Consider the following 461,373-nt stretch of genomic DNA (forward strand, 5'->3'; position numbering starts at 1 on the left):
GCCTTCCGAATCCGCCAGCGCCGAGCCGGTTGACAACGCGTAGGGGCGAATAATCATTCGCCCAGCCCCGCCCCTCATCTCTGCAGCTGTTGAACGCCGACCACCGACGCGACACCGCCAAGACCGGGCGAATGATTATTCGCCCCTACAGTAAAGACGACGAATTTCCCCTCGCCCTCCGGGAGAGGGGCAGGGGTGAGGGCGTTGGCATCAAGACCTCCCTCACCCGCCCTGCGGCCGCCCTCTCCCGCAGGGCGAGGGCTACATGGACAGATCCCCCGGGGATCTTTTTTTATAGGAGGCTGCATGGAAGTACGGATCTACTACGAGGACACCGACGCGGGGGGGGTGGTGTACCACTCCAACTACATAAGCTACATGGAGAGGGCGAGGACGGAATTCCTCAGGGGGCACGGGCTGTCGGTGCGCGAGATGCACGACCTCGGCATCATCTTCCCGGTGGTCTCCATCGAGGCGAATTTCAGGGCGCCGGCCAGGTTGGACGACCTCCTGGTGGTGCGCACGCAGATTGTCACGCTGAAGAACAGCTCGTTCACCGTGGCGCAGCAGGTGGTCAGGAAGGAAGACGACAAGTTGCTGGTGGAGGCGAAGGTGACGCTGGCGTGCGTGAGCCCGGAGATGAAGGCGCGGCGCCTGCCCAACGAGATCAGGGAGCTGTTCACGCGGCTTTTGGAGGAGAAAGGGGAGGAAGGGTGAAGCATCACTCCCCTGGGAATGAAAATGCGTAGGGGCGAATAACCATTCGCCCCTGTTGGTGCGCCAGCGGGAGGCTTGCGCGCGGCGCAGGTGCCTCGGACCGGCTATGCCGGGCGAATATTTATTCGCCCCTACAGGCCGCCGAGGCCGCACCGATACGGTGGGCCCCTGCGCCCGAGGTGAAAGGAAATCCGGAAAGGACCGTCAGGATGCGTCCGAGGTGGGTGGCGTCTTCTTTTCCCTGCGCTCCTCGAGCAGCATCTCGACGGCCAGGATGAAGACTCCGACACAGATGGCGGAGTCGGCGATGTTGAAGGCGGGCCAGTGGTGCCCTTTCCATTGCACGTCCAGGAAGTCGATGACCTCGCCCAGGCGGACGCGGTCGATCATGTTGCCCAGGGCGCCGGAGAAGATCAGCGACAGGGAGGCGACGTTCCAGGTCTGGTCGTCCCGCACCTTGCTGACCGCCACCAGGATCACGATGATCGCGATGCTCGAAACCAGCAGGAAGAAGGGAAGCCGGTAGCTCGAAGAGGCCAATATCCCGAACGCGGCCCCCTTGTTGCGCAGATAGGTGATGTTGAAGAACCCCTCTATGACGGGATAGGAGCTGTGCAGGGTCATGCTCTTGTCGATGTAGAGCTTGCTCCACTGGTCGAGGACCAGCACCAGCGCCGAGACCGCCGCGAGGATGATGTATTTTGGTTTCATAGGATCCTTTAGAACGTGGTCCAAGGTTCCCTCTCCCTCCGGGAGAGGGCTAGGGTGAGGGTAACGCCACGGGCACACCCCTCACCCGCCCTACGGGCACCCTCTCCCGGCGGGAGAGGGCATGGACATTCCGGTTTGGTGACCGCCTCTTATTTCACCGCCGCAAGGCATTTCGGGCAGATGCCCGCGTGCTCGGCGTCCTTGCCGAGCTCCTCGCTGTAGCACCAGCAGCGCTCGCACTTCTCGCCGGGAGCCGCGCTCACGCCCACCTCCAGCCCTTCGATCCCTTCCGCGACGTAGACCTCGCCGGAGACTTCACCGGCAAGCCCAGCCTTGGAGACGATGAAGATCTCGGCAAGCTGGTCCGCGCATTCCTTCAGGAGCGCCTCGGTGTCGCCGGTAGCCTTGATGGCGACGGCGGCATCCAGGGAATGCCCGATCACCTTCTTGACGCGGGCCAGTTCGAGCGCCTTGGAAACCTCGGAGCGGATCTTGATGATCTTCTCCCAGCGGCCTGCCAGCGCCTCGTCCTTCACCTCGGGGGTGAGCGCCGGGAAGAGCGCCAGGTGCACGCTCGCTTCGCGGGTGCCCGGCATCTCCGCCCAGACTTCCTCCGCGGTGAAGGAGAGTACCGGCGCCACCATGCGCACCAGCGCGTCGAGCACCTTGTACATGACGGTCTGGCCGCTCCTCCTGGCCTGCGAATCCTTTTTCGAGGTATAGACGCGGTCCTTCAGGATGTCGAGGTAGAATGCGCTCATCTCGACGGTGCAGAAGCCGTTCACGGCGTGGTAGAGGATGTGGAACTCGCTGTCGGTGTAGGAGGCGAGCACCTTCTCCTTCAAAAGCTCCAGCTGGTGCATGGCCCAGCGGTCCAGCTCCGGCATCTCCGCGAAGGGGACGCAGTCGGTGTCGGGGTTAAAGTCGTGGATGTTGCCCAGGATGTAGCGGCAGGTGTTCCTGATGCGGCGGTAGCTCTCGGAGAGCCGGGTCAGGATCTCCTGGGAGATGCGCAGGTCGTCGCGGTAGTCCTGCGCCGCGACCCACAGGCGGAGCACGTCGGCGCCGAACTTCTTGATGACGTCCTCGGGTGCCACGACGTTGCCCACGGACTTGCTCATCTTCCTGCCGGCGCCGTCCATGACGAAGCCGTGGGTGAGCACGTTCTTGTAGGGGGCGCGGCCGCGGGTGCCGACGCTGGCCAGAAGCGACGAGTGGAACCAGCCGCGGTGCTGGTCGCTCCCTTCCAGGTACATGTCGGCCGGCGAGCCCAGGTTGTCGCGCAGCTCGAGCACGGCGGCATGCGAGGTGCCGGAGTCGAACCAGACGTCGAGGATGTCGCCTTCCTTCTCGAACTCGTTCTTGCCGCAGGAGGGGCAGGAGGTCCCTTCCGGCAGGAACTTCGCGGCATCCCAGTCGTACCAGATGTCGGAGGTGTGCTCGGCGAAGAGGTCGGCCACCTGGTGCATGATCTTGCCGTCGGCCATGACGTGGCCGCAGCTCTTGCAGTAGAAGGCGGCGATGGGGACGCCCCAGGAGCGCTGGCGGGAAACGCACCAGTCGGGACGGTTCTCGATCATGCCGTAGATGCGCTCGCGACCCCACTTCGGGATCCAGTTCACGTTGTTGATCTCGGAGAGGGCCTTGCCGCGCAGGTCGTTCTTCTCCATGGAGATGAACCATTGCTCGGTGGCGCGGAAGATGACCGGCTTCTTGCAGCGCCAGCAGTGCGGGTAGGAGTGCGAGATCTCCTTGGAACCCAACAGGGCGCCCACCTCGGTCAGCTTCTCGATCACGTTCTTGTTGGCGTCGAAGACGAACTGCCCGCCGAAGAACTCGATGTTCTCGTAGAAGCGGCCGCGGTTGTCGACCGGGTTGTAGATGTCGAGACCTTCCTGCAGCCCCAGCTCGTAGTCCTCCTGACCGTGGCCGGGTGCGGTGTGAACGCAGCCGGTGCCGGCTTCCAGGGTTACGTGCTCGCCCAGGAGGATGACGGAATCCTGGTCGTAGAACGGGTGACGGGCCAGCTTCTTCTCCAGCAGCTTGGAGGGGAACTTGGCCAGCACCTCCCCTTCCGCGCCGATCTCCTTGAGGAAGCTCTCCTTCAGGCCGTCGGCCACGATGACCACGTCGCCGCTGTTCAGCGCAAGCGCCACGTAGTCGAGCTCCGGGTGCAGCGCGATGGCGAGGTTGGCGGGAAGGGTCCACGGGGTGGTGGTCCAGATCACCATGGAGGGCTTCTTGCCGGCAAGCTCGGGCGCCACGCTCCCGGCGTCCTCTTTCAGAGCGAATTTAACGAAGACGGAGGGGGACTTGTGGTCGGCGTACTCGACCTCGGCCTCGGCCAGCGCCGTGCCGCAGGAGGAGCACCAGTGCACCGGCTTCTTCCCCTTGTAGAGGCCGCCGTTCTCGGCGAAGCGGGCCAGTTCGCGGGCGGTGGCCCCCTCGTAGCTCGCGTTCATGGTCAGGTACGGCTCGTCCCAGTCGCCGAAGATCCCGAGGCGCTCGAACTCGGCGCGCTGGATCCCCACGAACTTGGCGGCGTACTCGCGGCAGAGCTTGCGCATCTCCAGCTTGGAGATCTCGTGCTTCTTGGAGCCAAGGTTCTTCTCCACCTGCAGCTCGATGGGGAGACCGTGGCAGTCCCACCCCGGGACGTAGGGGGCGGCAAACCCCTCCATCCTCTTGCTCTTCAGCACGATGTCCTTGAGGATCTTGTTCAGTGCGTGGCCGATATGGATGTGCCCGTTGGCGTAGGGAGGGCCGTCGTGCAGCACGTAACGCGGCTTGCCTTTGCCGGCCTCCTCGATCTTGTTGTGTATGTCAACCTCGGCCCACTGCTTGAGCATCTCGGGCTCGCGCTGGGGAAGATTCCCCTTCATCGGGAATTTGGTGTCGGGGAGATTGAGAGTGTCCTTGTAATCCATGTAAACGGCCTCCGCGCTGTCAGTTCAAGCCTTGAGAGAAACGACTTAAGCTACAAGCAATAGGGGAGAATGTCAAGCGCAAACAGGGATTTCCGACGATCTCAGCGCGATCGGCGCCCGCTTGCCCGCCCCCCCTCCTGAAGCAGGAAGGAACATTCCCGAGGCCGATGGCGTATACGAAGCATAGCGGAGCCCCCTTCCCGCGCTCCCCGTCCGCGCCCGCCGCGCCCGTCCGGCACGAGACGGACGCCGGCGCCGGGCTCGGGTCCTTCCAGGAAACGGTTCGACCCGATCAAGACGCCCCCCCTGACTTCGTGCTGCCAAAAGGGCTACCCGCGGCCAGGCAGCACGTGGGCGACGCGGGGCGGGCCGTCGATATACCGGCTGTTTGCGCGGTTTTTCTTGTCACCGGCTGACAGCGGTGCTATATGTTGCGCGCTGATATCAACCGGAGGCTTGCTCCATGAAACACGAACAATCATACTGGGGCGGGGTTGTGAAATCGATGGGCCTGGTCTTCGGCGACATCGGCACCAGCCCCATCTATACCCTTTCCGTCATCTTCGCCCTCACCAAACCGACTCCCGACAACATCTTCGGCATCCTGTCGCTGATCGTGTGGACCCTGTTCATCCTGGTCACCGTCGAATACGCCTGGCTCGCCATGAGCCTCGGAAGAAAGGGGGAAGGGGGGACCATCGTCTTGAAGGAGATCCTGGTCCGCCTGCTCAAGGGGGGGCGCTCCATGGGATTCATCGGCCTCCTCTCCTTCATCGGGGTATCCCTGCTCTTGGGGGACGGCGTCATCACGCCGGCCATTTCCATACTCTCCGCCGTCGAAGGTCTCGAGCTGATACCGGCCACGGCCAACCTGTCGCAGGCAGGCGTGATCGCCATCGCCGCCACCATCGCCATCATCCTCTTCATCTTCCAATCCAAGGGAACCGACAAGGTGGCAGGCGCCTTCGGCCCCCTGATGGTGCTCTGGTTCTCGGCCCTTACCCTGTCCGGCCTGATCGCCATCTCGGGACACCCTGAAGTCCTCAAGTCGATTTCGCCCTGGTACGCAATCAAGTTCTTCCTCGACAACGGCATGTCCGCCTTCTTCGTCCTCTCCGAGGTCATCCTGTGCGCCACCGGGGGCGAGGCGCTCTACGCCGACATGGGGCACCTGGGGAGAAAGCCGATCGTGCGGGCATGGTACTTCGTCTTCGTCGCCTTGGTGATCAACTACCTGGGGCAGGGAGCCTTCCTGCTGGAGCACCAGCACGAGAAGAACACCCTGTTCGGCATGATCCACGGGCAGGCCCCATACCTGTACATCCCCTTCCTGCTGCTCACCATCCTGGCCACCGTGATCGCTTCGCAGGCCCTGATCAGCGGCGTCTTCTCCATCATCTACCAGGGAATCACCACCAGGATCATGCCGCTCATGAAGGTGGACTACACCTCGAGCCACCTGAAGTCGCAGATCTACATCGGCTCCGTGAACTGGACCCTGATGGTGCTGGTCATCTTCATCATGTTGCTCTTCGGCAAGTCGGAGAACCTGGCCGCCGCCTACGGCCTCGCCGTCACCGGCAGCATGACCATCACCGGCATCATGATGACCATGATCTTCGCCAACACCACCAAGAAGTGGAAGGTCCCCGTCGCCATCGCCGTGACCGTGGTCGACTTCGTGTTCCTGATCGCCAATCTGAACAAGCTGCCGCACGGCGGCTACTGGTCCCTCATCCTGGCCTCGATCCCCTTCCTGACCATCCTGCTCTGGACCAAGGGACAGCGCGCCCTGTACCGGGCCCTCAAGCCGCTGGACGTGGAGACCTTCCTCCTCTCCTACGAGCAGATCTTCGCCAAGCAGCGCACCATCCCCGGGACCGGTCTCTTCTTCACCCGCGAGTGGGCGGTGGTGCCCCCCTACGTGGTGCACTGCATCATCCGCAGCAACATCATCTACGAGCGCAACGTCTTCATCTCCATCATCAGGACCGACGAGCCGTTCGGGGTCTCCTACAAGCTGACCGAGAACCGGGGCAGCGGGCTGGACTCCTTCGAGATCTTCGCCGGGTACATGGAGGTGATCGACATCGAGACGCTCCTTAAGAAGAACGACATCCACGAGAAGGTCATCTTCTACGGCGTCGAGGACATCACCACCAACAACCCGATCTGGAAGGTGTTCAACGCGATCAAGAAGCTCAGCCCGAACTTCGTCCAGTTCAACCAGCTTCCCGCCAGCAAGCTGCAGGGAGTCCTGACCAGGGTCGAGATGTAGAGAGGGAACGAAAGACCATCGTTGGTGGAAAAGGAAAAGGGCCGCCCCCCGACGGGAGCGGCCCTTCTTCGTATCGATGTGGCGGGGAAGGAAGACGCGGTCAGACTGCGTCCAACAGGCTCCCCCAGTTGTCCTTCATCTGGATCCGGTGCAAGGCGTTCAGGCCATTCACCTCGTAGCAGATCTGGTCTGCCTCCTCCTGGGAGAGCCCCACCTTGGGGCGCACCCCCATCCAATGGCTGAACTGGCCGGAGGGGGCCTCCAGCGGGCGCGGCAGCGGCGGTCCCGGCTTGTACTTCTTCTCCACGAAGATCGCCGCCTCGTACTGGCGCCCGTGCTTCACCAGGCAGATTTCCAGCAAAGAGCCCGTGTTCTGCAGCACGCGCTCGATGATAACTTCCTGTACTTCCATATCGTCCGGCATCTCCGTGTATTCGCTCATAGCATCTCTCCGTTTCCCCGCTGCGGGGCATCTGTTTGATTCTCCCTTCTCTTCGGACGAGGTGGCCGCCGACTTTAGAATTTTTGGCGATTTCAGCTGCTACCTGACCAGCGCCGCCTGCGGCTCAACGCCTGCCAGACGCAGCTTTACGACGAGCGGCAAGTGGTCGGACGCAACGGCGGTCAGCCTGGTGCGCGGGATCAGTTCGCTCTCGACCGCGAGGTCGGGCGAGATGAAGATGTGGTCGAACCGGACTATGGGCATGCTGCTCGGGAAGGTGGACTGGTTGTGCCCGAACTTGAGCCGCTCCTGCTCGTCCTGGAGCGCATTTCTGAGGCGCTTGTGGATGCTCCAACTGGGGAGGGCGTTGAAGTCGCCGCACAACACCACCGGGGGGCGACAATCGGGGTGCGCGAGCCACTCGGCCCCGGTGAGCACCTTCGCCTGGTAGCTACGCTCCCGGGGGGTGAGCCCCAGGTGGGTGTTCACGAACTGCAGCTTCTGCCCGTAGAGGTCGATCTCCACCCACATCACGCCCCGCGGCACCATGGTACGGTAGCGGTTCTCCGGATGCAGCCCCCCTGCCCGGACCAGCCGCATCGGAAAGCGGCTGAAGACCACGTTGCCCCACCGTTCCCGTTCCAGATGGTAGTGAACGTCCCTTCTCACCACCAACGCCAATTCATGCGCCAGGTCCTGGCAGGCGCCCCCGATCTCGGGCCGAAAGCGCGCCCCGGGAAGTTCCTGGAGCGCCACGATGTCGGGCTGGCAGGTTTCGATCACCTCCGCGATGCGCGCGGCCGAGGTGTGCCGGTCGTTGCCGGTCAACCGGTGCACGTTGTAGGTCATGACGGTGAAGCTTAGGTCCTTTTCGGGCATGGTGCACCGGCCACCTTTCTCGGAGCGGAGTGGCTACGGGCCCCGCTCTGGGGATTGAGCAACGCCAGGAATTATACCCGGTTTTACCGGCGCTGTCGGGAAGTGGTGTGGCGGCGGAATGGAAAAAGGGGCGAATGATCATTCGCCCCTACAGTGGTAAACGGTCTTGCGATGGTCGGCAATCTACCCCTTGGACGAGACGTCGAAGCGGTCGATCTCGTTTTGCAGGACGGTGATCTGGCCGGCGAGCGCCGACATGCTTTCGCCGAGCACCTTGACCGCGCCGAGGTTGGTCTCCGTGGCGGCCTTGATGCTCTCGACCGCCGGAAGCACCTGGTCGGCCCCCTTGCTCTGCTCGTCGCAGGCCTTCTTGATGTGGCGGATCATCTCGGTGATGTTCTCGGTGGACTGGGCGATGAAGTTCCCGACGTTGCTCTGCTCGCGGGTGGAGTTCTTCACCTGGTCGGTGAGCACCTTCATCTTCTCCACCGCGTTCAGCACGAGGCTGCTCCCCTCCCCCTGCTCGCGGGTCGAGATGGCGATCTGGCGCACCATGGTGGTGACCTTTTCGGTTGTTTCCCTGATCATCAGGCTGCCGCGCGCCTGTTCGGCGGTGGCCCGGGCGATGCCGTTCACCTGCTCGGTCGCCTGCTGCACGCCGGCAACGATCTGCTCCAGGGCCTCGCCGGACCTGCGGGAGAGTTCCTCTCCCTGGGCGATGTTCTGCTCCGCCTGGCTGATGGCGACCACGGCGCGGTCGGTCTCCTCGAGGACGCCGTTGATCACGTCCGAGATCTTCCTGGTGGAAGCGCTGGTGCGCTCGGCAAGCTGCTTGATCTCGCCGGCCACGACCGCGAACCCCTTGCCGTGCTCGCCGGCCTGGGCCGCGATAATCGCGGCGTTGAGGGCCAGGAGGTTGGTCTGCTCCGCGACGTCGTCGATGACCGACAGTATGGCGCCGATGTCGCCGGCGCGCTGGGAAAGGGTGGCGATGACCTCCGAGGTGATGCGCGAGGAATCCTTGATGGCCCTGATCCCCAGGATGGTGGAGTCGACGGCGCTCTTACCCACCTCCGCGTCCTGCTTGACCGCTTCGGAGATCTTCACCGTGTTCAGCGCGTTCTTCTCCACCTCCTTGATGGAACTGTCCATTTCCACGATGGAGGAGGAGTTGATGCTGGCTTCTTCGAGGAGCAGGTCGGCGTTTCTCCCCACCTGCTTGATTGAAGCGGCCATCTCGATGATCGCCGAGCCGACCTCGTCCACCTGCTGGGCCAGCGCTTCGGCGTTGAGCGCCACTTCCTCGATGCTGGAAGCCATCTCCAAGACCGAGGAGGAGCTCTCCGAGGCCGACTGCGACAGCCCCTCCACAGCTCCCGCCACCCCTTTGATGGAGGCGGTGATCTGGGTCATGGCGCTGGAGGCCTCATTCACCGAGCTCGACTGCTGTTCGGCAGCCCCCATGACCGTGCCGGAGACCTGCACGAGGTTGCCGGAAACCGCGCCCAGCTCGTTGCTGGAGTGGCTCACCTGCCGCACCATCAGGGCGAGCTTCTCGGTCATGGCGTTGAAATCCGCGGCCATGGCGCCTATCTCGTCCTCGGTTTGCACCTCGAGGCGGCGGTTCAGGTCCCACGTGGTGGTAACGGAGACTATATGTTCCTTCAGCGTGGTGAAGAGGTCCAGGCTCGGCTTGAGCGACAGGTAGAGAATCGCGATGGAGGCAAGCAGGATGGCGATGAAGATCCCCAGCTGCGCCGCCACCCCCTTCCACATGGTAGCGAACAGGGGGCTGATCTCCTTGTGGGAGAAGAGGATGCCGACGGTCCCGCCGGAGGCGTCTTTCACCGGCCCGACGCCGACCAGGTACTTCCCCCCCTTCAGGGAGACTATGGCAAGCTGCGGCTCCTTGAGCGCTTCGTTCATCTCCGGCAGCACCTTGGCCGCCAGTCCGAGCGCCACTTCCTTCTGGGTCGGATACAGGATGCGGAAGGAGCCGACCTTCTCGCTCTTCACCTCCGTCGACTTGCCCTTCAGGAAGTCTTCGGTGAGAAAGAGGGTGACGTCGTTACCGGTGATCTGCTTCATCTGCTGGAAGACGTGGTCGATCTCCTCGGCCACCTCCATGTAGCCCAGCGCGCTGCCCCGGTAGCTGACGGGCTTCACGCAGCGCAGCGAGAAGAAGTTCTTCCCCATCTCCAGCCCCCAGGCCATCTGCTTGGTGGCCTGTGCCTTCAGGAACGTTTCCCGCTTCAGGATGTCCCCGTCCTGCTCCGGCTTGTGCGCCCGCAGCAGCACCTTGCCGTCAGGCTGGATGAAGTACATGTGGGTGATGTTGTTGTTCTGCTTGATCTCGCCGAATATCGGCTTGGCCGCGGCAAGGAGCGCGTCCTTGCTGCCTGCGGCAAAGGGAGCCAGCAGCACGTCGAGCTTGTCGAGGCCGGCGTGGGCGCGGGCCAACCCCTCTGCGTCCCCTTTCAGGATCGCCTCGAACAGACGACCGCTGTTGGCTGCTTCGTCCTTTAGTCCCTCCCGCATCTGGTGCATCTGGTACAGGTAGGCAAACAGCCCCAGCACGGTGATGCTGGCGACACACAAAGCGACAACGGAAACGACAACCCTCTTCTTGATCGACCACGTTGCAAACATCTTCTGACTCCCAATGGCATTGCATTACATTATAATGATGGAGGTTACGTTTATATCTCATTCCCCTTAAAGAGAAAAGAGGCAAAGCGTTGCCATGTTGTGATTCAAATCCCATTATCCGGATTTCCCCCATCAGGTTGCCGTTGGGGTAATCCTGTCGATGAACAAAGAAATGGCAACCCATTGACTTGCGACCGGCCGCAATTATCATTTTCCTGGCTGCGAGAAAGCAGGGTGCGCGACGGCCAGGACGGCCCCACCGAGGAGTTCGCCATGAACACGAAGAAGATCACCTTTCCCAACGGAAGCGGCTACCAGCTGGCGGCCCGGCTGGAACTCCCGGACGACGAGCGCCCGGTGGCCTACGCCATCTTCGCCCACTGTTTCACCTGCTCCAAGAACATCAAGGCGGCGGTCAACATCACGCGGGCCATGAGCAGCCGGCGCATCGCCGTGCTTCGTTTCGACTTCACGGGGCTGGGCGAGAGCGAGGGGGATTTCGCCGACACCGATTTCTCCTCGCAGGTATCCGACCTGGTGGCGGCGGCACGTTTTCTGGAGCGCGAGTACCAGGCTCCGCGCCTGCTGGTGGGTCATTCGCTGGGCGGATCGGCGGTGCTCGTTGCAGCCGCCGAAATCCCTTCGGCCACGGCGGTGGCCACCATCGCGGCTCCCTACAGCCCTTCCCATCTGCGCCGCCTGCTGGGAGAGTCGGCCGAAGAGGCCGAGCGGCAAGGAGAGGCGACGGTCAACCTGGGGGGCAGCGACTTCACCATCAGGAAAAGCCTGCTCGACGACCTGGAGGCGCAGCGTCCGGCCGAGACCCTGGCACATCTCGCGGGGGCTCTCCTCGTGCTGCATTCACCGGCAGACGGCATCGTGAAGATCGACAACGCGACCCAGATCTTCCAGGCGGCCCACCACCCGAAGAGTTTCATCTCTCTGGGAAGCGCCGACCACCTCCTCTCCGAGGGCGCCGACTCGCGCTATGCGGGGGAGGTCATCGCCTCCTGGGCCACGCGCTATCTCGGCACGGCCGAGGACGAGCCCGTGGCTCAGCCGGATTCCCAGGCCTCGGACAACAGGGTCACCGCCCGCACCGGTGCCGAAGGGTTCCGCACCGAAATCTTCGCCAACGGTTTCAGCCTGACCGCCGACGAACCGGTCAGTTACGGCGGCAGCAACGAGGGGCCCTCCCCCTACGAGTTCCTGATGGCCGCGCTCGCGGCCTGCACCACCATGACCGTCCAGATGTACGCCCGGCGCAAGGGGTGGCCGCTCGTCGAGGCGCTGGTGCGGCTTTCCCATCACAGGATCCACGCCGAGGACTGCCGCGACTGCGAGTCCGAGGACCGGCGCATCGACAAGTTCATACGGGAGCTGGAGCTGATCGGGGAGCTCGACCTGGAGCAGAGGGAGAAGCTCCTGGAAATCGCGGAGAAATGCCCGGTGCACCGCACCCTCACCGGCGAGATCCGGGTGGAGACCACACTGAAAGGAAGGACCCTGAACGTAGAGGTATAGCCGCCGGGCGCGGGAAAGGGGGGGGCGGAGCGATTTCCCCTCAAGGATCGCAGCCTCCCCGCCGATAAGAGCTGCAGCGCCCCGAGATAAGGGGCTGCAGGAGGACACGTTATGGATGTAACCACCATAGCAACCATGCAGGTAGCAGGCGCCGCTGCTCTCGCCCAGCAGTCGGCTTCCATGGAGTTGATGAAGAACGCGGCCAACGCCCAGATGCAGATGGCCAATATCCTGGCCCAGCAAGCGGCCGCGGTGAACCCGCCGGAGGGGTTCTCCGTCTACGCCTGAAAAAACCGACCACCAACCGCAAAGGGCCGGGGAACTTCCCCGGCCCTCGTCGTTTCAGCGCGCTACTTCTTGCAGCAGCTCCCCCCTTCGCAACCGCAGCACCCCTTCTTCTTCCAGAGCGTGGCGTACAGGATGTAGCAGGCTCCCCCTACGAGGAGGGCCGCAATGATTACGTCTGCGATTCCCATGTCAACCTCCCAGCCCCAGGAGTCTTCCCCCCTGGTAGACGATCAGCGCGGCGCACCAAGCCAGCGCGGTCTGATAACCAAGCCCCACCACGGCCCATTTCCAGGTGCCGAACTCCTGGCGCATGGCGGCGATCGCCACCACGCAGGGCATGTAGAGCAGCACGAACACCATGAAGGCGTAGGACGACAGCGGGGTGAATACCCCCAGCAGCGCCTGTTTCAGCGCGGAACGGTCCTTCTCCTTCTCCTCCGGTACCGGCAGATACAGGAGCGTCTTGACCGCCTTGCTGCAGGCCGCGCCGAAGGAAACCCCAATCTCCTTCAGATCCTCCTGCAGGGTCGGCACCTCCGCCTGCTCTTCCTTCTTGGGCGCGTAGATTTCGCCCATGGTGCCGACCACGATCTCCTTGGCGATGACGCCTGAGATCAGGGACGATGCCGCCTCCCAGGTGCCAAAACCCATGGGCTGGAACACCGGCGCCACCACAGCGCCCGCCTGCCCCAGGTAAGAATCGCGCTTGTGCTCGACCCCCCAGGGAAGGTTCAACAGAAACCAGACCAGGATCGAGACCGCGAAGATATAGGTACCGGCCTTGTACAGGAAGTGCTTCCCCTTCTCCCAGGTGTGCACGCAGAGGCTGTGCAGGGAAGGCATGCGGTAGGGGGGGAGCTCCATGATGAACATGGGGGCCTCGCCGCGGAACAGCGTCTTCTTGAAGATGAGCCCCATCAGCACCGCGAGCAGTATCCCCATCACGTACAACGACCAGATCACCGTGCTGGAGTTGTTGGGGAAGAAGGCGGAAACGAAGACCACGTACACCGGCAGGCGCGCGCCGCAGGACATAAGCGGCACCAAGAGCGCGGTCTGCACCTTGTCCTTGGGGTTCTCCAGGGTGCGCGTCGCGTAGATCCCCGGGACGTTGCAGCCGAAACCGAGCAGCATCGGTATGAATGATTTGCCGTGCAGGCCTATGGCGTGCATGGTGCGGTCCATCACGAAGGCGGCGCGCGCCATGTAGCCGCTCCCCTCCAGGAAGGTGATGAAGAACATCATGGCGAAGATGACCGGCACGAAGACGATGACCGAGCCCACCCCGGCGATCACCCCGTCGTTCACCAGCGACACGGTCCAGTCCGGCGCCCCCAGAGGGGTCAGCAGGGCGGAGGCCCAACGCTTGAATGGACCGTCGGTCATGGAGCCGAGCCAGGCCCCAAACGGGGCGGACAGGTCGAAGGTGAGCTTGAACAGCAGCCACATGGCGGCCATGAAGATCGGGATCCCCAGGAAACGGTTCAGCACGATCTTGTCGATCTTCTCGGTGATCTCGGTAGGGCGCAGCTCTGGCTTGTGCAGCACTTCGCGGGTCAGCCCGGAGGCGAGCGAGTAGCGGGCGTCGGCCATGATAGACTCGATGTCCTCGCCGTGGGCCTTCCTCAGGTGGTGCAGCGCCTGGTCCAGGAAGTCGAGGTTGTCCAGGTCCAGTTCCCTCATGACGTGGCTGTCCTGCTCCATGAGCTTCAAGAGCAGCCAGCGCTGCGGGTAGCTGTCGGTCAGCGCCGGATAACTGGTGCGGAAGGACTTGGCCAGGTAGTCGCAAGCGACCTCGATGTCCTCACCGTAGTTGAGCTTTTTCGGGACCCGCTGCTTCGGGGCGTCAGCCACCCGCAGCGCAGTGTCGAGCAACTGGTCGAGCCCGGTCTTCCTGGTGGCCGAAGTCGGAACCACCGCGATACCAAGCATCTCTTCCATCGCCTTGCCGTCGATCCGGTATCCCTTCTCCTGCGCCTCGTCGTAGATATTGAGCGCCATGACCACGGGGATGCCCAGTTCCATGATCTGCACGGTGAGGTAGAGGTTGCGCTCCAGGTTGGTGGCATCAACCACGTTGATGATGAGATCCGGGCGCTCGTGGACCAGGTAGTCCCGCGCCACGATCTCCTCCTGCGAGTAGGGGGAGAGCGAGTAGGTCCCGGGAAGGTCGACCAGGCGGATCTTCCTGCCGCCGAAGTCGAAGAGGGCCTCCTTCTTCTCCACGGTCACCCCGGCCCAGTTGCCGACGTGGAGCCTGGTGCCGGCGATGGCGTTGATCAGCGTGGACTTGCCGGAATTCGGGTTGCCCGCGACTGCCACGGTGATGACGCGCGCCTCGGCGCTGCGCCCGGAGATCTCGCCGTCTGACTCCTCGTCCCTGTACTTCAACTGCGTGCTCATCCCGCCACCTCCACCGCGATACCTTCCGCTTCCTTCTTCCTGAGGGACAGGTTGTAGCTCTTGATGCTCACCTCGATGGGGTCGCCCATGGGTGCCACCTTGAGCACCTTGATCTCTTCACCCACCAACACCCCCATATCCATGAGCCGCCTTTTCAAAGGTCCGATCGACCCGATCGAGGTGATGGTCCCCTTCTGCCCGGGCTTCAGCCTTGCCAGATTCATCTCGCTATCTCCTCACCATGATTTTCATCGCCATGCGGCGGGCCAGGGCGATCCGCGCCTCGTCCACCCTGAGCAGGATGGTGCTGCCGCCGTTGGTCAGCATTTCAACGTTCTTGCCGATCCGAAGCCCCATCTCCTCGACCCGGACCATGCTCTTATCCTGTTCGGCGCTCCCGGCGCGACCCGCCTCCCCCTTGCCGAACACGATCTCGACGATCTCGCCGTTTTCGCCTGCGCTTAAAAGTCCCAGAGGTATCATCCACGCTCCTTTACTGTTTGCCGTACAAGCGGCGTCGGGTGGCGCCGCCCCCCTTGTGTCCGCCTCTCTAGAAGCTGATCTTCGCGCGCAGCGCGAACGCCAGCACGCCGTCGTTACCGCTAAGGCCCGCCGGGTGCACCAGGTACTGTGCCACAGGCGAGATCTCGATCTGGTCGCTCGCCTTGTACCTGTAGTAGATCTCGGCAAGCTTCTCCTGGGCATCGGCCACGGTACGCGCCGCCTTCACCTGCCCGTAGGCGAAGCCCAGCACGTCGTCCTTGCGGCCGGCGACGAGCCCCTGGTACTGGCCGCCGGCACTCCAGGCGCGGGTTGCCGCGTAGACATCCTTGTCGCGCTGGCCATAACGGGCGAAGAGGGTGAGCTTGTCGGTGACCTGCTGGTCGAAGCTGACTCCCAGGCTGTAGGCGCTTTTGGCGACCAGCTTGCGGGTCCCGTCCGCCGGTGCGCTATCGAAGGCGCCGTAGATCCGGTAGTTCCCCTCGAGTTCGCCCGCCTTGTGCTTGTAGGCCAGTTCGGCGATGCCGAAGCCGTGATCGAAGATGTCGTTGCTGTCCGAGTCGTTCGCGCTGTCGGCGTCGCCGCTGCCGTAGCCGATACCGAAAGTAAGGGGCTCCGCCAGCTTGGCCTGGATCCGCGCACCCGGGCCGTTGGCCGGGAAGGGAAGCACGGCGGAATGAACGAAGGCGCCGGAGAGGAACTGGCTGTTTTCGTCGCCCGCTACGGCGTTGGTGTCGAAGTAGTTGGAGAGATCGACCTTGCCCGCGGTAAGCAGGAGGCGGTCGCTGAGAGCTGAGTGCTCGATCCATGCCTCGCGGAAGCGGACCCGGTCGCCGGTCGAACCGGCCACGCCGTTCATCCCGGAGAAGGAGGGCACCCTGGCGTCGACGCCGTCGCCGCCGGTCGCCTCGACGTCGATGACCGCGATGGTGTTCTCACCCACCTTGAAGTTGAAGACGAGATCAGCCCGCCCGACCACGTCCGTAGAGTCCTTGGGCTTGTTTCCGATCGACCCTTGCAGCACGCCCACCATCCCGCCCGACAGGGCGATGTTCTTGGTCAGGGCGGTGAACCTGGTTCCCAGGTCCTCATGGCGCGACTGGAAGGTCCTGGTGCCGACCAGGAGCATCTCAGCGCGCAGTTCCTCCTTGAGGTCGCTCAGGAGCACCAGGTCCTCCTTGTCCACCGCCTGGTTCCCCTCCTTCACCACCTTCTCCGCCATCTTCTCGGTGAGAAGGTGCACCGCCAGGGCCACGTCCATGCGGGAGCATTGCGCTTTCCCTTCCTGGAACTCCTTGGAAAAGAGCCCCTCCACCTGGTACTTGTTGCCCAGGCGCATGATTTCCTGGCACGCCTTCACTTTGCACTCCACCGTTTCCGGCACCACCAGCTCGGGATGCAGCGCGAAGGCCGCCCCCGATGTCATAAAAAGGCTCCCCAACAGGAGCATGCCGCTCACGGCGAGCTTCTTCACTTTGACCATAAACTCCTCCTCTTTTCATCGCTTCGACTCAGCCGGCTTTGACTGCAAAATCTGGAACAAGTTGCCGTATCCAGTAGATTGTTATTCACTACTTGTGGCCTATCGGCCCGCTCTTCCAAAACTGAAAACCAATTTCATTCATTGGAGAAAAAAAACAATACTCCCTTGAGTCACAGCATCGCTGTCGGTAACACAGTGACGCTGCGCCATCTGTCACTAATCGGAATCTCGTGCCCTGAGAACGTCATCAGTACAATGACATTCACTTTCAGAGCATCAACCCGGAAATACAGTGACAGATAAGAGCTGCGCCGCGAGAGTCACGACACTGCCACTTCCAGAGCTAAACCTTTGATTGACTGGGGGATGGAATTGCCAGATGGACCAATGTCACAGTTGGTTTTGAAAGTTGTTTTCGTTTATAGAGGAGGGGCTCGCGATTGTCAATATTTTTATTTTTAGAAATTTCAGAGCCAGCGGCGTTACAGCAGAACCACTTTGCCTCGGTGCTCCGAGCACAGCCGCTCCAGACTTCCGCCAGGAGACGCATGCGCTATGACAACGGTGTCGGCGAGGTCGATCATCATCTTGTTGCGTTGATAGCACTTCGACTCGCAGGGATGACTCACACTCTGGGCGTAGCGGGATATCACCAGGAGGCGCCCCGCGGCCAGGTGTCGCTCCCATTGCGAGTCCAGCCGGTTCAGCCCCTGAGCCAGGGCGATGATGATGGGCTGGTTTCCCTGCAGCAGCCTGCAGAGCACCTCCTTCTCGATCGGGGAATGGTATCCGGAGATGACGCAGTTGCCGGCCTCGCGTTGCGCCTCCGCCCAGCGACACGCCTTCTCCGCCGCCTCCTGGGGAAACTTGCGGGAACAAAGGAAAGCGACCTTGCGCAGGTCAAACAATGCCTCGTTGCCGATCAAATGCATGCGCCACCTCCCGGTCGGAATGGCTAGAGTATATCGCGCGCCCTCCCCTCCGAAAGCCCCCCTAAAGCACCGCACCAGGGGAGGGCCTCACACGACCACCCCCTTGACAGCGCACAAACAGTGATTATCTTACGCTCAGAAATTCGACTCACCGAAAGGAGGTAAATCACATGGCAAGCTGGGATGTTTTCAGAGAACTGGACAACCTGAGAAGAGAGATCGACGAAGCCTTCCGCGGCGTGGGAGTGAACCGTTCCTTTGGTCCGACGTTCCTCTCGCCGGTGACCACCCGTCGCTTCCCGATGGTCAACTTCAGCGAGGATGAGGGCAACGTCTACGTGGAAGCCCTGATCCCCGGGGTGGACCCCAAAGATGTGGACCTCTCGGTCCTCAGAAACACCCTGACCATCAGCGGCGAGCGCAAGCCTTTCGCCGAGGTGAAAGGGATCGTGCACCGCAGCGAGCTCGGCTCCGGCAAATTCAGCCGCACCCTCGAGCTCCCGGTCGACATCGACGCCAACAGGATTAGCGCCCGGTGCAAGGACGGCATCATGACCGTGACCCTGGCCAAGGCGGAGCACGCCAAGCCGAAACGGATCGAAATCAAGCTTTCCTAAAGCCGGAAATACTGTGAAGAGGAGGTCATCGATATGGCACCCAACAGCTTGACCGAAAGAAACGACGAAATGAACGTACAACCGCGTGAAGAAACGAGGTCGAACGAGAGATTCATACGCCCGGCAGTAAACATCATCGAAACCGACGAAGGTCTTTTCGTCACCGCCGATCTCCCGGGCGCAGCCAAAGAGAGCATCGACGTCAACGTGGAGAAGGGAGTACTCACCATCAGCGCACCCGCATCGCACACCATGGCGGGCACTCCGGTCTACCGCGAGTTCGAACTGGGCAGTTATTTCCGCCAGTTCACCATTCCGGAGAGCCTCGACCACGGCCAGGCCAAGGCCGATTTCGCCAACGGCATACTGACACTGCGCATACCCAAGGCCGAAATCGCCAAGCCGCGGCGCATCGAGGTGCAGGTGAGCTAAAGACGTTGCACAGGAGGTGAATGAGGGATGGCAAGCCTGGTACCTGAGAAGTGGCGTGACGCCCTTGAACATGTACAGGACAAGGTGGGCACCCTGCTGAACAACCTGGTGCCCGCGAAGAAAGAGGAACGAACGCTGGAGAACCTCACCGCCGACGTGATTCCCGCGTTCATGCAGCGCGGCGGCCCGCTGGTCGACATGCACGAAACCGCCGAGGAACTCGTGATCCGAGCCGAAGTGCCGGGGATGAAGAAGGAAGATTTCAGCGTCGAACTGGTGGACCGGCGCCTCACCATCAGGGGTGAAAAGAAGGTCGTACGCGAGGGGAAAGGGGCCGCGGGAGGCTTCCTCTCCGAGTGCCGCTACGGCAGCTTCTCCCGCAGCGTGGTGCTGCCGTATCCGGTGCAGGAAGAAAAGATCAGGGCGGACCTGAACAACGGGGTCCTCACCATCCGGCTACCAAAGCCGCAACAGCAACGCGGCACGGGGCACCGCATCCCGATTTCCTGAGCCCCTTCACAAGTAAAGGCCAGCCCGCACCCGGACTGGCCTTTATTTTTGCCCGCGGCAGCAGAGCTTACAGCTGCACCAGCACCCTCCCCCTGACGCCACCCCGGAGAATCCGACTGATCTCATCCTCCAGACCCTCCAGCGTCACCTCGGTCGCCATCTGGCCCAGGAGTGCGGGGCGCCACGGACCGGCGAGCCGTTGCCACACCTCGAGCCGCGTGGCGCTCGGGCAGCGCGAGGAGTCGATCCCGACCAGGGTGACTGCGCGCAGGATGAAGGGATGGACGTTGACCGGGAGTTCAGCGGAGCCGACCAGACCGCAGCAGGTGACCGTACCGCCGTAGCGCGTGGATTTCAGCACCGCGGCGAGCATCTCCCCCCCGACCACGTCGACGGCCCCCGCCCAACGTTCCTTCATCAGGGCTCGCTCCGCCCCCGCCATCACCTCGGCGCGGGAGATCACCTCCGCTGCGCCCAAGTCCCGCAGAAAACCCTCGTCGGCCGCCTTGCCCGTGGCGGCCACGACGCGGTACCCCGCCTTGGCCAGGATGCTCACCGCCATGCTCCCGACCCCGCCAGTCGCGCCGGTGACCAGGACGTCGCCGCTTTCCGGCCTCACCCCCGCCCGCTCCAGCTTCAATACCGACAGCCCTGCCGTGAACCCGGCGGTCCCGATAATCATGCTGTCGCGCAGGGAAAGCCCGGCCGGAAGCGGCACCCCCCATGACGAGGGGACGCGGATGTACTCGCCCCACCCTCCGTCGGTCTCCATGCCGAGGTCGTGCCCGGTGACCACCACCTGGGCGCCCGGCGCGAAGCTGCCGTCGCTGCAGGAAGCGACCTCGCCCGCGGCATCGATCCCCGGTGTGTGCGGGAACTGCCTGGTCACACCGGGATGCCCGGTAGCGGAGAGGGCGTCCTTGTAATTGAGCGAAGAATAGCGCACCCGCACCAAAAGCTCACCCGCACCCAGTTCGTTTATGTCACGCTGTTTAAGGCTCCTGGTGAAGGTCTGGTCCGCCCCTTTCTCCACTACCAGTGCTTTGAATCTCGTCATCGTTTCCATGCCGTTCTCCGTGTTGCTCTCTTAGTGATAAACCGACACAAGGATCATAACGGCAGGAAATGAGAGGTCAAGCAGGACGAATGACCTGATCCGGTTCTGGGAGCGGTCGGGCAGGATTTTTCCGAGTGAGGTGATGAACTCTGCGGCGGGCGACAGGGGTGGGCTTGAGAGCTGATTCAGTTGACGGCGTGCGGGTAAACCTGTCTCACTCTCTTTCCCGGCTCCTTCTTGGAGGAGACCACCCGGTTGCGCCCTTTCAGCTTGGCCCGGTACAGCGCCTTGTCCGCAGCTTCGACGAGCTGCGACCTGCTCGCGTCCCGGTCCGGACACATGGCGGCGACACCGGCGCTGACCGTGACCACCCGGGCAACCGGAGAATGACTGTGAGGGATCTGGAGGGCCTCCACGGCTTTACGGCAGGACTCCGCAATAGCCGCCGCATCGTCAAGGCCGACCCCGGAAAGCAGCAACACGAACTCCTCGCCGCCGTAGCGCGCCGCGGTGTCTCCGGGGCGCCTGGCAAACCCTCCGAGTTCCTGCGCCACGAGTTTGAGGCAATTGTCGCCGGCCTGGTGTCCGTAGTTGTCGTTGAAGAACTTGAAGAAGTCGATGTCGAAGAAGATGAGCGCTATGGGGGCCTCGGAGCGGACGGCGCGCAGCCATTCCTGGTCCAGCATCACCTCGAAATGGCGGCGGTTGCCCAGGCTGGTCAGCGGGTCCGAGATGGAAAGCCTGCGCAATTCCAGGGTCGCATTCTGGAGCTGCCGGTTTTCGTACTCGAGCAGGTTCGCGTTCAGGAAGTCGCGGCGCAGGTAATTTTCCATCAGCGAATTGGAGAAGGCCCCGATGATGATGGTGGCGACGATGCTGAAGGTGTTCTGAATGAGAATAGTGACGTCGGTGTGGTTGAAGAAGATGGCCACAGCCTCGTATGCCAGCGTGGTGGCCAAGGCCCAGCAGACCGCGTAACGGAGCCTGAGGCTTACGAAGGTGAAGGCACCCATGATGAGGAGCAAAATCCCGGAGTAGTAGTAATTCTTGGTGGGGGTCGGGTCGTAGTAGACCATGGAGACGATGCCGAGGCTCCCGACCAGCATCACCAGCGAGACGACCGGCTGCATGAAACACCGGAGATGGGGAAAGTAGGTGAATGCAAGTCCGGCCATGACCGTGGGGCAGACCACGGCGTAGCGGATGAACCACATGTGGGCCCGGTCCGCAGGCAGGAGCAGGCCGTCCACCAGCCCGAAGACCGCGTACAGAATGAACCCGGTCAGGAGTGCGACCCTGACGTGTTTCAGGGTTTTCTCGCGGTAGTACTCGTCGAAGGCGGATTCCAGCGGTTCCGGGAACCGGACGGACTTCAGTCCTCCTTCCCCCAAGGTTTCCCGGGCCTTTCGCACCATCTCCATCTCAGGCCCAGGCGTCATCACATTCACATTTATGTCGATGTTGTGCATATCTCACTCATAGGCGCCGTACGGCATGCTACCGGGAGTTATTCAAACTGACATAAAGCACGGTAGACATTATACCAGCATTCATGAATGCACAACTAAATACACGCTCTAACCTGGTGAGTTAAGTCACAAAAAATGCACAAAATCATATACTGCAGACAATTCGTGAGTTAGCGGACCGGTGCCAAAGGAACCGATGCTAGGTCTTGTACTGTTGGCCTAGCTGTCGTAAAAGTCATTTTGCAAGACCTGGCACCACTATCAGTGGATCGGCGTTTGACAAGAAATCTAGGGGAAAGGCTTTTGTCTTTTTGCGGGAGGGGACGTTGCCAAGCATCAGATCGTTAATCCTACCTACAGCAAAGGCGCCCCGACTTGTTAAGGTCGGCCTCCGGATTTTTAGATCGAGCCCGACCTTGTTAAGATCGGCCTCCGGATTTTTAGATCGAGGCCAAAGTTGTTAACTTCGACCTCAAGATTTTTAGATCGAGCCCAATCTTGTTAAGATCGGCCTCCATATTTTTAGATCGCGCCCAATCTTGTTAAGATCGACCTCCGGATTTTTAGATCGAGCCCGATCTTGTTAACTTCGGCCTCCAGATTTTTAGATCGAGCCCGATCTTTTTAACTTCGGCCTCCAGATTTTTAGATCGCGCCCAATCTTGTTAACTTCGGCCTCCAGATTTTTAGATCGAGCCCGATCTTGTTAACTTCGGCCTCCAGATTTTTAGATCGCGCCCGATCTTGTTAACTTCGGCCTCCAGATTTTTAGATCGAGCCCGATCTTGTTAACTTCGGCCTCCAGATTTTTAGATCGAGCCCGATCTTGTTAACTTCGGCCTCCGGATTTTTAGATCGAGCCCAATCTTGTTAACTTCGGCCTCCAGATTTTAGATCGAGCCCGATCTTGTTAACTTCGGCCTCCGGATTTTTAGATCAAGCCCGATCTTGTTAACTTCGGCTTCCGGATTTTAAGATCGGGGTAACAGCAAGGCAAGGGAGACAGGCACCCGGCGGAGCCAGTCCCCTTACGTCTTCCGGTCCAGGCTCCGGTACTGGATGGCCTCGGAGATGTGGTGTTCGCGGATGGTCTCGGCGCCCTCGAGGTCGGCGATGGTCCGGGCCACCTTCAAAATCCTGGTGTAACTTCTGGCACTGAGACCGAGGCGGTCGGTGACCACTTCGAGCATCCGGCTTCCCGCCTCGTCGGGCTCACAGAACTTGCGGATCATCCGGGCGGTCATCTGGGCGTTGCTCCTGACCCTGGTCCCCAGGAAGCGCTCCTTCTGCACCTCCCTCGAGCGCGACACCCTGGCCGCGATGGCCGCGGAGCTCTCGCTCTCGCCCCGGTCGGCGAGGTCGCGGTACTTCACCGCCGGCACTTCGATGTGGATGTCGATACGGTCCAGAAGCGGGCCGGAAACCCGGGAGCGGTAGCGGTGGATCATGAGCGGCGTGCACGAGCACTGGTGGATGGGGTCGGAGAGGTAGCCGCAGGGGCAGGGATTCATGGCGGCGACCAGCATGATGCGGGAGGGGTAGGTGACCGAGGAGAGCGCCCGGGAGATGGTGACCCGCCCGTCCTCCATGGGCTGTCGCAGCACCTCCAGAACGTGCTGCTTGAACTCGGGGAGCTCGTCCAGAAACAGGACGCCGTTGTGGGACAGGGAAACCTCGCCCGGCTTGGGCGTGTTGCTGCCGCCGATGAGCCCGACGTCGGAGATGGTGTGGTGCGGGGAACGGAAGGGGCGGGAGGAGATGAGCGCATGGTCCCGCTCCAAAAGCCCCATGACGCTGTAGACCTTGGTGGTTTCGATCGCCTCCTCGAAGAGCATCGGGGGGAGGATCGAAGGGATGCGCCGGGCCAGCATGGTCTTTCCCGACCCCGGCGGGCCGATCATCAGGAGGTTGTGCGAGCCGGCGGCGGCGACCTCCAGGGCGCGTTTCGCATGCTCCTGCCCCTTCACCTCGGAGAAGTCGTCGCCCGCCTCGCATCCCTGGCTGAAGAGCGCCTCGACGTCGGCACGGAACGGGGCGATCGCGAGGTTGCCGTTCAGGAAATCCACGACCTGGGAGAGCTCGGTCACGCCGATCACCTCGACCCCCTCGACGACACCCCCTTCGCAGACGTTCTCCGCCGGGATGATGATACCGGCCAGCCCCGCCTCGCGCGCGGCGACCGCCACCGAGAGGCAGCCGCGCACGGGCTTGACGCCACCGTCCAGCGACAGCTCCCCCAGGAGGATGTAGCGCCGGAGCTGATCTTCCTTGACGGCGCCGGTGGCGGCGAGGATGCCTATGGAGATGGGAAGGTCGAAGGAGGCCCCCTCCTTCTTGACGTCGGCGGGGGCTAGGTTGACGGTGATCTTGCGGTTGGGGAAATCGTAGCCGGAGTTCTTGAGCGCGGCCTTGACCCGGTCCTTGCTTTCCTTGACCGCCCCGTCGGGGAGGCCGACGGTGGCTAGCTGGGGGAGGCCCTGGGCGATGTCGACTTCCACGTCGACCAGGATGGCGTCTATACCTAAAAGCGCGCTGGCGAGAACCTTGGCAAGCATCCGAACCCCCAACTAACGGTGAAATTACTCGGGTAAGTTCCTGCGGGTAGTCTGCGCTGCCGTGCGTGTCGCGAGGTGCACCTTGCCCCCCCTCCCCCGCTGTGCGAGGGGGGGGGCGGAGGAGCAGGGTCAGGCTTTCAGCATTTCCAGGTAACGGTCGGCGTCGAGGGCGGCCATGCAGCCGGTGCCGGCGGAGGTGATCGCCTGTTTGTAGTTCCTGTCCTGCACGTCGCCCGCGGCGAAGACCCCGGGGGTGCTGGTTGCAGTCGAGTTCCCTTCGTAGCCGCAGTTGGTGCGGATGTATCCCTCGTCCATCTCGAGCTGCCCTTCGAAGATGTGGGTGTTGGGCTGGTGCCCAATGGCGATGAAGCAGCCGTGCACGTCGATCACCTTGTCGGAGCCGCTTTTGTGGCGCAGCCTGATGCCGGTTACGCCGGACTCGTCCCCGAGCACCTCCTCCAGCTGGTGGTTCCATTCAATGGTTACGTTGCCGTTCTTGGTCTTCTCGATCAGCCTGTCGGCAAGGATCTTCTCGGCGCGGAACTTGTCCCTTCTGTGCACGACGGTCACGTGGCTTGCGATGTTGGAGAGGTAGAGCGCCTCTTCCACCGCCGTGCTGCCGCCACCGACGACGGCAACCGGCTTGCCGCGGTAGAAGAATCCGTCACAGGTCGCGCAGGCCGAAACCCCCTTCCCCTTGAAGGCGTGCTCGGAGGGGAGCCCCAGGTACTTCGCCGAGGCGCCGGTGGCGATGATGAGCGCGTCGCAGCTGTAGCTGCCGCTGTCCCCTTCCAAAACGAACGGGGGCTTCATCACCTGGGCCTTGTTGATGTGGTCGAAAATGAACTGGGTGCCGAAGCGCTCGGCGTGCTGGCGCATCCGCTCCATCAGCTCCGGCCCCATCACCCCTTCCGGGTCGCCGGGCCAATTATCCACCTCGGTCGTCGTCATCAACTGCCCCCCCTGCTGCAGCCCGGTGATGAGGACAGGGTTCAGGTTCGCCCGCGCCGCGTAGATCGCGGCAGTGAAACCCGCAGGACCTGAGCCTAAGATGATGAGACGATGGTGAATCGGTTCCATTTGTACAGACCTCCGACAGAATTTTGCCGGAAAGATAACAGTATATAGTTCAAATTGCAAGGCGCCAGGCGGCTAAGCGATTGACCCCGGTAGGGAGCTCTGCTAAGATTCAAACCGTTGCTCACTATAATGAAAACGAGGGGAACATGAAAAAACTCGCCGTATTACTCGCCCTGTCGGTCACCCTTTTCGGCGCCGCACAGGCCATGGCCAGAGACATAAGCTTCAACTCTCCGCTGACCCAGAAGGAGTTCCGGGAGCTGACCAGGGAGGCGGGCGCCGCCATCTCTTACAAGAACGTGGCACCCGCTGAACCGCTCGGGATCACCGGGTTCGACATCGGCGTTGAGCTCTCGGCGATCGACATCAGCAACAGCAGCTACTGGAACGCCGCCTACCGAAACGACGCCCCTTCCTTCCTGGCGATCCCGAAGCTGCGCGCCCGTAAAGGTCTTCCCATGGGGATCGACGTCGGCGCCATGTACTCGTATGTTCCTGATTCCAACATCAAGCTCTGGGGCATCGAGGTGAGCAAGGCAATCCTCGAAGGGACCGCGGCGACGCCCGCTCTAGGCGTGCGCGCCACCTACAGCAGGCTTTCCGGCGTCAACGATCTCGACTTGCAGACCGCCGGCATCGATGCCTCCATCAGCAAAGGATTCCTGATCCTGACCCCCTACGCCGGGGCGGGCGGGGTCTGGGTCAACAGCGAGGCGAAAGGGCATCTGAAGGCACTGGCCCCGACCCTCAAGTCCGAGGACGTCTTCCAGCCGCGCGTCTTCGGCGGCGTGAAGTTCTCGCCGCTGCCCCTGGTCGGCATCACCGCCGAGGTTGAATACCAGCAGCGCCCGATCTATTCCCTCAAAGCCGGGTTGAGCTTCTAACCGGGAGGGGAGGGGCTTCGCCCCTCCCCTCCCCATCGAGATACGCTATGCACGCCCATGCCGAAACCCACCTGGACCAGAGCATAACCGGACGCTTCAAGTACGCCATCCTGCTCACCTCGCTGACCCTGGTGGCTGAACTGGCGGGGGGCATCTGGACCAACTCGCTGGCCCTTTTGTCCGACGCGGCGCACGTGTTCCTCGACCTCTTCGCCCTGCTCCTCTCCCTGGGTGCCATCAAGCTCGCCTCGTATCCTGTCAGCGACACCCGGACCTTCGGCTGGCACAGAACCGAGGTGTTCGCCTCGTTCATCAACGGCAGCACCGTCTTTCTCATCGCCGGTATCATCTGCTACGAGGCGGTGGAGCGCATGATGCAGCCGCAGGCCGTGAAGAGCCTCGAGATGCTGATCATCGCCGCCGTCGGCCTCGCCATGAACCTGCTCTCCGCCGGCGCGCTCCACTCGCACTCGCACGACGACCTCAACGTCCACAGCGCCTTTTTGCACGTCATCGGCGACGCTGCCGCCTCGGTCGGCGTCATCGTGGGCGGCATCATCATGTACTTCACCAACTGGTACCTTCTCGACGCCATCATATCGGTCGGCATCGGCTTCATCATCTTCTGGGGATCGTGGCGGGTGATACGCGAGTCGGTGCACATCCTTCTGGAAGGGGTACCGCGCGGCATCGACATAAAACAGGTCGCCTTCGCCATGCAGGAGGTGAAGGGGGTGGCAGAGGTGCACCACCTGAACGTCTGGACCATCTGCTCCCACATCATCGCCCTCTCCGCGCATGTCGTGGTGCCGGATTGCTCCAACTCGGAACAGGATGAGATCCTGCGCAAGATCGAGGAGAAGCTGTTCCAGCATTTCCACATCAGCCACACCACGCTGCAGGTCGAGAGCGCGCGCTGCACCGAGGCGCAGGGCGCCAAGCAATTCCGACATCGCCCCAGAGCCGCCTCGCTGGCGCATGCCCACGCGCACCCGCATCAACACCCGCACGGCACTTGCCAGGGACACCATCACGGCCACGACCACGATCACGCACACTAACTGAAACGGAAACGATAGATGCTCGATTACAACCTGATCCTCGACGCGGCCCAGCGGCTGAAAAAAAGGGTGCGTCGCACGGAACTGATCCAGGCCCACCACTTCAGCGAACGACTCGGCATTCCCCTTTACTTCAAGTGCGAGAACCTGCAGCGCACCGGCGCCTTCAAGATCCGCGGCGCGCTCAACTTCATGACGGCGCAGTCGCGTGACGCCCTCGCCGGCGGCGTGATCACCGCCTCGGCAGGCAACCATGCCCAAGGCGTCGCCTTCTCCGCGGACCTCCTCGGCGTGAAGGCGGTGGTCTACATGCCCGAAAGCACCCCGCCGCAGAAGGTCTTCGCCACCCGCGACTACGGCGCGGAGGTGGTCCTGGAAGGAAAGAATTTCGACGAAGCCTGCGCCGCCGCCCTGAGGCAGGCCGAGCAAACCGGCGCCCTCTTCGTGCACCCCTTCAACGATCCGCTGGTGATGGCAGGCCAGGGGACCATCGGCCTCGAGTTGTTGGAGGATATTCCCGACCTCGCCAACGTGCTGGTACCGATCGGAGGCGGGGGGCTGATCGCCGGGATCGCCCGGGCCATAAAAGAGACCCATCCGCACGTGCGTGTCATCGGCGTCGAGTCGGCGGCGGCCCCCTCCATGCGTCAGGCGGTGAAGGCGGGCGAGGTGATCACCGTCCCGATCCGGGCGAGCCTTGCCGACGGCATCGCGGTCAAGACTGCGGGGAGCAACACCTTCCCGATAGTCCGGGACTACGTCGACGAGATCGTGTTGGTGGACGAGGAAGAGATCGCGCTCGCCATCGTGTCGCTTATGGAGCGCAACAAGCTGATGGTTGAGGGTGCCGGCGCGGTCGGCCTTGCGGCGTTACTGAACGGGAAGGTGAAGAAGGTTACCGGCAAGACCGTCGCGCTTTTATCGGGCGGGAACATCGATGTGAAGACCATCGCGGTGGTCGTGGAGCGAGGCCTGCTGGCGGCGGGGCGCTACCTGAAGCTGAAGGTGGAGCTGGACGACGTGCCGGGAGCGCTGGCGAGGCTCGCCGCCGAAATCGCGGAGGCGCGCGCCAACATCTCCATCATCACCCATGACCGGCGTTCCGAGTCGCTCCCCATCGGGAAGACCGAGGTGCTGGTGGAGTTGGAGACCCGCGGCGCCGAGCACATCCACGAAGTGACCCGGCACCTCACCAAGTGCGGGTACCAGATCGAGGTGATCAAGTAGACTGGTGCCCCTTTATCACGCGCAGGAACGCATCGCCATAGCGCGCCATCTTGTGCTGCCCCACGCCGGTAATCTTTAGGAGCTCCCACTTGTCCTTGGGCATCTGCGCCGCCATCTCGGCCAGCGTCGCGTCGGGGAACACCACGTACGGCGGCACCTGCTGCTCGTCCGCGATCTGCTTGCGCAGCTCCCGCAGCTCCCCGAAGAGCTCGCCGTCGTAGGAGGGCTTCCTGGCCGCGCTCTTCTTCTCGACCACCCGGGTATCCCTCGGCTTCGCCAACTCCAGCTTCGTCTCCCCCCTCAACAGCGGGCGCGCCTTTTCCGTCAGCTTCAATACCGAAAAACCGGCCACATCCTGTTCCAGGTACCCAAGGTGTATCAACTGGCGCAAGAGGTTTCCCCAGACATCCTGTGAGTGGTGCTTCCCGATGCCGAAGGTGGAAAGCTGGTCGTGCTTCAACTCGTGGACTCGCTGGTTCTGCGATCCGCGCAGCACGTCGATGACGTGCCCCATGCCGAAACGCTGCCCGACCCGGTAGACGCAGGAGAGCGCCTTCCTGGCATCCTCGGTTGCGTCGAACCGCTCCGGCGGACTCTCGCAGATGTCGCAGTTGCCGCACCCCGCCGCCAGGCTGTCCCCGAAGTAACCCAAAAGCACCTGCCGGCGGCAGGTCTGCGCTTCGGCAAAGCCCACCATGCAGTTGAGCTTGTGCAGCTCGATCCGGTTCTGCTCCTCATTGCCGCCGTTGCCGATCAGCCCGCGGGCCACCGCTATGTCGCCGTAACCGAAGAGGAGCAGCGCATCGGCTGGGAGCCCGTCGCGGCCGGCGCGCCCGGTTTCCTGGTAGTAGCTCTCGATGCTCTTGGGCATGTCGTAGTGCACCACGAAGCGGACGTTGGACTTGTCGATCCCCATCCCGAAGGCGACCGTCGCAACGACGATCTTCACGTCGTCCCGCAGGAAGGCTTCCTGGGCCTCGTGGCGCTCCCGGTCGGGCAGCCCCGCGTGATAGGCGGCGGCCTTGATCCCGCTCTCGCAGAGCTTCCTGGCCACCTCCTCCACCCGCTTGCGCGACAGGGCGTAGACGATGCCAGCCTCGTCCTTCCTGGTGGACAGGAAGGCGGTCAGCTGGCTGAAGGGCTTGTTCTTCTCCATTACGCTGTAACGGATGTTGGGGCGGTCGAAACCGGTGCAGAAGCAGGTGGCATCCTGGAGCCCAAGCCGGGAGAGGATGTCTCCGCGCGTCTGGGCATCGGCGGTCGCGGTGAGGGCGATCATCGGGATCTGCGGGAATATCTCGCGCAGCATGCCGAGCTGCGCGTACTCGGGGCGGAAGTCGTGCCCCCACTGGGAGACGCAGTGGGCCTCGTCCACGGCAAAGAGGGAGATGGGGAGGGTCCTGATGCGGTCGATGAAGCCGTCGGAGAGCAGCCGCTCCGGCGCGACGTAGAGGAGTTTCAGCTCGCCCGCGTGCAGTTCCGCCAGCACCCGGCGCGCCTCGGCCTCGCCCAGGGCCGAGTTGTAGCAGGCAGCGGCGACCCCGTTCTCGCGCAGGGCGTCGACCTGGTCCTTCATCAACGAGATCAGCGGCGAAACGATGAGGGCGGTGCCCGGAAGGCAAAGGGCGGGGACCTGATAGCACAGGGATTTGCCGCCGCCCGTCGGCATCAGGACGAAAGCGTCCTTCCCGGAGAGCACCGTCTCCACGATCTCCTGCTGGCGCGGCCGAAAAGACTTGAAGCCGAACACCTCGTTCAGGATCTGGATATGGGAAAGCGGCATGTAAACCCCTCTAAAGCAGGTGCTGATGATAAACGAAAGGCGCGGTCTGCGCCACGCCATAGATCAAAGCAGGTATGGGAATCTTGTCAACCGTGTGCGGTCAGACCGCGTTCGCGGCAAGCGGGGCGGCAAGGCCCAGCTCCGCGATGAAGGCGCGGGTGCGTGGCGCGCCGCTGGACGCCTCCAGCAGGCTCGGGCGAAGGAGATCCTCATAACTGTCCACGTCGTGCCATGAGGGGAGCAGCGCTGCGGCGAGCCCCGAAGCCGCCGCCTGCCTGAGGCTCGCCTCCAGCACCTTCTCGCTGGACCAGGGGATGTCGCGAAAGAGGGTACCGTAGCCTCCGCTCACCCCGACCAGGTAGTAACCGCCATCCTCTGCCGGACCGAAAACCGCCTCGCTCCCCTGCTCGAGTCTCCGGAACCCCTCTTCGATGAAAGCCAGGGGCAGATCAGGGGAATCGGTCCCTATCACCACGCGCGGGCCATAGCCGCGCGAGGAGAGCTCCTGGAACGCGTGTTCCAGGCGCACTCCCAGCCCGCCCGTGCACTGGCGCACCAGCACCGCGCCCGGCGCAGCCTTCTCGAAGAACTCCGCGCTCCCCTCGTGGAAGATCACGATATCGGTTGGAAGTGCCGCCGCCCGCTCGACGGTGTCGAGAAGCATGCAGCGGTAGAGTTCGGCGGCCTGACGCGGCGACAGGGGGGGCGAAAGACGGGTCTTCACCCGTCCCGGCAGAGGCGTCTTGGCGAAGATGGCGAGCACACGCTTCATTAGAGAGGAGAACCTTAAGAGAGTTAAATGAAGAATTAAAAGCTAGAGTTGTCCACAATTTTGCCGCTTTTCAACAGAGTTATCCACATGCGGAGACAGTCAAGCCGTTGACTTCGCCGGCCCCATTACCTCTTTTTTCGCTCGATCGCCGCGTACGCGGAATGCTTGTGGATCGACTCGAAGTTTTCCGCCTCGACGGAAAACCACGTGACATTTTCCATAGATAGCAGCCGCACCGTAGCTTCGCGCACCATGTCCTCGACAAAGCGCGGGTTCTCGTAGGCACGCTCGGTGACGAACTTCTCGTCCTCGCGCTTCAGCAGTGAATAAACAGGCGAGGAACCGCACTCCTCGATGAGGTCGATGAGATCCTCGATCCAGATGAATTCGCTGTAGCGGACCTGTACGGTCATGATGGAGCGCTGGTTGTGGGCGCCGTAGCTGGAGAGTTCCTTGCTGCAGGGGCAAAGCGAGGTAACCGGCACCTTGATCCCCAGTACGAAGTCGAATTGGTCGGAAAGCGACGCGCTGAAGGTGCAGGTGTACTCCATGAGGCTCTTGGCCTTCGACACCGGCGCCTTCTTCTCCACGAAGTAGGGGAATTCCATCTCCAGGTGCGCGTTGGACGCGCCGAGCTTCTCCTTCATGGTGGCGAGGATCACCTCGAGCTTGTCGAGGGCGATGTCCTGCCGGTACTTGTTCAGGATCTCCACGAATCGGCTCATGTGGGTCCCCTTGAAGTGGTGCGGGAGGTCGACGTACATGTTGATGCGCGCGATGGTGTTCTGGAACTTCTTGTTCTTGTCCATCACCACGATGGGATACGACACGTCCTTCACCCCGACCTTCCCGATCGGGATGTTGCGCGTGTCGCGGGTAAGCTGCACGTCGGAAAGTGCCTTGCCTTCTTTCTTTTGCTCCATATCTTTGCTCATGCCTTTTCCTCAGCCGTTCTTCCCCCTCGCCCACGGGGAGAGGGGAAGGGGTGAGGGCGTTGCCACGAAGTGAGGGTATCGCCTATTCCGGCGCCCTCACCCCGGCCCTCTCCCGAAAGGAGAGGGAGGGACGGTGGAATGATGGTAGATCTGCCGGGACTACCGCTTGACGTACCGGACCGGGTCGGTGACGCCCAGTTCCGAGAACCCTTTCAGGCGCAGGCGGCAGGAGTCGCACAGGCCGCAGGCGGCGCCGTCCTTGGTCGGGTCATAGCAGGAATGGGTCTTGCCGTAGTCCACGCCCAGGGTGAGGCCGGTCTTGATGATCTCCGCCTTGCTGAGGCTGATGAGCGGCGTGTGGATGGTCATCTTCTTCCCTTCCACGCCCGCCTTGGTGGCGAGGTTCGCCATCACCTCGTAGGCCGCGATGTACTCGGGGCGGCAGTCGGGGTAGCCCGAGTAGTCGAGGGCGTTCACACCGATGAAGATGTCGAAGGCCCCAAGCGTTTCCGCCCAGCCCAGCGCGAAGGAGAGGAAGATGGTGTTCCTGGCCGGAACGTAGGTGACCGGGATCTCCTCACCCACCCCTTCCTTGGGGACCGCGATGTCGGAGGTGAGGGCGCTCCCCCCCATCTTGCGCAGGTCGAACTCGACCAGCATGTGGTCCACCGCTCCCATCGGGCGCGCGTTCTGCTTGGCGAGGGCCACTTCGTGCTGGTGGCGCTGGCCATAGCTGAAACTCATGGCGTAGGGCTCGAAGCCTTGGTGCTTGGCGATGGCCATGCAGGTGGTCGAATCGAGCCCGCCGCTGTACAGGATTACCGCTTTTTTCTTCATCGCTTACCTCTGTCTCACGCTCCTCCCCGGAGGGGGGAGGTCGTAAGGGGGGGTCCGTTTTTTGGTTCTTAAAAAGAAAAAGGCCGCGCCGGCGATTCCGGTGCGGCCTTGGTGACTACTCCACGAAGCTCTTCAGCTTCTTCGCCCGGCTCGGGTGCCGCAGCTTCCTGAGCGCCTTGGCCTCGATCTGCCGGATCCTCTCGCGGGTGACCTCGAAGTCCTGACCGACCTCTTCCAGGGTGTGGTCGCTCTTCTCGCCGATGCCGAAACGCATCCTGAGCACCTTCTCCTCACGCGGCGTCAGGGTGGAGAGCACGCGGGAAGTCTGCTCCGAGAGGTTCGCCTTGATGACCGCCTCGAGGGGGGATACCACGCCCTTGTCCTCGATGAAGTCGCCAAGATGGGAATCTTCCTCCTCGCCGATCGGTGTCTCCAGGGAGATCGGCTCCTTGGCGATCTTCAGGACCTTCCTTACCTTGTCCAGCGGCAGCGCCATGCGCTCGGCGATCTCCTCCGGGGAGGGCTCGCGGCCGATCTCCTGCACCAGCTGGCGGCTGGTACGGATCAGCTTGTTGATGGTCTCGATCATGTGCACCGGGATACGGATGGTGCGGGCCTGGTCCGCGATGGCGCGGGTGATGGCCTGACGGATCCACCAGGTGGCGTAGGTGGAGAACTTGTAGCCACGCTGGTACTCGAACTTGTCCACCGCCTTCATGAGGCCGATGTTCCCTTCCTGGATCAGGTCGAGGAACTGCAGGCCGCGGTTGGTGTACTTCTTGGCGATGGAGACCACCAGGCGGAGGTTCGCCTCTACCAGCTCGCTCTTGGCCAGCTTGGCCTTGTGCTCACCTTCCTCGATGGCGAGGAGTGCGTTGGCGAGCTCGCTCGCCTTGAAGCCGGACTCCTGCTCGATCTTCTTGAGCTTCGCCTCGCTGGAGCGGTAGCGCTTCTCGAGCTTTTGACCCTCTTCCAGGCTCATGTTCATCTTCTTCGAGAAATCGGCGTCGGAAGCGTTCTTGAGGCCTTCGAAGGCGGCCAGGAACACGTCCTTGACGGTGCTGGTTTCCTTCTCCAGTTCCGCGATCTCCTGCATGACGGTGTCGACCTTGCAGGAGAGCTCCTTCAGACGCTGGGCGATCTTCTCGATGTGGCGGTCTTTGAGGCGCAGCGACTTGAGGGTCTCGGCCATCTTGACCTTCAGCTCGCCGTGCTCGGTGTTGAGCGCCTCGCCTTCCTTGGCGGAGACCTTACCTTCCAGCGCGGTCTGGATCTGCTCCATACGCTGGGACATTTCGTGGATCTCGTCGATGATGCCGAGAACACGCAGCGCCTGCAGATCCTCTTCGCCCTCTTCCAGGACCTCTTCCTCCACGTCCTTGGAGATCTCGATGGCGCCGATCTGCTGCTTGCGCAGACGCTCGCCCAGGGTGATGACCTCGCGCACGGTGATCGGGGTGTTCAGGATGACGCTGGCCACGTCGCGCTCGCCCACTTCGATCCTCTTGGCGATCTCGACCTCGCCCTCGCGGGTCAACAGGGACACGGAGCCCATCTCGCGCAGGTACATGCGCACGGGGTCGCTGGTGCGGCCGAGGGTTCCGGGCTCGAACTCGACCTCTTCCTCGCCCCCCTCGTGCTCTTCCTCTTCCTCGAGGTCCATCTTGATCTTGGGGATCTTCACCTTTTGGGCGGAATCCACGATCTCGATGTCCATATCGCCAAACATGCTCATCACATCGTCAATCTGATCGGAGGAGACGATGTCAGGGGGGAGCAGGTCGTTCACCTCTTCGTAGGTGAGAAAACCCTTCTCCTTGCCCAGGTCGATGAGCTGCTTCACTTCGTCCATGCTTTTCTTGGCCATTTACCACGCTCCGCTACAGCTTGAATCCAGCACAGCTACCGCTTGAATCCTACTATAGTAATTTCGATTTTTTATTACGCAACCGCTCAAGTTCAGACAGTATCTCCAGGTACCTCGGAGAATCCGGGTCGACCGTGGCCAATTCCCTCGCCAGGGCCTTGCCGTCCCCCTTGAGCGCTCGCCGTTCCAGGGCTTGGCAGCACTGCTCGAAGGCCTTGACGGGGTCAAGATCCTCAAGGTGCGCGTCCTCCACGAACAGCGAATAGAGACGGCTTCTTTCCTCGTGCGACTCGACCTGTTCCAACACCAGGGGGAGGTCGAGATCCCCCGTTTCCGAATTGGCCACTATGGCTTGTGCCAGCTTCAGGTGGCTGGCGCTGAAAAGCTTATCGGCACCGTGGTCGCGAACCCTTAACACCACGTCCGGGTACTTCACCATCAGGGTCAGCAGCACCTCTTCCGTACCGGTCGGCTTCGGCGCGCCTTTCGGCTGCGGGCGCGGCGCCTGGGGGCGGACAGGGATACCGACCTTCTGCAGCAGCATGGCGCGGTCGATGCCGAGCGCCCGGCAGATCTCCTTCTCGTAAAGCCCGCGCTCCACCGGGTCGGCGATCTTCAATAGCCGCGGCGACACCTCGTTCACGAAGGCGACCTTCCCTTCCACGCCCCTCACGTCCATGCGTTTGAGCAGTCCCTTGTAGAACGACTCGAAGATCGGGAGCGCCTTGTCCAGAAGCGGCTGAAAGGCCGCGCCCCCTTCCCGGTTGATGAAGGTGTCGGGGTCGTCCTCCGCCGGGACTTCGACCACCCGCGCCGGGAACCCCTCTTCGAGGAACAGTTCCATGGAGCGGACCGTCGCCTTGCGGCCGGCCTCGTCGCCGTCAAAGAGCATGAAAGCCCGGTCGGCGTAGCGGCGCAGCAGCTTCACGTGCGGCTGGGTCAACGCCGTGCCGCAGGTCGCCACCACGTTGGTGAAACCGGCCCGGTACAGTGCCAGGTGATCGAAGTACCCCTCGACCACGATGGCGCTCCCCTTCTCCCGCATCCCCTTCTTGGCCAGGTCGATGCCGAACAGGACCTCGCTCTTGCGGTACACGATGGACTCCGGGGAGTTTATGTACTTGGGGAGCGAGTCGTCCATGACCCGCCCGCCGAAACCTATGGCGCGGCCGTGCAGGTCCGCGATGGTGAAGAGAAGACGGTTTCTGAAGGTGTCGTAGTAGCCGTCCTTCCCCTCGCGTTTTCTCAAAAGGCCAAGCTTCTCCGCCGCGTCGAGCGGGACGCCCTTGCGCCGCAGAAAGCCGGTCAGGTTGTCCCATCCCGCCGGCGCGAAGCCCATGCGGTAGGTGGCGGCGGTGTCGCGATCAACCCCGCGTTTCTCGAGGTAGGCCCTTCCGGCGGCACCCGCCTCGTCCGATTCCAGCACCCGGCGGTAAAACTCGCAGGCCAGCTCGTTGATCTGGTAGGCCTGCTCCTGCTCGTCCACCTTGCGCTTCTCTTCGCGGGTCAGTTCCCGCTCGGGGATTTCCACCCCCACCTTCTTGGCCAGGAACTTGACCGCCTGCGGGAAGGCAAGCCCTTCCATGCGCATGACGAAATCGATGGAGTTCCCTCCCACGCCGCAACCAAAGCAATGGAAGATGCCACGCGCCGGGTTCACGTTGAACGACGCCGTCTTCTCGCCGTGGAAGGGGCAGACCCCCTGGTAGTTGGCCCCGGACTTCTTGAGGCTCATGTAGTCGGAGACAACCTGGAGGATCGGGGCCCTCTCGCGTACTTCCCTGATCTTCTCGTCCGGTATCGTCGACACTGCGGTTGATCCTTATTTCTTATGCGCTCCGTGTGGAGTCGGCGCCTTTACTTCTTTTTTTTCCCCGGGTTCCGCGGCGTCACTGGTTTCCCTGTGCTGGGCTATGGCGCCTTCCCAGCCGGCCGCTATATCCCCTCCCGTCGAGGCGAACGCGGCCGCGGTCTTGGAGCCGTGGATCCAGACCTTCACCTTCTCCGGCATCGGCTTGGTGGTGGCCAGGTAGAGGAGCACGCAGAGGATGAAGCCCCCCTGGAGGAAACCGAAAACGATCCCGCCGGCCCGGTTGATCCCGCCCAGGAGCATGACTTTCAGGACGACGGTGAGCAGATGACCGAGGAGGTAGAACAGCATGCCGAGCAGCATGAAGATGAGGAGGAACGCCAGCGGCTGCGCCACCTGCGGGGGGAGGTTGATGAAGTGCCTGATCCCCAGACTTAGAGAGGAATAGTATCGGAAAGCGGCCCAGCCGCCCGTGACGAGGCCGAGCAGGGAGCAAGCCTCCCGCACCAACCCCTTCGAGAACCCCTTCGCCACAAAGAAGAGCAATACGACCCAGATAAGGATGTCGAGAAGGATCATGCAAACACCTGGTCATTAGCCACAAAGCAAAAGAAGGGGGAATCGTCCGATTCGCCCCTACTCATGACACCCAAAACCCGCAAGCACCCCCGGGACTGGTCCCGGGGGCTCTGATCATGCGAGTTTTTCCTTCACAACTTCGCTCACCAGTTTACCTTCTGCACGGCCGGCGACTTGGGGCTGGATGGCCTTCATGACCTTGCCCATATCCTTGCCTCCGGTAGCGCCGACTTCCGCGATGACTTTCGCCACCAGGTCGGCCAGCTCTTCCCGTGTCAGCTGCTGGGGGAGGTAGCCCATGAGGAGCGCGAGCTCCGCTTCCTCTTTATCCACCAACTCCTGCCTGCCTGCTTCCTTAAAGAGTCGGATGGATTCCCTGCGCTGCTTGCAGAGGGTAACGATGGTTTCGGTGATCTCGCTATCGTTCAGTTCACGCCTGAGCTCGATATCGCGGTTTTTCACCGAGGAGAGTACCATGCGGATGGTAGATAAACGCAAGGTATCACGACTTCTCATCGCCTCCTTCAGTTCCGCGTTAAGCCTCTCCCTCAGTTGCATGAAACCCTCTTTCTTAGTCGACCATCTTGCGCTGTTTTTTCAGAGCGCGCTTGCGAGCGGCAATGGCCTTCTTCTTCTTCTTGATGCTCGGCTTCTCGTAGTGCTCTCTTTTGCGGACCTCCGAAAGGATCCCCGCTTTTTCGCACTGCTTCTTGAACTTCTTGAGCGCAAGCTCAAACGGTTCAGTTTCTTTTACCTTTACTCCCGGCATTCATATTCCCCCCCCTTCTCTAGCTAGATTTACAAACTTGTGTGGGTACGGGCCGGCAGACATTATTCAAGGAACCAGCAATATATCATCGCGGTCTTATTTGTCAAGGCATTTGTGCCATTTCGTAACGGCTACCCGACGCGGGAATTCTTCTCCTCGATGCCGGACATCCCGAAGCGGCGCCTGAGCTCCGCGTAGACCTCCTCCGGGTCGATGTCGTAGTAGCCGAGCAGGACCAGGCTGTGGAAGAAGAGGTCGGCGGTTTCATAGACGATCTCGTCGCGCTTGCCCCCCTTGCCGGCGATGACCACCTCGGTCGCCTCCTCGCCCAGTTTCTTCAGGATCTTGTCGATCCCCTTGGCCATGAGGCTCGCGGTGTAGGAGTTCTCGCTCGGGTTGGCCTTGCGTTCCTGGATGACGCGGTAGACCGCGGCGATGATGTCGTCTTTGGTGTTTTCCATCGTGAGCTCCTCTGGAAGAATGATCCTCTCTCCTTGCGCGAGTGCGAGGGCGAATGGCTATTCGCACCGACAGATTCGTCGAGCGCAGGGGGGAGGAACGTTCGTGCATTCGTTGTAGGGGCAAATAATTATTTGCCCAGCCGCAGCGGCCCCGGCCACAGCCCCCGCCAACTGAAACGGTGAGGCGGCAAAGGGGGGGGCGAATGATTATTCGCCCCTACAGGTACGGCGACAGGGCGTGGCTACAGCCTGACCGGCACGCCACGCTCGCGGAGATAGGTCTTGGCTTCCTCGATGGTGTATTCGCGGTAGTGGAAGATGGAGGCGGCGAGGCAGGCGCTGGCGCCGGCCTGGGTGAAGCCGTCGTAGAGGTGCGAAAGCCCGCCGACGCCCCCCGAGGCGATGACCGGGATGCTGACCGCGTCGACCACCGCACGGGTCAGCGGCAGGTCGTAGCCGTCCTTGGTGCCGTCGCGGTCCATGCTGGTCAAAAGGATCTCCCCGGCGCCCAGTTCTTCCATGCGTTGTGCCCACTCCACCGCGTCGATCCCCGTCGGGTTGCGGCCGCCGTGGGTGTAGACTTCCCAGCCGCCGTTGGCGCGGGCACGGGCGTCGATGGCGACCACCGTGCACTGCGAGCCGAACCTCTCGGCTGCCTCGTTCACGAACTCGGGGCGGTGCACCGCCGCGGTGTTGATGGAGACCTTGTCGGCGCCGGCGTTCAGAAGCCGCCTGATGTCGTCGACCGTGCGGACCCCGCCGCCGACGGTGAGCGGCATGAAGACGCGCTCGGCGGTACGGCGCACCACGTCGATGATGATGTCGCGCTCATCGGAGGAGGCGGTGATATCGAGGAAAGTCAACTCGTCAGCGCCCTGCTGGTCGTACAGTTCGGCGATCTCGACCGGGTCGCCCGCGTCGCGCAACCCCAGGAACTGAACCCCTTTCACTACCCGCCCCCCCTTCACGTCCAGACAGGGGATGATTCTTTTAGTAAGCATCGGAACTCCAGATTAAGACGGAGATTAAGATTGAGATAAAGACTTTGGCTCACGAGGATTGGACTAGACACTGACCTCGCTCTTCTTAGTCTTAATCTTTGTCTTAATCTCGCTTTTTAGTCAGTGCGATGGCTTCGGCGAGGTTGAGGGCGCCGGAATAGATCGCCTTGCCGGTGATGACGCCGGTGACGCCGGAGGACTCGATCGCCATCAGGTTCTCGATGTCCTTCAAGGAGGAGAGGCCGCCGGAGGCGATCACCGGGATGTTGATGGCTTCGGCCAGCGCCTTGGTCGCCTCGATGTTCGGTCCCTGCATCATGCCGTCACGGCTGATGTCGGTGTAGATGATGGCGGATACGCCGTCACCCTCGAACTGCCTGGCGAGCTCGGTGGCTGTGATGCCGGTCACCTCGGCCCACCCCTGGACCGCGACCATGCCGTTCTTGGCATCGATGCCGACCACGATCTTGCCGGGGAACTTGGCGCAGGCTTCCTTGACGAAGGCGGGGTTTCTTTGCGCGGCGGTGCCGATGATGACGCGGCCGATGCCCAGGGACAGGTAGGCCTCGATGGTGGCGATGTCGCGGATGCCGCCCCCCAACTGGGTCGGGATGGTGACGGATTTGACGATGGACTCGATGGCCGAGCGGTTCTTAGGCTCGCCTGCGAAGGCGCCGTCCAGGTCGACGATATGCAGGATCTCGCCCCCCTGGCGCTGCCACTCGGCCGCCTGCGCACCCGGGTCGTCGTTGAAAACCGTGTCCTTCTCCATGAGCCCCTGCTCCAGCCTGACGCAGCAGCCGTTCTTCAGATCTATTGCCGGAATAATGATCATTTCAATCCCTCATTACAAATTAAAAGTTCGCCCCTTGTGCACCCCTCTCCCCCCGCGAGGGTGGATGAAGGCCGGGTGAGGGCGTTGCCACGGAGCGAAACTGTTGCAGCTTCCCGCGCCCTCACCCCCGCCCCTCTCCCGGAGGGCGAGGGGAGGCAAGCCCTTCGGCGGAACACGAAACTACTTCATCTGCGCGAAGTTCTTCAGCATGGCAAGCCCCTTGTCCTGGGACTTCTCCGGGTGGAACTGGGCCGCCACTACGTTGTCGCGCCAGATGGCGGCGCAGAAGTCGATGCCGTAGTTGGTGGTCGCCGCCACCACGCTCTCGTCATCAGGCTTCACGTAGTAGGAGTGCACGAAGTAGACGTTGGAGCCCTGCTCCACGCCCTGGAACAGCGGGGAGGGGCGCTTGATGTCTAGCTGGTTCCAGCCCATGTGCGGCACCTTCAGTTCCTCGCCCGCGTCCTGCATCCCTTCGGGGAAGCGGAGCACCTTGCCGGGGATGACGTCGAGTCCCTTGTGGAGACCGAACTCTTCACTCTCGGTGAAGAGGAGCTGCAGACCGAGGCAGATGCCGAGAAACGGCTTCCCTTCCTTGATCACCTTGAGGATCGGCTCGACGAAGCCCCCCTCCTCGAGGTTCCTGATGCAGTCGCGGAAGGCCCCGACGCCCGGGAGCACGACGCGCTCGGCGTCCAGCAGCACCTTGGGATCGCTCGTGACGACCGCCTCGCAGCCGACCTTCTCGAACCCTTTCTGCACGGAGCGGAGGTTCCCCATGCCGTAATCAATTATCGCGATCATCTCTTTATCCTTCCGGCACACTGTGCGGTGCCTGTGACTTCATTGCAATTCTTCCGGAAGTGGCAAGGTTCAGAGCGATGCCACCGCCCTCATCCGCCCCTTCGGGGCACCTTCCCCCGGCGGGGGAAGGGATGGAAGCGCCTCGCTCGTGGGTAAGGCCATAGGGTGGACCATTTACAAGGTAGTGGTCCGACTCCCCCTCGCCCTCCGGGAGAGGGCCGGGGTGAGGGCGGTACCTTGCCCCCTCGCCCTCCGGGAGAGGGTCGGGGTGAGGGCAGGCCTTACAACTTCCCCTTGGTGGACATGACCCCTTCGATGCGGGAGTCCATTTGGGTGGCCATATCCAGCGCGCGGGCAGCGGCCTTGAAGCAGGCTTCCACGATATGGTGCACGTTGTCGCCATACATCACGTTCAGGTGGAGGTTCGCGCCGCAGTGGTTGACGAAGCCCTGGAAGAACTCGCGCACCAGCTCGACGTCGAAGTCGCCGATCTTCACCTTGGGGAGTTGGACGTTGTAGACCAGGTAGGGACGACCGGAGAGGTCGGTGGCGACGCTGGCAAGAGTCTCGTCCATCGGCACGGTGGCCTGGCCGTAGCGGCGGATGCCGCACTTGTCGCCCAGCGCCTCTTTGAACGCGGTGCCCAGGACGATGCCGATGTCCTCGACGGTGTGGTGGAAGTCGATGTCGATGTCGCCGTGCGCCTCGACCTTGAGGTTGAAGAGGCCGTGCCTGGCGAAAAGGTCCAGCATGTGGTCCAGGAAAGGAACGGAGGTGCAGATCTGCGCCTCGCCTTTACCGTCGATTTCGAGGGAGAGCTTGATCTGCGTCTCCTTGGTAATGCGTTCGATGTTTGCCGACCGGGCCATGCCGCCTCCTTGAATTAGATGATCAAGCCGCAATGAATTCCAAACTAGCTGTCCAGCCTGAAGCTGACCGACTTGCCGTGCGCCTCCAGCCCTTCCAGCGTCGCGATCCGGACGATGTCCGCACCGACCCGCTGCAGGCCGCCCTTGGTGAAGTAGATGAGGGAGCTTTTCTTGACGAAGTCGTCCACCGACAGCGGCGAGAAAAAGCGCGCCGTGCCGCCGGTCGGGAGCGTGTGGTTGGGGCCGGCCAGGTAGTCGCCGGAGGCCTCCGGGGTGTAGTGCCCCATGAAGATCGCGCCGGCATTGGTGATGAGCGGCATGATCTCGAAGGGATTCTCCACGGCGAGCTCCAGGTGCTCCGGAGCGATGCGGTTGGAGAAGGCGATCGCCTCCTCCAGGTTGCCGGCAACGATGATTACGCCGAAGGACTCCCAGGACTTGCGGGCGATCGCCTCACGGGAGAGTTCCTTCAACTGGCGCTCAACCTCGGCTGCCACCTTTTCACCGAAGCTGCGATCGGTGGTGATCAGCACCGAGGAGGCGAGCTCGTCGTGCTCGGCCTGGGAGAGGAGATCGGCGGCGATGTGTTTGGGGTTGCCGCTGCCGTCGTTGATGACCAGGATCTCGCTGGGTCCCGCGATCATGTCGATGCCGACCTGCCCGAAGACGAGCTTCTTGGCGGTGGCGACGTAGATGTTGCCCGGACCGGTGATCTTGTCGACCTTGGGGACGGTGGCGGTGCCGTAGGCGAGTGCCGCGACGGCCTGCGCGCCGCCGATCCTGAAGACGCGGTCCACGCCGGAAAGCTTGGCGGCCACCAGCACGTGGGCGTTGGTCTCGCCGCCCGGGGTCGGGACCACCATGACGATCTCGCCGACGCCGGCAACCTTGGCCGGAACGGCGTTCATGATGACGCTGGAGGGATAGCAGGCCTTGCCGCCGGGAACGTAGATGCCGACCTTGGCGAGCGGGGTCACCTTCTGCCCCAGCATGATGTCGGCTTCCTCGGTGGAAAGCCAGGTCTGCTGCTTCTGCTTCTCGTGATAGCGGGCGACACGCTCGACGGCGAGCTTCAGTGCCGCGAGGTCCTTCTCGTCCACTTGCGCGAAGGCCTTGGCGAACTCAGCCTCCGTTATCTCCAGGCCGGCCGCGTCGCACTCCACCCTGTCGAAACGGCGGGTGTATTCCAAAAGCGCCTCGTCGCCGCGCCTGCGCACGTCGGAGATGATGCCGAGCACCACCTCTTCGACCTCGCGACCGGACTCCTCGCCGCGTTCAACGATGGCATCGAACTTCGCCTGAAAATCTGCTTCCCTGATGTCGAGGAACTGCATCTTTAAACCTCGCTATTCATAACATTGAAACGGAAGGTGACTGGTCGCGGGACCGGTTAGATATGCTGCTCCAGCCCTTCGATGATCTTGGAGATGCGCTCGTGCTTGGTCTTCAGGCTCGCCCGGTTGACGATCAGGCGGCAGGTGATCTCGGCGATCGTCTCGACCTCGACCAGGCCGTTTTGCTTCAGCGTCTCGCCGGTGGAAACCAGGTCGACGATGCGCTCGGAGAGGCCGACCAGCGGGGCGAGCTCGATGGAGCCGTAGAGCTTGATCAACTCAACCTGCACGCCCTTCGCCGCGAAATACTTCTCGGTGACGTTGGGGTACTTGGTGGCGATGCGGATGTTGTTCCAGGCGGCGGGGTCGTCCTTGCTGGAAAGCTCCACAGGTTCGGCGACCATCAGGCGGCAGTAGCCGAACTTCAGGTCGAGCGGCTCGTAGAGATCCTTCTCCGCCTCCATCAGGGTGTCCTTCCCGACGATGCCGAGGTCGGCGCAGCCGTACTCCACGTAGGTCGGGACGTCGGTGGCGCGCACGATCATGTAGCGCATCTTTTGCTCATGGTTCTCGAAGACCAGCTTGCGGGTGTCGGAGAGGAGCTCTTCACAGTCGATGCCGATCTTCTTGAACAGGGCAACGGAGTCCTGCAGGATGCGGCCTTTGGGGATGGCGATGGTGACGTAGTCGGTCATTTTAAAAACTCCGTGGGAGTATGGCGTTTCTTATTTGTAATCCCCTGGTCCCCTCTCCCCCGGGAGAGGGGACCCGAAGGGCGGGTGAGGGAGCTTACCCCGCCTCAGCGGGTGCCTTTCCAGGTTCGGTTGCCCCGATGAACCTACGGCGCATCAACGTCCGGGACGCGGACGATGTCGGCGCCGAGACCGGCGAGCTTCTTCTCGATGTTCTCGTAGCCGCGGTCGAGGTGGTAGATCCTGGAGATCTCGCTGGTGTTGTCGGCGGCGAGGGCGGCGAGGATCAGCGAGGCGGAGGCCCTGAGGTCGGTGGCCATGACCGGCGCGCCGGAGAGCTTCTTGACCCCTTTCACGGTGGCGCTGTTCCCTTCGCAGATGATGTCCGCGCCGAAACGCAGCAGCTCGGAGACGTGCATGAAGCGGTTCTCGAAGATGTTTTCGGAGATCACGCTGGCGCCTTCGGCGATGCACATGAGGGCCATGAACTGCGCCTGCATGTCGGTCGGGAAGCCCGGGTACGGACGGGTCTTGATGTTGACGTTGCGGATCTTCTTGGGGCCCTTGACGCGGACCACGTTGTCCTTGTTGATGATCTCCACGCCGGCGTCCTGCAGCTTGAAGGTCAGTGCGTCCAGGTGCTCCAGGCGCATGTTCTTGATCTTCACGTCGCCGCCGGTGATGGCCGAGGCGATCATGAAGGTGCCTGCCTCGATGCGGTCCGGCATGACGGCGTGCTCGGCGGCCGTCAACTGCTCGACGCCCTTGATCCTGATGGTGTCGGTACCGGCGCCCTCGATGTTGGCGCCCATCTTGGTCAGGATGTCGGCCAAGTCCACGATCTCCGGCTCGCGCGCGGCGTTCTCCAGGATGGTCTCACCCTGCGCGGTCGCCGCCGCCATGAGGAGCTGCTCGGTGCCGCCGACTGTGGAGATGTCAAAGTTGATGCGCGCGCCCTTGAGCTTCTTCGCCTTTGCCTCGACGTAGCCGTGCTCCAGGGTGATCTCGGCGCCCAGCGCGGCAAGCCCCTTCAGGTGCAGGTTGATGGGACGTGCGCCGATGGCGCAGCCGCCGGGGAGTGACACGCGGGCCTGGCCAAACCGGGCCAAAAGCGGGCCGAGCACCAGCACGGAGGCGCGCATGGTGCGCACCAGGTCGTAGGTGGCTTCCCAGCTGTTCAGGTCGGTGGTGTCGATCTTGACCACGTTGCCGCGGCCGTCGACCCTGGCGCCCAGTTTCTCGAGCACCTTGATGGTGGTGTTGATGTCCCTCAGGAAGGGGACGTTGCTGATGGTGTGGCACCCGGGTGCCAGGATGGTCGAGATGAATATGGGGAGGGCAGCGTTCTTCGACCCGCTAACGGTCACTTCTCCGGAGAGCTTGTTGCCACCTTTTATTACCAGTTTTTCCACTGTTACCTCTGTGTTCTTTTCTTTTGTTTTTCACCGCCTCGATGGCGGATGGAAATGGTTCAGGCTGCCAGCCTGCCGCCGACCACGCGCTCGATGCCTGCCGGATCGGTCTGGGTGAAGGTTTCCTCGACGAAACCGCCGCCCTTCAAAAGACGCAGCACCTGGGGCGCCTGTCCGGCGCCGACCTCGAAGATCAGCCAGCCGCCGGGGTTCAAATAGCCAGGCGCGTCGCCCACGATGCGCCGGTAGAAGTCGAGGCCGTCGGCCCCGCCATCGAGCGCGCCCATCGGTTCGAAACCGCGCACTTCGGCCTGCAATGTCGCCAGTTCGGAATTGGGGATGTAAGGCGGGTTGGATACTACCATGTCGAAGTGCCGTCCGGCAAACGGTTCGAACAGGGAGCCCTGGAAAAAATGCACGGTGGCCCCGTTGCGCTCGGCGTTGCCACGGGCCACCTCGAGCGCATCGCCGGAGATGTCCACGCTGCAGACCTCGGCCTGCGGCAGTTCCTTGGCAAGGGAGATGGCCACGCAGCCGCTGCCGGTGCCGATGTCGAGGATGCTCTTCGCGGCGGCTCCGCGCTTGGCCGCCTCGGTCACCAGCACCTCGGTATCGTGGCGCGGGATCAGGACCGCCGGGGTGACGTGAAACTCGAGCCCCATGAATTCCTGGGTCCCCAGGATGTACTGCAGCGGCTCGCGTTTGCCGCGCCGCGCCACCATGGTGCGGTAGGCGGCCAACTCGGCGTCGGAAAGGGGTTTGTCGAAGTTGAGGTAGAGGCCGACCCGGTCCAGGGAGAGCGCCTCGCACAGCATCCACTCCGCCTCCAGGCGCGGGTTTTCCACGCCTTTCTCGGCAAGGTAGCCTTTGGTCCAATTGAGGACCTTGAGGACGTCCCATTTTTCGGGGGTGGTGGTCATGTCAAAATACCTGGACGCTGTGGACCCGAGGGCCGTGGTCCCCACGGCGGACGGGCCGCGGGATTACATCCCTTCGCTTTGGGCCTGCAGGGCTTCCATCTGGTAGTGGGCACGCAGGGAATCCGCGATCTCGGTGATGTCGCCGGCCATGATGGAATCGAGACGGTACAGGGTGAGCCCGATCCGGTGATCGGTCATGCGCCCCTGCGGGAAGTTGTAGGTCCTGATGCGCTCGCTGCGATCGCCGCTCCCCACCTGGCTCTTCCTGTCGGCGGCCATCTTCGCGTTCTGCTCCATCACGATGTTGTCCAGGATCCTGGACTTCAGGACCTTCATGGCCTTCGCGCGGTTCTTGATCTGGCTGCGCTCTTCCTGGCAGGCGACCACGGTCCCCGTGGGGAGGTGGGTAATCCTGACCGCGGAGTCGGTGGTGTTGACGTGCTGCCCCCCCGCGCCGGAAGAGCGGTACACGTCGATCTTCAGGTCGGCCGGGTTGATGTCGATGTCGACGTCCTCCGCCTCGGGCATGACGGCCACGGTGCAGGCGGAGGTGTGGATGCGCCCCTGCGCCTCGGTCTCGGGGACGCGCTGCACCCGGTGGGTGCCGGACTCGTACTTCAATTTCGCGAAGACGCCGTCGCCCTCGACCAGCGCGATGACCTCCTTGAAGCCCCCGCGCTCGGATTCGGAGGCGGAGATCACCTCGACCTTCCAGCGGTTGGTTTCTGCGAAGCGGCTGTACATGCGGAACAGGTCGCCAGCGAAGAGGGCGGACTCGTCGCCGCCGGTACCGGCGCGGATCTCGAGGACGACGCTCTTGTCGTCGTTGGGGTCCTTGGGCAGCAGCAGCACCTTGATCTCGGCCTCCAACTGCTCGCGGCGCTCCTCAAGGGATTCGAGCTCGGCCTGGGCCATCTCGCGCATCTCCTGGTCCGGCTCCTTCAGAAGTTCCTGGTTCCCCTCGATGTCGGAGAGCACCTTCTTGTACTCGCGGTAGGCCGCGATCAGCTCGGACAGACCCGAGTGCTCCTTGGAGAGCTTCCTGAACTCGACCTGGTTGGCCAGCACCTCCGGATCGGAAAGGAGCGATTCCAGCTCCCCGAAACGTACTTCAAGATCAGCGATTTTATCGAACATGGACATGCAAAACACCTCAGAAGGCCCGAGGGCCTGATTCAATCGAAAAGATTTGGCTCCACCGCAAGGCGGGCGAATGATTATTCGCCCCTACAGGTGCGGGAACCGCGTGTGCCCCCTCTCCCTCTCCCTCCGGGAGAGGGCTGGGGTGAGGGCGTTCCTACCCTGCGTCCCGGCTAAACCACCAGCCGGTCATCCTTGAAGCCGTCGTTCAGTTCGAGGGCCACCTGCATGGACTTGATGGCCACCTCGATCTGGGAATCGTCCGGCTCGCGGGTGGTGAGCCGCTGCAGCGCGAGCCCCGGGGCGATCACCATTTTCACCAGCGCGTGGTTGTCGTGCTTCGCGGTCCACTTGAGGACCTCGTAGGAAAGCCCGGCGATCATCGGCAAGAGGATCACCCTGGAGCCCGCCTTGAAGTAGAAGGGCCACAGCTTCGGGATCAGCGAGAACACCACGATGCTCACCAGCATGACGATGAGCAGGAAGCTGGTGCCGCAGCGCGGATGCAGGCAGCTGTACTTCCTGACGTTGTCGACGGTGAGCTCCTCGCCCGCCTCGAAGGTGAAGATCGACTTGTGCTCGGCGCCGTGATACTGGAACACCCGCTGGATGTCCTTCATCCGCGAGATGCCGATGATGTAGATCAGGAACACCGCGACGCGGATCACGCCGTCAACCAGGTTGAAGACGATGTTGGAGTCGCCGATGATCGGGATCAGCAGCTTGGTCAGGTAGAGCGGCAGGATGAAGAAGAGCAGGATGCCAAAGCCAAAGGCCACGGCCATGGTCCCGGCGATGGCCCAGCTGTTGACCTCTTCCTTCTCCTCGTCCTCGGCGAGCGCCTCGTTGGCGGAGAAGTTGAGCGCCTTGATGCCGATGATGAGCGACGAGAAGAGCGCCACCGCCCCCCGGACGATCGGGAGCTTGGTGATGGGGAAACGCTCGGAAAGCGGGATCACCGTCTCGCTCTTGACCGAGATGTCGCCGTCGGGCCTTCTCACCGCGATGGCCATCGAGCGCGGGGCCCGCATCATGACGCCTTCCAGAACCGCCTGTCCGCCTATGTTTATCTTTGACACTTGTTACCTCGTGTGTTGAAGGCTGAAAGCTTTTCGTCCCCGCCCCCGCCTGCGGGCCGAGCCCCGGAGAGGGAGGGACAGGGAGGGGGATGGTTACATCTCCCGGAAATACTCGCGAACCTGCGCCATCTTGCCGCAGCACATGGCACCCTCGGGGCAGGGACCGGCAAGGCAGCCGGGGCCGGCCTTGTCGAAAACGGTCGGCGCCACCGGCTTCACCAGACGGAGCATCTCGATGGCCATGGCGCGGATCTCCCACTGGGCCCGCTCGCAGCAGCGGACGCCGAAAAAGTGCAGAAGCTCCCGCGCGTTCATGGTGATGATGATCTTGGTCTCGGTGGCGTTGGGGAGCAGGTAGCGCGCGTCCTCAGCCGGGACACCCGCCTCGACCAGGTCGGCGTAGGCCGCGTGCACGGCCGCCACCTGGGCCTCGAAAAGTGCCAGGTGCTCGGGGTTGTCCGCGATCGACTGCGGCGTCACGACCGCGAAGCGTTCCTTGTGGGAGACGTAGCGCTGGGACTGCTGGGAAAAGGAGGCGACCCGGTGCCGTACCAGCTGGTGGCTGGTGACGCGCGAGATCCCGTCCACGCCGAAGGTGAACGAAGCGTGCTCCAGCACCGACTGGTGCCCAAGCGACATGATCTTGTCCAGGAATTTTTTGACGTCAGCGCCGGAGAGCTTATCCTTGAGCGCCTCGATGTCGGCCGACGAATAGCAGAGCCGGGCGGCGAGGGCGATGGTCAACTCGGGCTCGGGGGTGTGCTGCAGAAGGGCAACCTTCATGAAGATCCTTCATATGCTGCGTTGTTTTGCAATCGGGCCATAGAAAACGAAACAAGGGGATTTCGCCATAGACAAAATCCCCTCCGAACGGATTCGCAAGCGCGAAAGCCTACTTCTCCAGGTTGTATCTCCTGCGGAAGCGCTCGACGCGGCCTGCGGTGTCGATCAGCTTCTGCTTGCCGGTGTAGAACGGGTGGCACTGCGAGCAGATCTCGGTGGAGATCTCCGCTTTGGTGGAACGGGTCTGGAACTGGTTACCGCACAGGCACTTTACGGTAATTTCTTCGTACTTGGGGTGGATCCCTTCTTTCATATCTTCCTCCTGGCGGGGCGCACCCCGTTATCTAACTTTGATGTTCTTGCCGGAAAGTAGTCATAAATAGCACCTTCACTGCAAGATTTCAACACTTTTTTACTTGCTCATGGAATCGAGGAAGGCCTGGTTGCACTTGGTCCCCTGCAGCTTGGAGATCAGGAACTCCATGGAATCCACCACGTTCATCGGGTGCAGCACCTTTCTGAGGATCCAGATGCGGTTCAAAGAGGCCTGCGGGATGAGGAGCTCTTCCTTCCTGGTGCCCGACTTGTTGATGTCGATGGCGGGGAAGGTCCTCTTCTCGACCAGCTTCCTGTCCAGGTGGAGCTCCATGTTGCCGGTGCCCTTGAACTCCTCGAAGATGACCTCGTCCATCTTGGAGCCGGTATCGACCAGGGCGGTGGCGATGATGGTGAGCGAGCCCCCTTCCTCGATGTTACGGGCGGCGCCGAAGAAGCGCTTGGGCTTGTGCAGGGCGTTGGAGTCGACACCACCGGAGAGGATCTTGCCGGAAGGCGGGATCACGGTGTTGTAGGCGCGGGCCAGGCGGGTGATGGAGTCGAGCAGGATGACGACGTCGCGCTTGTGCTCGACCAGGCGCTTGGCCTTCTCGATGACCATCTCGGCCACCTGGATGTGGCGCGAGGCCGGCTCGTCGAAGGTGGAGGAGATGACCTCGCCCTTCACCGAGCGCTGCATGTCGGTGACCTCTTCCGGGCGCTCGTCGATGAGAAGGACGATCAGGAACACCTCGGGGTGGTTCAGCGCGATGGAGTTCGCGATGTTCTGGATCAGCATGGTCTTGCCGGTACGCGGCGGCGCGACGATCAGGCCCCTCTGCCCCTTGCCGATCGGCGCAACAAGTTCCATGACGCGGCTCGACATGTTGTCCGGGGTGGTTTCGAGGATGAGCTTCTCTTCGGGGTAGAGCGGGGTCAGGTTGTCGAAGAGGATCTTGTCGCGGGCGACCTCGGGAGACTCGTGGTTGACGGTCTCGACCTTCAGGAGGGCGAAGTAGCGCTCGCCTTCCTTGGGCGGCCTGATCTGGCCGGCAACGGTGTCGCCGGTGTGCAGGTTGAAGCGGCGGATCTGGGAAGGCGACACGTAGATGTCGTCGGGACCCGGCAGGTAGTTGTAATCCGGTGCCCTCAGGAAGCCGAACCCGTCAGGCAGGGTCTCGAGAACCCCCTCGCCGAAGATCATGCCGTTCTTCTCGGTCTGGGCGTTGAGGATGGCGAAGATCAGGTCCTGCTTCCTGAGACTGGACGCCCCCTCGATGTTCAACGCCTTGGCAATGGCCGTGAGATCGTTGATTTTCTTTTCTTTAAGTTCCTGTAGGTTCATCTGTTCTCCTGATATGGCGCAAATATAGATCTAGCGGCAAATTGCCTGACTGGGAATGCGGGAATGTTTTCACCGAGGCGGCATGGGTAACATGCGAGGCGTGCCTGACGAGCGCTATCGTGTAAAGGATCTGTGAGTAAGTAACCTTGAGTTTATTCTTGAGGACCGGTTCGGTATGAGAAAAAATTCGGGGTATTTAAAGGTGTCTGCAAAAGGTCTTATTGAGGATAATGAGAATTTATACCCTTCCCCTCGTTACCTTGTCAACTTTATTTTTTCCACCCTTTATGGGGCGGACGGTGCCCGGGCTCAGGAGCCTCGGGGGGTTCCACAGCGGAGAACGGTCAAATTATTGGCTCTCATTCCGGACAGTTGACGCTTCAGACCCCGTTTCCGGTTCCTGCCCTGCATCCTTTGCAGCATCGGTGCCATATTTGGCCCCGCTGCGCCGTTTTCTGCGCGACTTCTGCCTTTTCAGCTTTTCCGCCGCCAATTCCTTCCTGGTCAGGCCTCCGCCGGCACCCTCGATCTTCTCCAGCAGCAGGCGGCGCGCCAGGAACCGGTTCAGCGACTGGCTGCGGGATTCCATGCATTTGACCTCGAGACCGCTTGGGAGGTGTTTCAGGTAGACGCAGGAGGAACTCTTGTTGACGTGCTGCCCGCCTCGCCCGGATGAATGCACGAAACGCTCCTCCAGGTCCTTCTCCGCGACCCCGAGCTGTTCCATCTTCGCCTTCAGCCAGCGGTTCTTCTCCTCGCTCACCGCGAAATCAGCCATCGCCCCCCCTTTCAGTGCAGAGCGACATGATAGCCTCGGGGAACGAGGAAGTCAAAGATGGCGGCCCGGCGGGAGCGACTGAACATGGCATTAATGTCACCGCACCTTTCCCTCTGGAGGCCGGGGGAGGGAGAGCCACAGGGCCGGACCCTCGATATTGCAGCGCCCTCACCCCACCCCTCTCCCAGCGGGAGAGGGAGATCGCAAGAGGGGGGGGGACACTGCAGGCCCTAGCGCCCCTGCGGCGGCATGACCACGTCCGCCATGATCTCCGCGATCCGCCCCGCCGAGAGGCGGGCGTTGTTGAAGACGAGGTGATACAAGGTCGGATCGGCGATTTCGCGCCCCAGGAAATCCTTCAGGAAGGCGTCACGCTGGTGCTGCTTCTGCATCACCATGTCCTGCGCCTGGTCGGCTGAGAGCCCGCAGCGGGCGGCGACCGACTTCACCTTGAAACTCATCGGCGCGATGATCCTGAAGTGGTAGCAGTTTCCGGTCTCCTGGGTCAGGATGGAAGCCCCCCTCCCCACCAGGATCACGTTCCCCTCGACTGCCAGCGCCACGATATGGCGACAGAGCAGCCGGTAGTAATCCTTGTCGCTTTTCCAGCGCGGCGAAAAGGTGGAGAGCATGTCGTCGAGGAAACGGTTCTTGGTGCCGAGGTTGTGCAGGATCCCTTCGGAGAGGTTGTTGTCCTTGGTGACCGCGTCGAGCAGGGCCCGGTCCATGACCACCCAGGGCTTGCCGCAGCGCTTCTCCAGAATACCCTGCAGCCTTTCGGCCACCGGGTATCCCTCGCAGCCGAACTCCCTGGTCAGGGTCACCGTCGGGTTGGCCCGCTCCACCTCGGAGAAGCCGTGTTCGTGCAGGTTTCTCCGGCTAACCTCAATCAACCCGCGCAATCTTTGTTCAATCGATGGGATCAAAACGTTCTTGGCCATGATGCCCTCCTGAACAAGTTAACTGCCGAAGTCAGTTCCTTTAATTAGGCCCCCGTTTCCCAGTCCAGTCAACAGCACCACGTATTTTTTAAATTAGTTCTGCAAAGCAGGCGACTGCGTACCGGCGGTTTTCGGTTATCATTAGCGCCATGATGCCACTATGGTTCCCGCTCACACTCCTTTCCGCCTTCTTCCTCGCCACCAGCGACGCCACCACCAAGCGCGCGCTCACCGGCAGGAACGAGTACCTGGTCACTTGGCTCCGCATCGTCCCGACCCTACCGCTTTTCCTGATCCCGCTCCCCTTCATCCCGGTCCCGAAACTTGGGGACGACTTCTACTTCTGCATTTTCACCGGGCTGCCGCTGGAGGCGGTCGCCATCATCCTCTACACCAAGGCCCTGAAGCTCTCGCCCCTGTCGCTCACCTTGCCGCTGCTCTCGCTCACCCCGCTGCTGCTCCTGGTAGTGCCGTACCTGCTTTTGGGAGAGAGGATCTCCGCCATGGGGGGCGCGGGGATCCTGCTCATCGCCCTGGGGGGGTACCTGCTCAATACCGGCCGCGGCGAAACGGGAATACTGGCTCCCCTCAGGGCGCTGGCCGGGGACAAGGGGGCCATGTGCATGCTCGGCGTCGCCGCCATCTACAGCGTCACCTCCACCCTGGGCAAGCGCGCCATCGCCTCCTCCTCCCCCCTCTTCTTCGCCGCGGTCTACCTGCCGCTGCTGGTGCTCGTCCTGACCCCGGTCGCCCTGTACAAGTCCCGCGGCGAGTTGGGGCCGGCGCTGCGTAACGGCACCGTTGAGGCCGCGTTACTCCCCGCCGTCTGCTACGCTCTCCAGGCTCTCACCCACGTCTACGCGGTGAACTTGACCAACGTCGCCTACATGATCGCGGTTAAAAGGCTGAGCCTCCTTTTCGGCGTGCTCTACGGCCACTACCTGTTCAAGGAGAAGGGCGGCATCGTCTCCACGCTGATCATGCTGGCGGGGGTCTTCCTGATCGTCGCCGGCGGGTGACGCCGCTGCCGTTGCGGGAACGGATCTTGCTCCGGCAAACGGTTCAGAAGACGCATCGGAGGCTTTCGGCATGTACCAGATCTACAACGGCTGCAATTTCCCCCAGGGGCCGCTGCTGTTCAAGGACGTGTTCCTGTTCGGGGAGGAAGGAATCCCGCTCCAGGGAAACCGGGTCATCAACAGGTTCCTGAACTTCCGCGACGATCAACTCCTCATATGGCTGCTGCATCACGAAAGCCGCCCGCTGGTGGCGCTCGACGGCGTGGTCCTTCCTCTGTTCGGCGACTGGAGCGACAACTTCTGGCATTGGTGCATGGAGATGCTCCCCATGGCGCTCAGCGCCCACGAGCAGGGCTTCAACGGCACCTACCTGGTCCCCCCTGTTCCCTTCGCCGCCGACTCCCTGCTGCTGCTGGGGATCAAGCCCGAGCAGATCAGGCGGGTGGAGGCGTGCGACTACCACCTGCAGTGCCTGTGTCTCTTCCCGCGGCAGACCGGCCACGACGAGGCCGGCACCCCGGCGAGGGGGCGCATCCGGGCCGCCTTCCGCTCCCTCTTCGCCACCGGGAAAAGCAGCGGCCGCCTCTACATCTCCCGCAACGGCGGATCACCGGAAAGCATGAGGAAGGTGGTGGACGAGGAGCGGCTGCTGGAGCTCTTGCAGCGCTTCGGCTTCACCATGCTGCGCCTGGAGGAGCTGTCCCTTTCCGAGCAGCTCTCCTGCACCTGCAACGCGGACGCCCTGCTCGGGCCGCACGGCGCCGGGATGATGCACTGCGCCTTCATGCCCGAGCGCTCCCTGGTGGTCGAGCTCTTCGCCCCCACCTACATAAACCCCTGCATCCTGCTCCCGTGCAGGCAGCTCCGTCACAGGTATTTCCCGCTCACCAGCGCCTGCCACTACAACGGCTACCCGTACGGCTACGACATTGACCCGCACCTGCCGACCCTCGAGATGACCCTGGAAAGGGAACTGTCGGATAATTGACCTTTACGCCCTCCGGCACCCTTTCAAAAACTTGACGGAATCGCACCGCCCATCCCGCCTCTCTCCCCTTCCCGGGCGCGGATCCCCGGCAAGAGGCGCGGCCGGCGCCTCCTCGGGGAGGCCGTGGCGCCGCTGCGACCGGATACAACTCCTCTGGCATGCCAGTTGCTTCTTCCAACCCGATCGGCCTCGGATCCCCCCTCGGACCGTCGCGGGAGCGACCGAAGCCGTCACACCACCCGCACAATGGAGAATTCAATGAGCCAGATAGTTACCCGCCCCAGCGCCGGCCCGATCGCCGTCGTGGACAATGGACCGCTCGTCTCAGCCATCGTCGTCACCCGGAACCGGGAATCCCACCTCAGGGAGTGCCTGACCGGGCTGATGGAGCAGACCATCGCCGACCGGATGGAAGTGATCCTGGTGGACCGCGGCTCGGATGAGTGCGAATGGGCAGTGGCGGCGGACCTGCAGAGGCGCTACGGCAACATCTCTTTGCTGCGCGTTCCCGCCGCGGCGGCGGGCAAGGCGGTCAACATGGCCCTCAGGATGGCCGGGGGCAAGTACCTCACCATCGTGGACGCCACCGACCGCATGCGGCGCGACGCCTACCAGCAGCTGGTGGCGACCCTGGAAGCGGCCCCGGCGGCGATGCTCGCTTACGGCGACACCTGTTTTACCGCGATCCCCCACGAAAGCTTCGCCAGCCACACCAGCTACGGCAAGGTGATCTGGCCGGACTATACGCCCCAGCAACTCGGCCAGCTCTCCGAGGTGGCCCCGCACCCGCTCTGGCGCAGGGAGCTGCACGACAGCATCGGCTTTCTCCCGGAAGGTTACCCGAACCACGGGATGCGCGAGTTCCTGCTCAGGGCGGCGGAGCGTTTCCGCCTCCTGCACCTCCAGGAATTCACCGGGCTGAAACTGATCGACTCCACCGCGCAGGCCGCCCAGGCCCAGCCGCAGCAGGCCGCGCCGGCGCAGGAGCCGGTCGCAGTAGAGGCGGTCCCGGTACGACAACCGGATCCGGTCGCCACCCCGGCCCCGCTCCCCACTCCCGAAGAGGCGTACGCGGCGCTTGCCCCCCTACTCTCCGGCGACGACGCGCAAGAAGCGGCGGCAGCCTTGCGGGAGCACCTGCTGCGCTACCCGCAGCACGCCGTGGCGCACAACGATCTCGCCGCCGTCAGCTACCGGCTGGGCGACTGCAGCCGCGCCCTCGAGGAATACCGCGAGGCGGTGCGCCTGGAGCCGGACGAGGAGGTCTACCGCAAGAACCTGGCCGACCTCCTCTACGTGGAATTCGGACAGGTGGACGAGGCCATCGGCATCTACCTGAAGCTCCTGGAAAAGAACCCGCGCGAGGTGGAGACCCTGCTGAACCTCGGCATCATCTGCAAGGGAGTGGGTCAGCCCGGCGAGGCCGAGACCTTCTTCCAGAGGGCCTTGGAGATCGAGCCCTGGAACCAGGCGGTGCGCGAGCAGCTCTCGCAACTGAGGCAGGACCAGGAACCCGCTGCCGCCGCGGTGACGCCCGCGGAGGCGGAAGAGGACGAGCAGACAGCCGAGGAGCGCTACCAAAGGTCGCAGGAGCTGGTGCAGCAGGGGGATCTGGCCGGGGCCGAAGCGGAGCTTTCCGCGATCCTCGCCCTCTACCCCGACTTCGCCCCGGCGCATAACGACCTGGCGGTACTCGCCTACGACAAGGGAGACAAGGATGCCGCCCGCACCCACTACGAGAAGGCGGCACAACTCGCCCCGGGCAACAGCACCTTCCAGAAGAACCTCGCCGACTTCTACTTCGTGGAAGGTTACGACGTGGACGGCGCCATCAACATCTACCTCGACCAACTGAGAAAAGAGCCCAAGAACATCGAGACGCTGATGAGCCTCGGCAAGATCTGCACCATCCTGGACCGCCCGCAGGAGGCCGAGACCTTCTACGGCAAGGTGATCCACCTGGAGCCCTGGAACCGCGACGCCCGCGAGTGCCTTGACACCCTGAAGCAGGCGGCGAACTCGTAACCTGCGGTCGCCAGCCCCGAACCGACGACGACGCCCGGGCGACCTGAAGGTGCAACCGGGCGTTCTTGTTGGCAATTTCGTTTTTCACTAAAGTTTCCGGCGCAGGATGCCGATACGACAGGCGGCTAATGAGCATCTAGCGCGGAGGATGTTATGGCAACCCAGAAGACGGCCTGGGACTACCTGGGCGACATGTTCGACACCCTGACCTCTCAGGACACCATGAAGGCGCAGGCGGCGACCAGCGCCATGGCCACCGGCGCGGGGTTCTTCCAGAAGAAGGACTACACCCGCGCGGCGAGCGAGTTCAAGCGCGCCATCTCGCTGGACCCGACCAACTCCCAGTCGTACAACTACCTGGCCAACGCCTACCTGGCCCAGAAGAAGTACGACGACGCCATCAAGACCTACAGGACCTCCCTCACCATCGACCCGACCCAGGATTCGGTGCACACCAACCTGGGAAACATCTACCTGCAGCAGAAGAAGTACAACCTCGCCGAGAAGGAGTTCAAGGACGCCGCCCGCCTCAACCCCTCGGACACCCTGGCGCCCTACACGCTGGGACAGCTCTACCTGCAGACCGGCCGGCTGCCCGAGGCGGAGGCCCAGTTCAAGAAGGTCTCCAAGATGGCTCCCACCGACCCCAACCCCTACTACAGCCTCGGGGCCACCTACAACAAGGAGGGGAACTACGCCGAGGCGGTGAAGCAGTTGACCAAGGCGGTCAAACTCCGCCCCAAGATGGAGGCGGCGCACTTCGAACTGGGGGTCGCCTACGCCGCGCTGGGCGACAGCACCAACGCGCAGAAGGAAGTGGACACCCTGACCAGGCTCAATTCCGCCCAGGGTGCGCTGCTGCAAGCGACCATCGCCCAGCCCAAGTTCGTGGCCGCCGGCGGCGGCGAAACCGACACCTTCACTCCGGCCTTACAGGCCGGCACGGACCTCGGCAGCCTTCTCGGCGTCGATCCCAACACCAAGCTCAACATCCAGGCCAAGGAGTTCAGCCTCACCTTCTACTTCGATTCCGCCATGGATGCCACCTCGGTACAGGACACCAGCAACTGGACCATCGCCAAGGCAACCGGCGGCGCGGCGGGATACTACAACAACCTCCTACCGGTGCTCCCCACCGAGGCGTACATACCGCAGAACCCCACCAGCGTGGTGTACGACCCGGAAAAGCAGGCCGCCACCGTCACCTTCACGCTGAGCCAGAACTCCACCAACAATGCCACCATCGACCCGGCCCACATGGTCTTCAAGTTCACCGGGACCGACGCCCGCGGCAAGATCATGGACCCGACGGCGGACGAGTATGCCGGCGCGTCGGACACCCCCTTCTAGTCCGACCCGGCCTCTACCAATTGAGGCAATAAACAAACCGCTGCAAAACGACGACTGCCGCCCCTCCTTTACCGGGAGAGGCGGCAGTTTTGTTTCAGGGGCGCCCCGCCGCTTGCGGGTCGCGGGGGCAGTTGCAGCTCAATCCGCCCCCTCCGCCTTCTTGAGCGACTGCGCCTCCCCCTGCTTCTGCTTGAGACGCTCCTTGAGCTTGAGCTGCAGCAGGCTCGGGCGTTGCCTCTCCTTGGCCGACGCGACGATGGCGCCGTAGCGGGCGAGGAAGGGGTGGCCGTGGCTCGGTGTTGCCGGGGCGGGCCGGGCCTCGCGCAGGTTATAGACCAGGTCGATGGCCGGTCGCACGGCGTCCAGGCCGAAACCCTCTCCGGCCAGGATGTTGCGGTAGACCTCGGTGTGCAGGTCGGTAAACCCTTCCGAGAACTCGAAAGCCTCCCCGTTCAGGGTCAGCGAACGGTAGGTCGTCTTCCCCGCCTGGAGCGCCTCCTCCGGCAGGTCCTCGCGCCCCACCGACAGGAACCAGCGCACCCGCGCGTTTTCCAGCTCCAGGAACCCCGCCATGCGGCGCGGGTCGGAGAGGTGCACCTCCTGCCGCTGCACCGGCCCGAAGATCCACATGAGCATGTCGAAGAAGTGCACCCCTATGTTGGTGGCGACCCCCCCGGACTTGCTGACGTCCCCCTTCCAGGAGGTGAAGTACCAGTTCCCCCTGGAGGTGATGTAGGTGAGTTCCAGGTCCAGCTTCGACCCCTTGGGGGCGCTCCTCACCTTCTCGCGCAGCGCGACGATGGCGGGGTGCACCCTGAGCTGCAGGATGTTGTGCACCCTCCGCCCGCTCTCCTGTTCGAATTCCTTGAGGGCGTCGACGTTCCAGGGGGTCAGCACCAGTGGTTTCTCGCAGATGGCATCGGCGCCGATGCGCAGGGCGAAGCGGATATGGGAGTCGTGCAGGTAGTTGGGGGAGCAGATGCTGACATAGTGGATGCGCTCCTCCTCGCCGAGGCGGCGCAGCTTCTCCGCGTGGCGGTCGAAGCGCTCGAATTCGGTGAAGAAGGCCACGTCGAAGGAGTAGCTGTCCAGGATCCCCACGGAATCTGACTTGTCCACCGCGGCCACCAGTCGGTTGTCCGTGTCGCGGATGGCTTTCATGTGGCGCGGCGCGATGTAGCCGCCGGCGCCGATCAGCGCGAAGTTTTTCATGCTCGTCCTTTCCTTTTCATGATGTCGGCCAGCCCGGACGACGCGTCGCCGCAACGCGTCTTTCCATCGCAGGGCTGCTCGGGCCGGAGGCTCCGCCCCCTCTGCCTACTTGCAACCTCCACGCCAGCGGCTCCCGCGCCCCCCCGAGGATCTCGCCCCCCGCCGGGGCGTCTTCGTTTTTCCATGGGATACCGGCCGCTTGCCGCATCCCCCGGGAAACCCGGAAGGAAAGGCTCAGGCCGGCTCACACGCCCCGCTCCCCCCTCCCCTTGCCGCCGTGGCGCCGCCGTTCAATTTTTTGACCCGCCCGGGTTCCCGCCGCGCGTCAAAGTTGCGGCTCCCCGTAACCAGGGGGGGCAAGGGGTGGCCGCACCCCCCGGAGCGCGCCCGGCGCGGCCTGCGGGAGGGGTAAATCCTCCCCGCACGGGGGCGGGAGCGGGGGAGGCGGGGTTGGCTCCATAATTGCAGCAAGAGGGAGCCGACGGCGCGGCATCAGGCGTCCGGACCGGCTCTACCGTAGCGGAAAGGGGTTCATCGATGAGGATAATGATTGGAGTCACCGAGATCGGCGGCAACATACCCGTGGTCGCCGGCGCCCTGCGCCAGTTGGGGCACCAGGTGACCACCGTGGTGAGGCAGAAGAACAGCTGGTGGCCCATCGAGTACGACGTCGACTTCAGCGGCCGGGACATGACCATCGAGGACGTACTCGACATCGGCTACCTGGTGGGGACCCACGACGTCTTCATCTTCCAGTGGGCCCGCACCAGCCTGCTCCCCAACCACGCCGACTACCCTTTCATAAAGAAGGCGGGCAAGAAGATCATCTCCTGCTTCGTGGGAAGCGACGTGAGGGATACCGGGGCCTACAAGCAGTGGTATGTCGACGGGCGCCGGTTCCTGGAAAAGCTCCCCTTCCCGGAGGATCCCGTGGTCAACCCGCTCTTCTCCATGAGGATGGCGGAACTGCACAGCGAGATCATCCTCTCCCAGCCCAACCAGTCGGTGCTCGGGGTGCGCCCCTACCACCACTTTTTCCTCCCCATGGAACTCTCCCTGTACCGCCAGCACATCCCGGCGCGGGAGGTGCCGGTGGTGGTGCACGCCCCTTCCAAGAGCTGGCTCAAGGGGACCGACGTCATCATGGCCGCCCTGGAAACCCTCAAACAGCAGGGGGTGCGCTACGAGCTCCGCTTCCTGGAGGGACTCCCCAACGACGTGGTGATCAAGGAGCTGATAAACGCCGACGTCCTGATCGACGAGCTGTACTTCCCGCTGCACGGCAAGCTGAGCCTGGAAGGGCTCGCCTGCGGCTGCGCGGTGGTGAACGGGGACCGGGAGGACTACGAGCCCTTCCCGGCGGAGCGCCCCTTCTGGTACGTGAATCCGGACAACATCGTGGAGCGGCTACGCCAGCTCCTGACCGACCGGGACCTGAGGATCAGGCTGGCCCTTGAGGGTGGGCCGTACATGAAGATGCACCACGACCACGTGCGGGTCATGCAGCGGGTCATGGACAAGCTGGAGCAGGGGGAAAACTGCCGCTGCGACCACTACCCGACCTTTTTCACCGGCGGGTACCGGCTCCCGGACGGGGAAGCGATCCCGGCCGAGCTGGTGGGGGCCACCACCCAGCTGGTGCGCAGATGGGGACTCCCCGAGGGGGTGAACCTTGCGGAGACGGTGGCGCGCGGGCTGCTCTCCCCGGACATCCTGAAAAATGAGCAGGCCGTACCCCGCTGGAGCCGCACCCAGAGCGGAGGTCATATTTTTGACAAGACATCCCCGGTCGAGCTTGATCTGCAGCCGGAGCACCTGAGGGAAGCGAGACAGATATGAAGTTTCTGCAAATCCTGACCTTCTACCCCGTCTACCTCAACCACTTCTACAACAGCCGGCCGGGGCTCGCCCAGCAGCCGTACGAAATCCAGCTCGAGGCCCTCTTCCAGGACGGCTTCGGCGCCTCTCACGTCTTCGCCCCCTACCTCAAGGGGGCCGGCTATGACAGCCGGATGCTGATCGTCAACTGCGAGCCGCTGCAAAGGCAGTGGCTGGCCGAGCAGGGCGAGCTTGCCATGGCGCAGCGCCCTGACCTCACCGTCCACGAGGTCGCGGCGAAGCAGGTTGAGGCCTTCCGCCCCGACATCTTCTACACGAGCGATCCCATCCTCTTCGACAGCGGCTTCGTGAGGGCCCTCTCCTACCGCCCCGCCATGGTGTTCGGCTGGCGCGCCTCCAGCGTGCCGGAGGAGACGGACTGGTCGGAGTTCGACCTCATCATCTCCAACTTCGAGTTTTCCCTGGAACTGGCAAAAAAACGAGGGGCGCGCGCTACCCGGTTCTTCATGCCCGGCTTCCCTCCCCACGTGGCGAAGGTGGTGGCGGCCGAGGAGAAGCGCTACGACGTGGTCTTCACCGGGCAGGTCTCCGAGGCCCATCACCGCCGCCGGGCGGTCCTGAACGAGCTCTGCGCCGCCGCCGGGCGGGGGAACTTCTCCCTGGACTGTTTCATCCCGGAGCCCCTCGAAGGGTTCGCGCCGGGGATCGTCCAGCACAACCATGGAGCCGTCTGGGGGATGGACATGTTCCGCACCCTGCGCCGGGGAAGGATCGCTCTCAACGTGCAGTGCGACATGGGGAGCGAGCAGGCCGGCAACATGCGGCTTTTCGAGGCGGCGGGGAGCGGATCCTTTCTCCTCACCGACTACCAGGCCAACATCAGCCGCTACTTCGAGCCGGGGCGGGAGCTGGAGACCTACGCGAGCCCGGGAGAGCTGGCGGAGAAGGTCCGGTACTACCTGGAACATCCCGAGGCACGCGAGGAGATCGCCCGGCGGGGTCAGCAGCGCTGCCTGGCCGAGTACGCCATGGACAAGCTGGCCTTCAAGATGGACGAGCTCATCAAGGAGACCCTGGCCGCCAAAGGGACCCCCGTTCCCTGCCCCCCATGCGGGAAAGCGCCTCCCGCCGCGCAAACCGGCGAGATCACGGGAAACGCGATTGCCGCAACAATCACTGAAAAAGGAAACGAAACCATGACACAGGGAACCGCACAGCAGTCGGTCGAGGAAAAAGTCAGCAGCTTCATCAAGGAATCCGTGGAGCACCTCCAGGCGGGACGGGCCATCAAGGCGATGCGGCTGGCCGAACAGGCCCTCGGCTTCGGGCTCTACGTGCCGGGGCTCCACTACCTGTACGCGGTATCCCTTGACCAGGTCGGCCGCCACGAGGAGGCCCTCGAGGAGCTCCAGAGCGAGCTGGCGAGAAATCCGGGGCACAAGGAAGCCGCCGCCATGGCCGCCCATCTCACCCCCCTGCTGGTCAAGCCGCCGCGCCCGGAGATCCCCACCGAGCAGCGCGGGTACCAGACCTCGCTCCCCCGTGAGACCCTGCTGGAGATCCAGAACACCAGCCACAACTACAGCTACCGCGGCATCCCGATGATCAAGAACCCGTTCGACTTCGCCATCTACCCGATCCTGATCTGGGACAAGAAGCCGCGGACCATCATCGAGATCGGCTCCAAGGACGGCGGAAGCGCTCTCTGGCTGGGAGACATGCTGGACAACTTCGGGATCGACGGCCACGTCTACTCCCTCGATATCGTGGGGGTCAAAAAGGTGAGCCATCCCCGGGTGACCTTCGTGGAGGGGGACGGACGCGACCTGGCGGAGAGCTTCTCCCCCGAATTCATACTGACCCTCCCGCGTCCGCTCCTCGTGATCGAGGACGCCGACCACTCCTACGAGACGAGCAGCCACGTCCTTTCCTTCTTCCACCGCTACCTGGCCGAGGGGGAGACCATCATCATCGAGGACGGCATCATCTCCGATCTCGGCATGGACCCCACCTACAGCTCCGGCCCCCACCGGGCGATCAAGGAGTTTTTGGGGCTTCACGGCGGGGACTACCAGATGGAGGGGCGCTACTGCGACTTCTTCGGCTACAACCTCACCTGGTGCACCAACGGGTTCCTGAAGAGGACCACCCCCAACCGGGAGGTGGCCGACGCACACCGCAGCGGGAGCCTGGTCTACCCCACCCCCCGCACCGTACCCTATCCGGAAAACCACCTGCTGGACAAGGGGCTCATCCGTGAGTTCATGGAAGACGACCCGGCGCCCAAGGGGATCCAGAGCCAGATGTCGGCCAACGAGCGTTTCCAGCTTTACTACGCGCTGAGAAAGGAGCTCGCCCCGCAGGGCCCGCTGCTCCGTTTCGTGGAGATCGGCTCCTACAGCGGTGCGTCGCTCGTGCTGATCCACCAGGCCCTCTCCCGGCTGGGGGTCCAGTTCCAGGGGATCTGCGTCGAGCCGGGGGGGACCGAGCAGTTCCACGAGGTGGTGAAGAAGCTAAACGGCAGCGTGATCCACTTTCCGCTCTTCTCCCACCAGGCCGCCGAACGGCTCTCGGTCATGCTGGAGCCCGGGCGGCTCCCGGAGTTCATGTTCATCGACGGCGACCACTCCTACCAGGGGGTGAAGCAGGACATCCTCGATTACTTCCCGCTCCTCGCCCCGGGGGGAATCATGCTGTTCCACGACTACCTCCCTGCCATGGACGACGCCAACCGCGCCGCCATCCTGAGCCACCACGGCAACAACGAGCCGGGGATCCGCCAGGCGGTGGAGGAGCTCATGGTGGAGACCTACCGCTGCCAGCCGATCGAGCTGCCGCTGCTCTACCCGACCGACCCGACCCAGACCCAGCCGCAGCTCCCTATCATACCGGGGGTGTTCTCCACGGTGCGCGCCTACCGCAAACCCCGGCAGTAGCCGCACCCGCCCCGGGGGGCGGCGCCGCCAGCCGCCCCAGCCGCCCCAGCCGCCACTTTCGCACGCCCCGGCCACGCGTCGGGGCAGGAGTACCCGTGAGCAACCAGTACCAGGACCCGACCGACAAAAAACTCAAAGTCGTCCACCTCTCCCACACCAACTACGGCGGCGCCGGCAAGGCCGCCTATCGGCTGCACCAGGGGCTCAGGAGGAGCGGGGTGGACTCCACCATGCTGGTCCTGAACCGCAAGGGGGACGACCCGAGCGTGCGGGCCATCCCGAGCGGGGAGGTAGGCGGGGTGATCGACTGCCCCCTGGAGTACCCGGCCAACGAGGCCTACTGGCAGAGGGTCTGGACCCGCTGGTGCCGCAAGATCTACGACTACCCCAACCGCCAGGAGTGCATCGAGATCTTCAGCGACGACTATTCGGAGCTGGAGCTCTCCTGCTCGCGCGAGATCCGCGAGGCGGACATCGTCAACCTGCACTGGGTGCCGGGCATGGTGAACTGGGAGCAGGCCGCGGCCGCGTTCCAGGGTAAGCAGGTGGTCTGGACCATGCACGACATGAACCCCTTCACCGGCGGCTGCCACTACGCGGGGAGCTGCCGCAACTACCTCAGCGGGTGCGGCAGCTGCCCGATGCTCGGGTCCAAGGACCCGCAGGACATGTCGCGAGCCGGCTTCCTCGCGAAGGAGGCCGCCTACCGCCGGCTCCAGCTGCACCCGGTGGCCCCGAGCCGGTGGCTCGCCGCGACCGCCTCCGAGAGCGCGCTCCTCTCCCCCTTCCCGGCCCGGGTCATCCCCAACGGCTTCCCCACCGAGGTGTTCCGCCCCTTCGCCAGGCGCGAGGAGGTGCGCCGGGGGTACGGCGTCCCCGAGGGGGCCAAGGTAGTGCTGTTCGGCGCGGAGAACCTCGCCAACGAGCGCAAGGGGTTCGTCTACCTGCTGCAGGCTCTGCGCGGGCTCTGCGACTACAACCTGGTGCTCGCCGTCTTCGGCACCCTGCAGGAGGAGCTGCGCAACACACTGAACCTCCCCATCATCAACCTGGGCTACGTCGAGGAGGAGGAGACGCTGGCCGCCCTCTACTCGATGGCGGATGTGTTCGCCATCCCCTCCATCGAGGACAACCTCCCCAACACGGTGGTGGAGGCGATGCTCTGCGGCGTGCCGGTGGTCGGCTTCGACGTGGGGGGGATCCCGGACATGGTGCTGCACCGCGAGACCGGCTTCGTGGCCCCCGCGCGCGACGTGAAGGCGCTGGCGGAGGGGATCTGGTGGACCCTGTTCCACCCCGAGGCGCAGGGCATGGGGGAAAAGGCCCGGCAGCGCGCCTTCGCCACCTACAGCCTGGAAGCCCAGGCGGCGAGCTACGGCGAACTCTACCGCGAGATCGTGTCCCGGGCGGAGACCCCTTCGGGGCGCGCCGCCGCGCTCCCCGTCACATCGCCCCCCTCCGGCAGGGACGGCTCCGAACCCGTTTCCGGCGCCTGCCCCAAGATCTCCATCGTGGTCCCCTCCTACAACCAGGGGGACTACCTGGGGGCCTGCCTGGAATCGATCGTGTCCCAGGGGTACCCAAACCTGGAGCTGATCGTTATGGACGGCGGGAGCAGCGACGGCTCCGTCGAGGTGATCAGGCAGTACGAAAAGCAGATCTCCTACTGGCAGAGCCAGCCCGACGGCGGCCAGTACCGGGCCATCGACGAGGGGTTCCGGCGCTCGACCGGCGACATCATGGGGTGGCTCAACTCGGACGACATGCTCCACCCCGGCGGCCTGAAGGTGCTGGCCGAGGTGTTCGGGGGGCGCCCCGAGGTGGAATTTCTGACCGGCAAAAGGATCGGCTTCGACGGCGACGGGAAGCTCAACTCCTACGGCTTCGAAACCAAGACCTGGAGCCGCGCCGAACTCCTGCGCAAGGACCTGATCCACGAGGTATCCCTGTTCGTGATGCAGGAGGCGACCTACTGGCGCAGGAGCCTGTGGGAGAAGGCGGGGGGAAGCCTCGACCTCTCCTTCAAGATCGCCGCCGACTTCGAGCTCTGGCTCCGCTTCAGCCGCTACGCGAAGCTGCACACGGTGGCCGCCCTGATTGGCGGTTTCCGGTACTACAGCGGCGGGCAGCGCTGCAACCAGTTCCGGGCAGAGTACCTTACCGAGTGCGACGCGGTGATCGACCGGGAGCGGGAGCTTCCCCCCACCCCGCTCAGCTTCGAGGCCGCTCCCCCCCCGATCCCGTATCCGCTTTGCGCGGAGCCCAAGCCCTCCATCGCCATCAGCGTGCCGGAGCTCCCCACGATCTCCATCGTCACCCCGAGCTTCAACCAGGCCGGCTTCCTCGAGGAGTGCCTGGACTCCGTGCTCTCCCAGAACTACGGCCGGCTCGAGTACATCGTCATGGACGGCGGGAGCACGGACGGCTCGGCGGAGATCATCAAGAAGTATGAAAGGCACCTCTCCTTCTGGCAGAGCCGCCCCGACGGCGGGCACTACCCGGCGGTGAACCAGGGCTTCGCCCGCTCCACCGGCCAGGTGATGGCCTGGCTCAACTCCGACGACAAGTACCACCCGGGCGCCCTGCGCCTGGTCGCCGACACCTTCCGCCACTTCCCGGAGAGCGCCTGGATCACCGGGAGCCCCACCGGCTGGGACGTCTCGGGCGCGGTGCAGTACATGGCCGCCGAGATCCCGCTCTGGTCCCGGGCCAAGTACCTGCGCGGCGAGATCGGCCCGCCGCACATCCAGCAGGAATCGACCTTCTGGCGCCGCGGACTCTGGGAGCAGGCGGGGGGGAGCCTCGACACCGACTTCGAGCTGGCGGCGGACCTGGAGCTGTGGGCGCGCTTCTTCCGCCACGCGGAGCTGAGGACCCTGCACGCGCCGCTGGGCGGTTTCCGCAGCCACCCCGACCAGAAGACGGCGAGCCTCTTGGAGCGCTACAACGCCGAGGCGGCCCGGGTCATCGAGCGGGAACGCCGCTTCTACCTGGCCTCGGGATCCCCCGGCCTCACCCCCGCCCCGCCGGCGTTGCAGGTGAGCGAGGTGGAGGGACGTGCCCGCACCTCGGTGATCCCGGAAAACTTCGGGGCCTTCACCTACTCCCGCGCCTATCATTTCGCCTACTTCGCCGGGATGGACCTCGAGCTGTACGGCGCCCCGGTCGATCCCGCCGACTGCGACCTCAAGGTGTACCAGGACCTCCTCGCCTACTCCTTCATCAGGAAGAACGTCCCCGAGGGGGCCAGGATCCTCGAGGTGGGAGGGGGCGCCTCGCGGGTACTGAGGGCGCTCAAGGATCACTACGAGTGCTGGAACCTGGACAAGCTGGAAGGGGTGGGCAACGGCCCGGTGGCCGTGGCCGCCGACGGCTACCGCCTGGTGCGCGACTGCCTGGGCTCCTTCTCCCCCGAGCTTCCCGCCGGCTACTTCGACGTAGTCTTCAGCATCTCGGTGCTGGAGCACGTGGAACAGGGCGAGGAGCAGTTCGAGAAGATCCGCGCCGACCTCGACCGGGTGCTCAGGCCCGGGGGGTGGTCCCTGCACTGCTTCGACGTGGTGGCCAGGGGGCCGGGCAAAGGGGTCTGGAGCAACCCCCTGCTCCCCTACCTGTTCGAGAAGGTCGCCACCGTGAACCGCTTCGTCCCCCCGGAGCAGGTCTACCAGGACCCCTTCGTCTACCACATGAGCGAGGCGGCCTACGACCGGCACTGGAGGCCGATGACCGGGGTCCCGATCCGCGAGCACGGTTTCCCGCTCTCCTACAACGTCCTGTGGCAGAAACCCGATACCGGGGCGGCGCCCCCCGCGTCATCCGCCCCCGCCCCCGCCGGCGACAAGCAGGGGTACCTGGTCTCCGCCATCGTATCCACCTACAACGCCGGGCGTTTCTTCCGCGGCTGCCTGGAAAACCTGCTGCGCCAGACCCTGTACCAGAGGGGCGAGCTGGAGATCGTCATCATCGACAGCGGCTCCCAGCAAAACGAGGGGGAGATCGCCCGCGAGTTCATGGCCCGCCACCCCCACATCGTGTACCGGCGCACCGAGCGCGAGACCCTCTACGCCGCCTGGAACCGGGGGATCGCCCTCGCCCACGGCCGTTTCCTCACCCACGCCAACACCGACGACCGGCACCGCGCCGACGCCTTCGAGCTGATGGCGCGCGAGCTGGAACGAAGCGGGGCGGGGCTCGCCTACATCGACGCCCTGATGACCTGCGGCGCCAACGAGACCTTCGAGGAGAACGGCGCCACCAAGAAATGGCTGTTACCCGACTTCGATCTGCGCCAGGCGCTCTTCGACTGCCCCTTCGGCTGCCAGGTGATGTGGCGCGCCGACGCGCACGCCGAGGTCGGCAGCTTCGACGGCAGCTTCAAGCGGGCCGGCGACTACGAGTTCTTCTTCCGGCTGGCCCTCAAGAAGGGGGCGCTGCACATCCCGGAGATCGCCGCGCTCTACCACGAGTCGATCGACAACCTCTCCTACCAGGCCCCGCAAGAGGTGATCCGCGAGGTGCACGGCTTCATCGACGCCCTGCGGACCACCTTCCCGCTGGAGCAGATCTACCCGTACCTGGAGCAGGACGGCTCCCCCGCCGCACGGGTGGCCGCCCTGGTCGATTTCGGGAACCTGCTCATGGGCGCCAGCGGCTCGCTCTTCACCGATCTCCCGCTGGCCGAGTCCTTTTACCGCAAGGCGCTGGAACTCCAGCCGGGACGCTCCGAGCTGGCCGACAACCTGGCGGTGGCAGCCATGGCGCAGGGGAAGCGGGAGGCCGCCCTCTCGGCCATCGCGCTCAGCGCATCGCAGACGCCCCGGCTGGCGAGGTACCGGCAGGAGCTGCTCCAGGGACGCATCCCCGCCCAGCTCGACCTGGTCCGCATCCCGCACCCCGGACTGGACGCCATGGCGCCGGTGAAGGTCCTGGAGCAGATCCGGGTGCCGCTCACCCCGCAGGAGCTGGCGGCGCGCAAGCCGGCCCGGACCGCGCCCACCACTCCCAGGGAGGGGAACCCCTCCTTTCCGACAGTGGTGGTGGACGGCGTCTTCTTCATGACCCCCAGGACCGGCATCACCCGGGTGTGGGAAGCGCTCCTCAACGAGTGGGCGGCAACCGAGTTCGGCAGATCCGTGCTGGTGCTGGACCGGATCGGCACCGCGCCCAAGATCCCGGGGCTGCGCTATCGGACCGTCCCCGGCTACGACGTCCGCCCCGAGGGGTGGGACCGTGCCATGCTGCAGCAGGTCTGCGACGAGGAGGGGGCCGACCTCTTCATATCCACCTATTACTCGAGCCCGCTCACCACGCCGTCGCTTTTTCTGAGCCACGACATGATCCCCGAGATGAGCGGGATGTACGACCTGCGCGACCCGCAGTGGCAGGAGAAGCGCCACGCCATGGCGCGCGCCCGGGCCTTCGTGGCCGTCTCGCGGAGTACCGCGCGGCACATGGAGCAGCTCTACCCCGAGCTTGCCGGCCGCATCGAGGTGGCCCATTGCGGCATCGACCGCGAGCTGTTCCGCCCCGCCTCCGAGGAGGAAAAGGCGGCCTTCCGGAAGGCTCGCGGCATCGCCAGGCCCTTCTTCCTGTTCGTGGGGAAGCGGACCGAGCACAAAAACGGGAGGCTGTTGTTCCGGGGCTTCTCCCGTCTCCCCGAGCGGGGCGAGCTCGCGCTCCTCTGCGTAGGGGGTGCACCGGAGCTCGAGCCGGAACTGGCCGCGCTGGCCGCGGGGAGCGAGGTGCACCTCGCGCAGTTCGGGGATGACGAGTTGCGCATCGCCTACTCCTGCGCCGAGGCGCTGGTCTACCCCTCCACCCACGAGGGATTCGGGTTGCCGCTTTTGGAGGCCATGGCCTGCGGCTGCCCGGTGATCACCTGCCGCAACAGCTCGATCCCCGAGGTGGCCGGCGAGGCCGCCCTGTATGTGGATCCCGAAGACGCCGGGGAGATGGCCGCGGCCCTTTTGAAAGTGCGGGTAGCGCAGGAGCGCGGTCGTCTGATCGAACTGGGCGCCCGGCAGGCCGAGCAGTTCTCCTGGGGTAAGATGGCCCGCGCCATCCAGGAGATCATCTGCCGCAGCTTCCCGGTCGACGCCCGCCCCGCAGCCGGAGCGGAGCCCGCTGCCGCCGTCGGTGTCCCGGCCGCCGTCGTCCCCCCCGCCAACGCTGCGCCACCCCTTTCCGCGCCGTGCGCCGGGTCCGCCGCGTCCGCAAAAGCGCCATCGTCCGCAAAAGCGCCATCGTCCGCAAAAGCGCCATCATCCACAGAAGCGCCGCCGTCCCTCCCGCGCCTCTCCGTCGTGGTCCCCAGCTACAACTACGCCCGCTACCTGGAGCCCTGCCTGGACTCCATCCTCTCCCAGGGCTACCCGAATCTGGAGCTGCTGGTCCTGGACGGGGGCTCCACCGACGGCACGGTGGAGATCCTCAAGCGCTACGACCGGCACATCGCCTTCTGGCGCAGCCACAAGGACGCCGGCCAGTACGCCGCCATCGAAGAAGGGCTCAACCGCTCGACCGGCGAGATCATGACCTGGCTCAACGCCGACGACAAGTTCCACCCCGGCGCCTTCGACGCGGTCTCCCGCATCTTCGCGCAGGCGCCCGAGGTGGAGTGGCTCATGGGGCGCCCGAACAGCTTCGACGAGAACGGGGTGCAAAAGCACGTGCTCACCTTCCTCCCCATGAACTCGCGCGCCAAGTACCTGGTCGACGAGGAGTTCATCCAGCAGGAGGGGGTGTTCTGGCGCCGTTCCCTGTGGCAGCGCAGCGGTGCCTACATCGACGGGACGCTGCCGCTTGCGGCCGACCTGGAGCTGTGGGCCCGTTTCTTCAGGAGCGCGCGGCTCTTCTCGGTCGACCTCCTGCTGGCGGGCTTCCGCGACCACCCGTTGCAGAAGTCCAAGGACAAGGCGGGGTACACCGCCGAGGCCAACCAGGTGCTTGCCCGCGAGCGGGAGCTCTTCGCCGCGGAACGGACACCTTTCAACCCGCCGGCGCCGCTCCCCATCCTGATCCAGGGCGACAGGGTGATCCTGTGACCGCGCGACCCGACACATACCTGGTCTCCGCCATCGTCTCCACCTACAACGCCGAGCGCTTCCTGCGCGGCAAGCTCGAGGACCTGGAGGCGCAGACCATCGCGGACCGGCTGGAGATCGTGGTCATCGACTCCGCCTCCCCGGGGAACGAGCGCGCCATCGTCGAGGAGTTCCAGGCGCGCTACGACAACATCCGTTACCTCCGGACCGACAAGCGGGAAACCGTGTACCAGGCCTGGAACCGCGGCATCCGCATGGCAAAGGGGGAGTTCGTCACCAACGCCAACACGGACGACCGCCTCCGCAACGACGCCTACGAGGTCCTGGTGCGGACGCTTAAGGAGCACCCGGAGTGCGTGCTCGCCTACCCGGACATGCGCATCACCCAGGAGGAAAACGCCACCTTCGAGCGGCACAAGCCTTTCGGCTTCCGCGACTGGCCCGAGTTCGACCGCCTGAACCTCATCGAACTCTGCTGCGTCGGCCCCTTCCCGCTCTGGAGAAGGTCGCTGCACGACGAAATCGGCTACTTCGACGAGCGCTTCCGGAGTGCGGCGGACTACGAGTTCTGGCTGCGCGCGGCGCTCAGGCACGACTTCGTCCACGTCCCGCAGTTCCTGGGGCTGTACTGGCTTTCCGAGGAGACCGTGTCGAGGAAGGGGGACCTCCCCACCCTGGAGTACCTCGAGGTGCAGAGGGAGTACCGCCCCCGTTTCGCCCCGCTCGCCCCCCCGCCGGTGGAACTGGAGCCCGGCGAATGGCAGGAGTTCGAGGCCCTGGCCGCGCGCCTGGACGCCGGGGACGCGGCGATACTCCCCGAACTGGAACGCTTCAGCGAGCGCCACCCGCGCGCGCCGCGCTTCCACCTGGAGCTGGCCCATATCTTCTACAAGAAGGGGGAGATCGGCTACGCCAAGAAGTACTTCGAGAAGGCCGCCATCATCGACCCCGGTTCCGACAGCTACCGCGACAGCCTGCTCTCGTTCATGAAGAGCGAGCTGTACCAGGCGCTGCAGCACCAGACCGCCTTCGCGGCCGCCAACCCCGACGACCTGGAGGCCCACCTCTGCGCCGGCATGATCCTCATCCTGCTGGAGCGCTACCATGCGGCCCTGCCCCACTACCGGCGCGCCCTGGAGATCAACCCGGACAGCGCGCTTGCCCGGGAGAACATCGCCTTCCTGGAGCGTGAGCTCCGCCCCAAGGTGCGCCCCCTCACCTCCATCGTGGTGGCGGCCGACGACCGGGTGGAGTGCACCCGGGAATGCCTGGAGAGCATCGAGCGGCACACCCCGGAACCACACGAAGTGATCCTGGTGGCCAGGGGAGCGGACCAGGCGACGCTGGCCAGGCTGCAGGATCTCTGCGCCGGGCGTGCCGACCACCTGCTCATCGACAGCGGCGACCGCGCCCGTGCCGCCGCCTTCAACACCGGGCTCCGCGAGGCCGCCGGTCGGGACCTCGTCCTCCTGCAGGGGGACACCGTGCTGACCCGCGGCTGGCTCTCCGGGATGCTGGACGCCCTGGCCCGCGAACCCAACGCCGCGCTCTGCGGCCCCATGGCCAACCGCGCCCAGGGGGCGCAGGGAACCGGCGAGAACCGGTACCGGGACCTGCGCGAGCTGGAGAGCCGCGCCGACTCCTTCAGAAGCGACCACTACGGCCGGCGCATCCCGGTGCCGCGGCTGGCGGGCTTCTGCCTCCTCTTCCCGCGGGAACTCTTCGACGAGGTCGGGGAGCTGGAGCGCCGTTTCGCCTCGGACGCCTGGGCCGACGATTTCTGCCTGCGCGCGGCGCTCAGGGGACACGGCTGCGTCATCGCGGGCGACATCCTGGTGCACCGCTACGGCAGCGACGCCGACTGCGTCCCGACGGAAGAGCGCCGTCTGCTGGCAGCGAAGTGGGAACCCGCAGCCCTCGATTCGGAGCAGGCCGCGCGTGTACTGGCGCACCGGGCCCGGGTAGAGGGGGTCAGGCTCGCACAGGCGGGAAAACTGCAGCAGGCGGTCGACCTCTTGCTGCAGCAGGGGGTGGCGCTCGCGCCGGGGGATCCCGCGCCCTACCTCGCCCTGTCCGGGGTGCTCGCCGAGGCGGGGCGCCACGGTGAGGCGCTGGAGGTGCTGGCGCAGGCCCCGGCCGGAGGGGCGCTGGCGACCCACCTGCTGCGGGCCCGCTGCCACCGCGACGCCGGGCATCCCGACCGGGCAGCGGCGGAGCTGCAGCAAGCCGCCCTCCTCGCCCCCGAAGCGCCGGAGGTGCTCCAATTGCGGGGGGTGCTGGCGCTGGACGCGAGGGAGCGGGATCAGGCCGAGGAGCTCTTGCGCCGGGCACTGGTGGCCGACCCCGGCTGCGGCCGGGCCTACAGCACCCTCTCCGCCATCCTCTGGGAGCGCGGCGAAAGGGAGCAGGCGCTGCACCTGGCCGAGCTCGGCTTCGTCCTCCACCCGCTGGAACTCGCCGCGCTGTCACGCTACCACGACTACGCCACCTTCCTCGACGCGCTGCCGCGGGAGGAGGAGCGCCTGCGAGAGGCCCTTTCCCTCTACCCCGAGCACAAGGGGCTTTGCTACGGGCTGATCGAGCTCCTGATCCGCGACGCCCGCTACGGCGAGGCCATCGGGGAGATCGGGCGCGCCGCGGCGCGCTTTGACCTCGACGACGCCGGGATCGACGCCGCCCTCCAGATCAGGGGACTGGCCGGCGACCCGGCGCCCGCCGCCATGGGCACCGGCAGCGTCTCGCTCTGCATGATCGTGAAGGACGAGGCGCGCAACCTGGCCGCCGCGCTCGAATCGGTGCGGGGGCTTGCCGACGAGCTGGTCGTGGTCGACACCGGTTCCGGCGACCGCACCCGCGACATCGCCCGCATCTTCGGGGCGCGCCTGTTCGACTTCCCCTGGACCGGGAGCTTCGCCGAGGCCAGGAACTTCTCGCTCACCCAGGCCCGCGGGGAGTGGATCCTGGTGCTGGACGCGGACGAGGTGCTGGCGCCGGCCGACCTCGCCCCGCTTGCCGACCTGGTCAGGCGGGGGGAAGGGGCGGCCTATTCCTTCACCACAAGGAACTACACCGACGAGATCACCCGGCGCGGCTGGGTCGCCAACGGAGGCGAGTACCCGGAACAGGAGCGGGGGCGGGGGTGGACCCCCAGCGAAAAGGTGCGCCTGTTCCCGAACCGGCCGGCGCTCCGCTTCGAGGGGGCGGTGCACGAGATGCTGGAGCCCTCCCTGCTCCGGGAGGAGGTCCCCATCCACGCCTGCGACGTCCCGGTGCACCACTACGGCAAGCTGGACGCCGCCGGCAGCCGCGTCAAGCAGGAGCTCTATTACCGGCTGGGGGTGAAAAAGCTCGAGGAGGTGGGCGCGACGCCCGAGGCGCTCGCGGAGCTTGCGCGCCAGGCGACCGAGCTGGGGATGGGGCGCGAGGCGGAGGAACTCTGGCACCGGCTGCTCCGGGCGAGGCCGGAAAACGCCGAGGCCTTCTTCAACCTCGGCTACCTGTACCTCTGCTCCGGCGACTACCGGCAGGCGCGGGACCACGCCGCGAGGGGGGCCGAACTCGCCCCGGAACTGAAGGAGGCGGCGTTCAACCTGGCCAAGTGCGAGCTTTACCTGGGGCAGCCTGAAAAGGCGCTCTCCCGCTGCCGCGACATGCTGCAGAGATGGCCCGGGTACCCGCCGGCACTGTCGCTGCTCGCGGTCTGCCTGCTCATCGGGGGGGACCGGAGCGGCGGCGAGGCCGAAGTGGCGCGCCTGGCGGCACTGAACTACGACTGCGGCGATTTCCTGGAGGAGTACGCAGCGGGGCTGAAACGGGGGGCGCTGGACCACCTGGCCGCGCCGCTCCTCGACCTGGCGGCGCGCCTGCACGGGGAGGTGCGGCCATGACCGAGGGACAGACCCTGAAGGAGCTCTTCGCGGCGGCAAACGCCCTTTTCGCCTCCGGCGACCTGGCCGGCGCCGCCGAGCGCTACCGGCGCGTGCTGCGGCTCGACCCCTACTTCGCCCAGGGCAGCTTCAACCTGGGGTGCACCCTGGACCGGCTCTCCGGCCCGGGGGAGGCGCTGCCGTACTTCGAACGGGCGGCGCAACTGGCACCCCAGTGGAGCGAGGCGCAGGGAAACCTCGGCTTTGCCCTGGCCCGGCTGGGACGCATGGAAGAGGCCGCTCAGGCGCTCGCGCAAGCCTGCCGTCTCGCCCCCGAGAACGCCGGCTTGCGCAACAACCTCGGGCTCGCCCTGACTGCCCTGGGGCGCGGCGAGGAGGCCCGGGACAGCTTCCAGGAGGCGATCCGCCTCGCCCCCCGCTACCCGGAGCCGCACAGCAACCTGGGCATCCTGCTCGAGCGCTTCGGCAACGGCGGCGCGGCCATCCGCTCCCTGCGCGAGGCGCTGAGGCTCCGGCCCGACTACGCCGAGGCGCACCACAACCTGGCCAACGCGCTCAAATCGCAGGGGAGGCACCGGGAGGCGCTGGAGCATTACCGGGCGGCGCTGCGCCTCGACCCGGGGAACGCGGAGGCGCACAGTTCGCTGCTGTTCGCCCTGCTCTACCAGGCCGGCAGCGCCGAAGAGACCCTGTTCGCCGAGCATGCCGCCTTCGGCGCCGCGCACCGCTTTCCCCCCCGGCGCCACGACAACGCGCCGCTCCCGGACCGGGTGCTGAACATCGGCTACGTCTCCGCCGACTTCCGCGAGCACGCCGTGGCGCGCTTCATCGAGCCGGTGCTCGCCCACCACGACCGGGACCGCTTCCGGGTCTTCTGCTACGCCAACGTCTCCGTCCCCGATGCAAAAAGCGCGAGCCTCGCCTCGCTCTGCGACCGCTTCGTCAGCATCGCAGGGCTTACCGACGACGCCGTGGACCGGCTCCTCACCGAGGACGGCATCGACATCCTGGTGGACCTTTCCGGCCACTCTGCCGGCAACCGCCTGCCGCTCTTCGCCCGAAAGCCTGCCCCGGTGCAGATCACCTGGATCGGCTACCCCTTCAGCACCGGGCTCACGAGCATGGACTACCGCATCAGCGACGCCGTCTGCGACCCCCCCGGCGCGACCGAGCGCTACCACAGCGAGGAGTTGATCAGGCTCCCCGGCACCTTCTCCTGCTTCGCCCCCCCCGAGGATGCCCCTGCCGTGACCGGTCTCCCCTGCCTCGCCTCGGGACAGGTCACCTTCGGCTCCTTCAACAACCCGGCCAAGATCACCCCGGAGACCGTGGCCCTCTGGGCAGACGTGCTGCGCGCGGTGCCCGGCTCTCGCATGCTGCTCAAGGGGTACTCCTTCGCCTGTCCCGAGGCGAGGCAGCACCTGCTGGACGCCTTTTCCGAGCGCGGCATCGAGCCGCAACGGCTGGAGCTGACCGGGAACACCCCCTCCTACCGCGACCACCTGGCGCTCTACGGCCGGGTCGACCTCGCCCTGGACACCTTCCCCTACAACGGCACCACCACGACCTGCGAGGCGCTTTGGATGGGGGTGCCGGTACTGACCCTCTCGGGGGCTACGCACCGCTCGCGGGTGGGGGCTTCGCTTCTGCACGCCCTGGGACTGGACGCCCTGGCGGCACAGGAAGGATCCGCTTTCGTGGAGCGGGCCGCGGCCCTCGCGCTGGACCCTCCCCGGCTGAAGGAGCTCAGGGAGACCCTGCGCGACCGGATGGCAGCCTCCCCCCTCACCGACGGCGCCGGGTTCACTCGGAACCTGGAAGCCGCGCTCACGGAGGTCTGGGGCAGGTGGTGCCGCACCCATCCGCACCTTGCGGCGGATCCCAAGCTGGAGGGGGGGGCGCTCCTGCGCCAGGGAAGGCTCGACCTCGCGCTGCGGCGCTTCCTGGAGCCGCTGCGCTCGGGGGACAAGTCGACCCTCTGCGGGATCCAGGAGACGCTCAACGCCCAGACCGCGGCGGACCAGGCGCGGGCCCTCGCGCGCGAAGAGGGGGTGGACGATCCCGCTGCCCCGGAGGAGATCGCCAGCGACACCCTCGCCGAATGCGCCGAGCTCCTCTGCAGCGCCGGTCTGGTGACGCCGGCGGACCTGATCTGCCGCTACCTGGGGGACCGGGGCTATCGCACCCCCCGGGTGAGCCGCACGCTGGGAGAGGTGGCCCTGGCCATCGGGCAGCCGGCCGCGGCGGTGCACGCGCTCTCCCGCGCCCTGGAGCAGGGGGACGCCTCGCGCGCCACGCGCATCCTGCTGGTTAAGGCGCAGCAGGGGGCGCAGCTCCCGCCGCCGGACACGAAGGGGGAGCGCCTGCTGCTGATCAAGGCGTGGGGCTACGGCTTCTGGAGCGACGTGAACCACGTGCTCGGGCAGTTCCTCCTGGCCGAGATAACCGGCCGCACCCCGGTGGTGCACTGGGGGGCCAATTCGCTCTTCAGCGACGATCCCCTGGAGAACGCCTTCACCTATTTCTTCGAGCCGGTCTCCGCGGTCACCATGCACGACGTCATCTCGCGCCGGCGCAGCTTCTACCCCCCCAAGTGGCAGCGCGACAACGTGCGCCACGAGAACCTGGCGAAGTTCGACGGCCCCTGGTCCCGCTGTTCCGCACTCTGGACCCTGGAGCGCCAGGAAGAGGTCGTGGTGAGCGACTTCCATTACGCGGTGAACGACCTCGCCCCCTGGATCCCCGCCGCGCACCCGCTGCACGGGCTCTCCACCGAGGAGCTCTACCTCTACCTGTACCGGCGCTACCTGAGGGTGCAGCCCCGGATCCTGGAGCGGGTGGAGGCCTTCCATCGCGAGCAGCTGGCCGGCGCCCCGGCCATCGCGCTGCACGTGAGAGGGGGCGACAAGGTGGGCGAGGACCCGGGGCTTGCCCGGCTGAACGCCCTGTACCTCCCCGAGCTGGAGCGGCTGCTTGGCGAGGAGCCGCAAGCCCGCATCTTCCTCAGCACCGACGACGACAGGATCCTGGCCGGCTACCGGGAGCGCTTCGGGAGCAGCAGGCTCATCTACACCGTCTCGACCCGTACCGCGAACCTGCAGGGGGTGCACTACCAGAAGCAGGCGAGCCGCCGGGCGCTTGGGGAAGAGGTGCTCATCGACACACTCCTCGCCGCCCGCTGCGACCGTTTCCTGGGGAACGGCCTCTCCAACGTGTCGCTCGCCGTCGCGCAGATGAAGCGCTGGGCGCCGGGGACCTGCCGGCTCTTCGGCACCCGGCTGGACTACCTGCGCCAGCTCACCCTGTACCGGAGCTGACCATGAACCCGGAGCAGGCGGCACAAAGCCAGGCGCAGCTCAAATACGTGGAGCTCCTCTTGCGCAAGGGGATGCAGGAGGAGGCGCGCGCCCGGCTCGAGGAGCTGGTGCGGCAGGAGCCCCCCTGCACCGGCGCCTTTTACCTGCTCGCGGTGCTGAAAGGGGAGGACGGTTTGCCGCAGGAGGCGGCCGAACTGCTGGCCCGAACGCTTGCGCTGGAGCCTGAGAACACCAGGGTCCTGAACGCCCTGGGGGGCGCGCTGCGGCAACAGGGGGAGCTCGAACAGGCGGCGGCGGCCTTCGCCGAGGCGCTGAGGATCGATCCCCGCTTCAGCGAGGCGCGCATCAACCTCGCCCTGCTCTTGAAGGAGGCGCTGCGCTTTGGCGAAGCCGAGCTGATCCTGCGCGCCGGGATCGACCTCGCCCCCGGCTCGGTGCGCCTCAACTACAACCTCGCCAACGTGCTGCACGCGCAGGGGAGGAGCCTGGAGGCGGTGGCCGCCTACCGGGAGACGCTGCGCCTCGACCCGGACCACCTGGACGCCCGGCAGAACCTCCTCTTCGCCCTGCACTACTCGCCGCAGTCGAGCCGGCGCGAGATCTACGCCGAGCACCTGAAGGCGGCACGCAGCCGCCCCTTCCGCCCCCCCCGGCAGGAGCCCCCAGCGCGCCCCACCCCCGGCGGCCGCATCAGGGTCGGCTACCTCTCCCCCGACTTCCGGGGACACGCCGTGGCGAGCTTCATCGAGCCGGTGCTGCGCGAGCACGACCGCGACCGCTTCGAGATCTTCTGCTACGCCAACGTTCCGACTCCCGACCCGACCACGCGGCGCCTGATGGGGCTCACCGAGCAGTGGCGCGACATCCACGGCATGGCCGACCACAACGCCGCGGCGCTCATCGCCCGCGACGGCATCGACATCCTGTTCGACCTGGCCGGGCACACCTCCGGCAGCCGGCTGCCCGTCTTCTGCCACCGTCCCGCGCCGATACAGGTCACCTGGATCGGCTACCCCGACACCACCGGTCTGCGGGCGCTGGACTACCGGATCACCGACGCGCTGGCCGACCCACCCGGAGCCGCGGACCGCTGGCACAGCGAGCGGCTGCTGCGGCTACCCCGCTCCTTCTGCTGCTACCTCCCCCCGGTCGAAGCCCCGGAACTGGTCCCGCCCCCGTGCGGCGCAAACGGCGGCATCACCTTCGGCTCGTTCAACAACCTCTCCAAGGTCACCCCTGAAATGATCGCGATCTGGAGCCGCCTGCTGCGTGAGGTCGACGGCTCGCGCCTGCTTTTGAAGGCGAAACCGCTGGCGGATGACGGGGTGCGTCGCCGCATCCTGGCCGGGTTCGCGGAGCATGGCGTGGCGGCGCGACAGCTGGAGCTCGATCCGGGCCAGCCCGGCACCCGGGAGCACCTGGAACAGTACCAGCGCGTCGACATAGCGCTGGACACCTTCCCCTACAACGGCACCACCACGACCTGCGAAGCGCTCTGGATGGGGGTCCCGGTGATCTCCCTCTCCGGCGAGCGCCACTGTTCGCGCACCGGCGCGAGCCTTTTGACCAACTGCGGGCTGGCCGACCTGGTGACCACCAGCGAGGCGGCATACCTCGACATGGCGCGCCAGGTGGCCGGGGACCGGGCCACGCTGCGGGAATTCCGGGGCGGTGCCCGGGAGAGGCTGCTGCGTTCGCCTCTTCTGGACGCGGTTGGGGTGACGCGGGAACTGGAAGCGGTGCTGGCGGAACTACGGGCCACCTCGCGCAGGCGTGGCTAGAAAAGAATTTTCGGGTTTCGGAGGGAGACGGCGCTGGTCAGGCGAGAGAAAGCGGCGCTCGGCGCGACGGTTCGGGCGCATCGGGCTCGGGCCGACATCGCTATTCATTCAGGTGAGGAGGCAGCCGGTCGGCTGCAATCGTGACGGGGGGGAAAGCGGCGCGTCATCGAGGGGGACCGCTGTGCGGCAATCCCCCTCGAAGAGCAGCTCCTGCCACTAACCTGCGGTCTCGGGGTTGGTCCTCAAACCCGCGGCGATGTTGAAGTTGATGTCGATGACGATGGAGAGTTTTTCCGGGGTGGGGAAAGCCATCACCTCGAAGAACCTCTTGTCCACGAACAGACTCAGGTTCAACAGGTCCTCCCTGAGCTTCTTGGGCATCGGGTGGTTCGGCTCGGTCAGCTCGGCCTGGAAGAAGCTCCAGACCTTCTGGTTGTACTTTATCGCATCCAGCATCTTGGCTTCGCGGTCCGGGGCATCCCAGTTCTCCTGGACGGCCTTCAGCATCAGCCCCGCCTTGGTCAGCACTGAGGCCTCCAGCTCGCGCCCGGACATGCTCTCCTTCTGGATACCGACGTACTCCTTGATCGCGTTGTTAGTTTGCATTTTTCAGTAGCTCCTCTTCGTACTCGATGAGATTCTTCGCAAGTTTGAGAGCCTGGTAGTAGTTCCCGGCCTCGATCCGTTCATTCAACTGCTCGATGTAGGTCCTGGTGCTGGGGGCAGCCTTCAGTATCTCGGCGGCCTGTTCCGAGTACGCCTTGACGTAGTTCGGGACGTTGGGCTCGTCGATGTACATGAGCTGGATGGTGAAATAGACCCGTTTGCAGGGCGTGTCGATGTCCTTCTCGCCCAGGATGTCCTTTTCGCGCAGTATGGGGACCGTATTCTCGATGAAAAGAACCGTCCCCTTGCCGCCGTTTTTGACCACGGCGCCGCCCACGATCAGCCGCTCGTTGCTCTTCAAGGTAATTTTCAGGGACATGTCGGTTAGCTCAACCCTTTCAGGAATTGAGGGTGCTGTAGCGTCACCCCCTGAGTAACCGATTCTGCAAATTGCTGGCCAATCTCGACACTTTTTTCAGCCGCGCGCGATTCGCTGGCGATGGGCTCGAAAGACCGTGTTTCCGCGCCCTTGGGGGCGGAGAACATGGCGGCGAAGCGCCCGTTGCCCAGAAAAGCAGCCGTATCGGCGGCTATGGCGGCACGCATCGTCTGCAGCGACTGCGCCGTCGCGTCAAGTTTGTCCACGTGGTCAGCAATTTGACTGTCGTCCGCGTTCATACCGAGCGGTGCGGGAAGCGCCACCGGCTTGCGGTCCTCGACAACGGATGGAGGAGGAGGGAAGGTGAGCTGGTCGATCTCCTTACGGAGCGCCGTGTAGGTCCGCAGCAGCTTCACCCTTTCCTTGTCTTGCGGTGCGAAGGGAGGGAAATTCTTCACTATCGTTTCCAGAGGCTCCTTCAGCTTGTCAATCTTTTGACCCAGATCCTGGGCCGCCTTGTCGCTCTCCCTGATAGCGGCGGCGGCGCTGTTTTGCCGCTCGTTTTGCAGACGAATGCCTGCCAGCCTGCCGTCCCCCTGCGCCGAGACGAGCACCTGGTCTACGATTTGCGGCTCTTCGGGCTTTTGTTTTTCGAACTGGGGAATTTGGACAGAGCTGGAGGGGGAGTTGGGTTGGGAGGCAGGCGGGAGGGGAACGCTCTCGGCTTGCAATCGATCGATCAACATACGCTACCCCCAGTGAAGAGGGATTGCGGAGCGGGTTACCCCGCTCCGCAAAGCTAGGGTTAGAACAGCCTGAGGACTGCCTGAGCTGCCTGAGACGACATGGAGAGCGAGGTGGTGCCCAAGCTCTGACGGGTCTGCAGCATCAGCATGTTGGCGCCTTCCTGGTTCATGTCGGCCAGGGTCAGGTTGTCAGCACCGGTCTGCAGCGTACTGATCATCGAGTCGGTGAAGTTCTGACGGGTGGTGATGATGTTCAGGTTCGCCGCCAGGGTCTGGGTGTTGGACCTCAGGGTCGAGATCGCGGTATCCATCTTCGCCGTGTCGGTGGTGATGTCGGAGTTCGCGGACCAGCTGTTGCTGGCGCCGCTGAGGCTCAGACCGCCTGCATTGGCCAGGAAGCCCACGACGTTGAGGCTGGAGCTTGCATCCTCGTTGAAGTTGACGGTCAGGGTGTTGGTGGAGCTCAGCAGGTTGAGGCCGCGGTAACCGGAGTCGGAGGAGATGTTGTTGACCTGGCTGCGGATGGTGTCGTACTGGGTCGCCAGCTTGGACCTGGTGGAGGTGTCGCTGGTGGAGAGAGCCGACTGTGCGATACCTTTGGCGGCGTTGATCAGGCCGGTGATCGCGGTGATACCTGCGTTGGCTGCCGAAACGGTCTGGACCGCCTCGGACATGCCGTCCTTGCGGTCGGCAAGGTCGCTGGCGCGCTGGTTGGCGTTCTGGGCTGCGAAGTAGTTGGTCGGGTTGTCGAGGGCGCTGTTGACCTGCTTGCCGGAAGAGAGCCTTTCCTGGGTCCTGTTCAGGAGCTTGCTGGTCGATTGGAGGTTGAGAAGGTTGGTCCTCATGCCTGCGGTGAGAGAGATGTCGCTAGTTGCCATGGTACTTCTCCTTTTCTGGGTGTTTGCCGGCATTCTTGCCGGGTTGAAAACCGTGTCGATCCGCTACGTTCTTTACTGTCTGGCATCCTGCCTCACGGCGAATAACTGATGAAGTTCACCCCCTCATCGCCGGCGCGTCCTGCGCTTTTGTAAAGAATATCGACACGGCGGGCCCAAAACTTTAAGGGAAAAGCACCACCTTACGATTATTTTTGTCAAATTATTGGCTATTCAAACGTTGCTCCACCTCCTCCCTGACCCGGGTCATCACCCCAGCCCAGTCCCCCGGGCGCTCCTGCCGGAAGATTCTCATGGTCGGGTACCAGGGCGAGTCCTCGCGGTCGGCGAACCAGCGCCAGTCGCAGGCGTACGGCAGGAGGAGCCAGACCGGCACCCCCATCCCCCCGGCCAGGTGGGCAGCCGCCGTGTCCACCGTCACCAGCAGGTCGAGTCCGGCGAGGATGGCGGCGGTGTCGCCGAAGTCCCCGATCTGCGGCGCGAGGTCGACGGCGGGGAGGACGCCGGGATCCGGGGTGTCGCCAAGTTGCAGGGAATAAAAGAGCACACCCGACATATCGGCGAGAGGGGCGAACTCCTTGAACGGGCAGGCGCGGTTCCTGGGAAGGGGGCCGCCGCGCCAGACCAGCCCGACCTTGAGCGTGTCCCCCTCCTCCAGCATGAGGCTCCAGAGCGAGGAGCGCCGTTCCTCGGCGTAGAGGTAGGGGCGCCAGGGGGGCATCCGCTCCAGGGTGGTCCCGAAGAGGTGCGGCAGGCTCAGGAGCTGCACCTGGCAGTCGCAGGGGGGAAGTTCCTCTCCCGGCGCGCAGACCGCGGCGACCCCGGGAACGCGGCAGAGAAGCGGCTTGAGCCCGGCCGCCTGGCAGCGCACCACCACCTTCCCCCCCCTCTGCGCCACCAGCGGCGCGTAGCGGATGAACTGCAGCGTGTCGCCAAGCCCCTGCTCGCACTGGAGCAGGATGGTCCGCCCGGCGAGCTCCTCGCCACGCCAGACCGGGAGGGGGAGCTCCGGCTCGCAGCCGGCCAGGCGCCACTCGTATTCGCGCCACCCCCGCTCGAACTCCCCCACCGAAAGGAGGCTCAGTGCCAGGTTCCAGTGCGCCTCGGGGTGCTCAGGCGCCAGGCGCAGCAGTTCCTCATAGGTGTCGATGGCCCGGAGCGGCTGCATCAGGTCCTGGTAGGCGGTCCCGAGGTTGATGCGCGCCTCGAAGTAGCCCGGGTCGAGGGCGATGGCGCGCCGGTACAGTTCCACCGCCTGCGCCGGCTGCTCCAGCACCTGCAGGCAGGAACCGAGGTTCACGTAGGCGGGAAGGTACCCGGGGTCGAGCTCGACGGCGCGCCGGAACAGCGGCTCGGCCTCGTCGTGCTCCGCGCGGCCGATCAGCAGCGTCCCCAGGTTGTTGTAGGCGTCTGCCAGGTGCGGCTTCAACTCCAGGGCGCGCCGGTAGCTCGCCTCCGCCTCCGCCGCCCCCCCCTGGTCCTGCAGGGCGAGCCCCAGGTTGTTGTAGATCTCGGCGCAGTCGGGGAGCCGGGCCAGCAGGGCGCGGTACATGTTTATGGCGCCACTTAGGTCCCCCTCGCCCCTGAGGCGGTTCGCCTCTTGGAACAACAGGTTCGGGTCCTGCCGGGACGCCTCGGGGAGCGGGGCGATCCGGCGAGCCACCGCCTCGACCACCGATTGCCACTGTCCGGGAACCTCCTGGCGGTGGAGGGTGACGCTCGGGTACCAGGGGGAGTCGGTGCGGCCGTGCAGCCAGCGCCAGTCGCAGGAGAAGGGGAGCATGAGGTGCACCGGCTTCCCCATCGCCGCAGCCAGGTGCGCCACGGCCGTGTCCACCGAGACCACCAGGTCGAGGTTGTCGATGAGGGCCGCGGTGTCGGCGAAGTCCCCGATCTCCCCGGTGAGGTCGACGAGCGCCCCCTCCCCGCGCAACGCGGCCAGGTCCTCGGCGCAGCCCCCCAGTTGCAGGTTGTAAAGGGTGATACCCGGCAGGGACGCGAGCGGGGCCAGGACGCCCGCCGGGAGCGAGCGGTAGCGGTCCCGCTTGTAGCCGGCGCTACCGGCCCAGACCACCCCGACCTTGAGGTCCCCCCCGGCCGGGACCAGGCCGCGCCACTTGGTGCTGAGGGCCGGGTCTGCCTTGAGCGGGGGGGCCTGTGGGGGGATGTTCTCCAGCGTGGTCCCGACGAGGTGCGGCAGGCTCATCAGGTAGGCGAAGGTGTCAAAGGGTGGAGGTTCGTCCCCTGCGGCGCAGAGTGCGATCTCCTCCCCCTGCGCTGCGAACAGCGGCAGCAGTTCGCGACGGCACTCGAGCACCACCCGCTCTCCCCGGCGCGCCAGGAGCCGGGCGTAGCGGAAGAACTGGATGGCGTCGCCGAACCCCTGCTCGGCGCGCACCAGGAGGGTCCGCCCGGAAAGGGGTGCGCCGTCCCACATGCGCCGCCCCAGGAACTCGTCGGAGAAGGCGCCCGCGGCATCCTTCAGGCGCCACTGGTACTCGCGCCACCCCTCCCGGTAATCCCCCACGGCAAGGAGGGTGAGGGCGAGGTTCCAGTGGGCGTCGACGCTCTCCGGATCGAGGGCGAGCGCTTCGCGCTGGGCGGAAAGCGCCTCGTCGAAACGGTTCAGGGCGAGCAGCGAGCCGCCGAGGTTCACCCACCCCTTCAGGTGGTCCGGCTGCAGCTCGACCACCTTCTGGTAGCAGCGCGCCGCCCCCTCCCACTCCCCCTGAGCGCGCAGGGCGTGCCCAAGGTGGTAATAGGCACCGGTGTAGCCGGGATCGAGGGCGATGGCGTCGCAGAAACGGGCCACGGCCTCGTCGTGGCGCTCCAGCTTGAGGAGCGCGTTCCCCAGGTTGCCCAGGGCCTCCGGGTAGTCGGCCTTCAGCTCCAGGGCCCGGCGGTAACATCCGGCCGCCTCCTGGTAGCGCCCGAGGTCCTCAAGGACCACCCCGAGGTTGTTGCTCAGCTCCGCCTGCGAGGGGTCGAGGAGGGCCGCCCGCGAGAAGCTCTCGAAGGCCTCGGCGACATCCCCGCAAAGGCGCGCCAGGGCGCCCGAGAGGGTGAGCAGGTCGACGTTGTCCGGCTCGTCCCGCAACAGCCCCCGGCAGAGTTCCCGGGCCTGTTCCACGCGGTTTTCCGCCAGCGCCCGGTTCAGTTCGTCAAAGCGATGCATCGGCTATCGTTCTCCTTTTCGTCCTGCGAGCAGGGCCAGCTGCCGCGCCACCCGCTCCAGCACCTCGCCCCAGTCGCCGCGGTACCGCTGGCGGAAGAGCCGGGCGCTCGGGTACCAGGGGGAATCCTCGCGCTGCATGAGCCAGCGCCAGTCGCACGCCATGGGGAGGAGCACCCAGACCGGCACGCCGAGCCCCCCGGCCAGGTGGGCCACGGCGGTGTCCGCCGAGATGACCAGGTCGAGCTGGGTGAGGATGGCGGCGGTGTCGGCGAAGCTCTTGATCCCGGAACCGAGGTCGGTAAGCTCCATCCCCGGCGGCGGGGTCGCGGCCTGTTCCGCCCCGTCCCCCACCTGCAGCGCGCAGAAACGGACTCCGGGGACCCGCGCCAGCGGAGCGAAGAGCGAGAGGGTGAGCGAGCGCTTCAGGTCGTCCTTGTAGCTCTTCCTCCCGGCCCACACCAGTCCGACCCGGAAACCCTCCCCCGGGAGCGCGGGGTGCCAGCGCTCCACCAGGGCCGGGTCCGCGGCGAGGTAGGGGATCTGCGCCGGGATGGTCTCCAAGAGCGTGCCGCACAGGTACGGCAGGCTCATGAGGGGCGCGTGGCAGTCGAACTCCGGGAGCCTCTCGCCGCGCACCAACACCCGGGAGACGCCGGGCACCGTGGCGAGCACCGCCGCTATCGGCTTGGCCTGGCACTGCAGCAGGACGGTCGCCCCCTGTGCCGCCAAAAGCGGCGCGTAGCGCACGAACTGGAAGGTGTCGCCGAAGCCCTGCTCGGCGTGGAGCAGGATGGTCTTCCCCTTCAGGGGGGAGCCGTCCCACAGCGGACGCGGGAGCTCCAGGCGCGGGATGGGGTCGACCTTGGCGAAGCGCCACTCGTACCCCTGCCACCCCTCGCGATATTGACCCAGTTGCAGCTGCACGAGGGCAAGGTTCCAGTGTGCATCCGCGTAACCGGGATCGAGCGCCAGGACCTTCCGGTAACACCGGACCGCCTCATCGACCTCGCCCAGGGCGCGGCTCACCGAGCCCAGGTTGTTGAGCGCGTGCAGGTAATCGGGGTTCAAAGCCAGCGCCCTGCGGTAACACTGCGCCGCCTCCTCCAGGCGCTCCTGCACCTGCAGGGCAATCCCGAGAGCGTTCCAGGAGGGGAGGTAGCCGGGGTCGGCGGCCAGGATGCCACGGAAGGTCGCCTGGGCCAGGTCGAGATCCCCCAGGGCGTGGTACAACTCGCCCAGGTTGTGCCGGGCCTCCAGGTAGTCCGGGGCGACCGAGACCGCGCGCTTCAGGGCGTGCAGCGCCGCCTCGAGCTCCCCTTGCTCCTTGAGCGCCAGTGCCAGGTTGTGCCACCCCTGCGCCAGGTTCGGGTCGACGGCCAGGGCGCGCCGGTAGCAGTCGACCGCCTCCGCGTGCCGCCCCAGGGTGTAGAGGCTGTTCCCCATGTTGTAGTGCGGTGCCACAAAGTCGGGATGCAGTGCGATCGCCTCGCGGTAGCGCTCGATCGCCTCCTCCTGCCTGCCGGCGCCGTCCAGGGTGCACCCCTCGTCGTTGTAGCGCTCGGCCTGCCGCACCGGGTCCTCCTGGGGCGCCGTCCGCCCGTTTTTTGACTGCGCCAGTTGGTCCAGCGCCTGCGCCACCCGCTGCAGCACGCCGTCCCAGTCGCCCCGCGAACGCTGCCGGAACAGGCGCATGGTGGGGTACCAGGGGGTGTCGTCGCGGTCCAGCAGCCAGCGCCAGTCGGGGACGAAGGGAACCAGGAGCCAGACCGGGAGCCCCAGCGCGCCGGCCAGGTGTGCCACCGAGGTGTCCACCGAGAGCACCAGGTCGAGACGGCTCGCCAGGGCCGCGGTGTCCGCGTAATCGCCGATGTTCGGTGCAAGATCGATCATGGGAAGGAGCGCGGCAAGGTCGCCCCGGGCGCCCAGCTGCAGCGAGTAGAAGCTCACCCCGGGGACCGCGGCCAGCCGCGCCAGCCGCTCCGGGGGGAGGGAGCGGTTCGGGTCGTTTGGGTGCGCGGGGTTCCCCTGCCAGGCAAGCCCCACCCGCAGGGTGCCGTCGGCGGGGAAGAGGGTGGCGCAGGCTTCCCGGCGCGCAGGATCCGTCTCCAGGTACGGCACCCGGGCCGGGATGCCGGCCAGGTCGGTGCCGAAGATGCCGGGCAGGTCCATGAGCGAGGCCTGCAGCTCGAAGGGGGGGATGCTGTCGCCGCAGGCGAAGACCTCGTCGACCCCGGCCACGCCGCGCACCAGTTCCACGAGCCCCGCAGACTGCACCTCGACCAGCACGCGTCCGCCGCGCCCGGCCACCAGCGGCGCGTAGCGCACGAACTGGAGCGTATCCCCCGCCCCCTGCTCCCCGTAGAGGAGGATGGTCCTGCCGGAGAGCGGCGCGCCGTCCCAGGCGGGGTGTTCCTGCCACCTGCGCAGCGGCGCCGAACTGCTCTTTTTAAAGCGCCAGGAAAATTCGCGCCACCCCTGCGGGAGCTCCCCGGTCATGAGCAGGAGCACCGCCAGGTTCCAATGGGCGTCGGCGTAGTCGGGGAAGCGGCGCACCACCTCCCGGAACTCGGAGAGCGCCTCCTGGAAGCGCCCCAGGTCCTTGCACGCGGTGGCCAGGTTGTAGCGCGCCTTCTGCAGGGAGGGGTCAAGCTCCAGTGCCCTGCGGTAGCATGGCAGCGCCCCTTCCAGGTCGCCGCGCACCTGTTTCACGATTCCCAGGGCCTCGTGCAGGTGGGGAAGCCCGTCCGCCAGGGCGAGGGCCGCCTCGATGCTCGCCTCCGCCTCGGGGAAGCGCCCCATCTGCTGCAGCGCCTGGGCCAGGGCGTACTGCGGCTCCCAACGGTCGGGGAGAAGCTGCGCCGCCTTGGTGAAGCGCGCCGTCGCCTCGCGCGGCCTCCCCGCGGCGGCCAGGAAGGCGCCGCACAGGTGATGGCTTCCCCCCTCGAAGGGACGCGAGGAGAGCCGCCGTTGCAGGTGGTCCCAGACAGCGTCGGACAGCAGCGCACGCAGCCGCTCCACCACCTCCCCCCACTCCCCCTGGCGCTGCTGCCTCAAAAGGCGCATGGTCGGGTACCAGGGAGAATCGTCGCGCCCGCAAAGCCAGCGGTAATCCCCCGCCATGGGGAGCAGCAGCCAGACCGGCTTCCCCAGGGCGCCGGCCAGGTGCGCCACCGAGGTGTCGATGGAGATGACCAGGTCGAGCTGGGCGACCAGGGCGGCGGTGTCGCCGAAATCGCGGATGGAATGGGTGAGGTCGATGAGGTTCGGACACTCTCCCGGCCGCGCCGCCCCCTCGCCGACCTGCAGCGAGTAGAGGCTCGCCCCCGGGATCCCGAAGAGCGGCGCCAGGGCCGCGAGGGAGCAGGAACGGAAGGGATCTGGGACGGCCTTGCCGGCCCAGACCAGCCCCACCTTGAAGCCGGCGTCCCTGGAGAGCTTGGCCTGCCAGAGCACGAGGCGCCCGGGCGGGGGTGCGAGGTAGGGAACCCGGTTGGGGACGGTGTCGATCGTGGTGTCGAACAGGTGCGGCAGGGAAAGGAGGGGAACCTCCAGGTCGAAGGGGGGGAGCGGCTCTCCCATGACGCATACCTCGGCCACCCCGGGCATGCCGCGCAGAAGCGGGACCAGCGCGGCAGACTGGCATTCGGCGATCACGACGCCCCCCTGCTGCGCCACCATGGGGAGGTAGCGGGCGAACTGGATGGTGTCCCCTAACCCCTGCTCGCCGTGCACCAGGATGCGCCTGCCGTCAAGCGGGGCGCCGTCCCAGGCGGGGGCATGGAAGCCGCGGAGCGGCGAGGTGAAGGCGTCCCGTTTCCAGCGCCACTGGTACTCGGCCCACCCCTCCCGGAACTCCCCGGACATGATCAGGGCCAGGGCGAGGTTCCAGTGCGCGTCGGCGCAGTCGGGGCGGCGCCGCACCAGGTCGCGGAAACAGGCGATGGCCCCCTGGACGTCGCCTGCCCGCTGCAGGGCCCCTCCCAGGGCGATAGCCGGTTCCGGGGCGTCCGGAGCCTTTTGCAACGCCAGGCGGAACAGGTCGGCGGCCTCGGCGAAGCGCCCCAGCTTGAACAGGGATGACCCCATGTTGTTCAGGGCCATGGGGTCCCCGTCCCTCAGGGAGAGCGCCCTGCGGTACTCCTCGAGCGCCTCCTCGTGGCGCCCGGTCTCGTCCAGGAGCGCGCCCAGGTTGATGAGCACGTCCGCGGCGAGCCCCCCCGCGGCGCGCCCCCCTCCGGCCTGGGCCAACCTGCGGTAGATCGGCTCCGCCTCCTGGAGGCGACCGGCGCGCTGCAACTCGAGGGCGCGGGCGAACTCCTGCGCCGTGCCGGGATCTGCCGCCATGGGACTAAGCACCCTGCATCCGGGCCAGCTCAGCCCGGTTGGCAAGTTTGGTGGCCAGGTAGTGGAACTGGCGCGCCGCGCCGTCCCAGGTGAGCCTGCGCATCTCCTCCGCGGCCAGCGCCCCTTTCCCCGGGAGCTCGTCCCGGTTACGGTAGACCCGTTCCAGCATCTCGATGACCTCTTCCAGGACCGGCTCCTCCCACACCCCGGTCTGCACGCCGCCGTTTGCCACCACCATGGGGCGGTAGCTGGTGAGCGGATAGGCGATGGCGGGGTTGATCACGTCCGCGTGGCCGCTGCTGTCCGAGGCGATCACGGTCCTGCCGCAGGCCATGTACTCGCACATCACCATGTTGTTCCCTCCCTCGCAGCGGTTCGGGAAGAGCCCGAGGTGCGTGCCGGCAAAGACCTCCCTGATGGCTTCGTTGTGCACCAGCGGATGCGCCATCGTGCGCGCCGGGTCGAGCCCGTTCTCCAGGGCGCACCGTCCCGGCAAGCTCAGGAAGTCCGTCTCGTCGTGCCGGTAGGTGATGAATGGGGAGTTCTCCATGGTGAGCAGGGAGAAGGGCCACTGGTTGGCCCAGCTGCAGGAGAGGTAGACGTCGCGGTGCCGCTGCATCATCACCTTCATGGCCGCGATGACGAGGTCCTGCCCTTTCCTGAGTTCGAATTTGCCCCCCGAGAAGACCACGAAACGGTCGTCCGGCGGGAGCGGAAGCGGGTAGAAGCGTTCCGGGTCGACCCCCTGGAGGATGGTGCAGCAGTTTTTCACCCCGCCGATCCGCAGCAGGTATTCGCACCACTTGGAGCCCGCCACGATGAAATCCCACCGCCGCGCTGCCGGGCGGGTGAAGTTGAGGATCTCGATGCTGTTTTCGAAGAAGCAGTAGCCGATATTGATGCTGTCCCAGGCCTCTGGGTTGAGCGGTGCGAGGTTCTGCGACATGCAGTGCAGCGTCACCCCCGGCACCGGGGGGAGCTTGGCGATCTCGCGCTCCAGGTAGGCGCCGGCGATGCCCCAGCCATGCATGGAGCCGCTAGGCATGGATACTCTCATGGGTAAAAACCTCTCAGTCGTGATGGGTCGACCATTACGCGTCAGCAACTACCGTACCAGAGGGAACAGTCCGCGGCTAAGCAGTTGTAAAGATGTGGGTTTGCCGGAGCGAGGCGGGGGTGGGTCATTTCTTTGACGGCAGCATGTCGGTTCGACGCAGTCTGACGAGTCTGACCAGTCTGGCCAGTCGGAGGGTAGGACGGGTCGGACGCAGGCGGCCGAGCCGGCTACGGCTCGTTGCGCTCGCTCTGCTCGGAGAGGAGGACGATGTCGACGCGGCGGTTCTTGGCGCGCCCGTCTTCGTCGCTGTTGTCGGCGACGGGACGGTACTCCCCGTAACCTGCCGCCGAGATCCGGGCGGGGTCGAAGTCTTCCTGCTTGGTGAGATACTGCAGCACGTTGGTGGCGCGCGCGGTGGAAAGTTCCCAGTTGGACGGGAAGGCGGCGGAGCTGATCGGGACGTTGTCGGTGTGCCCTTCAACCCGCACGGAGTTGGAATAGCTGGCCAGGGAGGCGACCACGTCCTTCAACAGGGTCAGGGAGCTCTGCTTCAGGGTGGCGCTCCCGCTGTCGAAGAACCCGGCTTCTTTCAGACTCACCACCAGGCCGCGCTGGGTCACCGATACGGAGACCTTGTTCTGCGCCCCCGCCTTCATGAGGTACGCCTCGATGGAGGCCTTGGTGGCCCTGAAGTCCTGCTCGCTGCCGCGGGTCCTGCTGGAGGTGGCCCGCTTCGGGGCCTGGGTCACCTTGTGGATGGAGGGGATCACGCTCATGGAACCGGCGTCGATCACGGTGGGCTTGGCGCCGGCGGAGGTGGTGCTGTAGCCGAAGGACTCGCGCATGGAGGCCAGCACCTCCTCGGCCTTCTTCTTGTCGGTCTGGCTCATGGCGTAGAGCGTCACGAACACGGCGAACAAGAGCGTGATGAAGTCGGCGTAGGATACCAGCCAGCGCTCGTGGTTGGGCTCTTTTTCGTGCTGGGCCTTTTTCTTAGCCATTTACTTCCCCTTCTTCTCTCCACCGTCATGCAGGTAGGCCCTGAGCTTCTGCTCGATGAAGTGGGGGTTCTCGCCGTTTTGGATGGCGATCAGCCCCTCGATCACCATCTCCTTCTGCAAGAGCTCCTCCTTCAGGCGGATCTTCAGCTTGGTGCCGAAGGGGATGCAGAAGATGTTGGCGGTCATCAGGCCGTAGATGGTTGCCACGAATGCGACGGCGATGCCTCCCCCCAGCTTTGAGGGGTCGGAAAGGTTGCTCATGACGTGGATCAGGCCGAGGACGGCGCCGATGATGCCGATGGTGGGGGCGAAACCGCCGGCGGACTCGAAGACCTCGGCGCTGTGCTTGCCGTGAGACTCGAAGGAGCCGAGCTCGATCTCCATGGTCTCACGCAGCTTCTGCGGGTCGATGCCGTCCACCACCAGGGAGATCCCCTTCTTGGTGAAAGAATCCTTGACCGTCTGCGCTTCCTGCTCCAGCGAAATGAGGCCGTTTCTGCGCGCCTTGGCCGCGTAGTTGATGATGTTCTTGATCACCGCCTCGGGGTCTTCCTTGGGGGGCATGAAGACCTTCTTCAGGTCCTTGACCGCGGCCATCAGGATCGGCAGCGGAAAACTGACGATGGTCGCCGCCGCGGTGCCGCCGAGCACGATAATGGCCGCCGTCGGCTGTATCAACGCCGACATGTGCAGCCCTTCCAGGGCCGCGCCGCCGAACACGGCGAAGAGCCCCAGGGTGATTCCGATTATGGTCGATAAATCCATAAATATTCCTGGATCCCGAAAACGCTCCCTTGCGGGCGGTTAGATTCTGCAGTTGGGGTAGTAGCCTTCCGCATCGCCTTTGCGCAGGTAACGCCGGGGCACGCTGAAGGAGGCCTGCCGGAACAGGTGCGCCTTGAAGTTGACGATCCGGCTGATCACCACCCGTGCCGGCTCCAGCACCAGGTAACGGTTACCGTTGGAAAGGGTGATGTGCGTGTCCGGGGTCTCCGTGATGATCTCTATCAGGTCCGGGTTCAGGTACATCTCGGTGCCGTCTCGTGTTGTCACCTTGATCATGTGGTTCCCCCTGCGGATTGCGGCAGATAGTTTGTTTTTCGGATGCTGCACCGAAAGCTTTAGCGCTATCACCGCCCTTCGTCAAAAAAGAAACTGAAAAGGCCGTGCGAGCCTGGCCAGCTCACACGGCCCTTGGTGACGCGGGGGTACGCGGCGGATGCTACTTCATGTAGTCCAAAAGCGAGAGCTGGCTCAGCTTGGAGGTGGCCGACAGCGCCGCGTTGAAGGCGGTGGTCTGCTGGGAAAGCACCACCCCGGCCTTGGCGTAGTCCACGTTCTGGATGTCTCCGAAGACCGTCTTCAGCGTGTTCTGGTTGTTGGCGATCATGCTCTTCATGTTGTCCAGGCGCACCAGGCGCCCGGCGACGTCGCTCTGCGCAACGGTGATCTGGTCCGCGCCGGCCTTCACGTTCTTGACCCCGTCCAGGATCCCCGCGCTGTCCTTGTTGTTGATGGCGAGGATCAGGGCATCGATGGAACCGAGGATGTTGACCGGCCCCTGCCCCGCGGTGGCCCCGCTCCCCACCGCAGCCTGCGGTTTGCCGCCAAGCAGGAGGTCGGCGCCCGATACCGTGGTCCCCACGGTGCTGTTCGGGGCGATCTCGACCTGCGGGATATCGGTGGTGCCGCTGAAGACGCCGAGGGAGCTGAAGGGCTGGCTGGTGGAGAAGCCGCCGAAGACGTACTGGTCGCCCAGCCGGGTGTTCCCCATGTCGACCAGCTGGCTTTTGAGCTGGGTCAGGTTGGTCACCGCACTCGCGGTGCCGGCGGCGTCCAGAGTTCCTGCCACCATGTCCCCGGCGATCTTCTTCACCTGCTGCATCAGGTCCGACATGCTGGAGAGCGAGGTGTTGGTAACGTTCAGGAGCGTCTCGGCCTTGGTGATGTTGGAGCTGTACTGGTCCCCCGAGGCGATCTGCTCCTGCAGGTCCAGGAGCTGCCTGGTGGAAAGGGGATCATCGCTCGGGCGGTTGATGTTGTAGCCCGAGGCGATCTGTTCCTGGAGCTGGTCGATCGCGGTGCGCCCCTGCTGCAGGTTGTAAATGGCGTTGTCGGCGCTCATGCCGGGGGTGATTCTCATAGCATCTCTCCTATCGGACCATGTTCAGGATGGTGTCCAGCATGTCGGTCCCCGCGTTGACCACCTTGGAGGCGCCCTGGAAGGCGCGCTGGTACTTGGTCAGGTTCAGGAGCTCCTCGTCCAGGGAGACCTCGGAGTTGGAGGACCTGAGCGAGTTCAGCTGCTTCAGGAAGGCCGCGTTCTGGGAGGTGACGTTCTGGGTCCCCTCGGTGTCGACGCCGACCTGGGAGACCACGGAGTTGTAGAAGTTGCCTAAAGTGGCGTTTCCCGTGCTGAACGCGAAGCTGGTGCTGCCGAGGTTGGCGAGCTTCACGGCGTTCACGTTGTTGCCGCTGCTGGTCGGCGCCAGGTCGGTCGCGGTCGGCAGGGCCGCCGCGATCTTCACCGCCGAGATCCCTGAGTCGAGCGCGATGCTCCCCGCAGTGACGCCGGCCGGGTCGAAGAAGTTGTTGTTGGTAGTGCCGTCGAGGGCGTACCCCGCCTTGTGCACCGTGTTCACCTGGGTGACCACCTGGTTGGCCATCTCGTCCAGGAGGGAGCGGTACTTCGGGACGATGCTGTCGCGCACCTCCATGGTGCCGCCGAGCTTGCCGCCGACGGTGGCGCCGTCCCCGACGGTCCCCACCAGGGTGTCGGTGCCGGGTGCGTTGGCCGGGGGCGGGTTGCCAAGCCCGGAGACCATGATGTCGTTGGTCGCCGGCGAGCCGGTCGCGTTGGTGTAGAGCGTCGCGTACCTGGTGCTGGAGACGAGCTGCGCCCCGCCGGCCAGGGTCACCGAGGCGGTGTTGTCGCTGGCGATGCTGTAGCTGATGCCGGTCTGCTCCGAGAGCTTTCTGAGCAGGAGATCCCGCTGGTCCAGCAGTTCATTGGGGTTCCCCCCGACCGCGCTGGTGGCCATGATCTGCTGGTTCACCAGCGCGAGGTTGCGTGCGTTGTCGGTCACCTCGGCGGTGATGCCGACCAGGTTGGCGTCCGCGGTCGAGGCCACCGAGGCGAGCGCGGAATCGGCCTGGTGGAAGCTGTCGACGGCGATCTGGGCCCGGGTCAACACGGCCTGGCGCTCGGCGGCGCCGGAGGGGTTGACCGAGAGGTCCTGGAAGGCGCCGAACAGATTGGCGACCGCGGTCCCGAGGCCGTCCGAGGTGAGCGAGTTGAAGCTCGGCTCGATCTGCTCCAGCGCCGACTGCTGCGCCAGCCCTTCCTGGTAGGTGCTGTTGGCGTTCACGAGCTGCAGCTGCAGCATGTTGTCGTAGCTGCGCTGCACCGCCGCGATCTCCACCCCCGTCCCCAGGGCGAAGCCGTTGGAGGTGCCGACCGGCTTGTTCTCCATGATCACCCGCTGGCGAGAATACCCCTCGGTGTTCACGTTGGAGATGTTCTCGCCGGTGACCTCCATGGCCAGGCGCTGCGCCGTGATGCCGGAAGAGGCTATGTCGAAGAGGGTGTTGATGCCCATGCTAGATCTCCTTGCTGACGAAGCCGCTGGTGCCGCGCCCGGCGTTCACGAAGGCCCCCGCCCCCCCGTAGGTCTGGCTGGGGTTGAAAAGACGGTTGAAGAAGTTCACCGAGCGTCCCACCACGTTCAGGGAGTCCTCGACCAGCCTCCTGTGCAGCGCGAGCGCACCCTGCAGGGCGCGGGCGTTGCCGGTGACCGACTCCTGCGCCTCCTTGAGCGCCTGCTTTTCCGGTGCGGAGAGCCGCTCGATGATGGGCGACAGCGTACTGTTGCCCGGCATGCCGAGGTCGGCGCCGAGGGCGGCGATCATCTGCTGGCACTGCCCGGAGAGCCTGGCCAGGCGCTCCATCCCCGCGGTGATCTCCTGCTGGTTCTCCTCCAGCTTCGCCATATCCAGGGATACCATGCACTCCTGCTCTTCCTGCAAAAGCGCCTGCATCTGGTCCAGGAGCACCCCCTTCTCGCACAGGGCAGCTATCAGTTCGACTACGTTACGATCCATCTATTCCCCCTTAACGCGACTTGTACGCGTCCATCATCTTTTGGGCCAGGGTCGACGCCTCCACACGGTAGGCGCCGTTTTGCAGGTTCTGCTTGGCCAGCGCCACCCGGTCCAGCCTCACGTCGGGCATGGCCGCCACCTCGGATTTGAGTTTCTGCAACTCCCTTGCCTGGGACGAGATCTCCACCCGGTCGAACGGGATCACCCGGCCGGCCGGCCGGCTCCCCTGGACGCCCTGCGTCTGCTGCGCCTCGTTACGGACCTGCTGCGATCGGTTCAGGTCGACGACGTAAGCCGAACCTTCAATCCGCATCCCGCACCCCCTTAGCCGGAACCGGCGTGCCGTAAGCGCGCGACAGCTCCCTCTCTATGGTCTGTGCCAGTCCTATGCCGCCCCCCTGCACCGCGGCATTGGCGTATTCCTGGTCCAGCAGGGAACGGAAGGTCTCTTCGCCTTTCCCCCCGCCGGTCAGGGTGTCCTTCCCCACCGTGTCCCGCATAGACTTCAGCATCATGCTGACGAACATCGTTTCGAACTCGCGCGCCACCTTCTTGATCTGCTCCGGGTTCTGCTCCTGGCGCCTCTTCTGCACCTTCAGGTCGGTGACCGGCAGCGCGTTGTCCGGTATCGGCTTCACGTCCATGGCCGCTCCTTGCCTACATCACGCTCAGCTCGGCGTTGAGCGCGCCGGCGGCCTTGATGGCCTGCATGATGCCGAGGAGGTCCCTGGGGGTGACCCCGAGGGTGTTGAGCCCCCGCACCACCTCGCCCAGGTTCGCCCCTTCCCGCACCAGCGAGAGGTTCACCTTCTCCTCGGAGACCTTCAAATCGGTCCTCGGGACCACGGTGGTGGTGCCGGTCTTGGCAAAGGGGGCGGGCTGGGAGACCTTCGGGGTCTCCTTGACCACCACGGTCAGGTTGCCATGGGATACGGCCACCGTCGAGATGCGCACGTTCTCGCCCATGACGATGGTGCCGGTGCGCTCGTTCATGACCACCTTGGCCATCACGTCCGGGTTAACCTCGAGCCGCTCCAGGTCGGCCACGAACTCCACCACCCGGTTCTGGTACTCGCCCGGGATGCTGATCTGCACGCTCCCCGGATCGGTCAGCGAAGCCGCCCCCTGGAAGCGGCCGTTGATGGCGGCGGCGACCCTGGCGGCGGTGGTAAAGTCGGACTGGTGCAGGTTCAGCTTCAGCACCGGGCGGTTGGCCAGCACGTTGGGGAGCTCCCGCTCCACCAGCGCCCCCTCGGGGACGGTGCCGGCGGTGGGATGGTTCTTCACCGCGGTGGTGGCCTGCCCGCCGTAGGAGAAGGAGTTGGTGAGGACCGCCCCCTGGGCCACCGCGTAGACCTGGCCGTCGGCCCCTTTCAGGGGCGCCATCATGAGCGTGCCGCCGGCGAGGCTCTTGGCGTCCCCCATCGAGGAGACCAGCACGTCGAGCTTGTTCCCCTGCTTGGCGAAGGGGGGAAGTTCGGCGGTCACCATGACGGCGGCCACGTTCTTCACCGTGATGTCGGCGCGGTTCACCGTGAGCCCCAGCCGCTCCAGGGCGCCCACCAGGGACTGCACCGGGAACTTGGTCTGGTCGGAGTCGCCGCTGCCGTTCAGACCGACCACGAGGCCGTAGCCGATCAACTGGTTCTCGCGCACGCCGTCGAACGCGGCGATGTCCTTGATGCGCGCCCCCAGCGCAAACTGGGGCAGCAGCAAAAGAATGAGCAGTGCCAGCGAGCTTTTTGAAATAACGTTAATTTTCAAGCGTTTCACCTAACCCTTTTCGGCCGCCGCGTCGGGATTTTGACGGCAAACCGTCAATTCCCGAACACGCCGTCCGCCTAGAACGGCCAGACCTTGTCCAGCACGTTCATCAGCCACCCCGGTTTCTGGCGGTCCGAGATGATCCCCTTGCCGGAATACGAGATCCTGGCGTCGGCGATGAGCGCCGAGTTGACGGTGTTGTCGGTGCTGACGTCGCGCCCGCGCACCGTGCCGGTCAGCACGATGATCTGGTCCTCGTTGTTCACCCTGACGTTACGCCTCCCCTCGATGAGCATGTTGCCGTTGGGGATCACGTCCACCACCTTGGCGGAGATGGTCGCCTGCAGGGTCTCCTGCCGGGAGGTGGAGCCTGCGCCGTCGAACTTGGAGCCGTAGCTCGCGCTCAGGAGGCTGGCGAGGTCGGCCCAGCTCTTGATGGGCGTCTTCTCCAGGCCGAGCAGGTTCGGTATGCCGGCACTGATCGAGGAGTCGCGCGATGTCCCGGTGGCGGCCTTCTTGCTGGCGCTTGCGTTCTCGGAGATCACCACGGTGATGATGTCACCGCGCCTTCTCGCTTTCATGTCTTCGGCGAGCCCCGTGGAGGAGGCCTGCCACAGCGACCCCGAGGCGTAGTTCATCTGCGGCGCCGGGATCTGCTCGTCGAAGGCGGGAGTCGCCACTTCGGCGCTCTGGTGCGCGCAGGCCGAAAGCCAGAACAGCGGCAGGCACAGGGCCGCCGCCTTCACTATGGTCGAGCTGTTGCCTTTCTTGCGGTCCATCTAAAAATCCACCTTTACCGTGGTCGCGTCGACCACCCGCGCCGCGATCTCCTTCTGCGAGGAGAGGTTCTGCACCGTGATCAGGTCGCCCGAAGCGCCGGCCCCCTTGGCCCGCCCCGTCGCAGTGATGCGCACCACGTCGTTCTCGGCCACGATGGTCACCACCTGACCGCTCTTGACGATGGGCACCTTCTCCAGGTTGTCCTTTCTTACCGGGGCGTTGGCCCTGAGCGTGCTTTTCACCCTCAGCCCCACCGCCTCGTCGATGTTGTTGAAGTAACGCCCCTGCACCTGGGCCAGGTCCCGCTTCACGATGGCGAGGTCGGAGGCGGAGAGCACCTCGCCCCGCTCCAGGGTGCGTGCGGCGACCACCATCTCGGCCAGCGCCTCTACCTCGACCAGCACGGTCTGGTTTTTCTTCACCTGGTCATCGACCCGCACCATGAGGGCCACCGAGGCGGGGCCGTACCCTTCCCAGCGCTCCGGGGCCACCACGTCGAAGGTCACCTTCCCGGCGGGGAGCTTCAGGTCCCCCTGGTAGTTGATCTTCTTGACCGTTATGTCGGCGTTCAAGGGAGCCGCCTTCTGCACCAGGTAGTCCTTGATGGCCGCCTTGACGGTCGCCTCGCTCACCACGTTGACCGCGGCGGGGCCCGCCGCCTGGGCGAACCCTGACAGCGGCAGGGCAAGGAGCGCGAGAGCCAGCAAAAACGCTCGCATCAGGGGTTACCTCTTGAGTGCAGCGGCCTGCTGCAGCATTTCGTCCGAGGCCTGGATCGCCTTGGAGTTGATCTCGTAGGCGCGCTGGGAGACGATCATGCTCACCATCTCTTCCATGACGCTCACGTTGCTCTGCTCGATGTATCCCTGCTCCAGGGTCCCCAGCCCGTTCTGCCCCGCGGTGCCGGTGGTGGCGTTACCCGAGGAGTCGGTCGGGAGGAAGAGGTTCTTGCCGATGGCGTTCAGGCCGGCGGGGTTGGTGAAGGAGGCGAGCTGGATGGTCCCCACCGTGGTGGAGGCCGTCTGTCCCGCCTGCTGGACCGACACGGTGCCGTCGCTTCCGATGTTGATGCTGGTGGCGTTGCTGGGGATGACGATTTCCGGGACGATGGGCTGTCCGTCCGGGGTGACCACCCTACCCTGCCCGTCCTTTTTCAAGGAGCCGGCGCGGGTGTAGGCGGTGGTGCCGTCGGACTGCTGCACCTGGATGAAGCCGTCACCCTCGATGGCCACGTCCAGTTCGTTGCCGGTGTGCACCATGGTACCGGTGGTGAAGATCTTGCTCACCGAGCCGGGGCGGACGCCGAGGCCGACCTGGATGCCGGTCGGGATGGTGGTGGTGTTGGTGGCCGGGGCGCCGGTGGTCTTCTCGGTCTGGTACATGAGGTCCTGGAAGTCGGCGCGGCTTTTCTTGAAGCCGGTGGTGCTGGAGTTGGCCAGGTTGTTGGCCACCACGTCTATGTTGAGCTGCTGAGCCTGCATCCCTGATGCGGCGGTCCAAAGTGCTCTGATCATTGCAATCTCCTTAACGGCTTGACGGCCGTTGTACGTTCTACGGGGTTTAGACCTTCCCGAGGTCGTTGGCGGCGCGGGCGGTCAGGTCGTCGTAGGTCTTCACCGCCTTGGCGCAGATCTCGAAGTAGCGGCTCGCCTCGATCAGGCGCGACATCTCCACCACCGCCTTCACGTTGGAGGTCTCCAGATACCCCTGCTTGATCCCGGCCGTGGAAACGGTGGTCGCGGCGTTGGGGTCGGCCGGCTGGAACAGGCCGTTGCCCAGCTTGTTGAGGGCGTACGGCTTGGCGAAGTCCGCCGTGCTGATGGTCCCCACGGCGTTGCCGTTCACGCTCACCTGCCCGTTGGAGCCGATCTCCACCTTGCCGTTGCCGGGGACGGTGATGGGCCCGCCCCCCCCCTGCACCTCGTAGCCGTCCGCGGTGACCAGCCTGCCGTTGGAGCCCAGGTGGAAGTTACCCTGCCGGGTGTAGGCGGTCCCCTGGGGGGTGTTCACCACGAAAAAGCCGTCACCTTCCAGCGCCACGTCGAACGAGTTGTCGGTGCGCTGCAGGCTTCCCGCGGAGTAGTCGGTGGAGTAGCGGTCGTTGCTGAACACCGGCCCCTGCGTCGAGTTTTTGACATTGGCCAGCACGCTCTCGAACTGGATCTGGTCCGCCTTGAAGCCGGTGGTGCTGGCGTTGGCCAGGTTGTTGGAGATCACGTCCAGCCTGCGCTGAGCCGAAAGGTTGCCCGTCAAGGCCGCGTACATACCTGCGTTCATGCTCCCCCCTAGGCCACGCGCTTCATCTTGCCGCGCAGCCTGACGATGGCCTGGCTGTGCAGCTGCGAGATGCGCGACTCGGTGAGATCAAGCACGGCGCCGATCTCCTTGAGGTTCAGTTCCTCGTAGTAGTAGAGCGTGATCACGATGCGCTCCTTCTCGGGGAGGGAATCGATCGCCTCGGCGAGGCGCTCCACGGTTTGGCGCGCGATCAGCTGGCTCTGCGGGCTCTCGGTCCCCTTGTCCTCAAGGACGTCGAGAAGGCCGAAGGGAGCGCCGTCCTCGTCGTGCCAGGCGTCGTCCAGGGAAACGAAGGAGAGGAGGTGGATCTCCTCCAGGAGCCGGAAGTAGTCCTTGAGCTCGAGCCCCATGGCGGTGGCCACCTCGTCGCTGGAGGGGTTGCGCCCCAGGCGCTGCTCGAGCTGGGAGAACTCCTTCTCCAGCTTCTTGAACTTGTCCCTGAGGCTCCGGGTGAGCCAGTCCTGGGCCCTGAGCTCATCCATGATGGTGCCCCGGATGCGCTGCTCCGCGAAGGTCTTGAACTGTACCCCGCGGCTGGGATCGAAGCGCTCCGCGGCGGAGATCAGGCCGATCACCGCGGCGCTTCTCAGGTCGTCCCGGTCGAGGTGCGGGGGGAGTGACGAGGCGATCCGGTCGACAATGAACTTAACCAGCGGGAGGTGGGTGACCACCAGTTCGTCCCGGCTCATCGGGACCCCGCGTTGCGCCTCATGCTCATACGCCTTAAGAAGACAGTTCATGGTTCCTCCACATCGTGCTAGATGCCACCGGAGCCACCGGCATGGCCCCTGCGCCGGCCGGCCGCTCCGCATTGATTTTTAGTGCCAAATTTTTGAACCCCGTCGACGCCTTGGCATCCGGGAAGAGGCGGTATAAAGCCCCGCGGCGCCTCACGGACTCCACCAGGAGCTCGTCATGCAGGATCGATCCTGCGTGGTCAAACTGTACTTGCAAAAAGCGGCCCGTAATTGCGGCCAATTTGGAAAAGAGTGTCTCCCCCTCCTGGTTGTCGCGGCACATGTTGATCAGGAGCCTGAAACGGAAGGAGCTGTCGCGGCCGGAAAGCATCTTGATCAGCGCGTAGGCGTCGGTGATCGAGGTGGGCTCGGGGGTGACCACCAGCATGATCTCCCGGGCGAGGGAGGCGAAGCCGGTCAGGTTGGCCGCGATCCCGGAGCCGGTGTCGATCAGGAAGTAGTCGAAATCGTTCTGCAGCCTGAGCATCGCCTGCAAGAGCGCGCCGCGCTCCCAGGGGGAGAGGGCGCTGTACTGCTGCATATCCATCCCCGCGGGAAGGACGCTGACGCCGCCTCCCAGCTCCACCACAGTGTCCTTCAGGGGGACCTCCCCGGAGAGCACCTGCCCCATGCGGAACGGGGCGTCCTTGCCCAGGCGCAGGCAGATGTCGCCGACGCCGGGGTTGGAGTCGACGATCAGGACCCGCTCACCGCGGGCGGCCAGGGAGGCGGCCAGATTCACCACGACGGAGGTCTTGCCGACCCCCCCCTTGCCGCTGGTGACCGAGATCACCCTGAGCCCTTCGCGCAGCTGGAGCTGCTCCGGTACTTCGGTCTTGGCGCGACCCGCCAGTCTCCTGAGCGATTCGGCCTGGTCTGTTGCTAGGCAAGACATTGTCATCAGTTGGACTCCTGCACCACCATGGCGGCGAGCTTTCTGGAGGTCGCCACCTCGATGTCCTCGGGCACCTTCTGCCCGGTGCTGAAATAAGAAAGAGGGATCTTGTGCTTCAAACAGGTGTCGACGATGCAGCCGAAGGTCCGGCTTTCGTCGAGCTTGGTGAAGAGGAGCTTGGTCACCGGCAGGGTGCCGAAGGTCGCGATGATCTCGTCGATCTCGCGGCTCCTCGTGGTGGCCGACAGGCAGAGGTAGACGTCGATCCCGGTCTGGGTCTCGAGGTACCCCTTGAGCTCGTCGAGCCGGTCGGCGTCCTTGGGGCTCCGCCCGGCGGTGTCGATGAGGATCAGGTCCTTGTCGGAATGGCGGGCCAGCGCCCCGGAGAGTTCCTGCGAGTTGCCGGCCACCTCCAGCGGCAGGTCCATGATCTTCGCGTAGGTCTTCAGCTGCTCGACCGCGCCCACCCTGAAGTTGTCCATGGTGACCATGGCCACGGAAACGCGGCGGTTCAGTGCGTACATGGCGGCGATCTTGGCGATGGTGGTGGTCTTGCCGACGCCGGTCGGACCCACCACGGCCACGATGCGCGGCCCGTTCTTCTTGATGCGCAGCGAACCCGAGCATTTCACCATGCCGGCCAGGTTCTCCGCCATCAGCGAGCGGAGCTCGTCCAGGGATACCCCCCCCTCGGCTGCGGCACGGACCGACTCGGTCAGGGCCTGCACCGCCATCGGGCCGACCTCCTCGCCCCTGAGCTCATCGGCGAGCTTTTCCAGCAGGCGCTCCTCGTCGCTCCCCCTGTCGGCGCCCTTCACCAGCTTGAGCGCGGAGGCGGGGTTGGGTTGCTCCAGCTGCTCCACCGGGAACGGGACGGCCATCGGTTCGGGCTGCGCCGCGACCTTGACCGCGGTCTGCTCGAGCGCCTGCCCGGCCAGTTGGAAGGTCACCGGCTTGGGCCCCTTATCCTTGTTGCCGGAAACCGCGTTGTAGAGGAGCTGCTTGATCTCCTCGAGCTCCTCCTTGGCGAAGGTCCTCGGGCCCGCCGGGCTTTCCGGCTGGGGCTCCTGGGAGGGCTGCGCCTGCGGCACCGCCTGCTGCGCCTCCTTCTTCGAGAGCGCCTCGATGCGCTGCTTCAGCTCGCGCACCTCGCGCGCCAGGGGGCCCAGCATGGAGTTCTGGAACTCCTCGCGGGTGGAGAGCTCGCGCTCCTGAACCGGCGGTGCTTCCTCCCGGTAGGGGTTGGGGCGCTGCTGCACCGGTCTCGGCTCCAGGGCCGCGGTCACCTCGTAATAAGGCTTCGAGAAGAAGCCGAGGATCCCCTTCTTGCGCTCCTTCTTGGAGGAGAGGATCATGGCGTCCAGACCCATCTCGGCCTTCACCATCCTGAGAGCTTCCGACATCTCGCCTGCTTGGAACGTTTTAACTAGCATTGATCACCACCACGCCTAAGGATTGGATTTTTATGTTGGGCGGGATCTCGTTGTGCGAGATGACCGCCAGGTTGGGCATGAACCGTTCGGTGAGTTTCTTCACGTGACGACGGATGGAGGGGGAAGCCATCAGGACCGGAAGCGCGCCGATGGCGTCGAACTGCTCGGCGTTCCTGCGGATGGCGGCCAGGACGCGCTGCGCCACGTGCGGATCTATGGCCAGGTAGCTTCCCTGCTCCGAGAGCTGGACCGAGTCGACGATGGTCTCCTCGATGTCGTGGTCCAGGGTGAGCACGCAGAGGGTGTCGTCCTCGCGCTTGTACTGCTCCACGATGTAGCGCCCCAGGCTCTGCCGTACGAACTCGGTGAGCATCTCCGGGTCCTTGGTCACCCCGCCGTAATCGGCCAGTGTCTCCAGGATGGAGCGGAGGTCGCGGATGGAAACGTTTTCCTTCAAAAGGTTCTTCACCACGCGCAGCACGGTGCCCAGTGAGAGCAGCGACGGGACCAGCTCCTCGACCACCTTGGGGAGGGTGGCCGCGATGCTGTCCAGGAGCTGCTGCAGCTCCTGGCGCCCCACCAGCTCGTGGGCGTGCTTCTTGATGGTCTCGCTGATGTGGGTGGCGAGGATGGTGGTGTTGTCCACCACGGTGTAGCCGGAAACCTGCGCCTTCTCCCGTTCCTTGCCCTTGATCCAGACCGCGGGGAGACCGAAGACCGGCTCGGTGGTCTTGATCCCCTCCAGCGCACCGACCGCGCCGCCGCTGTCCATGGCCAGGTACTGCCCGGAGAGCTCGCCGCCGCCGACCTTGGCGCCGTTGATGAGGATGTTGTACTCGTAGGGTTTCAACTGAAGGTTGTCGTGGATGTGGATCGGGGGAACGATAAAACCCATGCGGTCCGCCACCTGCTTCCTGATGGAGCGGATCCGGTCCAGGAGTTCCCCCTGCTGGCTCGCGTCCACCATGGGGACCAGGCCGTACCCCACCTCCAGCTCCAGCATGTCCAGCGGACGGATGCTGCTGATCTGGTCGCTCTCCTCGGCGCTCCCGGCCGAGGTCTCCACCACGTCCTCCACCTCGGCCTTATTCTCCACCGCCATCTTGCTGATCAGGTAGGAGACGCCCGAGAGGAGGAAGAAGGCGAAGTGGGGCAGCCCCGGGATCATGGCGAACAGGAACAGGACCCCCGACGCGACCTGGAAGGCCTTCGGGTAGTTCAAAAGCTGGCCGGCGATCTCGTGGCCGAAGTTGTTTTCGTCGGCGGAGCGGGTCACGATGATGCCCGCCGCGGTGGATATGATCAGGGCCGGGATCTGGGCCACCAGCCCCTCGCCGATGGTGAGCAGGGTGTAGTTCTGCAGCGCCTGGTCCAGCGGCATCCCTTTCTGCCAGACGCCGATCACGAAGCCGCCGACGATGTTCACCAGGACGATCATGATGCCGGCGACGGCGTCCCCGCGCACGAACTTGCTGGCACCGTCCATGGAGCCGTAGAAGTCCGCCTCGCGGGCAATCTTCTTGCGCCGGGCCTTGGCCTCCTTGTCGGTGAGGATGCCGTTGGAGAGGTCGGCGTCGATGGCCATCTGCTTGCCCGGCATGGCGTCAAGGGTGAAGCGGGCGGCCACCTCGGCCACGCGCCCGGCGCCCTTGGTGATGACCACGAAGTTGATGATGACGAGGATCAGGAAGATGACCGCACCCACGACGTAGTTGCCGCCGACCACGAACTGGCCGAAGGCCTTGATGACGCCGCCGGCCGCCTCGACCCCCTCGCTGCCGTGCATCAGGATGAGGCGGGTGGAGGCGATGTTGAGGGCGAGCCGGAACAGCGTGGTGACCAGGAGGATCGAGGGAAAGACCGAGAAATCGAGCGGCTGCACCGTGTACAGGCAGACCAGGAGGATCACGAGCGCCACGGTGATGTTGGTGGCCAGGAAGACGTCGAGCATGAACGCCGGCAGGGGGACAACCATCAGGGCAAGCACCCCGATCAGGGCCACCGCCATGTAGATGTCCGAATTGCTTTTTGGTCCCGGGAGCGCCAGGGCGTCCGTCGTGGGGTTGGCCATGCGTCAGTTTCCTTTGCCTGATCTGGGGTTCACTCTGCAGAGGGACCTTGTGCAACCGGTGTGCCATTTTCCCGAGGGCGCCCAAGCGGCGCCGTGGCGGGCAAAAAGTGGAATGAATACAGCGGGGAGCGGGGGTCTGGGTGGACCGGGAAGGGAGGAGACGGCGGGAGCGGCAACGTCATTTTTGAAGCGCTGCGCCAGTCATTTTTTTGACCGGGCGGGGGCGACCGTGGTTAGAACGTTCTTTTTTTCTTGTCAAAAGGACGGGGAGCCGCTATGTTTTCCCCGCCCGAAGGAGGCCTCCCCGCAGCCCTCCCAGGAGCCACCCCTGAAACGGAGCACAATGCGCGCGTTATTGCTGTTATCGCTGATCCTTCTGTCGCTTCTGGCCGGATGCACCAGCTACCTACCGTCCACGGTGCTCCCTGCGCCCTCTCCGGCGCAGCCGTACGTGAAGCTGGTCACCATCCCGCTTCCCGTGATCGCCTCCAGCCCCAACGAGGGGGTAACCTGGGGCGCCCTGACCGCGTTCCTTTTGCACAACGACAAGGACGAGGTTTCCGCCATGTTCGCCCCGCAGGTGAACCGCAACGAGAATTTCGGCACCACGGGGACCCTCTACGGCGCCATGTACCCCTCCCCCCTGCGCAGCATCGAGTTCAACCTCTCCAAATCCAGCAAGGTGAACTCCGACTACGAGGTGAGGGTCCGGGACCAGAGCCTCATGGAGCGCAAGCTTGAGTTGAACGCCTTCGTCTACAACTTCACCGACGGCTCGGCCCGCTTCTTCGGCTTCGGGGCGGGCAGCAGCGCCGAGGACGAGACCAACTTCGCCGACCGGGAGTTCGGCTACACGGTGTCGGCGGGTTACCCGCTGTCCGCCAACACCGTCCTGTACCTGGGGGACCGCCTGAGAAGGGTGGAGATCGACGAGGGGGCCGTCAAACAGCTCCCCAACCTGCAGCAGCACTTCAGCGCGGCCGAGGTACCCGGTCTCGACGGCTTCAGCACACACGCCCAATCCGTTTCGCTGGTCTACAGCACCCTCGACGCCTCCACCATGTCCAGTTCCGGCATCCGCGCCCGGGCCTCGATCGAGGGAAGCCTGGCCGGCCTGGGGAGCAGCGCGCGCTTCGTGCGCTACGAGGCCGAGGTGAAGGGCTTCTTCCCCGTCCCGGACAGCCGTTTCATCAGCGCCGGCAGGTTCGCCGTCGGACAGGCACGCGGGAGTTCCATCCCCTTCCTGGAGCAGAGCATCCTGGGCGGCGAGAACACCCTCAGGGGGTACGGCAGGAACCGCTTCATAGACAACAGCTACGTGGTCTGCAACCTGGAGGAGCGGATCAGGCTGTTCCGTTGGGAGGTTTTCGACGTGCGCGCGGACTGGGAACTGGCGCCTTTCGTGGACATCGGCGGGGTGGCGGACACGATGGGAGACCTGCGGGCCGGCGAAATCGAGGTGAATCCGGGCATCGGCTTCCGCGCCGTGGTGCGCCCCAACATCCTCGGGCGCATCGACGTGGGTTTCAGCAAAGACGGCCCCGCAGTCTTCGTGGGGCTCGGGTACCCCTTTTAACAGCCGTTCTACGTTCTAGGTTCTACGTTCTAGGTTCTACGTTCTACGTTCCAAATCAAAGGGGACTGGCTCCGCAGGTGACTGTATCAGCCTGCGGAAGTCCTCGAATGACGTGATCTCCCCCGAGATATCCATAGCGCCCTCCCTGACCGTACCGTAGCGTCCACCGGCACCACCACAAGAGTTAAGCATAAACAATCTCCCCGGCACCCCTCGCACCTCCCCTCGGCTGCATCACGTGCAATCGGTGATACATTAAAGAGGCGGGCTACTTCAGCTCATTGGAGGAGTGGATCATGACGCGCGCTATCCGTCGGCTCGGCATCACGTCCCTGTTCGCCTCGTCTTTGCTGGTTTCCTGCCTGCTCCTCTCTTGCGCTTACCCGGGCGCGACCTCTCCAACCGGCATCACGGTGCGGCAACCGCCACAAGCGACACCGCTGCGCCCCATAAACGTACGCAAGGTTTTCCTCAACTACTCCGGGGTCAAGGTGGTAGAACTCAGCTTATTTCCCAGCGCGGGGTTCGGTTTGAAAGACAAGGGCAATTTCGACGCCTCCCTAAAGAGCACGCTGAAGGGAGCAACGAAATGGCATGACCAGAAGGGGGACGAGATCAGGCTCTACGTAGTCATCAACAGGTACATCATCGGCTGGTACGGCGAATACAGCGCCGCTCACGCGGCCTTCGCCTGGTGCGCCGCCGATCCGGGGGGCAAGGTCCTGTTCCAGGAACAGTTCTACGCGACGACCAGGTGCACTTCCCTGTGCAACCTGGGAGAGATGAAGGACCGGATCAACCATGCCGCGATCCGACGCATAGCCGGCAAGGCCCTGAACCTCGCTTCGGGCGTGGACGTAAGCGGCATCACGGCCGTTCCCGGCATCTACGACACCGTCGATGCGGCGATCGGGTCCATTGCCTACGGTGTTCGCTATTGGACGCCGAAGGAGATTTTCACCGCGCCGCTGCTGAAAGTGAGCGAACCGACAGATTGGGCCGGCATCGTCATCCCGGGGAACCCGGCGCCAGCGCCCTAGTGAACGGATTCACCCGAACCACGCCTGCCGCAACAGCCTGATCCCTTCGGCGATTTCTTCCGCGGAGAGGCCGCCGAAGCCGATCATGATCAGGTTTTCCGGGGCGCACTCCGGGTTCTGCCAGAACTGGCGGGTCGGCGACACCTTCACCTGGTACGCCGCCGCCCGCTCCACCATCGCCTCCTGGGTCTCTCCCGTGAAATGCTCCAAAAGGACGTGCAGACCCGCGTTCTGTCCGTAGATCCGCACCCGGTCACCCATCTCCCTTTGTACCGACTGCACCAGTACCTCGTGCTTCTTCTTGTTGACCAGGCAGACCTTGCGCAGGTGCCGGTCCCAGTGCCCCCCCGACAGCAGGCTCGCCGCGACGTACTGCTGCAGCCTGGGGACGGTGCACTTGTAGCGCTCGAAGACGGTATGGTACCTCGCCAGCAACCATTGCGGCAGCACCATGTAGCCCATGCGCAGCCCCGGCGCGAACGCCTTGGAGAAGGTCCCCAGGTAGATCACGCGCTCCTGGCAATCGATCGACTGCAGGGCCGGGATGGGCCGGGTGCGGTAGCGGAACTCGCTGTCGTAGTCATCCTCGATGATGACCCCTCCGCTTTGCTCCGCCCACTGCAGCAACCTCATGCGGTGCTGGATCGGCATCACCACCCCGGTGGGAAGCTGATGCGACGGGGTCACGTAGGCCAGCCGCGCCCCGCTTTTCTTCAGTTCCGCCGGGTCGATACCGGATTCGCCGACCGGCACCGGAAGCACCCGGTAGCCGTGGTTTGCGAAGATGACCCTCGTGAAGTCGTAACCCGGCTCCTCCATCCCGAGGATCCGCTCCTCCAGCGGGAACAGCAGACAGATCATCATCGCCAGGTCCTGGAGTCCCGCGCCGACCACGATCTGCTCCGGCGAACATTTGACACCCCGGGACTGGCGCAGGTATTTCGCCAGTTCCCGCCGCAACTGGAGTTCTCCCTGCTTGTCCCCGTAATAGGCGATGGAGTCGACCTTCAGCGAGGTCAGCACCTCGTTGTTCAGCCGCCGCCACAGGGCGTGGGGGAAGGAGTGCGGATCGAAGTCGCCGTAGGAGAAGTTGTACTTCACCGGCCTGGCCTGCGCCGGGGCCGGCTCATCCGGCTCCCCCCACGTGCCGCTCCCCGAGAGGAGCTGCGGCTCCTCGTCGTCCCCCGTTATGCAGGGAAAATGCAGCAGGTCTTCCTGGAGATCCTGCACCACGTACCCCGAACCATGCCTCCCCTCCACGTACCCCTCGATGCAGAGCTGGTCGTAGGCGGCCTCCACCGTGTTGCGCGCGATGGAGAGATTTTTCGCCAGGTCCCTGGTCGATGTCAGCCGGCTCCCCTTCTCGTATTCCCCGGTGACGATGTTCTGCTTCAGCTGCTCATAAAGCTGCTGATACAAAGGCTTTTTTGATTCCGGGTTCAGGTAGATCATGGCGATCCCTCCCTCATCGCGCTCGGCGGGGGCAAAAGCTGTAAACGAAGTGTATCCATAAAAATTATGAAATGTGGCCCTTCACAGGGATACTGTTTGCGCCCTATCCTTACACCAGATTTACAGCGTTGTAAATATCGCAGGGGCCGTATCCCCGGCTGGACCGGGGAGGCCCCACCCCAGGAGGGCATTATGAAACGTGCAAAAGCAAATCTCCTCACAATCATGACCATCATCGCCACCGCGCTTCTGGCCGCGTCTCCGCTGACCGCCGCGGCGGGAGAACGGGCCGGCACGGCAGGCAAACCTGCTCCCCATAAAACCGCTGCAACAGAACAGGCAGAAAGGATGGAACTGAAGATAGGCTGGGTGACCGTCGCCAACGACGGCTCCCTGCACGTCGACTTCACCGTGAAGGACGGCAACGGCAAGGGGGTCACGGGACTGACCCGGGACGACATCGCGGCTGTATCCTTCGGGCGGTTGGGTTACGAGGACGAGGTGGGTCTGAGAACTGTGGTAGGCCAACCCAGCAAAATCTGGCTGAGCTACCTGGAGAAGCGCCGCGACGGGCAGAGTATCGAGCGCAACCGCGGTGTGGTCGCACTTGGGGACAAGGACCGCCTGATTGAGGAAGGGGACGGCAGCTACAGCCTCGAGGTAAAAAGGGCGGCGCGGCTGCTTACGAAGTTTAGTTATCAACCTGCGGCCGAAACCGGAGTGCTGCTGAGGATCAAGAGAGACGGCGGCGCAGAAGGGCGCGACTCCTATTTCTGGCGTCCGGCGCTGGCGAAGAGAATTGAAGTTCCGAAGATGCTGGCCCGCTCAGAAGGCGGTCGCCCCTTGAGTGCCAAGCCCCGGGCCTGGAACTAGCCCGCAGGAACCGCCCCCCCTCCCTCGACGGGCCTGCGCGCCGCAGCGCTTCTGCCCGCGAAGGCGGGGGGGAACCCGCAGGTTATGCGAAAACCCGCTCCGGTACCTGGCGCCCCCCTGGATCACGAAAGAGCCGCGCCCTGCCTGGTCTTTCTCCGCTCCAGTTCGTGGTCGATGCAATTCAGCACCTCGAACTTGGCGAGCGACCAGAGCGGCGCGATCAAGTCCTTCCTGTTGCCGTCTCCGGTAAGCCGCTGCACCACGATCCTCGGATCGAGCCGCTCCAGGAAATCGCAGACGAGCCCAACGTAGCTGTCGCGGTCCAACAGCGGCACCTCCCCCGCCTGGTAGAGGTCGGCCAGGCGGGTGCCGCGCATCACGTGCAGGAGATGGATCTTGACCCCGTCCACGCCGGCCCGGTTCAAGAACTCGGCGCCGGAGAGCATCTCCTCGCGGCTTTCCCCCGGTAGACCCAGGATGATGTGGGCGCAGACCCTGATGCCGCGCTTTTGACACTCGCTGACTGCGGTGCTGAACGAGGCGAGGTCGTGCCCGCGATCGATGGCGGAGAGGGTGCGATCCAGCGGCGACTGCAGGCCGAGCTCCAGCCAGAAGTAGCAGCGCCGGGCGTACTCGGCGAGGAGATCGAGCGTTTCCGTCGGCAGGCAGTCCGGGCGGGTACCGACGATGAGCCCCACCACGTCCGGCACGCTGAGCGCCTCGTCGTAGAGTTGGCGCAGCCTTGCCGCGGAGGCGTAGGTGTTGGAGTAGGACTGGAAGTAGGCGATGAAGCGGGCGGCCTTGTACTTCCTGACCATGACCTCCTTGGCGTGCTCCAGCTGTTCGGCCACGCCTGCCCCCTGCAGGATGCCGTAGGAGCCCGACCCCTTGCCGCCGCAAAAGATGCACCCCTGCGTCCCGACACTGCCGTCGCGGTTCGGGCAGGTGAACCCCGCGTCCACCGAGAGCCGCTGCACCTTGCAGCCGAACACCCGCTTGAGCTCTTCAGAAAATGCGTTGTAGCGCTGCATGAAATCTCCTCGGCCTCTCTTCTAACATAGATGAAGGCTACGGAGCAATCACGGCGCCTCTCTCGCCGACCGTAGGGGCGAATAATTATTCGCCCGATTCTCCCCGTTGGCCCGAACCGCCTGAGCCTCCCTCACCCCCGCCCCTCTCCCGCTTGCGCGCAAGCGCTTCGGTGGGCAAGCCCGGATGGCGAGGGGAGTCCAGCCACTGGTCCCCCCCCTGCGTCCCCCCTGCTTTTCAGTTGCCTCCCCCAGCCAAACCCTGTATCTTCGACCGGGTCATGCAAAAGTACTTTTCAGCTCTCGCCATCGAGCATTTACGCAGCGCCATCGCAGAAGCAAACGGCAACGAGGTTTTCTTCCTGGGCCGCACCGACGAGGCACGCGTCGTCGTGGCAGTGGAGCCGCTGGCCCGCGGCAACAAGGACGCCGTCCCCGCCATCATGATCGCATGTTCCTTCGGGGACGTGGTGATCCACAACCACCCTTCCGGCAACCTCACCCCCTCGCAACCGGACATAGAGATCGCGTCGCTCCTGGGGAACCAGGGGGTCGGCTTCTACATCGTCAACAACGACGCCTCCCGCGCCAACCAGGTGGTCGCCCCATTCGCCCGGAAGGTGGTGGAGCGCCTCTCCTACCCGGAGGTCGAGCACTTCTACGCCCCCGACGGGGTGCTGGCCCAGGCCCTGCCCGGCTACGAGCACCGCCCCGAGCAGACCAGGATGGCGCTCAACCTCTCCGAAGCCTTCAACGAGGAGAAGGTGGCCATCGTCGAGGCGGGGACCGGGACCGGGAAGTCGCTGGCCTACCTGCTCCCTGCCGCCCTCTGGTCGGTGCGCAACAAGGAACGGGTGGTCGTCTCCACCAACACCATCAACCTCCAGGAGCAGCTGATCCAAAAGGACATCCCCTTCCTGCAGCAGCACGCCGGGGTGCAGTTCCGTGCGGTGCTGGTCAAGGGACGCGGCAACTACCTCTGCCTGAGGAAGCTGCGGGTGAACGCCGCCGACGCCTCGCTGTTCAAGGACGACACGGCACAGGAACTGGACGCCATCGTCGCGTGGAGCAAGAAGACCGAGGACGGCTGCCGCGGCGACCTGGCCTTCATCCCCAAGGACGAGGTCTGGGAGGAGCTTTGCTGCGAGTCGGACCAGTGCGGCCGGGTGAAATGCCCGGAATACCCGCGCTGCTTCTTCTACAAGGCCAGACGCGAGGCCGCCGGCGCCGATCTCCTCGTGGTCAACCACGCCCTGCTGTTGGCCGACCTCTCGGTGCGCCAGGAGACCGGCTACGACGCCACGGCGATCTTGCCCCCCTTCACCCGGCTCGTTTTCGACGAAGGTCACCACCTCGAGGACGTAGCCACAAGCTTCCTCTCCAGCCAGGTTTCACGCCTGGGGCTGGTCAAGCTTTTAGGCAAGCTGCAGCACCCCAGGAAGGCACACCGCGGCGTGCTGCCGCAGCTCTCCACCCAGCTTTCCGCCGCCGTCCCCGAATCGCAGGATGACCTCTACCTGGAGATCGCCGAGGTCCTGGAGGGGCGACTGATCCCGAGAAGGGTCGCGGTGCTGGATGCGGTCACTCGCGGCATGGACCAGATCGGCGAGGCGCTGTTCAAGAAGCTGAAGAAGGACGGGGTGGAGCAGAAGCTGCGGGTGACGCCGGCGATTTACAGTACGCCGCTCTGGCAGGAGGTGACCCCGCACATCGAGAACATGGCCAAGGAGCTCTCGGACTACGCCCTCGCCATGCAGGCGTTTTTGAAGGGTTGCGAGAAGCTCTCCGACAAGGTGCTGGAAAAGCTGGCGGGACCGCTCACCGATCTTCGCGGTGTGAAGGGGAGGATCGAGTGCGCCGTGGATGCCCTGCGTTTCTTCATGGCGCGGGAGGACGAGTTCTGCCGCTGGTTCGAGCTGAGGAAGGGGCCGTTGGTGAAACTCTGCTGTTCTCCGCTGGAGGTGGCCGAGTCGATCAAGAAGGCGATCCTGGACCGTTTCAAGACCGTCGTGCTCACCTCCGCGACCCTCGCCATCGGCGAGAAGTTCGACTTTTTAAAGCACCGTACCGGGATCGAACTGCTCGCCAAGGACCGGGTGAGCGAACTGCTGCTCCCCTCGCCCTTCGACTACGCTCACCAGGCGCTGGTCGCGGTCCCCTCCGACATGCCCGAGCCGACCTCCCCGATGTTCGAGGCCCGGCTCTGCAGTCACCTCTTGGACGCGCTCCGGATCTCGCAGGGGCGCGCCTTCGTCCTCTTCACCTCGTACGATCTCCTGATCCGGGTCTTCAACCGCCTCGCAGAGCCGCTGAAGGCCGCCGGGCTCACCCCGATGCGCCAGGGGGAGACCAACCGGCACATGCTCCTTTCCAAGTTCCGAAACTCGGTCAGCCCGGTGCTCTTCGGTACCGATTCCTTTTGGGAGGGGGTGGACGTGCAGGGGCGGGGGCTCGAGCTGGTGGTGATCACCCGGCTACCGTTCAGAGTCCCCACCGAACCGATCCTGGAGGCGAGGAGCGAGCACATCACCGCCAAGGGGGGCGATCCCTTCATGAGCTACACGGTGCCGCAGGCGGTGATCAAGTTCAAGCAGGGGTTCGGGAGGCTGATCCGGAGCAAGGAAGACCGCGGCGCCGTGCTGATCCTGGACTCGCGGGTGCTGACCAAGAACTACGGCAAGATCTTCCTGACCGCGCTGCACGGGGTCACGGTGCAGAAGTCGCCGGAAGAAGAGATCTGTCGGAGACTGCAGGAGTTCTTCGCCGTAACGCCCACGACCTGAACGAAGCCCAGGCGCACCTCTTTCGGCTCCTCGTGACGGGCAGGTAGAGCAAAAAAAGGGGGCCGGCTTCCCGGGCCGGCCCCTTCATATCACAATCCGCGGCCTGACCCATTCACAGCCCGCGCATCACAACTCCGCTTAAGCGGAACTACACCTTTTCAATCTTCGCCTTGCCCCGCAGCTCTTCCACGTAGGCCGCCAGCATCAGGCGGATCTTCTCACGCTTCAGGTTCCCCGCGATCTGGTTCTTCACGTCCTCGTAGCGCTCCGTCGCGGGCGGCAGCTTCTGCTCCACCTTGATCACGTGAAAACCGAGCTGCGTCTCGACCACGTCGCCGATCTCCCCCGCCTTGAGCGCGAAGGCTGCCTTCTCGAACAGAGGCATGGTCTGCCCCTTGCCGATTATGCCGAGGCTCCCTCCCTGGTCCTTGGTGGGCGACGTCGATTCCTTCTTGGCGACCTCGGCGAACGGCTCGCCTCCCTTGACCCGCTTCAGCACGGCCAAAGCCTTTTCCCTGGCCTGCTTCTTCGCTTCGGCGTTGGCGCCCTTGGGAACACCGATCAGGACGTGACTCACCTTGATCCGGTCCCCCTGGGTGAACTGCTTCAGCTTGTTCTCCTCGTAGAATTTCCTCACTTCCGGTTCGGTCACCTCGGCCTTCCCCGCGAAACGCTGCGCGATCAGGTTGTTGATCACGATATCCTTGCGCGCCGCCTCTTCCAGGTCCTTCTGGGTCATGTCGACCGACTTCAGCGCCTTGTCGAAATCCGCCTGCGAGGGGTACTGGTACTTGCTCTGGACGATGCGGGCGGTCACCTGCTTGTCCAGGTCTTTCATTTCCAGCTTCATGCCCGCCTGGTACAGCAGTTCGGCCGCGGTCAGCTGGTTCAACGCCGCTTCGGTCGCCTTCTTAAACTGGTCAGGCGGCAGTTGTCTGGGATCTCCCGACCCCACCAGGGCCTTGATGGTGCGGTCCAGTTCGGCCCGCGTGATGACGGTGCCGTTCACCTTTTCCACCGCGGCCTGGGGTGAGTTTTTGGCGGGCTCTGCGGCGCAGGCCGCCAGCGCCAGCAGGGACACGGCCGCCGCCGAACGGGTTATCTTGTTCATCGAAAGCATATGCATCTCCTCTTTAAGGCCAGTTGTTTTCGCAGTCTTAACCTTGACCTCAACCTGTTTTTAACGTTTCGCAACCTGCGCGACCACCCCTTTCGCTTTCCCGATCTCGCTCAAGATGCGCAGGGCCGTGGTGGTGGAGTCCGGAGTGGAACCGTACCCTTCCAGCGGGCCGAAACCACCGTTGACCTTGATGTACAGACGCTTCATGAAGTTGAAGGCGAGCGTCTTGTCCAAGCGGTTGCCGGCATTGACCTCCTTCAGGGCGCGGATGGCGTAAAGCTGCTCGTCGAGGTCCGGGCGCTCCTTGCTTTTCTTGTCGAGGTAAGGGGTGGTCTGCAGGTACTGGACTGCTTTCTTTGCGGTATCGGCATCGAGCGAGCACAAGGCGTTCAGGACATAAGCAGCCATGTAGGTGCTGCGTGCGTTGGGACGCCCCGGACCCTTCTCCGGGCCGAAGCCCCCCTCTTTCTTGGCAAAACCCTTCACGTACTCGACGGTCTTCGCCTTATCCACCGCATCCAGCCCGTTCACGGCCTTCAGCACGTGCACCGCGTAATAGGTGGTGGCGAGAGAGGATTTTTTCGCCTCGGGCGAGAAGCCGAAGCCGCCATCGGTGTTTTTCAGGGACGCGGCAAAGCTCTTCACCTTCGCCCGGTCGACGGCGTTGCCGGCATCGAGCAGTGCCAGGGTCTCCAGGGCGATGTCGGTGTAGAGGATGGATGAGGTCTTGCTTGATTTGTCAGGCGTGAAGCCGCCGTCTTTCTGCTGGGCCAGCTTGGTGGCAAGGATGATGGCGTTCTGTCTTCCGGTATCTATTTTCTCTCCCATAGCCTGGAGCGTGTAGACATAATCATTGGCGATCACCGTGGCGACCGGGAAATCGGGACGCCCCTCCATCTCTCTGATGAAGACGCTGGTTTTCTTGAAATCGAATGCGTTGGTCTTTGCATTGGCGGGTTTTTTTTCCTTGGCCAGCGCAGGAACGGCCAAAGCGGCGACCAGGGTAAGTGTGACTATTATGCGTAGGATTTTGCTTGAAATGGGCATCTTCGCACTCCGTATGACATTGAATGGGATTTTGGGAAAGGGGGGGGAGGATCACTCCCCCCCGGAAGCACTGCAAGTTACATTACATTAGAGGTGCGGCGGTACGCCCCAGGTCGAGGTCTTGGTCGGGTGGCAGTAGACGCAGACGCCGAGTGCGTAGGTTTTGTCCTTGCCTGCCGGGAAGCTGTAGCTGGTGCTACCCTGCAGGGTGGACAGCTGGGTGTTGTCCAGGGTCATGGTCGACGGAGCCTCGGCATGTGCGGAGCCGTGGCAGGTCTGGCACTTGATGCTACCTTTGTGACCGCGGCCGTTGATGAACTTGCCGAACAGGGTCGGGCTGGTCGGGTACACGGTGCCGTTCACGGTGTTGTTGGCGTGGCAGGCGAAGGCCGGGTTGGCGCCTGCGCTTGCCGCGGTGCAGGACGGCAGGGTGGAAGCTTTCCACGGCTGTGCGAGCTGGCCGGCAGCGGTGCGCTGGTTCAGGTTGCCGTGGCAGTCGACGCACCAGAGGGCGGTCTTAGCCTTGTGGGAACCGCGGTAGCAGTTGACGTTGTTGCCCGGGTGGCAGTCGTAGCAGTTGGTGGCAACGTTCGCGTCGTACTGGGTGAGTACCTTGGTGCTCTGGCTGTGGAAGCGGTGCAGCACGTCGGAGAAGGAGTACTGGGAAACCTTGATGTCCGCCCTGGTGAAGGTGGCGCCAGCCATGATCACATAGTTCGGCCATACGTTGGCAAGGCCGGGTGCTGCGCTCTCGCCCATCGCCGGATCCCAGTGGCACCAGGAGCAGCGGATCGGGCCGGAAGTGCCGTCGCCGGTCGGGTCAAGGTAGTTGAAGTCGATTTTGCTGGAGTTCTGGCCGTGCATCTTGCCGAGGTAGGCGAAGGAACCGGCAGCGGTAGCCGGGTAGCCGTTGGCGGAAGCAAGCGAGAGGTGGCAGGAGCAGCAGCCGCCGAACGCCACCGGGGTCACGGTGCTGGTCTGGGCCAGGATGGTGCCGGTGCTGTTCTTCACGTACACGTTGGTCATCGGGTACGGGTTGCGGTTCGCGCCGCCCAGCGGGTCGGTCATGATGTTCTTCGCGGTATTCGCGTCGACCAGCGGGTAGGCCGGGATGCCTACTGCGGTCCAGTCCTTCAGGGTGCTGTCGTAGGTCATGTTGCCGGAGATGCCGTTGCCGGCGAGACCCTGCACCTTGCCGCCGGAGACCGGGGCGAAGCCCGGGAACAGTTTCGGCGCGTAGGTGATCCACTGCTGGAAGTAGGGGTCGGCCTGCAGGGTGGACTCGGTGTTGTCAGCCATCGCGTAGCTGACGGTAACGCCGTATGTAGCTGCGTTGGTCGAATCGATGATGACGGGGTCGTTGCTGCCGTACCCCAGGACCTGGGCCCTGACCGTGTTGAACGGGGGGAGGAGCAGGAATCCGGCGAAGGTCGGGCAGGCGCAATGCATACCAAGATCATTCCACGCGACCACCTTGTAGGAGCTCGGAGCCCCGGTCCTGCCGGCAAATGCCGGAGCGACGACAGCGGTGAGGGCCGCTGCGGTAAGGGCCAGCGCGGGTACAAGTTTTCTCAATTTCATGCCTTGTGTTACCTCCTTTGTGATGTGAACCATTTTTCTCTCTGGGGTCAACCTCCCGGTCCGACTGGGGTGGGTACCTCACCCGCCGAAACCGGTTGCTTCTGTTGTCCGCACCCGGTATGCGAACGGCGCTCTTAATAGCAGGGAACATGCCAGTGGTCAGAAGACCACTAACTCATTAGAAGTACACGAGCGATCACATAAGGTTTGGACGCAAAAAAGGGGCAAAATACCCAACCCACAATACCCCACACCCAACCAGTGTTATTTTACCCAGAGGACAACGCCCTATGTTTATAAGGTATTACACCCAAAAACTGTGTCAGTTAGCCCAAAATTCTGCCGAAGGCAAGGCCCCCATCCCGTGATCGAAATCACAAAAACACCCTCTATCGCACCGGGAAGAGGCCAATTCACCCAACCGGCAGGCGAGTTTTCCCTCCCCCCGGGCACCCCCAGTCCCCGCCTCGTTGCCCCCAGGCACCCGGAGGTGCACTGCCCCGCGCCCCCTCTTGGTACGAGCATTGCTGCTGGCCGTTTCGCACCTGTTGTGCTATTTACGAGGGCGAAAGCGGGATGTTCCCATTCCCTGCAGATGGTCACGAACGTGGAAAAGGAGTACATGATGGGCAGTACCGCAAGGTGGGGAGTTTGGGCTGTAGGGATTGCAGCGATTTCTTTGTTGTTTGCCGCGACGGCCGGCGCTGCCGCCTGCAACGAGGAGGTCGTTATCGGGCAGACTCTGGCGGAAGTTGCCGCGATCTGCCCTCAGCCGACCTTGAAGGAGCACCGCGACCTTTGGGAGGAGCTGTTGGAGGGGAAGAAGAAAATACGGAGCGCCACGTCCTATGACCACTGGGTTTTCGATACCGGGCCGCAGGAATTCATGGTGAGCCTGATTTTCTTGAACGGGAAACTGGCCGAGTTGCGCAACCTGGGCTACGGCAGCATGCGCGACCCGATGATGCCGGAATGCCGCAACGGCGAGGGGCTGGCCTTGGGCGACACCATGGTCGATGCCTACCTGAAGTGCGGGGAGCCCCTGGCCCGCGAAAAGCGCGGCGACAAGGCAGTGGTGTCCGTGGAGGGAGAGGTGACACGACGGACCTCGGTCGCCATCGAGGAATGGACCTATCGTTACGGCCCGGATCTGCCCGGTTACACGCTGCGCTTTGAAAATGGGGTGACCGCGGAGATCCGCCCGCGTGAGTTCGGCAAATAGCAACTGTGCGAGGTTGGCTAGTGAGGGATCCCGCGCGCGACCGTAACCGCCGCCACCGCGGCGACCTCCGCTTCGCGTAAAGCATCGACACAGGCCCCCAGCGTGCTCCCCGTGGTGAAGACGTCGTCCACCAGGAGCACGCGCTTTCCGGCCAGCGCTTTTGGCTCCCCCACCCCGAAGGCATCTTTCACATTGGTAACCCTGTCTCCGGCATCCAGTCCCGTCTGCGGCTCGGTCCAGCGTAACCGGCGCAGGTTCCCCACCACTTGCGGCACCTTTAGCTTCTTCCCGAGCACCTCGGCGAGGAGCTGCGACTGGTTGTAGCCGCGCTGCCTGAGCCTTTTGCGATGCAGCGGCACCGGTACGACGCAGTCCGCCCCGGCCTGCCTGAGGAACTGTTCCACCCTTTGAAAGGTCAGCACCCCTAAGGGATCCGCCAGGTGCATCTTACCGCCGTACTTGAAACGATGGATAAGGTCCTGGAGCGGACCTTCCAGGACGGCCGCAGAGCGGCAGGTATGGAAAGGGGGATGGGCAAGACAGGCACCGCAGAGATGGTCGCTGCCGCGGTCCGTGGCAAAGGGGGCCCCGCAGAGGGTGCACAAGGGGGATTCCAGGAAGGATATTTTGCCGAGGCAACCGGCGCAGATGAGTGGCCGGGGCGGAACGCTGTCCGCCCCGGCAACGGGTATGGCCCCCTTGCAGGCGTGGCACAAAGGGGGGAACAGCAGATCGAGCAGAGGGCGCAAGAACATGGCAACCCCATAAAATCCGTTCTACGTTCTATGTTCGACGTTCTACGTCTAAAGCCCCATGTCCTCGTTGACGACCAGGACCTTGATGTCGGTGTTCCTCGGCTTCTTCTCGATGATGGTGGTCACACGGCAGATGCGCTGCGGAGAGTTGCAGTCGGAGCAGAAGCCGGTGGTGGTGCACGGGGTGGAGAGGTTCAGCCTCTTGGCGTTGGGCGGCGAAGCGTAGGTCCTGATGCGCTGCACGGCGTCGTCGATGCTGCCGTCCACCAGCTTGTTCCGCCCCACCACCACGATCACCTTCTGCGGACCGAAGAACATCGCCGCGGCACGGTTGCCGTTGCCGTCGATGTTGACCAGGACGCCGGAGAGGGTGACCGCGTTGCTCCCGGTCAGAAAAAGGTCGCAGGTAAGCTGCCGCCTGGTGATGGCCAGCTTCTCCTCGGGAGAAAGACCGGGGAGCCCATGGTTCAAGATCTCCTTCCCCATCCCCTTCAGCTTGTCGGAAAGTTTCAGGTCCGCGATCGAAAGAGAGCCGCCGAAGCCGACGCTGTGAGCCTCCGTCGCCTCGTTCACGATGTAGTGGAACACCTCTTCGCCGTCATGACAGTAGAGGGCGTCGAAGCCGTTCTTCTTCAGGTTCTCCACCGCTTTTTGGCATTTGTGGGCATAGGCCCAGTCGTTCAACTCTTCAGTGTTGCTCATACAGCCTCCGTTTAACAATTGACTGCGTCCGGCTAAACGCTCCAGCCCTGCCATTTTTTCCCAGCAACGGTGCATCCCTCATCCGCCCCTGCGGGGCACCTTCCCCCGGAGGGAGAAGGCATCATTTCTCCCTCACCTATGGGAGAGGGGGAGGGGTGAGGGCCCCGACTACCTTTGCGCCAGGTACTCTTTCTCGTAAGGCCAACACTCGCCCATGAAGCCGATCAGATGGCTCATGCGCTCCTTGAACCCGAGGCGGAACGGATCCTGCTCCGGGAAGGAACGCTTCTCCCGCACGCTGTCGCAAAGGTCCTTGCCCAGGGCGCGGGCCTTCTGGAACAGCGCCTCCTGGTCCGGGAACTGGCGAGGCCCCGCACCGGGGGAGCCGATGCTCCCGACGTTCTGGGCTCCCATGGCGTTGACGATGCGCTGCATGTATTCCAGCGGTTCTTCGTCGCCGCCACCGCCGGAGGTTTCGACCAGCGCCGAGTACTTCCCTTCCAGCGCGGTGAGGTGAATGAGGCCGTTGCAGCGGTCCAGGAATGCCTTCAACTGGGCCGTGATGCTCAAAAGGTAGTTGGGGGTCGCGAGGATGAAAGCGTCGGCGGCCAGCAGCTTGTCCTTGATGGTTTCGTACTCGTCCTTCACCGGGCAGATGCCCACCTTGTGGCAGGCGTCGCAGGCAAGGCACGGCTTAATCGGCGTCTCGGAAAGCGAGACGATCTCGATGTCGGCGCCCGCCTGCACCGCTCCCGCCAGCACCTCTTCCAAAAGGCGTCCCGTGGTGCCGTTCATGCCGCGGGGGCTGCCGTTAATTGCAACAATCTTCATGGGGTCTCTCCTTTCTTTTCAGTCGGACCAGTCGGACACGTCGGACGGGAAACAAGCGCGTCCAAGCTAACCGGCCAGCAAACTCTTCCCGGTCATCTCCGGCGGCTGCGGCAGCCCGAGCAGCTCCAGCATGGTGGGGGCCAAGTCGGCGAGGACACCGGTCCTCAGCTTGACACCCTTCCTGGTGTCGTCCACCAGCACCACCGGCGCCATGTCGCAGGTGTGCGCCGTGTGCGGTCCCCCCTGCTCGTCCTGCATCATCTCGGCGTTGCCGTGGTCGGCGGTGATGATGGTGATGCCGCCTTTCGCTCGTACCTTCTCCACCAGCTTGCCCACGCATTCGTCCACAGCCTCCACCGCCTTCACCGCGGCCGAGAAGATGCCGGTATGGCCGACCATGTCGGCATTGGCGAAGTTGAGGATGATGACGTCGTACCTGTCCTCGTCCAGCCGCTTCATGAGTTCCTCGGTGACCGGGTAGGCGCTCATCTCCGGCTTCTGGTCGTAGGTGGCGACCTCCTTGGGAGACGGGATCAGGGCGCGGTCTTCACCCGGGAACGCCTCCTCCCTGCCGCCGTTGAAGAAGAAGGTGACGTGGGCGTACTTCTCGGTCTCCGCTATCCTCAGCTGGGTGAGGCCCGCGTTGCTGATCACTTCGGGGAAGATGTTGACCAGGTCCTCGGGACCGAAGGCGATGGGAAGCCCGAAGGTTTCGTCGTAAGAGGTCATGCAGACGTAGGAGGCAAGCTTGGGCCAGATCTCGCGCGGGAAGCCGTTGAACTGCGGATCGGTGAAGGCGCGGGTGATCTCGCGGGCACGGTCGGAGCGGAAGTTGAAGAAGATGAAGCCGTCGCCGTCAGAGACTCGACCCACCGGGACACCCCCGGCCATGATCACGCTCGGCAGGACAAATTCATCGGTCACACCGTCGGCATAGCTCTGCTTGATGGCGGCTTCCGAGCTCGCGAAGGGGTTCCCTTCGCCCAGAACCATGGCGCGGTAGGCCTTTTCTACGCGGTCCCAACGGTTGTCGCGGTCCATGGCGTAGTAGCGGCCGATCACCGTGGCGATCTTGCCGAAGCCGAGCCGGGCGATTTCACCTTCCAGGCGCTCAAGGTAGTCGGCGCCGCTCTGCGGCGGGGTGTCGCGGCCGTCCATGAGGCAGTGCACGAACACCTCTGAAACTCCCTCCCGCTTGGCCATCTCGATCAGCGCGTAGAGGTGGGTATCGTGTGAGTGGACGCCGCCGTCGGAGAGAAGACCTGCCAGGTGCAGCCTGCCGCTTCCCGCCTTCGCCTTGGCCATGCAGTCGAGCAGCGCGGTATTGGTGAAGAAATCGCCGTCATCGATCGACTTGCTGATCCTGGTCAGGTCCTGGTAGACCACGCGACCGGCGCCTATGTTGGTGTGACCAACCTCGGAGTTGCCCATCTGGCCGGAGGGAAGGCCGACCGCGAGGCCGGAGCCGTCGATCTGGCCGGAGGGGTACTCGGCGGAGAGCCGGTTCATGTTGGGCGTCTTTGCCTGGGCGACGGCGTTGGCTTCCTGTTCGGGGTTGATCCCCCAGCCATCGAGGATCATCAAGAGCAGAGGCTTTTTAGGCATGGCATTTCTCCCTCATTAGAGTTATTAGATCCAATTAAAAAAGGTGAAGCAGAACGTCTTCACCTTTAAAAAAAGCAGTTACCCTTACTCATGATGATACGGCTCACCATTAATGATGGTGAAGCCGCGGTAGATCTGCTCCAGCAGGAAGACCCTCACCATCTGGTGGGTGAGCGTCATTCGGGAGAGCGATACGGTCTTGAAAGCCTGGGCCCGGAAACTGTCGGTGAAGCCGTAGGCCCCGCCGATGGCGAAGACCAGGTCCTGGGTCCCCTGGTCGCGGTTTTTGGACAGGAAGGAGGCGAGTTCCGGGGAGCTCATCTGCTCCCCTCTCTCGTCCAGGAGCACCAGCTTCCCCCCCTTGGGGATCAGCTTCGCGAGGCGCTCGCATTCCCGCTCCCGCATGGTGGCGGCCTGCGCCCCCTTTTCCTCGCGGGCCTCGAGGATCTCCAGCGGTGCGTACCGCCTCACTCTCCCCGCGTACTCTTCGATGCCGGTGCGGACCCAGCTCTCCTGGGTCTTGCCGACCCAAAGGAGCTTCAGTCTCATTTCTCTTTATGCTCCCAGAGGTATTCCTCGGGGATCTCGATCTGGGGAGCCCGGCTCCAGAGCTCGTCCAGGTTGTAGATCTTGCGCACCTCCTCCTGGAACAGGTGCACGATCACGTCGCCGAAGTCGACCACGACCCAGCGCCCCTCGTCGTACCCCTCGGTGTCGATGGCCATGTCGATCGGCTTGAGCCCCTGCTTGACCGAGTCGGCCATGGCCTGCACCTGGCGATCGGAGCGCCCGGTGGCGAGCACCAGGTAGTCGGCGATGCTGGAGATGTTCTTGATTTCGAGCACCTTGACGTCGAGCGCCTTCTTGTCCAGGGCGAAAGCCGCACACTTCACGGCGCGTTCAACGGCCGGTATCATTACTTCTTTATCTTGCATCAACGTATAACCCTTGTTCCTTTATGTAGTGTTCGACGGCCTCGGGAAGGAGATACCTGATCGAACGGCCGGCTTTAACCAGCTGCCGGATATGGCTTGACGAGATATCGAGCAGCACCCCGTCCAGCGCGTAGACACAGTGGCCCGAACTGTGGTTCAGGCGTTTAGCCGCCGAATCATAGCAGAACTCCCCACTTATGGCAACAGGGAGGGCCTGGGCGAGACTGGCGATGGTGGAACCGGGACGCTGCACGCTGACGATGTTGCACAGGGTGAAGATGGCCTCGTACTGGTGCCAGGTGGAGATGTCGTTGAACGAGTCGGCCCCCACGATGAAGAAGAGCTCGTCCTCCGGACGCTCGGCATGCAACTGGCGCAGCGTATCCACCGAGTAGGAGCGTCCTCCGCGCACCGCCTCCATGTCCGAGACCTCGAAGCAGGGGTTTCCGGCGACCGCCAGACGCACCATCTCCAGGCGGCTGGCGAAGGAGAGCTCCCCCACCTGCGGCTTGTGCGGCGGCGTGGCAGCCGGGATGAAGACGACCCGGTCCAGTTGGAACAGGTCGCGCGCCTCCTCGGCGATGCGCAGGTGCGCGTTATGGATGGGGTTGAAGGTCCCCCCCAGAATCCCCGTTTTCATTATTGTCCCGGCTCCGGTGTGAACGAAGACCAAATCCTTAACGCAAAGTCGCCCAGGCGCAGAGGCGCAAGGATTTAAAGATAACTTCCTTTGGTTCTCTTTGCGCCGTCGCGGGTTTGCGACTTTGCGTCGAACGCTTTTAAGGCCTTACCTGTCCCGACCCGTACACGATGAACTTGGTCGTGGTGAGGTCGGTGAGCCCCATCGGGCCGAAGGAGTGCAGCTTGGTGGTCGAGATGCCGATCTCGGCGCCCAGCCCCAGCTGGTTGCCGTCCGAGAACCGGGTCGACGCGTTCACCATGACCACGCCGGAGTTCACCTCGCGGATGAAGCGCTGCGCGTTGCCGTAGTCGCCGGTGATGATCGACTCGGTGTGCAGCGAGCAGTAGCGGTTGATATGGTCGATGGCGGCATCCAGCCCGTCCACCACGCGTGCGGCGAGGATAAGCTCCAGGTATTCCGCGTACCAGTCGTCCTCGGTGGCGGGCGCTGCCTGCGGGGCGAAGCGGCGGAAGGTCTCGTCGCCGCGCAGCTCCACCTTCTGAGCGACGAGCGCCTGGTAGATGAAGGGGACGAAGCTCTCCGCGATGTCCTTGTGGATCAGCAGCGTCTCCAGGGCGTTGCAGACGCCGGGGCGCTGCACCTTGGCGTTGATGATGATCTCGCGCGCCATCTCGAAGTCGGCGGAGACGTCCACGAAGATGTGGCAGACCCCCTTGTAGTGCTTGATGACCGGGATCTTCGAGTTCTCCACCACGAAGCGGATCAGGCTCTCGCCCCCCCTGGGGATGATCACGTCGATGAACTCTTCCTGCTTGAGCATCTCGGTGACCCCCTCGCGTTCGGTGAACGGGATCAGGGAGAGTGCCGCAGCCGGGATGTTGCGCTTGGCCAGTTCGTCCTTGAGGACGGTGGCAATGGCCAGGTTGGAGTGGATCGCCTCGGAGCCGCCGCGCAGCACCACGGCGTTGCCGCTCTTCAGGCAGAGTACGGCAGCGTCGGAAGTGACGTTGGGGCGGGACTCGTAGATGATGCCGATGACGCCCAGCGGGATGCGCATCTTGCCGACCATGAGGTCATTGGGGCGCTTCCACATGCCGGTCACCTCGCCCACCGGGTCGGGGAGCGCGGCGACCTCGCGGATGGCGTCGGCCATACCCTTGATGCGCGCCTCGTTCAGCATGAGGCGGTCCAGCATCGCCGAGGAAAGCCCCCGCTCCTTGCCGGCCTCCAGGTCCTTCTTGTTCTCTGCGATGATCTCCTCGGCGTTGTTGACCAGCCCCTGCGCCATGTCCAGCAGAAGCTCGTTCTTGACGGCGGAGGAGAGTTTCGCCATTGCGAAGGAAGCCTGCCGGGCCTCGGCAGCTATGGTGCGGATCTGTTCGGCAACTGACATGTGTACCTCCGTAAAACCCCTAAGGCAATTAACAGGGATAAAAGGGATAAAAGGGATAAAGCGGCAAGACGACTGAGAACCCGTAATTCATTCTTTGGGTTTTATCCCCTGTATCCCTTTTATCCCTGTTAAACGTGTTTTTATAACAGAACGAGATTATCCCGGTGAATGACGTCGTCACCGTAGCGGAAACCGAGGATCTGCTCGATCTCGGCACTCTTGTGGCGGCTGATCTTCTCGATCTCCTGGCTGGAGTAGTCCACTATGCCACGCGCGAACTCGACCCCCTCCGGGTCCACGACCCTGACGCAGGCCCCGCGGTCGAAACGCCCCTCCACCTTGGCGATCCCCGAGGGGAGCAGGCTCTTGCCATGGGTGGCAAGCGCGCCGCGCGCGCCGGCGTCCACCACGAGGCTCCCCGCGGGCTTTATGGTGAAAGCGATCCAGTGCTTGCGCCGGTTCAGCGACTCTCCGGCCGGCAGGAACAGGGTCCCGAGCAGTTCCCCGTTCATGACCCGGGCGAGGTTCCCCTCCCCTTTGCCGGCGAAGATGATCGCGGCGACGCCGGACTTGACCACCTTCTTGGCCGCGGCAAGCTTGGTCGCCATGCCGCCGGTGCCGACGTTGGTTCCGCTCCCCCCGGCGCCGCGCTCCATCTCGCGGGTCACCGCGCCCACCTGGTGGATCAGGGTGGCACCCGGGTCGGTGCGCGGGTCGGCGGTGTAGAGGCCGTCGATGTCGGTCATGATCAGCAGCAACTGCGCCTCGACCAGGTTGGTGACCAGGGCGGAAAGGTTGTCGTTGTCCCCGAACTTCAGCTCGTCGACCACGACGGTGTCGTTCTCGTTGATGACCGGGACGATGCCGCAGGAGAGCAGCGTGTCGAGCGTGCCGCGGGCGTTCTGGAAACGGCGCCGGTTGGCGAGGTCGTCGCGGGTCAGGAGGATCTGGGCCACCTTGAGATCGTAGTCGGAGAATGCTTCCTCGTAGGCCCGCATCAGGCGCGACTGGCCGATCGCGGCGGCCGCCTGCTTCTGCGGCAGGGTCCGCGGCCGGTCCGGCAGGCCGAGCGCCTGGCGACCGGCAGCCACGGCCCCGGAGGAGACCACGACCACCTCGACCCCCTTCGCGCGCAGCCCGGCGATCTGCGAGGCGAGCCCGTCCAGGAAAGCCGGGTCGATGCCGTTATCCTCACAGGTCAGGACGCCGGAGCCGATCTTCACCACGATTCTCTTTACCTTCTTGAGCAGTTCTTTACGCATGCCGCATTCCGCCGATAATGTTTAGTAAAGGCAAGGATACTAACACGTTTCCCTACCCGTGGCAATTTTCTTAAGAACCGGGAGGGCTCAAACTCATTGACAAAGCCGGGTGTGGACTTTAGACTGAGCCCCTATTTCGAGGTGACTGTTGCTGAACAAAGAGCACTGGAAAAAAAGAATCTACAGCATCCTGTCGCTGGACAGCCATCCAGGGCACATCGCCGCCGGATTCGCAGTCGGCGTCTTCATAAGCTTCACCCCGTTCTTCGGCCTCCACACTCCCCTCGCCATCGCAGCAGCTTTTCTCCTGAGACTCAACAAACTGACCTGCATCACCGGGGCCTGGGTCAACACCCCGATCACCGTGGTCCCCATCCTCGGGGTGAGCTACAAGCTCGGCGCCTTCTTGCGTGGACGCCCCATCAAGGACCTCCCCATCTCGGGCGGGCTTGAGTGGCACAACCTGGAGCGCTACGCCAAGTCCCTGATCCTCGGCTCCTCGATCCTCGGTTTCTTCGCCGCTATCATCGCCTACTTCCTCTGCTACTACCTCGTCGTCCGCTTCCGCGCCAAGGACGCCGCCCAGGCCGAGCTCGCCAAGGAGATGACCGAGGTGGGCGAAGAGCTGGAGTAGCCCCCCCAAAAAAAATCGGGAGCAGTCCGCAGACCGCCCCCGACCTCTCTTCACGATGTCTCCCCCCCGGTTATTTGCCCAGGAATGGCGACAACACCATGTAGCTCACAAAACCTACGAAGCCCGATGCCGGGATGGTGATCACCCATGCGGTGACGATGCGGTAGGCGACGCCCCAGTTTACCGCCGAGATCCTCTTGGTCAGGCCGACCCCGAGGATGGCAGAGGTGATCACGTGGGTGGTGCTGGTGGGAAGACCCATAGCCGAAGCGCCCAGGATGACGCCGGCCGATGCGGTCTCAACGCAGAAGCCGTGTACCGGCTGCAGTTTCACGAAGTCATGGCCGACCGTCTTGATGATCCTCCAGCCGCCGGCGGCGGTGCCAAGCCCCATGGCGATGGCGCAGGACATCTTGACCCAGTTGGGAACCTCGAAGGTGGCGAGGGAGCCGTAGCTGACCAGCGCCATGGTGATGACACCCATCGACTTCTGGGCATCAGCCGTGCCGTGGGAGAAAGCCATGACCGCGGCGGAAAGGATCTGCAGCTTGCGGAACACCTTGTTCAGGTTGTAGGGCGCCTTGTTCCTGAAAGCCCACATCATGCCGACCATGAACATGAAGCCGAAGAAGGCCCCGACTATCGGAGAAACGACCAGCACGGTAATGATCTTCTTGAGACCGGCCCAGTGCAGCGCTCCGCTGCCGGCGTGGGCCACCACCGATCCCACCAGGCCGCCGATGATGGCGTGCGAGGAGGAAGAGGGAAGGCCGTAATACCAGGTGATCAGGTTCCAGATGATGGCGCCCAGGATACCGGCCAGCACCACCATCTGGGTGATGTTGTTGGCGTCGACGATCCCCTTGCCGATGGTCGCCGCGACCTTGGTCGAGATCATCGCGCCCAGGAAGTTCAGGCCGGCGGCCATGAAGATCGCCGTCCTGACGGTGAGCGCGCGGGTGGAGACGCAGGTGGCGATGGCGTTCGCGGTATCGTGGAAGCCGTTGATGTAGTCGAACAGCAGGGCCGCGCCGATGACGGCCACCAGCAGGACCAGTGTGACCTCAGGCATTTTTAACCACCACGCTTTCCAGGATGTTCGCGGCATCCTCGCACTTGTCGGTTGCGGTCTCCAGCGTCTCGTAGATCTCTTTCCACTTGATCAGCTGGATCGGGTCCTTCTCCTCGGCGAACAGACGGCTGATCGCCTCGCGGCAGACGCGGTCCGCCTCGTTCTCCAGGGCGTTCACCTCGATGCAGTAGGCGCTGATCGGCTCGAGCTTGCCACCCAGGACCGCGACGGTCTTGTCGATGGTCTGGCAGGATTTCAGGATCAGGAAGGCGAGTTCCTTCGATTCCGGCGTCGGCTTCTGCACGTTGTACATGACGAAGCGCTGCGCCGAGGCGTCGATCAGGTCGAGGATGTCGTCCAGCGCCGCGGAGAGGGCGTAGATGTCCTCGCGATCGAAAGGGGTGATGAAGCTCTTGTTCAGCTTCTTGATGATATCGTGGGTGATAGTGTCGCCCTTGTGCTCGACGTCCTTTATCTTGCGCTGGCTGGCCACAGGGTCGTCAAAGTTGTCCAGCATGTCCTTCAGGAGCTGGGCCCCCTCGATAATGTTGTGGGACATTTCCCTGAACATGGCGAAAAACTTTTCATCTTTTGGCATCAACCCAAACATTTAGTCCCTCCAAAGTCCCGGCCTTGAAGGCCGGTATCTAGTTGCAAACTGGGGAGATATACCATATCCCGGGCAAATATAAAACAATGAAATACGTAATGCGGTTAAACTAATTAGGGGGATGATGTTTACCTTGCCATCCCGTTTCCGCTCTGGCGAATCCGCCTCCCTTGTGTATTATTTACCTTTAACTTTTTTGGCCCAATGACCCCCACCACCGGGAGCGGCTCATGAGCGGCGGAATCAAGTGCTGGCCGGAAGCGGAACGTCCGCGCGAGAAGCTGATGCAACGAGGCGCCTCGGCGCTCTCCGAGGCGGAGCTGCTGGCGCTCATCCTGGGCAGCGGCAATGCGGCCAGCGGCCGCAGCGCCTTGGACCTCGGCCGGGAGCTGATGCTCCAGTTCAAGTCGTTGCGCGCCCTCGCCGACGCCTCGTACCGGGAGATCCAGCAGGTGAAGGGGATCGGCCCGGCGAAGGCGACCTGCATCCTGGCCGCGCTCGATCTGTCCCGGCGCATCCGGGAGAAGGAGGGGCGCCCCATCGAGTCCTTCGAGCGCTTCACCTCCGCCTCCCAGGTGTTCGAGCATTTGAACCACGAGTTCAGGGACCGGCACACCGAGCAGTTCATGGCCCTGCTTTTGGACGGCAAGAACCGGATCATCACCCGCGCCCTCATCTCCGAGGGGTCGCTGAACCAGAGCATCGTGCATCCACGGGAGGTCTTCAACGCCGCGGTGCGCCAGTCCGCTGCGGCCATGATCCTCTTGCACAACCACCCCACCGGCGACCCGGCTCCCAGCCCGGAGGACCTCGAGGTGACGCGCCGGCTCCGCGACGCCGGGCAGCTCATGGGAATCAGGGTGCTGGACCACATCATCATCGGCGAGAACGAATTTTACAGTTTCGCGGACCACGGTCAGCTCTAACTGCCGCCGGAGGAGCCGTGAAAGCGACCGACCGTCGCCCACAGCGCCCGCTTACCTGCTCGACGCCGTACCGGAAGCGGCGCTGATTGCCTGGCGGGCTGCCGCGTTACCGCTTGAAGACTTCACCTTTACCCCCCGCCCGGATCAACCGGTGAAACACCGCCCGGCGGAACAGGAGAGCCAGATGCGCAAAACCATCGTGAAGAGCCAGGCTCAGCACTCCCATGAAAGCATCGCGGAGTGGTTGGACCTCGACAGCATCGCCCACGTGGAACTGACCTCGGAAGATCCTTCTCAGCCGATCGAGTCGGCCCTGCAGCCGGTGGGCGCACCGGGATGGCGCGCGGCGGAGCCGGGTCCACAGTTGATCCGTCTGCTGTTCGACGCTCCGCAGGACGTGAAGCGGATCTACCTCTTGATCAACGAGGTGGAAGTGGCAAGGACCCAGGAGTTCGTGCTGCGCTACGCTCAGCACCATGGCCGCAGCTTCCGGGAAATCGTGCGCCAGCAGTTCACCTTCGCCCCCCCCGGCACCACCACCGAGCAGGAGGAGTACCGGGTGGACCTGGACGGGGTGACCGCGCTGGAACTCGAGATCATGCCGGATGTCTCCGGGTCGGCGGCAAAGGCGTCCCTGGGGAGACTGCTCCTCGCCTGAGACGGGACGCGGACAAAAAAAAGCGCCGAGTGGAAAAGGAGGGCTCCATCATCGGCGCAAAAGTTGGGTTTTTTCGGCTAAGCGGCATTTGTCGTGCCGCTTTGTCTTTATCTATTACAAAAGCGGTGCCAAAACCGACTTCATGCCGAAAAACATGCAACTAGCCGTTTCCACTAGCCTTTAATGAAACCCTCTCGCCCAGGTGGAAACGGGCCTCGTATCCAGCGGTTGAACAGGTCCAAGAACTACACGGCATCTTTCCGGACAGAACCAAGTAATTTCGGCCGCTTTCACGATTTGAACAGCAGTTCAACTTTTGCACAGCTGTCAAAAAACCCGAAGGGAGGCGTCACCGCTTCCACATCTTAGGTGCTGCCACGACAGAAAAAAGGCCACGGCGCTTCCGCCGTGGCCTCTCCTTCCAGCCATTTCTCCCGGCTACTTCTGCACCCACCGGTCGTTTTGCAACTGCATCCACCACCCCGGCTGCGCCGCTTCCCTCTTGGTGTCGGCATAGGTGGCCGCCGCTTTCACCATGACCAGGTTGAGCGCCTCCTTGCTCTCCTTTTGCTTCTGCAGCTTCAGAATCGCCTTCGCCATGCTGAGCACCACCGTCTTGCGGCTCTGGTTCTCGGCGGCCAGCAGGGCTTCATCCTGCGGTCCGAGTTTCCCCTTGGCAGAGGGAGGCACTACCACCAGCCCCTGTTTCGACAGCCCTACCGCCCCGCTGGCGAAAAGGGCGTTCAGCCTCGGAAGCCGCTTGCTCATGTCGTCGTAGGCCTTCAGGACCTCCGGCATGCTGGAAAGCTCGACCGCCAGGGCCTCCGCATCGGCATCGGTATCCGCAGCGTACGCGGTGGCGACCAGGGAGAGGTCGGGCAGTTTGTCAAAAAGCCGACTCTGCGGTTTGTCCTGAGGCGCGGCCGGCGGCAGGCCCGGCGGAGGAGTCGGGCTGGCCGGCTTTTCGCCGCTTTTCAAGAGCATGTCGTCCAGCGACTTGTAGGCCTCCTTGGCAGCCTTCTCGGGGAAGTAGACGTTGACCGTGATCACCGCGCAGGCGGCGAGGGAGACACAGGCAAGGGCCAGCAGCAACTTGATCAGTTTTCGTTTCATGGGACACCCCCGTTGGATTCGTTGGTCTGCTCCACGCATGGCACTTCACGAATATAGCACAGCAGGATCACTCTTCCCACTTGAACTCGGGCACCACCTCCGGTTTTGCCGGCGCCTTCTCCTGGGACGGCGCACCCGCCGCGGGCTTGCCACGCACAGCTGCCTCCTTGATCGACTCCAGGAGATGGTCGAGGGCTATGCGGTTTTGCGTCGGGGCGATGTTCACGTTCAGGTCCTTCACCCCGAAGAAGTTGGTATTGACGATCTTCAGGGTGTTGAAGGTCAGGTCCCCCTCCTGCAGGGTCGCCTTGATCTCCGCCTCGTCGTAGTCGCGATCCCGCCCGAGGAAAAAGCCGCTCAACTTCTGCTTGGCCAGGCGCTGCAGAAATTCCTTGCTGACCAGCATCTTCTCGCCTCCACCCTCGCGTGCCCAGAGGTCGACGAACCCGGTCGTCCCCGCGACGCCGCCTCCCACGCCCCTGAAGCTGATCACGCCATCCACCCGCCCAGAGATGTACCCCTGGAGGCTGGGGATGCTGCGGCAAAGCTGCTTCAGGCTCAGCCCGTTCACCAGCAGATCGGCACGGTAGGTCGGTTTCTCCCTGACGGCCAGGTACCCGGTCCCGACGATGGCTCCGTCATAAAGGGTGGTGCGCAACGGGGCGATCTCCATGAGCCCCTGTGAGGCGCGCAGTTGGACGGTGAGTCTCCCCAGTTCCAGGGTGCCGAAAACGGTTCTTGCCACCGCCAGCTGCTCACCAGCCGCCGGGAGGGTGCGCAGTTGGCCGAGCACGCGCGGATAGTTCGCCCTGCTGAAATCCCTGGTTTCCTTGGGCTGCGGGGTGCTCTTCCCGGAGAGGTCCAGGGAAACGGGTATCCTGCCGTCGATGCCGGTCACGGCCAGCTTCTGGGGCGCCGATTCGATACTGCCCCCATGTATATCGATCCCCCCTTCCAGGAGTTGCCGACCATCCCGAAACTCCAGCTTTCCGTTTGCAGAGAGCACCCCTTTGAGCGCCGCCTCCTGGAGCGCCGTGGGCATCAGGTTCACGATGGCGTCAGCCAGGACATCGGCGGGGGTGTCGGGGAGCGAAAAGCTGATGGTGCCGCGACGCTTGGGCGAGAAGGCGTCGGCCACCTGCCCCCGCGCCCGCAGCGCGACTCCTTTTCCCGGTGAGAACAGCCCTTCGCCGACGGAAAGGCCCCCTGCCGCATAGCTCCCGGAGAGGAACAGGGAGGCTCCGGAGAGTGCGCTCCTCCCGTTTTTGGCGAGGGCCAGCCCGCGCCCCTTGGTCTCGAAGCGGCACTCCACCCCCCCCTTCCCCGAGTAGGTCCCGGAGCTCCGCAGGTCCAAGTGCCCGTCGGTGGGGCGGATGGTGGCGGTTTTGGGAAGGAAGGAAGCCATCTGGGCCGCATCACCATCCTGCAGCGCGACCTTGAAAGCGACGCTTGCCCCGGGAGCAAAGGGACGGAATGTGGCATCTGCGGACAGCTTCCCCCCCAGGAACCTCCCCTCCAGCTCCGCGCGGCCGCCCCCCTTGGTGAAGTTCGCCTGCAGCAGGGCAGCCCCGGCGGCGCGTCCCCTCATGGTGACGGCGCGGGAGGAAAGAGTCGCGGTCCCCTCCAGCCATTTTTCCGCTCCAGCCGTGACCACACTCCCCTGGGCCCGCCCCGACAGCCCCGAAAGTTCCAGGTCGCCCTGCCGTAACGCCCCCGCTTCGAGCTCCAGAACCAACGGAACGCGCCCGGCCCTGGTTCCGGGAGGTGGCAGGCGGCCCGCTATCCGGGTGGCGACCACCCTGGTCTCTCCCAGCCGTCCCTGTACCCCTTCCAGGCTGACCTTCTCATCCTCGACGCGGTAGCCGAAGCGGGCATCCCCGGCCCGGAAGCCGAGGGTCATCCCGGCCAAGCGGGCCTCGCCGGACGCGTGACGGTGGCCTCCCTGCTGCCGCAATTCCACGGTCACCATCCCCTCCTTGACGGCAACCGGCTCCTGGCCCCGCTTCCCCGCGACGTCGGCAAACGCGATCCGACCCGACAGCTTCAGGTCCTGCGCGCTCTTCCCGGTGAATTCCACGGTCCCCGATGCACTGCCGGAGCTGGCCTGCAGGTCGTGGCGTTTCAGGAACGGGTTGAGGGAGACGAGCTTCGCCCGGGACAGCATCAGCGAGGCCGTCAGCGGCTCCGGACGTCGCAGGTCGTAGGAGAGGTGGCCGTCCAGCGGAATCCCGAAGACCCGGGCGCTGAACCCGCCGCTTTGCGCCATCACCGGCTTCAAGTGCGAAGAAAGGGTGACGTCGAAGGGGAGACGGAGGGCCTCGACGACCGCCTTTCCCTCCCCTTGGGCGGCGGAAAGCATGCCGATGGCGGCAACGCCCGCGCCCTTCCTGGAGAGGGCTCCCTTCCCTGAGAGCCCTGCTATCAGCAGCTCCCCCTTCCGCGCCACCGACCCGTTCCGGAGCAGCAGGACCCCGGCGGCGCTTTCCAGGCCGCCCCTACCGGATCCCTCCAACCGCAGGGATTCGCAGCGCAATTCTCCCCCGAGCAACAGGCCGCGCCGGGACTCTTCGGTCAAAAGCACGTTCAGCAGGGCGAGGTCGACCCGGTCCACCCCAAAGAGCAGGGCAAAGCGCCGCTCTTGCCTCAACCCGCTCAGGCTGCCTTCCGCGTGCAGTTGCGCGACCTTGTCGATCTCCAGGGTCGCGTCGTTCAGGTCGGCCCGGTCCTGCGCGATACTGTAGGAGCCGTTGAACTGCAGCGTCCCCGCGATGGGGTAGCTTCCCTCGGCCACTGGCAGCAGCACATCCCTGAACCGGAAGGAACCCGAGCTGCGCAATTCCCCCTTGGCGAGCACTGCGTTCACCGTGAGGGATCCGCGCGCCTTTTCCAGCGGCCGCGGGTTCTTCAGTTTCAGCAGGGTTGCCACCCTCTGCAGCGAAAGGGTCGGCGCGCTGAGGGTGAGGTCCACTGCGGCCTGGGCACCCGGTCTCGCGGTCCCCTGCAACTGGTAGCGGTTGCGCGCCGCATCTTCGAAGACGAGCTCGACCTGGGCGTTCCGTGAGCCTCCGCTGGTCAGGTTGTAGAGCTTAAGGTCGAGGCCGCGCACCCCTTCTCCCTGGACCGTCAGCGCCCCGTTTTGTACCAGGAGCTTGACGATTACCGTTTCGGGAGCGGGCTTTTCGGGTTTCCTGGCGGCGAGCCTGCGTTGCAGGTCGCTGAAATTCCAGGCCCCGGCGCCGTTTTTCAGCAGGTTGACGCTGCCCTGTTCGATGGAGATGAGGTCGAAGCGTCGCTTTCCACGCAAAAGGCCGAGCCACTGCGGCTTCACGGCGGCCGACTCCGCTGCGATCAGGTCAGGACCGGCGAACCCTTTCGGGTTGTGCAGCCTGACCCCACGCAGCACGAGCGTGCCGCCCGAAAGGGAGACGCCCTGCACGGTGAATTCCTGCTGGAGCGACGAGGTGACATAACGGGAGAGCTGGCGTGCGGGGAGCGGCGTAGCGAGGTACAACTGCAGGAGCACGAAGACGAGCAGGCACACGCCGAAAAGGCCGGCGGCGACAAATGCCAGCATCCTGACCGGTCCCTCCGGGATTGAGTTTCTGTCGCCGACCACTTTCATCTGTCCCCTTCCTGTGCAGGTTGAACTTTACCGTGCTTCGCGGCGCTGGGCAAGAGAAGCGTCCGTCCGGGACCTCACCATGGGGAGGCCCGACCCGAAAACGCAAAAAGGGGCACCCAAGTCGGGTGCCCCTTTTCATGCCTGTCAGTATTGGGCCGGTGCTGAAACTAGGCCGGCAGTGCGGGAAGTTCCAGGCCGGCCATCTTCTGGACCATGCGCACGACCTGGCAGCTGTAGCCGAACTCGTTGTCGTACCAGACGTAGAGCACGCAGCGGTTCCCCTGGACGATGGTGGCCAGGGAGTCGACCACGCCGGCATGGCGCGAACCGACGAAGTCGCTGGAGACGACGTCCGGGGAGTTCGTGTAGTCGATCTGGTTTTGCAGCGGCGAATCGAGCGAGATGGCGCGCAGGTAGCTGTTCAGCGTGTCCACGTCGGTCTCGGTGTTGAGCTGCAGGTTCAGGATGGCCAGCGAGACGTTCGGGGTCGGCACGCGGATGGCGTTGCCGGTCAGCTTGCCGGTCAGCTCCGGAAGCACCTTGGCAACGGCCTTGGCGGCGCCGGTCTCGGTGATGACCATGTTCAGCGGGGCGCTCCGCCCGCGGCGATCGGCCTTGTGGTAGTTGTCGATCAGGTTCTGGTCGTTGGTGTAGGAGTGGCAGGTCTCGACGTGGCCGCTCACGATGCCGAACTTGTCGCTCACCGCTTTAAGCACCGGTACGATGGCGTTGGTGGTGCAGCTCGCGGCGGAGAAGATGGTCTCTTCCGGCACGATCAGCTCGTTGTTGATACCGGCAACGACGTTGGGGATGTCCCCCTTCCCCGGGGCGGTGAGGAGCACCTGGGAGACGCCCGGCGCCTTCAGGTGACGGCCGAGGCCCTCGCGGTCGCGCCACTTGCCGGTGTTGTCGAGGACGATGGCGTTGTGGATGCCGTACTGGGTGTAATCGACGTTCTCGGGGGCATCGGAGTAGATGATGCGGATCATGTTGCCGTTGGCGATGATCGCGTTCTCTTCCTCGTCGATGGTGATGATGCCGTTGAAGGGACCGTGCACGGAGTCGCGGCGCAGCAGGCTCGCCCTCTTCACCAGGTCATCCGGACCGGCCTTGCGCACCACGGCGGCGCGCAGGCGGAGCTTCTCGCCGCTGCCGGACTTCTCGACCAGGATGCGGGCGAGCAGACGGCCGATGCGGCCGAAACCGTAGAGCACGATGTCCTGCGGCTCGTCGAGCAGCGAGGTGCGGCCGGTGTTGACCGAGGCGAGCTCGCTGGCGACGAAATCGTCGATTGAGACCTTGTCCTGCACGGCCTGGTAACGGACCGCGAGCCGGCCGAGGTCGATGCGAGCCGGCGCCAGGTCCAGCTTGGCCAGCGCTTCAAGGACCGGGAACGTCTCCTGGACGGTCAGTTCGCCGTCAAGGATCAGACGAGCGAAACGATGCGCCTTGAGGATCTCGATGGTCGGGCTGTTTACCAGGGAGCGACCGTACACCGTGGTGACAATGTTGTTGTCGCGGTAAAGATGGCCGATGATCGGGAGCATGCGCTCGGCAAGCTCCTCATGGCCCTGCCATTCCTTCAAATAAGCTTCCTGTTTCTCAATCTTCATAGTTCCGTCCCTTCGCAGAAAATAACGCCGGACGCTTCGAAGCGCCTCCGACGCAAAACTCAGGTACATGACGGCCGAAGCGCCACTGTCAACTGCACACCAAGGCATCGCCTAAGTACACCGAATCATTTCGCGGTTGACAGAACGACAGCAGCATGAGCGGCCAAAACGCCTGCATACTACAGTATTTTTGTGATGTAAACAATTGAAACTTCAAGGAGATCCATAAGTAATGTTTTTGTTAATTATCGCAGGTAAATCTTATCTCTCCCGGTTCGCCGTCGGCATGTCATATTGCCGCAACCTTTGCGCCGAACGCGCTTCTCGTGCTATCCTTGCCAGTCGCCGCAGCCGTTCACGGCGCGTCACACGCCTCACGTTCCGGCCGCGGCGGAAGCGCCGAACCGGCCTAAGGCGGCCAAATCTTTACGGGAACCGCTATGAGAACCATCGTACTTCTGATCCTTTCCAACGTTTTCATGACCTTCGCCTGGTACGCGCACCTGAAGGACCTGCGCAGTGCCCCGCTCTACGTCGCCATCCTGGCGAGTTGGGGTATCGCCCTGTTCGAGTACATGCTCCAGGTGCCGGCAAACCGGGCCGGGTTCGGAACCTTTAGCCTGGGACAATTAAAGATCATACAGGAAGTGATCACCCTTTCGGTCTTCGTCCCGTTCGCCGTGTTCTACATGGGACAGCCGCTAAAACTGGACTATCTGTGGGCCGGCATCTGCATGGCAGGGGCCGTCTTTTTCATCTTTCGCGGGTAAAACGGAGGAATACCGATGATCTGTGTAATCGCATCAATCAGGGTTCGTGAGGGGGCGCGGGACGCGTTTCTGGAAATCTTCAACGACAACATCCCGAGGGTTAAGGCTGAGCCTGGGTGCATCGAGTACTTCCCGGCCGTCGACGTCGACGCAGGGCTCCCGGTACAGCTCCAAGACGAGCTGGTGGTGACCATCGTGGAGAAGTGGCAGGGCGTCGACGCGCTGCACGAGCACCTCGCATCCCCGCACATGCTCGAGTACAAGGAGAAGGTGAAAGACCTGGTGACAGAGGTGTCGCTCAAGGTGCTGCAACCGGTTTAGAGCGGGAGGCAGGGTATGCCGGCAAAGACGAGAAGCGCGAAGGGGCGCGGGCTGCGCGTGGTGGCGGTCTTGGAGGCCCTCAAGGGGGCCGTGGTCTTGCTGGCGGGATGCGGCGTGCTGACACTCGTCCACAGGAATCTGCACGACATTGCGGTGCGGCTGGTGCTGGCCCTGCATATGAACCCGGCCCGCCACTATCCCAGCATATTCATCGACGCCGCCAACCGCGTCACCGACCTGCAGCTCTGGATGCTGGCGCTCTCCGCACTGGCCTACGCCTCGGTCCGACTGGTAGAGGGATACGGGCTGTGGCATGAGCGAAAATGGGCCGAGTGGTTCGGCTTCCTTTCCGGAGCGGTCTACCTCCCCGTCGAACTGTTCGAAATCTTTCGCAAGCCGGACTGGCCCCGCGTCGCCGTATTCCTCGTGAACGTCGGCGTGGTCGGTTACCTCGCCTCGGCCCTCAAGCGCTCCAGAAAGTCCCGCCGCTAACCCAGGTAAGGGGTCAAGACCTGCAGCGAGCTCTCCAGGTGCGCTCTGCTGTGGGACTCGATGGTGTAGGCGGCGTCGGGAGCGTATCTTTCCATTAGCCGGAAGAACAGCTCGAAGTCGATGGCGCCTTCTCCCGGGGGGGCATGGTCGTCTTTCGTGCCGCCGTTATCATGGATGTGCACCTCCTTGATCCAGGTCCCCAGCGCCTCGAACCACTTTTCCATCCCCACCCGCTTAAACAGGTTCCAGTGTCCCACGTCGAAACAGTGTCCGAACGAGGGTTCCTGCACCGCCTCGAACAGCGCCTTCAGGGTCGAAGGCTCCTCCTCGAAGATGTTCTCCACCGCGACCACCGTGCCGATCTCTTTGGTCCGCTGCAAAACCTCCCGCCAGGCGGCTACGCTCAACTCGAGCCACTGCCCCTGCGCCTCGCCGTAGCGCCAGCGGTCGAAGCCGGGGTGAAACACCATGACCTCGGGGCGGAGCAGTTCGGCGGCGTCGAGCACCTGCCGGAAACGGTGCATGGTGGCGTCCCGCAGCATCCGCTCCAGCGAGCCGGGGTTCAGGTCCATGAACGGCGCGTGGATGGTGCAGGAAAGCCCCTCCCCCGCGAGCACCTGCGCCGTCTCGGCGAGTTGCGCCGGGGCCGCGGCGTCGAGCGCGTCGGCGGAGAGGTATATCTCGGGGCTCAGTCTGCGCTCCAGGATGAAGGGGAGATGCGCCCCGATCTGGGGGTAGGGGACGTGGACGAAGACTCTTTTACTCATCTTTTTTCCTGTGCTTTTTGATCAGTTCCTCGGCGCAGCTGTCGCAGCGGACCAGCTGGTCCAGCTTCTCGATCGCCGCCGGTTCTCCCAGCACGATCAGCGTGTCGTGCGCCTCGATCTTCGTGTGGGACTCCGGGTTGAAAACCATCTTGCCGGTCTGCTTCTTGACCCCCACGATGATAACGCCGGTCTCCTTGCGGAAGCCGGAACTGGCCAGCGTCTCCGCGATGAAGCCGGAATGCGCGGGAATCAGGATCTCCTCCATCTGCAGCTCCATGTGCTCGCGCCCGGTGGCAATCTCGATGAAGTCGACCACCGTGGGGCGCAGGATCGCCTGTGCCATCCTGGAACCGCCGATCAGGTAGGGCGAAACGACCTTGTTGGCGCCGGCCCGCTTCAGCTTCAGCTCGCTCCCCTCTTCCCCGGCGCGCGCCAGGATGAAGAGGTCGGGGTTGAGCCCCCGCGCCGTAAGGGTGATGTAGACGTTCTCGGTATCCGAGGTGACCACCGAGATGAGTCCCTTAGCCCTCTTGATCCCGGCCCTAAGGAGCACGTCGTCCACGGTCGCGTCCCCCGGCAGGAACAGGTACCCGTGGCCGTCCTGTTCCATCTGGGCGATCATCTCGACGTCCTTCTCCACCACCACGAAGGGAAGCGGCTTGGCTGCGAACTCCTTGCAGATCAGCGAGCCGATGCGCCCGAAACCGCAGATGATGTAGTGCCCGTCCAGGGCGGCTATCGCCTTTTCCACCTTTTTCCTCCCGATGATGCGCTGGAACTGCCCCTCGAACATGATCTGGGCCAGGCTCCCCACGATGTAACCGATGACGCCGACACCGAAGAAGATCAGCATCATGGTGAAGACCTTGCCGACGTGGCTCAGGTCGTGGACCTCGCGAAAGCCGACGGTGCCCAGGGTGATCACCGTCATGTAGAGGGCGTCGAGCAGGCTCCACCCCTCCAGCGTCATGTAACCGCAGGTCCCCACCGTCAGCAGGAGCAGCAGCACACAAATTGAGATCTTGAAATGGCGTACCGGGTCCATAGGTAAACTCCCTCAGCGTCGCAACATACAGAGCGCGCTGGGAGATTTCAAGCTTTTTCATGTGCAACCCCACAAATTTCAAAAGGGAAGTTCTTGACAATCTTTGGATACTGTATACAATACGGCGATCATTGAAGGGGGCCGCATGAAGAAGAACGTTGAGAAGCACCTTACCCTTAGAGAACGGATACTTGAGACCATCCGTGACGCCATCATGTCGGGAGCCCTCAAGCCGGGAGAAAAGGTAGCCGAGCCTGAACTCGCAGCCCGTTTCGGCATCAGCCGCACCCCCATCCGCGAAGCGTTCCGCCAGTTGGAATCAGAAGGGTACCTCTCCGTCATACCGCGCAAGGGAGCGCTGGTCGCCAGCTTTTCCGCCAAAGACGTCGAGGAGTTCTACGCCATCAAGAGCATTCTCGAAGGTTACGCCGCCCGCAAGGCCTGCACCCTGCTCAGCACCAGGGAGATAAACAAGCTGGAAGCGATCAACGAGAAGTTGCGCGACATCGCGGCCGAAGGGGACGTGCGCCACTTCTTCAAGGTACACAACAGTTTCCACGACCTCTTCATCAAGGGAGCCGGCAACGACAAACTCCATGACATGATCGCGCAGCTGCTGAAGAAGTTCCAGCGGCTGCGCATGGCCTCGCTCATGAAGCCGGGTCGGATGCAGCTCTCGGTGGAGGAGCACGAGAAGATCATCGAGGCCTTCCGCAAACGCGATCCGGTTATGGCAGAGATGCTGGTCCAGAAAAATGCCGAGTACGGCGGCAAGGTCCTCATCGAGGAAGACGCCGCTGCCGCCGAGGCGTGGACCTGCAAAGGGCTCGATCTCTAAACTTTCCCCAGATTCCCCCCCGGCCGAGGCCGTCCGCCCCCGGGGGATTCGCTCCCTCCGTTTCGCCCTCCCCTCCTTTCGTCCCCGCACCCCCTCGTCCCTTAACCTGCCGGCACCTCGTCGCCCGTCACCCTGCAGCGGCGTCCTATGTGGTCAATCGTCAGCTGCCCATGGTCAATTGCCCGTTCCCCTTGTGGTTTTCCTTTGCCTCACGGCTCACTTTGCGCTAAATTAGCCCTTTGCCATTTCAATGAGAAGGGGGGCGCCGTGCAGCAGCTGAAAATGATCCCGAAAGTGGACCGGGTGCTGGAGTGGGAGGCGGTGCGGGGTCTTTTAGCCGGGCAGCCGCGGGAGCTTGTCCTCAAAGCGGTGCGGACCGTACTGGACAGGCTGCGCAGCGGGGCCCGCGCCGGCGGCCTGAGCGATGCGGCCTTCGCCGAGGCTGCGGTCTGCGCCGAGGTGGCGCGCGAACTGCGCCTGCTCACCCAACCGAGCCTGAAGCGGGTCATCAACGGCTCCGGCATCGTGATCCACACCAACCTCGGGCGTTCCATACTCCCCGAGGCGGCGCGCGATGCGCTGAACACGATCGCCTTTTCCTATTCAAATCTCGAATTCAACCTCGACGAGGGGGTACGCGGCAGCCGCTACAGCCACGTCGAGGCGCTCTTGTGCGAACTGACCGGTGCCGAGGCCGCCATAGTGGTGAACAACAACGCGGCGGCGGTGCTCCTCACCCTAAGCGCCATGGCAGCCGGGCGCGAAGCCGTGGTGTCGCGCGGGGAGCTCGTGGAAATCGGCGGCTCCTTCCGCATCCCCGAGGTCATGAAGCTCTCCGGCGTCACCCTGAGGGAAGTCGGCACCACCAACCGGACCCATCCCAAGGATTATCTCGGCGCGGTCAATGAAAACACCGCCGTGTTCCTCAAGGTGCACTGCAGCAACTTCGCCGTTCTCGGCTTCACCAAGGAGGTCACCGCCGAGGAGATGGTCGAGCTGGGGAAACAGGCGGGCGTTCCGGTGCTGGCCGACATGGGGAGCGGCAACCTGGTCGATCTCTCCAACCGGCTCCCCTGCCCCGAACCGACGGTACAGGATTTCGTCCGCGCCGGGGTCGACGTCATCACCTTCAGCGGCGACAAGCTCCTTGGGGGCCCCCAGGCCGGGATCATCGTAGGCAAGAAGCATTTCATCGAGTCGATGAAGAAGCACCAGCTGTTACGCGCGCTCAGGATGGACAAGCTGACCCTGGCGAGCCTGGAGGCGACGCTCGCCCTGTACCGCGATGAGATGGTGGCGCTCAAGGAAGTACCGACCCTGCGCATGCTGACCGCCACCCTCCCCGAGCTCACCGCTCGGGCCAGGAAGATCGCCGGCCGGCTGCGCCGCCGGACCCCCGACACCGTCAGCTTCAAGTTAAGCGAGGGGTTCTCGCAGGCCGGCGGAGGGACGCTGCCCCTGCTGAACCTCCCCACCATGCTGATCGAGGTCGCGGTCGGGGGGCTCACCCCGAACGACATCGAGGCAAGGCTGCGCGGGATGGAGATCCCTGTGATCGGGCGGATCAACAAGAACGCATTCCTGCTCGATCCGAGAACCCTGCAGGACGCCGACCTGGACGATCTGGCAACGGCGCTGAGCGCTCTCGCCGGCTGAGCATCGGCGTCCGGAATGAACTGGCCGCCTCGCTCCCCCTCCCTTGACGGGCCTGCGCGCCGAAGCGCTTCGGTCCGCGAAGGCGGGGGGGGGTGAAGCTGCCGTCTGGGCCGCCGGTGGCTGGCGCCCTCACCCCAAGCCCCTCTCCCGCAGGGGGGGGAGAGTCGGCACTTTGGTTATATTTAACTGGTTTTTTCACAGCCAAACTGTATAATTCGGCGATTTTCCCCTTATACGGGGCGCCAGCTCATTTAGAGGTGACTTTGGCCAGAACGTTCGCGCTCATCCCTGCCGCCGGCATGGGAAAGAGGATGGGGGCAGGCTCCAACAAGCAGTACCTGATGCTGGACGGCATGCCGATCCTCGCCCGCACCGTGCAGACATTCGAGGAAGCCGACTGTATCGATGCCATCTACCTGGTCTCCCCGGAGCAAGAGATCCCCTTCTGCCGCAGCGAGGTGGTGGAGCGCTACGGGTTCACCAAGGTCCGGGCCATCGTTCCCGGCGGCAGCGAACGGCAGCACTCGGTGTACAACGGGCTGCGCGCCCTTGAGGATATCGAGCCGGACGACCTGGTGCTGATCCACGACGGGGTTCGCCCTTTCGTCTCGGTGAGGATGCTGGAAGAAGCCTGCGCCGCCGCCAGGGAAGCGGGCGCATCGGTAGTCGCGGTACCGGTCAAGGACACGGTCAAGGTGGTCCGGGAAGGGGTGATTACCGAAACGCCCCCCCGCGAAACGCTCTGGCTAGCCCAGACTCCGCAGGCCTTCCGCTACGACCTGATCCGTGCCGCCCACGACGAGGCGGCCGCGGCAGGTTTCCTGGGAACCGACGACGCCTCCCTCATGGAGCGGCAGGGGAAACCGGTCCGGGTGGTACCAGGCGATTACCGCAACATCAAGATCACCACGCCCGAGGACATGATCCTCGCCGAGGCTTTTTTGAAGGAGATGAAGTGATATGATGCGCATCGGACACGGCTACGACGTACACAGACTGGTGGAGGGGCGCAAACTGATCCTGGGAGGGGTGGACGTCCCCTACGCGAAGGGGCTCCTCGGGCATTCCGACGCGGACGTGCTCTTGCACGCCATCTCCGACGCCATCCTGGGCGCCATCGGCGAGGGGGACATCGGCAAGCACTTCCCCGACACCGACCCCGCCTTCAAGGGGGCTGACAGCCGGAAACTGCTGCGCCACGTTATGGACCTCGCCGAGCGCAAGGGGTACCGGATCGGCAACGTCGACGCCACCATCGTGGCGCAGCGCCCCAAGCTCGCCCCCTTCATCCCGCAGATGAGGAGCAACATCGCCGCGACGCTCGGCACCGAGGAGGACCGCATCAACGTCAAGGCGACCACCACCGAGGAGCTCGGTTTCGCCGGCAGGGGCGAGGGGATCGCCGCCTACTCGGTCGCGCTTCTGGCAAAAGAAGGGTAAGGGTAAAACCTGGGCGAATGATTATTCGCCCCTTCAGTCACCCTGCAGCACCGTACCCCTGTAGGGGCGAATAATCATTCGCCCCCCGCAACCGCCCCACAAGGGGGGCTGCCATTTACCAATTACTCTACGCACGCCGACCCACCCCGGCGGCGGACAGGACATCCATATGACTACAGAAGAAACCCCGGTCGTCGAAAAGGCGGCCAACTTCATCCGGAACATCGTCACCGACGACCTGAAAAGCGGCAAGCACCAGACCATCGTCACCCGCTTTCCGCCTGAGCCCAACGGCTACCTGCACATCGGGCACGCCAAGTCGATCTGCCTCAACTTCGGCCTTGCCCGCGACTTCGCCGGCCGCTGCCATCTGCGCTTCGACGACACCAACCCGACCAAGGAGGACATCGAGTACGAGGACTCCATCAAGGAGAACGTGAAGTGGCTCGGCTTCGAGTGGGGCGAGCACATGTACTACGCCTCGGACTACTTCGAGAAGTTCTACCAGTACGCACAGGTTCTGATCGAGAAGGGACTCGCCTACGTCGACAGCAGCAGCGCCGATGAGATCCGCGCCATGCGCGGCACCCTCAACGAGCCGGGCAAGGAGAGCCCGTTCCGCGACCGCAGCGTCGCCGAGAACCTCGACCTCTTCGCCCGCATGCGTGCCGGCGAGTTCGAGGACGGCAGCCAGGTGCTCCGCCTAAAGATCGACATGACTTCCCCCAACATCAACCTGCGCGATCCGGTCATCTACCGCATCAAGAAGGTCGAGCACCACCGGACCGGCGACGCCTGGTGCATCTACCCGATGTACGACTACGCGCACTGCATCTCCGACGCCATCGAGGGGATCACCCACTCCATCTGCACCCTTGAGTTCGAGGACCACCGCCCGCTCTACGACTGGGTGCTGGACCAGCTTCCGGTCCCCTGCCACCCGCAGCAGATCGAGTTCGCCCGCCTGAACCTGAACTACACGGTGATGAGCAAGAGAAAGCTCCTCGAACTGGTCCAGGAGAAGCTGGTGGACGGCTGGGACGACCCGCGCATGCCGACCCTGGTCGGGATCCGGCGCCGCGGCTTCACCCCCGAGTCCATCCGGGCCTTCTGCGAGACCATCGGCGTTGGCAAGAGCGACAGCCTGATCGACATGAGCATTTTGGAAGACGCTGTGCGCGAGGACCTCAACGTGCGCGCCCCGCGCGCGATGTCGGTGCTGCGCCCCCTCAAGGTGGTGGTCGAGGGATACCCGGAGGGCCAGACCGAGGAGTTCGAGGCGGCCAACCACCCGAACGCCCCGGAGATGGGGAGCCGCATGGTCCCCTTCGGCAAGACGGTCTACATCGAGCGCGACGACTTCCAGGAGGAGCCGGCCAAGGGATTCTTCAGGATGGCCCCGGGCAAAGAGGTGCGCCTGCGCTACGCCTACATCGTGAAGTGCGAATCCGTTGTGAAGGACGAAAACGGCGAGATCGTCGAGGTGCGCTGCAGCTACGACCCGGAATCCCGCGGCGGCAGCGCCCCGGACGGCAGAAAGATCAAGGGCACCATCCACTGGGTGAGCGCCGAACACGCCGTCGAGGCGGAGGTACGCCTCTACGACCGCCTGTTCAGCACCCCGAACCCGGGCGGCAAGAACGAGCCGGACTACCGCACCTCGCTGAACCCGAACTCCATCGAGGTGCTCAAGGGGTGCAAGCTGGAGCCGTCCCTCGCCGCGGCGACCCTGGAGCAGCGTTTCCAGTTCGAGCGACTGGGCTACTTCTGCCTGGACAGCAAGGACTCGCATCCCGGCGCGTTGGTCTTCAACCGCACCGCCACCCTGCGCGACTCCTGGAATCAAGGCAAGAAGTAACGGCGTATCCCCCTCGCCCTTTGGGAAAGGGGCGGGGGGAGGGCACCTCAACAGGCAAGGTCGCACTCAGTGGCAATGCCCTCACCCGGCCTCCGGCCACCCTCTCCCAGAGGGAGAGGGGCTTGCAAGTGCGTAATTCGAATCCGGCCCTAAACAGGGTTAACACTTTTTAGAAAGAGGAACTGACATGCCCTTACGCGTCTACAACACCCTTACCGGCAGCAAGGAAGAATTCGTACCGATCAACCCCGGCAAGGTCGGCATGTACGTCTGCGGCGTGACGGTTTATGACCACTGCCACATAGGGCACGCCCGCGCCAACGTCGTCTTCGACATGATCTACCGCTACCTGCAGGCCAAGGGGCTCGACGTCACCTACGTCCGCAACTACACCGACATCGACGACAAGATCATCAACCGCGCCAACCGCGACGGCGTCCCCTACAACGAGATCTCCGAACGCTTTATCGAGGAGTTCGACAAGGACATGGCGCGGCTCATGCTGCAGCTCCCCACCTTCCAGCCCAAGGCGACCGAGCACATCCCGGAGATCATCGCGCTGGTGCAGAGGCTGATCGACAAGGGGTACGCCTACGCGTCCGGCTCCGACGTCTTCTTCCGGGTTGACCGCTTCGAAGGGTACCTGAAGCTCTCCAAGAGGAACCTCGAGGACATGCAGGCCGGCGCCCGCATCGAGGTGGACGAGAAGAAAGAGCACCCGATGGACTTCGCACTCTGGAAGGGGGCCAAGCCGGGCGAGCCGTACTGGGAATCCCCCTGGGGCCAGGGAAGGCCGGGCTGGCACATCGAGTGCTCGGCCATGAGCACCAAGTTCCTGGGCGACACCCTGGACATCCACGGCGGCGGCAAGGACCTGATCTTCCCGCACCACGAGAACGAGATCGCCCAGTCCGAGGCGGCCTCCGGCAAGCCCTTCGTGAAGTACTGGCTGCACAACGGCTTCGTGAACATCAACGCCGAGAAGATGTCCAAGTCGCTGGGGAACTTCTTCACCATCAAGGAAGTCCTGGAGCGCTACGACGCCGAGGTGCTCCGCTTCTTCCTGCTGTCGGCACACTACCGCTCCCCGATCGACTTCTCGGACCAGAACCTCAAGGAAGCCGAGCTCGGCCTGGAGAGGATCTACAAGGCGCTGGCCGGCATCGACGAACGCCTGGCCGCCGGCACAGACCACGCCCCCACCGAGGAGAGCGCGGAGCTCGAGGAGAAGTGCAGCAGCATCGCGGCCCGCTTCGTAGAGGCCATGGACGACGATTTCAACACAGCCATGGCGCTGGGGCACGTCTTCGACCTGGTGCGCAGCATCAACCGCGCCCTGCCGGTCTCCCCGCTTGAGTTGCTCGAGCGGGTGAAGCAAGAGGTTGCCAACATCGCCGCAACCCTCGGCGTCTGCGATTCCGTGCCCGCCGAATACCTGCAGCGCATGAAGGACCGCAAGACCTCCGAGATGGAGATCCCGGTCGAGGAGATCGAGACGCTCATCGCCGAGCGCGCCGAGGCCCGCAAGGCCAAGAACTTCAAGCGCAGCGACGAGATCAGGGATCTCCTGCTGGAGAAGAACATCGTGCTCCTTGATAGCGCGCAGGGGACGACCTGGAAGGTGAAATAGTGCAATAGGGAAGGTACCCGGGAAACCGGGACTGCAGGAATAAAAAAAGGCCGCTTAACGCGGCCGTTTTTTATGCTTCGGCGGGGTGATGCAAGGCGGCCTAGGCCGCCTTCTGGTTCATCTCGGCGCTCCTTGCCTTCACGAGTTCCATTGCTTCCCTCATGATGTCGGAAACGCTCTTTTTGGTGGAGTCCATGATCTGCTCGAGGGTCTCACGCTCTGCGTCGCTGATCCTCATGGAAATGACATTGTACCTCGGGTTCTCTCTCATTCTGCCCATCTGCTTCTTCTCCTTGTACTGCTCAAGATTGGTGACACGATGTCTACAATATTGCTATATGCGTGCCAACCTCAAAAAAGAGCAGGACTGCTGCGTAACCCACTGTTTTCACGTATACCCTTATTTTTACGTTAGAAACACGTAATGCCACAGTGTATACAAAGTGCGCCACTTTTGGCACACGGTGCGTAATTGTGCCCATTTGTATCATTTTGGCCAGGGCGGTCCTGCCCCCCGAGTGGCAAATCACTCATCTTCTTCCTCGCGTGCGCGGATTGTGCGTCCTTTCAACCCATGTTTGGCCAAAAGACGATAAAAGGTCCTCCTCGGTATGTTGGCAAGTTGTGCCGCTTTTGACACATTGCCTCCGGCGTCGGCCAGGTAGCGCTGGATCAGCTTCTTTTCGACCCGCAATACGTGCGGCTCTCGCTCCTTTTTGAAGGAGCGCAGATCGATGACATCCTCCCCCTCGTCGGCGTAGCTCTCCGCGAAGGCCAGCGGCAGGTTGCCCAGCTTTATGATGTCGTCGTGGGTTAAAACGGCGGCGCGCTCGATGACGTTCTGCATCTCCCTGATGTTGCCGGGCCAGGGATACTTGACCATTGCGTTTATGGCGCGCTCCTCGATGCCGACGATGTGCTTGTTCAACTTGTTGCGCGCCTTCTCCAGGAAGTAGTGCGCGAGCTGCGGGATCGATTCCACTCGCTCCCGCAGCGGGGGCATGGTGATGGAGAAGACGTTCAAGCGGTAGTAGAGGTCTTCGCGGAACCAGCCGTCGCGCACCCCGTCCTCCAGCGACTTGTTGGTGGCCGCGATGAGACGGACGTCGACGCGGCGCGCCAAGGTGCCCCCCACCGGCCGCACCTCGCCCAGGTCGAGCACGCGTAACAGCTCCGCCTGCAGTTTGGGGGTGATGTCGCCGATTTCGTCCAGGAAGATGGTGCCGCCGTCGGCCGCCTCGAAAAGGCCCTTCTTTTCCATGATGGCACCGGTGAAGGAGCCCTTCTTGTGACCGAACAGCTCGCTCTCAAGCAAGGAGTCGGTGATGGTGGTGCAGTTGACCGTTACCAGCGGCTTGTCGTTTCTCTTGCTGTAGCGATGGATGGCGCGAGCCGCCAGCTCTTTGCCGGTGCCGGATTCGCCGCGGATCAGCACCGTGGTCGGCGTCGGCCCGACCTGTTTGATCTGGTCCAGGGCCTCCAGGGTGTTGCCGTCGCTCCCCACGATGAACTCGTCGCCGTACTCGCGGTCCAACTCCCTCTTGGCCAGCTCGTACTTCTGGATCAGGCGGCCCCGCTCCTCTTCCAGCTGTTGCAGGTTGTGCGGCAGGCACATCTCCAGGTCCGCCAGCCCCTGGAACACAGCCACCGCGTACTCGCGGCAGGTGCGGTACCCGCAGGTACGGCAGTTGAGCTCGTCCTTCTGTGTGAACTTGTTGGTGGCGTGGAGGATCTTCTTGACGTCGCCCCCCTTCGGGGTTGGCAGCTTGGCGTACTTGTCCGAAAAGGTGCGGGAGAGGTCGACCTCACATTCATTCTGGTAGTGCGGCGCCACGCGGTAAGGGATTTCACTCTTGAAATGGGAGATGACCATGTTGCGCCGGGAAAACTCGGTGAGCTCCCTGTTCCTCCCCGGACCGCCGATGCAGCCGTCGTAGCAGAAACGGAGGTCGACCAGCTTCGGGCTGATGCGCCCGGCGGCGAGGTCCTTGATGATCCCCATCACGTTTACCTCACCCTCGGCGGTGACGATCTCGGTGTCCAGTGGGTCCGGGTTGATACCGAAGGCTTGGAAGGAGCCCTGGGAAAGCGAGAAGATCCGCCCCATGTGCGGGGTCCTGCCGTCGAACGGTTCCTCCTGCAGGGACGCCAGGTCGATGCCGCGCTCCTTGAAGATCGATTCCAGCTCCCGGTAGGTGAGCAGCACGTCCACCGCTCCCTTGGTTTGTTCGGCCTGTACCTCGAACTTCCCCGCGATGCATGAGCTGATGTAGACCACCTTGACATGCTCTCCCAGCACCTGCTTGAGGAAGCGCCCCATGGCAACCATGTGGGTGACCACGCCGACCAGGTTTTCGATCAGCTGCGGGTAGTGCCGCTCAACCAGATCGACGACGGCGGGGCAATGCGACGAGATGAGCGGCAACTGCGCCTTCTCGATGGCGTTTCTGTACTCTCCGGCGATGAGTTCCACCCCGCTTGCCCCCTCGTGCACCTCAGCGAAACCGAGCTGGCGCAGGCCGGCGGAGAGCTGCCCGGGTGAGCAGTTGTGGAAGAAGGCGGGGAAGGAGCAGCCGAGGACGGCGACGACGGGATCACCTGAGGTAAGAAGCGCCTCGGTCACCACCACGTTGTCCGCGATCACCTTGGCGTGCTGGGGACAGTTGCTCAGGCAGTTGCCGCAGCCGATGCAGCGCTCGAAGATGATCTCGGTGTAGCTCTTCTCAACCTTGATCGCCTTGACCGGGCAGCTGCGCACACAGGAGTAGCATTTTCGGCATTGGTCGGTAATGGTTACAATAGGATACATCGTTCCTCGCTGGCATGGCCGGATAAGATTGCAGAGTCAGGTGGGATTGTATAGGAATCGGGAAAAGTGTGCAACAGTTGGCACACTTTGGATGCGGTAGGTACAAAAAAAAACCCTAGCGACTAGGAGGGCAAGTCGGCTAGGGGAAGGAGGATCCTACGATCCTCCGCAACTCTTATCTATGAACACATTATACTGAGGCGTACAAAATACTGCAAGAGCTTAACTGCATTTAATCAAAGAACTCTTTCCTGCCACCACCTCATGAGCTCCGACCGGATCGCGTTTCATAAGAAAAAGAGCGGGTTGGCGCATTGCGCCCGGCACGCGTCGTGTGGTATAAGGTACCGCGAACTCAGCCAAGGAGGATGGTATGACAACCACGGCACGCTTTCATTTCTCACTACGGCTCATGGCAGTACTGGCCCTGGTCCTCTTGCCGCTACAGCTCCTGGCGGCCACCCCTCTCCCTAAGCTGGCCGCCCCGCCCGAAGGGGAGCGCTGGTTCAGCATCATCATGGGTGACGAGCAGGTAGGCTTCGGCCAGACCACCGTTACCCGCACCGCCAGCGGCTACCAGATCTCCTCGCGCGGCAGCGTCAAGATGAAGGTCATGGGCTTCTCCAGAGAGGCCAGCTCGACCGAGTCGTACCAGGTGGCACCCGATCTCACCCTGCGTTCGTTCCAGGTTCAAAACCGCATCGACGGAAGCCCGGTCGACATCGACGGCGAGGTGACGCCCAAAGGGATCACGGTGCGCACGCATTCGGCGAACGGCAACAAGGAGCGGATCCTGAAGGTGAAGGGGCCGGTCTACCCTCCGCACGCCCTGAACTTGTACCCGCTCATGCGGGGGGCCGTGCCGAAGAAGACCTACAAGGTCCAATACCTCGATCCGGAAGCGGTGAAGGTGAAACAGGCGAAGGTCGAGGTGATCGGGCAGGAGACCCTGGACGGGAAGCCGGTGGTACACCTGAAAAACGACCTCTATACCATGGTGGACAATGATATCTGGGTGGACCTGGCGGGGAACGTCCTGAAGGAATCGGTGCGGGACGGTCTGGTGGTCACCCTGGCCCGTGACGAGGCGACCGCCAAGGCCGAACTCGCGGAAGCCGCCATGGACAAGAAGGACCTCGTATATGACTTCAGCCTGATCCGCGTCGCGCCTTCCTTGGAGCATCCCGAGCGGATGCAGAAACTGGTGCTGCAGATAACGGGGATACCGGCGGAGCAGCGCCTGCTGCAGGGGGCATGGCAAAGGGCGGAGCGCCAGCCGGACGGCAGCGTCATCTTCACCCTCCCCAACCCCGGACCCGCAGCGGAAGAGTTGCCCGCCCAGGCGGACCTGCAGCCTGGAGAGCGGACTCCCAGCGACAACCCCGAGATCGTCTCGCGTATGAAAGCGATCGTGGGGGACGAGAAGAATCTGGCCCAAAAGGTGGCCCGCCTGGCAGCGTGGGTCGCCGCCCAGATCAAAGCCGACGTCATCGACTCCCAATCACCCTTGGAAACGCTGCAAAAAGGGCGCGGCAACTGCCAAAGCCACGCGAGGCTCTACGTTTCCCTGGCGCGGGCCGCCGGCATCCCTACCCGCTTCGTGTCCGGCCTGGTGTACCAAGGTGACGGATTCTTGTACCACAGCTGGGCTGAAAGTTACTTGGAAGGGAAGTGGGTCTCGGTTGATCCTACCTTTAACCAGGTCCCCGCTGACGTCACGCACATCAAGCTGATCGAGGGAGACTCACTGGACGAGTTGGGGAGCATCGCCGGCATGATCGGCAGAGCGCAAGCAAAGGTCCTCGAGAAGCGGTAGCCTCCTTCCATCTTCCCGAACGCAGAGCGGGGCGGATCACCTGGATCCGCCCCGCTTTTTTCGTGCTGCAGGTCGCGCTTCTAGTGACAGCCCTGGGCCGCCACCACACCGACTCCGTTCTCTCTTGTGCCCTTCTTCAAGCTGCTCCTGTAGCAGGCGATCTGTACCAGGATTGCCATTGCGTAGACCACCCCGACCGCCATTAAGAAACCACCCATCTGTCACTCCCATATATCTTGGATTCGCCGCGGAAGAGGTACGTCCTCGACTGCGGGCGCACCTTCTAATGAGCACGATACATGCCGTTTCGGCTCCGGCCAGCCTATGCCAGGGAATACGTGGGATTACGACATCGAGGGGGGACTTTTCCCCCAAGGCCTGTGCGAAATTGGGACGCCGAACTGTCTCAATAGCTAACGTTGCCCCGCAGGGTGACACGAAAAAGGGCGACCGGTATGGGGTCGCCCTGTGAGGAAGTGCGCTGCAGCAATCATCGTTTTCGGGACATCGCCTCCACCATCTCCCGGCGCGCTTCGCCGATGGTCAAGGGGAGGCGAGTGAAGGGGAGCCCTTCCTCGTGCTTTAGCTGGTAGATCAGCTCCGCGATGTGGGGGAGACGCAGCTTTACGTTGGCCAACTCCTCGGGTGCGGTGAAGACCTCTTCGGGAGCGCCACCACGGACCAGCCGCCCTTTGCTCAGGATGTGGAGCTGGTGCAGGAAAATGGGCACCAAGTCGACGCTGTGGGTCGCCATGACGATGGTCACCCCCTGGTCACGGTTCAGCCGAGTCAAAAGCTCCATCATCCGGTACTCGCCCATGGGATCGAGCCCGGCGGTCGGCTCGTCCAGGAGCAGGATCTCATGCCCCATGGCCAGGAGTCCGGCGATGCAGACCCGCTTCTTCTGGCCGTAGCTCAGGTTGTGAATCCCTTTGCCGGCGAAGTCGGACATGTCAACGCTCGCCAGGGCGGCCTCGACGCGGCTTTTCACCTCTGCCTCGGCGCACCCCATGTTGCGCGGTCCGAAGGCGGCGTCCTCGAAGACGTTGCTGGCGAAGAGCTGGTCGTCCGGGTTCTGGAACACGAGTCCCACCTTGCGGTAGATGTCGCGCGGGTGCAGGCGGAGCACATTTTCCCCGTCCAGCAGCACCTCGCCTCGGTACCCCTTGATCAGCCCGTCCATGACCTTCAGCAGCGTGGTCTTTCCGGAACCGTTGGAGCCGAGGATGCCGGCAAACTCGCCGCGAGCGATCTGGAGCTGCAGATCCGACAGGGCCACGGTGCCGTCGGGGTATTTATAGCTTTCGAGGTTGACGGATATTCTGATCGGGTCCACAGGCGTTCCTTTATTTTTATACAAACCTGAAGAGGGCCATGGCGCTGACGAACAGGAGTGCCGAGCCGACCTCGACCGCCCGCAGCGGCCGATGCACGGACGCGGGCATGGCGCCGTCATAGCCGCGCTGCACCATCGCGGTGGTGATGCTCTGGCTGTTGTCGAAGGCCTTGATCACCAGCACGCCTGCCAGGGTTCCCAGGGAGGAGAGGGCGCGCCGGCACCCCACGTATCCGAGGCGATTCTTCTGGGCGTTGTAGACCACCTGGGCGTCCTCGAGGAGCAGGAACAGGTAGCGCCAGGCGAAGAGCGCCACGTCCACCAGCACCTGCGGCACCTTGAGCCAGGAGAGCGCGGCCATCAGTTCCGTGAAGGGGGTGGAAAAGCCGACCACGGCCAGAAGGGACACACCGCCCAGGATCCGGCCGGCGATGAGGAGCCCGGCGGACAGCCCGTCGCGGTGCGCCACCAGCTCCCAACCGGCTACACCGGCGCTGAAAAGGGGGACCGATCCGGAAAAAAAGGTCTTCAGCGCCAACACCATGAGGGCGATGAAGAGCGGTTCGGAGAAGCGCAGCACGAGGATGCGCACCGGCGTGCCCAGTTGCAGGCAGAGGGCAAGTCCGGACGCGGCCACCACCAACGGGAAGGCGACTCCCTGCGAGCTCAGCACCATGACCAGCAGGGCCAGGGCGCTCACGAGCTTCACCCGCGCATCGACCGAAGCGAGAGGATGGGCCGCGTGGTGGCGATATGCGTTGAAATGATGGTGCATCAACCTTCCTTCTTGTCCTTACCCGTCAACTGCCGCCAGTAGTAGCCGGCAGCGAACCCGCCCACGACCCCTGCCCCCAGGAAGGCGAACAGGAGCAGGTCGCCGGAGCCGGGATCGATGAGCGGCGCCTTGGCCTCCCGCCCATGCTCCTTGGCGATCTTCTCCACCACGGCCTCGTCCACCCCTTGGTAGGATTTGGGGGCGAGCGAAAAGAAGTAGAAGGCGAACAGCAGCGTCGGCAGCATGACGGTGTGCAGCATAAGTATTTTCCACCTGCGTTTTCTATCAGGCATTGCCGGGAACCTCCTTTTCCGTGATGACCCTCATCTTCAAGAGCAGGTCCGGACGTTTGCGGTACAACAGCGTCACCATCCCCGCCGTGATCACACCCTCCAGGATACCCAGGGGCAACTGGGTAGGGAGGAACGCCAGCACCACTTTGGCGAACAGCGGCCACAGCGGCGACTCACCCCGGATACCGAGGGCAAGAAGGAGCGACGTGGTGGCGTAGGTGGCCCAGTCTGCCACAAGCCCGGCGATAAATCCAGCCACAGCGAGGCTTCCGCCGACCCTGCGCAGGGCCCGGAAGGTGAACCACCCGGCGAAGGAGCCGACCACCCCCATGGAGAGGGTGTTGGCACCCAGGGTGGAGAGGCCGCCGTGGGCCAGGAACAGCGCCTGGATCAACAGCGACACAGCTGCAATAATCACGCTGACCAGCGGGCCCACCAGTATGGCCGACACCCCCGTGCCGCAGGGGTGCGAGCAGGTTCCGGCGGTAGGCACCGGGATCGGCATGCAGGAGATGATGAAGACCACGGCGGTGAGCAGACCGACCAGCGGCTTCATGGAGAGGTCCTCCCGCGCCAGGGCGTTCAGCCGCCTGATGCCGAGGGCCAGAAACGGCACCAGCACCAGGAACCATGCCAGCGCCCACGGGAAGGGAAGGATCCCCTCCGAGATGTGCATGGCATGGGCCGGGGTAGCGCCCAACAGGGAAAAGGCCAGCACCAGCGCGAACAGCGAACCGGCCCTAAATCCTCCCCAGCTGTGAGAGAAGCTGTCACGAGCGACCGACGACCGGATAGTCCCCCTCTCCCTCCGGGAGAGGGTCGGGGTGAGGGCTCCGCCATGGCAGGGTTCTTCCTCCGTGACATCTCCCTCAACCGGTCTTTGGCCACCCTCTCCCGGAGGGAGAGGGGATTTCCGGTCCGGAGCGGGTCTGGACACTGATGCAATGTCGGCCCGGAACTGCACCCGTAAATTGGTAGTTCGATGGTGAACCCGTATCAAATCTTGTCCCCGCGCAGGTCTTCGGCGAAGATCTTGCCTGCGCCGCGGGAGGCGCAGAAGTCGCCGCACATGGTGCAGGTCTGCTCGTCCTCGGGGACGCGGCTTTTCCTGATGGCCGCGGCATCCTCGGGGAAGAGGGCGAGCTCGAACTGGCGCTGCCAGTCCAGGTCGCGGCGCGCCTTGCTCATCTCCTTGTCGCGCTCGCGTCCCCGCTCGGGGTATTTATTCATATCGCCGATGTAGGCGGCGATCTTGGCAGCCTTCACACCCATCTGCACGTCCTCCTCGTTGGGAAGGGCCAGGTGCTCGGCCGGGGTGATGTAGCAGATCAGGTCCGCGCCGTAGCGCGATGACTGGGCGGCGCCGATGGCGGCGGTGATGTGGTCGAAACCGGGCGCCACGTCGGTGGAGATGGGGCCGAGCATGTAATAAGGGGCGCCGCCGCTCATCCTTTTTTGCAGCTTGATGTTACCCTCCACCTCGTCCAGCGGCACGTGGCCCGGACCTTCCACCAGCATCTGGCATCCCATGTCGCGGCCGATCTCGGAGAGCTCGCAGTTGATCAGGAGTTCCTGGATCTGGGCGCGGTCGCTGGAGTCGTGGATGGCGCCGGCCCTGAGACCGTTACCGAGCGAGAGCACGGTGTCGTAGCGCTTCAGGATCTCCACCACGCGATCGAACTTCTCATAGAGCGGGTTCTCGCGGTTGTTGGCGATCATCCAGGCGGCCATGCTGACCCCCCCCTTGGACACCAGGCCGCCGTAGCGGTACCCCTGCTTCCTCAGGCGCTCCAGGGTGTAGAGGTTGATGCCGCAGTGGACCGCCATGAAGGCCATGCCGTCGGCGCACTGGCGCTCGATGATGTCGAAGAGCATCTCCTCGTCGAGCTTGTTGGGGTCGCCGTACTTCCGGGCCGCCTCGCAGAATGCCTGGTACAGCGGTACGTTCCCCACCGGCAGATCGACAGCGGCGATCACTTCGCGCCGCACCCGGTCCAGGTCGCCACCCACGGAGAGCTCCATCAGGGTGTCGGCGCCCGCCTGCTGCGCCACCTGCGCCTTGCGCACTTCGGCCTCGTAGTCGATGATGTCCGACGAGGTGCCGATAGAGGCGTTCACCTTGGTGCGCAACCCGGTGCCGATGCCGGCCACCTTCGGTTTCCTGACGTGGTTCCAGGGGATGACGATCTGCCCCGCAGCCACCTTGTCCCGGACGTACTCCGGCGTTACCTGTTCGTCAAAAGCCACCTGCGCCATCTGCGGGGTGACGATCCCCGCGCGCGCCGATTCGATCTGCGTCTTCATGTGAGACTCCTGGTCCGGTATGCCCTGCAGTTTCCCACGAAGTCCCGTGCGATACCCGGCGAGCTGCCGAAGTGTAAATGGATGTAGGAGGCCAGGCAGTTCCGGTAGCGGTACCCTTCCATCCCCAGGTAGGCACCTTTCCTGCTGACCCGATAGAGCCGCTCAAACCTCTCCGGCATCTCCTCCATCTCGGAATAATGAAATTCATGCCCGCGCGCGACGGTTCCCTCACCGCCGATGATCCCGCTGGCGACCAGCTCGACCTCCCGGTAGCCCAGCGCCTTGCGGCGCGGCAGCATCCGGGTCCGGACCGGGAAAATACCGACGAACGGGATTGTACCCTCGTCCCCGGCTACCCCTTGGGTCAGGTAGATGAAGCCGCCGCACTCGGCGTAGACCGGCATGCCGGATTCGACCGCCTGCAGGAGCGCCTGCTTCATCGGCTCGTTGGCCGCGAGCTTCCCTGCGAAAAGCTCCGGATAGCCTCCCGGAAGGTAGATGCCGCCGATTCCATCGGGCAACCCCGCGTCCTCCAGGGGGGAGAAAGGGCAGATTTCGGAGCCGCTTTCTTGAAGCAACCGCAGGTTGTCAGGATAGGCGAAGCAAAATGCGGCATCGCTGGCCACGGCGATCCGCACCGGCTCCGGGGCATCACCCGCCACGGCCTGCGCGAATAACGGTTGCGGCAACGCTGGAAGCTCCTGCTGCTCCATTTCCAGGAGAAGCTCGAGATCGAGATGCCGCTCGATGACCTCGACCAGGTGGTCCAGAAACTCCGGCGAGAGCGGGTTGTCCTCGGCCGTAATGAGCCCCAGGTGGCGCGACGGGATGGCGAGCGCCCCGTCCCTGGGGAGGCAGCCCACTACCGGGACCTCGGGCAGGTGCGCCCCGAGCGCCTCGCGCAGAATCCGCTCGTGGTTCGCGCTCGCCACGTTGTTGAAGATGACCGCCGCAACGCGCACGGCGGGATCGAAGCCGGCAAAGCCGCCCACCAGGGCGGCCGCGCTGCGGGCCTGACTTTTAGCGTCCACCACCAGGACGACCGGAGCCGCCAGTTCCTTGGCGACCTGGGCCGTACTCCCGGCATCGGAGACGCCGTCGATACCGTCGAAGAGTCCCATCACCCCCTCGATCACGGCGACATCGGCCGATGCCGCGTGCAACGCGAAGGTCTCCCGAAGAAACGTGGGGGCGCACATCCAGCCATCCAGGTTCACGGAGGGGACGCCGGTCACCAGCCGGTGGTAGCCGGGATCGATGAAGTCCGGCCCCACCTTGAACGGCGCCACCTTGAGGCCGCGGCGCAGAAGAGCCGCCATGATCCCGAGGGTCACGGTGGTTTTTCCCGAGCCGCTGTGCGGCGCTGCGATGACCAGGCGCTTCATGCTCAAAGGTGTCTCCGTCAACCGTTGACCAGCTGGACCACGGTGTTGCCATCGGCCCAGTAGTCGATGATGTTCATGGCACAGTACTGCTGGTCGATACTGAAGAAGGAGCCCAACGGCGCCTTGATCGCGTCCAGCAGGATGATGCGGTTCACCCCGCCGTGCGCCACCACCAGAACCTCCTCGCCCCGGTGCCGCTCCACGATCTCCCTCAGGGCCGGGAGTACGCGCCCCGCCAGTTCCCCCAGGCTCTCGCCGCCGGGCGCGCAGAAGTTTTCCAGGTCCGCCAGGCGCGCCGCCCACTCGTCCGGGCGTTGCTCCTGGATCTGGGACGCGGAGAGCCCTTCCCAGACGCCGCAATTGAGCTCGCGCAGGGCGGGGACCGTCACCGGCGCCACCCCGAGGTAGGGGCCCAGTATCTCGCCGCCGCGCACGGTGCGTTGTAGGTCGCTGGTGTAGATGGCACTGATCCGGTCCGGGTTCAGGCGCGGTTTCAGCTGGTGGTACATCTCCTCGCCGCGCGGGGTGAGGCGGACGTCGTAGTGGCCGTTGTAGCAGTAGGAGCGCTCCACCTCGCCGTGGCGGATCAGGTGTATCCTCGTTCTTTCGATCATTGCTTCTCCTATATGCCAACCTGCGCCAGGGGGTCAGGCAGCTGCGGAGCCGATCCCCTCATCCCATCCGGCGCAAGAGCGCCAGCAGGAACAACAGGCAGAATATCTCGTTCATTTCGCTGGCAAAGCCGATCACGTCGCCGGTCACGCCACCAAGCCTTCTGTGCGCCCACCCCTTGATGCCAAGGGTGAGGAAGAACAGGAGCAACAGGGCGACCAGGCCGGCAAGGTGGAGCAACACCCCCGCAACCGCAACGGTGCAGGCGCCGGCAAGGACCAGTTGCAGCGTCCCCGCCCCGCCGACGAAGGCGTGCCCCAGCCCGTCCTTGCGGGCGCGCTGAGAACCGACCGTCATCTGCACCTGGGCGAAACGCGCGGCCATCGGGAAGAACAGGAGCGCTTCCCGCTTGTACGCGTCAGGGAGCGCGAGCAGCGCCTGGTACTTGAGGAGCAGCCCCAGCACGAGGCCCACCGCCCCCACGGCCCCAACGCGGGAATCCTTCATGATCTCCAGGAAGCGTTCGCGTGAGCCGCGCGCGGCCAGCCCGTCGCAGACATCCGAGAGGCCGTCCAGGTGCAGCGCGCCGGTGACCACGCTCAAGAGGGTAACCAGCACCAGGTCGGCCACGGAGCGGGGCAGAAGCGGCGCCAGCAGGAAGTCGGTCCCCGCCAGGAGCGCCCCGATGGCGAGCCCCACCAGTGGGAACAGGGCCATGGAGCGCCCCAGGTCCTTCTCCTCGCAGCGCACCGAGACCGGGAGCGGCACGATGGTCAGGAACTGGAAGGCGATGATGAAAAGCCTCATGCGGTTACCTCGACCCCACCCATCAGGAGGAGGCCACCCCGGCCTCTTCGAAGGTAGCCATCTCCTTGAGGATCTTGACGCCTGCCTCGATGAGCCCCATGGCGAGCGCGGCGCCGGTCCCCTCCCCCAGGCGCAGTTGCAGATCGAGCAGCGGCTTGACGCCGATGCGCTCCAGCATCATCTGGTGCCCGATCTCCACCGAGGTGTGCGCGGTGAAGATGTAGTCGCGCACGGCGGGATGCATCTCGGAGGCGATCAGCGCGCCCGCGGTGGAGATGAAGCCGTCTACCACCACCGGAATCCGGTTGGCGGCGGCGCCCAGCACCAGTCCGGCGATGCCGGCGATCTCCAGTCCACCTACTTTCGTGAGCACGTCCAGCGGGTCCTGCGGCTCGGGACGGTTCAAGTCGAGGCCGGCCTGGATCACCTTGATCTTGTTCTCGAGGGCCTCGTCGCCGATGCCGGTGCCGCGGTGGGTGACCTCCCGGACGGTGCAGCCGGCGATGGCGGCGATGATGGCGGAGGAGGGGCTGGTGTTGCCGATCCCCATCTCGCCGGTGCCGACCATGGCGATCCCTTCCTTTTTGGCCTCGTCGGCGAGGGCGATGCCGACCTCGATGGCTGCCACCGCCTCCTCGCGGGTCATGGCGCTCCCCTTGGCGAAGTTGCGGGTCCCCTTGGCCACCTTCCGGATGATCAGGCCAGGCGCGGGCTCAAAGTCGTAGTCGACCCCCACGTCCACCACGCGCACCTCGGCGCCGCTGTGACGGGCGAGCACGTTGACGCCGGCACCGCCGCGCAGGAAGTTGAGCACCATCTGCGGCGTCACCTCTTTCGGGAACAGGGAGACCCCCTCCTCCACGATGCCGTGGTCGCCGGCGAAGGTGAAGATGACCTTCTTGGCGGTATCGGGGGCGAGACTGCCGGTGATGGCGGCGAAGCGGCGGCCGACCTCCTCCAGGCGTCCCAGCGAACCGAGCGGCTTGGTCTTGTTATCGAGCTTGGCCTGGGCCTTGGCGAGCAGCGCCTCGTCCACCGGCTGGATCTTGGCGAGCGTTGTTTCCAGAAGTTTCATCGGTTCCTCCTTGGGGTTCATGGCATTTCATTTTTCATGGCATTTCACTTCAGCCTGAGCGGCAGTCCTGAAATGGTGACGTACACCTCGTCCGCCGCAGCGGCGATGATCTCGTTGGCCTCGCCCGCCAGGTCCCGGAAACTGCGGGAGAGCAGGTGCTCGGGGACGATCCCCATGCCCACCTCGTTGGTGACTATGACGAGCGGCGTCGTGAGCGAGCCGAAGCCCCCGGCGAAGCTCACCACCTGGGCCAAAGCCTCGGCGGCTCCGCCCGGGCAGCGGAAGAGGAGGTTGGAGATCCAGAGGGTGACACAATCAAGGAGCATCACGTTGAAGCGCGCCTCATGGGCGCGGATCGCCTCGGCCACCCTGAGCGGTTCCTCCACGGTCTGCCATTCCGGACCGCGCCTTCCCTGGTGCCGGGCGATGCGCTGTGTCATCTCGGCGTCACCCGCCTCGCCGGTGGCGAGGTAGCCCCGCAACGGCGCGTACTTCTCTGCCAACCCCTCGGCGAAGCGGCTCTTGCCGCTGCGGGCGCCGCCGGTGACCAGGACCACTCTGGACATAAAAAAACCCCCCTTCCCATGACGGAAGGCGGGTCAAAATGCGCACTGCAGGTGCGATTCCGGCTTTAGCCCCTCTGCCACGGAGGTTCCAACAAGCTTGCATCCTGGCAGGTTTCCTGACTCACGGGTCCTCTTACTCGCCGCGCCTTCCCGATTCGATCAGTGGCGTTGTTGCGGCTTTCATCTCCGTTCACAGTTGCGGGACAGCGAGGGATTCACACCCTCTTCCCTTTTAACCCCTCTCGGGGCACCAGGACGAACGTCTATGTACTTTTTGCAGCGACGTGTTTACTAACAGACGCCGCGGGGAAAGTCAATCACTAAGCGGAGCCGCTTCCTCCGCAAATTCACCGGTTTTGCCCTCCTCTGGGGCGAGAGCCGCATCGATGCGGGTCCATACCGCATCTTTTCCTTCCTTGCTCAGGGCGGAGAAAAAGGTAAGCTCTTCCTTGGCCACGCCGAGGGTGGCGCTGATCACCGCGGTCTGGCGGGCCCGCTCGTTCTTGGAGAGCTTGTCGCACTTGGTGACCACGATGATAGGGGCGATGGAGTAGGCGCGCAGCCAGGCAAGCATCTGCAGGTCGTCGTCGCTGGGGACCCTGCGGATATCCAGGATGAGCACCACCCCGCGCAGGTTTTTCCTTTTGGACAGGTAGGTCTCCATCATCGGGCGCCAGTCCTTCTTCACCGCCAGTGGCACCTTGGCGTAGCCGTAGCCGGGGAGGTCGACCAGCATGAAATCGTCGTTTACCTGGAAGAAGTTGATCAACTGGGTACGGCCGGGGGTGGAACTGGTGCGTACCAGATTCTTCCGGTTCACCAGCACGTTGACCAATGAAGACTTGCCTACGTTTGAACGACCCGCGAAGGCGATCTCCGGCAGGCTGCCCTCCGGGTAGTGCGCGGGGCGGGTCGCGCTTTTAATGAATTCGGTGTTTTTTACGATCAATGCGGAACCTTATCCCTTTTTTTCCGGGCAGTATAGACCGCACGGCGCCCCCTTTCAATCATTAAATCCGAGCTTGCCTAAAGGAAACGTTTTGGTATATTTTTGAACCTGACCTAAACCGCCCCTCACCAACGGAAGGATCAAAGGCATGAATAAAGAGCTTGAGACTGCGATCATGACCGCAGCGGACCTGCCCACCATTCCCATCGTTGCCATCAAGGTGATGGAGCTCATCGAAAGCGAGAACGCCACGGCCGAAGAACTCGCCAAGATCGTCTCGTCCGACCCGGCCGTCGCGGCGCGGGTCCTCAAAATATCAAACTCCTCCTTTTACGGCTGCCGCAGGCAGATCCAGACCCTCTCCAGCGCCATCGTCGTCCTCGGTTTCAGCACCCTGAGAAGCCTCGTGGTGGCCGCATCGGTGAAGCAGGTCTACAAGCCCTACGGCCTGACCGAAAAGATGCTCTGGGAGCACTCCTTTGCAGCCGGGCTCGCCGCCAGAATCATCGCCAGACGCACCCGCGCCGCCAACGAGGAGGAAGCCTTCCTAGCCGGGCTCTTCCACGACATCGGCAAGATCATCATGAACACCCTGGACCGGGACAAGTTCCAGGAGGTGATGCAGCACTGTTACAACGAGGGGATTACCTTCGGGCAGGCGGAGAAGGGGGTCTACCCCTTCACCCATGACGAGGTGGGAGCGTACGTGATCAAGAAGTGGAACTTCCCCGAGATCCTGACCACGGCGATCCTGCAGCACCACCAGTTGGACTTCAGCGATCTGGACGACCCCGCACTGGTCAACCTGACCGCGGTGACCTCGCTGGCCGACCAGTTCTGCCTCAAGCTCGGCATAGGGGTCAGGGAACCCCAGGAAGACATGGACATCGCCGCCTCCAAGGCGGGCCAGATGCTGAAGATCACGGAAGAGAACGCGGCCGAAATGCTGGAGGTCTTCGACAAGGCCTTCGCCGAGGACAAGGCCCTTTTCACCAGCTAGCGGCTATTCGGAGGCACCCTCGGCTTCGGCTTTTTCGAGCAGCTTCTTGGCCTCTTCGGATATGCTGACGCTGTCGACCGGCTCCGACTTCTGGGCCGACTTGCCGCGCCTGCGCTGATGTTCCTGCCCCCCGGCGTCCGGGTCGACCCTGAGCCCCCCCGAAATCCTGTCGACGCTGTAGCTCATGCCTCCTCCCATCGCTGCTGGTCCTGGCGCATATCAACGACCGGCATCTTAGCAACAAGCTCAAGCTAATGGAAGACAATTAATTCAACAAACCGGCGCCCCGTTAGATCTGCCTTGTCTAGCCAGGGGCGCTGCTGTATACTTGCGAGCTTAGTGAAAACTCATACAACGGAAAGAACGTCATGAAACTGAACACGAAGCTGGTGATGATCATGCTCACCATGCTGGTAGTCGCCACGCTGATCCTCTTCGTCCTGAACCAGTTCAGCCAGAACGACCTGGTGCAGGAGATCCAGGAGAGCTCCACCGTGGTTTCCAAGGCCATTCAGCTGAGCGTGGAGGACCTGACCTCGGAAGAGGAATCGACCCGCCTTTCGGAGTACCTCAGCCAGGCCAAAAACAAGGGCGTCAACGAGATCAACATCATCAACAACGAAGGGGAGATCATCAACTCCTCCGACCCGGCCCAGGTCGGCAAGAAGCGTGAGATCAAGAAGCTCGAGAAGGGGCTCAAGGCGTCGCGCCGCGGCGGGGGGGGCAGCAGCAGCTCGCTCAAGCACTACGACCTGGTGGTACCGGTCATCGTGGGCGACGAACAGTTGGGCTACGTGCAGATCAACCTTCTTTTGGACAATATCCGCGACATCCAGCACGCCAACTTCGTCCGGCGCCTCTCCGCGACGGTCCTGGTCTTCATGGGTGGCATGATACTGATCATCTTCCTGGCGCGCCGCTACACCAGCCCGATCCACCGCCTGGCGACCGGGGTCAACAACGTCTCCGCCGGCGACCTGAGCGTCACCTTCGAGGCGGAAAGCGGCGACGAGATAGGCGAGCTTGCCGAGAACCTGAACGAGATGGTGAAGAAGCTCAAGGAGAAGGAGCAGTTGGAGAAGCGCCTCTACGAGGCGGAGCACCTCTCCAAGGTGGGACAGCTGGCGGCGGGGATCGCCCACGAGATCAGGAACCCGCTCAACTACATAAGCCTCGCCATCGACCACCTGAAAAGCGAGCTGCTCCCCACCTGCCCGGAGAAGGGGGGCGAGCTCGTGGCCATCGCGGACAACATCAAGGAAGAGGTGCGCAAGGCCAACTACATGGTGCTCAACTTCATGAACTACGGCCGGCCGCTCAAGCTCAAGCTGCAGCGGGTGAGCTACCCCGACCTGGCCGACAAGGCGATCCACATCATGCAGGACCGGCTCACCGAAAGGAACATGCAGGTGGTGCGCGAGATCCCCGAGGACCTGCCGGCCATGCAGATCGACCCGGAGCTGATGCGTAACTGCCTGTGCAACTTCATAAGCAACAGCATGCAGGCCATGACCGACGGCGGCACCATCACCCTGGGCGCCTCCGTGGACCCGGAAACCGGGGAATGCCGGCTGAGCTTCAGCGACAACGGCGTGGGCATCGAGGAGCAGGACCTGGAGAAGGTGTTCCAGCCCTACTTCACCACCCGGGAAGCGGGGATCGGCCTGGGGCTGGCCATCACCGAACGGATCGTCAAGGAGCACGGCGGGCGCATCACGGTGCAAAGCCGCAAGGGGGAAGGTACCACCTTCACGGTGATCCTTCCCGCGGGGGCGCTGGCCCCGGCTCGCAGCGAACAACACGGGCGGCAGGCGTCGCTCGCAGCGGCAGGCCCGCACCAGGCAGCGGAAAACTAGGAGATTTGGAGTGGCAATGAGCGGCAGCATCCTGATAGTAGACGACGAGAAAGGGCAGCGCGACATCCTGACCGCCATCCTGTCCAAGAAGGGGTACCGGATCACCTCCGTCCCCAGCGGCGAGGAGGCGCTCCAGGAACTGGAGCGTGCCGAGTACGATCTCCTGCTCACCGACCTGAAGATGCAGGGTATCTCCGGGATGGAGCTGATGGAGCGGGTGCTGGGCGACAACCCGTCCCAGTGCGTGGTCATGATGACCGCCCACGGCACCATCGATTCCGCGGTCGAGGCGATGAAGAAGGGGGCCTTCGACTACCTGGAGAAGCCGCTGGAGCGGGAGGACCTGATCCTCACCGTGCAGCGCGCCTTCGAGCGCATCATGCTCCTCAAGGAAAACCGGGTGCTGCACAAGAAGCTGGCCGAGACTAGGACGCTCCCCAACATGATAGGGGAGCACCCGAAGATGATGGAGGTGGCGCGCATCATCCACAAGATCGCCCCGACCTCCACCACGGTGCTCATCTACGGGGAATCCGGCACAGGCAAGGAGCTGGTGGCCCGCGCCATCCACGACGGCAGCCCGCGCAGGGACAAGGCCTTCTTCGCCATCAACTGCGCCGCCATCCCCGATGCCCTCATCGAGAGCGAGCTCTTCGGGCACGAGAAGGGGTCCTTCACCGGCGCGGGAAGCCGGGAGATCGGCATCTTCGAGGCGGCGGACGGGGGAACGGTCTTCCTGGACGAGGTCGGCGAGATGAACGTCTCCATGCAGGCGAAGCTGTTGCGCGCCATCCAGGAGAAGGAGATCCGCCGGGTCGGGGGGAAGATGAACATCCCGGTGGATGTGAGGATCATCTCCGCCACCAACAAGGACCTGGAGCAGGAAACCAAGCGGGGGAACTTCCGCGAGGACCTCTTCTACCGGCTGAACGTGATCCGCATCACCCTGCCGCCGCTTCGGGAGCGGGGCAACGACATCGTCACCCTGGCCAACTTCTTCCTGAAGAAGTACAGCCAGGCCTCCGGCATCTCGGTCAAGGGTATCGGCAAGCCGGCGCTCAAGATCCTCCTGGACTACGGCTGGCCCGGCAACGTGCGCCAGCTCGAATCGGTGATCGAGCGCGGCGTGCTCATGGCGGAAAGCGAGTACATTCAGCCCGAGGACCTGCCGGCCGAGGTGCACCACGACGCCTCTTTGACCGGCTCCCTCCCCTTCGACTTCCCCGCCGAGGGGATCTCCATCGACAACCTGGAACGCGACCTCATCACCAAGGCGATGCAAAGGGCCGACTGGGTCATCGCCAAAGCGGCACCACTTCTCGGCATGAGCTACAAGACGCTACAATACCGGCTGGAGAAGTTCGGTATAGGGAGGCCGGAGTAAGTAGCGAGGAGGCGGTATGAACCTCTTCTCGACGCTGCACCGCTTCACCGTTGTCCCCTCGCTCCCCAAGGAGCTCTCCGGGCTGCAACGGATCGCATACAACCTCTGGTGGACCTGGGAGCCGGAGGCCATCGGACTTTTCAAACGCCTCGACCCGGAACTGTGGCGGGCGACGCGCCACAACCCCCTGGAGATGCTGGGGTGCCTGCAGCAGGCGACCTACGACAGCCTCATGCTGGACGAGGGGTTCATGTCGCACCTGGCCCAGGTGGAGGAGAGGCTGGACGAGTACCTCGCCTCGCGCACCTGGTACGAGCGGCACGGCACCCCCCGGGCGCGCATCGCCTACTTCTCCATGGAGTTCGGGCTGCACGAGTCGCTCCCCATCTACTCGGGGGGGCTCGGCATCCTGGCCGGCGACCACCTGAAGTCGGCCAGCGACCTCGGGCTGCCGCTGGTCGGGGTGGGGCTTTTGTACCGCCAGGGGTACTTCCGGCAGCACCTGAACTTCGAGGGGTGGCAGCAGGAGATCTACCCGGAGAACGATTTCTACAACCTGCCGCTCAACCTGGAGCGGGACGTCGAGGGGAACCCGCTAACCCTGGAGCTGGAGTTTCCCGGCAGGAACGTCCGGGTGCAGATCTGGCGGGTCCAGGCGGGGCGGGTGCGGCTCTACCTCTTGGACAGCAACCTCGAGGAGAACGCGCCGGCCGACCGCGAGATCACCACGAGGCTCTACGGCGGCGACCAGGAGATGCGCATCAGGCAGGAGATCGTCCTGGGGATAGGCGGCATCCGCGCGCTGCGGCTTCTGGGGATCGAGCCCAACGTCTGCCACATGAACGAGGGGCACGCCGCCTTCCTCGCCCTGGAACGGATCCGGATCCTCATGGAGGAGCGCTCGCTCAGTTTCCGCGAGGCCATGGAGGCGGTCCGCGGCGGCAACGTCTTCACCACCCACACCCCGGTCGAGGCGGGCATCGACCACTTCCCCGCCGATCTCCTGGAGCGCTACCTGGGGTACTACTACCGCCACCTGGGGCTGTCCCGCGACCAGTTTCTCGCCCTGGGGATGCAGAACCACGGCCGCAGCAACGAGAACTTCTGCATGGCGGTCCTGGCCATGAAGCTCTCGCTGCACTCAAACGGCGTGAGCGAGCTGCACGGCATGGTATCGCGCCGCATGTGGGCCGACGTCTGGCCCGACCTTCCCGAAGAACAACTCCCCCTCACCTACGTCACCAACGGCGTGCACCAGAAGAGCTGGCTCTCCGAGGAGATGAGCGGCCTCTTGATCAGGTACCTCGGCACGCGCTGGCTGGAGCAGAGCGACGACGCGCTCTGGCGCAAGGTCTCCCGCATCCCGGACGCCGAGCTTTGGCGCACACACCGCCGCGGCACCGAGCGCCTGGTGGACTACGCCCGGACAAGCCTCAGGGCGCAGCTGCAGAAGCTGGACGCGGGGACCAAGGAGATCGACCGTGCCGGCGACGTGCTCGACCCGGAGATGCTCACCATCGGTTTCGCGCGCCGCTTCGCCACCTACAAGCGCGGCACGCTCCTGTTGCACGACAAGGAGCGGCTGGAGCGGATCCTGAACCACCCTGAGCACCCCGTGCAGATCGTCTTCGCCGGGAAGGCGCACCCCGCCGACCACCAGGGGAAGGAGCTGATCCGGCAGATCGTGCAGCTCGCGCAGCAGGAGAAGTTCCGGCGCCGCATCGTGTTCCTGGAGGACTACGACATCTCGGTGGCGCGCCGCCTGGTGCAGGGGGTGGACGTGTGGCTGAACACCCCGCTCAGGCCTCAGGAGGCAAGCGGCACCAGCGGCATGAAGGTCGCCTTCAACGGCGGGCTCAACCTGAGCATCCTGGACGGCTGGTGGTGCGAGGGGTACCGGGGGAACAACGGCTGGGCCATCGGCAGGGGCGAGGTGTACGACGACCTCGCCTACCAGAACGAGGTGGAGAGCAGGGCCATCTACGACCTTTTGGAGAAGGAGATCGTCCCCCTGTTCTACAACCGCGGCAGCGACGGCGTGCCGCGGGGGTGGACCGCCTTCATGAAGGCGTCGATGCAGACCCTCTGCCCGGTCTTTTCCACGGACCGGATGGTGCAGGAGTACGCCCGGCGCTGCTACCTCCCCGCCTTCGAGAACTGGGAGCGGCTGAACCGCGACGACCTGAGGCTCGCCGTGGAACTGGCACGCTGGAAGGAGCGGCTGCACGGCGTGTGGGGGGGACTTGCCATCGTCGCGGTCCAGGCCGAGTGCGAGCGGGAGGTGACGGTGGGGCAGAAGCTCCCCATCACGGTGCAGATCACGCCGGGCGAGGTGCCGCTCTCCGAGATCGCGGTCGAGGTCTATTTCGGGGTGCTGGATTCGCGCGGTGCCATCGTGGGTGGGGAGGTGGTGCCGCTGGCCCCCGCCCCGGATCCGGACAAGGTGGGCCACTTCGGCGGCGAGCTGGAATGCCGCTTCTGCGGGCGGCACGGCTTTTTGCTGCGGGTCATGCCGCGGCACCCGGAACTGGGGACCGTGTACGACCCCGGGCTGATCCTGTGGGGGTGATCCTGTGGAGGTGAGGCGCGCGCCTCACCTCCTCTTCAGGCTGTACACGTAGGCGAGGATCTCGGCGACGGCGGCGAAAAGCCCTTCCGGGATCTCGTACCCCTCCTCCACCTGGGCGTAGAGCTCTCGGGCCAGAAAGCGGTTCTCCACCAGGGTCACGTTGTTTTCCCGAGCCACGATCTTCATCTGCAGCGCCATCTGGTCCACCCCCTTGAAGAGCACCACCGGCGCCGACATCTTGAAGCGGTCGTACTTGAGCGCCACGGCGTAGTGGGTCGGGTTGGTGACCACCACGTCCGCGGTGGGGATGATCTGCCGCATGCGCCGGCGCGCCATCTGGAAGGCCTTCTGGCGCTGCTTCCCCTTGATGGCCGGGTCCCCCTCGCTGTTCTTGTTCTCGTCCTTCACCTCCTGCTTGGTCATCTTCAGGTTGTCCAGGAAGCGCCACTTGACGAAGGCAAGGTCGAGCACCGCCAGGATGATCAAAACCCCGCAGGTGTGCAAAACGATCTTGAAGGCGATGTGGCCGATGAACTGCAGGATGCCCTGAAGGTCCTGGTCCACCAGGAAGATGATCCCCTCCATCTCCTCGGTCAGGATCTTGTAGGCCATGTACCCGACGATCCCCATCTTCAGGAAGGACTTGGCGACCTCGAAGAGCGAGTCCTTGTTGAAGAGCCTCCCCACCCCCTGCACCGGGTTGAGTCGTCCCAGGTCGAACTTGAGCTTCTCCGAACTTAGGTTCACCCCTCCCTGGCTGATCTCGACCCCAAGCCCCGCGATCAGGCAGACCAGGAGAAACGGCGTCAGCATGATGGCCAGGTTGGTGAACTCCTTGATCATCAGGTGGTGCACGCCGGCGGGGGTGATCTCGATGGTGGCGAGCCCCCCGAAGATGTCCTTCATGGTCTCCTGCAGGGTCTTCAACATGATCCCGGAACTGGCGTAGAGCGCCACCATGGCCGCGATCAGGGTGACCGCCGAGGTCATCTCGCGGCTGCGCGGTACGTTCCCCTTGCTCTTGGCATCGGAGATCTTTTTTCCGGTAGGTTTTTCTGTTTTGGAATGTTTGTCGTCGGACATGGCGAGGCCCTAGGCGAGTAGCCTGAACAGGGAGTGCATCTGCTCCACGAAGCCGCCGAAGCTCCCGTTGAGGACGCGCATGAACACCGGCAGCGAGATCCCCAGGATCAGGAAGCCGATGCCGATGTTGAGCGGCATGCTGACCATGAAGACGTTCATGGCCGGGAAGCTGCGTGCCACGATCCCCAACGCCACGGTGGTGGCCAGAAGGGCCACCGAGACCGGCGCCGCCAGCTTGAGCGCGATGACGAACATGCCGGTGCTGCTCTGCACCAGGAACTTCAGGAGCCCCCCACTTACGTGCCAGGCCCCCAAGGGTATCACCTGGTAGCTCTCCACGATCCCCTTGATGAAGAAATGGTGCACGTCGAGCGCGAGGAAGATGAGGGTGGCCAGCACCCCCTCGAAGATCGCCATGGTGGGGACGTTGTTCTGGGTGGTGGGGTCGAACTGGGCGGCGATGGAGATCCCCATCTGGGTCCCCACCAGCTGGCCGCTGAACTCGACGGCGGCGAACACGAACTGCGAGATCGCCCCCAGGGTGAGCCCGATCAGCGTCTCGCGCAGCACCAGGAGCATCAAGGAGAGGGAGTCGTCCGCGGCGGGGACCCCCTTCAGCCGGATCACGGGGAAGATGAGCAACGCCATGGCGAAGATGAGCACCACCTTGATGCGGTTGGGAACCAGGCGGGCGCCGAACATCGGGATGGCCATGAACAATCCCGCGACCCGGGCCAGGACCAGGGCGAAGGGGATCAGGTCGGCCAGGGCCTTGAGCGGGAGGGAGTCGAGCACCTAGTGCCTCATGTTGGCGATCATGCCGTAGATCTCGTGGGTGAAGTCGCTCATGTACATCATCATCCAGGGGAAGAAGATGACCATGGCCACCATCACCGCGATGATCTTGGGCGCGAAGGCGAGGGTCGCCTCGTTGATCGAGGTGACCGCCTGGAAGATGCTGACCAGAAGGCCCACCACCAGGGCGCAGATGAGCAAGGGAGCCGAGAGGAGGATCACCGCCTCGAAGCTCCGTCTGCCGAGTTGGACTACCATTTCGGGGGTCATATCTGAGACTCCAGGTTGAGGTTAAGAGAGAATAGCTCCCGTGGGAAAGGGGGCGAGGTAAGGTCGGTTTTGCCTTTGCTCAACCTCAACCTTAACCTCAACCTGCTTTTACCCGAAGCTCTTCACCAGCGAGCCGATCACCAGCCCCCAGCCGTCCACCAGCACGAAGAGGAGGATCTTGAAGGGAAGCGAGATCATCACCGGCGGCAGCATCATCATACCCATCGACATGAGCACCGAGGCGACCACCATGTCCAGCACGAGGAACGGGATGAAGATCAAAAAGCCGATCTGGAAGGCGGTCTTCAGCTCGCTCACCATGTAGGCCGGGATCAGCGTCATGGTCGGGATGTCGTCGGCGTTGCGCGGCCTTGGGAGCTTGGAGAGGTTGATGAAGAGGGCCAGGTCCTTCTCGCGCACCTGCGAGAGCATGAACTTGCGCAAGGGGGCCACGCCGCGCTTCAGGGCCTCCTCCTGGGTGATGGTCTGCGCCTTGTACGGCTGCAGCGCCTGGGTGTTCACCTGCTGCCAGACCGGCGCCATGATGAAGAAGGTGAGAAACAGCGACAGCCCCACCACGATCTGGTTCGAGGGGGCCTGCTGGGTTCCCAGCGCCGACCGGAGGAAGGAGAGCACCACGACGATGCGGGTGAAGGAGGTGGTCATCATCAGGAGGCTGGGCGCCAGCGAGATGATGGTCATCACGAAGAAGATCTGCAGCACCACGGAGACGTCGGCCGGCTTGCTCACCTTGCCGACCCCCACGCTCACCGTGGGCAGGGAGAGCGGCTCCGCGCCCGCGGTCGCCGCCAGTATCAGGGATAGAGCCACCAGGAGCAGCGCCCCCAGCATCTTTTTATGTTTCACGCAAACCCACCGCTTTTGCCGAGCTGCCCAAGCGGCGCCTCCTTACGGGGGAGGCCGCCGGCCAAGGTCTCCAGCTTCTTCTTGAGCCGGGCAGGGATCAGGGCCGCCGCGCCTTTTTCCTCGACCACCTCGATCTCCTCCAGCATCTCCACCTGCTTTATCAGGCTCACCCCTTCGCCGCTGTTGGAGAGGAGCAGGTACTCGCCCCCCACCTCGACCAGCATCAGCGATTTCTTGGGGGCCAGGTGCTTGGTCTCCACCACCCGGATGTACCCCGCGGAGTTCCCCTGCGGCATCTTCATGAGCCGGCCGGCCAGGTAGTAGAGGATCAGGATGATGCCGATCACGAGGATCAGCGAGCCGACCATCTGCGCCAGGCTCCCCAGGAGGTCGGGGCCGCCGGTATCGGCATGCGCCGCCGCCGGGAGGAGCAGCGTCGCCGTTGTCACCGCCGCGAGCTTTCTCATAGCACCTTGTCCACCCTTTCATTGGGGCTCACGATGTCCAGGAGCCTGATGCCGAACTTGTCGTTCACCACCACCGCCTCGCCGCGCGCCACCAGTTTGGAGTTCACGAAGACATCCAACGGCTCGCCCGCGAGCTTGGTCAGCTCCACCACCGACCCCTGGTTCAGCTGCAAGACGTCCCGCACCAGAAGCTTGGTCCGCCCCAGCTCGACCGTGAGCTGCAGCGGGATGTCCATGATGAAGTCCAGGTTCTTCGGCTGCGGAACTTCCTTCTGTTCGTCCAAAGCGAGTTTTTCGCTCAATCTTCACCTCCAGTCAGGGAGCGGGTGATCTGTACCGCCTTGTTTCCGCCGCTTACCCCGGCAATGCCCATAAACTTCTTCGTTCCGCCCACCTTGACCACCAGTTCGTCCTTGCCGCTTGAGTCGAGCATGATCACGTCCCCGGGGGTGAGCCCCAGCAGGTCCGCCAGCGATATGGTCGCTCCCCCCATCTCCACCGACATGTCCATGGGCGCACCCATGAGCTCCTCCGAGAGACGGTAGGACCAGAGCGGGTCCACCACCATCATGTCCATCTGCACGCCGCGCTTTAGCTTGTCGCGGATCGGCTCGATGGTCAGAAACGGGATGGCCAGGATCATGTTGCCCACGGTCTCCTCGATCTGGATCTTCATGCTCATGGTGACCACCTGGTACTCGGGGGGGACGATGTTGACCAGGCGCGGGTTCATCTCCAGGCGCAAAAGGTTCATGCTGGCCGGGCAGAGCGGCGCCCAGGCGCGCTCCAGGTCGGCCAGGGCGTCCTTCACGATCTTCTCCACGAGGCGGAGCTCGATGGAGGTGAAGAGCCGGTTCATCCCCTGCCCGGACGGCACCCCCGAGCCCCCCAGGATGCTGTCCACGATGGTGAACACCAGGGTGCTGTCGAAGGCGATGAGAGCCGCCCCCTTCAACGGGTCCATCTTGTAGATCGCCATGCAGACCGGCGAGGGGAGCACGCTCAGGAAGTCCCCGAACTTGTAGGGAACCGCCTCCTCCTTCTTGATGTCCACCATCCGCCCCAGCCGGTTCGACATGGTGACCCGGTTGTAGCGGATGAAACCGTCGTAGACGATGTCCAGGTTCGGGATGGCGCGGTGGGCCTCGATGTCGAGCAGGTCGAACTGCTGCGCCTGAGGCCCTTCCTTGGCCAGCTCGTTATCCGGGATCAGACTCCCGTCGAAAACGGCCGCCACCAGGGCGTCGATCTCTTCCTTGGTAAGGAATTTTTCCATCGATGGCACCTTTTACTGCACCACGAAATCGGTGAAATAAACCTTGGTTACCTTGCTGGGGGGGACCACCTTGGAGACCGCCGCCAGAATCTGCTCGCGCAGCTGGTTTTTCCCCTGCAGGTCCTGGATCTCCTGCATGGTCTTGGTGGTCAAAAGGATCAGGATGGCGTCGCGTAGCGGGGCGAGCTTCGCGTCGAGCTCCGCCTTCGCCTGCGGGTTGGCCATCTCGAACTCGACCTTGATCTTCAGGTAACGGAGCTCCTGGCCGTCGTAGATGTTGACGATGAAAGGCTCCAGGGGATAGACGGTGCCGCCGCCGGCTGCGCCCTCTCCTCCCTTGGCGGGCGCGCCGTGTTCCCCGCCCCCTTCGGCCTTGGCCTCGACCTTGGCACCTTCGGGCGCCTTCTCTTTCTTACTCCCCCCCATGAAGAAGGCTGCCGCCCCTCCGATGGCAAGGACCGCTACCACGGCGCCGATGATGATGAAGAGCTTCTTGTTGTTCTTTTCCGGGGTCTCTTGCGGCTTCGCCGGTTCGGCCATGCTGGGTTCTCCTTTTTGAAACAGCTCAAGCTGGTGTATTCGAATTGAACACCCTTGCAACCCAAGTGCCAGATCTGCGAATCCGCGCCAGATATGCCCGGAGAGGCCGGTGCCGGCGGCGCGGCGGGGGACGGCAAAGCCTTATGTTACGAAAGGTTGCAGCTTCGACGGGGCCGGTTGCCCGGAGCGGGGGTGCGGGGGCGAAAGGGGCACGGGTCAACTTTTTGACCCGCAGCGTGAGGGGTGTCGGTGCCCGTCGCACGGCTCGGCGGAGAGGCACGACGGCTCGGGGGGGATGGAACAGGGGGAAAATGGGCGCACGGGTGCCCTGGCGGCGGGAAGCGCAGGGTTTGCGCCCGCGTCGCGTCAGAGATACGGCCCGAAGGGTCGGTGTCAGAGCTTCGACGCCGGGGGGAGCTTTGACACAAGGGGGCGGGATGGGGGCGCGGCAGATGCCGTGCCCCCTTTGCTCCCCTTTCGCTTCCCTAGCGGATCAGCTGCAGGACTTCCTGCGTCATCTGGTCCGTGGTGGTGATGGTCTTGGAGTTGGCGGAGTAGGCGCGCTGGGTGATGATCATCTTTACGAACTCGCTCGCCATGTCGACGTTACTCTGCTCGAGGGTGTTGGAGAGGATCTTCTCGCTGACGCCGTTGGGCTTGTTGGCGGCCAGGGAGAAGGCGGCCCCGGAGACGCCGGCATCCGCGGTCGCCTGGTACAGGGAGCCCCCCATCTTGCTGAGCGCGGTAGGGTCGGATGCGGTGATCACGGCCAGGCGCTGCACGGTAGCGGCGTTGGCGGGGGTGGCCGCTACGCCCACGGCGCCGGAGGTGTTGTAGTAGTTCTGGGTGATGCCGTCCGTGGCGAGGTAGGTGATCAGGCCGGAGTTGTCGATGCTGATGATCTTGCCGAAGTCGGTGGTCGGCGCCGCGCCGCTGTTCACGAACTTGATCGGGTTACCCTGGGTGTCGAGCACCTGGTAGCCGTCAGGGTTCACCAGGGTCAGGTTGTTGTCTACCTGGAAGGCGCCGGCGCGGGAGAGGAAGGCGGAATTCTGGGTCGCCACCGGGGAGGCCGCGGTCGGCGGCTTAAGGGCGAAGAAGCTGGTCCCTTGTATGGCGAGGTCGGTCACGTTCTCCGAGCTCTGGGTCGAGCCCTGGCTGAACACGTTCTGCACCGCCTGCATCTGCACGCCCTTGCCGATCTGGGAACCGCCGCCGATGTTCTGCGACAACATGTCAGAAAAGAGGGTTCTGGCCCCCTTGAAACCTACCGTGTTGACGTTGGAGATGTTGTTGCCGATGACGTTCATCGCTTCGCCGTTTTGGATCAGGCCGGTAACGCCGGTAAACAATGCGGAAGTAACACTCATTTTTTTGCCTCCTTAGGCTTGGTTGTGGGACTCCTCAGTCGGTCGGTGTCCCGCGGGCTTTCCTTCTGGAGGGCCAGCCCGTTTCGGTTGTCGTCTTTGCGTTTTAGAAAAATACTGCCGAATCGATGTTGGTGAAAACGTTCCCTTTCATCCCCTGGCGATCCATGGCGGTCACCACTGTCCGGTTTTTGACGCTGACCACCAGCGCCGCGTCCCCCATAAGGATCAGCGATTCCCGGCCTCCCTTTTGCGCCACGCTGTCCACCGCCCCTTCCAGCTGTTTCATGTCGGCGTCGGAGAGGGTGATGCCGCGGGACTTGAGCCGCTCCTGGGCGTGCTGGGAGAGCTTGACCGGCTGCCCCGGGAGCTTCTGGTCCAGGACCTGGGCGAAGGGGGTGCTGCTCCCCGTGTTCCTTGCGGCCGGCTTGGTGCCGTTCTGGTTCGGCTTGGCCGGCGCCTGGATCGGTTGGGGAAACAAGATGCTGTTGTCGATCATCTTAGGCCCCCTCGGTCACCGAGGTGACATCGGTCAGGTTGAGTTTCAGCGCCCCTATCGAGAGCACCGGGCTGCTGCCGGACATGTCGACGCCGTTCACCTTCCCCCGCACCAGCCCGGTGGCGGTCACGGCGGTGCCGGCGGCGTCCTTGGCGGAGACACTGAAGCTGTAGGCGCCGGGGGTGAGTTGCGCCCCGGAGTTGTCGGTTCCATCCCAGCTCACGCTGTTGCTCCCCGAGTTCTGGGCGCCGCCGGTGATGGTCTTGACCACCTTGCCGTTGGCATCGAGCACGGAAACGGCCACCGTCTGTGCGCTCCTGCCGAGATTGTAGTTGATGGTGGCGCTGCTCCCGGAGCTCAGTTCCACCTGGGAACCGGAGGCTTCCACCTGCTTGCCGATCAGCGAGATCGCCGCCATCGTCCCGGCGTTGCTCCCCTGGTTCAACAGGTTCTGCAGGTTGGTGTTGGTGTTGTAGGCCTGCTCGACCTGGGTCAGCTGGGCGAGCTGTGCGATGAACTGGGTGCCGTCCTGCGGATTCAGAGGATCCTGGTTCTGCAGCTGGGTCACGAACAGCTTCAGGAAGTCGTCCTTGTTCATGCCCGTCGACTTTTTCATCGCTGCCGCGGCCGAGGCCGTGGTTGCTGCGGATGTTGCGTCGGTTATCATCCCTACCTCCTTTCTAGAATCGTACGTCGAGCAGGCTGTTGACCTCGGCCGTCAGATAATTGACCCGGGGTGCATCCTGACCGTCGTACCCTGCGCCCCTGGCGAACCTGGGGGGCTGTTGCTGCCGCTGGTTCCCCCTCTCCTCGTTGAGGGGAGCGTTGAACCCGCCACCGCCGGTGGATACGCTGAACCCTTCCATGGTGAGGTTCTTGCCGGAAAGGGCCTCGCGAAGCGAGTCGAGGTTGCTCATCAAGAGGTCCTTGACCATGCGGTTGTCCGCGTGAACCTCCACGTTGAGCCGGTTGTTGTCCATGCGGAGCTCGATCTTCAGCTCCCCCAGCTCGCCCGGGTTCAGCCTGATGCTCATCTGGCCGTTCCCCTTGCCGTCGTGGGTCACCACCCCTTCCCTTACCTGGGAAAGGATGCTTTCGTGCAGGAAGGTCTTGCCGCCGGAAAGCTTGGCTTCACCCTGCACCGCTTCCGCCGGGGTTCCCTGCGCCGTCAATCCCGCGCCGAGCATCTGGCCGTTCAGGCCGTCCTCCCCTTTCTGTTGCGACTGTCCCTGCTCACCCTGAGCGCCCGACGCGTCCCGCGCCCCCACCGACTCGGAGAGTGAGCTGGCAGTTGCCGTAGTTGCATTCTTGGTGCCGGAAACGTCCTCTCCCGAAGGTTTGGAGACGTTCGCCTGCTGGGCCTGCACCGCTTCCCGTACCTGCTTCCCGGTAACGGCTTCGCCCTGGTGGGCGTCCTTTCGCTGCGACTGCGGAGCCTGCTCCGCCTGGGCCGTTTTTTCCTGGGAGACCGTTGCCGGTTCCCCCTGCTTTTCCAGCTGCACCTTCACCTGGGCCGCCCCCGCCTCGGGCTTGGTCTCCCGGACCGTTGCGCCGGTGGTGCCTGCGGCTGCGGCGCCGGCCGCTTCCGGGGTGATCGCCTGCACCTGCCCGCTTGCGTCCTCCCCTGTTGCTGTGCCCTGCTGCACCGGCGCGTGCTCCTGCCCGGCCGCTGCCGTGGTTGCGGCAGGGTCGCCTGCCGTTGCGGGCTCGGCCTGTTTCCTGACCGGCATGGCGACGAAGCGCCCCGCACCGGTTTCTTTCGCCGCCAGATGGGCGGCCGCCACCGTCTGGTCGGCGGCAACGGCAGTTTTTGCGGCATCCGGGAGTACCGGACCTTCCTGCCGCTCCGCCCCCCCCTGCGCCACCTGCGCCTGGGGCTTCTCAACCTGCGCTCCTTCTGTCGCGCCCGTCGAAGGGACCACCTGGGCTTTCCGCTCCCCGCGGGGGAGTTCTACCGACTCCGCCTTCTGGCCGAGTTCGATGCCGGCCGTGCCGGCGGTGGTCTTTTGCTGCTGGTTCTGGGTTTGCGCCGCCTGTTGCGGCAGCTCCGGTTGTACCCGGCCTGCGCCGGCCGCCGTTTCCGGTGCCGCTTCCTGCTGCGTGCGCTGCTGCAGGGCCTGGAGCCTTTCCAGCGCGGTGGTACCTGCCGCCGCGTTGGCGTCCTCGCTTCTTGCCGCGAGGTTCGACTCGATCGCGGCCGTGGCCACGACCAGCCCCGGGTTCGGGTCCGGCTTCGTTTCCGGGACCGTCCCGGTTGCCGCCTCTGCGGCCTGACCGGAAACCGCGGTTTCCGGCGTCGAGGGGATCGCCTGTTCCGCCCCCCCGTTTTGCGCCACCGTCCCGGCAGCGCCTTCCGCTGCCGTTTCCTGCGCCGCGGCCGTTTCCTCTTCCGAATCCGACTTGCGCCCCTGCTGCTTGCCGGAAACCGCCCCCTTTTCAGCGGCCGGTTTCCGAGCCGCTTCGGCCGGCTTGTCGTCTTGCGAGGAGTCGGTTTTCTGTGCCTTGGCCGGTTGCGCCTTCTCCTCCCCCCTGGCGGAACGGGAAGTCGCCTTGTGGGGCTGCTCCGGTGTCGGCCGGGAGGGCGTCTCCGCAGGTTTCGCCGGGGCCTGCCTCCCCTGCAACAGCTGTTGGAATGCCCCTGCACCGGGGGCCGCCGCTGCCGTTGCCATCCCGGTCGATACTGCCGGGGCCGGGATGGCGTCTGGAATGAATGCTGCGTTTTGAACCATCATGTGCTGTCACCTCCTTTTGTTTGAATTACGGCTGCGTCCATGCGCCGCCGGTTGAAATCCGCCGCTCTCGCGGCGGTTCGAACAGGTTTCAGCCGGTCACTTCCCGGCGAGGTTCAGCCTGGTCCACTCCAGGACCCGTGGCTGGTTGATGAAGGGGATGAGTTTCACGGCGGTCTTCTGGTCCATCTGGTTCAGCATCTGGATCACCATCTTCTCGTCCAGCTTGTTGAGCAGTGTCCCCGCCTCATCAGGCTTCAGCCCCTTGTAGATCTTGATCATCTTCTTGTAGCGGTCGTCGTCCTGCTTCTTCTTGGCGGTGAGCGACTCCTCGATACCCTTCTTGGCCGCGTTCAGTTCGGCCACCCGGGCGTCCAGCTTGGCGGAGAGCTGGTTCAGGGCCGCTTCCTTGGCGGCGAGCGCCGCCTCCTTCTGCGCCAGCTGCTGCCGCTTCGCCTCGAGGGCGGCGGCTTCGCCGGACATGCTTCGCGGCGGGTTCTTCACCTCGGCGGCCTGCGCCGTGAAGACCTGGCGTTCGTTCCATAACAGCGGCAGGGCCATGAGGAGCAGCACCAGCACGCCTATCAGCTTTTTCACTTATGCCCCCTCCCCTGGACGGCTATCTCGTCCAGGAAGGCCCGTTCGCGGTTCAACTGCTCCATTCTCAGGTCCCGCATCTTCTTCTCCTTGAAGACCTCCAGCGCCTTCTTCTCCTTGGCCGCGGCCAAAAGCGCCTCGCGCTTTTCCTGGACAGCCTTCTCCAGCACGACCAGGCTATCCCTCAACTGCTGGATCTCCTGGGCCTTTCTGCGCGAGAAGTCACCGTAGAGCTGCAGGTCCTTGGCCTGGATGCCGGTCATCTGCCGCTGGGCGCATTCCTGCTCCAGCTGCTCCATCATGGCCTTCTCGTTCTTCAGCCGCTCCCTGGCACTCTCGTGCTGCTGCTTGGCCGCCGCGAGTTCCAGCTGGTGCATCTTCTCCACTTCCTTGCGGAACTTGAGCACCTGTTCGAGCCTGAATTCCTGTCCTGCCATGGCCTGCTCCTCCCACCTTCGCTAAAGCTACGGTGGGCAAGCCCCTTGCCACACCGCAAAATAAACTCCGCATCTTTTGACGCGCTAATCGTTCAGACTGCCTGTTCCGAAGATCCGGGCCAGGGCCTCTATCGATTCCTCGAATGTCACCTGGTCCGCCACGTCCTGCTTCAGGTAGGCGACCATCTGGTCCATCCGCGCTATGGCCAGGTCGATCTTCGGATTGCTGCCCGCCTTGTAGGCGCCGATGTTGATCATGTCCTCGGCCTGCCGGTAGGCGGCCAGGGTCTCCTTGAACTGCCCGGCCAGCGCCCGGTGCTCCCTGCTGGTCACGTCGCTCATGACGCGGCTCGCGCTGTTCAACAGGTCGATGGGGGGATAGACGTTCCTGGCCGCCAGCTCACGGGTCAGGATGATGTGCCCGTCGAGGATGCTGCGCATGGCGTCGGAGATCGGCTCGTTGAAGTCGTCCCCCTCGACCAGCACCGTGTACAGCCCGGTGATGCTCCCCCCCTGGAAGTTGCCGGTCCGCTCCAAAAGCCTCGGGAGCGCCGCGAAAACGCTCGGGGTGTACCCCTTGGTGGTGGGGGGCTCGCCGATGGCCAGCCCCACCTCGCGCATCGCCATGGCGAAACGGGTGGCGGAGTCCATCATGAGGAGCACCTTCTTCCCCTGGGCCTGGAAGTACTCGGCGATGGTGGTCGCTATGTAGGCGCCGCGCATCCGAACCAGCGGGGGCTGGTCGCTGGTCGCCACCACCACCACCGACTTCCTGAGCCCCTCGGCCTGCAGGTCCTTCTCGATGAACTCCCGCAGTTCCCGGCCGCGCTCGCCGATCAGGGCGATCACGTTGACGTCGGCCTCGGTGTAGCGGGCGATCATCCCCAGAAGGGTCGACTTCCCCACCCCCGAGCCGGCCATGATGCCGACCCTCTGCCCCTCGCCGCAGGTCAAAAGACCGTTGATGGCGCGGATGCCGAGGTTCAGGGGCTTCCGGATCGGACGCCTTTTCATGGGGTTCACCGGCAGGGCGTAGATGGGATACTCGTCCGCCACCTCGATGGGCCCCTTGTCGTCGATCGGCTCCCCCAGCCCGTCGATGACCCGTCCGAGGAGCGCGGGGCCGACCCCCAGGGCCGCCTTCTCGCGCCGGACCGAGATCACGCTCCCGAGTCCCACGCCGCGCAGTTCCCCAAGCGGCATCAACAGGGTCTTGTTCTCGCGGAAACCGACCACCTCGGCGGGGATCGGGGGATGCCCCTCGGAGTGCACCTCGCAGACGCTCCCCACCGCGGTCTCGGGGCAGTACCCCTCGATGACCAGGCCTACCACCTGGGTCACCTTGCCGTGAAAACGGACCGGCTTGGCCGCATCGACCACCGGCAGGTAGCGCGCCAGATCAATCCCCACTTGGTTCTTCCTCCCGCCGCGCGTTCCTCTCCTCGGAGAGCCGGCGCATGATCTCCTCGAGCTGGGCGTCGAGGCCGGCGTCGATGTTGCCCCGCACCGTCTCCACCAGGCAGCTCGCCGGCCCCAGCGCCGGGTCCTCGCGCAGCGTTATCTTCTTCCTGTCCCGGGAAAGCGCCTGGAACTGGGGCGAGTACGCCACCACCTGGTACTCCTCCGGGTTCAACCGCACCACGATCTCCCCTTCGTCCGCGGCCAGCTCGACCGCCCCGTGCACCAGCCCCGCGATCAGCCCCGGGTCGAGGGAGAGCTCCCGCATCATCACCTTGCGCGCTATCAGCACCGAGAGCTTCAAAAGGTCCTCTTCGGCGTCGTGCATGAGCTGGGACCGCAACGCGCCCGTGGAGAGGAGCGCCTGGGCCAGCGCCTCGCTCACCTTGGCGAGGTCCTCCTCGGCCTGCTGCCTTCCCTTCTTGACCCCTTCGGCGTGCGCCTGCTGGATCCGTCTGAGCGCCTCTTCCTCGGCGATCACGCTGGGAGGGATTTCGGGCTCCCGCTCCTCCTCGACCAGAGCGGGCTCCTCCTCACCCAGCTGGATGGGGCGGAACACCTCCTGCCCCGCCGTCGGGACCAGTTCGCCCCCAAGCGGCTCCAGCGTGTAGGCCTCGGAGTCGACCCCCTTCCTGATGATCTTAGACGAGAACATCTTCCGCCCCGCGTCCCGCGATGACCACCTTCCCTTCCTCTTCCATCTTCCGGACGATCTTGATGATCTCGCTCTGGGCCTTCTCCACGTCGGAGAGGCGCACCGGCCCCATGACCTCCAGGTCCTCCTTGATCATCTCGGCCGCGCGGCTGGAGATGTTGCGGAAGATCTTGTCCTTGACCTCGTCCACCGAGGTCTTCATGGCCAGGGTCAGCGTGTCGTTGGAGACCTCCCTCATGATGGACTGGATGGCGCGGTCGTCCAGCTTGAAGATGTCCTCGAAGGTGAACAGGTGCTTCCTGATCACCTCGGCCAGCGGCGGGTTCATGGTGTCGAGCTTGTCGAGGATCTTCTTCTCGCGGCTTCGGTCGAGGTGCGCGAACATGTCCACCACCTTCTCCACGCCGCCGACCTTGAAGCGCTGCACCCCGCCCAGGGCGGTCAGCTCCACCCGGATCACCTCATCGATCTCGGCGAGGATCTCTGGGGAGACCTGGTCCACCTCCGCGATGCGGATCACCACCTCGGCCTGAAGCTCCTGCGGCAGGAGCGCGATGATCTCGCTGGTCTGCTTGGGCTTCAGCTTGGCCAGTACCACGGCGATGGTCTGCGGGTGCTCCTGGGAGAAGAAATTGGCGATGGTGCGGGGGTCCATGGTGGAGAGGATGTCGGCCATGTCGCCGATACCGGAGGTGCGGATCTCCTGCAGGAGGGTCTCCGCCCGCAACGGCCCCAGCGCCTTCTCCAGGATCTTCTTGACGAACTCCTCCCCCTGGGAGAAGAAGCCGGTTTCCGGGTTGGTGATGTCGGTGAACTCCTCCACCACCGAGGCGATCTCCTCGCGCGGGACGTGACCGAGCTTGGACATGCTCTGGCTGATCCGCTTGATGTCGCCGTCGTCCATGTGCCCGAAGACCTTGGCGGTCGCCTCGGGGCCCAGGTACAAAAGGAGTATGGCGGCCTTCTCGGCTCCGGTCATGCTGCACCTCTATAAATCACGTATCTCATCTAGTCCTTGCGCGTCAGCCAGTTCTGAAGAATCTGGGCGGCCTGGTAGGGATCCTGTTTCACCTTCTCCACCAGCTCGATCTGGGTCACCCGCATCTTCTCCTGGGCGATCTTCTGCATCTCGAGCATGTGGGCGTTCTCGACCTCGTCCTGGATCGGGAGGAAGGAGGTGGCGGGCTTCTCGCTCTTCAGCGTCTTAAGCAGCGGCCGGATCACGAACAGGATCAGGGCCAGGAAGCCCAGGCCGATCAGGCCGTTCTTGATCAGGGTCTGCACGATGGGGGCGTCGTACCACTTGGACCCCTCGCCGCCGGTTTCGCCGGTCTCCTGGAAGGGGATGTTGGCCACGGTCACCTGGTCGCCGCGCTCGGCGTTGAAGCCGACCGCGCTCTTCACCAGCGCCTCGATCTTCTGCATCTCGTCCGGGGTCCGGGGCTGGTACTTGGGCTGCGCGCCCGGCTTCGCCCCCACGGGGAGATCGTACTTGCCGTCCACGAGGACCGCCACCGACACCTTGGAAAGCGCCCCAACCGGCTCGATGATGCGGGCGGTGGAACGGCTCACCTCGTAGTTCAAGGTCTCGTCGGTCTTCGAGCCGCCACCGCTCTGCCCACCCGGTCCCGGGGGGGTGCGCCCGAGGTTGGTCTGCGCGCCCGGGACGCCGGAGGCGGTGGTCGTGGCCCCCCCCTTCTCCTCGCTTCTCTGCTCGCTTCTCACCGCGGCGGACTCGGGGTCGTAGCGCTCCTCGTACTTTTCAACCTGCTTGAAGTCGAAGTTGGCGGTGACCCGGGCCACGCACTTGCCGGAGCCGACCACGCGGTCCAGGAGCGACTGCAGCTTGTCCTCCTGGGTCTTCTCGAAGTTGCGCTGGGTCTCCTGGCGGGAGCCGGTCAGCTTGCTGGCCGGGTCGGAGCTGGTGTTGCCGGAGAGCATCTTGCCCCGGCTGTCGAGGACGGTCACCTGCTCGGGGTCCATCCCCTCGATGGAGGCGGCGATCAGGTGCACGATCCCCTGCACCTCGGAGTCCCTGAGCATCCGGCTCGATTTCATCTTGAGCACGACCGAGGCGGTCGCCGGCTTCTCGGCCTCCTTGAACAGGGTCTTCTCCGGGATGGCCAGGTGCACCCGGGCCGACTCGACCCCGGCGATCTGCGAGATGGTGCGGGAAAGCTCGCCCTGCAGGGCGCGCTGGTAGTTCAGTTTCTGCACGAACTCGGTCATGCCGAAGTTCTTGCGGTCGAAGATCTCGTAGCCGACGCCCCCACCCTGGGGCAGCCCGTCGCTGGCCAGGGAGAGCCTCAGGTCGTACACCTTGTCCGACGGGACCATGATCGCCTTGCCGTCGGCGGCGATCTGGTAGGGCACCTTCTGTTCTTTCAATTTTTTGACAATCTCGCCGGCGTCGTCGCTGTTCAGGTTGGCGAACAGCGGGCGGTAGTCGGTCTTGTTCGCCACGGTGATCAGCGCCGCGAAGGCGAGCAGCGACCCGAGTGCGACCCCCGCGACGACCAGACGCTTCCCCGTCGACAGAGCGAGAAAAGGTTCCAAAAGTTTTTTAAGCCCTTCCGGCATGGTGTCTCCAAAAACAGATTAAGGTTGAGATTAAGATTAAGGTATGCCGTTTTAAGCACTTACGTACTGAGGTCAAGAAAGCCTTTTCTCAATCTCAACCTTAATCTCAATCTGCCTTTAAACCGGCATCCTCATGATCTCCTGGTACGCCTCGACCGCCTTGTTGCGTACCTGGGTCAGCATCTGAAAGGAGATGCTGGCCTTTTCCACCGCGAGCATCACCTCGTGCAGCCCCTTGGTCTCGCCGGTGGCCAGCGCCTGGATGGATTGGTCCGCGGCGCCTTGCTGCTGGTTCACTTTGGAGACCATCTCCTCCAGAAACTTGCCGAAGCCGACGGTCGGGTTGCCCTGCGTCCCCTGCACCTCTTGGGCGGGAAAAGCCTGGGAGAGTCCGCCTACCTTGGTGAGTGCCGATATTTCCATGTAGTACCTCCGTTACCTAGCGCAGCAGGTCGAGCGTCTTGAGCGCCATGCTCTTGGCTGCCTGGGTGGCCGTGATGTTCGCCTCGTAGCTGCGGCTGGCCGTGATCATGTCGGCCATCTCCTCGACCACGTTGATGTTGGGGTATGCCACGTAGCCGTTGGCGTCCGCATCCGGGTGCCCCGGCTCGTACTGCAGCCGCGGGGGGCGCTGGTCCTCGTTGATCTGGGTGACCTGGACGCTCCTGGCCTCGTTGGCGCGGGAAAGAGCGGCGCCGAAGGAATTCCCCTCCTTGACCGGGGTCGCGGTGAACACCGCGTCCTTGCGCCGGTAGGGTCCCCCCTCCGCGGTCCTGGTGGAATTGACGTTGGCCAGGTTGGACGAGATCAGGTTCATCCTGGTGCGCTCGGCGGCGAGTGCCGAGGCGCTGATGTCCATGGAAGTGAAAAAGTCCATTATAAGGTACCCCTTATGGCCTGCTTCAGCTCCTCGAACTTCTTGGTGAGGATCTGCACGCTGGCGTTGTACATGATCTGGTTCTCAGCCAGACGCCCCATCTCGCTCTCCATCTCAACGCTGTTGCCGTCGGGCCCCATGTTGCCGGAATTCAGCTCGACCACGTCACCCCGCACCTTCTCCAGGGAGGCCGCGGAGGCCCCCTTGAGCGGGATGTGGCGCGGGTTGGTGAGCGCGCCGGCTTTGGGTCCCCCCTTGAGGGCGCTCTTCAGCTGCCCCTCGAAGGAGAGGTCGCTGGCCGTATAGCCCGGGGTCTCCACGTTGGCCAGGTTGGCCGAGATCATCGTCTGCCGCTTGGCCCTCAAGTCCAGGGTCTTCCCCAGCAGTTCGACGGTGGTTCCGAAAATTCCTTGCACTGGCATCTCATCCTCCTTGGTCGCCAAGCAGCATCAGCAAAAGGCGTACCACCTACGGCGATTCAATGTAATCGGCAGGTTACGCCACCGGGCGGCGACGGGGTCATCTTTTTGACAGTCAGGGAAGCTGTCCGGCGATCTTCATGCGCCAGTTCAGGTCGTTGAGCGCCTCGGAGGCGAGCCTCCCCCAGGTACCCCCGAGCCCGGCCGCCTTCTCCCAACTCGCCTTGGCCAGGCGCACCTCGCCCAGCTGCAGCTGCAGCTCCCCGCTCTTGTAGAGGAACTGGCCGCTCATCTCGCCGGAGGCGACGCTCTCCCCCACCTGGCAGGCCGCCAGGGCCCGCTGGTAGTCCTTGCCGGCGGCGAGGGCCGTGGCCAGGGTGAAGTAGCCGTCCGGGAGGAACGGGTGCCCCGGTTTGACGGCGGAGGTGAAGCGGGCCAGGCTGCGCACCGCGCCGCGGTAGTCCTTGGCCGCCTCAAGCGCCTTGCCCAGGTAGTATTCGCTCTCCGGCAGCTGCGCCTGCGCCCCCTTCGCGCCCAGGAAGGCGAGCTGCGCCGCCGCACCGGGCAGGTCCCCCCGCTCGAAGGCGAGCCTCCCCAGCTGCTCGCGCACCCGCCCCAGGTGGGGGTCGCGCGGGAAGCGGGCCAGGAAATCGCGGGCGGTCGCCTCGGCCAGCGGCACGTTGCCGAAGGCGACGGCGTCATCGACGATGCGGGACAAGAGGAACGGGGCACTGCCGGCGACCCAGTTCTTCTGCCCGAGGTACCCGAAGAGCTCAAGCTCCTTCGCGGTGGCGCCGGTCTTCTCGAAGGCCTGCGACACCCTGGGGGCGAAGCCCGGGTCGCCGAAGCAGCGGGCCAGATATTCCCGGTTGTCCAAGGCGAGCTGGACCAGCCCCTGATCGTTGCCGGCGGCGGCGGTCTCCTGGTACACCGGGAAGAGGATCTCCTCCCGCATCTTCTTGACGATGGTGCTGAAGATGCCGCGCGGGTAGCGCCGGTCGTAGGTGACCACGGTATCAAGGGCCTCCTTGGGGGAGGCGTAGAGCGAGAGGAGCAGCGTCATCTTGAAGAGCGCCTCGTCGCGCGAGGCGGGATCGCCCGGCTCCTGGTAGATCGTCTGGTACTTGGCCAGAAGTTGCCGGTAGCGGTCGCGGGAGAGGGTGAAGAGCTCGCGGTCGGCGAGCTTCAGGCGCGCCCTGCCTGCCGCGGGGCTCCCGGTCGAGTAGACCACCACGCTGCGGTACATGGCCTGGGCCGCCTCCTTCTGGCCGTTGCGCTCGATGAGGTCGGCCAGGCGGTTCAGGAGCTCCGCCTGGTAGGGGGTCCCCAGGTACCGCTCCATGAGGCGGAGCAACATGGCGCGGGCGGCGGCGAAGTTGCCGGTCCTCGCCAGCGCATCCGAGTAGGGCTGCAGGAGTTCCGGGGCCTGCTCCAGGTACCGGGGCCAGAGCCCCTCCCCCTGCCGGAAATAGGAAAGGGCGTCCTGGTGCCGTCCCAGCCGCTCCAGGGCTTCCCCGAGCCGGTAGCAGGCCAGGGCCTTGGGGCCGGGGACCTTGTTCAGGAACATGGAGAAGACGTTGACCGCCTCCTCGGCCCGGTCCCGGTACAACAGGCTTTCACCCTGCTGGAACAGGAGCGCTTCCCCCTCGGGGAGGAGCCCCTTCAGGATCTTCCCGTCGGTGGGGGCAAAGGGAACGCCGCCGGGATCGGCGTCGAAATCCCGCACGAAACGCTCGGTGCCGGAGAGTATCGGCTCGCGCCCGGGGGCGATGTCCACCCGCGCCACCCGTTTCACTCCCGGCCCGATATCCAGCGACAGCACGCTGGGGTTGGCGCAGGAGACCACCTGGACTCCGGGATCGGCGTCACGCACCGCAACGGAGACGCTGAGCGCGCCGCGCAGCTCCGCGGTGGTGACGCCGGCGAGCTGCTTGTCGTTTAGGACGCGTAGTTTCTTGAAGCTGGGGGAATCCGCCCCGCGCACCTCGAGCCGGACCCGCCCGGAGAGGACCCGGAGCGTGTAGTCGGGGGGGGACTGGAAGAAGAGGTTGACCCTGGTGAAGCCCTGGTGCGGGTGCACCGCCATGCGCAGCAGGCGGTTTTCCTGCTGAGCCAGGGCGCTTTGCGGGAGGGCGCAGGCGAGCAGTATCGTGACGAGCCCCAGCAAAAGTGCCGGGGCGGGTATGCGCAGCGTAAAGGTCATGGGGGAGTTCAAGGCAAAAGCCATGCCGTAGGGATGCGGCGAAGCACCGGCACGCTAACCCGCCGGGACTACGGCATTTTATCTGTGGGGGAATTTTACGTCGCGCCCGCTGGGCGCCGGAGGCGGCCGGCCAGTCAAAAAAACGGAACGCAGGGATGTTTTTTTGACTCGCCTGTCAGTGGTGCAGGATCTTCTCCAGCTTGTCGGCGAGCTCGTGCGGAGCATAAGGGGGCATGACCACCCCCTTGACCCCCGCCTTGAGCGCCTTCAGCACCGCGGTCCGGGTCCACTCCGGCGCGGAGAGGAGCACGGCCCCGCCGCTGCGGTCCACCATCGGGACCACCCGCTTGCAGATGGCGAGGTCGCGGTCGGAGGTCTGCTTCAGGTAGATGACGGCGGCCCGGACGTCACCCTGGGCGAAGAGCCCGGGGAGGTCTGCGCCCAAGGGCGCGTCGATCAGGTTGAGACCGCTGTCGGCCAGCCCCTGCACCAGCTCCTGGCGCCCCTGGTCGTCCCCGAGGACCAGGATGGAGGGGAGCGCCCCGGCGCTTTCTTCCGCCGCCGCCTCGACCTCGGGCTCGGCCTCGGCCGCAGCCTCCTCCGGCTGCGGGTCGAAGAGGTTGGCCAGCGGGTGCGGGATCAGGATGTCCACCATGCTCATCTCGTGCCCCTCGATCTGCAGGGGGGCACGGTACATCAGGTACTCGCCGTCCGGGAAGGGAACTTCGTCGGTGAGCGGGTCGGTTCCGGGAACGTACTTCTGCGGCGGGAGGAGCTTCAGATGCACCTTGTCCGGCAGGTTGGGCTGGAACACGGAGTTGAAGGAGCCGATGATCTGGTTGGCGATCTCGCCGAAGGCGTCCACGTCGTCCGGTTCCTGGATGGAAAGCCGGCGCTTCTCCTGGATCCTCGGCCCCGGGATGCCCAGGAGGATCGAGCTCATCACGATGGTGTCGCCCAGCGAGAAGAGGAGATAGAAGAAGCCGGGGTACGCCTCGCGCGACTCCACCCCCACCACGTAGATGGGGTTGTCCTCGTCCCCGAGGTAGCTCTTGCGGTTGGTGTTGAGGACGTCGGAGGCGGCCACGGACATGCTCTGGCCCAGGAGCATGCTGCTCTCCTCCCCGGCCTGCTTCATGGCGGCGTCCAGCATGGATTGTAACTTTTCGAATGCAGCCATTACGGTACCGCCTAGACTTCCTTCCTGAGCTTCAGACCGACCAGGAAGCGATCACCCTCGTTGGTGAAGGGAATGATGACGCAGTCGCTGTCGGCCATCGAGTTGACCGTGTAATCCTCGCCGGAGATGACGGTCGGGATGGAGAGGTTGATGTCCAGCCCCCCCTTGGAGAGGATCTGCTTCACGTACCCGCCGAGCATGTTGGCGATCTCGCCCAGGGCATCGTTGACGTCTTCCCCCACCTCTTCCACGTCCATCCCCAGCATGTTGGAGGTGATCCTCAGCGCCAGGTGCTGGGGGCAGTGGATGGAGAGGATGCCGGTGTAGGTCCCCGCCAGGCCGACCATGCCGGTGACCGAGCAGTGGAAGGAGGTGACCGGCTCCTTGAGGGGGTAGCTGTCCTCGAGGGCCATCATCACCATGGTTTCGAACACCTCCTTGGTAGCGTTGATGACGTAGGTCGCCAGATCCGCCTCCTCGAGGTGTGTCGCGGCTGCGATATCCTGGTTCAGGGACATCATAAAAGTCCTCCGAGCTTCTCGTTCAACTGGTCGGGCGTGAACGGCTTCTTGATGCTGTCGCTGGCGCCGTTGTTGATCGCCTCCTTGAGGATGTCCTCGCCCCCTTCGGTGGTGATCATCACGATCGGGGTATTGACCCCCTTGCCCCGGACGCACTTGATGAACTCCAGACCGTCCATGTTGGGCATGTTGATGTCCGAGAGGATCAGGTCGATGGTTTTGCCCTCCATGGCGGAGAGGGCCTCGATGCCGTCGCCGGCCTCGTAGATGTCGTCGATGGCGAGCCCCGCCTGGCGCAGGCTGCGGGAAATGATCTTTCTCATGGTCGAGGAATCGTCCACTATCAATACGTTGCCCATGCTGTTCTCCTCCTTGGCTGTTCTATGCGCGCACAGGGCGGCTTTATTTTTCTCTGCGGGGCGCTCCCGGTCGGGCGAGCCCGATGAGAGCCTAATCGGCGCCGGACGGCGGGAACTTTAACCCTTAAATTAGGACTTGAAGATGCACCTTTCCTTGGCCAGCGGCAAAAGGACCGAGAAGCAGCTCCCCTTGCCGGCGCTGCTCTCGACGCGGATGCTCCCGCCGTGTGCCTCGACTATCGCCTTGCTTATGGTGAGCCCGAGCCCGGTACCCTTGAACCCCTGGGCGCCCGAGGCGCGGAAGTACTTGTTGAAGATGCGCGGCAGTTCGCTCTCGGGGATGCCGATGCCGGTATCGCTGACCCGGACCAGCAGGCAACCGCCCTCGATCGTGCCGGTTACGCTGATGGTGCCGCGCCTGGGGGTGAACTTCACCGCGTTGCCGATCAGGTTGGCGAAGACCCGGGTGATCTGCTTCTCGTCCAGGTCGAGTGTCGGGATCCCGTCGCAGATCTCGCTCAGGAAATAGGAGCCGTGCACCGCCGCCTCCTGCTCGCCGTCGCGGCAGCACCCTTCCAGGAGGGCGCGCGCGTCGCAGGGCTGGCGGTCGATCTGCAGCAGCCCCGCCTCCAGACGGTAGGCGTCCAGCACATCGTCGATCATGGAGAGCATCTTCACCGCGCTCTTGTCCATCTCCTTCACGAAGAGGTGCAGCGAGGGGTCCATCTTCGAGGGCATCTCACCCATCAGTGCCTGCATGTAACCCATGATCACGGTAAGCGGCGACTTGAGGTCGTGGGTCATCATGGCGACGAACTCCTCGCGCTGGCGCTTTTCCTTCTTGTCGCTGCTGATGTCGCGCAACTGGAAGAGCTCCCCTTCCGCGGTTCCCAGCGCACTGGAACGGACCTGGATCACCGAACCGTCGATGCTGACCTCCACCGGCTCGTCCTGCGCGTTCTCGCTCAGCACGCGGTAGATCGGCGTCCTGAGGGGCAGCATGTCCACCCGCTTCCCGAGGACCTTGGCGCGCTCGACGTGCAGGATCTCCTCGGCCCTGCGATTGACGAAAAGCACCTTGCCGCCGGCGTCGAGGTAGACCGTCCCGCAGTCGACCTCCTCCAGCAGACGCGCCGCTAGGTTTTCACGTTCCTCCTGCATGCTACCTCCACCTTCAAGCAAGCCCTGTTTTGGCTTATCGGAACCTGTCTGCATAGCTTGAGCCAAAAGAACTGCAAAAGTTTACCAGATTTTGCGGGAAGCACGTTGCAACAGGGCAAGAGGGGGAGGTGCGGCCAGGGACTAGGAACTACTTAGGGGCTAGGGGCCAGGAGGCTGGCGGCTGGCCGCCGGGGGGGCTTTAGCTGTGTTGTGGGGTTGGCGGGCGAAACGGTGGTTTGGGCTCCCTCCCCCGGAGGGGGAGGGATGGGGAGGGGGGAGCTAGCGTCCCAACTGCAGCGGCAAGCCGTTGTTGTACCAGCCGACGATGCCGTCGGTCATGTTGTAAATCTCGCGGTACCCTCTGGAGGAGAGGAAACTCGCGGCGGTGGAGGAACGGGCGCCTACGGCGCAATACACCAGCACCGGCCTGTCGCGTGGGATCTCCTGCACCCGGCGGTTCAGCTCGCCCAGCGGGATCAGCTGCGCCCCCTTCAGGTGCGCCTGGCGGTACTCGTCGGGGGTGCGCACGTCCAGAAGCACCATCCTGGCGTTCTTGGCCAGCAACGCCTGGGCCTGCTTGGAGGTGACGTTGGCGGGCCCCACGGCCTGGGAAAGGGAAGCGGTCAGCATCAAAACGGAAAACAGTACGGCGATAAATCTCATCAATGAACCTCTCTCTTTGCGGTATGAGCTAGTCGACTTCGAGTACGTACCCCACCTGCATCGGCTTGAACCCGCCCGGGAACGCGGCGGCGAGGCGCGCGGCGGCATGGAAACCGGTGCAATGGCCGGGACAGATCTTCTTCAGCCCGTAACGCTTCAGGGCCTTGATGGTTGCGTCGATCTGGGGCTGGGACGAGAAGGCGAGGTGGCATCCTCCCATGACCCCGTAGACCTGCTCCACGCCGGTTTTCTCCCGCGCGAGCTCCAGGGTGTTCACCACCCCGGCGTGACAGCACCCCAGGAGCAGCAAAAGCCCCTTCTCGGTCACGATCACCAGGGATTGGTCGTCCGTGACCCGGTCCCTGTGGCAGCCGGCCTCGTCGCAAAAAAGGCCCGCGTCCCCCTCCTCGTAGCTGGTGCGGCGCGGCACTTCGCCGGTCAGGAAGACGCCGGGGACGACCTCCCGGAAGGCATCGCTGTAGGAGAAGCTCGCCCCGAGCCCGGTGAGAAACTCCTCGGAGTAGGGAACCCCGACGGAGCGGGCGCTTCCCTCGCGGAGCACGTAGCGCCGGGTGAAGATCTCGGGATGGGCCAGTATCCGCTTGGGCCCCGCCGCCTGCAACAACGGCCAGAGCCCCCCGGCGTGGTCGTAGTGGCCGTGGGAGAGTACCACCTGGTCCACGCTCTTCAGGTCCACGTTCATGCGCTGGGCGTTGTGCAGCAGGGTGTGCCCTCCACCGGTGTCGAAGAGCAGCGACTGGTCCCCCGCCTGCACCAGGGCGGCAAAGCCGTGCTCGCCCAGGGTACCGGAGATCGCCCCCGCGCTGTTGTCGCAGAGGACCTTGATGCGGCAGATCATTTGCCGCACCCCTGCGGCGGAAGCTTGGGCACCCCCAGCTTGTCCAGTATGGTCATCATCGGGCACCAGTTGGTGAAGCCGGACTGGAGCAGGTTCAAGCCGATGAAGGCGGTGAACCAGAGCCAGCGCGGATCGTGGTAGTGGGCCAGCGCCAGGGAGATGAGGGTGAACGTGCCGGCGATGAGTCGCAACAGTCTGTCGATGTACATATGACCTCCTTCTCTTTACTTCTTCTGCAGCAGTTCCGCCACCTTGCCGGCCGTGTTGGCCGTGAACTCCACGCAGCGCTTCTTGCCGTTGGCAGTGAGCGCCTTGCAGCAGGTGACGCGGTATTGCTCCTTGAACCAGTGGTGCAGCTCCTTGGTCAGCGCGGCGGACGCCTTGCGATCCTTGACCACGAGGCCGATCGCCATGGTCCCGCCGGCCACCGCGCCGCAGATGCAGCCGGCCCCGGAACCGCCCCCGAAACCGGAAGCGAGATGGACCAGTTCGTCCCCCGCCTCGGGCAGAAACTCGTTTTTCACCGCGGCGAGCACCGCCTCAGCGCAGTGCATCTTGCCGGAGCGGTAGAACCCCTCCGCCTCGTTGGCCACCTTCTCGGCCTGCGACTCGCCGCTCACATTTTCAGCCACATTCTTTCTCAACCAGAACACTAAAACCTCCTAAAGGCAGGTTAAGGCTGAGGTTTAGGTTAAGAAGACCTCTACCGACCTTACCCGTCGCACACATGCTAGCTTATTCTCAACCTAAACCTCAACCTCGACCTGCTTTTTATGTTTCTCCTTCCAGGACTGCACCATGAAATACAGGATCGGGATGGTGATCCGGGAAAGCGTGGTGGAGGCGATCTCGCCGCACATCATGGCGAGCGCGAGCCCCTGGAAGATCGGGTCGAACAGGATCACGAAACTCCCCACCACGACGGCCGCCGCGGTGAGCAGCATGGGGCGGAAGCGGACCGCGCCGGCGTCGATGATGGCCTCGTCCAGCGCCATCCCCTCCCGTCGCCGCAGCTCGGCGAAGTCGATCAGGATGATGGAGTTACGGACAATGATCCCCGCCAGGGCGATGAAGCCTATCATACTGGTGGCCGTGAAGAAGGCCCCCATGACGGCATGACCCGGCAGGATGCCGATCAGGGTGAGCGGGATGGGCGCCATGATCACCAGCGGCGTGGTGAAGTCGCGGAACCAGGCCACCACCAGCACGTAGATGAGCACCATCACCGCCGCGAAGGCGGCACCAAGGTCGCGGAACACCTCGTAGGTGATGTGCCATTCGCCGTCCCACTTGATGCCCGGGCGCTCCTCGCTCCAGGGCTGGGAAGCGGCGCGCTGCTCGATGTGGTAGCCGCCGGGGAGCAGTATGTTGTCGATATCCTTCTGCATCTTCAGGATGGCGTAGACCGGCGCCTCGATCACCCCGGCGACGTCCCCGATCACGTACACCACGCTCTTCATGTTCTTCCGGTAGAGGGATTTTTCCTCCACCCCGCGCACCACGCGCACCAGCTCGGAAAGCGGCACGTTCCCCTTGTTCCCCGCCACGTAGATGGAGGAGAGCGAGGAGACGTCGCTTCGGGAGCCTACCGGCAGGCGCAGGTTGATCCGGATCGGCTCCTTCTCCTGCGGCACGTGCATGAGCCCCACGTCGGTCCCCCCCACCGCGAGCTTCAGGGTCTGCACCACCTGGGCCGCGTCGACGCCCGATAGTGCTGCCTTTTCGCGATCCACCTCGAAGCGCATGGTGGGGTGATCGTCCTCCTGGTACCAGTCGACGTCGACCACCCCCGGGGTCTTCTTGAAGATGTCCCGTATCTTTCTGGCGATCTCCACCCGGCTTTGCTGGTCGGGGCCGTAAACCTCGGCCACCAGCGTGGAAAGGACCGGGGGGCCGGGGGGGATCTCGGCGACCTTGAGCCGGGCGCCGTAACGGTCGGTGATCGCCTTCAGGGCGGGGCGGATCCTTTTCGCGATGTCGTGCGACTGGGCGCTTCTTTCGTCCTTGCTCTCGAGGTTGACCTGGATCTCCGCCACGCTCGGCCCCTGGCGCAGGTAGTAGTGGCGCACCAGGCCGTTGAAGTTGAAGGGAGAGCTGGTGCCGACGTAACTCTGGAAGTCGGTCACCTCGGGGACCTTCCTGAGCGCTTCCCCGAGCTCGGCCACCATGCGGGCGTTGTCCTCCAGCGTCGTCCCCTCCGGCGCGTCCACGATCAGCTGCAGCTCGCTCTTGTTGTCGAACGGGAGCATCTTGACCGTGACGGCCTTGAAGTAGATCAGCGAGCAGGAGAGGATGAGCAGGACCACCACCATGGTCAGGAAGCCGTAGCGCACCTTCTTGTCGTGCAAAAGCCTCCCCATCATGCGCCGGTAGAAACGGGTCATCCAGGTCTCTTCGGGAGCCGCCTCGGTGCCGTAGTGGGACTCACCCTTCATGAAGCGGTAGGCGAAGTAGGGGGTCACGATCAGCGCGATCAGGAGCGAGAAGACCATGGCCATGGAGGCGCCCACCGGGATGGGACGCATGTACGGCCCCATGAGACCCCCCACGAACCCCATGGGGAGGATGGAAGCGATCACCGCCAGGGTGGCCAGCATGGTCGGGTTGCCGATCTCGTCCACCGCCCGGATCGCCGCCTCAAGCGGCTTCAACTTGCTCGTGGTGAAGTAGCGGTGGATGTTCTCCACCACCACGATGGCGTCGTCCACCAGGATGCCGATGGAGAAGATCAGTGCGAACAGCGTGATCCGGTTCAGCGTGTAGCCGATCCGGTTGAAGATGAACATGGTGAGCGCGAGCGTCACGGGTATCGCGATGGCCGCCACCGCGCCGGCGCGCCACCCCATGAAGACCGCGATCAGGATGGTGACCGAGATGGCCGCCAGGAACATGTGGAACAGGAGCTCGTCGTTCTTGTCCTTTGCGGTTTCGCCGTAGTTCCTGGTGACGGTGACCTGCATCTCCGATGGGATCAGTTTCCCCTTCTGAAACTCGACCCGCTTTAGGAGGTCTTCGGCAACCCAGGTCGCGTTGGCACCCTTCCTCTTGGCGATGGCGATGGTGACCGCCGGGTAGTCCGCGGCGCCCCCCTTCAGACCCTTGTGCGCGGCAGCGGGGCCCAGGCCGAAGAAGACGTAGTCCTTGGGTTCCTGGACCCCGTCGGTTACCGTGGCGACGTCGGAGAGGTAGACCGGGCGGCCGTCCTTGACGCTCACCACCAGGCGGCCGGCGTCGGCCGGGTCGGCAATGAAGCCGCCGACTTCCAGGCTGTATTCCCGGTTTCCCGAGGCGAAGGAACCGGCGCGCTGCGACACGTTAGCCTTCTCCAGCGCCCCCATCACCGCGAGCGGGGTCAGGCCGTAGGAGGAAAGTTTGGCCGAGTCGAGCTGCACCTTCAGCTCGCGCGACACCCCTCCCTTGATCTCCGAGTGGGCGACGTTCTCCACCTTCTGCAGGTCGTCGCACAGTTCCCGCGCCACCCGGCGCAGGGCGTTGTGGTCGTAGCGGTCGGACCAGAGCGTGAGCGAGACGATGGGGACGTCATCGATGGACTTTGAGACCACCAGCGGCTCCCCTGCCCCCGGGGGGAGGAGGTTGCGGTTGCTCATCACCTTGTTGTAGAGCTTGACGAGGGAGTCTTCCATGCTCTCCCCCACCAGGAAGCGGACCGTGATGATCCCCATCCCCTGGCGGCTGGCGGAGTAGATGTACTCGACCCCGTTGATCTCCCAGATCTTCTTCTCGAAGGTGGTGACCACCCGCTCCTCGACCTCCTTCGGGGAAGAGCCGGGCATGGGGAGGTAGATGTCCACCATGGGGACCACGATCTGCGGCTCCTCCTCGCGCGGCGTCGCGATGACCGAGTAGAGCCCGATCAAAAGCGAGGCCACCACGATGAGCGGCGTCAGCTTGGAATCTATGAAGGCGCGGGCGATCTTGCCCGCGAAGCCCAGGTTGTTCATGCGTTCTCCAATGATGACGGGAGCTTTATCGCCCCCCCTCCCCTTGCGGGCGTGCGCCGCGTAGCACTTCAGCTCGCGAAGGGGTGAGGAGGTTGGGGGGTGTGGGAAGCTGCGTCAGGCAATGCACCAGTCAATCTCCCACGACTACTGCACCTTGGCGCCGTCTACCATCTTGTCGAGGCCGGCCGTGACCACCTTCTCTCCCGGGGAAAGACCGGAGAGGATCTCCACGCGTCCCCCCTGGGCACGCCCCGGTTTCACCAGACGCAGACGGGCCAGCCCTTCGGGCGACACCACCCAGACCGAGGTGAGCGAGGAGCGCTGCACCACCGCGGCTGCCGGGACCGCGATCCCCTTGCGGGAGCCGGTCTTGAAGAAGGCCTTGCCGTAACTGCCGGAACGGAGCCTGCCGGAGGGGAGATCGACCTTCACGGTGAAGGTGCGGGTGGCGGGGTCCACCACCGGGACCACCTCGGAGACCCGCCCCGTTTCCGGCGCGCCCTCGACGGCGATGCCGATCTGGTCGCCTCCCTTTACCTTGCCCAGAAGCGTCTCGGGGGCGGCCACTTCCAGCCGGAACCCGTCATCCCCCTCGACGGTCAGAAGCGGGGTCCCCGGAAAGACGGTCTGCCCCGCCTCGACCTGCTTGACCACCACCACGCCGGAGATTGGGGAAACCACCCTGCCGTACCCGGCGACGGCGCCGGCCGCCTGGGCGCCGTGCCGTGCCTGGGCCAGGCGCGCCTCGGCCCGGGCCACCCCCTGCACCGCCACTTCCTGCGCGGTCTTCCTGGTGTCGTACTCCTGGCGGGTGACCGCCTGCTCCGCGAAGAGCCGAGAGTAGCGGTCGAAAGTGACCTCTGCCAGCTTCTTCTGCGCCTGCGCCTCGGAAAGTGCCCGTGCCGCCTCCTCGACGCCGGACACGGCCCCGGCCGCAGCGGCGCCGCTTTCCACCGCCTCGATGGAAACGAGCAGTTTCCCGCGCCCGACCCGGTCGCCTTCTCGCACGAAGATCCGGCTCACGCTGCCGGGAATACGGGCCGCGATCTGCGCGCTGTTGCGCGCCCGCACGGTGCCCACCGCCTCCTGGACATCGGGCAGGTCCTCTGCCGCGAGGGTCTGCACCGTCGCGCCCGTCACCACCGGCGGCGCGGTCGGAGCGACAGTGTGCCCTTCCTTCTTGCCGCAGCCGAAGCCGCTCGCTATCACTAGGGCAACCAACGCCGCCCGGTATGTTCTCATTGCAGAACCTCCTTCACGAATACGCCGGCACGGAAGTAGATCTCCCCCGTCGCGGCATGGAAGCCGTTATCGACCTCCACCAGGTTGGCGCGGGCCTGGGTGAGCGCGCTTTCCGCGTCCATCACCTCCACCAGGGACGAAAGGCCGTTGCCAAAGCGCAGCGTCACCAGGCGCCGGCTTTCCTCGGCATCCCGCACCGCGGACTGTGCGCTCGCCAGTTTCAGGCGCGCCTCCTGGCGGTGCAACACGCTCTCGGTCACCTGCAGCGCCACCTCCCTCCGCTCGTTTTCGAGCAGTTCGGCCGCGCTCTTGCGGATCAGCTCCGCCTTCTCCTTCTCGTGGGACCGCCTGCCGCCGTCGAAGAGGTCCCAGCGCAGGTTCACCCCCACGGTCCAGGAATCCTTGTCGGTCCCCAGGGGAAGGTCACGGTCGTTGATCTGGTAGCTCCCCCGCGCGTACAGGGTCGGGAGATAGGCGTTCCTGGCCTGCCGGACCACCAGCTCGCCGCGCTGCTCCGAATTCTCCGCCAGCTTCAGGTCCGGGCGGTTTAGCCTCGCCAGGGCAATGAGTTGCTCAAGTTCCTGCGCGGGCTCCGCCAGGCTGGGGAGCTCCCCCACGTCCAGGGGCTCTCCCTGGGCTCCGCCGACCACCAGGTTGAGCCTCAGGCGCGCGAGCAGCAGGTCGTTCTTCGCCGAGATCGCGCGCTGCTCGGCCTCGGCCACCAAGGTCGCCGTGCGCAGCCGGTCCGATTTGAGGCCGATGCCGTCCTTCTCGCGCACCGCCGCCAGGCGGTCATGCTCCCGCGCGTTCAAAAGCGCCTGGTCGGCCACCTCGCGGTAGGCCTGCGCCTTGCGCACCCCCAGGTAGGCGAGGTAGACGCGGAATGCGATCTCCTCGCGCCTGGCCTCCTCGGAGAGCGCGGCCGCCTCGGAACCCTTCCCGGCCAGGGCCACCCCCGTGGAGATGCCGAAATCGATCAGCGGCTGCTCAAGCGTCAGCGCCGTCTTGAAGTCGCCGCGCGGCGAGGGGTTGTTGAGGGTGTCGGCGGCGAAGTCCTTGCCGGGGTTGATGCGCCCCTCGTCCAGCTTCATCATGAACACCGCGCTCGGCGTGTTGGAGAGGACCGCTCCGCTCTCCAGCGCCACGCGGGGCAGATAGCGGCTCCTGCTGACTGCCACGTCCTGTTCCGCCGCGCCGCGCTCCAGCGAGGCCGCCTTGAGCAGGTGGTTGCTCTGAAGGGCGCGCTTGACGGCCTCCGGCAGCGTGACCACCTCGCCGAAGGCCGGCGCCGCACAGCTTGCCATCAGCAGAGCGATGAGCGGTAGAAACCTGTGATTCACCCGGAAACCTCCTTGCCGGTACAGTCAAAATATCGAATCGAGATATATTCGAATTCCTATATATATGTTGACCTGATAATTGTCAAGGTAATAACTGTATAAGCATCACTCTAGTGGACTTTGCGGGACGGCCCTGGAATTTTAACACTTAGAAACGAAGGCTCCCGGTACACATGAAAAAAAAAGCGCGCTCCCGGAAAGAGCGCGCCTCGTTTTGGTCAAACGGCGTGGCAGCGAAGTCAGGCCGAGGCCTGGTCCAGCAGGTAGCGTCCAACCCAGTGTTTGGAGAACTGCAGCGCGGTGCGGCCACAGCGCTTGGTCTTGTCGTGCGACCACTGGATGGCGTCCAGCTCCAGCTCCTTGCTCCAGGAGATGCTGACGTTGCGGTTTTTGGCCTCCCGCTCCACGCACTGGCGCACCGCGTCAAGGTAGCGGTCCTGGGTGAAGACGTGGAAGGCGACCCATAGGCCGAAGCGGTCGGAGAGGGAAACCTTCTCCTCCATAGCCTCGCTCTCCTGGAGTTCGCCGTTCACGTACTTGCCGCCCAAGAGGTCGGTGTTGTACTGCGGCAGCAGGTGGCGCCGGTTCGAGGTGACGTAGATGAGCACGTTCTCCGGGGCCGAGTACACCGAACCGTCGAGGGCGCTCTTCAGCATCTTGTAGGAGAGCTCGCCGATCTCGAAGGTGAGGTCGTCGCACAAAAGGATGAAGCGGTAGGGCTGGTCCTCGACGGCGCTGAAGATCTCGGAGAGGTAGATGAGGTCTTCCTTCTCCACCTGGATCACCCGCAGCCCCTCGTGGGCATACTCGTTCAGGAGCGCCTTCACCATGGAGGACTTGCCGGTGCCGCGCGACCCCCAGAGGAGCGCGTTGTTGGCCGGGAGCCCCTTAAGGAACTGGCGCGTGTTGTACACCATGATCTCTTTCTGCTTCTCGCAACCCAGGAGGTCGTCGAGCCTGGTCTGGTCGGTGACCTTCACCGCCTCCAGGTATCCCGAGAAGGAGTGACGACGCCAGTTGGCGGCGTGGCAGGTGGCCCAGTTGACGGCCTTGACCGCCCTGGGGAGCAACATTTCGACAGAGCTGAGCACTCGCTCGAGCTGGGCTACTACCTCCGGTTTCAGATTCAACATGTACTTTTCCGTCCTCTGTGTGGTGGGCTCCGAACCGGCAGTTTGTTCTGATGAAACAACCATGCTCAAGTAACCCCCGGTAATTTTGTTAAATCTGTATACGTTATCGGAGAGCCCGCTGTCAAATTAAAACAATGTGTCAATTGCCGCCGCGCCGGTTCTCGCACAACGCCCAGGCGGTTGCACCCGGCAGGAGGATGCCGGCCCGCGCCAGCGCGATCATCACCGTGTTGTCCCACTCCAGCAGCCTGCCGAGCAGCGAAGCCGACAGCCGCCCACCCCGCCAGGGGCCTGGGTCTCGCACCCTCCCCCAATGATAGAGCCGGGATGACAGCAACCTCGGGATGAGCAACGAGCCGAACAGGTAGCCGGAACTCACCACGACCAGCCCGGCGCTCCAGGCGAGCTGCTCCACCTGCCTCAGCCGGTAGCGCCGGTAGTGACCGCGAAACCAGTCATGTCCGCTGTAGAGCGCCTGAAAGGCGGGGACGGCGACCAGGACCCTCCCCCTTGCGGCAACGTGCTGCCGCACCACCCGCTTCAGGTACCCCCGGTCATCCTCGACCCGTTCCAACACGTCGAGGATCAAGGCGAGATCGTAGCGGTTTCTTCCCGGGGGAAGCTCGCGGCGGTAGCTGATGCCCGGCTCGGGCTCCCGTTCCTCCAGGCGCGCCTCGGGAGGCTCGATCTCGACGGCCGCCACCTCCTTGTGCTCCAGCCCGCCGAAGACGGTGCGGCAGAGATAGTCGCCGCAGCCGACGCCGAGCACCTTCACCCCCTCGTGCAGCGTGTTACCCAACAGGGTCGCCAGCGCCCCGGCCCGCGCCCTCTCCCAGGGGTGCCTGGTGGGGCGGTCGTCCCTCTTGGTAGCGTCCATGGCTAGTACCTCATGTCGCAGGCGACGCCTGCGCTGCCGGCTGAAAGGAGCGGGCGCAAGGAGAATCCCTTGATGACGGCACCGCCGCTCCGCTGTCGGGTTTCGGGCGTGTCGAGATGGTCGTAGTGCAGCAGGCGGGGGAGCAGGAATCCTGAAACAAGGCCGATGGCGGCACCGGCCGCCACGTCGCTCGCGTAGTGGTGGTCGGCCATGATGCGGGCAACGCCGTCGGCCGCGGCGAGGCCCAGGCCGGTCCAGCAGGCGGCCCGGTCGGAGGCGGGATCGTGGTAGAGCGACTGGTAACGGTGGTGGTTGCAGACCAGCCCGGCGCCGGTGAAGGCGAAGGCGACATGGCCGCTGGGCATGCTCCGGTTGGGCTGGTCTCCCTCGCAATCGCCGCTTCGGCAGTTGCGCACGAACGGCCTTTCCCGCGCCACCATGTTCTGCAGCAGCGACGAGACGAACGAGGTGAAGGCGAAGGACTCCAGGTTCACCATCTGGGTCTGCCACAGGGTGTCCCAGGCGCCGTCGCGGATCCCCAGGGTGGCGAAGGAGTCGAGCACCGGCGCCGCGATCATGCCGTACATGAGTGCGTCCCCCACGCGGTGCGCCACCTCCCGGGCGCCCCGCGAGTGCAGGCGCAGGAGGTCGCGCACCGACTCGTCCAAGCCGTTGGTCCCCTTCCACTCGGGCTCGGGGTCGCCGTGCGCGCTCTCCACGTAGATGGCCCCTGCACCGAAGACCGCGACGCCAAGGTAGTCCGGGATCGCGGACCTGCGCCAGCGCCAGGTCGGGGGAGGGAATTCGGCGCTGATGCGCGGGTCGCCTGTGGCCGCCGGCCCGCCTGCGCTCGACCCTGCCGCCCCGTCGGGCCGGATCAGGAAATCTTCGGCCTGCTGCGAGGATGGCTCAACGGACGCAAGGGCGGTAAAGGACGGCATCGCCCCCCACCCCCGCCCCCCCCGCGAGGGGAGGGGAGCAACGGCGGCCTCAGCCATTGAGTTGCCGGAACAGCGGTAAATCGACGGTCGGGAGTCCGGAGCCTCCGACACCGACGCCGGGGCGGCGCCAACGAGACGGAAACGGGGAGATTGCGGGGATGCGGCTGTGACGGAATGCACCGCAGCGGCCGTCGCAGGTGCGGCGCTGCAGAGAAGAAGCAGGAGGGCGATCGCGCTATGGGTCGCGGTGTAATGAGCCATAGGCGAAATTAAATATCATTAACTGCACCTTGTCAAACCGTACAGGCACTATTGCGGGAAAGGCTCCAGCTCGCCGGTGTGGCACAGCCAGGCGAAGGAAAGCGCCAATAGGTCGGCCACTCCCCCCATGGTCAGGTTGCGGCTCACGTAGTGCTCGTTGCGCCGGGACAGAAACTCCAGGAAGTCGTGGCGTCGGGCCACCATAAGCTCCAGCGCCCGGCCGTCCTCCTGCACCGTCCCCAGCCCTTCCCTGCCGCAGCGGTGCAGCGCGGTGGTATCCTCGACCGTCGCCATCAGGCGTCCGAGCATGGCGTACACCGCGCTCCCCCTGTTGCCGGCGGCCAGCTCGCGACGATAGGCGGGGAGCGCCTCCCGGAAGAGCGCCGGGAGCCCCTCGAGGGCCTCCCCCCTGATCCCCCGGGCGCCGTAGCTGTCGCAGGCGCGGCTGCCGTTACTCTGCTCCTGCTGCGGCTGCGCAAAGAGGCGGCCGGCGATGTCGGCCACCGCCTCGCTGAGCGCCTGCTCCCCTCCCCCGGGCGCTTGGGCCGCGGCCGCCAACAGGAGGCCGCTCAGGAAGATGTACCCCTTGTGGCAGTTGGTGCCGGCACGCTCCAGCATGGCCTGCTCGGTCTCGATCCCCAGGCGCACCTGCTTCGCCAGCTCCTCGCCGCACGACAGCGATTCGGCCAGCCGGCAGAGGTAGCCGGAGACCACCTCCAGGGATGCTTCCATGCGCTCCAGGGACAGATCGTGGTGGGAGCCGGGATCGTTCAGGTCGACGAGCCCCGGCTTGGGGGTCAGGTAGAGCTCCAGGAAGGCGCCGCGCACCAGGTTCCGCGCCAGCCGCGCGAGCTCAGAGCGCATCGATCACCGCCCTCGTCTTCAGCACCAGCTCCTCGGTACTGTGGCGCTTGGCGTGGATGCAGGCGAGCGCGGGCTCACAGCAGATCAGGCAGCTTCGGGGGGCGATGTCGAGCTCGGCGCGCCCGACCTGCTTGCCGGAGTGGTCGTAGATGTCCAGATCCAGGAGCCGCCCGGCCGGGTGCCTGGTCTCCAGCGCGATCCCCAGACGCTTCACCTGGGTCGCAGCGAGCCGGGTGTGGTAGAGGGCGAAGGGCCCCAGGGCATCGGAACCGCGCAGCACCGGGGTCACCTTCAGGGTAGCGAAGAGCGCCTCCTCCCCCCAGGCGAAGAGCCGCTCCGCACGCGCCCCGCTCTTCTCAGGCCCCGGCAGGTTCAGCGACAGCATGACCGTCGCCGGGAAAGGGGTCGGGAACAGGCCGTCCAAAAGCGCCTGGCGGCGGTCCCGGGCCGCGAGCAGGCTATTCCTTAACGCGTCTGACGACATCGATGATGCTCCCGTCCCGGTACTCGACCACCGCGACCACCTCGTCCTCGAACTCCAGAGGGCGCGGGGTGCCGGTGACCCGGCAGATCTCGCGCTGCAGGTCGGCGATCTCCTTCACCGGCAGCTTCCTTCTGATCAGCTCTTCCTTGAGCTCGGCGTGCCGGTCGTTCACCGCGATGCCGCGCTCGGTCACCACGACGCCTATGGTCTCCCCCGGGGTGGTGATGGTGGTGACCCGGTCCCTGACGATGGGGAGGCGCCCGCGGATGGAGGGTGCCACGATGATGGAGAGCTTGGCGCCGGCAGCGGTGTCCGAATGCCCGCCGGTGTTGTGCAGCAGGTAGCCGTTGGACTCGGTGTTCACGTTAACGTTGAAGGCCGTGTCGACCTCGGTGGCCCCGAGGATGACGCAGTCGAGCCGGTTCACCACCGCCCCGGCGTTGAAGGGGTTCGCGTACATGTCGGCGCTGATCTCCTGGTGGGCGCGGTTTCTGCCGATCGACTGCACCGCCTCCTGGTCGAAGCACTGCACGTCCATGAGCGCGGAGAAGAGCCCCTCCTCCAGCATCTCCACGAAGTAGCCGGTGATCCCGCCGCAGCCGAAGCTCCCCTTGATGGACCCCTTGCGCATGGCGTTGCGCACCTTCTCGGCCACGGCGAGCGAGATGCCGCCCGAGCCGGTCTGGAAGGAGAAGCCGTCCCGCAAGAGCCCCGAGGCCTCGATCACCTGCGAGGCGTAGCTTGCGATCTGCAGCCCGACCGGATCGGTGGTGACGCGGGTGGTGGTGGAGACGATCTTGGCCGGGTCCCCGAGCCGGTCCACGACCACCACGTGGTCCACCAGGGTCTGCGGGATGCTGACCGGGACCACCGGGAAGGGGACCAGGTTGTCGGTCACCGCGACCACGCAGGAGGCGTAGGTGGCGTCGATCTGGGCGTAGCCCAGGCTGCCGCAGGCGGAGGGGCCGTAATAGCCGTTCATGTTGCCGTATTCGTCGCAGCAGGGGGCCGCGATGAAGGCGACGTCTATGTGCACGCTCCCCTCGATGACCGAGCGGGCCCGGCCGCCGTGGGTCCTGACCACGATGGGGCAGGAGATCTCGCCGCGGGTGGCCATCTCCCCGATCAGGCCGTTCACGCCGCACTGGAAGCCGGCGATGACGCCGCTCTTTATGTGCGGGATGATCTCGGCGTGCACCGGGTGCACCGAGGAGGAGGCGATCCAGATCCCCTTGAGCCCCAGCTGCGCGATCTCCGCCACGATCCGGTTCAAAAGGAAGTCGCCGTTTCTGAGGCTGTGGTGGGTGGCGATGGTCATGCCGTCTTTGAGCCCGCTCGCCTCGATCGCCTCCCTAAGCGAAGAAAGGAGCTTCTTCTCCCCCGGGTTCACCCGCTTCAGGGGGCGGGCCGCGACGCTCCCCTGCGGCCGGATGGCGTAAGGGTCGCCGTAAGGGATGAGCGGTCTCCCCGCGTAGCTTTCCGGGATCTCCCGTCCCAGGCTATTGAGCGCCATGTATCGCCTCCTCGTCGATCAGGGTATCCACCATGCCGTGGGCGTAGGCGGTGCGCAGCACGCGGGCGGCGCGCTTCACCACCGGGGCGTCCACCATCTTGCCGCCGAGGGCGATGACGCCGGTACCGAGTTGGCGCGCCCTCTGGATCGCCTCGATGACCTGCAGGGCGTACTCGACCTCGTGCTGCTTGGGGGCGAAGACGTCGTGCACCACCTCGATCTGGCGCGGGTTGACCAGGCACTTGCCGGTGTAGCCGAGCCTCTTGGCGAGCTCGGTCTCGGCCCGGAGCCCCTCCATGTCCGAGACGTCGGCGAAGATGGTGTCCACCGCCTGGATCCCCTTCGCCTTGGCCGCCCAGAGCACGCGGGTGCGGGCGTTGAAGAGCTCCTCGCCGCCGCGGCTTCTCTCGATCTCCATGCTGGCGGTGTAGTCCTCGGCGCCGAAGGCGAGCGCGAAGATGCGCTCGGAGCTGTTGGCGATCCCCACCGCGTTGATGACGCCCAGGGCGCTCTCCAGGGAGGGGAGGATGCCGAAGCGGCCGATCTCCACCTCGAGCTCCTCCTCGAACTCGGTCAAAAGCGTGTCCAACCGCTCCACGATCTCCGGTGTGTCCGCCTTGGGGAGCCGGATCCCGTCCGGCATGGCCGGGAGCACCACCTTCAGGTCCTCGTAGCCCCACCTGGTGTCGAGCGGGTTGATGCGGACCAGGAGCTCCTTGTTGCGGTCGGTGTAGTTCAACAGGAACCGCTTGACCAGGTGGCGCGCCGCGTCCTTCTCGGAGAGGGGGACGGCATCCTCGAGGTCGATGATGACGCTATCGCAGTTGAAGATCGGGATGTTTTGGAGCATGGAGGGCATGTTGCCCGGGACGTACAAAAGGGAGCGTCTCAGCTTGAAGCCGGCCATCAGGGCGCCTCCTCGTCGATGTAGATGGTGGGGATCCCCCCGACCTTGGAAACGTGGCGCTCGACGCCGGAGACGTCGAGCTCGGTGAGGACGATCTCGCAGGTGGCGAAGACCTCCGCGTCGTAGAGGTGACCGCCGACCACCTCGCCGGAGGACTTGGACATCATGATGTGGAAGTGGCAGTCGAGGAGGTCCTGCTCGCCGGGAACGATGTTCCCCTGCAGCCCCAGGAGCTCGCAGGGCCCCTCGATGTCGTGGATGGTGACCCGCGGCGCGGTGATGGGGAGTTTCGCGCCGGTCTTGATCCCCCTCAGGCGCACGTTCTTCACGCTCCCGAGCGCCGAGACGATCATGGCGTAGCGCACGTCGGTCAGGTGCGCGAACTGCAAAAGCCGGGTGGTGAGGCTCTCCCCGGGCGTGATCTTGATGATGAAGCGCCTGCCGTTATTGCACTCCTTGTACCAGAGACCTTCCATTTACCCCTCCGTCGCCCGCATGATCGCCGTCTCCAGGCGCGCCTCGATGGCGTAGTCCAGGGCACCGCGGTCGGTGATGCGCACCTCTCCCGCGTCGATGCCGTGCTTTGCCAGCACCTCGTCCACCTTGCCCCGGATCAGCGCCCCGAACTGCTTCAGGACCGTCGACTCTATGGTCACGTTCAGCGTTTCGGCCGGCTCCAGGAACACCATCAGGTCGCTGGACTGCATGGTCCCGGCCTGCGCCTTCTTCACGATCTTCATCTAGCTCCTCCCTTGTCCCAGATCTTGATCCCCTCGCTGGAGAGGAGGAAGTCCAGGGTGCTGACCGGCACCAGCTCCGCGATCCCGTCCAGCTCGCCGCGCAAGAGCATCTCGCGCACCCGCGAGGCGGAGATCGGTCTCTGGTCCACGTTCTTTCTCTCTATCTCGCGCACCTCGACCCCCAGGGGAGGGAGTATCCGGTGCATGGCCTCGTTGTAGGCGGCGGTGGTGCCGCACAGGGGCTCGCTCCCCACGAAGCGGGTCCTGACCTGGAAGTGCGGCGCGATCCGCTGCGCGAAGAGCAGGAGGTCGAGTTCCATCTGGATGGCCCCGCCCGGGTCCCCGTCTTTCAGGAAGTAGGTGGGGAAGGTGATGCTGGAGACGGCGTACCACGAGGTATCGACGACGGTGACGTTGGCGAGGTCGGCGGTGCCGTCCTGCACCATGCGCAGGCGGGTGCCGAAGGGGAACAGCGAGCGCTCCTCGCGCACCACGAAAAGGAAGAGCTGGTCCACGGCGGCCGCGGCCTGTTCGACCAGGTAGCGGTGCCCGAGCGTGAACGGGTTGCAGTTCGCCACGATGGCGCCGTTGTTGCCGGGACGGATGAGGCGGGTGTAGCGGGCGAGGTAGCGCTTGAGGCCGTCGCCGTACTCGAGCAGCGCCGTCTTCCCCGAAGCGGCCAGGAGGTTGAAGTTGAGCGTCTCGAAGTTGGGCGCCAGGGCGGGCGAGGTGAAGACGAAAAAGGAGTCGACCCCTTCCTGGTAGCCGCGCCCGACCAGTTCGGTGACCACCTCGTCCAAGAGGGTCCCCCCCTGGTGCGACGGCGCCACGGCGAGCATCTTCAGGGTGCGCCCCTGCCGGGCGCCGACGGCGACCAGGCGCCCCGCCTCGAAGATGCCGACCAGGTCGTCATAGGGCGTCTCGAACTGCAGGCCGGTTGCTTCGAGCAGTGCCCGAGCCTGTGTGAGATCGTCGGTGGAGAGCAGAGAAGTAACCATGCGCAAAGACTAACACTAAACAGTTGTAAACGTAACCGCGTATACCAAATTTTCCCCTTGGCCGCTGAGCCGTGAACGTGGGAGCCTTTCGCCCTGCGACAGCACAGTCCGGGAGCTATGTCATTCAGAAAAAACTATGATTTGCCTTCATGGTTGTGCTATGTTGTCGAATTGTTCACTCGCACCCATTTTAGCGACATCTAATTGAAAAAACAGAGAATTTATGACCACTATCTCAGTCGTGATACCTGCCCACAACGAGGCGGACAATATCGTGAACCTGGTAAGGGAAATAATCGCCACCGGGCTTGAGTGTGAGATCGTCGTCGTTGACGACGGCAGCACCGACGACACCCATGCCAGGCTGCTCGCCCTGAAGAGCTCGGTCCCCTTCCTCAAGATCATCCAGCACGACCGCGCCTACGGGCAGAGTGCCGCCGTGGCCACCGGCATCAGGGAGGCCGGCGGCGCCATCATCGCCACCATGGACGGCGATGGCCAGAACAACCCTGCCGACGTGCCGAAGATGGTCGACGCGATCCTGAAAAGCGACAACCCCAACCTCAAGATGGTGGCGGGGTTCCGCAAGAAGAGGGACGACCACGTCTGGCGCATCATCTGCTCCAAGATCGCCAACGCCTACCGCCGCTCCTTCCTGCGCGACGAGACCCCCGACACCGGCTGCGGCCTCAAGGTCTTCTACCGCTCCGCATTCCTGGAGCTCCCCTTCTTCGACCACATGCACCGTTTCCTCCCCGCGCTGATCAAGATGAAGGGTGGCGATGTCATCTCCGTCGAGGTGAACCACCGCCCCCGCACCGCCGGGGTCTCCAAATACGGCACACTGAACCGCCTCTGGGTCGGCATCGTCGACATCTTCGGGGTGTGCTGGCTGCGCATGCGCGCGAAGAACGTAAAGATCACGAGGTGCGACTAGATGGTTTTAACGGAAAAGGCCTGGGTGGCCATCGGCCTGGCCGGGCAGTTCTTCTTCACCATGCGCTTCGTGGTGCAGTGGATCGCCACCGAGAGACAGAGAAAAAGCGTCATACCTGAGTCGTTCTGGTACTTCAGCATCTTCGGGTCGCTGATCCTGCTGGTCTATTCCCTGTACCGCAAGGATCCGGTCTTCATCCTGGGACAGGCCTTCGGCACCACCGTCTACCTCAGAAACCTCTTTTTCATCCACAAGGAAAAGAAAGATGCCTCAAGCGATCCGGCCGCTGATTAAAGAGCTGGGCCTCCCCTTCGCGATCCTGGTCATCCCCGGGATCGTCCTTGCCCTGCTGCTCCCCTACTTCCCGGTGGATGAAACGCGCTACCTCGGCGTAGCGTGGGAAATGTGGAACAACCACTCCTTCATCGTGCCGCTGCAAAACGGGCTCCCCTATTCGCACAAGCCGCCGCTGCTCTTCTGGCTCTTGAACCTGGACTGGCTCCTGTTCGGGGTAAACGAAGGGACGCTGCGCTTCATCCCGCTCATCTTCAGCCTTATCAACCTGACCCTCGTGTACCGGATCGCGCTCAAGCTGTGGGACGACCGGCAAGTGGCGCGCTACGCGGCGCTGATCCTCGCGTCCATGCTCTCCTACCTGCTCTGGTCCTCGGTGATCATGTTCGACGTGATCCTCGCCTTCTGGGTGCTCCTCGCGGTGCTGGCGGTTGTCTGCGCAGCCCGGGAGCATCGCCTCGCCTGGTACCTGCAGCTCGGCGTGGCCATCGGCGGCGGGATACTCACCAAGGGGCCGGTGGTGCTGGTCTACGTCCTCCCGGTCGCCCTGCTTGGTTTTCTCTGGGTTCCCAAAGAGCGCTTCTCCGGCAAGTGGTACGCCTGGCTCGGGCTCTCGATCCTGATCGGCATCGGCGTGGTGCTCTTCTGGCTGGTTCCGGCCGCGCTCACCGGCGGCGAAACCTACCGGCGCGCCATCCTGTGGGGGCAGACGGTGCACCGCATGACCAACTCCTTCGCGCACAAGCGCCCCATCTGGTGGTACCTCCCCTGGATCCCGACCCTCTTGCTCCCCTGGCCCCTGTTTCCTCCCGCCTGGCGGGCCTGGAAGCGCCTTTCCGGCGACCCCGGTTTCAGGATGCTGCTGATCTGGGGAGGGGGGAGCCTGGTGATCTTTTCCCTGTTGAGCGGCAAGCAGGTGCACTACCTGATCCCGGTGCTACCGACCTTCAGCCTGCTCATGGCCAGGAGCGTCGCCGAGGAGCAGGGGGATGTGGCCCGCTTCAGGTTCCCCATCGCCGGCCTCTACCTCTTTCTCGGCGCCGGCCTGATCACCGCGTCGCTCCTCAAACACGGCAAGCTCTTGAAGCACTTCGACCTCATGGAGATCAGGATCGCGGCTGCCGGGCTGGTCGTGCTGGGTGCGGTGCTGTTGCTGCTGCGGCCGCGCACCATGGCGGCCCTGGTCAACCAGGTTGCGGTGGCCTCCCTGGCCTGCTGCGTCCTGGTCCTCGTCGGCGGCAACACCATGTTCCAGCGCTACGACCTGCACCCGATCGCTGCGGCGGTCCGGCAGAAACAGGCCGAGGGGTACCAGGTGCTGCATGCCGGCAAGTACCACGGGCAGTTCCATTTCATGGGGCGGCTGAGCCAGCCCCTGGTCGAGCTCCCCAGCCGGGACAAGATCCGCGCCTACGCTGCCGACCACGACAAGATCGCGCTGATCACCTACGAGAAGGACACGGTGTCCATCGCCCCCAAGGATTACTACTTCCTGCAGCCCTTCCGAAACAGGCAGGCGGTGATGTGGACCCGGGACGGGATCGCCACCTTCCTGGGCGAGTCCCCCGACAAGAAGGAGCCGGCGGAAGCGCCCGACTCCGAGTAAAGCAAAAGGGCCCTCCGGCAACCGCCGGAGGGCCCTTTTCACTCGATGTGCCTCCCCTTACTTGTACCCCGCTTCTTTCCAGGCGTTCACCCCGCCCTGCAGCACCCAGACCTTCGTGAATCCCTTCTCTGCAAATTCAGCTGCCCGACCGGCAGAGGTATGTTCCTGCGGTCAGTTGCAGTAGAAGATGATCTCCTGGTCCTTCTTCACCTCGGGAAGCCTGGCGTTGAACTCACCCATCGTCCAGGCCTTCTCCAGGCGGATGCCTCCGCACATCTCCTCGCTGTCGTATGAGCAGACGAATAGGGCCTCGCCTGCCTGCACCTTCCTGCGCGCCTCTTGAATCTGGATCCTTCTTGCCTCGGCCATGTCTTCCTCCTTCCATCCCGCCGTGGGATGACCCCGAACTACTGCGGCCAGCCGGGTCGTGAACCGATTCCAACCCGGCCCGTAAAAGGGTAGCAGAGAACCCCTCGAAACCAACCGGTTGGGCTAGCCCAGGTGCCGGTAACAGAACTCCCCCAGGTAGCTAAGCGCCGTATCGGGAGCCTTGGTGCAGACAAACTGCAGCAACTTCTTGGCGATGGACTGGTCCCCCCCCGGGGAGGGGGGGAGCGGGGTGTTGGGGTAGAGGAAATGGGGGAGGTCGATGACCTCTGCACCCCAGTGGGATTTGAACTCCATCAGGCTCTTGTTGTGCTCCGAGGTCTTGCCGAAATCGAGCACCCGGTATCCCGCGAGGCAGGCCTCCCTGATCGCGTTCCAGAACAGGAAATGAACCGGGCTGGAATCGTTGTGCAGGGCGTTGACGGCGGAGTACTCGATGGAGACGCGGTTTTTGTACTTGAAAAGGAGCAGCCCCGCCACGGTTTCCCTCCCCCTGCGACAAAGCAGCAGCTCCACCACCCCCTGCAGCGCGAAGGTCTGCCAGAGCGTCTTCACCAGGAGGTAAGGGTGGGGCGGCAGCCCCCTCCTCTTCCTGGTGACGCAGTGCAGCAGGTAAAACTCCCTGAGGTCCGACTCCCGCTTGCCCCGGATGAGTCGAAGTTCTGCCCGCTCCGCCCGGGCGATGCGCTGCCGCACGCAGCTGCGGTGGAAGCGCTCCCTCACCAGCTCCGGATTCTCGCAAAGCGGCAGGAAGTGATGCTTGTTGACGCAATCGGCGCGGAACAGGTCACGGTTCAGCAGGTGAGAGGCGGCGGCGGTCCTGATCTCGACGCGGGAGATGCCAAGTACCCCCGCCAGGCGCAGCACCGCCTCACTGAGCAGCTCCATGTCGGCCGTATCGGTCACCAGCGGGTCGCACAGGGTCGCGAAGGGGATGCTCACCAACCGCCGTCTCATGAGCCAGCTCTCCACCGCATAGACCGGGAGCGCGGCCCTGATGCCTCCGGCGGGATCCTTTAGCACCAGGTAGTAGCCGGTCATGTGGGGGAAATTCTTGTCCAGCACCCGCTTCCATCCCGACAGGTGCGTGATCCAGCCGTAGGGGTGCTGCTGCACGAAGCGATCCCAGCGGTGGTTACGCAGCGGGTCGACAATACTGACACAGTTGCCGAGGGTACCCTCGACCAGCTCCCTGCTTAGGTTGGCAGCCATGACGATCCCCCACGCCCCTCAGTAAATTAACAAAGCCTCACTTTATCCGCTGCAGGGTCGAAGTCAAGCACCCTCCCCCTTCGAAAAAATCCAGGCGTATATTGAGGAACGCCGCGGCGCTGTTAAGATAAGCTTCGTCGTCATCCCCGGCAAAAGGAGCCAAGCATGAACAGCGACAATCTGGAACGGCTGGCGGATCTCCCCCTCAACTACCGGGAGGACCAGCGGGGCAACCTGGACCCGCAAGTCAGGGAATTGAACCTGAAGCTTGGGCTGCAGTCGGCCCTGGACCTGCTGCGCGACCCCCGGGCGGCGCTGCTGGCGGGCGGCGCGCTCGCCCTTTTCTACAAGCGGAAGTACGCGCTCGCCTCGCTGCTGGTGGGCGGGATGGTGCTGCAGCGGGCGCTGTCACGCGCCGGCGCGGCGGGCGGCGGTGAGCGGGAGGCTGCACGCAAAAGAAGAGAGATAGAGTTCGAGCGGCGCGCCCTCAAGGCACAGCGAGGGGATTACGGGAAGCTGGAAGTGATCGCCTTCAAGTAGACGTAACAAAAAATTGCAGCTTTGGCCGTTCCGGCCGATAAATAGGACCGAGTCGCTTACTTTTTCACTGCTGCACCGGAGTAATCAATGACACTGGTAGAGTGGGACGATTCCCTGATCCTGGGAGTGGGGCAGATAGATGAACATCACCACAGGCTGGTCGACATCCTGAACCGGTGCTACCGGGCGCTCATGCTGCACGACCACAGCCACGAACTCGAGGAGGTGGTTGCCGAGCTGCTCGACTACACCCAGTACCATTTCCGGACCGAAGAGCAGCTGATGGCGGAGCTCGACTATGTAGCGGCGCCGTCGCACGCCGCCGCCCACCGCAAGTTCATCAAATCAATCCACAACTTCAAGGACCGCTCCGATGCCGGCGAATCCTTCGTGGCCATCGACGTGCTGGTGTTTCTCAAGGACTGGCTGGTGGGGCACATCCAGAACACCGACCGCGCCTTCACCAATTTCATCAACGAACGGCAGGAATCCTGAACGAAAAAAGGCACCCGGCCCTGTAAAAGCGACCGGGTGCCCCGTCCCTTCTTCGCCTCCCATCCCCTACCCCCCGCCGTAGAGACCGGTCAGCGCCGCCTCCGCAAGGATGTGGTCCTGCATGGCCACGTCCAGCTGCCCCTTGCCGGCCGTTCCCGCCAGGTCCAGGGTCGTGTCCAGCACGTAGAGCCGGAAGATGTAGCGGTGGCTGCCGGAGGGAGGGCAGGGCCCGCCGTACTGGTTATGCCCCCAGCTGTTCTTTCCGATCACCACCTCGCGCGGCTCGGCCTGCTCCACCAGCGTGGTCACCCTGGGGCCGATGTTCCACAGTATCCAGTGCACCCACAGCCCGTTCGGCGCGTCCGGGTCCTCCATGACCAGCGCCAGCGACTTCGTGCCGGCCGGGACGTTCTCGAACCTCAGCTCGGGGTTCATGTTGTCGCCGTCGCAGGTGTACCTCGCCGGAATGCGCCCGTTGTCCTGGAAGGCCGGGCTGATCAACCTCATCTTTTCCATGAGTCACCCCCTTGTCCTGTGCCGGCGCCTGGCGCGTCGGCACGCCTCGTCATCGCTCCGTTTTCTGCGCGACCCCGGAAACCTTGACCTCTATCACCAGGTCGTCCACCTGGGCGAACAGTTCCGTGGCGGCACCCACCGGTCGCATCAGTTCCACGGTCCATTCCCCCTCGTTTACCGGTTTCCCCACCGGGCTCGCGTTCAGGTGGGTCGACATGCCGCAGAACTCCGAGCGGCGCACCGAACGCCGGTTCTCAACCCGCCCCAACAGGATCTGGGGCAGCTCCCGCTGATCGACCTCCACCCGTTGTCCCGAGCGAAGGTAGTACGCCGCCTCGGGAAGCCTCACCAGCGCCGACCACGGCACCCCTCCCGCCTCGCCCAGCAGGGAGGCGCTCACCCCGCGGAAGCGGCAGTTCTCGAACCCCTGGAAGAGCTCGGCAGGGATCTGGAGTCGCACCGAGAAGCTGTCCCGGGCATGCCTGAGCTGCCCCCAGGCGTTGCGGTTCATCAGCGCACGCACCGAGAAGGCGCGGGTGAACGCCTGCTCCCCCTGCAGGTAGAGCGCGAGCCACTCCCGTGCGTTTCTGGTCCAGATGATGTTGCTGGCCAGTGAGGCTCCCAGCGTTTCCGACCAGGAGCTGAGCGGCGAGGCCACCTCGTAGCCGAAGATGCGCCGCACCCCTTCCTCCGCGACCGCGACCCGGTTCAGCCCCTCCTCGTAGTCGCGGCACAGGCGCCTCAGCACCAGATCGCGCTGCTCGTCGAGTGCGAGGGGTCCCCCCGGGGAGGTCAAACCCCTCCTGCGCCGGATCGACTCGCCGCGCAGTTCGATCATGCTCGTCACGGCTTCCGGCTCCCCCGCCGCCGCAGCCTGTTCTGCAACCACTTCCCCAGGCGCCGCCGCAGCCGCGGCCGCCGCGTCGCTCTCCTCGTGTGCCGCTTCCCCCGGGGACTGCTCCCGCGCCTGGGAAGCCTCAGGCTCGGGGGGGGGCTCCTCCTCCGCCGCCGGCTCCTCCCGTTCCACCCGGCGCCGATCCAGTTCCAGCTCCTGCTCCAGGATCGCCAGGTCGTGGCTCAGCTCCTGCCAGGCGCGGTCCAGTGTGGCGTACTCCCTGAATTCGGCCACGGCGCGCTCCAGCAGCCCCTCCGCCTGCTCCAGCAGCACCTCCACCTGGCGCGGCTCGAAGCGGGCGGCAAGCATTTCGGGATCAGGTCGGTACGCGACGACGTTACAGGCCAACTTGCTCATCTGCAGCCTCCTGGTCTTGGACCCGGTGCCGAGTAGGGGCGGCCGCAGCCGCCCCACTCCACATTACAGGAACGTGGTCCTGGCCCCCTCGGACAGACGCGAAATCAGGTCCTGGCAGAGCTTCTCGCAGTTCTGGCAGCTGGCCCGGCAGATGCGGCAATGCTGGTGCATCTCGGAATGGACCTCGCACTCCTGCATGCAGAGCCGGCAGGCAACGGCGCAGCTCTCGAGCTGGGTTCTGAGCAGTTGGGGAACGGGGTCGGTCTGGCGGGAAAGGACGCGGGCGGTGGTCTGGCAGATATCCGCGCAGTCAAGGTTGAGCCCGATGCACTTGGTGAGTTTTTGTACCGCCTGCTCCCCGAGGCAGGCGTCGGCGCAGCTGGTGCAGACGTCGGCGCACTCGACGAGCACGTTGATGCACTCGGTGATGGCGGTTACATCCATGGTGAGTTTTCGCGGGTGGGCGGCGAACATTTCGGACGTTTTCATGTAGTTCTCCTTTGTCAGGTAGAATGACGCGCAACAAGTAGCACATTCTAACCACGTGTCTGGAGAATTCAACGCTCCCGGGGGAAGTTCCGGCGAGGCTTGGCAGGGGTTGCGATCCCGGCGGCCGCGGACCATTCCCTGATCGCCCGCGCCTCCTGCTCAGGGATCCCCAAGCTCAGCAGGAAAGAGTGGTGCGCCTGGGGTGCGCGCCGCTCGAACTCGGCATGCCAGGTTTCCATGGCTTCGTCGTCCATGCCCGCGGCGCGCAACATGGCTACCCAGGTCTCCTTGTCCACGCTCTCGGGGAGCTCCCCCCCCGACTGCACCCGGAGCATGCGGGCCAGGAGGTGCTGCTGGGCCTGGAGGGCGCGGATCTGCTCGCCGATGGCGTCAAGCCGCCTCCTGATGACCGACTGTTCACCCTCCCCCGATGCCAGCAGGGCGCGGGTCTCCTCGACGGAGAGCCCCGCCTTGCGAAAGGAAACGATGGCGGCCAGGCGCTCGAGGTCGCCATCGGAGTAGAGGCGGTAGCCGGCGTCGCTGCGCCCGGAGGGGGAGAGGAGCCCCTCCTGGTCATAGTAGAGCAGCGTGCTGCGGGACAGGCCGAACTTCGAGGCCAACTGGCTGATGCGGTACATGGGTCCTCCTGCGAAGGAAGCGGCCCCGGGGCCGTAACCCGCCCCACCATAAGGTGAGGCAGGCGGCACCGGGGCCGCGAGGTCAGGCGTGGTGCTTGCGGATGGCGGCGATGCGCTCGGGCGAAAGCCCCAGCCACTCCAGGAACTCCTGGTGCCCCTCCGGGTTCTCCCGCTCGAACAGGCGGTGCCACTTTTCCATGGCCGCGTCGTCCAGTCCTATCGCCCTGAACCGGGCCGTCCACTCTTCCACAGTTACCTTGCTCATAGTGTCCTCCTTTTGCTGTTAGTGGCGTCATGGCCATGACAGCAGGAATACTAAACCGTGAAGCTGTAGACGGGTCAACAGAAATCTCCACTCACAAAAAATAGAGGTGCTTCCGGGAACCTGTTTCTCGTCACAGGTGGTTGCTACCGGCGGAGTCCCCCCTCTCGATCACGTGGAAACATTCCAGGGGGCCAAGAAGGAGTGGCGGGGTGTTTGACTAAAAGGGAACCCGCATTACCCTTTCGAGTGAATAAAAATGACTTCGGTCAAGGGATCTACAACTTTTGCGGCGTACCTTGAGGGTGGTGGTGCAGCACCGCCAATCAAAGATGACGAGGAGATAGCAATGAGCATAGCGAATTTGAAATCAGCCTTTTGGGCCGTGACAGCGGCGGCCGTCCTTTACCTGGCAGCTCCCCACAGCGCATCGGCACACTGCGACACCCTGGACGGGCCGGTGATCCAGGATGCAAGAAAGGCCATCGCCGCCAAAGACGTGACACCGGTTCTCAAGTGGGTGAAAACGAAGGACGAGAAAGTCGTTCGCGCTGCCTTCAAAAAGGTCATCTCGGCGCGCCCGGAAGCGAAAGAGGCGGCCGAACACAAGTTTTTCGGCACCTTGGTCAAAGTGCACCGCGCAGGTGAAGGAGCCCCCTTCACCGGGCTGAAGCCTGCGGGGAGCGTGGAACCGGCCATCGCCGAGGCGGACAAGGCGCTGGCCGGCGGCTCCCCGGACGCGCTGGTCAAGCTCGTCACCGATGACGTGGCGGCAGGGATCCGCACCCGTTACCAGAGAGCCGCCGCGGCCTACCAGCACAAGGACGAGAGCGTGGCCCAGGGGCGGGAGTTCGTCGAGGCCTACGTCGACTACACCCATTACGTCGAGCGGCTGCACCAGGACGCCGCCGGTCACGCCGGACACGGCGAACCAGGCGGGCACGCTCCGGAGAAGCATGGCAAGAAGGTGCGGCACGACGGGCACCACGAAGAGCACGGACAGAAGTAACGCCGCGTTTCAACCACCCTCCTCATTATTGCCCGGCGCTGGCGCACGCCGGGCATCGTTTTTCGCGCCGAATTGAATTAGCCGCAATCCCTCCTATAATGAGACCTGGCGCTGGAGCGTTCACACCTTTGCCGGGAGGTCTCCATGGAAAGACGGCAGTTCATCAAGGTACTGGGCCTGTCATCCCTTTTCCTGCATGGCTGGCTGCGCAACCTGTTCGCCGCGCAAGGCCCCCTGGTCGCGGTGGCACAAGGGACCGACCATGCCGGCATCACGCGCAAGGCGCTTTCGGCGCTCGGCGGGATGCAACGCTTCGTGAAACCGGGGCAGACCGTGGTGGTGAAGCCGAACATCGGCTGGGACCGCGCGCCCGAGTATGCCGCCACCACCAATCCGGTCGTGGTCAGGGCGCTGGTGGAGGAATGCCTGAAGGCGGGCGCGAAAAGGGTCAAGGTCTTCGACCGCACCTGCAACGACCCGCGCCGCTGCTACGCCTCCAGCGGCATCGAAGCGGCACTCAAGGGGATGAAGAACGTGGAGGTGAAGCACCTCGAGGAGGAGCGCTTCAAGAATGTCGCGTTGAACGGCAAGGTGCTCAAGGAGTGGGAACTCTACGGCGAGGCGCTCTCCGCCGACGTCTATATCAACGTCCCGATCGCCAAGCACCACGGCCTGAGCCGCCTTACCCTCGGGATGAAGAACGTGATGGGGATCATGGGGGGCAACCGCGGCTCCATCCACAAGAACATCGACCAGGCCCTGGCCGACATCAACGCCTCCTTCCGCCCCCACCTCACCGTGATCGACGCCACCAGGATCCTCACCGCCCACGGCCCGCAAGGGGGGAACCTCGCCGACGTCAAGGTCCTGAACCAGGTGATCGCCTCGACCGACATCGTTGCCGCCGACGCCTACGCCACCACCCTCTTCGGGTTGAAACCCGCCGACATCGCCGTGACCCGGTCCGCCTACCAGCGCGGCCTGGGCGAGATGAACCTCGACAAGATGAGGATCGTCCGGGTGTGAAAAAGGTAACCTCCGCCCGCATCGCGCAGCTTTTGTTCCTCACCCTGTTCCTGGTCCTGTTCCTGATGACCGAGTACCGGGGGAGCGACCGCATCGTGGCCGCAGTGAACGGCTTTTTCCGCGCCAACCCGCTCACGGCGGCCAGCACCATGCTGACGACCAGGCAGTACCAGCCGCTGCTCTTGCCCGGCCTCCTGGTTCTCCTTTGCGCGCTGTTGCTGGGGAGGTTCTTCTGCGGCTGGATCTGCCCCCTGGGGACCGTTCTCGACCTCGTCACCGGGAGGATCCGCAAGGTGGGCGCACTGCGCGCCCTCACCGGGCGGGCCAAGTACTGGCTCCTCCTGCCGCTGCTCACGGCCTCCCTGCTCGGGGTGAACCTCGCCGGCCTCCTCGACCCCATCGCCCTTCTCCTGCGCGCCCTCACCTTCTTCTTCCATCCCCTTGTAGGGGATACGGTGCGCGGCGGCTGGCGCTCCCTCTACGGCGTCGTCGGGGACCGGCGCGACCTCCTCGATCCGGGTTACCGCCTGATCCGCGACTACCTCCTCCCCTTCCGGGAGACGCTCTACCCTCTCGCCTTCCTCTCCGCGCTTCTCTTCGTGCTGATCCTGTTCCTTGAGCGCTACGAAAGGCGCGCCTGGTGCCGCCGTCTCTGTCCCTTGGGGACGCTGCTCGGCCTGCTCTCCCGCCTCGGTCCCCTGCGCCGCACCCCTGCCAAGCTCTGCGCCGACTGCCGGGCCTGCCGCGAGCACTGCCCCACCTCCTTCGATCAGGAACTCCTGCAGACGGAGGAGTGCATCCTCTGCATGGAGTGCGCCCTGCATTGTCCGTCCCGGCGGGTCGACTTCGGGTGGCGGGCAAGGCAGCCGCAGACCGGGCCGGTCCTGGAGCGGCGCGTGTTCCTCGGGGGGCTGTTGGGTGGAGTGGCACTTGCCAGGGGCTTCCGCTTCCGGGAACCCACCGCGCAGGCGAAGCTGTTGCGGCCGCCGGGGGTGCGCGACGAGGATGAGTTCCTGAAAAAGTGCGTGCGCTGCGGCGAATGCATGAAGGTCTGCCTGAGAAGCGCGCTTTACCCCGCCTTCTTCCAGGCCGGTGCGGAAGGGCTCTATACCCCTTTATTGGTGCCGCGGCTAGGTTACTGCGAGTACAACTGCACCCTGTGCGGCCAGGTCTGCCCCACCGGTGCCATCCCCGACCTTCCCCGGGAGGAGAAGCAGCGCCAGGTGATCGGGAAGGCGGTGTTCGACAAGAACCACTGCCTCCCCTTCGCCAAGAGGATCGACTGCATCGTCTGCGAGGAACATTGCCCCATCCCCGGGAAGGCGATCCGGTCCGAGCGGGTCGAGCTGACCGGGTTCGACGGTGCCAGGAGAACCGTGCAGCAGCCCTACGTGGTGGATGAACTCTGCAACGGCTGCGGCATCTGCGAAAACGTCTGTCCCTTGGAGGGTAAGGCCGCCATCGAGGTGTTCCGGGTGAAGGACCGGACCCCGCTCAAGTCTCCCTCCGGGGGGACGCCCCCTCCGGGCCATCCCTATGCCGACCCCTACCAGGGGGGCCGGTCCTGAGACTCCTCCGGTCGGGCGCCCCCGGCCCGGCTTTTTGCGTCCGCCATTTGCGTCCCCTGCCGCAACCTCACCCATCACAGCCCCCCTTCCTTAGGCAAGCCGAAGATCCGTAAACGAAGCCGCGCGGAGAGCTGGTGTGGCTGTTGCATCGCCGACCTGAGCCCCGCCGTTGAGCCGGTTCGCGCGCGGCAAGAGCACCAAGGAAAGGAGAAAAAACCATGGGCACAGCCAGGATGGGAGACACCATCACCATCAGCTACATCGGGACCCTGGACGACGGCACCATCTTCCACAGCACCGAGGCCGACGGCCCGCTGACGGCGACTCTGGGGGGAGGCGAGCTCTTCCCGGCGCTGGAGAGCGCCATCGTCGGCATGCGGCCGACCGAAACCAGGAACATTTTTCTCAGTGCAGAAGAGGCCTACGGTCCGCGACTCAAGGAGAACATCATCAAGGTCGCCCGTGGCTGTTTCCCTGCCGAAAAAGAGATCACTCCGGGCCAAAAACTGGGCATCGAATTCGCCGGTAAGGCCGCGCGGGTGATGCTGGTGACTGAGGTGACCGAGGAGGCGGTGACGCTGGACGGGAATCACCCCCTGGCCGGATGCAACCTCACCTTCGCCCTGCGCCTGGACCTGATCCGTTAAGCCCCCCGAGGAGATTTACATGCAGAAGCAGGATAATCCGGACCGCTATCTCTCCTTCGTTGGGATAGAGGGTGATAAGAACTCGCAGGAACTGATCGCGCTGCTGCGCCGGCACATAGACGACCCGGGGAAGAGCAACGCATTCTGGGAGAAGTTCAAGGAGAAGCTGGCGCGGGTCGGGCAGCCCGATGTCAACGGCGGGCGATGCCTGGACGAGCTGTTCCTGGTCCACTCCTACATCAACAACATTCGGGAGTTGTTCGAGGAGTACGAGGACTTGGAGGCGCTGAAACTGCTGGAGCAGGTAGAGAGGGAAAGCTGCTGAGACCACGCGAAGGGTGTTCGGAAATTCAACGAACGGTGCTGTTGTTCGCCACAAAGTGACGCACGAGACCTCATGTTCCCCCCTTTGCGAAGGGGGGCAGGGGGATTTCCTCTATTGCCCGAAATCTCGGAACAACGAAAAAAGCGGGGCACAAAACTCGTGCCCCGCTCTCGTAGTGCCGCCGAGGCAGGCTCTAGCGGATGTCGATGCTGCCGCCGCCCTTGGCGTTATTGGCCTCGTCCGTTTCGGCGACCACACCGACCCGGTCCGCAATAGCCCCGATGACGTAGCTTCCCGCCGGCAGGGTGGCAGGGACGGTGGCATTGAAACTCACCGTCTGGGAGCCGCCTGCGGCAAGGCTCCCTACGGAGACGTCGGCGACTTTGGTGTCGGCACCACTGACGGTGCCGTCGCTCGAGAGGTAGAAGCTCAAGGTGGATGCGCCAGCCGTGGCCTGCCCCTGGTTCTTCACCGTGGCGGTCAGCATCACCTTTTTGCCCCTGGTGCCGCTGGTCGGGCCGGAAACGGCAGTGACCACCAAGTCGGGACGCGCCGCTTCGATGACGATTGCCAACGCGGCCGTGGCCGCTGTCTGGTTGCCGTCGCGGCATTCGACGGTGAAGCTGCTGCCGGCAGCTGTCGGAGTCCCGGCAATCTGCCCGGTAGTCGGGTTGAGGCTGAGACCTTCGGGGAGGCTCCCGGAGATGACGGACCAGGTATAGGATCCGGTCCCGCCGCTGGCGGTAAGGGACTGGCTGTAGGAAGCACCGGCATATCCGCCGGCAAGCGAGGTGGTGCCGATCTGCAACGGCGGGTACACCGAGACGGAGAAGGAGGCGGTGGCGCTTGCCCCGTCGTTGTCAGCGACCCTGACCGTAAAGGCAAAGCTGCCAGCCACGCCGGGAACCCCGGAGATAACCCCGGTGGAACCGTTCAGCGTCAACCCGTCCGGGAGGTTGCCGCTGGCGACGGACCAGGTGTAACCCGGCACGCCCCCCGTTGCCGACAAGGTTCTATTGTAGGGGGTGCCGATGGTCCCGAAGGGGAGCGAGGCGGTGCCGACGGCAAGGGGGGTGTAGGCAACCGTGAAGTTGACGGAGGAAATGGCGGTGTTGCCAGCCGCGTCGGTCGCTTCGACCGTTACCGTGTGGTTCCCGTCCCCCAGCGCATCCAGGCTGCTGCCGGATGTTTTGTTGACCGCATTGCCATCCACCTTAACCACCACGCTGCCGTCCCCCACTGTGTAGAGTAGCAGCGGAGTTCTGTCCAGGGTTGTTCCCGACGCCGGTGAAGTGACGGTGACCACCGGAGCCGTCGCGTCAACGCTGAAAGTTACCTCGGCAAACGAGGAGTTCCCCGCCGCGTCTGTTGCCACCACCTTCACCGTATGGGTACCGTCCGCCAGTGGCCCGAGGGTTTCGCCGGAAGCCTTGACAACCACCACACCGTCAAGCCACACGACTGCGTTGCCTTCGCTCACGCTGTAGGTCAAAACCGGCGTCCGGTTGTTCCCGAGGGCAGTACCGGGCGAGGTGATGGTGACCACCGGAGCCGTCGCGTCGACGCTGAAGCTAACCTGTGCGAAGCCGGTGTTGCCGGCGGCATCGGTCGCCTCCACCCGTACCGTGTGCTCCCCGTCCGCCAGCGGCCCGAGGGTATCACCGGAAACCTTGGCAACCACCACGCCATCCACCCGCACCACCGCGTTGCCTTCGCTGAGACTGTAGGTCAAAACCGGCGTCCGGTTGTTCCCGAGGGCCGTACCGGGCGAGGTGATGGTGACCACCGGAGCCGTCGCGTCGACGCTGAAGCTAACCTGTGCGAAGCCGGTGTTGCCGGCGGCATCGGTCGCCTCCACCCGTACCGTGTGCTCCCCGTCCGCCAGCGGCCCGAGGGTATCACCGGAAACCTTGGCAACCACCACGCCATCCACCCGCACCACCGCGTTGCCTTCGCTGAGACTGTAGGTCAAAACCGGCGTCCGGTTGTTCCCGAGGACCGTACCGGGCGAGGTGATATTAACCACCGGCGCCGTGGTGTCGACGCTGAAGTTCACCAGGGCGAAGCCGATATTGCCGGCGGCATCGGCAACCTGAACCCGGACCGTGTGAGGACCGTCGGAGAGCGGCCCCAGGGTATCGCCGGAGATCTTGGAGACCACCACGCCGTCCACCTGTACCACCGGTGCCCCTTCACTTACCGTGTAGGTCAAGACGGGGGTGCGATTAGCGGAGATTCCCGCCGCCGGGTAGGCGATGGTGACCACCGGTGCCACCGTGTCGATGACGATGGTGAGTGAAACCGCCGCGGCATGTCCCGCTCCATCCTCCTCACTGACGTTGAAGGTCGTGCTCCCGTCAGGTAATCCACTGACCGGCAGCCGCCAAGTGGAGTTCGTCGGGAAGGTGAGCGTTCCGAAGTTCACAGAGCTGCTGGAGCCGACACCGAACATGGTGGCGCGGCTGTCGCGTGTGCCGGTAAGGACAAAGCTGTTGCTGTTTGAAGGACTCGGCAACGGATCGATGCTGATGGCAAACTGCACGGTGTCGACGGTGAAGCTCACCTCGGCGAAACCGAGGTTTCCGGCGGCATCGGCGGCCTCGACACGAACGGTGTGAAGACCGTCGGCCAACTGGGGCAGGGCGCTCCCCGAAGGCACGCTGACCACGACTCCATCGAGCTTGACCACAGGGGTGCCCTCGCTTGCGCTGTAAGCGAGCAACGGCTGGCTCTTGTCCGTCTTCCCGGGAGAAGGAGAAGTGATGGTGACCAAAGGAGCGACCCGGTCCATGACGAAATTCGCCTCGGCGTACCCGGTGCCGGCAGCGTTGCTGGCCTCGACGCGGACCGCGTGCACGCCGTCGGCCAGGGGGGGGAGGATGCTCCCTGACGGGGCGTTGATCACCACCCCGTCCAGCTTCACCACCGCACTCCCCTCGCTCACACCGTAGGAGAGGATCGGCTCCTGCTTATAGCTTTCCCCCTGGACGGGCGAACCGAGGTTCACGGTCGGGACGGCCTTGGTCGGGAAGACGATGTCATCGATCCAGGCGGTGTCGGAACCGGCCGAGACCGAGCTATCTTTGACATACACCCACTTGAAGGTATGAACGCCCTCGGTCACCACCGTGACGAGCTGCGTCCAGCCCACATTGCCGGACCAACCCACCTGCTCCACCCCGTCCACGTAGAAGCGCAGGAAATCCCAGTTGTATTCGGAGCTGACCGCGAACCAGAAACTCATGGCACCGGCGGCGCAGTCGACTGTCGTCTGCATCGTGGAACTCTGGCCGTCCAGGATGGTTCCGGCCTTGGCGGCGAACTGCCCACCGTGCGCGTTGCCCGTGGTGACGGTCCACGGAGCGTTGCCGCTGAACACCCAGGGAAGGGAGGAGAAGTCGCCGGTTTCGAAGGCATCTCCCGCAGCTGTCGGCGCGCCCCCCCCTGCGCCGGCCACGGTCACGTCGTCCAGGTACCAGCCCCGGTAGGCGTTGCCCACGCCGTCGACGCTGTTGAATTCGAACTTCAGCTTGACCGTCATCCCGGCATACGGGGCGAGGCTCGTCACCACCTGGTGCCAGGAGGAGGTTGCATCGGTCAACTGGACCAGGAGGCTCCATGTGGCCCCGCCATCGGTGCTTAGGAAGACCTTGCGGGTGTCGTAGCTCGTGTTTCCCTCGGTCTGCTCCCAACTCCAGAATTTCAGGCTCGCGCCGGTGCCGACGGTGAAGGGCTTGGAGACCAGTGCCCCGGAGGTTATGCCGACGTCGTAGTTACCCGTTGACTCCTGGCCGTACCACCAACTGGTGCTGCCGCTGTGGCTGTTGCCGTTGGTCGAGGTCTGGCCGTTCACCAGGTGCCACAGCCCCCCAGCGGATTCCCACTTGTCGCCACCGCTTTCCATGTCATCGCTGAAACTGGTGATGCCGCTCGTCCCGCTCACGATGAACGCGACTTCGGCAAAACCGATGTTGCCCGCCGGATCGATTTCCTGCACGCGGACGGTGTGGGAGCCATCGGCCAGATACTTCAGCGGCATCCCCGAAGGAGCCTCGGTCTGGACGCCATCGACCCAGACGGTCATCGCTCCCCCTTCGTTGGCGCTGTAGACAAGGACAGGGGTATTGCCGACTACCGCACCGGGTAGCGGCGCCGTGATGGTCACCACGGGGGGCGTGGCATCGATGAAGAAATTCACGTCAGCGGCTGCCGTGCCCGCGGCGTTGCTCGATTCGACGCGGACGATGTGGCTGCCGTCGGCAAGCCAGGGGAGGTACATGCCGTTTTGCACCGGCGTCAGGACGCCGTCCAGGTACACCGCCGTGTTAGGTGCCGTACTGCCGAAGGTGAGTATCGGGGGCTCTTTGTAGCGAGCGCCCTGCACCGGCGACGTGATGGTCACCACCGGGACTGCCGGTGCAGTCGGGAAGACGATGTCGTCAACCCAGGCGGCATCGCGGCCGATCGAAACGGAGCCGTCCTTCACGTAGGTCCACTTGAAGACATGCGGCCCGGCACTGACCGGAACGGTGGCCTGGGTCCAGCCGTAGGAACCGGACCACCTCCCCCGCTCCACGCCGTCGACCTGGACGGTGAGGAAGTCGAAGTTGCCTTCCGACTCGAGCGCGAACCAGAAGCTCATCTCTCCGGCAACGCAGTCCACGCTCGTCTCCATAACCGACACCTGGCTATCCAAAATGGCGCCGGAGCGCGCGGAATAAAGCCCGCCGTGGCTCGAGTCCGAGACGACTCTCCAAGGCTGACTCCCCTCCGCTGTCCATGGCGGCGACTGGAGCAGTCCCGACTCGAATCCCTCGAAAGCGATCGCGGCCGGAGGAGGAGCACTGCCGCTGACGGTTATGTCGTCGAGATACCAGCCACGGAAGGCGTTGGCCGCCCCGTCCACACTCCTGAATTCAAAGATGAGTCTCGCCGTCCTCCCGGCAAACTGCGCCAGGTCGAGGTCGACCTGGTGCCAGGCAGAGCTGTTGTCCAGGGACTGGTACAACGGGACCCATCCCCCGCCGTCCACCGAGATGTAGACCTTGCGGGTGTCGTACTGGGCCGAGCTGCCTTCAATCTGCTCCCAGCTCCAGAACCTGAGACTGCCGTTATTGGGGACCGTGAAAGGGGTGGAGACGATCCAGCCGCTGTTTTCGCCGACATCGTAGTTGCCGGTCAACTCCTGGCCGTACCACATGCTGTTGCCGCCACTGTGGCTGTTGGGATAGAGAGATCCAGGGCCGGCCACATGCCACAGGCCGTTCACCGTCTCCCATTTCAGCGCGCCGCTCTCGAAGTCATCCCCGAAGGGCACCGCCCCCTGGACGGTGAAGACGCTCTCGGCGAAGGCCATGTTCCCGCCGGAATAGTCCCGCACCTCGACCCTGACCAGGTGCGGCCCCACGGCCAAGGGACCCAGGTGATCCCCGGAATACTTGGGGACCTGGACTCCGTCCAGGTACACCGTGACCGGCCCGACCGGGCCCCAGACGTTGAAGGAGAGCAGCGGATCGTTGCCGTAGACCGCGCCCGCCGCAGGCTCCACGATGGCGACACCGGGGCCGCTGGCGACCAGGTATATCGTATCGCTGTACACCTCGGACCAGGTCGCGAAGCCGTCCGTGAAGCGTACGTACACGGTCTTCACCCCCTCGCCGGGGACGAGGGTCCAGGGCCTGCTCGGCTCGAAGGGGACCGTGTCAGTCCAGTTGATGGCATCGTGGGAGAATTGGGCCCCGTAGCACCCCCCGGGGAGTCCCGTGCACTGCAGCGTCAGCGTCACGTTCAAGGAGTCGGTGCTGCTCGCTCCCCAGTTGATCGTAATCGGGGTTGCCTCGTTTTGCGGGAAGACCAGGCGGATCCTGCCGTTGCCGGTATCCGCGATGAAGATCCCTCCATAGGCATCGACCCAGGCGTCCCTCGGCGACAGGAGCCAAGCCGCAGTCGCGGGGCCCGAGTCACCCTGGAAACCCGGCGTGCCGTCACCCGCAACGGTGGCAATCGTCCCGTCCGGGTTTACCCTGCGCACCCGGTTGCCGTCGATGATGTAGAGGTTGCCGTTGACGGCGCGAACCCCGACCGGGGACTCCAGGTCGGCCGCGACTGCCGGCATGCCGTCCCCGTTGTACCCCCTTACCCCCGTTCCGGCCACCGTCGTGATGATGCCGGAGGTGTCTACTTTCCTGATGCGCGCGTTATAGGAATCAGCGATGTAGAGGTTGCCGGCGGAGTCGAGGGCCACGCTGGCAGGTCGCGCCACGCTGGCCGCGATCGCCGGCATGTTGTCCCCGTTGTACTCCATGAGGCCGGTGCCGGCCACGGTAGTCATTATCCCGGCCGTGTCGACCTTGCGTACCCTGTTGCCGTCGAACTCGGCTATGAAGATGTTCCCCAGCGCGTCCACCGTGACCCCCACCGGCCGGTCGAGGCTGGAGAAGATGGCGGGCATGCCGTCGCCGTTGTAGCCGCCCACGCCGTTTCCGGCTACGGTGCTGACCACGCCTGCGCTATCTATTTTCCTGATGCGGTTGTTACCGCTGTCGGCCACGTAGAGGTTTCCTGCGGCGTCGAGGGCTATCCCCGTCGGGTTGGCAAAGGTCGCAGTCGCCGCCGGCATGCCGTCGCCGCCATAGCCGGCAATGCCGGTGCCGGCGAAAGTGGTGACCGTGCCGTAGCTGTCGATCCTGCGGATGCGGTTGTTGCCCACGTCAGCGATGTACATGTGGCCGGCCTGGTCCATGGCGAGAGAGCCAGGCGAGGAGAACGCCGCCGCCGAGGCGGGCCCGCCGTCACCGGTCCAGGAGAGGGTGCCGTTGCCGGCGAAGGTGGAGATGTTGCCGAGGAAGTCCACGCTGCGGATGCGGAAGTTGGCCGTGTCGGCCACGATGATGTTGCCGTTAGGGTCGCAGGCCACCCCCCACGGCTGCTGCAGCGCCGCCGCCGTCGCCGGACCGCCGTCGCCCGAGAAAGCCCACTCGCCGTTTCCGGCCACGGTGGTGACGATACCTGTCGCATCCACCCTGCGGACGCGGTTGTTGTTGGAGTCGACGACGAGGAGCCTTCCCTGCGGGTCGAAGGCGACTCCTCTCGGGGCCTGCAACTGGGTCACGGTCCGGTGCAGGCCGTCACCGTTGTAGCCGGGCTCGCCCGTGCCCACCACCGTGGTGATGATCCCGCTGGCGTCGACCATGCGGACCTTGTGGTTACTCTCGTCGGCAATGAAAACGTTGCCGGCCTGGTCCACTGCGATGCCGCTCGGGAAGGTGAGCGCCGCCTCGGTGGCCGGGCCGCCATCGCCGATGCTCCCCCACCACCCCACCCCGGCGACGGTGGTCATCATACCGCCGGCAACCTTTCTGACCCGGTAGTTGCCGCGGTCGGCGATGATCAGGGCGCCGGAAGGATCGACCGCGACATCGGCAGGCGCGTTCAGGGCGGCAGCGAGGGCGGGGCCGTCGCCGCTATAAGAGGCCATGCCCGTCCCCGCCACGGTGGTGATGATGCCCGCCGGGTCGACCCTGCGGATGACGTTGTTGTTGGTGTCGGCTATGAAGAGGTTGCCGTTGCCGTCGAGGGCGATCCCCATGGGGTAGTTGAGCCTCGCCAGCGTCGCGGGACCGTTGTCCCCCGCGTTGCCGGCCACGCCGGTGCCGGCGACGGTGGTGATCACCCCTGAGGAATCCACCTTGCGCACACGGTGGTGCTCGTTGTCCGCGATGTAGACGTTGCCGGCGTTATCGGCGGCAACCCTGGTCGCCCCGACCAGAGCGGATACTGCCAGCCCGCCGTCTCCCGCCCCGCCACCCGCTATGGTGACGATGTCCCCCGGGGCGGCCCAGGCCGGAGCCGTGAGCAGGTTCAACAGCAGTGCGAACACGACCAGGAACGACCCGGTAACAAAAGCACGGTGCGGCTTTCGGGTAAGGTACGGTTTCATGTAAGGGATCCTCCTCTTTGCCGAACGAGCTGTTAGTTCCAGAAACGAGAAAGCCCATCCACCGGGATAGGCTCACTTTCTCCACCCGACTTCGGTAGCCCCTCTTTCCAGTCGAGCGCCCGCTGGGTCGCCTCGCACTTGTCCTGGACAGGTGGCTTTGCGTCGCCGGGTCACCCCGGCTTTGCCTTTTTCAGTCAATTACTTAATTATGCTTTTAATACCATTTCCGCATAATAAGCCGGAACCACTAGACCACATGCTTCATATCAACGTTTACGACTGATTTCGATCATTAATAAAATCACGTAAACGCCCTTTGGGGCAGAGAGCGTACCCGCTTTGCTACCCGTTGTCAAACATAATTCAAATACTTTGATGTCTTCCATGTCAGGAAAAACGAACGCACTGCGGATGTGATGGATAGGAGGAGCAACAGGAGCGGGGAGAAGGATGGACCGTTTAAGCGGCTGGCGGTGGAAAAGCGTGGAATAGGCGCAGCAGCCCGTTGCGGACTGCTGCGCGAAGTGATCGGACTAAAGGACTCGCTGGCTACGTTCAGCGCGAGGTGCCGGGCGATCTTCTCGGTCTGCAGCGCGTTGTCTGCATTCCGGCTCCCCGCGGCCACGTCGTTGGCGCCCTTACGGCCCGGCCATCAGGGGCGCCCGTAGAGGTGGGCTACAGCTTGAAGTGTCCGACCAGTCGCTGCAACTTCTCGGCGCTTCCGTTGAGCTCGTGCGCGGCAGCGGCAGACTCGTGGGCACCGGAGGCGGTCTGGCGCACGGTCTCGGTGATCTGCTGCATGCTGCGTGAAATTTCACCGGTAGTGGCAGTCTGCTCCTCGGCTGCCGTTGCCACCTGATTCACCTGCATGGCCACCCCCTGTACCTGCTCGAGGATCTCCCGCAGCGCCTCGCCGGAACGAGCAGCCTCGACCGTCCCGGTCGCCACCTGCCCCACCCCCTGTTCCATGACCGCCACGGCATCCCTGGTTTCTTTCTGGATCGCCTTGATCATCTCGCCGATCTCGTGGGTGGCGCGGGTGGTCCGCTCCGCCAGGGCACGCACCTCGTCGGCAACGACGGCGAACCCCCGCCCCTGTTCGCCGGCGCGGGCCGCCTCGATCGCCGCGTTCAGGGCGAGCAGGTTGGTCTGGTCGGCGATGTCCTCGATGGTGACGATGATGGCACCGATCTGGTCCGAGCGTTCCCCTAGCCTCTCCACCGTCCTCGATGACTCCTGCACTCTGGCAGAGATCTGCCCCATCACCGAAACGGTGGTCTCCACCACCTGGGCACCATCCTGGGCCGAACGGCTGGCCACGATGGCACCCTCGGAGGCCCGCTGGCAGCTCTGGGCGATGTCGCCGGAGGTGGCGGACATCTCCTCCCCGGCGGTGGCCACCGTGGCCGATTGTTGCGCCACCTCCTCGGCCGCAGCGGCAATCTTTTCCGCGCCCGAACTGAGCCGCTCCGAAGAGGCCACTACCACATGCGCCGTTGCCGCGATTTGCCGGACCATGTCCTGCAGGTTCAGGACGAACCCGTTGAATTCCCTGGCCGTTTCGGCAAGCTCGTCCCTGGTGCCGATCTCCGCCTGACGGGTGAGGTCCCCGGCGCTCACCGCGGTCAGCAGCGCACGAATGGCGTTCACCGACGTCATGATTCCCTTCAGCAGCATGATCCCCAGCCCGGTCTGCAGCAGGACGCCCGCCAGGCCGATCATCACCCCCTCGAACAGGGCCTTGCGCCGCTCCGCGTCGAAGTCACGGTCCGCCTGCCGCATCTCCCGGACCAGCGAATCGGTCACCTTGTCCATCTCGGACTCAATATTTTGCACCTGCAATTCTATCTGGCGGTCCAGAGCGCGGACCTCCTGGACCGTGCCGTCGCCTTCGCGCAAGAGCGGCACCATCTTTTGCTCGAAGGTTCCGATCACCGCGGCCACGGCGTCCTTCACCGCGGCGACAAATCTCTTTTCCTCGGCAGTATCGGCAATGGCAGCGGTCGCCTCCAGGTTCTTCAGCACCTCTGCCTTTTTGGCCTGCCAGGTCTTGAGGATACGCTCCAGATCCCTGTTGACTTCCGCATCGGCTATGACCCGGTACAGGGCGAGCCCCCCCATGGAGGCTTCCTTGGCCAACACCGCAGCGTCCGAGCGCTGGGCACCTTCATCCTGCATCCTGCCGAGAGTCGCGATGGCGCGGAACTCAAGGGTAACGATGACGGCGATGGTAATCAGCATGACCGCCATGTTCATGATGATCTTGGCACGGATGGTTGCCATTTTTGCCTCCAGTCCCCCTGCAGTCGTTAAGCATCAGCAATTACCTATCGGCTCGGACCGCTTTGCGATGTATCAGTCGAATTGTAACGAAAGTTGCGCATTTTCCCGGTCGGCGGCTCCTGTCACAGCCGCCTTGGCACCCGGGTCCGAATCTGCCGCAGCTTCTTAAGCGCTACCAGTTTTCCTTAAAGTTTTCCGCTGAAAGACCGATTAGGCACCACTAAGAGTGGTGCCAGCTTCCCGTGGCAAAAGACATGAAATACTGCTACACTACACAAGTTGCCCGGACGTTGGCTGTCCTTAACATCTGTTATGACAGAGCGATCTGTTCGATCAGGGAGATGGTTAGATGGCGGAAGGTTTGCAACTCAGGAAGTTTCTCGCCCCGGAATTCATCTTTGGTGTCGGCGCCAGGGAGCTGGCCGGGCGCTACGCCAAAAACCTGGGCGGCCGCAAGGTCCTGGTGGTCTCGGACCCGGGGGTGGTAAAGGCAGGGTGGACCAAGGACGTAACCGACAGCCTGGACGCCGCTGGAGTTCCCTGGGTCCTCTTCACCGCGCTCACCCCCAACCCCAAGGCGGACGAGGTCATGGCGGGAGTGGCGCTGTACCAGGCGGAACACTGCGACGCCCTGGTCGCGGTCGGCGGCGGCAGCCCGATCGACTGCGCCAAGGGCATCGGCATCGTCTCCTCGAACCACAAGCACATCCTCGAATTCGAAGGGGTGGACATGGTGAAGTCCCCCATGCCTCCCCTCATCTGCATCCCCACCACCGGCGGCACCTCCGCCGACGTCTCCCAGTTCGCCATCATCAGCAACCCGCGTGAACGGGTGAAGATCGCCATCATCAGCAAGTCGGTGGTCCCGGACATAGCGCTCATCGATCCGGTCACCCTGATCACCATGGATCCCTACCTGACCGCCTGCACCGGGCTGGACGCCATGACCCACGCCATCGAGGCCTTCGTCTCCACCGCGAGCTCCTCCATGACCGACCTGCACGCGCTGGAGGCGCTCAGGCTCTTGTCGGTGAACCTCATCCCCAGCATCCGCAACCTCGACAACGAGGAGTTCAGGAGCCAGGTGATGATGGGAAGCCTCCAGGCCGGCCTCGCCTTCTCCAACGCCATCCTCGGTGCCAATCACGCCATGGCGCACAGCCTCGGCGGCGCGCTCGACCTCGCCCACGGCGAATGCAACGCGATCCTTTTGGACCACGTCATCGACTTCAACTTCGACGCCGCACCGGAGCGCTTCGAGCAGATCGCCCAGGCGTTCGGGCTCGACCTGCGCGGGCTCTCCCTCTCCCAGAAGAAGAAGCACCTCCTGGAGTACGTCCGCAAGCTCAAGGCCGAGGCGGGGGTGGGACGCACCCTGGCCGAAGTCGGGGTCGGACGCGACGATCTGAAGCTCTACAGCGAGCATGCCTTGAAGGACCCCTGCATGGCCACCAACCCGCGTCGCGCCTCCAAGAGGGATATAGAGGTCGTCTATGAAGAGTCCCTCTGATCCCCGCCCCCCCGACTCCGACGGGGCGCAGGACTCCCCCGACGCCTCCTCCCAGGAGGCGCTGGAAGCGTTGCAGCGCAAACTGGCTGGGCTCGGCGAAAACTCCATGCGCAAGACCTATTACCCGGAGCTGCAGGAGCGCCTGGAGGAACTGGAGCGTCTCAAGGCCTTCCTGGACCACAGCAACGACGCCATCTTCCTGGTCGAGGTGCGGACCGGGAGGATCGTCGACCTCAACGAATCCGCCTGCCGCCAGATGGGATGGAGCCGCAGCGAGCTCCTGGAAAAATCCCTGTTCGACCTCTCCGACCTGCACGACAATCCCGCCGCCGCCTCCCTGATCCGCTCCGACGAGGATGCGGAAGTACGCGACCTTATCGTCACCGAACTGCACCGGCATGACGGGGAGAGCTTCTGGGCCGAGCTGACGCTGAACCGGATGCACTTCAGGGATCGCGCCTACGTCCTGGCCGTGGCCCGTGACATCACCCAGAGGCGGGCCGTCGAGGAGGCGCTGCGTCAAAGCGAGGAGTTCCTGAAGAACATCGTGGACCACATCCCGGCCATGGTCTTCGCCAAGGACGCGCAGCAGCTGCGCTTCATCACCATCAACAAGTACGGCGAGGAACTGCTCGGCTTTTCACGAAAGGAGATCCTGGGCAAGCGCAACGAGGATCTCTTCCCCGCGGCGCAGGCGCAGTTTTTCAGCTGCAAGGATCGCGTCACCCTGGAAAAAGGGGAGCTGATGGAGATACCGGAGGAGGTCATCACCACCCCCTCCGGCGACCGGATCCTGCGCACCAAGAAGATCCCGCTCTTGGACGAGCAGGGTAAATCGCGCTACCTGCTCGGCATCGCCGAGGACATAACGGAGCGCAGGCAGCTCGAGGAAAAGCTCCTGCAGTCCCAGAAGATGGAGGCGATCGGGCAACTGGCGGGTGGTGTGGCGCACGACTTCAACAACATACTCATGGTGATCATGGGGTACGGCAGCATGCTGCGCAACGACGCGGCCCTTGCCGCGCCGCACCGGGAGCAGGTCGACCGCATCATGGACGCCGCCGACAAGGCGGCCCAGCTCACCTCGGGGCTGCTCACCTTCAGCCGCAAGCAGGTGATCAAGACCCAGACCGTCGACCTCAACGACGTGATCCGGCACGTGGAGAAGTTCCTGTCCCGCATCATCGGCGAGGACGTGCAGTTGAGGGCCGTGCAGGCCGGGCACCCCCTGCCGGTCGACATCGATGCCAACCAGATCGAGCAGGTCCTGGTCAACCTGGCCACCAACGCGCGCGACGCCATGCCGCGCGGGGGGCTCCTCACCGTTGAGACGTCGCTGCAGCGCATCGACGCCGCCTTCGTACAGGCCAACGGCATCGGCGAGCCCGGCCCCTTCGCCGTGATCTCCATCTCCGACACCGGTGTCGGCATGGACGACCAGACCAGGAAGAGGATCTTCGAGCCCTTCTTCACCACCAAGGAGGTCGGCAAGGGGACCGGCCTGGGCATGTCCATCGTGTACGGGATCATCAAACAGCACTCGGGCTTCGTCAACGTCTACAGCGAACCGGGCATCGGCACCACCTTCAGGATCTACCTGCCGCTGAGCGCCACCAGCCCGCTGGCCGAAGAGACACTCCGGGACCTGGAGCAGCCCAGGGGCGGCAGCGAGACCATCCTGGTGGTCGAGGACGAAGCTGACCTGCGCACCCTGCTGGAGCAGATACTCGCCGGCGCCGGGTACCGCGTCATCCTGGCCGCGGACGGCGCCGCCGCCATCGAGCAGTACGCCCGCCGCACGTCCCCTATCTCGCTGGTGCTCATGGACATGATCATGCCCGGCATGAGCGGCAAAGAGGCCTGCCAGCGAATCAGGGAGCTCGACCCGGCCGCGCGGGTGCTCTACACCAGCGGCTACACCATGGACATCATCAAGAACCGGGACCTCATCGAGGAGGGGACTGAACTGCTCATGAAGCCGGTGCGCCCGCGGGAGCTCCTGAATAAGGTGCGGGAGATGCTGGAGAGGTAGGGAAGGTGACTCAGGCGCGGCAGCGCATGAGGAAGAGCCGGTCGGCGTAATGGCCGGCCTTGGCGAGCTCGGCGCGGGAGAGATCGGCCGCCGGGACGGGGTTGCGGAAGCGGCGCAGGAAGCGGCGCTCGGCACCGTCCAGGGCGGCGTTTTCATGTCCGAGCCTCCCGGGAAGGTGCAGCGGCGCCAGGCGCCAGGGGGCGAGCGCCGGCGCGAGGCACGGGTTCAGCCGGTACACCCCCTCCTTTTCAGGGCAGGGGCCCTGCACGTCCCGCCCGAGGTAGAACACGAAGTTTCCCGGCGCGCGCCTCTGCCGCTCCAGCTCGCGCAACCTGGCGATCTCACTCTCCGGCTCCGGCAGCGCCCCGCGATGGGCGAAGCGCAACAGGGCGAGGCCGCTGGCCGCTATCAGCTCCAGGAGTTCTCCGATGCGGTAGCTGGTGACCTGGGGATGGAGCAGCGCGTCGGCAAGCCCGGAGCGGCTGGCCACCTCGTCAGAGCTCTCGAAGAAGTTCCTCAGTCGCGACCGTTTCCCGCTTTTCGCCACCATCCTTCGCACCTGTTCCGGATCCCGCACCTGCAAAAGCCTCAGCGCACGGCGGATGGAGTCCTCCTCCCTACGCGCGTAGTGGCTGTAGAGCATCACCCTCAGGATCCCCCCTTCGCAAAGCCGCGCCGCCAGCGCGCGCAGCCCGGCCAGCGGCTCCGCCAGGTGGTGCAGCACGCCGTAGGCGTCGATCATCGCGTACGGGCCCGGCGCCAGGGCCGGGTCGCAGAGATCCCCCGGCACAAAGTCCACCCCCGTTATCCCGTGCAGCAGGCAGTGCAGCCGCGCCCGCTTCAGGCTGTTGCCGGAGAGATCCAGCGCGGTGATGGGGGTGCCGGGGTTGGCGAGCGCGAAGGGATAGGGGGCGAAGCTGCCGCAGCCGGCGATCAGGATGCGGCGCGCGGCCGGGGGGGGGAGTTCCCCGTTGAAGAGGGCCCAGAGGGCGTCCAGGTTGTTGGCGTAGGTATCTGGGCGGCGCACCGAGGCGAAGAGCGGGTAGTCCGGGTAGGGGTAGAGTTCGTAGTGTTGGCGGACGCTTGCGGGCATGAGGGACACTCTAGCGTGCGCAGGCCACCTTGGCAAGGCTTCCAATGAGAAAAGGGGCCGTCGACATCCCGGCCCCTTCCCGTTTTTCTGTTTTATTCGCGGCCGCGCCGCAGCTTGCCGCGCCGCTCAATTGTCACGTACCCACCGTCAATTGACCGTCATCGTCCTCTACATCACGAACTTGATCATCGCCTGCGGCGCGAACTCGTTCACGCCCTTCACGCCGTACTTGTTATGCCAGTAGATCACCTCGGTGCCCACGTAAATGCCGTTGGGGGCGTCCCAGAACTTGCCCAGGTCGAGGAGCAGGCGGGGCTGCGCGTCGATGTTGAAGGAGAGGTTCCCCTCGCCGCCGGCGATGTCGGAGAACCCTTCGAAGATCATGTTGGCCTTACCCACGGCGAAGGGGAGCTGCCAGCAGGGGGTCACCTGGTAGGTGCTGCCGGACTGCTTGGGATCGTTGCGCACGTAGACGTTGAGGTCGGCGAAGTTGAACTTGGGGAGGTTCAGGCTGAGACCGACGCCGTACAGGTAGTTGCGGAAGCCCTGACCCATCTCGAGGGTGCCGGCGACCAGGACGTCCTTCACGAAGGGTGCGGAGAGGTCGCGCCCGGTGATCTTGCCGAGGGAAAGTCTCGGGGAAAGCTCGCCGTAGATCCCGGTGTTGTCCTTCTCGGTGTTGGTCACGTCGAAGAACAGGAAGGTGTCGCCGTACTTCCAGGCGTTGGCATGCTCGACCGTGATGGTGGACTGGGTGCCCTGGGTGTGCGCGTAGGGATTCTTGAACTGCCCCCCCCACAGGTACTGGATGTTGGTCTCATTCCAGAGGGTCACGCCGGCTTGTGCCTCTTCGGCGGCAAACGGTGCCAGCAGCAGGGCGGCGAGGGCCAGGGCTTTCAACCCGGTGGACAGGGCGCTACGGATCGATCTCTTCTTCAAGGTGCTCTCCTTTGTGGTACATGCTGACTACCTGGCGGTAGCTGAAAAACGCACTACAGGGGGATTGTCAACGGCGCGGGAACGGGCACAGCGCTGCCGTGACGGACAGCGGGGGCCGCACCATATCGGTCGACAACATGGGCACTCTTTCGGGGAAAGTCGCAGGCTGGGGGTGGTTTCTCTGCTAAAGGGGGATGCAACGCAGGAGACGAACCGCTGCGCCCTTACGGGCGCGTTCACCTTGTCAAACGTTTCCGCTTCAAAAGCGGCGTAAAGCTAGCACGTTTTTCGGCGCAGTTCACCTTTTTTTGATCTAATTAAACAGACCATAAAAATTGGTCAGACCATATCTCGCCATCTCATCAGCGTTTCCATGAGCTTGTTGGAAGCCTGCTGGAATTCGCCATCGTACTCCATCAGCCTCCGGGCCTCCTCGGTCTTGCCCTCGACCGCCAGCCCCGCCACCTTGCATGCTGCCTGGTGGAACTCACCGTGGAGTTGCTTGACCTGCTTGTAGAAGGAGGAAGAACTGTGGCGGGACGAAAAGGAGGTGTCGTAAAACCACTTGCCGAACTGGCAATCGGTCTCGGTGCAGGGGCCTTTGTGGTCTTCCAGCTGTCCCTTGCTGATCAAGTCGTTGAGCTTGAACTTGTACATGGCATGTTCAGTGATCGCGTTGTTTATCTCTTGCTTTTCCATTACCATACCCTCTCAGACTGGTTTGGTTTGCTATGAAACGCGTTCCCGCACCGATCGTACCGATGGCTTGTCGCGGTCACGCCCCTCCTCTCGTTTTGCGAGCATCCGAAGGGAACAGCAACTTCTATTCCAAAAACAAGATGTCTGTCCCGGCGCTACTCCATCCGGCGGCCCCGATGACTTTTCCTACTGTAATCATTAGCAAAAACGAAACCGCCACCCCAGCGCCCGCGCCTCAATATTAATCCAATTTAAACAACAAGTTAACGGCCTCTGGGTCATTTGGCGCACCGGCGGCCACCCCCCCGCCCCGACTCCCCCACCTGCAGCGACATTCACCTTGCAAAGACCGTTCTGCTATGGCAATTTTGGGCACTCAGGAGATGACCCCCATGAATACAAACAAACCGAGGCTCGTTGCCGCCGGCGACATCAACGCCTTCTTCGGTCTCATGCTGGACAACATGTCCGGCCTGGTGATCATGGCCGGGATCCTCACCGGCGTCTTCGGGATGCCGCGTGAACTGGTCCTGTCCCGGATGCTCCCCGGCAGCGCGGTCGGGGTTCTCCTGGGCGACCTGCTCTACTCGTGGCTCGCCTACCGCCTGGCCCGCCGTACCGGGCGCAGCGACGTGACGGCGATGCCCCTGGGGCTCGACACCCCCTCGACCTTCGGCATGGCCTTCGGGGTACTCGGCCCCTGCTTCCTCGCCACCAGGGACGCCCACCTGACCTGGCAGGTCGGCATGGCGACCATCGTGCTCATGGGGGCCTTCAAGATCGCCGTCTCCTTCTGCGGCCCCGCCTTGAGAAGGAACATCCCCCGGGCCGGACTTCTCGGGAGCATCGCCGCCGTCGCACTTTTATTGATCGCCTACCTCCCCTTCCTGAAGCTCTTCTCCTCGCCGGTGGTCGGCTTTCTCTCGTTGGGCATCGTCTTCATCTCGCTGTTGGCCCGCTTCCGGCTCCCGCTGCGCCTCCCCGGCGCCCTCGCCGGGATCATGAGCGGTACCGTCGCCTATTACCTATTGGGGAGCCTGGGACTCCTCCCGGGTGGCGTCCATCCCCTCCTGGCGGCAGCGCAGCCAGCCCTCTACCTCCCCCTCCCCACCCTCGAATTCCTCCCGGGGATACCGAGGGCGCTCGCCTACCTGCCGCTGGCCATCCCCTTCGCGCTGGCCACCGTGGTGGGGGGTGTCGACGTCACCGAGAGCGCGGCGGTTGCAGGAGACGAGTACAACACCCGGGACATCCTGCTGGTGGAGGGGGCCGCCACGCTTGTGGCCGGGTTGTGCGGCGGCGTGATGCAGTCCTGCCCCTACATCGGCCACCCCGCCTACAAGGACATGGGGGGGCGCGCCGGCTACACCATCGCCACCGCGCTCTTCATCGGCTTTGCCGCCGTCTCCGGCTACCTCTCCTTCTTCGTCGGGCTCCTCCCGGAGGCCGCCGTCGCTCCGATCCTGATCTTCATCGGCATCGAGATCACCGCGCAGGCCTTCGAAGCGACACCCAAGCTGCATTACCGCGCGGTAGCCATCTCCTTCATCCCGGTGATCGCCTGCCTCACCACCATCGAGTTCGGGCAGATGCTGGCCGGGCTGGGCAAGAGTTCCGCCGACCTCGCCGGCGATCTCCTGGCCACCTGGCAGGCCACCATCATCCTCGGCAACGGCTTCATCGTCACCTCGCTCCTTTGGGGCGCCGCCTTTGCCAACGTGCTGGACCACCGCCCCGGCAAGGCCGCCGTCTACCTCCTTCTCTGCTCGGCGCTGTCGCTTTGCGGCATCATCCACTCCCCGCTTCCCTCGGGCGCGATGTTCTCACCCCTCGCCCCGCCCCAGCCCATCGTGTGGCACCTGGCCGCCGGCTATGCCGTCATGGCCCTCTCCTTCTGTCTCCTCTCGCTGCTGGGCTCCCCCTCCGCCGCGCGGGAATGACCGCACCCGCTCCCCGCGGCGCCAACGGGCAATTCCCGCGGTCCGGATCCTTTCTTCCCCCCCCTGCCGGATGGGGAGCACCCGCTTCACGCACGACAAAAAAGCCGTCCCTGCCGGGGCGGCTTTTTGCTTCGGGGCAGGCGCGTATACGGACCTGGCAAAAGGTGTGGTGTGTGCTAGCATTGATTGCCGTCTGACCGACAGCTAATGGATCAGGATGCGCGAAATACTGTCTCAGGAGAACCATTGATGCTTACCATGCAGGAAATAAAGAACCACTATTACTTCTCGGATACAGACGCCGAAATGCTCAAAGAGCTTTTTCCCCTGGCGCAGACGAACAGCGAGGCGATGGTCGAGGAGTTTTACACCTACCTTCTGAAGATCCCGGAGACCGCCGTCTTCCTGCGCGACCCCAAGGACCTGGCGCGGCTTAAGAGGACCCACACCGAGTGGTTCCTCTCCCTCTTCTGCGGCCGCTACGACAACGAGTACATGCTGACCCTGCAGTCGATCGGGCAGGCGCACGTCCGCATCAAGGTGAGCGCCCACTACGTGAACGCCGCCATGAACGTGGTGCGCCGCTTCCTGATCGAGATGCTGCAGGCCAACTTCCCCGACATCTCGGTGCGCCGCAAGTACCGGATCGCGGTGGAGAAGATCCTCGACATCAACCTCGACATCATGAGCACCTCCTACCAGGAGGAGGAGCTGCGCAAGGTTTTCGTCTCGCACAAGATCGAGTCCAAGCTGATCCACGCCGCCGAGCGCTTCACCTACGGTCTCAACCTGATCCTGGTCATCGCCCTGAGCGGCGTCTCCCTCTCGGTGGTCACCCTCTTTTTCTGGGACCTGGTCCACATCTTCCGGGGCGACTTCGAGAAGGGCATCCTCTCAGCGCTCGGCTCCCTGCTGATCCTGTGGATGATGATCGAACTGATGGACAACGAGATCAAGACGCTCAAGGGGGGGAAATTCAACATCCTCATCTTCATCGGCGTGATCATCGTGGCCCTGATCCGGGAGATCCTCATCTCCACCCTGCGCCACGACGCCCTGGAGACCCAGGCGTTTTTGGCCGGCACCCTCCTCATCCTCGGGATCGTCTACTACCTGGTGGCCAAGAGCCAGGTCAACGGCGCCCACTGACCCGGGCGTTCGGAACACCGGCAGGCAAGATGTGAAAAGGGCGGCCCGTTTGGGCCGCCCTTTTTATTTGCTTCAGGTCTGACGCTGTCTGGGCCTGCGAGAGCCGGTCTGGTCCTTCGGGGGAATTGCCTTCGTTACCGCTTCACGCGCAATTGCGTAAATAAAATCGAAGCCGTGCCGATACGGGTACCAGAAAGCAGGAACACGTGGAGCCTTTGATGCACATCTATCATCTCATCGAGTTACGTGAAATCCACCCGCCGGCGCCTACTCCCCTGTTCTACGGCCGCTACCTCGCCGAGGTGCGCCAGGACGGGACCCTCTTTTGCGACAACCACCAGTTCGCCATCGACAGCCCGACCCCACCCACCCCCGGCACTAAGGTCATGATCTGGTGCAGCAGGGACTACTACTGCTGCCCCACTCAGGATTTCAAGCCCAGCTAGTCCGCCCGCCGCAGCTTGCCCGCCGCAATTCGACACATTTGCCAAGCTCCCGGGTCAGGCGTGCTGATGCCCTTTGCTCCTTCCCGCCCCGAGTACCGCGACAAAGCCGAGCGTTCCGCAAAGCGCCATGGTGCCGGTCATGGGAAGGGCGGTGCCGTTGTGGAAGGCGCCGACCAGCGCCCCTCCCGAGGCACCCAGGAGGTACTGGATGGTCCCCAAAAGGGCCGACGCGCTCCCCGCCGCCTTGTCGAAGGGGGCCAAGGCCAGCGCGGTGATGTTGGGGTAGAGCAGTCCGGTCATGCAGAGGCAGACGAAGATGAAGAGCATCTGCAGCGGGAACCCGCCGAAGCCGGTCGCCGTCGCGGCGATCAGCGCGATGCCGGCGCTGCCGGCCACCATGAAGGCGCTGCGGGCGATGGCCGCGGGCGTATAGCGGCGCAAAAGGCGCCGGTTCATCTGCGAAGCGCCGATCAGGCCGCAGGCGTTGACGCCGAAGAAGACGCCGAAGAACTGGGGCGAAAGTCCGTGCAGCTCGATGAAGACGAAGGGCGCGCCCGAGATGTAGGAGAAGTTGACGCCGGCCACGCACCCAAGGGCGACGGCGTAGCGCAGGTAGTGGCGGTTCTTCAGCAGGTGCCAGTACACCTTGGTCATGTCCGAGGCGCTGCGCCGGATGCGCCGCTCCGCGGGGAGCGACTCGGGGAGGGCCAGCGCCGCCGCCAAAAGCGAGGCGAGGCCGAAGACGCCCAGGAAGACGAAGATCCCCCTCCAGCCGCTATAAAGCAGCAGCTGCCCCCCCGCCACCGGCGCCAGGATCGGCGCCAGCCCCATGACCAGCATGAGCAGGGAGAACATCCTCGCCGCCTCGGCGGTGTCGTAGAGGTCCCGCACCACCGCGCGCGAGATGACCATACCCGCTCCCCCCCCGAGCGCCATGACCACCCGCCACGCCAGGAGGCCACCCCCGGTGTGCACCATGGCGCAGCCGATGGTCGAGGCGACGTACAGGGACAGTCCCAGAAGCAGCGGGCGGCGCCTCCCCCAGCGGTCCGCCAGCGGCCCGTAGAAGAGCTGCCCGGCCGCCGATCCGAACAAAAAGGCCGACACCGAGAGCTGCACCGTGCCGAGCGGCACCTTGAGGTCATGGGCCATCTGCGGGAAGGCGGGGAGGTACATGTCGATCGACATGGCGCTGAACGCGGTCAGGGCGCCGAGGATGAGGACGAAGACGGTCAGCTGGCGCCGGGTCATCTCGGTCGGGTGGATCGTTGCTGCGGTTTTGGCGAAAACCATCGGTACAACCTCGCTTGGCCGAAAAGTTGTTCAATACAACTATCGGGTCAAAAAAACTACTGCAAGTTGCGGCAGGCGCGGCGCAGGACATCGCGGCAGATCTCGAGTTCCTTCGCGTCGATCCCCTGCTGTGCCTCTTCCAGGATGCCGCGCGCCAGGGCGGTGGCCTGATCCATCAGCTCCTTGCCGCGGTCGGTCAGGTAGAGCAGCCGCTCGCGGGCGTCGCTTGGGCTCGGCAGCCTGGCGATCAGTCCTCGCTCCTCGAGCCCGGCTGCGAGGCGGGCCATGGTGGTCTTGTCCTTGGCCGTCTTCTCCGCCAGCGCTCCCTGGGGGAGCCCGTTGCAGTCCCAAAGCTGCACCAGCAGCGAGTACTGCTCCGAGGTGATCGTCATGCCGTTTTGCTGCAGCACCGCGGTGAAGCGCCTGAGCACGATTCTCGAGAACCGGGAGGCCAGGTGCCCCAGCGACTTGTCCAATCTGTATTCGGTCAGGGTGTCCATATAGTTGCACTCTACAACTTCTTTGCCGTCCCTGTCAACCGTCCGGCACGCCGGCGAAAAAAAAAGCCGGCCGCGAAGAGGTTCGCGGCCGGCCTGGGCGCTTCGACCCGTGACGGGTTCTGTCAGTAGTCGGTGAACAAGAGCAGGTTCGGCGATTTCTTGCCCGGGTTCCCCACCACACCCGGAGTCGCGTTCCCGGTCAGGGCGGCGGCGACCCCGGCAGGGGTGGCGGCGGGGTTTGTCTGCAGGTACTGCGCGGCGACGCCGGTGACGTTGGGGGTGGCCATCGAGGTCCCGCTCAAGGTGGCGGTCGCTGTGTCGCTGCTGTACCACGAGGAGGTGACGTTGGAGCCGGGCGCGAAGAGGTCGAGGCAGGCGCCGTAGTTGGAGTAGGAGGCACGGGCATCGCTGGAGGTGGTGGCGCCGACGGTCAGGGCCGCCGGAACGCGGGCCGGCGAATACCGGCAGGCGTCCTGCTTGCTGTTACCCGCGGCTATGGCGTAGGTCACCCCGCCGTTGATGGAGTTGCTGACCGCACTGTCCAGGGCGGTGGAAGCGCCGCCCCCAAGGCTCATGTTGGCCACGGCCGGCAGCTTCTTGTATTTGGTGACCCAGTCCACGCCAGAAACGACGCCGGAGATGGCACCCGAGCCGGAGCAATCGAGCACCCGCACGCCGACCAGCGCCACGTCCTTGGCCACGCCGTAATGCGAGCCGCCGATGGTGCCCGAGACGTGGGTGCCGTGCCCGTTGCAGTCCTGGCCGTTCCCCCCAAGCGCATCGTAGCCTATCGAGGCGCGGCCGCCGAACTCGGTGTGCGAGGTGCGGATGCCGGTGTCGATGACGTAAGCGGTCACGCCGACGCCGCTGTTTAGGTAGTTGAAATAGCCGTCGAGGGGAAGGGCGCGCTGGTCGATGCGGTCCAGGTTCCAGGTCGAGACGGCCTGGGAGACCTCGATGCCGATGGAGACCGCCTGGTCCTGCTCGATGTATTCCACGTTGGGGTTGTGGCGCACCCCCTGCAGGGCCTGGTCGGGGAGCGTCGCCGCGAATCCCTGCAGCGCGTCGGTGTAGAGGTAGTGCACCTTGCCTCCCAGCCGGCCTGCCGCCTGCACCGCGGCGCTCACCTGCTGTCCGGGGCTGCCGGGCCGGAAGACGACGATGTAGCGCCCGGGGATGGCCCGCTCGGCGCCCACCCCGTAGATGGGGGCGGGATCGTCGGGGGCCGCTGCCGCAACCTGCACCAGGGAAAGTATGCCAAGAAGAGCTATGCCAAACGGTATCCTAGTCATGAGGGACCTCCTGCCAATTGGTCGTTGCTGCTGCGCCTGTGTGGGCGGCAGCAGATTTGCCTACTATAGAACTCCGTGTCGCTCTCCTCAATAGGCCTTTTCCACCATCTGCGCTACATTCCACCTCTTACCCGTCCAGCATCTCGCGCACCTTTCTCAAAAGCTGTACCGGCTGCACCGGCTTGGTGATCAGCTGGATTCCCTGTTCCAGGATCCCGCGCCGCTCCATGAAGTCGGAGGTGTACCCGCTGGAATACAGGATTCTGGTTCCCGGCTTCAGCTGCACGATCTCCACCCCCGCCTCCATGCCGTTCTTCCTGGGCATGATCAGGTCCATCACCACCAGCGCGATGCTGTCGCGGTGCGCGGCGAAGAGATCCACCGCCTGCTGGCCGTCCGCGGCCTCGATGACCCGGTAGCCGAACCTGGTGAGGACGGTCACCAGCAACCTGCGGACCTCCAGGTCGTCCTCGGCCAAAAGCAGGGTCTCGGTACCGCCGCACGGCGGCGGGAGCTCCGCCTGCCCGGTCGGCCCGGTCGTGACGTCCTTTACCAGCGGCAGGTAGACCCTGAAGGTCGTGCCCCGCCCCGGCTCGCTGTAGACGTTGATGAACCCGCCGTGCTGCTTGACGATGCCGTAGACGATGGCCATCCCCAGGCCGGTCCCCTTGCCGACCTCCTTGGTGGTGAAGAACGGTTCGAAGATCCTGTTGCGGGTCGCCTCGTCCATGCCGGAGCCGGTATCGGTCATGATGACGCAGGCGTAGCTTCCCGGCTCGCGGTGACCGAACTGCGTTTCGATCGGTTCCTCCACCTCCACCACCTCCGCCTCGACGGTGAGCGATCCTCCCTTGGACATGGCGTCCCGGGCGTTGGTGGCCAGGTTGATCAGCACCTGCTCGATGTGGCCGCTGTCCGCGATGACCGGCAGGTCCGGCTTGGCGCAGCGCACCACCTTGAGGGTGATGTCCTCCCCGATGATGCGCACCAGGAACTTCTGCACGTGCTGCACGATCTCGCAGAGGTTGACCCGCCTGGGCTCCATGACCTGCTTCCTGCTGAAGGCCAGAAGTCCCTTGGTGAGCTGCGCCGCCCTCTCGGCGGAGACGAGGATCTGCTCCACCTCCCCCTTTTGCCGCTCGTCCAGCTTGGGGTCCGCCTCCAGCAGCGAGCAGTACCCCATGATCACCTGCAGCACGTTGTTGAAGTCGTGCGCCCCCCCCCCCGCCAAAAGCCCCACCGCCTCCATCTTCTGCGCCTGCCGGAGCTGCTCTTCCAGGCGGCGCTCCGCGGTGATGTCCCGCACCGTGGCGATCGCGCCGATGATCTCCCCCTGCGCGTCACGCAGCGGAGCGCGGGTGTCCGTCGCCCATCCCGAGCGCCCGGTCTGTTCCACGGAGAAGCGGAAGTCGATGGACCTCGATTCCTCCCCTTCGAGCGACTTTTTCAGCATCGCCACGATGCCGCTCTCCTCGAGGGAGGGGAGGAGCTCCTGCGGGTGCCGTCCCAGGATGTCCTTCGCCCCGATCCCGGTGAGCTGCTCCATGTACGGGTTCCAGACCTGGCAGCGCAGCTCCCGGTCGTAGACGATGATCCCTTCCTGGGCTCCCGCTATGATCTGCTGGTTGAACTGGCTCGCCTCGAGCAGCGCCTCGTCCGCTTTGAGCTTGGAGAAGGAGATGGCGATGTAGTCGATCAGGTCCTCGTACAGTGCGACCTTCTCTGCGGACATGAGCCCCGCCGCCCGGTCGCTGAACTGGAAAAGGCCGATCTGCCTGCCGTTGGCCCGAAACGGGATCAGGGCGAACGACTGGAACCCTTCGACATGGCAGCGGCTTCCCGCGGTCCCCGGCGGGACCGCTATCCCGTTCGAGGTCCAGTAGCTGCCGTGCGGGGTGCCCCCGTCGGAGTCGCCTAAAAGTCCGGTGATCACGTCGCCGCACAGGCAGCGCAGCGCCGAACGCCCCTGGGCGTCGCGGTACCACAACACGTCATCCGCCCCCAGGAAGTCCTCCGGCACCCCTATGGTCTGGTAGTAGGGGTAGTCGTCCCCCGAGCGCAGGCGGATGCCGATGGCACGGCACCCGGTGAGCTCGCGGAAAAACCGCGCCGTGCGCGACATCAGCTCGTTTAGGTTCTGGGCCTCGTTGCAGATGCGCAACAGCTCGACCGTCGCGTTGCGCCGCATCTCCTCGCGCTTTCGCGCCGTGATGTTGCTGCAAAGGGCGACGAAGTAGCCCCGCTCCACGCTGTAAAGCGACACCGCGTACCACTGCTCCAGCGGGGGAACGAAGGTCTCCAGGTGCTCCGGCTGTCCCGTCTGCGCCACCCGCCCGCAGGCCTCGAGCAGGTCGGCGTTGCTCTCCCGCACCCGCGGAATCACCTGCGAGACCCGCTTGCCGACCAGGTCCTCGAGTCCGGTCAGCTGCAGCAGGGCGCGGTTGACGTTCAGGAAGACGAAATCGTCGGCCGATCCCGAATCGTCCCGGACCATGCGGCAGGAGGCGAACCCCTCCAGCATGTTCCGGAACAGCTGCTGGTAGTCCTGCTTGCTTTTTTGCAGCGCCCGCTCGGCCTGTTTCTGAACGGTGACGTCGTTGAGCATGACCAGCAGAGATGGGGCGCCTTCCAGGACCACCACGTCGGCGGAAAAAAGGACGTCGATCACCTCCCCCGATTTCCGCTTCAGCTGCAGTTCCTGGCTGAAGCCCTGCCCCTGCCGGATGGTCGCCACGATCTCCTCGCGCGTCCCCTCGTCGAGGTAGATCCCGAGTTCCAGCGCGGTCCGCCCGACCACCTCTTCCCGCTGGAACCCCATGAGCCGCAGCCAGGCCGGGTTCACGTCCAAGAGCCGGCCGTCATCGACGGCACCGATGCCGATGGCCACCGGCGCCTGATCGAAGATGGTTCTGAACCGGTTTTCGCTGTCCCTGAGAGCGGCCTCCGCCTGTTTGAGCTGGGTGATGTCCACCAGCGTCGAGAGGATGACCCGCTCCCCTCCCACCGAGAGAAGTTGCGAGGAGAGCTGGGCCACGAAGGTTTCCCCGTTCCTGCGCAGGAACTGCTGTTCCCATCCCCGCAGCGTGCCGGTGCTCCGCAACTGCGCCAGAAAGCGCTGCACCGCTTCCGGGTCGGGCCAGATGTGCCGCCCGGACATGCCGATCGCCTCTGCCCTGCTGTAGCCGGTCAGGGCCTCCCAGGTCTCGTTCACATCCAGGAACACCCCGTCCTCGAACCGGCTCAGGGCGATGGCGGCCGGGTTCCCGGAAAAGGCACGGGAAAATTTCTCCTCGGACTTAAGCAGGGCCTCTTCGGCCTGGCGCCGGTCGGAAACGTCCTGAAGCACCGCGAGGATGGAGTTCGCGCGGCCATCAGAGCCGCGCAGCAGGTTGAGGGTGGCTTGGCAATAGACCGACGCGCCGTCGCGCCGCAGCAGGCCAAGCTCCGTCTGCACCGCGCTCCGCCCGCTTTGCCCCAGGCTCCTGAGGCTCTCCCGGCAGGTGTCCCGGTCGGCCGGATGGGTCACCGCGACCAGGTCCGTCCCCAGCAGTTCAGCTTCCCGATAACCGGTCATGCGGCAGAAGGCGGGGTTGACCTTGAGGAACGCGCCGCTCTCGGGGTCCAGCCGGGCCTCCCCAACGCTCGACTCCATGAACATGATGCGGAACTGCTCCTCCGTTTCCTGAAGCCGTTCCTGGGCCAGGCGCCGCTCCATCTCCAGGAGCTCGATGCGCGCCTCGCGCAGCTCCGCCTCGGAACTGGTCGCCAGCGCCCGCGCGTCCGTCTCGCCTTCGCGTGCCTGCTGCAGGCGCTCCTGCGAGAAGCCGAACAGGAACCCCATGACCACGAAGACCAGGACCGAAAAGAGGTGGCTTCCCTGGGGGAGCAGCAGCGAGAAGCGCGGCGGGATGAAGAAGTAGACGATGAGCAGCGCGGAGATGATGGTGGCGGCGCCCCCCCCCTTTTTGCCGGCCAGGCGGGCGCTGAAATAAGCGGCGGGGTAGAAGAGGAGATAGGCGAAAGGCTGCAGGAAATCCCAGAGGAGCAACTGCACCGCGCAGGCCAGAAATGGAAGCAGAAGCGCCAGCGCGACCTTCGCATTCTTTTTTGGCACTTCGTCCACCCTCTCCTCCTTCAGTGCATGTCGATCAGGAATCTCTTGGAGCCGGGTGCGACTGTCAACGCCTGACGTTCAACTGGAACAGGGGAACAGCAATAGGACTTTTCGCTGCAGATGGACCGTTTTGGAGGATACCGCACATAGTAGTCTACCTGGGGAAAGGTTTTTTGCAACAGCCGCGAGCATCGTTCAAGGCACCCAGAGCCTTCCTTCTTCCTGCCTGATGAGCCCTTCCCGTTCCAGTTGGGCGATGTTGCGCGCCAGCGACGCGGCATCCAGTGAGAGCGTCTCCTCCAGGCGGGCGATGCTCAGACCGGGCTGCGCCAGGATCCTTTTCAGGATCAGGCTCCGCTGCTCCCGGTTAGAGCCCCGAAACGGCGACTGGCGCACGTGGTGGGCGCTCTTGCGCCCCGGGTTCGCCCCGCCGCGCTTGAGCGTGGCCCCGTAGTCCATAAGCGCGTAGTACCAATCCCGGGGGTTGTCCCGGTCCAGGGTGAGCTCCACCAGGGGGAGGATCTCCGCGTCGCGCACCGCTTCTGCGTCGGCAAAGAAATGGTGGATGAAGACGGAGCGGATGTTGGTCTCGATGAAGGGGGTGGCGAGGCCGAAGGCGAAGGCGGCGACGGCGCGGGCGGTGTAGGGGCCGATCCCGGGCAGCGACTCCAGCCGCTCCACCTCTTCCGGGAGTGCCCCCCCGAAGCGCTGCAGTACGGCGCGGGCGCAAAGCTGCAGCGACACCGCGCGCCTGTTGTAACCAAGCCCCTGCCACAGCGACAGCACCCGGGAGAGTTCCGCACCGGCCAGCTCCTGCCAGGTCGGGAAGACGGCCAGGAACTCGAGGTACTTTTCGCGCACCCGGTCCACCTGGGTCTGCTGCAGCATGATCTCGGAGACGAGGATGGCGTAGGGATCGCGGGTCTCCCGCCAGGGGAGGCGCCGTCCCTGGGTACGGTAGTGGTCGAGAATGATGCGCCGGAAAGACGCCGCTTCCGATGTCGTTACTGTCTTATGCACCTGCCGCCTCCATGGCGCCGTTGGGGATGACACCCGCCGCCTTCACCCGGCGATTGTAGCCGCTTTGCTGTGCGCGACCAACAGGTAAATCCATCCCTTTTCATTCCTGTCCCGCCGCCGCACATTGAACAATTATAATCATTGTCACGATACCGCGTCGAAGTACTATTTATGATGGGTTGTCTCTCATAACAAGCGGGAAAAGGAGGCGCTATGAAAAGGCTGGGCGCAGTGGTGCTGGTACTGGCTGGTCTGTGCGGCTGCATTCCTACACATGACCTTGCGAAAAGTCTGCGTTATGCGGACAACACACCTGTCGGAGTGGAAAACATCAAGTTCATCGAACTGAACCAGATGAAGCGAGGGGAGGCATGTACCTTCAACATCTTCTATTTCATCCCGCTTTTCGGCGACGGCTCCATCCTCACCGCCGCCCACAAGGGGGGCATCAACAACGTTGAACTGATCGGCCAGACCGGCTACTGGTACTTCCCCTTCAGCACCGACTGCACCGTGGTCTATGGCGACAAGAGCGCCGTCATCCAGAAGCAGAAAGAGGCTCCCAAAGAAGCACCCAAAAACTAGCGAGCGAACAAGGGGCGGCCCCCGCCGGAGCTGCCCCTTCGCCCCGACGCCCCGCGGGCCGTCCGCAGCCTTCCCGCCCCACCCTTCCCTGAATCCCTTTGACATCGCGCGGCGCGTGCCTTAATCTGCTGCCGATCACACCGCCCTCTCACCCTATTGCACCGCAGTCCTATGGTTGGAACATGCAAAACCGGTTTTCACCCGCGCTCTCCGGCGTCCTCGCCATGGTCGTCTGCGGCTTTCTCTGGAGCCTCGCCGGCCTCTTCATCAAGGTCCTTGACTGGAACCCGTTCCTGATCGCCGGGCTCAGGAGCCTGATCGCCTTTTTGTTCCTGCTGGCGCTGGTCGGCACGGTACGGCTGCAATGGTCCTGGCCTCTTGCCGGTGCCGCGCTCGCCAACGCCGCCACCATGCTCCTCTTCGTGGCTGCCAACAAGACCACCACCGCCGCCAACGCCATCCTGCTGCAGTACCTGGCGCCCGTGTTCACCGCCGTTTTCGGCGTGCTCTTTCTCAAGGAGCGCCTGTACCGCGAGCAGGTGCTCGCACTGTTCATGACCCTCGTCGGCATGGTGGTGCTGTTTATGGACCGCCTCTCGCCGGGACAGCTCGCGGGGAACCTGATGGCGCTCACCTCCGCCTTCACCTTCTCGCTCATGTTCATCTTCACCCGGATGCAGAAGGAGGGGGACCCGCTGCAGTCGTTCATGGCCTCGCACGCCGTTGCCGCGCTGGTCGCCCTGGCCATCGCCGTCTTCCTCCCTCTGCCCGTTTTCTCCGCCAAGTCCATCGGCAGCATCCTCGTCCTCGGCGTGGTGCAGATCGGCCTGGCAGCCTTCTTCTTTTCCTACGGCATCAAGCGGATCTCGGCCGTCAGCGCCAACCTCGTCGCCGTCATCGAGCCGGTCTTCAACCCGGTCTGGGTCTTCCTGGTCCTGGGTGAAGCGCCCACCGCCAACACCCTGGTCGGCGGAGCGCTGATCCTCGGCTCCGTCACCCTCGCCAGCCTGATCAGCGCCCGCAGGATTCCGGCATACTCCTGAGTCTCCACTATTTAATAAAATCTTATTGCAGCCGCGGCGACAAAGGTATATATTCCCGCACAACTCGTGCGGCTTTATCGTGCGGGGTGAGACGCTCGGCCGGTTTTAACCCCACCGTCAAAAAGGACAGGAGGAGAGTGATGCCAGATTGCGAGGTTTTGTCGGGATGTATCTTCTTCAACGACCAGATGGCGAACATGCCTTCCACCAGCACCGTCTTCAAGATGATGTACTGCACTGACAATTTCGAGGCGTGCGCGCGCTTCACCGTGCGCAGGGAAGCAGGCAAGGAAGCCGTACCGGAGGACCTCTTTCCCAACCAGATCGACCGGGCACGGCAGATTCTTGGCAAGGGTTGACATCTCCCGGCGGGAGTTGTATAGAATCGTTTGTTTTAAAGCGATAAGCGCAGGTAAAAGGCCACGGAAATCCGGGGCCTTTTTTTAGTGACGAGCCGCCGGCGGTTTCGGAGGAAGGAGAAAAATGGTTTCAGCAGAACACGACGCCATGAAAAGGGGAGCCGCCCGGCTGTCGGTGGCGTCCAACGCGGTCCTCGTGGCCCTCAAGCTGGCGGTCGGCCTGGTCACCGGCTCCGTGTCCGTCCTTTCGGAAGCCATCCATTCCGGCATCGACCTCGTCGCGGCCGGCATCGCCTGGTACTCGGTCCGCGAGTCCGCAAAGCCAGCCGACGAGGACCATCACTACGGTCACGGCAAGATCGAGAACGTCGCCGGCACCATCGAGGCCGTCCTCATCTTCGGTGCCGCGTTCTACATCATCTGGGAAGCCGTCCAGAAACTGAGGACCGGCGTGGTCGAGATCGAGAGTCTCGGTCTGGGCGCGGCGGTCATGGCCGTCTCGGCGGTCGCCAACTACCTGGTGTCCCGACACCTGTTGAACGTCGCGGCCGCCACCGACTCGGTGGCGCTGGAAGCCGACGCCATGCACCTGCGCACCGACGTCTATACCTCGGCAGGGGTCCTCGGCGGGTTGGTCGCGATCAAGCTGACCGGGGTCCCGATACTTGATCCCATCGTCGCCATCGTGGTCGCCCTCATGATCGTCAAGGCAGCCTGGGACCTGACCAAGACCGCCTTCTTCCACATCCTCGACGTGAAGCTCCCGGAAGAGGAGGAGGCGGTGATCCGCGACGTGCTGGAGAACTACCGCGAGCACCTGATCGAGTATCACAAGCTGCGCACCCGCAAGTCCGGGCACATCCGCTACATCGACATGCACCTCGTGGTCCCCAGGCAGATGACCGTCGAGAAGGGGCACGACTTGAGCCACGAGGTGACGGCCGAGATCGAGCGCCGCCTCCCCTACAGCCACATCCTGGTGCACATCGAGCCCTGCGTCGGCGGCTGCGACCGCTGCACCGTCGACTGCCCGAAGCTCCCCGCGAAGCGGTGAGACCGGCCTGCTCGATGGCACGGGATGCGGGAAGGGAATGGTCGCGGCCGGGGCCGATTACGGGGCGCCCACCCCGCGGGTGAAGATGGCCAGGTACTGCTGCACCAGCTTTTCGTCCTGCTCCGGTGAATGGCTGATCAGGTTTTCGGTCGCCTGGCTGCTCAGGAAGAAGTAGTTCACCATCCCCGCCAGCGCCAGGGCCGCGTTGGTGGGATCGACATCGGCCCGGAAACGCTTCTGCCGTATCCCCTCCGCGATGGCCTGCGCCATGATCACGATCACCTCGTCGATGACCGGCATGACCAGGGTGGCGAAAAACGCCGTGGGGTTGGTGAGCTCGCTCGTGTAAAAGCGGAGCAGGTAGGGGTTGTTGCGGTGCCGCTGGAAGGTCCAGCGCAGGTAACTCTCCACCATCTCGACCGGGTCGCTCACCCGCTGCCTGATCTCGTGGATCTCGGCGAAACAGGCGAACTGCTGCTGCAATACCGCCGAGTAGAGCCCTTCCTTGCTCCCGAAATGGTAGGAGATCATCGAGATGCTGGTCCCCGCCGCCTGCGAGAGCTCCCTGATGCTGACACCGTGCAGCCCCCGCTCGGAGAAGAGCTGGGTGGCCACCTCCAGTAGCTTCCTGTTGCAATCCGTCTTTTCCATCGACCAAACCCCGCCCAAGTGATGCAAACCGGCAAGACATTAGCAAAATTCCAGGCGAAATACCAATTCTATTGCAAATAAAACGACGTGCTGTTATGTTGTATTCGAACGAACGTTCGATTTTACCGCTTCTGCCGCCGGAACTCTGCCATCCCTTTTTCCGCTTGAGCAGCGGATTGAAACCATTACAGGAGGATCCAGATTAATGTCCGAATTGCACAACAGGATCAGGAAGTCCAGCCTTCACTCACGGATCGTCAACGTCGACCAGGTCATCCCCATGTTCAAAAACGGGATGAACATAGGCTGGTCCGGCTTCACCCCGGCCGGCTACCCGAAGGTGGTGCCGATCGCGCTTGCCGACCACGTTGAGAAGAACCAGCTGCAGGGGAAACTGAGGTTCAACCTCTTCATCGGCGCCTCCGTCGGCGTCGAGACCGAAGACCGCTGGGCCTCCCTCGACATGATCGACCGCCGCTGGCCCTACCAGACCGGGAAGAACATCCAGGCCGGCATCAACGAAGGGCGCATCCGCATGGGTGACAAGCACCTCTCCATGTTCGCGCAGGACCTGGGGTACGGCTTCTACACCAAGGAGAACGGCGGCCGCCTCGACCTCGCCATCATCGAGTGCTCCGCCATCACCGAGAACGGCGATCTCGTTCTCACCGCCTCCTGCGGCGCCGTTCCGGAAATCGTGCAGATCGCCGACAAGATCATCATCGAGATCAACACCTCGATCCCGAACTTCGAGGGGCTGCACGACATCGTCGAACCGATATCCCCGCCCAACCGTCTCCCCTACCTGATCTGCCGCGTCGACGACCGCGCCGGCTCCCCCTACGTCCGCGTCGACAACGACAAGATCGTCGCCATCGTCGAGTCCGACCGCCCGGACAACGGCCGCGCCTTCAGCGAGCAGGACGACACCTCCGAGGCCATCGCGACACACATCATCGACTTCTTCTCCGCCGAGGTGAAGGCCGGGCGGCTCCCGAAAAACCTCCTGCCGCTGCAGTCCGGCGTGGGCTCCATCGCCAACGCCGTCATCGGCGGGCTGGCCAACGGCCCCTTCACCGGCCTCAAGGTCTGGACCGAGGTGCTGCAGGACACCATGCTCGACTTCTTCGACTCCGGCAAGCTCGACTTCGCCTCCACCGTCTCGCTCTCCTTCTCGGTGGACGGCTTCAAGCGCTTCTACGGCAACTGGGACAAGTACAGCAACAAGGTGATGATGCGCCCGCTCTCCATCGCCAACCACCCCGAGCCGATCCGCCGCCTGGGCTGCATCGCCATGAACACCCCCGTGGAGTTCGACATCTACGCCCACGCCAACTCCACCCTGGTCGGCGGCACCAGGATGATCAACGGCATCGGCGGCTCCGGCGACTTCCTGAGAAACGCGTACCTCTCCATCATGCACACGCCTTCGGCGCGTCCCACCAAGACCGATCCGACCGGCATCACCTGCGTGGTTCCGCACGTGCCGCACGTCGACCATACCGAGCATGACCTGGACGTCCTGGTCACCGAGCAGGGGCTTGCCGACCTGCGCGGCCTCGATCCCAAGAGCCGCGCCAAGCTCATCATCCAGAAGTGCGCGCACCCCGACTACAAGCCGCTCCTCTCCGATTACTTCGAGCGCGCCGCCCACGACTGCCTGGGGAGGAAGGCCGGCCACGAGCCGCAGCTTCTGGACCGCGTCTTCAAGATGCAGGTGAACCTGGCCAAGAAGGGAACCATGAAGATAGACAACTGGGACCTGTAAACTCCCCCCGGAGTTTGCACGAAAGCGGCAGGGAGCCCCGGGCCTCCTGCCGCTTTCTTTTTCACCGCAGCACCCACGGCTCCGCTTTATTCCCCTGCCCCCGACCCGGTTCCGAATCAAATAACTTATATCTCCATAAGAAGAAATTTTTTCACGTCGTTGATGCAATGAATATATAACCCTGTACTCTTGTTGTCACCAATGGAGGTGACTATGAGAATAACCATGAATGACTATGTCGGTAGCAGTTGCGAAGCAGTAAGCGACTCCCAGCGATTTGTCTACCTCTGGTTTCGTACCGGCGGCAATCCCTGCCTGCAGTGCGGCGTCAAGCCGGAAACCTGTGACTGGCACCGCCACTTGTCGCGCACGACCCGCCGTTTCGACGAGGCCCGAGCATGATTTTCCAGGGGTAGCAGGTTAAAAAACGCCAACACTGTTGTACCCTCTAGTGATGGAAAAAATCCGTCCCCTGACAGGCGCCCTCCTCGCCGTTCTCCTGATCGCCGCACCGGCGGCCCCCCTTCCCGTCCCCGAGCACCTGGTCTACGAGGTAACCTGGTCCGGGATCAAGGCCGGCTCCGCACTCCTCGAGGTGGCCCCCCAGGGGGAGGAACTGCGCCTTACCAACACCATCCGCTCAACGGGGATCGTCGCCGCCTTCTTCAAGATCGACGATCGGACCGAATCGGTGATCACCCGCGCCGGGAAGCCGAAGTTCTTCCGCGAGAACAAGCGGGAGGGGAGTTACCGGGCCGCGCGGGAGGCGACCTTCAATTTCACCTCGCTTAAGGCCAACAGCGTCGACCTTTTGAAAAGGATCGAGAAGAGCGATGCCATCACGCCCAGGACCTATGACAATCTCTCCAGCATATACTTCATACGCAGCAGCGAATTGACCCCGGGGCAGTCCATCTCCTTCGACATTTACGACACCCAGCGCCTGTGGAACACCGAGGTCCGGGTGGTGCGGCGCCAGGAGTTGAAGACGCCGCGGGGGACCTTCAAGACCGTGATGGTGACCTCCCGGTTGACACACAACGGCGAGGCGGCCAAAGTCGGCAACGCCACCTTCTGGTTCACCGACGACAGCCGCCGGGTCCCCGTCAGGATAAGCACCACCATGAAGATCGGGGAAGTCACCCTGACCCTGGTGGAGGGTGGCTAGCCTCCCCGTACTGCAAAAGCTGTTGCGGTCCGCTCCTTCTTTAAGGTACGATGCTCGCTGGTTTGCTCCCTTTGCGGGCGAACTTCCCGAACCAAAGAAGAGTGCGTACCCGACCCGATGACAGAAACCATTCCCCACCTGTTCAAGTTCCTCCTCGACCGGCTCCCCTCGGCTTCCGCCATGCAGTCGGTGCTGGCGCTGTTCCTGATCCCGGTCGGTGGCGGCATCCCCGCCGGAGTGCTCCTCGCCAAGACCAAAGGGCTGACCTGGCCTGTCACCACGCTCCTCTACCTCGTCTCGGATGTCATCCTGGCCATCGCCTTCGAACCCGTACTTCGGGTGATCGCCTTCGTCTGCGGCAGGATCCCATTGCTGCGCCGCGTCAGCGCCGCCATGCGGGCGGCCAACGCCCGCAGCGCCGCCCACTTCCAGGGGACGGCCACCGGACCGGTCGCACTGGTCATGATCGCCTTCGGCGTCGATCCCATGACCGGGCGGGCCTCGGCGCTCGCAGCCGGGCACGGTTTCCTGGCCGGGTGGGCCTTTGCCATAGCCGGCGACATGCTCTACTTCGGCGTGATCGCCTTCTCCACCTTGCGCCTTAACAAGTACATAAAGGACCCGGACACCACCATGTGGATCATCCTGGCGCTCATGCTCCTGGTACCGATGGTGGTGCGCCGCTTCAGGTCGGCGCGGGCCTTGAGCCAGCCACAGGCGCAGGAAAATGTCGCTTGAGACGGTTCAGCTCCGGGAAATTTCCTCATTTCTGCCACATTGCTTCCCTATTTTGTGGTTAAGGTGAGCCCGTGCAATGAGGAATCTGCCTGGAGTAGGCCGGTACGGACCGCAGGCAGTGCCACACAGAAGGGGGTATCAATGAAAAGACGGATCACATCGTTTGTTGTGCTTTTGGCCCTGGGAGGGTGCGTTACGGTACCCACCGGTCCCAGCGTGAAGGTCCTCCCGACCAGGGGGAAATCCTTCGAAACCTTCATGAAGGAAGACGCGACCTGCAGGCAGTGGGCGAATTCCCAGATCGGGTCGCCAGTGCAGGAAACCTATGACAAGAACATGGCGACCAGCGCGGTGGTGGGTACCGCAGTCGGCACCGGCGTCGGAGCCGTGCTCGGCTCCGCCTCCGGCAACACCGGTGCCGGCGCCGCCATCGGTGCCGCGACCGGGCTTTTGTTCGGGGCCGCGGCCGGTTCCGGTTCGGCCCAGGTCTACGGGGCGCAGGCACAGCGCCAGTACGACAACGCCTACGTCCAGTGCATGTACACCTACAACAACCAGATTCCCGGGACCAGGCAAACGGTAGCGGCCCGCCCCGCCGCACCGCCTCCTGCGCTGGTGGCCGCTCCCCCGGTCGCTCCTCCGCCGCCGGTAGACGCCCCGCCGGTCATGGCGCCCCCTCCGCCTCCTCCCCCCGAGCGCGTCGTCGTGCCTGCGCCGGAAGAGTACGAAGCGGAGCCCCCCGAATTCGTCTACTCGCCCCAGATGGGCGCCTACGTCGCGGTGGGTGTCCCGTATGATCTCATCTACACCGGCAACGAATACTTCTACTTCTACGGCGGCAACTGGTACCGCGGCGCCTACTACAACGGCCCGTGGAGCTATGTCCCGCGCAACGCGTATCCTCCGCTCTTCGTGCGCTACGAAGTCGTGAACATACGCCAATACCGCGATGTCGAATACCGGCGTTACGTGCGCGACAGGGGCCACTACGACGGCCGGGTCTATCGTCCGGTGTACCGGCGCGTGGCCAGGCATCGCCCCGGCTACTGATCCTTCTCCCGATTCCCGAGGGCACCCGTTACCGAGCGGGTGCCCTTCCTTGTTCTTCGCTCCCTCCCCCCTTCCCCATTTCAGCCGCCGTTCCCACCGTTCCTCTCCTTCGCGCATTGACAAAACAAACCATTAGGATACTTTCATTTAGTCCGCAGATGGCGCGGCTCTTTTCTGTACCAGAGCCACAGAGGTAGCCTCGCCGACAAAACATCGACGCTACCCGTTTGCGGGAACGCCGCGGCCAAGGGGGAACTGCATGAAAGGCAAAGCGATAGGGGTTTCTCTGGGCGTCGTGGGAATGATTTTGTGGTTCATGCCGCTGGTAAAGGTGGGCTTCAACGTGTACGTGGGGGGGAGGCAGATCGGCAATATCAGTTACATATTGGTGGTATGCTCGCTTGCCTACGCCATTTGTTCATTCTTCGAGCTGCATAGGGTGAGGGTCATCGCGGCCACCATATCGACCGCGATCAGCATGCTTTTTCTTTCCGAGGCGTTGACCAATGCCGCCTGGGGCCTGTACGGCCTCAACATTGTGTCCATAGCCAGTTGGCTCGCGGCAGTTACCGATTGGGACGCGCGCAAGAAATCGGCGGAGGATGTTCAAGGCTGAAGACGACCGGAACAGGATCATCGCCGCCGGGCGTTGCGGCTCGGGGTCCTGTTCCGGTCCTCACCACCTTACTTCCCGCTCCCCCGTTCGACCGGGTACTTCCTGTCTTCCGCCAGGCTGAGGAGAAAGCCCTTCATCTTTCCCAGTCCTTCCGTCGTGTCGTTCCATCCCAGCGTGCCAAAGCGGAGATCGTAGGCCTCGTAGCCGAGTTGGTTCAGCATCAGGGTCGCCGCCGCCCCGATGTGGCCGATGTAACAGACGACCACTATCTTCCTGTCCGTCGGCAGCCTGCCGAGGCTCTCCTTGCTGGCGAGGTCCTTGAAGGGGATGTTGATCGCCCCGGGGACATGCCCCTTGTCGTAGTCCTCCGGGCGCTGAATGCTGACCACGAAGACCCCCTTGCCCCCGTCTTTGCCGGCCTCGCGGGACAGTTCGCTGCGGTCCATGAACAGATTCCTGCCCGAGCTCACCACGCCCCTGGTCCGTTCCATGATGAGTCCCATCCCGTTCGCCGCCTTGCTGGAAAGGGGGGGAAGCGCCTTCCCCGGTGCGGCTTCCGTTTTCTCGACACCGGCGGGATACCCTGCCGAAGCCGTGTAAGGTGCGGCGGATTCGGCGCGGTTCCAGTGGCTGAGCCCCATCGGCATGGCGGTGGCGCTGTAGCCGAGCTGGTTGAAGTAAAGCGACGCCACCATGGAACGATGCCCGTCGTCACAGGTCAGCACGATCTTTTTGTCGCGCGGCAGGAGGTCGAGCGTCTTTTGCTCCGTCAGTTCGTCGAACGGGATGTTTACCGCACCCGGGACGTGCCCCCTGGCGAACTCCGCGCGGGACTGCAGGCTTACCAGGAAGAAGCCATGGTCGCCGCCTTTCACCACCTCCGAGTACACCTCTTCGGCCGTCATGAAGGGGGGAGCCGCAAAAAATGAGGCACTCCTCTTGAGGATCTCCTCCGACAACTGGGCCGATCCCGCAACCTGTACCGGTGAGCCCCGGCGCTCCCCTTTCCCGTCGCCCGGGCCAACCGCGCCGGCCCATGCCGGGAGGGCGAGGCAGATAAGCAGGAGCGCCATGCGAGTGATCGATTTGCCGCTAGTGGATCTGATGTTCATCCGAGTTCTCCTTCAGTCAGAAAGTTCCGTACACGGCGTAACGCCGTTGCCGCGCACTATCCCACTCAGCTACCGCAGGCTCAAGGAGAACTTGATGAACGGGTCAATCAAAGGGATGAACGGTGCCGGCGGAGCAGAGGGCCTTCTTGACTGCCGGCACCAGGCGGCGGGAAACGGGAACGGCGGGGATGGCGGGTTCGGAGAAGGAGACCATCATGCGGCTGTCGCCGGCAGGCCCGATCGCCTTCACGTGCCTGAGGTTCACCACGAAGCTCTTGTGCACCTTGAGGAAATCGGGGGTCGGGAAGCGCTGCAGGACCGCCTTGAGGCTCATCAGGAGATAAAACTTTTTTTGCGGGGTATGGATGCGGCAGTAGTTGCCGTCGGCCTCGATCAGGTGTACCTGGTCCGCCGAAAGGAAGTGGAAGGCGCCGTTCTCGTAGATCGGCATTTTCTTCAGTTCCAAGTGGCCGCTCGTCGGGTTGGTGCGGGCGCCGGTCTGTTCCGACAGGTCCATGAAGGAGACCGCCCACGCCATCTGGCTGCCCGGTACGAAGAGACGCGACAGGGTGATCATGAGCACCTTGCCCAGGAAATCGATGACCATCGACCTCGGCTTCGCCCCCTGCAGACCCGAGAGCGCGTCGAGGATGCCGCGCACCTTCTCCCGGCTCCTTGCGGGGTGCATCTGGAACAGGTTCTGCCCCACGGGTGCCATGCCCGGTTCCGCAATGCGGAGCGCGTGCTCGTTCATGCCGAGCACCTGCCAGTCCTGCGACAGGAGAACCAGTCCTATATCGATGCTGTTGCCTTGGTCGCCCAGGTACTGTTCCAGTGACATGGAAGCGACTCTAGCCACTTTTATGAATCGATGCAAGCAAAACGCGGCACCCCAAGCCCTCTCACCCCCGTCGCGCCGCCTCGATGGCGGCGATGTCGATCTTCACCATCTGCATCATCGCATCGAAGGCGCGCTTGGCCGCCGCGGGATCGGGATCCGTTATCGCCTCCGTCAGGGCCACCGGCGTGATCTGCCAGGAGATGCCCCATTTGTCCCTGCACCAGCCGCACACAACCTCCACCCCCCCGTTGCCGACGATGGCGTTCCAGTACCGGTCCGTTTCCGCCTGATCCGCGGTTGCGACCTGAAACGAGAATGCCTCGTTGTGCTTTACCTCGGGTCCCCCATTGAGCCCGAGGCACGGGATACCCATCACGGTAAACTCGACCGTCAACACATCGCCCTTCTTCCCGGACGGGTAGTCTCCCGGCGCGAGGTGCACGGCGTCCACGGATGAATCGGGAAAGATCCCGGCATAAAAGCGCGCCGCTTCTTCGGCGTCCCCATCGTACCAGAGGCAGACGGTGTTCTTTGCTGGCTTTGTCATGTCATTTCTCCATTGCGATAGCCACCGACGCCGAAGCGGACGATGCGCTCGCAGTCATAGTGGGTTGGCTCGCCCGACTGATTCAGGACCAAACTCTAGCAGCGGCCCATCGAATGTCAAAATTCCCGCAACGCCCTCCTTCATCGTGGCCTCCTTGAACGAACACGGGCGCACCCCGAATGGGATGCGCCCGTGATGAAGCGGCAGGGAAGTCGGCGGAGCGTTCCCGCCCCGTGCAACTACCAGTAGATGAAGGTCCCGACGGCGCCGATGTTGGCGTCCTGGGTCGCGCCGTTGAACCAGCGGTCCTGCGCCCAGGTGTACTCGCCGATCACCTGGACGAACTTGTTCACGTTGTAGGTCACCGCGACCGTGGCCGCCTGCTGTTTCTGGATGTTCAGCTCGGTATCGTCTCCTGCCAGTTCTGCCCTGCTCTGGCCGTAGTTGAGTCCCAGCTTCACCACCGGGGTGACCTGGTAGGTCGCCTGGTTCAGGAAGCCCCAGTTGGTCCTTTCCTTGCCGTCCGCGGAGAGCGCGTCAGCCCCCTGCATCCCGAGCATGCCCAGCGCCTTCCCGCCGTAGCAGGAGGTGAGGAGTTGGAGGCCGCGAACGTCAAGCTGCACGCCACCCGCGCCGCCCAGCGAGGTCACGTGTCCGCCCGGGCGAACCGCCGGGACCACGTGCTCGGGAGTGATGCTTCCATCCGGATTCACGGTGACCGGAACCGTGACGAACTTGGCGTCGGAGAAACCCGCCTGCTGGTACAGGCCGGATACCCAGGCCTGGAATTTGCCGCCGGTGAAGGGGGTGGCATAGGAAATCTCGGTCTCCAGGCGCGGGACGTTGCGGATCGTCGCGGCCCCGATGTTGTTGGTGTCGTTGACGCTGAAGGCGACCTTCAGACCGTTGAGGTCCGGGGTGGTGTACCTGATCTGCGCCCCGAAGTTCGGGTAGAGGTAGCCGTAACCGATGTGCCCCATGGTAGGCCCGCTGTCCACCGGGCCGATCACCCCCGCCCCGAAGAGCGTCATGTCGGTCAGGATGTTCTTGGCCTGGTACAGGTTGATGGCGCGGCCGGCGAGCACTTGGCCGAAGGAACCCGTGGCGGTCATGTTGATCTCGCGGAAGTCGATGTTGGGCGAGAGGTCGGTGCGGGAACCGCCGTTGTTCTGGACCTGCGGGTACAGTCCCAGGCGTACCGCGTAGTCCACGCCGTTGGTGGTCGGAGCCTGGATGTTGAGCCCCACGCCCACCGGAAGCAGGCCGGTCCTCACCCTGAACTGCTGCTGGTTTTCGCCGGTGCCGGTCTGGTTCCCGCCGATCTCCCCGCCGATGACGCCTGCCGGTCGCGTACCGACCGATTCATAGGTGGCGAAGACGTTGAGGAAGCCGTCCGTGGAAAACTTCCAGCCGTTGGCGCCGCCGATGTCGAAGGCCTGCGCCGAAGGTGCGATTGCCGCGACAGCCAGGGCCGCCAGCATGGTGATCATCTTTTTCTGCATTCTTTCCTCCTGATTTCTCCAATTCGTAATCGCAAAACTCTTTTTACTGCATTGTCATACTTTACAGACATCCACTTACCACTTGCTTCTGACGCAGTTTTTGTATGACAAAATTCGTGCACATGAATGTACGACATAAACGCGTACTATCTAGTATTTTTCTTGCACGCTTTGAAGCGGCAACAATGCATACGGTTAAATAGAATGCTTTTATAGCAACTGTCGTACCTACACCAGCCTCCGGATTGATATCAAAACCTGATGAACCTATTACTGTTTGTAAACAAAGGGGTTTTCACTTATAAGAGCTTTTGTCGAGGCAGGAAGATTACGAGGACATGCTTTAAAACGGAACGACTGCCGCGGTCCACGGTGGAACACGTACCGTTTTTGGAACAGCCGGTCCGTTCCATAGCGGCGCAGTCCGGCGCTGCAGTATGGGGCACGCCCTGACTTGAACGGGGAGGTTGATCGGAAATGCTAGCGGGTGTGTACCCCTGGTTCCCCGGGGAGTTCCCCTACCCGTTAGAGTCACGATCTGGCATAATGAAGGGGTGAAAAGAGGTGAGAGAGATGAGATGCGACTACAAAGATGACTTCAAGATCGACTACACCGATTCCCTCCACATCACCAAGGGAAATGGGGTCGACATGACCGTCAAAGCTGAAGACATACCGGCCAACGTGAAACTTTGCCTCAACTCCGCAGTGGTCCGTGACAGTTGCCACGAACTGAGGGCCGCGGCAAGGGCGCTGACCAGCGACATAAGCAAGTCATTCAATATCGAATAAGACGCATTTTGTGACCGCTGCAAATAAGGCCACCCGCATCGCCGCGGGTGGCCTTTTTACATCTGGGACCAGTAACCGATAGCGCCCAACTCTACCAACGGATAAGACCGGCTCGCAACGGGTTCAGATTTTTTCTTAGCGCTCCGGTTGACAGCAATCAACATTGCTGTCATTTTTTAACAATTACTAATGCTGGCGACAGGAGGGAGTCATGGGATTCGAACTGGAGTCGTTGTACCAGGCAATGACGTTCGCGCTCATCGATCTGGTGGCTGGGAATGAACAGGAGCGTTGTGTCGATGTGGGCACTCGCGGCGACGCTGCGCGGATCAGGGTCTTGGAATCGACAGGCGAGGTAATGATGACTGTGTATGGGACGGGGTCCTCTGAGGTTGGTGAGCAGCTTGTGCTTTCCTGTCTGAAAAGGATCAGCGTGCAGCGCCTGGGCGAACTGCACAAGGCGCCGTTGAAGAAGGCTGCGCCGCTTACACTTGCCAAAGGATAGGGGGGGGTATGGAAAACGGAGCGTTCGAGATTGCAAAGTTGTGGGAAAGTGTCGCCTTGAACCTTTTGCAGCTCTGCATGCGCGATTTCGGCGACAAGGATTTCGGAGTGTTGTGCCTGGGGGACGACGTCCACCTGAAGGTGACCGGTCTCTCTACTGACACGGAAATCAACGTCGTGGGGGGTGGGGAGTACAACGACCTGGGGAAACAACTGGTACTTGCGTGCCTTCAAAAGCTAAGCGCTGGGGACCTCGTCGAGCTTCACCTGAAGGAGCTAAATAACGAAGCCGATGTGCTGAAGCAGGCGTAGCTCACGCTTGTGAGGGGAAATCTGTGCAAGGAAAACCAGAGGGGCGCCCGCACCACCGTCTAAAAGCCAACAATCGACAACAGCCCCCTCTGTCTCCATCCGACGGGTTTTACACCCGTGGGCGCCGACCCTTTTATCTGGGCCGTATCTAAAAAGTTACACAACCTACCTACGTCCCTCCAAGTTTTCCACTTAATCCACCAGCGCCCACCTTTGCATCGCCCGCATGTCCCACCCATTTCTTCAGGACTTACCCCAGGCGCAACGGAAACCGGTTCCCGATCAGTGTCCGTTCAGGTCGCGTAGTACTTGTCCCTGCAGGAGGGACAGATGCCGTGACTGAACATGGCGTCCGTATGCGCGCTTATGTAGGTTTCGAGCTGTTGCCAGCTTTCCTTGTCGTTGCGGATGTTTTTGCAGTGCATGCAGATGGGGATGATCCCCTCCAGTTGTTTGACCTTCGCCATGCTCGCTTCCAGCTCCGCCACCTTGTCGGACAGCCTCGTTTGCGCGAGTTGCCTGTCGCTTACGTCGTGGTTGCAGGCGCGCAGCCCGAGACTTTTCCCATCGCCTGACTGCACCCTCCGGCAGCTGTGCGAAATCCAGCGCTCGGCGCCGTCTTTGCGCACGATGCGCAGGTCGATCGGTTTGGGACTGCCGTCCTCGTAGTTATGGTTGACGTGGTCCTCGTAAGCGGCGACGTCGCCCGGGTGCAGGATTTTCGTCAGCAGTTGCGGGTCCCGGTAGAATTCTTCAGCCGTATAGCCGCTGACATTCACACACGCGGGCGAGATGTACTCGAGCGTCCCGTCCGGCGCCTGCCAGAATTCCCAATGCGAGGTGAAATCGGCCACGGTCCGGTAGCGAAGCTCGCTTTCATGCAGCTTCCTGTTCGTGACGATGAGCCGCACCCCGAGAAAGGCTATGATGAGCCCACCGACGGCAAGGGCCGCCATCTCCTTGCCGTAACGGGCCCAGATATCCCGGACGGTGAAGTAGGGAGACTGCTCGAACGGCGGCATGCGCAGCTCCCTCAAGAGCTCCTCCACCGGAGCGTAATCCGCCGGCACCGCGAAACCGTGCAGGCCGTTTGGCCGAACCACGTGCCTCATGGCCAGAAGCGCCGCGGCTACCTGCCGCGCCGCATCCTGGTCCGCGTGGGGGAGGGCCACGAAAGGCCACTGGGGGTAGAGCTGCGTGGAGGTGATGGCCGGGTAGCCGGGGATGTTTTTCCGGTTCAGTATTTTGAGCCGGGAGAGGTCGACTTTCTTCTCCGCCGCCATTTGCTCCAGAACCCCGGTCCTGACCATGCCCACGTCGGCACGTCCGTCGATGACCGCCGACACCGCCGAATCGTGCGGCATCCCGGTAATCAGGAGCTTCGCATCCGCGGGAAGGCGGACCCCCGCCTTGGCGAGCTCGTACGCCTGCGCCTGGTACCCCCCGAGGGAGCCGGTCCCGACGACGGCGATCCGCTTTCCCTTCACGTCGCCCAGGCTCCTGATGTCGGTCCTGTCGGCCCTGGCGAAGATGACCCCGCCGAACGAGTGGATCTCCGTCCCCCCCTCATCCTCGATCATCGTCGCCAGGACCCCGGACATCCCGTTCGCATGCCTGAGCTGCACGTAATGTCCCGGGTTGGTGAGGACGAAATCGAGCCTGTGAGCGGCCAACTCCGCTTCCAGTTCGGTGTAGGTATAGACGTCGAGGCGCACCTCGTGGTTGGGCAACGCTTCTTGCAGATACCGCGCGAGGGGCAGGAAGCGGGCCGCGGTCTCAGGCTTCGGCCTGTGTGCCAGGACGCCGATTCTGATCGTCGGTTCGGCGGCGGACGACATAAACGTGGGGACGAGACTCAGTGAGACGAGGATAAGCAGGAACTGCGTGAGTTTTCTCAGTCTGGGATGTTGCCCTGTAAGCATGCGCGCTCCGGATAGACACTAGCTGCATCAAGATTAACGCCTTTCCCGGAAATTAAAAGTGAATGCGGGAAATGCCGCCCCTTTCAGGTTACTACGCAACGGCACGGTGAGCGACGGGCGGATAAAGGGGATGCGTCCCAAAGGATTGGGAGGTTCCGAGGGGCAGTTTCACTATTCCTGATGGAATTTGCCAAAACCGGAACAGGTTTGCACTATTTCCAACGGAATAGTGAAATTTGAGTTTGGTTTTGCACTATTTCCAACGGAATTGTACAATCGTCGGCCAAAATCTCACTATTTCAAATGGATTAGTGCAAAGCGTCAGAGGGACGCCCATGAAATTATGCGTTTCTATCTAAGATCTCAGCTGCCAACCGTTCGCGGCAGCTAAACCCGCGCCGCGAACAGCCGACCTACTCACTGATGACTGGGTAATACCCAGTCTGGTAGCGACCTCAGTTTCAGTCATTCCTAGTTCAAAGGTTGCCCAATAACATAAAAGGCTTCTTGCCTTCACCAGCAAAGGCTCTTTGCCATGTTGCCAAATTTGCGCAACTTCCATCTTCAGCAACCGTGCAACTCGCTCCACGGCTTGCTCAAAATCAAAGCCTTCCGCCCGATTCGCTGTTATCCTCTCCACATGCTCTTCCGCCCTTTGTAACACCCGCTCCACAAAATCACTGTCACCAAGGATTCGTTCATCGCTTTTCAAGAAGATCCCAGCGCGTCGAGCAGCTACGACTTCCTCCCATCCCCCAGCGCTTCGCACCAAACCTCCGCCAATGAGATCGGGCCTGTGCCCACTCTGAAGTCCATCGCGGATAAAATTCTCATAGTTACTGCGGGCCTCCTGCTCATTGCTTCCAAATCTGTCCAGGACCTCCGAGGTTTCTTGCCATGGGTACTTTTTGTCGCCGAGCAGTTGACCATGCCCACAAAATCTATACAGTCGCAACTCAGGTACTGTACAGATAATTCCGGCCCGAATCGGGTTCAGGTGGATATAGCGCACCAACTCGAGCAGGTATGGATCTATTTGGCACAGGATGGATTTGTATCGATTTTGGAAGAGGTGGCCCGAGCGGTTATGACGATGATTGAACTCTACCGCGTACCCCGTGGTCAGGCGACGCATGACGTCGGAGATGGGAGTATTGCCGGTTTGGAGCAGCAAATGGAAGTGGTTGGGGATAAGCGCCCAGGCAAAGCAACGAGTCGAGGACTTCTTTAGAACTTGTCCCAGGCGCAACAGAAAGCGGTCCCTGTCGCTGTCATCGAGGAAGATCTTTCTCCGCTCGATGCCACGACAGATGATGTGATGGCATGCACCAGGAGCGTCTATTCGGGCTTGTCGTGGCATACCCAGAAGGTTGCCACACCCCTCCTACATTAGCAACAGGTGCACCGGGTTGAGCAGACCATGCGCGAAGGCAGAGAAACGCATAATTTCATGGGCGTCCCCCTGCCTCCCGTCCGACAACTCCGCCCCCCTTCGTCGTTGACTGAGAGCCACAACGCAGATCCCTGATGCCTTCGCAATTTCTTCAACAAATTGCATTAATGGAAGGCGGGTGTCCAGCCTCTCAGCAACCTCCTTGTCCTCCTGTAACTGCTGGACAAAGCCAGCGGTGCCCAGAATTCTTTCATCATACGCGGAGATGAAATCGTCTCCGACGGCTTTCATGACACGTCGCAGGCCACCACCGACAAGTTCATCTCGTTTCCCCAGACCAATTCCGTCAGCCACGAACTCCTCATACTTTGCCCTGGCAGACCTTCGTTTGTCGCCAAAGTAAAGCAGCACTTCGTCTGTCCTCTGTCCTGGTATTTCCTTCACTCCCATGATCACTGCATGACCACTCCAAGGATATGTCTTCAGCTCTTTCATGTTATTGACGAGACCGGCTCGTAAAGGGTTGAGATGAATATAGCGGACGAGTTCTAGTAGATATGTGTCTTCCTCGCAGACGATAGATTTGTAACGGTTTTGGAAAAGATAGCCGCTGCGGTGATGGCGAAGATTGAAGGTTACGGCATGCGCGGTCAAGAGTCTGCGCATGAAGCGGGCGAGGTTGGTTTGGCTGGGCCGGAGCAACAGGTGAACGTGGTTGGACATCAAAGCCCAAGCAAGACAGTCCATTCCCATCTTTACAAGGAGTTCGGTAAAACGATCGACAAAAGACTGGCGATCCATGGCATCGAGGAAGATGTCTCGTCGTTCTATTCCCCTGATGATGACGTGATGAAGGACGCCGGCTATGTCAAGGCGTGCGGCTCGTGGCATACCCTTCAGCCTACCAACCGACACCTTAAAGTCAACTAATCAACACCGTCCCCCAGCCTCCTTGACGAGACCGGCTCGTAAAGGGTTGAGATGAATATAGCGGACGAGTTCTAGTAGATATGTGTCTTCCTCGCAGACGATAGATTTGTAACGGTTTTGGAAAAGATAGCCGCTGCGGTGATGGCGAAGATTGAAGGTTACGGCATGTGCGGTCAAGAGTCTGCGCATGAAGCGGGCGAGGTTGTTTTGGCTGGGCCGGAGCAACAGGTGAACGTGGTTGGACATCAAAGCCCAAGCAAGACAGTCCATTCCCATCTTTACAAGGAGTTCGGTAAAACGATCGACAAAAGACTGGCGATCCATGGCATCGAGGAAGATGTCTCGTCGTTCTATTCCCCTGATGATGACGTGATGAAGGACGCCGGCTATGTCAAGGCGTGCGGCTCGTGGCATACCCTTCAGCCTACCAACCGACACCTTAAAATCAACCAATCAACACCGTCCCCCAGCCTCAAATATCAACAGCGTCCCCCCGAGGCCTAGATACCATCCTCCTCGGCTCCTTGGCAGGCTAGATACAGAATGCCTCCCGAGGTCAAGAAGCCGTAGATTTGAAGATCTTGGTGTGCTATTTATATGATGCAAATCCAACAGCAGGGGCTTGGCATTAATGACACCGTACCATCAGTATTTATCAAAATTGGAACTGGCCGCCCAAAACGGCAAGGTAAACAGTGAAGAGCATAGGCTTAGTTCATGGCACTATGAACAGGTGAGGAGGCACCTGAAATCAGAATTCCTTAAAATGACTGGGGCTTTCTTTTCTGGAGAAGATGTCTCCACATTGGTAGCCAACAAGGTCCTTCCTCACGTGGGCCCAGATACCATAATTTTTGATCCGGCGTGTGGTGCAGGAGATTTGCTTTTAGCTTGTGCAAAAGGCTTACCCACTTCAAGATCATTTCCAGAAACTCTCAGGTTGTGGGAGAGGCGACTTGCAGGAATTGATATCAATGCGGACTTTGTTCGTGCAGCCAAGGCAAGATTAATGTTATTGGCAAGAGAACGGTCACAGGAAGATTTGGATGTAGAATACCCAGTCGATGCAGTATTTGATAAAATTAAAGTCGGCGACGGATTAAAGTCCACTGACTTTTACGGCTGTGACGATATAATTATCGTTATGAATCCGCCTTTTAACCCCATGCGAAGCAGACCTTCATGCTCGTGGGCTGATGGGGGGATAACTTCAGCCGCAGAGTTCTTAGCGACTTATATAGAGAACTCTTCCCGTGGAACTAGATTCATAGCTGTTCTTCCTGAAGTATTGCGGGCAGGTTCTCGTTACCAGAAATGGCGCAATCTTGTGGAGAATAACACAAAGAACTTAGAGAAGGAAGTAGTCGGTCGTTTTTCTACTTTTGCAAATGTTGATGTATTTATTCTAAAGGGCGAAATAGATCATAATGGTACTGGATTAAATTTTGGATGGTGGCCTGAAGAACAAACTTGTGAGAAAGTGAGTGATTTTTTCTATGTAAACGTCGGATCGGTTGTCCCCCATAGGGACCTCGAGCAAGGACCGTTGTATCCTTATCTCTATACCCGTGACGTTGAGCCTTGGCAGGTTATTGTTTCACCCGCCAGTTATAGGAGGTTTAGCAAGCGGGTTTTTGATCCTCCATTTGTTGTCGTCAGAAGAACCTCTGCCCCAAAGGACAGTACCCGCTGTGTAGCCTCTGTGGTTGATATCGACTCTAAAGTAGCAGTAGAGAACCACTTCCTTGTTTTAACTCCTAAAAACGGTCACATCTCAACTTGTGTAAATGCACTGAGCATTTTGAAAGATCAAAGAACTACACATTGGTTAAACGAAAGAATTAAGTGCAGACATCTTACCGTTTCTTCAATATCTAACTTACCTTGGTGGACGGAGAATTAAATGAATCGAAGAGTTACTACCCAGGATATAAGCTGGTTTTTAGATCTTAACCGAAATGATCAATTGGACCTTGACCCGCCATACCAACGTAGGAGTGTCTGGACCCCTAAGGATAGAAGATTCTTTTTGGATACAGTCTTCAGAGGGTATCCGAGCCCTTCGATCTTTTTACATAAAGTGTCTGACGGAGGCAACACTATATACAGGGTTGTTGATGGAAAGCAGCGGTTAGAAACTATTCTTCTGTTCATCAGCAATAAGCTCTCAATAGATAAAGAGTTTGGTGACATAAGACTTAGTGGTAAAAAATGGAAAGATATTTCCAAAGACCAAGATCTTGCCAAAGCTTTCTGGGATTATGTCTTACCAGTAGAATTCATAAACGTTGATGTTTCGTCTAATTTTGTAAACGAGGTCTTTGACCGGTTAAATCGTAACTCCAGAAAACTCGTTGAACAAGAGTTACGTCATGCAAAGTACGATGGGTGGTTTATCACATTTGTTGAGCGTGAGGCAGAAGAGTTGGAGTGGAAAGAGTTGGGAGTAGTAACAACATCAAGAGCCAAAAGAATGAAAGATGTTCAGTTTCTTTCCGAGCTTCTAATTGTGATATTAAAAGGCGATATTTCCGGATTTGACCAAAACGAAATTGATGATTTTTCAGCAAACTATGATGATCCATCTGAGATTTCACCCGAAGTTGATGTCGACGCTATGACTGAACTTTTCACAAAAACTAGACGGTATATGGTTTCGATGGAAAATCACAATCAGTGCGTAACTAATTATGCTTCAGATTTTAAAAACTTTTACACTCTCTGGGCCTTGATAGCTACGCGCCACATTTTGATGACTTCGCCTAATGACCTCGCAGATAGTTATGTCGACTTCATGGCAGAGGTTAATGCTTTTAAGGATCCTTCAGTATACGAAAAGGCCGTTAGGGGCGAAGTGACGACAAAATTTAAATCTAGTTATAGATACTATCAAGGAAGCATAGGAGCCAGTACGGAGGAGCCACAGAGGCGGGATCGACTGGAGGCACTACTAGAGTTGGTACAACAAAATGAAAGTGCCTAGTGCTATACGTAATTTATATGAGGAACTAAAAGAGCGTTACATTTTACTTTCCGAACGAGTGCAACCGCTCATGATTTCTAAAAAGGATTATAGGTGGCACTATGAAGGTCGAATTAAAACGCTAGAAAGTTATGCTCTCAAACTTGAGACTGGGCGGTTTCCGTCCGGCATTGAGGATTTTTTTGCCTGCACATTGGTAGTAGAGAACCTGCAAACCCGTTCAAAGGCCGAAGCTTTAATTTGCAACGAGTTCGTTCTTATAGAGAGGCGTCCCAAGAGGGATAATTTTACCCATAAAGGGGCTGATGCTTTCCCTTTTGACGACCTTAGGCTGTATGTAAAATGGAAGGACCCAGAAGGTGCAAAACCTTCTGGCCTTACCGACCTTACATTTGAAGTCCAGATAAAGACCTTCTTACAACATGCGTGGGCTGTTGCGACTCATGACATGATTTACAAATCTGATACCAAGAACTGGGCGAAAGACAGGATTGCATTTCAAATTAAGGCAATGCTAGAACACGCCGAAATATCCATTTTGGAAGCAGACACAATAGCGTCATCCCCCGCCTTGAATAAAACCAACCGAGCCACTAAGCGCTGCTCGAAAATTATTAATATCGTTCATAAATTTTGGCCATCTGATAGATTACCTGCAGATTTGTTACGGTTAGCCGATAACGTTTCTGCTCTGCTCTCTGCCCTTGACCTAGGTGAACAGGAACTAGAGATTATCATAGAAGCTGAAAATCGAGTTGGAAGGGGAAGCAATGCAATGAATCTTTCTCCTTTCGGAGCTATCCTTCAAAGTATTATCAATCAAAAGCCTGATGATATTGCTAATTATCTCACCGCAACAGAACAAACATACAAAATTATCGTCACAAAGGATATTGAGTTCCCCTCTGGAATTGAGGTGACCAAAAGTAAAAATGCCTGTTTTCTCGGTTAATACATAGGCAATTTTATAGCAACTAAGCTGGCACTCGTGATCTAAAACTTATGAATGCTGCAATATCACATTTCAAAAAAGATGATACAGTTGCTGTACATGCTATCCTAGCCAAGGTACAAAGTATTTTCCCCGCAATATGATCGCCCTCTATGTCAATCAAGGTTAAATAGGATCTCAACCCAGCCGTTGCAATGTGATGTTGCGTTTCTATGAGTTGCGCAAATACATTCAAATTCTTCTCTCCCCCAAAATGGAAAAGTCTTTGCTGAACCTCCTCCGGAAGGATGGAACGTAGTTACCTTATGGAACTTATTCCATACTCCTTTACAGTTTGGGTCTATAGCCCTTTATGGTTTGCTGTCTTTTATAGAACCTTACGCGACTGGCCATGCTTTCTTACGCGGAAGACACCCGTAAAAGCTCTGCCCCTCTTTCGGCCCACTCTGGAACTTCCTCAGGACAAGCTCGCGGCCACAGCCCTGGCAACTTCGTTTTGCTTCCTCTTTCTGCAGCACCGCCACCGAATCTTGTGATGCTGGTGTCGGAACAGCGACTCCGATGATCTGAGTGCCGTTACATTTCGGGTAAGTGCTGCACCCCCAGAATTTCTGCCCTGCATTAACACCTTTTCCGGCTATTCGGATATTCATGGCCGCACGCACTTCTGGCAGCGGTGCAACTAAGGCCTGCATTAACAGGTATGAAAGGGATAACGGGGATGACTCCCAAAGGATTGGGAGGTTCCGAGGGGCAGTTTCACTATTCCTGATGGAATTTGCAAAAACCGGAACAGGTTTGCACTATTTCCAACGGAATAGTGAAATTTGAGTTTGGTTTTGCACTATTTCCAACGGAATTGTACGATCGTCGGCCAAAATCTCACTATTTCAAATGGAATAGTGCAATCTTGGATCGGAATTGCACTATTCTGTTCGAAATCTCACTATTTTTTTCAAAATCTCACTATTTCGGACAAGATTGCACTATTTCCCTCAGGATTGCACTATTTCGGCGGGAATAGTGAGATTTCGACTCGGAATTGCACTATTTCAAATGAAATAAGCAGTTTTCAGTTGAAATAACACTATTTCCCAGGAAAACGCACTATTCTGTGGGCCTGTAAAATCCTTTGTGTAAATGGCCATTTTTTTGGGGGGGGAGGCTTCAACGGAAGCGCATTGGACTGCGGACTGCGGACTGCGGACGGCGGATACGGGTACGCAAACGGGTCGGCTACGGGCTCACTCGGCCCGTGAAGATTGGGATATTGTGGTGGGTATCCAGGTCATGGGCGGAAAGACGAGATCTTTCGTGAGTGAGCAAACTAAAGGCGACTGCACGCCGGTGCAGTCGCCTGGTGGTAACGGGCAAAGGGGGAACGTCTCTTTGCTTTAGATGATGATCAATTCCATTACCTCCGACCAGGGGCCGACTCCGGCATCGTTCATCAACCTGACCCTGAAGTAGGCCCTTCGCGCCGGCTCCAATCCTTCGACGGTGAAGTGACAGTAATGGGACATCTTCAGTTGCTGCCACGACTCTTCCAATGACGGATCACCGTAGCAGACTTGTACGACGACGCTCCCCTTCCCTTCCCAACTGTTGACGTAGATCTTTACTGCCCCCGATTTGTCGCCATGGCTGATCTTAACCTTGTTGAACTTCTGGGGAAGTTTGATGACTGTGCTCCGGGGGGCTTTGTGGACTCTGTTCACACCGACGGTATCCAGCAGGTATGGATTGTTGGTGTGGGTCGAGTACATCACCACGTACTGGCAGGAGAACTTAATCGACTGGATCATCTTTTCCCGCGCCGCCTGCCTTGCGGGCTCTTTAGACGGATCAAGTCTAGCCGCGGTCGATGTCTGCTTGACCTGGTGCGCATCCTGCCTGATCTGGGTCGGGCCAGGAATGCAGGCGGGAAGGGTTTGATCCTTAAAGGCTGCATGTTCGTCGAGAAGATCGGCCACCGCTTCTCCCTGAAGCGCCAAGTCTCCGTCGCTGAGGTCTCTTAGCCCCGGAATATCGAAAGGTTCGCTCATCGTTGCCTCCCGTGCTAGGGTTGAAGTAATGGAAGAGATTATTAAACGCTATTAAGATTTGTCAAGCCGGCCCCTCAGATTTTTCCTTGGCGGAAACCGCTTAGGCCGCCCCCCAGCGAACCCCTACACTAACCTGAACAACGAGAACACTGAGGGCGCAGCGGTACACGGAGGGACACAGAGGTAATTTACAGGCTATTAGGCCACAGCTACCGCGATTGATTGCCAGGAGCTATTTTGAGGAAGGGGGCAGTACGAGACGTTTTCACGGCAATCGTTGTTCTGCAGTTTCATCGGCGCGGATCCACCCGCGTGCTCGCCTCTCGCCGCCTGTCGTTTCCACTAGAAGCCAGTCTCCGCTTTCATCAATCACTCCAACAGTTGTACCCACGGTAAGACGTTGTCCCCGTTCCTCAGAATCTGTTATGCTTTTACGTAACCTCGCGGACGCCACAATCGTCGTTAATTTCTGCCAATCCGTCGGATACAGTAAATCAAATGAAAGCCCTTCTGCGATGTCAGGCAACAATACAAGTCCGCATCCAGCATGTTCTCGCCCCCCAGGAACTTTTAGTTCTACGCCTTCATTTACGGCCTTGATAAGTCCTGGCAACTGACGATCGCTCCACGTGATTATTTCAGCGACACCTCCCTGTGCCTTGCCTTTGAAATAAAATGAACAGGTCTTACGCACGCCTTCGCCTTGGCTTTCTTGATACCGGCCAGTGATACTGCCACTCTTGTCCATAGCTATAATTACGTTTTCGTAAATCCCCGATCGGAACTCTCCCGCTTTGCATTCGAACACATAGGCGTGGAAGAGAACCAATGCCCCACCGACAAGGCTGAAAAACCGCTTATTTGGCAGCATACTTTCTGTACGCGTTTTGTATGAGCGTATCGTAGTTGCCATAGTCCTCCCCATTGTATATAAGTGCCATCTTCTTGAAGTTTTTTGCCGCTATTGCAGCGATCAATTCACCTCTAGCCTTGCAAAATTCTATAAAGGCCAACAATTGTTGCCGCTCCCCTGACTTCATCGCCTTTACGAAATCGACTACCCTACTAAAACCGCAGCTCCTGTAGTTGAAACCCATAATCTGAAACATTCCCCAAGAGCATGAGTGAAGTGCCGCATCAAAGTCTAAGGCTAAAGCTTGTCGCAGGGTGAACCAGGCAGTTGCATGATCCCGGTTGTTTTTCTTCCACTGGGGGCCTGCCTTAACCCTGTATTGGTAAGAGAGAAGAGGATGGCTTAAGTCATGTTTTCTTTTGGTGAGACGTCTAAACACATGGCCTTCAAAAGCAAGAATGGGCCGTCCATCTGGCCCGAAACCTTTGTGCCCCCCACATTCGACCTCGGCAAACGCCTTTATGATTGCCACAGAATCCTTCAAATTGAGCGAATTTGCTGCATCAATAAAATCAGTCTCGTCCAGGCGCTTCGTAGCACCGGGAATCCGTTCCATGATCTTCGCGATCTGGTTCGAGTTCCCAGGAACTGCGACTACAACACACGGCGGGGAGGCAAAATCTTTATGCCCCAGAGGTCCTGGTGTGTCTCCTACAAATGATCTTGGCGTGTCTGGTGATGCCGCGTCATTGTGGCCGAGAGGGCCAGGGGTCAGGGAGGGGCGCTGGAAAGGGTCACGATGTGAGTGGAACTGGCGGGAACCGGCCATCTTGGAACCTCCTAACGGAGAGCTCGTGAAGATGGAAATGTACCAAGGGGGGGACAGGTGTCAATCTTCGATGGGGGGGATGGTGGTTCCATCGGGGTGAACGTCACCGCTTTGGGCTGCCGTCGCCTGTAGCCCGACCAAGGGCGTGCCTTGGGCAACCTTGGCTGGGCGAATGATTATTCGCCCCTACAGGGGGCCACAACCGGTCCTTATTCCACAACTGACATGAGAGGTTCAGTCTGCGACGAGGGACCTACAAACGCAAAGAGGGCACCCGGTGACGGGTGCCCTCTTTGATTCTGCTATCAATCTTGCCTTAGAACTGAACTGCCTTCTGCGCCAGCTCGAGGACGGTGCCCGGGACTACGCCGAGAACCAGGGTGGCGCCTACGGCTACCAGCAGACATACTGCGATGGCCGGGGTGGCACCTGCCCACTCGAAGTCTTCTTCCGGGTCTTTCATGTACATGAAGACCATGACGCGCAGGTAGTAGTAAAGCGACGCTGCGGAGTTCAGTACGCCGATGATGGCGAGCCAGACGTAACCGGCCTTGATGGCTGCGGAGAAGAGATAGAACTTCCCGATGAAGCCCGCGGTCGGCGGCATGCCTGCCAGGGAGAAGAGGAAGATGCTCAGCACCATGGCCAGAAGCGGCTTCTTGTGGCCGAAACCTGCCAGGTCCTGCACGTTGCCGTTAACCTCGCCCTTCTTGGTGATCAGGATGATCACGGCAAAGGCGCCGATGTTCATGAAGGCGTAGGAGAGCATGTAGAACAGAATGCCTGCGGCGCCCTCGGCGTTGACTGCTGCAAAACCTACCAGCGCGTAACCTGCGTGGGCGATGGAGGAGTAGGCCAGCATCCTCTTCACGTTGTCCTGGGAGAGGGCGATGATGTTACCGACGGTCATGGTCAGGACGGCCAGGATCCAGAGAAGATCGCTCCACTCGGCCCTCAGCATCGGGAAGGCGAAGATCATGACGCGGATGAAGGCTGCGAAACCTGCCGCCTTGGGACCTGCGGACATGAAGGCGGTCATCGGGGTCGGTGCGCCTTGGTAAACGTCCGGGGTCCACATGTGGAACGGAGCGGCGGCAATCTTGAAGCTGAAGCCGACGGCGATCAGCAGCATGCCCACCACGAAGAGCGGGTTGCTGGCTACGCCGGGGTTGCCCATCACGTAGGAGGAGATGGCCTGGATCTTGGTGCTGCCGGTCGCGCCGTAGGTGAGCGCCATGCCGTAGAGCAGGAAGCCGGTGGAGAAGGCACCGAGCAGGAAGTACTTGAGACCCGCTTCGTTGGACTTCAGGTTGTCACGGTTCCACCCTGCCAGCACGTACAGGCAGATGGAGAGAAGCTCGAGGCCGAGGAAGATGACCATCAGGTCGGTCCCGCTCGCCATCAGCATCATGCCGACGGTGGCGAACAGGATCATCGGGTAGAGCTCGCCCTGGTTGCAATCCTCCTGGACCATGTAGCGGTCGGATATGAGGATCGCAAGGCCCGCGGAGATCAGGAAGATGACCTTGAAGAAGATCGCGAAGTTGTCCTGCACTACCGATCCGTTGAACGCTGATACCGACGGCCCCCAGCCGCCCACGGCGCTCGCCGCGGTCACTGCAAGGCCGATGATGCTCAGGTAACCGAGGTAGGCCTTGTTATTGCCCGGCACGAAGACGTTGACGAGCAGCAGCACCATGGCGATGCATGAGAGTAGGATCTCAGGCATGATCACTGCCAGGTTTATGGCCGGCATAGCAATTGTTTCCATCTATAATCCTCCGTCAGTAGTTCTAAGCGGTCTATTTTGCTTCGTTGTTTGCGGGGATGGCCGGGTGTCCTGCGGGCATGCCGGCGGGTGCTGCGCCTGCCTCCGGCATGGCCGGATGACCTGCGGGCATACCGGCGGGTGCCGCACCTGCTTCGGGTACTGCCATGTGACCCGGGGGAAGCGCCGGAACTGCCGGTACTGCCGCCTCTGCCACCTGCTTCTGCACCTTGGTCTGCGCGATCATCTTGTCGATGGACGGCGCCATGCTGTCGATGATCGGACGCGGGTAGATGCCCAGGAAGAAGATCAGGAAGATGAGCGGAAGCATGATGGCGACTTCGCGCGCGTTCAGGTCCTTCAGGGTCTGGTTCTTCGGGTTCTTCAGCTCGCCGAACATCACGCGCTGGAACATCCAGAGCATGTAGACGGCGGAGAGGATGACGCCGGAGGTGGCGATGATGGCGTACCAGCGCAGGTTGCTCTCGAAGGAACCGAGGAGCACCAGGAACTCACCGACGAAGCCGTTGGTGCCCGGCAGGCCGATGGAGGAGAAGGTAACGATCATGAACATGGTGGCGAAGACCGGCATCTGCTTGGCAAGCCCGCCGAAGTCGGTGATGAGACGGGTGTGACGACGCTCGTAGATGAAGCCGACGATAAGGAACAATGCGCCGGTGGAAACACCGTGGTTGAGCATCTGCAGCATGCCGCCGGTGACGCCCTGCTGGTTGAGGGCGTAGACGCCCAGCATTACGAAGCCAAGGTGCGCTACCGAGGAGTAAGCGACCAGTTTCTTGACGTCCTGCTGCACCATGGCGACCAGCGAGGCGTAGATGATGCCGATCACGGAAAGGGTGGCGATGAGCGGGGTGAACTGAGCGTTCGCCTCCGGGAACAGCGGCATGGCGAAACGTACGTAACCGTAGGTACCGCACTTCAGCATGACGGCGGCCAGGATCACGGAGCCGGCGGTCGGTGCCTCGGTATGGGCATCCGGCAACCAGGTGTGCAGCGGGAACATCGGGACCTTGATGGCGAAGGCCAGGGCGAAGGCCAGGAACATCCACATCTGGGTGGTCGGGTCGAGGTGCAGCTGGTAGAAGCGCAGGATGCTGAAGTCGCCGCCGCCCGCCTTGAAGTAGAGGACGATCAATGCGACCAGCATGAGGAGCGAACCGACCGCGGTGTAGATGAAGAACTTGACTGCAGCGTAGATCCTGTTCTTGCCGCCCCAGATACCGATCATGAAGTACATCGGGATCAGCATGATCTCCCAGAAGATGTAGAAGAGGAACAGGTCGAGCGAGATAAAGGTGCCGATCATGCCGACTTCGAGGAGCAAGAGGCAGATCATGTATTCCTTCACCTTCTCCTCAACCGCCGTGTAGGTGGAGAGGACGGCGATCGGCATGATGAAGGTGGTCAGGATGACCAGCCAGAGGCTGATGCCGTCGATGCCCAGATGGTAGCTCATCTGGAAGGGACCGGCAGCGATCCAGGGGATGTTCTCGAGGTACTGGAAACCGCCGATGTCGCTCCCCGGCGCGTTGTACCCGGTGATCAGGGGCAACGAGAGGACGAACGTCACCACCGTAACCGCCATGGCGATGGTACGGAGCACGCCGTGGCTGTTCTTGTTCACAAAGAGGAGCAGTATCGCCCCGATCAGCGGTGTGAAGGTTAATATGCTCAGTAACGGTAGCTGGTTCATTTACTCTGCTCCTTTTACTTACAGGTCAAAATTATCTCAAGTCTCGTGTCTTAGCGGAAGATGTACACCGCGACGATCAGGGCCACGCCGAACACCATGGTGAAGGCGTAGTTGTGAACGAAGCCGGTCTGCACGTAGCGCAGGATACCGGAGAAGCCGCGAACCACGGCGGCAACGCCGTTCACGATGCCGTCGACAACCAGCACGTCGAACCCTTTCCAGAGGAAGTTGCCCAGGGCCTTGCAGGGGTTGACGAAGGCGAAGTCGTAGATCTCGTCGACGTACCACTTGTTGTAGACCGCGCGGTGCAGCGCCGGGAAGGTGGAGGTAAACTTCTCCGGGAAGCCCGGTGCCACGATGTACAGCGCGAAGGCGAGGGCGATGCCGCCGCAGGCGATCAGGACAGAGACACCCATGAGGCCCCACTCCATGGCGACGGAGTGCAGACCGTGCGCGCCGTGCGCCTCGGTGTAATGGGTGGAGTAAGCGAAGACCGGCTCGAGCCAGTGCTCGAAGTAGTTGGGGAATGCACCGCCAGTGAAGAACTCGCTCAGGACCTTCGGAACGCCGACGTAGCCGCCGAAGATGGAGAGGAAGGCGAGGCAGACAAGCGGCACGGTGATGACCCAGGGGGACTCATGCAGGTGATGGAACGCCTTGTCGGAGAGACGGGTCTGGCCGAAGAAGGTCATGAAGACCAGGCGGAACATGTAGAAAGCGGTCAGGCCTGCTGCGATGGCGCCCGCGCCCCAGAGAACGTAGTTGACTGCATGGTGATGCGGGTTAGCGAACGCCTGCCAGAGGATCTCGTCCTTGGAGAAGAAGCCGGCGAGGCCCGGGATACCAGCGATGGCGATGGTCGCGAAGAGGAAGGTCCAGAAAGTGACCGGCATCTTCTTCCTCAATCCACCCATGTTCCTCATGTCCTGCGGGTCCGCTTCGGAGTGCTCATGGTGCAGCGCGTGGTGCATGCCGTGGATGACGGAGCCGGAACCGAGGAACAGGCAGGCCTTGAAGAAGGCGTGGGTCATCAGGTGGAACACGCCGGCGGTGAAGGCGCCGACCCCCATGGCCAGGAACATGTAGCCGAGCTGGGAAACGGTGGAGTACGCGAGCACGCGCTTGATGTCGTTCTGGGCGGTGCCGATGGTCGCCGCGAAGAGCGCGGTGGCGGCGCCGACGCAGGCGATCACGAGGAGCGCGGTCGGGCTCTTGATGAAGATGAAGTTCATGCGGGCGATCATGTAGACGCCGGCGGTGACCATGGTGGCGGCATGGATGAGCGCGGAGACCGGGGTCGGGCCTTCCATCGCGTCCGGCAGCCAGGTGTAGAGCGGGATCTGGGCGGACTTACCGGTGGCACCCAGGAAGAAGCAGAGACAGACGGTGGTGACCACGGCGCCCGGGACCAGGAGGTCGGCGTTCTTCGCGAGCTCCACGAAGTTGATGGTCCAGACGTTGTGGTTGGTGCCCAGGTAGTAGAAGAGGGTGAAGAGACCAAGGAGGAAACCGAAGTCGCCGACCCTGTTCATCACGAATGCCTTCTTGCCCGCGTCGCCGGCGCTCTTCTTGTGGAAGTAGTAGCCGATCAACAGATAGGAGCAGAGACCCACGCCTTCCCAACCGATGAACATGAGGAGCAGGTTGTTGCCCGACACCAGGCAGAGCATGGAGAAGGTGAACAGGTTCAGGTAGCAGAAGTAGCGGTAGAACCCTTCCTCACCGTGCATGTAGCCGATGGAGTAGAGGTGGATCAGGAAACCGATCCCCGTCACGATCATCAGCATGGTTGCGGACAGCGGGTCGATCAGGAAGCCGATATCGGCCTTGAAGGTACCCGACTGGATCCAGGTGAAGATGGTCTTCTGGATCACCCGCTCCTCGCCCGGCAGACTCAGGAGCTGGAACAGGATCCCGCAGGCGACCATGAAGGAGGCGAACACGCTACCGGCGGCGATACCGCCGATGACCGTCTCGTTCTTTATCTTCTTGCCGAGTAGGCCGTTGATGACCGAGCCGATGAGAGGGCACAGTGGGATCAACCATACTAAATCAAACATCCCTGACTCCTTTGTTCTGTATTCTTATAAGTCGTATCTTGGCAAGCGGCACGTCGCCGCCCATTCGCTTTGTACTGTCGCGGATCTCTCCGCCCTCAGCTGAGCGCATCCAGTGGCGGCGGTCTGAAGCCCCGCTCTAGAGCTTCAGCAGGTTGACGTCCTCGACGTCGATGGATTCGCGGTTCTTGAAGAAGGCGATCATCAGCGCGAGACCGACGGCTGCCTCGGCGGCGGCCACGGTCATGACGAAGAAGACGAAGACCTGTCCGTCGATGTTGCCCAGGTGCCTGGAGAAGGCGATGAAGGTAAGGTTCACCGCGTTCAGCATCATCTCGATGCACATGAAGATGACGATGGCGTTTCTCTTGGTCAGGACCCCTATGGTCCCGATGGCGAAGAGTATGGCCGAAACTATCAGGTAATTTTCGATCGCTAGCATGTCTGTTCCCCTCGTAGCGTTAGATTTTCTTTTTGGCCAGGATGACTGCGCCGACGATCGCGGCCAGAAGCAGCACCGAGGTGACCTCGAACGGAAGCAGGAAGTCGGTGAAGAGCGCCTTGCCGATCAGCTCGACGTGGCCCACGCTCACGATCTGCTCCTTGGTCATATCCCCCACCTTGCCGGTCATGGACCCCTTCATCAGGAACCAGACGGTCTGGAAGAGTATGAACAGGCCGATGGCGCTTCCCGCGATCACCGCGTGGGTGCCGCGCTTGACGGTCTCAACCCTCACGTTCAGGAGCATGATCACGAAGATGATCAGGACCATGATGGCGCCGGCGTACACGATCACCTGGGTGGCCGCCATGAAGGGGGCGTCCAGCATGACGTAGAAGGTCGCCAGGCAGAAGAAGGTCATCACCAGCGACAGCGCGCTGTTGATCGGGTTTTTGCAGGTGACCACGAGTATGCTGGAAATAACGGCCACCGCAGCCACGACGAGAAAGAAGATCGATTCCATTGCTGCTCCTTTATTTCTTTTCTAAGAGTCTGTCTTTGGTGTAGGTGAAGTCTGCGCGCGAATAGTTGGCGAGTTCGAACTGTTCCGTCATCCGGATCGCGTCAACCGGGCACGCTTCCACACAGTAGCCGCAGAAGATGCAGCGCAGCATGTCGATCTCGTACTTGGCAGCGTACTTGTCGTGGTTCTGGTCCTCGCCCGCCTCGACCGTGATGCACTTGGCCGGGCAGACGGTGGGGCAAAGGTAGCACGCAACGCACTTGGCCTTGTCGTGGGACACGTTGAGCGCGTGCAGTCCACGGAAGCCAGGCTTGACGTCAGGACGCTCGGTCGGGTACTGCAGCGTGACCGGCTTCTTGAACATATGTGAAATGGTGATCTGAAGACCTTTGATGAGCGGCATTATCATTTGCGGCACCTCGCCTAGAAGTTGTGTAGCTTGACTCTTTCTCTACTTGCTGATGAACATGACCCAGAGGCCGGTCGCAACCACGTTGACCAGGGTGAGCGGCAGGAACACCTTCCAGCCCAGACGCATGAGCTGGTCGTAGCGGTAACGCGGGTAGGTGGCCCTGATCCACATGCAGAGGAAGATCAGGAAGTACACCTTGGCGATGAACCAGAACCAGCCGGGGAGGAAGGCCGGGCCGTGCCAGCCGCCCAGGAACAGGGTGGTGGTGACGGCGCAGACGGTGATCATGTTGGCGTATTCTGCCATGAAGAACATCGCGTACTTCATGGAGGAGTATTCGGTGCAGAAGCCGGAGACCAGCTCCGTCTCGGCCTCGGGAAGGTCGAACGGGGTCCTGTTGATCTCGGCCAGGGAGCAGATGAAGAAGATCACGAAGGCCAGCGGCTGCTTGAAGGCGTACCATGCGCCACCTGCCTGATCGGCGACGATCTTGTGCAGGGAGAGGCTCTCGGAGAGCATGAACACCGAGATGATGGCGAGGCCGGCGGCGAGCTCGTAGGAGATCATCTGTGCCGCGGAGCGAAGCCCCCCAAGGAGCGAGTACTTGGAGTTGGAGGCCCAGCCGGCGAGCACGATGCCGTAGACGCCCAGGGAAGCCATGGCCAGGATGTAGAGGACGCCGACGTTGACGTCGAAGACCTGCTTGCCGGCCTGGTCGTAGTACGCCGCGATCTGCAGCGGCACCGTGTACCCCCCGATGGTCACGCTGTCACCGAAGGGGATGACCGCGAAGGAGATGAACGCCGGGATCAGGGCGACGAGGGGAGCGATCAGGAAGGCGAACTTGCTCGCCTGCGATGGAATGATCTCCTCTTTGAAGAACAGCTTGACGCCGTCCGCGATCGGCTGCAGCAGGCCGTGCCAGCCGGTCCTCATGGGACCCAGACGCACCTGCATGTGTCCGATGATCTTGCGCTCCGCGTAGGTGGCGTAGGCCACGGTAAGGAGCACGAAGACAAAAGCTACGAGCACTTTGGCAACCATGGCTATGTAGTACGCGACCGGCAGTCCTAAGATTAGCGTATCCATCTGATAGTCTTCCCCTCTTGTATAGATTTTCTAGCGATCAGTTATTTCTTCGCGACGGTGACGTAGGTGACTTCCGAACCGTCGGTGATGGTGTTGACGCTCCCCTCACCGAAGTGGTACGGGGAGAAGACCACGCCCTGGGGCACCCTCTTGCCGACCTTGGCGGCAACCAGCACCGCGCCGGTTCCGGAGGTGACGGTCACCTGGTCCCCTTCGACGATCTTCAGGGCAGCCGCGTCGGCTACGTTCAGTTCGGCGTAGGCATCCGGGCAGACGTACATGGGGCCTTCACCGAAGCGGCTCATGGTGCCGCAGTGGTAAAGCGCGCTGCCGGTAACCAGGGCCAGCTTGCCGGCGGCCGGTGCGGCGGACTTGGCTGCGGCCGGCACCAGGTTGGCGGCAACCGCGACCGGGTAGACCGCACCCTCGTCCTTGAGCCCCGCCTGGGTGAGACCCTTGTAGGCCGGGACGGTGGCGGCGATCTCGGTGAAGACCTCGCCCTGGTTGTTGTAGCGTGCGCCGCCCAGGGACTGGGAGAGTGCATTCAGGATCTCGAAGTCGCTCTTGGCGAGGCCGATGGCCGGAATCGCCTTCCTCACGTTCTGGACCCTGCGGCCAAGGCTCGTGAAGGTGCCGCTCTTCTCGGCGAAGGAGCAGGCCGGGAGCACCACGTCGGCAAGTGCCGCGGTCTCGGTGAGGAAGAGGTCGGAGACCACCATGAACTCGACGTTCTCCAGGGCCTTCTCCACCTTCTTGCGGTTCGGGTAGGAAACAACCGGGTTCTCGCCGGCGACGAACAGGGTCTTGATGTTGCCGCTCGTGCAGCCGTCGATGATCGCCTGGGCGTTGAGGCCGGTCGCTTTCGGGTAGATCCCCATGTCGACGGCGCCCTGGCTGTTGTTCTTCTCGCCCATGATGAGGAGCCCCGCGCCTTCCTTGCCGACCTGGCCGGTGAGGATGGCGAGGTTCGCTGCCGCGTTGGCAAGCGCCGCGTTGTGGCCGGGGTAGCCCAGGCCGATGGGGAGGATGATGAGCCCCTTCTCTGCGGAGGCGAACTCCTTGGCGATGGCGGCGATCTCCTCTGCGGTGACCCCTGCCTTCTCGGCGGAAGCGTCGGCGACGGCCGCCTTCAGTGCGTCGAGCCCTGCGACGCCTTCTGCGGCGAGACCCTGGTCGATGACCGACTTGCAGAGGGCGTTGAAGAGGGCGACTTCGCTCCCCGGCGCGTGGACGGTGGTCTTCGCGCCCGGCAGGCGGGTCAGTTTACCTTTCTTGTCGGAGACGATCCGGAGGGCGACGCCCTTTCTCTTCACCCCGAGGTTGATCTCGAAGCCGATGACCGGGTGGGTCTCGTAGGCGTCGCTCTTCACGACGAGGAGCTGGCTGGACTTCTGGATGTCGGCGATCTCGGCCGGGGAGGCGGCCACGCCGAAGGAAGCCAGGGCCCCCTTGGTGAGCGCCTCGTGGGCGTAGCCCGCCGAGTGGTCGATGTTGTCGGTGCCGACGGTGCCGCGGAAGAGTTTCTCGAACAGGAAGAGCTCTTCGTTGGTCAGGCGCGCGGTGGCGAGTGCGGCGACGGAAGCGGGGTCGCTCTTGCCGGCGGAGAGCCTGGAGGTCACCTCGGCGAGCGCCTCTTCCCAGGTAGCTTCCTGGAGCTTGCCGTTCTTGCGAACAAGCGGTGCGGTCAGGCGCTTCTCGGAGTTGACGAACTGGTAGCCGAAGCGGCCGCGGGTGCAGAGCTGGCCGTTGTGGAAGCCCTGGTTCTCGTCGTAGATGGTGGTGAGGACCTTGCCGTCCTTGGACCCCAGGGTCAGCTGGCAGCCGGTGCCGCAGTAGGAGCATACGCTCTTGGTCTTCTGCAGCGCCCACCAGCGGGCCTTGAATTTGAACGGGCGGGAGTTCAGCGCGCCGACCGGGCAGACCGAGACGCAGGAGCCGCAGAACTCGCAGTTCAAGGGGCCGTCGAACTCGGTACCCATCTTCGCCTCGATACCGCGGTTGATGAAGGTGTAGGCACCGTAGGAAACGATCTCGTCGCAGATCCTCGCGCACTTGCCGCAGTGGATGCAGCGGTTCATGTCGCGCTCGATGAGCGGGTTCTCGTAGTCGATCTCGTGGTTGAACTTCTCGTCCACGAAACGGTTCATGTTCACCTTGTACTCGTAGGTGAGGTTCTGCAGGTCGCAGTCGCCGGCGGCATCGCAGACCGGGCAGTCGATCGGGTGCTTGAGGAGCAAGAGCTCCAGCACCAGCTTCCTGGCCTTGACGATCTCGTCGGTGGTGGTCTGCACGATCATCCCCTCGGTTACCGGGGTGGTGCAGGCCGGGATGAGGCGGCCCTTCATCTGCTCGACCTCGACCAGGCACATGCGGCAGCCGCCGAACGGGTGCAGTTTCTTGTCATGGCAAAGGATCGGTATCTTGATGCCACAAGCCTTGGCGGCGTCGTAAATGGTGGCGTCCTTTTCTACCGCAACCTGTTTTCCGTCTATCGTAAGATTTACCATCTCGACCTCTGTCTCCCCGGAGTCATAAAACTAGTTCTACGTTCTATGTTCTACGTTCTACGTTCACGGCCTAGGGTTTTAACCTAGAACATAGAACGTAGAACTTAGAACGGTCTCTGTTACTCAATGGCCATGAAGCGGCAGGCGTCGTAGCAGGACTTGCACTTGGTGCAGTTTTCCTTGATCAGCTCGGCCACCTCGCCCTTCTCCCACTTGATCGCGTTGGACGGGCAGGCCCTCAGGCATGCGCCGCACTTGACGCACTTCTCGGGGACCACCTGCCACAGGAGCAGTTCCTTGCAGGAGTTGGAGGGGCAGCGCTTGTCCTGGATGTGCGCCTCGTACTCGTGACGGAAGTACTTCACGGTGGAGAGGATCGGGTTCGGAGCCGTCTGCCCCAGGCCGCACAGGGACGCCTTCTTGATGGTGGCGCCCATCTCGAGGAGGGTGTCGATGTCGGCCATCTCGCCGCGACCCTCGGTGATGCGCTCGAGGATGTCGAGCATCGCCTTCAGGCCGATACGGCAGGGAACGCACTTGCCGCAGGACTCCATCTTGGTGAAGGTCAGGAAGAAGCGGGCCACGTCGACCATGCAGGTGGTCTCGTCCATGACGACCAGACCGCCGGAACCCATCATGGCGCCCGCCTTGATCAGCGAGTCGTAGTCGACCGGGGTGTCGAGCACCTCGGCCGGGATGCAGCCGCCGGAGGGGCCGCCTGCCTGAACCGCCTTGAACTTGCGGTTGTTGGCGATGCCGCCGCAGACCGAGTAGATAACGTCGCGCACGGACATACCGGCCGGTACCTCGACGAGGCCGGTGTGCTTCACCTTACCGGTGACCGCGAAGATCTTGGTCCCCTTGGTGGTGTCGGTACCGAGGCTTGCGTACCACTCGGAGCCCTTGTTGATGATGTGGCGTACGTTGGCGAAGGTCTCGACGTTGTTGATGTTGGTCGGGAAGCCCCAGAGGCCCTTGACCGCCGGGAACGGCGGACGGGGACGCGGCATGCCGCGCTCGCCCTCGATGGAGGCCATGAGGGCGGTTTCCTCGCCGCAGACGAACGCGCCGGCGCCCTTCTTGATCCTCATGTCGAAGTCGAAGCCCCAACCCTGGATGTTCTTGCCCAGGTACCCCTTCTCGTAGCAGGTGTCGAGCGCCTTCTGGAGACGGTCGATGGCGAGCGGGTACTCGGCGCGGACGTAGACGTAGCCTGCGTCGCAGCCGATGGCGTAGGCCGCGATCATCATGCCCTCGATGACGCAGTACGGGTCGCCTTCGAGAATGGAGCGGTCCATGAACGCGCCCGGGTCGCCCTCGTCGGCGTTGCAGATGAGGTACTTGTGGTTCCCCGGGGAAGCGGCGCAGAAGCTCCACTTCATGCCGGTCGGGAAGCCGCCGCCCCCACGGCCACGGAGACCGGATTTCTTCACCTCGTCGATGACCTCGGCCGGCTTCATGGTTTTGACGCACTTCTCGATCGCCTTGAAGCCGTCCTCTTCGAGGAAGGCGTCGATGCGCTCGGGGTCGATCTGGCCGCAGCCGGTCATGACCACGCGCATCTGCTGGTCGACGAAGGTGTTGTAGTAGGCTTTCGCCTTCTTCTTCTCGATGACTTCATTGGCAACGATGTGCTGGTCGAGGATGGCAGCGACGTCCTCGGGCACGACGAAGTCGTAGGTGACCCTGCCCAGTTCGGGGGTGATGACGTCGACGAGAACGTCGTTCGCGCACAGGCCGCGGCAGCCGGTCTTGACCACGTCGCAGCGCTTGCCGACCTGGGCCACGATCCCCTTCTCCGCTATCAGCCTGGTGAACTCGGCCTCGACCTGCTTGGCGCCGGCAGAGATGCCGCCGGTACCCTGACAGATAAGTATTTTGATTCCTGCGTTATCGCTCATGACAAAAGGTCCCCTGCAGAGAAATTGACGTTGTTCCCGGCTACTTCATCGGCCGTGCGTTGTAGGTTTCAATGATCTCGTCCACCTTCTGGACGGTCATCTTGCCGAAGGTATCGTCGTTCACCATGGCCAGCGGCGCCATGCCGCAGGCGCCCAGGCAGGCCACCTTCTCGAAGGTGTAGCGCAGGTCCTCCGTGGTCTCCGCGTGCCCGATGCCGAGACGCCCGAAGAAGGTTTCGGTGATGCGCTCCGCCCCCTGCACGTGGCAGGCGGTACCGACGCAGACCCTGATGATGTAGCGGCCGCGCGGCTTCAGATGGAACTGGGCGTAGAAGGTGAGGACGCCGTAAATCTGGCTCGGGTAGACGTTCAGCCTCTCGGCCACCAGGTCGATGGTCGGTTTCGGTACGTACCCGTAGGCTTCCTGGATACCCTGCAGGACCGGCATAAGGTTGCCCGGCAGTGTCAGGTACTTGTCGATGACTTCGTTGGCCTCGGTCAGATCGATTTCTTCGGCCGGAATTTCTTCGGCTGGAGCGTTAGACATTTACCCCATCTCCTTTACTTGTTGATTAAAACTAACGGTCAATTTCGCCAAGTACGATGTCTAGCGTTCCGATGACGGCAACCAGGTCGGCCAGCATGGAGCCCTTGGCCATCTTCTCGATGGCACCCAGGTTCACGAATGACGGCGGGCGGACCCTCATGCGGTACGGCATGTTGCCGCCGTCCGACACGATGTAGTAGCCGAGCTCCCCTTTCGGGTTCTCGACTGCCATGTAAACCTCGCCCTCGGGGACGGGGAAGCCCTCGGAAGCGATCTTGAAGTGATGGATGAGACCCTCGATGGAGTTGTACACGCTATCCTTCGGCGGGTAGCAGACCTGCGGCGCGTCGGCCAGGATCGGTCCGGGCTTGAGCCGCTTCAGGGCCTGGTCGATGATCTTCACCGACTCGCGCATCTCGACCAGACGGACCTTGTAGCGGTCGAAGGTGTCGCAGTTCTCGCCGACCGGTACCTTGAACTCGAAGTCCTCGTAGCCGGAGTAAGGGAGGTCGCGTCTGAGGTCGAAGTCGACGCCGGAGCCCCTGAGGGCCGGGCCGGAGATGCCGAAGTCGATGGCGTCCTCGGCGGAGATGACGCCGTTGCCGATGGTCCTCTGCAGCCAGATGGTGTTCTTGGTGAGGAGACCCTCGTAGGTGTCGAAGTGACCCGGGAAGGTGTCCACGATCTCCTGGACCTTCTGCTCGAAGCCGGCCGGGAGGTCACGGGAGAGGCCGCCCACGCGGAAGTAGTTGGAGGTCATCCTGGCGCCGGAGACCATCTCGTAGAGGTCCATCACCAGCTCGCGCTCGCGGAAGGCGTAGAGGAACACGGTCATGGCGCCGATGTCGAGGGCGTGGCAGGCGATCCAGACCAGGTGGCTCTTAAGACGGGTGAGCTCGGCCATGATCACGCGCACCAGCTTGGCGCGCTCGGGGACGTCGAGTCCCAGGAGCTTCTCGACGGCCAGCACGTAGCCCAGGTTGTTGTGCATCGGGGCCAGGTAGTCCATGCGGTCCGTGAGGGGCAGGGTCTGGTGGTAGGTGCGGTGCTCGGAGAGCTTCTCGATGCCCCGGTGCAGGTAACCGATGTGAGGGGTGATCTTCTGAATCACCTCGCCGTCCAGCTCTACTACGAGCCTGAGAACGCCGTGGGTACTGGGGTGCTGGGGCCCCATGTTCAAAGTCATTATTTCACTAGCCATTGATCGCCTCTATTTTTTGGAAATGGAAATCGTCCCTGGTTTCGAACTGGTTCCGTCTTACGACAGACGCCCCTTGTACGGCTCGCGGTCGGGTCCCTGGAGCGGGTAGTCCTTCCGGAGCGGGTGCCCGACCCAGTCGTCGGTCATCAAGATGCGCACCAGGTTCGGGTGGTTCTTGAAGTCGATGCCGAACAGGTCGTACGCCTCGCGCTCCAGCCAGTTGGCGGAGTTCCAGAGGGCGGTGGCGGAGTCGATGGAGCAGTCCGCCTCGGTCACCGGCGCCTTCACCCTGACCCGGTCCTTGTTGGGGATGGAGAGGAGGTGGTAGACCACCATGAAACGCGGCTCCTGACCCAGATAGTCGACGGCGGTGACGTCGGACAAGAAGTTGTAGCGCAGGTCGTCCCTGAGGCACTTCAACACCTCGAGGATGCTCTCCTTCTTCACGGTCACCGTCACCTCGCCGCGATGCTCCTTGTATTCGAGCAGGGCATCCGCGAAACGCTCCTTCAGCTTCACTACAGCGCGATTATTTTCTGCCATGTCAGCCTTACCTTTCCCTTTGGTCGTTGTAGATTAAGCGGCGGGTTCGAGTCTTTCGCCCAAGCCTATGGAAGAACCGAAGGAGTTCTTCTCGTTGGCGATCTTGTCCTGGAGCTTCATGAGGCCGTAGAGCAGGGCCTCAGGACGCGGCGGGCACCCCGGGATGTAGACGTCGACCGGGAGGGCCTCGTCGATGCCCTGCACGACGGAGTAGGTGTCGAAGATCCCGCCCGAGCAGGCGCAGGCGCCCATGGCGACCACCCACTTCGGTTCCGGCATCTGCTCGTACACGGTCTTGATGACCGGGAGCATCTTCTTGGTCACCGTGCCGGCGATGATGATGCAGTCGGACTGGCGCGGGGAGGCGCGGAAGATGATACCGAAACGGTCCAGGTCGTGCTTGGCCGCACCGGTCGCCATCATCTCGATCGCGCAGCAGGCAAGACCAAAGGTCATCGGCCAGATGGAGGACTTCCGAGCCCAGTTAACCAGGCTGTCCAGGGAAGTCGTGATGATGTTGTCGCCCAGCGGCTGATTTACTCCCATTCCAGTGCTCCTTTTTTCCAAACGTAGATGTAACCTACGAAGAGTATGACGATGAAGAGACCCATCTCGACCAGGCCGAACATGCCCAGACGCTTGAAGAGAACCGCCCAGGGGTACATGAAGACGGCTTCGATATCGAACAGGATGAAGAGCATCGCGATCAGGTAGAACTTGATCGAGAAGCGCTCGCGTGCGCTACCCACCGGCTCGCAACCGCACTCGTACGGTGCAAGCTTTACCTGAGACGGCTTCTTCTGGCCGATGAGCGATGAGAAGACCACCGAGCCCAGACCGAACAAGCACGCTATGACGACCAGCACCAAGATTGGCAGATATGCACCAAGCATCCCTTATCCTCCCGTACTACCAGGTTGTTGTTAAAATTGTTTTCAAGCACGCGGAAATGCCGTATACTGCACGCTTCTCGACCATCAAGCCCCGCTGCTTCCGACGTTAGCAAGCGCTGCGCCTTCGAAAAAGTATACTGTATACAACATTGCGACCGAAAATTATTTCATTTCACCATCTTTGTCAAGCAGAAATTATCCAATTATCTCCCAACCGTTTACAGAACCACGTATACTTTTTCTCAAATTGTATTACACCCTTAGGCCTCTCCCCCGCCGGCGCCTCTTCCACCCCCTCCGGCCGTATACGAGAAAATCTTTTAATCCTTGACAGATTATCCGCGGCTATGCTACCAGAGACCCCGATAGTTAATAATTTCCAGCCAGTTAGGAGAACCCAGTCATGCAAAACAGCCGTTCCTCGCAACTCTTTCAGCAGGCGCTCAAATCCATCCCCGGCGGGGTCAACTCCCCCGTGCGTGCCTTCCGCTCGGTCGGCTCCGATCCGCTGTTCATAAAGAGCGCTGCCGGCCCCATGATCTTCGACGAGGACGGCAACGGTTACATCGACTACGTGGGTTCCTGGGGGCCGATGATCGTTGGGCACTGCCACCCGAAGGTGGTCGAGGCGATCAAGAAGGCCGTCGAGAGCGGCGCCTCCTTCGGCGCCCCGACCGAGCTCGAGATCACCCTCGCCGAGATGGTGATCAAGGCGGTTCCCTCCATCGAGATGGTGCGCATGGTGAGCTCCGGGACCGAGGCGACCATGAGCGCCATCAGGCTCTCCCGCGGCTACACCGGTCGCGACAACATCCTCAAGTTCTCCGGCTGCTACCACGGCCACTCCGATTCCCTGCTGGTGAAGGCGGGCTCGGGCCTGGCCACCTTCGGCGTGCCCGACTCCCCGGGGGTCCCGGCTGACGTCGCCAAGCACACCCTGACCGCCACCTACAACGACCTCGACTCGGTGCGCGCGCTCGTGGCCGCCAACAAGGGGACCATCGCCTGCGTCATCGTCGAGCCGGTCGCCGGCAACATGGGCACCGTTCCGCCGCAGGAAGGTTTCCTCGAGGGGCTGAGGGAAATCTGCACCGAGGAAGGGATCGTGCTGATCTTCGACGAGGTCATGTCCGGCTTCAGGGTCGCCTACGGCGGGGCGCAGGAGCGCTTCGGGATCACCCCGGACCTCACCACCCTGGGCAAGATCATCGGCGGCGGCCTGCCGGTGGGCGCCTTCGGCGGCAAGAAGGAAATCATGTCGCAGCTCTCCCCGGCAGGCGGCGTCTACCAGGCGGGGACCCTCTCCGGCAACCCGCTGGCCATGACCGCCGGCATCGAGACCCTGAAACTTCTGCAGGAGCCCGGTTTCTACGAGAAGCTGGAGGAGAAGAGCAAGTTCGTGGCCGACGGGATCGCCAAGGCCGCCAAGGACGCCGGCTTCCCCCTCTACTCCACCCGCGTCGGCTCCATGTTCTGCGGCTTCTTCTCCAAGGAGCCGGTGTACAACTGGGACAGCGCCGCCAAGTGCGACACCAAGGCTTTCGCCACCTACTTCCGCGGCATGCTCGAGGAGGGGGTCTACCTGGCCTGCTCGCAGTTCGAGACCGCCTTCGTCGGGGCGGCCCACACCGAGAAGGACCTGGAGAAGACCATCGCCGCCGCGGCCAAGTGCTTCAAGGCCCTGTAGCCTGACCGAACACAGCTTCGCGCAGACAAAAAAAGGCGCCCGCGGCAATCGCGGGCGCCTTTTTTCATGGTTCGTGGAAATCCGGCTCAGGGGGCTTCCACTTTAACCGGAGATGAGCCTCTTGCGCAGGGCGATCATCTCCAGGCTCAGTTCCGCCATCACGGCGGCGCGCTGCAGTTCGAAGACCCCTCCCCCCAGGCGTCCATGCCTGTCCTGCGCGCAGACGACAGCCGCGACCTCCCCCCCGATCGTCAACGGCACTAGGAGCGCAGGCGCCGGGAGCTCCCCTCCCATGGCCCGCAGCAGCCTCCCCTCCGCTTCGGAGGCGACTTCCCCCAGGTACAGGCGCCGCTCCTCGACCACCCGCGACAATCGGGACCCCTCCTCCATGGGGAACGCGAGGCCGCTGAACCCCGCCACCTCCTCTCCCGCTGCCACCGCACGGACGCCGACCAGCTTCCCGTGCTTCAGCCTGACCAGGGCGCCCCGGTCGAACTCTCCGGCGACATAGGCGAGCAGCGCCTGGACCGCTTCCGGCTCGGACGGTGCCGCCGCCAGCCGGTCAGCCAACTCGGGAAGGGAGACCCGCTCCGGGGGACAAGGCTCCTCCCCCCCGCCTCCCCACGGGGTTTCCAGCACCGCAGGCTGCTGATCCGGGGGGGCAAACCTGGAGCGAACCCCTCCCAGTACGGGAATGTAGCGCATCGGGCGCTTAACGCCGTACCAGCGCTCCAGGGCGATGCTCAGGCGCAGCTCGGAGCAGACACGCGGGATGATCACCAGCCCCGTGATGAACCCGATCTCGTCGATCGCCTTGAAATCGGAGGGGTCGGCCATGGCGATGACCAGCCGTTTGCCGTCCAGTGAGACCGGCAGCACCCGGTAGCGCGTCACCAACTCCAGCGGCAGCAACCCCAGCAGGCTTTGAGGGATCTCCCGGAGCAGGTCGTGGTCCAGGCACGGAACGCCGAGCTGCTCGCTCAAGACCCGCGCAAGCTGGTCCTCTTCCACCAGCCCCATCTCCACCAGGTTGGTCCCGAGCCTGCCGCCGTAGATCGCCTGGGCGCGCAGGACCTGTTCCAACTGGGACGCGTTCAACGCGCCTAGCTTCAACAACATCTCGCCGAGTCGTGCCGCCATGTGACACCTCCTCGTCCGTCGGCTCCTGCCGGGGGAGCCAGGATCAGCATCCGAACGTTGCGGGGTCAAAATTAGTAAACTCTCAGAGTTTATCGGGTCGCGCCGGCGTCGCAACAGGGAGGGCATTCTTCAGGAGGGGGATGGAAAAGGAGAAACGGGACACTAAGAGAGCGGCAACGGCGCCGGCCACAGCCGGGAGCCCCGCGGCCGGCCGCAAAAAAAAGGCGCCACCCTGCGGGGTGACGCCTTATCCGGTTGCGTATCCGGCCCGCCCGACGAAGGGCCGCACGGGTTGCAGGGGTGCCTGCAGGGGGAACGGTGGGGCTACGCGCTCTTTATCTTCCGGCGCAGGGAAAGCATTTCCAGGCTCAGTTCCGCCATGACGCCCACCCGCTGCAACTCGAAGGCGCCGCCGCCAAGCCGTCCCTTGCCGTCGCTGGCGCAGATGACGCCGACCACGTGACCGCCGAGCGACACGGGGAGCAGCAGTGCCGAAGCGGGGAGCTTGCCTCCCATGGCGCGCACCAGGGCCCCCTCCGCGTCACCTACGGCGAACTCGCACAGCACCACCCCCTTTTCTTCCGTCATGCGCTGCAGGTGGGCCATGTTGCCGACCTCCACCTCGAACCCGGCGAAGCTCTCCACCGGGAGACCGTCGGCTACGGCCTGTACGCCGGTCGCCTTTCCGGACTTCAGACGCAGGAAACCGCCGCGGTCGAATTCGCCGGAGATGTAGGAGACCAGGGCCTGGACCACCTCCTTCTCGCTGGCAGCGGCGGCCATCATTTCGGCCAGCTCCCTGACGCTCAACTGGTCGGAGAAGACAGGCTCGCCGACCGGCGCGGTGTCCCAGCGGTTGTCAAGGGGGGCCATCGTCGGGGCGGGTGGGCGCGAGCCGGCTTCGAAACTGGTCCTAAGCCCCCCCTCGACCTTGATGAAACGAGTCGGGCGGGTGATGCGGTAGAACCTCTCGAGGGCGACGTTCAGCCTGAGCTCCGGACAGATCCTTGGCTTGATCACCATTCCGGTGACGAACCCGATCTCCTCCAGTGCCTTGAAGTCGTGGGGATTCGCCATGGCGAGGGAGAGCCGCTTCCCCTCGACGGCGATCGGGATTACCCGGTAGCGCCGTATCAGCTCAATCGGAACGAGACGAAGCACCTGGTCCGGAACGGAGCTCAGCTCGGCCGGTTCCACGCAGGGTGCGCCCATCTGCTCGCTCAGCACGTGGGCCAGCTCATCCTCCGAGACCAGTCCCATTTCCACCAGGTTCGTGCCGAGCCTTCCGCCGTAGATCACCTGGGCCTGCAGCACCTGGTCCAGTTGAGTCTTGGAAAGCGCCCCCACCTTGAGCAACATCTCGCCAAGCTTTGCCGACATCGGTTACCTCCTTGAGCTCTTTTGCAATTCGCGGTTAGGAACGTCTTCCAGATGGATCAATAAAATTGGCACATTCTACTTAACGCAGGCTGATGACGCAACGAACTTCTGCAGTGCCGGGCAGAAAAGTGTGTCGGCGGCATCCTGCCAAACCGCTGTCGTGGAGAGTTGGCAGCGGCACCGGCGTACTGTTACAATGGCAGAAGTGGCCATGGCAGAGCGAGCAGGCCGGACGGGATGCCGTGATAAATCGTTATTTTAGTTGAAGCGTGTCTTGGAAATTAATTGACATTAGTACCGGGTACGTGCTATTTAGCCTTGGTTTTCTACCCGTGATTTGTATACGGGAAAGAGGACAGACAGTTATGGATGAGGAAAAGAAGAACCTGCTCAGAACCCTGGGCATGATCTCCACCATGGGGATCTCGTTCGCAGTGGCCATCGCCATCGGCGTGTTCGTGGGGTTGAAACTGGACCAGTGGTTGGGGACCGACCCCTGGTTTTTCTTCATCTTTCTCTTCTTCGGCATTGCGGCAGGTTTCCGCAACATCTTCATACTAGCGGGAAAAGAACTGCGCGATGGCGGAGACAAGGATCAACGAGAGTAACATCTTCTCCTGGCTGGTGCGCGGCAGCCTGCTTTTGAGCGGGATCCTGGGCGCCGCAGGGGCCTTGCTGGTTTCCCCAAGGTTCGGAGGGTCGCTTTTCGTCGGAGGGATGCTGGCGCTGGCCAACTTCTTCTGGATCCGCAGCGGGCTGGAGGCGGCGCTTCGGCTGCAGCCGCGCAACGCTTCACGCTATGCCATCGTGCGCTACGTCCTGCGACTGGCCATCATGGCTGCGTTTTTGTACCTGTTGATCGTAGTCTTCAAGGCCGACATCTTCGGCCTTGTGATCGGGCTTTCGGTCCTCGTTCTCAACATAATCGCTTTTTCGATATATCTGTCCACCCGTAAAGGAGGCTAGCTGCAATGGTTCATCCCTTTTTGTTTCTTCAGTTTTTCCGTGAGTTGCTGCACCCCCTCGGCTTTTCCGAGGCCAGCGCTGACGCCGTCGTCTATACCTGGCTGATCATGATCGGCCTGGTGCTGTTTTCCATCGTGGCCACCAAGAGGCTGCAGGCCGTACCGTCCGGCGCGCAGAACTTCATGGAAGTCATCGTGGGCGGCATCGAGAACATGCTGGTGGAGACCATGGGCGAGCACGGCCGTCCGTTCTTCCCGCTGGTAGCCACCCTGGCGCTGTTCATCCTGGTGTCCAACCTGATCGGCCTGGTCCCCGGCTTCTTCCCGCCGACCGCGAACATCAACACCACCGCGGCCTGCGCGGTCGTCGTCTTCATCACCACCCACATCGTGGGCGTGAAGGAGCATGGCGCCGGCTACATCAAGCACTTCCTGGGTCCCATCGCCTGGCTGGCCCCGATGATGTTCTTCATCGAGGTCATCGGCCACCTGAGCCGCGTGATCTCGCTGACCCTGCGTCTCTTCGGCAACATGAACGGCCACGAGTTGGTCCTGATCATCTTCTTCGGCCTGGCCCCCTTCATGGTGCCGCTGCCGATGATGCTGATGGGCGTGCTGGTTTCCTTCATCCAGGCCTTCGTGTTCATGCTCCTGGCCATGATCTACATCCAGGGCTCGCTGGAGCACGCGCACTAAGAGACAGATAAAGACAAAGATTGAGATTAAGTAAAAGCTCAGTCTTCGTCCGCTTCTCAATCTTGGTCTTAATCTTAATCTGATTTTTCATTCCTATATTATTTAGGAAAAATACGCAGCAAAGGAGAAACAAATGGAATTCTTTACTATGTGTGTACTCGCAGCAGGCATCGGCATGGCTCTCGGCACCCTCGGCACCGGCATCGGCCAGGGTCTCGCAGTCAAAAGCGCAGTTGAAGGCGTTTCCCGTAACCCGGGCGCTTCCGGCAAGATCCTGACCACCATGATGATCGGTCTGGCCATGATCGAGTCCCTGGCTATCTACGCCCTCGTCGTCTGCCTCATCATCCTCTTCGCTAACCCGTACAAAGAAGTTGCGATGAGCGCTATCAAGGCTGTCGCGAAGTAATCAGTTTCTTCAAGAAACGCGAAAAGGGCGCTCAGCAAGGTGCGCCCTTTTTTTGTTCCGTCTCGCCGAAACGGGAAAGCACGACCACAGGGTTCGCGACAACCCACAGAGGGCACGTAAAAGACGTCGATGCACGCCCGTCAACATCCCGTCCTGCCCCTCTCCACTCCGGGATGGGGCGAGGCTGCCTAAATCCCTCACCCGGCCTGCGGCCCCCCTCTCCCGGAGGGAGAGGGGATGGGAAGCCGCTCCGGGAGTGGGGCAGGGGTGAGGGAGAGGGGATGGGAAGCCGCTCCGGGAGTGGGGCAGGGGTGAGGGAGAGAGGGATGGGAGAAGAGACGCTCCGGAGGGCAAGGGCGAGAGAGAGGGGGCGACGGGGCGCGCCTTGACATTTACTTTCCGCTATGAAATAGTCCAGGCTATGAAAATCATTGCCGACATGCACACTCACACCCTCGCCTCGGGACACGCCTACTCCACCATCAACGAACTGGCCAACGCCGCCGCCCAAGCCGGGTTGCGGGGGCTCGGGATCACCGACCACGGACCCGGACTCCCGGGCGGCCCCCACCGCTACCACTTCTGCGCCATGCGCTTCGTCCCCCCCACCATCGCCGGGGTCAGGATCTTCCGCGGCGTCGAGGCCAACATCCTCGACCACACGGGAAGGCTCGACCTGGAGCAGGACGTCCTGGAAAGCCTCGATTACGTCATGGCAGGCTTCCACGAGGACTGCGGCATCTGCGGCCAGGACCGCGACCGCAACACGAAGACGCTGCTCGCCGTAATGGAAAACCCGCTGGTCAAATGCATCTCGCATCCCGGAAACCCCATCTTCCCGCTCCACTACGAGGAGGTGGTCATGGGGGCCTTGGCGACCGACACCGCGCTTGAGTTGAACAACTCCTCGCTAGCCGCGGTGAGCCGCAAGGGGAGCGGCGAGAACTGCGCCGAGATCGCCCGCCTGTGCGCCAGGATCGGGGCGCGGGTCATGATCGGGAGCGACGCGCACATCTGCCAGGGGGTCGGGGTGTTCGACCAGGCGCTGCAGCTTGCCGCCGAGGCGGGGATCGCCGAAGGGCAGGTGGTGAACGCTTCGTGGGAGAGGCTTTTGGATTTCCTGGGGTTCAGCGAGTAGAAAGGGAGCCGGACGGACGAAACGGGTAAAGGACGGGCGAATGATTATTCGCCCCTACAGGCCCTGCTGGATCATGGCATCGCCAGAGACGGGATCAACAAACGAAGGGGCGCCGGTGACGGCGCCCCTTTACTTATTTATACTGCCCGTTTTCCGGACATGGAGTAGGCGAGGACTGCGAGACCGGCGAAGAGGAGGGGGATGCCGGCGAGAGCGGTCGGGGTCAGGCGCTCGCCCAGGAACAGGATCCCCAACAGGGCGGCGACCAGCGGCTCGGCCAGCGAAAGGGTGACCGCCGAGGCGACCGGAACGCTGCGCAGCCCCATGGCGAAGAGCCAGTACGACAGCGCGGTAATCACGACGCCGAGGTACAGGACCACCATGCCTCCCCGCACCGTGGCCACCCAGGTGACATCGGTCACGAAAAGCACCGGCAGGAGCAGGAAAGCACCCAGACAAAAGACGACCGCCATGACCGCTTCGGAGCTCCTCCCGGGCAGGAGCACTTTGATAGCCATGGTGTAACAGGCATAGGAGGTGCCTGCGCCAAGGGCCAACAGTATGCCGACGACATCGATGGCGATGTCACCGCCACCGGTCACCAACAGGCTGCAGCCGGCGAGGGCGAGCACGGTGGCGATTCCCCAGGCACGTCCCGGGCGCTCACCGCGGACTATGAATCCAAGAATCCCGGCGATGACGGGAGAGCTGCCGATGGCGACCAGGGTGCCGACGGCAACGCCGGTCCTGTGCACCGCGGTGAAGAAGGTCAACTGATAGATGGCTACGAAACCGCCGGCCGCCAGGGTGCCCCAGAAGGGCCAGCGTCCTTTGCCAAGGCCGCCTTTCAGTAAGGCAAGCACCATGAGGGCCGCCCCACCCACCAGGAGTCGAAAGGCACCGACGCTCCAGGGGCTGACACCGCCGGGAGCCAGGGCCTGGGCTGTGCCGGAGGAGCCCCAAAGGGTGGCGGCGGCGAGGACCAGCAGGGCGCCCGCGGCGCTCTTGTTTGCCGGGACGGCTACGGTCGATTCGGGTGCACTGTTCATGGCGGGGTTTTCTCTCAAATCGGGCTGATCGGACTCGTTACGCTGACCGGACCGGTGAGACCGGTGGGCGCGACTCGACGGCCTGCCTTAGCTGTGCTCGCGGGTGGCGTGGAAGGAGAGGTCCTTCCAGTTCTCCATGGTGTTTTCCAGGCGCCACTGGCTCCCGGCAAGGTAGGCCAGGTTCCCTTCGCCGTCCAGGTAGAGGCTCATCGCCTCCTTCTTCTGGAACTCGTCCAGCCTCTTCCGGTCGCCGGTGACCCAGCGGGCCGTGACGTAGGAAACGGGCTCGTAGACGGCCTTGACACCGTACTCGTGCTCCAGGCGGTGCATGACCACGTCGAACTGCAGCATGCCGACCGCCCCGACGATCCAGTCCGCCCCCATCAGCGGGCGGAACACCTGGGTGGTCCCCTCCTCGGCGAGTTGCACCAGACCCTTCTCCAGCGATTTCGACTTGAGCGGGTTGAGGATGCGCACCTTCCGGAAATGTTCCGGCGCGAAGTTGGGGATGCCGGTATACTTCAGGTCCTCGCCCTGGGTGAAGGTGTCGCCGATCTTGATGGTGCCGTGGTTATGGATGCCGATGATGTCCCCGGCATAGGCCTCGTCCACGTTGGTGCGGTCCTGGGCCATGAAGATGGTGGCGTTGGCGATCTGCACCTCGCGCCCAAGCCTCAGGTGCTTCACCTTCATGCCGCGCACGAACTTGCCCGAGCAGATCCGGAAAAAGGCGATGCGGTCGCGGTGCGCCGGGTCCATGTTCGCCTGGATCTTGAAGGTGAAGCCGGTGAAGGGCTCCTCGTAGGGGGACACGGTACGGCTGGTGGTGTCGCGCGGCAGCGGCGCGGGCGCGTTCTCCACGAAGGAGTCCAGCAGCTGCTGCACGCCGAAGGTGTTGATGGCGGAACCGAAGAAGACCGGCGTCTGCTTCCCGGCGAGGTAGGCCTCGGCGTCGAAGGGGTGGGCAGCCCCTTCCAGCAGTTCCACGTCGTTGCGCAGCTCCTCCACCTGGCTCCCCAGGAGCTCGTCCAGCAGGGGATCGTCCAGACCTTTGACGGTGATCACCTCTCCCACGCCGCGATCCGCCTCGGGATCGTAGAAGGTGATTTCCTTGGTGTAGAGATGGTAGGTGCCGCGGAAGCGTTTCCCCATCCCGATCGGCCAGGTCATGGGGGCGCACTGGATATTGAGGGTGCTCTCGATGTCGTCCAAGAGGTCCAGCGGCTCGCGTCCCTCGCGGTCCAGCTTGTTGATGAAGGTCATGATCGGCGTGTGGCGCAGCCGGCAGACCTCCAGGAGCTTCTTGGTCTGGCTCTCGACACCCTTCACCGAATCGATGACCATCAGGACCGAGTCAACTGCAGTTAAGGTTCTGTAGGTATCTTCCGAAAAGTCATTATGACCGGGGGTGTCCAGCAGGTTGATCTCGAAGTCACGGTAGGTGAACTTCATGACGGAGGAGGTGACGGAAATGCCGCGCTGTTTCTCCATCTCCATCCAGTCGCTGGTGGCATGGCGTGCCGACTTCCTGGCCCTGACCTCTCCCGCCTGCTGGATGGCACCGCCAAAGAGCAGCAGCTTCTCGGTTATGGTCGTCTTACCGGCGTCCGGGTGGCTGATGATGGCGAAGGTGCGCCGCTTCCCTATTTCTAGCTCGTTGTACCGCATCAACTGGAACTCCCGTTAAAATTCTCTGGACAAAAGAAAGGCGAAGAGGGTATCTTCGCCGGACCACGATAACGTGTCATAATTGCACAGCAACCCCCTAAAGGGCAATAATTTTTTTCCGGTGGACCGTCCATGAACGACATCTATCAGCGGCTTCAAGTGGCCGGCGAAGCACAGGACCAGACCGAGATCATCGCGACGCTGACTGCGATACAAGACGGGCGGCTGAAAAACGACCTGAGGCTGCTCAATTTCTACCGCGAGGTTCCGGTCAGCTACGGCGCCGAGGTGCTCACCGTGGAGGACCACGACGCTGAACTGCAGGTGAACCAGATACAGGCCGTTGTCATCGCCCACGAAAAGCTGACGGTCTTGAAGAGCAGCCACTTTCGCAGGGACGTCGCGGCGGCGGTGACCTACGTAAACGTCGAGAAATCGCGGGTGGTGCTGTCGAACCTCGGCTACGCCCTGGTGCGTGCCGATCGTCGCATGTCCGTGCGGGTCCAGCTCGGGTCCGCCATCGATGCCTCCTTCGCCGCCCCGGAACTGGACGCGGTGCACGGCCGCCTGCACGACATGTCGCTCACCGGGATGTCCATCAACGTGGCGCGCAACCCGGACCTGCCGATCAGCCAGAAGGGTGAGCTCTGCATAGCCCTCCCCTCCGGATCCATCACGGTCGCGGCGTCACTATTGAAAGTAATCAGCCTCGGAGACTCCTTCCGGCTGGTCTTCGAGATCGAGCCGTCGCGCGCGGCGGAACTGAGCATTTCCCAGTACATCTTCCAGCGCCAGGTGGAGATCATCAAGGAACTCAAGGACCACCCGGGCGTAAACAACTAGCCCATGCTTTTTGACAGCCACTGTCACCTGGATGACCCGCAGCTCTTGCCCCGCCTGGGCACGCTCATCCCGGAGGCCGAGGCGGCCGGCGTCGCCTCCTTCCTGGTACCCGGCGTGCACCCCTCAGGGTGGCCGGGAATCCGGACCCTCTCGGCAAACCACCCCCGCATCCTCCCCGCCTACGGCATCCACCCCATGCACGCCGACCTCGTCACCCCCGCCATCCTGACGACGCTGAGAGGGTACGCCGATTCGGCCCGCGCCATTGGCGAGATCGGGCTCGACTACCTGCTCCCCTCCCCTTCCCGGCAGCTGCAGCGGCAGGCCCTGGTAGCGCAGCTGCAAGTCGCGATCGAGGCGGAACTGCCGGTACTGCTCCATTGCCGCAGGGCGTTCGAGGACCTGATCGCCATCCTCCGCGAGCTGGGAGTCGGCAGTTGCATCGGCGGCGTGATGCACTCCTTTTCAGGGAGTGTCGAGACGGCCCGGGGCTGCCTGAAGCTCGGACTGCACATATCCCTCTCCGGGACGGTCACCTACGCCAACGCCCGCCGCCCGGTCGAGGTCGCCGCGGCGGTGCCGCTGGAGCGGCTGCTGCTGGAGACCGATGCGCCCGACCTGGCGCCGGAGCCACACCGGGGGACCGTCAACGTTCCGGCACGGCTCGTCACGACGGCACGACGCGTCGCCGACATCAGGGGCATCCCCTTCGACGAGCTCGCCCGCCGCACCTCCGAGAACGCCATCCGGCTCTTCAAACTCGCCCCCTTCCCGGGACCCCGCCCAGCGCATTAGACTGTTTTCATTGCGATTTCAGTCATTTGACCTCCTCGTCGGCTTCGATATACTCTTGCCAGGCAATTCCCATTGAACCGTTACGGAGGTGCAGCCATGTTCAAGGAATACACACTGCAGGAAGCGTTGAAGCTGGCCATCAAGACCGAGAAGGAGAGCATGGACTTCTACCATCGGGCGGGGTCCGTGAGCAAGGATGAGAGATCGAAGAAGGTGTTCGACCTGCTGGCCAACGAGGAGGCCGGGCACCTGCGCGCCTTCTTCGACCACTACCGCGGCGGCGACCTCGGGGACATCGACAGCTACATCGCCTCTCCGCCGGACAGGCAGTCGGCCACCCATCTCGCGCTGGAGCAGGCGATCGCGGCCGAGAGCCACGAGCAGAAGGCGCTGGAGATCGCGCTGAAGGAGGAGAAGGCCTGTATCGACTTCTACACCATACTGGTGAAGGACGTGGTGGACCCGATGGTGCGCCGCGTGTTCGAGACGGTAATCAGAGAGACCCAGGGGCACTACGACATGATCGAGGACGAGTACATGCGGGTCATGACCATGGTGCACAGCTCGGACCAGAACATCTACGTGAGGGAGTAGCAGGGTAAGGCGCCGGAAGGGCGCAGTCCATTGGGCGGCCGAGGGAGCGCTCGGCAAGTGCAACGGCCGAGGGAGGGACCTCCTGGTGGCCCCGATGGGAAGAAGCGGACCTGGTGGGCGCAGTGGACGGCAACCGGGAGGAACCACAATATAAAAAGCCTCCGCACCTTTTGGTGCGGAGGCTTTTGCTTTGGGTGTTGCTCAACCTTAACCTCGACCTCAACCTGCCTCTACGCCAGGTACTGGGCGTAGTACCCTTTGACCTTGGCCAGGTAGCTCCTGGTCTCGCGGGGCAAGGTCTCGGTCCCGTGACGGTCGACGTTGCCGGGACCCCAGTTGTAGGCGGCCAGGGCCTCGTCGACGTTGCCGTTGTAGCGCCGCAGCATGTCCTTCAAAAACCTGGTGCCGGCCATGATGTTCTGCTCGGGGTCGAAGGAGTCGGTGACACCGAGCCCGCGCGCGGTGGCCGGCATCAGCTGCATCAGCCCCTGGGCCCCCGCGGAACTTACCGCACGGGGGTCGAAATTGCTCTCGGCCTTGATCACGGCCCGGATCAGGCCGCTGTCAACGCCGTAGCGCTGGCTGGCCCGCTGGATGATGGCATCGGTGCCGCCGTCGGCGGAAAGTCCCGCGACGGAGGGGAGCTCGCCGGCCTGAAAATGCGCCTGCTGTGCCTGGAAGGCCCCTTCGGGCCCCTGGTCGGCCGCAGCCTCGCGGCTCTCGGCAACGGCGCTGCCTCCGGAGGGGAGCTGCTCCAGGAACCGGTTCAAAAGCCCCTGGACGTTGGCGCTACCGGCGGAGGGGGGCGACGCGGCAGCGTCCCCGCCTATGGCGAGGGCGGAACTGAGCATCTTGAGCCGCAGCGCCTCGGCCGCGGCCTGCGGCGTCACTGCGGAGGTGCCACTTTTGTCCAGCATTTCCTGGAAGGGTACTGCCGGTGGACCGGCGGCGGGGGCCGCCTTCTTGCCCCCTTCGACGCCCGCCGGCGCCGTGGTTATCGGATTGATCGACATAAACTCCCCTCTCACGGGGAAAGCGTAGTCTCCCCGTAAACCAGTTTCTTCTTCTTCAACTTCTCGATGAGCGTGGTCCGCTTCAGGTTCAAGAGCTCGGCGGCCTCTTTCTTGTTGCCGCCGCTCTTCTCCAGGGCCTGCATGATCAGCCGGTTCTCGAACTCCTCGACGGCGCTGTTCAGGCAGAAGCCGTCATCGGGAAGGTTGATCAGGTGCTCGCCGTGCACCACCGGGGTGCTGCGGCCGCCGCGGTACTTTTCGGGAAGGTCGTGAATGTTGATCACGCCGTTCCCTTTGATGATCACCAGGCGCTCCACCAGGTTCTCCAGCTCGCGCACGTTGCCGGGCCAGTCGTAGCTCCCGAGGATCTCCATCACCTGCTTGTCAAAACCCTGAACCTTGCGCTGCTTGCTCCGGTTGAACTTCTCCAGGAAGCTGTTCAAAAGCAGCGGGATGTCCGCGCCGCGCTCGCGCAGGGGGGGGAGCATGATCGGGATCACGGAGAGCCGGTAGTACAGGTCCTCGCGGAACTCCTTGGAAGCCACCATCTGGTCCAGGTTCTGGTTGGTGGCCGCGATGATCCTGACGTCGACCTTCTTGGAACGGGTCGAGCCGACCGGCTCCAGCTCCCTGCTCTGCAGCACGCGCAGCAGTTTCACCTGCAGGTTCGCCTTCATGTCCCCGATCTCGTCCAGGAACAGGGTCCCCTTGTCCGCCAGCTCGAAGCGGCCGACGCGGGAGGCGACGGCGCCGGTGAAGGATCCTTTGACGTGGCCGAACAGCTCGCTCTCCAGGAGCTCGTCAGGGATCGCCGCGCAGTTGAGCGCCACGAAGTTCTTGTCGGAGCGGTTGGAGAGGTCGTGGATGGCACGCGCCACCAGTTCCTTGCCGGTCCCCGACTCCCCCTGGATCAGCACGGTGGAGTCGGAGGTGGCCACCTTCTCGATCATCTCGAAAAGCGAGAGCATCTTCTCGCTTTCTCCGATGATGTTGTTCAAAAGCGCCCTGTTCTTTATGCAAGGCTTGGACCGGAAGCTCTTGCTCTGCAGCGCCTGGTGCTCGAGACCGCGCTTCACGTGGGTTTCCAACTCCTCGAGGTTGAAAGGCTTTTCCAGATAAAAGAACGCCCCCGCCTTGAGGAGATTTGCCGTCATCTCGTTGTTGGCGAAGGCGCTGTAGGCTATGGTGACTATTTCCGGGCGGAGCGATTTAAGCTGCCGGATGAACTCCAGACCGTTCACCCGTGGCATCATGATATCGGTGATGACCATCTGCACGTCGTGCATCTCGATCTTCTGAAGGGCGTCCTGCCCGTCGAAGGCTTGGTAGACCTGGTACCCCTTGTAGCTCAGGAAGGCGGCCACGAAGTCCCGAGTTTTCTTGTCGTCGTCTGCTATCAGTATTTTCGGCGTTTCCATCGTTTCCCCGATTTCGGTTAAAGTTGCTGCGAATCAAGCCGATACAAAAACGGTCAACGTTCGAAACTATAGCGAGTTATTTCGGCAATGTCAATTAAATGACTTCGGTTGAATATCAACCATGTCAATTTTTTGCCCGGAGCGGGATGAAACCCCTCAAGCCGCCCTGGCCGTAGCTTCACGGAGTTGGCCCCCAAATCGCCTTAGAGGAAAAAAATATTCAACCTTTGTCCCGCCCCGCCGATTAGGGGACAATAGGGCGGGCGCCCCGCGCCCCGCCTGATTTCACCGCAGAGGGAGGGTCCATGGAGACCGCACTCACCAAGGTAAAGAGCGAAGAGTACGGGGGAGAGCTGATCCAGCTGGTGAGCTTCAACCTGGAGAAGGAAGAGTACGGCATCAACGTCCTGATGGTGCGCGAGATCATTCGGATGCTCAACATCACCCGGGTCCCCAACACCCCCCATTACGTGGAGGGGGTGATCAACCTGCGCGGCAAGGTCATCCCCATCATCAACCTGCGCAAGAAGTTCGACCTGATGGACACCGAGTACGACAAGCGCACCCGCATCATGGTGATGGAGGTGGTGGGCGAACTGATGGGGTTCATCGTCGACGAGGTTTCCGAGGTGATCCGCATCTCCGAGAAGGAGATCCAGCCTCCTCCCCCGGTGGTCTCCAGCGGCATCGAGCAGGAATGCATGGCCGGCGTCATCAACCAGGCCGAGCGGCTCCTGGTCCTGCTCGACCTGGAGAAGATGTTCTCCGCCGACGAAAGAAGGCTGTTCAGCAACGTAGCGTAAGGCACCAACAGGGGGAAACGGTCCCCCTTTCCGGAGCACAAAATGGCCATAGACTGCGAAGATCAGGAACTACTGGACGGCTTTCTAGCCGAGACCACCGAGCTCCTGGAAAAACTTGACGACGACCTGATCTCCCTGGAGAAGAGCCCGGAAGACGCCGACCTCATGAACCGGATCTTCCGGTCCATCCACACGGTTAAGGGGGCCTCGAGCTTCCTGGGCTTCGACATGCTCGTCAAGGTCACGCACAAGACCGAGGACGTCCTGAACCGCCTGAGGAAGGTGGAACTGACGCTCACCCCGGAGATCATGGACGTGATCCTTGAGGCGGTCGACCTCGTGAAGACCCTGGTGGCCGATATCAAGGGGGGCGACATCATCGAGAGGGACCTGGAGGGGACCATAGCCAAACTGATCCCCTACCTCTCCGAGAACGCGGTGGAAGCGACCGTGCTCGCCCCCGTCTTCGCCCCCAAGGAGGAGAAGGAGGCGGCACCCACGGCCGCGCCGACCGAGCCCGCTGCGTCCCAGCAGGCCGGCGAGGCTGCACCGGCCGAGCCGCAGCCCGCGAAGGCGGAGCCCAAGGCCGAGTCCGCCCCCAAGCAGGTGGCACCGGCGCCGCAGCCCAAGCCCCAGCCGGTCAAGGAGCCGCAGAAGGCCCCTGCCAAAGGGGGCGAGGACCTCGCGGACAACTCGACGGTCAGGGTGGACGTTAAGCGCCTGGACGACCTGATGAACCAGGTGGGGGAGCTGGTGCTGGAGCGAAACCGCATGATCCAGCTGCACAGCGACTACCAGACCGGCCTGAACCCCGCCGAGTTCGGCGACGACTTCGGCAAGCTCTCCAAGCGGCTCAACTTCGTCACATCGGAACTGCAGATGCAGGTCCTCAAGATGCGCATGCTCCCCGTGGAGAAGGTGTTCAAGAAGTTCCCGCGCATCGTCAGGAACCTGGCGCGCGACCTGGGCAAGGAAGTCGACCTGGTCATCTACGGCGAGGAAACCGAACTGGACCGCTCGGTGGTCGACGAGATCGGGGATCCCTTGATCCACCTGATCAGGAACGCCCTGGACCACGGCCTGGAGACCCCGGAGCAGCGCCTTGCCGCCGGCAAGGACCGCACCGGCACCGTGGTCCTCTCAGCTGCCCACGAGGGGAACCAGATCGTGATCAGCATCAAGGACGACGGCCGCGGCATCGACCCGGACAGGATCGCCAGGAAGGCGCTGGACAAGGGGCTGGTCACCGACGACCAGGTCGCCGCCATGGGGACCCGCGAGATCCTCGACCTGATCTTCCTCCCCGGCTTCTCCACCAAGGAGCAGACCACCGACCTCTCCGGGCGCGGCGTCGGCATGGACGTGGTGCGCACCAACATCAGGAAGCTCAACGGCATCATCGAGATCAAGAACGAGTTGGGGCACGGCAGCGAGTTCATCCTGAAACTCCCGCTCACCCTGGCCATCATCCAGTCCCTGCTGGTCGAGGTCGAGAAGGAGGTCTACTCGATCCCGCTCGCCTCGGTCATCGAGACCATGCGCGTCAGCAAGAAGGAGTTCCACATGATCGGGGGGCAGGAGGTGCTGAAGCTGAGGGACTCGGTGCTCCCTCTCTTGAGGCTGCAGCGGACCTTCGGCTGCCACGAGGTCTACACCGACCGGGACACCTGCTACGTCGTCATCGTCGGGGTCGCGGAAAAGAGGATCGGCCTGATCGTGACCAGGCTGTTGGGGCAACAGGAGGTTGCCATCAAGTCGCTGGGCAAGTTCCTGTCCAACCTCCCGGGGATCGGCGGTTCGACCATCATGGGAGACGGCAGGGTGGCATTAATCGTGGATCCGATCGGACTGGTCGGCGGAGCAGCCTGAGGGGACGATAATGGCATTTGACATGAAACCATTTGACGCTAAAAACGCCCCGAAGATTTCCGACAAGGATTTCGAACAGCTTCGGGACTACATATACAACGTCTGCGGCATCTACTTCCACAGCAGCAAGAAGTACTTCCTGGAAAGCAGACTGGCGCGCAGGATGGAGGGAACCGGCTGCAAGACCCACGCGGACTACTACCAGTTCGTGCGCAGCCCGGCCACCGGCAGGACGGAACTGACCAAGCTCCTGGACGAGATCACCACCAACGAGACCTGCTTCTTCAGGAACATGCCCCAGCTCAACGCGCTGGAAAACAAGTTCCTGCCGGAGATCATCGGGACCAAGGGGAAGATCGGCTTCAAGAAGCTGCGCATCTGGAGCGCCGGTTCCTCCTCGGGAGAGGAGGCCTACACCATGGCCATGATCCTCCTCGAGAAGCGCGCCACCCTGCTCAAGGACTGGATCATCGAGATCGTCGGGACGGACATCAACGAGACGGTGCTGGCCCAGGCCCGGGAAGGGGTCTACAACAGCTACTCGGTGCGCAACACCCCCGATTACTACCTGAAGAAGTACTTCAAGGAGGAAGCGCCGGGCCGGTTCGTGCTCTCACCCGATGTGAAGAAACTGGCCACCTTCAGCCAGCTCAACCTCTACGACGACAACAAGATGCTCTTCATGAAGAGCTTCGATTTCATCTTCTGCGCCAACGTGCTCATCTACTTCGACACCTCCTCGAAGAGCAAGGTGGTGCAGCACTTCTACAACAACCTGCAGCCGTATGGCTACTTCTTCGTGGGGCAGTCCGAGTCGCTGCACGGGGTGAACGACAAATTCAAGACCGTACACTTCCCCGGCGGGTTCACCTACAACAAGTGAGGATGAAGCAATGGATAAAGCAGCCATGATGCAGACTGCCCAGGAGATGGTCGAGAGCTTCGTTGACCTCCCCACCATCCCGCACGTGGCCACCCGGGTGATAGAGCTCCTGGACCGTCCCGGTGTCGAGCTCGACGAGGTCGCCGACATGATCCTGGCAGACCAGGTCCTGGCGGCCCGGGTCATCAAGATGGTCAACTCGCCGCTGTACAAGCCGGCCAACGAGATAAAGTCCGTGAAAAGGGCCTTGATCTACCTGGGCTTCCGTCATATCCGCGAGCTCGCCTTCACCTGCTCCTTCGTCGACGTCTTCGAGGGGCGGGACGGCATCTTCGACGTCAGGACGTTCTGGGAGCACTCCTTCGGCGTCGGCGTGGTCTCGAAGATCATCGCGCAGCGGGTACGCTACCCGGACACGGAAAAGGCCTACCTGGTGGGGATCGTGCACGACATCGGCGAGGTTTTCCTCTCCTACTACCGCCAGGAGACCTTCCGCGCCCTGCTCGACTCTGTGAAGGGGCAGCCCTTCCGGCTGGTGGAAAAGGAGGCCGAGTACCTCGGCACCTCGCACAGCGAGATCGGCCTCTGCATCGCCCGCAAGTGGAACTTCCCGGCCGACTACTGCGAGGTGATCGGGCTGCACCACGACCCCGAGCAGGCGGTCCTCGACCCGACGCTCTGCGCCATCGTCAACCTGGCCGACCTTTTCTGCTCCGTGCGTCAGCTCGACTACGGCGGGAGCTCCTGGGTCACCTTCAACCTCGCCGAGGAGAAGGCCTGGGCCATCCTGAAGTCCTATGCGCCCAACCTCGCCGATCTCGACGTGGAGCGCTTCTGCTACGAACTGGACGACCGCGTCCCCGAGATCCAGGACATGGTCAAATCGATCTTCCAAGGCATAGGAGCCAAAGAAACGCCATGATCCCCGCAACGTCGAGCAAACTGAAGGTACTGATCGTCGACGATTCCTCCTTCATGAGGATGGCGATCCGCGGCATCCTCTCCAAGGCACCCGGCGTGGAGATCGTCGGTATCGCCGCCGACGGCATGGAGGGGGTGGAAAAGGCCCTGGCCCTCAAGCCGGACCTGATCACCATGGACGTGGAGATGCCGCGCATGGACGGCATCGCCGCGCTGAAGCAGATCATGGCCAAGCAGCCCACGCGGGTGCTGATGGTCTCGACCCTCACCTGCGAGGGGGCGCGGGCCACCTTCGAGGCGCTCGACGCGGGGGCCATCGACTACGTCCCCAAGAACGTCAGCGACTGCAAGGACGCCCAGGCCATGTTCCAGAAGGCGCTCCTCGAGAAGGTCCACGAGGCCGCCCTTTCGGCCATCCCCAGGCGCGCCGGCATCGGGATCGTGCCGCGCGTCGCGCCGCCGGTCCAGGTGCGTCCCTCCCAGTTCGCCCACCGCCGGATCGGCTACGTCGGCATCGGCGCCTCCACCGGCGGCCCCGTCGCGCTCCAGGAAGTCATCTCGCGCATCCCGGTCAACTTCCCGCACGGCATCGTGGTCGCCATTCACATGCCCAAGGCCTTCACCGGCCCCTACGCGGAGCGGCTCAACGCCAAGTGCTCGCTCTCCATCAGGGAGGCGGTCGACGGCGACATCGTCAAGGGGGGGCAGGTGCTGATCGCCCCGGGCGGGATGCACACCAGCCTGGTGAAGCAGGGGAGCAACATCGTGGTGAAGACCTCGCCCACCAGCGAATTCCCCCAGTACATCTACATCCCTTCCGTTGACCAGATGATCACCTCGCTGGCCGACGCCAGCAACGGCGCCATGCTCGGCGTGATCCTGACCGGTATGGGGAACGACGGGTTCAAGGGGATGAAGCATCTGAAGGAAAAGGGGGGGCTGACTCTGGTGCAAAACGAAGCGACCTCCACCATCTACGGCATGCCGCGGGCCTGCATCGACGGCAAGGTGGCCGACGTGGTGCTCCCGCTGGACCAGATTGGTTTCGAGATCGGGAAGATCGGCTGAGCCTCAGCGCCGCGCCTGGATCAGGAGTCCCCCCTCCGTGATCCTGACGCTGCAGCGCGAGAACCCCTCCCTCTTGAGCCGGAACAGCACGAAGGGGGCCGCGAGCCCCCGGCACGACGGGACGAAGAGCCGCAACTCCCCCGAGGCGTCCAGGTAAAGCCCCATCCCCCCCCTGATGTCCGCCGGATCGCAACGGCGCACCCCACCCGGCTCCACCGGGCTGGGGACACCCCCGCCCGATGGCAAGAGCGCGTACCAGATCAGTTTCACGGTGCGCAGAGCCCGTTTCATATGCCCGCCTCGCCCCGCTCCGGATGCACGGCGCCCTGCGTGCCGCCTACCGGTTCAGAAACCGCCTGTCCCCCCCGCGCCTTGGCGTTGCCACGGCTCCCCCAGTAGACCCCGGCTACCACCAGCAACCCTCCGCAGAGCTGCGGCAGCACCACCCGTTCCCCCAAGAGAAGCGCCGCCTGCAGCGCCCCGAAGAAGGGGACCAGGTTCACGAACACCGCCGCCCGCGCGGCGCCGATCCTCCCCACCCCCTGGTACCACCAGACGAACCCCACCACGGTCCCCAAGAGGGCCAGTTGCAGGATGGCGAGCCACCCTACCCAGCTGAACGAGGGCCAGGGGGCGCCGGACGCCGCATGCTCCAAAAGCGCGGCCGGGAAGAGGAGCATCGCGCCGAAGAGCGCGGCGTAAGCGGTGGCGGTCAGCGGCGTGAAGGTCGCCAGGGCCTTCTTGCCCAGGATGGAATAGAGCGCCCAGCAAAGCGGTGCGCCCAGCATGATGAGGTCTCCCCTGTTGAAGGCGAAACCGGCGAGGACGGCCCACGATCCTTTCGAGATGACCACGGAAACGCCAAGGAGCGAGACCAAGAGCCCCGCGACTTGCGTCGGGGTGACCCGCTCCCTGAGCCAGAGCGCCGAGAGTACCGCGGTGATTAGGGGGTTGATGGCGACGATGAGCGCGCCGCTGGTAGCCGTGGTCAGCTTGAGGCCGGTGAAAAAGACCGCGTTGTAGCAGAAGATGCCGGTGACCCCCAGGCTGAACAGAAGTCCGAAATCCCGCAGCCGTTTCGGTACGGGGAACGGTTTCCCCTCCTTGCCGGCGTACCAGGCGGTGAGTGCGATCAGGCAGGATGCGGCTACCGCGAAGCGGCAGGTGGCCGCGAAGAAAGGTGGCGCCTCTTTAACCGCAAGACGCGCCGCGACGAAGGTGCCGCCCCAGAAAAACGTGGTCAGCACCAGCTTCAGATACACCGATCTCAGTTCCCCCATCATGCGAAAGGCCCCGTCCCGAGGCCTACGCGGCGATGCGCCGTACCTCTGTCAAAACTGCTTCTTCTTGCCAATACCCCTCCCACGGCCGGTCACTGGAACCAGCGGATCAATTCATGTTCCATATCGAGCTGGTAGCGGTGCCGGCGCAGGAAATCCATCCCGAGCAGCCCATCGTGAATCCCGGCGCCGCCACCGTAGGAGATCAGTTCGACCTCCATGGAAGGATGGGCGTGGGGGCCGACCACCAGCGAGTCGATTCGCACGATCTTGGAGCGGACCACCCGGCCGTCGGCCAGCTCGGCCTGCGCGTTCCCCGCAGAGCGTAAATCGATCGGCAGCCTGCCGGCAACACTTTCGTGCAGCGCGGTCCTGGTGGCGCCGGTGTCGAGGACCAGTTCCAGCCGCACCGCCTGGCCACCGTGCCTTACCGTAACCGGCACCAGCACCTGGTTGTCGACCACGCGTATCTTGGTCACGTTATCGCCGTTTGCGGTAGCCGTGACGTTCGCGGGGGCTCGTTCCTGGCGCTGGGGAAGCTGCTCCTCCCCCCCGGCGTCCCCATCCCACCCCTTTTCTGACGACGCGGGCCCCGCTTCCCGGGCCTGTGCCTCTCCCCGTCCCTCTCCCTCTTCCGCCAATTGCTGCGCCGGCGCCAGTTGGGTCTGTTGCTGCGCGGCATAGGGGCACAGCAGGTAAAACATCAGACCCGCTACCGCCAGCAGCCCGGCGAGCCCTGCCACTATTCTCGCGGGCGAAGCTCCCCCCCGTTGCCCGTTCGTTTGCCGCACGGAAAGCTCCAGGGCGTATCCGGAGAGTTTCCTCCCGATCAGCGGGTCGGGACAGGCGTCGGCGAGGTCGACCAGTGCTGAGCCTCCGCGCCGATCCCCTTCCTTTATGAGGGGGATGGCGACGGAACTCACGAGGTCGAGGACGGCATCCTGGAGACGGCGGTATCCCGGGGTCCCCCGGGCCTGCCCCAAGGCCGGGAAGACCACGCGCTCCACGTCGCTGAGGGCAGCGATCAGCAGTTCCTGCCTGGTCGCGGCGTCCGTGCTCTCCCTGAGCTCCAGAGCGACCCTTTCCTTTATCCCACTGCACAGATGCTCGAGATCCATGGCGATCACCCATTGCAGGGCGCGTCTGCGACGCACCGCAAGTTTAGAATCGACAGGAAATTCTAGCGCACTATGGCGAGCTCGTCAGCGCGCCCCACCCGAAGGGGAAATAGCCCGAGCCCCCGTCCCCGCGCTCACCCACCTTCCACCCCGGTCTCTGGCGCCAACCGTACGGGGCCATCCAGCGCGGCAGCAAGGCGCAAGACGTAGAGGAGTATGACGCAGGCGGCGCCCCAGGTGACCAGCAGAATGCCGCACCAGATGCCGGTGAGCCCCCACCCCAGGAGGTCCGCCAGGAGGTAGAAGACCGGGATCGGCAACACGATCTGCCGGACCAGGCCGATCACCAGCGGGATTGCCGGACGTTTCAGCCCCTGCAGCACCGACACGCTGGTATAGAGGATGACGTAGGCGATGAAGACGAAGGCCTCGATACGCAGGTACTGCACGCCGATCCCGACGACCCTGGGGTCCTTGGTGAAGAGGGACATGAGCGGCCGCGCGGCGAGGAAGACGGCCGCGGTCCCGAAGCTCATCAGGATGATGCCGGCTCTCAACGCGCAGCGGATGGTCTGGACCACCCGCTCCAGCTGCCGCGCCCCGCTGTTCTGCGCCACCAGCGCGAGGGTGGCCACGTTCATCCCCATGACCGGCAGCAGGGCGATCTGCTCGATCCTGGTGCCGATGCCATAGGCGGCGACCGCGTCGCTCCCGAAGCGTGCCACGAACCTGGTGATGACGAAGATGCCGATGGCGACCGTCATCATGTTGAGGCTCGAGGGAAACCCCTGCTTGGCGAGCTGGAAGTAGGCGTGGCGGTCCGGGACCAGTTCGGCGAAACGGAAATGCCTGAGCATTCCCGACTGCTTCACCCGCAAAAGCATGTAGCAGTTGCCGATAGCCTGCACCAGCACGGTGGCCCAGGCGATCCCCGGCAGTCCCATGGCGGGCAGCCCCATCCCCCCGTACATGAACCAGGGGTCGAAGGCCAGGTTCAGGAAGAAGCCGAGCACCAGGTAGTTGCGAAAACTGCGGCTGTCGCCGGTCGCGTTCAAGATGGCGTTCAGCACGTAGTTGACCAGGAAGAAGACGCTCCCGGCGAAGATGCACACCATGTACTGCAGGGCGAGTTCGAGCACGACACCCGTGGCGCCGAGGAGGCCGAACAGGAACGGAGCACAGGCAAGCCCCAGCAGGGTCAAAAGCACCCCGTGCGCGAGCCCGAAGGAGAGGGTCTGGCCGGCGAGGTGCCGCGCGCCGTCACGGTCTCCCGAGCCGAGGGCGTGGCCGATGAGGGCGGTGGCGCCCGTCGATATCCCCGCGCCGATGGCGATGATCAGGAAGAAGACCGGGAAGGAGAGGGAGAGCGCCGCCAGTGCGTCGGTGGAGATCCTGCCGCCGTAGAAGGTGTCCACCACGTTGAACATGGTGTTGAAGAAGTACCCTACGCTGGTGGGGAGGGCGATCTTGCGGATCAGCCCGGGGATCGGTTGGTGCAACAGGTCGTAGTCTCTTTGGTGCATGGTCCCTCGGTTCGCGTCCTTGGCTGTGACGATCCCTTCCCTGTCCCTTCAGCTCAGGGGGTGGAGACGCAGGGGGGAGGCTGGGAGGGGCGGGTTCGGCCTGCCTCAAGGCACCAAGCTTACACGCACTCCGGGCAAAAAAAAAGAGCGGACTAGCCGCTCTTCTCATTTGTGTTGTGTGTCCGACGCTTAGCGCCCGCCGGCCTTGCCCGCCACCTGCACCCTGATCAGGGCGCGCTCCAGCGCGGCCTGGTAGATGCGGAAGTTCTTGTCTTCCGGGGTGAGCGACTTAAGCTCGGTCTCGGCACGCCCGAGGGCGGCCTTTGCGCGCTCGAGGTCGATCTCGTCGGCCCTCTCCGCGGTCTCGACCAGCACGGTGACCTGGTCGTTCTCCACTTCGAAGTAGCCCCAGTTCAGCGCCATGTGATGCAGCACGCCGTCCTTTTTGTAGGCCAGCTCGCCGATCTTCAGCGACGTGAGGAAGGGGGCGTGGCCCGGAAGGACGCCGAACTCGCCGAGGGCACCGGTCGCGGTGATCTCGTCGACCTCTTCGGAGAGGACCTTCTTGTACGGGGTTACCAGTTCAACCTTCAGTTTTTCAGCCATATAAACCTCTTGGGGCAAGGGCGCGGACCGCGGGAAAATCCGCGGCCCTCAACCGTTTGCCGTTACCAGATTAATTACACCGCGAGCTTCTGGGCTTTCTCGATAGCTTCCTCGATGGTGCCGACCATGTAGAAGGCCTGCTCCGGGAGGTCGTCGTGCTTGCCGGCGATGATCTCGCTGAAGCCCTTGATGGTGTCCTTCAGTTCGACGTACTTGCCCGGGGAGCCGGTGAAGGCCTCTGCCACGTGGAACGGCTGGGAGAGGAACTTCTGGATCTTACGGGCGCGGGCAACGACCAGCTTGTCCTCTTCGGAAAGCTCGTCCATACCGAGGATCGCGATGATGTCCTGGAGATCCTTGTATTTCTGGAGCACGTACTGAACCTGGCGCGCGATGGCGTAGTGCTCGTCACCGATGACCTGCGGATCGAGGATCCTGGAGGTGGAGTCGAGCGGGTCCACTGCCGGGTAGATGCCGAGCTCGGCGATCTGACGGGAGAGAACGGTGGTCGCGTCCAGGTGGGCGAAGGCGGTTGCCGGAGCCGGGTCGGTCAAGTCGTCGGCCGGTACGTAGATCGCCTGGACCGAGGTGATGGAACCCTTGTTGGTCGAGGTGATGCGCTCCTGCAGCTCGCCCATCTCGGTTGCCAGGGTCGGCTGGTAACCAACGGCGGAAGGGATACGGCCGAGAAGCGCCGAAACCTCGGAACCCGCCTGGGTGAAGCGGAAGATGTTGTCAACGAAGAGGAGCACGTCCTGGCCTTCCTCGTCACGGAAGTACTCTGCGATGGAGAGCGCGGAGAGAGCAACGCGGGCACGCGCCCCCGGAGGCTCGTTCATCTGGCCGTACACGAGAGCGGCCTTGTCGAGAACGCCGGACTCTTTCATTTCCATCCAGAGGTCGTTCCCTTCACGGGTACGCTCGCCGACGCCGGCGAATACCGAGAAGCCGCCGTGCTGCTTGGCGATGTTGTTGATGAGCTCCATGATGAGAACGGTCTTGCCGACGCCTGCGCCGCCGAAGAGGCCGATCTTGCCGCCCCTTGCGTAAGGAGCGAGGAGGTCAACGACCTTGATGCCGGTGGTGAACGCCTCGACCTTGGTCGACTGGTTCACGAAGAGCGGAGCCTCGCGGTGGATGCCGTACTCTTTCTCGTTGCCTACCGGACCCATCTCGTCAACCGGCTCGCCGATGACGTTGAGGATGCGGCCCAGGGTCTTGCGGCCGACCGGCACGGAGATCTGCTTGCCGGTGTCCATGACCTGCTGGCCACGAACCAGACCGTCGGTACCGTCCATAGCGATGGTCCTGACGGCGTTCTCGCCCAGGTGCTGTGCGACTTCCAGAACCAGGTTGAACTCCTGGTCGTCGATCGCGGGGTTGGTTACCCTGAGAGCCTGGTAGATCGGGGGGAGCTTGCCCGGCTCGAATTCGACGTCGATAACTGCGCCGATGACCTGCGATATTTTTCCGAAGTTCTGACTCATGTTTAAACCTCTTCCTTTTGCGGCCGAGAGGGCCACATATTTTTATAAGTGTTAACCCTTGATCGATTCAGCGCCGGAGATGATTTCCATCAGCTCCGTCGTGATGGCAGCCTGGCGTGCCCTGTTGTAGATCAGGGTCAGCTTGGCGATCATCTCTGTGGCGTTCTTGGAAGCCGCATCCATCGCCGTCATCCTGGCGCCGTGCTCGGAGGCGACCGACTCGAGGAGGGCCTTGAAGACCTGGACCTCGATGTGCTTGGGAAGGAGCTCGTCCAACAGCGCGCCCTTGGACGGCTCGTAGATGTACTCGGTCCCGACTTCGTCCTCGTCGCCGGCCTTCGGTGCGATGGGCAGGAGCTGCTCCAGGGTGATGTCCTGGGTCATGACGCTCTTGAAGGCGTTGTAGATGATGAAGACTTCGTCGTACTCTTCCGCCAGGTATCCCTCGATCAGTTCGGCGGCGACCAGGGCCGCGGTCTGGTAGGAGAGGGTGGAGAAGATGTTGCCGTGATGTTTGCGCACCGTGTGACGGTTCCTCAGGAACTCGTAACCCTTGCGGCCGATGGTCATCAGGGTCATTTCCGAGAAGTCGCCCTTGCGCTCCTTGAGGAAGCGGTCGGCTGCCTTGGAGAGGTTGGCGTTGAAACCGCCGCACAGGCCGCGGTCCGAGGTCACCACCACCAGGAGGGCGCGACCGCCGTCGCGCTTCACCATGAGCGGATTGGCATCCGACTCCTGGGTCTTGGCAAGCCGCTCAAGCACCTCCGCGAGCTTCCCCGCGTAGGGGCGCGCAGCGACCACGTTCTCCTGGGCGCGACGCAGCTTGGCGGCAGAGACCATCTTCATGGCCTTGGTGATCTGCCGGGTATTTTTTACGGATACGATCCGTTTCTTGATGCTCTTAAGGTTTGCCATTCGCTAAGTCCGTCCTTGGTTTAGGCAGTAAATTCCTTCTTGAACTCTTCCAGACCGGCGATGATCTCGCCCTTCATGGTGTCGTCGATCGCCTTCTTGTCGCGGAGTTCACCAAGGAGGGTGGCCTTCCTGGAGTCGAAGAAAGCGTAGAGTTCCTGCTCGTAACGGCCCAGGGAGCCGATCGGGTAGTCATCGACGAAGCCGTTGTTGGCGGCGAAGATGATCAGGACCTGCTTCTCGTTCGGGATCGGACGGTACTGCGGCTGCTTCAGGATCTCGACCAGGCGTGCGCCACGGGCGAGCTGCATCTGGGTAGCCTTGTCCAGGTCGGAACCGAACTGGGCGAACGCTGCCATCTCGCGGTACTGAGCGAGAGCCAGACGGAGGGTACCGGCAACCTGCTTCATCGCCTTAACCTGAGCCGAACCGCCGACGCGGGAAACGGAGAGGCCGACGTTGATGGCCGGGCGTACGCCGGAGTAGAACAGGTCGCTCTCCAGGTAGATCTGGCCGTCGGTGATGGAGATGACGTTGGTCGGGATGTAGGCGGAAACGTCACCTGCCTGGGTCTCGATGACCGGCAAAGCGGTCAGGGAGCCGGCGCCGCACTCGTCGGACACCTTGCAGGCACGCTCGAGCAGACGGCTGTGGAGGTAGAAGACGTCGCCCGGGTAAGCTTCACGCCCCGGCGGACGGCGAAGCAGCAGGGAAAGCTGACGGTATGCGACGGCCTGCTTGGAGAGGTCATCGTAGATGATCAGCGCATGCTTGCCCGCGTCGCGGAAGAACTCGCCCATGGTGACGCCGGTGTACGGTGCGATGAACTGCAGCGGTGCCGGCTCGGAAGCGGTAGCGGCGACGACGATGGTGTAATCCATGGCGCCGTGCTCTTTCAGCTTGGCAACAACCTGGGCGACCGTGGAGCGCTTCTGGCCGATTGCGACGTAGATGCAGACGACGTCGCCGCCCTTCTGGTTGATGATGGTATCGATCGCGACGGCGGTCTTGCCGGTCTGGCGGTCGCCGATGATCAGCTCGCGCTGGCCGCGCCCGATCGGAACCATGGAGTCGATCGCCTTGAGGCCGGTCTGCATCGGCTGATGCACCGACTTACGCTTGACGATACCGGGGGCCTTCACTTCGACCTTGCCGAAGGTGGAGGTGTTGATCGGGCCGAGGCCGTCGATCGGGTTACCGATCGCGTCGACCACGCGGCCGACCAGAGCCTGGCCTACCGGGACCTCGACGATCCTGCCGGTACGCTTGACGGCGTCGCCTTCCTTGATCTCGGAGAACTCGCCGAGGATCGCGGCACCGACGTTGTCTTCCTCAAGGTTGAGAACCATGCCGGTGATGCCGTGCGGGAACTCGAGGAGCTCGCCTGCCATCGCCTTGTCAAGACCGTGGATACGGGCAATACCGTCACCGATGGAGATGATGGTGCCGGTTTCGGCTACCGCCACTTCCTTGCCGTACTCCTTGATCTGCTTCCTGATAATCTCGCTGATTTCTTCCGCTTTGATTTCCATAGAACCGTCTCACCCCTTCTGTAATATATCCTGAATGTTAGCTAACTGAGTCCTTACCGAGCCGTCGAATACCTTGTCGCCGATCTGCGTTACCACACCGCCGATGAGCGACGGATCAACCACAACCTTGAGTTCAACCTTTTTGCCGGTCGACTTGGCCAGGGCCGCCTTGATCTCCTCGACCTGGGCCGCGTCCAGCGGCAGCCCGGAGGAGAGCGTCGGCCTGATCACGCCGGAGAGCTCGTCGGCGAAGATGCCGTAGTTCTCCGCGATCTGCGGCAGCACCGAAAGGCGGCCGCGCTCGAGGAGGAGCATCATCAGGTTGGAGATCATCGGGGAGATGGAGAGCTTCACCACCAGGTCCTTCAGGATCTCTTTCTTCTCTTCGATGCCATAGGCAGGGTTGGCGAAGACCGCCGAAAGCTCGCGGCTGTCGGTCAGGACAGTGCTGAAGCGGGACAGTTCGCCGTTGAACCCTTCCACGCTCCCGGCTTCCGAGCCAATCTGCACGAGTGCCTTGGCGTAACGTTTGGCAATAGCGTTAGTACTCAATGTAGAGTCACCACCTTGGAGATATAGTCGCCCACCAGCTTGTCCTGGTCGCCTTTTGCAATGTTCTGCTTGATCTTCTGCTCGGCCAGCTCGACCGCGAGGCGTGCAGCCTCGGCGCGGAGCTCGTCTTTAGCCTTGAGGACTTCCTGCGCCGCTGCGGCCTCGGCCTGAACCTTGATGCGGGCAGCAGCCTCTTTGGCCTCGGCGATGATGCGCTCCTTCTCGAGCTCACCCTCGCGCTTCATGTTGGCGGAAATCACCTCGATCTCCTGGTTGGCCTGGTCCAGGCGCTGGGAGTACTCGGCGAACTTCTTCTCGGCGGCTTCCTTGGCGGCGACCGCTTCCTTCAGGGTCTTCTCGATCCCGTCGCGGCGTGCGGCCAGGGTCCCCTTCACGTCGGCCTTCTTGAGGGCCCAGACGGCGATGGCGACCAGGGCGGCGAAGTCGATGCAACGCCACATGAAGTCCTTCATCTGTGCAGCCTGGTGCCCGCCTTCGTGAGCGGCGCCCGCGTGCTCGGCGGCCTCCTCGGCAAAACCGAGGGAAGCCAGGGCGATGATCGCGCCGACCGTAAGCAGGGAAACTATCAGCTTCTTGTTCTTATGCATGCTAGAGACTCCTCCCCAGAACTTTTTCACAGATTTCGGCGGACAGGGTCTCGGCGCTGGAGGTGAGCAGACGGCGTGCTTCCTCGGCCTCCTGGGCCACCTTTGCCTTGATGGCGGAAAGGGACTCGGTAGCTTCGGCACGCGCCTTGTCGAGGATGGCGGCCTCCTGCTGCTGGGCCTCCTTCTTCAGGGCACCACGCTCGTCGGCAGCACCGGCGCGAATCTCGCGCATGCGTGCCTCGTAGCTGGCCAGCTTCTCCTGCACTTCCCTGTCGACTTCGGCGCTCTTCTGCTTCGCCCCGTTGATCTGGGCGGCGCGGTCGGCGAGCTGTTTCCTGATCGGCTTGTAGAGGAAGACGTTCAGGAGCAGTACCAGCACCAGGAAGTTCACCAGCTGGAATACAAATGCGATGTCTAAATTGATCACCAAACCACCTCTATTCGAACATTTTTAAAGGCGTATACGCCTTCAGACTGTGCATGGCTCCGCGCAAAACAGGTGATTGCTATCACATAAATGCTTTTTGTGTCAAGCAATTTATCCGTTTGTGCGAAGAATTGTATACACTTGGACCGTGCGCAACATCGCTATTTTGCGGCCCCGAAGCTGTGCCAGTCGGGGTGCCGCGGGACTGTCTCAAGGGCGCGAACCGAGAGTTAGCGCGGGTTTTGTAGACAGGATCGTGTATGACATTTGGAACGACGTTTCAGGCGTTGAGGAAAAGGGAGGGGTTCTGTAGGGGCGAATAATCATTCGCCCCCCCCCAATCGCGCCGGTGCTGCTTTTGCCAGTGATGGGGCCGGGGCAACGACGGCCGGGCAAATAATTATTTGCCCCTACAGTGCGTCCGGAAAAGAGGGCGCTCCGCCCTCCGTTGCGGCAAATGTGCCGCTTTTTACAGGTTCAAAAGCTCCACGATGCGGGTCAGCTCCTTCATGTCTGCGAAGCTGATCTCCAACTTGCCGCCGCGCCCGGCGCGCTTCAGGGCGACCTTGGCGGCGAAGTGGCGCTGCATGCGCTCCACAAGGTCCTTCTGGTCCGGGTCGAGGGACGGCTTCGCCGCTTTCTTGGGCGGGCCCGCCTTCCTGCGCTTCACCAGCGCCTCGGTCTCGCGCACCGAGAGGTGCCCCTTGACGATCTCGTCGCGCACCGCCTTCTGCTCCTCGACGTCCTCGAGGGTCAGAAGCGCACGGGCGTGCCCCATGGTGATGCGGTCCTCGGCCACGTCGCGCTTGATCTCGGCGGGAAGACGCAAAAGGCGCAGCGCGTTGGCGATGGTGGAGCGCTCCTTGCCCACCCTCTTGGCCAGCTCCTCCTGCGAGAGGGAGAAGCGCTCCAAGAGGGCGTGGTAGGCCTCGGCCTCCTCGACCGCGTTCAGGTCCTCGCGTTGGATGTTCTCGATGAGCGCCATCTCCAGGGCGGTCTCCTCGGAGACGTCCTGGATCACCACCGGGACTTCCCTGAGGCCCGCCTTCTGGGCGGCGCGCCAGCGGCGCTCGCCGGCGATCAGCTCGTAGTGCCCGGCCTTCTTGACCACCACCAGGGGCTGGATGATCCCCTTTTCGCGGATCGACGCCGCCAGCTCCTCGAGCTTCTCGTTGACGAAGGTCTTTCTGGGCTGTTCCTTGTTGGGCTTTATGTCTTCGATGGGGCAGGAGAAGTATTTCTTGCCGTGATCCTCCACGACCGGGAGCAGCGCCCCCATCCCTTTGCCCAGTCCCATTTTCTTAACCATGCGACACCTCGCGCGCGATGATTTCCTTGGCCAGATCCATGTAGCTGGTCGCCCCCCTGGAGGTGATGTCGTACAGGCAGATCGGCTTGCCGTGCGACGGCGCCTCGGAGAGCCTGACGTTCCTCGGGATCACCGTCTGCAGGGTCTCCTTGGGGAAGTGGGCGCGCATCTCCTCGCCGACCTGGCGCGAAAGGTTGTTCCTGGCGTCGAACATGGTGAGCAGGATCCCCTCGATGGAGAGCGACTTGTTCAGCCCCTGCTGGATCAGGTTGATGGTCTTCAGTATCTGCGAAAGCCCTTCCATGGCGTAGAACTCGCACTGCAGCGGGATCAGCACCGAGTGCGCCGCGGTCATCGCGTTGATGGTGAGGAGGTTCAGCGAGGGAGGGCAGTCGATGAAGATGTAGTCGTAGGAGTCGGCCAGCGAGGCGAGGATCTTCTTGAGCTTCCTCTCGCGGTCGGTCACGCTCACCAGTTCCAGTTCGGCGCCGGCGAGATCGGAGGTGGCCGGCAGCAGGTGCAGATAGGGGAGTTCGGTCTTCAGCACGATGCGCGCCGCGGGCGCGTCGTCGATGAGGGCGTCGTAGATGCTCTCCTCGAGGAGGTCCTTGTCGGCACCCACGCCGCTCCCGGCGTTCCCTTGGGGATCCATGTCCACGAGGAGCACGCGGCGTTCGGCGACGGCCAGCGAGGCCGAAAGGTTCACAGCCGTCGTGGTCTTGCCCACACCACCCTTTTGATTCGCCACACAGATGATCTTAGCCATAGTCTTTTCTCGATTTGTAAATGATCCGAGTGTTACCGATAAATGCAAAGCACGGAAAATTACCATACTGCCGGGGCTATGAAAAGTGTTTTCTCAGATAAGGGCGCAACGCGTTCCTTGACTTAGGTCAAGGCGCCTTTACCGGTGGCGGTTTATGTTGGCCGCGTTGGACTTGGTAGATAACCCGATATCGTGGAAGGAGTGCCCACATGAAGAAAACGCTTTTGGTCCTGTTGCTGCTGCTTGTCGCCCCCGCCGCCTACGGCTTTGAGTGCAACGTCTGTCACAGCAAGAACCCCGCGATGGTAAAGATGCACAAGGAGCTGAAGGGGAGGAACTGTTTCGACTGCCACAAGATGGGCGAGAAGCTGATGGGCAAGGGGATCCCCAAGGACAAGGCCGCCCAGATCAAGCGTCGCGAGACCGAAGAGATCTGCTTCGAGTGCCACAAGAAATAGAAACCGTTCTACGTTCTAGGTTCCACGTTTCACGTTTTGCCCACACGCTACCGCCACCTCTTTCCCGGCTAGCTAAACACGCTTCATGCACCGCCCTCACCCTCCCCTCTCCCAGAGGGAGAGGGTTTTTTTTCGGAAAGGCCCGGATTGGCTTGGTCCCCCTCCCCCCTTCGCGAAACGAATCGCTACGGCGCGCAGGCCCGTCAAGGGGGCGGGAGGCCGCTCAGCAACCGCTTACCGGCTTTTGCAGTCCCCCCTCGCCCTCCGGGTGTATAGACCGGGAGAGGGCCGGGGTGAGGGCTTTTTCTAAGTCTCCGATTACCTTGCACCTTCTGACTCCTCCGCTATACTTTTGGCTTCAGTGCTATGAATTCCAGGAGGATGCATGACCCGCCCGGCAGATCTCTCCATCCGCACCAAGTTCTTCGGCCTGATGTCGCTGCTCCTGATCGCCCTCCTGCTCGCATCCGGCATGTTCCTGTACCAGCGCCAGAAAGACTTCGTACTCCGCTTCGCAGTAGACAACGCCCGCAGCTTGGCGACGCAGCTGATCGAGACCCGCGAGTACATGTCCTCGGTGGTCAAGAACGAGCCGGAGTCGAACTACAACCTGGTGCCGCAAGTGGTGGCCACCCAGGTGGCCAAAAGGGTGACCCAGAACAGCAAGTTCTACGTCCGCCAGGTGTCGCTGCGCTACCGCAACCCGGAAAACCGTCCCGACCCCTACGAGACCGCGCAGCTGCAGAGGTTCATCAAGAATCCGGTCGGTGAAAGCTACGACATCGTAAAAAGCGGCGAAACCAGGTTTTTCCGCTACCTGCAACCGATGCGCGCCACCCCCTCCTGCCTGGGATGCCACGGCAGCTACCAAAGCGCTCCCGACTTCGTCAAGAATCGCTTCCCGCCGGGTCACTACTCCTACAACTACCAGGTGGGTGAGGTAATCGGCGCGGTGTCGGTGAGCATCCCGGTCAAGGACCTCTACGCCCAGTTGGGAACCAACTTCAAACTCGACCTGCTGGCCCGCACCCTGGTGTTCCTCATCGTCATCGTGGTGATGGGTATCATCATGAGCCGGCAGATCATCGAGCCGGTACAGCTCCTCTCGGACCGGATCATCGAGGTCACCAGGACCGGCAACTTCCAGGAAAAACTGCCGCAGAGAAGCCGCGACGAGATCGGCATGCTCATCGGCGCCTTCAACGACATGATGGAGGAACTCTCCCACCGCACCGTCCAGTCGCGCGAGGCGGACGAACGCTACCGCCGCTTCATCGAGGTGGCCGCCTCGGCGGTGGTGACCTTCCTGAAGGACGGGAAAATGGTGATCGTCAACGAGAAGGCGGAAAGCCTCTTCGGCCGGAACCGGCAGATGCTGCTCGGTGAGTCCATCTTCGATTTCCTGGAAGGCGGGGATGAGTTGCGGCAGCGGATCGAACAGCCCGGTGAGTTCAAGGAGGAGACCACGCGGCAGCGCGTCATCAATGCAGCCGGCAAACCGGTCACAGTCGAAATGGTCGTTTCCGCTTCCAGGGCGGACCGGGAGCCGCTCTACACGGCGATCCTGCGGGAGCGTAATGGCGGCTAAGGCATGGGACCGAGAGAAAGTTTTGCCGTGCCGTCGCGTGTTGTGCTAGAGTGTGCCGACAAAATCAAGGAGAGTTAGATTCCATGGCAAAAGCAGGTAAAGAACTTTACGTAGGGAGCCTGTCCTACGATGTCACTGAATATGAGCTGCAGAAGCTGTTCGCCGTTTCCGGCACGGTCACCTCGATGCACCTGATCAGGGACCCCGACACCGGTCAGTTCAAAGGTTGCGGCTACGTCAGGATGTCCACAGAAGCCGAGGCGAGGGACGCCATTGATTCGCTGGATGGCGCCTGGCTCCTCGACAAGAAAATCACTGTCTCCTATGCCAACCCGCAGAAGATGAAGGCGAGTGGTGGCGGCGCCAAGACCCTTCCCAGGTGGCGCATCGAGGCGGCCGAGAAGAAAGCCGCTGAGAAGAAGGCCGCTGCCGCGGCAGCGGCACCTGCAGCCAAGCCTGCCGCCAAGCCTGCAGCCAAGCCTGCAGCCAAGCCTGCAGCTAAACCGGCAGCTAAACCGGCGGCTAAACCTGCAGCTAAACCGGCGACCAAACCGGCGGCGAGTCCCGCCGCGAAGCTGGCCGGCACGAGACCGGCCGCAGACAAAGCGAGAACTGCCAGACCGGCAGGTGCCGCGAAACCTGCAGGGAGCAAACCAGCCTCCCGTCCCGGCAGCACCGCGAAGCCCGGCAGCAGAACCGGAAAACGTTAACCTCCAGTCCCCAAATCTGTAGGGGCGAATAATTATTCGCCCTTTCTTCCCCCCTCTTCAACACCATCCACGTCGGTATCATCACCATTGCGGGGCGAATGTTTATTCGCCCCTACGGAACGCCCCTCCCTTAGCACGTCCCGCCTTCCCTTCTAACCAGCAACCGTCTATACTACGCCTCATGATTACCCAGGAGATGATCAAGAACTTCCCCACCTCCCCCGGCGTCTACCTCATGAAGACATCGGACGGCAGCGTCATCTACGTCGGCAAGGCGCGCAACCTGAGGAACCGCGTACGCGCTTACGTCGGCGACACCCGCGATTCACGCGTCCACATCCGTTTCATGGTGCAACTGGTCAAGTCGGTCGACTACCTGGTCACCGACACGGAGAAGGAAGCGCTGATCCTGGAAAACACCCTGATCAAGCAGCACCGCCCCAAGTACAACATCAACCTGCGCGACGACAAGACTTACTTCTCGCTGCGCATGGACATGAAGGAAGAGTTCCCCCGCCTCTCCCTGGTGCGCAAGATCCCCTCGGACGGCGCGCGCTACTTCGGCCCCTATTCCTCTGCCACCGCCGCCAAGGAGGTGCTGAAGCAGCTCTACAAGATGTTCCCGCTGCGCCACTACCCGCTGGCGACCTGCATGGCGCGCAAGCGCCCCTGCCTTTACTACCAGATCAAGCAGTGCTCCGCCCCCTGCTGCGGCCTGATCACGAGTGAGGAGTACGCGGCGCTCGCCGAGGGGGCCGCCCTGTTCCTGGAAGGGAAGAACACGGAGATCGCCCGCCTGTACCGCGCCAAGATGAACAAGGCCAGCCAAGAGATGCGCTACGAGGACGCAGCGCGCTACCGCGACCTGGTGCGCGCCATCGAGGTGACCGTGGAACGGCAGAAGATGGTGGCGCAGGGGGGGGACAGCGACGTCTTCGGCCTGCATCGCGAGGGTGACCAGATGCAGATCGCCCTCCTGCACATCCGCGGCGGCACCGTAACCGGCGGCCGGACCTTCCTCTTCGACTGGGAACTGGAGACCGAGGAGGGACTCGCCTCCTTCCTGAACGAATACTACGACCTGGACGCCCCGCTCCCCCCCCAGGTGCTGATCCCGATCCCCATCCCGGAGCCAGGCCCGCTCGAGGAGCTCCTCTCCGAAAAGGCGGGGAAGAAGGTGACCATCGCGGCCCCGCAGCGCGGTCCCAAGCTGGAGATGGTGAAGCTGGCCCAGAAGAACGCGGAGACCGCGTCACAGGAGCGGCTGGCCAAGGAAAGCTCGTCCGCAACGTTGCTGACCGAGCTTGCCGAGAAGCTGCACCTCGCCCGCACGCCCAGAAGGATCGAGTGCTACGACATCTCCAACATTCAGGGCGAGATGGCGGTCGGGAGCCGGGTCGTCTTCATCGACGGCAAGGCCGACAAGAACCTGTACCGGCGCTACCGGATCAAGGGGGTGCTGCAGTCCGACGACTTCGCCATGATGCGCGAGGTGCTGTCGCGCCGTTTCAAGGCGGAAACCACCGAAGAGCAGCCCGACCTGATCGTGGTTGACGGCGGGCTTGGGCAGTTGGGCGTGCTGAACGCGGTGCTGGAAGAGCTGGGTGTGGCCGGGGTGGAGGCGGCGGGGCTGGCCAAGAGCCGCACCTTCAGGGACATGGAAAGCGAGGAGATCTCGAAGAGTGACGAGCGGGTGTTCCGCCCGGGGCGCAAGAACCCGATCACGCTTCGGCAAAGTTGTGCGCCGCTGTTGCTTTTGGTGCGTATCAGGGACGAGGCGCACCGTTTCGCGGTGACCTACCACAAGACCGTGCGCAGCAAGACCCTGACCGGCTCGCGTCTGGACGGCGTGGCGGGAATCGGGGAGAAGAGGAAGAAGGCGCTCTTGAAGCAGTTCGGGAGTCTGAAAGGGGTGCAGGGGGCGACGCTTGAGGAACTGATCGCGGCGCCGGGGATGACCGAGGCCGCGGCGAGGGCGCTCTGGGAACACCTCCACGGCCAAGACCTGTAGGGGCGAATAAACATTCGCCCAGCCACCGGCGCCCAACCACCTTCAGTGGCGAGATGGGCTGAGGTGCCAACTGGGGCGAATGATTATTCGCCCCTACATTGATTTTTTTGCCGAGATCGATAAAAAAGGGGGCGCCGGTTTATCCGGCGCCCCCTTCTCTGTATCTCGTCAACCGCCGTACTGGCAGCTTCTGCCTACTTCCCCTTTTTCAAATCGAACAGGATCAGCTTCGCGATCGCCTTCAGGGTCTCGAAGACACCTTCGCCGGTGGTGGCGCAGGCTTCGAAATCGGGAACGTTGGTCGGGTTCAGCTCGCGGCGCAGCTCCTCGACGCTTACCACGTTGGGGAGGTCGCGCTTGTTGTACTGGACCACGTAGGGGATCTTGTCCAGGTCGTACCCCTGTTCGATCAGGTTGATGCGCAGGTTCTCGACGCTCTCGATGTTGGCGTCCATGCGCTCTTCCTGGGAGTCGGCCACGAACACCACGCCGTCCACGCCCTTGAGGATCAGCTTCCTGGAAGCGTCATAGAAGACCTGGCCGGGGACGGTGTACAGGTGGAAGCGCGTTTTGAAGCCGCGGATCTCGCCCAGAGCCAGGGGGAGGAAGTCGAAGAAGAGGGTGCGCTCGGTCTCGGTCGCGAGGCTGATCATCTTCCCTTTCGCATCGGCAGCGGTCTTCTGGTAGACGTACTGCAGATTGGTGGTCTTGCCGCAGAGACCCGGGCCGTAGTAGACGATCTTGCAGTTTATTTCGCGGGAAGCGTAGTTGATGAAGGACATCCTACATTACCTCTTATGAATTACTGCACCACAGGGTTTTCCGGGGCGCGCACTGCCACCCCATCCTACCGAAGCATGCCGGTTAGCTGAACAGGTTGTCGATATCGTCGTCGGTGATCTCGGCAAAGGGGAACTCGCTGTCGCCGCTCTTCTCCTTCTCCTCGTTCTTCTGCAGCAGGCGGTTGAAGATGGCGGTGAGCTCCTCGGAGGCCTTCTTCACGCGCAGACGAACCAGCCCCAGCGAAGAGCGGGTATCGAAGAGCACCACGAGGATCACGCGGCCGGCAACGATGGAGATGTGGAGGTTGTCCTTCTCCCCTTCGTGAAAGAGGATGGAGAACTCCTTTTCACCGATCAGTTTGGCGAGGCCGCCCGTGGCGGCGATGTTGCCGGCGGTGAGCGAGGCGAGAGACGTGGTGTCGAAGCGCTCGGTCTCGCCGCAACCCGTGATCAACTGGCCGTTCTTGTCCACCAGGAAGATCACCTTGGCGTTCGCCTCGCGCAGCAGCTTCTCGAGCACTACGTTTATCTGTTTGAATTCCTCATCGTACATAATCAACTGAGGATTCGACATGAAATGTCTCCTTGGTGGGGTACTTTTGCAGCGAAGCTTATTCTATAACAGAAGCGTTACGCCATTTCAAGGTAATTGCCTGAGCGATAACCGCTCCTTACACGCTCGCTATACCCCGCGCGGCCTCCAGGAGGAGCGCCACCTTCGCCGGATCCCCCGCCTCGCTGTACAGCCTGAGCACCGGCTCGGTCCCCGAGGGGCGGATCAACAGCCAGGAGCCGTCCTCGAAGATGAACTTGAAGCCGTCGCTGAAATTGTGGCGCGCCACTGCGAAACCGGCGATGCTGGTGATGCCCCCCGCCTGCATCCGCTCCAGTAGTTGCCGCTTCGCCTGCGCATCGATGGGAAGGTCGATGCGTGAGTAGTGGAAATGCCCGATCTCGTCCATGGTCTCCTCGAGGAGAGCCCGCAGTCCCTTGCCGCTCATGGCCATCGCTTCCAGGAGCAGGAGCGCCATCAGGATCCCGTCGCGCTCCGGGATGTGCCCCTTCACGCCGAGGCCGCCGGACTCCTCCCCTCCCATAAGGATGTCGTTCTCGAGCATCATCTCGCAGATGTGCTTGAAACCGATCTGGGTCTCGAAGAGCACCAGGCCGTACTTTTCCGCCAGGAGGTCGATCATCTGGGTGGTGGATACGGTCTTCACCACCGCGCCGCGCACCCCTTTTCTCTCGTAGAGGTGGCGCAGCAGCACGGTGAAGATCCGGTGCGAGGAGAAGAATTCTCCGGTCTCGTCGATGGCGCCGATCCGGTCGGCGTCGCCGTCGAGTGCCAGTCCGACCTGGAACTTCCCGGCCTCGACCAGCGCCGTCAGCTCACCCAGGTGCTCGGCGATCGGCTCGGGCGGGTGGCCGCCGAAGGAGGGATTCTCCGCACCGTGGATCTCCTCGATCCCCGGGACCAGCAGCGGCAAAAGGCCCGAACCGGCACCGAACATCGGGTCGACGACGGCCTTGATGCCGGCGGAACGGATCAGCTCCAGGTCGACGTAGCGCCTCAACTGGTCCAGGTAGGGGGCCGTGGCATCGAAGAGCTCGACCGCCCCCGCCGCCTGCGCCTCGGCCAGCGCCAGCGCCTGCACCGGACGCGACGTCGCCTGGTTTTCGGCCACCATCTGCTCCAGCTCCTTGGTGGTCGAGGGACGCGCGGAACCGCCGAAGGACTCCTTCACCTTGAATCCGTTGTAGCGTGGCGGGTTGTGGCTCGCGGTGATCATGACCCCGGCCCCGGCCTTCTTCTCGTGAACCGCCCAGGAGACGGCGGGGGTGGGTGCGTAGCCGTCGGAGAGCCAGGTCTTGATGCCGTTGCCGGCCGCAATCTCGGCGGCGCGCTCTGCGAATTCCCTGGAGAGGAAGCGGCGGTCGTAGCCGATCACCAGACCTTTGTCCGCAAGCCCCTGTTTATGCAGATAATCCATGGTAGCCTGCGCCACCAGCGACAGGTTTTCAAAGGTGAAGGTGTCGGCGATGACGCCGCGCCATCCATCGGTACCGAACTGTATCTGCAAGACGAATCCTCCATGAACGTTAATGATTGGGCATTTTCCACGGCGGTGCCTGATCTGTCAACCCCTTACTTGCCCGGAACCAAGCGAATTGGTTGACCACAGCCGGGGATTGGCTTATAAGGATGCAACGATTACTAATCCCAGAGGAGGTACGAAAACATGCTGAAGAGATTCATCTACGCTCTGATCCTGGGGCTCTTCCTCGCAAGCGGCGCCGTCGCTGCCGAGGCGAAGAACCCGGTGGTGCTGATCGAGACCAACCAGGGCAACGTGAAGGTCGAGTTGTTCCAGAAAGAGGCGCCGATTTCGGTCAAGAACTTCCTCGACTACGCAAAAGGCGGCTTCTACAACGGGACCATATTCCACCGCGTCATTCCGAACTTCATGATCCAGGGGGGCGGCTTCAGCCAGGACCTGATGCCGAAGCAGACCAAGGCCCCGATCAAGAACGAGGCGGCCAACGGGCTTAAAAACGACCGCGGCACCATCGCCATGGCCCGCACCATGGTGGTCGACTCCGCCACCGCGCAGTTTTTCATCAACGTGGTGAACAACAACTTCCTGAACCACAACCCGGCCGGCGGCCAGATGGGGTACGGCTACGCCGTCTTCGGCAAGGTCATCGAGGGGATGGACGTGGTCGACAAGATCGCGGCCACCAGGACCGGCAAGGGGGCCAACGGCATGCCGGACGTCCCGCAGACGCCGATGGTGATCAAGAGCGTCAAAGAAATCAAGTAATCAAAAAGGGGCGCCGCCAGGCGCCCCTTTCTTTTTATCTTCCCTTGCGCTGCGCCAGCAGCATCAGGTTTCCCACCGTAAAGATCAAGGCGCCGATGAACGCGGTCAACGCGCCCGGCTCCTTATGCACCTCGAAGAGCGCCACCGGCACCGGGCTGAGCGCCACGTCCTTCACGTAGATGCCGTACCCCTTGTGGAAGAGCGGCTGGTTGGGCTGTACGGTGTGCAGACCGTCCGAGAGCCTCAGATCGGCGCGGTAGCCGCTCATCATCCCCATCGCCCCCACCTGACCCGTGATCCGCTCCACCACGACCCGCTCCCCGTCGGGAAAGCCGAAGGAATCCCCCTGCGGCAGCTGCATCTGCTGTTTGAATCCGCCGTAGGCGGAGAGGAGGTGCGCCAGGACGATGAGCAGAAAGCCTGCGTGCATCAGGTGCGGCGCCACGCTGCGCCCTTTACGGCGCAGGGCGTCGATGGAGCAGACAAGCGCGTTGACGAAGAGGACCGCGATGCAGGCGACGCAGAGCCAGAGCCACCAGGAGTAGCCGAGCGGGGCGCGCTGCAGCCAGAAGAGGAGCGGCATGTCGTTGAGGCCGCCCTGCTCCGAGCTGGCGCTGGAGAAGGAGCCCAGGGCCAGGGTGACCATCACCCCGGTCATGAGCCACAGGCCGAGGTTCAAGGAGCAGAAGGTGGTGTAGAGCTTTTTCAGCAAGGTCTTTTCCTCTTTTGTCCGGCCAGCCTGACTAGTCGGGGCGGGCGGGCCGGTCGGTCGGACATTTAGAAACTGTGCGAGCTTCGCATCAGCATGCTGACGCCGAGGTAGGTGAAGAGGGTCACCAGGAAGCCGACGATCCCCAGCCAGGCGAAGCCGCGCTCCCAGGTCTGCCCCTTCAGGCGCAGGTGCAGGTAGAGCGAATAGAAGATCCAAAGGATGGAGGTCCAGAGCTCCTTGGCGGTCCAAAGCCAGTAGGTGCCCCAGGCGTAATACCCCCAGATGCCGCCGGAGACCATGGAGAGCGAGAAGAAGCTGTAGCCCACCAGCGCGGCCCGATACTGCAGGTCGAGCGCCTGCTTCCCCCCACCCTGCAGAAACGCGACCCCCAGGAGTGCAGCGATGCCGAAGAGACCGTAGGCGAAGAAGGCAAGCGCCACGTGCAGCTCGAACCAGTAGGTGTCGAGGATGGGCGGCAGCGGCATGTTGATGGTCGGAAAGGGGAGCGCCAGGGCGGCGAAAAGGCCGGCCAGCGCCCCGCATCCCCAGCAAAACCAGCGCACGCCCGCGGTCTGGCGGCTATAGATGAAGGGGAGCGCCATGAGCCCCAGCGATCCGGAAAAAAAGGCCAGGGTGTCCTGGGGTCCGATCAGGGGAAGCCGTCCCAGCGCCAACCCGCGCGAAGCGAGGTAGGCCAGGCTGCAGCCGAGCGCAACCACGAAGATCGGCCGACGGATCGAGGCGACGAAGAGAAGCGCAGAGGTGATGAGAAGCCATTTCATAGAAAACCCGAACCCGCCTTGGCACGATGTGCTTAGGTGGACAATCAGAGGTTGCTTGAGCAAACTCCCTCTCCCTCCGGAAAAGGACCGGGGTGAGGGCGTTGCCAAGGGCAACAGGTGAGCAGACGGCAGCGCCCTCACCCGCCCTTCGGGCACCCTCTCCCAGCAGGAGGGGGGTGCATGACTTACTTGTAGCTTTTCCTGCGGAACAGGCCGGTCTTCAGCGAGGCGATGCGGTCCAGGAACAGGAAACCGTCCAGGTGATCCATCTCGTGCTGGATCGCCACCGCCTCGAAACCGGAGGCCTCGAATTCGCGCACGCTGCCGTCGGGCTCGGTGAAGCGCAGGGTGAGCTCGGTGGCTCGCTCGACGTCACCGGTGTAGTCCGGCACGCTCATGCACCCTTCCCGCATCACGGCGCCCCCGCTTTTGGCCAGGATCTCCGGGTTGATCATCAGCAAAAGGCCGTGGTTGTTGTCCTTGCCATGGCGGTTCTTGGACACGTCGATGACGCAGACGCGCAGGGAGACGCCGATCTGGGGTGCGGCGACGCCGACGGAACCGGGCCCGGCGTGCATGGTGTCCACCAGGTCTTCGATCAGCTGCTTTATCTCATCGTCGATGGCCTGCACCGGGGCGCAGGCCTGCTTCAAAATCGGGTCGGGATAGACGACTATCGGTTTGACTGCCATATAGAATCAGAGGGAGACGGGCGTAATGAGCCGCACCGAAATCTCCACACTCAGCTCCTTTTTCAGTTTTTCCAGCAAGGCGGAAGCGTCTTCCACCGAGAGCCCCTGGGGGAGCGCCGCCTCGAGCACCAGCACGTACACGGGCTCGGTCGGCTTGCCGATCAGCTTGGTGTTGAGGTCGGTGATGCTGACGCCGCGGTCGGCGAGCTCGCGGGTGATGCGGTAGACGATGCCCGGCTTGTCCGAACCGTACACCGAGATCAGGCAGAGCTCACCCTCCGGCCCCTGGTAGCAGACCTCGTCGTCCTTCAAGGTCCTGACGAAGGCGGAAAGTCCGGTGCCGACGGTCTTGGCCGCGAACTCCTCTTCCAGCTTCTTCTTGGAGAAGGGCTTCTCGTGGGAGACGATCAGGATCATGGCGAACTCGCCCCCGAGCATCGTGCAGCTGGAGTCCTCGACGTTGCAGCCGAGCTTGTAGAGCACCTCCGAGGTGTCCGCAACGATGCCGGTGCGGTCCTTGCCGATGATGGTGACGGCGAAATGAGCCAGGTTTGGCTTGCGGCAAAGGTTCATTGGGCCTCCTTTGGTAACGGGGACAGGCACCTGCGGAGCCGGTCCCCTTAAGGGACTAAATCTTGTTGATAAAAACTTCTCTCGGTTTGCTGGTGCCGTCGGAGGGTCCGATGACCCCTTCCTGCTCCATCTTCTCGATGATGCGGGCGGCGCGGTTGTAGCCGATCCGCAGGCGGCGCTGAATCATGGAGATCGAGGCCATCTTCGCGTCGGCCACCAGGGCCAGGGCGTCGTCGTAGCGCTCGTCGACCTCCTCCTCGTCATCGCCCCCTCCCTTCTCGTCGGAGGCCTTCATCTCCAGGATGGACTTCTCGTAGACCGGCTTGCCCTGCTTCTTCAGGAACTCAACCACGCGCTGCACCTCGGCGTCGGAGACGAAGGCGCCGTGGGAACGCTGCATCTTCGAGGTCCCCGGCGGCAGGAAGAGCATGTCGCCCGCACCCAGAAGCGATTCGGCGCCGTTGCCGTCCAGGATGGTGCGGGAGTCGATCTTCGAGGAAACCTGGAAGGAGATCCTGGCCGGGAAGTTCGCCTTGATGAGGCCGGTGATGACGTCGACGGACGGGCGCTGGGTGGCGAGGATCAGGTGGATACCCGCGGCACGCGCCATCTGGGCCAGACGGGCGATGGACTCCTCGATCTCGCGCCCGGCCACCATCATGAGGTCGGCGAGCTCGTCCACGATAACCACGATGTAGGGGAGATGGCCGTGCTCCAGCTGCTCCTCCTTGGCCAAAAAGGCCTGGATGGCCGCCTCGCGCGCCTCCATATCCTCGGGGTCCTCGAGGTGCTCGGCCTCGTCGATCTCCTCGACCACAACGGTCTCGCGGGCCCGGTTCTCGGCGTCCTCCTTCTCCTGCCGCTCCAGCTCGCGGTTGTAGGAGTCGATGTTCCTGACCCCCTTGTCCGACATGAGCCGGTAGCGCCGCCCCATCTCCTCCACCGCCCACTTGAGCGCGAGCGCTGCCTTCTTGGGGTTGGTCACCACGGGAAGCAGCAGGTGCGGGATCCCCTCGTACACCGAGAGTTCCAGCATCTTCGGGTCGACCATGATGATCCTGACGTCGCTGGGGGTCGAGGTGTAGAGCAGCGACAGGATCATGGTGTTGATGGCGACCGACTTGCCCGAACCGGTGGCGCCGGCGACCAGGAGGTGCGGCATCCTGGCCAGGTCGGTGACCAGCGGGTTGCCGGCGATGTCCTTGCCGAGCGCCATCGGGAGCTTCATCTTCCCTCTGTGGAACTGCTCGGTGCTGAATATCTCCCGAAGCGACACCATCTCGCGTTCGCGGTTGGGAAGCTCGATGCCCACCACACCCTTGCCCGGGATCGGCGCCACGATGCGGATCGAGTGGGCCTGCAGCGCCATGGTGAGGTCGTCCTGCAGGCCGGCGATGCGGCTTACCTTGATGCCGGGGCCAGGAGAGAACTCGTACATGGTGATGACCGGGCCGGGGCAGATCTCCACCACCTCCCCTTCCACACCGAAGTCCTTGAGCTTCTTCTCCATGAGCCGCGCGTTCATGGTGAGGGTCTCTTTGTCCTGGCGCTTGGCCCCCTCGGGAGGGGGATCGAGCAGGGAGAGCGGCGGGGTCTTGAAATCACCCTCGGCCTTGATGAAGTCGAAGGCCTCCTGCACCGGAGCGGTTTTCCTGTCGTCCTTTTTCTTCTCCTTCTTGGCGACCGGCTCCGGCACCGGGGCGGGGACCACGGCGGGCTTGATCACCGGGGCGGCGTGCTGTCTCGGCCTCTCGTCCTTCTCCCCCTTCTCGGAGGCGAGCTCGCGCTGCAGCGCCCGGCGCTGCTTGTTCTTCTCCCAGCTCTCCTTGAGCGCGGTGAGCCACCAGTTGGCGAACAGGACGAAGGAGAAGCGGGACAGGAGCATGGCGCTCGCGGCCAGCATCGGTAGGAGGATGAGCATCGCCCCGATTTGGCCGAAGGTGCGCTTCAGCAGGGAGGCTCCCTGAAAACCTATAAACCCACCGGTCTGGACCCGCTGTCCCAGGAACTCCGTCATTTCATGAAAAAAGGCGAAAAGCCCTGAGAGCGACAGCAGGAGCAGTATGAACCCCACCAGCTTGTAGCGGCGCCATCTAATGGGATCCGACGTGAAGGATCGGTAAGCTAAGTAGATGAGGGTACAGGGGAATATGTAGGATGCCATGCCGAAGAGCTGCAGGAAGAAATCGGCCAGCTCCGCTCCGAAGCGTCCTCCCAGGTTCTTCGTCTGGGTGAAGGTGGAGACACTGTTGAAGGAAAGATCCTCGCCGTGAAAGGAGGCGAGCGCGATGAACAGGAAGATGCCGGCGACGCCGAAGGCCATCCCCTTCACTTCCTTGGCCACCTTTTCCTTTTTTTCGATCTTCTCGTCAGTCGTCATGCGTTACCTGTGTTTTGGGCTCCCTCTCCCTCTCCCTCGAGGGAGGATCGGGAGGGGGCTCCTCGCAACCGTGAATTCCGGAATCAACGTAGGGGCAAATAATCATTTGCCCAGCCGCCGGTGCCATTGCCGAATGCTTTTTCAAGAAAGACAAAAGCGGGCGAATAATTATTCGCCCCTACAGCAGCAGGTCCGATGTGGTGTGTTACATCTCCAGTACCAGCGGCAGTATCACCGGCCGCCGCTCGATGGTCTTGTTGAAGAAGCGGCGCAGCACGCGGCGCACCTCCAGCTTCACCTCGTTCCAGTCGGTCATCGCCTCGGTGCTCACCAGGGCCAGCGTGTCCAGCACCACCTTCTTCGCCTCGTCCAGGTACTGCTGGCTCTCATCCTCGAAGATGAAGCCGCGCGACACGATGTCGGGGCCGTAGATGATCTCGCCGCTCACCTGGTTGATGCCGACGATGACCACCACCATGCCGTCCTCGGAGAGGTGCTTTCTGTCCTTCAAGACCACGTTGCCGACGTCGCCGACCCCCTTGCCGTCGACGAAAACCCGCCCCGTGTTCACATGGTCCACGATGACCGCCTCGTCGCCGGAGAAGAGCACGACGTCGCCGTTCACGGCCAGGATGCAGCGCTCCTCCGGGGTGCCGACCTTCTGGGCCAGTTGCGCATGCTTCACCAGGTGCCGGTACTCGCCGTGCACCGGGACGAAGAAGCGGGGCTTCACCAGGTTGTGCAGGAGTTTCAGCTCCTCCTGGCTGGCGTGACCGGAGACGTGCACCTCGGAAACCTTCTCGTGGATCACCTCGGCGCCGCGCCGGTACAGGTGGTTCATCAGGTCGGAGATGGTCTTTTCGTTGCCCGGGATGAAGCGGGAGGAGAGGATGACGGTGTCGCCCCGCTCCAGCTTGATCTGCTTGTGGTCGTCCATGGCGATCCGGATCAGCGAGCTCCTCGGTTCACCCTGGCTCCCGGTGGTGATCATGCAGACCTGCTCCTTGGGGAGCTTGGGGAGTTCCTTCAGGTCCATCATGAGGTCGTCGGGGATGCTGAGGTAGCCGAGCTCCCGGGCGATCTGCACGTTCGCGATCATGGAGCGGCCGTTCAAGAGCACCTTCCTGCCGCTTTTCTGCGCCGCATGCACCACCTGCTGCACCCTATGGATGTTGCTGGAGAAGGCGGCGACGATCACCCTCCCGGCGCAGTTCGGGAAGATCTCCTCGAAGGCCTCCCCCACCACCCGCTCCGAAAGGGTGTACCCCTCGCGCTCGATGTTGGTGGAGTCGGCGAAAAGCGCCAGAACCCCCGCCTGGCCGTAGCGGGCGAAGGTGGGGAGGTCGGTGAGCTCGCCGTCGACCGGGGTCTGGTCCAGCTTGAAGTCGCCGGTGTGGATCACCACCCCCTCGGGAGAGGTGATGGCCAGGGCGCAGCCGTCCACGGTGGAGTGGGCCACGCGGATGAATTCCACGATGAAGTTGCCCAGCTCGATCACGTCCCTGGGCTTCACCACCCGCAGGTCTACCTTCTGGTCGAGCTCGAACTCCTTCAGCTTTTCTTTGACGAAGCCCAGGGTGAGGGCGGTGCCGTAGATGGGGGGATTGAGGTCGCGCAGCACGTAGGGGAGCGCACCGATGTGGTCCTCGTGGCCGTGGGTGAGCAGTATGGCGCGGATCCGGTCCGCCCGCTCCACGAGGTAGCCGATGTCCGGGATGACCACGTCGATGCCCAGCATGTACGGCTCCGGGAACATGAGCCCGCAGTCGACGATGACGATGTCGTCGCCGTACTCGAAGGCCGCCATGTTCAGGCCGATCTCGCCGAGCCCTCCGAGGGCCACGAACTTCAGCCCGGTATTTTCAATGCTGCTTTCTTCCAAAAATGATCCTTTGTGTGCATGGCGCGGAGGTGCCGGGCCGTGGTGCGTCGCCAGCCGGCCCGCCCCTCTCGGCCCCTGCCCCTAGCGACCCTGCTGGGCCACGAGTGCGGCGATGCGGGCGTCGCAGCGCTGGATCCACTCCTGTCCGGGGGAGTAGATGCTGGCAACGGCGTAGAATGAGCTCCTCAGGGCGCGATAGGCGACCAGCGCGCGCGCCGTGTCGTGGTTCGCCTCCGCCATCTGCCCGAGGTCCCACAGCTTCTGTGCGCTGCGGGGGACGATGGAACTGCCGGGGGTGTACATGTGGATGGCGGCCTCGTAGCCGGCCACCGCTGCGGGGAAGTCTCCCGACGCGGTCCCCTTCTCACCTTTTTCGAACTGCGCGTACTGCCGGTACAACGCGTTGCCCCAGAACAGGGCCACGGAAATCACCGCGATCGCCGCGACATTTACCGCTATGGTTTTGACCTTTTCCATGTCTTTTTCTGTTTCCTGTAGCGTGAGGGTTACCCCTGGAAGAAGTGCGGAGCGACGACGAGCAGCGTCCCGAGCAGGGCGAGCAGCACGCCCGCAAGGACAGCAGCGGCCGCGACGATGTTCAGCGGTGAGCGCAGCCGGTGCGCCGAGGGAAGGCCCCAGCCGATCAGGGCGACCCCGAACAGGGCCAGCGCCAGGTAAACCATGGCCATCTTTACGTAACCTCCAGGTTTGCTGCGATAGCCGAGCGCACCCGCTCCAGCAGTTCCGCCTCCGGGACCCCCGCGACCTCGATGGGGGCTGCGAAGCTGATCCTGATGGTTCCAGGTCTCAATTCGAGACGGTTGCGCGGGTTTATCGCCCGGCTGCCGTTGATGGTGAAGGGGACGATGGGGACGCCGGCCCGGGCAGCCAGCATGAAGGCGCCGCGCTTGAAGGGGAGCAGGTTGCCGTCCTTGGTGCGGGTCCCCTCGGGGAAGATGACCACGCTCGCCCCCGCGGCGATGCGCTGCGCCGCCTGGTTCATGCTCTTCAGCGCCTTCCTGCCGTCGCTGCGGTCCAGCGGGATGTAGCCCGCCCTGCGCATCGCGGCGCCGAACACCGGCACCCTGAAAAGCTCTTCCTTGGCGACCCAGGAGAACAGGCGCGGGATGGCGCGGGTCAGTGCGAGGATGTCGAAATTCCCCTGGTGGTTACCCATGTAGATGACCGGCCCCTCGGTCGGGACCATCTCCAGTCCCTCCACCTCCAGCTTGATCCCGGCGGCCCAGAGGGAACCAAGGCTCCAGGCCCTGGCGCAGGCGTGTCCCACCCGCCCGGAAGAGTCGAAAACACCGCCGATCACGGCGGAGAGGCTGCACAACAAGGTGTACGGAACGAAGAAAAGAAGGTAGATACGAGCTCTCAGCATGACCGGTTACGTTACTTTTTTTTACGATGAGAGTCAAACAATATCGCTTGCCATGAAGCCGCGATTTCTATACACTTCCCCAATTCAAAACGCGACGCGAACGAAAAGGAGAACCCCCATGGCAAGTCTCAACAAGGTGATGCTCATAGGCAACCTGGGCAAAGACCCCGAGGTGCGCTACACCGCCGGCGGTACCGCCGTAGCTTCCTTCTCCCTGGCCACCACCGACCGGATCAAGGGCAAGGACGGCAACTGGGAAGACAAGACCGAATGGCACAACATCACCCTCTGGGCGCGTCTTGCCGAGATCGCCGGCGAGTACCTCTCCAAGGGGAAGACCGTATATATCGAGGGACGTCTGCAGACCCGCAAGTGGACCGACAAGGACGGCAAGGACCGCTACACCACCGAGATCGTAGGTGAGAAGATGCAGATGCTCTCCGCCAAGGGTGAAGGCGGCGGCCAGCGCCAGGGTGGCGGCAGGCCCCAGCAGGACTACAACCAGGGGGGCGGTTACGAGGAGCCGGTCTTCAACCCGGACGACGAGATCCCGTTCTAACTACTACTTTTTTTAAGAATGTAACTTTTGAGACGGAAGCCTGCTGGCTTTCGTCTTTTTTTTGCCTTCAGCCCACCATTGATTCTGTAACTTTGCCTGTTTCAAACCATTACCTTCAGTAGATGTAAAATGTTGGTGGCTTTTATCGGGGATAACGATGTCAACAGCGCATTTTTCCCTCGGGCATTGCTCTATAGTTCACCCTCAGCACCTGAATGACCAACGAAGATCTCAGCAATAAAAAACAATAGGGAGCGATAAAAATTATCGCTGCAAATTCAATAAGTTGCAATTGTTTTTTATGCAAAAAACGGGTATCATGCCGAGACACTTACTGCAGTGCATCGAAAACTTCGAGGGAGAAAATGCGCCTACTTCTCCTAAAATTCAATGATGGCGAGCGATTCCCTGTTCTCGTCGATGACAGTAACATTCCGTTATTCACTCCCACCGTCTACACCACATCTATGCTTCGCTCCAACGCTAGTTCCTACGAAACACTTGTCTTGAACCTCAAGGCAATAATGCTGCTTTACACTTGGGCTCAAAGTTCTGGTTTTTGTATTGAGGACAGGTTTAAGCAACTAAGCTTCCTGTCTTTAGAGGAAATCGAATCTCTTGTCTACACTGCAAAGCTTTCCTACCGTGGAATACGTGAAGCCCTCGAGCCAGTGCCTGGAAGAAAATCTCTGCAGGTTGCCCGACTAGTCCGACTAGAGGCTTTTCGGACAAAAGTACAACAAGACGACCAGGTCCACGTCAGTCCGGCGACAACCAACATGCGCCTCCGCGCGATTCTGCATTTCCTCGAATGGCTGGCGAACGAATCCCTTGCGCGTGTGGCGCACGATTCAAACGCAAGCACCCTCAAGCTCCAAGTTGATCAAATGAAACGGGCACTCCGAGAGCGTATTCCTCGAAACAAAAAGTGGGAATCCGGGAAGCACCGCGAGGGGCTCCTCACAGATTTGCAGGAACAAATCTTTGAGGTCATCAACCCCGCCTCAGCACAGAATCCATGGAAGGGTGAGCATTCTCGAGTAAGGAACGAAGTGCTCATAAAGATGCTCATCGATCTAGGCCTCCGCTGCGGTGAAGTCCTGGTGCTGCGGATTAGGGATGTCGATCTGGGGGTATCTGAGTTGAGGGTCCGGCGTGCTCCCGACGAGGCCGAAGATCCACGGGTACGAAAACCAAATGCAAAGACGCTTAGCCGTAATCTCCTTTTTGATGATGATCTGAGAGAGAAGCTCCAGCATTACATACTGAAGCTTCGTTCCCAAATTAGAGGAGCAAGGCGTCATCCTTATCTCTTCGTTGCAACCGGCACGGGCGCTCCACTCTCATATCCTGCTGTTTGCAAGATATTCAAGCAATTACGTGAAGCCTCTCCCGATCTTCCCTCGTGGTTCACGGCTCACATCTGCAGGTACACGTGGAACGACAATTTCTCTGCTTCGATGGATGAACAGGGCATTGCCCCCCAAAAGGAAATGGAATTAAGAGAATACCTGCAAGGTTGGGCCAGGGGCTCGAAAATGCCTGCGAAATATACGAAACGGCACATCAGAAAGAAAGCCGGTGAAGTGTCGCTTGAGATGCAGAAGAAAACCCTGAAGAGAAGGACAGACGACAATGACGCTAAGTAAGGCACTCCTAGCCGACCTCTCCCCTCTCCCCCAACAGACTCAAACAAAAAGCGGGTACGTCTTTTGTCCACAAGCGTCTGTGTGGCGGATACCTGATGTGAGTCGGGCTATGTGTTTCAATTTTGATACCCTTCGCGAGTCCTGCACCGACGACATCGTTTCCTTCTGCCAACGGATTTTCATGATCTACCTGGAACGGCACATGACAACGAGTTCTTACACTACGTTTCGGTACTTTCTGCATTATTCCCGCATTACGAGGGATCTTAGTGGAAGATTGGTGGACGCTATAACGTCTTTGAGCATCATAAATTACAAGGCTGCACTTACCAAGAGCGAATGCGGTTATCTCTCCTACCTCTCAAGCTTTTTCAAAAAATGGCACTCTTTAGGGTATCCTGGCATTGACGAAGACGTTCCTAGGCTCTTAAAAAGTTTGCGCCTTCAGGGATCCAAGAAAGGAGAGGCTGTACTTACCAGGGATCCTTACGAAGGGCCTTTCGTAGAGTCGGAATTCACTGCAATACTGTCATCGGCAAATGATGCTTACGCGAAGGTTAAAATCTCCCTTCGGGAATATCTCTTAGTGCTGCTTTTCAGTGCTTTAGGTCCGAGGCCCGTCCAACTTGCTAGCCTCAAAGTAATTGACTTTCGTGTCATCAATGGCAGTAACGGGGCAATTGAGTATTTTCTCAACATCCCACGGGCGAAACAGTGGGATGCCTCCAATCGTCGAGAGAAGTTTACCACGAGGGTACTCATTGCCGAAATTGGTAAACTTATTGCGGAATGGGTAGATATCGTTCAGGGGCAGTTTGCCGAAGAAGTGGATAAAGGGTTCGTGGTTGGCGATCTGCCAATCTTCCCACCGAAAGGTGGGAGAGATTTGGAAATGACTGATGGGTTCCGATACCACACTAGAGGGGACGCTCTCTCAGACGAGATCGTAGCAATATTTGATCGCCTTTCTATCATCTCTGCACGCACTGGCCAGGCACTTAATGTGACCCCCCTCCGATTCAGGAGAAATTTGGGAACTCGTGCAGCCGAGGAAGGGCACGGAGAGCTCATCATCGCTCAACTTCTTGACCACAGCGATACACAGAACGTTCAGGTTTATGTGCAGTCTACCTCTAAAGTTCTCGAACGAATCGATTCCGTGCTGAGTCAGCACCTTGCTCCGTTGGCACAAGCGTTTCTGGGCAAAATTATTTCGAATGCGTCTGAAGCTGAGAGGGGGTCAGACCCACGCGCACGGATTCGGAGTCCGTATGCACCAGAAAAGGACAATGGCGTATGTGGGAAATATGGGTTCTGTTCCGCCAGCGCCCCCATTGCGTGCTACACCTGCCGGAATTTCCAGGCATGGGTGGATGGACCGCACGATCAGATTTTGAAACTGCTACTTACTGAGCGCGAAAGAGTCTTGGCCATTACAGGAGATTCCAGGATAGCCTCCGCAAATGATCAAACCATTCTCGCGGTGAAAGCTGTAATTGGACAGTGCATCGCAAAGAAGGCCGCAGGACCTCCCGCATGACAACCAAGATCATTCTTTTTACCCCTAAAGGTGAGCTTAGTGCAGGAGCTAATCTAACCGCTTTCATAGAAGTGTGCAGGTACGAACTCAAGGTCTTCGGTGCCAATCTTGTGTGGGATGCGCCAGACTGGGATATTAGCAGTTCTGTCGAACGGGCATCCCGCAAACGTCGTGGCCGCATCGCATTAGTCTGGAGCAACTACGATACTTCCAAGCAACGCATCGGTGAGATTATGTCGCAGCCTTTTCTCGACTTTGGCCGGGCCTACATGCGTTACCAACACGCCATGCGCCCAACGGATAATGTTGGTCAACGCCTATCGGCTTTGCGAGCTTTAGAACGTGCCCTTATCGAAGAGTCTATTGATGGAGTCCCTCACGTCGAGTTGTCCAACGGTGCATCCTTCCAGCGTGCAGCCTATTTATTACAACAGAAATTTTCTTCAGGAACAGCTTATAAAGCAGGAACACAGTTGGAAATTATTGCCAATTTCATACGTGACCAATTATTCCTGGCCGTGCCCTTCATCTGGAGGAATCCAATTCCTCGAGAACAAGACCGCAACCGAGTTGGAAAAAAATTTAACGAGGAGAGGACAAAGAAGCTCCCGACTGAAACGGCTCTCCAATCTTTGGCAACTGCATTCAACCAGGCACGACATCCGATCGACGTTCTGACCACGTCGGTTGGAGCCATCCTTGCCTCCGCACCGAGCAGAATCAGCGAGGTCCTAGGCCTGCCCTTCCTTTGCGAACACACTGAAAAATTAAACGGCGATGTCGCCTACGGCATACGACTATTTCCAGCAAAAGGAGCAGACGGCCAAATAAAGTGGATTGGGGGGACGATGGCTGATGTTACCAGATCTGCCATCGAGAAAATTCGTAATATCACAAACGAAAGCAGACGTATTGCTAAATGGTATGAAACCCATCCTGGACAGCTTTATCTTGCCGACGAAATACAGCACCTGAGGTATAAAAAGTTCCTCTCACCTGAAGAAATAGCCTCGATCATTGGCTTTAAAAAGGACAATACTAGCAAAGTCTGGGCACATAGTAATGGATGCAAGAGGGTTCAAGGCCCCAACGATTCAAGTCGAATCCTGTATTTGTTCACTGATATTGAAACAGCCGTTGTTCGTCTTTTACCAAAGGGTTTCCCGGTAATGAACAAGGAAACCGGCCTTCGTTTTAAGGACGCTCTTTTCATCCTTCCCAAGAATTTTTTCCATGCCAAGAAAGCGTCCTATCGCTGCATGTTTGAAATTGTTACGGAGGATAGTCTCAATATTCAACTCGGTGGTGGTGTCCATTTGGGAAAATCATCAGTTTTTTCCCGTCTCGGATTCACCGAAGCTGATGGATCAGCCATCAAGATGAACACGCACCAACTCCGCCACTGGCTGAACACCTTGGCCAGTGGCGCTTGCCTCAGTCAGTTGGATATAGCCCTCTGGTCGGGTCGGAAGGATATCCGCCAGAACCAAGTCTACGATCACATTACCTCTGATGAGTTCCTCGCCCGAATCCGGGACCTAAAGAGCCTCGCAATTCCTGAGAGTACCAAGGAAATCGCTATGAACGCCCCCATGAGCCGGGAGGAGTACCTGCAGCAGAAATTTCCGACTGCGCATTCCACACCATTCGGCTTCTGTGTCCACGACTGGAGCAGCCTTCCTTGCCAGCGACACGCCGACTGTCTAAAGTGTCGGGAGCATATTTGCCTCAAGTGCGATGCAGGGAAAGCTTCTCGTATCCGACGGACACTGGACGATTGCGAAGTACAGCTCTCCAATGCTGAAGAAGCCGTCGCGGATGAATATTATGGCGCCGATCGTTGGCTTGAGCACCATCGGGAAAGGACAGAGATCCTTCGCAGCCTTGTGGCACTTCTTGATGACCCTGAAGTACCTAATTCCGCCATCTTTCAGATTTCCCTGCCAAATGAGTACTCGCTTATTCGTGCTGCTATCGATGATCGTAGACTTGTAGATGCGGAGGTAAAACAAATTGAAATGACAAGATTGTTGCGCGAGAATATCTACCCAGACGAGGTTCCTGGTGTTAAAGCTTAAGAGGGAAAACAATGTCGAAGCAGCTTTGTGATGGTGATATAGAAATCATTGTCAAACTCGTCGATGGCTGGACGGGCAAATTGACCTGGGAACTTCTTATAGATGCCGTCTGGAAGCGACTCAAAAATAGGTACACGCGACAGGCGCTTAACAGGCATGATAGGGTACAGGCGGCCTTTGCCGCCAGAAAAAAGGAGCTTCGTACTAAGACGCCAGAGGGAAAGAAAATAGCATCGCCCCCCGAACTTCAAGCCGCCTTAGATCGAATAGATGCGCTTGAGGCTAAAACAAGACGCCTGGAGAGGGAAAACAAGCACCTCCTGGAGCAGTTCGTGCGATGGGCTCATAACGCGAAATCAAAAGGACTTACTGCGGATTTCCTTAACCGGCCGCTACCACCGGTTAACCGCGGTGCGACTGAAGACCGGATGTAGTTTAGGGTAAAAACTAAACCTGCTGCTGCCGTGGACGGCCGTTGGTGACGACCCGATCAGGCAAGACGACCTATCACTGGGTTGAGTTTGAGAGACGCATTTTCTGAAATCTGGGAGTGTCTAAAGAACTGGTGGCGATTCAAAATGGGACTAGCATTCTTTCTTAATCTCCGTCTCTGTCAATTCAACAAGATGTGCAGCAGAAACTTCAAGGATTTTTGAGATCTCCAAAATTGTGATGAAGGATGGTTGCCTCAAGCCCCGCTCAAGCAAGGAAATAAAGGTCCTATCAAGATTCGCCTCCAATGCCAGCTTTTCCTGCGAAAGACCCTTTTCCACGCGAAGTTCTCGCAATACTTTGCCAAACGCCTGTTCAGGTCTCACGTGCAGCCCTCCTTGGGCGCACGGTACCTACAAAAGGCAGATTAGTCTTCGGACTATAGTCTTCATAAATTCACGAATGCATGCTATTCTTGCACAAACTGAGGCTGAAGCAGGTTGCAACCTTAATTAGGGCGATTCCAACGGACATCCCATATAGGAGCTAAGAATGGCACCTTCTTGCCACTGTGGTAACCAAGAGCAGCAGGATTTTACGGTCCAGCAGTTAGCGACCATGATTGATGCTCATGTTGGATTCTGGAGTGACCAAGGTGAGAAAAGTGATACTGAGGTTGAAGCTGCTCATCTTTTGGATCGGAACTGTCTCAGCATCGCAAAGCAACTTCTAGCCTTGTTAAATCTGATCAACACGCCTCTTGTTGCAGAAACTCGTGTGGAGGCACGACCATAAAACGGATGCCAATGTTGGTTTGGAAGGAAGAAACATGGGGTATTTCATTTACTTGCGGAACGGCACATTATTGCAGAACAACCGATGTTGCCTCCACAACACAATGAATCCTTTCGCCCCCTACCAGGGAGACCCCGTGGCAATCATTATAACGGACATCCATGGCGATCCATCAGTCGCGCGCACCTTTCTTGCCTATAAGCCTAACGAGCAACATATCTGCTTAGGCGATCTCACGGACAGCAGGAAAAATATCGGACTCCAAAGTGTCTTGAACTGATTCTAGCTTCAGACACCATACTTATCTGGGGCAATCATGATCTCGCCTATCTGCCGGAGCGCCCTTGGAAGTGTTTCGGAAGCTTTGGCGATCTGGCGTTCAGGGAGCAGTTTCAAACGGTTCGAGATCGCTTCCATGCAGCATATGCCGTCGACGGATGGCTATGCACCCACGCCGGCATTTCACCCAAATTGGCCCGCTATATTCCAGAGGAGGTGCTTTCTGCCAATATCGAGGCCATAGCTGAATGGTTAAACAAAGAGTTTATGCACGAGCTTTCAGTCCCTGGTCTGGACAAAGTCTATGGAGAACCACGTTTGGGACGCGGCCCACTATTCGGCGTCCCTGTCTGCCGCGGCGGGATTGACGAATTCGGCGGTATATTTTGGTTCGATGCAGAGGGAGAGCAGACGTGCCCCGCCGCTACAGTCGGACGCCAGATCTTCGGGCATACGCCTATGCCCATTCCTGAGCGAGGCCAAAGTCGGGACTTCAATGGAATGGATGAACCGGTGCCATGGATCAATTTAAATGCTTTGGACGGGCTTTGGGTCTATGATACTGCGTTAGACGAACTGTTGGAATTGAAGTAGTAGTGCACATCATTTGATTTGAGTGCTGCTTCATAAATGTGCTATTTTGCATAAGGGCTGGTTTATGGTCGAGATTCCTCGTAGTCTGCAGGGACAGCACGGGGTTGAAGGGTCTAGGTGGGGCCTGTAACCTATCTAAGACGAGACGCCATAAACTGGCTCTTTTTATAGGAGTAAAAAATTCAGTAGTCTGGCGGCCTTGTCCGTTCCTTGTGACTGGCGGAGGGTGCAGGGGGCATAAAAATCCTCTTATGAGGATCGGCTTCGAAGTTTGACCCCGTATCAGCGTCCAAGGGTAACCCAGCCCCTGCGAAATATTGGTGCTTTAAAGATTGAGAGGTGGGTCTCAAGATGCCGATGGTGGGTTAAAGTTGGATGCCGATCGACACTTAACGTGAAGTACTTCAAGGGTCGCGTGAACTATCCGAACAAGTCGGACTGGCGGTAATGGATAGACACCCCATACGATCGAGAAGGTTACCCGTAGCGTTTTGTGGCCGGTTGTTCGGGTGCGTTTTCCTCTCGACAAATCTCAAGTTGTACGTCTTAAAGTGGAAATACTTCATATACAAAAATGAGCCGCCCACCTGCCAAGAACGCAAAACGCCGCACCCCCTCGTTTTGTAAGGGTCACGGCGCTTTTGCTAATCCCAACTTTCGGATAAATTGTTAAGATTCAGGAGGCGACAAGCAGATTTGTAGCCAATCTCCGCTGCGTGTGAGAGCTGTCACGTGGGGGGATTGTGGATCGCCTTGCGATGCGTTGCAGGTTGGTGAGCGCCGCGACTGCCGGCCTACTGTCCACTAGGGCGAGGGCGAGAAAGCAGAACATCTGGTTGACGTAGCTGAAGATGGTGGACAGTAAGATCCGCCAGACGTCTCGAAACGAGACCGCTAGCCTGCCGCAGAACCAGATAACAAGAACGTTAACCCTTACGATTTTTGTTCGCGAGAAACCGATATAACGGAACTGGCATGAAAACCTTTCCGATCCTTCTGGCCAGATATGCGGCTAGGAGGAAAGGAATTATAAGGATATGTTCGTCCGTCATCTCCATGATGATGATGACACCAGTAAGAGGAGCTTGGATTGCACCCGAGAAGAATGCCACCATACCTAAAAGCGCGCAGACCTTGAAGTTGGAAAAATGAAAGAGCTTGGCGACGGTGAAGCCTAGGCCCGCGCCAATGGATAGAGACGGCGAAAAAATCCCCCCTGCCATGCCAGAAAGGTAGGAGAGCACGGTGGTAAAAAACTTCTCTATTCCAAAAAAAACCGGCCATTGATCGATGGATGGGCTTTCCAGGAATTTTCTCGTGATCTCGTACCCTGAACCAGCTGTCGCGCCGCCGCTCAAAAGCCCGATTGCTGCACAAAGAATCCCGCAGTACAGTGCCTTTTTCCATGCTTGGTCGGGCAGGTTCACCATGGACGGAAAGGCAAGAATCCGTGCGAATGCACCACCCATTACCCCTCCGGCGACTCCTAATAATAGCGTTTCTGGAAACAGATCCAGGCTCGGACTGGAAACGGAAGGATGTCCGAAATAAAGATAGTTCCCAGAGATGGCGAGCGCCGCTATACCCGAAAGAATAACCGCCAGCATAATCATCTCGCGGAACCTGCCGAGAATACCTTCAGTTACTTCCTCTATGGCGAACGCGATACCGGCAAGAGGAGCATTGAAGGCAGCCGCGACTCCCGCGGCGGCACCGGCTGTAAGGAACGTCTGAAAATCAACTTCTGGCGCGATCCGTCGGGTGACACGACCAATCCACGCAAAAATGGATGCGGCGATCTGCACCGTTGGCCCCTCACGGCCGATTGAGGCGCCACCAAGAGTCCCGACCACACTTGAGATCACTTTAACTATCGCGGTTCTCAGGGAGACAAGTGAACTTCTCCAAGGGGGATCGCCAGCTTTATCGTCGTGGACCTGGTCGATTGCCTCCAAGACCTGCGGGATCCCGCTCCCCTTTGCATCCGGTCCGAAAAACTGGACAACTAATGTGGCGCCTACGAAAAGAAGTGGAGTCGCCACTGTAACCATATAGGGGTGACCAGTGAAGAAATGGAAATACCATCCTTGCACAGAGGAGATGAGGTGCGCAAAAAGAACTGCGGCACCACCAACGAGAGCAGCAGCCGTCCACACTGCTAACTGAAGATATGTTTTCCGTTTCAAACTCATTTGGAAGGACCCCGTCTGCCACTACAGTTGTTACTTTTCGAGTACGACGAACTCAGCACGACGGTTCACGGCCCATGCAGTTGTGTTGTGACCTGGATCAACTGGCCTCTCTTCCCCGTAGCTGATTACAGAAAGGCGATCGACTGGAATCCCAAGTTCTGTGAGGTAATTTTGGGCGGCTGTAGCGCGTTTTACTCCCAAGGCAAGGTTATATTCATCTGAGCCTCGCTCGTCACAGTGGCCTGCAATCTGGATCTTGACGTCAGGGTCGTTCTTCATAATGTCAGCATTTTTTACCAGCGTGTCACGAGCTTCCTTAGACAGCAAAGAGGAATCAAAGTCAAAGTAAATTTTCTGGAGGGACGCCTTTAATTCGCCAGCCTGTGGAATTGGCTCTAGTTGGGCCGGCGGAGGGGGTTGCACGGATTCAACTTGTATCGGGGCCGGCTCGGTTTTTAACGGTGCGGCGGCCTGCGGCGGCGTCTCAGCTTTTTCCGGTGGCTTGGCAACTGTTGTTGACTGCGCCAGAGGGGCCTCGACTTTTACCATTTCGTGCCTAGCGCAGCCAACGGCCCCGAATGCGATGAAACCCAAGACTACGAATGTTAGAACTTCTCTTTTCATTGCTGCCTCCCTCTGACGTACTGGTTGACGGTTTGACTGAGTGCCTTGACGTTAGCCACAACATTGTTATTTGCGGCACGAATTATTAGCCATGCAAACTACTTTGTCAAGGATTTCAGGTGCGTATATGCGTCCCCAAAAGCAGGAGATTGAGCAGTTTATCAACAATCTCCAGGCCCTTAGCCAATACGCTCGGAGTGCCGAAAAGAGACCGGCCTAACCGACCCGTAACTCTGGGAACTACAGATTCTCATCAACTCCCCGCATATACGGGGTTCTCAACTTGCTAACGACACGTACCTACGGGCGGTAACAGGTGGGGGAATTGTTGATCGGCTTGAAGCGAAAGGCCTCTTAAGCCGAACCAGATCGGCAGAGGATCGCAGGGATGTGGCCCATCAAGGTCCTTGTGTCAGGACCGCCAACGGCGACACCTGATTTTTTAAGGAAAAGGACATGGCAGAGACCACGCTAGGTAGAGGCTGAAGCTGTTGACGGGGCACTTTTTGTGATGGAGTCGTTGCTACATGAGATTAGGCGAGAATGGTCGCGATTCCTAGGAAGTGTACCCACTGCTTATAAACGAAAAGAGGCTGGAGAGGTTTACCCTCTCCAGCCTGCCTTGCCAGTTGACGACTGCCCTAGTGGTCGATGGCCTTGGCCATGCCGATTCCCGTGTTCTGGCGGACGTACACTTCATCAAACATTTCCTCGGAGCGCCGACTCGGGAAGGCGAGGCAGCCGATAATCGCAGCCATAAAGCCCAGCGGGATAGAGATGATGCCAGGATTCTTTAAAGTAAACAGCGGCTTTTCAAGACCCACCATTGAGGTACCATCCTGTTTGGCGTCTTCCCTTGCCTTAGCAAGTGCCTTGGCATCGTTTTCGGAGAGAGTGGTGCCCGGAGGCAGTGCTGCCTGCTTCTGCTCCATTGCGGCGACGACCTTCTTGGCGCCAGCGGCTACTACCTTCGGATAGGTCATGTTTGGGGACACCATCACCAAGGCGATGGAAGCTACCGTACCGACAACGAGTCCGGAAATGACGCCGGCAGTATTGAACTTTCGCCAGAACAGTGAGAGGACGACGACAGGCAGGTTACCAGAAGCCGCCACGGCAAAGGCCAGCGCCACCAGGTGGGCGACGTTCTGCTTTTCAGCGGCGATGCCGATAACTATGCCGCAGGCCCCGACTACAAAGGAGGTGACGCGGGCCGCGAATACCTGCTCATGCTGATCGGCATGACCGTCCTTGATCACGTTGACGTATATGTCGTGGGCGATTGCCGCAGAGGCCGCAAGTACTAGGCCGGAAACGACGGCGAGAATGGTGGCGAAGGCGACGGCGCAGAGGAAGGCAAGGAAGAGGTCACCGATAATAGGGGAGATATCCGCGCCCATCTGCTGGGCCAGCATCAGGGTCGCCATGTTGCCGCCCTTGTCGACGGCAGTTATCCCCTGCGGGGTGAGATGGATGGCTGAGCCGAAACCGAGCAGAGTGGTAAGGATGTAGAAGCCGCCGATGATGAACATGGCTATGATGACGGACTTCCTAGCCGCCTGGGCGGTCGGAACGGTAAAGAAGCGCATCAGGATATGCGGCATTCCGGCGGTTCCGAGCACGAGCGCCATACCCAGCGAGATCTGATCGAGTGGATTCTTGAGGTAGAGTCCCGGCTCGAGAAAGCGCTGACCTGCATCCATGCCGCTCATGATAATTCCGTCTTTTAGGACCATCTTGGAGACATGGTCCTGGATATTCGGATTGCTGACGATGGTGTCGAAGAAGCCAATCGGATTGAAGCCAGCCTTAGCCATGACGAGCACGGAGAGGAGAAAGGCGCCGGTCATCAGAAGCCCGGCCTTGATGATCTGTACCCAGGTGGTGGCAGTCATGCCGCCGAAGACGACGTAGCCGACCATAAGAATACCGACGCCGATGATGGAGCTCTTATAGGGGATACCTACCAGAAGGGCCATTAATTTGCCAGCGCCAACCATCTGGGCAGTCAAATAAAAGGTTGAAACCGAAACGGTGGAGATGGCCGCAAAGGCCCGCACCGGCTTGGGTGAGGTTCTGAAGGAAAGAATGTCACCCAGTGTATATTTCCCAGCGTTACGACATGGCTCGGCGACGATCAAAAGGACGGTGATGTAGGCGACTAGCCAGCCCACCGAATACATGAAGCCATCATAGCCGTACAGAGATATGAGGCCGGAGATCCCGAGGAAGGAGGCAGCCGACATGTAGTCCCCGGCGATGGCCCAGCCGTTCTGGGTGCCCGTGATCCCCCCGCCGGCAGCGTAGAAGTCGGCCGCGCTCTTAGTCTTGCTGGCGGCCTTGACCACGACGGCCATGGTCACGGCGATAATGACTGCAAACATGGATATGGTGATGGCCTTGTTCGCCTTGAGCTCCTTGTGCTTGATCGGAGCCGCAGCAGCAGAGGCCGCCGCCAGAGCGGGCGCCTGGGTGGTGGGTGCCGCAGTTGCGGTAGCACCTGAGCCAACAGGTGCGGTCATGGCGGAACTCGATGCTGTAGTAGCCTTGGACGGCTCCTCCGCAAAAGCGGCCGCGGCTACGGAGAGGGCCAGAGATGCTGCGATTATGATCTTCTTCAACGTCATGGCAAGCCTCCTGTGGTTATTTATGCAACTCGTCAATGAGTTCCCTCGTGAGCCGGTCGAAATCCTTGTTCGCGACGTGCGAGTAGTAAAGGGCGATCCCCCAGGAGACGAAGAACTGGGAGAGGGCGAAGACATACCCTACGTTTACTGGACCGATTACTTTTACCCTGAAGATTCCCGGGGTGTACGCTGCACCGATAGGCAGCAGGAAATAGTAGGCGCAGGAGAACATCCACCATCCAAAAAGGAAGGCCGATTTCTTGTGATGCAACTCCACGAACTTCGGGTTCTTGGCTATTGCCGACCAATCATACTTTTTTTCTGCCATGGTGATTCCTCCTGTTGAAAAGGTTGTGCAGCCTTGGTGGATAAAGATTCTCCTTCCCGGAGAGCTGATATCGATGCTTTTACTTCATGCAGGAAGGTACCCGAACCTGGCGGAGAGGAGGCTTGCTCCCTCCTGAAGGGAGGGGATGATCTCGTGCTCGACCCGTTCCGCCAGCATTCTGAAGGAGGGGGCAAGCAAGGTGATGGCGCCAATCACCTTCCCTGCGTAGTCACGGACAGCTACCGCAACGCTGATGACGCCATCCCCCAATCCGCCGTCGTCGACGGCGACTCCAGTGGCTCTGATTTCCTGTAGTTCGCTCGCCAGTTTTTCCAGGTCAAGCTGCCTTTCGCGTCCGTCGTCCCTTCTGCAGATCCGCTCCAGTAAATCCCATGAGTCAACCGCCTTCATGACCTTCCCCGCGGCGTTGGTAAAAAACGGGAATTTTCTTCCGATAAATGGTTGCGTCTTGATCGGCTGGTCGCAGTCGACCATGTTGAGGAACAGCACCTCGTTATCCTTAATGACAGTCATATAGACCGCTTCTTCATGTTTGCGGGCGAGTTTTTCCATGATCGGATGGGCATAGGTTACAAGGTTCGAGCCGTCGGAGGGCTCTCGAAGAACCTCCCTGGTGTGCCTTGCGAGGTTCGAGCTATCGGCAAGTTTGCGACCGAGAGCAATGGTCCTTGCGCCAAGTTGGTACTCTCCGGTTATCGAGTCGCGTTCCACCAAGCCCTTTTCCAACAGGGTGGCCAGCAGGCGGAAGGTCTTGTTTCTGCTATACCCAATGCCGTCAGCCAGCGTTTGAAGCTGGATTTTTTCGGAACTTTCCGCAAGTTTCTCCAACAATTCCAAAGCCTTTTTGACGTTACGGATAGTATAGTTTGTATCTGTTTCTCGCATGGCGACCTCTCATTAGAGACACCGTCCAATCGAAATGTCGTATGGCGGGTCCTGGTCGTAGGTTGGAAATTGAAAGAAGGCCCTGCCCCACCACCGCTAAAGTGCGCAGCTGTCCGTATCGGGGCACGGAGACAACCGGCGAGCGAAGCCACATCCCCGGCTCACCGTCCAGAATGGCCTTTGACCAAAGGGAGGATGAGGTGACGCACCTTTCCGGAAGCTTATGGGCTGTGGTACTCCGTTCTGGAGTGGTAGTAACGCGGTGCTAGGACAATGCGGAGGCGAGTGACGGGGGAGCTCTTGAGCGGAGTGAAACGGGGATAACGGCAGCGGAGCTGACGGGGTGAAGGGTAACGAGGTCTTTAATTTCGACAGGGGAAGCAACGACAACGACTGGCAGAGAGAGTTCCAGTTCCCACTGCTGGTTGCACGATTTTACGTCGGGTGCCTTCGAAACCTTTTCAACTACCGCACGTGGCCGCTGCTTGGGGCCATGGTTATGCTCCAGCGCAGGATTCCTCATCCCCAAAATGATGAGGAAGAACACTGGGGCAGCAATCGATAATGTCAAAAGCAGTCTTCTTCTCATGTCAGATCGTTTGTACTCAAATTTTTGGTATAGCAATTGGTACGAATATAACGTAATTTTATAATTTGGCAACAAAAAAGTTTTAGCTCTAGCTGTCGCTTCGTAACAACTTGTTTTCAGGTGCTTTTTCAAGCAAACAGGCGGTTAAATGCGCGGCAGTACAACAACTACCGGTTATGGAATTGTGGCGTTTTCAATATAGATTAACCCGTTATTGGAAATCGCTTTCTACGTACAACCTCCTGTGATATACAAGGGGAAACTTCCAGACCAGAGGAACTTATGAAAGGGCGCGAAAAGGCCATCGTCGTAGCCGACATCATCGATAACATCCGCCGCGTATTTCAGGCAGTCAACGAGTACTCAAAGAAGGCGGAACGGGAGACGGGACTGACCGGACCACAACTGTGGGCGATAAAGGTGGTAGCGGAGAGCGGTCCCTTGAAGGTCTCCGAACTGGCGCGGCGGATGTACCTTCATCCTGCCACTGTTGTGGGGGTTGTAGACCGGCTCGAAGGACGGGGCCTAGTATCTCGCATGCGCTCACGGGAGGACAGACGTGTCGTGAAGATAGAGCTGACTGAGCAGGGGAAAACTCTCATCGTCAACGCTCCGGAAGTGGCTCAGGGGCTGCTCGTCAGGGGGCTTGAGACTCTTGAGCACGAGCAGCTACTCCGTATGTCGGTAGATCTCGAACGGCTCGTCGAAATCCTGGGCGCTCAGGAGCTCCCCCCCAAACTTCTTCTTTCATCGGAAATCAACCTGCCAGGTCGTTCCGTTCCGAAATGATCATTGGAACCATTGATCGCCACTATCGGTAGAAGCGGTATTGTGGGAGATTAAGGTCGTCCCTTGGGCAGCTTCCCCAAAAAAATCCGCGACAGCGGGAATACGTAAATGCCGGTCGCGATATTCCGACAGCTAAATTGCTGGCGGTCTCGGGAACGGATGAGGAGCTAATCCAGAGGGGGGGCTCTCAATGCTAGCAAAGGCCGTGCGGTAGCCAGGACCGCATCCAACAGTTCGTCCACCCGCATCTATGCCTCGATCATGGCAATGCCCGCCCCTTTCACAGAATAGCAAGGACACATGCTGCAGTATCCCGGAACAGCACGGTGCGCCCTCGGCACCAGTGGTCCATTCGGAATTGCCTGACCCGTCGAAGTAGAAAGTTTTGACCAGCCTCATCGCCCACCCGGAGCGCCACCAGCACCCAGACCTCGTACATAACTTCCCGCCTGAAAACAAAAAATATGGATCATGTGCTGAATGAGCAGGCTCGCCAGTACATGACTAATGCTTTGCTGTGATGCTGTGGGAGTCATCCGATCAACCTTGACTAGTCTTAGAAACATCAGTATAATTTGCAAAGCTAATTATTCGCCACGCTAACATTAGTGTCATATCTTTGGAGTGCATCATGGGACGCAGTGAGCAGATTTCGCAAGTTATTGACAACCTAAGGAGGATCTTCCAGGCAGTGGGTGAGTATTCACGCAGCGCCGAAAGAGAGACCGAGCTTACCGGGCCGCAGCTGTGGGCCCTGAAGATCCTCGACAAACAGGCTCCTTTGCGTGTTTCCGAACTGGCCCGGCAGATGTACCTGCGCCCGGCTACCGTGGTAGGGATACTGGACCGTCTAGAAGCAAAGGGGCTGGTGACCCGGACCCGCTCGACACAGGACCGCCGCGCGGTCGACCTTGAGCTGACAGACACGGGCAGGGGGCTCGTCGCCAAGGCTCCGGAGGTTGCCCAGATCATGCTGGTAAACGGGCTATCCGCGCTTGATGAGGAAGAATTCGGCTGCGTCATCGAGGGGATGCAGCATATGGTAAAGATACTGGGGGCGGAGCACCTGATGCCGCAGCCACTGCACAGCTGACATCCCCCCCGAAAACGATGGAGGAGGCTCCCCATGAAGCATTCTCTTGACCTCGCGCTGATAGGCAACTGCCAGGTCGGCGCGCTCATCGACACCCAGGCGGAGATCGTTTGGTACTGCCTGCCACGCTTCGACGGAGACCCGGTCTTCTGCTCACTGCTTCAGGAACACGAACTGAGCGAGGGGCTCGGCTACTGCAGCATCGAACTCGTGGATCAGGTGGCGAGCGAGCAGAATTATCTCGCAAACTCCGCGGTCCTCGTCACCCAAATGACCGATTCCCGGGGTGGCGTGGTGGAGGTCACCGACTTCGCCCCGCGTTTCCGGCAGTACGGCAGGATTTATACCCCCATCATGCTGGTCCGGCAGGTGCGCCGGCTGCACGGCACGCCGAGGATCGTCATCAGGGTGCGTCCCGCCCGCAACTACGGCGCGGAGCGCGGCGAATACACTTATGGAAGCCATCATATCCGCTACGTCTCACCATACATGGTGCTGCGCCTCTCCACCGACGCCTCCGTGACCGCCATCCTGCAGGAACTCCCCGTTGTGCTCGACGACGAAGTGAACCTTGTGTTCGGCCCGGACGAGACGGTGCAGGAGAGCGTCTCGGAGCTCGCGCGCCGCTTCAAAGCTGAGACCCTCGCCTACTGGCAGGAATGGGTGCGGGACCTCGGGATCCCGTTCGAGTGGCAGGACGAGGTGATCAGGGCGGCCATCACGCTAAAGCTGAACGCCTTCGAGGACACCGGCGCCATCGCCGCGGCCCTCACCACATCCATCCCGGAGGCGCCGGACTCGGGCAGGAACTGGGACTACCGCTACTGCTGGCTGCGCGACGCCTACTTCGTGGTGAATGCACTGAACCGCCTCGGTGCGACCAAGACCATGGAGCGCTACCTGCGCTACCTGGTCAACGTGGTCGCGGGCAGCGATGGCGGCTATCTACAACCTGTCTACGGCATCGACGGTAACGGCAACCTGGAAGAGAAGGAGATGCCCTCGTTACCGGGTTACCGCGGCATGGGACCGGTCCGTGTGGGAAACCAAGCCTGCCTGCAGGTCCAGCACGACGTCTACGGCTCGGCCGTGCTCGCGGTCACCCACGTATTCTTCGATCATCGCCTCATGCAGCGCGGCGACGTCCCGCTTTTCCAGCGCCTCGAGCCGCTGGGCGAGATGGCGATCCAGGTACACGACCAGCCCGACGCCGGGCTGTGGGAACTCAGGGGAAGCCGCAGAGTCCACACCTTCTCGAGCATCATGTGCTGGGCCGCCTGCGACCGGCTAGCGAAGATCGCGGAACGCCTGGGACTCAGGGAGCGGGCAGCATACTGGGAGGCCCAGGCGCAGCGCATCCACGAGACGGTGTGCCGGCGGGGCTGGAACGAGGAGAAAAAGAGCTTCACGGCGGCCTTCGAGGGGGAAACGCTGGATGCGAGCCTCCTTCTCATGCACGACGTAGGTTTTCTCGCAGCGGATGACCCGCGCTTCGCCGCGACGGTCGCGGCCATCGAGCGCGAGTTGCGCCGCGGGGACTACATCTTCCGCTACGTCGAGGAGGACGATTTCGGCGCTCCCCAAAACGCGTTCATCGTCTGCACTTACTGGTACATCTACGCCCTGGTCGCCCTCGGGCGCACCGAGGAGGCGCGCCGGCTCTTTGAGAACCTTCTGGCGCACCACAACCGGCACGGCCTGATGGCCGAGCACGTCGATGTCGCGACCGGGGAGCAGTGGGGCAATTTCGTGCAGACCTACAGCATGGTCGGGCTGATCAACGCGGCAATCCGCCTCTCGAAAAGATGGGACACCGCGTTTTAGGACGGACAGCAATGGCAGGAATCGGCACAGCATTCCACCGCGGCATGATGAAGGCCTATCTGGCTATGAAGGCGGATATGGTGCAGCACCGCGAGGTGATCAAAGAAGTGGTCGCCTCGGTGGACGGCTCCTGGGTCTACTACGTCATGCTGATCCTGGCCGGGGTCATCGCACTACTGGGACTCCTGCTCAACAGCGTCGCGGTAGTGATCGGGGCGATGCTGATCTCTCCACTAATGGGGCCGATCATCTCCGCGAGTCTTTCCTTCACCATAGGCGACCTCGCGCTCGTCCGGCGCACCTTCCGGACACTAGGTACGAGCATCGCGCTCACCGTGGCTGTAAGCGCCCTCATAACGTTGTTGTCTCCCCTGAAGGAACCGACCGTGGAGATCCTGTCCCGGGTGAGACCCAACATCCTGGACCTGTTCATTGCAGCCCTGTCGGGGGGCGCCGGTGCGGTAGCCCTGTGCACAAAGCGCAACTACCTGATCACGTCGACCGGTGTGGCGGTCGCGACCGCCGTCATCCCCCCCCTAAGCGTGACCGGCTACGGACTGGGAACCTGGCAGCCGATGCTGGCTCTTGGCGGATTCCTGCTCTTCTTCACCAACTTCGTGGCCATCATCCTGAGCTCTGACATCGTCTTTTTCATTCTGGGCTTTAGGACCAGCCACGTCGAAACACCGCAGTACTCGCACCGCACCAGGCTGGCCGTCATCACCACGGTTTTGACCCTCATATCCGTGCCGCTCATCTACACGCTGGGCAGCGATGTAACGAGGATTAAAAACGAGAAGCGCATCGAACGGGTGCTTAGAAGTCGGCTTGACCGGGAACTCGCCTCGCGCCTGACCGGATACCGGTTCCGGCAGGAGGGGAAGGATCTGCTGGTGATGGCATCAGTAAACACGGTGCGCTTTCTTCCCAAGCCGGCACAAAAGGAAATCGAAAAGGAGCTGACTCAGGGGCTGCGGCGCCCGGTGCGGTTGGAGCTTGAGCAGGTGATCGTGGCCTCGGAAAGCCAGCTCAGGGAGCAACCCGCAAAAGTGGGGGGAAGCCGGGTGCAAGCGGTGAAGGAGAGCCCCGCCGAACTCGCAGCGAAGACGAGGTCACTCGTGGCACGCATCGAGCGGGAGCTTGCCGGAGCCCTCGCACCTTTCGCGGTCTCGGGGACCACGGTGAGTTTCTCCGGCGACCAGGAACCCCTGCTGGTGAGCGCCACGCTGGCAAGGGATTACGTGCTAAGCGATGACGAGCTCCTGCTTTTGAGCCGGCAGTTGCAGCAGGCACTGGGGGTCCCGGTACGGCTTGCCATCGGGGTTGCCCCGATGCTCCCACCTATGGTTTTCGCGGGGGACGGCTCCCTGGCAAGCGAAAGCAAAAATGAGCTGGAGGTGGTGCGTCGTCTCCCCGAAGGACCATCGGCCTTCCGTTTCGTTGTTGCCGGGCCGAAGGGGAGTGGCAGTAAGCTCAGCTCCCTCGAACGCTATCTTGCCGAACAGCTCGCCATACCGGCACAGGCCGTGACCATTACCAGATCGCCCGGCAGGCTGGGCGCGGTGACGCTGCGCGTCATGCGCAACGACAAGTGAGGTGATCATTGAAAGTAGGACTTATAGGATTCGGCAAGACAGGCAAGGCGGTAGCGTCGGTGCTGCTGCAGAGTAAGGAGACCAACTTGCAGTGGGTGGTGCGCAGATCACACAACCTCGAACACAGGTCAGTCCCAGAGTTTCTGGGGATCGAATCGGAAGAGCCGGGATACATCTATTCCGCAGATGAATTCGCAGGAGCGGAACTGCTGGAACGGTTCCCCGTGGATGTGATTATCGATTTTTCCTCCGAGCAGGGTGTGCGTTACTACGGTGAGGCGGCCCGTGACCGCAAAGTGGCCGTGGTGAGCGCGATCTCCTCGTATTCGGCGCAGACGGTGGCGTACCTGAAATACCTGGCGCAAAAAACCCGTGTGCTGTGGTCCCCCAACATCACCGTCGGCATCAACTTCCTCATCATAGCGGCCAGAATCCTTAAGAACATCGCTCCGTACACGGACATCGAGATCGTTGAAGAACATTTCAAGGCGAAGCCCGAGGTCTCAGGAACGGCCAAAAAGATCGCCTCGTCCCTGGGGCTCGAAGAGGACGTCATCAAGACGGTTCGTGCCGGCGGTATCATCGGGGTGCACGAGATCCTCTTCGGCTTCCCCTACCAGACGGTGCGTCTGAAGCACGAGTCTATCACCCGCGAAGCCTTCGGCAACGGCGTGCTCTTCGCGGCGAAGCACCTGCACGAAAGGGGCGCCGGGCTATACAGCATGGAGGATCTCATGCTCCCCTATTTCAACGCGGGATCGGCTCAGGCGGCGTAGTGGGCCAGGCCGCAGGGAGGCTCCCATGAAGAAGGTGGTATCGAGTTCGTCCCTCAAGTCGCTCAGGCTCTCCCTGAGGTTCATCGTGCCGCTTGCGGTGGCCCTAGGGCTATTGGCCATCGCGGCGGTCCCCTTGGTGGACCGGCTCACCATGCACTGGTTCATGCGCGACATGGACATACGGTCGCGCCTGATCACCAATACCCTGCACGATCAGCTGGTGGAACTGCTGCAGCAGGACAATGGAGCGAGGATCAGGTTGCTTCTGAACAGGGCCGTGCAGGACGAGCGGCTTCTGGCGCTGGGGTATTGCGATCGCCGCGGCAAGCTCCTTTACAAGACCCCCGCCTTCCCTGAGACACTCGTCTGCCCAGTGCCTCAGGCCGCGGGTGCGGAAAAGGGCCGGGTGCTCCACCTTCGCCAAGGGGCGGTGCATGTGGCCGTGCACCCGGTCGGGGTCCCGTCGGCCGGCGCCGGCTCCCTAATCCTGGTGCATGACATGAGTTTCGTCGAGCGCCGCAGCGAAGACACCCGCAACTACATCATCGCCTTCTTTGCTCTGCTGGGTGTGGTAGTTTCCGCCATCACCGTATTCGTCGCCCACCTTAGCTGGCGCGGCTGGCTGGAAGGGGTTCGGGCCATGCTCCGGGGGGAGGGGATCGTCAAGCCGTTTTCACAGCCTGCGGTCGACCCCGAACTGCAGCCCCTGGTCGGGGACCTGCGGGCCCTGCTGCGTGCACTGGACAGCGAGCGGCGTCTGGCCGACGACGCCACCATCACCTGGAGCCCGGATGCGCTGCGCAACCTGCTGCACAAGCAGTTGACTGGCGAACGCATCATCGTGGTGTCCAACCGGGAACCCTACATCCACATCAGGAAAGGGGACGGCATCGAGGTGCACCGCCCGGCTAGCGGTCTGGTCACGGCCGTCGAGCCGGTGATGCGCGCCTGCTCAGGGACCTGGATCGCCCACGGCAGCGGCAGCGCTGACCGGCTGGTCACCGACCGCCATGACCGGGTCGCCGTCCCTCCGGACACCCCGGAATACACCCTCAGGCGCATATGGCTCAGCAAGGAGGAGGAGAGCGGCTATTACTATGGCTTCGCCAACGAGGGGCTCTGGCCCCTGTGCCACATAGCCCACGTCCGCCCGATCTTCCGTTCCAGCGATTGGCAGCAGTACCGGGAGGTGAATCAGCGTTTCGCCGACGCCGTGGTCCGGGAGGCCGACAGCGAGGATCCGGTGGTGCTGGTGCAGGATTACCATTTCGCACTGCTGCCAAGCATGATCCGCAGGGCGCTCCCCAAGGCGACCGTGATCACCTTCTGGCACATCCCCTGGCCCAACCCGGAATCCTTCGGGATCTGTCCCTGGCGCGAGGAGCTTCTGGAGGGGATGCTGGGTTCGACCATCCTCGGCTTCCACACCCCGTTCCACCGCAAGAACTTCCTGGAGACGGTGGACCGCTATTTGGAGACCCGGATCGAGCATGAGTCCTCCACCATCAGCCGGGGTGGAAGCCTCACCATGGTGGAGAGTTATCCCATCTCGATTCAGTGGCCACCACCGTGGCAGGACCGACAGCCCCCGGTGGCTCAGTGCCGGGAGGAGCTAAGGAGAGAACTCGGGGTCGGGCCGGAGCATCTGGTGGGGATCGGCGTGGACCGCCTAGACTACACCAAGGGGATCCTGGAGCGGTTCAGGGCGGTGGAGAAGGCCATAGAACAGCACCCGGAAATGTCAGGACGCTTCACCTTCATCCAGATCGCCGCGCCCTCCCGCTCCGCCCTGGACGACTACCAGGCCTTCGATGCCCAGGTGCATGCGCTGGCCCAGCGGGTGAACCAGCGCTTTTCCCGTGAGGGGTGGCAACCCATCATTCTGAAGGCCGAGCACCACGAGCCCGAGGTGGTGAACCGCTACTACCGAGGCGCAGACGTATGCGTGGTGACGAGCCTCCATGACGGCATGAACCTCGTGGCCAAAGAGTTCGTGGCCGCGAGGGACGACGAGCAGGGCGTTCTGGTTTTGAGCCAGTTCACCGGCGCCGCCCACGAGATGCACGAGGCACTTATCGTAAATCCCTATCACATCGAACAGACGGCCGAGGCCATCTTCCGGGCACTCATCATGCCACAGTTCGAGCAGCGTGAGAGGATGCGCAGCATGCGCGCCCTGGTGCGCGATTTCAACGTGTACCGCTGGGCCGGGCGGATGCTACTCGATGCCGCCCGGGTGCGCCAACGCGAGAAGCTCTCGGCCCGTATCAGGAGAAACCAGTAATGCCCAGTTACCTCTTTCAGTTTGAAGAACTCGCATCTTTCACGCACCACGTGGCGCCGGATACACTTTTCGCCTTCGACTTGGACGGCACCCTCGCCCCCATCGTCATCGATTACGGCGAGGCCAAGGTCGCCAAATCGGTACGCAGCGTCCTGCAGCGCCTGATGGGGCTGGCCAAGGTGGCCATAATCACCGGGAGGTCGCGCCAGGATGCCATCGGCATCCTCGGATTCCAGCCGCACCTCGTAATCGGGAACCATGGTGCGGAATGGCCGGGACGGAGCTGCGGGCGACGGTGGGAGCTGGTCCAGCTTTGCCTCAAGTGGCGGGACCAGCTGCACACGGCGCTTTTCTACGAACCGGGGATAGAGATCGAGTTCAAGGGGGAATCGCTAAGCCTGCATTACCGCAAGTGCGAGGACCCACAGCGCGCGTTGGTGATGATCAATGCGGCCATCGGCGACCTTGAGCCACCGCCACGAACCATCGGCGGGAAATACGTTGTCAACGTTGTTCCTGCGGAGGCCTTCGGCAAGGGGGAGGCGTTGGCGGCTGCTATGGAGGAGTTGGGGTGCTCCAGGGCGATCTATTTCGGTGACGACGAGACCGACGAGGAGGTGTTCCGGCTTGCTCGCAGCGACGTTTTCGGTGTGCACGTCGGCAAGAACGACCACTCGGCGGCGACCTATTACCTCAACCAGCAGTCGGAAATACTAGGACTGCTCAATTCTATGGTGGGCATCCTTGAGGCGCACTGTGAGAACGAGTCACAGTGCTGTGACGGCTGAAGAGACGCCGCAACGGGAGGAACGATGGCTGAGCAGGTAGAAATCTTTGGCAATTCGCTGGTGCAGCATGATCAGGCTGCGCGTAGGGCCACACTGGCCCTGCTGGATCCGGAGGACGCCCCGAACGTTATCCATCATTTGGAGCTTTTGGCCATTTCACGCGGGTACACCAAGGTTACGGCTAGGGTCCCCGCAGCCCACATCCGGCACTTCGTCGGTGCGGGGTACCGGCTGGAGGCAACCATCCCGCATTTCTACGGAGAAGGGGAGACCGCCTGTTTTCTCGCCCGCCATTTCGGTGATGCCCCGGCCCCTGAGCGGATGCCGCTGCTTTTGATGAGAATCCTGGCAGCCACCGAGATGCAGTCTCTGGCGGGTCCGGTGCCGTTGCCGGAAGGTGGGGCTCTCAGGTCAGTGGAACCTCCCGAGATCGGCGAGGTGGTTTCGCTGTACCGCACGGTCGGTGTTGCCAAGTCCGCAGCAGTGGACGATCCGATCTTCCTCGACAACGTCCTGGGGCGGGGCGACCTCCTCCTCGGGCTGTGGATCGAAGGCATCCTGGTCGCTGCATGCGGGGCTATCTTTGATCCAGCGACTGGCACGGCAGAACTGGCTCATTTCGTCGTACTGCCCGAGCACCGGGGGAAGGGACTCGCCCTGCTGTTGCTGCAGCGCATCGGGGAACTTTCCGCGGCTTGCGGCGCCAGGCTGCTGTGGTCAGCCGTGCGCGCCTACGCCCCCGGAATTAACATTACCTTTGCCAAGGGGGGGTACCATTTCGGGGGAACCCTTACCAACAGCACCAACATCTACGGTGCGCCGGAGAGCGTTAACGTCTGGCACAAGTGCCTTGCCGACGATCCTGCTCTGGCATGGAGTTCGCTCTTTTTAACCAATTCGGACTAAAGGTTAGGCCACAGGCAAATGCATAATTTATCATACAGGATCCTGCAGTATCTTTTGATCGCAAACAGGTTTGGAAGTCATCTCGAATATATGCTTGTACTCAACATGTCTACTGAGTAAGTCATAGTTGTAAGACAGAGGCGGCAATAACCCTACGATGATATATTTCATGGTGGAACGGAAATGGTAGCAAGGATTATAAGAAAAAATTACAAAAAAGTTAGGAATCTTTTCTTTGACTTTTTCGAGAGCGAAAAAGCCTCAGGTTTTTTGCTAATTGCCTGCACCGTTTTTTCCATAATATTGGCAAACTCATCTAGTCGCTCCATGTATATTGGTATGTGGCATTATGAAGTTCTTGGGCACAGCCTGCAATACTGGATCAATGACGGACTCATGGCTATTTTTTTCTTGCTGATCGGGTTGGAAATCGAGAGGGAACTCTATGTGGGCGAACTATCTAACCGACAGAACGCTTTGCTGCCGATTGCCGCAGCCATTGGTGGCATGGCGACACCGGCACTGTTTCACTTCCTCCTCAACCGAGAGACAGCAACAGTACACGGCGCTGGCATCCCCATGGCGACGGATATCGCCTTCGCACTCGGGATCTTGTCCTTGGTGGGAAACAAGGTGCCTACTTCGCTTAAGATTTTTCTTACAGCTCTGGCCATTATCGATGATTTAGGCGCTATTGTAGTCATTGCCCTTTTTTACGTGACAGACTTTTCACCAATGTATTTTGCCTCCGCCTTAGCGATATTTGGTTTACTGCTGCTTCTAAACCGCTGCAACATGAATCGCCTTTCTGTTTATCTCATTCTCGGTGGCATAATGTGGTTTTTTATGCTCAACTCTGGTGTCCACGCCACCATTGCCGGGGTCTTGCTAGCCTTTGCTATTCCATTCAGAAAAATCCGAAACAATTCGCCGTCGTATAGGCTACAGCACTTTTTGCACAAGCCCGTTGCCTTTTTCATTATGCCAATTTTCGCTCTAGCCAATACAGGCATCACGTTGGCTGGAAATTGGGCAGAAGGACTTGCAACTCCCAATAGTCTGGGCATTTTTGCAGGCTTACTGGCAGGTAAACCCCTTGGAATACTTTTGTTTAGCTACCTCTCAGTTAAAGTAGGACTGACGAAGTTGCCAAATCACGTTGGCTGGAAGCATATCATCAGCGTTGGTTTTCTTGGCGGAATAGGATTTACAATGTCTATTTTCATCACGCTGCTTGCTTTTGGAGATCCCGCAGTGGTTGAGAGTTCTAAGCTCAGCATTTTGTTTACTTCCATGCTCTCAGGTACCATCGGATACATATTGTTGACCCGGCAGTCAACAACGTAAGAGCTATCGCTAAGCTTCAGAACAATTTGTGTTACTGCTTCAATTGCATCACCCATATTACGCGAATCGACTTCAACGGACCCTACTACCTCTAAGTCGAAATTATTTCTAAGCCGCTTCCAAAGCACAATCACCGCGACCAAGGCCCCGACCACGGAGTGTTCTCTACACCGATAAAACCCATCATCTCCACATGAGCAGATACATACGAGGAGCCGGCGAACTCGGTGTTTGAGTGCATCCATTCCATGGTGTCGGTCACACCGTATGAATATGAACCAGTCGACATGTTTGTTAAGTTTTCGACGGGAGTCAAGGTCGTGAGGAGAGAAGGATCGACTATCACAACTTTCCCGTGGCAGTTGGGATTCAACCACAACCCATTTTTTACTACTTTACTTACACTGTCAACCATCTCTGCAGCTAGCACGGCTTCAAGAAAGCGGTTCCAGTCCAACTGATCCCAAATGACATGTTCTTGTCAATTGCAACCACCCTATCAGCTTCAGCCTTGCCAGTGACTGCCGGTTGATGGTACCTTCACGTCGTTTAGCTGCGTTTTGTAAAGTTTGGCCGCTAAAGGCCCCAAAAATGGCTATAAGTTTACGTTTTCCAGTTTTTTCAGAGACCAAAATTAGCGTAACACACCGTTTTTTAGTCACTCTCTCGCACAGTTTACACTTTTTAGTAATGGTTACCGTTCTAGCTGCCCACTTTTCCCCGTGACGAAAAATGCCAAAAAGCCCTGCAATGCAGGGCTTTTTTCGTTCTTCAGGAGATGTGTTACGGGCTCGGCCTACCCCCAACCGGGCTTTTGAGGTCCGCAATTATCTGGAAGAAATTCCGCGTCAGTGCCGGGTGCAGTTCGGTTCCCGACATGTCGAGCATCATGGTCGTGATCTGATCGAGCTCGAGCGGTTCGCGGTATGACCTGCGGGTCCGGGTCGCATCGAAAAAGTCGGAGACCATCGTCAGGTGGCTGCAGAGGTTGAGCCGCCAGGATGCGGAGAGCTCCGGGTAGCCGCTGAGGTTGAACTTCGCGTGGTGCTCGTAGGCAGCAATGGCGGCCATGCGCGGCACCCCGGGGATATCCATCAGGTAGCGCGCCCCCCGGACCGGGTGCTGCTTGATCAGCTCGAACTCCTCGTCGGTCAGCTTCCCCTTCTTGTTGAGGACCTCCTCAGGGACAAACAGCTTGCCGATATCGTGCAGCATGGCGGCCACCCCGATATCCCTCAGCTGCGGCCCCTCGATGCCGAGCGCCATCGCCTGTGCGAGGTTCAGGATGCAAACGTTGGCGGAATGGGTGAAGGTGTACTCGTCGCTGTCCCTCAGGGCCGCAAGGACGAGCAAGGGCATGCCTTCCTGGCGGAACAGCTCGACGAACCCGGTGACCACCTCCGCGATCCCTGAGATCTTGAGCTGCTGACGGCGCTGGACCGTCCGGTACATCTCGGTGAACCGGTCCAGTTCCTGCTGACTGAGTTCCTTGAGCACTTCCGCGGCAGCCCGATCTCCCCTTTCGCTTCCGGAGGGGTCCCCCCCCATGGGGAGCTTGAGGCAGCCAAAGCGCAGATGATCGCTCGACGCGATCTCTTCGCCCTGCCCCACGGCGGCACTCAGCAGGTAAACGAGGCTTTTCACCTCCTCGCGGGTGATTCCCCGCAAAAACTTCAGGTGCTCGATCCCGCGTGCCTTGAGCATGGTGGCGAAGCGGTTAAAGAACAGGCTGTGCTCCTGCGGCCTGCCGTTTATGATGAGCTCGTTTTCAACCACGATGACGGAGAGCTCCCCGCAGGCTTCGAGCGCGGCGCTTAGCTCCTCGAACAACTGGTTGCCCAGCCTGACGACCTGCAGGTGCCCGCTTTCGTAAAGCGCCGCGTTGGCGCTTGCCGACTGAAGGAGCCGAATGATGTTCCTGGCGGCCAGGTTCTGGTCGTTCATGGTGTGCCGCCTTGGCTGCCGCGCAGCATCAACGCGGCCTGCCCCCCAACCGCCCCCTTCTTCGAGGCCAGTTTTTTCAGAAGCGGAAGGGACGCTTCCGCAGGATAGCGCCGCAGCGTTGTCACCGCATCGAGTTTCAGCTTGGCCATCTGGGTCGGGTGCAGCAGGCTCACGGAGGCGAGCAGCTTTTCCAGCAAGGGGAGCGAGGCGGGATTTCCGATCTCCCCCAGCGCCTGCACGACCAGGCTCTTCACCTGCAACTCCTTAGCGGAGAGCCCTACCCTGGCCAGCATTGCGTGCAGCGTCGCAAGCACCCTGGCGGATCCCGCCATCCCGGCGACCTCGAGAGCGGCGAGTTGCGTCTGCCGGTTATTGCTCTCCAGGTCCCGCACCAGCTTCAATTCCGCCCCGGCATCCCCGAATTCCAGCAACGCCCTGAAGGCCTCCTGCGAGACCCGCCGGTCACGATGGCGGGCCAGGACGCGCAGCCAGTCCATGGTTTCGGACAGGCCGAGGCGCCGGATCAGCTGGACCAGGTTGCGCAGGAGGTACCAGCGGGGGTCTGAAAGCCGTTTGATGATGGCCGGAGCGGCCGGGGAACCGATGTCGACCAACCGGTCCATCATGAAGCGTCGCAGCGACATGCTCTCGCTTTGGGCCAGCCGCTCCAACAGTTCTTCGGTGAAAGGTGCGCCGACCGTCGCGATCACCTCGGCGATCTCGTCGAATCTCGGCTTGCCCCAGGTATCCAGACCGTCCAGCACTTCGCCGATGAATTCCTCGCTGGCAAAAAGCGCCATGACCTCATCGCGCACCTGCGTGGACACCCCTCCCCCGACCACCTCGCGCAGAATCTTGAGGAACTCCCGGTAATCTCCGGTACGCAGGAAATAGATCCCGATATCGTAGAGGTTGCGCGCGTAGCCGGCGAGCTCCTCCCCCTCACCCTCTCCTGATTTCAAAAAGCGCAGCAGGATATCGCCGGTCCTTTTCTCCATGCAGGCCTGGTCGATGGTTTCCAGCAGGTCCTGCACCACTTCGCTCCCTATGAGGGGAACCCGGTCCGGCTCCATCATCATGTGCAGCTTTTGCTGGTAACTCGCGGGAATGTACTCTTCGCTTGAGTGCTCCTTGAGGATGCTCCGAATCCTTGCCGGCATATCCATCTCCACCGGGGAGTCCTGCTGGGGGGCTTCGGAGTTGGTTGGGACGCTGCTGAACTGCCGCAGCAGTTGCAGGATGAATGCGGGGATGCTCTCCTGCTGCGCGCCGATTTCCTGCAGCGTCTCGAGCACAACATCGGCAGGCAATTGCCGGACAATCGACTCCAGATCGGCTGTGGCAATCGCCTGGGACGCCCAGGCCGCCTCCAGGAACTGCCGCCGCATGGCAGGGTTCAACTTGCTGACGAAGCCGGCGAACCTGCGGGTGGTCAGTTCCCTGACCTGGGGCGGGGCCGTCCCCCCGCGGGCGAACGCCTCCAGCAAAATGGGTACGAAATCCCCCAGCGCAGAAGTGCTGTCCTGTTTGAGCTGCTGGTTGAGGGCCTCGGCCACGAGTTCAGGATCAAGCACCCCCCCGTCGGGTACGACCATGAACCCACTCTTAAGCGCCAGGGCGAAGCGCTCCCATAGGTCGCCGGAACCGCCATCCCCCCCCCTTGGCTGGAGCAGCGGCCCTTCGGTCGCGCTGATGAGATCGTAGCGAATCTCCCTGATGCCAAGGGACATGATGCCAGACTTTTCCCAGACGGCCCGAATCCCTCCGGCACCGTAGATCTTCTCGCGCTTGCTGCCCAGGATGACGATGAAACGGCTCAGTTCCTCTTTGGTGAGCCCTCGGTTGAGAACCAGCGTCCCGATGCCCCGCTCGTGCAGCACGCGTGCGAAATCCCGCATGACCGGGTTGGACTTGTCAACCGGTTGGTCCCCCAGTACGAGGGCCGAACCGGCCACCCCCAAGGCCACCTCGTCCCGCTCGTCAAGGAAGGCGGCGTAGCTGTCCAGTGCCCTGGCAAGAGACGTGTCTATTACCTGGTGTCCCCGCGGGTAAGCGCCCATGCTGCGCAGCGAAACGTTGAGATCGCGGATCAATTTGACCAGCAGCGGTGAGGATGCCATGCCCGACTCTCTGTCACTCCTGATTTGATTGCTCATTCCCAGCCTGAAGTCCACCGGAACAAAAGGCAACCGTGCCACAAACATCTAGATTATCGAATAACGGAATATAACCCACATCGTTCCGCAAGAAAAGAGTTATTAGCCCCTCCTCAGTCAAGCCCGTTCCGCCGCTCCTTTTATGGAAGATTTTGCAGTTCCCATTTTGTGCCGGCAGGTAGCAGTGTGAACGGAAGGTACGAAATATCTATCGGAAGGATCAAGCTGCTGCCGAAGAAATTTCTTCAGAGACAGCGGATAAGGTCACTCCATAACGTGTATTTAAAGCGCAGTTTGCTCCTATCGGTATTCAATTGACGCACCTTGTCTGAGTGGTGATAACCGTAGTCCCTCTGTCGCTTTGCGACAAAACAAAGGGCGGATGCCTGACGGCCTCCGCCCCTTCCCCTGTAAACGGCCTTTCCTACGGCAGGTTCGCAGTTTGCCTGGGCCTGGTTCAAATCGCAGTTTTTCATTTACTTTCCCGCACTAACGGCCAACAACACAGGTGGAAAAGTATCAGGATCTTATTCACTTTCAAACAACACCGCTGCGTCGCACGGCGGAATCGGCTCGGCTTTCCTGTCGCCTCTGCCGGCAGTGACCGGACATGATGAGATTTTCCTCTCGATGTTGGGTATTTACACGATTGCAGCAAATCAAATATGATGTGGAGGGTTTGGTAGAGCAACCGCAACATTTGGAGTAGAAACCGGCATGGGCAAGATCATATCGTTGGAGCAGACGCGGCAGGCGATCAAGAAAAGAAGGGAAGTGGAGGCGCTTTTGCGCAACACCGAGGATGACATCACCGCCATCCTCAACGATTACTCCCTGACACCGGCCAACCGGCGCTGGAAGCTGGAAAACATGCTGATGGACGTCGACGAACAGCTCGACCAGTACCGCAGGGAACTCGAGGCGGCCGAGAGAAAGCTGAACGCCCTGGTGGCGAGCGCCGAAGGCGAAATCGCGCGCGCCTACGGGGAATTCGAGTCAAAGGTGCGCGGCATGACCATCATGGTCCGGAAGCTGACCGGCTCCCCCCACCCCGCCGGAGACCCTCTCACGGAGTAGGCGCGGCGCCCGGCCGGGCGTCCCTCCCAACCTCCCGCCGCAGGTTAAGGTTTTCAGAGGCCCGCGTTTGTGCTAGTTATGTACGGGTCCGTCAATACCCCCCCCGCATGGAGGTGCACCATGAAGATCCGCAAGAAGATCCTGGATTTCGAGTATGAGGAAGTTCTCGAGGTCAAGTACCGGGAACTGATCCGCGTCGCCTGCGCCGTGGCGGTTGGCTGCCCGGACTGACTCAAGAAGCACTTCGCGGTCGCGAAGGAGGCAGGCGCCACCGAAGCGGAACTGAACGAGGCCCTGGCCTACGGCATCATCGCGCCGTCGGGACGGGCCAAGAATTTCGTGCGCAGCCAGGAAGAGATTTTAAAGGATCTGTAGGACTAACAGGGATAAAGGGGATGCAGGGGATAAGGCGGGGTGTAGCATCCCCCTGCCCCCTGCATCCCTGTTTATTTTAAGGTTTTCGACATCTTGAAACGTCTCTCCCCCAACAAAACCACCAAGCGGGTCTCGATCCGTCGCAATGTTGCGGCGCTGTCGATGCCGGTGCTCCTTTCCTCGCTGTTCCAGCGCCTGGTCTCCATCGTGGACATCTTCATGGTGGGCGGTCTCGGGGCCGCGGCCATCGCCGCCACCGGCCTCGGCCAACTCCTCATCTTCGTCACCATGACGGTTTTCTGGGGCTTCTCCACCGGCGCCAACGTGGTCATCGCCCATCTCTGGGGCGCAGGCCGGCGTCCTGAAGCCCGCAGGACCGCCTTCGCCTCGCTCCTCTTCTGCGCGCTCCTCGCCGTCGCCGCCACCCTGCTCGGCATCGGCTTCGGACGGGATATCGCGGTCTTTCTGGGTGCGAGCCCCGACGTGCTCGCCTACGCCTCGGACTACATCCGCCTGGTCTTCCTCTATTTCGGCTTCACCGCCGGTCTCAACATCCTGTCCGCCATCATGCAGGGGACCGGCAACACGCGCACGCCGATGGAGGGGATCCTCTTGGTGAACGTCCTGCACGTCGCCATAGCTTACCCCCTGATCTACGGACACCTGGGGTTCCCGCGCTACGGCGTGCTTGGGGCCGCTTACGCCATCAACCTATCTGAGGCCGCCGGCTTTTGCTACCTCTTGGTTCAGGCCTTCCGGAAGGGGTACCTGAAGATCGGGCGCCCGGACCTCGTGCTTCTCAAAAAAGTCCTGGCAATCGGCTACCCGGTTGCGCTGGAGCGGATTGCCCAGCAGTCGGGACAGCTCTTCTACTCCAAGTTCATCATAGGCTTCGGCACCGCCGCCTACGCGGCGCACCAGATCGGCCTCTCCATAGAGTCCCTGTCCTTCATGCCCGGCGCCGGCATGGGGATAGCGGCAGCCACCTTGATGGGGCAATCCATCGGTGCCCGCAAGCTCAAGCGAGCCCACATGAGCCACACCGAGGCGCTGCGACTCGCCGTCCTGGTAATGGCCTGCATGGCTCTCCTCTTTTTCTTCCTGCCGCACCAGCTGATCGCGCTCTTCACCCACGACCCGGACGTCATCGAGAAAGGGAGCGTCTTCCTGCGGCTGGTCGCCTTCGCCCAGGTGCCGCTCGCCATCTCCTTCGTCTATGCCGGGAGCCTGCGCGGCACCGGCGACACCCATTACGTCTTTCTGGTCACCCTGGCCTCGATGTGGGGCATCCGGGTGCTCCTCTCCTACTTGGCCGCAGTGCCGCTCAAGCTGTCGCTTTACGCCGTCTGGAGCGTGTTTCTGATCGACTGGTTCGTCCGCGCCGGCGCCTTCTGGTGGCGCTATCAGCGCCGCGACCTGCACCAGGTCATTATCTAGCCGATGCAGCTTTCCTTCGTCCCCACCATCGACGGCGCCGAGACCCGGCTGCGGCTGGAGCGGCTCCTGGTCCCCGGCTCCCTGCTCGACCCGGCGCTCGAACGGCGCATCGCGCGGCTGGGAGGCGCCTTTGAGAGCTACGCCGCCGGCTATCCTCTCCCTCTTTGGGCTCCAGGTCTCGCCGTCAGCAACGAGATGCGCGGGCTTACCGAGGCCCTGTTCCCCCTGGAACAGCCCCGCGCGGTGTTCGAGATGGTTCTGCGTCGCGGCTGCCGCTTCTCCCCTCTCCTTTCCGCAAGCTACCTGCACGGCTCCGCGAGCTGGATCGACCTGCTGCAGAAGCTCTGGCCGCTCCTCCCCTGCGCCGATCCGGCACCGGTGTTGCGCCGACTGGCCGAGGACGAGGCCGAGCGAACCGCCTTTCTCTTCGCCCTCATGCTCCCCCAGCATTTTGGCGGCGGCTTCGACCGCTATCCGGTCCAGACCCATTGGCTTTCGCTGTGGCTTCGCGCCAACGCGGGGCGCTTCCCCCACGGCATCAGGGTGCTCGATGCCGCCTGCGGCAGCGGCGAAGGGACCTACCAGGCGGCGCAGGTGCTCGCGGATGCCGGTTTCGGCGCCGGGAGTTCGGTGCACGGCTCGACGCTGGAGCCGATCGAACTCTTCGCCGCGGCGCACATGTATTTCCCGCACGCCGCCGAGCGGGAGCGCGATTACCGCGGCCGGGTCGGCTCTCTTCTCTGCCATCCGGCTGCACCGGCCTTGGAATTCTACCTGGACCGCGTCGACGCCCCTTTGCAGCGCGCCCCCTACGACCTGGTCCTGTGCAACGGCCTTCTGGGGGGTCCTCTCCTGCACGACCCCGTAGAGCTTGCGGCCGCCTTCGCGGGGCTCGCCGCCCGTCTCGCCCCGGGCGGGCTTCTGGTCGCCGCTGACCGCTTCCACGCCGGTTGGCGTCAGCGGGTCCCCAACGAGGAGCTGGTCGACCGGATGCGGGCCTGCCGGCTCACGCCGCTCGAAATTCCCGAGGGAATAGCAGGGATCAAGGCGTCCTAGCCGTCCCCGCACCGGGGCTTCTGTAGTCAAGGACCGCCGTTTTCTGCGCCCTCACCCCGCCCCTCTCCCCGATGGAGAGGGAGGTGTGCGCCGCTTGAGCAAAAAAGAAGGGGACGGCACCAAACGGCCCGTCCCCTTCGCATCATTGGTTCTGCTCAACCTCAACCTCAACCTCAACCTTAACCTGCCTCAGGCCCTCAGCAGCACCCCTCCCCAGGAAAGTCCGCCGCCAAAGCCCATCATCAGCACCAGGTCCCCCGACTTGATCACGCCGTTTCTCCGGTTCTCGTCCAGGGCAAGCCCCACCGAGCCCGCCGCCGTGTTGCCGTAACGGTCCAGGTTCAGCAGGAACTTCTCCTTGGGTATCCCGGTCTTCTTGGAGATGAAGTCGATGATGCGCACGTTGGCCTGGTGCGGGATGATATGGTCGATCTCCTCGGGCTTCACGCCGCCGCGCTCGGCCAGGTCCGAGATGATGCGGGGGATGACGTCGGTGGCAAAGCTGAACACGCTTTTGCCTGCCATCTTGAAGGTGTTTTCCTTGGCCGCGATGCTCTCGGCGCTGATCGGCTTCCTCGACCCCGAGGAGGGGACCTGGATCAGTTCCCAGCCGTTACCGTCACTCTGCATCACGGAGTGCTGGATCCCCTTCCCCGAGAGCCCCGCTCCCAGGATCAGCGCACCGGCGCCGTCGCCGAAGAGCGGCGCGGTGGTCTTGTCATCCATATCGAGGATCTTCGAATAGGTGTCCGCCCCAATCAGGAGCACCTTGCGGTACTTCCCGGAACGGATCAGGTTGTCCGCCAGTTCGACGCCGTAGATGAAGCTGCTGCAAACCGCGTTCATGTCGAAGGCGAAGGCCTTGGCGGCACCGATGTTCTTCTGCACCATGCAGGCGGTGGCGGGAAGGATCATGTCGGGGGTGGAGGTGGCGACGATGATGCAGTCGAGTTCGAGGGGGTCGACATCGCCGTTTTCGAGGGCGAGGAGGGCGGCGTTGGTGGCGAGATCTGAAGTCGCCTCCTCCGCTGCCGCGAAGCGTCTTTCACGGATGCCGGTCCGGGAGTGGATCCACTGGTCCGCGTCATCCACCAGGTAGTCGAAGTGAGCGTTGGGGACGACCCGCGCCGGAACGTAGCCGCCGGTCCCCAGGATTTCCGCACGTATCATGTAGAGAGCGCCTCCCTTGCTTCCCGCTTGGACCGCCGGGAAACGCTACCCTTATCTCACAATAAAATAACGTTTGTCAATTGTCTCCTTTATAAAATACGGCATCAACCACCCCATAGGCCCAGACGATCATGAATCCGCCCAAAAGCCATTTTACGTAAGGGGCATCCACCTGGATCGCCGCCAGCACCTGTTCGGGGGTGAGTCCCTGCTGCCCGGCCGCGATCAGCTTCCCTGCGCTTCGCAGCCCGACGAACAGCCCCCCGAGCAGAAAGATGTTATCGAGCAGGAGCATCACCCCTCCCTTGACCCGGCTCCCCCGGTACAGCTGCCCAAGCCCGGGGAGCACCAGAGCGGAAAGTGCGATGCATTTGATCCTGTTTGCCATCCATGTCTCCTTATACGCCCGCCGCTAGGTGGGGATTGATTGAATTGTGTTGTGCAGCGGGCCGAATTTTGTTAGTTATCATCGCTATGGACCATGCCGAACGCATCAAAAGGCGCGACGCCATCATCCCGCTTTTAAAGGACCCGGAGCCTGAGGTGCGTCTGGCGGCCTCGATCGCGCTGGAGGCGCTGGAGGCGGCTGAGAGCCTGGAGGAGGTCTTCGACCGCCTGAAGCGCGGAGACCGCGCCACCAAGGTGGCCGCCATCTACGCCCTCGGACGGATCGGCGACGACAAGGTGCTGCCGATCCTCTACTACTGCGCGGGGAGGCCGGAAGAGGACATCCGTTGCGCGGCGGTCAAGGTCCTGGGAGAGCTGGCCCGTCCCGATGCGCTCCCCACGCTGCTGGAGAAACTGCAGGATCCCGCCGTGACCGTGCGCGCCCTCGCCATAGAGGCGCTGTCGCGCTACCGCAACCCCTCCGTGGCAGCCAAGCTCACCCCGTTTTTGGAGGCCAATGACGGCATCCTCGATGCCGAGGCGGCACTCGCCCTGGGGCGGATGGGGGCGGCCTCGCTCTCAGACGCTATGATCAAGCTCCTCTCCTCACCCTTCGACAAGACCCGCGCCGCCGCCGCTACGGCCCTGGCGCAGCTCCCCTGATTCAGTTCAATCCCCCCCGTCCGTCAGTTCCAGGAACCCTTCCACGATGCTGCCGTCCAACACCGTGCCGCGCGCCCTCCTGAGCGCCTCGACCGCCTCGTGCCGTAACATCGGCCGCTGGTAGGCCCTCGTCGTCGTGGTCGCGTCGTAGAAGTCCGCCACCGCGACGATGGCGCACGGTATCCCGAGGCAGAGGGTGCGCGCCGACTCCGGGTAGCCGGTCCTGTCGAAGCGCACGTGGTGCCCGAGCACCGCCTCGATCACGCTTGGCGGCACACCCGTCATCCCGCGCACGATCTCCGCGCCGTACTCGGGGTGTTTCTGCATCTCCAGCACCTCGTCACCGGAAAGCTTGCCCGGCTTGTCCAGGATGCAGAGGTCGACCCTGGTCTTGCCGATGTCGTGGAGAAACCCGGCCACCCCGCACTCGGCCACCTGTTCCCCGTCATGCCCCAAGGACGCCGCCAGCGCCAGGGCCAGTACGCCCACGCTCACGCTGTGCTGGAAGGTGTAGCCGTCATCTTCACGGGTCGGGGTCAGCTGCAACAGGGACGCCGGATCCGTCAAGGCGGCTCGCGCCAGGGCGCGCACCCGGTCCATGAGAGGCTCGGCAGCCGGGATCACCCCCTTGCCGATCTCCTCGAAGACCTCCCTCAGCGCACCGACGGTTTCGAGACAGAGCCCGGACAACCGCTCCATCTCACCGGGGGAGAGTGACTTTTCTCTTTTATTGTCGGCAGACGCCACCGGGCCTCCTGGATCGGGCAAACCGTTAAAAGGAAGCAGTGATTTTATCTTAGCCGGGGAAACCTTGTCAAACTGAATGGAGGTCGGAGCCCACATGCGCGCCGGAGTTGACACTGTTTGCCAAAAAGCTTAGGATTACGTAGTTTTTCAGCCGCCATCGGCGGGGTTGGGGGGGTATGGCAAAGGTAAAGGTTAAGACCGGGTACGTCTGCTCCGACTGCGGCGCGACCTATCCCAAATGGCAGGGGCACTGCAGCGCATGCGACGCCTGGAGCACCATCAAGGAGGTGCGCCTGGGTGCCGAGCCCCGTGCCGGCCGGCGCGACGGTTTCGCCGGGGCCACCTCGGCGGTCACGCTGCTCGGCGAGGTCAGCTGTACCGAGGAGGCCCGCTTTTCCAGCGGCAGCGAGGAGTTCGACCGGGTGCTTGGAGGGGGCTTCGTCCCCGGTTCGGTGATCCTGATCGGCGGCGACCCCGGCGCCGGAAAGAGCACGATATTGCTGCAGACCATGTGCCACGCGGCGTCCAGCAAGGAGGTGCTCTACGTCTCCGGCGAGGAGTCCCTGCAGCAGATCGCCGGGCGGGCCCGCAGGCTGCAGTTGCCGCTGGACCGGGTCAAGATGCTGGCCGAGAGCTCGGTTGAGCGGGTCCTTGAGGCGGCCGAGAGCGAGCGACCCGAGGTGGTGGTGATCGACTCGATCCAGGTGATGCAGTCCGCCGGGATCGATGCGGCGCCGGGGGGGGTATCCCAGGTCCGCGAGTCCGCCGCCGCCTTCACCTGCTACGCGAAGACCTCCGGCGTGGTCCTCATCATGGTCGGGCACGTCACCAAGGACCAGTCGCTTGCGGGCCCCATGACCCTGTCCCACATGGTCGACACCCAGGTGATGCTTTCCTCCACCGAGGATGCCCGCTACCGGCTCATGCGGACCACCAAGAACCGGTTCGGGCCGGTGAACGAGCTGGGGGTGTTCGCCATGACCGAGCGTGGCCTGCGCGAGGTGAAGAACCCCTCCGCCATCTTCCTCTCCCGCACCGAGAACGCGGCGCCGGGGAGCCTGATCAGCGTGCTCTGGGAAGGGACCCGGCCGCTCCTGGTCGAGATACAGTCGCTGGTAGTTTCGGCCCAGTACGGCTCGCCGCGCCGGCTCGGCATCGGCCTGGACCAGAACCGCATCGCCATGATCCTCGCCGTGATCACCAAGCACGGCGGTCTGGTCCTCTCCGACCAGGACGTCTTCGTCAACGTGGTGGGAGGGATCCGGGTGCTGGAGACCAGCGCGGACCTCGCCGTGGCCCTGGCCATCGTCTCCAGCTTCAGGAACTCGGTGCTCCCCCAGGACCTGCTGGTTTTCGGGGAGGTGGGGCTCTCCGGGGAGATCCGGCCGGTCTCCAACGGAGAATCGAGACTCAAGGAAGGGGTGAAACATGGCTTTACCCGCGCCATCGTCCCCAAGGGGAACGCACCCAAGAAGGAGATCGCGGGGATGAAGGTCGTCGGGGTCAATTCCCTGGCCGAAGCCCTCGACGCCATATAGCGCCGTTTTGGGTGCCTGAGCAACTGGCTCTGCGTTTTCGGCATCTTTTCGTTAAGAGGAAAATTTCACTTTACTAATTTACAAAAATCCTCTTTAATGTCGTATTGATTAGAAAGGGTAGGTGTGTCATGAATCCGGAAAAGCTCGAGTACTTCAGAGGTATCCTGCAGGAAGAGAAACGATCGCTCCTGGAAGAAGCTGGCCGAACCGTCATGGAGATGAACTCCGACACGACCAACTTCCCGGACCCGACCGACCGTGCCACACAGGAATCGGACCGCACCTTCGAACTGCGCATCCGGGACCGCGAGCGCAAACTGATCAACAAGATACAGGAAGCGCTGAACCGCATCGATCAGGGCACCTTCGGCATCTGCGAGGTGTGCGAAGAGGACATCAGTGAAGCGCGCCTGAAGGCCCGCCCGGTGACCACCCTCTGCATCGACTGCAAGATGGAGCAGGAAAAGAAAGAAAGGTTCCGCTAGATCTCCCATCCCACGAGTTTTCGTCCTTCGGAGTGCGCATGGCTGCCCGGAAGGGAAATAACCTCCTGGAGCAAGCGTTACGCGTTGCCCAGTCTTCCGGCCGCTCGCACCAGGGCCGGCTCCGCGGGCTGCTTCGCCTGGCCGCCCGCACCCCCGGCATTGCCTCCGCCGCCCTGTTTCTCCCCGATTCTACAGAGCCCGCTCTCACCGTATGTTTCAGCTCGCTGCTCTCCGGGGCCAGCCGCAGCTGCCTGATCCCCTACGGGCAGGGTTGCGCCGGCCGTGCCGCCGCCGAACTGCGCGACGTTTACGGCACCTCCGTCGACCTGCACCCGGAAGAGCGCGGCAGCGGCGAGGCGGGCCAGTTCGCAGCCATCCCGATCCTGGACGGCACCGGGCTGGCCGCCATCCTTGCCCTCGCCTGTCCCGATCCCGAGCTTCCCGCGGAGAGCCTGGCGCTTTGCCGGCAGTTGGTCCCCATCTTCTCACTCACCCTGTCCGGCCTCGCCGTGGAGCAGGAGGCCCACAAGGCCCGTCGCAACCTGTCGCTGCTCTCCTCGCTCGGCCAGTTGCTTTCGGCACCCACCCCGGCAGCCATCCTGCTGCCGCAGGTCGTCAAGCTCTGCACCGCCTCGGGGCTCGCGGGTTGCGCCGTGATCCGCCTCAGCCCCAAAGGGCGCAACCGGAACAGGGTGTACAAAGGGTGCCACAGCAGCGCCAGGAGGGAGCTGACGGCGTTGCTCGAGTTCGAACAGAGGTTCTCCGCGCGCGCCCTTGCCGCCGGCGCCACTCGCACCGACAAGCTCCCCCTACCCGGGGCGTGCCGTTATGCCCTCTGCGCTCCGCTTAGCTGCAACGGGCAGCATCTCGGCGCGCTCTCCCTGTTCGGCGGCGGCGAACTGTTGGCGCCGGAACAGGCGGAACTGGCCGAGACCGTGGCGCGCCTGGTCGCCGGTGCGCTCACCGAGGCGATCTGCGAAGAGCGGGTGGCGAGCTTTGACACCGAGAACGAGAAAAAGCTGAAGGAACTCTCCCTCCTGTACCGGCTGAGCAACACCATGCTCTCCACCATCAAGCTGAACAAGCTGATCCACCTGACGCTCACCGCCCTCACCTCCGGCCCGACCCCCTTCTTCGACCGCGCCATGCTGTTTCTGGCCAACGAGCGATCAGGCTCCCTGGTCGGGATGTTGGGGGTCACCTCGGAGAACGCCCCTCCCCTTTCCATGCCGCAGGGGGGAGGCGACGACCTCCTCTCCAGCCGCTGGGACATCACGGAGGACGAGATGGCGGCCCAACGGGAGTCCGAGTTCTCGCGGCAGGTGCAGGGAAAGAGGCTCGAACTGGACCCGACCCTGAACATCGCGTCGCAGGCCGTCCTCGAAAGGCGGCTGATCTACATCCCCGAGGAGACCGGGATCGGCTCCGACGCGTCCGCGGTATCGCGCACCGCGCTCGCCGCGTCCCCCCTGATCGCCCACGGCCAGACGGTCGGGGTGGTGCTGGTCGACAACGCGCTCACACTCTCCCCGATCACCCAGGAGCACCTGCGCTTTTTGCAGCTTTTCACCAACCAGGCCGGCATGGCGATCGAGAACTCGATGCTCTACAACAAGGTCGAGGATGCACACCGCCAGCTGAGCGAGGCCCAGGAGAGCCTGCTCCAGAAGGAGCGGTTGGCCACCATCGGCGAGATGGCCGCGGGCATCGCGCACGAACTGAAGGGGCCGTTGGTGTCGATCGGCGGTTTCGCCGGACGTCTGGCGCGCAAGCTCCCCCCCGAGAGCAGCGAGTGGGCCAGCGCCGACCTGATCGTGCGCGAAGTCATACGCCTGGAAGGGATCCTCTCCGAGATCCTGCTCTTCTCGAAGAAGACCACCATCTGCTACACCCGCTGCAACGTCGTGGACATCGTCAAGGAAACCCTCGTCATGGCCGCGTCGACCATCGAGGAGAAGCAGATCGGCATCAATACCAAGTTCCCGCGTCAGCGCCAGGTCCTGCTGGGGGACTGCCAGCAGTTGAAGCAGGTGTTCATCAACATCATCCAGAATTCACTCGAGGCCATGCCCCCCGGCGGGCAGCTCTCGATCCAGGTGCACCCAAGCGAGCTCGATGGCAAGGATGCCATCTCGGTCAAGATCGTCGATACCGGCGGCGGGATCCCCCTCGAGCAGTTGAACAACATCTTCACGCCCTTTTTCACCACCAAGGAGAGCGGCACCGGCTTGGGGCTTCCCATCGCCAACCGGATCATCACCAACCACGGCGGCAAGATCCAGGTGACCAACCACCCCGGCCTCGGCGCCGAGTTCCGCATCGTCCTGCCCAAGCACTGGTAGCGCGTCGGATCCCTCCCCATCCCGATCATCTCCACCAAAAGAGTCCGGCTTACAGGTTACTGTGCGACCCCTTTTCCGTCCGCACCGGCCGACTTCCTTCAGGAGTGACCTCCCCGGCAGTAACGAAGGCGGGTGAGATCGCAGGCCTGGAGCCGAGGCTTCACGGTTTCTGCGCGGGTACTATGGCACTAAAAGGTTCGTACTATCCACCGCGGCCCCGTTGGTCTATGCTGCCGAAAATCTCGCTGCCGCGACGGTTGCACGGCAGATCAATACCAGGAGGATCCCCATGAAGGTTATCGGAATCAATGGCAGTCCCAGGAAAAAATGGAATACCGCCCAGGTGCTGCAAAAGGCGCTGGACGGCGCGGCGTCCGCAGGGGCGGACACGGAACTGATCCATCTCTACGATGTCGACTTCAAAGGATGCACGAGCTGCTTCGCCTGCAAGCTCAAGGGGGGTAAGAGCTACGGGAAGTGCGCCATGAAGGACGGCCTCACGCCCATCCTCGAGAAGATCGCCCAGGCCGATGGGCTGGTGCTCGGCTCCCCGGTCTACTTCGGCCGGGCGACGGGGGAAATGTGCTCTTTCCTGGAAAGACTCCTGTTCCAGTACTTCGTCTATGCACAGCCGCCGGCATCGCTGTTCGAGAGAAAGATCCGAACCGCGTTCATCTACACCATGAACATCCAGGCAGATCTCATGAAGGAGATCAACTACGCGGTGCACATGGGCGGGAACGAGAACTACCTGGGGAGGATCTTCGGCGCGTGTGAAACGCTCTGCTGTAACGAGACGCTCCAGTTCGACGACTACGGCAAATACGTCTTCGACTATTTCGACCCGGAGCAGCGGCGGCAAAGGCACAGCGTCCTCTTCCCGGAAAACTGCCGGAAGGCCTTCGAGCTGGGCCGGCGGCTGATCGACCAGCCGGTTTCCTAAGGCATCGGCATTCACAACGAGAGCAAGAGGCACCTGCAGTTACGCTGCAGGTGCCTTTTTAGTACTGCGAACCGTAATGGGACTTTTAGCAGGTCGCACTTCTTCAAGTTTCGATTCGCACCTCCCGATAGGAACCGTATGCAGCTTGAAACAGGGAGGGTCAACATGCCTATCGTTACTTGGAATGGAAGTCTGGCGGTCGGACACGAGATGATCGACCAACATCATGAACACCTGGTGGAACTGCTCAACAAGACTTACGACGAGTTCTGTGACGGGAAATCCAAACAGGGCCTCGAAACCGTGCTGGATGAGCTTGTCGATTACGCGACCTACCACTTCGCCCAAGAAGAGTTGCTGATGAATAAAGTAGCCTTTCCCGCAAGCGAAGAACACCTGACGGAACACGCCTTCTTCATAAGAAGAATCGGCGAGATCCAGAAGGATTTCCTGGCAGGCACCAGCGCCATCTCCCTGGAAATCATCACCTTCCTTAAAGACTGGCTGGTCAGGCACATCTCTCAGAAGGACTACGAGCTGGGTGCCTACGCCTCGGCTCACGAGGGTAAGCCGGTTGTCATCGACCTCGGCTGAAGCCGAAAGCGCGGCTGCACTGAGCCCCCCTGAGGCGGGGAAGGGACCACGGTCCGCATCCCGACCCCGCTTCTGCTTCGGCCCGCCTTCCCCCGCGGTTCCCACTCCCCTCCGGGGCTCTGCACTCCCTCTGCCTCCACAAGAAGCCCCTCCGGTACCAGGACTTGCGGGAAATGGTTCAAGTTCTCAGGTTCTTTTCCGATACAGTTGCACAAGCAGCATGAGCCTGAACAGGCAGACGCGTTTGTTGCAGCGAAGGTGACCAGAACGGTCGTCTTGTGGTGGGTAGAAACCATGCGGAAATTGATCGGTCGACTGCCGATTCGCAAAAAACTGATGTTGATCCTGCTGATCGCCAGCGGGTTCACGCTGGCCCTCGCCTCGCTCACCTTCGTGGTCGGGACCTTCGTCTGGTCCCGCATCGGGATGCACCAGGAACTCTCCACCCTCGCCTCCATCGTCGGACACAACAGCTCAGCGGCTGTCGCTTTCGGGGACAAGAAGGACGCCCAGCGCACGCTGCAGTTTCTCGAAAACAAGAAGTACATCCTGGAGGCGTACATCCTTGCGGAGGACTGGCAGCCTTTCGCCTCCTATCAGGCGGCGGGGGTCGCGCCACAGGCCAAGTCCGGCAAAGCCCTGGCCCTGGAAGCGGCACGGGGGGACCTCTGGGACCTCGACGGTGACATGGTGGTGAGCTCGAAGATCACCATCGAGGGGCAGCAGCTGGGGACCGTGGTGATCCGTGCCGATTACCGTCAACTCAACTCCCAGCTCTTCGGGGTGCTGGGTGGGGCCTTCCTGGTGATGCTGGGGAGCCTTTTCTGTTCCTATTTCGTTTCCCTACGGTTGCAGGGGGTGGTCTCGGCGCCCATCGTGCTGCTTGCCCGCACCATGGAAGGGGTATCCCGGGATCAGGATTATGCGGTCCGGGTAGAGAAGAGCGGTGACGACGAATTGGGCGCACTCATGGATGGGTTCAACGAGATGCTGGGACAGATCCAGGCCCGGGACCGCGAACTCGCCAGCTACCGCGACCAGCTCGAGCAGAAGGTGGCGCAGCGCACCCAGGAACTGGAGTTGACCGTGGCCGAACTGCAGCGGGCCATGGAGGCGGCACAGACGGCGAGCCGCGCCAAGAGCCAGTTCCTGGCCAACATGAGCCACGAAATCCGCACGCCCATGAACGGCATGCTGGGGATGACCGAACTCCTGATGGCCACCAGGCTGGACGAGCAGCAAAATCGTTTCGTCTCATCGGTGCGCCGCTCCGGCGAGGCGCTCCTCAGCATCATCAACGACATCCTGGACTTCTCCAAGATCGAAGCCGGCAAACTGGAGCTGGAAGAGAGCGCCTTCAACCTGCAGGACACGGTAGCCGACGTGGTCGAGCTCCTCGCCGAGACGGCGCACCGCAAGGGGCTCGAGATCATCGCGCTGGTGGAAAACGACGTCCCGCCGGTGCTGGTGGGGGACCAGGTGCGGGTGCACCAGATCCTGATGAACCTGGTGGGTAACGCGGTGAAGTTCACCGACCGGGGCGAGGTGGTGATCCGGGGTACGCTCAAGGAGGAGCGCGGCAAGGAGGTCGTGGTGCAGCTCGAGGTCGCGGACACCGGCATCGGCATCTCTTCCGAGGTGAAGGAGCGGATCTTCGAGGGGTTCTCGCAGGCGGACAACTCGACCACCCGCAAGTACGGCGGCACCGGCCTGGGACTCACCATCGCCCGTCAACTGGTGGAACTCATGGGGGGGGAGATCGGCCTGGAGAGCGAGGTCGGCGTGGGCTCCACCTTCCGGTTCACCCTCAGGCTGCGCCGGGAAGGGCCGCGGCGCGGCCCCGCCACCGACCGGGTCGCCCTCGCAGGCTACCGTGCGATCATCGTGGACGACAACTCGACCAACCTGAGCATCATGCACCACGAGCTGCACGCCTGGGGCATCAGCGCCGACATGGCGGACAACGGGGGGACTGCTCTTGACCTGATGCGGCAGGCGGCCCGGGACTGGGCGCCGTACGACCTGGCCTTACTGGACATGCAGATGCCGGAGATGAACGGCATCGACCTCGCCCGCGCCATCAAGGCGGACCCTGCGCTGGCCCCGACCCGGCTCCTCATGGTGACCTCCGTGGGACAGTTCGGCGATCAGGACGAGGCGATCAAGGCCGGCATCGGGTGCTACATCAGCAAGCCGGTGCGCCAGTCCCGACTCTACAACGCGATCGTGGACCTTCTGGGGGTGGGGATGAGCCGTGCGGTGCAGCCGCAAGCCGACGCGGAACAGGGGCCCGCGCCGGCGCTCTCTGCGGAGGTGCTCCTGGTGGAGGACAACCCGGTGAACCAGGACGTGGCAACCGCCATGCTGGAGGCGTCCGGCTGCCGGGTCAGCGTCGCCAACAACGGCATGGAAGCCCTGGACTCCATGGCCCGGCGCGACTTCGACCTCGTCTTCATGGATTGCCAGATGCCGATCATGGACGGCTACGCCGCCACCCGCGCCGTCCGGGAGCGGGAAAGAAGCGCGCCGCAAGAAAAGCGGCGCACCATCATCGCCCTGACCGCCCACGCCATGCGCGGCGACCGCGAGCAGTGCTTCGCCGCCGGCATGGACGACTATCTGACCAAGCCCTTCACGCAGGCCCAACTGGTCGCCGTGCTGCAGCGCTGGCTCCCCCCGGCGGCTCCCTCCGCCGAAGACGCGATGGAACCAAGCGATGCAGCGGCTGCGGTTGACGCCGGCGGCGACATCGACCCGGCGGTACTGGACGAGATCCGCGCGCTGCAGCTCCCCGGCAAGCCGGACCTGCTGGCCAAGGTGGTGGGCTCCTTCATGAAGTCCAGCCCGCTTCTGGTGGCCTCGATGCGGGAGGGGCTGGCCGGAGGGGACCCGCAGGGGGTGCGCCAGGCCGCGCACACGCTGAAATCGAGCAGCGCCTCGCTGGGGTGCCTGGGGCTCTCCGATACCTGCCGGCAACTGGAGCTCCTGACCGTCGAGGGGATCCTGGAGGGGGCCGAGCCGTTAGTGCGGCGGATCGAGGCGCAGCACCGGAAGGCGGTGGAGTACCTGGCCGCACTGCCGGAGCTCGCCCCGGTCCCCGAGTAAAGGAGTTGACCATGGGAAAGCAGAGAATCCTGGTGATCGACGATGACGAGACCGTCACCACCTTGTTGCAGGGGATCCTGGAGTGGGCGGGCTACGAGGTCCGCATGGCCTGCAACGCCGCCGAGGCTAACCGGTATCTCTGGGAAGGGGCGCAGCCCGCCCTGATCATCCTGGACGTGATGATGCCCTTTCTCTCCGGCGAGAAGGTGGCCGAGATCTACAGGGCCAACGAGGCGACCCGGGACATCCCCATCCTCTACGTCTCCGGCAAACCCGAAGCAGAGCTGCAGGCGCTCGTGGAGCGGACCGGGGCCGGCGGCTACCTGCACAAACCCTTCGCTGCCGCCAAGGTGGTGGCCGCCGTGCAGGGGCTGCTGGGATAACGAACATGGAGGAGATGACTGCGGAAATGGAAGCCTACCTGAACGACGAGGAAGACGAACTGCGCCCCGAGCTGGTGCTGGTTGCCGACGACGACGAGATGATGCGCGATCTGGCCGTGGCGGCCCTGGAGCAGGCAGGCTTCTTCGTCGCCTTGGCAGAAAACGGTGCGGTGGCGCTGGAGCAGTTCCGCCAGTTGCAGCCCGACATCGTTTTGCTCGACGTGATGATGCCGGAGATGGACGGCTTCTCGACCTGCCGCGCCCTGCGCGCCCTCCCCGCCGGAGGGGACGTCCCGATCCTCATGATGACCGGCCTGGACGACACTCGGGCCATCGAGCAGGCCTATCACGCCGGGGCCACCGACTTCATCACCAAGCCGATCCACTGGGCCATCCTGCGGCACAGGGTCCGCTACATGCTCCGCTCCAGCAAGGCCATGCGCGACCTCAGGGTGAGCGAGGCGCGCCTGAGCAACGCCCACCGCATCGCCCACATGGGGAGCTGGGAATGGGATATCCTCAACGACAAGTTCTACTGGTCCCAGGAGATCTCCAACATCTTCACCGTCGACCCGGTCGGTTTCGACTCCTCCTACCCTGCCTTTCTCAACACGATCCACCCCCTGGACAAGGAGCTCTTCAACAAGGCCTTCGAGGATGCCTGCGCCTACCAGCGGCCGATCAGCCTGGACCACCAGATCCTGCTCCCACGCGGCGACGAGCGCTACTGCCACACCGAGGGGGAGGTCGGCACCGACGAGAGCGGCCGGGTGGTGCGCATCTCCGGCACCATCCAGGACATCACCGAGAGGAAGCGGATCGAGGACCAGGTCCGCTCCCTTGCCTACTACGACAGCATCACCGGCCTTCCCAACCGGGTCCTCTTCGGCGAGCTTCTGGAGCGCGCCCTCACCTTCGCGCGCCGCTACCGCAAGAAGGTGGCGATACTCTTCCTCGACCTGGACCGCTTCAAGGAGATCAACGACACCCTGGGGCACGCCGTGGGGGACGACCTGCTCAGGGAAGTGTCCGAACGCCTGAAGCGCTGCATCCGCGGCTATGATTCCGTCTGGCAGGGGATCGGGGGGGCGGCGGACGGCAACCCGGTGGCCCGGTTGGGTGGCGACGAGTTCACGGTCATCATGGAGGATATCCAGGACAGCAAGGGGGTGATCGCGGCCTCGCAGCGGATCCTGCAGCTCCTCTCGGACCCCTTCCTCCTGGACGACGTGGAGATCTGCGTCACGGCAAGCATCGGCATCAGCATCTACCCGGACGACGGCGAGGACGCCATGACCCTGGTGAAGAACGCCGACACCGCCATGTACCACGCCAAGAAAGAGGGGCGCAACAACGCCCAGTTCTTCATGCAGGCCCTCAACGACGCGGCATGCGAGCGGCTGCTCCTGGAGCGGCAGCTCAGAAAGGCCCTGGCCAACGAGGAATTCGTGCTCTACTACCAGCCGCAGATCGATGCCGGCAAGGGGAGGATCGTGGGGCTGGAGGCGCTGATCCGCTGGCAGAGCCCGGAACTCGGCTTCGTCCCCCCCGCCAGCTTCATCCCCTTCGCCGAGGAGAGCGGGCAGATCATGCTGATCGACGAATGGGTGGTGCATGCGGTCTGCCGCCAGATCGCCGCCTGGAGCGCCCAGGGGATCACCCCCCCGAGGGTGGCGGTGAACCTTTCCGGATGCCATTTCCTCAAGAAAAGCCTGGTGGAGATGGTGGGCGAGTGCCTGCAGAACTTCGGCCTGGAGGGGCGTCACCTGGAGGTGGAACTGACCGAAGGGGTGATCATGCGCGACGTGGAGCAGGCCACGGCCACGCTCGCCGAGCTCAAGGGGATGGGGGTCACCGTCTCCATCGACGACTTCGGCACCGGCTATTCCTCACTCAGCTACCTAAGGCGCTTCCCCATCGACACGCTGAAGATCGACCGCTCCTTCATAACCGGCGTGACCAAGGACGCCGACGGCGCGGCCATCGCCACCGCCATCATCTCCATGGCCACCAGCATGAGGCTCGAGATCGTCGCCGAGGGGGTGGAGACCGCCGAGCAGATGACCTTCCTTTTGGACCACGGCTGCGCCGTAATGCAGGGGTACCTCTTCTGCCGCCCGGTCCCCCCGGAGGAGTTGACCCCCTTCCTGGTCGACGGGCTTCCCATGCCGGAGCGAACGGGAGGCTGACCGTCCCCGCAGGAGGGCTCGTGCCGGTTTCCCCGGCCAAAGGGAGCGACCCGCGTCCGCAGCAGTTGCAATCCGCGCAAAATGTCTTACCCTTTCCCGAGAATTCAACCTGTGCAGGAGGAACTATGCCTAAAGTTACTTTCAAGGGAAACCCGGTGACACTGGTGGGGCCGGAACTGAAGGTGGGGGATGCCGCTCCCAATTTCGCCGTGGTGGACAACTCTCTCAACCAGGTCACCCTGGCGAACTATGAGGGAAAGGTGAAGATCGTCAGCGCCGTTCCTTCACTGGACACGCCGGTCTGTGACACGGAGACCAGGCGCTTCAACCAGGAGGCGGCGGGGCTGCCGGGGAGCGTGGTGGTCCTGACCGTCAGCGCCGACCTCCCCTTCGCCCAGAAGAGGTGGTGCGGAGCCGCCGGCATCGACAAGGTGGTCACCCTCTCCGACTACCGCGACCGCTCCTTCGCCCTGGCCTACGGGGTGCTGATCGAGGAACTGAAGCTCCTGGCACGCGCCATCTTCGTGATCGACCAGAAGAACGTGATCCGCTATATCCAGTTCGTCCCCGAGGTGACCCAGGAACCGGACTACGCGGCGGTGCTCGCGGCGGCCAAGGAACTTGGCTAGTCCCGGCACCGGCAGCAATCAAGGAAGGCGCCCGCGGCCAAGCCGCAGGCGCCTTTTTTTGCCCCTGCTACGCCCCCTCGCCTTTCAGTCCACGGCGGTAATCATTCATTTTTCTGGACGGACGCATGAGTTGATAGTAAAAGGATGGTCATGGAAACCAGAACGGTCCCCACTACCCTGATGGTAAGCTACGCGCTGGCGGTGCTCGCCGTCTTCACGGTGCTGCACTTCCACCTGCTGCCGGCGGTCTTCGCCGGCCTCGCGGTGTACGCGCTGACCGCGAAGCTGGCGCTGAAGCTCCCGGTGCGCTGGGGGAGCCTGGCCCAGAAGTTGGCGTTGGCGGGGATCATCCTGTTCGTGATCGGGCTCGTTTCCGGGATCTGCCTGGGGCTTTGGTCCTTTCTGCGCGGGCATCACGGCATGTCCAACCTCCTCGGGACCGCCGCGGAGACCCTGGACAACCTGAAGCGGAACCTCCCCGAGGACCTCACCGCCCTCCTCCCGGACACGGTGGACGAGTTGCGCGAGCAAATCGTCACCATGCTGCGCGAGCACGGCAAGAACATCTCGTCCGTCGGCATGAGCGGGGTGAAGACCTTTGCCCACCTGGTCCTGGGCATGGTGGTGGGGAGCCTGGCAGTCCTGCACCGCTTCAACAAGGAGGAGGGGTTCCCTCCGCTGGCCGCCCACCTGCACAACCGGCTGCTGAACCTCGCCAGCGCCTTCGACAAGGTGGTCTTCGCCCAGGTGAAGATATCGCTTTTGAACACCGCCCTGACCGCGCTCTACCTGGCGGTGATCCTTCCCCTGTGCGGGATCCACCTCCCGATGGTGACGCTATTGATCCTGCTCACCTTCATCGCCGGGCTCCTCCCGGTGGTGGGGAACCTGATCTCCAACTTCACCATCGTGCTGATCAGCCTCGGGGTCTCCCCGATGGTCGGTCTCGCCTCGCTCGCCTTCCTGGTGCTGATCCACAAGCTGGAGTACTTCACCAACGCCAGGATCGTCGGGAGCGAGGTGAAGGCAAACGTCTGGGAGCTCCTCACGGCGATGCTCGTCATGGAAGCGATCTTCGGCGTTGCCGGCCTCGTCGCCGCCCCCGTGGTCTACGCCTGGCTCAAGCAGGAACTGAAGGCCCACCGGCTGGTCTGAGCCGCACCTCCTGGCCAAAGGGCGCGTCCGTAGTATCATTTCCCGCATGGCCGCGAACGTTAAGACAAAACGGTGTGTCGCTCCAGGCTCCGGCTCCCGCACCGGGGGGGCGCCGCACCGGACCCTCCCCAGCACCCCGACCTGGCACCGTTTCCCACTCCTCAGCTGGCGTTTCCCACTCCTCAGCTGGCGTTTCCCACTCCTCAGCTGGCACATAGGCTCCTTCCTGCTCCTCGTCCTCTTCTGCATCCCCTGCGATTGCCGCCCGGCCGGAGCCTCCTCCGGCGCCACCCTCTACTACTTCTGGGGGGAGGGGTGCCCGCATTGCGCCCAGGCGAAGCCGTTCCTGCAGGAGCTGCAGCGCAAGCATCCGGAGCTCAAGGTGGAAACGCGGGAGGTGCTCAAGCACCGCGAGAACATCCCGCTTCTCATGCGGATGGCGAAGGAGAGGGGGCGGGAGGCGACCGGCGTCCCGGTCTTCATCATCGGCCCGCACTATTTCAGCGGATTCTCCGAACAGACCCCGGCACAGCTGGAAAACGCGGTCAGGGAGTCGCTGCAGCACCCGTCACGCCCTCCCCTCCCTCCCCGGGTCGCCGAGCGCGTCACCGTCCCGGTGGTGGGAGAGCTCGACCCTCGGCAATCACTTCCCGTCTTCACCTTCGTGATCGCCGCGCTGGACAGCTTCAACCCGTGCGCCTTCTTCGTGCTCTTCTTCCTCTTGAGCCTCCTGATCCACGCCCGATCGCGGCGCCGCATGCTCCTCATCGGAGGGGTCTTCGTCTTCGTCTCGGGGGTATTGTACTTCCTGTTCCTGGCGGCCTGGCTGAACCTGTTCCTGGTGGCCGGGACGCTCCCCGCCGTCACCACGGCCGCGGGTGTCCTGGCACTCCTCATCGGCCTCATCAACGTGAAGGACTTCTTCCTGTTCCGGCAGGGGGTGACCCTCAGCATCCCGGAGGGGAAAAAGCCCAGGCTCTTCGCCCGGATGAGACTCCTTCTGAAGGCGGAGTCGCTCCCGTCGCTTCTGGCGGGAACCGGCGTCCTCGCCGTCGCCGCCAACAGCTACGAGCTGCTCTGCACCGCCGGCTTCCCCATGGTCTTCACCCGCGCGCTCACGCTGCACCGGCTCACGGCAACAGGCTATTATTCCTACCTCGCCCTCTACTGCCTGGTATACGTGGTGCCGCTGGCGGCGATCGTGCTGCTCTTTACGGTTACCCTGGGTGGCAGGAAGCTGAGCGAATGGCAGGGGCGGGTGCTGAAGCTGGTTTCGGGGCTGATGATGCTTGGGCTCGCGGGGGTGCTGCTGGTGAGGCCGGCCCTGCTGAGCGACCCGGCCGTCTCCGGTTTGCTGCTCGCGGCAACCCTGGCGCTGGCGGGAGTGCTCGCCCTCTGCTTCCGGCGGGCCCGCCAGGACGGCGGGGGGGACGGGGGGACTACGCCGTAGCGAAGCTCCCGGTAAGGGCGGCCTTGATCTTTTCGTCGAGGCTCGCCATGTCGAAGGGTTTCTGGATGAAGTTGACCCGGCTGCGGTCCACCCCCTTGTCCAGCAGGGTTTCCGGGGCGTAGCCGGACATGTAGATGACCTTCAGGTCCGGGCGCAGGGCGAGGATGGTCTCCACGGCGTCCTTGCCGCTCGCCCCCGGCAGCATCACGTCCGAGAGTACCAGGTCGATCCGGTGCTCCGACCGGCACAGCTCCAGCGCCTGCATCGCATTTCCCGCCAGCAGCACCCGGTACCCCATGTGCTCCAGCATCTTCACGGTCATCCTCCCCACGATTTCGTCGTCCTCGACCACCAGCACCGTCCCGGTCCCCCCCCCGGCGGGAACCGGCTTCGCCTCCTGCACCCGGTACTGATGGCGGGGAAGGCAGACCTTGAAGGTGGTCCCCACGCCGCGCTCGCTCTCCACGGTCACAAAGCCGCCGTTCTGGGTCACCATGCCGTACACGGTGGCAAGCCCCAGGCCGTTCCCCTGCCCCACCTCGCGCGTCGTGAAGAAAGGTTCAAAGATGTGCCGGCAGGTCTCGCCGTCCATGCCGTGCCCGGAATCGGAGATGGTGATCTCCAGGTACTCCCCCGGTGCCGCGTCGATGTTGGTGCTGCAGAGCTCCTCACCGACCGTGATGTTGCCCGTGCCGATGACCAGGTCCCCCCCGCCGGGCATGGCGGCGCCGGCGTTGCTGACGATGTTCGAGACGATCTCTTCCAGTTGGGCCGGGTCTATCTTCACCGGCCACGGCTCGCGGCAAAGCTTCAGGGAGACCCGCGTCTCCCGCCCGGCCAGGAGCGAAACCTTGCGCGCCAGCTCCCCCAGCGCCTGGTTCACGTCGATCATTTTCGGGGAGATGAGCTGCTGCCGCGAGAAGGAGAGGAGCTGCGCGGTGAGGTCCCGGGAGCGCTGCGCCGCCTTGCAGATCTCCTTGAGCGTGTCCGCGATCCGCCTGTTGCCTTGGTACTCCATCTCCAGCATCTCGGCGTAGCCGATGATGACCGACAGCATGTTGTTGAACTCGTGTGCCACCCCACCCGCCAGGCGCCCCACCGATTCCATCTTGATCGACTGTCTGAGTTTGTCCTCCAAAAGCTTCTGCTTGGTGATGTCGTTGATGATCATGCCGCAGTAGCCCGGCCTGGGACGGAACAGCCAGACCTGACAGCACTTGCCGTTGAAGAAGTACCGCTCCAGGGCCAGCGGCGTCCCCTCGCGGGCCAACAGCCCCAGGCTCTCCAGCTGGGAAGATTCGAAATTCGGGAGCAGCTCAAGCATGGTCCGCCCGACCAGGTCCTCCTCGTTCCTGCCGGTGAAGGCCTCGAAGGCGGGATTGACCTCCACGAAGCGGAAGTCGGCCGGGGTCCCCATCGGCCCCAGGAGCATCTTCAACAGGGCGAAGCCGTTGCCCATGTTCTCAAAGAGCAGCCGGTACTTGTCCTCGCTCTCCTTGATGCTGTGTGAGACGGTGCGGGCGGAAACGATGGCCATGGCGCAGACGTTGGCGGCGCTGGCGGCGAGGTTCAGGTACCTCTGCAGGTGCTGGGGCAGGGCGAAGTGGCCGCTCCAGAGCCAACCCACCAGGCCGTTGTGGCTCAGGCGCACCAGGAAGCCTGCGGCATCGGCCGCCACCTCGAAACTCCCCTGCACCTCGGTGGCGAGCTTGCGCAGTGTCCGGTCTTGCGTGACCGCCTCGCCGTGGCGGTAGAGCGGCCCCCCGTTGCCCGGGATGAAGGCCGTCTCCCTGGCCCCGAACAGCATCCCGAAGACGGAGAGGAGTTCCTCGATCACGCGCTGCTCGCCGCTGCAGCTGGACACCCGGGAGAGCAGATCGAGCAAAAGCGCGTAATCGGAGGCCGGCGCAGGCGCGGCATCTGCCGCTACCTGCCGCTCCAGTTCGCCGTGCGCCCTTTCCAGCTGCAGGCTCAGAAGCTCCAAACCGACCGGGACGGACTCCACCGGCCGCTGCACGAAAGCGCCGAACTCCTGGAGCAAACCCGCGCTCTCCGGGCAACTCCCGGTGTCGACCAGGGTGATCCTGGCGCAGCTTTCGGCGAAGAAGTCGGCTCCGGTACTCTGGTCGAACCCCCACCCCTCCACGAAGGAGCGCCAGCCGGCGAGCCACCCCGGAGTCACCAGGTACCCCCCCCCGCCGGTCAGCCTGTCGAAGGCATAGTCGCCGCAGACAAGCGCCGCGCAGTGGCGTTTTTTCACGAGACGGGTCCGGAGCAGGTCGTCAGGGGGGGCGCCCAGGTGCCCCAGGCATTCGCCGCCGACCACGATGGCGGGGGAGCCGCCGCACAGCCGGCGCAGATCGTCCCAGGAAACCGGGGGGCGGCCGCAGCAGCCGGTGAAGGTGGTGCACTCCGCCCCCGCCAGGGAGCCGCCGGAAAGGGCGCCCCTGACCTCGGGCCCGAGGGCCTCGCAGCAGTAGATGCGCGGGGTGGCCATGATCACCCCCTCCCGCCGGTCAGCGGGTAGCGGCCGTATGCGCGCACCGCCTCGCCGATCAGTTCCAGGGTCGCTTCAGGTACCTGCCAGGGGATCTCGCCGTGCTGGTCTGATAGGATGAAACCGCCGCCGGAGGCCGCCGCATCGATGGCCTCCTTGACGGCAGCCAGGGTGGCGGCCTCGTCCCAGGAACGCATCCGAATGCCGTTGAGGTTGCCGATGACGGTGAGCCGGCCGCGGCAGGCCTCCTTGACCGCAACGAGATCCTCCTCCCCCACCCCGACCATGGCCGTGCCGGTGGCGACAAGGTCGTCCACCACCGGGAGGCAGGGACCGGAGGCGAGGTGGGTGGCGGTAGGCCCGGCGATCGCGGCTATCGTTTTTTGCGCGGTGGGCGCTCCATAACGGCGGTAGAGGACGGGGTCGATCATCTTCGGGGAGGCGAGCGGATCGAAGTAGCAGATGGCGTGTGCCCCGGCGGCAAGCTGGGCGTTGGCCCACTCGGCGCAGAAGGCTCCGTTTAGCTCCATGAGCCTTTGCATGAGGTCGGGGCGATCGAAGATGAGGTCGAGGTAGTGGTCGAAGCCCAGCTGCATCACCGGGAGCGAGAAGGGAGACATGACCACCCCCACGATGGGGACCGAGTCCCCGACCTCCCGCCTCAGGGCACGCTGCGCTTCCAGCACCCGCCTGAGACCCGGCTGCTCCGCGACCCGCGGCGGGACGAGCGAGGCGATCGCCTCGGCCTTAACCGGGGGGGGGCCTGCGTTGGGAGGGCCGTCCTCCTTGAAGATGGTGCTCCCCCCCCAGGCCTCCGCCTCCAGCGAGGCGTGGAAGAAGGAGTAGATGCAGTCGTGGCCGTAGCGCTCCAGCATGCGCAGCTGCCCCTGCACCACGTGCTCCGCCCTGGAGAAGTAGTTCTCGATGGTGAGCCCCAGCTCGCGCGCGCCGTGCAGGGAAAGGAGCAAGAAAAGCGGGACCCGGTCCGGTTCCCGGTGCGACGCCGTGGTGAGGACCCGCTCCATGCTGGTCATGACTTACCCTCCGGCAGCTGCGCCAGGGCGAGCAGCACCTGCGAGGCGGTGTCGCACCCAAGGTCCGCGCCCACTTCCTGATACAGGGCGGGGTCGAGGCGGAAAGGGGCGCCTCCCACCACGATCCGGCACTCCACCCCGAGCCGGTCCAGGGCGTCGCGCACCTCGCGTACCTTCAGGGCGGACGGGAGCATCAGGGCCGAGATCAGCAGCACCCCCACCTCGTCCCGCTGCACGCGGCGGACCAGTTCCTGAGCGCCCACCGTGCCGTAATCGAGGTAGGAGATCCCCGCCCCCTTGAGCACGAACCCCACCAGGCGCTTGCCCAGCAGATGGTAATCCTCGAGCACCGCCAGCGCCACGCGCCTGTGCTCCCCGGCGAACGGTGAGCGCCCCCCGAGCACCTGCTCCATGAATTCCTCGCAGAGGCGCCCGCTCATGTAGACATGGGAGAGGGAGAGGTCGCCGCGATCCCACTTCTCGCCGATGACGGAGAGTGCCGGTGCGATCACCTGTTCACAGAAACAGAGGGGGGAGAGGCCGGAATCGGCATAGATCTGCTGCATGGCAAGACGGTCCATGCCGATCAGGGCGGACTCAAGCAGGAGCGCGGGGGGACTGTCGAGGTCGTCGGCAGCGTTTCCGGAGTAGCACGAGGTGACCATGTATTTCTCCAGACAGCAAGTTGCCCTACATCAACGACAAGCAGATCCAGTAAATACGGCTTTATATGGGAGGAAAGGAAGGAAGTGCTTCAATTAGGAATAAAACTTACACCTCCTTCGGGAATTAGTCCACTGCAATGTTCCTGCTTGTGTCAGAGATAACCCTTTTTTGACAGCTTTATCGTCTCCCTGTGACTGAAGTCACAATCCCTATGACAGTTCCGGCTCGAAAGGGGCCCCTGCCGGCTTCGTGCATCCCCGCCTCCCGTCGGCGGCCGCCGCGTCCGGCAGCCCTGCCCCTTGGTCCGGTTGCTGGTGTGTGTGCCGCGCCGAGGTACGGATAGGGTTTGGCATGGGGGGCGGGGAAGGGAGGTTGCGCAGCGGCCGCGAGCAAAACTCCCACGTTAGCTCCCTCGACAACAATCCTTCCCATTAAAGTTGCTGCGGTTCCTGCCGATGAAGAAAACTGACTTGTGCATCTCCGCGCGCAGTGCCATGCCGGGGGAGCACCACCGAACCGGCGCCTTTCGAGGCGCGAAGGGAGCTGTGATGAAACTTTTCGGCGCCTCCAATCAGGGCAAGATCGACGAGCAGGCCGTGGAAATCGCCAAACTGGCGCAGATGCTCGACAACGTGGACAACATCGTCATGCTCTGCGACACCAGCAACGAGAACAGGATCATCTACATGAACCGTCAGGCCCGCAGCCTGATGCAGCAGTACCGGAGCCAGTTGAACGCCGGGCTGCGCGGTGCCGACGTCGCCAACGCCGACGGGAACAGCATCCACCAGTTCCACAAGGACCCGGCGCGGATCCGCGCCATCTTCGGGGAGCCGCGGGGGAGGATGCCGCATTCCGCCGAGATCCCGATCGGTGAAGTGACCCTGCGCACCTCGACCTATCCGATCTGGGACAGCAGGGACCCTTCCAAGGTGCTCTGCTACATGGCCTGCTGGAACGACATCACCGCCGAGAAGGCGGTGGAGCAGCACCAGCGGGAGGCCGTCGAGCGCAAGGAGTACCTGGAGACGCGGGTGACCCAGATCGCCACCGCCATGGAAGAGATGAGCATGACGGTGAACGAGGTGGCGCGCAACACGGTGAACGCAGCCGACTCCGCCGCCGAGGTGGCCGGCAACGCCCGCGAGGGGCAGAGCGTGGTGAGCCAGGCCGTGAGCGAGATGCGCAAGGTGGCCGACATCGTGCGGGATTCGGCGGGGATCGTCGGCAAATTGGGGGAGAAGTCGGCCAAGATCGGCGAGTTCGTCGCCGTCATCAACGACATCGCCGACCAGACCAACCTGCTGGCGCTGAACGCGGCCATCGAGGCCGCCCGGGCGGGCGAGCAGGGGCGCGGCTTCGCCGTGGTGGCCGACGAGGTGCGCCGGCTCGCCGACCGCACCGTGGCCTCCACCAAGGAGATCCGGCTCATGGTCGAGGAGATCCAGAAGGAGACCTCCCTGGCTGTGGAGTCAATCGAGCGGGGCAAGAGCGAGGCCGAGGTGAGCGAGGCGCTCTCTCACCAGGTCGACAGCTCGCTCGCCAACATCGTCAACTCCATCGAGCAGATCGAGCACGTCATCGCGCAGATCGCCACGGCCTCCGAGGAGCAGGCCGCCACCTCGACCACCATAGCCAGCAGCCTCGAGGAGATCGTGCACGGCTAAAGATCCCCCCCCCCGACTCTCACCTCCTTGAGATGGGGGAAGGGAGAGCCCCGCCGGACCCGGTATCCGGCGGGGCTTCTTTATTTCGGGCAGCCCGGCGGACAGGGGGACCTGGCCCCGCTTACGGGGCCGGGGGGTCGGCCAAAAGGGGCACCAGCCTGTCAAACTCGCCCGGTTTCATGATCACCGGCCGCATCTGGGTCTGCTCCCGGCTTTTCCTCGGGTTATCCAGCCACTTTTCCAGCGCCGTCGCGCTCCAGGCGGTGCGGCCTGCCGCGGTCTTGGGGTAGAACTCCGACAAAAGCCCCGAGAGGTTGGGGCCGATGCTGCCGCGCCCCACTCCTCCCCGGGCGCGGGTGAGCGCCCGGTGGCAGGCGCCGCAGCGCTTCTCGAAGACGTTTTCCCGGCTTGCGTCCCCGTCCTGGAAATGCACCACCTGGGGCGGCTCCCCCTCCGCTTTTCCCGCCTTGCGCCCGGCTTCCCGCGCACCCGCCAGCACCGCATTCACCAGCTCCGTTTTCTGCCGGTCGTCGAAGTGAAACTGAGGCATCAACAGCGCCGGGTTTCCGATCGCCTCGAAGATACCCTGCGCCGTGGTCCCAGCCGGGAGCAGGTCGAGGTCGGCAGCAAGACGGTTCCCCTTCCCTGCCGAGGTGTGGCAGCGCCGGCAGGCGAAGCCTTCCAGGAGCCTGCGCCCCCGTTCCGTGGGCCCCGAGCCGGGGAGGGCAAACCAGGCGAAGCGTCCCTGCACCAGGTCGTGGTGGGCGATGCGCACCCGGTCCGAGCGGGGGTCGCCGCGGTGGCAGGCCACGCAGCTTCCCAGGGCGCGGTAGTGCGCGGGGTGGCACTTGAGGCAGGAGGGCATTCCCCCCCGTGCAGCCACCGGTGCCGACAGGAGGGCCAGCAGGATCAGAAGGGGGAGACGAACTGCCAATTGGCACCTCTGCAGAACATCGCCAGGAGAGTCAGCGAAAGCACGAGCACGCAGGAGAGGAGCGCCGCGCGGGTGATGCCCCGGCTCTCGCGGGGGAACCAGCAGGCGTGCTGCGGCGGCGCCGACCTGGAGAGCCAGGGCAGAGCGAGGAAACAGGCCGCCAGCGCCAGCACCAGGTAGATGAGGTATTTCGAGTAGCTGACCAGCTCCTGGATCCAGAGGAGGAACCAGGCGGACTTGACCGGGTTGGGCACCCGGGCGAGGTTGGCCTGGTCCTGCAGGGGGGCCGGGACCAGCGCCGCCAGGAGCATGACTGCCACGACCGTGACGGCCAGCGCGATCTTGATGAGCCGGAAGAAGTGCGGCGAACTCTTTAGGTACCCTCTTTTCATAGGTAGGGGAGCACCCCCTTGTTCTTCCTGATCCGGTAGAAGTGAAGCCCGCTCAGAAAGAGGAGCGCTCCCGGGACCATGAGGATGTGCAGCACGTAGAACCTGAGCAGCGAGGCCGGCTCACCCACCCCGTCCGGCACCAGCACCGCGCGCAGCGCCCCACCAAGCGGCATGATGTGCAAAAGCTCCATCCCGGTCTGGGTGGCCCAGAGGGCGAGCTGGTCCATCGGCAGGAGGTAGCCGGTGTACCCCTCGAAAACCGCCAGCAGCAGGAGGGCGCAGCCGACCAGCCAGTTGAGCTGCCTGGGCTTTTGGTAGGCGCCGGTCAGGATCACCCGCAGGGTGTGCAGCACGATAAGCACCAGGAACAGGTGGCTGGCGAGCCGGTGCAGGCTTCTCAGGTAGCGCCCTCCCCAGACCGACGACTCCAAGAGGAGGATGGAGGGGTAGGCGGCGGCCGGGGTTGGCTGGTAGTGGAAAAGGAGCAACGCCCCCGAGGCGGCCAGCAGCATCAGGCAGGTGAAGGCGAGCCCGCCCAGGCAGAGGGTATAGGAAAGGGTCAGGTCCCTTTGCAGCACCGCGCGCGGGAAGAGATGTCTCAGGAAATCCTTGATCACGTGTAGCTCCAGCTGGAACGGTGCAGCGTTTTCTCCGTCAAGATCCCCGCCAAGTCTCCCCCATCCGGGAGGCGTACTCCGGTCAAAGGCGAGGGAGAGCGCATTACGCCGTAACCTGGTAGGTGTCCCCCACGGCGTTCACCTGGTAGCGCTCCAGGGCGCGGTCGGCGGGCCCCTTCACCACCCTCCCCTCACGGTCGAACTCGGATCCGTGGCAGGGGCAGACCAGCCCCGCCGGGGTGACGTTGACCGTGCAGCCAAGATGGGTGCAGACCAGGTTCAGGGCGTAGACCCGCCCTCCCCGGTTCAGCAGCGCGATGCGCGCCTCCCGGTACACCAGGGCCCCGTCGTGCGGGAGGTCCCGTTTCGCCACCGTGAGGAGCGTCTTTTTTCGCCTTTGCTGCGGCGCCAGGAACTTCCCGAGGAACCATCCTCCCGCGGCCAGCGCGATCAGGGTGCCGAGGAAGTTTCGACGTGATTGACCAAGTTCTGCCATTTTTCCAGGTACGCCCTCCGGTAATCACCCGTCCTGCCGCCCATGTCCCGGTAACGCCGCGCCGGGTAGAACGCGCCGTTTGTCACCTGCTGCCCCGAAGCATCCCAAAAGGAGGGAAGCGTCATCCCCTCGGCCTGCAGCTGGTAGATGCGGTCCTCCTTGCGCTCGAGCAGGAAGCGGCGCGGGTTGTCGTGGCACCCCTCGCACATCACGGTACCCCGGCGCACCGTGTGGGGGAAGAAGGCCTTCCACCGGGCCGCCAGGAGCCGGTTCTCGTCCCACACCGCCCGGTCGTTCCTGACGTCGGTGAAGTAGGCGATGAACTCGGGTCTGACGGGGCTCACCCTCCCCCGCCCGTTCAACCCAAGCGGAGGGGCATCCTGCCGCCTCAGGTAGGCACTCTTCAGGTACTCCTCGGCGCCTTGGTCCCGCCGCAGCGCGTAGAGCTCCTGCGAAGGGCTGTTGGTGAAGCGCAGAAAAAAGGTGCCGTACTCCTGGGCCGCCCACGCCGAGTGGCAGGCATAGCACTCCATTTTTTCCAGGTGGGCCGCTATGCGGTGCTCCGGCACCCTCCGGTCCGGCTCGTGACAGTCGGTACAGACCTTGGCCGCCTTCCCACCGGCGGCGAGGCTTTTCATGGAGTGGCAGTCGCCGCAGGCGAGCCCCGCCTCCGCGTGAAGGTCCGGGGTCATCTTGAGGTAGGCCTCGCCGTAGGCGACCTCGCCGCGCTGGTAGCGCATGCTGTCCTCGCGCGGGGCCATGCCGTAGTAATCGGTCCCGACGAAGTACCCCTTGTGGCAGGCAAAGCAGTCGCGGTCGCGCGGCCTGGCGATGTCGTGCCCCTTTCCGGCGTGGCAGTCGGTGCACCCTTTGAGGTGGCAGGCGCTGCAGTTCTTGCCGAAGAACCCTGGGTCGACCCGGCCGTAGCTCGCCGCGACGAAATCGAGCTCGCCGCGGCGGCTCCCCATGGGCTGGTCGAAGAGCGCGGCGTACCCCTTGTGGCAGCCGACGCAACCGGCGGCGCGGCTCTCGCGGGAGGCGGGATTGGCCAGGGTCCTGGTCTCGTCCAGGTGGCAGGAGAGGCAGGGAAGGCCCCGGTGCACCCCCTTGACCACCTTCTTGTGGCAGACCGTGCAGTTCTCCTTGCCGAAAGTGACGGTCGCGCTAAGGAGCAGGGATAAGGCGACGATGCAGCGCATCATTGAGCGCACGATGGTCCAGCTCCTTTCGATAGATGGGGTCGGCGGCCTTGTCGTGACAGACCAGGCAGAGGTTCACCGCCAGGGCGCGCCGCACCTCCGTTCCGTTCAGCGGGCGGGAGTGCTCCCGGGTGATGGCCGAATACGCCCGCACTCTCCCCTCCTGCAGGGTCAGAAAGCCGTCCAGCGGCTTGTCCGCCGACTGCTCGCAGATCATGGTTCCCTCGATGTTCCGGCCGGAAACCACGTGCTGCCCGAAACCGAGGAAGGCGGGGTTGCCGTGGCACTCGCCGCAGCCGATCGCCTTCTTCCCGGTGTTATGCGAATAGAAGGGGGCGAAGCGGAGCTGCTGCTTTCCCTTGAAGCGTGCCACGTACTCGTTTTTGGACACGCTCCCGTCCGGCTCCACCACGCTCACGAAGGTCTGGCAGCCAGGGGTGACCGTGGAGATCCTGCCGCGCTGGTTCAGGGCGAGCGGGAAAGGGTAGAGGGTGCGGTAATCTTCCTTTTCGCTGAAGCGCCCGGGGGTCGGCACCCCCTTCACGTAGTCCATGGCGGACCGGGTCTTGTCGTAGCTTGTGTGGCAGCCGTAGCACTGGACCACGGTGCGGCTGTGGCAGGAGTAGCACTCCATCCGGCCGTGCCCCGCCACGGTATGCTCCGGGGTCCCGGTGATGACCCGGCTTTTGAAGAGCCTCCCGCTCCGTTTCCCCAGCACCCAGACCGCGCCGTCCCGGTAAAAGACGTTGGAGTAGGGGCGCCCCTTGGCGGTGAGGATCATCTTCATCCCGGGACGCATCTGCATCCGGTACCCCTGGGACTCCCGCAGCGCCTCGTCGCTCTCGCCCGAGATCTCGCGGTAGCGCGGCGGCCTGGCGCCTCCGTGGCAGTCCTCGCAGCCGATCTCGGTCTGCAGGTACATGTTGCGGTAGGCGTAGCCGTCCCCCATGAGGTCGCGCGAGGTGTGGCAGTCGATGCAGTCCATGCCCGCCGCGAAGTGGACGTCGGGGGCGATGCGGGTGAGGTTCCTGTTGCCGCTGGCGAGCACCGGTCCCGGCAGCCCGAAGCGGGTCGGCACCAGCCCGTTGTTGCCGTCGTTCAGCCCCTGGTAGGAGTAGGCGATGCGTCCGCTGCGGTTGTGGCACCGGGAGCAGACCTCGTTGCCGGGGAGCCGCTCCATGGCGTGGGTCGCCGCGTAAGGTCGCCTCCCCCGCACGGTGGCGTCGTCGCCCCGGTAGGTGGCCCGGTCGTTGTAGGGGAAGTGGCAGGCGGCGCACCCCGAGGCGTGGCTCGCACCGTACACCTCCCCGCTCTCCCGGGCCACGTGGCACTGGGAGCAGAACTTGCGGTACAGCTCGCCGGAGAGGTGGTCGAGTTCAGCCACGGGCTTCAGCTGCAGCGCCCTGCCGGCCGGATCGTAGGCCTCCCCGGCGCGGCTGGCGTAGTCCCCCTCCTCCGGCCCCTCCCAGGTGAGCCGGATGTTCCGGATCATCCCGGTCGTGGTGTACATCAGGTTCGATTTCACCCGGTCCAGCTGGTACAGGTGGCACGAGCCGCAGCTTTTGTCCCAATGTTCGGGCGCGGACGGGTTGTTGCGCCCGTACATGCCGCGGTGCGCCGCCTCCTTCACCCGGGCCTTGCCGTCGCCGCCGTGGCAGGCAACGCAGTCGCGGTGCGTGGCCGAGACGTGCTCGATGCCGGCATGGCAGGAGAGGCACCCCGACGCGGCCGGGGAGTTGCCGCCGCAGCCGGCAAAGGCGAGGAGGGGCAGCAGGGAAAGGAGCAAAGCTTTCCGGCGGCGCCTTCCCCCTGCGCTTGGCGCTCGATTTTTCGCGCTCCCAGTCGATTTCATGTCGCCCGCTGTTTCTTCTCCTGAAGTCCCGCGCATTATAGTCAAATCGGAGCCGTTATCCAAAACCTTTCATGAACGTCCGACAAAAAAAAGCCGGCATCGCTCCCGATGCCGGCACATTGCAAACCAGGACCTGTTGATTCTGAGCCCCTATTTCCCGCTCTTGCTGATGCTCACCGTCTTGGTGAACTCCTTCCAGACGAAGGGATCGCTGTTGGGGGTGCCGAAGGGGAGATAGGTGAGCTTCACCTCGATGTCCAGGTCGTAGACGGCAGGCTTGTTCACCGTCTTGCCGTCGACCTCGACCTCCTCCAGGGGATACATGATGTCGAAGCGCTCCTTCACCAGCTTGCCCGGCGGAAGCCCGGTGTCCTCGATCAGGCCGCTCTTCTCGTAGGGGCCGCGCCCCATCCGGTCCCCTCTGGCCAACTGCTGGGGCACCGGCATGTAGATCTTCTCCTGGTTGAACACTTCCTTGCCATCCTTGGTCTTGGCCGTTACCGACAGAACCAGTCGGTTGGGGGTCGGTCAGCCGTCCGGAATGGAGTGCCCCGCCCGGTTCACCATCTCGACCTTGACCACCGCCTTGGGCTTGATCTGGGCTCCGTCGCGCCAGTGGTAGCCGAACGCCTCGGCCTTGAACTCCACCGCCTTGTCGGTCATGGCGGGCTCGCGGTAGGACTGGATGTTGTGGCCGAGCTTGGAGTTCTTCATGTGGCATTCCTGGCAGTTCTCCTGCCCCACCTCGGCCTTGTAGGCCCAGAGGTAGCTGCCGTAGGAGGTACAGCACTGGGTCGGCTCGTCCAGTTCCAGGTTCGGCCCCAGACCGTGGCACTGGCCGCACTGGATCGCCTGGTCCATGATCGGGCTCTTGGCCATCTTGGGGAACTTGTCGGAGGGATGATCCCCCTCCTTGGAACCGTACACCACCCCCGCCTTGGGATAGCCGTCCTGCCACTTGTGCGTGATGGCGTTCCTGTTGTGGCAGACCAGGCAGTTGATGGAGACACTCTTCAGCTTCTCCTCCAGCTTCTTGGCCCCCTCCTTGTCCTTTTTGGCCCTGGCCTCTTTCCAGCCGTACAGCGTCGCCACCAGCTCCTGGGCCACCGAGTCCTCGGCGTCCGCCAGTTGCGGCAGGTGGCACTTGGCGCACCCCATGAGGTGCTCGACCTTGACGTCCTTCGGGCTCTTCACCCCGGAATAGGGCTCCTCCATGAGGCCGTTCTCGATGGTGGTCATGATGGTCATCGCCGTGCGCGCCGTCCCGAAAAGGGAGCGCGAGTGAATCGATTTCTGGGCCTGGTCATGCTGCTCCTGGTGGCACTCCACGCAGGAGCTCGAGTCGTACATCTTGGCCAGCTCGGCGATGGTCTTCGCCTTCCCCGATTTGGCCACTATCGTTTCCTGCCAGCCGATGCCGGCCTTCCCTGCAAAAGCTGGGGCCGCCAGCGCAAAAAGAAGAGCGGCCGCGAGGCTTGCCTGCACATTCATTCTCTTCATGGTTCCCTCTGTCGTTTCCGGTTAGCGCATCAGGAGGGGCGCCCGCCGGGGCGGGCGCCCCTCCCTGTCAGCAGCCCTGCAGTTCGTCCCCCTCGCACTCCGAGAGGGAGATCGGGGAATCGACCTTTATCTTCTCCGCCTTGGCCTTGCCGAACTTCAGCGTCACCTCGTTCCCCTGCACGGCGAGCACCTTCGGGCTCCCCCCCAGAGAGTTGACCATGGCACCCTTTTTCACGAAGGCCGGAGCGGGGGCTTCCAGCGTCACCGTTACCTGCTCCCCTTCCACCTTGGTCACCTTCCCCTTGGCCGGGCCTGCCGCGAAGGCCGCCGTCGCAAGGGATATCGTCATTACGGCCGCGGCCGCCATTCGCATCGCTTTACGCAACATGTTCATCCTCCTTTGTTGTTTGCCCGCTAGAAGATCACCTGGAGCTGGGTCACGTAGGTCATGAAGTCCTCGGTCCTGTCGGCCTGGGTCCCGCTGCCGTTGCGGAAACCGGTCGAGTTGGCCTCGAAGGTGAGCTTCAGGTTCTGGTCACGCAGGTAGTAGTTCATGCCGCCGCCGGTCCAGAAAACGCGCTGGTCGTAGATGCCGTTGAGGTTGGCGAACTTCCAGTTCTCGTGCCGGACGAAGAGCTGCAGCGGGATGTTGGGGAGCAGGTAGCCCGCCTTGACGTAGTAGCCGTTCTTCTCCCCGTTGATCCCGGCCGCGTTGGCGTCGGGGTTGTCTCCCAGGTAGGCGTCGTCCAGATCGACCTTCTCGTAGGCCCCGGACGCGGTGAATGTCCCGAGCCCTTCCACGGGGTATTCAACGAAACCGTCGAAGGTCCATGCCTTGTAGTCCTTCTTCCCGGTCCTCGCGACGGTGTCGGCATAGGCGACGTCCGGCTCGAACTGGTAGGCCGCCCCGAAGGTGGCAACCTTCTTCTTGCCCAGGTAGGTGCCCTTGTAGCCGTAGTCGTTTTCCGGGTCGAGCAGCGTCACGTGGGCGCGTGCCGAGTAGCGGAAGTTGGAGGCAGGCGCGGTTTCGCCTGAGACAGCCTTGCGTCCCTCCATGGCGTCCACGCGGTACTGGAACATGTCGTTGAACAGGTTCCCCCAGATGGCGACCCCCGTGTCGCGGGTGGTCACGTAGGGCGCGCGGATGAAGAGCGAACGGTCCAGGGTGAGCGGCGCCTCGCACGCCTCCAGGTTCTCGCGGGAGAGGTTGTACTTGAACTTGCCGACGTTGATGCGGAAGGCGTTGTCGATCTTGAAGCGCACCACCGCGTCCAGGAGCTGGAAGTTGGAGCCCTGGTTCTCCCTGGCCACGTCGAGTGGGGTCAGGTTCTGGTCGTCGGTGTACTCGGTCTGCACGTAGAGCGACATCATGTCGCCGTACTTGCCCATCAAGGCGAGGCGGTTGCGGCGGAAGTTGAAGTTGGCCGTGGTGTCCTCATCGTTGTCTCCCGAGCCGATGTCGCGGAAGGTCATCTGGAACTGGCCCTTGTAGTCCAGCTGCAGCGCCCCCTCGTCGTTGGGGCCGAAGGTCATCTTGGGTCCTGCATATGCGGTTCCGCTGGCCAGCGCCAGCCCCAGAAGGGCGGCACAGACGGTCTTGTTGATATTGATCATGGTCGTCTACTCCCTATGTGGTCGATTGATGATCGGTAAGCTGCACCCGGCGCCCGTTAGCAGCCGCCTCCGCCGCCGGTGGTGCCGCTGCCGCTGCTGGTGCTGACCGGGCTATGGTAGGCGGCGTCGGTATCCTCGATCTGGTTGCCGGTCGCGTAGGTGGGCTCCGGGCTCAGCAGCCTGGTGCTGTAGGTGACGATGGCGCGTCCCGCATCGATGTTGTAGGTGCGCGAATCGGTCAGCCCGGTGGTATCCCAGATGGAACCCACGGCGAGCTTGCCCCCTGCGTTGGCCAGGGTGGTGCCGACCTTGTCCGAGCTGGCCATGAGCCCCCACTGTCCCCAGGAACCGTCGTACCATACCGCCTTCAGGGCTCCGGCGGTGGTCTCGTTGTAGTAGGCGTAGCCGTCGATGGCGAAGAAGAGGACGCTGGCGATGTTGCCGGCGCGGCAGATGGTGTAGATAGAGGTGCGTCCCGCCGGGATGGCCAGCGCCGTCTGCACCTCGGCGACGGACTTGAATTTGCCGGCGGTGTGCAGGAGGGTGTGCGCCTTGTTGCGGCCACCGTGCACGGCTCCTTCAAAGACCACGTACTTGGTCGGGGTCGAGGTGTCGATCAGGTCCGAGGTGGGGCCGGCCGGGACGTCGGTGCTCCTGCCGTCGATGAAATCGTTGGTTGCGGTTCCCGCGTTGACCGCGGCGATCATGTCGGCGAGGGAAGCCCTCAGGTCCGCCCTTACCCGGTTCACGCCGTTGGGGGTAACCGCGTAGCTCGACCTGGCGACGGTCGGCTTGTCGAAGACCAGCGGCATCCCCGCCGCCTTCCAGGCCTTGTTGCCGCCGTTGAGGACCTTGAGCCTCTCCTTGGGGAAGCCCCAGTAGCGGAACACGGTGTAGCCCCTGGTGAGGTTCCAGGGCGACCCGCTCTCAGCCTCGGAGGTGGTGAAGACGATGGTCGTGTTTGCGTCTATGCCGGCGCGCTGGATCAGGGTATCCATCGTGGTCCCGTCAGGAACCATGGAACCGGTGTACATAGGCCCTTCCACGCGGGTCTGGGCCAGTTCGGTGTTGAGACCGACGCTCTGGGAACCTGCGATGTGCCCGAGATCGTAGTTGGTGACGGTCCCGTCGACCTGGAGTATCACCACCCGGTCGTAGCCACCGGCCTTGTTCACCTTGCCCTCGGTGATCCACTGGCTCAGTTCCGCTGGCTCGATCAGTGCGGTTGCAGTTTTGGTCGTGGTAACACCCTTGGCAGGGCTGTCATAGCTGGTATCACCGCACCCCCAGATGCTGAGTACCGCTACGGCCAAAAGGCCGAGCAGCGAGAACAGCAATACCCTGCTCTTCTTCATCATCTTTTCCGACATACAACCTCCTTTGGATTGGCTAAAATATGGCTTCAACTACCTTGAACGTCCCCTCCTCCTTTCTGCTTGATTAATACAGTCAAAGATACCGCGTCCATAAGTTAAAATAATTTCGTTTTATGTCAAGAATGTTCACTTACTGGGTGAGGCGGCTAAATAACTTAAGCAAGAGAACTGAAATCTGACACGACGATGAGTCGTCCATAGCACGTATTGCCGCAACTGTGTTATTTGAAAGGAATTCTATATATGGCGCTGAAGGCAATCTGACTGAACAGCTCATTGTTGCCATTTCGCGTAATGGGGTAAACTACTCAAGTGAAAATTATTCATAGCATCATGCGCAAAAGGCATAGTAATTAATGATATTTAACACTTTTGTTTGACTCGGTCTGACTTCTTCCTCAAATCGGCTGTTGCAATCTATATAAGTTTTTTGCAATATGCACAAACGACATATTCTCACACAGCCTATGCGTGTTTGGCATAGCCGGCATCACTGGGGCGAAATACATGGATTTCACCAATCTGAAAACACTCGTTGTCTCGGTCGAGTGCGGCAGCTTTTCCAAGGCGGCCGAGATCCTCTGTGTGACACAGTCCGCCGTCTCCCGCAGGATCAAGATCCTCGAGGACCATTACGGACAGCTCCTTCTGGACCGCTCCGGCCTCGCGATGAAACCGACGGCCGCGGGACAACTGCTGGTCGAGAAGGCGCGCCAGGTACTGAAGATGGAGCAGGAATTCCTGTACGAACTGCAGCTTCTGGCGCGTAAACGCAAGATCTCCTTCTGCTGCACCGCCCCCTTCGGCATCTCCTTCCTGCCGGACATCTTCACGCGCTTCATGTCGCGCAACTCCCAGACCAGCGAACTGAGCTTCGTCTTCGACATGCCCGAAGGAGCCCTGAAGGGGGTGAGGGAAAAGCTGTACGACCTGGTTCTGATCGAATTCTGCGAGGATCTGAACCTCGAGGATTTCGCCGTCTATGCGCTCCCCGACGACGAGATGGTCTTCGTGAGCAGGCCCGCCTTCGGCATCGACGCCAAAGTGGTCGACGTGGAAACCATGCTCGGCCAGCGCCTGTACTGCAAGAAGTCCGGCTGCTGCGCCCGGCGCTTCCTGGAAAAAAGCATGCACGTCATCGGCCGCGACGCCGCCGAGTTCCGCAACACCGTCTACTTCGACGACATCCCGTTCATCATCAAGGCGGTCCAGGCCGGCGAGGGGATCACTTTCATCTCCCGCAGCGTGGTCGCCGCTCACCTGGCCGACGGTTCGCTGGTCAGCCACCAGGTCAGGGGGTTCGCCCCCTCCAGGCCGCGGCGCCTGGTCCTGGAGAAGAACCGCAACCTCGACCCGACCCTTTCCGACCTCATCGAGGAGATCTTCCACAGGTTCTCGCTCGCTCCCCCCCCGGAACTGGTGTCGCGCTGACATCCCGCCCGCTCCCCGCCCCTCCGGCGTCCCTCTCCCGGACGCGCCTTCCTTTCCTTGAAACAAATTAGTGGTAGCATATTAAACTTCATTATCTCCACCCACCCTGCGTCCCCATTATTGCGGGAAGGGGCACCGGGCGGGTGCAGCCATCTCTGGACAAGGGGGACTGTTCACATGAGCGGAACCAGGAAAACGATGGACGGCAATACGGCAGCGGCGCATGTCGCCTACGCCCTGAGCGAGACGGCGGCCATCTATCCGATCACCCCTTCCTCGACCATGGGGGAAGTGGCGGACGAGTGGGCGGCGGAGGGACGCAAGAACATCTTCGGCCAGACCCTGAACATCAAGGAACTGCAGTCCGAGGCGGGTGCGGCGGGCGCCGTGCACGGCTCGCTGGCGGCGGGTGCCCTCACCACCACCTTCACCGCCTCGCAGGGGCTGCTGCTGATGCTCCCCAACATGTACAAGATCGCGGGCGAGCAGCTCCCGGGGGTGTTCCACGTCTCGGCCCGCGCCATCGCCACCCACGCCCTCTCCATCTTCGGCGACCATCAGGACGTCATGGCCGCGCGCCCAACCGGCTTCGCCATGCTCTGCTCCTGCTCGGTCCAGGAGGTGATGGACCTCGCCCTGGTGGCGCACCTCGCCGCCCTGGAAGGGAGCCTCCCCTTCCTGCACTTCTTCGACGGCTTCCGGACCTCGCACGAGGTGCAGAAGATCGAGGTGATCGGTTACGAGGAGATGGCCCGACTGGTCAATTACGAGAAGCTGGCCGCGTTCCGCAGGAAGGCCATGAACCCGGAGCACCCGGAACTGCGGGGCACCGCCCAGAATCCCGACATCTATTTCCAGGGCCGTGAGCGCGCCAACCCCTTCTACCAGGCGCTGCCGCAGATCGTGACGGCCACCATGGAGCAGGTGGGGCAGCTCACCGGGCGGCAGTACCGGCTCTTCGACTACGTCGGTCACGCCGAGGCGGACCGGGTCATCGTCACCATGGGTTCCTCCTGCGAGACCGCGGAGGAGGTGGTGCAGTACCTTAACGGAAAAGGGGAGAAGGTGGGGCTGGTCAAGGTGCGGCTATTCCGCCCGTTCGCCTCGGACGCCCTTTTCTCCGCCATCCCCCCTTCGGCCCGGAAGATCACGGTGCTCGACCGCACCAAGGAGCCGGGTTCCCTGGGCGAGCCGCTCTACCAGGACGTCTGCACCGCCTTTCTCGAGCGGGGCGGCGAGATCCCGGAACTCTACGCCGGGCGCTACGGGCTTGGATCGAAGGAATTCCGGCCGGTGCACGTGAAGAGCATCTTCGAAAACATGAACGGCCGCCCCGGCAGGCGCCACTTCACCGTCGGCATCACCGACGACGTGAGCGACAGCTCGCTCCCCGCGGAGGGGACCCTCTCGACCACCCCGGAGGGGACCATCCAGTGCCGCTTCTGGGGGATGGGGGCCGACGGCACCGTCGGGGCCAACAAGGCGGCGATCAAGATCATCGGCGACAACACCGACCTCTACGTCCAGGCCTACTTCTCCTACGATTCCAAGAAGTCGGGGGGGATCACCGTCTCGCACCTGCGCTTCGGGGAGAGCCCGATCCAGTCCACCTACCTCGTGGACGCGGCCGATTTCATCTCCTGCCAGAAGGCCCCCTACGTGCAGATCTACGACCTGCTGGAGGGGATCAAGGAGGGTGGGACCTTCCTATTGAACTCCCCGTGGAACAGCGTGGAGGCGATGGAGGCCAACCTCCCGGCCACCATGCGCCGGGCCATCGCACGGAAGAAGGTCCGCCTCTACAACGTGGACGCCATCAGCATCGCCCAGTCCGCCGGGCTCGGCGGGCGCATCAACATGATCATGCAGACCGCCTTCTTCAAGCTGTCCGGGGTGCTCCCCTTCGAGCGCGCGGTTGAACTTCTGAAGGACTCGATCCGCAAGGAGTACGGCCGCAAGGGGGACCAGGTGGTCGACATGAACCTTTCGGCGGTCGACCTCGCCGTGGAGAGCCTGGTCGAGATACCCTATCCCGACTCCTGGCGCGAGGCCGACGACCGGCACGGCACCGACTTCCGCCTCAACCAGCAGATGCCCGGCTACATGCGCGACATGGTGTTCCCGATCCTGCGCCAGAAGGGGGACGACCTCCCTGTTTCCTCCTTCACGCCCGACGGGGTCTTCCCCTTCTCCACCGCGCGCTATGAGAAACGCGGCGTCGCCATCAACGTCCCCGAGTGGATCAAGGAAAACTGCATCCAGTGCAACCAGTGCGCCTACATCTGCCCGCACGCCACCATCCGCCCCTTTGTGGCCACCGACGGCGAACTGGCCGGCGCACCGGGCACCTACCAGACCATCCCGGTCAACGCGAGGGAACTGAAGGGGATGGGCTTCCGGATCCAGGTCTACCCGCTCGACTGCATGGGGTGCGGCAACTGCGCCGACATCTGCCCCGCCAAGGTTCCCGCGCTGGTCATGAAGCCGATCGACACCCAAGCCGCGGTGCAGGAGGAGAACCGCAAGTTCGCCGAGACCCTCTCCCCGAAAGGGCACCTGGTGAAGCGGACCACGGTGATCGGGAGCCAGTTCCAGCAGCCGCTTCTGGAGTTCTCCGGCGCCTGCTCCGGCTGCGGCGAGACCCCGTACGCCCGGATCATCACCCAGCTCTTCGGGGAACGGATGATGATCGCCAACGCCACCGGCTGCAGCTCCATCTGGGGCGCCTCGGCCCCGGTCTCCCCCTACTGCGCCAACGCCGAAGGGCACGGCCCGGCGTGGAACAACTCGCTCTTCGAAGACGCCGCCGAATTCGGGTTCGGCTACCACATGGCCGTGTCGCAGCGCAGGAGCCTCCTGGCCGACCAGGTGCGCCGCGCCGTGCACCACCTGCCCGAGGGGGAGCTGAGGGAAGAGCTCGCCGCCTGGCTCGCGGGGATGATGGACCCGGAACTCTCACGGCGCCACGGCGACCGGCTGAAGGAGCTCCTCCCGAAAGCCGGGGACAACGAGCTGCTGCAGGGAATCGCCGCATCGGCGGACCTCTTCACCAAGAAGTCCATCTGGATCTACGGCGGCGACGGCTGGGCCTACGACATCGGCTTCGGCGGCCTGGACCACGTCATCTCCACCGGCGAGGACGTGAACCTCCTGGTGATGGACACCGAGCTCTACTCCAATACCGGCGGCCAGTGTTCCAAGGCGACCCAGCTGGGCGCCATCGCCCGTTTCGCCGCTGCCGGCAAGAGGACATCCAAGAAGGACCTCGGGCGCATGGCCATGACCTACGGCTACGTCTACGTCGCCTCGATCGCCATCGGCGCCGACAAGAATCAGACCCTGAGGGCGATCACGGAGGCCGAGGCGTACCCCGGGCCGTCGCTCATCATCGCGTACTCCACCTGCATCAACCAGGGACTCAGAAAGGGGATGGGGAAATCGATCGAGGAGAGCCAGCTCGCGGTGAAATGCGGCTACTGGCCGCTGTACCGCTACAACCCGCTTTTGAAGCTGGAAGGGAAGAACCCGTTCATCCTGGAATCCAAGAAGCCCGACGGGTCGCTTTCCGAATTCCTCTCCGGCGAGGTGCGCTTCCAGGCCCTGGAAAAGCAGAACCCGGAGGTGGCCCAAATGCTGCGCAAGCAGATGGAAAAGGAGGCCATGGAGCGCTTCCGGATGTTCCGGGACATGGCTGACTGGCAGCCGAGCAAGGGGGACGTTCCCAAAGAGGGGGGAAGGGATCACGAACACGTCCCCGCGGCCGCGGGAGCCGCCGAGGAACCGACCCCGGTCTGCGTCAGCGCGACCAGCGACCCGCGCTACAGCCGCCCCGGCGAACCCGAGGAGGAGTGCGACGACGGCCGCGCCGGGATCGACAAGAACATCAAGGAATGACGTACAGGCGGGAAAGTGCGGGGGCTGTGCGAGGTGGCGGCAGTCACTTGCGGCACCTCAAGCCGCTCCCGCAGTGCCGGCGGCCGACCGATCCCCCGAGCGCACCCGCTCCCCCCTGGCGCTCCCCGCCGCGAAAAGCACCGCCGCCGCCAGGCCGATCCACCCCGCGCCTTGAAAGACGGCGGCAAGCCCGAAGCGGTGTTGCAGCCACCCCCCAAAGAGAGGACCCACCACGAACCCGAGGTTCAGCGACGTGTTGAAGATCCCCACCGCAACTCCCGTTCCGTGACGCTCCCCCTGCTCCAGCAAAAGCGCGGTGCTGGCAGGCTGGGACAGCACGCTGCACAGCCCGATCCCTCCCCCGAGCATGAGCACCTGGTGGAACCCCTGGGCCACCGGAACCAGGAAGTAGAGCAGCGATACCGAAACCCCTCCCAGGAGCACCAGGGACTTGCGCGGCAACCGGTCGGAAAGCCACCCCACCGGTCGCAGCAGGGACGTGATCACGAGGGTGCTGGAAGCAAGCACCATCCCGGTCTGGGTGCCGCTGAGCCCCAGCCGCGCGTCCAGGAGGATGGGGAGAAAGCCGGCCAGGAGGGAGATCCCGCATCCCCTGCCGAAGATGAAGGCCAGGAGTCCCCCCATGGTGCCGTGGCGCGCCGCCTCCAGTGCGGCAGGCAGCGCCAGGCCGGACTCCCGCCGGCCCGTGGGGATTGCCGAATGACCGTGTGTCGGTATCTGCCGCAGGGCGAGCGCCAGCGCGAACAGGCACAACGTGGCGAGGCAGGCGAAGATGCCGTAAAAGCCCCAGAGATCGTGCAGCACCCCACCCAGAAGAGGCCCCACCCCCACGGCGAGGTAGAAGGAGATGTCGAAGGTCCCGGCCGCGCGCCCCTCACCTTTCGGGCCGCCAACGACCGCAACCAGACAGAGCATGACAGGCCTGAACATGGCGCACGCCAGCCCCTGAAGCAGGCGCAACAGCGCGATGAGCGCGAGCTGAGAGCAAAAGAGATAGCCAAGGGAAACGAGAAGGTAGAGCGTGAGGCTGAGCGTGGCGGCACGGCGGGCGCCGATGCGGTCGACGCAGGCCCCCATGACCGGGCTGAAAATGATCTTCGAGAGGGAGAAAAGCAGCAGCGGCAGCCCCAGCAGAAGACCGCGCCCCCCGAGGGAGAAAAGGTAGGTGGAAAAGAATGCGTCCGCGATGCCGAACCCGAGGCTGGTTGCGAAGTTGATCAGAAACAGCGACTTGAACAGTTTTTCATTCTTCATGTCGGTTCCCTGCGTCCGGTCACGCTCCGCCCCGGCTGGCGCTTCGACTGGAGCGCCCTGCGTACCAGGTGACGCAGGGCGCTTTGCGTTTGACAACGAGCTCGATTACTTCTCGTTCTTTATGAAACTTGCCGCGTTGCTGCCGGCGATCCTACCGAAGACCACGGTGTCGGTGATGGCGTTGCCTCCCAGGCGGTTCCAACCGTGCACGCCGCCGGTCACCTCCCCCGCCGCGTAGAAACCGGCGATCGGTTTGCCGTCCTTGCCGATTACCTGTGCCTCGGTGTTGATCTTCACGCCGCCCATGGTGTGGTGGCGCCCCGGCTTGACCCAGATCGCGTAGTACTTCGGTCCGTCGACGGGGCGCGGGATGTCCTGGCGCTGGAATTCCGGATCCTTTTTCGCCTCGAAGGCCTTGTTGTAGGCCACCACCGTGGCGGTAAGCACATCCGCCGGCACACCCATCTTGGCGGCAAGCCCTGCGACGCTATCCGCCTCCTGCACCAGCCCGAGCGCGATATAGCCGTCTATCTGCACGTTGCTCTTGCGGATGCCCTCGCCCAGCACCAGGAAGGCCGACTTCTCAGGCTGCGCCAGGATGGCCGCGGAGGCCTTGTCGCGGGTGGTCAGCTCGTTGACGAAGCGCTTGCCGGCATGGTTCACCAGGATGGCACCGCTGCCGCGCACGGTTTCGGAAACCAGGACCTTGGTGTCGCCCCCCATGGTCGGGTGGATCTGTATCTGTTCCATGTCGATGAGCTTGGCGCCTATTTTCTCCGCGAGGAACATCCCCTCGCCGGTCGCCCCGGGCTGGTTGGAAGAGGCGGTCTCCTTGAACTGCGGCTTGTAGAAGCCGACCAGTTCGTTGTTGGCAGCGAAACCGCCCGCCGTGTCGATGACGGCTTTTGCGTTGATGGTGTAGACGCCGCTGTGCTTCCCCTTCACCTGCACGCCGGTGACGCGCCCCTTGCCGTCGGAGAGGATCTGCACCACCTCGGAGTTCACCCTGACGTCGATGTTGCGCTTGGCCGCGTTGTCACGGTAAACCTTGATCAGGTGCGGTCCCACCGCGGCCCCCCCCACCGGACGATGGGTGCGGTCCACCGCGACGCCGCCCGAGCGGACCAGGTCGGTCATGTCGGCACCGAGCGAAACCAGGAAGTCGACCGCGTCGGCGGACTTGTAGGCGAGAACCTTGACCAGCTCGGGGTCGTTCTTATCCCTCCCCCCCTTCATGGTTTCCTTCACCATTTCTGCCGGGTCGTCGTGCATCCCCAGCCGCTCCTGGTAGCGGGTCCTGGCGGCGTTGATGCCACCGGCCGCCAGCATGCTGTTGCCGCCGGTGATGGGCATCTTCTCCAGCAGTATCACCTTGGCCCCCGCATCGTGGGCGGTGATGGAGGCTACGTACCCGGAGCCGCCCGCGCCGATCACGACCACGTCGGCGGACTCGACCCTGGTGGACTTCAACTCCTTCTTGCCGGGCGCCGATTCCTGCACCCATTTCTTGTCGCTCGACTCCTGCTCGGTCCCCATGGCGGGGATTTTCATGGCGAAGCTGTGGCAGTAGTTGCAGTACGCCTTCGAGGCGACGTGCCCCTTATGGCAGGCGGTACAGTTGGTGTCGCCCAGGTGCGACTTGTGCGGGTTGATGTGCTCCTTGGTCTTCGCGGCCAGTTCCTCGAAGCCGCCATGGCATCCCCTGCAGTTCTTGTTCAGCGCCGTCTCGCTGTCATCCACGGCAAGCGATTTGCCGTGGCAATCGGCGCAGGTCACATTGTTTTTCTTGTGCACCCCCGACAGGAACGAGCTCTTGGACGAGTCAGCCCCCCAGGCGATGGATGCTGCGATCAGCAGGGCCGCCGTAAGCAGCAGTGCCGGTACCATAGTTTTGCGTGTCATTTTTTCTCTCCTGTAGTTACGTCGTCGTTTCCCGGTCAAGCGCTAGAAGAGCAGCTGCACCTGGGCGCGCGCCACGAGATCGTCAGCCTGGTTCTTGTAGGTGTGGCGGTTGCCGACGTCGCCCTGGATCTTCAGGTTGTTGCCGTAGAGGAAGTAGTTGACCGCCCCTTGAATCTCGGAGATGGAGTCGCTGGAAACCTGGCGGTTGGGATCCATCCAGGCGTAGCGGAGGGCAAGCTCCAGGCGCTGCGGGATCACGAAGTAGCCGGCCTGGACGTAACCGCCCCTGGCAATCAGCTCCTTGCCGGAGGTTTCACCGACCGCCTTGCCCCAGAAGTACTCCCCCTGCATCGATGCGCCCAGCCATTTGCAGGCGAAGTCCGCTTCCCAGGAATCGACGCTGATGTCCTCGGCGGCCTTGGTACCGAAGTATTTCCCCTTCACCGCCGTGCCGAGCCAGCCGTTGGTGTCGGTTACGAAGTTGGAGTTGTTGTTGTCGATGGCGGAGGTCGCCGTGGTGCCGGTTCCCGAGACCGTCTTTTTCACGGTGTTGAGATAGTAGCTGCTTCCCAAGGAAACCAGGGGCTTCTTGGAATACTCCAGGTCGCCCTCGCCGTATTTCATGTCGCCGAGGGGGTTCACGGTCAACCTGAAGTTGTACGCGTTGTCGCTTGTTTTGTTCTTGGTGTTCTGGCCGGCACCCCCGAAGAGGCCCGCGTCGTACTTCACCACCCCCGTCCAGAGGTCCCCGTGCAGGTTGATGCCGGTGTCGTACCCCTGCATGAAGGCATTCCTTACGAAGGATCCGTCGACGAACTGCTGGGCGGTGTTGGAGGTGATCCACTGCCTGGAGTACTGGATCTTTTCCTGTCCGAGCATCACCTGCAGTTCATCGGCGACGCGATACTTCATGTTCACCTCTTCCATCGCCTTGCTGTTTTCCTTCACGACGTTGGACCAGTTGTAGGTGGCCTTGTAGGTGAGATCCTTGGTGAAGGCGTAGCCGCTCAAGAGGGTCTTGACGCGCCGCAGGTTGAACTGACTCACGTCCTGCTTGTTGCCCACCTCGTAATTGTCCAGCTCGTACTGGGCCTGGATCTGGCCGCCAAGCTGCAACTGGAACTTCTGGTCCGGCGAGGTGAGGACGAACCCCTTGCCCAGCTTGTAGTCGTAAGGCTTCTCCTTTGACGCTTCCTTGTACTCCGCCTCGGTGATGACACCTTTCTCCTTGAGAATGTCCTCCAGGCTTTTAGCCTGGGCATCGCTGCCTGCCGCCAGTACCGCCAGTACACCCGCCATCGCCAACGTCGCCTGTTTGTTCATGATCCTCTCCTTCTAAATGTGAGGGCGTTCGCCCTGTGACAGCCTTTGCCTCATTAGAGCAGGATCGGTACCAAACGGGACCATTCGCGACAAGTTGCCGTTATCTTTACATTAATTGGCGAAACGGGAAGGTACGGGGGATGCGAACCCCTATAGCCGTCGGCTATGGGTCTTACCCGGGGGGACGTGGAAAAGTGGCTTGAGTGCGGTGGGTTACAACTGTTATTGCCGGAGTCTATGACTATAGACTCCGGCAATAGGGGTTCAGCGGCGGGCGAGCTTGAGGCGCTTCCAGAGGGAAGGTTGGGAGATGCCGAGCAGCCGGGCGGCGAGGGTCTGGTTGCCGCCGGCACGGGTCATCGCCTCCTCCAGCAGGTATCCGGCCGCGTTGGCAAAGGTCGGCAGCGGCTCGAACGCGGCGAACGGATTCTGGTCCGGGATGCGCTCCGCCACGACCCCGCCGGTGGCGTTGATCGACTTCACGAAGCACTCCATGGAAAGCATGCGCTCCTTGTGGGTGCTTACCGCGTCGAAGACCATCGCCTTGAACTCGCGGACATTACCCGGGAACGCATAGGTGGACAGAAGCTGCACGAGCCCAGGCGGCGGAGTCGGCTTTTTCTTGCCAAGCGTCCTCGCCGCCTCCTCCAGGAACAGGTCCAGGAGGTAGGGAATATCCCCCTTGCGCTCGCGCAGCGGCGGGACCTCGACGTGGTGGGTGCGCAGCCGGTAGAACAGGTCGCGCCTGAAGGTCCCTTCAGCGACCTTCGCCTCCAGGTTCTGGTGGGTCGCCACCACGACGCGCGCCTTCAGCCGCTTGGGTTGGTCGCTCCCCAGGGGGAAATACTCACCTTCCTGGAGCAGCCGCAAAAGTTTCACTTGGGACGCGATGCTCAGGTCTCCGATCTCGTCGAGGAAGAGGGTGCCGTTGGCGGCCGCCTCGATCATCCCGCGGCGCACCCCTTCGGCACCGGTGAAGGCGCCGCGCAGGTGCCCGAACAGGGTGTCCGCGAAGACCGTGTCGTCGAGACCGGCCACGTTGACCGCCACCATCTCCCCCTTGCAGCCGCTGAGCCGATGCGTGGCCTGCGCCAGCAGTTCCTTGCCGGTGCCGCTCTCGCCGGTGATCAGCAGGGGGAGCGGGCTTTTGGCCACCGCCTCGATGTAGGCGAACATGGCCTGCATGGCGCGGTCGGCGGTGCAGATGGCGGAGAACGCCTCCGGGTGCTTGAGCTCACAGGAGACGAAACGCCGCGTCATCTCCTTGTTTTCCCGCTGCAGCTCGAGGTGCTTGATGGCGCGCACCACGCCGCAGACGATGCGCTCCTCGTCATCGGTCTTCACGTAGTAGTCGTAGGCGCCAAGCTTCATGCAGGTCACCACCTTCCCCACCTGGTTCAGGCCGCTGACCACTATGACTGCCACCGCCGGGTAACGCTCCCCGATCTGGGTCAGCAGCTCCTCCCCGGAAACGTGCGGCATGGTGAGGTCGAGCAAGACCAGGCCGAAGTCGGCCTGCGCCATCAGCTCCAGGACCTGGCGGCTGTCGCTGCACGATTCCACGTTGGTGATCCCGGCGCTGCTTTCCAGCGCGAGCGAGAGCGAGCGCAGCCAGGCCGGCTCGTCATCTACCAGCAACACCCGGAAGGCCGGGTAGAGCTCACTGTCCATTTTTACTCCCTGCCACGGCAGCCGGAAGAGAAAGGGTGACCGTGGTCCCTTCCCCGGGACTCGACTCGAAGCCGAGGTCGCCGCCGTGGTCCTTGATGATGTTGGCCGAAATGGAGAGCCCGAGGCCGGTCCCTCCGCTCTCGCGCTTGGTGGTGAAGAATGGATCGGTCAGGTGCTGCAGGTGCTCAGGAGCGATACCGGTTCCCTGGTCACGCACCTTGAGCACCACCCTCCCCGCCCCGGCGTCGTGGCTTGTGGCGACCTCGATGCCGCGGCTTGGGTCCGGCAACGCCTGCCCGGCGTTCATGATCAGGTTCACCACCACCTGCTCCAGCCGTTGCGCGTTGCCATGGACCGGCGGCAGGCCGGCCCCGTAGCTCACGCTGAAATTGCTGGTGTATTTCCGGGTTGCCACATCCACCAGGCGCACCGCGGTCCGCACCACCTCGTTGAAGTCGAGCGGTTCCTTGCGCGCCTCGTCGTCCTTTCTGGCGAAGTTCTTCAGATCGTCCACGGTCTTCTTGATGCGGTGCGCCCCGTCCTGTATCTCGTCCAGGATGAGCGGAACCTCCTGCCGAACCCGTTGGTACCTGATCCCTCCCAGAGAGAAGTCCCCCTCTTCCTCCTGGTAACGGTCTAGGATCCGCTCCGCGTCCCGGAAAATCTTCTTCAGGGTCGGCATGTTCATCAGGATGATCCCGGTGGGGTTGTTGATCTCGTGGGCGACCCCGGAAACTAGGATCCCGAGGGCCGCCATTTTGTCCGCCTGCACCAGTTGCTGCTGGTTTCTCTGCAACTCGGCCAGGGCGTTAGAGAGCGATTCCGTGCGCTGCGCCACCTGCCTGCGCAGGGAGTATGACCAAAGCACCGTCGCCGCCAGTATCAAAGAGAGGGGTATCACCACCAGCGCCGCGTACTTGGCGATGAGGAGCCAGGAGGTCTTCTGCGGCTCCAGAACGCCGATCCACTTGTTGTAGATCTCGTCGAACTGGCCGGTCTTCTTCAGGATGCTCAGCCCTTCGTTGAACTGGGCCAGCAGTTCCGCATTCCCCTTCTTAACCGCGTAGCAGTAGTAACGCTGGGGCGCCACGTTGCTCGCCACCGGCACGACGTCGGTGAGCTTTTCCTCGCGGATGATGTACATGCCCGGCAGCAGCGCGAGCACCGCGTAGTCGCAGTCCCCCCGGGCAAGCTGTTCCAGGGTTTCGCGCGGGCTGTCGGTCAGCACCAGGTCGCGCTCCCACCCCATCTCTTTCAGGTAGTTGTGCATCCCTCCGCCGCGGTGCACCAGCACCTTCTTCCCCTTGAGCTCATCCAGACTCTTGACCTTCGGAGTCCCCTTCCTGGCGAAGATGGCTTGCACGATGATGGAATGCGGCGTGGAAAAATCGAATTCCCGGGCGCGTGTTTCCGAGAAGGAGAGCCCCTCCAGTACGTCCACCTCGCCACTGTCGAGCTGCTTCAGAATGGCTCCGAAATCCCCCAGCCGGATCTCGACCTGCATCCCCATGACACTGGCGATGGCCTTGGTGAGATCGACGATATAGCCTGCGGGCTGGCCGTACTTGTCCAGGAACTGGTAGGGGGGATAGTTGCTGTTGCCCCCCACGACGATGAGCCTGGAGGCAGAGGCGGGAGCGGTCGACTGCGCCGCGAAGCCCGATGCGGGCAAGATGAGGGTCAGCAGTAAGAGGATGATTCTGGTCAGCATGGCAAGCAGGGCTCCTGCGCATAACCGCTAGGTGCATGGCCAAGGAGAAAGATGACTCGCAGTGGGAGTTCGCGGCACTTATACCACCTGTGTGCAGCCGGGGTCAAAGCAAATCTAATACTCGTCGCCCATCTTGCCGGGGGGTATTTCCACACTGGCAGTGCGAGAAAATGGCATCTTTCCTTTAAAACATATTGACATATACCTTTTTGAATGTTAGTGATTCTTTGTGCATATACACAATACTCGGAGGTTGTTCATGAAGATTTGCTTTCCGGTTGAAACGAACCAGGGTCTGAGCAGCCCAGTCTACGGCCATTTCGGTTCGGCTCCCGGGTTTCTACTGGTAGACAGCGCCACCGGCGAATGCGTGGCCATCGGCAACGGCGACCGCGTGCATCAGCACGGCGCCTGCAACCCTGTCGCCGGGCTCGGGGGGTACGTGGTCGACGCCGTTGTGGTCGGCGGCATCGGCGGCGGGGCCCTCCACAAGCTCAACGCCGCCGGCATGCGGGTCTATCGCGCCGGAGCCGACACGGTAGCCGACAACCTCGCGCTTTTCCAGGCGAACCGGCTCCAGGAATACATGCCCGGCCACACCTGCGGCGGCCATGGCGGCGGCCATGACCACGGCCACGGCTGCGCTCACTGATCGTGCCGCGTCCGCGCAAACCGAGAACCTGCATCTGTCCACACCGCGCCGGTTTCGCCGCGGTCTTCAAGCCGGCGGGCACTCCGCTCATGGAACTCGACCTGGTGCGGCTCGCGCATGACGAGCTGGATGCGCTGCACCTGTGCGACGGGGAAGGAAAGACGCAGGAAGAGGCGGGGGTCTGCCTGGGGGTGTCGCGGGGAACCGTGCAACGCCTGCTGGCCGCCGCACGAAGCAAGGTAGCCCAGGCCCTGGTGCAGCAGAAGGCGCTGGCCATTTCCGGGGCGCCCGGAGCGGTGACGTCTTTCCCTTGCGGCAACGACACGGAAAGGAGTGCCGATGGAATTGCTTCGGGAAATCGCTGAAACCGCGCGACGCCAGCATGAGGAGGCGGGACTTCCCTCCTGGCTGGTCGCCCAGGTCGACGAACTTGCCTCCGCGCCCTGCGCTGTCAAGGACCCCGCGGACCTCGCGCTGCTCCTGAGGCAGCTGGAGGAGTTCGACAGTTATGCCGGGGCCGGCTGCTTTGGCGATTCCGTCAGTGCCGCCACGATTCAAGCGACGCTGCACCGGTTGCGAGGCGCTTCCTGAGCCCCTGCACACCCGCCAGCGCTTTCGGTCGGCTGCGCACCGGCTTTCTTTCGGCAGGATCACCACCTGCCCCTGCACTGCAACTTTGTGATTGATTCGAGGTGTCTCATGGCGTGCGAACTCGTCGAATGCTGCCAGTTCTTCAAGGACAACATGAAGGACCTGCCTAAGGCGGCACAGTACATTCAAAGCAAACTCTGCTTCGGTGACTACCAAAGCTGCAACCGGTACCAGATCTACCGGCAGACCGGCGAGCACCTTCCCTTCGAGCTTTTTCCCGACGACCAGGAAGCGATCAAGAAGGTGAAGCAGTGCATGCGCAAGAAGCAGTGCCAGAACGGTCCGCCGACGGGGCAGGGACCGGACACGGAATAATCGAACGGCCTCCGGCCCCTGCCGGTGCCTATCATGCCTGACGCAAAAGGAGGACCTCGTGCTGCAGAGAAGGGTTGCGCTCGTTCTTGCCACCGCAGTCGCCTTTGCCACCTTGGCGGGCACCACGCACGCCGCGTCCCCGGTCTTCGACGTGAACCGGGACTTCTACCCCTACTACCCCTCCCTCATCAAGTGGGACAAGTCCACCCTCGACTTCACCCCCCCCAGCGTCTGCCAGGGTTGCCACGAGAAACAATACAAGGAGTGGACCGGGTCGGTGCACCAGCTCGCGTTCCAGGACCCGGTCTACCAGGGCGAGCTGAACAAGGCGGTGAAAGCGGTCGGCCACGAGATCTCGCGCCAGTGCGAGGGATGCCATTCCCCCGCCGGCGTGGTCACCGGTGAAATCAAGGGGCCGGGCAACGCGGGGCTGAGCGAGATGGCGCTGGCCGGGGTTTCCTGCGACATCTGCCATTCCGTGAGCGGCACCACGCACTGGCAGACCCCCTCCCACGAGCCGGAGAACGGCTCCTTCATCCTGGCGCCCGGTGCCGAAACCAAGGACGGTCCGCGGTTCGTCAAGCGCGGTCCCTTCACGCCCGGTGCCGAGTGCGGGGGCGGCTTCCACGACTGCGTCGAGAGCCCCTTGCACCTGCAGGCCGATCTCTGCGCCTCCTGCCACCAGGTGTATCACTACGACGCCCACTTCCCGCTGGAGGCCACCTACCTCGAGTGGAAGCACGGCCCGTACGCCCAGCGCGGCATCCTCTGCCAGGACTGCCACATGGTGGAGACCCAGGCATTCTTGAAGGCGGCGGACCAGTTCGCCAAGCCGCAGCGCGGCGAGTACCGTCACTTCTTCAACGGCGCCAACTACCTCCTTAGCTACCTTGCCGCCGGCGCCGCCAGGAAGGCCGGCAACCAGGAGCAGGCCGAGTCGTCGATGAAGCAGTACGCCATGGCCGTGGACCGGCTCAAGTCGGCCGCGTCGGTCGAGATCATCCCGAACTACCACAAAGGGGAACTGACCGAACTGCAGGTACGTGTCAAGAACCTCCGCGCCGGACACAACCTCCCCACCTCGCTCACCAACGTGCGGCAGATGTGGCTGGAGATCGTCGCGAAGGACGAGGCCGGGAGGACCATCCTCAATAGCGGCCAGGCCGGCCCGGACGGCTCGCTCCCGGCGAACGCGAGGCTCTTCAATTCCGACGGCATCGGTGAGGACTTCCACTTCGCCGTCGACCCCTGGGTGGTGACCTCCTTCTCGCGCCATGACACCATCCCTCCCAGGGGGTACAAGGACGTGCATTACGGCGTCCCCCCGCTGAAGGGGGTGAAGAAGCTGAACGTCGAGGTGAAGCTGCGCTACCGCCAGGCCGACCAGAAGTTGGCAGAGGCGCTGCTCAAGGCGGTCCCCAAGGACATCGACCTGAAAAAAACCTATGGCCTTACCGCGGTACCGCCGTTGCCCGTAGTCGACATGGCCGTGCAGAAGGTGGCCATTACCCCGCGCCAGCCCGGCCGCTGATTCGCGCCGTCACCTGCCTCTCCAGAAAAGCCTCCGCGTCGCGGGGGCTTTTTTTGTGCCTGCGGGTGCAGGCCCCCTTGATCCGCCAGCCGGTTCTCTAACACCCGAAGGTATCGCTTTTTACCATAACACCAACCGTTTGTATCGAAACAATCCGTTTGACTTATTTCCACCGCGAACATATAAAAATCCTCATTCTTTTATCTTTCGTGGAGGGACCTGTTATGAACGACGCTTTTCAGGTGCATTCGGACCCTGAGCTCTGGGAAGAGCTTGGCATGGACGTCGCCCGCTTCTCGGGCATGCCCGCGATGCTGACCGGCGCCTACAAGAACATCTTCCTGTCGCAGCACAACCGCCCTGAAAAGATGTCGTATTTCGACGACATGGTCGCCAACATCCACACCGGGCGCATCAGGGAGATCCACGATGCCAAAAAGGGGGGGAAGCCGGTCATCGGCACCTTCTGCGTCTACGTCCCCGAGGAGTTGGTGGTCGCCGCCGGCGGGATCTGCATCGGGCTTTGCGGCGGCGCCCAGGGCTCCATCGCGGACGCGGAGAAGATCCTGCCGCGCAACATCTGCCCCATGGTCAAATCCGCTTTCGGCTTCAAGGTCGGGAAGATCTGCCCCTATTTCCAGGTGGTCGACCTGGTTTACGGCGAGACCACCTGCGACGCCAAGAAAAAGACCTGGGAGCTTTTGGACCGTTACGTCCCGACCCACGTCATGGAGATCCCGCAGATGAAACGGGAGCGGGACAAACGGCTCTGGCTGGACGAGGTGAAGGATTTCAAGGCCGCCGTGGAACGGATCACCGACACCGTGACCGATTTCGATGCTGTGGCCGCAGGGATCAGGACCATCAACGCGAAACGCTTCGCCCTGCAGAGACTGAACTCCTTGCGCCACCATAACCCCTCCCCCATCAGCGGTAAGGACATGCTGCTTATCGAGCAGATCGCTTTCTACGACGAGCCGGTCCGCTTCGCGCAGAAGGTGCACGAGCTGTGCGACGAACTGGAGCAGCGCATAGGCCTCGGCGTCGCCGTGGCGCCGACGCCGACACCGCGCATCATGGTCTCGGGCACCCCGATGGCGCTCCCCAACTGGAAGCTGCACCACATCATCGAGAGCGCCGGCGCCATCGTCGTGAACGAGGAGAGCTGCATCGGCACCCGCTACTACAAGGACCTGATCGACGAGGGGTCGAAGGACCTGGAGCAGCAGCTGGAGCGGCTTACCGAGCGCTACATGAAGATCGACTGCTCCTGTTTCACCCCCAACGACGACCGCATCGCCCAGGTGTTCAAGGAGTACGAGGCCTCCGGGGCGGAGGGGATCATCGATTACTGCCTCCAGTTCTGCCACACCTACAACATCGAGGCGGTGAAGCTCAGGGAGGCCTGCGAGGCCCGCGGCATCCCGTTCATGTCCATAGAAACCGACTATTCCCCGGACGATGCGGGGCAGCTCCAGACGCGCGTCGAGGCGTTCCTCGAGCAGATCAGGGGGTAGCCCGTGCAAGTGGGGATCGATCTCGGCTCGCGCACCATCAAGACCGTCACCTTGAAGGGGGGAGCCGTGCTGCAGCGCCGCGTCGTGGAAAGCGGCTTTGAGCCGCACCGCCAGGCCCTTAAGATGCTTGGCGAACACCCGCAGGCGCGGGTGGTGGCGACCGGCTACGGGCGGCACCTGATGCAGCAGCACGCCGACCTCGACATCATCACCGAGATCAAGGCCCATGCCCTCGGGGCGAGGCACCTCTTCCCGCACTGCCGTACCGTTCTCGACGTGGGGGGCCAGGACAGCAAGGTGATCCAGCTGAGCGAGGATGGACGCATCGTCAACTTCCAGATGAATGACAAGTGCGCTGCGGGGACCGGGCGCTTTCTCGAGATGATGGCGGTGTCCCTGGGCTACGGCCTGACGGATTTCGGCAGCGCCGCAGCAGAGGCCGACGCCGGCACCCCCATCAACAGCATGTGCGCCGTTTTCGCCGAATCTGAAGTCATTTCCCTGAAGAACAGGGGCATCCCCCCTGCCGAGATCGCCCGCTCGGTGCACCTTGCCGTCGCCTCGCGGCTGGCGGCGATGGTCTCGAAGACCGGCGAGTGCCGCCATCTCGTTTTTACCGGCGGTGTCGCCAACAACACGACCCTGGTGGCGATGCTGGAGAATGCGCTGGGAGTGCCGGTGCTGGTTCCGGAGGATCCTTCCATAACCGGAGCGCTGGGTGCAGCCCTGCACGCGGGCTGCTCCTGATACGTGAAACAGAGGATGTACGGGCTGCAATAGTCCGACAGAAAAAGGATAGGAGAGAAAAAGATGAGAAGAGTGGTTTCACTGACCCTGGCTGTACTGTTCACCCTGACCGCGACGGCGGCCTTCGCCGGCAACCTTTTCGGCGGCAACTACCGCTACGTGGCGCCTGCCGACTTCAAGAAGTGGCTTGAGACCGGCAAGAAGGTGCAGATCGTCGACATCCAGGTGCCCGCGGAATTCCAGCAGCACCACTTCAAGGGGGCGGTGCAGACCAACGCCTTCCCGGTGAAGTCCGCCGAGGACAAGCAGAAGCTCGACCGTGTGCTGCCGCAGCTGACCGCTTCCCGCGAGGAGATCGTCATCGTCTGCCCCCGCGGCGGCGGCGGAGCCAAGAACACCTACGACTACCTGAAGGGGAAGGGTATCGCCGAGGCGCGCCTGCTGATCCTCGAGGAGGGGATGCAGGGGTGGCCCTACCGCGAACTGGTGGCGCAGGGCAAATAAGACGGGGAGCCGAGGCTACCCTGCAACGGCCGCTTCTCTCCCGCGAGAGAAGCGGCTTTTTTTTATTGTTCCGGGTCCAGCGGCCGTGCCCAGAAGTCACCGACGTCCTTCAGTATCGCGCCCGACACCAGCTCCTCGGCCCGCGTCTCGAACCAGTCCGCCGGCATGGCGCTACTGTAACCCAGTTCCAGGAAACGGTCGTCCATGAGCACGATGACGCCGCGGTCGGTCTCCGAGCGGATCACCCGCCCAGCGGACTGGATCGCCTTGGACATGGCCGGGATGGTGTAGGCGTACTCGAACCCCTTGCCGTAATGGCGCTGGTAGTAGGCGCGCATCTCCTCGCGCTCCAGGTCGTAGTTGGGCAGCGGCGGCCCGACCACGAAGGCGCCGATCACCATGTCACCCGCGTAATCCACCCCTTCCGAAAGCGATCCCCCCTGCACCGCGAAGACCACCGTGGGCACCACCCCCGACCGGAGCTGCTCCAGGAACTCTGCGGTCCGCGCCCCCTTCATGCTCCGTTCCTGCCGGAGCACCTCGAAGCCTTCCGGCGCCCGGAACAGCTCGGCCACCCGCTCCAGGAAGCCGAAACTGGGGAAGAAGGCCAGGTAATTGCCGCGCCTGAGGGCGACGATCCGCGCCAGGGCATCGGCGATGCGCGCGTAGTTGCGCTCGCGCTGGGAATAGCGGGTGGAGACCTGCGGGATGATCAAAAGCTTGCGCCGCTCCGGGGGGAAGGGGCTCTGGAACTCGGACCAGCGCACCTCTTCCGGGTCGAGACCGGAGAGCTTGGCGTAGTACTCCATCGGCTTAAGCGTCGCCGAAAAGCCGACCACCTGCTGGTACTCGGCATAGCGCTCCCGGATCAACTCCGAGGCGTCGCAGCAGGTCACCTTGACGCTGCCACCGCCGCCGTGCGGCTGGTACGAGGTGAAGAATTCCTGGCGCTCCGAGCGCACGGCGAATTCCAGCGTCTCGGTGAACTGCGACCAGTAGTAGCAAAGGCGCAGGACGGGATCCTCCTGCCTGATCTCAACATCCGCCTCGAGGTAGCGGGACAAAAGGGCGCGCAGCCTGCCGTCCAGCTCCAGGAAGGGGGCGAGCGGCGGCTCGATCCGGGAGGCTTTCCCCCCGTCCCCCCGACGGCAGGAGAGAACCGCCGCGACGCACTCCTCCAGGAGCTCGGCGGCCTCGCGCCGAAACGAAGGCGGCACCCCGGCCAGATCCTCGCGCATCCCCTCAAGGACCGCGCTGGACAACCTCGGGGAGTAGTATTCCATGGCCCGGGGGGGGAGGTTGTGCGCCTCGTCGATCACGAGGTTCGGCTTGCCCACCTGGTCCACCGGGAGACCGGCGGCGCGCCCCAGCGCCGAGCGCGGCGCGAAGACGTAGTTGTAGTCGCAGATGACCACGTCGGCCAGCCTGGCGCTGTCGATCTGCAGCTCGAAGGGGCAGACCTGGTACTCCTCGCCCATCTGCCGGAAGTTGCGGCTTTTGAGGCTCCTTTTCTTCTCCAGCAGCTCCACCAGGCCGTGGCGCGCCACCTTCGCGTAGTAGTCGCGTGCGTACTCGCAGTAGTCCGGGGTGCAGATCGGCTCGTTCTGGAAACAGATCTTGCTCTTCGCCGTGATGGTCAAGGACCGCAGCTTCGACCCCGCCTCGCGGAACCTGTGCACCGCGTCCTCGGCGACCTCGTGCTGGCTGTTCTTCGGCGTCACGTAGCAGACCGCCTGCCCCCGCCCGAGCGCCTCCCTGAGCACCGGGTGCAGGACCCCCACCGTTTTCCCCAGCCCGGTCGGCGCCTGGATCAACATGCGCCGCCCCAGCGCCATCCCCAGTTCGATCTCCTGCATGAGCTCCACCTGCCCCGGACGCGGCTTTTCGAAGGGAAAGGGGAAGGTCGCGGCCGCTTTGCGCCTGCGTTGCGCTCTCTTGGCGGCCCTGGCCGCCTCCCGGACCAGTTCGTCCAGCCGGGCGTCGAGCCACCCCTGATATTCTTCCAGGTCGAGCGTGATTTCCAGGTCCGCCGACTGGCCGTTGCGCGACGAGACCAGGTGGAAGGTGAGCCTGGGCACCACGCCGTGCTCCAGCCAATGGAAGTACCCGTAGGTGCAAAGCTGCAGGCAGTACGGTTCCTGGAGCGACCCGCCGGTCAGGCGCCGCTTCAGGTCCCAGAGGTTGAAGCAGCTCTTGATCTCCTCGATGCAGGTATTTTCGCGGCCGTAGACGCCGTCCATGCGCCCGTTGACCTGGAAGCGGAACCCGCCGCGCTCGAGCAACCGCCCCACCGGCACCTCGGCCTGGTAGGTCGGGTCGTCCTGCGCCCGTTTCCTCTGCACCCGCTGGTGGATCTCCTGCCCGTCGCTCGTGGAACGGTCGTAGCCCGAACGGGGCTCGATGCTCCCGGTGCGCGGCACGGGGAGAGCGAAGTAGCCAACCGGGATGTTGATGATGTCGCTTGCTGGTTTCATGTGGCCTGTTAGTCCCTTGATTCTCCGCCACTTTCTAATGACACCTCCTCTTTTGTCAAGCTAAGAATCCGGGGGGCGTTGCAATAACTGGGCGAACGGGTATCCTCTTTTGCGTACCGTCTAATTACAGGCCCAAAGGAGACGAAAACATGAGAAGAGCCATTGCAGCAGCCGTTCTTTCGCTTTTCTGCGCCGGGTTTGCCTATGCCGCTGACGAGACCGTGGTGGTGCTCCCCGCGAAGAACGGCAACGTGACCTTCCCGCACAAGCAACACAAGGACATGCCGGAGATGAAGTGCACCAACTGCCACGAAACCGACAAGGGAGGGAAGATCGCGGCCCTTGGCAAGGACTGGGCGCACAGCACCTGCAAGGGGTGCCACACCGACAAGGGCAAAGGGCCCACCAAGTGCAACGAGTGTCATAAAAAGTAGCTCCTTTCCCGCCCGATCCACCCTCGGCGGGGGCCACGGCCTCCGCCGCTTTCATGCCAGCCCCCTAAGCAGAAAATCAATTAGAACCCCGCCCGCAACATTGACATACTCTAATTTTTCGAGATAATGAACTCGCTCGGGACTCCCCGCTTATCATCTGTCGGCCGCCAACTACCTGTCCTGACTTGGCGCGCTTCACATGGCACGACAGGAACCGGGCTGCCAGGCTCTTCCATTAAAGGTTGAGGCAGAGGAGATTCACTTATGAAGGACCCTTTCCACGACCTGCACCACCACGAAACCGGAAGCACCTCCCATATAAGGCTCATCTCCGAGGGGGGGAGTTCGCACGCCAGGAGCCCCGAGCTGGTCTGCATCGACTCCATCCAGGCCACCCAGAACTGCACCACCGAGGCACAGCACACGGTCTTCCCCGCGGCCGTCGGTCCGGGACCCGTGTTCCCCGAGAGCCCGGTCTGCACCCTTCCCCCCGAACATGCCGAGGCGCTGGACCGCGGGATCCTGCCCCCCCTGCTGCGCCAACGGCTGCAGCTGTTGAGCCTTCCCTTGAGTCCGGCTGCCGCGGTATCGGTGAAAGACCCTGGCAAGCTGTGGCAGATCGCCGATGAGACCTCCTCCTACTCGGTCAGATCGATCGCCGCGCGCCTCGCGGTGTATGCGGAGTTGCGATGACCGCAGTCGTGAAGAGTCGCTGACTACCGGTGGCGCGGCAAGACGGCCCTCCGCACCCGGATGCTATCCAATGAAAGGAGAGAGCGATGGCCGAAGAAAAAACAGGTGGGGAGAACGGCGACAGCAGGCACCTGAAACTCGTCTCGGAGGGGGGCGGGGATGCATCAACCCGGAGCGCGCAGTGCTGGTCGCCCGACCAGATCGTTGCGAGTTGCATCACATCCCAGCAGATGGAGAACTTCAGGGCCTACAACAACGTGTGCATGACCCTGCCGACCAACGACATGTACGTATTCTCGCTGTCGCCGGAGCACGCGGGGGAACTGGACCGGGGGGAGATTCCGCACATCGTGCGGCAGGAGTTCGAGGCCAACGGCTCTGCACTTTCCCCCGCGGCAAGACTCAACGTGCAGCACTCCGGCAGGGTCTGGTTCATCGTCGATCTGGACCGCAAGTACTCGATCCGGATGGTGCCGACCGGTTTGCTGGTCTACAGCGAGAGGCTATGACCAGCGACCCAGCCGGAGAAACGCCATGAGCGACTACCACGCCTTCGAGCAGGGAGGAGAGAACTACCTCTTCTTCAGCCGCTCCGCAAAGCTCTACCAGGTCAGCCCGCTGGCAGCCCGGCTGATCCGGGATTTGTTTCCGCCCGAGGGGGGAGAAGGCCCGCCCGCACCCGGCACCGCGCCGCCGCAGCCGCTTACTCCCGAGGAGGACGCGCTCTACGCCGAGCTGCTCGCCCTTTTCACACGCGAGCTGGCGGTCCCGCTCCCTGCCCCGCAGCAGCAGGACGATTCCTTTGCCGAAAACAGCTACCAGACCTTTTCCATCTATCTCGCCCAGACCTGCAACATGGCCTGCTGCTACTGCTGGAACCGGGGCGGGACGTTCGGGAAGCCGGGACACCTCATGGGGTGGAACACGGCCCGCCGTGCCACCGAGCTGATCGTGTCCCTGGTGGAACATTCAAGCGCCGAAAAGATCTTCATCAACTTCTACGGCGGCGAGCCGCTGCTCGATTTTCCGGTCCTGCAGCAGATCACCGGAGAGCTTTTGAAACACGAGGCGCGCCTGGGAAAAAACTTCTATCTGACCCTGGACACCAACGGCACCCTCCTGGAGGGGCAGGCCGCGCAGTTCCTGGCACGCTACTTCACCCAGGTTGGGGTCAGCCTCGACGGGAGCCAGCGCATCCACGACCTGCAGCGTCCCGGGAAGTACGGCGAGGAAACCTGGCAGCAGATTGTCAACAACGTCAGGAGCTTCCCCAACCCGAAACTGCTCGGGATCAGGGCAACGCTCACCGCGTTTTCCGACAGCTACCTGGAGACCTTCCGCCACCTCACCACCCTGGGGGTCGGCCGCATCCAGCTCGAGTACTGCCACGAACCGGGATACCGCCAAAACCCCATTTACGAGAAGCTGATCGTACCCCCAAAGCGGCAGCTGGACGAACTGCGTGAATTCGTGGATTACTACGTGGACTACATCGCCAGCTACAAGAGCACCCGCGACATCCCTTTCGTCTCGAACCTTCTGGACAGCATCAACAGGATCAGGCGCGCCAACCGCTTCACCCGCCCCTGCGGCGCGGGTACCAACACGCTCGCCATCAACAGCCGCGGCCAGGTCTTCCCCTGCATCGCCTTCGTGGAACGGGCCGATTTCGCCATGGGGGAGACCGGACAGGGGACTTTATCCCTGCACCAGTCCCTGCGAGGGTTCGAGGTGGACAGCCAGCTCCCCTGTCATGATTGCTGGCTGCGCTACGACTGCGCCGGCGGCTGCCATGCCACCCACTACGACATGACCGGGCAAGCCCGGCAGCCGCACCCCGAATACTGCCGGAACATGCAGGGTCGGGCGGAGGTCTACTTCTACGCGCTCACCCGGATCCTCACCAAATGCCCCTGGCACCTGGAACGGTGACCCGGACCTTGTTAACGCCCGCCGGGCGTTACGTACCAGAAGATGGCCAGGAAGTGGAAGGCGCTCCCCACCAGCACGAAAACGTGCCAGATGGCATGGTTGTAAGGAAGGCGGTCCCAGAGGTAGAAGAGGACGCCGAGGGTGTAGGCCGCACCCCCTGCAAAGAGCAGCAGCAGCCCATTCGGGGCGAGCGATGCGGCAAGCGGCTTGATGACGACCAGCACCAGCCAGCCAAGCCCCAGGTAGAGAATCGGCCCGAGGTAGGGGAGCCGGTGCGCGGTGTACAGCTTCATGAAGGCGCCCGCCGTCCCCAGTCCCCATACCGTGATCAGCAGCCAGTATCCCCACGCCCCCCGCAGGGTCACCATGGCGAAGGGGGTGTAGGTTCCGGCGATCATGAAGTAGACGCAGGCATGATCCAGGATGCGGAACACGTAGCGCAGGCGCGGCCTTCTCACGCTGTGATAGATGGTCGAAACCGCGTAGAAGAGGAGCATGGCGCCTGCGTAGACCGATGCCGAGACGATGCGCGCCATCTCGCCGATGCGGACCGCGAGGGCGATCAGGGCGGCCGCGGCGGCCGCGCTGAGCATGAGCCCCACGCCATGGGTCCAACGGTTGGCGAACTCCTCCGCCTCGGTATAATGGAACAGCCGTTTGCTCAGATCGTCGTCATCCATGGTCGCCCCCAGACATTGGCACCGCTTAAGATACATCAACTTTCCCCTTCCCGCAATCGCCCTCCCCCCCTTTCGGCTTGACAAGCCGTCCCTTCGATACGATCATGTGCATCTCGTTTACACTATGCCAATGTGATTCGCGGAGGGCAGCCTTGGCCAGGAAGATTTTCGTAGCGGCTTCGGGTCAGAACATCGGTAAGACGACCATCAGCGTTTCACTGCTGCACCTTGCCCAGAAGAAGTACGGGCGGGTCGGCTTCATGAAGCCGCTGGGGCCTAAACCCACCGTCCTGCGCGGCATCCCGGTGGACAAGGACGCCGCCCTCATGGCGCAGGTATTCGGCCTGACCAAGGACCTGCGCTACATGTCGCCGGTGGTCGTCTACCCGGAAACCTCCCGGGAGGCCATCGACGGGAAGCTGAACCTCCCCGAGCTGGCCGACCGCATCATGACCAGCTTCGCCGAACTCGAGAAGCACTGCGATTTCATCGTCATAGAGGGGTCCGGGCATCCCGGGGTCGGGACGGTGCTGCGCCTCTCCAACGCGCGGATCGCCAAGATGCTGGACGCACCGGTCCTGATGCTGAGCGGAGGAGGGGTGGGGAACGTCATCGACACCCTCGCCATGAACACGGCGCTGTTCAAGCTGGAAGGGGCCGACGTGCGCGGGGTCCTGGTGAACAAGCTCTTCACCGAGAAGCGTGACACCATGCTGGACTACCTTACCCGCGCCTTCGCGGATCAGCCCTTCTCGGTCCTGGGCGGCTTCGACTACAAGCCGGTGCTGGCGAACCCTTCCCTTGGGAGGGTGGCGCGTCTGCTCGACCTCCCCTTGTACGGCAACCGCCGCGAGGTGAAGCGCATCATCCATCATGTGCAGATAGGTGCTGCTTCCACCCAGCGGGTGACGGAGATGCTGAGCGATTCATCGCTCTTGCTGGTGACCAGCAGCCGTGACGAGCTCTTGGTCACCATCGCCAACCTGTACCAGATGCCGGAATTCCACCCGCTCATCGCCGGGCTGATCATCTCTGGCCAGGCCCCGGTCAGCAACATCACCCAGCGCATCGTGGACCGCAGCAACATACCCTATTTCCGTACCAACCAGACCACCACCGATATCTACAAGATCATCACCGAGGACGTCTCCAAGCTGACCGCCAAGGACACCGAGAAACTGGACCTGATCCGGTCCCTGGCGGAGGAACGCCTCGATTTCGACGCCATCGACGAGCTGTTCGCGCAGTAGCACGAGATGGCAAGGCACGGTCTTTGGCCTGCGTGGCCGACTTCTCCCCCTCCCTTGACGGGAGGGTGTACCAGCGACGTCCTGCTGGATTTTTAAAGTTTAGGAAAAACTAAAAAGGCGGCCTCCGTAGGAGAGCCGCCTGTGCCGTCCCTGGTGGAGAACGGCGTGTGCTGGTCGTGCCGACTACTTCTTGTGGCAGTCAGCGCACTTGGTGGGGCCGGCACCCTTGTCGCTGTGGCACCCTTTGCAGGTCTTGTGCGCCCAGTCCTTGCCGAACCCTTCGATCTTGCCCGGTCCCTTCTCGTGGCAGACCTTACAGTCCTTCAACGCTTCCTGGTGTTTCTTGTGGTTGAAGGTCACGTTCCCGTTTTTGGCGGGCAGGGTGATGACGTCGGCGGCGAAGGCCGCTCCGGCACCGAAGACGACGAGGGCCGCGGCTACGACTACTTTTTTCATGGTGTGCTCCTTTTCTTTTTGAGTTTTTTGCTGCCGAACTGTGGTAAAAATAGCATCTGGTCTCCCCCCCCGGTATCGACATCTATAGCAATACCACCCGATGTCGGGTCCATGGAGGCCATGTCGGGTCGTCCCGCTCCGGGAAGGAGCCGTTTTTACCCTCGCGGAGAGCGTGGTAATGGTGGAAAGCAACGACAAAAACGAAAAGGTCCCCCTCCCCAGCGTGGCCATCGACGGCACCCGGATCAGGAACATACGGGAGACCAAGAAACTCACCCAGCTTTACGTGGCCAACGTGGTCGGAGTGACCACCGACACCATCTCGCGCTGGGAGAACAACCGCTACCCCTCCATCAAGCGGGACAACGCCCAGAAACTGGCCGACGCCCTGGAAGTGCCGCTCGAGGAGGTCCTGCGCCAGGAATCTTCCGAACCGGAGGAGGAGCCGCAGCTTCCGCCTCCCGTTTCCAAAGGCGCCAGGATCGCGGTCTTTGCCGTCGTTGCTGCTGCCCTGGCCGGCCTGCTCCTGTTCTTCCTGTTGCGACAGCCTCCCCTTCCCCCCAGTGCCTCGCGATGGGTGCCGCGCTTCGCCGCTCCCGGGGAGGTTTTCCCGGTGCAGATCAAGGTGGCGCGTCAAGCCACCGCTCCCTTCGGCTTCATCCTCAGGGAAAAACTCCCGGCGGGCGCACGCCTGGTCAACTCGCTCCCCCCCGCCTCCTCGACCGACACCGAGCTTAAGTGGCTGGTCCCCAACGGCGGCACCCCCGTCACCCTCTCCTTCACCCTCCAGGTCCCGGCCGGCTTCAATCCCGGCAAGGACGCCGCGCTCAAGGGGGAGATCGTCATCCACAACATCGGCTCCTCGAACCGGACCGAAGCCGTCGGCGGCAACGGTTCGATCCACATAGGGTCTTACCACTGGGCCGACAGCAACGGGGACGGCCGTATCGACGACGACGAGATCATGCCCGCCTACTACATCTGCGAAGAGATGAAGGGACTGGGGCTGGATTGGAAGACCATCGAGGCGATCTGGAGCGGCAAGGGCTACCGCTGGGACGCCAAGCGCGGCTACACCGTGATGAAATAGGCTGTTCCCCCCCCTTAGAATAAGACCCCTCCACCGATCATTAGTTTTATTTACTCGTCACGATGCCTTTCGCCAGGCGCATGGTAAACTGTGTCCGTCGTACCGGCCCCTTCGGGAGCCTGCCTTATCAACCTAGGAGAGCGGAGGATTCATGAAAGCATTGGTGTTAAGCGCGGACAATTTCGAGGATACCGAGCTGCTCGTTCCCCTTTACCGGCTGCGCGAGGCCGGGTACTCCGTGGTGGTCGCCTCCGCGAAAGCCGGCGCCATTCACGGCAAGCACGGCTACGAGGTCCCCGTAGACAAGCTGTTTACCGACATCAACCCGGCCGAGTACGCGGTCCTGGTGCTGCCGGGGGGGAAGGCGCCTGCCGCCATCCGGAACATGCCTGAGGTGCAGGAGATCGCCCGCGCCTTCATGTCCTCCGGCAAACCGGTTGCGGCCATCTGTCACGGCCCGCAGATCCTGATCTCCGCCGACCTGCTCAAGGGACGCAAGGCCACCTGCTACGAGTCGGTCGCTCCGGAGCTGCGCGACGGCGGGGCACTGTACCAGGACATCGAGGTGCTGGTCGACGGCAACCTGATCACCTCGAGAAAGCCCGACGATCTCCCCGCGTTCTGCCGGGAGTTGACCAGGATGCTCAAGGTGCACGGCTGAGCCCACGTTCCGAAGGTCGGGTGAGGGTTCTGCCATAGTGGATTTCTTCCCTTTGGCAACGCCCTCACCCCAACCCTCTCCCAGGGGGGGAGAGGGGGAATTGACATAAAAAAAGGCGGCTCCCGATTGGGAGCCGCCTTTTTGTTGCCTGCGTTGCCGCTGTTATTTGAGGTTCTTCTTGATCCTCTCGACCGCTTCGATGACGTTGTCGCGGTTGCCGAAGGCGGAGAGGCGGAAGTATCCTTCGCCGGCGGGACCGAAGCCGCTGCCGGGGGTACCCACCACGTTGCACTCGTTCAGGAGCTTGTCGAAGAAGTCCCAGGAGGAGAGCCCGTTCGGGGTCTTGAGCCAGATGTAGGGAGCGTTCACGCCGCCGTACACGGTGAGACCGGCCTCAGCGAGTCCCTCGCGGATGATGCGGGCGTTCTCCATGTAGTAGTCGATGATCTCCTTGTTCTGCTTCCACCCCTCCTCGGAGTAGACCGCGGCGGCCGCTTTCTGCACCGGGTAGGAGGCGCCGTTGAACTTGGTGGTGGTGCGGCGCAGCCAGAGCTTGTTGAAGGAGTATTTCTCGCCGTTCTCGGTGGTTCCCATCACCTCTTCCGGCACGACCACGAGGCCGCAGCGCACGCCGGTGAAGCCGGCGGTCTTGGAGAAGGAGCGGAACTCGATGGCGCACTTCTTGGCCCCTTCCACCTCGTAGATCGAGTGCGGGATGCTCGGATCCGTGATGAAGGCCTCGTAGGCCGCGTCGTAGAAGATCACGGCGTCGTTGGCCAGGGCGTAGTCGACCCACTTCTTAAGCTCCGCCTTGCTGGCCACGGTGCCGGTCGGGTTGTTGGGGAAGCAGAGGTAGATGATGTCGACCTTGCCGGTGGGAAGCGCGGGGATGAACCCGTTCTCCTCGGTGCAGGGAAGGTACACGATCCCTTTGTAGTACCCCTTCTCGTCCGCCTCGCCGGTGCGGCCGATCATCACGTTGGTGTCGTTGTAGACCGGGTAGACCGGGTCGCCGATGGCGACGACGTTGTCCAGCGCGAAGATGTCCAGGATGTTGGCGCAATCGCACTTGGAGCCGTCGGAGATGAACATCTCCTCGGTCTTCAGGTCGACGCCGAGCGGCTTGTAGGACTTGTCGATGATGGCGTTGATCAGCCAGTCGTACCCCTGCTCCGGGCCGTAGCCGGCGAAGTTCTCGACGGTGGCCAGGTCGTCCACCGCTTCGTGGAACGCCTTGATGACGGCCGGGGCCAGGGGACGGGTCACGTCGCCGATCCCCAGGCGGATCACCTTGGCCTCCGGGTTGGCTGCGGCGAAGGCACGCACGCGGCGCCCGATCTCCGGGAAGAGATAGCCCGCTTTCAGTTTCAGGTAGTTATCGTTTATCTTTGCCACGTATTTCCTCCGAAATTAAACTCTATGGCGGCCGTTGTCCGCCTGATCTCTTATCTCAGCCCCAGCACGTCCTGCATGTCCCACACGCCGGGCTTGGCGGTCACCACCCACTTGGCTGCGCGCACCGAGCCGCGGGAGAACATGTCCCGGGTATGGGCGCGGTGGGTGAGCTCGATGCGCTCGCCCATGCCGATGAAGTAGACGGTGTGCTCGCCGACGATGTCGCCGCCGCGCACGGTCTGCATGCCGATCTCGTCGTGGGTGCGCTCGCCGCAGATCCCCTCGCGGTGGTAGTTGGCGACCTTGTTGTAGTCGCGCCCGAGGGCGTCGGCCACCACCTCGCCCATCCGTACCGCGGTACCGGAGGGGGAATCCTTCTTCAGGCGGTGGTGCGCCTCGACGATCTCGACGTCGAAGTCCTCGCCCAGGATCTTGGCCACGTCGGCCAGGACCTTGAAGCAGACGTTGACGCCCACCGACATGTTGGGGGCGATGATGACCGGGATCTCGCGGGCAAGCTCCGCCGCCAGGGCGCGCTCCTCGGGGGTGAACCCGGTGGAGCCGATGACGATCGACTTCTTGTAAAGGGCGCAGACCTCGAGGTTTTTCAGGGATACCTTGGGAGCGGTGAAGTCGATCAGGACGTCGCACCCCTGTACCGTTGCGTTCAAATCGTCGCTGATAAGGACGCCGATGGCGCCCAGCCCAGCGTTGTAACCGGCATCCTGCCCCACCATCGGGTGGCCCGGGCGCTCCAGGGCGCCGGAGAGTTCCACACCCTCGGACTCCTTGATGGCGGCGATGATGCGGCCGCCCATCCGTCCGGCTGCCCCGCAAACAGCTATTTTAACCATTGGTTTCTCCATTTCGTTGATGATGGTAAGGTCCCCGCGAGGAGCCAGGGTTGGGGCGAATAGTTATTCGCCCCTACAGACCCCCATCTTTTTTCGACACTACGATAACTGTAGGGGCGAATAACATTCGCCCGCTTTGGAAGCCCCCCAGGTGAAAGGGACAGTCCTCGTTAGATCAGCTTGTATTCCTTCATGATGGCCACGAGCTTCGCCTTGTTGGCATCCATGAGCGGGGCCAGCGGCAGGCGCACCTCGTCGCTGCATTTGCCCATCAGGGCAACGGCAGCCTTGACCGGAACGGGGTTGCTCTCGATGAACATCGCGTTGGAGATCTTCAGGAGGTACAGATGCAGCCTCCTCGCCTCCTCCAGGTTCCCGGCGTTGAAGGCGTCGACCAGCGAGGAGACTTCCTTCGGCATGATGTTGGCGGTCACGGAGATGACCCCCTTGCCCCCCGCTGCCATGATGGGGAGGGTGATGAAGTCATCACCGGAGAGGACGTCGAGCTTGTCCCCGCAAAGCGCCAGCACCTCGGAAGCCTGCTGCAGCGAGCCGGTCGCCTCCTTGATGGCGACGATGTTCTTGTGCTCGGCCAGGCGCGCCACGGTCTCCGGCAACAGGTTCACGCCGGTGCGGCCCGGTACGTTGTACAGGATCTGGGGGAGCGCCACGGCGTCGGCGACCGCCATGTAGTGACGGTAGAGACCTTCCTGGGAAGGCTTGTTGTAGTAAGGAGTTACCAGCAGTGCACCGTCTGCGCCCAGTTCCTTGGCGTGCCTGGTGATCTCGATGGCCTCGTGGGTCGAATTGGAACCGGTACCAGCGATGACCGGCACCCTCTTGTTTACCTGCTCGACCACGATCTGGATGACCCGGTCGTGCTCCTCGTAGCTGAGGGTGGAGGACTCACCGGTGGTGCCGCAGGGCACGATGGCGTCGGTGCCGTTCTCGATCTGGAACTCGACGAGTTCCCTCAGTTTTTCTTCGTCCACCGCGTGGTTGTTGAACGGGGTCACGATGGCAACGATACTTCCGTGAAACATGGTCTACCTCCTTATGGGTAACTCTGAAAATTGCTAGTTTTCGTAAGTATTGGTTCCTCCCCCTCCGGGGGAGTGGCATGTCCTGTTACAGAAACGACGGTACGCTCTCGCCTCTTACCAGGTCCTCCAGCGTCTCGCGCTCGCGCACGACCTCGAATTTGTCACCGTCGACCATGACCTCGGCAACCCTTGGGCGGCTGTTGTAGTTGCTGCTCATGGTGAAGCCGTAGGCGCCTGCCGACATGAACGCCATCAGGTCTCCCTGCTGGAAGTTCGGAATCTCGCGATCCTTGACCAGGAAGTCGCCGGACTCGCAGATCGGGCCGACGATGTCCCCCTCGATGACGCCGCTTTGGTTCCTGATTACCGGTCGTACACCGTGGAAGGAGCCGTACAGCGCCGGGCGGGCCAGGTCGTTCATCCCCGCGTCGACGATGACGAAGTTCTTTTCCTCGCCCTGTTTAGTGTAGAGGCATCTGCCGACCAGAATGCCGGCGTTGCCTACTAGGTTCCTCCCTGGCTCGAAGAGCAGATGCAGCCCGAGGTCACGGGTCTCCTCCAGGATGGAGAAGCCGTAGTCCGCGGGAAGCGGTGGCGCTTCGTCGTTGTACTGGATGCCGAGCCCGCCACCCAGGTCGAGGTACTTCACGTCGACGCCCATCTCTCTGACGCCGGCTAACAGGCGTTTGAGTTTCTTGATGGCATCGACGAAGGGGGAGACCTTGGTGAGCTGGCTGCCGATGTGGCAGTCGATGCCCAGGATCTCCACGTTGCTCATCCCCTTGGCGCGCTGGTACTGCCCAAGGGCACGTTCGATGTTGATGCCAAACTTTGCCTTCTTGAGCCCGGTGGTGATGTAGGGGTGGGTCTCCGGATCGACGTCGGGGTTGACGCGGATGGCGATGCCGGCCTTCTTGTTCAGACGACCAGCCACCTCGTTGATCCGGTCCAGTTCCTGTTCCGATTCCACGTTGAAGAGGAGTATCCCGGTCTGCAGGGCGTAGACGATCTCATCGTCCCGCTTTCCCACACCGGAGTAAACCACTTTTTTAGGATCGACGCCGGCGGCCAGCGCGCGGTAGAGCTCTCCGCCCGAGACGATGTCCACCCCTCCCCCCAGGTTTATGAAGGTCCTGAGGACGGCAAGGTTGGAGTTCGCCTTGACCGAGTAGCAAATGGTGTGGGGCGCGCCGGCAAAGGCGCTATCCATGGCCTTGAAGTGTCTCTCGAGGGTGGCCCGGGAGTAGATGTAGACGGGGCTGCCTACTTTGGCAACGATGTCCTGTATCGCGACCTCTTCCGCGAAGAGCTCGTCACCCTTGTATTGAAAGTGATGCATGTCTGTCATCCCCCTTCTTCCAGGTGAAGTTGCCGTCGTAAACAAAAAAAGTTTTTATTTCTAACATATAAAGAGATAAAAAGTCAAAATAATGCTTGGCCCTATTGGCGCGCTGCCAGGTAAAGTTCAGGCCGACCTCCGTCCTCTCAACTGCAGGTTCTCGTGTCCATCCTCCTCTACCTCCGGGCGAGGGCCGGAGGGGTGGGAGCCGCACCAGTAGGCAGCACCTCCCCAGCGATTTCGGAGGCGAATTGCACAAAATTTAGGCTGCCATTTTGCCGCCTAAAACCGCCTTTCTCGACCAAGGACAGCCACAGGTCTGCTTCTATGAACAAAACGGCTTCCGCGCCCCTTTTTGCTCGTTTCAGACAGGATTAACAAAAGTTCATCATTTTTTAGCGAGAACAACCAGCGACCTGGCGTCTCCGGAGCAGGGAAGATTGAAATCGTGCCTGGACTCCACCCTGACGCCAAGTTTTTCCAGTTCGGCTTCGGCGGCGGCGACCTCTTCGGCGGCGCTCTTCCCTTTCATGGCCACGATGCGTCCGCCATCTTTCAGAACCGGCAGCGCCATGGCAACGAAGGAAGGTATATCCGAAAAAGCGCGAGACACAACCCAGTCGAAATATCCTGCGTATTGCGCCGCCAGGGTCTCGGCACGAACGTGCAGCGCGTCGAAGCCGCCGAGGTTCAGCAGACGTACCGCCTGTTTCTGGAAACTGATCTTCTTCACCACCGCATCGACGGAGACGATCTCAAGATCCGGGTGCACCAACTTCACCGGGATGCCGGGAAAACCGCCGCCGGAGCCGATGTCCAGTAGACGCCCCGGCCCGCGCACCACCTTCAGCAGGCTCAGCGAGTCGACCAGGTGCTTCACCGCAATGCCCTCGTCATCGTTTATCGCGGTGAGGTTGATCTTCCTGTTCCATTTTTTCAGCTCTTCTGCGAAGAGGTCGAGGGCGTTCAATTGTACCGGGGTCAGTTCGAGACCAAGCTCCACTGCGCCTTTCTTCAAGAGGTCCTTGGCATGCTGGTTCATCGGCCATACCTCGCTTTCAGGGCGATGGACAGGATGGTGATGCCGGCCGGCGTGACTCCAGGGATGCGGGAAGCCTGTCCCAGGGTATCGGGACGGAAGCGGGCGAGCTTCTCACGTACCTCTGCGGAAAGACCGGAGATGGTGCCGTAGTCCATGTCGTCGGGGATCCTGGTGCTCTCGAGCCTGGCTGAGCGGTCGACCTGCTCCAGTTGGCGCTGGATGTAGCCCTGGTACTTGATCTGGATCTCGAGCTGCTCGCGCACCTGTTCCGGCAGATCCATGATGGCCGGATAGACCCTGGAGAGATCCTGGCAGGTGAACTCGGGGCGACGCAACAACTGCTCGTAGCTGATCGCGTTCTGCATTCCCGTCAAGCCCCATTCCTCCAGCAGATCTTCACCGGCAGCCGAAGGAGCCAGTCTTTCCTTGGACAGACGCACCAGTTCCGACTCGATCAATTCCTTTTTCGCGAGGAAGGAGCTATACACCTCCTCCTTCACCAGCCCTATCCCGTGCCCCTTTTCCCTCAGGCGGAGGTCCGCGTTGTCTTCGCGCAACAACAAACGATACTCCGCCCGCGAGGTGAACATGCGGTACGGCTCCTTGGTGCCCAAGGTGACCAGATCGTCGATCATCACCCCGATATAGGCTTCGCTGCGTCCGAGTACCAGGGGATCTTTCCCCTGTACCCTGAGGGCCGCGTTGATGCCGGCCATGAGCCCTTGTGCCGCGGCCTCCTCGTAACCCGATGTGCCATTGATCTGGCCTGCATGGTAGAGGTTGTGCACCAGCTTGGTCTCCAGCGAGGCGTGCAACTGGATCGGGTTGACGTAATCGTACTCGATGGCGTAGGCCGGGCGCATGATCTCGACCCGCTCCAGTCCCTCGATGCTCCGGTAGAAGGCCCACTGTATATCGATGGGAAGCGAGGTGGACATGCCGCTCGGATAGACCTCGACCGTTTCCCGCCCTTCCGGTTCAATGAAGGTCTGATGGCGATCCTTCTCGGGGAAGCGCACCACCTTATCCTCGATGGACGGGCAGTAACGCGGGCCGATCCCCTCGATGATTCCTGCGTAGAGCGGTGAGCGGTCCAGGCCGCTGCGGATGATATCGTGAGACCTGGGGTTGGTATAGGCGATGTGGCAGGGAACCTGCGGCTGCTCTATGCGCTCGGTCGAAAAGGAGAACGGGATCGGATTCTCGTCACCGTACTGCTTCTCGAGCCTGTCGAAGTCGATGGTCCTGCCGTCCAGGCGCGCCGGCGTGCCGGTCTTGAGGCGGCCGACGTCGAAGCCGTAATCCTTGAGGCCGTCGGAAAGGCCGATGGAAGGCAGATCCCCTGCCCTGCCGCCCGGATAATTGACGAGACCGATGTGGATGAGGCCGCGCATGAAGGTGCCGGTAGTCAGGACAACGGTCTTGCCCAGGAAGCGGACGCCGCCTCGGGTATCGACGCCTACCACCTCGCCACCCTCGATAACCACTCCTGTCACTTCCACCTGTTTCAGGTCGAGGTCATCCTGCTGCTCCATCACGTGCTTCATGCGCAGCCGATACATCTGCTTGTCGGCCTGGGCGCGGGAGGCGCGCACCGCGGGCCCCTTCTTGGTGTTGAGAACACGGAACTGGATGCCGGTCGCGTCTATGTTGCGCCCCATCTCACCGCCGAGCGCATCGATCTCCTTGACCAGGTGTCCCTTAGCCAATCCGCCGATAGCCGGATTACAGGACATCAAGGCGATGGCGTCCAGGTTGATGGTGAGCATGAGAGTCGAGCACCCCATACGGGCTGCGGCCAGTGCGGCCTCGCACCCGGCATGACCGGCACCGACAACGATCACATCATATTTCTTATCATAAACTATCAAACTTCACTCCGTTTACTGCGAAAGCTTTATGTGCCCCACCTCTTCTCCGGGCACATGTTCCACGTGAAACAAGACAATAAAACAATTAAAAATTGGCAGTTTATCTGAACAACACTGCAAAACGGCTACCACAAAAGATGCACAAGGTGCGGCCAACCAGTCATCATCGCGGTGTCCACGTCGCCCAAGGGGTGTGGCGCGGTGTGCGAGTTACTCGACGCACAATGTGACTCACCCGTCGCGGCATGTGACTCACCCGACGCAGTGTGCGTGTTACCCAGAGCGGCGTTCGTGTTATCCGAAGCAGCGTGCGACTCACACTACGCGGCATGCGACTCACCCGGCGCAGTGTGCGTGTTACCCAGAGCGGCGTTCGTGTTATCGGACGCGGTGTGTGAGTCACCGGACGGACAAGGTGAGTCACTCGACGCGACATACGACTCATCCGACGCGGTGTGCGTGTTACCCAAAGCGACGTTCGTGTTATCCGACGCGGTGTGCGAGTCGCCCGACGCGCAATGTGACTCACCCGACGCGACATATGACTCATCCGATGCGGCGTGCGTGTTACCCAGAGCGATGTTCGTGTTATCCGATGCGGTATGTGAGTCACCCGGCGAACATGGTGAGTCACTCGACGCGGCATACGAGTTACCCAACGGCACGAGCGAGTGACCTGGTGCGATGAACGACTGCCCTGTCGCGTTGCAGGGGCTATAAATCATCCGCCACCCTTTGTCGAACCGGCACCAGTCCGGCCACGTACAGCGACCATGGCCACGGCGGCTGGGCTAATAATTATTCGCCCCTACAGGGTAGGCACCTTACCCTTGGTTTTTGAGGTGCCTGCTTCTTACCGACTTCTGCACGTCAAGTAATGTAAGCGCGCGTCACTCCGAGGGAAGAATGAATTGTTTCACGTGAAACATCGCCATCATGTACTGTAAAGACAACGTATTATACGTCCCCTACTTTCCAATACAGAAGCTGGAGAAAATCCTGTCGAGTACATCGTCGGCGGTGGTCTCGCCGGTCACCTCGCCTACCGCATCCAGCGCATCACGCAGATCCACCGGCAGCAACTCCATGTTCACCCCTGCCTCCAGGTTTGCAACGAACGACTGCAAGGAGGTGCGAGCCTTGAGCAGGGCATCGCGGTGCCGGGCCTTGGAAACGGCGACAAACTCCCTGCCGTCGATGGCGTGGCCGTGCATGAAGGCATTCGTGATGGCATCTCGAAGTTCAGGAACACCACTCCCGGTCAGGGTCGAGATGGCAACGACCGGACCGGAACATGCTGCAGGCAGCACGGCGTTGACGTCCAGGTCCGCCTTGTTGCGTACCACAAGGTAGCTCTTGCTGCCGATCGCCTGCAAGATTGCGGCGTCCTCCTCACCAAACTCGCTGGAGCCATCAACAACAAAGAGCACCAAGTCAGCCTTAGGGATGCGGTCCAGCGACAACCTGACCCCTTCCTGCTCCACCTGGTCCTCTGACTCCCGTATGCCGGCCGTATCGAGAAGTTTCACCGGCAGTCCGTTGATGTTGACCACTTCCTCTATGAGGTCCCTTGTGGTCCCTGGAACGGAGGTGACTATCGCCCTTTTCTCCTTCAACAGGGTGTTGAGCAGGCTCGACTTGCCGACGTTGGGCTTGCCGGCAATGACCACGGACACGCCATCACGCAGCACCCTCCCCTCGTCGAACCCCTCGATCAGTGCGTCCAATTCGGCGAGTGCGGGAGCTACCTTGCCGAGCACATCGGTCTCGACAGCTACGTCAACGTCATCCTCCGGGAAGTCTATAAGCGCCTCAACGTAGGCAAGGGCATAGACTATCCCGTCCTTGACGGTGGCGATGCGTTTGGAGAGAAGCCCCTCGCGCTGGTGCTGGGCTAAGGCAAGGGACGCATCGGTGCGGCTGGAGATGACGTCCATTACCGCCTCGGCCTGAACCAGGTCTATTCTGCCATTCAGGAAGGCCCGCTTGGTGAACTCACCCGGTTCGGCAAGACGCGCCCCTTCAGTCAGAACCAGTGACAGTATGCGCGATACCACCAGCGTCCCGCCGTGGCACTGGATCTCGACTACATCCTCGCGGGTGTAGGAGTTGGGCCCCTTCATGAAGACGACCATGGCCTCGTCGATCAAGTCACCGTTGGACGTGTTTACCACTGCGCCATAAGAAAAACGGTGGCTTTTTAGGCCACCGTTCGACTTTGCTCTGAAGATGCTGCTTGCGATGGGCAGGGAGGCAGGGCCGCTGATCCTAACGATCCCGATCCCTCCCTCGCCTACCGCTGTGCTTATTGCTGCGATTGTGTCTCTAACATACATTTGCTTGTATCCGTATCGATCAGTCCGTGATCGACTTGTTGATGTACATCTGCTGCGCTATGGTCAGCACGTTGTTGACCAGCCAGTAGATAACCAGGCCGGACGGGAAGTTCAGGAACATGAAGGTGAAGACAACCGGGAGCATCAGCATCATCTTGGCCTGCACCGGGTCCATGTTGGTCGGGGTCATCTTCTGCTGGATGAACATGGTGGCACCCATGATGAGCGGGGTCACGTAGTACGGATCCTTGGCAGAAAGGTCGGTGATCCAGAGATAGAAAGGCGCGTGCCTGAGCTCGATGGAGTACATGAGGGAGCGGTACAGTCCGAAGAATACCGGGATCTGGACAACCATCGGCAGGCAGCCACCCAGTGGGTTGACCTTGTGGGTCTTGTACAGCTCCATCACGGCGCGGTTCATGGCATCGCGATCGTTTTTGTACTTCTCCTTCAGCTCGTTCATCTTGGGCTGCAGCTTCTGCATGTCCTTCATGGACTTGTAGCTCTTGTGGGTGAGCGGGAAGAACACGAGCTTGAGGATGCAGGTGATGATGATGATGGCGATGCCGTAGTTGCCGGTGTACTTGTAAAGGAACTTCAGGAAGACCACCAGCGGCTTCGCGATGGGGGCGAACCAGCCGTAGTCGATGACCTCTTCCAGCCTGCTCCCCTGGGCCTTGAGGATGTCGAGATCCTTGGGGCCGTAGTACAGGCCGTAGCTTACGGTGGCGCTCTGGCCGGGGGCAACGGTGACGGACGGGGAAACGATGTCCCTCAGGTTGGAGTCGGCGGAGGGGCGGGACAGGCGCACCTGGGCGATGCTCCCCTTGTCGGCGATGACGCTTTCCATGAAGTACTTGTCGGCAAAGGCGGACCAGACGATCCCCTTGTCGAACTGCACCGGCGTCTTGAGCAGGCTGTCCAGCTTCTCGCTCTTGACGGCGTTGTCGGTAAGGGTCGACGGGCCGTAGACCTCGTAGCGGCCACCGCCTGCTTTCTGATCAATCACGCGGGAGTTCTGCAGCAGGTGCAGCGTACCGGCAACCTGGGAAGAGCCGCCGTTTTGCACCTGCTGGGTGAGCTCGATGCGGTAAGCGTCGCCGGAGAAACTGTAGGTCTTCTTGAACACCACGCCTTGCGGGGTGGTAGTGGTGAACTCGAGGGTCCCCTTGTTGCCGTTGGTCAACTTGAGGTCGTTGGCGCTGACGTTGTAAAGGGCGGTGGGATTCAAGCCGAGCTCGCGGGAGTCGCTGAGCAGGTTGAACCTGCTGGCAGCGGTCTCGTTGACGAGGACGATGTCCTGCCCTTTCGGCCCGGCGACATCCTTATACTTCTTCAGCACGAACTTCTTGAGGCCCGCACCCTGCGTCGAGAAGACGGCGCTGTAGAGGTCGGTGTTGACGGTGACATCGCGGGCTGCGCCGGCGGGCTGCGCCGGTACCGCGATCGGAGCGGCAGGGCCTGCAGCGGGGCTGGCCTGGGGCGCGGCGGCTACGGTTGCCGAGCTGACGGCGCCCTGCTTTGCGTTACCTGCGGGCGGAACCGGCTTTGCGGGGGGAAAGATAAAAGAATAAGCGTACAGAACCCCGATGGAGAGCAGTATCGCTATGATAGTACGTTTTTCCATTACATTCTCCTGGACAGACTATTTGACCGGATCGTAACCGCCCGGGTGAAACGGATGACACTTGAGTATGCGCGCAGCCGTCAACCACAGCCCTTTCACAGGACCGTATTTTTCCAATGCTTGTAAGGAGTAGTGCGAACAGGTAGGGTAAAAACGGCAGGACGGGGCCTTGAGCGGAGAGATGAATCTCTGGTAGAGAACGATCAGGCCTTTGAGTGTGCTAGTTACCATGTTTTTTACGCAGCCGCCCGAAGGCGGCTGCGAGCTCGGTTGAGATCTGGTGAAAGTCAAGCAAGTCAGCTCCTTTCTTGGCAACGATGTTGAAATCGGCCGAGATGAAAAGAGACTTGTTCTGCCTGTAAAACTCCCGCAACCTTCTCTTGATGCTGTTTCTTACTACGGCGTTTCCTACCTTCTTGCTTACGGTAAACCCGACCCTGGTGGCGCACCCGTCTTTAACCTTCCAGAGCAGCAGAAAGTGCGGCGTGTGCATCTTCGACGCGCCGTCATTGAACTGCAGGAATTCAGGGCGCCTGCGCAGGCGTTCAGCCTTGGGAAAATCCGAGCAGGACAAAAAGGATATTACTTGGTAGCAATGCCTACGGAAAGACGCTTGCGACCTTTGGCCCTTCTCCTCTTGATAACGAGACGGCCGTTTTTGGTGGCCATGCGCACGAGGAAGCCGTGAGTCCTTTTCCTGGAGGTATTGCTGGGCTGGTAAGTTCTTTTCATCTTTATCTGCTCCTTAAGTCTTAGGGTTACAATGCTTTTAAAGGCAAGTGTCGAACTTAAACATAAACGCCAAACCTTGTCAAGGTGTTTCTTTAAAGCCAAGTTTTGCCTTGCAAAAAAAGGGGCTGACATGGTAGTGTGACAGGCCGCAAATCTTAACATAGGCTTATTCTGTTCAAAATCCAGTAAATAATTGAAATTGTGTAACTTATCTATTATCAACAGTTGTTGATAAAGCTGTTTAAAAACAGTGAAAAAAAGGCCTCTCTCCATGGAAAATATTTGGCTGGAAGCCCAGACAAATCTTAAACAGGTATTAACCGAGCAGACTTACACGACCTGGATAGAGCCGTTGAAGTTCTTGGGTGCAACCGCCGATACCGTAGTCCTCGAAGTGCCAAGCTCGTTCTTTCAGAAATGGGTCACTGACAAGTACCTCTCCATGATCAAGGAAGTACTTTCCGCGATCACCTCAAAGAACTACCACATCGAGTTTCACGTCGCCGAACAAAAGCCGGAGAGTTCCGAGCCCAAAGCGGAGAGGGAACCGAAGGCCAAGGCTAAGGAGAAGGAAAAAGAGAAGGAGCAGGAAAAGGAAAAGGAGAAGGACAAGAAGCCGGAACTGGTCCCCAACCTAAACCCCAAGTACACCTTCGAATCCTTCGTGTCCGGCCCGAGCAACCAGTTCGCCTATGCAGCTTCCCAGGCTGTCGCCAACAAGCCTGCCTCCAACTACAACCCCCTCTTCATCTACGGCGGTGTGGGCTTGGGGAAGACGCACCTGGTAAACGCCATCGGCAACCAGATCCTGGCCAAGAACCCCAAGGCGAAGATCTGCTACTACTCGTCAGAGAAGTTCATGAACGAGATGATCAACTCGCTCCGCTACAAGAAGATGGACGAGTTCCGTAACAAGTTCAGAAAGATGGACCTGCTGCTCATCGACGACATCCAGTTCATGGCGGGAAAAGAGGCGACCCAGGAGGAGTTCTTCCACACCTTCAACGCGCTCTACGAGTCCCACAAGCAGATCGTGGTGACCTCTGACAAGTTCCCGAAGGATATCCCGGGCCTGGAAGAGCGCCTGAGATCGCGCTTCGAGTGGGGCCTCATCGCGGACATCCAGCCGCCGGGGGTGGAAACCAAGGTGGCCATCCTCAAGAAGAAGTCCGACATGCACGCGGTTAACCTCCCTGACGACGTGGCGCTGTTTCTGGCCGAAGGTGCCACCAGCAACATCCGCGAGTTGGAAGGGATGCTGATCCGCCTGGAGGCCTTCGCCAGCCTGACCGGCAAAGAGATCACCCTTTCCATGGCACGCGAGGTGATGAAGGACATCATCGTCGAGAAGACCCGCGACATCAGCGTGGAGATGATCCAGAAGATGGTGGCCGACCACTTCCGCATCAAGGTCTCCGAGCTCAAGTCGGACAAGCGCATCAAGACCCTGGTGGTGCCGCGCCAGATCGCCATATATATATGCCGGGAGCTGACCAAGGCGTCGTACCCGGAAATCGGCGAGAAATTCGGCGGCAAGGACCACTCGACCATCATCCACTCGGTGAAGAAGATAGAGAAGCAATTGGCAGCCGATGCGGACCTGAAGGCGACTGTGGAAGATATCAAGAAAAGGCTGTTCACATAGTGGGGATAACTGTGGAGAAATAGCCTGCCGAAAGCCCTGTCAAAAAAAGCTGTGCAGAAACCAAGATAACCAGGCGGATTATCCCGTCAGGTTTCCCAAGCCAAAAGCGGAACAGTTTCAAAGGGTAAGCAGGGTTGTCCACAGTATCAACAGGACACTATCTACTACTACAATCTTTAAAGATAAACATAATAAAACCAGAACCGGAGAGAGACGACATGGAATTCAGAATCAGCAAAGAGATTTTTATGAAAGCCCTCCAGAGAATCCAGGGTATCGTAGAAAAGCGCAACACCATGCCCATTCTCTCCAACGCGCTGCTCGAGGTACAAAACGACCAGCTCTTCATCACGGCGACCGATCTCGAGGTCGGCATGAAGAGCTCCTATCCGACTACGGTGATTCGCGAAGGCAAGATCACCGTCTCGGCAAAGAAACTCTACGAGATCGTCAAGGAGATGCCGGACGAGGAGATCCTCTTCACCACCAAGGACAACGACTGGGTCGAGATCACCTGCGGCAAGGCCCGCTTCAACATCGTCGGTCTCTCGTCTGAGGAGTTCCCCTACTTCCCCAAGGTGAAGGAGGAGAGCTTCCTGGTCTTCAAGAACGAGATCCTTGCGGACATGATCGAGAAGACCTCCTATGCCATCTGCTATGACGAGACCAAGTACAACCTGAACGGCATCTTCATCAAGGCGTTCGATGAGAACGGCACCAACGTCCTCAAGATGGTGGCGACCGACGGCCACCGCCTCTCCGTCGCTCAAAAGGAGATCAACGGCAACATCACGGCCGAGCTTTCCAAGGGGGTCATCTTCCCGAGGAAGGGCATCTTCGAGTTGAAGAAGATGGTGGAGGAGGAAGACGGCGAGATCATGCTGGGCTTCATGGACAACAGCGCCGTCATCAAGAAGGGGAACACCGTGGTGGTGATGAGGCTCATCGACGGCGAGTTCCCGGACTACACCAAGGTCATCCCGGTCGCCAACGACCGCATCGTGCAGATCAACCGCGACAAGTTCCTCCACTCGTTGAAAAGGATGTCCATCCTCTCCAGCGAGAAGTTCAAGGGGGTCAAGATCGACGTAAATCCGGATCTGGTGATCATCTCCTCCAGCAACCCTGAATTGGGCGAGGCGCGCGAGGAGATCGAGATCAGTTACGAAGGCAACGGCATATCGGCCCGCTTCAACGCTAAGTACCTGATCGACGTGCTTTCGGTGATGGAACAGCGCGAGGTGGAGCTCAAACTGAAGGATGAGCTCTCCCCGGTGATCATGAAGGCGGCCGACGGAGAGGAGTTCCTGGCAGTCATCATGCCGATGAGACTCTAAAAGACAGATAAAGATTAAGACAAAGATTAAGGAGAAGCGAGCCATCAGTTTGAGTGATATAGCGATCATGACAGCAACTCAGGGGTTCATAAACTCAATCTTAATCTCTGTCTTAATCTGCCTCTAAATGAAACTTATAAAACTCAAACTTGCTTCATTCCGTAACCTGCAGAACATAGAGCTTGTTCCGGGCAAGAAGTTCAACGTTTTCTACGGCAATAACGGCCAGGGCAAGACCAACCTGCTGGAATCGATCTACCTCCTCGCCACGATGAAGTCCTTCAAGCAGGCGAAAAACGTCGAGCTGATCACGTTCGGCTCGGAGTTCGCCCTGATAAAGGGCGTCGTGGAAAGGGACCGGGTCACCAGGGAGATCGCGCTTCTCCTGGAGAAGCAGGGCAAGAAGGCGAAGATCGACGCGAAGCTGGCAACGCGGCTGGACGACTTCTTCGGCAGCTTAAACGTGGTGCTCTTCACCCCGGAGGAGATCTCCATGGTGCGCGGAGGGCCGGACTTACGGCGCAGGTACCTGGACCGGGCGGTCTTCACCTGCGACCTGAGCTACCTCACCGCCTACCACGACTACGCGAAGATACTGAAAAACCGCAACGCCCTTTTGAAGGTAGGCGACGGGAGCGGGATCGAAATCTGGACCGAGCAGTTGATTCACGCGGCCAAACTGGTGATCGAGAGAAGAAAGGCGTACCTCGGCGAGATCGCGAAGCTGTTGCAGGGCTTTTACTCCGAGATCTCCGGCAACGACGAGACGGTGCAGATAGAGTACCGGCTGCACGGCGTGGATCAGAAGGGGTACAACGAGGATCCGTCCGCGGCACTGGCCGATGCCCTCAAGGCGCACGCGGCGGAAGAGAAGAGGCGCCAGACCACGGCCATCGGGCCGCACCGCGACGACCTCTACTTCGGCTTGAACGGTCGCTCGGCGCGGCACTTCGCCTCGCAGGGGCAGCAAAGATCCTTCGTGCTGGCGCTCAAGATGGCGGAGATCGAGTACATCACCAGGTGCTTCGAGGCGCCGCCGGTGCTCCTTTTGGACGACATGACCAGCGAGCTCGACCGGGAGCGCAACCAGAACCTGATGGATTTTCTGAAGAAAAGAGAGATGCAGGTCTTCATCACCACAACATCGCTGTCCAACGTGGCGATAGAGGAGATGGAAGACAACAAGACCTTCCGCATCAGGGAAGGCCGCATTTTTTAAAAGTGACCCATATTGATGCCACCCTCCCCAACCCCCTAGCCCCCTCCCGCAACGGGAGGGGGGATTGATAGTGTTAGGTGATTTTGTAAAAGCCTGAAATTACATAGAAGAGGTAACGATGAGCTCAGAAGAACAAAACGATTACGGGGCGGATAAGATCCAGATTCTGGAAGGATTGGAAGCGGTAAGAAAGCGTCCGGCCATGTACATCGGTTCCACCGCTGCTCAGGGTCTGCACCACCTGGTTTACGAACTGGTGGACAACGCCATCGACGAGGCGCTGGCCGGCTACTGCGACGCGGTCCAGGTCACCATCCACCTGGACGGGTCGGTGACCGTCGAGGACAACGGCCGCGGCATCCCGACCGACATGCACCCGACCGAGGGAAGGTCGGCGGCGGAGGTCGTCCTCACCGTGCTCCACGCCGGCGGCAAGTTCGACAACTCCTCCTACAAGGTTTCCGGCGGCCTGCACGGCGTGGGGAGCTCGGTCGTCAACGCGCTTTCCACCAAGCTTGAGCTGGAGATCCGCAGAAACGGCCAGCTCTTCACCCAGAGCTACAGAAGGGGCGTGCCCCAGGCGCCGCTCGCCATCACCGGCGAGACCAAGAGGCGCGGCACCAAGATCACCTTCCTTCCCGACGGCGAGATCTTCGAGACCACCGAGTTCTCCTTCGACGTCCTCTCCAAGAGGCTCAGGGAGCTCGCCTTCCTGAACGCGGGCGTGCGCATCAAGATCCACGACGAGCGGACCGAGAAGGACCACGACTTCTTCTACGAGGGGGGGATCAGGAGCTTCGTCGAGTACCTGAACAAGAACAAGAACCTGGTCAACCCGGAGCCGATCTACATCAAGGGGGAGAAGAGCGGCGTCGATATCGAGATCGCCATGCAGTACAACGACTCCTACGACGAGAAGGTGTTCTCCTTCGCCAACAACATCAACACCCACGAGGGGGGGACGCACCTGATCGGCTTCAAGGCGTCGCTCACCCGTACCATGAACAACTACGCCACCGCCAACAATCTTTTGAAGAACGTGAAGGTGGCGATCTCCGGCGACGACCTGAGGGAGGGGCTCACCGCAGTGATCTCGGTGAAGATCTCCCAGCCGCAGTTCGAGGGGCAGACCAAGACCAAGCTGGGCAACTCCGAGGTGAAGGGTTTCGTCGAGACCCTGATGAACGAGAAGCTCGCCACCTACCTGGAAGAGAACCCGGCCATGGCCAGGAAGATCCTGGAGAAGTCCATCGACGCGGCCCGCGCCCGCGAGGCGGCCCGGAAGGCGCGCGAACTGACCCGCCGCAAGGGGGCGCTCGAAGTGGGCACCCTCCCCGGCAAGCTGGCCGACTGCCAGGAGAAGGACCCGGCGCTGTGCGAACTGTTCCTGGTCGAGGGTGACTCCGCAGGGGGCTCGGCGAAGCAGGGGCGCGACCGGAAGTACCAGGCGATCCTCCCCTTGAAGGGTAAGATCCTCAACGTCGAGAAGGCGCGCTTCGACAAGATGCTCGCCTCCCAGGAGATCAGGACCCTGATCTCTGCCCTGGGGACCTCGATCGGCAAGGAAGACTTCGACATCGCGAAGCTCCGTTACCACCGCATCATCATCATGACCGATGCCGACGTCGACGGCTCGCACATCCTGACGCTTTTGCTCACCTTCTTCTTCCGCCAGATGATGGAGCTGATCGAGCGCGGCTACCTCTACATCGCCCAGCCGCCTCTTTACAAGATCAAGCGCGGCAGGAAAGAGCAGTATCTGAAGAACGAAGTGGCGCTGCAGGCCTACCTCCTCGAGGAAGGGACCGAGGACATGACCCTCAAACTCGGCTCCGGCAGCGACGAGCGCGTCTACCGCGGCAAGCAGATCATCCCGATACTCACCCAGTTGATCGACTTCGACGAGCTCTTCGACAAGGTGGTCAAGAAGGGGATCAACGAACTGCTCCTGAAGGTCTTCCTGAAGGCCGGCATCAAGCCGGGCCTGGAGGAGATGTCGGACCTGATCGCGCTTCTGCCCAAGATGAAGGAGGCCTACCCCGAGGTGGAGGCGCAGGTCTACGACGACAGCATCATCTTCGCCTTCGGTAACCTGAGGGTCAAGATCGACCAGCAGATCTTCGAGGTGCTCGAGTCCTACGAGTACGCCATGCTGCTCGAGCACCACAAGCGGGTCCGCTCCGTCATGGGGGTGGGCGCAGGGGTGATCCTCGGACCGGAAGACAAGGTGATGTTCGAGAGCGAGAGCCAGGTGGAGATCCTCTCCTGGTTCATGGAGAGCGCCAAGAAGGGTCTCTACATCCAGCGCTACAAAGGTCTGGGCGAGATGAACCCGGAGCAGCTATGGGAGACCACCATGCACCAGGAGAACAGGGTGCTCCTCCAGGTGAAGATCGAGGACGCGGTGGCGGCCGAGGAGATCTTCACCGTGCTCATGGGCGACCAGGTCGAGCCGCGCCGCGACTTTATCGAGCAGAATGCCTTGAACGTGAGCAACTTGGACGTGTAGCACACACTGCCCCCCTCCCCTTTTGGGAGAGGGAGCGTCAAGCAAAAGCCCGCGTGAGAAGGTGTTAAGAGCGCAGGATGCTTAAATAAAAAAAATTTCCCCTCCCTTCGGGAGGGGATAGCGTTTTGCATATATCTACTGCAAATCAATTGTGAGGGCATTTTTCGGGGTATTTCACCCACAAGTGCCGCCTTTTGACCGGAAAGGGTTTCCTAAATGCTGAATCAACTGAACAAGGTATCGGTAAACATCGAAGACGAAATGAAGCGCTCGTACATGGACTACGCCATGTCGGTCATCGTCGGGCGCGCGCTTCCGGACGTGCGCGACGGCCTGAAGCCGGTACACAGGCGCTGCCTCTACGCCATGTACGACATGAGCAACGACTGGAACAAGCCGTACAAGAAATCGGCCCGTGTCGTCGGCGACGTCATCGGTAAGTACCACCCGCACGGCGACACCGCCGTCTACGACACCCTGGTCAGGATGGCCCAGGACTTCTCGCTCAGGTACCCGCTGGTCGACGGCCAGGGCAACTTCGGCTCCATCGACGGCGACTCCCCGGCTGCGATGCGTTACACCGAGATCAGGATGGAGCAGCTCGCCCACGAGCTGTTGAACGACCTGGACAAGGAAACCGTCCCGTTCGGCCCGAACTACGATGACTCCTTGAAGGAGCCGCTGGTCCTCCCCTCCAAGTTCCCGAACCTCCTGGTGAACGGAAGCGCCGGCATCGCGGTCGGCATGGCGACCAACATCCCGCCGCACAACCTCTCCGAGGTGGTCGACGCCATCGTGGCGATCATCGATAACCCGCAGCTCTCCTTCGAGGAGCTGGTGGAGCTGATCCCGGGCCCGGACTTCCCGACCGGCGGCTTCATCTACGGCCGCGAAGGGATCATGAAGGCCTACTCCACCGGCCGCGGCATCATCCAGATGCGCGCCAAGGTGCAGATCGAGACCCAGAAGAAGACCGAGCGCCAGTCCATCGTGGTCACCGAGATCCCGTACCAGGTGAACAAGGCGAAGCTGGTCGAGAAGATCGCGGAGCTGGTCAAGGAGAAGAAGATCGAGGGGATCTCGGACCTGCGTGACGAGAGCGACCGCGAGGGTATGCGCGTCGTCATCGAGCTCAAGAAGGACGAGAACCCGACCATCATCCTGAACCACCTGTACAAGCAGACCCAGATGCAGTCCTCATTCGGCATCATCATGCTGGCCATCGTGCACAACCGGCCGCGCGTGTTGACCCTGAAGGAGACCATCGAGTTCTTCATCGAGCACAGGAAAGAGATTGTCACCCGCCGCACCATCTTCGACCTGAAGAAGGCCGAGGCCAGGGCCCACATCCTGGAAGGTCTGAAGATCGCCCTGGACAACCTGGACGAGGTGATCGCCCTGATCAAGGCGAGCGCGTCGCCGGCCGAGGCGAAGGTTGGCCTCATGGAGAAGTTCGGGCTCTCCGACCTGCAGGCCCAGGCCATCCTGGACATGAGGCTGCACCGCCTGACCGGTCTCGAGCGCGAGAAGATCCTCGAAGAGCTGCGCGAGATCCTGAAATACATCGCCCGTCTGAAGGAGATCCTCGCCTCCGAGGCCGAGATCCTCAAGATCATCGTGGGCGAACTGCTGGAGTTGAAGGACAAGTTCGGCGACAAGCGCCGCTCCGAGATCGTCATGCAGACCGCGGACATCTCGCTGGAGGACACCATCGTCGAGGAAGACATGGTGGTCACCATTTCCCACACCGGGTACATAAAGCGCAACGCCGTCACCCTGTACCGCGCGCAACGCCGCGGCGGCAAGGGTAAGACCGGCATGAAGACCAAAGAGGAGGATTTCGTGGAGCAGCTGTTCATCGCCTCCACCAAGGACTACCTCATGTTCTTCACCGACGCCGGCAAGGTGTACTGGTTGAAGGTGTACGAGATCCCGGAGGCGGGTCGCGCCGCGCGCGGCAAGGCGATCGTGAACCTGTTGAACCTCGCCAACAACGAGAAGATCACCACCATCCTCCCGGTGAAGGAGTTCGTGGACGACAAGTTCATCATGATGGCCACCAGAAACGGCGTCGTGAAGAAGACCAACATGATGGAGTACTCGCACCCGAGGGTGGGCGGCATCATCGCCGTCAACCTGGACGAAGGGGACAAGCTCATCTCCGTGGCGCTCACCGACGGCAAGCAGGACGTGCTGCTCGCGACCTCCAACGGCAAGGCGATCCGCTTCAAGGAGGACGACGTCCGTACCGTGGGGCGCGTATCCCGCGGCGTGCGCGGCATGACGCTCGAGGACGAGGACGTGGTGATCGGCATGGAGATCCTGAACGAGAACTTCACCGACTCCACCATCTTCACCGTGACCGAGAACGGCTACGGCAAGAGGACCGAGATCAGCGAGTACCGCACCCAGTCCCGCGGCGGCAAGGGGATCATCACCATCAAGACCACCGAGCGCAACGGGCAGGTGGTGGACATCAAGCAGGTGGTGGACGACAACGACCTGATGCTGATCACCGACCAGGGCAAGATCCTGCGCGTCTCCGTTGCCGGCTTCTCCATCATCGGCCGCAACACCCAGGGGGTGCGCCT

Annotated in this window: 410 protein-coding genes, 2 pseudogenes and 2 riboswitches (2 of these 414 cut by a window edge); of the genes and pseudogenes, 148 read left to right on the forward strand and 264 right to left on the reverse strand. The window is 62.7% G+C overall.

What is annotated here, in order from left to right; genetic code table 11:
- Positions 1-43: the final stretch of a bifunctional [glutamate--ammonia ligase]-adenylyl-L-tyrosine phosphorylase/[glutamate--ammonia-ligase] adenylyltransferase gene (gene glnE, locus KP003_RS17565; RefSeq protein WP_239027569.1), read on the forward strand. It extends 3,173 nt beyond the left edge of the window; only the last 43 of its 3,216 coding nucleotides appear in the window; the start codon falls outside the window, past its left edge; its stop codon occupies positions 41-43.
- A gap of 263 nt (positions 44-306) precedes the next feature.
- The gene (gene ybgC, locus KP003_RS17570) at positions 307-717 is read left to right on the forward strand and encodes a tol-pal system-associated acyl-CoA thioesterase (protein ID WP_216789400.1); all 411 of its coding nucleotides are present in this window, start codon (positions 307-309) and stop codon (positions 715-717) included.
- A 204-nt stretch (positions 718-921) separates the two neighbouring features.
- On the opposite strand, the gene lspA is transcribed toward ybgC, so the two are convergent.
- Together lspA and ileS are read right to left on the reverse strand one after the other, a co-directional pair.
- Positions 922-1,428 (reverse strand): signal peptidase II, encoded by a 507-nt coding sequence (lspA, locus tag KP003_RS17575; RefSeq protein WP_217300029.1) that lies wholly within the window; start codon positions 1,426-1,428, stop codon positions 922-924.
- Between the two features lie 149 nt (positions 1,429-1,577).
- Positions 1,578-4,355, reverse strand: coding sequence for an isoleucine--tRNA ligase (gene ileS / locus KP003_RS17580; RefSeq protein ID WP_216497490.1), 2,778 nt, complete (start codon positions 4,353-4,355; stop codon positions 1,578-1,580).
- Between the two features lie 463 nt (positions 4,356-4,818).
- On the opposite strand from ileS, the gene KP003_RS17585 reads away from it, so the two are divergent.
- On the forward strand, positions 4,819-6,633 hold the full coding sequence (locus KP003_RS17585) for a KUP/HAK/KT family potassium transporter (protein WP_216789402.1): 1,815 nt from the start codon (positions 4,819-4,821) through the stop codon (positions 6,631-6,633).
- A gap of 100 nt (positions 6,634-6,733) precedes the next feature.
- On the opposite strand, the gene KP003_RS17590 is transcribed toward KP003_RS17585, so the two are convergent.
- The 3 genes from KP003_RS17590 to KP003_RS17600 all read right to left on the reverse strand — a co-directional run bounded on the left by KP003_RS17590 (position 6,734) and on the right by KP003_RS17600 (position 10,603).
- Positions 6,734-7,075, reverse strand: coding sequence for a hypothetical protein (locus KP003_RS17590; RefSeq protein WP_216497488.1), 342 nt, complete (start codon positions 7,073-7,075; stop codon positions 6,734-6,736).
- A gap of 99 nt (positions 7,076-7,174) precedes the next feature.
- On the reverse strand, positions 7,175-7,954 hold the full coding sequence (locus tag KP003_RS17595; RefSeq protein ID WP_217300030.1) for an endonuclease/exonuclease/phosphatase family protein: 780 nt from the start codon (positions 7,952-7,954) through the stop codon (positions 7,175-7,177).
- 183 nt (positions 7,955-8,137) lie between these two features.
- The gene (locus KP003_RS17600) at positions 8,138-10,603 is read right to left on the reverse strand and encodes a methyl-accepting chemotaxis protein (protein ID WP_217300031.1); all 2,466 of its coding nucleotides are present in this window, start codon (positions 10,601-10,603) and stop codon (positions 8,138-8,140) included.
- A 273-nt stretch (positions 10,604-10,876) separates the two neighbouring features.
- On the opposite strand from KP003_RS17600, the gene KP003_RS17605 reads away from it, so the two are divergent.
- A complete protein-coding gene (locus KP003_RS17605) occupies positions 10,877-12,127 on the forward strand; it encodes a bifunctional alpha/beta hydrolase/OsmC family protein (RefSeq protein WP_217300032.1) in 1,251 nt (416 codons plus the stop codon).
- 111 nt (positions 12,128-12,238) lie between these two features.
- A complete protein-coding gene (locus KP003_RS17610) occupies positions 12,239-12,415 on the forward strand; it encodes a hypothetical protein (RefSeq protein WP_216497484.1) in 177 nt (58 codons plus the stop codon).
- A gap of 62 nt (positions 12,416-12,477) precedes the next feature.
- On the opposite strand, the gene KP003_RS17615 is transcribed toward KP003_RS17610, so the two are convergent.
- The 6 genes from KP003_RS17615 to KP003_RS17640 all read right to left on the reverse strand — a co-directional run bounded on the left by KP003_RS17615 (position 12,478) and on the right by KP003_RS17640 (position 17,734).
- Positions 12,478-12,603, reverse strand: a complete 126-nt coding sequence (locus tag KP003_RS17615) for a FeoB-associated Cys-rich membrane protein (protein WP_199396136.1) — start codon at positions 12,601-12,603, stop codon at positions 12,478-12,480.
- A gap of 1 nt (position 12,604) precedes the next feature.
- Entirely contained in the window at positions 12,605-14,818 is a 2,214-nt protein-coding gene (gene feoB / locus KP003_RS17620; protein ID WP_217300033.1) for a ferrous iron transport protein B, read from the reverse strand.
- Entirely contained in the window at positions 14,815-15,042 is a 228-nt protein-coding gene (locus KP003_RS17625) for a FeoA family protein (RefSeq protein WP_216789415.1), read from the reverse strand. Before KP003_RS17625 ends, feoB begins: the two co-directional genes overlap by 4 nt.
- Positions 15,043-15,046: 4 nt before the next feature.
- The gene (locus KP003_RS17630; protein WP_216497480.1) at positions 15,047-15,301 is read right to left on the reverse strand and encodes a FeoA family protein; all 255 of its coding nucleotides are present in this window, start codon (positions 15,299-15,301) and stop codon (positions 15,047-15,049) included.
- A gap of 67 nt (positions 15,302-15,368) precedes the next feature.
- A complete protein-coding gene (locus KP003_RS17635; RefSeq protein ID WP_217300034.1) occupies positions 15,369-16,802 on the reverse strand; it encodes a carbohydrate porin in 1,434 nt (477 codons plus the stop codon).
- Positions 16,803-17,284: 482 nt separating this feature from the next.
- The gene (locus tag KP003_RS17640; RefSeq protein WP_217300035.1) at positions 17,285-17,734 is read right to left on the reverse strand and encodes a DNA-processing protein DprA; all 450 of its coding nucleotides are present in this window, start codon (positions 17,732-17,734) and stop codon (positions 17,285-17,287) included.
- Positions 17,735-17,904: 170 nt separating this feature from the next.
- Here KP003_RS17640 and KP003_RS17645 point away from each other — a divergent pair, with 170 nt between their 5' ends.
- Genes KP003_RS17645 through KP003_RS17655 form a run of 3 tightly spaced genes read left to right on the forward strand, consistent with a single transcriptional unit; the run spans position 17,905 to position 19,293 of the window.
- Complete coding sequence (locus tag KP003_RS17645) at positions 17,905-18,351, forward strand: Hsp20/alpha crystallin family protein (protein ID WP_217300036.1); 447 nt, start codon at positions 17,905-17,907, stop codon at positions 18,349-18,351.
- 33 nt (positions 18,352-18,384) lie between these two features.
- On the forward strand, positions 18,385-18,783 hold the full coding sequence (locus tag KP003_RS17650; protein ID WP_216497476.1) for an Hsp20/alpha crystallin family protein: 399 nt from the start codon (positions 18,385-18,387) through the stop codon (positions 18,781-18,783).
- A gap of 27 nt (positions 18,784-18,810) precedes the next feature.
- Positions 18,811-19,293 (forward strand): Hsp20/alpha crystallin family protein, encoded by a 483-nt coding sequence (locus tag KP003_RS17655; RefSeq protein WP_216497475.1) that lies wholly within the window; start codon positions 18,811-18,813, stop codon positions 19,291-19,293.
- A gap of 67 nt (positions 19,294-19,360) precedes the next feature.
- On the opposite strand, the gene KP003_RS17660 is transcribed toward KP003_RS17655, so the two are convergent.
- From KP003_RS17660 to trxB, 4 genes are all read right to left on the reverse strand, one after another.
- Complete coding sequence (locus KP003_RS17660; RefSeq protein ID WP_217300037.1) at positions 19,361-20,359, reverse strand: YhdH/YhfP family quinone oxidoreductase; 999 nt, start codon at positions 20,357-20,359, stop codon at positions 19,361-19,363.
- Between the two features lie 176 nt (positions 20,360-20,535).
- Entirely contained in the window at positions 20,536-21,819 is a 1,284-nt protein-coding gene (locus tag KP003_RS17665) for a diguanylate cyclase (protein WP_217300038.1), read from the reverse strand.
- 1,028 nt (positions 21,820-22,847) lie between these two features.
- Positions 22,848-24,374, reverse strand: a complete 1,527-nt coding sequence (locus KP003_RS17670) for a YifB family Mg chelatase-like AAA ATPase (protein WP_217300039.1) — start codon at positions 24,372-24,374, stop codon at positions 22,848-22,850.
- 129 nt (positions 24,375-24,503) lie between these two features.
- Positions 24,504-25,454, reverse strand: coding sequence for a thioredoxin-disulfide reductase (gene trxB / locus KP003_RS17675; protein WP_216789445.1), 951 nt, complete (start codon positions 25,452-25,454; stop codon positions 24,504-24,506).
- Positions 25,455-25,600: 146 nt separating this feature from the next.
- Here trxB and KP003_RS17680 point away from each other — a divergent pair, with 146 nt between their 5' ends.
- Genes KP003_RS17680 through ilvA form a run of 3 tightly spaced genes read left to right on the forward strand, consistent with a single transcriptional unit; the run spans position 25,601 to position 28,626 of the window.
- On the forward strand, positions 25,601-26,338 hold the full coding sequence (locus KP003_RS17680) for a hypothetical protein (RefSeq protein WP_217300040.1): 738 nt from the start codon (positions 25,601-25,603) through the stop codon (positions 26,336-26,338).
- 47 nt (positions 26,339-26,385) lie between these two features.
- Positions 26,386-27,399 (forward strand): cation diffusion facilitator family transporter, encoded by a 1,014-nt coding sequence (locus tag KP003_RS17685; RefSeq protein WP_216789447.1) that lies wholly within the window; start codon positions 26,386-26,388, stop codon positions 27,397-27,399.
- 18 nt (positions 27,400-27,417) lie between these two features.
- Positions 27,418-28,626 (forward strand): threonine ammonia-lyase, encoded by a 1,209-nt coding sequence (ilvA, locus tag KP003_RS17690; RefSeq protein WP_216499710.1) that lies wholly within the window; start codon positions 27,418-27,420, stop codon positions 28,624-28,626.
- Here ilvA and recQ read toward each other — a convergent pair.
- From recQ to KP003_RS17815, 25 genes are all read right to left on the reverse strand, one after another.
- Positions 28,619-30,409, reverse strand: coding sequence for a DNA helicase RecQ (gene recQ, locus KP003_RS17695; RefSeq protein ID WP_216789448.1), 1,791 nt, complete (start codon positions 30,407-30,409; stop codon positions 28,619-28,621). The two genes, ilvA and recQ, sit on opposite strands and share 8 nt — an antisense overlap.
- 100 nt (positions 30,410-30,509) lie before the next feature.
- Positions 30,510-31,181 (reverse strand): TIGR04282 family arsenosugar biosynthesis glycosyltransferase, encoded by a 672-nt coding sequence (locus KP003_RS17700; RefSeq protein WP_216789449.1) that lies wholly within the window; start codon positions 31,179-31,181, stop codon positions 30,510-30,512.
- Between the two features lie 125 nt (positions 31,182-31,306).
- Positions 31,307-32,104 (reverse strand): GTP cyclohydrolase FolE2, encoded by a 798-nt coding sequence (gene folE2, locus KP003_RS17705; RefSeq protein ID WP_216792007.1) that lies wholly within the window; start codon positions 32,102-32,104, stop codon positions 31,307-31,309.
- 171 nt (positions 32,105-32,275) lie between these two features.
- Positions 32,276-32,953, reverse strand: a complete 678-nt coding sequence (gene queC / locus KP003_RS17710; RefSeq protein WP_217300041.1) for a 7-cyano-7-deazaguanine synthase QueC — start codon at positions 32,951-32,953, stop codon at positions 32,276-32,278.
- A gap of 115 nt (positions 32,954-33,068) precedes the next feature.
- The gene (gene rpoD / locus KP003_RS17715) at positions 33,069-34,820 is read right to left on the reverse strand and encodes an RNA polymerase sigma factor RpoD (protein WP_216789450.1); all 1,752 of its coding nucleotides are present in this window, start codon (positions 34,818-34,820) and stop codon (positions 33,069-33,071) included.
- Positions 34,821-34,872: 52 nt separating this feature from the next.
- Positions 34,873-36,630, reverse strand: coding sequence for a DNA primase (gene dnaG / locus KP003_RS17720; protein WP_216499715.1), 1,758 nt, complete (start codon positions 36,628-36,630; stop codon positions 34,873-34,875).
- Between the two features lie 12 nt (positions 36,631-36,642).
- Entirely contained in the window at positions 36,643-37,209 is a 567-nt protein-coding gene (locus tag KP003_RS17725; RefSeq protein WP_217300042.1) for a CvpA family protein, read from the reverse strand.
- Between the two features lie 114 nt (positions 37,210-37,323).
- Positions 37,324-37,767 (reverse strand): GatB/YqeY domain-containing protein, encoded by a 444-nt coding sequence (locus tag KP003_RS17730; RefSeq protein ID WP_216499717.1) that lies wholly within the window; start codon positions 37,765-37,767, stop codon positions 37,324-37,326.
- A 13-nt stretch (positions 37,768-37,780) separates the two neighbouring features.
- Positions 37,781-37,978, reverse strand: coding sequence for a 30S ribosomal protein S21 (gene rpsU, locus KP003_RS17735; RefSeq protein ID WP_183349251.1), 198 nt, complete (start codon positions 37,976-37,978; stop codon positions 37,781-37,783).
- A gap of 131 nt (positions 37,979-38,109) precedes the next feature.
- Entirely contained in the window at positions 38,110-38,439 is a 330-nt protein-coding gene (locus KP003_RS17740; RefSeq protein ID WP_216499718.1) for a phosphoribosyl-ATP diphosphatase, read from the reverse strand.
- 242 nt (positions 38,440-38,681) lie between these two features.
- Positions 38,682-39,440, reverse strand: a complete 759-nt coding sequence (gene hisF / locus KP003_RS17745) for an imidazole glycerol phosphate synthase subunit HisF (protein WP_216499719.1) — start codon at positions 39,438-39,440, stop codon at positions 38,682-38,684.
- Positions 39,441-39,543: 103 nt separating this feature from the next.
- Positions 39,544-40,275: a 1-(5-phosphoribosyl)-5-[(5-phosphoribosylamino)methylideneamino]imidazole-4-carboxamide isomerase gene (hisA, locus tag KP003_RS17750; protein WP_217300043.1), complete on the reverse strand. Its 732-nt coding sequence runs from the start codon at positions 40,273-40,275 to the stop codon at positions 39,544-39,546.
- 180 nt (positions 40,276-40,455) lie between these two features.
- The gene (gene hisH / locus KP003_RS17755; RefSeq protein ID WP_217300044.1) at positions 40,456-41,079 is read right to left on the reverse strand and encodes an imidazole glycerol phosphate synthase subunit HisH; all 624 of its coding nucleotides are present in this window, start codon (positions 41,077-41,079) and stop codon (positions 40,456-40,458) included.
- A 281-nt stretch (positions 41,080-41,360) separates the two neighbouring features.
- A complete protein-coding gene (hisB, locus tag KP003_RS17760) occupies positions 41,361-41,948 on the reverse strand; it encodes an imidazoleglycerol-phosphate dehydratase HisB (RefSeq protein WP_216499722.1) in 588 nt (195 codons plus the stop codon).
- Positions 41,949-41,992: 44 nt separating this feature from the next.
- Complete coding sequence (gene hisD / locus KP003_RS17765; RefSeq protein WP_216789454.1) at positions 41,993-43,282, reverse strand: histidinol dehydrogenase; 1,290 nt, start codon at positions 43,280-43,282, stop codon at positions 41,993-41,995.
- Positions 43,283-43,338: 56 nt separating this feature from the next.
- On the reverse strand, positions 43,339-43,977 hold the full coding sequence (gene hisG, locus KP003_RS17770; RefSeq protein ID WP_183349265.1) for an ATP phosphoribosyltransferase: 639 nt from the start codon (positions 43,975-43,977) through the stop codon (positions 43,339-43,341).
- A gap of 143 nt (positions 43,978-44,120) precedes the next feature.
- Positions 44,121-45,386: a UDP-N-acetylglucosamine 1-carboxyvinyltransferase gene (gene murA / locus KP003_RS17775; RefSeq protein ID WP_216499724.1), complete on the reverse strand. Its 1,266-nt coding sequence runs from the start codon at positions 45,384-45,386 to the stop codon at positions 44,121-44,123.
- Between the two features lie 59 nt (positions 45,387-45,445).
- Positions 45,446-46,306, reverse strand: coding sequence for a peptide chain release factor N(5)-glutamine methyltransferase (gene prmC / locus KP003_RS17780; RefSeq protein ID WP_216789455.1), 861 nt, complete (start codon positions 46,304-46,306; stop codon positions 45,446-45,448).
- 63 nt (positions 46,307-46,369) lie between these two features.
- Positions 46,370-47,443, reverse strand: coding sequence for a peptide chain release factor 1 (gene prfA, locus KP003_RS17785; protein WP_216499805.1), 1,074 nt, complete (start codon positions 47,441-47,443; stop codon positions 46,370-46,372).
- Positions 47,444-47,619: 176 nt separating this feature from the next.
- Positions 47,620-48,525, reverse strand: coding sequence for a DUF1385 domain-containing protein (locus KP003_RS17790; protein WP_216499726.1), 906 nt, complete (start codon positions 48,523-48,525; stop codon positions 47,620-47,622).
- Between the two features lie 93 nt (positions 48,526-48,618).
- Entirely contained in the window at positions 48,619-49,308 is a 690-nt protein-coding gene (thyX, locus tag KP003_RS17795) for an FAD-dependent thymidylate synthase (RefSeq protein WP_217300045.1), read from the reverse strand.
- A 109-nt stretch (positions 49,309-49,417) separates the two neighbouring features.
- Positions 49,418-49,621, reverse strand: a complete 204-nt coding sequence (rpmE, locus tag KP003_RS17800) for a 50S ribosomal protein L31 (protein ID WP_216499728.1) — start codon at positions 49,619-49,621, stop codon at positions 49,418-49,420.
- A gap of 99 nt (positions 49,622-49,720) precedes the next feature.
- Positions 49,721-50,968, reverse strand: coding sequence for a transcription termination factor Rho (rho, locus tag KP003_RS17805; protein ID WP_216499729.1), 1,248 nt, complete (start codon positions 50,966-50,968; stop codon positions 49,721-49,723).
- A 349-nt stretch (positions 50,969-51,317) separates the two neighbouring features.
- Positions 51,318-51,746 carry a peptide chain release factor family protein gene (locus tag KP003_RS17810; RefSeq protein WP_216499730.1) on the reverse strand — a complete coding sequence of 143 codons (429 nt, stop codon included), beginning with the start codon at positions 51,744-51,746 and terminating at the stop codon, positions 51,318-51,320.
- Positions 51,747-51,976: 230 nt separating this feature from the next.
- On the reverse strand, positions 51,977-52,687 hold the full coding sequence (locus KP003_RS17815; RefSeq protein ID WP_216499731.1) for a cytidylate kinase-like family protein: 711 nt from the start codon (positions 52,685-52,687) through the stop codon (positions 51,977-51,979).
- A gap of 149 nt (positions 52,688-52,836) precedes the next feature.
- On the opposite strand from KP003_RS17815, the gene KP003_RS17820 reads away from it, so the two are divergent.
- The 4 genes from KP003_RS17820 (at position 52,837) to KP003_RS17835 (ending at position 58,069) form a co-directional block, all read left to right on the forward strand.
- Positions 52,837-53,706 (forward strand): EamA family transporter, encoded by an 870-nt coding sequence (locus KP003_RS17820; RefSeq protein WP_239027570.1) that lies wholly within the window; start codon positions 52,837-52,839, stop codon positions 53,704-53,706.
- A 70-nt stretch (positions 53,707-53,776) separates the two neighbouring features.
- Positions 53,777-54,694 carry a glycosyltransferase family 61 protein gene (locus KP003_RS17825; protein ID WP_217300046.1) on the forward strand — a complete coding sequence of 306 codons (918 nt, stop codon included), beginning with the start codon at positions 53,777-53,779 and terminating at the stop codon, positions 54,692-54,694.
- Positions 54,695-54,952: 258 nt separating this feature from the next.
- Complete coding sequence (locus KP003_RS21535; protein ID WP_217300047.1) at positions 54,953-56,719, forward strand: tetratricopeptide repeat protein; 1,767 nt, start codon at positions 54,953-54,955, stop codon at positions 56,717-56,719.
- A gap of 153 nt (positions 56,720-56,872) precedes the next feature.
- Positions 56,873-58,069: a tetratricopeptide repeat protein gene (locus KP003_RS17835; protein ID WP_216499734.1), complete on the forward strand. Its 1,197-nt coding sequence runs from the start codon at positions 56,873-56,875 to the stop codon at positions 58,067-58,069.
- Positions 58,070-58,207: 138 nt separating this feature from the next.
- Here KP003_RS17835 and KP003_RS17840 read toward each other — a convergent pair whose 3' ends face one another.
- Complete coding sequence (locus KP003_RS17840; RefSeq protein WP_216789458.1) at positions 58,208-59,281, reverse strand: Gfo/Idh/MocA family oxidoreductase; 1,074 nt, start codon at positions 59,279-59,281, stop codon at positions 58,208-58,210.
- Between the two features lie 537 nt (positions 59,282-59,818).
- On the opposite strand from KP003_RS17840, the gene KP003_RS17845 reads away from it, so the two are divergent.
- The 6 genes from KP003_RS17845 to KP003_RS17870 all read left to right on the forward strand — a co-directional run bounded on the left by KP003_RS17845 (position 59,819) and on the right by KP003_RS17870 (position 80,084).
- Complete coding sequence (locus KP003_RS17845) at positions 59,819-61,120, forward strand: glycosyltransferase (protein WP_216499736.1); 1,302 nt, start codon at positions 59,819-59,821, stop codon at positions 61,118-61,120.
- The gene (locus tag KP003_RS17850) at positions 61,117-64,056 is read left to right on the forward strand and encodes a CmcI family methyltransferase (RefSeq protein WP_217300048.1); all 2,940 of its coding nucleotides are present in this window, start codon (positions 61,117-61,119) and stop codon (positions 64,054-64,056) included. Before KP003_RS17845 ends, KP003_RS17850 begins: the two co-directional genes overlap by 4 nt.
- A 95-nt stretch (positions 64,057-64,151) precedes the next feature.
- Positions 64,152-71,099: a glycosyltransferase gene (locus KP003_RS17855; protein ID WP_217300049.1), complete on the forward strand. Its 6,948-nt coding sequence runs from the start codon at positions 64,152-64,154 to the stop codon at positions 71,097-71,099.
- Positions 71,096-74,986 (forward strand): glycosyltransferase, encoded by a 3,891-nt coding sequence (locus tag KP003_RS17860; protein WP_217300050.1) that lies wholly within the window; start codon positions 71,096-71,098, stop codon positions 74,984-74,986. The genes KP003_RS17855 and KP003_RS17860 overlap by 4 nt, the downstream gene beginning before the upstream one ends.
- Positions 74,983-78,303 (forward strand): O-linked N-acetylglucosamine transferase family protein, encoded by a 3,321-nt coding sequence (locus tag KP003_RS17865; protein WP_217300051.1) that lies wholly within the window; start codon positions 74,983-74,985, stop codon positions 78,301-78,303. Before KP003_RS17860 ends, KP003_RS17865 begins: the two co-directional genes overlap by 4 nt.
- Positions 78,304-78,305: 2 nt before the next feature.
- Positions 78,306-80,084, forward strand: coding sequence for an O-linked N-acetylglucosamine transferase, SPINDLY family protein (locus KP003_RS17870; protein ID WP_217300052.1), 1,779 nt, complete (start codon positions 78,306-78,308; stop codon positions 80,082-80,084).
- Between the two features lie 216 nt (positions 80,085-80,300).
- Here KP003_RS17870 and flaF read toward each other — a convergent pair whose 3' ends face one another.
- The 24 genes from flaF to flhA all read right to left on the reverse strand — a co-directional run bounded on the left by flaF (position 80,301) and on the right by flhA (position 106,367).
- Complete coding sequence (flaF, locus tag KP003_RS17875; protein ID WP_216499742.1) at positions 80,301-80,690, reverse strand: flagellar biosynthesis regulator FlaF; 390 nt, start codon at positions 80,688-80,690, stop codon at positions 80,301-80,303.
- The gene (locus KP003_RS17880) at positions 80,680-81,069 is read right to left on the reverse strand and encodes a flagellar biosynthesis repressor FlbT (RefSeq protein ID WP_216499743.1); all 390 of its coding nucleotides are present in this window, start codon (positions 81,067-81,069) and stop codon (positions 80,680-80,682) included. The genes flaF and KP003_RS17880 overlap by 11 nt, the downstream gene beginning before the upstream one ends.
- A 5-nt stretch (positions 81,070-81,074) precedes the next feature.
- On the reverse strand, positions 81,075-81,815 hold the full coding sequence (locus KP003_RS17885) for a hypothetical protein (RefSeq protein ID WP_217300053.1): 741 nt from the start codon (positions 81,813-81,815) through the stop codon (positions 81,075-81,077).
- Positions 81,816-81,874: 59 nt separating this feature from the next.
- Positions 81,875-82,693 (reverse strand): flagellin N-terminal helical domain-containing protein, encoded by an 819-nt coding sequence (locus tag KP003_RS17890; RefSeq protein WP_216499745.1) that lies wholly within the window; start codon positions 82,691-82,693, stop codon positions 81,875-81,877.
- Between the two features lie 220 nt (positions 82,694-82,913).
- Complete coding sequence (locus KP003_RS17895; RefSeq protein WP_217300054.1) at positions 82,914-85,886, reverse strand: tetratricopeptide repeat protein; 2,973 nt, start codon at positions 85,884-85,886, stop codon at positions 82,914-82,916.
- Positions 85,887-85,889: 3 nt separating this feature from the next.
- Entirely contained in the window at positions 85,890-90,230 is a 4,341-nt protein-coding gene (locus KP003_RS17900) for a tetratricopeptide repeat protein (protein WP_217300055.1), read from the reverse strand.
- A 4-nt stretch (positions 90,231-90,234) separates the two neighbouring features.
- Complete coding sequence (locus tag KP003_RS17905; protein WP_216499748.1) at positions 90,235-91,287, reverse strand: glycosyltransferase family 4 protein; 1,053 nt, start codon at positions 91,285-91,287, stop codon at positions 90,235-90,237.
- Between the two features lie 227 nt (positions 91,288-91,514).
- Complete coding sequence (locus KP003_RS17910) at positions 91,515-92,288, reverse strand: OmpA/MotB family protein (protein ID WP_216499749.1); 774 nt, start codon at positions 92,286-92,288, stop codon at positions 91,515-91,517.
- Complete coding sequence (locus tag KP003_RS17915; RefSeq protein WP_216499750.1) at positions 92,289-93,053, reverse strand: flagellar motor protein; 765 nt, start codon at positions 93,051-93,053, stop codon at positions 92,289-92,291. It abuts the gene before it with no gap.
- Between the two features lie 39 nt (positions 93,054-93,092).
- On the reverse strand, positions 93,093-93,350 hold the full coding sequence (locus tag KP003_RS17920) for a flagellar FlbD family protein (RefSeq protein ID WP_216499751.1): 258 nt from the start codon (positions 93,348-93,350) through the stop codon (positions 93,093-93,095).
- A gap of 160 nt (positions 93,351-93,510) precedes the next feature.
- Positions 93,511-94,431: a flagellar hook-associated protein FlgL gene (flgL, locus tag KP003_RS17925; protein WP_216499752.1), complete on the reverse strand. Its 921-nt coding sequence runs from the start codon at positions 94,429-94,431 to the stop codon at positions 93,511-93,513.
- A 10-nt stretch (positions 94,432-94,441) separates the two neighbouring features.
- Entirely contained in the window at positions 94,442-95,887 is a 1,446-nt protein-coding gene (gene flgK, locus KP003_RS17930) for a flagellar hook-associated protein FlgK (RefSeq protein WP_217300056.1), read from the reverse strand.
- 1 nt (position 95,888) lies between these two features.
- Positions 95,889-96,389 (reverse strand): flagellar protein FlgN, encoded by a 501-nt coding sequence (locus KP003_RS17935; RefSeq protein ID WP_216499754.1) that lies wholly within the window; start codon positions 96,387-96,389, stop codon positions 95,889-95,891.
- Positions 96,390-96,399: 10 nt separating this feature from the next.
- Positions 96,400-96,702, reverse strand: a complete 303-nt coding sequence (gene flgM / locus KP003_RS17940) for a flagellar biosynthesis anti-sigma factor FlgM (RefSeq protein ID WP_217300057.1) — start codon at positions 96,700-96,702, stop codon at positions 96,400-96,402.
- Complete coding sequence (locus KP003_RS17945) at positions 96,692-97,033, reverse strand: rod-binding protein (RefSeq protein ID WP_216499756.1); 342 nt, start codon at positions 97,031-97,033, stop codon at positions 96,692-96,694. Before KP003_RS17945 ends, flgM begins: the two co-directional genes overlap by 11 nt.
- Before the next feature lie 13 nt (positions 97,034-97,046).
- On the reverse strand, positions 97,047-98,138 hold the full coding sequence (locus KP003_RS17950) for a flagellar basal body P-ring protein FlgI (RefSeq protein WP_216499807.1): 1,092 nt from the start codon (positions 98,136-98,138) through the stop codon (positions 97,047-97,049).
- Positions 98,139-98,230: 92 nt separating this feature from the next.
- Positions 98,231-98,899: a flagellar basal body L-ring protein FlgH gene (locus KP003_RS17955; protein WP_407931689.1), complete on the reverse strand. Its 669-nt coding sequence runs from the start codon at positions 98,897-98,899 to the stop codon at positions 98,231-98,233.
- A gap of 33 nt (positions 98,900-98,932) precedes the next feature.
- Complete coding sequence (gene flgA, locus KP003_RS17960; RefSeq protein WP_216499758.1) at positions 98,933-99,652, reverse strand: flagellar basal body P-ring formation chaperone FlgA; 720 nt, start codon at positions 99,650-99,652, stop codon at positions 98,933-98,935.
- Between the two features lie 6 nt (positions 99,653-99,658).
- The gene (gene flgG / locus KP003_RS17965; RefSeq protein ID WP_216789481.1) at positions 99,659-100,447 is read right to left on the reverse strand and encodes a flagellar basal-body rod protein FlgG; all 789 of its coding nucleotides are present in this window, start codon (positions 100,445-100,447) and stop codon (positions 99,659-99,661) included.
- Between the two features lie 46 nt (positions 100,448-100,493).
- Positions 100,494-101,210, reverse strand: coding sequence for a flagellar basal-body rod protein FlgF (gene flgF / locus KP003_RS17970; RefSeq protein ID WP_217300058.1), 717 nt, complete (start codon positions 101,208-101,210; stop codon positions 100,494-100,496).
- Between the two features lie 8 nt (positions 101,211-101,218).
- Complete coding sequence (locus KP003_RS17975; protein ID WP_199395706.1) at positions 101,219-101,971, reverse strand: FliA/WhiG family RNA polymerase sigma factor; 753 nt, start codon at positions 101,969-101,971, stop codon at positions 101,219-101,221.
- Complete coding sequence (locus KP003_RS17980) at positions 101,955-102,869, reverse strand: MinD/ParA family protein (RefSeq protein ID WP_216499761.1); 915 nt, start codon at positions 102,867-102,869, stop codon at positions 101,955-101,957. Before KP003_RS17980 ends, KP003_RS17975 begins: the two co-directional genes overlap by 17 nt.
- Positions 102,869-104,296 (reverse strand): flagellar biosynthesis GTPase FlhF, encoded by a 1,428-nt coding sequence (gene flhF / locus KP003_RS17985; protein WP_216789484.1) that lies wholly within the window; start codon positions 104,294-104,296, stop codon positions 102,869-102,871. Before flhF ends, KP003_RS17980 begins: the two co-directional genes overlap by 1 nt.
- A complete protein-coding gene (flhA, locus tag KP003_RS17990; protein WP_216789485.1) occupies positions 104,286-106,367 on the reverse strand; it encodes a flagellar biosynthesis protein FlhA in 2,082 nt (693 codons plus the stop codon). Before flhA ends, flhF begins: the two co-directional genes overlap by 11 nt.
- A 343-nt stretch (positions 106,368-106,710) precedes the next feature.
- On the opposite strand from flhA, the gene KP003_RS17995 reads away from it, so the two are divergent.
- Together KP003_RS17995 and KP003_RS18000 are read left to right on the forward strand one after the other, a co-directional pair.
- Entirely contained in the window at positions 106,711-107,943 is a 1,233-nt protein-coding gene (locus KP003_RS17995; protein WP_217300059.1) for a BamA/TamA family outer membrane protein, read from the forward strand.
- Between the two features lie 296 nt (positions 107,944-108,239).
- Positions 108,240-108,983, forward strand: coding sequence for a hypothetical protein (locus KP003_RS18000; RefSeq protein WP_217300060.1), 744 nt, complete (start codon positions 108,240-108,242; stop codon positions 108,981-108,983).
- 9 nt (positions 108,984-108,992) lie between these two features.
- On the opposite strand, the gene pdxR is transcribed toward KP003_RS18000, so the two are convergent.
- A complete protein-coding gene (pdxR, locus tag KP003_RS18005) occupies positions 108,993-110,435 on the reverse strand; it encodes a MocR-like pyridoxine biosynthesis transcription factor PdxR (protein ID WP_216499766.1) in 1,443 nt (480 codons plus the stop codon).
- A 192-nt stretch (positions 110,436-110,627) separates the two neighbouring features.
- On the opposite strand from pdxR, the gene KP003_RS18010 reads away from it, so the two are divergent.
- The gene (locus KP003_RS18010) at positions 110,628-111,308 is read left to right on the forward strand and encodes a hypothetical protein (protein ID WP_217300061.1); all 681 of its coding nucleotides are present in this window, start codon (positions 110,628-110,630) and stop codon (positions 111,306-111,308) included.
- A gap of 122 nt (positions 111,309-111,430) precedes the next feature.
- On the opposite strand, the gene mnmL is transcribed toward KP003_RS18010, so the two are convergent.
- A complete protein-coding gene (gene mnmL / locus KP003_RS18015) occupies positions 111,431-112,339 on the reverse strand; it encodes a tRNA modification radical SAM protein MnmL/YtqA (protein WP_217300062.1) in 909 nt (302 codons plus the stop codon).
- Positions 112,340-112,617: 278 nt separating this feature from the next.
- On the opposite strand from mnmL, the gene KP003_RS18020 reads away from it, so the two are divergent.
- Positions 112,618-115,119 carry a helicase C-terminal domain-containing protein gene (locus tag KP003_RS18020; protein WP_217300063.1) on the forward strand — a complete coding sequence of 834 codons (2,502 nt, stop codon included), beginning with the start codon at positions 112,618-112,620 and terminating at the stop codon, positions 115,117-115,119.
- Between the two features lie 148 nt (positions 115,120-115,267).
- Here KP003_RS18020 and KP003_RS18025 read toward each other — a convergent pair whose 3' ends face one another.
- The 3 genes from KP003_RS18025 to KP003_RS18035 form a co-directional block, all read right to left on the reverse strand.
- Positions 115,268-116,239 carry a peptidylprolyl isomerase gene (locus KP003_RS18025; RefSeq protein WP_217300064.1) on the reverse strand — a complete coding sequence of 324 codons (972 nt, stop codon included), beginning with the start codon at positions 116,237-116,239 and terminating at the stop codon, positions 115,268-115,270.
- A gap of 60 nt (positions 116,240-116,299) precedes the next feature.
- Positions 116,300-117,286, reverse strand: coding sequence for a prenyltransferase/squalene oxidase repeat-containing protein (locus tag KP003_RS18030; protein ID WP_216789494.1), 987 nt, complete (start codon positions 117,284-117,286; stop codon positions 116,300-116,302).
- A gap of 87 nt (positions 117,287-117,373) precedes the next feature.
- Entirely contained in the window at positions 117,374-118,867 is a 1,494-nt protein-coding gene (locus KP003_RS18035) for a hypothetical protein (RefSeq protein WP_216789495.1), read from the reverse strand.
- Between the two features lie 625 nt (positions 118,868-119,492).
- On the opposite strand from KP003_RS18035, the gene KP003_RS18040 reads away from it, so the two are divergent.
- Positions 119,493-120,089, forward strand: coding sequence for a DUF2845 domain-containing protein (locus KP003_RS18040; protein ID WP_217300065.1), 597 nt, complete (start codon positions 119,493-119,495; stop codon positions 120,087-120,089).
- A 17-nt stretch (positions 120,090-120,106) separates the two neighbouring features.
- On the opposite strand, the gene KP003_RS18045 is transcribed toward KP003_RS18040, so the two are convergent.
- From KP003_RS18045 to proB, 9 genes are all read right to left on the reverse strand, one after another.
- Positions 120,107-120,844, reverse strand: coding sequence for a ComFC family protein (locus KP003_RS18045; protein WP_216499774.1), 738 nt, complete (start codon positions 120,842-120,844; stop codon positions 120,107-120,109).
- Between the two features lie 48 nt (positions 120,845-120,892).
- A complete protein-coding gene (locus KP003_RS18050) occupies positions 120,893-121,546 on the reverse strand; it encodes a lactate utilization protein (protein WP_216789499.1) in 654 nt (217 codons plus the stop codon).
- Between the two features lie 168 nt (positions 121,547-121,714).
- Positions 121,715-122,377: a flavodoxin family protein gene (locus tag KP003_RS18055; protein ID WP_216499776.1), complete on the reverse strand. Its 663-nt coding sequence runs from the start codon at positions 122,375-122,377 to the stop codon at positions 121,715-121,717.
- A 66-nt stretch (positions 122,378-122,443) separates the two neighbouring features.
- Complete coding sequence (gpmI, locus tag KP003_RS18060; protein WP_216789502.1) at positions 122,444-123,982, reverse strand: 2,3-bisphosphoglycerate-independent phosphoglycerate mutase; 1,539 nt, start codon at positions 123,980-123,982, stop codon at positions 122,444-122,446.
- A gap of 84 nt (positions 123,983-124,066) precedes the next feature.
- Positions 124,067-124,531, reverse strand: coding sequence for a 23S rRNA (pseudouridine(1915)-N(3))-methyltransferase RlmH (locus KP003_RS18065; RefSeq protein WP_216499778.1), 465 nt, complete (start codon positions 124,529-124,531; stop codon positions 124,067-124,069).
- Entirely contained in the window at positions 124,528-124,917 is a 390-nt protein-coding gene (gene rsfS / locus KP003_RS18070) for a ribosome silencing factor (RefSeq protein ID WP_216499779.1), read from the reverse strand. The genes KP003_RS18065 and rsfS overlap by 4 nt, the downstream gene beginning before the upstream one ends.
- Entirely contained in the window at positions 124,907-125,557 is a 651-nt protein-coding gene (nadD, locus tag KP003_RS18075; protein ID WP_216499780.1) for a nicotinate-nucleotide adenylyltransferase, read from the reverse strand. The genes rsfS and nadD overlap by 11 nt, the downstream gene beginning before the upstream one ends.
- 139 nt (positions 125,558-125,696) lie before the next feature.
- On the reverse strand, positions 125,697-126,953 hold the full coding sequence (locus KP003_RS18080) for a glutamate-5-semialdehyde dehydrogenase (RefSeq protein ID WP_216789504.1): 1,257 nt from the start codon (positions 126,951-126,953) through the stop codon (positions 125,697-125,699).
- 140 nt (positions 126,954-127,093) lie between these two features.
- Positions 127,094-128,215: a glutamate 5-kinase gene (proB, locus tag KP003_RS18085; RefSeq protein ID WP_216499782.1), complete on the reverse strand. Its 1,122-nt coding sequence runs from the start codon at positions 128,213-128,215 to the stop codon at positions 127,094-127,096.
- 148 nt (positions 128,216-128,363) lie between these two features.
- Here proB and KP003_RS18090 point away from each other — a divergent pair, with 148 nt between their 5' ends.
- Positions 128,364-128,849 (forward strand): DUF2062 domain-containing protein, encoded by a 486-nt coding sequence (locus tag KP003_RS18090; RefSeq protein ID WP_216499783.1) that lies wholly within the window; start codon positions 128,364-128,366, stop codon positions 128,847-128,849.
- A gap of 70 nt (positions 128,850-128,919) precedes the next feature.
- Here the strand turns inward: KP003_RS18090 and KP003_RS18095 are convergent, their stop codons facing one another.
- Both KP003_RS18095 and KP003_RS18100 read right to left on the reverse strand, forming a co-directional pair.
- Positions 128,920-129,921, reverse strand: coding sequence for an inorganic phosphate transporter (locus tag KP003_RS18095; protein ID WP_216499784.1), 1,002 nt, complete (start codon positions 129,919-129,921; stop codon positions 128,920-128,922).
- A complete protein-coding gene (locus KP003_RS18100) occupies positions 129,914-130,531 on the reverse strand; it encodes a DUF47 domain-containing protein (RefSeq protein ID WP_199390205.1) in 618 nt (205 codons plus the stop codon). Before KP003_RS18100 ends, KP003_RS18095 begins: the two co-directional genes overlap by 8 nt.
- A gap of 230 nt (positions 130,532-130,761) precedes the next feature.
- Between KP003_RS18100 and radC the strand changes: the two genes are divergently transcribed.
- A complete protein-coding gene (gene radC / locus KP003_RS18105; RefSeq protein ID WP_217300066.1) occupies positions 130,762-131,457 on the forward strand; it encodes a RadC family protein in 696 nt (231 codons plus the stop codon).
- Between the two features lie 184 nt (positions 131,458-131,641).
- On the forward strand, positions 131,642-132,115 hold the full coding sequence (locus KP003_RS18110) for a hypothetical protein (protein WP_216499786.1): 474 nt from the start codon (positions 131,642-131,644) through the stop codon (positions 132,113-132,115).
- Between the two features lie 438 nt (positions 132,116-132,553).
- Here the strand turns inward: KP003_RS18110 and KP003_RS18115 are convergent, their stop codons facing one another.
- From KP003_RS18115 to KP003_RS18125, 3 genes are all read right to left on the reverse strand, one after another.
- Complete coding sequence (locus KP003_RS18115; RefSeq protein ID WP_216499787.1) at positions 132,554-133,228, reverse strand: DUF1318 domain-containing protein; 675 nt, start codon at positions 133,226-133,228, stop codon at positions 132,554-132,556.
- Between the two features lie 67 nt (positions 133,229-133,295).
- Positions 133,296-136,850 (reverse strand): DUF748 domain-containing protein, encoded by a 3,555-nt coding sequence (locus tag KP003_RS18120; protein WP_217300067.1) that lies wholly within the window; start codon positions 136,848-136,850, stop codon positions 133,296-133,298.
- 167 nt (positions 136,851-137,017) lie between these two features.
- The gene (locus KP003_RS18125; protein WP_216499789.1) at positions 137,018-138,463 is read right to left on the reverse strand and encodes a glyceraldehyde-3-phosphate dehydrogenase; all 1,446 of its coding nucleotides are present in this window, start codon (positions 138,461-138,463) and stop codon (positions 137,018-137,020) included.
- A 440-nt stretch (positions 138,464-138,903) separates the two neighbouring features.
- On the opposite strand from KP003_RS18125, the gene KP003_RS18130 reads away from it, so the two are divergent.
- Genes KP003_RS18130 through KP003_RS18140 form a run of 3 tightly spaced genes read left to right on the forward strand, consistent with a single transcriptional unit; the run spans position 138,904 to position 140,046 of the window.
- On the forward strand, positions 138,904-139,233 hold the full coding sequence (locus KP003_RS18130) for a DMT family protein (protein ID WP_217300068.1): 330 nt from the start codon (positions 138,904-138,906) through the stop codon (positions 139,231-139,233).
- 15 nt (positions 139,234-139,248) lie between these two features.
- Entirely contained in the window at positions 139,249-139,554 is a 306-nt protein-coding gene (locus KP003_RS18135; protein ID WP_216789508.1) for a putative quinol monooxygenase, read from the forward strand.
- A 15-nt stretch (positions 139,555-139,569) separates the two neighbouring features.
- Positions 139,570-140,046, forward strand: coding sequence for a DUF2127 domain-containing protein (locus KP003_RS18140; RefSeq protein WP_216499792.1), 477 nt, complete (start codon positions 139,570-139,572; stop codon positions 140,044-140,046).
- On the opposite strand, the gene KP003_RS18145 is transcribed toward KP003_RS18140, so the two are convergent.
- Positions 140,043-140,813, reverse strand: a complete 771-nt coding sequence (locus KP003_RS18145; protein ID WP_216499793.1) for a sugar phosphate isomerase/epimerase family protein — start codon at positions 140,811-140,813, stop codon at positions 140,043-140,045. The two genes, KP003_RS18140 and KP003_RS18145, sit on opposite strands and share 4 nt — an antisense overlap.
- Positions 140,806-141,858, reverse strand: coding sequence for a potassium channel family protein (locus tag KP003_RS18150; protein ID WP_216499794.1), 1,053 nt, complete (start codon positions 141,856-141,858; stop codon positions 140,806-140,808). The genes KP003_RS18145 and KP003_RS18150 overlap by 8 nt, the downstream gene beginning before the upstream one ends.
- Before the next feature lie 145 nt (positions 141,859-142,003).
- Here KP003_RS18150 and KP003_RS18155 point away from each other — a divergent pair, with 145 nt between their 5' ends.
- The 6 genes from KP003_RS18155 to cysS all read left to right on the forward strand — a co-directional run bounded on the left by KP003_RS18155 (position 142,004) and on the right by cysS (position 149,280).
- Positions 142,004-142,696, forward strand: a complete 693-nt coding sequence (locus KP003_RS18155) for a GntR family transcriptional regulator (RefSeq protein ID WP_216499795.1) — start codon at positions 142,004-142,006, stop codon at positions 142,694-142,696.
- 282 nt (positions 142,697-142,978) lie between these two features.
- Positions 142,979-144,352: an L-seryl-tRNA(Sec) selenium transferase gene (gene selA, locus KP003_RS18160; RefSeq protein ID WP_217300719.1), complete on the forward strand. Its 1,374-nt coding sequence runs from the start codon at positions 142,979-142,981 to the stop codon at positions 144,350-144,352.
- Positions 144,353-144,651: 299 nt separating this feature from the next.
- Positions 144,652-145,311: a 2-C-methyl-D-erythritol 4-phosphate cytidylyltransferase gene (ispD, locus tag KP003_RS18165; RefSeq protein WP_236026998.1), complete on the forward strand. Its 660-nt coding sequence runs from the start codon at positions 144,652-144,654 to the stop codon at positions 145,309-145,311.
- A gap of 4 nt (positions 145,312-145,315) precedes the next feature.
- Positions 145,316-145,792 carry a 2-C-methyl-D-erythritol 2,4-cyclodiphosphate synthase gene (ispF, locus tag KP003_RS18170; protein ID WP_217300720.1) on the forward strand — a complete coding sequence of 159 codons (477 nt, stop codon included), beginning with the start codon at positions 145,316-145,318 and terminating at the stop codon, positions 145,790-145,792.
- A 169-nt stretch (positions 145,793-145,961) separates the two neighbouring features.
- The gene (locus tag KP003_RS18175; RefSeq protein WP_217300069.1) at positions 145,962-147,650 is read left to right on the forward strand and encodes a glutamine--tRNA ligase/YqeY domain fusion protein; all 1,689 of its coding nucleotides are present in this window, start codon (positions 145,962-145,964) and stop codon (positions 147,648-147,650) included.
- Positions 147,651-147,837: 187 nt separating this feature from the next.
- The gene (gene cysS / locus KP003_RS18180) at positions 147,838-149,280 is read left to right on the forward strand and encodes a cysteine--tRNA ligase (RefSeq protein WP_217300070.1); all 1,443 of its coding nucleotides are present in this window, start codon (positions 147,838-147,840) and stop codon (positions 149,278-149,280) included.
- Positions 149,281-149,380: 100 nt separating this feature from the next.
- On the opposite strand, the gene KP003_RS18185 is transcribed toward cysS, so the two are convergent.
- Entirely contained in the window at positions 149,381-149,560 is a 180-nt protein-coding gene (locus KP003_RS18185; RefSeq protein ID WP_216499799.1) for a ribbon-helix-helix protein, CopG family, read from the reverse strand.
- Positions 149,561-149,806: 246 nt separating this feature from the next.
- A complete protein-coding gene (locus tag KP003_RS18190) occupies positions 149,807-152,089 on the reverse strand; it encodes a sigma 54-interacting transcriptional regulator (RefSeq protein ID WP_216499800.1) in 2,283 nt (760 codons plus the stop codon).
- A 373-nt stretch (positions 152,090-152,462) separates the two neighbouring features.
- Here KP003_RS18190 and KP003_RS18195 point away from each other — a divergent pair, with 373 nt between their 5' ends.
- The gene (locus tag KP003_RS18195) at positions 152,463-153,905 is read left to right on the forward strand and encodes a transglutaminase-like domain-containing protein (protein ID WP_217300071.1); all 1,443 of its coding nucleotides are present in this window, start codon (positions 152,463-152,465) and stop codon (positions 153,903-153,905) included.
- Between the two features lie 80 nt (positions 153,906-153,985).
- Here KP003_RS18195 and KP003_RS18200 read toward each other — a convergent pair whose 3' ends face one another.
- The 12 genes from KP003_RS18200 to yihA form a co-directional block, all read right to left on the reverse strand.
- Positions 153,986-154,123, reverse strand: a complete 138-nt coding sequence (locus KP003_RS18200; protein ID WP_216789520.1) for a hypothetical protein — start codon at positions 154,121-154,123, stop codon at positions 153,986-153,988.
- A gap of 272 nt (positions 154,124-154,395) precedes the next feature.
- Positions 154,396-155,232 carry an energy-coupling factor ABC transporter ATP-binding protein gene (locus KP003_RS18205; protein ID WP_216500356.1) on the reverse strand — a complete coding sequence of 279 codons (837 nt, stop codon included), beginning with the start codon at positions 155,230-155,232 and terminating at the stop codon, positions 154,396-154,398.
- Positions 155,233-155,257: 25 nt separating this feature from the next.
- Entirely contained in the window at positions 155,258-156,016 is a 759-nt protein-coding gene (gene cbiQ, locus KP003_RS18210; protein WP_216789522.1) for a cobalt ECF transporter T component CbiQ, read from the reverse strand.
- Positions 156,016-156,309 (reverse strand): cobalt ABC transporter permease, encoded by a 294-nt coding sequence (locus KP003_RS18215; RefSeq protein WP_216500349.1) that lies wholly within the window; start codon positions 156,307-156,309, stop codon positions 156,016-156,018. Before KP003_RS18215 ends, cbiQ begins: the two co-directional genes overlap by 1 nt.
- On the reverse strand, positions 156,302-156,985 hold the full coding sequence (locus KP003_RS18220) for an energy-coupling factor ABC transporter permease (RefSeq protein ID WP_217300721.1): 684 nt from the start codon (positions 156,983-156,985) through the stop codon (positions 156,302-156,304). The genes KP003_RS18215 and KP003_RS18220 overlap by 8 nt, the downstream gene beginning before the upstream one ends.
- A gap of 320 nt (positions 156,986-157,305) precedes the next feature.
- On the reverse strand, positions 157,306-158,613 hold the full coding sequence (gene thiC, locus KP003_RS18225) for a phosphomethylpyrimidine synthase ThiC (protein ID WP_216500348.1): 1,308 nt from the start codon (positions 158,611-158,613) through the stop codon (positions 157,306-157,308).
- The gene (locus KP003_RS18230; protein ID WP_217300722.1) at positions 158,610-159,998 is read right to left on the reverse strand and encodes a cobyrinic acid a,c-diamide synthase CobB; all 1,389 of its coding nucleotides are present in this window, start codon (positions 159,996-159,998) and stop codon (positions 158,610-158,612) included. Before KP003_RS18230 ends, thiC begins: the two co-directional genes overlap by 4 nt.
- A 17-nt stretch (positions 159,999-160,015) precedes the next feature.
- Positions 160,016-160,612, reverse strand: a complete 597-nt coding sequence (locus KP003_RS18235) for a histidine phosphatase family protein (protein WP_217300072.1) — start codon at positions 160,610-160,612, stop codon at positions 160,016-160,018.
- A gap of 58 nt (positions 160,613-160,670) precedes the next feature.
- The gene (cobS, locus tag KP003_RS18240) at positions 160,671-161,417 is read right to left on the reverse strand and encodes an adenosylcobinamide-GDP ribazoletransferase (protein ID WP_216789525.1); all 747 of its coding nucleotides are present in this window, start codon (positions 161,415-161,417) and stop codon (positions 160,671-160,673) included.
- 22 nt (positions 161,418-161,439) lie between these two features.
- Positions 161,440-162,492: a nicotinate-nucleotide--dimethylbenzimidazole phosphoribosyltransferase gene (gene cobT, locus KP003_RS18245; protein ID WP_216789527.1), complete on the reverse strand. Its 1,053-nt coding sequence runs from the start codon at positions 162,490-162,492 to the stop codon at positions 161,440-161,442.
- A 44-nt stretch (positions 162,493-162,536) separates the two neighbouring features.
- Positions 162,537-163,058, reverse strand: a complete 522-nt coding sequence (gene cobU / locus KP003_RS18250) for a bifunctional adenosylcobinamide kinase/adenosylcobinamide-phosphate guanylyltransferase (RefSeq protein ID WP_217300073.1) — start codon at positions 163,056-163,058, stop codon at positions 162,537-162,539.
- Between the two features lie 89 nt (positions 163,059-163,147).
- Positions 163,148-163,328: riboswitch (cobalamin riboswitch) on the reverse strand.
- Positions 163,329-163,371: 43 nt separating this feature from the next.
- Positions 163,372-164,007, reverse strand: a complete 636-nt coding sequence (gene yihA, locus KP003_RS18255) for a ribosome biogenesis GTP-binding protein YihA/YsxC (RefSeq protein WP_217300074.1) — start codon at positions 164,005-164,007, stop codon at positions 163,372-163,374.
- Positions 164,008-164,155: 148 nt separating this feature from the next.
- Here yihA and KP003_RS18260 point away from each other — a divergent pair, with 148 nt between their 5' ends.
- Positions 164,156-165,007, forward strand: a complete 852-nt coding sequence (locus KP003_RS18260; RefSeq protein WP_216789531.1) for an HDOD domain-containing protein — start codon at positions 164,156-164,158, stop codon at positions 165,005-165,007.
- A gap of 3 nt (positions 165,008-165,010) precedes the next feature.
- On the opposite strand, the gene KP003_RS18265 is transcribed toward KP003_RS18260, so the two are convergent.
- On the reverse strand, positions 165,011-165,193 hold the full coding sequence (locus KP003_RS18265) for a hypothetical protein (protein ID WP_216500339.1): 183 nt from the start codon (positions 165,191-165,193) through the stop codon (positions 165,011-165,013).
- A gap of 182 nt (positions 165,194-165,375) precedes the next feature.
- Between KP003_RS18265 and KP003_RS18270 the strand changes: the two genes are divergently transcribed.
- From KP003_RS18270 to glgP, 3 genes are read left to right on the forward strand one after another with little or no spacing between them, the layout of a single operon-like run.
- Positions 165,376-166,863 (forward strand): sensor histidine kinase, encoded by a 1,488-nt coding sequence (locus KP003_RS18270; RefSeq protein WP_239027571.1) that lies wholly within the window; start codon positions 165,376-165,378, stop codon positions 166,861-166,863.
- A gap of 16 nt (positions 166,864-166,879) precedes the next feature.
- Complete coding sequence (locus KP003_RS18275) at positions 166,880-168,247, forward strand: sigma-54-dependent transcriptional regulator (RefSeq protein WP_216500338.1); 1,368 nt, start codon at positions 166,880-166,882, stop codon at positions 168,245-168,247.
- Positions 168,248-168,263: 16 nt separating this feature from the next.
- Complete coding sequence (gene glgP / locus KP003_RS18280; protein WP_216789532.1) at positions 168,264-170,816, forward strand: alpha-glucan family phosphorylase; 2,553 nt, start codon at positions 168,264-168,266, stop codon at positions 170,814-170,816.
- Between the two features lie 24 nt (positions 170,817-170,840).
- Here glgP and flhB read toward each other — a convergent pair whose 3' ends face one another.
- The 43 genes from flhB to citC form a co-directional block, all read right to left on the reverse strand.
- Positions 170,841-171,899, reverse strand: a complete 1,059-nt coding sequence (gene flhB / locus KP003_RS18285; protein ID WP_216789533.1) for a flagellar biosynthesis protein FlhB — start codon at positions 171,897-171,899, stop codon at positions 170,841-170,843.
- 9 nt (positions 171,900-171,908) lie between these two features.
- Complete coding sequence (fliR, locus tag KP003_RS18290; RefSeq protein ID WP_216789534.1) at positions 171,909-172,694, reverse strand: flagellar biosynthetic protein FliR; 786 nt, start codon at positions 172,692-172,694, stop codon at positions 171,909-171,911.
- Entirely contained in the window at positions 172,695-172,964 is a 270-nt protein-coding gene (gene fliQ, locus KP003_RS18295; protein WP_216500330.1) for a flagellar biosynthesis protein FliQ, read from the reverse strand.
- Between the two features lie 108 nt (positions 172,965-173,072).
- On the reverse strand, positions 173,073-173,816 hold the full coding sequence (fliP, locus tag KP003_RS18300; protein WP_216792019.1) for a flagellar type III secretion system pore protein FliP: 744 nt from the start codon (positions 173,814-173,816) through the stop codon (positions 173,073-173,075).
- Positions 173,817-173,827: 11 nt separating this feature from the next.
- Positions 173,828-174,298, reverse strand: coding sequence for a flagellar biosynthetic protein FliO (fliO, locus tag KP003_RS18305; RefSeq protein ID WP_216789536.1), 471 nt, complete (start codon positions 174,296-174,298; stop codon positions 173,828-173,830).
- On the reverse strand, positions 174,295-174,600 hold the full coding sequence (fliN, locus tag KP003_RS18310) for a flagellar motor switch protein FliN (protein ID WP_183350141.1): 306 nt from the start codon (positions 174,598-174,600) through the stop codon (positions 174,295-174,297). Before fliN ends, fliO begins: the two co-directional genes overlap by 4 nt.
- On the reverse strand, positions 174,597-175,574 hold the full coding sequence (fliM, locus tag KP003_RS18315) for a flagellar motor switch protein FliM (protein ID WP_216500326.1): 978 nt from the start codon (positions 175,572-175,574) through the stop codon (positions 174,597-174,599). The genes fliN and fliM overlap by 4 nt, the downstream gene beginning before the upstream one ends.
- Before the next feature lie 12 nt (positions 175,575-175,586).
- A complete protein-coding gene (locus tag KP003_RS18320; protein ID WP_216500324.1) occupies positions 175,587-176,114 on the reverse strand; it encodes a flagellar basal body-associated FliL family protein in 528 nt (175 codons plus the stop codon).
- Positions 176,115-176,599: 485 nt separating this feature from the next.
- A complete protein-coding gene (locus tag KP003_RS18325) occupies positions 176,600-177,484 on the reverse strand; it encodes a flagellar hook-basal body protein (RefSeq protein WP_216500323.1) in 885 nt (294 codons plus the stop codon).
- Positions 177,485-177,587: 103 nt separating this feature from the next.
- On the reverse strand, positions 177,588-177,980 hold the full coding sequence (locus KP003_RS18330) for a TIGR02530 family flagellar biosynthesis protein (RefSeq protein ID WP_217300075.1): 393 nt from the start codon (positions 177,978-177,980) through the stop codon (positions 177,588-177,590).
- Between the two features lies 1 nt (position 177,981).
- On the reverse strand, positions 177,982-178,647 hold the full coding sequence (locus KP003_RS18335) for a flagellar hook assembly protein FlgD (RefSeq protein ID WP_217300076.1): 666 nt from the start codon (positions 178,645-178,647) through the stop codon (positions 177,982-177,984).
- 13 nt (positions 178,648-178,660) lie between these two features.
- Positions 178,661-180,712: a flagellar hook-length control protein FliK gene (locus KP003_RS18340; RefSeq protein WP_216789541.1), complete on the reverse strand. Its 2,052-nt coding sequence runs from the start codon at positions 180,710-180,712 to the stop codon at positions 178,661-178,663.
- A 96-nt stretch (positions 180,713-180,808) separates the two neighbouring features.
- The gene (locus KP003_RS18345; RefSeq protein ID WP_216789543.1) at positions 180,809-181,306 is read right to left on the reverse strand and encodes a MotE family protein; all 498 of its coding nucleotides are present in this window, start codon (positions 181,304-181,306) and stop codon (positions 180,809-180,811) included.
- Entirely contained in the window at positions 181,303-181,743 is a 441-nt protein-coding gene (gene fliJ / locus KP003_RS18350) for a flagellar export protein FliJ (RefSeq protein ID WP_216789544.1), read from the reverse strand. Before fliJ ends, KP003_RS18345 begins: the two co-directional genes overlap by 4 nt.
- A gap of 84 nt (positions 181,744-181,827) precedes the next feature.
- The gene (gene fliI, locus KP003_RS18355) at positions 181,828-183,153 is read right to left on the reverse strand and encodes a flagellar protein export ATPase FliI (protein WP_217300077.1); all 1,326 of its coding nucleotides are present in this window, start codon (positions 183,151-183,153) and stop codon (positions 181,828-181,830) included.
- On the reverse strand, positions 183,143-183,856 hold the full coding sequence (locus tag KP003_RS18360) for a FliH/SctL family protein (RefSeq protein ID WP_216789545.1): 714 nt from the start codon (positions 183,854-183,856) through the stop codon (positions 183,143-183,145). The genes fliI and KP003_RS18360 overlap by 11 nt, the downstream gene beginning before the upstream one ends.
- Positions 183,843-184,835 (reverse strand): flagellar motor switch protein FliG, encoded by a 993-nt coding sequence (gene fliG, locus KP003_RS18365; protein ID WP_199395774.1) that lies wholly within the window; start codon positions 184,833-184,835, stop codon positions 183,843-183,845. Before fliG ends, KP003_RS18360 begins: the two co-directional genes overlap by 14 nt.
- Positions 184,836-184,864: 29 nt before the next feature.
- Positions 184,865-186,436, reverse strand: coding sequence for a flagellar basal-body MS-ring/collar protein FliF (gene fliF, locus KP003_RS18370; RefSeq protein WP_217300078.1), 1,572 nt, complete (start codon positions 186,434-186,436; stop codon positions 184,865-184,867).
- Between the two features lie 117 nt (positions 186,437-186,553).
- The gene (gene fliE, locus KP003_RS18375; protein ID WP_216500311.1) at positions 186,554-186,859 is read right to left on the reverse strand and encodes a flagellar hook-basal body complex protein FliE; all 306 of its coding nucleotides are present in this window, start codon (positions 186,857-186,859) and stop codon (positions 186,554-186,556) included.
- 16 nt (positions 186,860-186,875) lie between these two features.
- Positions 186,876-187,313 (reverse strand): flagellar basal body rod protein FlgC, encoded by a 438-nt coding sequence (flgC, locus tag KP003_RS18380; RefSeq protein ID WP_216500310.1) that lies wholly within the window; start codon positions 187,311-187,313, stop codon positions 186,876-186,878.
- Positions 187,313-187,735 (reverse strand): flagellar basal body rod protein FlgB, encoded by a 423-nt coding sequence (flgB, locus tag KP003_RS18385; protein WP_216789546.1) that lies wholly within the window; start codon positions 187,733-187,735, stop codon positions 187,313-187,315. The genes flgC and flgB overlap by 1 nt, the downstream gene beginning before the upstream one ends.
- 112 nt (positions 187,736-187,847) lie before the next feature.
- Positions 187,848-189,935 carry a tetratricopeptide repeat protein gene (locus KP003_RS18390; protein ID WP_217300079.1) on the reverse strand — a complete coding sequence of 696 codons (2,088 nt, stop codon included), beginning with the start codon at positions 189,933-189,935 and terminating at the stop codon, positions 187,848-187,850.
- 175 nt (positions 189,936-190,110) lie between these two features.
- Positions 190,111-191,115: a response regulator gene (locus KP003_RS18395; protein ID WP_217300080.1), complete on the reverse strand. Its 1,005-nt coding sequence runs from the start codon at positions 191,113-191,115 to the stop codon at positions 190,111-190,113.
- 11 nt (positions 191,116-191,126) lie between these two features.
- Complete coding sequence (locus tag KP003_RS18400; RefSeq protein ID WP_407931696.1) at positions 191,127-191,636, reverse strand: chemotaxis protein CheX; 510 nt, start codon at positions 191,634-191,636, stop codon at positions 191,127-191,129.
- Positions 191,633-191,995 (reverse strand): response regulator, encoded by a 363-nt coding sequence (locus KP003_RS18405; RefSeq protein ID WP_199395781.1) that lies wholly within the window; start codon positions 191,993-191,995, stop codon positions 191,633-191,635. Before KP003_RS18405 ends, KP003_RS18400 begins: the two co-directional genes overlap by 4 nt.
- Positions 191,996-192,124: 129 nt before the next feature.
- Positions 192,125-193,156 (reverse strand): sensor histidine kinase, encoded by a 1,032-nt coding sequence (locus KP003_RS18410; RefSeq protein WP_217300081.1) that lies wholly within the window; start codon positions 193,154-193,156, stop codon positions 192,125-192,127.
- A 279-nt stretch (positions 193,157-193,435) separates the two neighbouring features.
- Entirely contained in the window at positions 193,436-193,819 is a 384-nt protein-coding gene (locus KP003_RS18415; protein WP_216500303.1) for a rhodanese-like domain-containing protein, read from the reverse strand.
- 28 nt (positions 193,820-193,847) lie between these two features.
- On the reverse strand, positions 193,848-194,678 hold the full coding sequence (locus tag KP003_RS18420; protein WP_217300082.1) for an MBL fold metallo-hydrolase: 831 nt from the start codon (positions 194,676-194,678) through the stop codon (positions 193,848-193,850).
- Entirely contained in the window at positions 194,675-194,887 is a 213-nt protein-coding gene (locus KP003_RS18425) for a YgaP family membrane protein (protein ID WP_216500301.1), read from the reverse strand. The genes KP003_RS18420 and KP003_RS18425 overlap by 4 nt, the downstream gene beginning before the upstream one ends.
- Before the next feature lie 15 nt (positions 194,888-194,902).
- On the reverse strand, positions 194,903-195,331 hold the full coding sequence (locus KP003_RS18430; RefSeq protein ID WP_217300083.1) for a C-GCAxxG-C-C family protein: 429 nt from the start codon (positions 195,329-195,331) through the stop codon (positions 194,903-194,905).
- Positions 195,332-195,424: 93 nt separating this feature from the next.
- Positions 195,425-198,640 (reverse strand): efflux RND transporter permease subunit, encoded by a 3,216-nt coding sequence (locus KP003_RS18435; RefSeq protein WP_217300084.1) that lies wholly within the window; start codon positions 198,638-198,640, stop codon positions 195,425-195,427.
- A 144-nt stretch (positions 198,641-198,784) separates the two neighbouring features.
- The gene (locus KP003_RS18440; RefSeq protein ID WP_217300085.1) at positions 198,785-199,882 is read right to left on the reverse strand and encodes an efflux RND transporter periplasmic adaptor subunit; all 1,098 of its coding nucleotides are present in this window, start codon (positions 199,880-199,882) and stop codon (positions 198,785-198,787) included.
- Positions 199,879-201,222: a TolC family protein gene (locus KP003_RS18445; protein ID WP_239027572.1), complete on the reverse strand. Its 1,344-nt coding sequence runs from the start codon at positions 201,220-201,222 to the stop codon at positions 199,879-199,881. The genes KP003_RS18440 and KP003_RS18445 overlap by 4 nt, the downstream gene beginning before the upstream one ends.
- Before the next feature lie 239 nt (positions 201,223-201,461).
- A complete protein-coding gene (locus tag KP003_RS18450) occupies positions 201,462-202,355 on the reverse strand; it encodes an ATP-binding protein (RefSeq protein WP_216500292.1) in 894 nt (297 codons plus the stop codon).
- A 139-nt stretch (positions 202,356-202,494) separates the two neighbouring features.
- Positions 202,495-203,232, reverse strand: a complete 738-nt coding sequence (locus tag KP003_RS18455) for a class I SAM-dependent methyltransferase (protein WP_217300086.1) — start codon at positions 203,230-203,232, stop codon at positions 202,495-202,497.
- Positions 203,233-203,234: 2 nt separating this feature from the next.
- Positions 203,235-204,173 (reverse strand): phosphatase PAP2 family protein, encoded by a 939-nt coding sequence (locus tag KP003_RS18460; RefSeq protein ID WP_217300087.1) that lies wholly within the window; start codon positions 204,171-204,173, stop codon positions 203,235-203,237.
- A gap of 309 nt (positions 204,174-204,482) precedes the next feature.
- Complete coding sequence (locus tag KP003_RS18465; RefSeq protein ID WP_217300088.1) at positions 204,483-205,298, reverse strand: triphosphoribosyl-dephospho-CoA synthase; 816 nt, start codon at positions 205,296-205,298, stop codon at positions 204,483-204,485.
- Positions 205,288-205,782 (reverse strand): citrate lyase holo-[acyl-carrier protein] synthase, encoded by a 495-nt coding sequence (locus KP003_RS18470; protein ID WP_216500286.1) that lies wholly within the window; start codon positions 205,780-205,782, stop codon positions 205,288-205,290. Before KP003_RS18470 ends, KP003_RS18465 begins: the two co-directional genes overlap by 11 nt.
- Positions 205,757-207,295, reverse strand: a complete 1,539-nt coding sequence (gene citF, locus KP003_RS18475) for a citrate lyase subunit alpha (protein ID WP_217300089.1) — start codon at positions 207,293-207,295, stop codon at positions 205,757-205,759. The genes KP003_RS18470 and citF overlap by 26 nt, the downstream gene beginning before the upstream one ends.
- Complete coding sequence (locus KP003_RS18480) at positions 207,282-208,202, reverse strand: HpcH/HpaI aldolase/citrate lyase family protein (protein WP_216500283.1); 921 nt, start codon at positions 208,200-208,202, stop codon at positions 207,282-207,284. The genes citF and KP003_RS18480 overlap by 14 nt, the downstream gene beginning before the upstream one ends.
- Entirely contained in the window at positions 208,202-208,678 is a 477-nt protein-coding gene (locus KP003_RS18485) for a PPC domain-containing DNA-binding protein (RefSeq protein ID WP_217300090.1), read from the reverse strand. The genes KP003_RS18480 and KP003_RS18485 overlap by 1 nt, the downstream gene beginning before the upstream one ends.
- Positions 208,679-208,942: a citrate lyase acyl carrier protein gene (citD, locus tag KP003_RS18490; RefSeq protein WP_216500281.1), complete on the reverse strand. Its 264-nt coding sequence runs from the start codon at positions 208,940-208,942 to the stop codon at positions 208,679-208,681.
- Positions 208,939-209,940, reverse strand: a complete 1,002-nt coding sequence (gene citC, locus KP003_RS18495) for a [citrate (pro-3S)-lyase] ligase (protein ID WP_217300091.1) — start codon at positions 209,938-209,940, stop codon at positions 208,939-208,941. Before citC ends, citD begins: the two co-directional genes overlap by 4 nt.
- A 223-nt stretch (positions 209,941-210,163) precedes the next feature.
- Between citC and KP003_RS18500 the strand changes: the two genes are divergently transcribed.
- The 3 genes from KP003_RS18500 to KP003_RS18510 are packed head-to-tail and all read left to right on the forward strand — an operon-like array spanning position 210,164 to position 212,777.
- Positions 210,164-210,877: a glycosyltransferase family 2 protein gene (locus KP003_RS18500; protein WP_217300092.1), complete on the forward strand. Its 714-nt coding sequence runs from the start codon at positions 210,164-210,166 to the stop codon at positions 210,875-210,877.
- Positions 210,878-211,171, forward strand: coding sequence for a lipid-A-disaccharide synthase N-terminal domain-containing protein (locus tag KP003_RS18505; protein WP_216500276.1), 294 nt, complete (start codon positions 210,878-210,880; stop codon positions 211,169-211,171).
- A complete protein-coding gene (locus KP003_RS18510) occupies positions 211,143-212,777 on the forward strand; it encodes an ArnT family glycosyltransferase (RefSeq protein ID WP_217300093.1) in 1,635 nt (544 codons plus the stop codon). Before KP003_RS18505 ends, KP003_RS18510 begins: the two co-directional genes overlap by 29 nt.
- Before the next feature lie 57 nt (positions 212,778-212,834).
- Here the strand turns inward: KP003_RS18510 and KP003_RS21645 are convergent.
- From KP003_RS21645 to KP003_RS18520, 3 genes and pseudogenes are all read right to left on the reverse strand, one after another.
- Positions 212,835-212,894: pseudogene (locus KP003_RS21645) on the reverse strand (hypothetical protein); the annotation flags it as partial.
- Positions 212,895-212,948: 54 nt separating this feature from the next.
- The gene (locus KP003_RS18515) at positions 212,949-213,146 is read right to left on the reverse strand and encodes an ArsR family transcriptional regulator (protein ID WP_216500273.1); all 198 of its coding nucleotides are present in this window, start codon (positions 213,144-213,146) and stop codon (positions 212,949-212,951) included.
- A 123-nt stretch (positions 213,147-213,269) separates the two neighbouring features.
- A complete protein-coding gene (locus tag KP003_RS18520) occupies positions 213,270-214,376 on the reverse strand; it encodes a lipid II:glycine glycyltransferase FemX (protein ID WP_217300094.1) in 1,107 nt (368 codons plus the stop codon).
- A gap of 165 nt (positions 214,377-214,541) precedes the next feature.
- Between KP003_RS18520 and KP003_RS18525 the strand changes: the two genes are divergently transcribed.
- Positions 214,542-214,916 carry a hypothetical protein gene (locus tag KP003_RS18525; protein WP_217300095.1) on the forward strand — a complete coding sequence of 125 codons (375 nt, stop codon included), beginning with the start codon at positions 214,542-214,544 and terminating at the stop codon, positions 214,914-214,916.
- An 87-nt stretch (positions 214,917-215,003) separates the two neighbouring features.
- Positions 215,004-215,411, forward strand: a complete 408-nt coding sequence (locus KP003_RS18530) for a bacteriohemerythrin (protein WP_216789570.1) — start codon at positions 215,004-215,006, stop codon at positions 215,409-215,411.
- Between the two features lie 66 nt (positions 215,412-215,477).
- Here the strand turns inward: KP003_RS18530 and KP003_RS18535 are convergent, their stop codons facing one another.
- The 5 genes from KP003_RS18535 to KP003_RS18555 form a co-directional block, all read right to left on the reverse strand.
- On the reverse strand, positions 215,478-215,927 hold the full coding sequence (locus KP003_RS18535; protein WP_217300096.1) for a YbhB/YbcL family Raf kinase inhibitor-like protein: 450 nt from the start codon (positions 215,925-215,927) through the stop codon (positions 215,478-215,480).
- 49 nt (positions 215,928-215,976) lie between these two features.
- The gene (locus tag KP003_RS18540; protein ID WP_217300097.1) at positions 215,977-217,179 is read right to left on the reverse strand and encodes a hypothetical protein; all 1,203 of its coding nucleotides are present in this window, start codon (positions 217,177-217,179) and stop codon (positions 215,977-215,979) included.
- 63 nt (positions 217,180-217,242) lie between these two features.
- Complete coding sequence (locus KP003_RS18545; protein WP_216789576.1) at positions 217,243-217,668, reverse strand: four-helix bundle copper-binding protein; 426 nt, start codon at positions 217,666-217,668, stop codon at positions 217,243-217,245.
- Between the two features lie 68 nt (positions 217,669-217,736).
- Entirely contained in the window at positions 217,737-218,306 is a 570-nt protein-coding gene (locus tag KP003_RS18550; protein WP_216789577.1) for a MerR family transcriptional regulator, read from the reverse strand.
- 82 nt (positions 218,307-218,388) lie between these two features.
- Entirely contained in the window at positions 218,389-218,571 is a 183-nt protein-coding gene (locus KP003_RS18555; RefSeq protein ID WP_216789579.1) for a MerR family transcriptional regulator, read from the reverse strand.
- Between the two features lie 346 nt (positions 218,572-218,917).
- On the opposite strand from KP003_RS18555, the gene KP003_RS18560 reads away from it, so the two are divergent.
- From KP003_RS18560 to cowN, 5 genes are all read left to right on the forward strand, one after another.
- A complete protein-coding gene (locus KP003_RS18560; protein ID WP_217300098.1) occupies positions 218,918-219,577 on the forward strand; it encodes a DUF6448 family protein in 660 nt (219 codons plus the stop codon).
- A 144-nt stretch (positions 219,578-219,721) separates the two neighbouring features.
- Positions 219,722-220,603 carry a DUF362 domain-containing protein gene (locus KP003_RS18565; RefSeq protein WP_217300099.1) on the forward strand — a complete coding sequence of 294 codons (882 nt, stop codon included), beginning with the start codon at positions 219,722-219,724 and terminating at the stop codon, positions 220,601-220,603.
- Entirely contained in the window at positions 220,600-222,171 is a 1,572-nt protein-coding gene (locus KP003_RS18570; protein WP_217300100.1) for a 4Fe-4S binding protein, read from the forward strand. The genes KP003_RS18565 and KP003_RS18570 overlap by 4 nt, the downstream gene beginning before the upstream one ends.
- Positions 222,172-222,389: 218 nt before the next feature.
- Positions 222,390-222,818 (forward strand): FKBP-type peptidyl-prolyl cis-trans isomerase, encoded by a 429-nt coding sequence (locus KP003_RS18575; RefSeq protein WP_216789585.1) that lies wholly within the window; start codon positions 222,390-222,392, stop codon positions 222,816-222,818.
- 19 nt (positions 222,819-222,837) lie between these two features.
- Complete coding sequence (gene cowN / locus KP003_RS18580) at positions 222,838-223,143, forward strand: N(2)-fixation sustaining protein CowN (RefSeq protein WP_217300101.1); 306 nt, start codon at positions 222,838-222,840, stop codon at positions 223,141-223,143.
- Positions 223,144-223,336: 193 nt separating this feature from the next.
- On the opposite strand, the gene KP003_RS18585 is transcribed toward cowN, so the two are convergent.
- Both KP003_RS18585 and KP003_RS18590 read right to left on the reverse strand, forming a co-directional pair.
- Complete coding sequence (locus KP003_RS18585) at positions 223,337-231,082, reverse strand: NHL domain-containing protein (protein ID WP_217300102.1); 7,746 nt, start codon at positions 231,080-231,082, stop codon at positions 223,337-223,339.
- Positions 231,083-231,172: 90 nt separating this feature from the next.
- Positions 231,173-231,278, reverse strand: a riboswitch (cyclic di-GMP riboswitch).
- Positions 231,279-231,757: 479 nt separating this feature from the next.
- The gene (locus tag KP003_RS18590) at positions 231,758-233,365 is read right to left on the reverse strand and encodes a methyl-accepting chemotaxis protein (protein WP_216789588.1); all 1,608 of its coding nucleotides are present in this window, start codon (positions 233,363-233,365) and stop codon (positions 231,758-231,760) included.
- Between the two features lie 349 nt (positions 233,366-233,714).
- On the opposite strand from KP003_RS18590, the gene ercA reads away from it, so the two are divergent.
- Entirely contained in the window at positions 233,715-234,875 is a 1,161-nt protein-coding gene (gene ercA / locus KP003_RS18595; RefSeq protein ID WP_216500248.1) for an alcohol dehydrogenase-like regulatory protein ErcA, read from the forward strand.
- On the forward strand, positions 234,859-236,907 hold the full coding sequence (locus KP003_RS18600; protein ID WP_216789589.1) for a hybrid sensor histidine kinase/response regulator: 2,049 nt from the start codon (positions 234,859-234,861) through the stop codon (positions 236,905-236,907). Before ercA ends, KP003_RS18600 begins: the two co-directional genes overlap by 17 nt.
- Before the next feature lie 10 nt (positions 236,908-236,917).
- Here the strand turns inward: KP003_RS18600 and KP003_RS18605 are convergent, their stop codons facing one another.
- From KP003_RS18605 to KP003_RS18615, 3 genes are all read right to left on the reverse strand, one after another.
- On the reverse strand, positions 236,918-238,000 hold the full coding sequence (locus tag KP003_RS18605; protein ID WP_217300103.1) for a class I SAM-dependent methyltransferase: 1,083 nt from the start codon (positions 237,998-238,000) through the stop codon (positions 236,918-236,920).
- A 168-nt stretch (positions 238,001-238,168) separates the two neighbouring features.
- Positions 238,169-238,939, reverse strand: coding sequence for a DUF5020 family protein (locus KP003_RS18610; RefSeq protein ID WP_217300104.1), 771 nt, complete (start codon positions 238,937-238,939; stop codon positions 238,169-238,171).
- A 339-nt stretch (positions 238,940-239,278) separates the two neighbouring features.
- Complete coding sequence (locus tag KP003_RS18615; protein ID WP_217300105.1) at positions 239,279-239,638, reverse strand: CZB domain-containing protein; 360 nt, start codon at positions 239,636-239,638, stop codon at positions 239,279-239,281.
- 392 nt (positions 239,639-240,030) lie between these two features.
- Here KP003_RS18615 and KP003_RS18620 point away from each other — a divergent pair, with 392 nt between their 5' ends.
- The 3 genes from KP003_RS18620 (at position 240,031) to KP003_RS18630 (ending at position 243,173) form a co-directional block, all read left to right on the forward strand.
- Complete coding sequence (locus tag KP003_RS18620) at positions 240,031-241,578, forward strand: MFS transporter (RefSeq protein ID WP_216789592.1); 1,548 nt, start codon at positions 240,031-240,033, stop codon at positions 241,576-241,578.
- Between the two features lie 249 nt (positions 241,579-241,827).
- The gene (locus KP003_RS18625; protein WP_216500241.1) at positions 241,828-242,727 is read left to right on the forward strand and encodes a protoglobin domain-containing protein; all 900 of its coding nucleotides are present in this window, start codon (positions 241,828-241,830) and stop codon (positions 242,725-242,727) included.
- Between the two features lie 218 nt (positions 242,728-242,945).
- Positions 242,946-243,173 carry a hypothetical protein gene (locus KP003_RS18630; RefSeq protein WP_217300106.1) on the forward strand — a complete coding sequence of 76 codons (228 nt, stop codon included), beginning with the start codon at positions 242,946-242,948 and terminating at the stop codon, positions 243,171-243,173.
- Between the two features lie 54 nt (positions 243,174-243,227).
- Here the strand turns inward: KP003_RS18630 and KP003_RS18635 are convergent, their stop codons facing one another.
- The 5 genes from KP003_RS18635 to KP003_RS18655 all read right to left on the reverse strand — a co-directional run bounded on the left by KP003_RS18635 (position 243,228) and on the right by KP003_RS18655 (position 251,392).
- Positions 243,228-244,466, reverse strand: a complete 1,239-nt coding sequence (locus tag KP003_RS18635) for a multidrug effflux MFS transporter (protein WP_217300107.1) — start codon at positions 244,464-244,466, stop codon at positions 243,228-243,230.
- Positions 244,467-244,522: 56 nt separating this feature from the next.
- Positions 244,523-244,966: a MarR family winged helix-turn-helix transcriptional regulator gene (locus KP003_RS18640; protein WP_216500237.1), complete on the reverse strand. Its 444-nt coding sequence runs from the start codon at positions 244,964-244,966 to the stop codon at positions 244,523-244,525.
- Between the two features lie 122 nt (positions 244,967-245,088).
- Entirely contained in the window at positions 245,089-246,258 is a 1,170-nt protein-coding gene (locus KP003_RS18645; protein ID WP_216500235.1) for a S8 family peptidase, read from the reverse strand.
- 127 nt (positions 246,259-246,385) lie between these two features.
- Positions 246,386-250,381: a PAS domain S-box protein gene (locus KP003_RS18650; protein WP_217300108.1), complete on the reverse strand. Its 3,996-nt coding sequence runs from the start codon at positions 250,379-250,381 to the stop codon at positions 246,386-246,388.
- Positions 250,382-250,567: 186 nt separating this feature from the next.
- Positions 250,568-251,392, reverse strand: a complete 825-nt coding sequence (locus KP003_RS18655) for an A/G-specific adenine glycosylase (RefSeq protein ID WP_239027573.1) — start codon at positions 251,390-251,392, stop codon at positions 250,568-250,570.
- A 213-nt stretch (positions 251,393-251,605) separates the two neighbouring features.
- Between KP003_RS18655 and KP003_RS18660 the strand changes: the two genes are divergently transcribed.
- The 4 genes from KP003_RS18660 (at position 251,606) to KP003_RS18675 (ending at position 254,433) form a co-directional block, all read left to right on the forward strand.
- On the forward strand, positions 251,606-251,977 hold the full coding sequence (locus tag KP003_RS18660; protein WP_216500229.1) for a TRL domain-containing protein: 372 nt from the start codon (positions 251,606-251,608) through the stop codon (positions 251,975-251,977).
- Between the two features lie 182 nt (positions 251,978-252,159).
- Positions 252,160-253,020 (forward strand): DMT family transporter, encoded by an 861-nt coding sequence (locus KP003_RS18665; protein WP_217300110.1) that lies wholly within the window; start codon positions 252,160-252,162, stop codon positions 253,018-253,020.
- 140 nt (positions 253,021-253,160) lie between these two features.
- The gene (locus tag KP003_RS18670) at positions 253,161-253,379 is read left to right on the forward strand and encodes a hypothetical protein (protein ID WP_216500226.1); all 219 of its coding nucleotides are present in this window, start codon (positions 253,161-253,163) and stop codon (positions 253,377-253,379) included.
- 124 nt (positions 253,380-253,503) lie between these two features.
- Positions 253,504-254,433 carry a cation diffusion facilitator family transporter gene (locus KP003_RS18675; protein WP_217300111.1) on the forward strand — a complete coding sequence of 310 codons (930 nt, stop codon included), beginning with the start codon at positions 253,504-253,506 and terminating at the stop codon, positions 254,431-254,433.
- 57 nt (positions 254,434-254,490) lie between these two features.
- Here the strand turns inward: KP003_RS18675 and KP003_RS18680 are convergent, their stop codons facing one another.
- Positions 254,491-255,084: a TetR/AcrR family transcriptional regulator gene (locus KP003_RS18680; protein WP_216500224.1), complete on the reverse strand. Its 594-nt coding sequence runs from the start codon at positions 255,082-255,084 to the stop codon at positions 254,491-254,493.
- A 205-nt stretch (positions 255,085-255,289) separates the two neighbouring features.
- Between KP003_RS18680 and scpC the strand changes: the two genes are divergently transcribed.
- From scpC to KP003_RS18710, 6 genes are all read left to right on the forward strand, one after another.
- Positions 255,290-256,852 carry a succinyl-CoA:acetate CoA-transferase ScpC gene (gene scpC / locus KP003_RS18685; RefSeq protein WP_217300112.1) on the forward strand — a complete coding sequence of 521 codons (1,563 nt, stop codon included), beginning with the start codon at positions 255,290-255,292 and terminating at the stop codon, positions 256,850-256,852.
- A 213-nt stretch (positions 256,853-257,065) separates the two neighbouring features.
- Positions 257,066-257,254: a hypothetical protein gene (locus tag KP003_RS18690; RefSeq protein ID WP_216500222.1), complete on the forward strand. Its 189-nt coding sequence runs from the start codon at positions 257,066-257,068 to the stop codon at positions 257,252-257,254.
- A gap of 52 nt (positions 257,255-257,306) precedes the next feature.
- Positions 257,307-258,020 carry a DUF3108 domain-containing protein gene (locus KP003_RS18695; RefSeq protein ID WP_216500221.1) on the forward strand — a complete coding sequence of 238 codons (714 nt, stop codon included), beginning with the start codon at positions 257,307-257,309 and terminating at the stop codon, positions 258,018-258,020.
- Between the two features lie 117 nt (positions 258,021-258,137).
- Positions 258,138-258,758 carry a hypothetical protein gene (locus tag KP003_RS18700; protein ID WP_217300113.1) on the forward strand — a complete coding sequence of 207 codons (621 nt, stop codon included), beginning with the start codon at positions 258,138-258,140 and terminating at the stop codon, positions 258,756-258,758.
- A 141-nt stretch (positions 258,759-258,899) separates the two neighbouring features.
- Positions 258,900-259,808, forward strand: coding sequence for a YMGG-like glycine zipper-containing protein (locus KP003_RS18705; RefSeq protein WP_216500219.1), 909 nt, complete (start codon positions 258,900-258,902; stop codon positions 259,806-259,808).
- Positions 259,809-260,067: 259 nt separating this feature from the next.
- On the forward strand, positions 260,068-260,424 hold the full coding sequence (locus KP003_RS18710; protein WP_217300114.1) for a hypothetical protein: 357 nt from the start codon (positions 260,068-260,070) through the stop codon (positions 260,422-260,424).
- Positions 260,425-260,492: 68 nt separating this feature from the next.
- On the opposite strand, the gene KP003_RS18715 is transcribed toward KP003_RS18710, so the two are convergent.
- The 4 genes from KP003_RS18715 to KP003_RS18730 all read right to left on the reverse strand — a co-directional run bounded on the left by KP003_RS18715 (position 260,493) and on the right by KP003_RS18730 (position 264,426).
- The gene (locus tag KP003_RS18715; protein WP_217300115.1) at positions 260,493-261,536 is read right to left on the reverse strand and encodes a rhodanese-like domain-containing protein; all 1,044 of its coding nucleotides are present in this window, start codon (positions 261,534-261,536) and stop codon (positions 260,493-260,495) included.
- Between the two features lie 103 nt (positions 261,537-261,639).
- Complete coding sequence (locus KP003_RS18720; RefSeq protein ID WP_217300116.1) at positions 261,640-262,377, reverse strand: LytR/AlgR family response regulator transcription factor; 738 nt, start codon at positions 262,375-262,377, stop codon at positions 261,640-261,642.
- Positions 262,378-262,438: 61 nt separating this feature from the next.
- Positions 262,439-262,924: a VOC family protein gene (locus tag KP003_RS18725; protein ID WP_216500215.1), complete on the reverse strand. Its 486-nt coding sequence runs from the start codon at positions 262,922-262,924 to the stop codon at positions 262,439-262,441.
- 239 nt (positions 262,925-263,163) lie between these two features.
- A complete protein-coding gene (locus KP003_RS18730) occupies positions 263,164-264,426 on the reverse strand; it encodes a hypothetical protein (RefSeq protein ID WP_216500214.1) in 1,263 nt (420 codons plus the stop codon).
- Positions 264,427-264,999: 573 nt separating this feature from the next.
- On the opposite strand from KP003_RS18730, the gene KP003_RS18735 reads away from it, so the two are divergent.
- From KP003_RS18735 to KP003_RS18745, 3 genes are all read left to right on the forward strand, one after another.
- The gene (locus KP003_RS18735; protein ID WP_217300117.1) at positions 265,000-265,218 is read left to right on the forward strand and encodes a hypothetical protein; all 219 of its coding nucleotides are present in this window, start codon (positions 265,000-265,002) and stop codon (positions 265,216-265,218) included.
- A gap of 211 nt (positions 265,219-265,429) precedes the next feature.
- A complete protein-coding gene (locus KP003_RS18740) occupies positions 265,430-265,723 on the forward strand; it encodes a hypothetical protein (RefSeq protein ID WP_216500212.1) in 294 nt (97 codons plus the stop codon).
- Positions 265,724-265,731: 8 nt separating this feature from the next.
- Positions 265,732-266,034: a hypothetical protein gene (locus KP003_RS18745; RefSeq protein WP_217300118.1), complete on the forward strand. Its 303-nt coding sequence runs from the start codon at positions 265,732-265,734 to the stop codon at positions 266,032-266,034.
- A gap of 293 nt (positions 266,035-266,327) precedes the next feature.
- Here the strand turns inward: KP003_RS18745 and KP003_RS18750 are convergent, their stop codons facing one another.
- From KP003_RS18750 to KP003_RS18765, 5 genes and pseudogenes are all read right to left on the reverse strand, one after another.
- A complete protein-coding gene (locus KP003_RS18750) occupies positions 266,328-267,956 on the reverse strand; it encodes a PhnD/SsuA/transferrin family substrate-binding protein (RefSeq protein WP_217300119.1) in 1,629 nt (542 codons plus the stop codon).
- A 355-nt stretch (positions 267,957-268,311) separates the two neighbouring features.
- A complete protein-coding gene (locus tag KP003_RS18755; RefSeq protein WP_216789619.1) occupies positions 268,312-269,316 on the reverse strand; it encodes a transposase in 1,005 nt (334 codons plus the stop codon).
- Positions 269,317-269,340: 24 nt separating this feature from the next.
- Positions 269,341-269,844: a hypothetical protein gene (locus KP003_RS21385; protein ID WP_239027678.1), complete on the reverse strand. Its 504-nt coding sequence runs from the start codon at positions 269,842-269,844 to the stop codon at positions 269,341-269,343.
- A 93-nt stretch (positions 269,845-269,937) separates the two neighbouring features.
- A pseudogene (locus KP003_RS21390) lies at positions 269,938-270,240 on the reverse strand (transposase); the annotation flags it as partial.
- A gap of 39 nt (positions 270,241-270,279) precedes the next feature.
- Positions 270,280-270,693 carry a transposase gene (locus tag KP003_RS18765; protein WP_496198502.1) on the reverse strand — a complete coding sequence of 138 codons (414 nt, stop codon included), beginning with the start codon at positions 270,691-270,693 and terminating at the stop codon, positions 270,280-270,282.
- A 217-nt stretch (positions 270,694-270,910) separates the two neighbouring features.
- Here KP003_RS18765 and KP003_RS18770 point away from each other — a divergent pair, with 217 nt between their 5' ends.
- Genes KP003_RS18770 through KP003_RS18780 form a run of 3 tightly spaced genes read left to right on the forward strand, consistent with a single transcriptional unit; the run spans position 270,911 to position 274,214 of the window.
- Positions 270,911-272,182 (forward strand): N-6 DNA methylase, encoded by a 1,272-nt coding sequence (locus KP003_RS18770; protein WP_217300121.1) that lies wholly within the window; start codon positions 270,911-270,913, stop codon positions 272,180-272,182.
- A complete protein-coding gene (locus KP003_RS18775) occupies positions 272,183-273,262 on the forward strand; it encodes a DUF262 domain-containing protein (RefSeq protein ID WP_217300122.1) in 1,080 nt (359 codons plus the stop codon). It abuts the gene before it with no gap.
- Positions 273,249-274,214 (forward strand): RelA/SpoT-related domain-containing protein, encoded by a 966-nt coding sequence (locus KP003_RS18780; RefSeq protein WP_217300123.1) that lies wholly within the window; start codon positions 273,249-273,251, stop codon positions 274,212-274,214. Before KP003_RS18775 ends, KP003_RS18780 begins: the two co-directional genes overlap by 14 nt.
- Positions 274,215-275,608: 1,394 nt before the next feature.
- Here the strand turns inward: KP003_RS18780 and KP003_RS18790 are convergent.
- The 17 genes from KP003_RS18790 to KP003_RS18870 form a co-directional block, all read right to left on the reverse strand.
- Positions 275,609-276,259, reverse strand: a complete 651-nt coding sequence (locus KP003_RS18790) for a fibronectin type III domain-containing protein (protein WP_216789631.1) — start codon at positions 276,257-276,259, stop codon at positions 275,609-275,611.
- 265 nt (positions 276,260-276,524) lie between these two features.
- Positions 276,525-277,172, reverse strand: a complete 648-nt coding sequence (locus tag KP003_RS18795; protein ID WP_217300125.1) for a hypothetical protein — start codon at positions 277,170-277,172, stop codon at positions 276,525-276,527.
- Positions 277,117-277,941: an N-acetylmuramidase family protein gene (locus KP003_RS18800; protein WP_217300126.1), complete on the reverse strand. Its 825-nt coding sequence runs from the start codon at positions 277,939-277,941 to the stop codon at positions 277,117-277,119. Before KP003_RS18800 ends, KP003_RS18795 begins: the two co-directional genes overlap by 56 nt.
- A gap of 316 nt (positions 277,942-278,257) precedes the next feature.
- Positions 278,258-279,712 carry an NADH-quinone oxidoreductase subunit N gene (locus tag KP003_RS18805; RefSeq protein ID WP_216500204.1) on the reverse strand — a complete coding sequence of 485 codons (1,455 nt, stop codon included), beginning with the start codon at positions 279,710-279,712 and terminating at the stop codon, positions 278,258-278,260.
- A gap of 31 nt (positions 279,713-279,743) precedes the next feature.
- Positions 279,744-281,423 carry an NADH-quinone oxidoreductase subunit M gene (locus KP003_RS18810; RefSeq protein WP_216500203.1) on the reverse strand — a complete coding sequence of 560 codons (1,680 nt, stop codon included), beginning with the start codon at positions 281,421-281,423 and terminating at the stop codon, positions 279,744-279,746.
- Between the two features lie 50 nt (positions 281,424-281,473).
- Entirely contained in the window at positions 281,474-283,483 is a 2,010-nt protein-coding gene (gene nuoL / locus KP003_RS18815; RefSeq protein ID WP_217300127.1) for an NADH-quinone oxidoreductase subunit L, read from the reverse strand.
- Between the two features lie 136 nt (positions 283,484-283,619).
- Positions 283,620-283,922 carry an NADH-quinone oxidoreductase subunit NuoK gene (gene nuoK / locus KP003_RS18820; RefSeq protein WP_183343823.1) on the reverse strand — a complete coding sequence of 101 codons (303 nt, stop codon included), beginning with the start codon at positions 283,920-283,922 and terminating at the stop codon, positions 283,620-283,622.
- A gap of 19 nt (positions 283,923-283,941) precedes the next feature.
- The gene (locus KP003_RS18825) at positions 283,942-284,445 is read right to left on the reverse strand and encodes an NADH-quinone oxidoreductase subunit J (RefSeq protein WP_216500201.1); all 504 of its coding nucleotides are present in this window, start codon (positions 284,443-284,445) and stop codon (positions 283,942-283,944) included.
- Between the two features lie 10 nt (positions 284,446-284,455).
- Entirely contained in the window at positions 284,456-284,854 is a 399-nt protein-coding gene (gene nuoI, locus KP003_RS18830) for an NADH-quinone oxidoreductase subunit NuoI (RefSeq protein ID WP_216500200.1), read from the reverse strand.
- A gap of 42 nt (positions 284,855-284,896) precedes the next feature.
- Positions 284,897-285,946 carry an NADH-quinone oxidoreductase subunit NuoH gene (gene nuoH / locus KP003_RS18835; protein ID WP_216500199.1) on the reverse strand — a complete coding sequence of 350 codons (1,050 nt, stop codon included), beginning with the start codon at positions 285,944-285,946 and terminating at the stop codon, positions 284,897-284,899.
- Between the two features lie 41 nt (positions 285,947-285,987).
- Positions 285,988-288,453: a molybdopterin-dependent oxidoreductase gene (locus KP003_RS18840; RefSeq protein ID WP_217300128.1), complete on the reverse strand. Its 2,466-nt coding sequence runs from the start codon at positions 288,451-288,453 to the stop codon at positions 285,988-285,990.
- A 119-nt stretch (positions 288,454-288,572) separates the two neighbouring features.
- Positions 288,573-290,354, reverse strand: a complete 1,782-nt coding sequence (gene nuoF / locus KP003_RS18845; protein ID WP_216500197.1) for an NADH-quinone oxidoreductase subunit NuoF — start codon at positions 290,352-290,354, stop codon at positions 288,573-288,575.
- Between the two features lie 40 nt (positions 290,355-290,394).
- Positions 290,395-290,901, reverse strand: coding sequence for an NADH-quinone oxidoreductase subunit NuoE (gene nuoE, locus KP003_RS18850; RefSeq protein ID WP_216500196.1), 507 nt, complete (start codon positions 290,899-290,901; stop codon positions 290,395-290,397).
- Between the two features lie 31 nt (positions 290,902-290,932).
- Positions 290,933-292,102: an NADH dehydrogenase (quinone) subunit D gene (nuoD, locus tag KP003_RS18855; RefSeq protein ID WP_216789635.1), complete on the reverse strand. Its 1,170-nt coding sequence runs from the start codon at positions 292,100-292,102 to the stop codon at positions 290,933-290,935.
- Positions 292,103-292,159: 57 nt separating this feature from the next.
- On the reverse strand, positions 292,160-292,645 hold the full coding sequence (locus KP003_RS18860) for an NADH-quinone oxidoreductase subunit C (protein WP_216500194.1): 486 nt from the start codon (positions 292,643-292,645) through the stop codon (positions 292,160-292,162).
- A gap of 33 nt (positions 292,646-292,678) precedes the next feature.
- Positions 292,679-293,191 carry an NADH-quinone oxidoreductase subunit B gene (locus KP003_RS18865; protein WP_216500193.1) on the reverse strand — a complete coding sequence of 171 codons (513 nt, stop codon included), beginning with the start codon at positions 293,189-293,191 and terminating at the stop codon, positions 292,679-292,681.
- A complete protein-coding gene (locus tag KP003_RS18870) occupies positions 293,182-293,538 on the reverse strand; it encodes an NADH-quinone oxidoreductase subunit A (protein WP_216508830.1) in 357 nt (118 codons plus the stop codon). The genes KP003_RS18865 and KP003_RS18870 overlap by 10 nt, the downstream gene beginning before the upstream one ends.
- A gap of 403 nt (positions 293,539-293,941) precedes the next feature.
- Here KP003_RS18870 and hemL point away from each other — a divergent pair, with 403 nt between their 5' ends.
- Positions 293,942-295,225, forward strand: a complete 1,284-nt coding sequence (hemL, locus tag KP003_RS18875; RefSeq protein WP_216500191.1) for a glutamate-1-semialdehyde 2,1-aminomutase — start codon at positions 293,942-293,944, stop codon at positions 295,223-295,225.
- 102 nt (positions 295,226-295,327) lie between these two features.
- Here hemL and KP003_RS18880 read toward each other — a convergent pair whose 3' ends face one another.
- Both KP003_RS18880 and KP003_RS18885 read right to left on the reverse strand, forming a co-directional pair.
- Positions 295,328-296,365, reverse strand: coding sequence for a GspE/PulE/PilB domain-containing protein (locus tag KP003_RS18880; RefSeq protein ID WP_216789639.1), 1,038 nt, complete (start codon positions 296,363-296,365; stop codon positions 295,328-295,330).
- A 324-nt stretch (positions 296,366-296,689) separates the two neighbouring features.
- The gene (locus KP003_RS18885) at positions 296,690-297,745 is read right to left on the reverse strand and encodes a GspE/PulE/PilB domain-containing protein (protein WP_216500189.1); all 1,056 of its coding nucleotides are present in this window, start codon (positions 297,743-297,745) and stop codon (positions 296,690-296,692) included.
- 365 nt (positions 297,746-298,110) lie between these two features.
- Here KP003_RS18885 and KP003_RS18890 point away from each other — a divergent pair, with 365 nt between their 5' ends.
- The 5 genes from KP003_RS18890 to KP003_RS18910 all read left to right on the forward strand — a co-directional run bounded on the left by KP003_RS18890 (position 298,111) and on the right by KP003_RS18910 (position 300,953).
- A complete protein-coding gene (locus KP003_RS18890) occupies positions 298,111-298,353 on the forward strand; it encodes an AtpZ/AtpI family protein (RefSeq protein ID WP_216500188.1) in 243 nt (80 codons plus the stop codon).
- Entirely contained in the window at positions 298,325-298,711 is a 387-nt protein-coding gene (locus tag KP003_RS18895) for an ATP synthase subunit I (protein WP_216500187.1), read from the forward strand. Before KP003_RS18890 ends, KP003_RS18895 begins: the two co-directional genes overlap by 29 nt.
- A gap of 5 nt (positions 298,712-298,716) precedes the next feature.
- Positions 298,717-299,406: a F0F1 ATP synthase subunit A gene (gene atpB / locus KP003_RS18900; protein ID WP_216500186.1), complete on the forward strand. Its 690-nt coding sequence runs from the start codon at positions 298,717-298,719 to the stop codon at positions 299,404-299,406.
- Positions 299,407-299,539: 133 nt separating this feature from the next.
- Entirely contained in the window at positions 299,540-299,815 is a 276-nt protein-coding gene (gene atpE / locus KP003_RS18905) for an ATP synthase F0 subunit C (protein WP_199391134.1), read from the forward strand.
- Positions 299,816-300,236: 421 nt separating this feature from the next.
- Positions 300,237-300,953: a phosphatase gene (locus tag KP003_RS18910; protein ID WP_216500185.1), complete on the forward strand. Its 717-nt coding sequence runs from the start codon at positions 300,237-300,239 to the stop codon at positions 300,951-300,953.
- Positions 300,954-301,090: 137 nt separating this feature from the next.
- On the opposite strand, the gene KP003_RS18915 is transcribed toward KP003_RS18910, so the two are convergent.
- Together KP003_RS18915 and KP003_RS18920 are read right to left on the reverse strand one after the other, a co-directional pair.
- On the reverse strand, positions 301,091-302,002 hold the full coding sequence (locus tag KP003_RS18915; protein WP_216789641.1) for an EamA family transporter: 912 nt from the start codon (positions 302,000-302,002) through the stop codon (positions 301,091-301,093).
- A gap of 87 nt (positions 302,003-302,089) precedes the next feature.
- Positions 302,090-303,670 (reverse strand): peptide chain release factor 3, encoded by a 1,581-nt coding sequence (locus KP003_RS18920; protein WP_437178056.1) that lies wholly within the window; start codon positions 303,668-303,670, stop codon positions 302,090-302,092.
- Positions 303,671-303,802: 132 nt separating this feature from the next.
- Here KP003_RS18920 and KP003_RS18925 point away from each other — a divergent pair, with 132 nt between their 5' ends.
- From KP003_RS18925 to KP003_RS18935, 3 genes are all read left to right on the forward strand, one after another.
- Positions 303,803-304,513 (forward strand): PilZ domain-containing protein, encoded by a 711-nt coding sequence (locus tag KP003_RS18925; protein ID WP_217300129.1) that lies wholly within the window; start codon positions 303,803-303,805, stop codon positions 304,511-304,513.
- A 3-nt stretch (positions 304,514-304,516) separates the two neighbouring features.
- A complete protein-coding gene (locus tag KP003_RS18930) occupies positions 304,517-305,308 on the forward strand; it encodes a TatD family hydrolase (protein ID WP_217300130.1) in 792 nt (263 codons plus the stop codon).
- Between the two features lie 96 nt (positions 305,309-305,404).
- On the forward strand, positions 305,405-305,902 hold the full coding sequence (locus tag KP003_RS18935; protein ID WP_216500180.1) for a ferritin-like domain-containing protein: 498 nt from the start codon (positions 305,405-305,407) through the stop codon (positions 305,900-305,902).
- 230 nt (positions 305,903-306,132) lie between these two features.
- On the opposite strand, the gene KP003_RS18940 is transcribed toward KP003_RS18935, so the two are convergent.
- Positions 306,133-306,915, reverse strand: a complete 783-nt coding sequence (locus tag KP003_RS18940) for a lytic transglycosylase domain-containing protein (protein WP_217300131.1) — start codon at positions 306,913-306,915, stop codon at positions 306,133-306,135.
- 11 nt (positions 306,916-306,926) lie between these two features.
- Positions 306,927-308,333, reverse strand: a complete 1,407-nt coding sequence (locus KP003_RS18945; protein WP_216500178.1) for a sigma-54-dependent transcriptional regulator — start codon at positions 308,331-308,333, stop codon at positions 306,927-306,929.
- A 305-nt stretch (positions 308,334-308,638) separates the two neighbouring features.
- On the opposite strand from KP003_RS18945, the gene KP003_RS18950 reads away from it, so the two are divergent.
- The 5 genes from KP003_RS18950 to KP003_RS18970 are packed head-to-tail and all read left to right on the forward strand — an operon-like array spanning position 308,639 to position 313,877.
- Positions 308,639-309,136 carry a chemotaxis protein CheW gene (locus KP003_RS18950; RefSeq protein ID WP_216500177.1) on the forward strand — a complete coding sequence of 166 codons (498 nt, stop codon included), beginning with the start codon at positions 308,639-308,641 and terminating at the stop codon, positions 309,134-309,136.
- 42 nt (positions 309,137-309,178) lie between these two features.
- A complete protein-coding gene (locus KP003_RS18955) occupies positions 309,179-311,005 on the forward strand; it encodes a chemotaxis protein CheA (protein ID WP_217300132.1) in 1,827 nt (608 codons plus the stop codon).
- 10 nt (positions 311,006-311,015) lie between these two features.
- Positions 311,016-311,888 carry a CheR family methyltransferase gene (locus tag KP003_RS18960; protein WP_217300133.1) on the forward strand — a complete coding sequence of 291 codons (873 nt, stop codon included), beginning with the start codon at positions 311,016-311,018 and terminating at the stop codon, positions 311,886-311,888.
- Positions 311,889-311,898: 10 nt separating this feature from the next.
- Positions 311,899-312,810, forward strand: a complete 912-nt coding sequence (locus KP003_RS18965) for an HDOD domain-containing protein (RefSeq protein ID WP_217300134.1) — start codon at positions 311,899-311,901, stop codon at positions 312,808-312,810.
- Positions 312,807-313,877, forward strand: coding sequence for a protein-glutamate methylesterase/protein-glutamine glutaminase (locus tag KP003_RS18970; RefSeq protein ID WP_216789653.1), 1,071 nt, complete (start codon positions 312,807-312,809; stop codon positions 313,875-313,877). The genes KP003_RS18965 and KP003_RS18970 overlap by 4 nt, the downstream gene beginning before the upstream one ends.
- A gap of 3 nt (positions 313,878-313,880) precedes the next feature.
- On the opposite strand, the gene KP003_RS18975 is transcribed toward KP003_RS18970, so the two are convergent.
- The 13 genes from KP003_RS18975 to KP003_RS19035 all read right to left on the reverse strand — a co-directional run bounded on the left by KP003_RS18975 (position 313,881) and on the right by KP003_RS19035 (position 325,997).
- Positions 313,881-314,168 (reverse strand): hypothetical protein, encoded by a 288-nt coding sequence (locus tag KP003_RS18975; RefSeq protein WP_217300135.1) that lies wholly within the window; start codon positions 314,166-314,168, stop codon positions 313,881-313,883.
- On the reverse strand, positions 314,165-315,160 hold the full coding sequence (locus KP003_RS18980; protein ID WP_217300136.1) for a DMT family transporter: 996 nt from the start codon (positions 315,158-315,160) through the stop codon (positions 314,165-314,167). The genes KP003_RS18975 and KP003_RS18980 overlap by 4 nt, the downstream gene beginning before the upstream one ends.
- 89 nt (positions 315,161-315,249) lie before the next feature.
- Entirely contained in the window at positions 315,250-316,275 is a 1,026-nt protein-coding gene (locus KP003_RS18985; RefSeq protein ID WP_216789657.1) for a retropepsin-like aspartic protease family protein, read from the reverse strand.
- A gap of 134 nt (positions 316,276-316,409) precedes the next feature.
- On the reverse strand, positions 316,410-317,798 hold the full coding sequence (locus KP003_RS18990; protein WP_217300137.1) for an MATE family efflux transporter: 1,389 nt from the start codon (positions 317,796-317,798) through the stop codon (positions 316,410-316,412).
- A gap of 189 nt (positions 317,799-317,987) precedes the next feature.
- Positions 317,988-318,404 (reverse strand): F0F1 ATP synthase subunit epsilon, encoded by a 417-nt coding sequence (locus KP003_RS18995; protein ID WP_216500168.1) that lies wholly within the window; start codon positions 318,402-318,404, stop codon positions 317,988-317,990.
- A 74-nt stretch (positions 318,405-318,478) separates the two neighbouring features.
- Positions 318,479-319,891 (reverse strand): F0F1 ATP synthase subunit beta, encoded by a 1,413-nt coding sequence (gene atpD / locus KP003_RS19000; protein ID WP_216500167.1) that lies wholly within the window; start codon positions 319,889-319,891, stop codon positions 318,479-318,481.
- A 51-nt stretch (positions 319,892-319,942) separates the two neighbouring features.
- A complete protein-coding gene (atpG, locus tag KP003_RS19005; protein WP_216500166.1) occupies positions 319,943-320,806 on the reverse strand; it encodes an ATP synthase F1 subunit gamma in 864 nt (287 codons plus the stop codon).
- 20 nt (positions 320,807-320,826) lie between these two features.
- On the reverse strand, positions 320,827-322,335 hold the full coding sequence (gene atpA, locus KP003_RS19010; RefSeq protein WP_216500165.1) for a F0F1 ATP synthase subunit alpha: 1,509 nt from the start codon (positions 322,333-322,335) through the stop codon (positions 320,827-320,829).
- Between the two features lie 9 nt (positions 322,336-322,344).
- The gene (gene atpH / locus KP003_RS19015) at positions 322,345-322,887 is read right to left on the reverse strand and encodes an ATP synthase F1 subunit delta (RefSeq protein WP_217300138.1); all 543 of its coding nucleotides are present in this window, start codon (positions 322,885-322,887) and stop codon (positions 322,345-322,347) included.
- The gene (locus KP003_RS19020) at positions 322,884-323,495 is read right to left on the reverse strand and encodes a F0F1 ATP synthase subunit B (protein WP_216500163.1); all 612 of its coding nucleotides are present in this window, start codon (positions 323,493-323,495) and stop codon (positions 322,884-322,886) included. The genes atpH and KP003_RS19020 overlap by 4 nt, the downstream gene beginning before the upstream one ends.
- 1 nt (position 323,496) lies before the next feature.
- Positions 323,497-323,922 carry a F0F1 ATP synthase subunit B family protein gene (locus KP003_RS19025; protein WP_216500162.1) on the reverse strand — a complete coding sequence of 142 codons (426 nt, stop codon included), beginning with the start codon at positions 323,920-323,922 and terminating at the stop codon, positions 323,497-323,499.
- Positions 323,923-324,391: 469 nt separating this feature from the next.
- Entirely contained in the window at positions 324,392-325,231 is an 840-nt protein-coding gene (locus KP003_RS19030; RefSeq protein ID WP_216500161.1) for a ParB/RepB/Spo0J family partition protein, read from the reverse strand.
- Positions 325,224-325,997, reverse strand: a complete 774-nt coding sequence (locus KP003_RS19035) for a ParA family protein (RefSeq protein WP_216500160.1) — start codon at positions 325,995-325,997, stop codon at positions 325,224-325,226. Before KP003_RS19035 ends, KP003_RS19030 begins: the two co-directional genes overlap by 8 nt.
- Before the next feature lie 209 nt (positions 325,998-326,206).
- On the opposite strand from KP003_RS19035, the gene KP003_RS19040 reads away from it, so the two are divergent.
- From KP003_RS19040 to uvrC, 4 genes are all read left to right on the forward strand, one after another.
- Positions 326,207-326,455: a cytochrome c3 family protein gene (locus KP003_RS19040; RefSeq protein WP_217300139.1), complete on the forward strand. Its 249-nt coding sequence runs from the start codon at positions 326,207-326,209 to the stop codon at positions 326,453-326,455.
- A 385-nt stretch (positions 326,456-326,840) separates the two neighbouring features.
- Positions 326,841-328,043 (forward strand): c-type heme family protein, encoded by a 1,203-nt coding sequence (locus KP003_RS19045; RefSeq protein ID WP_216789661.1) that lies wholly within the window; start codon positions 326,841-326,843, stop codon positions 328,041-328,043.
- An 83-nt stretch (positions 328,044-328,126) separates the two neighbouring features.
- A complete protein-coding gene (locus tag KP003_RS21710; RefSeq protein ID WP_217300140.1) occupies positions 328,127-328,753 on the forward strand; it encodes an RNA recognition motif domain-containing protein in 627 nt (208 codons plus the stop codon).
- A 181-nt stretch (positions 328,754-328,934) separates the two neighbouring features.
- Entirely contained in the window at positions 328,935-330,764 is a 1,830-nt protein-coding gene (gene uvrC, locus KP003_RS19055) for an excinuclease ABC subunit UvrC (RefSeq protein ID WP_217300141.1), read from the forward strand.
- A gap of 194 nt (positions 330,765-330,958) precedes the next feature.
- On the opposite strand, the gene KP003_RS19060 is transcribed toward uvrC, so the two are convergent.
- The 3 genes from KP003_RS19060 to KP003_RS19070 form a co-directional block, all read right to left on the reverse strand.
- Positions 330,959-331,546, reverse strand: a complete 588-nt coding sequence (locus KP003_RS19060) for a GTP-binding protein (protein ID WP_199390678.1) — start codon at positions 331,544-331,546, stop codon at positions 330,959-330,961.
- An 82-nt stretch (positions 331,547-331,628) separates the two neighbouring features.
- Positions 331,629-332,120, reverse strand: a complete 492-nt coding sequence (locus KP003_RS19065) for a roadblock/LC7 domain-containing protein (protein WP_216500071.1) — start codon at positions 332,118-332,120, stop codon at positions 331,629-331,631.
- Positions 332,121-332,217: 97 nt separating this feature from the next.
- A complete protein-coding gene (locus KP003_RS19070) occupies positions 332,218-333,627 on the reverse strand; it encodes a phosphoglucomutase/phosphomannomutase family protein (RefSeq protein WP_217300142.1) in 1,410 nt (469 codons plus the stop codon).
- A 159-nt stretch (positions 333,628-333,786) separates the two neighbouring features.
- Here KP003_RS19070 and KP003_RS19075 point away from each other — a divergent pair, with 159 nt between their 5' ends.
- Positions 333,787-334,368, forward strand: a complete 582-nt coding sequence (locus tag KP003_RS19075) for a peptidylprolyl isomerase (RefSeq protein ID WP_216500073.1) — start codon at positions 333,787-333,789, stop codon at positions 334,366-334,368.
- Between the two features lie 34 nt (positions 334,369-334,402).
- Here the strand turns inward: KP003_RS19075 and KP003_RS19080 are convergent, their stop codons facing one another.
- The 9 genes from KP003_RS19080 to KP003_RS19120 form a co-directional block, all read right to left on the reverse strand.
- Positions 334,403-335,080 (reverse strand): cytochrome c biogenesis ResB family protein, encoded by a 678-nt coding sequence (locus KP003_RS19080; RefSeq protein ID WP_216500074.1) that lies wholly within the window; start codon positions 335,078-335,080, stop codon positions 334,403-334,405.
- Between the two features lie 65 nt (positions 335,081-335,145).
- Positions 335,146-335,862, reverse strand: coding sequence for a cytochrome c biogenesis protein (locus KP003_RS19085; RefSeq protein WP_216789665.1), 717 nt, complete (start codon positions 335,860-335,862; stop codon positions 335,146-335,148).
- Positions 335,863-336,047: 185 nt separating this feature from the next.
- Entirely contained in the window at positions 336,048-336,554 is a 507-nt protein-coding gene (gene def, locus KP003_RS19090) for a peptide deformylase (RefSeq protein ID WP_216500076.1), read from the reverse strand.
- Positions 336,555-336,560: 6 nt separating this feature from the next.
- Positions 336,561-337,127 carry a glycine cleavage system transcriptional repressor gene (locus KP003_RS19095; protein WP_216500077.1) on the reverse strand — a complete coding sequence of 189 codons (567 nt, stop codon included), beginning with the start codon at positions 337,125-337,127 and terminating at the stop codon, positions 336,561-336,563.
- 55 nt (positions 337,128-337,182) lie between these two features.
- A complete protein-coding gene (locus tag KP003_RS19100) occupies positions 337,183-339,507 on the reverse strand; it encodes a DNA translocase FtsK (RefSeq protein ID WP_217300143.1) in 2,325 nt (774 codons plus the stop codon).
- 205 nt (positions 339,508-339,712) lie between these two features.
- Positions 339,713-341,389 carry a ribonuclease J gene (locus tag KP003_RS19105; RefSeq protein WP_216500079.1) on the reverse strand — a complete coding sequence of 559 codons (1,677 nt, stop codon included), beginning with the start codon at positions 341,387-341,389 and terminating at the stop codon, positions 339,713-339,715.
- A gap of 81 nt (positions 341,390-341,470) precedes the next feature.
- Positions 341,471-341,866, reverse strand: coding sequence for a hypothetical protein (locus KP003_RS19110; RefSeq protein ID WP_216500080.1), 396 nt, complete (start codon positions 341,864-341,866; stop codon positions 341,471-341,473).
- Between the two features lie 29 nt (positions 341,867-341,895).
- Complete coding sequence (locus KP003_RS19115) at positions 341,896-342,078, reverse strand: hypothetical protein (protein WP_217300144.1); 183 nt, start codon at positions 342,076-342,078, stop codon at positions 341,896-341,898.
- Between the two features lie 2 nt (positions 342,079-342,080).
- Positions 342,081-342,776, reverse strand: a complete 696-nt coding sequence (locus KP003_RS19120) for a lysophospholipid acyltransferase family protein (RefSeq protein WP_216500082.1) — start codon at positions 342,774-342,776, stop codon at positions 342,081-342,083.
- A 118-nt stretch (positions 342,777-342,894) separates the two neighbouring features.
- Here KP003_RS19120 and KP003_RS19125 point away from each other — a divergent pair, with 118 nt between their 5' ends.
- The 5 genes from KP003_RS19125 (at position 342,895) to KP003_RS19145 (ending at position 349,036) form a co-directional block, all read left to right on the forward strand.
- The gene (locus KP003_RS19125) at positions 342,895-343,335 is read left to right on the forward strand and encodes a single-stranded DNA-binding protein (protein WP_216500083.1); all 441 of its coding nucleotides are present in this window, start codon (positions 342,895-342,897) and stop codon (positions 343,333-343,335) included.
- 365 nt (positions 343,336-343,700) lie between these two features.
- Positions 343,701-344,984, forward strand: coding sequence for a tyrosine-type recombinase/integrase (locus tag KP003_RS19130; RefSeq protein WP_217300145.1), 1,284 nt, complete (start codon positions 343,701-343,703; stop codon positions 344,982-344,984).
- Between the two features lie 109 nt (positions 344,985-345,093).
- The gene (locus KP003_RS19135; RefSeq protein ID WP_275423214.1) at positions 345,094-346,524 is read left to right on the forward strand and encodes a site-specific integrase; all 1,431 of its coding nucleotides are present in this window, start codon (positions 345,094-345,096) and stop codon (positions 346,522-346,524) included.
- On the forward strand, positions 346,521-348,602 hold the full coding sequence (locus tag KP003_RS19140) for a hypothetical protein (RefSeq protein WP_217300147.1): 2,082 nt from the start codon (positions 346,521-346,523) through the stop codon (positions 348,600-348,602). Before KP003_RS19135 ends, KP003_RS19140 begins: the two co-directional genes overlap by 4 nt.
- Before the next feature lie 11 nt (positions 348,603-348,613).
- Positions 348,614-349,036 (forward strand): hypothetical protein, encoded by a 423-nt coding sequence (locus KP003_RS19145; RefSeq protein ID WP_217300148.1) that lies wholly within the window; start codon positions 348,614-348,616, stop codon positions 349,034-349,036.
- A gap of 150 nt (positions 349,037-349,186) precedes the next feature.
- Here KP003_RS19145 and KP003_RS19150 read toward each other — a convergent pair whose 3' ends face one another.
- Positions 349,187-349,420, reverse strand: coding sequence for a helix-turn-helix domain-containing protein (locus tag KP003_RS19150; protein ID WP_217300149.1), 234 nt, complete (start codon positions 349,418-349,420; stop codon positions 349,187-349,189).
- A 166-nt stretch (positions 349,421-349,586) separates the two neighbouring features.
- On the opposite strand from KP003_RS19150, the gene KP003_RS19155 reads away from it, so the two are divergent.
- The gene (locus KP003_RS19155) at positions 349,587-349,829 is read left to right on the forward strand and encodes a hypothetical protein (RefSeq protein WP_217300150.1); all 243 of its coding nucleotides are present in this window, start codon (positions 349,587-349,589) and stop codon (positions 349,827-349,829) included.
- A 1,799-nt stretch (positions 349,830-351,628) separates the two neighbouring features.
- Here KP003_RS19155 and KP003_RS19160 read toward each other — a convergent pair.
- Complete coding sequence (locus KP003_RS19160) at positions 351,629-352,894, reverse strand: chloride channel protein (protein ID WP_216788891.1); 1,266 nt, start codon at positions 352,892-352,894, stop codon at positions 351,629-351,631.
- A 30-nt stretch (positions 352,895-352,924) separates the two neighbouring features.
- Complete coding sequence (gene pal / locus KP003_RS19165; RefSeq protein ID WP_217300151.1) at positions 352,925-353,518, reverse strand: peptidoglycan-associated lipoprotein Pal; 594 nt, start codon at positions 353,516-353,518, stop codon at positions 352,925-352,927.
- A 267-nt stretch (positions 353,519-353,785) separates the two neighbouring features.
- Here pal and KP003_RS21660 point away from each other — a divergent pair, with 267 nt between their 5' ends.
- Positions 353,786-353,956, forward strand: coding sequence for a MarR family transcriptional regulator (locus tag KP003_RS21660; RefSeq protein WP_367620871.1), 171 nt, complete (start codon positions 353,786-353,788; stop codon positions 353,954-353,956).
- A 203-nt stretch (positions 353,957-354,159) separates the two neighbouring features.
- Here KP003_RS21660 and KP003_RS19175 read toward each other — a convergent pair whose 3' ends face one another.
- From KP003_RS19175 to KP003_RS19185, 3 genes are all read right to left on the reverse strand, one after another.
- The gene (locus KP003_RS19175) at positions 354,160-356,145 is read right to left on the reverse strand and encodes a solute symporter family protein (protein WP_437178057.1); all 1,986 of its coding nucleotides are present in this window, start codon (positions 356,143-356,145) and stop codon (positions 354,160-354,162) included.
- 16 nt (positions 356,146-356,161) lie between these two features.
- On the reverse strand, positions 356,162-356,473 hold the full coding sequence (locus KP003_RS19180) for a DUF485 domain-containing protein (protein WP_216788885.1): 312 nt from the start codon (positions 356,471-356,473) through the stop codon (positions 356,162-356,164).
- Positions 356,474-356,557: 84 nt separating this feature from the next.
- On the reverse strand, positions 356,558-357,379 hold the full coding sequence (locus KP003_RS19185) for an IclR family transcriptional regulator (RefSeq protein ID WP_217300152.1): 822 nt from the start codon (positions 357,377-357,379) through the stop codon (positions 356,558-356,560).
- An 871-nt stretch (positions 357,380-358,250) separates the two neighbouring features.
- On the opposite strand from KP003_RS19185, the gene KP003_RS19190 reads away from it, so the two are divergent.
- The 9 genes from KP003_RS19190 (at position 358,251) to nhaA (ending at position 369,370) form a co-directional block, all read left to right on the forward strand.
- Positions 358,251-358,757: a MarR family winged helix-turn-helix transcriptional regulator gene (locus KP003_RS19190; protein WP_217300153.1), complete on the forward strand. Its 507-nt coding sequence runs from the start codon at positions 358,251-358,253 to the stop codon at positions 358,755-358,757.
- Between the two features lie 631 nt (positions 358,758-359,388).
- Positions 359,389-359,850 (forward strand): MarR family winged helix-turn-helix transcriptional regulator, encoded by a 462-nt coding sequence (locus KP003_RS19195; protein WP_216788881.1) that lies wholly within the window; start codon positions 359,389-359,391, stop codon positions 359,848-359,850.
- A gap of 33 nt (positions 359,851-359,883) precedes the next feature.
- Positions 359,884-361,674 carry a glycoside hydrolase family 15 protein gene (locus KP003_RS19200; protein WP_216788879.1) on the forward strand — a complete coding sequence of 597 codons (1,791 nt, stop codon included), beginning with the start codon at positions 359,884-359,886 and terminating at the stop codon, positions 361,672-361,674.
- An 11-nt stretch (positions 361,675-361,685) separates the two neighbouring features.
- Positions 361,686-363,269, forward strand: coding sequence for a TIGR00341 family protein (locus tag KP003_RS19205; RefSeq protein WP_217300154.1), 1,584 nt, complete (start codon positions 361,686-361,688; stop codon positions 363,267-363,269).
- Between the two features lie 8 nt (positions 363,270-363,277).
- On the forward strand, positions 363,278-364,045 hold the full coding sequence (locus tag KP003_RS19210; protein WP_216788877.1) for a 4-hydroxy-tetrahydrodipicolinate reductase: 768 nt from the start codon (positions 363,278-363,280) through the stop codon (positions 364,043-364,045).
- A gap of 25 nt (positions 364,046-364,070) precedes the next feature.
- Positions 364,071-366,329: an alpha,alpha-trehalose-phosphate synthase (UDP-forming) gene (locus KP003_RS19215; protein WP_217300155.1), complete on the forward strand. Its 2,259-nt coding sequence runs from the start codon at positions 364,071-364,073 to the stop codon at positions 366,327-366,329.
- Positions 366,329-367,117 (forward strand): trehalose-phosphatase, encoded by a 789-nt coding sequence (gene otsB, locus KP003_RS19220; protein WP_217300156.1) that lies wholly within the window; start codon positions 366,329-366,331, stop codon positions 367,115-367,117. The genes KP003_RS19215 and otsB overlap by 1 nt, the downstream gene beginning before the upstream one ends.
- Positions 367,118-367,141: 24 nt before the next feature.
- The gene (locus tag KP003_RS19225) at positions 367,142-368,023 is read left to right on the forward strand and encodes a GNAT family N-acetyltransferase (protein ID WP_217300157.1); all 882 of its coding nucleotides are present in this window, start codon (positions 367,142-367,144) and stop codon (positions 368,021-368,023) included.
- Between the two features lie 183 nt (positions 368,024-368,206).
- Entirely contained in the window at positions 368,207-369,370 is a 1,164-nt protein-coding gene (gene nhaA, locus KP003_RS19230; RefSeq protein WP_217300158.1) for a Na+/H+ antiporter NhaA, read from the forward strand.
- A gap of 130 nt (positions 369,371-369,500) precedes the next feature.
- On the opposite strand, the gene KP003_RS21735 is transcribed toward nhaA, so the two are convergent.
- From KP003_RS21735 to KP003_RS19245, 3 genes are all read right to left on the reverse strand, one after another.
- On the reverse strand, positions 369,501-369,785 hold the full coding sequence (locus tag KP003_RS21735; RefSeq protein WP_496198510.1) for a GGGtGRT protein: 285 nt from the start codon (positions 369,783-369,785) through the stop codon (positions 369,501-369,503).
- A 368-nt stretch (positions 369,786-370,153) separates the two neighbouring features.
- Positions 370,154-371,314, reverse strand: a complete 1,161-nt coding sequence (locus tag KP003_RS19240) for an HD-GYP domain-containing protein (protein ID WP_217300159.1) — start codon at positions 371,312-371,314, stop codon at positions 370,154-370,156.
- Positions 371,311-373,434, reverse strand: coding sequence for a HEAT repeat domain-containing protein (locus KP003_RS19245; protein WP_217300160.1), 2,124 nt, complete (start codon positions 373,432-373,434; stop codon positions 371,311-371,313). Before KP003_RS19245 ends, KP003_RS19240 begins: the two co-directional genes overlap by 4 nt.
- A 753-nt stretch (positions 373,435-374,187) precedes the next feature.
- Between KP003_RS19245 and KP003_RS19250 the strand changes: the two genes are divergently transcribed.
- The 4 genes from KP003_RS19250 (at position 374,188) to KP003_RS19260 (ending at position 377,415) form a co-directional block, all read left to right on the forward strand.
- Complete coding sequence (locus tag KP003_RS19250; protein WP_216789726.1) at positions 374,188-374,547, forward strand: hypothetical protein; 360 nt, start codon at positions 374,188-374,190, stop codon at positions 374,545-374,547.
- 120 nt (positions 374,548-374,667) lie between these two features.
- Positions 374,668-374,922 carry a GSU3128 family (seleno)protein gene (locus tag KP003_RS21540; RefSeq protein ID WP_268898899.1) on the forward strand — a complete coding sequence of 85 codons (255 nt, stop codon included), beginning with the start codon at positions 374,668-374,670 and terminating at the stop codon, positions 374,920-374,922.
- A gap of 93 nt (positions 374,923-375,015) precedes the next feature.
- The gene (locus tag KP003_RS19255) at positions 375,016-376,359 is read left to right on the forward strand and encodes an MATE family efflux transporter (protein WP_216500087.1); all 1,344 of its coding nucleotides are present in this window, start codon (positions 375,016-375,018) and stop codon (positions 376,357-376,359) included.
- A 3-nt stretch (positions 376,360-376,362) separates the two neighbouring features.
- The gene (locus tag KP003_RS19260; RefSeq protein WP_217300161.1) at positions 376,363-377,415 is read left to right on the forward strand and encodes a class I SAM-dependent methyltransferase; all 1,053 of its coding nucleotides are present in this window, start codon (positions 376,363-376,365) and stop codon (positions 377,413-377,415) included.
- A 189-nt stretch (positions 377,416-377,604) separates the two neighbouring features.
- On the opposite strand, the gene KP003_RS19265 is transcribed toward KP003_RS19260, so the two are convergent.
- Positions 377,605-378,585, reverse strand: a complete 981-nt coding sequence (locus KP003_RS19265) for a beta-ketoacyl-ACP synthase III (protein WP_216789728.1) — start codon at positions 378,583-378,585, stop codon at positions 377,605-377,607.
- Between the two features lie 76 nt (positions 378,586-378,661).
- On the reverse strand, positions 378,662-378,973 hold the full coding sequence (locus KP003_RS19270; protein ID WP_216500090.1) for a hypothetical protein: 312 nt from the start codon (positions 378,971-378,973) through the stop codon (positions 378,662-378,664).
- 68 nt (positions 378,974-379,041) lie between these two features.
- Here KP003_RS19270 and KP003_RS19275 point away from each other — a divergent pair, with 68 nt between their 5' ends.
- Positions 379,042-379,635 carry a HEAT repeat domain-containing protein gene (locus tag KP003_RS19275; protein ID WP_236027042.1) on the forward strand — a complete coding sequence of 198 codons (594 nt, stop codon included), beginning with the start codon at positions 379,042-379,044 and terminating at the stop codon, positions 379,633-379,635.
- A 6-nt stretch (positions 379,636-379,641) separates the two neighbouring features.
- On the opposite strand, the gene KP003_RS19280 is transcribed toward KP003_RS19275, so the two are convergent.
- Positions 379,642-380,382, reverse strand: a complete 741-nt coding sequence (locus KP003_RS19280) for an HD-GYP domain-containing protein (RefSeq protein WP_239027574.1) — start codon at positions 380,380-380,382, stop codon at positions 379,642-379,644.
- Between the two features lie 176 nt (positions 380,383-380,558).
- Between KP003_RS19280 and radA the strand changes: the two genes are divergently transcribed.
- From radA to KP003_RS19335, 11 genes are all read left to right on the forward strand, one after another.
- Complete coding sequence (gene radA, locus KP003_RS19285; RefSeq protein WP_216500091.1) at positions 380,559-381,920, forward strand: DNA repair protein RadA; 1,362 nt, start codon at positions 380,559-380,561, stop codon at positions 381,918-381,920.
- Positions 381,921-382,048: 128 nt separating this feature from the next.
- Positions 382,049-382,405 (forward strand): RNA polymerase-binding protein DksA, encoded by a 357-nt coding sequence (gene dksA, locus KP003_RS19290; RefSeq protein WP_216500092.1) that lies wholly within the window; start codon positions 382,049-382,051, stop codon positions 382,403-382,405.
- Positions 382,406-382,443: 38 nt separating this feature from the next.
- Positions 382,444-384,747 carry a GAF domain-containing sensor histidine kinase gene (locus KP003_RS19295; RefSeq protein ID WP_216500093.1) on the forward strand — a complete coding sequence of 768 codons (2,304 nt, stop codon included), beginning with the start codon at positions 382,444-382,446 and terminating at the stop codon, positions 384,745-384,747.
- A 289-nt stretch (positions 384,748-385,036) separates the two neighbouring features.
- Positions 385,037-385,690, forward strand: a complete 654-nt coding sequence (locus KP003_RS19300) for a flavodoxin family protein (protein ID WP_216500094.1) — start codon at positions 385,037-385,039, stop codon at positions 385,688-385,690.
- 165 nt (positions 385,691-385,855) lie between these two features.
- Positions 385,856-386,284: a bacteriohemerythrin gene (locus KP003_RS19305; protein WP_216500095.1), complete on the forward strand. Its 429-nt coding sequence runs from the start codon at positions 385,856-385,858 to the stop codon at positions 386,282-386,284.
- A 294-nt stretch (positions 386,285-386,578) separates the two neighbouring features.
- Entirely contained in the window at positions 386,579-389,389 is a 2,811-nt protein-coding gene (locus KP003_RS19310) for a response regulator (RefSeq protein ID WP_217300163.1), read from the forward strand.
- Between the two features lie 11 nt (positions 389,390-389,400).
- Positions 389,401-389,772: a response regulator gene (locus KP003_RS19315; RefSeq protein WP_216500097.1), complete on the forward strand. Its 372-nt coding sequence runs from the start codon at positions 389,401-389,403 to the stop codon at positions 389,770-389,772.
- Between the two features lie 5 nt (positions 389,773-389,777).
- Positions 389,778-391,961 carry a putative bifunctional diguanylate cyclase/phosphodiesterase gene (locus tag KP003_RS19320; protein WP_236027043.1) on the forward strand — a complete coding sequence of 728 codons (2,184 nt, stop codon included), beginning with the start codon at positions 389,778-389,780 and terminating at the stop codon, positions 391,959-391,961.
- A 125-nt stretch (positions 391,962-392,086) separates the two neighbouring features.
- Entirely contained in the window at positions 392,087-392,590 is a 504-nt protein-coding gene (tpx, locus tag KP003_RS19325; RefSeq protein WP_216500098.1) for a thiol peroxidase, read from the forward strand.
- 150 nt (positions 392,591-392,740) lie between these two features.
- Complete coding sequence (locus tag KP003_RS19330) at positions 392,741-393,745, forward strand: AI-2E family transporter (RefSeq protein ID WP_216500099.1); 1,005 nt, start codon at positions 392,741-392,743, stop codon at positions 393,743-393,745.
- 46 nt (positions 393,746-393,791) lie between these two features.
- Positions 393,792-395,195: a glutaredoxin family protein gene (locus KP003_RS19335; RefSeq protein ID WP_217300164.1), complete on the forward strand. Its 1,404-nt coding sequence runs from the start codon at positions 393,792-393,794 to the stop codon at positions 395,193-395,195.
- Here KP003_RS19335 and KP003_RS19340 read toward each other — a convergent pair.
- Genes KP003_RS19340 through KP003_RS19350 form a run of 3 tightly spaced genes read right to left on the reverse strand, consistent with a single transcriptional unit; the run spans position 395,185 to position 399,391 of the window.
- Positions 395,185-397,692: an ATP-binding protein gene (locus tag KP003_RS19340; protein ID WP_217300165.1), complete on the reverse strand. Its 2,508-nt coding sequence runs from the start codon at positions 397,690-397,692 to the stop codon at positions 395,185-395,187. The genes KP003_RS19335 and KP003_RS19340 overlap by 11 nt on opposite strands.
- Before the next feature lie 2 nt (positions 397,693-397,694).
- Positions 397,695-398,726, reverse strand: coding sequence for a uroporphyrinogen decarboxylase family protein (locus KP003_RS19345; protein ID WP_216789734.1), 1,032 nt, complete (start codon positions 398,724-398,726; stop codon positions 397,695-397,697).
- A complete protein-coding gene (locus KP003_RS19350) occupies positions 398,723-399,391 on the reverse strand; it encodes a cobalamin B12-binding domain-containing protein (protein WP_216500103.1) in 669 nt (222 codons plus the stop codon). Before KP003_RS19350 ends, KP003_RS19345 begins: the two co-directional genes overlap by 4 nt.
- A gap of 945 nt (positions 399,392-400,336) precedes the next feature.
- Between KP003_RS19350 and KP003_RS21715 the strand changes: the two genes are divergently transcribed.
- Positions 400,337-401,059 carry a methyl-accepting chemotaxis protein gene (locus KP003_RS21715; protein ID WP_407931694.1) on the forward strand — a complete coding sequence of 241 codons (723 nt, stop codon included), beginning with the start codon at positions 400,337-400,339 and terminating at the stop codon, positions 401,057-401,059.
- Positions 401,060-401,180: 121 nt separating this feature from the next.
- Here KP003_RS21715 and extS read toward each other — a convergent pair whose 3' ends face one another.
- The 10 genes from extS to extH all read right to left on the reverse strand — a co-directional run bounded on the left by extS (position 401,181) and on the right by extH (position 411,033).
- Entirely contained in the window at positions 401,181-401,993 is an 813-nt protein-coding gene (gene extS, locus KP003_RS19360; RefSeq protein ID WP_216500105.1) for a selenite/tellurite reduction operon c-type cytochrome lipoprotein ExtS, read from the reverse strand.
- Positions 401,969-402,385 carry a selenite/tellurite reduction operon b-type cytochrome membrane protein ExtQ gene (extQ, locus tag KP003_RS19365; protein WP_216500106.1) on the reverse strand — a complete coding sequence of 139 codons (417 nt, stop codon included), beginning with the start codon at positions 402,383-402,385 and terminating at the stop codon, positions 401,969-401,971. Before extQ ends, extS begins: the two co-directional genes overlap by 25 nt.
- Positions 402,382-403,002 carry a cytochrome b N-terminal domain-containing protein gene (locus KP003_RS19370; protein WP_216789742.1) on the reverse strand — a complete coding sequence of 207 codons (621 nt, stop codon included), beginning with the start codon at positions 403,000-403,002 and terminating at the stop codon, positions 402,382-402,384. The genes extQ and KP003_RS19370 overlap by 4 nt, the downstream gene beginning before the upstream one ends.
- A 103-nt stretch (positions 403,003-403,105) precedes the next feature.
- A complete protein-coding gene (locus KP003_RS19375) occupies positions 403,106-403,498 on the reverse strand; it encodes a QcrA and Rieske domain-containing protein (RefSeq protein WP_216500108.1) in 393 nt (130 codons plus the stop codon).
- Positions 403,453-404,709: a selenite/tellurite reduction operon b-type cytochrome iron-sulfur cluster-binding subunit ExtO gene (gene extO, locus KP003_RS19380; protein ID WP_216500109.1), complete on the reverse strand. Its 1,257-nt coding sequence runs from the start codon at positions 404,707-404,709 to the stop codon at positions 403,453-403,455. The genes KP003_RS19375 and extO overlap by 46 nt, the downstream gene beginning before the upstream one ends.
- On the reverse strand, positions 404,663-406,549 hold the full coding sequence (gene extM, locus KP003_RS19385) for a selenite/tellurite reduction operon c-type cytochrome ExtM (RefSeq protein ID WP_216789743.1): 1,887 nt from the start codon (positions 406,547-406,549) through the stop codon (positions 404,663-404,665). Before extM ends, extO begins: the two co-directional genes overlap by 47 nt.
- A gap of 150 nt (positions 406,550-406,699) precedes the next feature.
- A complete protein-coding gene (gene extKL / locus KP003_RS19395) occupies positions 406,700-408,049 on the reverse strand; it encodes a multiheme c-type cytochrome (seleno)protein ExtKL (RefSeq protein ID WP_350297506.1) in 1,350 nt (449 codons plus the stop codon).
- Between the two features lie 67 nt (positions 408,050-408,116).
- Positions 408,117-408,437: a selenite/tellurite reduction operon protein ExtJ gene (gene extJ, locus KP003_RS19400; RefSeq protein WP_216500112.1), complete on the reverse strand. Its 321-nt coding sequence runs from the start codon at positions 408,435-408,437 to the stop codon at positions 408,117-408,119.
- 26 nt (positions 408,438-408,463) lie between these two features.
- On the reverse strand, positions 408,464-409,663 hold the full coding sequence (extI, locus tag KP003_RS19405) for a selenite/tellurite reduction operon porin ExtI (RefSeq protein ID WP_216500113.1): 1,200 nt from the start codon (positions 409,661-409,663) through the stop codon (positions 408,464-408,466).
- Between the two features lie 56 nt (positions 409,664-409,719).
- A complete protein-coding gene (extH, locus tag KP003_RS19410; RefSeq protein WP_216500114.1) occupies positions 409,720-411,033 on the reverse strand; it encodes a selenite/tellurite reduction operon rhodanese-like protein ExtH in 1,314 nt (437 codons plus the stop codon).
- Positions 411,034-411,546: 513 nt separating this feature from the next.
- On the opposite strand from extH, the gene KP003_RS19415 reads away from it, so the two are divergent.
- Positions 411,547-412,470 (forward strand): LysR family transcriptional regulator, encoded by a 924-nt coding sequence (locus tag KP003_RS19415; protein ID WP_216500115.1) that lies wholly within the window; start codon positions 411,547-411,549, stop codon positions 412,468-412,470.
- 177 nt (positions 412,471-412,647) lie between these two features.
- Entirely contained in the window at positions 412,648-416,364 is a 3,717-nt protein-coding gene (gene nifJ, locus KP003_RS19420; protein ID WP_217300166.1) for a pyruvate:ferredoxin (flavodoxin) oxidoreductase, read from the forward strand.
- Between the two features lie 57 nt (positions 416,365-416,421).
- Here nifJ and KP003_RS19425 read toward each other — a convergent pair whose 3' ends face one another.
- The 5 genes from KP003_RS19425 to KP003_RS19445 form a co-directional block, all read right to left on the reverse strand.
- Entirely contained in the window at positions 416,422-417,639 is a 1,218-nt protein-coding gene (locus KP003_RS19425) for an MFS transporter (protein ID WP_217300167.1), read from the reverse strand.
- Between the two features lie 105 nt (positions 417,640-417,744).
- Positions 417,745-419,541, reverse strand: coding sequence for a flavocytochrome c (locus KP003_RS19430; protein WP_217300168.1), 1,797 nt, complete (start codon positions 419,539-419,541; stop codon positions 417,745-417,747).
- A gap of 42 nt (positions 419,542-419,583) precedes the next feature.
- The gene (locus tag KP003_RS19435) at positions 419,584-420,864 is read right to left on the reverse strand and encodes a porin (protein ID WP_217300169.1); all 1,281 of its coding nucleotides are present in this window, start codon (positions 420,862-420,864) and stop codon (positions 419,584-419,586) included.
- Positions 420,865-421,128: 264 nt separating this feature from the next.
- Entirely contained in the window at positions 421,129-422,535 is a 1,407-nt protein-coding gene (locus KP003_RS19440; RefSeq protein ID WP_216500120.1) for a sigma-54-dependent transcriptional regulator, read from the reverse strand.
- Positions 422,525-424,246 carry a transporter substrate-binding domain-containing protein gene (locus KP003_RS19445; protein WP_216789752.1) on the reverse strand — a complete coding sequence of 574 codons (1,722 nt, stop codon included), beginning with the start codon at positions 424,244-424,246 and terminating at the stop codon, positions 422,525-422,527. The genes KP003_RS19440 and KP003_RS19445 overlap by 11 nt, the downstream gene beginning before the upstream one ends.
- A 259-nt stretch (positions 424,247-424,505) precedes the next feature.
- Between KP003_RS19445 and KP003_RS19450 the strand changes: the two genes are divergently transcribed.
- The 8 genes from KP003_RS19450 to KP003_RS19485 all read left to right on the forward strand — a co-directional run bounded on the left by KP003_RS19450 (position 424,506) and on the right by KP003_RS19485 (position 430,163).
- Positions 424,506-424,898 carry a NifB/NifX family molybdenum-iron cluster-binding protein gene (locus KP003_RS19450; RefSeq protein WP_216789754.1) on the forward strand — a complete coding sequence of 131 codons (393 nt, stop codon included), beginning with the start codon at positions 424,506-424,508 and terminating at the stop codon, positions 424,896-424,898.
- Between the two features lie 2 nt (positions 424,899-424,900).
- Positions 424,901-425,263 carry a DUF134 domain-containing protein gene (locus KP003_RS19455; protein WP_216789756.1) on the forward strand — a complete coding sequence of 121 codons (363 nt, stop codon included), beginning with the start codon at positions 424,901-424,903 and terminating at the stop codon, positions 425,261-425,263.
- A complete protein-coding gene (locus KP003_RS19460) occupies positions 425,238-425,489 on the forward strand; it encodes a GSU3529 family protein (RefSeq protein ID WP_216789757.1) in 252 nt (83 codons plus the stop codon). Before KP003_RS19455 ends, KP003_RS19460 begins: the two co-directional genes overlap by 26 nt.
- A 108-nt stretch (positions 425,490-425,597) precedes the next feature.
- Positions 425,598-425,864 carry a hypothetical protein gene (locus KP003_RS19465; RefSeq protein ID WP_216500125.1) on the forward strand — a complete coding sequence of 89 codons (267 nt, stop codon included), beginning with the start codon at positions 425,598-425,600 and terminating at the stop codon, positions 425,862-425,864.
- A gap of 58 nt (positions 425,865-425,922) precedes the next feature.
- On the forward strand, positions 425,923-427,395 hold the full coding sequence (locus tag KP003_RS19470) for a cytochrome c family protein (protein ID WP_239027575.1): 1,473 nt from the start codon (positions 425,923-425,925) through the stop codon (positions 427,393-427,395).
- Positions 427,396-427,619: 224 nt separating this feature from the next.
- Positions 427,620-428,912 carry a double-cubane-cluster-containing anaerobic reductase gene (locus tag KP003_RS19475; RefSeq protein ID WP_216500126.1) on the forward strand — a complete coding sequence of 431 codons (1,293 nt, stop codon included), beginning with the start codon at positions 427,620-427,622 and terminating at the stop codon, positions 428,910-428,912.
- A gap of 3 nt (positions 428,913-428,915) precedes the next feature.
- Positions 428,916-429,659 (forward strand): acyl-CoA dehydratase activase, encoded by a 744-nt coding sequence (locus KP003_RS19480; RefSeq protein ID WP_216789758.1) that lies wholly within the window; start codon positions 428,916-428,918, stop codon positions 429,657-429,659.
- A 63-nt stretch (positions 429,660-429,722) separates the two neighbouring features.
- The gene (locus KP003_RS19485; protein ID WP_216500128.1) at positions 429,723-430,163 is read left to right on the forward strand and encodes a rhodanese-like domain-containing protein; all 441 of its coding nucleotides are present in this window, start codon (positions 429,723-429,725) and stop codon (positions 430,161-430,163) included.
- Positions 430,164-430,225: 62 nt separating this feature from the next.
- On the opposite strand, the gene KP003_RS19490 is transcribed toward KP003_RS19485, so the two are convergent.
- A complete protein-coding gene (locus KP003_RS19490; protein ID WP_217300170.1) occupies positions 430,226-432,637 on the reverse strand; it encodes an ATP-dependent DNA helicase in 2,412 nt (803 codons plus the stop codon).
- 149 nt (positions 432,638-432,786) lie between these two features.
- Between KP003_RS19490 and KP003_RS19495 the strand changes: the two genes are divergently transcribed.
- From KP003_RS19495 to KP003_RS19510, 4 genes are all read left to right on the forward strand, one after another.
- The gene (locus KP003_RS19495) at positions 432,787-433,071 is read left to right on the forward strand and encodes a cytochrome c7 (protein WP_216500130.1); all 285 of its coding nucleotides are present in this window, start codon (positions 432,787-432,789) and stop codon (positions 433,069-433,071) included.
- Positions 433,072-433,335: 264 nt separating this feature from the next.
- The gene (locus tag KP003_RS19500; protein WP_217300171.1) at positions 433,336-433,764 is read left to right on the forward strand and encodes a hypothetical protein; all 429 of its coding nucleotides are present in this window, start codon (positions 433,336-433,338) and stop codon (positions 433,762-433,764) included.
- Positions 433,765-433,850: 86 nt separating this feature from the next.
- The gene (locus KP003_RS19505; protein ID WP_216500132.1) at positions 433,851-434,273 is read left to right on the forward strand and encodes a hypothetical protein; all 423 of its coding nucleotides are present in this window, start codon (positions 433,851-433,853) and stop codon (positions 434,271-434,273) included.
- Between the two features lie 25 nt (positions 434,274-434,298).
- Positions 434,299-435,696, forward strand: a complete 1,398-nt coding sequence (locus KP003_RS19510) for a radical SAM/SPASM domain-containing protein (RefSeq protein WP_217300172.1) — start codon at positions 434,299-434,301, stop codon at positions 435,694-435,696.
- 11 nt (positions 435,697-435,707) lie between these two features.
- Here the strand turns inward: KP003_RS19510 and trhA are convergent, their stop codons facing one another.
- Positions 435,708-436,376, reverse strand: a complete 669-nt coding sequence (trhA, locus tag KP003_RS19515; protein WP_217300173.1) for a PAQR family membrane homeostasis protein TrhA — start codon at positions 436,374-436,376, stop codon at positions 435,708-435,710.
- A 152-nt stretch (positions 436,377-436,528) separates the two neighbouring features.
- Between trhA and KP003_RS19520 the strand changes: the two genes are divergently transcribed.
- Positions 436,529-437,626, forward strand: a complete 1,098-nt coding sequence (locus KP003_RS19520; protein ID WP_216789761.1) for a phosphotransacetylase family protein — start codon at positions 436,529-436,531, stop codon at positions 437,624-437,626.
- A gap of 183 nt (positions 437,627-437,809) precedes the next feature.
- Here the strand turns inward: KP003_RS19520 and KP003_RS19525 are convergent, their stop codons facing one another.
- The gene (locus KP003_RS19525; protein WP_217300174.1) at positions 437,810-438,082 is read right to left on the reverse strand and encodes a cytochrome c7; all 273 of its coding nucleotides are present in this window, start codon (positions 438,080-438,082) and stop codon (positions 437,810-437,812) included.
- A 178-nt stretch (positions 438,083-438,260) separates the two neighbouring features.
- On the opposite strand from KP003_RS19525, the gene KP003_RS19530 reads away from it, so the two are divergent.
- On the forward strand, positions 438,261-439,172 hold the full coding sequence (locus tag KP003_RS19530) for a helix-turn-helix transcriptional regulator (RefSeq protein WP_217300175.1): 912 nt from the start codon (positions 438,261-438,263) through the stop codon (positions 439,170-439,172).
- A 151-nt stretch (positions 439,173-439,323) separates the two neighbouring features.
- On the forward strand, positions 439,324-439,833 hold the full coding sequence (locus KP003_RS19535; RefSeq protein ID WP_216789763.1) for a type 1 glutamine amidotransferase domain-containing protein: 510 nt from the start codon (positions 439,324-439,326) through the stop codon (positions 439,831-439,833).
- 162 nt (positions 439,834-439,995) lie between these two features.
- Here the strand turns inward: KP003_RS19535 and KP003_RS19540 are convergent, their stop codons facing one another.
- The 11 genes from KP003_RS19540 to rpmH form a co-directional block, all read right to left on the reverse strand.
- Positions 439,996-441,228 carry an LL-diaminopimelate aminotransferase gene (locus KP003_RS19540; protein ID WP_216789764.1) on the reverse strand — a complete coding sequence of 411 codons (1,233 nt, stop codon included), beginning with the start codon at positions 441,226-441,228 and terminating at the stop codon, positions 439,996-439,998.
- A 50-nt stretch (positions 441,229-441,278) separates the two neighbouring features.
- Entirely contained in the window at positions 441,279-442,082 is an 804-nt protein-coding gene (dapB, locus tag KP003_RS19545; RefSeq protein WP_216500140.1) for a 4-hydroxy-tetrahydrodipicolinate reductase, read from the reverse strand.
- Positions 442,083-442,252: 170 nt separating this feature from the next.
- A complete protein-coding gene (gene dapA / locus KP003_RS19550; RefSeq protein WP_216500141.1) occupies positions 442,253-443,125 on the reverse strand; it encodes a 4-hydroxy-tetrahydrodipicolinate synthase in 873 nt (290 codons plus the stop codon).
- Positions 443,126-443,210: 85 nt separating this feature from the next.
- Complete coding sequence (gene lysA, locus KP003_RS19555) at positions 443,211-444,464, reverse strand: diaminopimelate decarboxylase (protein WP_216789766.1); 1,254 nt, start codon at positions 444,462-444,464, stop codon at positions 443,211-443,213.
- A 388-nt stretch (positions 444,465-444,852) separates the two neighbouring features.
- Entirely contained in the window at positions 444,853-445,506 is a 654-nt protein-coding gene (rsmG, locus tag KP003_RS19560) for a 16S rRNA (guanine(527)-N(7))-methyltransferase RsmG (protein ID WP_216789767.1), read from the reverse strand.
- Positions 445,503-447,377: a tRNA uridine-5-carboxymethylaminomethyl(34) synthesis enzyme MnmG gene (gene mnmG / locus KP003_RS19565; protein ID WP_216789769.1), complete on the reverse strand. Its 1,875-nt coding sequence runs from the start codon at positions 447,375-447,377 to the stop codon at positions 445,503-445,505. The genes rsmG and mnmG overlap by 4 nt, the downstream gene beginning before the upstream one ends.
- 968 nt (positions 447,378-448,345) lie before the next feature.
- Positions 448,346-449,713: a tRNA uridine-5-carboxymethylaminomethyl(34) synthesis GTPase MnmE gene (gene mnmE, locus KP003_RS19570; RefSeq protein ID WP_216500145.1), complete on the reverse strand. Its 1,368-nt coding sequence runs from the start codon at positions 449,711-449,713 to the stop codon at positions 448,346-448,348.
- A gap of 19 nt (positions 449,714-449,732) precedes the next feature.
- Positions 449,733-451,340 (reverse strand): membrane protein insertase YidC, encoded by a 1,608-nt coding sequence (yidC, locus tag KP003_RS19575; protein ID WP_216789771.1) that lies wholly within the window; start codon positions 451,338-451,340, stop codon positions 449,733-449,735.
- Between the two features lie 18 nt (positions 451,341-451,358).
- On the reverse strand, positions 451,359-451,571 hold the full coding sequence (gene yidD, locus KP003_RS19580) for a membrane protein insertion efficiency factor YidD (protein ID WP_216500147.1): 213 nt from the start codon (positions 451,569-451,571) through the stop codon (positions 451,359-451,361).
- The gene (rnpA, locus tag KP003_RS19585) at positions 451,561-451,914 is read right to left on the reverse strand and encodes a ribonuclease P protein component (protein WP_216500148.1); all 354 of its coding nucleotides are present in this window, start codon (positions 451,912-451,914) and stop codon (positions 451,561-451,563) included. Before rnpA ends, yidD begins: the two co-directional genes overlap by 11 nt.
- An 8-nt stretch (positions 451,915-451,922) precedes the next feature.
- Positions 451,923-452,072, reverse strand: a complete 150-nt coding sequence (gene rpmH, locus KP003_RS19590; protein WP_183344104.1) for a 50S ribosomal protein L34 — start codon at positions 452,070-452,072, stop codon at positions 451,923-451,925.
- 271 nt (positions 452,073-452,343) lie between these two features.
- Between rpmH and dnaA the strand changes: the two genes are divergently transcribed.
- From dnaA to gyrA, 5 genes are all read left to right on the forward strand, one after another.
- Entirely contained in the window at positions 452,344-453,717 is a 1,374-nt protein-coding gene (gene dnaA, locus KP003_RS19595) for a chromosomal replication initiator protein DnaA (RefSeq protein WP_216500149.1), read from the forward strand.
- Between the two features lie 218 nt (positions 453,718-453,935).
- Complete coding sequence (gene dnaN, locus KP003_RS19600) at positions 453,936-455,054, forward strand: DNA polymerase III subunit beta (RefSeq protein WP_216500150.1); 1,119 nt, start codon at positions 453,936-453,938, stop codon at positions 455,052-455,054.
- 127 nt (positions 455,055-455,181) lie between these two features.
- Positions 455,182-456,273, forward strand: a complete 1,092-nt coding sequence (recF, locus tag KP003_RS19605; protein WP_216500151.1) for a DNA replication/repair protein RecF — start codon at positions 455,182-455,184, stop codon at positions 456,271-456,273.
- Positions 456,274-456,391: 118 nt separating this feature from the next.
- On the forward strand, positions 456,392-458,782 hold the full coding sequence (gene gyrB, locus KP003_RS19610) for a DNA topoisomerase (ATP-hydrolyzing) subunit B (protein WP_216789772.1): 2,391 nt from the start codon (positions 456,392-456,394) through the stop codon (positions 458,780-458,782).
- 216 nt (positions 458,783-458,998) lie between these two features.
- Positions 458,999-461,373, forward strand: partial view of a DNA gyrase subunit A gene (gyrA, locus tag KP003_RS19615; protein WP_216500153.1) — the 5' portion only. 139 nt of this gene lie beyond the right edge of the window; only the first 2,375 of its 2,514 coding nucleotides appear in the window; it begins with the start codon at positions 458,999-459,001; its stop codon lies off the right edge, out of view.

It is taken from the genome of Geomonas diazotrophica (assembly GCF_019063885.1).
GTDB classification, from domain to species: Bacteria; Desulfobacterota; Desulfuromonadia; order Geobacterales; family Geobacteraceae; genus Geomonas; species Geomonas diazotrophica.

Bases quoted from the DNA above. Each gene is read 5' to 3' on its own strand.
- ybgC (WP_216789400.1), top strand. From the start codon at position 307: ATGGAAGTACGGATCTACTACGAGGACACCGACGCGGGGGGGGTGGTG.
- lspA (WP_217300029.1), bottom strand. From the start codon at position 1,428: ATGAAACCAAAATACATCATCCTCGCGGCGGTCTCGGCGCTGGTGCTG.
- ileS (WP_216497490.1), bottom strand. From the start codon at position 4,355: ATGGATTACAAGGACACTCTCAATCTCCCCGACACCAAATTCCCGATG.
- KP003_RS17585 (WP_216789402.1), top strand. From the start codon at position 4,819: ATGAAACACGAACAATCATACTGGGGCGGGGTTGTGAAATCGATGGGC.
- KP003_RS17590 (WP_216497488.1), bottom strand. From the start codon at position 7,075: ATGAGCGAATACACGGAGATGCCGGACGATATGGAAGTACAGGAAGTT.
- KP003_RS17595 (WP_217300030.1), bottom strand. From the start codon at position 7,954: ATGCCCGAAAAGGACCTAAGCTTCACCGTCATGACCTACAACGTGCAC.
- KP003_RS17600 (WP_217300031.1), bottom strand. From the start codon at position 10,603: ATGTTTGCAACGTGGTCGATCAAGAAGAGGGTTGTCGTTTCCGTTGTC.
- KP003_RS17605 (WP_217300032.1), top strand. From the start codon at position 10,877: ATGAACACGAAGAAGATCACCTTTCCCAACGGAAGCGGCTACCAGCTG.
- KP003_RS17610 (WP_216497484.1), top strand. From the start codon at position 12,239: ATGGATGTAACCACCATAGCAACCATGCAGGTAGCAGGCGCCGCTGCT.
- KP003_RS17615 (WP_199396136.1), bottom strand. From the start codon at position 12,603: ATGGGAATCGCAGACGTAATCATTGCGGCCCTCCTCGTAGGGGGAGCC.
- feoB (WP_217300033.1), bottom strand. From the start codon at position 14,818: ATGAGCACGCAGTTGAAGTACAGGGACGAGGAGTCAGACGGCGAGATC.
- KP003_RS17625 (WP_216789415.1), bottom strand. From the start codon at position 15,042: ATGAATCTGGCAAGGCTGAAGCCCGGGCAGAAGGGGACCATCACCTCG.
- KP003_RS17630 (WP_216497480.1), bottom strand. From the start codon at position 15,301: ATGATACCTCTGGGACTTTTAAGCGCAGGCGAAAACGGCGAGATCGTC.
- KP003_RS17635 (WP_217300034.1), bottom strand. From the start codon at position 16,802: ATGGTCAAAGTGAAGAAGCTCGCCGTGAGCGGCATGCTCCTGTTGGGG.
- KP003_RS17640 (WP_217300035.1), bottom strand. From the start codon at position 17,734: ATGCATTTGATCGGCAACGAGGCATTGTTTGACCTGCGCAAGGTCGCT.
- KP003_RS17645 (WP_217300036.1), top strand. From the start codon at position 17,905: ATGGCAAGCTGGGATGTTTTCAGAGAACTGGACAACCTGAGAAGAGAG.
- KP003_RS17650 (WP_216497476.1), top strand. From the start codon at position 18,385: ATGGCACCCAACAGCTTGACCGAAAGAAACGACGAAATGAACGTACAA.
- KP003_RS17655 (WP_216497475.1), top strand. From the start codon at position 18,811: ATGGCAAGCCTGGTACCTGAGAAGTGGCGTGACGCCCTTGAACATGTA.
- KP003_RS17660 (WP_217300037.1), bottom strand. From the start codon at position 20,359: ATGGAAACGATGACGAGATTCAAAGCACTGGTAGTGGAGAAAGGGGCG.
- KP003_RS17665 (WP_217300038.1), bottom strand. From the start codon at position 21,819: ATGCACAACATCGACATAAATGTGAATGTGATGACGCCTGGGCCTGAG.
- KP003_RS17670 (WP_217300039.1), bottom strand. From the start codon at position 24,374: ATGCTTGCCAAGGTTCTCGCCAGCGCGCTTTTAGGTATAGACGCCATC.
- trxB (WP_216789445.1), bottom strand. From the start codon at position 25,454: ATGGAACCGATTCACCATCGTCTCATCATCTTAGGCTCAGGTCCTGCG.
- KP003_RS17680 (WP_217300040.1), top strand. From the start codon at position 25,601: ATGAAAAAACTCGCCGTATTACTCGCCCTGTCGGTCACCCTTTTCGGC.
- KP003_RS17685 (WP_216789447.1), top strand. From the start codon at position 26,386: ATGCACGCCCATGCCGAAACCCACCTGGACCAGAGCATAACCGGACGC.
- ilvA (WP_216499710.1), top strand. From the start codon at position 27,418: ATGCTCGATTACAACCTGATCCTCGACGCGGCCCAGCGGCTGAAAAAA.
- recQ (WP_216789448.1), bottom strand. From the start codon at position 30,409: ATGCCGCTTTCCCATATCCAGATCCTGAACGAGGTGTTCGGCTTCAAG.
- KP003_RS17700 (WP_216789449.1), bottom strand. From the start codon at position 31,181: ATGAAGCGTGTGCTCGCCATCTTCGCCAAGACGCCTCTGCCGGGACGG.
- folE2 (WP_216792007.1), bottom strand. From the start codon at position 32,104: ATGGAGCAAAAGAAAGAAGGCAAGGCACTTTCCGACGTGCAGCTTACC.
- queC (WP_217300041.1), bottom strand. From the start codon at position 32,953: ATGAAGAAAAAAGCGGTAATCCTGTACAGCGGCGGGCTCGATTCGACC.
- rpoD (WP_216789450.1), bottom strand. From the start codon at position 34,820: ATGGCCAAGAAAAGCATGGACGAAGTGAAGCAGCTCATCGACCTGGGC.
- KP003_RS17725 (WP_217300042.1), bottom strand. From the start codon at position 37,209: ATGATCCTTCTCGACATCCTTATCTGGGTCGTATTGCTCTTCTTTGTG.
- KP003_RS17730 (WP_216499717.1), bottom strand. From the start codon at position 37,767: ATGCAACTGAGGGAGAGGCTTAACGCGGAACTGAAGGAGGCGATGAGA.
- rpsU (WP_183349251.1), bottom strand. From the start codon at position 37,978: ATGCCGGGAGTAAAGGTAAAAGAAACTGAACCGTTTGAGCTTGCGCTC.
- KP003_RS17740 (WP_216499718.1), bottom strand. From the start codon at position 38,439: ATGGAAAACACCAAAGACGACATCATCGCCGCGGTCTACCGCGTCATC.
- hisF (WP_216499719.1), bottom strand. From the start codon at position 39,440: ATGCTTACTAAAAGAATCATCCCCTGTCTGGACGTGAAGGGGGGGCGG.
- hisA (WP_217300043.1), bottom strand. From the start codon at position 40,275: ATGATCATTATTCCGGCAATAGATCTGAAGAACGGCTGCTGCGTCAGG.
- hisH (WP_217300044.1), bottom strand. From the start codon at position 41,079: ATGATCGCGATAATTGATTACGGCATGGGGAACCTCCGCTCCGTGCAG.
- hisB (WP_216499722.1), bottom strand. From the start codon at position 41,948: ATGGCCCGGTCGGCAAACATCGAACGCATTACCAAGGAGACGCAGATC.
- hisD (WP_216789454.1), bottom strand. From the start codon at position 43,282: ATGCAGTTCCTCGACATCAGGGAAGCAGATTTTCAGGCGAAGTTCGAT.
- hisG (WP_183349265.1), bottom strand. From the start codon at position 43,977: ATGACCGACTACGTCACCATCGCCATCCCCAAAGGCCGCATCCTGCAG.
- prmC (WP_216789455.1), bottom strand. From the start codon at position 46,306: ATGACCACCACCCCCGAAAAATGGGACGTCCTCAAGGTCCTCAATTGG.
- prfA (WP_216499805.1), bottom strand. From the start codon at position 47,443: ATGTTCGATAAAATCGCTGATCTTGAAGTACGTTTCGGGGAGCTGGAA.
- thyX (WP_217300045.1), bottom strand. From the start codon at position 49,308: ATGAAGGTTGCCCTTCTGCAGCACACCCCCGAGCCCGAGTTGACCATC.
- rpmE (WP_216499728.1), bottom strand. From the start codon at position 49,621: ATGAAAGAAGGGATCCACCCCAAGTACGAAGAAATTACCGTAAAGTGC.
- rho (WP_216499729.1), bottom strand. From the start codon at position 50,968: ATGAACCTACAGGAACTTAAAGAAAAGAAAATCAACGATCTCACGGCC.
- KP003_RS17810 (WP_216499730.1), bottom strand. From the start codon at position 51,746: ATGGCTGATTTCGCGGTGAGCGAGGAGAAGAACCGCTGGCTGAAGGCG.
- KP003_RS17815 (WP_216499731.1), bottom strand. From the start codon at position 52,687: ATGGCCAAGAACGTTTTGATCCCATCGATTGAACAAAGATTGCGCGGG.
- KP003_RS17820 (WP_239027570.1), top strand. From the start codon at position 52,837: ATGATGCCACTATGGTTCCCGCTCACACTCCTTTCCGCCTTCTTCCTC.
- KP003_RS17825 (WP_217300046.1), top strand. From the start codon at position 53,777: ATGTACCAGATCTACAACGGCTGCAATTTCCCCCAGGGGCCGCTGCTG.
- KP003_RS21535 (WP_217300047.1), top strand. From the start codon at position 54,953: ATGAGCCAGATAGTTACCCGCCCCAGCGCCGGCCCGATCGCCGTCGTG.
- KP003_RS17835 (WP_216499734.1), top strand. From the start codon at position 56,873: ATGGCAACCCAGAAGACGGCCTGGGACTACCTGGGCGACATGTTCGAC.
- KP003_RS17840 (WP_216789458.1), bottom strand. From the start codon at position 59,281: ATGAAAAACTTCGCGCTGATCGGCGCCGGCGGCTACATCGCGCCGCGC.
- KP003_RS17845 (WP_216499736.1), top strand. From the start codon at position 59,819: ATGAGGATAATGATTGGAGTCACCGAGATCGGCGGCAACATACCCGTG.
- KP003_RS17850 (WP_217300048.1), top strand. From the start codon at position 61,117: ATGAAGTTTCTGCAAATCCTGACCTTCTACCCCGTCTACCTCAACCAC.
- KP003_RS17865 (WP_217300051.1), top strand. From the start codon at position 74,983: ATGACCGAGGGACAGACCCTGAAGGAGCTCTTCGCGGCGGCAAACGCC.
- KP003_RS17870 (WP_217300052.1), top strand. From the start codon at position 78,306: ATGAACCCGGAGCAGGCGGCACAAAGCCAGGCGCAGCTCAAATACGTG.
- flaF (WP_216499742.1), bottom strand. From the start codon at position 80,690: ATGCAAACTAACAACGCGATCAAGGAGTACGTCGGTATCCAGAAGGAG.
- KP003_RS17880 (WP_216499743.1), bottom strand. From the start codon at position 81,069: ATGTCCCTGAAAATTACCTTGAAGAGCAACGAGCGGCTGATCGTGGGC.
- KP003_RS17885 (WP_217300053.1), bottom strand. From the start codon at position 81,815: ATGTTGATCGATCGATTGCAAGCCGAGAGCGTTCCCCTCCCGCCTGCC.
- KP003_RS17890 (WP_216499745.1), bottom strand. From the start codon at position 82,693: ATGGCAACTAGCGACATCTCTCTCACCGCAGGCATGAGGACCAACCTT.
- KP003_RS17895 (WP_217300054.1), bottom strand. From the start codon at position 85,886: ATGCATCGCTTTGACGAACTGAACCGGGCGCTGGCGGAAAACCGCGTG.
- KP003_RS17900 (WP_217300055.1), bottom strand. From the start codon at position 90,230: ATGGCGGCAGATCCCGGCACGGCGCAGGAGTTCGCCCGCGCCCTCGAG.
- KP003_RS17905 (WP_216499748.1), bottom strand. From the start codon at position 91,287: ATGAGAGTATCCATGCCTAGCGGCTCCATGCATGGCTGGGGCATCGCC.
- KP003_RS17910 (WP_216499749.1), bottom strand. From the start codon at position 92,288: ATGGCTAAGAAAAAGGCCCAGCACGAAAAAGAGCCCAACCACGAGCGC.
- KP003_RS17915 (WP_216499750.1), bottom strand. From the start codon at position 93,053: ATGGATTTATCGACCATAATCGGAATCACCCTGGGGCTCTTCGCCGTG.
- KP003_RS17920 (WP_216499751.1), bottom strand. From the start codon at position 93,350: ATGATCAAGGTGACAACACGAGACGGCACCGAGATGTACCTGAACCCG.
- flgL (WP_216499752.1), bottom strand. From the start codon at position 94,431: ATGAGAATCACCCCCGGCATGAGCGCCGACAACGCCATTTACAACCTG.
- flgK (WP_217300056.1), bottom strand. From the start codon at position 95,887: ATGGGCATCAACACCCTCTTCGACATAGCCTCTTCCGGCATCACGGCG.
- KP003_RS17935 (WP_216499754.1), bottom strand. From the start codon at position 96,389: ATGGATCGTAACGTAGTCGAACTGATAGCTGCCCTGTGCGAGAAGGGG.
- flgM (WP_217300057.1), bottom strand. From the start codon at position 96,702: ATGCGGATTGAAGGTTCGGCTTACGTCGTCGACCTGAACCGATCGCAG.
- KP003_RS17945 (WP_216499756.1), bottom strand. From the start codon at position 97,033: ATGGACGTGAAGCCGATACCGGACAACGCGCTGCCGGTCACCGACCTG.
- flgA (WP_216499758.1), bottom strand. From the start codon at position 99,652: ATGCGAGCGTTTTTGCTGGCTCTCGCGCTCCTTGCCCTGCCGCTGTCA.
- flgG (WP_216789481.1), bottom strand. From the start codon at position 100,447: ATGATCAGAGCACTTTGGACCGCCGCATCAGGGATGCAGGCTCAGCAG.
- flgF (WP_217300058.1), bottom strand. From the start codon at position 101,210: ATGAACGCAGGTATGTACGCGGCCTTGACGGGCAACCTTTCGGCTCAG.
- KP003_RS17975 (WP_199395706.1), bottom strand. From the start codon at position 101,971: ATGAACTGTCTTCTTAAGGCGTATGAGCATGAGGCGCAACGCGGGGTC.
- KP003_RS17980 (WP_216499761.1), bottom strand. From the start codon at position 102,869: ATGACAATGTCTTGCCTAGCAACAGACCAGGCCGAATCGCTCAGGAGA.
- flhF (WP_216789484.1), bottom strand. From the start codon at position 104,296: ATGCTAGTTAAAACGTTCCAAGCAGGCGAGATGTCGGAAGCTCTCAGG.
- flhA (WP_216789485.1), bottom strand. From the start codon at position 106,367: ATGGCCAACCCCACGACGGACGCCCTGGCGCTCCCGGGACCAAAAAGC.
- KP003_RS17995 (WP_217300059.1), top strand. From the start codon at position 106,711: ATGCGCGCGTTATTGCTGTTATCGCTGATCCTTCTGTCGCTTCTGGCC.
- KP003_RS18000 (WP_217300060.1), top strand. From the start codon at position 108,240: ATGACGCGCGCTATCCGTCGGCTCGGCATCACGTCCCTGTTCGCCTCG.
- pdxR (WP_216499766.1), bottom strand. From the start codon at position 110,435: ATGATCTACCTGAACCCGGAATCAAAAAAGCCTTTGTATCAGCAGCTT.
- KP003_RS18010 (WP_217300061.1), top strand. From the start codon at position 110,628: ATGAAACGTGCAAAAGCAAATCTCCTCACAATCATGACCATCATCGCC.
- mnmL (WP_217300062.1), bottom strand. From the start codon at position 112,339: ATGCAGCGCTACAACGCATTTTCTGAAGAGCTCAAGCGGGTGTTCGGC.
- KP003_RS18020 (WP_217300063.1), top strand. From the start codon at position 112,618: ATGCAAAAGTACTTTTCAGCTCTCGCCATCGAGCATTTACGCAGCGCC.
- KP003_RS18025 (WP_217300064.1), bottom strand. From the start codon at position 116,239: ATGCTTTCGATGAACAAGATAACCCGTTCGGCGGCGGCCGTGTCCCTG.
- KP003_RS18030 (WP_216789494.1), bottom strand. From the start codon at position 117,286: ATGCCCATTTCAAGCAAAATCCTACGCATAATAGTCACACTTACCCTG.
- KP003_RS18035 (WP_216789495.1), bottom strand. From the start codon at position 118,867: ATGAAATTGAGAAAACTTGTACCCGCGCTGGCCCTTACCGCAGCGGCC.
- KP003_RS18040 (WP_217300065.1), top strand. From the start codon at position 119,493: ATGGGCAGTACCGCAAGGTGGGGAGTTTGGGCTGTAGGGATTGCAGCG.
- KP003_RS18045 (WP_216499774.1), bottom strand. From the start codon at position 120,844: ATGTTCTTGCGCCCTCTGCTCGATCTGCTGTTCCCCCCTTTGTGCCAC.
- KP003_RS18050 (WP_216789499.1), bottom strand. From the start codon at position 121,546: ATGAGCAACACTGAAGAGTTGAACGACTGGGCCTATGCCCACAAATGC.
- KP003_RS18055 (WP_216499776.1), bottom strand. From the start codon at position 122,377: ATGAAGATTGTTGCAATTAACGGCAGCCCCCGCGGCATGAACGGCACC.
- gpmI (WP_216789502.1), bottom strand. From the start codon at position 123,982: ATGCCTAAAAAGCCTCTGCTCTTGATGATCCTCGATGGCTGGGGGATC.
- KP003_RS18065 (WP_216499778.1), bottom strand. From the start codon at position 124,531: ATGAGACTGAAGCTCCTTTGGGTCGGCAAGACCCAGGAGAGCTGGGTC.
- rsfS (WP_216499779.1), bottom strand. From the start codon at position 124,917: ATGCAAGATAAAGAAGTAATGATACCGGCCGTTGAACGCGCCGTGAAG.
- nadD (WP_216499780.1), bottom strand. From the start codon at position 125,557: ATGAAAACGGGGATTCTGGGGGGGACCTTCAACCCCATCCATAACGCG.
- KP003_RS18080 (WP_216789504.1), bottom strand. From the start codon at position 126,953: ATGTCAGTTGCCGAACAGATCCGCACCATAGCTGCCGAGGCCCGGCAG.
- proB (WP_216499782.1), bottom strand. From the start codon at position 128,215: ATGCGTAAAGAACTGCTCAAGAAGGTAAAGAGAATCGTGGTGAAGATC.
- KP003_RS18095 (WP_216499784.1), bottom strand. From the start codon at position 129,921: ATGCCTGAGGTCACACTGGTCCTGCTGGTGGCCGTCATCGGCGCGGCC.
- KP003_RS18100 (WP_199390205.1), bottom strand. From the start codon at position 130,531: ATGTTTGGGTTGATGCCAAAAGATGAAAAGTTTTTCGCCATGTTCAGG.
- radC (WP_217300066.1), top strand. From the start codon at position 130,762: ATGAGCGGCGGAATCAAGTGCTGGCCGGAAGCGGAACGTCCGCGCGAG.
- KP003_RS18110 (WP_216499786.1), top strand. From the start codon at position 131,642: ATGCGCAAAACCATCGTGAAGAGCCAGGCTCAGCACTCCCATGAAAGC.
- KP003_RS18115 (WP_216499787.1), bottom strand. From the start codon at position 133,228: ATGAAACGAAAACTGATCAAGTTGCTGCTGGCCCTTGCCTGTGTCTCC.
- KP003_RS18120 (WP_217300067.1), bottom strand. From the start codon at position 136,850: ATGAAAGTGGTCGGCGACAGAAACTCAATCCCGGAGGGACCGGTCAGG.
- KP003_RS18125 (WP_216499789.1), bottom strand. From the start codon at position 138,463: ATGAAGATTGAGAAACAGGAAGCTTATTTGAAGGAATGGCAGGGCCAT.
- KP003_RS18130 (WP_217300068.1), top strand. From the start codon at position 138,904: ATGAGAACCATCGTACTTCTGATCCTTTCCAACGTTTTCATGACCTTC.
- KP003_RS18135 (WP_216789508.1), top strand. From the start codon at position 139,249: ATGATCTGTGTAATCGCATCAATCAGGGTTCGTGAGGGGGCGCGGGAC.
- KP003_RS18140 (WP_216499792.1), top strand. From the start codon at position 139,570: ATGCCGGCAAAGACGAGAAGCGCGAAGGGGCGCGGGCTGCGCGTGGTG.
- KP003_RS18145 (WP_216499793.1), bottom strand. From the start codon at position 140,813: ATGAGTAAAAGAGTCTTCGTCCACGTCCCCTACCCCCAGATCGGGGCG.
- KP003_RS18150 (WP_216499794.1), bottom strand. From the start codon at position 141,858: ATGGACCCGGTACGCCATTTCAAGATCTCAATTTGTGTGCTGCTGCTC.
- KP003_RS18155 (WP_216499795.1), top strand. From the start codon at position 142,004: ATGAAGAAGAACGTTGAGAAGCACCTTACCCTTAGAGAACGGATACTT.
- selA (WP_217300719.1), top strand. From the start codon at position 142,979: ATGATCCCGAAAGTGGACCGGGTGCTGGAGTGGGAGGCGGTGCGGGGT.
- ispD (WP_236026998.1), top strand. From the start codon at position 144,652: ATGGGAAAGAGGATGGGGGCAGGCTCCAACAAGCAGTACCTGATGCTG.
- ispF (WP_217300720.1), top strand. From the start codon at position 145,316: ATGCGCATCGGACACGGCTACGACGTACACAGACTGGTGGAGGGGCGC.
- KP003_RS18175 (WP_217300069.1), top strand. From the start codon at position 145,962: ATGACTACAGAAGAAACCCCGGTCGTCGAAAAGGCGGCCAACTTCATC.
- cysS (WP_217300070.1), top strand. From the start codon at position 147,838: ATGCCCTTACGCGTCTACAACACCCTTACCGGCAGCAAGGAAGAATTC.
- KP003_RS18185 (WP_216499799.1), bottom strand. From the start codon at position 149,560: ATGGGCAGAATGAGAGAGAACCCGAGGTACAATGTCATTTCCATGAGG.
- KP003_RS18190 (WP_216499800.1), bottom strand. From the start codon at position 152,089: ATGTATCCTATTGTAACCATTACCGACCAATGCCGAAAATGCTACTCC.
- KP003_RS18195 (WP_217300071.1), top strand. From the start codon at position 152,463: ATGACAACCACGGCACGCTTTCATTTCTCACTACGGCTCATGGCAGTA.
- KP003_RS18200 (WP_216789520.1), bottom strand. From the start codon at position 154,123: ATGGGTGGTTTCTTAATGGCGGTCGGGGTGGTCTACGCAATGGCAATC.
- cbiQ (WP_216789522.1), bottom strand. From the start codon at position 156,016: ATGCACCATCATTTCAACGCATATCGCCACCACGCGGCCCATCCTCTC.
- KP003_RS18215 (WP_216500349.1), bottom strand. From the start codon at position 156,309: ATGCCTGATAGAAAACGCAGGTGGAAAATACTTATGCTGCACACCGTC.
- KP003_RS18220 (WP_217300721.1), bottom strand. From the start codon at position 156,985: ATGCACATCTCGGAGGGGATCCTTCCCTTCCCGTGGGCGCTGGCATGG.
- thiC (WP_216500348.1), bottom strand. From the start codon at position 158,613: ATGAAGACGCAGATCGAATCGGCGCGCGCGGGGATCGTCACCCCGCAG.
- KP003_RS18230 (WP_217300722.1), bottom strand. From the start codon at position 159,998: ATGAAGCGCCTGGTCATCGCAGCGCCGCACAGCGGCTCGGGAAAAACC.
- KP003_RS18235 (WP_217300072.1), bottom strand. From the start codon at position 160,612: ATGATCGAAAGAACGAGGATACACCTGATCCGCCACGGCGAGGTGGAG.
- cobS (WP_216789525.1), bottom strand. From the start codon at position 161,417: ATGAGGCTTTTCATCATCGCCTTCCAGTTCCTGACCATCGTGCCGCTC.
- cobT (WP_216789527.1), bottom strand. From the start codon at position 162,492: ATGAAACTTCTGGAAACAACGCTCGCCAAGATCCAGCCGGTGGACGAG.
- cobU (WP_217300073.1), bottom strand. From the start codon at position 163,058: ATGTCCAGAGTGGTCCTGGTCACCGGCGGCGCCCGCAGCGGCAAGAGC.
- KP003_RS18260 (WP_216789531.1), top strand. From the start codon at position 164,156: ATGAATAAAGAGCTTGAGACTGCGATCATGACCGCAGCGGACCTGCCC.
- KP003_RS18265 (WP_216500339.1), bottom strand. From the start codon at position 165,193: ATGAGCTACAGCGTCGACAGGATTTCGGGGGGGCTCAGGGTCGACCCG.
- KP003_RS18270 (WP_239027571.1), top strand. From the start codon at position 165,376: ATGAAACTGAACACGAAGCTGGTGATGATCATGCTCACCATGCTGGTA.
- KP003_RS18275 (WP_216500338.1), top strand. From the start codon at position 166,880: ATGAGCGGCAGCATCCTGATAGTAGACGACGAGAAAGGGCAGCGCGAC.
- glgP (WP_216789532.1), top strand. From the start codon at position 168,264: ATGAACCTCTTCTCGACGCTGCACCGCTTCACCGTTGTCCCCTCGCTC.
- flhB (WP_216789533.1), bottom strand. From the start codon at position 171,899: ATGTCCGACGACAAACATTCCAAAACAGAAAAACCTACCGGAAAAAAG.
- fliQ (WP_216500330.1), bottom strand. From the start codon at position 172,964: ATGACCCCCGAAATGGTAGTCCAACTCGGCAGACGGAGCTTCGAGGCG.
- fliP (WP_216792019.1), bottom strand. From the start codon at position 173,816: ATGCTGGGGGCGCTGCTCCTGGTGGCTCTATCCCTGATACTGGCGGCG.
- fliO (WP_216789536.1), bottom strand. From the start codon at position 174,298: ATGAGAAAGCTCGCGGCGGTGACAACGGCGACGCTGCTCCTCCCGGCG.
- fliM (WP_216500326.1), bottom strand. From the start codon at position 175,574: ATGGAAAAATTCCTTACCAAGGAAGAGATCGACGCCCTGGTGGCGGCC.
- KP003_RS18320 (WP_216500324.1), bottom strand. From the start codon at position 176,114: ATGGCCGAACCGGCGAAGCCGCAAGAGACCCCGGAAAAGAACAACAAG.
- KP003_RS18325 (WP_216500323.1), bottom strand. From the start codon at position 177,484: ATGAGTGTTACTTCCGCATTGTTTACCGGCGTTACCGGCCTGATCCAA.
- KP003_RS18330 (WP_217300075.1), bottom strand. From the start codon at position 177,980: ATGATCGACAACAGCATCTTGTTTCCCCAACCGATCCAGGCGCCGGCC.
- KP003_RS18335 (WP_217300076.1), bottom strand. From the start codon at position 178,647: ATGATAACCGACGCAACATCCGCAGCAACCACGGCCTCGGCCGCGGCA.
- KP003_RS18340 (WP_216789541.1), bottom strand. From the start codon at position 180,712: ATGATGGTTCAAAACGCAGCATTCATTCCAGACGCCATCCCGGCCCCG.
- fliJ (WP_216789544.1), bottom strand. From the start codon at position 181,743: ATGGCAGGACAGGAATTCAGGCTCGAACAGGTGCTCAAGTTCCGCAAG.
- KP003_RS18360 (WP_216789545.1), bottom strand. From the start codon at position 183,856: ATGTTCTCGTCTAAGATCATCAGGAAGGGGGTCGACTCCGAGGCCTAC.
- fliG (WP_199395774.1), bottom strand. From the start codon at position 184,835: ATGACCGGAGCCGAGAAGGCCGCCATACTCCTTTTGTACCTGGGCCCC.
- fliF (WP_217300078.1), bottom strand. From the start codon at position 186,436: ATGCCGGAAGGGCTTAAAAAACTTTTGGAACCTTTTCTCGCTCTGTCG.
- fliE (WP_216500311.1), bottom strand. From the start codon at position 186,859: ATGGAAATATCGGCACTCACCAAGGTAGGCGGACTCTCCCAGGCTTTT.
- flgC (WP_216500310.1), bottom strand. From the start codon at position 187,313: ATGGACTTTTTCACTTCCATGGACATCAGCGCCTCGGCACTCGCCGCC.
- flgB (WP_216789546.1), bottom strand. From the start codon at position 187,735: ATGCCAGTGCAAGGAATTTTCGGAACCACCGTCGAACTGCTGGGGAAG.
- KP003_RS18390 (WP_217300079.1), bottom strand. From the start codon at position 189,935: ATGACCTTTACGCTGCGCATACCCGCCCCGGCACTTTTGCTGGGGCTC.
- KP003_RS18395 (WP_217300080.1), bottom strand. From the start codon at position 191,115: ATGGCTGCATTCGAAAAGTTACAATCCATGCTGGACGCCGCCATGAAG.
- KP003_RS18400 (WP_407931696.1), bottom strand. From the start codon at position 191,636: ATGATGTCCCTGAACCAGGATATCGCAGCCGCGACACACCTCGAGGAG.
- KP003_RS18405 (WP_199395781.1), bottom strand. From the start codon at position 191,995: ATGGGCAACGTATTGATAGTGGACGATTCCTCGACCATGAGAAAGATC.
- KP003_RS18410 (WP_217300081.1), bottom strand. From the start codon at position 193,156: ATGCAGGAGGAACGTGAAAACCTAGCGGCGCGTCTGCTGGAGGAGGTC.
- KP003_RS18415 (WP_216500303.1), bottom strand. From the start codon at position 193,819: ATGAGATTTATCGCCGTACTGTTTTCCGTTTTGATGCTGACCGCTTCC.
- KP003_RS18420 (WP_217300082.1), bottom strand. From the start codon at position 194,678: ATGATCTGCCGCATCAAGGTCCTCTGCGACAACAGCGCGGGGGCGATC.
- KP003_RS18425 (WP_216500301.1), bottom strand. From the start codon at position 194,887: ATGTACATCGACAGACTGTTGCGACTCATCGCCGGCACGTTCACCCTC.
- KP003_RS18435 (WP_217300084.1), bottom strand. From the start codon at position 198,640: ATGAACAACCTGGGCTTCGCGGGCAAGATCGCCCGCGCCTTCATAGAT.
- KP003_RS18440 (WP_217300085.1), bottom strand. From the start codon at position 199,882: ATGAGAACATACCGGGCGGCGTTGGTTGCCCTAGTGATAGCGAGCGGC.
- KP003_RS18450 (WP_216500292.1), bottom strand. From the start codon at position 202,355: ATGTTGAATCTGAAACCGGAGGTAGTAGCCCAGCTCGAGCGAGTGCTC.
- KP003_RS18455 (WP_217300086.1), bottom strand. From the start codon at position 203,232: ATGGACGCTACCAAGAGGGACGACCGCCCCACCAGGCACCCCTGGGAG.
- KP003_RS18460 (WP_217300087.1), bottom strand. From the start codon at position 204,173: ATGCCGTCCTTTACCGCCCTTGCGTCCGTTGAGCCATCCTCGCAGCAG.
- KP003_RS18465 (WP_217300088.1), bottom strand. From the start codon at position 205,298: ATGCGCTCTGAGCTCGCGCGGCTGGCGCGGAACCTGGTGCGCGGCGCC.
- KP003_RS18470 (WP_216500286.1), bottom strand. From the start codon at position 205,782: ATGTCGTCAGACGCGTTAAGGAATAGCCTGCTCGCGGCCCGGGACCGC.
- citF (WP_217300089.1), bottom strand. From the start codon at position 207,295: ATGGCGCTCAATAGCCTGGGACGGGAGATCCCGGAAAGCTACGCGGGG.
- KP003_RS18480 (WP_216500283.1), bottom strand. From the start codon at position 208,202: ATGGCCGGCTTCAAGCTGAGACGCTCCCTTTTGTACGTCCCGGGCAAC.
- KP003_RS18485 (WP_217300090.1), bottom strand. From the start codon at position 208,678: ATGGAAGGTCTCTGGTACAAGGAGTGCAATAACGGCAGGCGCTTCATC.
- citD (WP_216500281.1), bottom strand. From the start codon at position 208,942: ATGAAGATCGTGAAGAAGGCGCAGGCCGGGACCATGCAGTCCAGCGAC.
- citC (WP_217300091.1), bottom strand. From the start codon at position 209,940: ATGGTTACTTCTCTGCTCTCCACCGACGATCTCACACAGGCTCGGGCA.
- KP003_RS18500 (WP_217300092.1), top strand. From the start codon at position 210,164: ATGACCACTATCTCAGTCGTGATACCTGCCCACAACGAGGCGGACAAT.
- KP003_RS18505 (WP_216500276.1), top strand. From the start codon at position 210,878: ATGGTTTTAACGGAAAAGGCCTGGGTGGCCATCGGCCTGGCCGGGCAG.
- KP003_RS18510 (WP_217300093.1), top strand. From the start codon at position 211,143: ATGCCTCAAGCGATCCGGCCGCTGATTAAAGAGCTGGGCCTCCCCTTC.
- KP003_RS18515 (WP_216500273.1), bottom strand. From the start codon at position 213,146: ATGGCCGAGGCAAGAAGGATCCAGATTCAAGAGGCGCGCAGGAAGGTG.
- KP003_RS18520 (WP_217300094.1), bottom strand. From the start codon at position 214,376: ATGGCTGCCAACCTAAGCAGGGAGCTGGTCGAGGGTACCCTCGGCAAC.
- KP003_RS18525 (WP_217300095.1), top strand. From the start codon at position 214,542: ATGAACAGCGACAATCTGGAACGGCTGGCGGATCTCCCCCTCAACTAC.
- KP003_RS18530 (WP_216789570.1), top strand. From the start codon at position 215,004: ATGACACTGGTAGAGTGGGACGATTCCCTGATCCTGGGAGTGGGGCAG.
- KP003_RS18535 (WP_217300096.1), bottom strand. From the start codon at position 215,927: ATGGAAAAGATGAGGTTGATCAGCCCGGCCTTCCAGGACAACGGGCGC.
- KP003_RS18540 (WP_217300097.1), bottom strand. From the start codon at position 217,179: ATGAGCAAGTTGGCCTGTAACGTCGTCGCGTACCGACCTGATCCCGAA.
- KP003_RS18545 (WP_216789576.1), bottom strand. From the start codon at position 217,668: ATGAAAACGTCCGAAATGTTCGCCGCCCACCCGCGAAAACTCACCATG.
- KP003_RS18550 (WP_216789577.1), bottom strand. From the start codon at position 218,306: ATGTACCGCATCAGCCAGTTGGCCTCGAAGTTCGGCCTGTCCCGCAGC.
- KP003_RS18555 (WP_216789579.1), bottom strand. From the start codon at position 218,571: ATGAGCAAGGTAACTGTGGAAGAGTGGACGGCCCGGTTCAGGGCGATA.
- KP003_RS18560 (WP_217300098.1), top strand. From the start codon at position 218,918: ATGAGCATAGCGAATTTGAAATCAGCCTTTTGGGCCGTGACAGCGGCG.
- KP003_RS18565 (WP_217300099.1), top strand. From the start codon at position 219,722: ATGGAAAGACGGCAGTTCATCAAGGTACTGGGCCTGTCATCCCTTTTC.
- KP003_RS18575 (WP_216789585.1), top strand. From the start codon at position 222,390: ATGGGCACAGCCAGGATGGGAGACACCATCACCATCAGCTACATCGGG.
- cowN (WP_217300101.1), top strand. From the start codon at position 222,838: ATGCAGAAGCAGGATAATCCGGACCGCTATCTCTCCTTCGTTGGGATA.
- KP003_RS18585 (WP_217300102.1), bottom strand. From the start codon at position 231,082: ATGAAACCGTACCTTACCCGAAAGCCGCACCGTGCTTTTGTTACCGGG.
- KP003_RS18590 (WP_216789588.1), bottom strand. From the start codon at position 233,365: ATGGCAACCATCCGTGCCAAGATCATCATGAACATGGCGGTCATGCTG.
- ercA (WP_216500248.1), top strand. From the start codon at position 233,715: ATGGCGGAAGGTTTGCAACTCAGGAAGTTTCTCGCCCCGGAATTCATC.
- KP003_RS18600 (WP_216789589.1), top strand. From the start codon at position 234,859: ATGAAGAGTCCCTCTGATCCCCGCCCCCCCGACTCCGACGGGGCGCAG.
- KP003_RS18605 (WP_217300103.1), bottom strand. From the start codon at position 238,000: ATGCCCGCAAGCGTCCGCCAACACTACGAACTCTACCCCTACCCGGAC.
- KP003_RS18615 (WP_217300105.1), bottom strand. From the start codon at position 239,638: ATGGAAAAGCAAGAGATAAACAACGCGATCACTGAACATGCCATGTAC.
- KP003_RS18620 (WP_216789592.1), top strand. From the start codon at position 240,031: ATGAATACAAACAAACCGAGGCTCGTTGCCGCCGGCGACATCAACGCC.
- KP003_RS18625 (WP_216500241.1), top strand. From the start codon at position 241,828: ATGCTTACCATGCAGGAAATAAAGAACCACTATTACTTCTCGGATACA.
- KP003_RS18630 (WP_217300106.1), top strand. From the start codon at position 242,946: ATGCACATCTATCATCTCATCGAGTTACGTGAAATCCACCCGCCGGCG.
- KP003_RS18635 (WP_217300107.1), bottom strand. From the start codon at position 244,466: ATGGTTTTCGCCAAAACCGCAGCAACGATCCACCCGACCGAGATGACC.
- KP003_RS18640 (WP_216500237.1), bottom strand. From the start codon at position 244,966: ATGGACACCCTGACCGAATACAGATTGGACAAGTCGCTGGGGCACCTG.
- KP003_RS18645 (WP_216500235.1), bottom strand. From the start codon at position 246,258: ATGACTAGGATACCGTTTGGCATAGCTCTTCTTGGCATACTTTCCCTG.
- KP003_RS18660 (WP_216500229.1), top strand. From the start codon at position 251,606: ATGAAAAGGCTGGGCGCAGTGGTGCTGGTACTGGCTGGTCTGTGCGGC.
- KP003_RS18665 (WP_217300110.1), top strand. From the start codon at position 252,160: ATGCAAAACCGGTTTTCACCCGCGCTCTCCGGCGTCCTCGCCATGGTC.
- KP003_RS18670 (WP_216500226.1), top strand. From the start codon at position 253,161: ATGCCAGATTGCGAGGTTTTGTCGGGATGTATCTTCTTCAACGACCAG.
- KP003_RS18675 (WP_217300111.1), top strand. From the start codon at position 253,504: ATGGTTTCAGCAGAACACGACGCCATGAAAAGGGGAGCCGCCCGGCTG.
- KP003_RS18680 (WP_216500224.1), bottom strand. From the start codon at position 255,084: ATGGAAAAGACGGATTGCAACAGGAAGCTACTGGAGGTGGCCACCCAG.
- scpC (WP_217300112.1), top strand. From the start codon at position 255,290: ATGTCCGAATTGCACAACAGGATCAGGAAGTCCAGCCTTCACTCACGG.
- KP003_RS18690 (WP_216500222.1), top strand. From the start codon at position 257,066: ATGAGAATAACCATGAATGACTATGTCGGTAGCAGTTGCGAAGCAGTA.
- KP003_RS18695 (WP_216500221.1), top strand. From the start codon at position 257,307: ATGGAAAAAATCCGTCCCCTGACAGGCGCCCTCCTCGCCGTTCTCCTG.
- KP003_RS18700 (WP_217300113.1), top strand. From the start codon at position 258,138: ATGACAGAAACCATTCCCCACCTGTTCAAGTTCCTCCTCGACCGGCTC.
- KP003_RS18705 (WP_216500219.1), top strand. From the start codon at position 258,900: ATGAAAAGACGGATCACATCGTTTGTTGTGCTTTTGGCCCTGGGAGGG.
- KP003_RS18710 (WP_217300114.1), top strand. From the start codon at position 260,068: ATGAAAGGCAAAGCGATAGGGGTTTCTCTGGGCGTCGTGGGAATGATT.
- KP003_RS18715 (WP_217300115.1), bottom strand. From the start codon at position 261,536: ATGAACATCAGATCCACTAGCGGCAAATCGATCACTCGCATGGCGCTC.
- KP003_RS18720 (WP_217300116.1), bottom strand. From the start codon at position 262,377: ATGTCACTGGAACAGTACCTGGGCGACCAAGGCAACAGCATCGATATA.
- KP003_RS18725 (WP_216500215.1), bottom strand. From the start codon at position 262,924: ATGACAAAGCCAGCAAAGAACACCGTCTGCCTCTGGTACGATGGGGAC.
- KP003_RS18730 (WP_216500214.1), bottom strand. From the start codon at position 264,426: ATGCAGAAAAAGATGATCACCATGCTGGCGGCCCTGGCTGTCGCGGCA.
- KP003_RS18735 (WP_217300117.1), top strand. From the start codon at position 265,000: ATGAGATGCGACTACAAAGATGACTTCAAGATCGACTACACCGATTCC.
- KP003_RS18740 (WP_216500212.1), top strand. From the start codon at position 265,430: ATGGGATTCGAACTGGAGTCGTTGTACCAGGCAATGACGTTCGCGCTC.
- KP003_RS18745 (WP_217300118.1), top strand. From the start codon at position 265,732: ATGGAAAACGGAGCGTTCGAGATTGCAAAGTTGTGGGAAAGTGTCGCC.
- KP003_RS18750 (WP_217300119.1), bottom strand. From the start codon at position 267,956: ATGCTTACAGGGCAACATCCCAGACTGAGAAAACTCACGCAGTTCCTG.
- KP003_RS18755 (WP_216789619.1), bottom strand. From the start codon at position 269,316: ATGCCACGACAAGCCCGAATAGACGCTCCTGGTGCATGCCATCACATC.
- KP003_RS21385 (WP_239027678.1), bottom strand. From the start codon at position 269,844: ATGAAAGAGCTGAAGACATATCCTTGGAGTGGTCATGCAGTGATCATG.
- KP003_RS18765 (WP_496198502.1), bottom strand. From the start codon at position 270,693: ATGCCACGAGCCGCACGCCTTGACATAGCCGGCGTCCTTCATCACGTC.
- KP003_RS18770 (WP_217300121.1), top strand. From the start codon at position 270,911: ATGACACCGTACCATCAGTATTTATCAAAATTGGAACTGGCCGCCCAA.
- KP003_RS18775 (WP_217300122.1), top strand. From the start codon at position 272,183: ATGAATCGAAGAGTTACTACCCAGGATATAAGCTGGTTTTTAGATCTT.
- KP003_RS18780 (WP_217300123.1), top strand. From the start codon at position 273,249: ATGAAAGTGCCTAGTGCTATACGTAATTTATATGAGGAACTAAAAGAG.
- KP003_RS18790 (WP_216789631.1), bottom strand. From the start codon at position 276,259: ATGAGCGAACCTTTCGATATTCCGGGGCTAAGAGACCTCAGCGACGGA.
- KP003_RS18795 (WP_217300125.1), bottom strand. From the start codon at position 277,172: ATGGCAACTACGATACGCTCATACAAAACGCGTACAGAAAGTATGCTG.
- KP003_RS18800 (WP_217300126.1), bottom strand. From the start codon at position 277,941: ATGGCCGGTTCCCGCCAGTTCCACTCACATCGTGACCCTTTCCAGCGC.
- KP003_RS18805 (WP_216500204.1), bottom strand. From the start codon at position 279,712: ATGGAAACAATTGCTATGCCGGCCATAAACCTGGCAGTGATCATGCCT.
- KP003_RS18810 (WP_216500203.1), bottom strand. From the start codon at position 281,423: ATGAACCAGCTACCGTTACTGAGCATATTAACCTTCACACCGCTGATC.
- nuoL (WP_217300127.1), bottom strand. From the start codon at position 283,483: ATGTTTGATTTAGTATGGTTGATCCCACTGTGCCCTCTCATCGGCTCG.
- nuoK (WP_183343823.1), bottom strand. From the start codon at position 283,922: ATGCTAGCGATCGAAAATTACCTGATAGTTTCGGCCATACTCTTCGCC.
- KP003_RS18825 (WP_216500201.1), bottom strand. From the start codon at position 284,445: ATGGAATCGATCTTCTTTCTCGTCGTGGCTGCGGTGGCCGTTATTTCC.
- nuoI (WP_216500200.1), bottom strand. From the start codon at position 284,854: ATGATAATGCCGCTCATCAAAGGTCTTCAGATCACCATTTCACATATG.
- nuoH (WP_216500199.1), bottom strand. From the start codon at position 285,946: ATGGATACGCTAATCTTAGGACTGCCGGTCGCGTACTACATAGCCATG.
- KP003_RS18840 (WP_217300128.1), bottom strand. From the start codon at position 288,453: ATGGTAAATCTTACGATAGACGGAAAACAGGTTGCGGTAGAAAAGGAC.
- nuoF (WP_216500197.1), bottom strand. From the start codon at position 290,354: ATGAGCGATAACGCAGGAATCAAAATACTTATCTGTCAGGGTACCGGC.
- nuoE (WP_216500196.1), bottom strand. From the start codon at position 290,901: ATGTCTAACGCTCCAGCCGAAGAAATTCCGGCCGAAGAAATCGATCTG.
- nuoD (WP_216789635.1), bottom strand. From the start codon at position 292,102: ATGGCTAGTGAAATAATGACTTTGAACATGGGGCCCCAGCACCCCAGT.
- KP003_RS18860 (WP_216500194.1), bottom strand. From the start codon at position 292,645: ATGGCAGAAAATAATCGCGCTGTAGTGAAGCTGAAGGAGCGTTTCGCG.
- KP003_RS18865 (WP_216500193.1), bottom strand. From the start codon at position 293,191: ATGGGAGTAAATCAGCCGCTGGGCGACAACATCATCACGACTTCCCTG.
- KP003_RS18870 (WP_216508830.1), bottom strand. From the start codon at position 293,538: ATGCTTGGTGCATATCTGCCAATCTTGGTGCTGGTCGTCATAGCGTGC.
- hemL (WP_216500191.1), top strand. From the start codon at position 293,942: ATGCAAAACAGCCGTTCCTCGCAACTCTTTCAGCAGGCGCTCAAATCC.
- KP003_RS18880 (WP_216789639.1), bottom strand. From the start codon at position 296,365: ATGGCGGCACGACTCGGCGAGATGTTGTTGAAGCTAGGCGCGTTGAAC.
- KP003_RS18885 (WP_216500189.1), bottom strand. From the start codon at position 297,745: ATGTCGGCAAAGCTTGGCGAGATGTTGCTCAAGGTGGGGGCGCTTTCC.
- KP003_RS18890 (WP_216500188.1), top strand. From the start codon at position 298,111: ATGGATGAGGAAAAGAAGAACCTGCTCAGAACCCTGGGCATGATCTCC.
- KP003_RS18895 (WP_216500187.1), top strand. From the start codon at position 298,325: ATGGCGGAGACAAGGATCAACGAGAGTAACATCTTCTCCTGGCTGGTG.
- atpB (WP_216500186.1), top strand. From the start codon at position 298,717: ATGGTTCATCCCTTTTTGTTTCTTCAGTTTTTCCGTGAGTTGCTGCAC.
- atpE (WP_199391134.1), top strand. From the start codon at position 299,540: ATGGAATTCTTTACTATGTGTGTACTCGCAGCAGGCATCGGCATGGCT.
- KP003_RS18910 (WP_216500185.1), top strand. From the start codon at position 300,237: ATGAAAATCATTGCCGACATGCACACTCACACCCTCGCCTCGGGACAC.
- KP003_RS18915 (WP_216789641.1), bottom strand. From the start codon at position 302,002: ATGAACAGTGCACCCGAATCGACCGTAGCCGTCCCGGCAAACAAGAGC.
- KP003_RS18920 (WP_437178056.1), bottom strand. From the start codon at position 303,670: ATGCGGTACAACGAGCTAGAAATAGGGAAGCGGCGCACCTTCGCCATC.
- KP003_RS18925 (WP_217300129.1), top strand. From the start codon at position 303,803: ATGAACGACATCTATCAGCGGCTTCAAGTGGCCGGCGAAGCACAGGAC.
- KP003_RS18930 (WP_217300130.1), top strand. From the start codon at position 304,517: ATGCTTTTTGACAGCCACTGTCACCTGGATGACCCGCAGCTCTTGCCC.
- KP003_RS18935 (WP_216500180.1), top strand. From the start codon at position 305,405: ATGTTCAAGGAATACACACTGCAGGAAGCGTTGAAGCTGGCCATCAAG.
- KP003_RS18940 (WP_217300131.1), bottom strand. From the start codon at position 306,915: ATGTCGATCAATCCGATAACCACGGCGCCGGCGGGCGTCGAAGGGGGC.
- KP003_RS18945 (WP_216500178.1), bottom strand. From the start codon at position 308,333: ATGGAAACGCCGAAAATACTGATAGCAGACGACGACAAGAAAACTCGG.
- KP003_RS18950 (WP_216500177.1), top strand. From the start codon at position 308,639: ATGGAGACCGCACTCACCAAGGTAAAGAGCGAAGAGTACGGGGGAGAG.
- KP003_RS18955 (WP_217300132.1), top strand. From the start codon at position 309,179: ATGGCCATAGACTGCGAAGATCAGGAACTACTGGACGGCTTTCTAGCC.
- KP003_RS18960 (WP_217300133.1), top strand. From the start codon at position 311,016: ATGGCATTTGACATGAAACCATTTGACGCTAAAAACGCCCCGAAGATT.
- KP003_RS18965 (WP_217300134.1), top strand. From the start codon at position 311,899: ATGGATAAAGCAGCCATGATGCAGACTGCCCAGGAGATGGTCGAGAGC.
- KP003_RS18970 (WP_216789653.1), top strand. From the start codon at position 312,807: ATGATCCCCGCAACGTCGAGCAAACTGAAGGTACTGATCGTCGACGAT.
- KP003_RS18975 (WP_217300135.1), bottom strand. From the start codon at position 314,168: ATGAAACGGGCTCTGCGCACCGTGAAACTGATCTGGTACGCGCTCTTG.
- KP003_RS18980 (WP_217300136.1), bottom strand. From the start codon at position 315,160: ATGATGGGGGAACTGAGATCGGTGTATCTGAAGCTGGTGCTGACCACG.
- KP003_RS18985 (WP_216789657.1), bottom strand. From the start codon at position 316,275: ATGGATCTCGAGCATCTGTGCAGTGGGATAAAGGAAAGGGTCGCTCTG.
- KP003_RS18990 (WP_217300137.1), bottom strand. From the start codon at position 317,798: ATGCACCAAAGAGACTACGACCTGTTGCACCAACCGATCCCCGGGCTG.
- KP003_RS18995 (WP_216500168.1), bottom strand. From the start codon at position 318,404: ATGGCTGAAAAACTGAAGGTTGAACTGGTAACCCCGTACAAGAAGGTC.
- atpD (WP_216500167.1), bottom strand. From the start codon at position 319,891: ATGAGTCAGAACTTCGGAAAAATATCGCAGGTCATCGGCGCAGTTATC.
- atpG (WP_216500166.1), bottom strand. From the start codon at position 320,806: ATGGCAAACCTTAAGAGCATCAAGAAACGGATCGTATCCGTAAAAAAT.
- atpA (WP_216500165.1), bottom strand. From the start codon at position 322,335: ATGGAAATCAAAGCGGAAGAAATCAGCGAGATTATCAGGAAGCAGATC.
- KP003_RS19020 (WP_216500163.1), bottom strand. From the start codon at position 323,495: ATGCATAAGAACAAGAAGCTGATAGTTTCCCTGCTTACGGTCGGCGCG.
- KP003_RS19030 (WP_216500161.1), bottom strand. From the start codon at position 325,231: ATGGTTAAGAAAATGGGACTGGGCAAAGGGATGGGGGCGCTGCTCCCG.
- KP003_RS19035 (WP_216500160.1), bottom strand. From the start codon at position 325,997: ATGGCTAAGATCATCTGTGTGGCGAATCAAAAGGGTGGTGTGGGCAAG.
- KP003_RS19040 (WP_217300139.1), top strand. From the start codon at position 326,207: ATGAAGAAAACGCTTTTGGTCCTGTTGCTGCTGCTTGTCGCCCCCGCC.
- KP003_RS19045 (WP_216789661.1), top strand. From the start codon at position 326,841: ATGACCCGCCCGGCAGATCTCTCCATCCGCACCAAGTTCTTCGGCCTG.
- KP003_RS21710 (WP_217300140.1), top strand. From the start codon at position 328,127: ATGGCAAAAGCAGGTAAAGAACTTTACGTAGGGAGCCTGTCCTACGAT.
- uvrC (WP_217300141.1), top strand. From the start codon at position 328,935: ATGATTACCCAGGAGATGATCAAGAACTTCCCCACCTCCCCCGGCGTC.
- KP003_RS19060 (WP_199390678.1), bottom strand. From the start codon at position 331,546: ATGTCCTTCATCAACTACGCTTCCCGCGAAATAAACTGCAAGATCGTC.
- KP003_RS19065 (WP_216500071.1), bottom strand. From the start codon at position 332,120: ATGTCGAATCCTCAGTTGATTATGTACGATGAGGAATTCAAACAGATA.
- KP003_RS19075 (WP_216500073.1), top strand. From the start codon at position 333,787: ATGCTGAAGAGATTCATCTACGCTCTGATCCTGGGGCTCTTCCTCGCA.
- KP003_RS19085 (WP_216789665.1), bottom strand. From the start codon at position 335,862: ATGAAATGGCTTCTCATCACCTCTGCGCTTCTCTTCGTCGCCTCGATC.
- def (WP_216500076.1), bottom strand. From the start codon at position 336,554: ATGGCAGTCAAACCGATAGTCGTCTATCCCGACCCGATTTTGAAGCAG.
- KP003_RS19095 (WP_216500077.1), bottom strand. From the start codon at position 337,127: ATGAACCTTTGCCGCAAGCCAAACCTGGCTCATTTCGCCGTCACCATC.
- KP003_RS19100 (WP_217300143.1), bottom strand. From the start codon at position 339,507: ATGACGACTGACGAGAAGATCGAAAAAAAGGAAAAGGTGGCCAAGGAA.
- KP003_RS19110 (WP_216500080.1), bottom strand. From the start codon at position 341,866: ATGGAAAAGGTCAAAACCATAGCGGTAAATGTCGCGGCGATCGCGGTG.
- KP003_RS19115 (WP_217300144.1), bottom strand. From the start codon at position 342,078: ATGGCCATGGTTTACCTGGCGCTGGCCCTGTTCGGGGTCGCCCTGATC.
- KP003_RS19120 (WP_216500082.1), bottom strand. From the start codon at position 342,776: ATGCTGAGAGCTCGTATCTACCTTCTTTTCTTCGTTCCGTACACCTTG.
- KP003_RS19125 (WP_216500083.1), top strand. From the start codon at position 342,895: ATGGCAAGTCTCAACAAGGTGATGCTCATAGGCAACCTGGGCAAAGAC.
- KP003_RS19130 (WP_217300145.1), top strand. From the start codon at position 343,701: ATGCGCCTACTTCTCCTAAAATTCAATGATGGCGAGCGATTCCCTGTT.
- KP003_RS19135 (WP_275423214.1), top strand. From the start codon at position 345,094: ATGTGTTTCAATTTTGATACCCTTCGCGAGTCCTGCACCGACGACATC.
- KP003_RS19140 (WP_217300147.1), top strand. From the start codon at position 346,521: ATGACAACCAAGATCATTCTTTTTACCCCTAAAGGTGAGCTTAGTGCA.
- KP003_RS19145 (WP_217300148.1), top strand. From the start codon at position 348,614: ATGTCGAAGCAGCTTTGTGATGGTGATATAGAAATCATTGTCAAACTC.
- KP003_RS19155 (WP_217300150.1), top strand. From the start codon at position 349,587: ATGGCACCTTCTTGCCACTGTGGTAACCAAGAGCAGCAGGATTTTACG.
- KP003_RS19160 (WP_216788891.1), bottom strand. From the start codon at position 352,894: ATGAGTTTGAAACGGAAAACATATCTTCAGTTAGCAGTGTGGACGGCT.
- pal (WP_217300151.1), bottom strand. From the start codon at position 353,518: ATGAAAAGAGAAGTTCTAACATTCGTAGTCTTGGGTTTCATCGCATTC.
- KP003_RS19175 (WP_437178057.1), bottom strand. From the start codon at position 356,145: ATGACGTTGAAGAAGATCATAATCGCAGCATCTCTGGCCCTCTCCGTA.
- KP003_RS19180 (WP_216788885.1), bottom strand. From the start codon at position 356,473: ATGGCAGAAAAAAAGTATGATTGGTCGGCAATAGCCAAGAACCCGAAG.
- KP003_RS19185 (WP_217300152.1), bottom strand. From the start codon at position 357,379: ATGCGAGAAACAGATACAAACTATACTATCCGTAACGTCAAAAAGGCT.
- KP003_RS19190 (WP_217300153.1), top strand. From the start codon at position 358,251: ATGAAAGGGCGCGAAAAGGCCATCGTCGTAGCCGACATCATCGATAAC.
- KP003_RS19195 (WP_216788881.1), top strand. From the start codon at position 359,389: ATGGGACGCAGTGAGCAGATTTCGCAAGTTATTGACAACCTAAGGAGG.
- KP003_RS19200 (WP_216788879.1), top strand. From the start codon at position 359,884: ATGAAGCATTCTCTTGACCTCGCGCTGATAGGCAACTGCCAGGTCGGC.
- KP003_RS19205 (WP_217300154.1), top strand. From the start codon at position 361,686: ATGGCAGGAATCGGCACAGCATTCCACCGCGGCATGATGAAGGCCTAT.
- KP003_RS19215 (WP_217300155.1), top strand. From the start codon at position 364,071: ATGAAGAAGGTGGTATCGAGTTCGTCCCTCAAGTCGCTCAGGCTCTCC.
- otsB (WP_217300156.1), top strand. From the start codon at position 366,329: ATGCCCAGTTACCTCTTTCAGTTTGAAGAACTCGCATCTTTCACGCAC.
- KP003_RS19225 (WP_217300157.1), top strand. From the start codon at position 367,142: ATGGCTGAGCAGGTAGAAATCTTTGGCAATTCGCTGGTGCAGCATGAT.
- nhaA (WP_217300158.1), top strand. From the start codon at position 368,207: ATGGTAGCAAGGATTATAAGAAAAAATTACAAAAAAGTTAGGAATCTT.
- KP003_RS21735 (WP_496198510.1), bottom strand. From the start codon at position 369,785: ATGGTTGACAGTGTAAGTAAAGTAGTAAAAAATGGGTTGTGGTTGAAT.
- KP003_RS19240 (WP_217300159.1), bottom strand. From the start codon at position 371,314: ATGAACGACCAGAACCTGGCCGCCAGGAACATCATTCGGCTCCTTCAG.
- KP003_RS19245 (WP_217300160.1), bottom strand. From the start codon at position 373,434: ATGGCATCCTCACCGCTGCTGGTCAAATTGATCCGCGATCTCAACGTT.
- KP003_RS19250 (WP_216789726.1), top strand. From the start codon at position 374,188: ATGGGCAAGATCATATCGTTGGAGCAGACGCGGCAGGCGATCAAGAAA.
- KP003_RS19260 (WP_217300161.1), top strand. From the start codon at position 376,363: ATGCAGCTTTCCTTCGTCCCCACCATCGACGGCGCCGAGACCCGGCTG.
- KP003_RS19265 (WP_216789728.1), bottom strand. From the start codon at position 378,585: ATGATACGTGCGGAAATCCTGGGGACCGGCGGCTACGTTCCGGCGCGG.
- KP003_RS19270 (WP_216500090.1), bottom strand. From the start codon at position 378,973: ATGGCAAACAGGATCAAATGCATCGCACTTTCCGCTCTGGTGCTCCCC.
- radA (WP_216500091.1), top strand. From the start codon at position 380,559: ATGGCAAAGGTAAAGGTTAAGACCGGGTACGTCTGCTCCGACTGCGGC.
- dksA (WP_216500092.1), top strand. From the start codon at position 382,049: ATGAATCCGGAAAAGCTCGAGTACTTCAGAGGTATCCTGCAGGAAGAG.
- KP003_RS19295 (WP_216500093.1), top strand. From the start codon at position 382,444: ATGGCTGCCCGGAAGGGAAATAACCTCCTGGAGCAAGCGTTACGCGTT.
- KP003_RS19300 (WP_216500094.1), top strand. From the start codon at position 385,037: ATGAAGGTTATCGGAATCAATGGCAGTCCCAGGAAAAAATGGAATACC.
- KP003_RS19305 (WP_216500095.1), top strand. From the start codon at position 385,856: ATGCCTATCGTTACTTGGAATGGAAGTCTGGCGGTCGGACACGAGATG.
- KP003_RS19310 (WP_217300163.1), top strand. From the start codon at position 386,579: ATGCGGAAATTGATCGGTCGACTGCCGATTCGCAAAAAACTGATGTTG.
- KP003_RS19315 (WP_216500097.1), top strand. From the start codon at position 389,401: ATGGGAAAGCAGAGAATCCTGGTGATCGACGATGACGAGACCGTCACC.
- KP003_RS19320 (WP_236027043.1), top strand. From the start codon at position 389,778: ATGGAGGAGATGACTGCGGAAATGGAAGCCTACCTGAACGACGAGGAA.
- tpx (WP_216500098.1), top strand. From the start codon at position 392,087: ATGCCTAAAGTTACTTTCAAGGGAAACCCGGTGACACTGGTGGGGCCG.
- KP003_RS19330 (WP_216500099.1), top strand. From the start codon at position 392,741: ATGGAAACCAGAACGGTCCCCACTACCCTGATGGTAAGCTACGCGCTG.
- KP003_RS19335 (WP_217300164.1), top strand. From the start codon at position 393,792: ATGGCCGCGAACGTTAAGACAAAACGGTGTGTCGCTCCAGGCTCCGGC.
- KP003_RS19340 (WP_217300165.1), bottom strand. From the start codon at position 397,692: ATGGCCACCCCGCGCATCTACTGCTGCGAGGCCCTCGGGCCCGAGGTC.
- KP003_RS19345 (WP_216789734.1), bottom strand. From the start codon at position 398,726: ATGACCAGCATGGAGCGGGTCCTCACCACGGCGTCGCACCGGGAACCG.
- KP003_RS19350 (WP_216500103.1), bottom strand. From the start codon at position 399,391: ATGGTCACCTCGTGCTACTCCGGAAACGCTGCCGACGACCTCGACAGT.
- KP003_RS21715 (WP_407931694.1), top strand. From the start codon at position 400,337: ATGGCCTGCTGGAACGACATCACCGCCGAGAAGGCGGTGGAGCAGCAC.
- extQ (WP_216500106.1), bottom strand. From the start codon at position 402,385: ATGAAAAGAGGGTACCTAAAGAGTTCGCCGCACTTCTTCCGGCTCATC.
- KP003_RS19375 (WP_216500108.1), bottom strand. From the start codon at position 403,498: ATGGCAGAACTTGGTCAATCACGTCGAAACTTCCTCGGCACCCTGATC.
- extM (WP_216789743.1), bottom strand. From the start codon at position 406,549: ATGAAATCGACTGGGAGCGCGAAAAATCGAGCGCCAAGCGCAGGGGGA.
- extJ (WP_216500112.1), bottom strand. From the start codon at position 408,437: ATGTTGCGTAAAGCGATGCGAATGGCGGCCGCGGCCGTAATGACGATA.
- extI (WP_216500113.1), bottom strand. From the start codon at position 409,663: ATGATCAATATCAACAAGACCGTCTGTGCCGCCCTTCTGGGGCTGGCG.
- extH (WP_216500114.1), bottom strand. From the start codon at position 411,033: ATGTCGGAAAAGATGATGAAGAAGAGCAGGGTATTGCTGTTCTCGCTG.
- KP003_RS19415 (WP_216500115.1), top strand. From the start codon at position 411,547: ATGGATTTCACCAATCTGAAAACACTCGTTGTCTCGGTCGAGTGCGGC.
- nifJ (WP_217300166.1), top strand. From the start codon at position 412,648: ATGAGCGGAACCAGGAAAACGATGGACGGCAATACGGCAGCGGCGCAT.
- KP003_RS19425 (WP_217300167.1), bottom strand. From the start codon at position 417,639: ATGAAGAATGAAAAACTGTTCAAGTCGCTGTTTCTGATCAACTTCGCA.
- KP003_RS19430 (WP_217300168.1), bottom strand. From the start codon at position 419,541: ATGACACGCAAAACTATGGTACCGGCACTGCTGCTTACGGCGGCCCTG.
- KP003_RS19435 (WP_217300169.1), bottom strand. From the start codon at position 420,864: ATGAACAAACAGGCGACGTTGGCGATGGCGGGTGTACTGGCGGTACTG.
- KP003_RS19440 (WP_216500120.1), bottom strand. From the start codon at position 422,535: ATGGACAGTGAGCTCTACCCGGCCTTCCGGGTGTTGCTGGTAGATGAC.
- KP003_RS19445 (WP_216789752.1), bottom strand. From the start codon at position 424,246: ATGCTGACCAGAATCATCCTCTTACTGCTGACCCTCATCTTGCCCGCA.
- KP003_RS19450 (WP_216789754.1), top strand. From the start codon at position 424,506: ATGAAGATTTGCTTTCCGGTTGAAACGAACCAGGGTCTGAGCAGCCCA.
- KP003_RS19460 (WP_216789757.1), top strand. From the start codon at position 425,238: ATGGAATTGCTTCGGGAAATCGCTGAAACCGCGCGACGCCAGCATGAG.
- KP003_RS19465 (WP_216500125.1), top strand. From the start codon at position 425,598: ATGGCGTGCGAACTCGTCGAATGCTGCCAGTTCTTCAAGGACAACATG.
- KP003_RS19475 (WP_216500126.1), top strand. From the start codon at position 427,620: ATGAACGACGCTTTTCAGGTGCATTCGGACCCTGAGCTCTGGGAAGAG.
- KP003_RS19485 (WP_216500128.1), top strand. From the start codon at position 429,723: ATGAGAAGAGTGGTTTCACTGACCCTGGCTGTACTGTTCACCCTGACC.
- KP003_RS19490 (WP_217300170.1), bottom strand. From the start codon at position 432,637: ATGAAACCAGCAAGCGACATCATCAACATCCCGGTTGGCTACTTCGCT.
- KP003_RS19495 (WP_216500130.1), top strand. From the start codon at position 432,787: ATGAGAAGAGCCATTGCAGCAGCCGTTCTTTCGCTTTTCTGCGCCGGG.
- KP003_RS19500 (WP_217300171.1), top strand. From the start codon at position 433,336: ATGAAGGACCCTTTCCACGACCTGCACCACCACGAAACCGGAAGCACC.
- KP003_RS19505 (WP_216500132.1), top strand. From the start codon at position 433,851: ATGGCCGAAGAAAAAACAGGTGGGGAGAACGGCGACAGCAGGCACCTG.
- KP003_RS19510 (WP_217300172.1), top strand. From the start codon at position 434,299: ATGAGCGACTACCACGCCTTCGAGCAGGGAGGAGAGAACTACCTCTTC.
- trhA (WP_217300173.1), bottom strand. From the start codon at position 436,376: ATGGATGACGACGATCTGAGCAAACGGCTGTTCCATTATACCGAGGCG.
- KP003_RS19525 (WP_217300174.1), bottom strand. From the start codon at position 438,082: ATGAAAAAAGTAGTCGTAGCCGCGGCCCTCGTCGTCTTCGGTGCCGGA.
- KP003_RS19530 (WP_217300175.1), top strand. From the start codon at position 438,261: ATGGTGGAAAGCAACGACAAAAACGAAAAGGTCCCCCTCCCCAGCGTG.
- KP003_RS19535 (WP_216789763.1), top strand. From the start codon at position 439,324: ATGAAAGCATTGGTGTTAAGCGCGGACAATTTCGAGGATACCGAGCTG.
- dapB (WP_216500140.1), bottom strand. From the start codon at position 442,082: ATGGTTAAAATAGCTGTTTGCGGGGCAGCCGGACGGATGGGCGGCCGC.
- dapA (WP_216500141.1), bottom strand. From the start codon at position 443,125: ATGTTTCACGGAAGTATCGTTGCCATCGTGACCCCGTTCAACAACCAC.
- lysA (WP_216789766.1), bottom strand. From the start codon at position 444,464: ATGCATCACTTTCAATACAAGGGTGACGAGCTCTTCGCGGAAGAGGTC.
- rsmG (WP_216789767.1), bottom strand. From the start codon at position 445,506: ATGAACCAGCATGCCAAGGACCTCTTGAAGAAAGGCGCAGTGGAGCTT.
- mnmE (WP_216500145.1), bottom strand. From the start codon at position 449,713: ATGTATGTTAGAGACACAATCGCAGCAATAAGCACAGCGGTAGGCGAG.
- yidC (WP_216789771.1), bottom strand. From the start codon at position 451,340: ATGGAAAAACGTACTATCATAGCGATACTGCTCTCCATCGGGGTTCTG.
- yidD (WP_216500147.1), bottom strand. From the start codon at position 451,571: ATGGTAACTAGCACACTCAAAGGCCTGATCGTTCTCTACCAGAGATTC.
- rpmH (WP_183344104.1), bottom strand. From the start codon at position 452,072: ATGAAAAGAACTTACCAGCCCAGCAATACCTCCAGGAAAAGGACTCAC.
- dnaA (WP_216500149.1), top strand. From the start codon at position 452,344: ATGGAAAATATTTGGCTGGAAGCCCAGACAAATCTTAAACAGGTATTA.
- dnaN (WP_216500150.1), top strand. From the start codon at position 453,936: ATGGAATTCAGAATCAGCAAAGAGATTTTTATGAAAGCCCTCCAGAGA.
- recF (WP_216500151.1), top strand. From the start codon at position 455,182: ATGAAACTTATAAAACTCAAACTTGCTTCATTCCGTAACCTGCAGAAC.
- gyrB (WP_216789772.1), top strand. From the start codon at position 456,392: ATGAGCTCAGAAGAACAAAACGATTACGGGGCGGATAAGATCCAGATT.